Here is a 461,373-nt window from a genome sequence, read left to right on the forward strand (position 1 = left end):
GTCGGACACGTCGGCGGCGAAGCCTTCGATCATCCGTTCGGGAAACTGGTCGGTGAGTTCGTCGCGCGCCGCTTCCAGCGCGTCGGCATCGCGCGCCACCATCAGCACGTCGCAGCCCAGCGACAGCAGTTCGCCTGCAGTGGCCAGGCCGATGCCGGCACTCGCGCCGGTGATCAAGGCGAGCTGTCCATCCAGGCGCCAGCGGGGTGTGGTCATCGTCATTCTCCGGTTGCGTTAACGCACCAGCGCCATGCCGACCGACGCCGGTGCGGTCAGCGCGAAGCCGTATTGCGCATACAGGCGATGCGCCTGGCCATCGGCGATCAGGCTGACGTAGGCACTGGGCGGCACATGGTCGCGCAGGTAGTCGCTGATCGCCGCCATGATCCGTTTGCCGAGTCCCTGCCCCTGGTGCGCCGACAGCACCGCGATATCGACCACCTGATAGAAGCAGCCGCCATCGCCGATCACGCGTCCCATGCCGACCGGTTCGCCATCGCACAACACCTGCACGGCGAAACAGGAGTTGGGCAGGCCGGCGGATGCGGCCGCTTCGGTCTTGGGGCTCAGTCCAGACGCCGCACGCAGGTGGCGGTAGGTCTGGACCGAAGGAATGGCGTTGGAGAGTTGATAGGCAGGCATGACGTGGAAGCGTAATGGGTCAGCGCGGGATGTTGTAGCGCGCGACACACGCCCGTAGAGTGGAGCTTGTGGCAATCCCCTTTTTTTGGGACTCCGCTGCATTTCGTCCAGGTCAAGGGGGAGAGCCCCTGCAGAGTCCCCAAGATGGGATTGCCACAAGCTCCGCTCTACAAGGGGCGGCACCGGCGTAGCATGGCAACGACATTCCATCGAAGGATCCGCCATGCGTCCATCCACGCTCCGCTTGACCCTGGCGATGTGTCTTGCCGCATGCGTCGGCCGCCGCCTGCAACCCACCGTCTGCGCCGCAGCCGGAGAAGCCGCCGGCGCCGCAGGCCACCGCGATGTCGCAGGCCATCCACGCGCCGCTGGACAAGGCCAAGGCCGTCGAAGGCCAGGTACAGGCCGCCAAGGACGCACAGGACAAGCAGATCGAAGCCGACACGCAGTGATGTCGCCTCACACCTGATTCGCCGTACTACTGATGTTGGTTCCAGCAGGCGCTACAAAGAAAAAGGCGGGCCAATGGCCCGCCTTTTTCGTCCCGGCGATGTCCTGAAACTCAGAGCCCGCAGAAGCAATACGCCAGTTCGGTCACCGGCTTGACGCCCGGCTTGCGCTCCAGCGCGGCCTGCACGAACTTCAGCTGCTGCGCGGTCTGCGGCATGGCCTTGAGCATCGCTGCCTGGGCGAAGTCCGAGCGACCCAGCAGCGCCTGGCCCATCGGGCTGCCGGCGGCGTTGGCCAGGAACTGCTCGAACGGCGACAGCGTCTTCTCCACGTAACGCACGCGGTACTTGCCGGCTTCGCCCAGCTTGGCGCGGGCAGCGGCATCGGCGATGGCGTCCTTCAAGCCGCCCAACTGGTCGACCAGGCCACGGTCCATGGCCTGCTGGCCGGTCCACACGCGACCACGCGCAATCTCATCGACCTGCTCGACGGTCTTGTGGCGGGCCGCGGCGACCCGGCCGGTGAAGTCGGCATAACCCTTGTTGATCACCGACTGGATCACGTTGCCCAGTTCCGGGTCCAGCGGCTTGGTCGGATCGAACGCACCGGCGATCCGGGTAGTGCCCACGCCGTCGGTATGCACGCCGATCTTGTCCAGCGCGCGCGCGAAATTGGGGATCAGGCCGAAGATGCCGATCGAACCGCTGATGGTCGAGGCATCGGCATAGATGCGGTCGGCATTCATGCTGATCCAGTAACCGCCGGACGCGGCCAGGTCGCCCATCGACACCACCACCGGCTTGCCCGCGGCCTGCAGGGCGACGACTTCGCGCCGGATCTGTTCGGAAGCGAACACTTCGCCACCGGGCGAATTCACGCGCAGAACGACGGCCTTGACCTTCTTGTCGTCGCGCGCTTCGCGCAGCAGTTCGGAGGTGCTAACGCCGCCGATCTTGCCGGCCGGCTGGTCGCCACCGGCGATCTCGCCCGCAGCCACGACCACCGCGACCTGGTCGCGCTCATCCAGCGGCGAAGCGCGCGAGGCCAGCTGGGCCAGGTAGGCATCGAAGTTGATGTGGCGGAAGCCCAGGTTGTCGTCGTCATCCTCGTCGGCGACGCCGCGCTTGGCCAGTTCCTTGTTCACTTCCTCGGCGGTCTTCAGGCCATCGACCAGCTTCTGCTGCAACGCCAGCTTGGCCAGGTCGCCACCGGCGGCAACCACGTCGACCGGCAGGTTGTCGATGGACGCACCCAGCGCCGATGGGGCCAGCTTGCGGGCCTTGCCCACGTCGGCCAGGTAGCGGTTCCAGACGTCGTTCATCCAGTACAGGTCGGCTTCCTTGGATGCCGGCGAGGCCGCATCCAGGATGTAGGGCTCGGCGGCGGACTTGAACTCGCCCACGCGGAACAGGTGCACGTCCACGCCCAGCTTGTCCTGCAGGCCTTCGCGGTAGTACTGGCGGTAGCGGCCCAGGCCTTCGATCACCACGCTGCCCATCGGGTCCAGGTAGACCTCGTTGGCCTGCGCGGCCAGCAGGTACTGGCCCTGGCTCATGTTCTCGCTGAAGGCCACGATCTGCTTGCCGGAGGCGCGCAGGTCGGCCAGTGCGCCGGCCACTTCACGCAACGAGGCGTAGCCACTGGCCTGCAGCTTGTCGAAATCGACCAGCACGCGGTTGATCTTCTTGTCGTCCTTGGCCGCTTCGATCACACGCAGCAGGTCGCGCAACTGCACTTCGCCGCCATCCTGGCCGAACGCCTTGGACAGCGCGCGGCTGGCCGGATCGGAGCTGTACTGCTCCACCAGTGCCGCATCCGGCGCGATCACCAAGGTGGTGTTGTCCACCAGCGGCTTGGGACCGGCGCTGCCCTTGGCCAGGCCGATGATCACCAGCACTGCAATCAGGAACAGCAGGCCGAAAAAGGCCAGGTTGAAGATCAGGCGGCGGGTGAAATTCATCACGTCCCACAGGCCGATGAAGAATCGGCTGACAGGGTCGCGGCGGACGGGCTGGTTCATGGGCGGCGAGCGCTCGTTACGGGAACTGGCCGCCAGCTTATCCGCTGTCCATCGAAACCGGCATGCCCCACACGTCATGACCTGCGTTCCGCAGCTTCCTGTAGAGCCGAGCTTGCTCGGCTGCTTTTCGTCCAGGTCAAGACGAAAGCTCCAGCGGAGCAAGCTCCGCTCTACACGGCTGCCTTCCGGCCAGATCCCGGGAAAGCCCCAGCGGAGTCCCCAAGATGGGATTGCCACAAGCTCCGCGTTACAGGAGCGCCCCGGCCAGCTTGCGGCTGCTGCGGCGCAGGCGCAGCCCCATCAGGATGGAAGCGGTGGTCAGGCCCACGGTCAGGCCGATCCACATCCCGCGCGGGCCGTAGCCCAGGCCCAGTCCCAGCCCGGCGCCCAGCGGCATGCCGATGCCCCAGTAGGAAATCGCCGCCAGCACCATCGGCACGCGGGTGTCCTTCAAGCCGCGCAGCGCACCGGCCGACATCACCTGGATGCCGTCGGGGAACTGGAACACCGCCGCCAGCACCAGCAGGCTGCCGGCCAGCCCGGCCACGGCCAGGTCGTTGGTGTAGATGCCGACGATCTGGTTGTGGAACAGGCTCAGCACCAGCGCCGAGCACAGCTGCGTGCCCAGCACGATGGCGTAGCCGGCGCGTACCGCGCGCAGCACGCCTGGCCCGTCGCGGCGGCCCAGCGCATGGCCCACGCGCACGGTGGTGGCTTCAGCCAGGCCCATCGGCACCATGAAGCAGATCGCCGAGAGGTTGATCGCGATCTGGTGCGCGGCGGCCGGCACCGCGCCCAGGCGGGCGATCAGCAGCGCGGTGGTGATGAACAGGCCGCCCTCCATCAGCACCGTCACCCCGATCGGCAGGCCCGTGCGCAGCAGCGGCACGATCTGCGACCAGCGCGGCGGCTCCAGGTGCGAGAACAGCGCCAGCGGCGCGAAGCGCTTCGAGCGCGCCAGGTAGGTGCCGAACAGCAGTGCCTGCACCCACATCATCACCGCCGAGGCGATGCCCAGCCCGCCCGCACCCAGTTCCGGCAGCCCCCACGCGCCGAATGCCAACGCATAACCCAACGGCGCCAGCAGGAACAGCCCGCCAAAGCCCAGGACCATGGTCGGGATCGTCCAATGCATGCCCTCGCTCAGGTTGCGCATGCACAGGAACAGCGCCATCGCCGGCAGGCCCCAGCGGATGCCGTGCAGGAAATCGCGCGCCCCCGGCACGATCTCCGCTGCGATCCCCATCGGCGCCAACGCGTACGGCGCCAGGCTCAGGAAGGTGAACATCACCAGGCCCAGCCCCGCCGCCAGCCACAGCGCCTGCCGGAACAGCGGGCCGATGCGGTCGTGCTCGCCGGCGCCGTCGTGGTGCGACACCGCCGCCGCCAGCGCCACCAGCGTGCCGATCGGCACCATCAGCGGCAGCCACATCAAGGCCGTGCCGGTAGTGACCGCGGCCAGCGTGGCGGTGCCGTGGTGGCCGGCGATGATGTTGTCGACAAAGCCAACCAGGCCGGCCGAGACATGGCCGATGACCAGCGGCAGCGCCAGGCGCCCGGTGGTGCGCACTTCCTGCGCAAGGCCCGGCGCGGGCGAGAGAGAGGAGGACATGGAAAACCAGACACATCGGCTGCGACCGCGCGCGGGATGGGCGCTGGCATCGGGCCGGAAAGGACGGCTATCTTACCGGCTGCCTTGGGGAAGGACGCTTGACGCATGAACACACTGGATGGCGATCACATCGCGGCTTCCGCCTGCGAGAACTGCGCCACGCCGTTGCAGGGGCATTACTGCCACCAGTGCGGCCAGCACGCGCACAACCCGCTCAACAGCTTCGTCCATGCGATAGAGGAAGTGTTCGAGTCGTTCTGGCACCTGGACGGACGCATCGTGCGCACCCTGCGCGACCTGCTGGTCCCAGGCCGGCTGGCCGCACGCTTCCTGGGCGGACACCGCGCGCCGTACATCCCGCCGCTGCGACTGTTCGTGATCCTGAGCGTGCTGACCTTCTTCGTGGCCCAGTTCGCGATCCACTTCAGCAGCCCCGATGGCGGGTTCGACCTGTCCAGGCCGGTCGCCCGCGGCGAAGTCGGTGAATACGCCGGCGATGCCAGCGTGGCCGCGGTCGAGCAACACCGCGACCGGCAACTGGCCGAACTGCAGCGGGCACTGGACCAGCAACCAGCCGTGCCCGGGGTTGGCAAGGCATTGCAGATCGGCATGGCCCGTACGCGCGCCCTGGCCCAGGCCCGCATCGCCCAGCTCGATCCGGGCCACGCAGCGCCGGCATCGGAGCAGGCCCCAGCGCAGGACGCCGTCACCGAGGCCACACCGGTCGAACAGATGACCGGCAACCTGTTCGACCACAACGGCAAGGCCTGGGACGAGCACACCAATCCGGTGACCTTCGACGCGCTGCCCGGCTTTGCCAACCGCTGGCTCAACCACAAGATCGCCCGCGCGCAGGGCAATGTGCACCGCTACAGCCAGGACCTGGAGGCCTTCAAGGAGGCGCTGATCGGCGCAGTGCCGACCGCACTGTTCCTGCTGGTGCCGGTGTTCGCGCTGCTGCTCAAGCTGTTCTATCTGGGCAGCGGCCGCGGCTATCTGGAGCACCTGGTGGTAGGCCTGTACAGCCACGCCTTCATGGTGCTGACGCTGCTGGCCATTTTCCTGCTGCGCATCTGCGGCGCGGCACTGGCCATGCATGCACCCTGGACCGGCGTGGTGACGGGCCTGGCCGAGGGCCTGCTATGGCTGTGGCTGCCGGTCTACCTGTGGTGGATGCAGTGGCGCGTCTACGGCAAAGCGTGGTGGCTGACCTCGATCAAGTATCTGGTGATCGGCAACCTGTACCTGGTGCTGGTCGCTTTCGCCGCGCTGCTGCCAGTGATCAGCAGCTTCATCCACTGATGGCGCGCGGCTTGCGCCGCATATTCATTCCGTAGCCGGATGCTGCCTCGCCCGCGCCGCAGGCAAGACAGGCTCAGGCCGCGCCCGGCAGCGGCCGCAGGCACAGCCAGATGGCGGCCCAGTGCGCCACTGCGCCACCCAGCACGTGGGCGTGCCACAGCGCGCGGTTGTAGACCATCGATTTGCGCACATAGAAGCCCACGCCCACCGTATAGATCAGTCCACCCGCGGCGATCAGCCACAGCACGGCACTGTCCAGGCCCGCCATCAGCGGTTTGATCGCGACCACTCCGGCCCAGCCCAGCAACAGGTAGATCGCCACCCAGAAGCCCTTGCCCACGCCGGGCAGGAACAGCTTGCCGAACACGCCGAACAGCGCCACGGCCCACACGCCCAGCGTCATCACCCACACCCACGTTCCCGATAGCCCCAGCACCAGGAACGGCGTGTACGAACCGGCGATCATCACGAAGATGCCGGCGTGGTCCAGCTTGCGCAGCACCGGTTGGCGTGCGGGCGCGGCGAAGTTGTACGCCGCCGAACAGGCGAACATCACCAACAGGCCGAGCGCGTACACGCAGGTCGCGGCCAGCAGCGCCTCGTTGGCCAGCGCACGCCAGATCAGCAGGCCACCACCGAAGATCGACAGGCACAGCCCGGCCACATGCACGACCAGGTCGGCGCGGCGGGCAGCACGGGTCTGGTAATGCGGCGCGATGGCCACAGGGGAAACGGACAAGGCAATCCTTCAGCGGCGTGGGGGACAGCAGGATACCGGGCGAACGTGGCAGCACCATCGCCCGGCGCTTCAAGCAAGCCGGTCCTACGACCGGAAGATCAACGCGCCGTACCGACAGACGACCCGGGTGCGGCCTTTGGCCTTACCCGGGCTGCACGCCGTGCTGGCTCGCACGCGGGATCACAAAAAGCGTGGATCGCTACGCCGCCATGCCGTTGTGTCGCAGCAGCGCATCGATGTTGGGCGCACGACCGCGGAAAGCAGTGAAGTTCTCCAGCGCGCCGCGGCTACCACCACGCGACAGGACTTCGGCGCGGAAGCGTGCGCCGGTTTCGGCCAGCTGGCCGGGTGCTTCCTCGAACGCTGCATAGGCATCGGCGCTGAGCACTTCTGCCCACTTGTAGCTGTAGTAACCCGCGCCGTAGCCACCGGCGAAGATGTGGCTGAAGCTGTGCGGGAAACGAGCCCACGCTGGCGCGCGGTTGACCGCCACCTCGTCGCGGATGCGCTCCAGCAGCGCCATCACGCTGTCCTGGGCCGGATCGAAGCTGGTGTGGAGGGTCATGTCGAACAGCGCGAACTCAAGCTGGCGTACGGTCTGCATGCCGCTCAGGAAATTCTTCGCCGCGATCATCTTGTCGAACAGCGCGCGCGACAACGGCGCACCGCTGGTCTCGTGGCGCGTCAGGCGCTGCAGCCATTCCCACTCCCAGCAGAAGTTCTCCATGAACTGGCTGGGCAGCTCGACCGCATCCCATTCCACGCCGTTGATGCCCGACACGCTCAGTTCGCCGACCGCGGTCAGCAACGCGTGCAGGCCGTGCCCCATTTCGTGGAACAGGGTGATCACGTCGTTGTGGGTGAACGTGGCCTGCTGTCCCTCCACGCCCTTGCCGAAATTGCACACCAGGTAGACCAGCGGCGTCTGCACGCCTGCGGCGCGCTCGCGGCGGTTGACTGCATCCTGCATCCACGCGCCGCCGCGCTTGCCCTCGCGCGCATACAGGTCCAGGTAGAACTGCCCCACCAGCGTGCCGTCTGCATTCTGCAGGCGATAGAAGCGCACGTCCGGGTGCCAGGTCGGCGCGGTGTCAGCCACCACCTCGACCCCGTACAGCGACTGGATCACGCCGAACAGGCCAGCCAGCACGGTGTCCTCGGTGAAGTACTGCTTCACTTCCTGGGCCGAGAAGCTGTAGCGCGCCTGCTTCAGCTTCTCGCTGACGTAGGCGACATCCCAGGGTTCGAGCGTGTCCAGGCCTAGTTCGTCACGCGCGAAAGCCTCCAGCTCGGCGCGGTCCTGCCTGGCATACGGCAGCGCGCGCGCGCCCAGGTCGCGCAGGAAGGCGAGCACCTCGGCCGGACTCTGCGCCATCTTGGTGGCCAGCGAATATTCGGCGTAGGAGGCAAAGCCCAGCAGTTGGGCCAGCTCGGCACGCAGCGCCAGGATGCGGTCGATCAGCGGCGAGTTGTCCAGCTTCTCGTCGCCGGTTTCCGAGGCGCGCACCGCGTAGGCCTGGTACAGCGTCTCGCGCAGCGGGCGGTCGTCGGCGTAGGTCTGCACCGGCAGGAAACACGGCATCTGCAGGGTGAACTTCCAGCCCGGCTCGCCCTCGGCCTTGGCCGCGGCGCGGCTGGCGGCGATCACGTCGGCCGGCAAGCCGGACAGGTGCTGCTTGTCCTTGATCCAGAACTCGTATTCGTCGGTGGCATCGAGCACGTTCTCCGAAAACCTGGCCGACAGGCTGGCCAGTTCCTCGCGCACCGCGGCAAAGCGCGCCTTCTGTTCGTCGGGAAGTTCGGCGCCCCCCAGGCGGAAGTCGCGCAGCGCGTTGTCCAGGGTCTTGGCCCGAGCCGGGTCCAGCGCAGCCAAGTCGGCCGCTTCAGCCAGCGCGCGGTACTGCGAGAACAGCGCCAGGTTCTGCCCTAGCGCGCTGCCGAAGCGCGTCACCTTGGGCAGGTTGTCGTTGTAGGCCTTGCGCAGCTCCGGCGAATTCAGCACGCCCTGCAGGTGGTTGACCTGGCCCCAGGCGCGCCAGAGCTTCTCGGTCGCATCGTCCAGCGGCACCACGAAGCCATCCCAGGTCACCGGGCTGACGGTCTCGGCCAGCTTGACCGCCGCTTCGGCCTCGGCCAGCAGCGTGTCGATGGCCGGTCCGACATGCTCCGGGCGGATGGCGTCGAAACGGGGCAGGCCGGAAAAGTCGAGCAGCGGATTCATGTGGGCTCCGAGTGGGGTGCGGACAGGCAATCTGGGGACGCAGGCGCGGCCGGGCAAGCCGGGCACGGTGCGGAATGGCCCGATTATGCGACCAGGCGTGTTGGCGATCCGTTTCTCATGGCGGCGCTGCTGGCCGGCGCGCCGGGCTCCGGGTCAGCCGGCCGCCGTGTCCAGCAGCGGCAGCGCGCCACCCTGCGTGGCGGCGGTGATTGCCGCGTCGCTGGCCGAGGTTTCGATCCCGCAGCGCGCGTACCAGCCCGGGTCGTAGTAGCTGTGCGCGTAGCGATCGCCGGCATCGCACAGGATGGTCACGATTGAGCCGCTGACGCCCGCCGCCTGCATCTGCTGCGCGGCGTGCAGCACGCCGACCAGGTTGGTGCCGGTCGAACCACCGACGCGCCGGCCCAGCGCCGCACTGGTCCAGCGCATCGCGGCCAGGCTCAGCGCATCGGGCACCTTGACCATGGCATCGATGCAGGCCGGCACGAAGCTTGGCTCCACCCGCGGGCGGCCGATGCCCTCAATGCGCGAACCGCAGTGGTGCAGGCGCGCGGTGTCGGCCTCGCCCTTCAGCGCATCGCGGTAGTAATCGAAGAACACCGAATGCTCCGGGTCCGCGCACAGGATCCGGGTCGGATGCCGGCGATAGCGCACGTAACGCCCCAGCGTGGCGCCGGTGCCACCGGTGCCGGGGCTGCACACGATCCATTCCGGGATCGGATGCGGCTCCTCGGCCATCTGCTTGAAGATGGATTCGGCGATGTTGTTGTTCGCCCGCCAGTCGGTGGCCCGCTCGGCGTAGGTGAACTGGTCCATGAAATGCCCGCCATGCGCACGCGCCAGCTGCACCGACTCGGCGTTGATCGCGCCCGGGTCGTCCACCAAGTGGCACTGGCCACCGTAGAAGGTGATCGCGGCGATCTTTTCCGGCGACGTGCTGGCCGGCATCACCGCGATGAACGGCAGGCCCAGCAGGCGCGCGAAATACGCTTCGGACACGGCCGTGGAGCCGCTGGAGGCCTCGATCACCGGCGCCCCTTCGCGCAGCCAGCCATTGGCCAGCGCATACAGGAACAGCGAACGCGCCAGCCGGTGCTTGAGGCTGCCGGTAGGGTGGCTGGATTCGTCCTTCAGGTAGACGTCGATGTCGGGATAGCCCGGCAGCGCCAGCGGAATCAGGTGGGTGTCGGCCGAACGGTTGAAGTCGGCTTCGATCTTGTGGATGGCGGCAGCCACCCAGTCGCGCTGCGACATGGGCCTGGTTCGATGAAGGGAAGAACTGCGAATTCTAGCGGCGCAGCGCGTCCGGCGCCTGTCGCCACGCCCCCAGCTTCGCCATCGCCCAGATGCCAAGCAGCGGCCCCGGCGCCAGCACCAGCAACGTCCACCGCCAGCTGCCCAGCCCGCGCGCCAGCAGCGGCAGGCCCCACAGCGTGGCCGCGGTCAGCACGTAGCCCAGGCCGACCTGCAGGGTCAACGCGGTGCCGACGAAGCGCGGATCGGCGTGTTCGGACACCAGGGCGGAAAACTGCGCCGAATCGGCGATCACGCTGATCCCCCAGAGCACCCCGACCGCGACGAACAACCACACCGGCCCGTCGAACACCCACGGCATGACCACGCAGCACGCAGCCGACACCACCATCGCCAGCGCCGCCGTCCGCGCGCGCCCGAACCGGTCGGCCACGCGCCCGGCCACCACGCAGCCCAGTGCACCCGAAGCGATCACCACGAAGGTCAGCCCGGCCGCATTCAAGCCACTGCCCTGCCGGGCCAACGCCGCACGCGCATAGGTCGCGAACCACGCCCACATCGCGTACAGCTCCCACATGTGGCCGAAATAACCGCACATCGCCAGCAGCACGCCACGGTTGCGCAGGGTCGCGGTGGCATCGACGATCCGGAACGGCGCCTTCGGGAATGGATACGGCCCTTCATGCACGCCGAACGCGATCAGCAGGGCACCGGCCAGCGTCGCCACACTGGTCGCCACGATCACCGCCTGCCACTGCGCGCCGCCCAGCGCACCGAGCAGATGCGGCGCCGCCGACCCGATCGTGATCGCGCCGATCAGGACACCCAGGGCTAGTCCACGACCACGCACGAACCAGGTCGCGACCAGCTTCATCGACGGCGGATACACCCCGGCCAGAAACACCCCCGTGGCCACGCGCAACAGCAGCCATTGCGCCGGACTGTGCGCAACCAGCAGCAGCGCGTTGCATGCAGCCACCGCCAGCGCCGAACCGATCACCAGCCTACGCAGCGGCACGCGATCCGCCAGTCCACTGGCCGCCGAACCCACCGCGCCCAGCACGAAGCCCAGCTGTACCGCGATGGTCAGCCACGCGCCCACGCTGTCGCCGAAGCCATATAACGCCCGCAACTGCGGCAGCACCGCCGTGGCCGAAAACCACGGGCTCATGGTCAGCACCAGGGCCAGCGCCAGCACGCCCAACGCACGCCAGCGACCGGCGGCTTCCAGCTGCGCGCCGGCAGGCGCGTTGGCCACCACCGCCTGGCTCATCCGGCGCTCAACGATGCAGCCAGAGGCGTGGTGTCGATACTGGCCTTGCCCTGCGGGCTGGCGATGGTAGTGGCATGCCGGCGCGGGTGCCGGCCCAACCATTGGACTGCGTCATGGGAGTCTCCTGTGCGCGCCGTATTGTCCAATGCCCCACCGACCCGCCACTACTCAACGAAGGGCTAAGTCGCGGCGTCTATGCTGTGCGCCTGCTCAACTTCCAGGTCCATCCCATGTCCGCCCTGCCCCCTCTGCCTGACACACCCATCGGCCTCTATCGCCATTACAAGGGGGGCGAATACGACGTGATCGGCGCGGCGCGCCACAGCGAGACGCTGGAGCCGCTCGTGCTGTATCGCGCCCTGTATGGCGAAGGCGGGCTGTGGGTGCGCCCCCATGCGATGTTCTTCTCCCAGATTGAAGTGGATGGCCGGCACATGGCCCGCTTCCAGCGCATCGACGACGCGCCGGCCGCGTGATCTGCAAGACGACGCCGACAGCGCCGGTCGCCATCCCGGCTTCCGCCCTCGGCTCCCTGCGCCACACGAACGTTTCACCGTGACGCAGTAAGATCGCCGGCCCAGCTCCCCGATGGATCGACCATGCTGCGACCGATGTCCCTGCTGCTGCCCGCCGTTCTGGCCCTCGGCGCCTGCACCGCCCAATCCCCCGCACCCACCTCCGCCGCGCAGGCCACGCCTGCCGCTCCCACGACAACCCAGGACGTCGCAACCATGCCTGATGCCAGCACCCCCACCGCTTCCACGCCCACTACCGAGGTCAAGCCGCCGGCCGCCGACAGCGTCCTGTACTTCATCAGCACCGTCGATGGCGATGGCGCACTGAACTACGAAACCGTCAACGGCAGCTGGATCAACTACTGGCTGAGCTTCCCGTTCGAACTGGGCGGCACGCGTTATTTCACCGGCTTTGCCTGGCAGACGCCCGACAAATACACGCAGGAACAGAAGGACGCACCGGCTGCGCCGGAGACCAAGGTCACCCTGTCCGACGCCACCTTCGTGATGGGTGACGCCAACAGCAAGACACCATGGAAACTGCAGGGCTCGGAGCCTTTCATCGGTGAGTTCGGCGGTTTCGAAAAGGCCGATGAGGTCGACCCCAAGCGCAAGCTGCAGACGTGGGTGACACCATCTGGCGACATGCTGCTGGCGGTGCCGACCTGGTACCTGGTGTCAGGCACCACCATGCGCACGATCCAGATCCTGCTGTTCAATCCACATAGCCTGGAAGGCACCGATGACAAGCGCTGGCGCTACCTGGCCACGCTGGAAGCCGGTTCCAGCAACGATGGCAGCTGCGGCCCCGACGAGCCCGGCAACATCGCCTGCGTGGACACGACCGGAACCCTGACCTTCACCAATGCGCCGGGCAGCGACCTGCCTGTACTGACCGTCAGCCTGGCCGGGACCGGGGCAGGCGCGGGTGACAGCACCACGGAATATCGCTACGATCCCGCCCACACAACCTATCGGTCGACCTCCCGGTAGCGAGTCCACGGATGTGACTCGGGTCGACCCAACGCGATAGCCATTCCGGCTGTCGCCCCAATCGCATGGAGAACGCGATGGCACGTGACTACACCCGGGGACAGGTCCTCGACATCATCGAACGCGAAGCAGGCGAACGCGGGATTCCGCGCGACGATTTCATGCGTTTTGCGTACATCGAAACCGGCGGGAAATTCGACGAACAGGCCAGCCGTGGGCCGAACAGCGCAAAGGGACTCTTCCAGTTCGTGCCCGGCACCGCCGACGCCTACGGGATTCGAGGGCGCGAGTTGGACGCCGTGGCCAACACCGACGCGGCGGCCCGGCTCTATCTCGACAATCGGAACACCCTCGTCAATCGCCATGACAGCAACGGGATGCCTTACCTGTCCGGCAAGCAGCAGCCCGATGGGCTGGACATGTACATGGCGCACCAGCAGGGCGCCGGTGGCTATCGCTCAATCCAGACCGCCATCGCCACAGGACATTTCGACCGCACCGACACCCGCGCGAAGATCCTCAACAACGTTGACGGGGATGACCTGCGGGCGATCACCGGCGTCTCGAAGAACACGTTTCGCAACATGTCCGACAGGGACATGGCGCAGACCTTCCGCGATTACTGGGACACCAAGTTCGACCGTATCCGCATCCCTGAAAAGGGCATCGAACCGGTGACCGAAGGCCGTGACCATGCACGGACGCAGGCAACTGCTGGCCACACGCCCACGCAAGCCCCCGCGCAGACCCAGGCGCCCGCACAGGCCAAGCCACACGAAGCAGCTAGCGGCATCGCACTGGAGTCCGGTTACGCGCTGACGATGAAGTACGACCACGTCAAGTACGCCATGAACGGCAAGTACGCCGGCGTGGACGGCAAGCATGTCGAGCAGGGTTATATCGACTGCTCCGGCTGGGCGGTGACGTTGCAGAACGCGACCATGCAGGAGATCAACACCAAGGCCGGGAAGGAGATCTTCAATAAGGGCGAGCTGTTCTCGTCCGGCATGGACAGCGCCTCGGAAATCGTCCGCAAGAGCCAGCAGCGCTCCGGCGTGATGATCGAGGGCAAGGCAGTCACCGCCGGCGTGCTCAAGGAAGGCATGATCATCGGCGAGGACAACGGGCCGAAGAGTTTCGACAAGGGCCGGTTCAAGGGCATCGACCACATCACGATGGTGGTGCGCGACCCGAAGTCCGGTGCGCTGATGATCAGCCAGTCGCGCGGTGGCGAAGGTGTGGAATTGACCACCGTCGACAAGTACCTGGATTACAAGCAGTCGCACGGCGTGAAGCTCTTCGCGACCGACCCGCTGGCCAAGGCACGCGACCTGCTGCAGGACCGCGAACAGACCCAGGCGCAGGCACGCGGCGAAGCGACCACCAAACCCGTCCAGGCCGATCAGCACGCCGGTGGCCCGCACGCGCTCAAGGACGGCGCCAAGGGCGAAGACGTGAAGCAGACGCAGGCGCTGCTCAACCGCTTCGGCTATCGCGATGGCGAGGGCAAGCCACTGCGCGAGGATGGCGACTTCGGCGCGCGCAGCACGGCTGCGGTGAAGGCCTTCCAGCAGGCGCACGGCCTGGAGGCCGATGGCGTGATTGGCAGCAAGACCCGGGACGCGCTGCAGGCGGCAGCCAAGGAACCGTTGCTGTCCGATGCGCGCCATGCCGACAACCCCATGTACAAGCAGGCCGTGGCGGGCCTGGAGAAGCTCGGCCCCGATGCGTTCAAGGATCGCCATGCATTGGAGAATGCCGCGTCGAAGATCGTGTTCGAGGCACGCGTCAGCGGCCTTCAGCACATCGACCACGTCGTGCAGAGTCCGGATGGCAAGGGCTTGTTCGCGGTGCAGGGCGAACTGAATTCCGCCGCGCACCAGCGCATCTACCTGGACAAGGCACAGGCCGCACAGCAACCGGCCGAACAGAGCGCGTTGCAGCTGCGCCAGGATGTCCCGGCCGCACCCGTGCAGGATGCTTCGCAGCACACGCAGGATCGGGAAAGCACCCGCGCGATGGCGTGAGCCCGGCGACAGCGTAACGGCGCTGTCGGACCTTGCCTTACAAGACGCCCGCCAACCTGGCGGGCGTCTGCGTTTCGAAGAACGCCGATGCGTCGGGCGACTGCATCAGGTCGCCGCGCGCAGGGCCTCGACCAGGACGGCCGGCAACGTGATGCCATCGCGCCGGTGGTGCGCCCGGATCTCATGGCGTCGGCTGCCCGGCAGGCGCACGCCGTCCTGCGCCAGCATCGCCGCGCAGATCGTTTCGACGCGATCCGTGAAGCCTTCGGCGAAACGCGCCGGATCGATCAGCAGGATCAGATGGGCGATGTCCGGTGGCGCGCCTTCGGCATCGAACAGTGAAGTCGCCTGAAAGGCGAAACTGCTGCCGGTCAGGCCTGCGCACAGCAGCTCGACCATCAACGCCAGGGCCGCGCCCTTGGCCTCGCCGGCCGGCAACATGCTGCCGCGCATGGCTGCGGTCGGGTCGGTGGTGGGCTGGCCATCGATGTCCAGCGCCCAGTCGCCGGGAATCCGTTTTCCGGCCTGCTGCGCCAGCATCACCTTGCCGCGCGCGACCTTCGACAGCGACAGGTCGATCACCAGCGGATCGCCCTGCGTACGCGGCGCAGCGAAGGCAATCGGGTTGGTGCCGAACAGCGGCGTGCGCCCGCCCCATGGCGCCATCGCTGCCGGCGCATTGCTGAAGGCCAGCGCGATCAAGCCTGCGCGTGCGGCCTGTTCGACCGGATGCCCGGCCACGCCGAAGTGGTGCGAATGGGCCAGCGTCAGCGCGGCGATCCCCAGCTCGCGCGCCAGCACCATGGCCTGCGGCAAACCGGCCTGCACCGCGGGGAAGGCGAAGCCATGGGCGACATCCACCTGCACGCTCGCGCCGGACACGCGCACCTGCGGCACGGCATCGGCGCGGATCTTGCCGCTGCGCAATTGGGCCAGGTAGAACGGCATACGCGCCAGCCCGTGCGAAGGCAGGCCGTCGGCATCGGCGGCCACCAGCGCTTCGGCGACGATCCTGGCGGCCTCGGCCGGCAGGCCAGTCCCACGCAGCGCCTGGTCGGCCAGTGCACTGGCGGCATCCAGGCTCAGGGTGACGCTGCCCTGGGCGGCGCCGGAAGACGAGTGATTCAAGGGTGTCCTTCGCAATGGCGCGGTCGTGGGGCCGCGCCCGTATTCGATCATCCACCGTCCACGCATGCCAGCGGCGAGCGCCGCAGACGAATCGCCATCGCCTCACCTCGACCGTGCCTGGCCCGCGGACCGGTTTGACGGAACCGCACCAAAAGAGAACAATTCTCATCAGCTACGCCTCGCAGTGCATCGCACTGCTGCTTCATGGAGCGCCGCGGCCAGCCATTGCACACCGTTCCAACGCCCCGGGCGTGGGCGGCCCGCTGACGTTCGCGAACAGGAAACCCATGCTGTCCTCCCACACCCCTCTTCTCCCGCCGTGCATCCGCGTTGCCCTGATGCACACGGGCCTCGTTGCAAAGCAGGGCGCCACGGCATGAACACACGGGCTTCAACCCCGCCGGTCGTGCGCTTCTGGCAACAGCCCTGGCTGGGCGTCCTGTCGCGCAGCCTGGCCGCGATCTTCGGCGGCTACGGGCTGGCGGCCAGCACCAGCGCATTGATGGCCCTCGCCCTGCCGATGGCGCGCAGCCAGGCCGTACTGACCGGCATGCTGACCGCAATCGTGGTCTGCGCCTGCGCGGCGCTGTGGGCGTTCGCGGTGCGCAGCGCGTTGAAGGCATGGGTCGGCATCGCCGCACCGGCCATCGTGATGGCATTGGCGACCTGGCTGCTGCGGGGTGCGCCATGAAGCAGGGCTTCCGCCAGTCGATGGCCTGGCTGCACACCTGGACCGGGCTGCTGGTCAGCTGGCTGCTGCTGCTGATCTTCATGGCCGGTACGGCCAGCTATTACCGCGAGGAAATCAGTCGCTGGATGCGCCCGGAGCTGCCCCGCACCGTGGTCGCGCCCGATGTGGCGGCCAGCAATGCCCTGCATTTCCTGAAAACCGAAGCGTCCAACGCCGAGTCCTGGAACGTCACCCTGCCCGACGCACGCAATCCTGCGTTGAGCCTGTTCTGGATGAATCCGGCCAAGGAGGGCGCAGGCGACGACCGCGCCACGCGTCGCGCGCGCTTCGGCCAGGCCACCATCGATGCGGCCACCGGCGAGAAATCCGACGTGCGCGAAACCCGCGGCGGTGATTTCTTCTATCGCCTGCACTTCGACCTGTACTACATCCCGGTGTACTGGGCGCGCTACCTGGTCGGCTTCTGCGCGATGTTCATGCTGGTGGCGATCATCACCGGCGTGATCACCCACAAGAAGATCTTCAAGGACTTCTTCACCTTCCGCCCGCGCAAGGGCCAGCGCTCGTGGCTGGACTTCCACAACATCAGCGCGGTGATGGCCCTGCCCTACCACCTGATGATCACCTACACCGGCATCGTCACGCTGATGGTGATGTACCTGCCCTTGAGCATCAGCGTGGCCTACCCCGATGGGCAGGAGCAGTTCTTCAAGGAATCCTTCAGCGACCTGCCTGAAGCGGGCCCGGCTGCGGGCCGACCGGGAACGTCCTTGCCGATCAATGCGCTGCTGGCCAAGGCGCGCGCCGAATGGCATGGCAAGGATGTGGCGAGCTTCCGCGTGGAGCACCCCGGTGATGCAAACGCGACGGTGAGCATCTACCAGCGCGATGGCCAGCGCCTGTCGCGCGAGACCCCGGGCATCCGCCTGGATGCCGCCACCGGAGAGGTACTCGCCCGCAGGGACAGCGCCGGTGGCGCCTCGCAGACGCGTGACGTGATGTACGGCCTGCACATCGCGCGCTTTGCCGACGCCGGGCTGCGCCTGCTGTTTTTCGTCTCGGGCCTGCTGGGCTGCCTGATGGTCGCCAGCGGCTCGGTGTTGTGGGCCATCAAGGAACGCACCAAGCACGCCAAGTCCGGCAAGGTCGGCTTCGGCCTGCGCCTGGTAGACGCGCTGAACATCGGCGCGGTCGCCGGCCTGCCGGTCGCATTCGCCAGCTACTTCTGGGCCAACCGGCTGCTGCCGCTGGACCTGGCCGAACGCCCGGGTGCGGAAGCCAACGCCTTCTTCGTCATGTGGGGCCTGTGCATCGTGGCCGGCTTCGTCTGGCCGCGCCGGCAGATGTGGGCCTGGCTGCTGTACCTGGCCTCGGCGTTGTTCGTGTTGATTCCCGTGCTCAACGCCTTCACCACCCATGTGCACCTGGGCGTGACCCTGCGCGATGGCGACTGGGCGCTGGCCGGCGTCGACCTGGTGACGTGTGCGATTGGCGTGGTGCTGGGCTATTGCGGCCGGCGCATGCAGCGCTGGCAGCCGCCGGTGTCGGCCGCCGAAAAGCGCCGCCGCCAGTTGCAGGCCACCCAGACGCCCGCCACCGATGCAGGCGCAGCATGAGCGCGCTCGCCATCGCGCTGGCCTTCAGCAGCTTCGTCGCGCTGTGCCTGTCCATGGAAAAGCATCAGATGGATCTGCATGGCGCCGATCGCGCCGGCCCGGCCGTGATGCGGCGCTTGCGCTGGGCCGGCTGGGCGCTGACCCTCGCTGCTTTCGCGGTGGCGGTCGCCGCACGCGGCTGGACCATCGGGCCACTGTGGTGGCTGGGCGCGATGACCGCCTCGGGTGCGGTCATCACCTTCGGCCTGCTGCCGTATCGCCCGCGTTGGGTGAAGCCGGCAGCCTTGGCCCTGCCGGTGATCGCGCTGGTCTCGATGCTGCTCACCGGCCTGGGCTGAGCCCGGCGTCTTCAGCGCGCGCGACGCGCAGGCCGGAGGTGTTCGGCCAGCGCGCCGGCTTCAGCCGAAATCTGGCCCGCATCGCGCAGGCACAACATCAAGGTGCGTCGGGTCCAGGCATCGGTGAGCGGCACGGCACGCACGCCATGGCGGCGGCCCAGGCGGCTGACCACCATCGCCGGCAACACGCCCAGGCCGACGCCCTCGCCGACCATGCGGCAGACGTCTTCCAGGCTACGCACCCGCAGGCGCCAGGTCAGCGGCGTGCCACCGGCGGCGAGATTGCGTTCGATCAGCACCTGTTGGGCGGCCTCTTCCATCAAGCCGATGAAAGGCTGCCGGGCAGCGCTGGCGATGGGTAGCGGCGCATGGCCTTCCAGCACATGTCCGGCCGGCACGGCGAGCACCAGCGCATCGGCACGCAGCGGATGGCATTGCAGGCCGCGCAGGTCGGCGGCATCGGAGACGATGCCCAGGTCGCAGGCGCCGCGCCGCACGGCATCGGCGATGAACTCGCTGAGGTGTTCTTCGGTTTCCACCTGCACGCCGGGATGCGCGCGCAGGAACGCCGGCAGGCGGCGCGGCAGCAGGTCGCTCAGGCCGGAGGTGTTGGCGTAGACCCGCACGCGCGGGGCACGCTCGGTACCGAATGCGGACAAGGCCGTATGCAGCGACGCGACCTCGGCCAGCACCTGGCGCGCGTGCCGCAGCAGCACTTCGCCCGCGTCGGTCAGGGCGACGCCGCGCGCCTGCCGTTGCAGCAGCGGCGCGCCGAGCCGGGCTTCCATGCCGCGGATGCGCTCGCTGGCCGAGGCCAAGGTGATGCAGGCGCGCCGCGCGCCGGCGGTGATGGAGCCGGCTTCGCTCACATGCACGAACAGGCCCAGGTCGGTGAGGTCGAAACGCATGCGGCGAGGCTATCAGCCTTCGGCCCTGCCTGAGCCTGGCTGCGGAATATCCCGATGGTGCATGCCGCCGGCATCGGCAACAGTGGCGGCCCGTTTTCCCACCCCACAGGAATCCCCATGCAGGCTGCGCTGGCGCCATGGCAATGGCTGGCCGTGATCGCGATCTTCGTCGTGGCCGGCTGCGTCAAGGGCGTGATCGGGCTGGGACTACCGACCATCTCGATGGCCCTGCTGGCGGTGTTCATGCTGCCCAGCCATGCCGCCGCGCTGCTGGTGGTGCCTTCGCTGCTGAGCAACCTGTGGCAGATGCGGCCGCTGCGCACGCTGGGCCCGTTGCTGCGCCGGACCGGGCTGCTGCAGCTGGGCACGATCATCGGCACGCTGTTGGCCGGACTGGTGTGGGGCGCGCCCGCAGGCGCGTGGGCATCGGTGATCCTGGGCGTGGTGCTGTGCCTATACGCCGCCAGCGGCCTGGCAGGCTGGCAATTGCCTGCGGGCCGGCCGCGGCGCGGGCTGTTCATGGGCCTGGCCACCGGCGTGGTGACCGCGGTCAGCGGCGTGTTCGTGATCCCGGCCGTGCCCTACCTGCAGTCGCTGAAACTGGAGCGTGACGGGCTGGTCCAGGCGATGGGCCTGTCGTTCACCGTGTCCACGCTGGCGCTGTCGGTGAACCTGGCCGCGGCCGGGGCCTTCCAGTTGGCCGACGTGGCGACTTCATGCGCGCTGGTGGTGCCGACCCTGGTCGGCATGTCGCTGGGCGGCGCGTTGCGCCAGCGGCTCTCGCCGCAGGCCTTCCGGCGCTGCTTCCTGATCGCGCTGCTGGTGCTGGGCGTGTATCTGGCGGCCGGCGTGCTGCTGGCGGGCGCGTCCCGCCACGGCTGAGCGGCCCGCTTCGGATCGCGACGGGGATCGGCTGGTCGATCTGCCGAAACCCTTCGTTCTTCTGCCGAATGCACCCAGCGATCTGCCTAAATGCGCACTGGGTTTTGCGGGCGCCGGCCGGGATAATCGACCGATTCAATCCGCTTCGGTGGCAGCTTCCGGCAACCGCCTGGGCTGCTGACCACCCCGCAAGGAGTCACCATGTCTGCTGACCTGCTCAAGGCCCTGGGCCTTGGCCCGACCAATTCCGGCACTTACCTCGGCCATGGCGAGTGGTCCAAGACCACCGATGCCGGCGTACTGGAATCGGTCAATCCGACCACCAACACCGTCATCGCCACGGTCCACGCCAGCAGCCAAGCCGATTACGACACCGTGATCGCGCGCGCCCAGGCCGCCTTCAAGGTCTGGCGCACCACGCCGGCCCCGCGCCGCGGCGAAGCGGTGCGCCTGTGCGGCGAAGCGCTGCGCGCCAACAAGGACCTGCTCGGCTCGCTGGTCGCATTGGAGATGGGCAAGTCCAAGCCGGAGGGCGACGGTGAAGTGCAGGAGATGATCGACATCGCCGACTTCGCCGTGGGCCAGAGCCGGATGCTTTACGGCTACACCATGCATTCGGAGCGCCCGGGCCACCGCATGTACGAGCAGTACCACCCGATCGGCCTGGTCGGCATCATCAGCGCGTTCAATTTCCCGGTCGCGGTGTGGTCGTGGAATGCGTTCCTGGCCACCATCTGCGGCGACATCTGCATCTGGAAGCCGTCCAACAAGACCCCGCTGACTGCCATCGCCACGCAGAAGATCTGCAACGACGCGCTCAAGGACGCCGGCTTCCCGGACCTGTTCTTCCTGATCAACGATGCCGGCATCGAACTGGCCCAGCAGTTCGTCGACGACAAGCGCGTGCCGCTGATCAGCTTCACCGGCTCGACCGAAGTCGGCCGCACCGTCGGCGAGCGCGTCGCGCGCCGCATGGGCCGCAGCCTGCTGGAGCTGGGCGGCAACAACGCGATCATCCTGGACGAAACCGCGGACCTGAAGCTGGCCGTGCCAGGCATCGTGTTCGGCGCCGTCGGCACCGCCGGCCAGCGCTGCACCACCACCCGCCGCCTGATCGTGCACGCCTCGATCTACGACACCGTGCTGGCCACCCTGGTCAAGGCGTACAAGCAGGTCGAAGGCAAGATCGGCGATCCGCTGGACGCAGCCAACCTGATGGGCCCGCTCAACAGCAAGTCGGCGGTCGCAGCCTTCCTCAAATCCATCGCGCAGGCCAAGGCCGCCGGCGGCGTGGTCGAAACCGGTGGCAGCGCCATCGAACGCGACGGCAATTTCGTCCTGCCCACGATCATCTCCGGCCTGAAGAATTCCGATGCGGTGGTCCAGCACGAGACCTTCGCGCCGATCCTGTACGTGATGAAGTACGAGACGCTGGACGAGGCCATCGACATGCAGAACGGCGTGCCGCAGGGCCTGTCCTCGTCGATCTTCACCAACAACCTGAAAGCCGCCGAGAAGTTCCTCTCGGCCGCCGGCAGCGACTGCGGCATCGCCAACGTCAACATCGGCACCAGCGGTGCGGAGATCGGCGGCGCGTTCGGCGGCGAGAAGGACACCGGTGGCGGGCGCGAGTCCGGTTCGGATGCGTGGAAGGCCTACATGCGCCGCCAGACCAACACGATCAACTACTCCGATTCGCTGCCGCTGGCCCAGGGCATCAAGTTCGACCTGTAAGCCAGCGATCTGACTACAGGCGGGCCGCCAGGCCAGGCATCCGGACATCCGGGGGCCTGGCTTTTTTCTTGCCTTGCAGCCCATCCGCATCCAGCGCAGGCAGTACTTTCGCTGGCGATCTGCGGCGCCTGGCGGTCATCGGCAAAGCAGGAGAAACGCTGCATACCGGCTGCGCCGGTGCGGTCCTGCGTCGCGTTTTGTACCCTTGCCCGCCCCACGCGCCTCGTGACACCCCATGTCCCCAGCCGGCAAGCGCTTCACCTATCGCCTGGCCTTCCGGCCGGTCGACGACCAGATGTCTTCCGCGGAACTGGCCCGCACGGTCCAGCACGCGCTGCTTTCACTGGCCGGCGCGCCGCACCACATTTCGATCGTCAGCATCCAGCGCCCGCCGCTGCAGGACACCACCGGCCTGTACGTGGCCGCGGCCGCGTCGGGAGCCGAACACTGGTACCGGGAACTTGACGATGACCTGCTCAGCCACGGCCTGCGGGGCGAACTGCACTTCTAGGAGCGGCCGGCAGCAACCGTCGTAGGAGCGGCCCATGGCCGCGAAAGGCTTTCCCGGTGATGCCCCATCGCGGCCATGGGCCGCTCCTACGACAGCGGAAAGCCGGATGGCCTGTGCCGGCCATGCTCCCGGTCAGTTGCGCAATCAGCGGGCCAGCTGCTCGCGCAACCACTGCGCGCGCGATGCGCTGGTGGTGGCGATCAGGGCCTGGCGCAGGGTGTCGCGGTCCTGCGGCGGCGTGCGCTGGGCCAGCACGGCCAGGTCGGCACGCTGCGGGGCGCTCATCTGCTGCAGCACCGCGCGCATCGGCTGGCGTTCGGCCTCCGGCATGAAGGCCAGCAGCGGGAACAGCTTGTTGTAATCGGCACCGATCTCCGGCCCCATCCGCCAGCCGGCCTGTTCGGCCGAATCCAGCATCGCGAACCGCGCGGCCAACGCCTGTTGCTGTGCGGGCGGCAGCGTGGCCAGCGTCGCGGCCGCCTGCTGCAGGCGGGTACGCGTGGCGGGGTCCAGCGCGCGCCAGTCGGCGTACTCGCCGCGCTGCTGCAGGCGCTGCAAGGGCGGCAGCGCATCCCAGGCCGCCAGGCGCCGGGCAAAGGCGGCGCGGCCGTTTTCGTCCAGCGCCGCCAGGCGACTGGCGCGGCGCGCCTGCACCGCAGGGGTCACTGAATCTTCTTCGGAAGTCTGCGCCACCAGGGTGGCGCTCAGGACAAGCAGCAGCGCCGGCACGGCCAGCAGCCACCACCGCTTACTGGACGACATCCATCGCCTCCTGCGGCGGGGCGGCCAGCGCCTGCGCGGCGTCACGCTGGCGGTCCTGCGGGGCGGCGGCATACCAGGCAAGCAGGCCAGCACGCTGCGACAGTGCCTGGCCCTGTGGGTCCATCAGCAGGTCGAAATCCGGGTGGGTCAGCACGCCCTGGGCCGCGTCGAAACGCGCTGCGGCGTCATTGTCGCTGGACAACGCTTCGACCTTGACCTGGGCTTCGTCGGCCAGGCCCTGCGCACCGGGTGCGCCATCGGCCTGGACCGTCGCCGGTGCGGACAACCGCGATTGCTGCCCGTGCCACCACCAGGCGCCGACTGCCGCCAGCGCACACAGCACCACCAGCGCGACCACGGCCAGCGTCCACGGGAACGGCTTGGCAGGCTTGCGCGGCCCGACGGGCGCGCGGGTGTTGGCAGGTGCGTCCACCGCAGGTGCCGTGGACGGGGTGCTCGATGGGGCACGCACGGCATCGCCGGCTTCGGGTTCCGGCACCACCGCGCGCCGGTCGGTGCCGAGCACCAGCGTTTCGCGCAGCCGCGACAGGTGCGCCAGCCGCTCGGGCGACAACGCACGCAGATGCTGCTGCACGGCTTCGGCCAGATCGCGCCAACCCTGCGGATCCGGCTGGCCTGCGTCGTCGCGTGGGCAGGCACGGGTCAGGGCGGCGCGGTACGCGGCCTGGTCCACGTCCATGGCCGCGGCTGCGTCGTCTTCGTCCAGCCCGGCCGCCAGGCGCAGCAGCAGGGCCATGCGGTCGGCATCGGACAGGTCGGCCAGCCAGTCCAGGTCCTGGGGCCAGCGGGCTTCGGGATGGGCCTGGCGCAGCGGCGGGGCGGCGGCCAGCAGCGACCAGAAGCCGCGCGGCCACTGCGCCATGGGCTGATCGCTGGCGTACTGGCGGAAGGCGCGCAGCGAGGCGGCCAAGGCAATCTCGCCGGTCTCGCGGCGGCCGCACTGCAGCTCGGCCAGGACCACGCCGCGGCGTTCGACACCGCGCAGGAATGCGGAGAGCGCCACGGGGACGTCGGCAGGTGAGTTCAAGAGGGAGTCGGTCTGCTGGGTGGAAATGTGGCGGTCATGATAGGCGCCGATGCGCTTGTTGGGATCGCCTGTGCCAGCCTTGACATTGGCCGAACATTCAAATTTCCCGGGATATCCGCGCATTCCTCGCCACGACGGTTGTGCACAGCAATCACTTTTCGTTCATCGCGCCACGCCGGCCGCCAAGATGACAACCATGCGTCGGCCTGTTCCACGGGTAAGTTATTGAAATAGATATAAAATATCTTCATGGCGTTTTTTTCACCAATGTGACGCCGACCCACAGCACACCGGATTTTTCGCGTGGAGCAGGCGCGCCATGCACAGGCTTATCCACAGGCGGTGTGGATAAGGGAGTTTTCCCAATGGAGACCGGCAGTTGCGCGCCTTTCGTTAACCGGCGGACAGGTTCCTGACGCAAACGCACATACGCCTGTCCGCACTGACCGGTGTCCTACACTTGTCGCCGATGTCACCCACCCTGGTTCTCCGTGTCGCCCTGCCGGTCCCGCTGCGGCAGGCATTCGACTACCTGCCGCCCGCCGGACGCCCGGCCAGGTCCGATGACCTTGGCCGGCGGGTCCGGGTGCCGTTCGGCAGCCGCGAACTGGTCGGCGTGGTCATTGCGGTCGCCGCACCCGATCCGGCCGCCAGCGAACTGCGCGCCGCCCTGGACATCCTGGATGAGGCCCCGCTACTGGCCGGCGAACTGCGCCGCTCGCTGCAGTGGCTGGCCGGCTACACCCATGCGCCGCTGGGCGAAGTGCTGGCCACCGCCCTGCCCGGCCCGCTGCGCCACGGCGAGCCGCTGCCGGTGCGCGAAGCCTGGCGCTGGCGCCTGACCGAGGCCGGTATGACCGGCCTGGACCGCCTGCGCGTCGGCAGCAAACCGCGCCTGCTGGCCGAGGCCCTGCGGGGCGACGGCCTGCCGGAATGGCAGCTCGACGATACCCAGCCCGGCTGGCGCACGGCCGCACGCAGCCTGGCGCAACGTGCGCTGGTCGAACGCGTGGCCGAACAGGTCGCGCCCAAGCGCCTGCCGATGCAGTCCGGACCGACCCTCAACCCCGAGCAGGTCGCCGCAGTCGCCGCGATTCCCGACCAGGGTTTCGCCCCGATCCTGCTGGAAGGCGTCACCGGCAGCGGCAAGACCGAGGTCTACCTGCAAACCATCGCCGCCTGCCTGGCACGCGGCAAGCAGGCACTGGTGCTGGTGCCGGAAATCGGCCTGACCCCGCAAACGCTAGCGCGCTTCCGTGCGCGTCTGGGCGTGGAGGTGCATGCACTGCATTCCGGGCTGGCCGATGGCGAGCGTGCGCTGACCTGGGCCGCCTGCCTGCGCGGCGAGGCACGGGTGATCGTCGGCACGCGCTCGGCGGTGTTCGTGCCACTGCCCGAGGCCGGGCTGATCGTCATCGACGAAGAGCACGACGGCAGCTACAAGCAGTTGGACGGAATCCGTTACCACGCGCGTGACTTCGCCCTGGTGCGCGGCAAGGCGCTGGACGTGCCGGTGATCCTGGGCAGCGCCACGCCGTCGCTGGAGACGCTCTACAACGCCCAGGCCGGCCGCTACGCGCACCTGCGCCTGGTCAAGCGTGCGGGCGATGCCAAGGCGCCGACGGTGCGCGTGGTGGATATCCGCAAGCGCCCGCTCGCCGCGGGCTTGTCGCCGGAAATCCTGGCCGCCATCGCCGCCCAGCTACAGGCCGGCGGCCAGGTGCTGGTGTTCAAGAACCGCCGCGGCTACGCGCCGGTGCTGCTGTGCCACGACTGCGGCTGGAGCGCGCACTGCAACCGCTGCGACGCACCGATGACCGTGCACGCGGCCGGACGCCGGCTGCAGTGCCACCACTGCGGCCATCGCAAGCCGGCGCCGCCGGCCTGCCCCGACTGCGGCGGCCTGGCACTGCAACCGCAGGGCGTGGGCACCGAACGGCTGGAAGAGCTGCTGGCCGACACCTTCCCGCAGGTACCGGTGCTGCGCATCGACCGCAGCACCACCCAGCGCAAGGGCGCGCTGGAACAGCACTTCGCCACCCTCGGCGATGGCCCCGGCATCCTGGTCGGCACCCAGATCCTGGCCAAGGGCCACGACCTGCCGCTGCTCACGCTGGTCGTGGTGGTGGGCGTGGATGAAGGCCTGTTCTCGGCCGACTTCCGCGCCGGCGAAAAACTCTCGCAGCTGCTGATCCAGGTGGCCGGCCGCGCCGGTCGCGCCGCACGCCCGGGCCAGGTCTGGCTGCAGACCCACCACCCTGGGCACCCGCTGCTGGAAACATTGCTCTCCGGCGGCTACCGCGCCTTTGCCGATGCCGAACTGATCCAGCGCCAGGCGGCCGGTTTCCCGCCGTTCGCGCACCTGGCCATGATCCGCGCCGAAGCCAAGCAGATCGAGCACGTCCAGGCCTTCCTGCGTGCCGCCCGTGCCGCGCTGGCCCACGCCGATGCCAGCCTGGAACTGCACGGCCCGCTCCCCGCGCCGATGCCGCGCCGCGCCGGTTTCCAGCGCATGCAACTGCTGCTGTCCTCGGCTCAGCGGCCGCGCCTGCACGCCGCATTGCAGGCCGCCCTGCCAACCATCGACACCCTGCCCGAGGCCCGCCGCGTGCGCTGGTCGCTGGATGTGGACCCGGTCGACCTGTACTGAATTCAGGCCGGCTCCGGCTGCGCCACGCGCCTACGCTGCGTCAACGCCGCCAATGCGCCCTTCAACGCTTCCGCATCACCCGCCGGCACCTCGTGCCAACGACCATCGACCGGCAGTCCACAGGCCGCCGTGGCGATCACCGGCCTGTCATTGGCCATGGCCAGCAGCAGACCACGCGGCTGGTGTTCGACCCATGCCGGAAGCACCACCACGTCCGCCTGTGCGATGCCAGCCTCAAGGCTTTCCACGTGCCGCACCTGGCAACCTGTCCAGAATCCGGGCGACTCCTGCGCACCGGGCGGCAACAGCAGGAGGCTGTCGCTGCCCTGCAATGCAGTCCGCAAGGCATGGATGCCCTTGCGTGCCAGCGGCGAAGCCGGCAGCAGTACCCACAGCCCTGGACCCGTCGGCCGCCGGAGCCTGGCCGGTAACAGCGCCGGCGTCGGCACCCGCCATGGCAGCGCGACGCCAGCCTTGCCCGCCAGGTGCAGGATCCCGTGATGCGGCGTGATCCAGGCATCGGCCCTGGCCAACGCGGCCGCCTCGTCGGCCAGCCAGGTCGCATCGACGCGGAAATCGACCAGCGTCCGGCTGTCCCCATGCCTGTCCGCGGCCTGGTCCAGCCGGGCCTGCAGGGCGGCTGCAGGCAGTGCGGTCATCGCCACCTCGAAACGCCGGCCCGCCAGCATGCCCACCCTCCACCAGGGCACCAGCAGCGCCTGCGGGATGACCAGCCTGCAATCGGTGAAGTGCAGTTGCCCGGCCAGCAGGCGCGCCTGGCGTTCAGCGTCTGCCAGACGACGCTGCGGCAGCGGCAGGCCGCGCTGGCGCCAGCGGCGCCACAGCCGCAACGGCAGCAATGCATGGTCATTGCCCAACGTCAGCACGCGATCGGCCGGAACGCACCGCGCCGCGCGATCGGCCGCGAACTCCGGCCATTCGTCCGTCGTCCGGATCCAGGTACGGTGCGCGTGCAACGGCTCAGCACGAGCGTGGCGCCAGCAGCCCACGCCATCGCAGGTGTGGCAGGCATTGGCCTTGGCCAGCGCGATCGGCGCTTCCGGGACGACGGCGGCCGGCCGCACTGCAGCAGGCTCCAGGCCACGGATCACGACCCGCAAGGTCTGCGCATCCATGTCCACTTCGATCCGCCAGGCCTGTGCGCCGCGCAGGCGCAGGTCCACGTAGTTCCAGAACACCGTCGCATCGCGGCCTTGCACCGACTGCGAACCCGGCACGATCCGCGAATGCGCGTGTCGTTCGACGACCTCCAGGCCAGCCAGCAACGCTGCGTCGTACAGGGCATTGGACAGCTGGCACAGGCCGCCACCGACCGATGGCACCAGGCAACCTTCCCGCAGTTCGCGCCCGACCACGAAGCCCCGGTCGCGGGTCGCGCGCCCCACCTGCTTCCAGAACCCCAGCACCTGCCCGGCCGGCACGACCACGCCATGCAGGCCATGAGCGGCCGCGCGCAGGTTCTGCACCTTGCCCGCGGTCAGCAGCGCATCGTCATCGTCCACGGTCCACAGTGCGGCGGTCGAAGCAGCCAGGATCGGGGCATCGGCCAGCGCAGGCGTGCGCACATGGCGCCGCGGCCCGTTGCGCAGGTCCCGGAAGGCACGCTGCAGGCGCAGCAGGCAGGCCTTGGTAGCAAACCACCCCGCATCCCATCTGGTGGGCAGATGACGGGGCACCCGTACTGGCGTGGTGCCCCCAACGCGCTCCATCACTCCGATTCCTCATCCTGCGTGCCGATGCCCTGATGCATCCGGCAATGAGGGTAAAGCATGCGGGAAGGCCTGAACCTTCCGCCAACCCGCGCGACCGCGGGGGCCCCTTCGTTGCGCGCGACGCCGGCAGGTTGAGCAGAACGCATCAAAAAGTCGAATTGACTTGACGGCAGCATTTGGGTTTGCGTGACAAAATCAGGCCATCGCGCGCGACAGGCTGCCTTGCGCCCGGCGCCGCCACGACTTTCTCACTGCCGTTGTCCCTTCCCATGTCTCTTGCCAAACACCATCTGGTCATCGTCGGCGGCGGTTTCGCCGGCCTGTGGGCCGCGCGTGCGCTGGACGATGCGCCCGTGCGCATCACCCTGATCGACCGCCACAACCACCACCTGTTCCAGCCGCTGCTCTACCAGGTGGCCACCGCCGGCCTGTCAGCGCCGGACATCGCCGCGCCGCTGCGCCACATCCTGCGCGACCAGCGCAACGTCGAAGTGCAGCTGGGCGAGGTCACCCAGCTGTTGCCCGAGGAACGCCAGGTCGAACTGGCCGACGGCACCCGCATCGGCTACGACAGCCTGCTGTTGGCCACCGGTGCCGGCCATGCCTACTTCGGCAACGACCAGTGGGCCCAGCACGCGCCGGGCCTGAAGACCCTGGACGACGCCCTGCGCCTGCGCCGCGAGATGCTGGTGGCGTTCGAGCGTGCCGAAGCCGAAACCGACCCGGCCAAGCGTGCGGCATGGCTGCACTTCGCCATCGTCGGCGGCGGCCCGACCGGCGTCGAATTGGCCGGCACCCTGGCCGAGATCGCGCGCCACACGCTGAAGGACGAGTTCCGCCACATCGACCCGCGCCAGGCCCGCGTGCGCCTGATCGAAGCCGGCCCGCGCGTGCTGCCATCCTTCCCCGAGGACCTGACCGACAAGGCCCGCAAGCAGCTGGAGAAGCTGGGCGTGGAAGTCAGCACCGGCAAGCCGGTCACCCACATCGACGAGCATGGCTACCAGCTGGGCGATGAAGCCTTCGCCGCGCGCACCGTGGTGTGGGCCGCAGGCGTGGCCGCCTCACCGCTGGCCCGCCAGCTCGGCGTGCCGTTGGACCGCGCCGGCCGCGTGCTGGTCGAGCAGGACCTGAGCGTGCCCGGCTATCCGGACATCTTCGTCGGCGGTGACCTGGCCGCGATCCAGCAGGCCGACGGCAAGCCGGTGCCCGGCGTGGCGCCGGCTGCCAAGCAGATGGGCAAGCACATCGCCAAGGTGCTGCGCGCACGCCTGGCCGGCAAGCCGGCGACGCCGTTCAAGTACAGCGACTTCGGCAACCTGGCCACCATCGGCCGCATGGCCGCGATCGTGCACCTGGGCAAGTTCAAGCTCTCCGGTCCGCTGGCCTGGTGGTTCTGGCTGGCGGCCCACGTGTACTTCCTGATCGGCTTCCGCAACCGCTTCGTGGTGCTGGTCAACTGGGGCATGGCGTACATGAGCTACCAGCGTGCCGCACGCATCATCTTTGGCGAAGCCTCGCGTGAAGTGGTGCCCGATGATGGTCTGCCGCAGTCGCTGCCGGAAGCGGACAAGTAGCGCGCTGCCGGCTGAAGCTACAACGCGATACCGCATCACACGAACGGCGTGGATTTCCACGCCGTTCGTGTTTTCAGCGTTAGGAACCCGCGGGCTTCGCCGCAATCGGGATCACCATCGGTGTGGCGGTCACCGGGTCGGGCACGATCATCGCGCGCATGCCGAAGACCGTGTCGATCAGCGCCTCGGTGATGACCTCGCGCGGCGGGCCGCTGGCGACAATCTCGCCGTCCTTCATCGCGATGATGTGGTCGGCGTAGCGCGCAGCCTGGTTGAGGTCGTGCAGCACTATCACCAGGGTCCGTCCGCGCGTGCGGTTGAGCGTGCGGCACAGCTCCAGCAGCTCGTACTGGTGGGCGATGTCCAGGTAGGTGGTGGGCTCATCCAGCAGCAGCAGCGACGTGTCCTGGGCGATGGCCATCGCCAGCCAGACGCGCTGGCGCTGGCCGCCCGAGAGCGCATCGACCGGCTGCTGGGCCAACGCTTCGACGCCGGTCTGGCGCATCGCCTGGCGCACGGCGTGTTCGTCCTCGCCGGACCATTGCCGCAGCAGCGTCTGGTGCGGGAAACGGCCGCGCGCGACCAGGTCGGCCACGCAGATACCTGGCGGCGCGACCGGCGACTGCGGCAGCAGGCCAAGCCTGCGTGCGACCTGCCGCGTGGGCTGGTCGCGGATGTCGCGTCCATCCAGCAGCACCCGCCCGGACTGCGGCTTGAGCAGCCGCGCCAGCGCGCGCAGCAGCGTCGACTTGCCGCAGGCATTGGGGCCGATGATCACCGTCACCTGGCCGGCGGGTATGCGTACGTCCAGGCCGCGCGTGACCTGGCGCGCGTCGTAGGCCAGGGTCAGCTGTTCGCCGGCCAGCGGCGAGGAATCGGCATCGTGTGGAGGCATCTTGGGCTTCATCGTGACGGGCGCTGGCGGGTCAGCAGCCACAGCAGGTAGGCGCCGCCAACCATCCCGGTCATGCGCCCGATCGGCAGGGTGATGGACCAGGGCATCAATTGCGCGACCAGGTCAGCGACCAGCAACAGGCACGCGGCCATCGCCGCCGAGGCCAGCACCGGGCGACGACCGCCGCTGCACAGGCGCATGGCCAGCTGCGGCGCAGCCAGGGCGACGAAGGCGATCGGCCCGGCCGCGCCAGTGGCCAGCGCCGCCAGCACCACGCCACAGGCGATGGCCAGCAGCCGCGTGCGTTCGACACCGATGCCGAGCTGGCAGGCCAGGTCATCGCCCATTTCGATCAGTTCCAGCCTGCGCGCCATCGCCTGCACCAGCGGCAGCAGCACGACCACGCCCAGCAGCACCGGCACGGCGTGATCCCAGGTGCGCGCATCCAGCGACCCGGCGCGCCACAGGTTGGCCATCACCGCGGTATCCAAGTCGCCCTTGACCAGCATCAGCCCGTTGAGCGCGTCCAGGATCGCACCGATGCCCACGCCGACCAGCACCAGGCGATAACCGCCGCTGACACCGGCACGCAGGGACAGCAGGTACACCAGCACCGCGGTCGCGCAGCCGCCCAGCACCGCGGCCAGTGCGACCTGCAGAGCGCCACCGCCGAACAGCACGATCTGCGCGATCGCACCGGTCGCCGCGCCCACGGTGAAGCCGATCACGTCCGGCGAACCCAGCGCATTGCGCGAGACCGACTGGAAGATCGCACCGGAGATGCCCAGCGCCGCCCCCGCGAACAGCGCGGTCAGCGCGCGCGGCAGGCGGATGTCCAGTACGACGCGCGCGACGATCCCACCATCGCCATGGCCGAGCAGCACCTGGAACACCTCCGCCGGCGACAGCGCCATGCGCCCGACCAGCAACTCGCAGATCGCCAGCAGCACCGCCAGCCCGCACAGCGCCGCCGCTACGTACACGCCACGCAGATGGACGCGCATTGAGACACCGGCCAGGCGCCACACGCGCTGCGCAGCAGGTCCAGTGTTCACAGGTGCGCGCTCCGGCGCTGGCGCGCCAGCGCAACGAAGCACGGCCCGCCGATCAAGGCCGCCATGATCCCCACCCCGATCTCGCTGGGCCAGGCGATGACCCGGCCGAGGATGTCGGCCGCAAGCAGCAGCAGCGCAGCGACCAGCATCGAGGCCGGGATCAGCACCCGATGCGCCGGCCCGACGATCCTGCGTGCCACGTGCGGCGCGGTCAGCCCGACGAAGGCCAGCGGCCCCGCCGCGGCGGTGGCCGCGCCCGCCAGCACGACCACCGCCAGCATCGCCAGGCCCCACGTCCGCAGCGGATGGGCGCCCAGGGCGTGACCCAGGTCTTCGCCCAGGACTACCGCATCGAGCGAACGGGCCAGCGCCAGCGCCAGCGCGCTGCCGATCAGCGTCGCCACCGCGACCGGCCACAGCACGCCCACACCGCGGCCCTGCAGCGAGCCGACCGACCAGTGCCGGAACTGGTCGTACACCGCGTCGTCACTGTTGAGCAGGATCACCTGCGTCAGCGCCTGCAACACCACCGTCAATGCAACGCCTGCCAGCACCAGGCGTACCGGGTCGATTCCGCGCCGCGCACCGCCCAGCAGATACACGCCCGCACCGGCCAGCGCCGCGCCGCCCATGCCACACCACAGGTAGCCGGTGACATCGGTGATGCCAAACCCCGCCACCGCCACGGTGATCGCCGTGGCCGCGCCGGCATTGATGCCAAGCAGCCCGGGATCGGCCAGCGGATTGCGCGTCAGCGCCTGCATCACCGCACCGGCTGCGCCCAGCGCGCAACCGACCACCACCGCGATCAGCGTGCGTGGAATGCGCAGCAGCCTCACCAGCAGGTGGTCGCTGTTGTTCGGATCGAAGGCGTGCACCGCCTGCCAGGTCGTGGTCAGCGAGAGCGTGCGCGTGCCCACGCAGCCACTGACCACCATCAGCGCCAGCAGCACGCCAACACCGGCCCACAAACCGAGGCGACGCAGGCGTGCGGAGGACAGCCAACCTTTCAAGACAGGCAACGCGTGATCAGCCGTGCGTGCATCGCATGATCAAAGGCCTCACTGGCCGAACTTGTGCACCAGATCGTCCACGATCTCGCTGGCGCTGTAGTAGTCGATGCGGAAGGAATTCTTGCCCAGCCCGTGGACCTGGTGCGCGCGCACCGACGGCAGCGTGGCCAGCACCGGATCGCTGGAGAATTTCTGCGTGCCGCTGTCGTCCACGCTCAGCAGGAAAGTGGTCTGTGCGGTCAGCTTGGAGAGATTTTCGTACGGCGCCCAGATGAAATCCTTGCGCTGGCCGGCGTTGGTCTGCCATGACGGATCAGGTTCTTCGATGTCGAAGCCCAGCGCGCCCAGCAGGCGGCCGTGCGCGCTTTCGCGCGTGGCGATGGGATTGCCCATGCCCGCGCCGTTGAAACTGATCAGGTTGGTCTTGCCGGCCGGCGCACGAATCTTTGCCCTGGCCTGCGCCACGTCCGCCTCGAAGGCTGCGATACGCGCCTCGGCCTGTGCCTCGTGCCCGGTGGCGCGGCCCAGCTTCAGGGCCAGGTCCTGCCAGGTCTGGTCGCCGTAATCGAGCACGATGGTCGGCGCGACCTTGCGCAGCTCGGCCAGCTGCGGCATCGCCGAATCATTGCCGCTCACCGCCACCACGATCAGGTCCGGCTTGACCGCATAGGCGGCTTCCAGATTGACGCCGCCGGCAGGCCAGACGTCCTCGACCTTGCGCGCCTGCGCGACCTGGGCCCACTGGGCGAAGAACTGGTGCTTGGCACTGGACGCACTGGCCACCACGGGCGCGTCGATCGCCAGCAGCGTGCCGGTGATCGCCACCGAGGTCGACAGGATGCGCACGGGCTGCGCGGGGATGTCGGTGGTGGTGCCATCGGCGTTGTTGAACGTGCGCCACACCGTGGCGGCCGGCTCGGTGACCGCGCCCGCCGTCTTGCCGGAAGGGCTGCCCCCGCCACAGGCCGCCAGCGAGACCGCCAGCAGCGCAGTGAACAGGCCGCTCCAGCCGCGTTTGAAACCCGATGCGACACGCATACCCGCAATTCCTTGTTGTTCGTCAAAACAATGCGACGGCCTGGACATGCCAGGCCGTCGCAAAGAGGGAAACGCTACACGGATTCCGCATCGCGCAGCGTCGAACCGCTTACCTGCGAGTCACGATGCGCGTGACCTGGTCGCCCTTGGGATCATCCTCGCCGCGCGACTTGTTGATCGCATACACCACGCCCTTGCCGTCGGCATGGACATGGTTGGGCAGCGTGCCGCCATCGAGGTTGGCCACGACCTTGCCGTCGCGATCGACCACGGCCAGCGTGCCCGAGGCGCGATTGCTGACATAGGCCAGGCCCGAGACCGGATCGACCGCCACGTTCAGCGGGCCCGCGCCGACCGGCACGTCGTGTTCGACCTTGCCCGTCGCCGGATCGACGATCAGCAGGTTGTCGCTGCCCTGCGCGACCACCAGCAGGCGCTTGGCGCCGGCGTCCCAGCCGACCCCGATTGCACTCGTCGCGTTGCCCAGTGCGATCACCTTGTCGACGGTGTCGGTCGCGGTATCGATCACCACCGCCTCGGGCGTGCCGATGCTGGCGGTGAACAGCTTGCCGCCTGCCGCGTCCAGCGCCAGGCTGGTGGGCGTGAACTTCTCGCCGCGCCGGGCACTGGCGATCTCGATGTCCTTGAGCTGCTCAAGCGTGTTGGTGTCGAACACCGCCACGTGGGTTTCGCCCGTGGCCGAGACATAGGCCTTGTGGCGCTGCGCATCGACGATGACATCGCGCGAATGCGGCACCGCTTCGGCCGGGAACTGCTTGACTAGCGACAGGTCGGACTGGCGGTACACCGCCACCGTGCCCTGGCGCGTGTTGGTCACCCACACATTGCCGTTGGCATCGTCCACGCCCACGCCATAGACCGCGTACAGGCTGGCCTCGCGGGCCGGCTGCCCTTCCGCCGCAGGTGGCGTCGGCGCCGCCTGCGGGGTGACCCGGGCGACGATCTTGAGCGTCTTGGGATCGACCTTGACCAGCTCGGACTGCTTGACCGGCGGGCGACCCACCGCCGAGGTCACGAACAGCGCGTTGCTCTTGGCGCTGTAGGCGGACTGGTACAGGCCGCGAGCCAGTGGCGCGCGCTGGAGCGACTGCTTCGGGGCGCTGGACAGCGCCAGCTTCGGCGACACCTTCAGCGAGAACACCTCGGCCGCGTCCGGCCCGGCCACGCGCACCAGCAGCGGATGCTGGCCCGGCACCGCATCGGCCGGCACCGGCAGCTGCGCGGTGAACTTGCCCTGCGCATCGGCCACGTACGGCTGCGCGTTGAGCACGGTGTCGCCGCGCGACAAGGTCACCTGCTGGCCGGGCTTGAAGCCCTCGCCGGCCAGTTCGACCGTTTCGCCGGCATAGGCCACCGGGCTCTTCAGGCTGAGCTTGCCGGCAAAGCTGGTATCAGGTGCGGTGAAGGCGCCCTGCTGGGCCAACGCCCACGGCGCGGCACCCAGTGCCAGGGCCAACAGCGAGACGCGTAGGACGCGGGAGGAACGCAAAACAAGGGAATGCGGGTACATGGACAAGCCTCTTGGTGGATCGACGCGCACGCGTCGTCGGGGTCATGCCTGGGAATGACGCGCCTGGGCTTTGGAGGGAACTCGCGAGCGCCGACCAACGGCGTCGCGCGATGTGGGGACAACAGGGCTCATGGCGCGATGCGGCCGCTGTGGTCGGCGATCCCGGCCACCGCATGCAGCGCATAGAGCAGCGAGGCCGGCAACGTCGGGCCGTGGCTCAGGCCTTCGAATTCGCGGTATTCGACCTGCAGGCCGGACACCTGCCGGAGTCGCTCGGACAGGTCGAACGCCGCACCCGGCGGCGCATCGGCCACGCGCATGAGGTGCGATGCCACGCGGGGATTGGCCATGTTGCGATTGCTGTTGTCCGGATGGCGCTCGGCGCCGCCCAGCATCAGCAGCACGCGCGCCGCGCGGCCTGCATTGCCTGCCACGAACTGCTGCTCCGGTGCGCCCAGCATCATCCCGTGGTCCCACCACAGCGACGGACTGGCCGGCGCGTAGGTCTGGAAGTTCGCCTGGCCGCTGTACAAGGCCTGCAGCACGAACAGGCCACCGAACGAATGCCCCCACAATGCCTGCCGTTGTGGATCGATGGGCGCGCGCCGGGCGACTTCCGGGCGGATCTGGTGTTCGATTGCCTGCAGGAAAGCCGCGGCACCGCCACCGACGCGCTCAAGCGCGTCGCCTTCGCCACGCGTCGTCGCCGAGGGCGTGTAGTCGCGCGTACGCGCCTCCGTATCGACGCGCTGCTGGTTGTCGTAGCCGACGAACACCAGCACCTGTGGCGTGGCGCTGGCCAGTTCGTCCAGCAGCGCATCGTCGAACACCTGCAGCGCCGCGTTGCCGTCGAGCATCCAGAACGCCGGGAAGCCGCCGGCTGGCGCCGGCCCTTCGGGAACGCCCAGGTTGATCCGCCAGGTGCGCGTGCCGTCCGGGCTGGACACGACAAACCGCTGGAACCGGTAATGGGCCGAGGTCCGTTCGGCCACGGTCTGGCCGATGTCCTGCTGGGCCCGGCCACGCTGCTGCGCGCCTGCCACCGGGATGGCCGCCATTACGGCCACGGCGAGCAGCGCGGGCGCCAGGGACCGTGGCAGGCGGCGGGGAGACGATGCAACGCGGGACATCAAACGCATCATCGTGCTCAGAAGCCGAACGTCAGGCTGGCCCAGTAGGCACGACCCGGCTCGTTGTAGGTGGCCGCACCCGCGCTGCTGGCGCGGCTGCCTTCGCGGAAGATCCGCTTGTCGGCCAGGTTGTTGACGCCGAAGCCGAAGCCGACCTTCTTGGTGATGCGGTAGCGCGCGCTGGCGCTGAACAGGTGATAGGCACCCAGGGTGTCGCAGGCCACCAGGCCATCGGCACCGCACACCGCTTCGTTGTTGCGGTCCAGCGAGGCCTGTTCCTGCTTGCCGTAGAAGGTCGCCATCAACGACAGCGAAAGTTTCTCGGTCGCGCGCCAGTCCAGCGTCGAATTGAGCGTGTACTCCGGGATCACCGACAGTGGCTGGCCGGTCGCCTTGTTCTTGTTGTCGATCATCCAGGTCACGTTGGTGTTCCAGCTCAATGTTTCACCTCGATCCCCCATCAGCGGGATCTTGACGTTGCCCTCCACGCCCTGGACCAGCGCCTTGGATGCGTTGATCCACTGGTAGACGTAACCGGTAGCGGAGGTTTCGTAATAATCACTGTAGCCGGCGACGATCTTGTTGTCGTAGTCGTTGTGGAAGTAGGTCACCGATGCCTGATAGCCGTTCTCCGGCAGCCACTCGATGCCGATTTCCTTGTTGATGCTGGTTTCCGGATCCAGGTCCGCATTGCCCTGGATGTAGCAACCGCCGCTGCCGGTGTAGTAGGCCGGGCAACCGTTGCCGCGGGTGTAGTACAGGTAGTTCGGGTTGGCCTGGTACAGGTTGGGTGCCTTGAACGCGCGCGCGATGCCACCCTTGATCAGCCACTCCGGGCTCAGCTTGTACTGCACGTTGAGGCTGGGGCTGAAGTTGTTGCCGAAATTGCTGTGGTGGTCGAAGCGCAGGCCCGGGGTCAGGGTCAGGCGTTCGGTCGCGTAGATGTTGTCTTCGATGAACACCGCGGTCACCTGCTCGTCGCTCTTGCCATCGCGGCTGGTGAGGTCGATGCCGTCCACGCCGGTGGCGGTCTGGGTCATCGAGTACGGATCATCCAGCTTGCTCTGGCGGTATTCGAAGCCAACCGTCCAGATGTTGTCCATGCCGCCGATCACCGAAGGAATGTTCACCTCGCCGTCGGCGCTGTAGTCCTTCAGGTTGGAATGGGTCCAGACCGGCGTGGTCGACAGCGAGCCTTCCGGGCCGCCGGCCAGGCCTTCGCTGATGCGGTCGTTGTCGGTGTCGCTGTAGGACAGGGTCAGGCGCGAGGTGCCGAAGTCCCAGTTGCCGCGATGGGTCACCGCCGCGGTGCGACGGATCATCACGTTGGTTTCGTCGCCGATCTTGCTGGTCACCGTCGTATTGGACGTATTGAGGTAGTCGCCGGCGAAGATGTTGCCCTGGCGGCTGAAGCCCGATTCGAACTCCAGCACCTGGTCGTCGCTCAGGTCCCAGCGCAGCAGGCCGTTGATGTCCTTTTTGCGCACGCCCTCGCGGCCAGCCGCCGCCACGCCGCTTGTCGAGTTGGCGCTGTTGATGTCGGCGTCGTCGGCATCGGTCTTGTTGAGGTTGCCATACAGGCGGAACGACAGGTCACGCGACAGTGGGCCGCTCAGGGTGAAGCCGGCGCGCTGGCTGCCGCCTTCATCGCTGTTCTCCGGCACCAGGCCGTACAGCGTCACGCTGCCGGTCAGGTCACCGGTCGGCTTCTTGGTGATGATGTTGACCACGCCGCCGGCAGCGCCCGAACCGTAACGCGCCGCGGCCGGGCCGCGCAGCACTTCGATGCGCTCCACCGCTTCGGCGGGCACCCAGTTGGTGTCGCCGCGGCTGTTGCGCTCGCCGGCCACGCCCATGCGCACCGAATCACGTGCGCTGACGCGGCGGCCGTCGACCAGGATCAAGGTGTTTTCCGGGCCCATACCGCGCAGGTCGATCTGGCGGTTGTTGCCATAGGCACCGGAGGAGCTGTTGCCGGTCAGGTTGACGCCCGGCATGGTCCGCAGCAGGTCGGACAGATCGTTGGCCGGCGGCCGGCGCTCGATGTCCTCCTGGGTGATGATCGAAGTGCCCAGCGCCTGCTTGGCGATCTGCTCGGCGGTGACGTGCAGGGTTTCCAGCGTCGACGCGGCGGTTTTCTCCGCGCGCGTCTCCTCTTCATCGTCGAATTCCTGCGCCTGCAGCGGTGCGGCGAAGGCCAGTGAGGTGAGAACCGCCAGGCTCAGCGGCTGGGAGACAGGCGAACGGAAGGCACGGCGTGCAGCACGGATCATGGGAACAGCCTCGTCAAGGAGAATGCCCTGGCGTACGGCTTGGGCGAATCGAAGGCGAAGCGGGACGGACGTCCATCGGCGATGCACAACCCGTGGGTCCACTTCGCAGGCCGCGCGCCGCAGGCGCGTGACCGGATTCGCAGAAGATTACCAAATGAGAATAATTCGCGAAAGCGGAATTACAGAATTGTCAGCCCATGGCCGCATGCCGCTGTCGTGCCACCAGCGATCCAACCCCAAAAGAAAACCCCGCCATCGCGGGGTTTCTCGATGAACAGCCTGTCGGTGACGCTTACGCGGCGAACAGCGCCTTCATCTTCTTCAGCGCGTTCGCCTCGATCTGGCGGATGCGCTCGGCCGACACACCGTACTCGTCGGCCAGTTCCTGCAGGGTGACCTTGTTGTCGGCGTCCAGCCAGCGACGGGCGACGATGTCACGCGAACGCTGGTCCAGGTTGGCCATGCCTTCGCGCAGCAGTTCCAGCTGGTTGTCCTCGCTGTCGGCACGCTCGTAGGCCTGCGAGGGATCTTCCTCGTTGGCACGCAGGTAGTGGGCCGGCGACGGCGGCGCCGAACGCTCTTCGTCCTCGTCCGCCGGGGCGTCGAAGCCGACGTCACGACCGGACAGGCGCGATTCCATCTCGACCACTTCGCGCTCGGAGACGTTGAGGTCCTTGGCCACGGCGCGCACTTCGGCCGCGTTCATCCAGCCCAGGCGGGTCTTGGACTTGCGCAGGTTGAAGAACAGCTTGCGCTGGGCCTTGGTCGTGGCGACCTTCACGATGCGCCAGTTCTTCAGGATGAACTCGTGCATCTCGGCACGGATCCAATGCACCGCGAAGGACACCAGGCGCACGCCCATATCCGGGTCGAAGCGCTTGACCGCCTTCATCAGGCCAATGTTGCCTTCCTGGACCAGGTCACCCAGCTGCAGGCCGTAGCCGCTGTAGCCGCGGGCCACGTGGACGACGAAACGCAGGTGCGAGTGCACCAGTTCGCGCGCGGCATCGAGGTCGTCCTCGTCGCGGAAGCGGTGTGCCAGGTCCTGCTCTTCATCCACGGTGAGCACCGGGATCTGGTGCACGGCGCCAATGTAGGCGTCCAGCGAGCCAAGCGGGCTGGGAATCGGGAGATTGTTGGCCACCATGGCGGTGGCTGCGGAGGTCTGGTTCATGGCAGCGATATTAGCAATGTGGGGGTTCGACTGCTAAGGCCTGGGATGGTTCCCATCGTTCCATTGATCGGACAATATCCAGGTGTTTTGTTGTATTGCATTCATTTCTGGAAATGGGCGCGCTCCGCGAAGCACTTCCCTTCCGATCAGTCACTTACCACATCGTCGGCGCGATCCAGCACGGCCTGTAGACGACATAGGTCCGCCCGGCGGCGGGTTCAAGGGCAGCCTGCACATGACGCACCGTGATACGCGCGGCCCTTGCCGCCAATCGAAGCGAGCAACGACCCGCGCGCATAAAATGGCGCGCTGCGCGGGGCATCCCGCGACCATTTCCAGGAGCACATCGTGAGCAAACAACCCATTGGCGTCGTCGGCATGGCCGTCATGGGCCGCAATCTGGCACTCAACATCGCCAGTCGCGGCCACAAGGTGTCCATCTTCAATCGCAGCCGCGAGAAGACCGACGAGGTCATGGCCGACAGTCCGGACGCAGGGCTGGTGCCCAGCTACACGCTGCAGGACTTCGTCGATTCGCTGGAAGTCCCGCGCCGGATCCTGCTGATGGTCAAGGCCGGTGCGGGCACCGATGCGGTGATCGAAGAACTCAAGCCACTGCTGTCCAAGGGCGATGTACTGATCGACGGCGGCAACACCTTTTTCCAGGACACGCGTCGCCGCAACAAGGAACTGGCCGATGCGGGCTTCCACTTCATCGGCACCGGCGTGTCCGGTGGCGAAGAGGGCGCGCTGAAAGGCCCGTCGATCATGCCGGGCGGCCCGAAGGACGCCTACGACCTGGTCGCACCGATCCTGACCGAGATCGCCGCCAGGGCGCCGGACGGCACGCCCTGCGTGACCTACATCGGCCCCGACGGCGCCGGCCACTACGTCAAGATGGTCCACAACGGCATCGAATACGGCGACATGCAGTTGATCGCCGAAAGTTACGCGGTGCTGAAAGACGTACTGGGCGTGTCCAACGCTGAACTGGCCGACATCTATACCCAGTGGAACGACGGCGAACTGGACAGCTACCTGATCGAGATCACCTCGAAGATCTTCCGCAAGCGCGACGACCAGGGTGATGCCGATCTGGTCGACGTGGTCCTGGACCGCGCCGCGCAGAAGGGCACCGGCAAGTGGACCAGCCAGAGCGCGCTGGACCTGGGCATCCCGCTGCACGCTGATCACCGAATCGGTGTTCGCGCGCATCGTGTCTTCGCTGAAGGAAGAGCGCGTGGCCGCCTCCACGGTACTGGCCGGACCCGCCGCGCCAACGTTCGACGGTGACAAGGCCGCCTTCATCGAGGCGGTGCGCAAGGCGCTGTACCTGAGCAAGATCGTGTCCTACGCGCAGGGCTTCGCACAGATGCGTGCGGCCTCGGACGAGTACCAGTGGGACCTGCACTACGGCGAGATCGCCCGGATCTTCCGCGCCGGCTGCATCATCCGTGCGCGCTTCCTGGAGAAGATCACCAACGCGTATGCGCAGGACGCCAAGCTGGCCAACCTGCTGCTGGACCCGTACTTCCAGAAGGTCGCCGCCGACTATCAGGGTGCGCTGCGCGAGGTCGTGTCCACCGCAGTGAAGCTGGGCATCCCGGTGCCGTGCTTCGCCTCGGCCATCGCCTACTACGACAGCTACCGCAGCGCGCGCCTGCCGGCCAACCTGATCCAGGCCCAGCGCGATTTCTTCGGTGCACACACGTTCGAACGCACTGATCGCCAAGGCAGTTTCCACGCCGACTGGAACTGACGATGGACACCGCGCCGGAATGACCACCGGCGCGGCTGGGGAGGCATGGCGGACACGGCGGTGCCGTCTTCCCCGGCACACGTTGCGTGATGTAAGCCTCAAATAACGTCGCGCCATCACGGTTCATCTGCGACCATCGCCGGGTTTTCAGGGCCCAGGATCAAGCGGACCATGTGCGCGTCCGCCCGCCCCCAGAAACCGCCATGTTCTTGTTCCGTGCCCCGCACCGCCGCTTCCGCCTGCTGCTCATCCTGATGGTGCTGCCCGTCGCAGCCGCGCTAGCCGACACCCCGACCCTGAAGGTCATGAGCTTCAATGTGCGCACGCCGGCCGATACCAACGACAACCGTTGGGAAAACCGCCGCGACCTGATGGCCCAGACCATCCGCACCCAGGACCCGGATGTCATCGGCACCCAGGAGCTGGTCAAGCAGCAGGCCGACGACCTGGTCGCACGCCTGCCGCAGTACGCCTGGTTCGGCGAAGGCCGCCGCGGTGGCGATGGCGACGAACACATGGGCGTGTTCTATCGGACCGACCGACTCAAGGTGCTGGAATCGGGCAATTTCTGGCTGTCCGACACCCCGGACGTGCCCGGCAGCATCACCTGGGGGAACCTGTATCCGCGACTGGTGACCTGGGCACGCTTCAGGCGCACCGCCGATGGCGCCACGTTCGTGCTGTACGACACCCATTTCCCGTATCGCGACCAGGACGACGCGGCGCGCCTGAAAAGCGCCCAGCTGATCATCAAGCGCATCGCCGGGCTGCCGAAGGACGAGCCGTTCGTGCTGACCGGCGACTTCAATACCACCGACCGCGATCCGGCCCACGCCGCGCTGACCGCCGTGTTGAAGGACGCCTGGCTGGCCGGTGCGCCGCGCAGCGGGCCGGAAGCGACCTTCCACGATTTCACCGGCACGCCGGACCGCCGCCTGGACTGGATCCTGTTCCGCGGCCTGGCCCTGCGCCGCGTGGACACGCTGACTGTCCACAACGGGCCGCGCTATCCGTCCGACCATTTCCCGGTGGTGGCGGTGTTCGACCTGCCCGCGCCGAAGACCGCCCCACACTGACGCGTCATCCTGGCCGGGCCAGCGTGTCGGCCAGTGCATCGGTTGCCCGGACCAGCGCATCGGTGATCGCCGGATCGAACGCACTGTGGCCGGCCAGCACCATCTCCAGCCTCGCCTCGGGCCAGGCCTGGGCAAGCTCGTACGCGGCCTTGGCCGGGCACAGCATGTCGTAGCGGCCCTGCACGATGGTGCCGGGCAGGTGGCGGATGCGGTCGATGTCGCGCAGCAGCTGGTTGGGCTGCAGGAACACGTCATGGCGGAAGTAATGCGCTTCGATCCGGGCCACCGCCAGCGTGGCCTGCACATCGTCTTCCGAAGGCGGCGGATTGGCGTCATGGACCAGGGTCGATGAACCGTCCTCCCACGCGGCCCAGGCCTCGGCTGCAGCCTGGCGCACGCCGGCATCCTCGTCGTCCAGGCGACGCCAGTAGGCTTCCACCATCTGCGCGCGTTCGGCTTCGGGGATATGCGCGACATAACGCGCCCAGCCTTCCGGGAACACCATCTGCGCGCCGCCATCGCATTCGTTGCACCAATGCAGCTCTTCGCGCCGGCCCAGGAAGATGCCGCGCAGCACCAGCCCCAGCACGCGGTCCGGATGCGCTTGCGCATAGGCCAGCGACAGGGTCGAGCCCCACGAGCCACCAAACACCGCCCAGCGCGCGATGCCCAGATGCGCGCGGATCGCCTCGATATCAGCCACCAGGTGCGCGGTGGTGTTGTCGCGCACTTCCGATTGCGGCGTGGACAGCCCGCAACCACGCTGGTCGAACAACACCACGCGCCAGCGCTGCGGATCGAAGAAGCGCCGGTGCTCCGGCACCACGCCACCGCCTGGGCCGCCGTGCAGGAACACCACCGGGATGCCGTCGGGGTTTCCGCATTCGTAGATCTGCAAGGTGTGCAGGCCATCCACGGCTAGCCGCTGTTCGGCATAGGGCGTGATTGGCGGATAGAGCGTGCGCATGGAGAACGGGCTTCGCGATAGGGGAACGGCGCCCACGGTCGCCGATGCAACACCCCGGAGGCAAGCGTGGTTGGCGCGAACTGACAGGACCCCTCGCGCCGTGCGCTTCGACCCTTGCCTGGGAGCTCGCAGGCCGTCGTGGCATTCGCATACCGGTGGCGGCAGCAGGTGGCCGCGCCTGCCCGCTGTGAGCAGACGCCAGGCCGGCACACCTGCGTCGGCTACTTCGCCGCCTGCACGCGGAACGGGAAGTTGGCGTAGGCCGCATGGCCGCGCCCGTCGCGCACTTCCACGAACAGGCGATACGCGCCGGGATTCCCGGGCGCGACGAAGCGCATCGCGCCGTTGGCGGTCTTGCTGATTGGTACATCCACCAGCGCCGGCACGTCCTCCGGGTCGCCGCCGGTGGTCCTGGCGGCACTCTCGGCGCGCATGCTCCACCGGTACTGCAATGGATCGCCTTCGGGATCTTCGGCCATGGCCTGGGCCTGATGAGTACTGCCCGGCAGCAAGGTCACGCTGGCCTGGGCGAACTGCCCGTCGATGCTGGGCACGGCGATGGACGGCGCGCGGTTGTCGGCGGGCTTGCCGGTCCACAGCAGCTGCATGGCATCGACGCTGGGCGTGGATTCACCGGTGGGCAGGAACAGGCCATACCAGGTCGGCGTGCGTTCCTGCTTGTTGCCCCACAGGAACACGTACGAACCCAGCCCCTGGCGCGTATCGCTGGCGATGTAGCGCTGGTAGCGCTCGGTCAGCAGCTGCGCCTTGCGGGTGCTGGTGTCTTCGATCGGCGCGCCCCAGGCGGTCAGCGGACTTTCCCAGTGACCGGTCGGACCCCACTCGGTGACGATGTACGGGCCGGTCCAGCCGCTGGTCCTGAGTTTCTCCGGCAGCGCGGAAATATCGCCGTACAGTTGCACGCCGATCAGGTCCAGTGACGGCGCGCGGGCCTTGATCGCATCGATCAGCGGCTTGTCGAAACCAGCCAGCGTGGTCATCACCGGATGGTTCGGGTCGATGCGGTGGATCATGTCGGCCAGCTGCCCCACCGCCGTCCACACGGCCGGATTGGTGGCTTCCAGGTTCAGCTCGTTACCGACCACCCACATCAGCACGGCCGGATGGTCCTTGTAGTCCAGCACTTCGCGGCGGATGCGCTGCAGCTGCTCGGCCACGGCCTGCGCGTCGTTGTAGTCGAAGCCATGCCGCTCGCGTGCGACCTCGATGCCCATGGCGACCATCAGGCCGTTGCGCCGGGCCTGGTCGAGCATGGCGATCACATCCTTGTGGTTCTCACCGCTATGCCAGGTGCGGAAGGAATTGCCGCCGCGTGCGACCAGTGCCTGCTGGTCGTTGCCGGACATGCCACCGCCCTTGACATAGAACGGCTTGCCGTCGACCTGCAGCTGGTAACGGCCATCGGCATGGACCACCCGCACCACGGCTGGACCGTCCTCGCCTGCCGGCACGCCGGGCGCGGCCTGCGCCATCGCCAGCATCGGCATGCACAACAGCCATCCGGCCAGGACCCGCAACGGTTTGCACCACATCCTCCACCTCCCGTCGGCAACGACAGTGTGCCCCGGAAAATTCCGGGGCGGCAGGGCATGGGGGGAATGCGGATCATGCCACGCGATGGAAAGGCGCTGGCTTCAATCCACGGTCAGCATCACCTTGCCGACATGCTGGCCCGCTTCCAGATAGGCATGCGCGGCGGCCGCCTGTTCCAGCGGGAAGGTCCGGTCCACCTGTGCGGTGACCTGCCCGCTGGCGATCCAGGGCCACACCGTGCGTTCGATCCGCTCGGCCAGGCGGGCTTTTTCGTCAGCCGCGCGTGGGCGCAGGGTGGAACCGGTCAGCACCGCCTGCCGGCGCATCAGCTCGAAGACCGGGACTTCCAGCGTGCCGCCGCCCTGCGCGGCGATGTAGACGATGCGGCCGCGCGGATTCAACACCTGCAGCGTGTCGGCAAAGACGCTGGCACCGACCATATCCAGCGACACATCCACACCGCCGGCTGCGCGCGCGGCATCGACGAATGAACCGGCCGATGTATCGACCGCGACATCCGCCCCCAGCGCCCTGGCCCGCGCGGCCTTCTGCGCGCCGCGCGCGGTGGCGATGACCTGGGCCCCGGCGGCCTTGGCCATCTGGATCGCCATCACCCCGATGCCGGAGGTCGCACCATGCACCAGCAGGCGCTCGCCGGCCTTGAGCTGGCCGTGTTCGAACACGTTGGCGAACACGGTGAAGACCGTTTCCGGTAACGCGGCGGCCTGGATGAAGTCGGCGCCATCGGGCAGCGGCAGCGCATGGCGGGCATCGACCACCGCGTACTGCGCGTAGCCACCACCGCCCAGCAGGGCGCAGACCTTGTCACCCGCCTTCCAGCGGCCGCTGCCCTGCACGACTTCGCCGGCGATCTCCAGGCCCAGCGTGTCCGGTGCACCGGGCGGCGGCGGGTAATTTCCCTGGCGCTGCAGCAGGTCGGGCCGGTTGACGCCGGCGGCGCGCACGCGCACCAGCAGCTCGTGCGCCCTGGGCACCGGGCGCGGCACCTGCACCGGATGCAGCGCGGCGGCATCGCCCTTGCCACCGTGGATGGCGATGGCGGTCATCGTGGAATCGGACATGGCGAACCTGCGGGATGTGGGGCGGCCATGTTAGGTCGTGCGGCAGTGAACCGGATGCACCACAGCGCGACGCAGTTCACGCCCGGACACCGACGCTGCACCCGCTTGCCGCCACGCCCTTGTGACGCCGCTGGACGCACGCGTATCGTCAAGGCTCATGCGGCGGGGAGGCTGTACGTGTCGTTTGGGTTGCCATTGCTCTACCTGCTCTGCCACGCGCTGGCGCTGGCGTTGTTCCCAGACAGGGCCGAGCTGCTGTCGTTCGTGTTCCTGGTCGGTGCGCCGTTGCTGGCTGCAGGCGTCTGCCTGTGGCGCTGCCGGCACAGCGACATGGCCCTGGCATGGCTCGCGCTGGGGCTGGGCCTGTTGCTGTGGGCCGGCGGCATGACGGCCAACATGATCGATTCGGTCTTCCTGGACAATGCCGCGACGACCCCGGGCCTGAGCCTGCTGCTGTACGTGCTGTATGGCGTGCCGTTGATCTTCGCCCTGGCCAGCCCGGCGCGCGAAACCTGGCAGGTGCGCGCGCTCGATGGCCTGGTGGCGGCCGTGCTGGGCGGCCTGTTCTTCGTGCACACCTTCTCCTTTGCCGGCGCGGACGGCGCCGACGCCGGTGGGGAGGGCAACCTGGTGATGATGTTCGACGTGGAGAACGGCTTCATCGCGCTGTTCTCGCTGGCCCGCTTCCTGGCCAGCCGGACGCCGGCCAGTCGCGGCTTCTACCGCGCGCAGTCCGTTTACGCCTTCGTCTATCTTGGCGTGGCGGGCTACATCAACCATGTCGAGCCACAGGATGCCGGATTCGGCAGCTACGTCGACCTGGTCATCGACGTGCCGTTCCTGCTGCTGGCCAGCCTGGCGGTGTATTTCCCGAAAGGAACCACCCACGTCCCGGTGGCGCGTGGCGTGGTGACGATGGTGCGGGCCGCCAGCCCGCTGATGCTGCCGATGAGTCTGCTGGTGGTCTCGGCGTTGATCACCGGCAGGCATCCACGGCTGGCCATCGCCGGCTTCGTCATCGCCACGCTGGGCTACGGCATGCGCAGCGTGGTGATCCAGCTGCGCACGATGGCCGAACGTGACCAGCTGGATGCGCTGGCCCGCGTGGACAAGGTGACCGGGCTGGCCAACCGGCGTGCGTTCGACGATGCACTGCAACGCGAGTGGAACCGCGCGCGGCGCTCGGGCGAACCGCTGTCGCTGCTGATGATCGACATCGACCATTTCAAGCAGCTCAACGATGCCTTCGGCCACCAGGCCGGCGATACGCGCCTGCGCGAGGTCGCCCGCGCCCTGGCCGACGCCACGACCCGGGCGCTGGACGTGGTGGCCCGTTACGGCGGCGAGGAATTCGCGGTGATCCTGCCCGCCACCCATGCGCGGGATGCGCAGCACCTGGCGGAAGCCACGCGCCAGGCCATCCAGGCACTGCAGCTGGCCGCGGCCGAAGGCCACGTCACGGTCAGCATCGGCGCCAGTGCCGTGGAACACATCGCCAGCGATGATCCCAGTGCGCTGCTGGCGGCTGCCGATGCGGCGCTGTACGACGCCAAGCGCGCCGGCCGCAACCGCGTGGCCTGGCGTGCCCCGGGCGAACCCTGAGCGCGGGCTTCGGCTTTACCGCGCCCCCGGCCGATACCGCCTGCTGCTGGCGCATTTAGGGCTGCCGGCAGCGCGTCGGCGGGCAGACAGGCACGGGGGGCTAAACTATGCGATTCCGGTCAATCGACCGGGTAGTCCTGATGGAACCCCATGATCACCAACGATGTCCTGCGCAGCATCCGCTACATGCTGGATCTGAGCGAGCCCAAGATCATCGAGATCGCGCAGCTGGCCGATGCCGGCTTCGCCATCGACCGCGCCGAGGTCCAGGCCGCGCTGAAGAAGGAGGACGAGGACGGCTTCGCACCCTGCTCCGACGCGCTGCTGGCGCACTTCCTGGATGGCCTGATCGTGCAGTGCCGCGGTCGTGACGAATCGGCGCCACTGCGCCCGGTGGAAAAGCGCGTGACCAACAACGTGGTGCTGAAGAAGCTGCGCGTGGCCTTCGAACTGAAGGACGTGGACATGCACGCGATCTTCGACGCGGCCGGTTTCCCGGTGTCCAAGCCGGAGCTGTCGGCGCTGTTCCGCCAGCCCGACCACAAGAATTACCGCCCCTGCGGCGACCAGCTGCTGCGCAATTTCCTCAAGGGCCTGACCCTGCGGATGCGCCCGGCCGCCTGAGCCGTCGTTCCATCCCGCGCGACCGCATCGCGCGGGATAGTCTTGCAGGCCCGCACGTCGTGATGCCTGCCATGCCCCGCGCTGTTGTCCTGTTCCGCTGGTCCATCCTGTCGCTGCTTGCGGCCTGGATGGGCGTTGCCCCACCTGCCCGCGCCGACCAGCCGGGCGCACCCGTGCAGGTGAAGGTCTTCGTCGCGGCGATGTTCGAGATCGGCCAGAACACCGGCGACCGCGCCGGCGAGTTCCAGCATTGGTACGAACGCTACTGGAAAGACGCCAGGCCGATCTCCGTGCCCGGTGCGCTGCAACCGGTGTACTGCAACGCCGATGGTGTCTGCGGGGCGGTACTGGGCATGGGCAAGGTGAATTCCTCCGCGTCGATGCAGGCGATCCTGCTCAGCCCGCAGTTCGATTTCTCGCACGCCTATTACGTGCTGTCCGGCGTGGGCGGCACGCCGCCGTCGCGCGGCACCATCGGCGAGGTCAACTGGGCCAGCTGGCTGGTGGACTACGACCTGGGCCATCGCTGGGCAGCGGAAGAAAACACCCCCGGCGCGCCGACCTTCATGCCGCGCAAGGGCTATGAGGCCTATCGCGCATTCAAGCTCAATCCGGCGCTGGTCGGCTGGGCGATGCAGCTCAGCGCCGACACGCCGCTGCTGGATTCCGATGCGGCGCGTGCGTATCGCCTGCGCTATCCCGACGCCGCCGCACGCCGTGCGCCGTTCGTGGGCAGCGGCACGCACATGACCGGCGACACGTTCTTCCACGGGCCAGGCCTGTCGAAACAGGCGCAGTACATCGCCAGGCTCTATGGCGCCGACGACTACGTGATCACCGAGATGGAAGCCGCCGCGCTGACCCTGGTGATCCAGCGCACGCATGGCACCGAGCGCATCCTGAGCCTGCGCGGCGCGGTCAATTTCGACCAGGGCAACCCGCACGAAACCACGCTGCAACACCTGGACCCGGCACCGGGCGAAACCGCGGGCGGTTTCCCGGAAACGGTCGCCAACATCGAACGCGTCGGCGCGCGCGTGGTCGACCACATCGTCGCGCACTGGCCGCAGTGGCGCGATGGCGTGCCGCCGCGCTGAACGGCGCTACGCGCCTTCGGGCTTCAGCGATCCCACCACCGTCGGCCACAGTTCGGACACGGTGGGATGGATCGGCACCGCCCACTGCAAGGTGTCGAACGGCGCATCGGCATTGATCAGGTCCAGCACGCCGTGGATGGCCTCATCGCCATTGATACCAAGGATCGCTGCACCCAGGATGCGCCGGGTCCGTGCATCGGCGACCAGTTTCATGAAGCCCTGGGTCTCGTCGTTCTCGGTGGCGCGGCCCACCCGGGTCATCGGCCGCTTGGCGAACAGCAAGGGCCGCCCGGTCGCACGCGCCTGCGCATCGGTCATGCCCACCCGGCCGAGCGGCGGATCGGTGTAGAGCGCGTAGCCCGGCACGCGCTGCGACAGCCGGCGCTGTGCGCCGTCGAGCAGGTTCGCCGCCAGGATTTCGTAATCGTTGTACGACGTATGCGTGAACGCGCCGCGCCCGTTGCAGTCACCCATCGCCCACACGCCCGGCACGTTGGTCGCCAACTGGTCGTCGACGGTGATGTTGCCGTGCGCATCGGTGGCGATGCCGGCCGCATCCAGCCCAAGATCATCGGTATTGGGCCGGCGCCCCAGCGCCAACAGCACGTGGCTGGCGATCACGTCCGGGCCGTTGTGCTTGCAGTCCACGCGGACCTGCACGCCCTGCGCATGCGCGGCGAAGCCGATGCAGTCCGCATCGAGCCGCACGCCGATGCCCTCGCCTTCCAGGATCCCGCGCAGGCCGGCTGAAACATCCTCGTCCTCGCGCGGGACCAGTCGAGGCTGGCGCTCGACGATGGTCACCTGCGCGCCCAGGCGCCGGAAGATCTGCGCGAACTCCAGCGCGATGTAACTACCACCGATCACCGCCAGATGCTGCGGCACCTGCGCCAGCTGCAGGATCGAACTGTTGTCGAGGAAGGCGATGTCCTCCACCCCAGGCAATGCCGGAACCTGTGCCCGCCCGCCAACATTGATGAAGATGCGCGGCGCGCTGAGCCGGCGTTCGCCCACGCACACGACGTGGGCGCTTTCAAACCTTGCCTGGCCCTGCAGCAGGGTCAGCCCGTGCATCTCCTGCAGCCACGCCGTCAGCCCCTGGCGCGCGTTGCGCGTGACCGCATGTGCGCGTTCCATCACCCGGGCCATGTCGATGCCGACCCCGCCCTGCAGCTGCACGCCGTAATCGGCCGCGCGCCGCGCCAGATGCGCCACGCGTGCGCTGGCGACCAGGGTCTTGGTCGGCATGCAGCCGGTGTTGACGCAGGTGCCGCCGATCAGGTGACGCTCGATCAGCGCCACCCTCATCCCCGCTGCAGTCAGGCGCCCGGCCAGCGGCGGACCGGCCTGGCCAGCGCCGATGATGATGGCGTCGAAGACTTCCGTCATCGGATCAGCGCCATGGCCAGCACGCCCAGCACGATGGCGACCACGTCTTCCAGCAGCGCGGCCGGCAGATCCTTGCCGAAGGCCTTCGCCAACGCGCCACGCGCGGCCGCGCCGCCATAGGTGCCGAGCACCGCGCCGACCAGGCCCGCCACCAGCCCGGTCCAGAACACCCCGCCATGCAGGCCCACTGCGGCCCCGCAGAACGCACCCACCAAGATCCGCGTGCCGAATTGCAACGGCACCTTGCGACTGGGCGTATCGGGCAGCTGATCGGTGATGAGTTCGCCCACCGCCAGCAACGAAATGATCCAGGGCGTGAAGCGCCATCCCAGCCACGCCAGCGGCGTGCCCGACAGGTGCAGCACACCGAGCGATGCCGCCCAACTGAGGATGGCCGGCGCGGTCAGCGCGCGCAGGCCGGTGACGATGCCGATCAACAACGCGGACAACAGCAGGATGCTCATGGACGGCGACTCCGACAGGTGACAGGGGACAACCCGGGATGGCCTTGCGATCAGAGCGCCCAGGCAGGCGCCGCAAGCCAGCGTGCGCCGAGCCGGCCGCGCGTTCAACTCCCTTTCCGGGTGAGCCGGGCCGTTCCACACCGAAGCCCGCCAACGTGGCGGCGCACGGTGTATCGCAGGGCGTCACGCAGCAGCGAGGTCGTCATCGAAATCGCGCATCGGCGACTTGGGAAAAGCGCCAGGGCCGAGTCCGCCACCCGCACAGCCCGAAAGTCACGGTGTCCAATGCGTCATGCGCGCGGCCTGGGAAAAACGGATAACGTCGGCAACCGCCGGGCCTTGTGCCCGGCCCTGCCACCGCCGTTTCAAGGGACTCCCATGCGCCTTCATCGTCTTGCCCCGACCCTGGGCCTGGCCGTCAGCCTGCTCTGCGTTTCGTGCGTGCAGGCGGCCGAGCCGGCCGCTGCCCATCGCCTGCTGCGCGTCACCCTGGACGGCGCCACCGACCAACCGACCTCCGGCCGCCTACTGGTGTTCGCCACCCTGGCCGAAACCGCCAAGGCCGCGGCAAAGGACGGCAAGGTGGAAGAGGTCGACATGAATCCCTTCCAGCCCACCTCGGTGGCACTGGCCGCGCAGGAAGTGACCGCACTCAGGCCCGGCGCCAGTGTCGAGATCGACCTGGACAACATCGCCTTCCCCAGCGGCTTCTCGGCGCTGCCGGCCGGCGATTACCTGGTGCAGGCCGTGCTGGACCCGGACCACAGCTACAACTACATCGGCCGCGATGGCGGTGACCTGCTCAGCGAGGTCACTCCGGTGTCGCTGGCCAAGGGCAAGGCGCTGCCCACGCTGAAACTCAGCAGGCAGCTGCCGGTGACCGACGATCCCTGGCAGCTGTCACCGCGCATACCGCAGGCGGCCCGCGATGCCCTGCCCGAAGCCAAGGCCCATACCACCGATGCATCGATGGTCAGCCCGGCGCTGAGTGCGTTCTGGGGACGGCCGGTGTCGATCCGCGCGCGGGTGCTGACGCCGCCGGGCTACGACGCCAAGGCCGCGACGCGCTACCCGACCGTGTATTTCACCCACGGCTACACCGGCAACTACAACCGCCTGGCCGGCAGCATCGTCTCGGTGTGGAGCGCCATGGCCGCCAAGCAGATGCCGCCGATGATCTGGGTGTTCCTGGACCAGGCCACGCCGACCGGCACCCATGAGTTCGCCGACTCGGTCAACAACGGGCCATGGGGCACGGCACTGACCGAAGAGCTGATCCCGGCGCTGGAACGGCAGTACCGCATGGACGGCAAGGCATCGGGGCGCTTCCTCAACGGCCATTCGTCCGGTGGCTGGGCCACGCTGTGGCTGCAGACGCGCTATCCGAAACTGTTCGGCGGCACCTGGTCGACCTCGCCCGATCCCAGCGACTTCCACGACTTCACCGGCGCCAACCTGTATGCGCCCGACGCCAACATGTACCGCCGCGCCGACGGCAGCCAGATCCCGCTGATCCGCGACCAGGGCAAGGAGATCGCGGACGTGGAAACCTTCGCCAAGATCGAGCGCGTGCTGGGTCCGTACGGCGGCCAGATGGCTTCGTTCGAATGGGTGTTCTCGCCACGCGGCGCCGATGGCCGCCCGGTGCCGATGTTCGACCGCGATACCGGCAAGGTCGATCCGGCCGTGGTCGCCTACTGGCACGCGCACTACGACATCGCCGCGCGCGTGGCCGCGCAGTGGCCCACGCTCAAGCCCGACCTGGACGGCAAGATCCACCTGATCGTGGGCACCGCCGACACGTTCTACCTGGATGGCTCGGCGCACAAGTTCCAGGCGGTGCTCGATGGCCTGCACGCCAGGAGCGACTTCCGCTACCTCGACGGCCGCACCCACTTCGACCTGTACAAGGATGGCGATGACAACAGCGCCCTGCTCAAGAAGATCGCCTGGGAGATGTACGGCGTGGCGCGCCCGGGTGCGAAGCCGGCCAGGTGAGCGATGCAGGGCTGGCCCCTCACCCCAGGACGGGCCAGCCCTGCGATCAGGTCACCAGCCGGCCTTCGCGCTCGGCCAGGCCAATCGTGGCGGTCATGCCGGCATTGAATTCGAGGAAATCCGATTCGATGCCGTCACTGAAGATCACCCCGTAACCGGACATCTGCGACACCAGCTGCAGCGGCGCGGCGCGGGTGACCGGACCGAAGATCATCCCGGTCTGCGTGGTGCGACTGGGGAACGGTTCGCGCACGGTGTACTGCAGGTGGTCGGCATCCCAGTCGAAACCGCGACCGCGCATGGCTTCCACCTCTTCGGCCAGCGCCTGGTCGGCAATGCCCGCCGCACCGGCCAACAGGCTCTGGAACCAGCCCGTCGAGCCCAGCCCGGTCGACACGATCACGCCGCTGGAAGAATGCTGTTCGCCCCGCTCGCCCTGGTGGATCTGATAGCGCGCCGACACATGGCTGCGTGGGCCAATGAACAGATCGTTGACCGCATGCAGCACCTGGCCATCGCTCAGCTCGGCACGCGCCATGGTGATGCGCTTCTGCGTGCGCTTGCCCGCCAGCGCTTCGGGCGTGACGCGCGCCAGGTCCTTCACCGCAAACGGCAGCAGCACGCCATCCCAGCGCGCGGGGTCGGGATTCACCCCGATCACCGGCTGCGATGACTGCAGGTACTTGAGCGTGTTGGCGACCAGCCCGTCCTGCCCCAGCACCACCACCAGCGCGTCGGGCGCGAACAGGTAATTGGCCAGGAAGCCACGATCCAGCCGCTGCACGCGACCGAACCGCGCCAGCGTGGCCTCCGCCTGCTGCACGGCCTGCTGATAGACCTGCTGCTCGGCCTCGTAATCGGCGAAGTCCGCACCCAGGTGCTCCACGTAGAAGCGCGCCTGTTCGACCGTGTTGAATCGCACCACCAGCTCTTCCAGCCGGGTTCGGCGCGTGACCAGCACGATGCGCCGGTTGAGCGCATCCATGGGTCAGGCCTTCGCCGGCCGCGAACGGTCCTTGGTCAACTGCTGCAACAGCTCGGGCGAGATGTTGAGCTCGCCGATGCGCGAAGCGTTCTCGGCCAGTCCCTGGAACGCCTGCGCGATCAAGGCACTCGGATCGGCCTGGCCGACCATCAGCGCCTGCAGCACTTTGGCATCCACGCCTTGCACGGCCTTCATCGTCGCGGCCACGCCATAGGCCTTGGCATCGGCCTCGGTCTGGGCATTGGTGGCGCGCAGTGCGGTCAGGCGCTTGTTCTTTTCCTCCAGCGCGATGCGGCCGGCCATTTCCTCGTCCTGGATCGCCTGGCGCTTGGCCAGCACCGAACGCTCGGCTTCCAACTGCGCCTCGCGGATCTGGCGCTTCTTGGCTTCCACCGCGATTTCGGTGTTGAGCTCGTTCTCCTTGACCGAGCGCTCCTGCTCGATCGCGGCGTTGCGGCGCAGATAGGTCGCGTCGTCGGCCTGCTTGAGGATCTGTTCGCGGACCTGGGCTTCCAGTGCGCGCGCGGTTTCAGGATTCGGCTTGATCGCCAGGATCGACAGGTTCACCAGCTCCAGTCCCAGCACCGCCAATCCATCTTCCTGCTGCAGGCCGTTGCGCACCACCTGCACAAGATGATCGGAATTGCGCAGGAGCTCCTCCAGCGACTGGCCTTGCAGGACCGAGCGCAACTGGACCTGCACCGTGTTGACCACGCGCTGCGGCAACTTGCCCGGGTCCTCGGAGGCGTGACTGCCATCGGGCTTGAGGGTGAAGTTCATCAGTCCGGCCAGCGTCTTGGGCGCGGTCACGCGGTAGGCGACCTGACCCTGCACGGTGACTTCCTGGAAGTCGCTGCTGACCTCGCGGAACATGAAGGGCACGTCCACGCTTTCCAGCGGGATCGACACCAGCGTGGTGCTGGGCGCGAAATACCAGAAGGTCAGTCCGGTGCCTTCGCGCACGGGCTTGCCGTTCTTGTACTGCAGCACATAGGTGCTGGGGCTGGCCTTGACGTAGCGATAGCCAAACATGCGGATGTCTCCATGACCTGATCGAGCGGGTTGACTGCACGCCCGCGTCGCAGGGGAACCGCCGATGGCCGCCATTCCCACACCGATCCCTGGCGTGCTCCAGCGCGATAGGAGGCCCGAACCGCGGCCTCAAAGCAAGGCCGGGTTGTCAGCGCGCGTCGTTGCCGGCCTTGGTCCAGCGGCCATTCGGCTGCGCATCCACTTCAAAGCGTGCCCATTGCCGGAAGGCTTCGCGCGAACACACGCCCTGCTGGCCGACACCATCGCCGGCGACGACGCGATAGGCGATCACGTCGGTGCGCGGCGCGGCTTCCGTATCACCCAGGACCTCGCGCACGCCCCACAACCGGCCCAGCCGGCCGTTGCTGTAACAGTGGCCAGCCACGATGCCCCGCGGATGCACCACGTCCTGTTCGGCGTGCTGCTTGGCCAGCTCCAGCAGGTCGGTCAACTGCTCGGCGCTGATGTCCACATAGGCGTTGAGTTGTTCCATCGCCGCATGGAAATCTTCCTGGGTCAGGTCGAAGCGGCGCTGCGCCGGCGGCGTCACCGCGGCTGCACGGGCAAGATGGTTCAGGTGCGCCGGATAGCGGCGCCAGCGGAACAACCCGTTGAACAGCACCGCGATGACCAGGATCACGACCACGTTGACCAGCACCGGCACCAGCAGATAGTGATAGCCCAGCGCATGCACGGCATCGCCGCCGATCACGGCCGACAGCGCGGTGGCGCCACCCGGTGGATGGATGCAGCGCGCAAACGCCATCACGCACACCGCCAATCCCACCGCCAGCGCAGCGGTGAGGTCGTGGCCAGGCAGCAGCTTCTGGCAGCTCACCCCGACGAACGCCGACAGCAGATGCCCGCCGATCAGCGCCCACGGCTGCGACAGCGCACCCTGCGGCACGGCAAACAGCAGCACCGCCGAGGCTCCCATCGAGGCGACCACCAGCCCACCCATCGCACCGCCTGCCGCCTGCGGTACCAGCCAGCGTGCCAGCGCGTAGACCGCCACGGTGCCGAGCAGGCCGCCCAGGCCGGAGAGCCATTTCTCGCTCGCGCGGGTGGTGTTGCGCTCGACGCCCAGCAGCAGGCGCAGCTCGTTCAATGCAGACATGGGTGTCGGGACCTCGAACCACTGACGGAAGGCGCGCAGTCGGTACGCGCGACGCGGCGCATGCTAACAGCGGCACGCCGCGCCTCACACCGCCACGGCCAGTGGCCCATGCCTGCATCGGCCCACCCGCCCCTGTCGCCCCGCCATCGCGGCATGCGACACCCGGCCGACACACCGATTTCATCCGAAGCACGCCCAAGGGGCAGTACGCTCGCCGTTCCCATCCAACAAGGAAACGCGATGAGCATCTTCTCCAGTATCGTCAGCAAGATCTTCGGGGGCAGTGCCCCGGCCGCGGCAGCGCCCGCCACCCCCAAGCCGCAGGTGATCATCGTGGACGGCAGCGAAGCCACCGCCGATATCGCCCCGCCCGCGCGCGACGCGGCACCGCCGGCCGAACCGGTGGACGTGGCCGCGGTCCTGACCGCCATCGCCGCGCAGAAGGGCGGCCCGAGCGACTGGAAGCATTCCATCGTCGACCTGCTGAAACTGCTCGACCTGGACTCCAGCCTGGCCGCACGCAAGGAACTGGCTGAAGAACTCAACGTCCATGCAGGCGATCACGGCAGCGCCGAACAGAACCTGGCCCTGCACAAGGCCGTGATGCAGAAGCTGGCCGACAACGGCGGCAAGGTGCCGGACGACCTGAAGCACTGAAGCACCACGCCACGCGATGCCCGGACCATCGGGCATCGCGCTGACGCCACCGCGCCCTGCCCGGCGCGCGGCCATCGCGCCGCCTAGCCCGGATCGACCCTAGAACTCCTGCCAGTCGGCGCTTTCTGCCATCGCGGCAAGCTTGGGCTTGGCGGGCGTACGCACGACCGACGCCGGGGATTTCCTGGTGGGCACGCGTGCAGCCACCACCGCCTGCACCGGCGCGAATGCCGGCCTGGGCAGCGCCACGACCTCAGCCACCTGCGCAACGCCAGCCAACCGGAACACGGCCACCGCACGGCCCAGATCCGATGCCTGGTCTTCCAGGCTCTTGGCCGCCGCCGTGGCTTCTTCCACCAGCGCCGCATTCTGCTGGGTGGTTTCGTCCAGCTGCATCACCGTCCTGCTGACCTGCTCGATTCCCGAACTCTGCTCGGCGCTGGCCGCTGAGATCTCGGCCATGATGTCGGTGACGCGCTGCACCGAGGTCACCACTTCGGCCATGGTGCTGCCGGCGCGCGCGACCAGGGCCGCACCCTGCTCCACTTCCTGCGCCGAATCGGAGATCAGCGTCTTGATCTCCTTGGCCGCTTCGGCCGAACGCTGCGCCAGGGACCGCACTTCCGAGGCGACTACCGCGAATCCACGTCCCTGCTCGCCGGCACGCGCCGCCTCCACCGCGGCATTCAGCGCCAGGATGTTGGTCTGGAAGGCGATGCCGTCGATCACGCCGGTGATGTCGGCGATCCGCTTCGATGCGGCGCTGATCGAGGCCATCGTGGTGACCACATCCTCCACCACCCGGCCACCCTCCTGCGCGACCGTGCCGGCGCCCAGCGCCAGCTGGTTGGCCTGGCGGGCACTGTCGGCGTTCTGCTTCACGGTGGAAGTCAGCTCCTCCATCGAGGCAGCGGTCTCTTCCAGGTTCGCTGCCTGCTGCTCGGTCCGCACCGACAGGTCGCTGTTGCCGGTCGCGATCTCGACCGCCGCGGTGTTGATCGATTCGACCGAGCGCTGGATGCCCTGCACGATGCCGGTCAACTGCGCGGCAGTGCGATTGGTCGCATCGGCCAGCTGGCCGAAAGCCCCCTCGTAACCTGCGTCCACGCGCTGGGACAGGTCGCCGCCGGCAATCGCGCCCATGACCCGGCCGACGTCGGCCAGGCCATCTTCGGCCTGGCGCATCAGGCGGTTCAGCGACTCGACCATGTCCTTGAACGCGAACTGGTAGCGCGTTGCTTCGCCACGCGCCGAGAAATCGCCGCGCGCGGCCGCATCGGCCAGGCGCGCAATGTCGCCGTTGACGGCCGACAGATTGGCCTTCACCGCGTCCAGGGCTTCATGCAGCGCGGCACGCTGGCCAGGCAGGCGCCGCATGTCGCGGCGCAGGTCGCCACGGCCGTACTCGGCCATCACCGCCATCCCTTCGACGATCGCGTCCAGATGCTCGAACAGCGCCGTATTGACGCCCCGGGCGAGCGTGCCGTAATCGCCGGGGAAGTCTTCGGGCATGCGATGTCCGATGTCCTCGCCCTGCTGCAGCTGGACCAGGGACTGCATCTCGCTGTTGAACCGCTGCAGCTGCCCCTGCATCTGCTGCATGCTGGCCATCAGCTGACCGGTTTCATCGCGTGATTCCACCTGGATATCGTTGTCGAAACGCCCCGCGGCGATCGCACCGGCGACCCGGGTCGCCGCCCGCAGCGGCGTGCCGATGGCGCTTGCGATCAGCCAGCACAGGCCCACCACCAGCGCCACCAGGGCGGCGCCAATCAGGGTCAGGATCTTGGTGAAACCAAGCGCCTCGGCCTGGATGTCCTCGGCATAGACGCCCATGACCACGACCCACTGCCACTGCGGGAACGTTTCAGCGAAGCTGATCTTGGGCAGCTGCTCGTTCTTCCCGGGCTTGGGGCCGCTGTAGTAGCTGAAGCCATCACCCGCGGTCACCGCCTTGCGGATGTCGCGGTACACGTATTCGCCCTGCTCGCTCCGGTAGTCGCTCATGTCGGTCCCGACCTTGCGCGTGGGATGCATGACGATGCGCATCTGCGGATCGACGATGAAGAAATAGTCCACGCCGCCGTTGGTCTTCATGTCCGCCAGCGCGGCCAGCGCCGCGGCCCTGGCCTGCGCCTCGGTCACCTGGCCGCGCCTGGCCTGGTCGGCGAAGTGCTGCAGCACGCTGACACCCATGTCCACCTGGGTCTTGACGCTCTGCTTGCGGGCCTGGACCAGGTCCAGGTATTGCAGGCGCGCAGCGGACACGGCCAGCAGGATCACGCCGACGGCGAGGATCGAACACAGCACGATGAATTTGCGCGTCAACGGCAGGTCGGCCACGCGACGGCGCAGGAAGGTCACAGGGTTCATGGCAATTCAAGGATCAATACGACGATAGGTCGCTCCTGTATCGGCTGCCGCTCCATGGAACTTGACCCCGCCCCTGCCACCGCGCCGACGAACGGGCCTGGCGCGGGCGGGACTCAAGCTCGCCAGCCCCTGGCCGATACCGGTGGGGTACCGCACTGCCAGAAGCACTCCTTTCTCCGCCAGAGCGTCATGCCCAGGTTCCCCAATGTCGTATCCACCTGAATCGTCATCTTCCAAGAAGGGTGGACTGCGCCGGTTGTTCTCCAGGCAGGAGCAGGACGACGGCCCGGCGCCTCCGGCGACCGACACGCCCATCCCGACGCAGCACCACGCGCTCGCGGACGAACAGGCACCCGCACCGCCACCGGATGCCGCAGCGGCGACCGCCGCCCTGATGCAGCTGTTCTCCCACGGCCATCAGCCCGAAGCGCTGCTCGGCGCCTTCGCCGACGGCATCTGCACCCTGCACGGCGAACTGCGCGACATGGGCCTGCGACTGCGCGCGGCCTTCGACCTGCAGGACTGGCCGGCCTATGCGCGGGCGTTGCGCCAGCTGATCGACAAGTACATCCGCACCATCGACATCGCCGATCCCGGCATTGACGGCCGCACCGAAGCCCAACGCCTGCGCGAGCTGCTGCGACAAGCCGTCGGCAATGCCCTGGCAACGCTGTTGCAGCGCAGCCCGGCACTGGCCGACGAAGCCCAGACGCTGGGCAGCACGCTGCACCACTGGCATGCCGGGCGGGACCTGGCACCACTGGAGGGCCGCCTGCGCGAGCTGGTCCACCAGGCCAGCCTGCACGCCGAAGACACCAGCAAGCAGCAACACCTGCTGCTGGAGTTGTTCGACCTGCTGCTGGACAACATCGGCGAGCTGACCGACGACCACAGTTGGCTGCAGGAACAGGTCGGCATGGTCCGCCAGCTGATTGCAGGCCCGCTGGACAGCCTCAGCATCGGCCAGGCACGGGAAACCCTGCGCGAGGTGATCTACCGGCAGGGCCAGCTCAAGCAGGGCATCGCCGAATCCCGGCAGGCCATGCGCGGGATGATGCTGTCCTTCGTCGAACAGCTCGGCGGCATGGCCAGCAGCACCGGCCAATACCACAGCCGGATCGCCGGCTACGCACAGTCCATCGGCCAGACCCGCAGCATGGTCGACCTGAACCGGCTGCTGCAGGAGGTGCTGCAGGACACCGCCGGGGTGCAGGCTGAGGCCGCCGCGTCACATGAAGTGCTCATCGATGCCCAGCGCCAGGTGGAACACGCGGAGCAGCGCATCGTGGCCCTCGAGCAGGAACTCAGGGATCTGGCCGAACTGGCCCGCGAGGATCAGCTGACGGGTGCGCTGAATCGACGCGGATTCGACGAGCTGTTCAACCGCGAGCGCGCGCGCACCGTCCGCAGTGGCCAGCCGCTGTGCCTGGCGATGCTGGACCTGGACGACTTCCGCAGGATCAACGAGGTCCACGGCCATGCCGGCGGTGACGCCGCGCTGCGGCACGTCGTCGAAGTGGCGCGCATCACCCTGCGCGGAACCGACGCGATCGCCCGGTTCGGCGGCGAGGAATTCGTGCTGCTGCTGCCCGATGCCACGATCTTCGAGGCCAAGGCGACCGTCCTCCGCCTGCAGCGAGGACTGGCGCAGCATTCCTTCGTGCATGAGGACATGCGCATCTTCGTCACCTTCAGCGCCGGCGTGGCGATGCAGCAGGCCAACGAAACCCAGGACGCGCTGCTGCGGCGCGCCGACCGCGCCATGTACAGGGCCAAGAAGGCCGGCAAGAGTCGCGTGATCGCCAGCGAGTGAGGCGGCCGGCCGGAGAAGCTGTTCGCGATCTTCAGGCCAGCCCTTGTAGAGCCGAGCTCGCTCGGCTGGGGACTTTCTCTGTAACGCCCTTGCCGAGCAAGCTCGGCGCTACATGATCGCGCCCGGGCCGATTGCCGTGTGCACCGCCATTCCCCTTTTCGCAGCCCGCGCGCGCCTCAGCCTGCGGCTTGATCTGGCGCCGAATAGACCAGGCTGCGATGCAGGGCGCGGGCGATTTCCACATCGGCTTCGTCGTCGAAGTACACCGCCAGCTGCACATGGCTGGTGTCGGCGAAGGCGTAGCCGTAATAGCCGGGCATGCGCTGGTCGTCTTCGTCGGCGTCTTCGTCCGTCTCCTCGGCCAGCCGGTAGGCGTAGAACAGCGTGGACCCGGCCTGTTCCTGCTCGATGGCCTCGGCGTCGGGCGACATGTGCTGCTTCAAGTCGTCCAGGCGCTCGGCGATGCTGGCGTTCTCATCGTTGTGCCAGATGGTCATCCACACCGTGATGCGCGGATTCCACAGCACCAGGTCGCCATCCTCGATGCGGCGATTGACCGGCTCGGGCAGCGTGATCGCCCACTCCGGCGTGAGCTGGTGGTCGCCTTCGACCACGGGGAAATCGGGATGCAGTGACATGGCGGGATCTGTTCCAACAAGACGAGCGAGTGGCATAGCGTAACCGCCCGCCACGGCACGCGCCCGCAGACGCAGCCCGCACCATCCAGCTACACCGGATTCGCCCGCTGGGAGCGCGCAGGCCGCGCGCGTTGAAAGCGCCGGTGACTTAACCCTGCAGCTTCGCCTTCAATCCCGCGACCGTGGCCTTCCAGGCCTCGACTTCGTCCACCTCTTCCCAGAGCTCCCGAAGCTCGGACTGCTCGCCGACGATCCGGTCGAGCGCCTGGATGGCCTGCTTGATCAGGTCCGGGCTCACCACCGGCTCGATCCGGGCCAACCACTCGGAGAGTTCTTCGTCCTCCTGGGCGGCGGCCGTCGGCCGACCAGCGGCCGCAGCGACCACCTCCGCCGCCACCAGCGCCTGACAGGCGTCCGGCGCTTCCAGATAATCATCCGCCGCAAGCACCGCGGCCAGCGCATCACGGACCAACCCCAGGTCCGTCACGTCAATCAGATCACTGATGAAATCCGCCGCATCGTCGTTCTCGAACGAGCCGTTTCCCCAAGCACCCATGCTTCCACCCTGCGTTTGTTTCGTTGATTGAAGATCAGGCCCCCGCCGACCCCGCAGGAACAGGGCGCAGCATGCACTTCGAAGCGTTCGAGGCGCTACTAAAGCCACCACCAAAGCTACCAAGCCACTGGACCCGGACGCACATCCTACGCAGGAAAGTGCACGCTGACCTCTGCCCTGGCAATCTCGGAAACAGGGGCAGCAAACGCTGCCCCTGTTTCGCTAAGCGCACACCGTGCGTATCTCAGTGCAGATAGAGCCCGCCGGGACCTACCGGTTTCACGCGGTTACCGCAACCAGTCGTGCGTAGCGTCTAGACCATGTATGCAGGTCGCGCCTCTTCAACGGCCAATCGGTGCACTCCCTTCTTCAGCGACTGTGCGTCGATCTCTTTCACGATCTCATCCACCTCAACGGCCCGGTCGAAGATCGTGTAGCCCAGCATCGACAAGCTGCCTTCCGCAAAGTCGGCCATGCCATCGGCAAACACCGCATCGCTGTATGCCTTGATGCACGAGATCAAGAGGTTGAGCTTGTCGATCTGATCCAGCGTGACACCAGAGACAAAGCGCTGATCTTCGGCTTCTCCGGCGTAGGCATCCTCAACGACGCCCGCTCCTTGGTCTGCCTCCTCATCGGCCATCGCCTCTGCCGCTTTCGGGGTGTCATGCGACCGCTTTGCCGGCTGCGGTTGTTTCAGCAACGACACGTCCTTCAGCACCAGATCCAGTTGCTCGGCCAACTGGTCCAGGCAGAACATCAATTCCGCCATCCCCACGGCTGGCGCCCACTCCTTCGTTTCGTCCGCAATGCGCGGCTGCGCCAGCCTCGCAAGGAAGTGGATGTGGTTCTTGATTTGCGTCAGCAAGAGCTGACTGTCCTCGGGCAGGAAATACCCCATATCCTTATCGTCGAACGTGTGCTCAGACATCGTCGTCTCCTTCTCACCATGAAGTGCCCGCCCGCGCTGATGCGACGGACGGGAAGTCGGGAGGCTAGAAACCGCGTACAGACGGCGGGCGTATTCCCCTTGCGAGTGTTGTATTAGCCGCCCTCCCGACGCGGAGCATTGCGTCGGCTTGTCCCTGCGGAATGCAGGCACAAAAAACCCACCGGTTTGACGGAGGTGGGTACCGCTGTACGAGGAGTTTCTAGGCTCCTTGGGAAGGAGATTGCTAGTACCTAGTGGCGTTGTCAACCACTGAAAGAGCCTTTGCGTAACGCGACCGATCAACGGCAGAGTGCTGTGGAGAAAGTGCACTCTGACCCTTGTTTCCATAACGCAAGAATTAAGCAGCGCCGCAGAGCGGCGTCGGCTTGAATGAATTGTTAGCCGCCACCCGGCTCTGGCCCGTCGTTGTCTGCCCAAGCGATTTCCGAGCGTTGTTGGTCGGAGAGCGACAGCACAGCGCCCTGAGCCAGGGTGAGGACTGCTCCGGACATGCGAGCGTCAGAGAAATCGCAACCGTCAAAAGACGACTGACGGAGATCCGCTCCACTCAAATTGGCCGAGTTAAATGAGGTATTAGAGAAAAGAGATGAACGTAGGTCGCTACGCACAAGAAGGGCAGACGAGAAATTGGTTCCAATGAAGTCGTTCCAGCACAAGTTGGACTCCGATAGGTCGGAATTGTGGAATGAAACGCTCGTAAACTCTGATCGACCAAAGAACGTCCGAGGGAGGGACAAGCCACTTAGATCGTCTCCGTCAAGCATCACGCGAAAGAAATTGACGCCTAATGGCTCTTCGTCATCGTATTGGGGCACGTGGTCCGGAAGCGGCGGAATACTTCCTGGCTCTAAGTAGTCCGGTTGCAACTTAAAACACGACGCTTCATAGCTCTGTCGAGTTTCCATAAAACTCCCTGTGGCGGCTAACGCTGGAATTAAGCGGCGGCGAAGCCGTCCGCCTTGAATGAGATGTTAGGCCTAGACCTGAGGCAGCGCCTCGGAAGGCGTTAGGTCTTTGCCATGAGCGTCGGCCAAGTGGAAAACGTCTTTGCAGGTGTTGCAGTAGTATCCGCGCTCGCCCCAACTGTACTCACCATACCGCAAGCCACCTTTATTGCATGATGGGCAATGGGGATTCTTGTGACGATCCCACAGGATACCGAACTTGAGCTTTAGGTCACTGGGTCGTGACAGGCGCCAAATGACAGCTACCAAAACTATGTTGAGGAGAACAGATAACAAAAAAATGGCTAGAACAACACGAAGTGAAGTTGCTGCCTCAAGCGCTGGCAGAAGAGCCGGGGCCAGTTTGTAAAACAGCCAACCAAGAAGAACCATTAGCGCGGATGCACACGCCGATCCGATATGAGACCAGAAGCCATCTTTGAATTTATCGAGCAGCGACATAGCTATTTTCTAGGCCTAACTACTGAAATAAGCCGACCTGCGAAAACGGGGTCAGAGTACGGTTTCTTTGGTCGCTCATGAAAAGTGCACTCTGACCCCTGTTTCGGAAGGCACCAGGACTTATCAGCCTTCAGATCGCTCCAGTCGATCACGATCAAAGGACGTGGCCCGCGTAACAACCAGCGCGCCATCGACGCATGCAGTGACAAGCACTCGGCATGCAGACGACGGTTGCTCAGCAAGCGGTCCAGCGCCTTGAGCGGTGCGCGTACCCGCACCGCGCCAGGCCAGCGCCGGGCCAGATCAATCAAGGTCAATCGCCAGCCGGCTGCCAGCGCTTCCACAGCCTTCAGCAGCACCCGCTCACGCAAGGCATGCATGGGCTCCAATGCATCGGCAAGACACCTCTGCAATACTTCGGTGGCGCGCATGGCCGTAGTCCTTCTTTGGCTTAGACACCTCGAAGACTGCGCCATGCGCGTACTCGTTTCCACCCGAAAAGCCTAGCAACTTGCTGATTCGGATCGGAAAAACGTGGGGATACTTCAGACTCTGACCCCTGTTTCGCAGACCCCTGTTTCGCAAGAGCAGGGAAGTGCACTCCGCCCCCTGCTTTTAGACCCCTGCTTCTATTAAATCAACTAAAATTACCCTATTGCTTACTAAATCGCCTTAACAACTGAATCAAGTGCAATCCTACAGTCCACAACCCTATTATTGTCTATGTCGACCTTTCGCCCATGCACGAAATGCTTACCCCCCACTAATGACGATACAGGAACGCCCTCGTGTGCTGCGACCACCCCTGCGGTATTAAAATCTCTCAGCGAAACCGAATATTTTGCGACGAAATCGTTCTCGCTAATGGGAGCCTGTGCACGCGGAGTAAACCTAGCAGGATTTCCCAGATACAAGCCGTAAAGCGATCCAGCGCTCGCTCTTGAAAGTGCCGCAAATGCAGCCGCGGCGCCTAGGTTTTGCGTCAGCCTGTTACCAATTACCTGATGAATTTTCGGAACGGAAACGCCATATGCTTGCGCGTTATGTGCAAATGTCCAAGCGCCGTAAATTGGGTGAGGCGGATTTTGACCATATAGGAGCGAGTGCATTGCACCAATCGCGGTCCTTGATGAATCGTCCGCGTTAACCGGCAGGAGAAGTCGTTCAACGGCGCAGATTGCCAATTCCGTGTAGCTTGAGAAGCTGGGATTTGTATCAATAAAGACTATCCACTCTCCGCCCATTTCCTGATCAACGGAAGCAATTAACCGCTTCACCACCTCATGAACCCAGACCCAAGGCTTGATGACTGGAAGGACCTGTTGCGCAGACCCAAGGTTAGATATATATGCTGAGATCAACTCTAAATTTGGATCGCCACATATTAAATTCAAATTCTTAGGAAGACTCGCATTTATGTTCGAAACTTTCGTAACGTATGTTGAAGCGTTCGGCGAGGCGGCCATGGGACCGCCGCCCAAGGCCTGCGTCAAATATCCGACAATGGTCGGAGCAACCGCACTCGTGCAAAGCTTATGAACTTCAGTCTCACCCTTCACTCCCCCGCCAAGAAGCATCATGCTCACGTTTGCCTGTGGGCACATATCTATAACAAGAACATTCTTTTCGGGATTGAGCTCCGCATATCGCGACGCCACGTTGAAGGTAATCGTACTTTTTCCAACTCCACCCTTATTGTTCCAAACCGCGTATGAATTAGTAATCACACCCACCCCCCTGGAAAAAAAAGACCACTACGGCAATCTCTTCACCCGCACTTCGAATACCCACAGTTCAAGCACGTCGCGCACCCATCCATGATCACCAGCGCCTTGGTATTGCACTTGTGGCACATGGTGGCACTGGGCGGGAACGAGGCCCCGTCGCCGGTCACAGCGATGTCCTCCTCATGATCGGCCGTGCTGTTGGGAACGATAGCGGCCGGCTCAGGGCTCACTTCAGTGTTTTTTTTTGCACGATCTTCGTACTGCTTGCGTTTCTCGGCCAGGATTGCCTTCTGATGGTCGCTCATGTCCGGGTCGTGCAGCAGGCCGATGGACTTCATGTGTTCTTCGACGATGGCGCCGAGTTCGGCGACCAGCGAGGGCATGTACACGCCGCCGGGCTTGAAATAGCCACCGCGCGGGTCGAACACGGCCTTCATCTCATCCACCACGAAGGTCACGTCGCCGCCCTTGCGGAACACCGCGGACATGATGCGGGTCAGCGCCACGATCCACTGGAAGTGCTCCATGGACTTGGAGTTGATGAAGATCTCGAACGGGCGGCGGTGTTCGTGCTCGGTGCCGGCGTTGAGCACGATGTCGTTGATGGTCACGTAGAAGGCGTGTTCCACCATGGGCGACTTGATCTTGTAGGTGCTGCCGATCAGCACATCCGGGCGCTCGATGCGCTCGTGCATCTGGATGACTTCGGCCACGGGCAGTTCGGCCTCGGCGCTGGCCTGGCTGACCGACGCAGCGGGCACCGGCGGCGCGGCGGCACGCGCCTTGTCTTCCGGGGTGAGCACGCTGTAGCCCTTGATTTTCTTGTCGATCTTGACGGCCATGGCCTGGGTTCCTGGATGCGGATGCTGTGACGATGTGGCTACCCGCCGCACGCGGTGCGCGTGCCGGCGTTGCACCCTTCCCAGGGATGCGGGAAGGGCGGTACCGCGGAATTACTTCACGGCTTTCTTGACGGCCTTCTTGGCAGCCGTAGCTTTCTTCGCCACGGTCTTGGCGACCTTCTTCACGGCTTTCTTTTCGGCGGCGATCTTTTTGGTGGCGGCTTTCTTGACGGCGGCCACTTTCTTGACGACTTTCTGCGCGCCCTTCTTCACCGCTTTCTTGTCGGCGGCAAGCTGCTTGGTGGCCGTCTTCTTGGCGGCGGCCAGGTCCTTGGAAACGGTCTTGGCGACCTTCTTCACCGCCTTCTTGTCGGCGGCGAGTTTCTTGCCGGCCTTGGCTTCCAGCTGCTTGACGGCTTTCTTCAGGGCGGCCTTCTTGCCGGCGCCCTTGGCCTTCAACGCGGCGGCCTCGACCTTGCCGTTGGTGCTGGCGGTGTTGAGCTTCTTCTTGGTGGAGTCCACGGTTTTCTTGACGGCCTTGGTGACCTTGCTGGTGCGCTTGGTCAGGGCCTTCTTGGCATCGGCCAGCTTGGTGCCGAGGGTCTTCTTGGCCTTGGCCGCGCGCTTGGCGACCTTGCCTGCCGTGACGCTGGCGGCATCGGCCACGACCGTGGCCAGTTCGCTGGTTTTCTCTTTCACGCTGTCCGCAGCATCAGACAGCGCCGCCGTGATATCCGTTCCTGTGCTCATGTGCCCTCCGAAGGGCGTTGGGGGTTGATGACGACGATGATGCTAATGCAGCCAGGGGTGAAGCCTTGCGCGTGTTGCGTGGCGCGTTGATGCGGCGTTCGGATTTTCCCGTCCGGCGCTGACGCCGGGGGACGAACAGGCAACATCAGAACTTGCCGTGACCCTTCTCAAAACTTGCCGTAATAACCCTCTTTCAGCGCATCGAACAGGTTGGCAGCGGTGTGCAGCTCGCCGTCGTATTCGATCTGCTCGTTGCCCTTGGCCTCGACGAAGGTGCCGTCTTCCAGCTCGAAGCGGTAGGTGGTGTTCTCCAGGTCGGCTTCCTTCACCAGTACGCCCTGGAAGGCAGCCGGGTTGAAGCGGAAGGTGGTGCAGCCCTTCAGGCCCTGCTGGTGGGCGTAGCGGTAGATGTCCTTGAACTGCTCGTACGGGTAGTCCGTGGGTACGTTCGCGGTCTTGGAGATGGAACTGTCCACCCACTTCTGCGCGGCGGCCTGCACGTCGACATGCTCCTTCGGATTGATGTCGTCGGCGGCGATGAAGTAATCGGGCAGTCGGGCGTCAGCGTCTTCCGAGAACGGCATGGCGTTGGCGTTGACCAGCTCGCGGTAGGCCAGCAACTCGAAGGAGAACACATCCACCTTTTCCTTGGACTTCTTGCCTTCGCGGATCACGTTGCGGCTGTAGTGGTGGGCGAACGAGGGTTCGATGCCGTTGGAGGCGTTGTTGGCCAGGCTCAGCGAGATGGTGCCGGTGGGTGCGATGGAGCTGTGGTGGGTGAAGCGGGCGCCGACTTCGGCCAGTTCTTCGACCAGTTCCGGGGCGACGGTGGCGATGCGCTGCATGTAGCGGCTGTACCGGGCGTGCAGCACCTTGCCTTCGATCTGCTGGCCGATGCGCCAGCCGTCTTTTTCCATCTCCGGGCGCTGGCGCAGCATGGCGGCGGTGACTTCAAAGCGTTCTTCCATGATCGGCGCGGCGCCTTTCTCCCTGGCCAGGGCCAGGCCGGTTTCCCAGCCGGCCACGGCCATGTCGCGGGCGATGGCTTCGGTGAACTCGCACGACTCGGCGCTGCCGTACTTCATGCGCAACATGGTCAGGGTGCTGCCCAGGCCCAGGAATCCCATGCCGTGGCGGCGCTTGCGCAGGATCTCGTTGCGCTGCTGCTCCAGCGGCAGGCCGTTCACTTCGACCACGTTGTCGAGCATGCGGGTGAACACGCGCACGACTTCCTTGTATTCGGCCCAGTCGAAACGCGCCTGCTCGGTGAACGGATCGCGCACGAAGTTGGTCAGGTTGACCGAGCCCAGCAGGCAGGCACCGTAGGGCGGCAATGGCTGTTCGCCACAAGGATTGGTCGCGCGGATGTTCTCGCACCACCAGTTGTTGTTCATCTCGTTGACGCGGTCGATCAGGATGAAGCCCGGTTCTGCGTAGTCGTAGGTGGACACCATGATCATGTCCCACAGGTGGCGGGCGCGGATCTGCCCGTACACCTTGCAGGCCACCAGGCCGTCGTCGCGGCGGATGTAGGTGTCGGACGTCGGCCATTCGCGCCACAGGATCTTGCTGGTGTCGGCCAGGTCGAAATCGGCTTCTTCCTTCTTGCCCAGCGGGAACACCAGCGGCCAGTCGGCGTCGTTGTCCACCGCCTGCATGAAGCCATCGGTGATCAGCAGTGACAAGTTGAACTGGCGCAGGCGGCCGTCCTCGCGCTTGGCGCGGATGAAATCCTTTGCATCCGGGTGGGACACATCGAAGGTGCCCATCTGCGCGCCGCGGCGGCCGCCGGCGCTGGAGACGGTGAAACACATCTTGTCGAAGATATCCATGAAGGACATCGGGCCGGAGGTGTAGGCACCTGCGCCGGCGACGAACGCGCCCCTGGGCCGCAGGGTGCTGAACTCGTAGCCGATGCCGCAGCCGGCCTTGAGGGTCAGGCCGGCTTCGTGGACTTTCTCCAGGATGCCGTCCATCGAGTCGGTGATGGTGCCCGACACGGTGCAGTTGATCGTGCTGGTGGCCGGCTTGTGTTCCAGCGCGCCGGCATTGGAGGTGATGCGGCCGGCGGGAATCGCGCCACGGCGCAGCGCCCACAGGAAACGCTCATACCAGAGGGCACGCTTTTCGGCCGTGGGCTCGGCATCGGCCAGGGCGCGGGCCACGCGCTGGTAGGTGCCGTCGATGTCGGCATCGATGGCCTCGCCGGCCTTGCTCTTCAGGCGGTACTTCTTGTCCCAGATGTCCTGGGACGCCGGCTGCATCGGAATGACCCGTGCCGCTTCTTCTTTCTTGACTGCCTCAAGGCGCACCGTGCTCATGGGTTGGAACTCTCCCTGGTGGAAAAGGCGCCGCCGCGCGAAGCGCGCGGGAGCGTGGTGATGTGGGGAACGTGCTGCTGGGCGACGGCAGGAAAGCCGCGCGCCGGGCCGTCCGGAAAGGGCCTGCGAAGGTGTTGTCGACTGGGCTGGCAGGACATCCATCCCGCGGTCACGACCTGTTGCATGCGCCGGCTCCCTGATGGCGCTGATATTCCCAAGACAAACCCTACTGCTTGGGGCCGTCACTGCCCCCGTTCGCTATATCTTGGGGCCGTAAGCCTTCGACGTTAATCCTGCGTTTGGGCAGTGTCAATCGCTGAAAAGCAGTTCTGCGTGGAACCTTGCCTGATGGCCTGCCATGGAACCGCACGGGCTTTTCCGACATCGGTTTCATTGCGGGTTTAAGCGCTGGACAGCACACTCGTTCAGGTTTCTGGCCGGGATGCGCTACCGTCAGCCTGATGACGGCGCGGCCCACCTGGCGCCCCTTTCCCACGTAGATCCCGACGCCACCATGCGCCCACTGCCGACCCTGCTCGCCCTGACTGCTGCCGCCGCCTTCGGGGGCTTTGCCGCCCTTGGCCTGTACCAGATGCTGGACCGCCCGGCTGAGGCGCGCGAAGACACAGCCTCCACCGCGATCCTGCCAACCACCGCTGCGTCCCTGCCGGCCGCGGTCGAAGGCCAGCCGATTCCGTCGCTGGCTCCGATGCTCAAGCGGGTGACGCCGGCGGTGGTCAGCGTGTACAGCCGGCAGACGGTGCGCGTGGCCAGCCCGCTGGGACCGTTCGCCAACGATCCGATGTTCCGTCGCCTGTTCGGCATTCCCGACATGCCACGCGAGCGCGTGCAGCGCGCACTGGGATCGGGCGTGATCATCGATGCACAGCGCGGGTTGATCCTGGACCAACCACCACGTGGTGGAAAACGCCGATGGCGTGTCGGTGACCCTGGGCGATGGGCGTACGGTCGAAGCCGAATTCCTCGGTTCGGACCCGGACACCGACGTGGCCCTGATCCGCATCCCGGCCAAGGACCTGACCCAGATCCCGCTGGGCGACAGCGACCAGCTGCAGGTCGGCGATTTCGTGGTGGCGGTGGGCAATCCCTACGGGCTGGGCCAGACGGTGACCTCGGGCATCGTCTCGGCGGTGGGCCGCAGCGGGATCCCGGTGGCCGGCTACCAGAACTTCATCCAGACCGATGCCTCGATCAACCCCGGCAATTCCGGCGGCGCGCTGGTCAACCTGCAGGGCCAGCTGGTGGGCATCAACACCGCCAGCTTCAATCCGTCCGGCTCGATGGCCGGCAACATCGGACTGGGGTTCGCGATCCCGATCGACCTGGCCCGCAACATCGCCGAACAGCTGTACACGAACAAGGGCGTGGTCAGGCGCGGCACGCTGGGCGTGACCACCCAGGACGTGACCCAGCAGCTGGCCGATGGCCTGGGCCTGGAGGGCCCGGGCGGTGCGCTGATCACCGGTGTGTATCCCAATTCGGCCGGTGCCGCCGCTGGCCTGCAGACCGGCGACGTGGTGCTGCAGGCCAACGGCCAGCGCATCAGCGGCGGCGCGGCGCTGCACAACTTCGAAGGCCTGCAGGGCGTGGGCAGCAAGGTGACCCTGGACGTGCGCCGCGATGGCAAGCCGCTCAAGCTCAACGCCACGCTCAAGGAGCAGTTGCGCGAGGTCGACGGCGCCAGCCTGGATCCGCGCCTGACCGGGGCGACCTTCGATGAACTGGACGAAGCCACCCGCCAGACCCTGCGCGCCAATGGCGCCAATGGCGGCGTCCAGGTGGGCGATGTCAAACAGGCCAGCCGCGCCTGGAACAGCGGCCTGCGCAGCGGCGACATCGTGTTTGCCGGCAACAGCGGCAATTTTTCGGACCTGGCCAGTTTCCGCGCCAGCTTCAACAAGGCACCGGCACAGTTGGTGCTCAACGTGTGGCGCAACGGCCGCGGCGAAGGCCAGCTGTTGATGCGTTGAGGTGAAACCCGCGTGCGGGATCGCCTCGACGAACTAACAGGGTGTTCATGCCTGCCTGCGGTAGATTCACCCCCTCAATCGACCCCTTTCCCTGGAGACGCCCATGAGCATGCCCAACGCCACAGACAACCTGAAGAGCAACCTGGGCGAGGCTGGCGAACACCTGAAGTCCGCCGCCTCCGCCGCCAGCGATGCCCTGCGCGGCGCGGCCGGCGTTGCCACCGACGAACTGCGCCTGGGCAAGGCCCAGGTGAAGTCGGAATTGTCCGACAGCGCCCTGGCCGGCATCAGTGCCGCCGAGTTTGGTGGTGAAGCCGCACGCGAACAGATGGATGCGCTGGTGGACAAGGGCCGCGACCTGATCGACAGCGCTGCCGAACTGATCCGCGAGCGCCCGCTGGCCTCCTTCGGCGTGGCCCTGGCCGCTGGCTGGCTGATCGCCAAGCTGGGACGCAGCAGCGACTAAGCCGCTGACTGCGCCGGGGATCGCGTGAGCGAAGCAGACACCGACCGGGACACCAGGCCCGATCCACCGCCATCACTGGACCAGAGCCTGCGCGACGTGGGCAAGGCCGGCAAGGAAGGGCTGTCTTCCGCCGTTTCCACCGCCCGCGCCCTGCGCTCGCTGATGTTGGCCGACTTCGCCCTGGCCCGCGCTTCACTGGCGCGGGCGCTGGTGTGGATGGCGGTGGCCGGCGTGTTCGGCGTCTCCAGCTGGCTGCTGTTGATGGGCGCGTTGATCGCCCTGCTGCAGCGGCTGGGCCTGTCGTGGCTGGCGGCGCTGTCCGTTGCCGCAGCCATGAGCCTGGCGATCACGGTGCTGGGCGTGGTCCAGACACTGCGCTATTTCGAACACACCCGCATGGACGCCACCCGCCGCCAGCTCAAGCTGATGGGGATTGGCGACGACGAACCGGAAGTGCCTGGCGGCGGCGAAGCCACTGCCCCGCAGCCGGCACCGGAGGGCAGCCCGCCATGAAGTACGCCGTCCTCAGGCATCGCGTGGCCCGCGCCGAGGCGTTGGTGGAAGGTCGGCGCAAGCAGACGGTCGACCATGCCGACGCGCTGGTGAAACACTGGAACCGTGCCTGGACCCCGTGGCGGATCATCGCGGTCGGCCTGGGACTGGGTTTCCTGACTGGCCAGTCGCGTCCGACGCGGGCCATGGGCGCAGCCAGGTGGTTGAAGATGGCCGGGTCGCTGTCCGGCATGTTCACTTCACTGCAGACAGCCGTCGCCGCCTGGCAGGCCGAGCAGGCTGCGGGCGAGGCCGACGACGCAGCCGATAGCGCCCAGACTGCCTCCAGCACATCCCGGCCAGCGACCGCGCCAACGGAACAGGCGGCGCAGAAAGCCGACGATGCCGCACGGCATGCGGCCACCTTGCGCGCGGCTGGCATGGCCACCGCCGATGATGGCGGACATCACCCCGCACCACGCATGTCATCCTATGCACGCGCCTCGGAGGTGCGTGGCGAAACCGAACAATGGGCGGCGCATCCGCCACGCCCGGCTGAGGCAGCGACCGACGTCTCCGAACGCTGAGCCCGCCCATGGCCATTCCCGCTTCCGACCTGCCGCCTGACGAGGCGCTCGTCAGCCCCCTACCCACGCCTGTCGCACCACGCCCGCGCGGGCCGCTGTCACTGGTGATCCTGGCCCTGCTGGCCTGCGGCTATACGCTGTGGGCCGCGCAGGCGGTGGTGGTGCCGGTGCTGCTGTCGTGCTTCCTGGCGCTGATCGGCAATCCGATCATCCGTGGCCTGCAGAAGCTCTATGTCCCGCGCTTCCTGGGCGCGGTGTTCGTATTGGTGCTGGGCCTGGCCGGCACCGCCGCGCTGGCCTACCAGATGGTGCCGCCGGCGGCCGCCTGGGCCAAGGCCGCGCCGCGCGAACTGCGCCAGCTCGCGCCCAAGCTGCAGGCACTGGCCAAGCCGGTCTATGACGCCAACCAGGCAGCGGAAAGCTTCGCCCGGGCCGCGTCCGGCGATACCGGTCGCCGCCCGCAGGTGATGCGCACGGCCGACGATCCGTATCGCACCCTGACCACCACCCCGCGCATGGTCGCCTCGGTGCTGGCGGTGGTGCTGCTGACGTTCTTCTTCATGGTCTACGGCGCCACCCTGCAGCGGCACGCGATCGCGATGCTGCCGCGGCGACAGCAGCAGAAGCTCACGTTCGGCATCCTGCAGTCCATCGAGCGCTCGGTATCGCGCTACGTGCTGACCATCAGCATCATCAACCTGGTGGTCGGCCTGCTGTTCGCCGGTGCGCTGTATCTGATGGAACTGCCGGTGGCCGATGCCTTGCTGTGGGGCACGCTGGTGGCGGTGCTCAACTTCGCCCCGTACGTCGGCCCACTGATCGGCATGGTGATGATGCTGGTGGTCGGCCTGACCACCTTCGACGACGGCCTGCAATCGCTGCTGCCGGCGGCGATCTACCTGGGCCTGCACACACTGGAAGGCCAGCTGATCACCCCGATCGTGCTGGGCCGGCAGATGCGGCTCTCGCCGCTGATCCTGATCCTGGCGCTGATGGTGTTCGGCTCGCTGTGGGGGATCATCGGCCTGCTGCTGGCGGTGCCGATGCTGGTCTGCATCAAGCTGGTCCTGGCCCAGGTGCAGGGCATGGAGGGGTGGGCGCGGCTGATGGAGTGATCTGTCAGGCGTTCTGCCAATGCGGCCCATTGCTTGCTTTTGCTTTCGCCGTTGCTCGTGATCTTGATCCACCCAAGCCGTAGAGCGAGCCGAGCACCGCAGGAAGCCAGGGCCGCAGAGGCGCGGATGTTTGAGCGCAGCGAGTTCCGCGCCGTGCCCTGGCTTCCGAGAAGCGCAGGGGCCCGACGCGCAGCGTCGGATCGCGTCCGGCGAAGGCGGTTTTGCTTCCTTTTGCCGCGACAAAAGGAAGTCGCGCCTTCAGGCGCGAAAGCCCTTGATCCTGTTTGAATTTGTTGCTTTGCGCATCAGCTCAACCCTCAAGAGCCAAAGGCAGGGGCCAAACAAAGCTTTCACGCCCTCCGGGCGCGACTTCCTTTTGTCGCGGCAAAAGGAAGCAAAACCGCTTCTCGCCGGGACGCACGCCGATGCTCCGCATCGGTCCCCTGCGCTCCTCGCCTGATCGGGCACGGCGCCCAAACTCGCTACGCTCAGACAAGGGCGCCTCTTCGGCCCGACCAGGCTCCGGTGCTCGGCATGCTTTACGGCTCGGTCAGAGAAGCGAAAGCACAGGCAACGGCAAAACCCAGGCCAAAAGCCTGCCTGGCCTGGGCGCGCTAAAATACGCGGATGAATTTCGATATCCGCGCCGTCACCCTGGACCTGGACGACACCCTCTGGCCGTTCGCCCCGATCGGGGCCCGTATCGAGCAGGTGATGCACGCCTGGCTGGAGCAGCACAGCCCGGCCACCGCCGAGCAGTTCCCCATCACGGTGATGCGCACCCTGCGCGAACAGGTATTCGCCGACAACCCGCAGCTGATCCACGACCTGTCGGCGCTGCGCAAACTGACCCTGGAACACGCGCTGCGCCGCAGTGGCGCGGACATGGCGCTGCTGGACCCGGCCTTCGAGATCTTCTACGCCGAACGCAACAAGGTCGAATGCTATCCGGATGCGATCGACGCGCTGGCACGCATTGCCGCGCGCCTGCCGGTGGCGGCGCTGACCAACGGCAACGCCGACCTGGCGCGCTGCGGGCTGGACCAGCATTTCGTGTTCCAGCTGGGCTCGCGCGAACACGGCGCGGCCAAGCCCGAAGCCAGCATCTTCCACGCCGCCTGCGAGCAGCTCGGATTGCCACCGGCGCAGGTACTGCACGTCGGCGACCACGCGGTGATGGACGTGGCCGGTGCGGTCCGTGCGGGCCTGCGCGCCTGCTGGCTCAACCGTGAAGGCGCCACCTGGCCGCTGGACGAACTGCAGCCCGATCTTGAATTCACCACACTGACCGCACTGGCCGACTGGCTGGATACGCACCTGGACACCAAGGACATCGTCGCCGCATGAGCCTGCCTGCCTTCCTCGAAACCGCCGATGCGACCACGCTGCCGCTGCACGTGCTGCAGCGCGAGCAGTTCGCCGACTGGAGCGCACAACAGCCGGCCGCGCTGCGTGCCTGGCTGCAGGCGCAGGGCTTCAGCGCGGCGCCGGGTTCGCTGGCGCTGCTGCCGGGCGAAGACGGCATCGCCGGTGCGGTGATCGGCATCGGCGATGCCGTCGATCCACTGAGCTATGGCCACGCGCCGACCGGGTTGCCATCCGGCACCAGCTGGCGCGCCGAAGGCAGCCTCTCCGCAGAAGCACGCAGCGCGCTGCAGCTGGGCTGGGGCCTGGGTGCGTATCGCTTCGACCGCTATAAGACCCCGACGCGCGCGCCGGCCAGGCTGCTGCTGGAAGCGCCTGACCGGCAGGCCGCCGCGTTGCTGGCCGCATGCCTGCGCGTGCGCGACCTGGTCAACACGCCGACCGAACACATGGGCCCGGCCGAGCTGGAAGCCGTGGTGCGCCAGATCGGCCAGGCCCACGGCGCGCAGGTCGAGGTGTTCACCGGCGATGCGCTGCTTGAACACAACTTCCCCGCCATCCACGCGGTGGGCCGCGCCTCGCATCGCGCGCCGCGCCTGATCGCGCTGCGCTGGGGCGCAGACGATGCGCCCCGGGTGTCACTGGTCGGCAAGGGCGTGTGCTTCGACACCGGCGGCCTGGACATCAAGCCGGCCGACGGCATGCGCAACATGAAGAAGGACATGGGCGGCGCCGCGCATGCCATCGCGCTGGCCGAACTGATCATGCGCCAGCAGCTGCCGGTGCGCCTGACCCTGCTGGTGCCGGCGGTGGAAAACGCGATCGGCCCCGATGCGTTCCGACCGGGCGAAGTGATCGCCACCCGCACCGGCGTGAGCGTGGAGATCGACAACACCGATGCCGAGGGCCGGGTGATCCTGGGTGACGCGCTTGCCTACGCAGGCGAAGGCAAGCCGGAAGTGCTGCTGGACTTCGCCACCCTCACCGGCGCGGCACGGATCGCGCTGGGCCCGGAGCTGCCGGTGCTGTTCTCCAACGACGACACGCTGGCCAACGCCTGGCTGGAAGCGGGCGAACGCACCCGCGACCCGCTGTGGCGCCTGCCGCTGTGGCGTCCGTACCTGCGTTACCTGACCAGCACCGTGGCCGACCTGGCCAATGCCGGTTCGCGCATGGCCGGCGCGGTGACCGCGGCGCTGTACCTGGAGCGTTTCGTGCCCGCCGGTACGCCGTGGGCCCACCTGGACGTCTATGCCTGGAACGACAGCGACCGCCCGGGTCGTCCGGCCGGTGGCGAAGCGATGGCGCTGCGTGCGGCGTTCGCGATGCTCAAGGCGCGTTACGCGGCCTGAGCCGCGGACGCGCGCAGGCGGCCTGCACGCGTCCATCGCCCATCCGCCCGGGGATCAGTCCGGAACGCCGGCGCCCGCCAGCTGGGCCAGGTCACCGGCAACCACGCGGTTGCGGCCCTGCGCCTTGGCGCGGTAGAGCGCCTGGTCGGCCTTGCGGAGCAGTGCTTGCGGATCGGTACCGTCCTGCGGGAACAGCGCCAGGCCGATCGACACGGTCACGGCCGGCAGGTCCTGGCCCATGTGCTGGACGTGCATCGCTTCGACCGCCGCGCGGATCTTTTCGGCGCGCTCCAGCGCGGCCGGCAGGGCTACTTCCGGCAGGATCAGGGTGAACTCCTCGCCGCCGTAACGACAGGCGATGTCCTCTTCGCGCGCAAGGTCCAGCAGCAACTGGCCGAAGCCGGCCAGCAGCGCATCGCCACCCGGGTGGCCGTGGGTGTCGTTGAACCGCTTGAAGTGGTCCAGGTCCAGCATCATCAGCGCCAGCGGTAGCTGGCGACGTGCGCAACGCGACAGTTCGCGCGACAGGGATTCTTCCAGGTAACGGCGGTTGAACAGCCCGGTCAGCGGCTCGCGGATGGACTGGATACGCAGGCGCTCCTGCAGCTGCAGGTTGGACAAGGCCATGGCCAGCTGTTCGGCCGCGGTTTCGATCAGCTGCACGCGCGCCAGGAAGCCGTCATCGGCCGCCGACACATACAGGAAGCCCAGCTGGTTTCCCTGCGCATTCAACGGAATGCAGGAGGTGGCGCCGACTGTGGCGAGAATGTGGCTGCAGCGCACGGCATCGGAAGACCCATGCGCCAGCTGCGGCTGGCCACGGCGCAGCGCCCAGCACTGGTCTGGCGGCAGCATCTCGGCGCTGGGCGCCACCGGCACGCCCCAATGCGCCATTGCCTCGGCATAGTCGCGCGAGGCGCGGATGCCATAGATCGTGCCCCCGGTGCCCGGCAGCAAGCGCTCCATCAGCCGCACCGTCAGGTCCAGCGCCTCGTCGGTCTTCATGCAGCTCTGCAGCATGCTGGCGAAATGGCTGAGCTCACGCAGATCCACGCTGGTGAGTTCAAGCTCATCGACCGTGGCCATCAATCGCGCGTTGGCCGCGGCCGTGCCCGCCTCCGCCACGGCACGCGCGCGGATCTCGCGCAGCATCAACACGTAGACCATCGCGATCACGGCAATGCCGAAGGGAATACCCGCCACCGCCAGCCCTTTCACCAGCAGTGCGCTGCGGTCGCTGGAAGCCGCGCGCTGGACCAGCAGTGCGCGCTCGGATTCGATCATCAGGCGTGCCTGCCGGCGGATGGCATCGGAAGTGATCCGCACCTCCGTGCCCATGGCCTTCGGCACCGCGGCCAACCCTTGCTCCTGGTAGATGCGCACCGTTTCATCGGCCTGGCGCAGGCGGTGTTCGATCACGGTCCGCAGCTGCCGGGCGCCCTGCCGCTGCCCTTCGTTGTCGCGCACCAGCTGTTCCAGCGCGGCGAACAGTTCCGGCAACTGGTTCCGGCTGGCCTGATAGGACGCCAGGTAATCCACCTGGCCGGTGAGCAGGTAACCACGCTGCGCCGATTCGGCATCGCGCAGGCGCGCCTCGACTCCATCGATGCGTGCAATCACCTCATTGGTGTGGGACACCCAGCGCGCATCGGCGGCGAAGCGGTCGGTGCCCTGCAGGACACCGATACCGATGACCAGGAAGATCAAGGCGGCGAAGAGGGGGCCAAGCAGGTTGGCAATGCGGCGTGCGGAGAACATGCCCGTAATCAAGCAAGGGATATGCCAATGTTAGCGTCATCGGCGAAACTGACCGCGCGCCGGATTTGATCCTTGTCACTTTTCGCGACGCCGCTGCGAAATAAACAGGCGCAGTGCAGCCGGCATTCCGCAGCTACAGCCAGCCTTTCTGCCGCGCCAGGCGATGGGCCTCGATGCGGTTGCCAACCCCCAGTTTGCTGATCGCCTCGGACAGGTAGTTGCGCACCGTGCCGTGGGAAAGATGCAGCTGCCTGGCGATGTCGGCGGCCGTGGCGCCGTCGCCGGCCAGGCGCAGGACCTGGCGCTCGCGCTCGTTGAGCGGGTCCTGTTCGGACCAGGCTTCCAACGCCAACTCCGGGGCGATCGCGCGGCCGCCGCCGTGCACGGTGCGCAGCGCATCGGCCAGGTGCTCGGGCGGGGCGTCCTTGAGCAGGTAGCCGACCACGCCGGCATCCAGCGCCCGGCGCAGGAAGCCCGGCCGGGCGAAGGTGGTGACGATCACCACGCGCGTGGCCAGTTGGTGGCGCTGGACGCGCTGGGCCAGTTCCAGACCCGACAGGCCCGGCATTTCGATATCGGTGACCAGCACGTCCGGCAACAGCCGCTGCAGGTCACGCCAGGCCGATTCGCCATCGGCCGCAGCGCCCAGCACTTCGATATCCGATTCAAGGCCCAGCAGCGCAGCCAGCGCGCCGCGGACCATGGCCTGGTCCTCGGCCAGCAGCACGCGGATCACGGGGAAAAGGGAAAACAGGACATGGTGGGCATTCTAGTGGGATCGCCGGAGGGAACACCTGCAACCAGGCACAGGCACGGCCGTGGCGCCGCTGGACACACATCGAAGCCGGACGCGTGGCGCGCTTCGGCGGCGACGCGGCGCTAGCGGGAAAGCCCCGTCGCTACTGAAACAGCTTGCGCATCCGCCTGTACGTCCACCGGGACGGGCGCCGCGCGCGTCGGCGCCCGCGCCAGGACCGTGGTGCCACGGCCGCGCGCCGAATCCAGCTGCAAACTGCCGCCCACGCCCTGGACCCGCGCGCGCATGCCATCCAGGCCGTTGCCCGGGACCAGGTCGCCGCCGCGGCCGTTGTCGTGGATGGTCAACTGCAGGGTGTCGGCATTGGCAGTGACCTGGACCTGCACATGGCTGGCCCGCGCATGACGCTGGACGTTGGTGATGGCCTCGCGCAGGACCAGGGCGAAGGCGTTTTCCACGGCCGGTGGCAGCGGCACGTCATCGACGTGGTACTGCAGGCTGATGCTGCCCGACTCCAGCATCAGCTTGGCCGAAGCCAGCTCGACCGCCAGCCGGGCCGAACGGATGCCGCTGACCGCGCGCCGCACCTGCGCCAGGGCCTCGCGCGACACCGTACTGACGTCTTCCATCTCGCGCTTGGCCGTGGCCGGATCGCGTTCGACCAGACGCACCGCCAGGTCGGATTTCAGTGCTACCAGCGACAGCGTGTGGCCGAGCAGGTCGTGCAGGTCGCGGCCGATGCGTTCGCGTTCGGCCACCGCGGCCAGGCGACGCACTTCCTCGTGGCTCAGTCGCAACGCAGCATCTTTCTGCCGGTTGAGCTGCTGCACGCCGATCACGGTGCCACTGCCCAGCACCGTGACCGGCAGCCACACCATCATCTGCCACGGGTAGCCGATCACCCAGACCAGCGCGATGAACGCGACGTTGAGCAGCACCAGCCAGGTCAGATAGCGCCGCAACATGCCCGGCCCCTCGACGCACAGGGTCAGGCAACCGAACACGAAGTAGCTGATGCCCGCCGGATACACCTTCAGCAACAGCGCGCTCATCACCACCATCGCCAGCGCATAGCGATTGCTGTGCCGCCGCGGGCGCAGTTGGGTCAGCGCATAGAGCAGCAGGAAGGTGGGGTACGACAGCAGCGTCAGTACCGTCCAGCGGGTGTCGTAGCCATCGGAATCGAACAGCGGCACCACGAAGATCCACGCCGACCACAGCAGGTGCACCGCTTCGGTCCACGGCGACTTGCCCTGGTTCAGGCGTTCGGCGGCTTCGGAGTCTTCAGCCGGGGTGAACCAGGCACGCAGCAGGCGACGGATCATGGGGACAGGTTCGGACAGATGCGGCGATCTTGCCACCACCATGGCGATGACGTGCCGGCGCGATTCACGCGCGACGCAGCCGACGCTGGGCCAGGGCGAAGCACGCGGCCGTGATCGCAGCCAGGACCACGACATGCAGCCACACCGGATGCCCACCATCGTGACCCACCACCTTCAAGGCCAGCTGGCCCAGGTGCCAGGCCGGCCATAGCGGTGCGATCTGGCCGAAGAACGCCGGCAGCATCGACAGCGGCAGCCACAGGCCGGACAACAGGGAAAGCGGCAGGTAGACCATGTTGACCACCGCCGGTGCGCCACTGCCACCGACCAACGTGCCGATCAGCAGGCCCAGGGCGCAGAACGGCAGCACGCCCAGCACATCGACCAGCAGCAGCGTAGCCATCTGCGTCATCGACAGCTGCACGCCACCGAGCAGGCGGCCGGCCAGCATCAGCAACACGCCGATGCACACGGCGAACACCATCGCCATCAGCATCTTGGCCAGCAGTGGTGCGCCGGCCGGCACCGGCAGCGCGCGCTTGAGGGTCAGCAATCCGCGCTCGCGGTCCAGCGCCAGGCTCACGCCGAAGCCGAACAGCCCCGGCCCCATCACCCCGAACACGCTGTAGCTGGCCATCAGGTATTGGCTGGCACCGGGGTTGCCACGATTGAGCAGCACGCCGAACAGCAGGTAGAACATCAACGGGAAGATCAGCGTCGGCAGCGCGAACGACGGCGTCCGCAGCAGGCGGATGAACTCGTAGCGCGCCTCGCGCGCGTACACGCCGGGTATGGAAGGCGCGCGAGGCGCGGTGCCCGGGATCAAGCTGTTCATGCAGCCTCCTGCTGGTCGGTGATGGCGAGGAACGCATCGGCCAGGCCGGCGCGGCGGACCTCAAGGTCATGGAGGTGCGGATCGGCCTGCAACAGGCGCGCGACGATGGGTTCGGCCGGCTCGGCCTGGATCTCGATGGCCGCGCCATCGCGCCGTGCGCTGTGCACGCCCGGCCAGCACGCAATGGCATCGGCATCCAGATCAGTCTGCGCGCGGATGCAGCGCTGCAGCACGCTGGCGCGGATCTGGGAGACGCTGCCGCGGGCGACGATGCGCCCTGCCTGCAACACCGCGACGTCATCGGCCAGCGCTTCGGCTTCTTCCAGGTAGTGCGTGGTCAGCAGCACCGCGCAGCCGGCGGCGGCACGTTCGCCGATCGCCGCCCACAGCTGGCGACGCGCCTGGATATCCATGCCGGTGGTGGGTTCGTCCAGGAACAGCACCTGTGGCCGCCCGCAGATCGCCAGGGCGAACTGTACGCGGCGCTGCTGGCCACCGGACAGGGCTCCGTAGCGGCGGCGCAGCAGCCCATCCAGCCCGGCGATGGCCACGCAGTCGGCCACGCTCAAGGCCTCGGCGTAATAGCCGCGCGTCTGCGCCAGCAGTTCGCCAACGTGCAGGGTGTCCGGCAACGCCGCGCTCTGCAGCATCACGCCGACGCGGCGGCGCACGCCTATGTCCTGCGGCGACTGACCGAACAGCAAGGCCTGCCCGGCATCGGCACGCTGCAGGCCCAGCAGCAGCGACACCACGGTGCTCTTGCCGGCGCCGTTCGGCCCAAGCAGGGCCAGGACACGGCCGGGCTGCAGCGCCAGGTCCACGCCATCGAGCGCAGTCAACGCGCCATAACGCTTGTGGATGCCATGCAGGGAAGCGGGTGCGGCCGCGTGCTGCGGGTCCATACGTATCTGCCATTACCGGGGAGTGCAGTTAGCCTGCGCCTTGCGGGCGGGGCGCTGGCAGTGGCCGACATCAGGGATTGCAGGTGACACCTGTCACTGGCCTGGCGCCATGGGTGCCGCGCATGCTGCGCCCGGTGCCAGCCGTTCGACCGGAAGGTTGTGACTTCCGGCAGCTTGGTGCGAACCACCCGTCTGGTCACACTCGCGCTTCAACGACGTCATTGATGGATCCATGAACGCCTCTGCCGAACTCCTGAAGGAACTCCGCATCGACCGCAGCGCGCGCCCACCGCCGCCTTCGCGCCGTGGCCTCTGGATCGCGCTGGCCGTGGTCCTGGTGCTGTTGCTGCTGGCGGGCGGCGCCTGGTTCGCGCTGGGCCAGACCAAGCCGGTGGATGTGCGCACCGCGCCGGTGAAAGCGATGAGCAGCGATGGCGCCAGCGCCTCGGTACTCGATGCCACCGGCTACGTGGTCGCGCGCCGCATCGCCACCGTGTCGGCGCAGATCACCGGCCGCGTGGAAGAAGTGATGATCGAGGAAGGCCAGCGGGTCGAGGAAGGCCAGGTGCTGGCGCGCCTGGACCCGATCAACGCCGATGCCGAACGCAACCTGGCCCAGTCGCAACTGGCGTCTTCGCAGAGCCAGGTGGAGAACGTGCAAGCCCAGCTGACCCGCGCCGAGGCCGAAGCCAGGCGCCTGGATGCACTGGTCGCCGAACAGCTGGTGTCGCGTTCGCAGTACGACCAGCAGGTGGCCGACCGCGATGCCCTGCGCGCGCAACTGCAGACCGCGCGCCGCAACGTGCAGGTCGCACGCGACCAGCTGAAGATCTCCACCATCGGCAAGGACTACACGGTGGTGCGCGCGCCGTTCGCCGGCATCATCACCGCCAAGTCCGCGCAACCGGGCGAGATCGTGTCACCGCTGTCGGCCGGCGGTGGCTTCACCCGCACCGGCATCGGCACCATCGTCGACATGGACTCGCTGGAAGTGGAAGTGGACGTGGGCGAGGCCTACATCGGCCGCGTGCAACCCAAGATGCCGGTCGAAGCCACGCTCAATGCCTATCCGGACTGGAAGATCCCGGCCGACGTCATCGCCGTGATTCCCACCGCCGACCGCGGCAAGGCCACGGTCAAGGTGCGCATCGCGTTGAAGGTGAAAGACCCGCGCATCGTCCCTGAGATGGGCGTCAACGTCAGCTTCCTGGAAACCGAGTCGAAAGCGCAGGCCACGCAGCCGCAGGGCGTGCGTGTGCCGGTCGCCGCAATCACCGAACGCGACGGCGCGCAGGCGGCTTTCGTGGTCGTGGATGACAAGGTGCAGCAACGCACGCTCAAACCCGGCGCCACCCTGGCCAACGACCGCCAGATCCTGGGCGGCCTGCAGGCCGGCGAAACCGTGGTGCTGGACCCGCCGCCGACCCTGAAGGATGGCGATGCCGTCGCGCCTGCCGCGGGAACCTCGCCATAAGGAACCATGTGATGCAGGGCGAAGCCACCTATCTCGATATCACCCCGCAGGCCGGTCAGGCCTTCTTCTCCGCGCCACCGCCTGGCGAACTGGTGATGCTCAATCTGCTGCGCTTCCGGGCCGTGGCGGATTATTCGGCGACGCCCGCGCTCGCGCCGGCCACGCCGATCAGCGGCGAGGACGCGTATCGCCGCTACATCGCGCACACCGCGCCATTGCTGGAGCGCTCGGGCGGCCAGGTGATGTTCCTCGGGCGCGCCCATGTCCAGCTGATCGGTCCACCCGGTGAATATTGGGACGCGGCAATGTTGGTGCGTCAGCGCGATGCGCGGACCTTTCTTGCCTTCGCATCGGACCCGGAAAGCCAGGCCGGCATCGGCCACCGCACCGCAGCGCTGGCCGATTCACGCCTGTTGCCGTTGACCCAGGATTTCTGAAACCTGCGACGGGCACCTTCTCTGCCCGTCGTTCCATCGCTTCATCCATGAGGATCGCGCCATGACGTCCCTGGTTTCCATCCGCAACCTCACCAAAACCTACCAGCGTGGCCCGGAGCAGGTGCATGTGCTGCACGGGCTGGACCTGGACATCGCCGCTGGTGACTTCGTCGCCCTGATGGGGCCGTCCGGCTCGGGCAAGACCACCCTGCTCAACCTGATCGGCGGGCTGGACTCGGCCAGCGCCGGACAGATCGAGATCGCCGGCCAGCATCTTGAATCGATGTCGGCCGCGCAGCTGGCGCAGTGGCGCAGCGACCACGTCGGCTTCGTGTTCCAGTTCTACAACCTGATGCCGATGCTGACCGCGCAGAAGAACGTCGAACTGCCACTGCTGCTCACGCACCTGTCCGGCGCGCAGCGCAAGCGCAATGCCGAGATCGCGCTGACTCTGGTCGGCCTGGCCGACCGTCGTTCGCACAAGCCCAACGAACTGTCCGGCGGCCAGCAGCAGCGCGTGGCCATCGCCCGCGCCATCGTCTCCGACCCGACCTTGCTGATCTGCGACGAACCCACCGGCGACCTGGACCGCAACAGCGCCGAGGAAATCCTGGGCATGTTGCAGATGCTCAACCGCGAACACGGCAAGACCATCGTCATGGTCACCCATGACCCCAAGGCGGCCGAATACGCCAGCCACACCCTGCACCTGGACAAGGGCGTGCTGGTCGAACAGCCCGCGCACGCGTGAGGAGCCGGCCATGAAATACCTGCACCTGATCTGGGCGGCGCTGTTCCGGCGCAAGACCCGCACGTTCCTGACCCTGGTGTCGATCCTGGCGGCGTTCCTGCTGTTCGGCCTGCTCAACGGCGTGCGCGAAAGCTTCGCGCAGGCCGGCCAGAGCGCGCAGGGTGCCAAGCGCCTGCAGACCGGTTCGCGCCTGTCCTTCATCGACACCTTGCCACTGGCCCTCAACGACCGCATCACGCGCGTCGATGGCGTGACCAAGGTGACCTACGCCAACTGGTTCGGTGGCGCCTACCAGGAGCGCCGCGCAACCAGATCTTCAGCTTCGCCGTAGCCCCCAACTACCTGGACCTGTATCCGGAGATCGAGGTCGACCAGGCACAGCGCGAAGCCTTCGCCAACACACGCACCGGCATCCTGGTCGGCCAGGGGCTGATGAAGCGTTTCGGCTGGAAGGTCGGGCAGAAGATCCCGCTGCTGTCGACCATCTTCCCCAACAGCGATGGCAGCAAGAACTGGTCCTTCGACATCGTCGGCGTCCTGCGCAGCAACAACGAGGCCAGCGCCGGCTGGGACGACCAGATGATCCTGCTGCACTGGAAGTACTTCGACGAATCCTCGCCGTACAACCGCGGCTCGGTGGGCTGGTACGTGTCCGGCGTGGCCGATGCCAACCAGGCCGACCGCGTGGCCAAGGGCATCGATGCGCTGTCGGCCAACTCCGACCACGAGACGAAAACCCAGACCGAATCGGCGGCGATGGCCTCGTGGATGAAACAGACCGCCGACATCGGCCTGATCGTCGGCTCGATCATGGGCGCGGTGTTCTTCACCCTGCTGCTGCTCACCGGCAACACGATGGCGCTGGCCGTGCGCGAGCGCATCCCGGAACTGGCGGTGCTCAAGGTGATCGGCTTCCGCGATGGCGCAGTGCTGGGCCTGGTGCTGGCCGAATCGGTGCTGCAAGTGGTGCTGGGCGGCGTGCTGGGGTTGGGCATCGCTGCGCTGCTGGGACCGATCCTGACCACCGCCACCGGCGGGGCGATCACCATGCCGCCGGTGGGCCTGCGCAGCTGGTCGCTGGGCCTGGCGCTGATGGTGGGCATCGGCCTGCTGGTCGGCCTGCTGCCCGCGCTGCGCGCCGGGCGCCTGAACATCGTCGACGCCCTGGCCGGGCGCTAAGGAGACTTCCATGCGATTCCTGAAATCCTTCGGTCGCGGCCTGGGCCTGTTCGTGCTGGTGTTGCTGGGCGTGGCCGCCTGGCTGGTGCTGCCATGGTTCGTGTTGCTGGCCCTGGTGGTGGTGTTCGCGCTGTGGATGCTGCTGACCCGGCGCGGCCGCCAGGCCGGATCGGTGACCCAGGTCGGCCTGAGCACGCTGCGCCAGCGCATCGGTTCGTCGTCGGTGATCGTGATCGGCATCGCCGGCGTGGTCGCGGTGCTGGTGGCGCTGCTGGCGATGGCCGAGGGCTACCGCACCACGCTGCGCGCCAGCGGCAGCGAGGGCACCGCCATCGTGCTGCGCGGCGCGTCCTCGGCCGAGGTGATGTCGACCCTGTCGCACGACGCGGTCAACCAGATCGCACAGGCGCCGGGCGTGGCGCGTGACGCACAGAACCGCGCCCTGACCTCGCCCGAACTGGTGGTCGCCGCCAACCTGCCGGTGCGCAACGGTGGCCCGGACGAAGACGGCAGCGTACAGCTGCGCGGCGTGGGCGAAGCCGCCTGGGCCGTGCGCCCCAACGTCAAGGTCGTGCAGGGCGCCAAGTTCGCGCCCGGCAAGCGCGAGCTGATGGCCGGCGTCGGCGCGCAACGCCAGTTCAAGGGGCTGGAACCGGGCAAGCAGATCCGCCTGGGCAGCCAGCTGTGGACGGTCACCGGGATCTTCCAGGCCGGCGATGCGACCGATTCGGAGCTGTGGGCCGATGCCGAAGTGGTCGCCACCACCTACCGCCGCGGCAGCACCCGCACCTCGGTGACGGCCAAGCTGACCAGCCCGCAGGCCTTCGCCGGCTTCAAGGCCGCGCTGGCCACCAACCCGCAGCTGGACGTGGATGCCGACACCACGCTGTCCTACTTCAGCAAGCAGTCCGAAACGATGACCAAGATCATCCGCGCCATCGGCATGGTGGTCGGCGCGATCATGGGCATCGGCGCGGTGTTCGGCGCGCTCAACACCATGTTCGCCACGGTCGCCTCGCGTGCCCGCGAGATCGCCACGCTGCGCGCGATCGGTTTCCGCGGCCTGCCGGTGGTGGTGGCGGTGATGCTGGAAACCATGCTGCTGGCGCTACTGGGTGGCGTGCTGGGCGGCGTGATCGCCTGGGTGATCTTCAACGGCTTCACCGCCTCGACCCTGGCCGGCGGCATCGGCCAGATGACCTTTGCCTTTGACGTGTCCCCGGATGTGCTGTGGACCGGGATCAAGTGGGCGCTGGCGATTGGCTTCGTGGGCGGCCTGTTCCCCGCCCTGCGTGCCGCCCGCCTGCCGATCACCGTCGCCCTGCGCGAGGTGTAACCGGCTGCATCGAGGGGTGGATCGATGGGTGGCCTGGTCGGCCGCCCATCGGCGCAGATTGCAGATGTCACGACACTGTCATGCCGGTGCGATAGCGCCGTGGGAAACGGCCGCGCTACGCTGCGCGGCCGCCTGTTTTCGTCTCTTGCGCCGATGTCCCGCCTGCTCCTGCTGGTCTGCACGTGCTGCCTGTTGCTGGCCGCCTGCATTCCGCCCCACTCCACATCGCTGAGCAATCGCCTGGTCGCGCCCGGTGGCGTGTCGCCATTGCTGGACAGCGCGCATGTGGAATCGCTGATGGCACGCCTGCCCACGCGCAGCGGCCGGCTACCGGGCGAAGGCGGTGTGCCGATCTTCTGGCGTGCGCTGGACCCGGGCAATTACCAGCTGGATTACCGCTACACCGGCAATCCTGACGGCACGGCGATGCAGCAGGTGGCCTTCGACGTGGGCTTCGTGCGCCCGCAGGCGCAGCCGGCGCCACGCGGCACAGTGGTGCTGCTGCACGGCTGGATGATGGATGGTGATTCGCTGATGCCCTGGGCGCTGCAGCTTGCGCAGGCCGGCTATCGCACGATCAGCCTGGACCTGCGCAACCACGGGCGTTCGGGCAGCGGCCCATCCGGCTATGGCACGCGTGAAGGCGAAGACGTGGCCCAGGTCGTATCCGAACTGCGCGCGCGCGGCGAGATCGCCGGGCCGCTGTATCTGTTCGGCGTGTCCTATGGCGCGGCCACGGCAATCTTCGCCGCGCACGACCTGGGCGACCAGGTCGCCGGCGTGGTGGCGATGGAGTCGTTCGCCAACGCCGGGCGCGGCATCCGCGACATGGTCCCGCACATGCTCGACAGCCGGCCGGACACCTGGAAGAGCGCCGCGACCACGCTGATCGCGCAGGCCACTTATGGCCGCCAGAACCTGGATGCGGTGATTGCCGCGGCCGACGCGCAGCTCAAGCTCAACCTGGATGACGTGGACGTGGCCAGCGCGCTGCGTGACACCCCGGCCTGCGTGTTGATCATGCATGGCCGCAACGACCACCATATCCCGGTCGCGCATGGCCGCATGCTCGCCGCGGCCGCGCCGCGCGATGGCTATCTGGAAGTGCCCGGCGAAACCCACCTGAGCCTGCCGATGCGCCTGGACCGGCTGGCACCGACGGTGGACGACTGGTTCGCCGCCACCGCCTCGCGCCGCGCAAGCTGCCCGACGCCGCAGCCGCTGACCCCAGCCCACGACACAACGCTGGTCGCCAGCGCGCACTGAGGCATCGCTCAGCCCTGCTGTGAATCGATCCAGCCGCGACGCGCGGCTTCGGCAAGGTCTAGCGGCGTATCCAGATCGAACACCAGCTCCGGCGCACGCAGTTGCCCGATCTGGTCCGGCGGCAACGCATTGAGCACCTCGCGCAGGCCCGCATCACCCTGCGGCTGGGCCTGCAACAGACGCGCGACGGTGACCACGGCCGGAATGCCGATCCGCGCGCCATGCACGGTGCCGGCACATCCGGACGTCGCAGTGGCCGCGGCCTGCAGCAGCGCCTGCAGATGCCGCAGCTCCAGCGCCGGCTGATCACAGGCCAGCAGCAGACACTGCGTCGCGCCGGCTGCGTCATGTGCCAGCGCATCACGCGCCGCACGGACGCTGGAAGCAAGGCCTTCGCGCCAGTCAGCATTGCGCACCACTTGCACATCATCAGCGCGCGCAACAGCGGCGATCTGCATCGCACGCGCGCCCACCACCAGCAGAAGCCGGCGCGGCGCCGTAGCCCGGGCCAGGCGCAGGGCACGCTGCACCAGGGCCTCGCCATCGCGCTCGATCAGCTGCTTCGGGCGTCCGTCCAGACGACGACTGCCACCAGCTGCCAGCACGACCGCGACATGCCTGCTCACGCGGCGTGACCGTGATGCCTGGCCTGCAGCTGCGCGCCGGTGCGCGCACAGGCGAGTCCGGCAGCGCCGTGCAACTGCCCCGTCACCACGCGATGCGTCTCAGCCAGCTGCCGGTTGGAAGTGAGGTCGTCTTTCATGCGCGCCCCATCATGCCCGGCATCCCTTCAGCGGATCGTGATCCTGCGCTCAGCGGCGCAGCCGCGCGCGCAGCAACGTATCGCCGATGAACACCAGCAAGGCCACCCAGATCAGTGCGAAGCCGATCACGCGTTCCTGGCCGAAGGCTTCGTTGAACACCAGCACGCCCAGCAGCAGCTGCAGGGTCGGTGCGATGTACTGCAACAGGCCCACCAGCGACAGCGGCACGCGGCGCACGCCGTAGGCAAAGCCCACCAGCGGGATCGCGGTGACGGCGCCGGCCAGGATCAGCAGCAGGTCGGTGCCCAGGCCCCAGCCACCGGTGAACTGGCCACCGTGGCCGGCTTCGCCCCAGGCCACCAAGGCCAGCGCGGGCAGGAACAAGTACAGGCTTTCCAGCCCCAAGCCCGCAACCGCATCCACCTGCACCAGCTTGCGCAGCAGGCCGTAGGCACCGAAGGAGATGGCCAGCCCGATCGCGATCCATGGCGCCTGGCCGGCCTGCCAGGTCAGCCAGGCTACGCCGGCGGCAGCCATCGCCACGGCGATCCATTGCAGACGGGTCAGGCGTTCGCGCAGCACCAGCACGCCAAGCAACACATTGACCAGCGGGTTGATGAAGTAGCCCAGGCTGGCCTCGACGATATGACCGTTGTTGACCGCCCAGATGTACAGGCCCCAGTTGAGGCTGATCAGCACGCTGGTCAGCGCCAGGGTGGCCAGCGCGCGCGGCTGCGCGGCGATCGCACGCAGCCAGCCGAAACCGCTGCGCAGTAGCAGCCAGACGACCACCAGTACCGCGCTCCAGACCACGCGATGGGCGATGATCTGCAGCGCCGGCACGTGGTGCAGCATCCGCCAGTACAGCGGGAACAATCCCCAGATCACGAACGCGCCGACCGTGGCGGCAACGCCGCGGCGATCCAGCGCCGGTGCAGTAGCGCTCACTTGGCCCGGACCCGCGCCAGGTTGATCACCACCACGCCGGCCAGGATCACCGCCATCGCGCCCAGGTCATGCGCGGTGAAGTGTTCGTGCGCCAGCCATGCGCCCAGCGCGACCGCGATCACCGGGTTGATGTAGGCATAGCTGCCGGCCAGGGCCGGGCGCACGTTGTGCAGCAACCAGACGTAGGCGGTGAAGGCCACCACCGAGCCGAACAGCGCCAGGTAGCTCACCGCCAGCACGCCTTCCAGTGGCGGCCACGTCGTCATGCGCTCGCCGCGCAACGCGCCGGCCAGCATGATCATCACGCCGCCGCAGAGCATCTGCGCGGCAGCCGTCATGAAGGGCGATGGCAGGTCGCGTCCACGCGACCACACCGAGCCGAACGCCCAGGCCACCGGTGCGATCAACAGGCAGACCAACCCGGTCGGACTGGCCGTCAGCGTGCCGCCGGCGTTGAGCCAGATCACGCCGATGAAACCCAGCACGATGCCGATCCACTCGGCGCGCGTGGCGCGATGACCACGCAGCATGCCGAACAAACCCATCCACACCGGCATCGATGCGACCGCCACCGCGGCCAGACCCGACGACACCGTGGTTTCGGCCAGCACCACCAGGCCATTGCCCATGCCCAGCAACAGCGCAGCCATGACGAGCAGCGTCGGCCATTGCTTGCGGGTGGGGGCGGCCACGTCGCGCAGGCGCAGCACCGTGAACAGCAGCGAGCCGGCGACCACGAAACGCAGGCCCGAGGTGATCAGCAGCGGCGGCATGCCGTGATCCAGCGCGATGCGGATGCCCAGATAGGTCGATCCCCAGACCACGTACACCAGCAGCAACGCGGTCAGGACCGCCAGGCCGTGGGGCGGAGCGGCGGCCGGAGCGGGCGTGGGGGACGACATCGGCGGACAGGACCTGCGCAGGAGGCCGCACAGTCTAGGGGAGCGGCCTCCTGCGCAGGTGCACCCATGCCGTGCAATCGCACCGCTGCGGTGGAAACAGGTGTTGCAGCACCGGATCAACCCAACGATGCGGTGTGCTGAAGCGCTCAAGACAGAACGGGCGCCCTGGAGGCGCCCGTTCGTTCCAGCAGACCGCGCGTGAGCGGATCAGTCGGCCCAGCTGCTCGGCTTGGTCGACTCCGGCAGCACCTGCGCCGAGAGCTTCTTGTCCTGGCCCAGCACTTCGATCGCATCACCCAGGATCGCCGCCGACTCATGCAGCAGCGGGTCCGGGCGCTTGTCGGCCAGCTTGTCGCGCGCGGCATCCTTGACGATGTCGCGCTCGCTGGCACCCAGGCCGTCATCGGACAGATCGCCGGCCAGCGGGTCCAACGGCATGCCGAGCGCCTTGCGTTCCTCCTGGCGCGCCTTGCGCTGGGTTTCCTGCTTGTCACGCTCGCCGCGGCGCGTGGCCTCGTTGAGCGAGACATACTTCTTGGCAGCCTCGGCCCGGAACTGGGCCACGTCTTCGGACCACCACTGGTATTCCTTGTCCGACTTCACCCGCGCTTCGTGCATGGCTTCCAGCCTGGGCAGCAGTGGCGCGAAATTGCCGTACTGGGTGTGCTGGACCGCGGCGATCTTGGTCCACGGCAGGGCGTTGTCGTAGGTGTCCTCGCCGTATTCGGTGGCGTCCATGCTGGCCGGGAACGAGATGTCCGGCACCACGCCCTTGTGCTGGGTGCTGCCGCCGGCGACGCGGAAGAACTGGGCGATGGTCAGCTTGAGCTGGCCGAAACGCTGGCCGCCCTCATTGGCCGGCCAGCGGTCCAGGTCCACCAGGTTCTGCACGGTGCCCTTGCCGAAGCTGGTCTCGCCGATCACCAGGCCACGACCGTAGTCCTGGATGGCGCCGGCAAAGATCTCCGATGCCGAAGCCGAGCCGCGGTTGATCAGCACTGCCAGCGGCCCATCCCACGACACGCCGGGCATGGTGTCGCCACTGACCGACACGCGGCCACCGGATTCGCGCACCTGCACCACCGGCCCCTGGTCGATGAACAGGCCAGTCAGGTCGACCGCCTCGTCCAGCGAACCACCGCCGTTGAGGCGCAGGTCCATCACCACGCCGTCGATCTTCTGGGTCTTGAAGCCATCCAGCAGGCGGCGCACGTCGCGCGTGGCCGAGGTGTAGTCGTTCGGGTTGCGGCGACGGCCCTCGAAGTCCTGGTAGAACGCCGGCAGCTTGATCACGCCGATCCGGCGCTCCGGCTCGGTGCCGGTGGCCGGCAGGGTCATGATCTCGCTCTTGGCAGCCTGCTCGGCCAGCTTCACCTTGTCGCGGGTGATGGTGACCGTGGCATGGGTCCCGTCCGCGCCGGCTTCCGGCGGGATGAATTCCAGGCGCACCTGGGTGCCCTTCTTGCCGCGGATCAGATCGACCACGTCGTCGGTGCGCCAGCCGATCACGTCGGTGAAGGCACCATCGCTGCCCTGGGCCACGCCCACGATGCGCGAGCCCGGCTGCAGCTTCTTGGACAGATCGGCCGGGCCACCGGGCACGATCTCGCGGATCACCACCGTGTCGTCCTGGCGCTGCAGGACCGCGCCGATGCCTTCCAGCGACAGCGACATCTGCTGGTTGAAGGACTCGGCGGTCTTGGGGGTGAAGTAATCGGTGTGCGGATCAACCGCCGAGGTATAGGCGTTGAGGAAGGTCTGGAACACATCCTCGCTGTCCAGTTCATCCACGCTGCGCTGGATGTTGGCGTAACGCTTGTCCAGGGTCTGGGCGATGGCGTCGGGCTTCTTGCCGGCCAGCTTCAGGCGCAGCCAGTCGTTCATCACCGACTTGCGCCAGATCTCGTTGAGCTCGGCGGTGTCCTTGGCCCAGGGCGCATCCTTGCGGTTGTAATCCCAGCGCTGCTCGGAATCGAAGTCGAAGTCCGGCGTCTTCAGCAGGCTGCGGGCATAGGCCACCCGCTCGCCGACGCGCTTGCGATAGACCGAAAACATGTCGTACGCCGGGGTCAGCTGGCCGCTCTTGATCGCGTCATCCAGCTGCGTGGACAGCGGCATGAAGCCTTCGATGTCCTTGGCAGTGAAGAACTGCTTGCTGCCATCCAGCGAATCCAGGTAGTGCTTGTACACATCCTTGGACAGCGCATCGTCCAGCTGGCGTGGGCGGTAGGCATAACGGCTGTCGGACAGCAGCCCATAGACCAGTTTCGACGTGGTCGACTGGTCCGTCGTCGGCCCCATCGGCACCACGCTCGAGTCCTGACGCGCGGCGGGCCTGTCCCCATCAGGTCGCGCCAGCAGCGCGACGGGGGCCGTCAGGGCCAGGGCCAACAGGGAATAGGTGAGCTTGGCTTTCATTCGATGGACTCGCGGCCGACAGGCCGGTAGGGACGTGTGTGGGGAATAACTGGATGCATGGACAGCGTCACAGTGCCGAAAGTTGCGCGAGCTGTCACGTGCAATCCAGCCTAGTCGCGCACCAGTATCGAAATGTGAACGAAGCACCCGCCAACCGCCGCATACGAAGCCGCCGCCAGGCTTTCGCGAGGCGGCGGATGCGATCGGACCGGCAGCGGGAGCGTCGCTCAGCTGGCGACGCCGGCTTCCATCGCCTGGCGGTCGGCGTGGTACGAGGAACGCACCATCGGACCGGAAGCGACGTGACTGAACCCCAGCCCCAGGCCGTACTGCTCCAGTTCGGCGAACTCGTCCGGGGTCCAGTAGCGCAGCACCGGATGGTGGTGCGGCGTGGGCTGCAGGTACTGGCCGATGGTGACCATGTCGACGTCATGCGCCCGCAGGTCGCGCAGCGTGCCCTGCACCTGCTCCATCGTCTCGCCCAGGCCGAGCATGATCCCGGACTTGGTCGGCAGCGTCGGATGCTGGGCCTTGAATTTCTGCAGCAGGGTCAGCGACCACTGGTAGTCCGCACCTGGACGCACGTTGGTGTACAGGTCCGGCACGGTTTCGATGTTGTGGTTGAACACGTCCGGCGGACTGGTGGCCAGGATTTCCAGCGCACGGTCCATGCGGCCCTTGCCACGGAAGTCCGGGGTCAGGATTTCCACCCGCGTGTTCGGTGCGTGGCTGCGGATGGCGCTGATGCAGTCGGCGAAGTGCTGGGCACCGCCGTCGCGCAGGTCATCGCGGTCCACGCTGGTGACCACGACGTACTTCAGGCCCATGTCGGCCACGGTGGTGGCCAGGCTCAGCGGTTCGGAGGCATCGGGCGGCTTGGGCCGGCCGTGGGCCACGTCGCAGAATGAGCAGCGGCGGGTACAGACCTCGCCCAGGATCATGAAGGTCGCGGTGCCGTGGCCGAAGCATTCGTGGATGTTCGGGCAGCTGGCTTCTTCACAGACCGTGACCAGGCGGTTCTCGCGCAGCTTGGCCTTGAGGTTGGCCACCGCGTTGCCGGACGGAATCCGGACCCGGATCCAGGACGGCTTGCGCAGCACCGGCGCTTCGGCGAACTGGACCGGCGAGCGGCCGATCTTGTCGCCGCCCATCTGCTTGACCCCTGTTTCCAAGGGAGCGGCGGTGGGCGTCGCGGTTACGACCTGCAGCGGAATCTGGCGGGGGGCGGAGGTTTCCATGCCGTCATTCTATCGCCTGGGTTGCGATGGCGCCCTGGGCGATGTCCCGCCCCGCGGAACGCAGCAATGCAGGCGGGACAGGCTTGAAACGCCCGCAGCAGCGCGCCCTCCCGCCGAATCGCGGGCATTAAAAAGCCCGCAACAGCTTTCGCCAGTACGGGCCTGCTCCCTCCCCCACGTCGGGATGCGGGCCAATCCTGCGCGCCGTTCCGAAGCATTGCACGCTGCATTGCAAAAAATCGCCTGCCTGCAGCTGAACACGCTTACTTCAGGTAGGGCGATTGCCCGTCGTACCAGCGCCTGGCGCCGACGACATGAAACTGATGGTTTCCCCCGCGCAGTTCCACCGCGGTGCCCAGCACGCCCCAGCGCGCGTACAGATCGCCTTGCGGCTTGGCCCGATCCTTCAGCTGGAACCGGCCAAGCAGGTCGAAGCGGTCGTTGCTGGCATCGATCCCGTCCAGCACCAGGTCACGTTGCTGCCAGCGGACTTTCGCCCTGGCCTGCACATTGCCGGCGTCGACCAGCTTGACCATCCAGGCGGGGTAATCGCGGTCCTGCGAGAACAGGTCCAGCAGGAAGCCGACATCCTTCATCTTCGCCGTCACATCGCCCTGCACCGCCACGCGCTTGCCGGCGGCATCCAGCTGCGTACGCGGCAGCGCCACCTGCACCCACCAGCCGCTGCGGGCATTGCTTCCCCGCGTATAGCTCACGTTCCTCAATGCCACCGTGCTGCCATCGACGCGGAACTGCTGCCGGGCCAGGTCGGCGCGCTGAAGCTTCAGGTCCAGGTCCACATCGCTGCGCATGGCGATGCCGGCAGCCTGCACCGCGGCCCCGCGCCCGGCAATGCGCAGACGGCCATTGCCGGCGTTGCCCGCTGCATCCAGCGCAAGCGATCCGGACAAGGTGCCCGAGCCACCATCGAAACGCAGATGGTCATTGGGCAGGAAGCGGTTGTACGCACGCAGGTCAGGCACCCGCGCATTCTGGAAGCTCGCACTGCCCCGTAGCGATTCGCGGGCCTTGGCCAGATCCGGGTCGCTTTCGGTGTGCAGCTTCAAGTCGTTGCCGCGGATGTAGGGCCGCCCGAGGTCATCCAGCGCCGCGACACTGAACTCGGACATGGCCACGTCCACGATCGAACGAGCCTGACCACCCGTCGTCTTCTGCAACTGCGCATGCGCGCTGGCGGTGCCGGTCACGCGCTGGCCCAGCACATCGGCCCGGGCCTGCACGCGCGGGACATCGACGCGACTGCCCGGCGCCAGCACGCCATGATCCAGGGTGATATCGCCTTCCACCCGCCCCGCGCCTTCCAGCGACAGCCAGGGCGCGTTGACGAACAGGGCGGTGATCCACTTGAGCGAGGTGAACTGCCATTGCCCGGCCACGCGCCCGGAGGTACGCGGCAGTAGCGCGCGGAAATCGGTCAGCGGCACCTGCGTGCCATCGGCCTGCAGGTCGGCCTGCAGCGCCAGTACGCCATCAACCTGCGCCGGCATGTCCGCTTTCAGATGTAGGTCCTGGTCGGCCGACAACTGCGCGGCCAGGGTGCTGTCGTGCACCTGTCCACGCGTATCGGTGATGACCACCGGCATGCGCAGCGAAAGCACACCCCCGGGCTGCAGGGCAGCGCGCGCCAACGACAGCGAACCCTGTACATGGCCCTTGCCGGGCTGCAGGTGCAGCTCCAGCTTTCCGGCATCGTTCTGCCTGGCGGTCAGGCCCGGCGTATCCGCGTCGATCTTCAGGCCGATGTCGGCAAAGCGCAGCTTGTCGATGCCCACCGCCTGCGCCCGGGTGACCGGCGGCATGGCGAAGCGTGCGTCGAACAGCGCGTTCTCCAGCAACGCCACCTCGCCCTGATGCAGACGCGCGTGCTGGAAGCGCGCGGTCGAGGGCAGCAGTTCGGCCGGACCGCCACGCAGGCGCTTGGTGAAACCGATCCTGGCCTCGCCCTCGCCTTCCAGCGACAGCTTCCGGAAGCGACCGCCGTGGATGCTGTTACTGGTGATGGACGGGAAATTCAGCAGCCAACCGCCCGGTCGCGGCTCGGGCGCCGGCATGGCATCGCTGACTTGCTGCACATCGCCGGTGACATCGGTGACCTGCAGGTGCGGCACGTAGACCTGCTTGCCCAGCAGCGCAGTGATGGAAACATGGCCAGCGGCCTTGCCGGCCTGCAGCGTCCACACCGTGCGCCCGGTGTGGCCGCGCATCGAGACTTTCCACAACGCGACTTCACCCGGCCACCAGGTCAGCGCCCGGTCCCAGTGCATGGCGAACTTGTCGGGCTTGCGATTGATGCTCCACGGGCCCAGCGCGGTGTTGAGGTAGATATTCCCCAGCACCGCATACAGGCCGTAGCAGACCAGTAAGGTCCACAGCGTGCGGCGCAGCCAGCGATGGCGTGTGGGGCGATCCTTCGGGGTGGCGGGCTGCGAGGTGGCTCGCTGCGAATTGGCATGTTCCATCCGCGAAAGGATGCCCGAAATGTGGGACCGCAGCATGCGGCCGCATGGGGCCGCGGCAACGGCCCCGATGACACCCGACGCGGCTCAGGCCGCCTGCGACACCTTGCGTGCGCGACGCGCCTTCACTGCCGCTGCCAGGCGCTCAAGCACGGCGACCGAATCGTCCCAGCCAATGCAGCCATCGGTGATGCTCTGGCCATAGGTCAGCGACTGGCCTTCGACCAGGTCCTGACGGCCCGCGACCAGATGGCTTTCGACCATCACGCCGACGATGCGCGACTCGCCTGCTTCCAGCTGCGTGGCGATGTCCTCGATCACGGCCGGCTGGTTTTCCGGCTTCTTGCTGCTGTTGGCGTGGCTGGCATCGATCATCAGGCGTGCCTCCAGGCCGGACTTGCCCAGCACGTCGCTGGCGGCCTGCACGCTGGCGGCATCGAAGTTCGGTGTCTTGCCGCCGCGCAGGATCACGTGGCAATCCGGGTTGCCGGTGGTCGAGGCGATGGCCGACTGGCCATCCTTGGTGACGGCCAGGAAATGATGCGGATGCGAGGCCGCGCCAACCGCATCGACCGCGATCTTCACGTCACCGCTGGTGCCGTTCTTGAAGCCGACCGGGCACGACAGGCCGCTGGCCATTTCGCGATGGATCTGGCTTTCGGTGGTGCGCGCGCCGATCGCGCCCCAGGCGACCAGGTCGGAGATGTACTGCGGCGAGATCACATCCAGGTATTCGCAGCCGGCCGGCAGGCCCAGCGCATTGATGTCGCGCAACAGTGCCCGCGCCAGCGCCAGGCCCTCATTGATGCGGAAGCTGCCGTCCAGGTGCGGGTCGTTGATCAGGCCTTTCCAGCCGACCGTGGTACGCGGTTTTTCGAAGTACACGCGCATGATGATTTCTAGCTCGCCGCCCAGTGCATCACGCAGCGGGCGCAGGCGCTGGGCGTATTCCATCGCGGCCTTGGGGTCATGGATCGAGCAGGGACCGATCACCACCGCCAGGCGATCGTCACGGCCGTGCAGGATTTCATGTAGCGCCGCGCGCGTGGCGGAGACGGTGTCGGAAACCGCGTCATCGCAGGGGAATTCTTCGATCAGCTCGGCCGGCGTGGCGAGCGGTTCGATCTTGCGGATGCGCAGGTCTGAGGTCAGCGGGGCCATCTTGAGATTCTCTTTATCGTCGTGTCTTGAAGTGGGGGCCGAGCAGGCTGGCAATAAAAAAAGCCGCCAGTTTTGCTGGCGGCTTTCGGGATGCGTCTGAAGGGTTTCTTCAGGATGAACGCGCTCCTTCCTCCGCCGTGGGCTTCGGAAACCAAAAGTAATAGCTGGCGCGGTAGGCGTTCATTGGAAGGCATTGATAACACGACTTTTGCGGCCGCGCGAATGTTTCATATGCAACTCGCGACACGCGACGTCGGCACAAAAGAAAACCCCGCCTTGCGGCGGGGCTTTCGGTACAGCGTGCAGCGCAGGTCGCTGCGGATGGGATTAGAAACCCATGCCGCCCATGTCGCCCATGCCACCGCCGGTCGGCATCGCCGGCTCTTCCTTCTTCGGCGACTCTGCAACCATCGCTTCGGTGGTGATCATCAGGCCAGCAATCGACGCGGCGTTCTGCAGCGCGGTGCGGGTGACCTTGGTCGGATCCAGGATGCCGAACTCCACCATGTCGCCGAACTGGCCGTTGGCGGCGTTGTAGCCGAAGTTGCCCGAACCTTCCTTCACGGTGTTGACGATCACCGACGGCTCTTCGCCGGCGTTGGTGACGATCTCACGCAGCGGGGCTTCCATGGCGCGCAGGGCGATCTGGATGCCGTGGTTCTGGTCTTCGTTGATGCCGGTGATCTGGCCCAGGTTGGCCTTGGCGCGAATCAGCGCGACGCCGCCGCCCGGGACCACGCCTTCTTCCACTGCAGCGCGGGTGGCGTGCAGGGCGTCTTCGACGCGAGCCTTCTTTTCCTTCATCTCGATCTCGGTCGATGCACCGACCTTGATCACGGCCACGCCGCCGGCCAGCTTGGCCACGCGTTCCTGCAGCTTCTCGCGGTCGTAGTCCGAAGAGGTCTCTTCGATCTGCGCCTTGATCTGCTTGATGCGCGACTCGATGCCGCCGGTGTCGCCAGCGCCGTCGATGACGGTGGTGTTTTCCTTGGTGACCTGCACCTTCTTGGCGCGGCCCAGGTCCTTGATCGTGGCCTTCTCAAGCGACAGACCCACTTCTTCGGAGATCACGGTGCCGCCGGTCAGCACGGCCATGTCTTCCAGCATCGCCTTGCGACGGTCGCCGAAGCCCGGTGCCTTGACGGCCACGACCTTGACGATGCCACGGATGGTGTTGACCACCAGGGTTGCCAGCGCTTCGCCTTCGACTTCCTCGGCCACGATCAGCAGCGGCTTGCCAGCCTTGGCCACGCCTTCCAGCACGGGCAGCAGGTCACGGACGTTGGAGATCTTCTTGTCGTGCAGCAGGATGAACGGGTCATCCAGGTCGGCCGACTGGCTCTGCTGGTTGTTGATGAAGTACGGCGACAGGTAACCGCGGTCGAACTGCATGCCCTCGACGACGTCCAGCTCGTTTTCCAGACCCGAGCCTTCCTCGACAGTGATCACGCCTTCCTTGCCGACCTTCTTCATGGCTTCGGCAATGATGTTGCCGATCGACTCGTCCGAGTTGGCCGAGATCGTGCCGACCTGGGCGATGGCCTTGTCGTCAGCGGTGGGCTTGGAGATGTTCTTCAGCTCGGCGACGGCGGCGGTCACGGCCTTGTCGATGCCGCGCTTGAGGTCCATCGGGTTCATGCCGGCAGCGACGGCCTTCATGCCTTCGCGGATGAACGCCTGGGCCAGCACGGTGGCGGTGGTGGTGCCGTCACCGGCGTTGTCGGAGGTGCGCGAGGCAACTTCCTTCACCATCTGCGCACCCATGTTCTCGAACTTGTCAGCCAGTTCGATTTCCTTGGCGACGGAGACGCCGTCCTTGGTGATGGTCGGCGCGCCGTAGCTCTTTTCCAGCACGACGTTGCGGCCCTTCGGGCCCAGGGTGGCCTTGACGGCATTGGCGAGTACGTTGACGCCGCGCACCATGCGGGCGCGGGCGTCTTCACCGAAACGAATGTCCTTGGCAGCCATTGCGTATTACCTCAGTTGTTCTTGATATGTAGTAAGGAGGGAGTCAGACGAACCGCGCGCTCAGCCGAGCGTCGCGAAGATGTCGTCTTCCTTCACCACCAGGTAGTCGGTGCCGTCCAGCTTCACTTCCGTGCCGCTGTACTTGCCGAACAGGACCTTGTCGCCAACCTTGACCTGCGGCGCACGGACAGTGCCGTTGTCCAGGGTCTTGCCGGCGCCAACGGCGATGACTTCGCCCTTGATCGGCTTTTCGGTGGCCGAATCGGGGATCACGATGCCGCCAGCGGACAGCTTCTCTTCTTCCATACGCTTGATGACCACACGGTCGAACAGCGGCTTGATATTGCTCATGTCAATCCTCTTAAGTGATTGATTGGACTAGGAAAGGATCAGGAATGTTAGCACTCGCATATGACGAGTGCCAGCACCCTGGAAACGACAGACCCCGCCTCGCGGCGATGCATCGGGCTGACAGGGCAGATTGGGCGGCGCAGGTAGCCTTTCAAGGCCGGAACTGGAAATTCCCGCGAAGGGCCGCCGCATCACCTCGATCCACGGACCGGAAATGAAGAAGGGCACGCATGTGCGGCATGCGTGCCCTTCTAGGGAATGGTGGTGGAATCCGATTCCGTCAAGCCTTGACTTGCGCCAACTCCCCCCGCCGACGTCCTGTCCATGCCGACTTCCTTGCCGACGCCGCTAGAGATACCAACCAACAGCAAATGAAGCAAATCCTGAACGCTACCAAAACCCATGAAAGGTAGTGAACAGGCGGCGCTGAATTCACTGAAATCCGTTACTTGGAGGTCTCTTAATGCGCATCCAGTGACCATAAGCAGGCAACGTATGTCTATTTTTGGTCACTAGGTTAGTATCGCTGTCGTTTTCCATTCCGCTGCGTGGAACGTTTGGCTATGGTCAGGAAGGTTTCTGGATGGCGATCGCCACGGAGAGGTTTGATGGATGCACCCGAGCGAGTCCGCATGGCACGTCGCCTTGCGGGCCTTTCGCAAAGTCAGTTGGCAGAAGCGGTTGGAGTGCAGCGAAGCGCAGTCAGCCACTGGGAGTCGCCGAAGGGCAAGAGCCCGAGCGTGTCGCACCTGCGCGAGGTCGCCCTGGCAACCGGAACCCAGTTCGAATGGCTGGCCACCGGACGCGGCGCGATGACCCTGTCGCGCGACGTGGAACTGGATTCGATCGCCACCGCCGAGGCGATCCTGGTCGAGGATCCCCTGGAATTCCGCCTGGTGCGCGCATTCCGCGAAGCCCCGCTGAAGGCACGCCTGTCGCTGCTGGAAGTCATGGAGACGCTGGCATCGCAGCGCACCGGCCGCACGCGGCCGCGGGGCAACGGGCGGACTGCCGAATCGCGCAGCTGAGCCTTCCTGCCGCCCATTACGCAGCCATCGCAGGACGCGAACACGGCCGGCCAGGCACGATCAACGCCCCGCCGCTCCGCTAAGCTTCGCGACATGTCCCTGTTCCGTCGTCTGGCCACGCTGCTGGCCCTGTCCGCCCTCGCCCTGCCTGCCGCAGCGGTCGATGAATCCAGCCTGCTTCCCGTCGACCAGGCCTTCAGCCTGTCGGCGGAGGCCACCGACCAGGGCATCGCCCTGCACTGGAAAATCGCCGACGGCTACTACCTGTACCGGCACCGGACGGCAGTAACCGCCGAAGGCGCCGGCTTCCAGGCCGGCGCGCTGCAGATGCCCGATGGCAACAAGCACACCGACGAATACTTCGGCCCGGTGGAGACCTACCGCGGGCGCCTGGATGCACTGCTGCCTGGACAGAGTGCCAGCGCGGGCAACGTCACGCTGAAGGTGCGCTACCAGGGCTGCGCGGACGCCGGTGTCTGCTATCCGCCGCAAAGCCGGACCCTGCAGGTCGCGTTCAAGCCGGCCTCGACGAACACACCAGCTTCGGGTGCGGCCGCTGGCGGCCTTGGCCTTCCTGCCGCGACCGGCGGCCTGCCACTGTTCGGCAAGACGGCAGCCGGGGCGACCGACCAGGCGCCGCTGCCGCAGGAAGAAGCCTTCCGGTTCGAGGCGATCACCGACAATGGCAACCAGTTGCTGCTGCGCTTCACCCCGGCCAAGGGGTATTACCTGTATCGCGACCGGACCCATATGGCGCTGACCGGTGCAGATGGCCTATCGCTGGGTAATGCCAGGTGGCCGGACGGCAGCGCCCACCGCGACGAGCATTTCGGCGAGGTCACCGTGTATTTCGACCAGGTCGAGGTGCCGGTACCGGTCCTGCGCGATCGCGTCGATGCAGCCAAGGCCACGCTACAGGTGACCTTCCAGGGCTGCCAGACCGATGGCATCTGCTATCCGCCGATGACCCGCGAAGTCGCGCTGTCACTGCCAACCGGCACGGTCACGCCCGATGCCGAGCGCGCCACCGAAACAGCGCAGGCGGCCACGCCGGTCCCGCTCGAAGGCGATGCCGCCGCGCCAGCCACCGCACCAGCAGAGGTCCCGCGCTCGACGCCACCACCGGAGGTACTGGCACGCGTCCAGGGCAGCGGCGCTTCGACATGGCTGCTGGCCATGCTGGCGGCGTTGCTGGGCGGCCTGATCCTCAACGTGATGCCGTGCGTGCTGCCGGTGCTGTCGCTCAAAGCGCTGTCGCTGGCCGAAGGTGGCCGCGGCGCAGGACGCGCGCGCGCCAGTGCGTTGTCGTATGCAGCGGGCGTACTACTGAGTTTCCTGGTGATCGGCGGCATTGCACTGGGCCTGCGTGCGACCGGCCAGGCGCTGGGCTGGGGCTTCCAGTTGCAGCAGCCGCTGGTGATCGCCGTACTCGTGTACGTGATGTTCGCCGTGGGCCTGAGCCTGTCCGGCGTGTTCGCAGTTGGCTACGGCCTGGCCGGCGCCGGCCGTGGGCTGACCGAACGCAACGGACTGGGCGGCGACTTCTTCACCGGCGTGCTGGCGGTCGTGGTCGCCAGTCCGTGCACGGCGCCGTTCATGGGGACCGCACTGGCGTTCGCCTTCGCCGCGCCACTGCCGGTGGCGCTGGCGGTGTTCGCACTCCTGGGCATCGGCATGGCCCTGCCGTTCCTGCTGATCGGCTTCGTGCCGGCGCTGGCCTCGCGCCTGCCCCGCCCCGGCGCCTGGATGGAGACGCTGAAGCAGGGTCCTGGCCTTCCCGATGTACCTGACTGCGGTGTGGATGCTGTGGGTGCTGGGCAAGCAGCGCGGCATCGACGCGGTAGCGCTGGCCCTGGCCGGGCTGGTGGTCTTGGCGCTGGGACTGTGGGCCTTCCAGCGGGTGCGCTTCCAGACAGCACCGCTGCGCCGCACGCTTGCCGTGGCCGTGTTGCTGCTGTCGGTGTTGCCGCTGGTGCTGCTGCACCGCCTGCCGCCGCCAAGCGCGACCAGCAACACGGCATCCGCCGACGGCAGCGAACCCTATTCGCCACAACGCCTGGCGGAGCTCCGCAAACAGGGCCAGGTGGTGTTCGTGGACATGGGGGCCGACTGGTGCGTGTCGTGCAAGGCCAACGAACAGGCCGTGCTGGATCGCGACGAGTTCCGCACAGCCCTGCGCAACACCAACGCGATCCTGATGCGCGGCGACTGGACCAATGTCGATCCGACGATCACCGCCTTCCTGACCCAGTACAAGGCGGTCGGCGTGCCGTTGTATGTCGTGTTCCCCAGGAACGGCGGCGATGGCGAAGTGCTGCCAACGATCCTGACCCCACAGATCGTCAATGACGCCCTGCGGCGCGCCGCCGCCCAATGACATCCGGCGGCACCCGGCTGCTGTTGGTCGCCCTGGCGGCCGGCGTGCTGGGCGTCGGCGCCGGCCTCTGGTCGCAGGGCGGATGGCGCCGGACCAACACCGGCCAGCAGGCACTGCAGGCGGCCTTGAACGCCAGGGCGCCGAGTCCGCCGACCGGGGTGGCGCCCGCCAGGCCCGGCGACCCGATGCCGGTGATCCGGCTCCCCGATCTGGACGGCAACGTCGTCGATCTGGCAGCACTGGCCAAAGGCCGGCCGCTGCTGGTGAACATCTGGGCCAGCTGGTGCGGCCCCTGCATCCAGGAAATGCCGGAGCTGGATCGCTTCGCCGCCAACCAGGGCGACCATGGCGTACAGGTGGTCGGCTTGGCGCTGGATACGCGCGAAGGCGTACGCAGCTTCATCCAGCAGGTGCCGGTGCGTTATCCGCTGCTGCTGGAGACGCCCGGCCCGGCTGATGCCAGCGTCTGGCTGGGCAATCGCGCCGGCGTGCTGCCCTACAGCGTGCTGGTTGGCGCGGACGGCCGGGTGCTCAAGCAGCACGTTGGCCCGTTTGCACAAGGCGACATCGATCGCTGGGTCGCAACATCACCGACCGCACCCGGCAAAATTCAAACGAACGATTAAATCACGCTTAAGTTCGGCGAACTGGACAGCATTGCCTGCTTCCTCCAGACTGCCGCCTTCGTCGTGGAGCGCCCGATGGTCAACCTGCCGCACCGTTACCTCCACTTGATGCCCGTTCTGCCGCGCATGCGCCCCTTCGCAAGACCCATGCACCAAGGCTGACGTCGCACGACGCCGCTGTTCTGCGACATGGCCATTGCCGGGCCTGCCGCCACCTCCTCCTTCGTACCAACCGCATAACCACAGAGGCCTCCATGGACCTGCGCAAGATCAAGAAGCTCATCGACCTGCTGGAAGAATCCAATCTCGCCGAAATCGAGATCAAGGAAGGCGAGGAATCCGTCCGCCTGGCCCGCACGCCCAAGGGCAGCTACGCCCCGGCGCCGCTGGCCTATGCCCCGGCACCGGCCGCCGCACCGGCTGAAGCCCGCCCGATGCCGATGAGCTCGCCCACCGAAGCCTCCACTGGCGGCACCTCCAAGCCGGGCAACGCCCTGCCGGAAGGCCACGTGGTCCGCTCGCCAATGGTCGGCACGTTCTACGCCTCGCCCTCGCCGGACAAGCCGGTATTCGTCACCGTCGGCCAGCAGGTCAAGGCCGGCGAGACCCTGGCGATCATCGAAGCGATGAAGATGTTCAACCCGATCGAGGCCGATGCCTCCGGCACGGTGGTCGCGATCCTGGGCGAAACCGGCCAGCCGGTCGAATTCGACCAGCCGCTGTTCGTCATCGGCTAAGGCGCGCCCATGCTCGATAAAGTCGTCATCGCCAACCGGGGTGAAATCGCGCTGCGCATCCTGCGCGCGTGTCACACGCTCGGCATCCGCACGGTCGCGGTGCACTCCACCGTCGACCGCAACCTCAAGCACGTGGCCATGGCCGACGAGTCGGTTTGCATCGGCCCGGCGCCGTCCAGCGAGAGCTACCTCAACATCCCGGCGCTGATCGCCGCGGCCGAGGTCACCGACGCCCAGGCCATCCATCCCGGCTACGGCTTCCTGTCCGAGAACGCCGACTTCGCCGAGCGCGTGGAGGAGTCCGGCTTCATCTTCATCGGACCCAAGGCCGACACCATCCGCCTGATGGGCGACAAGGTCGAAGCCATCCGCGCGATGAAGTCCGCCGGCGTGCCGTGCGTGCCCGGCTCGGGCGGCCCGCTGGGCGATGACATCGTCGCCAACACCAAGATTGCCCGCGAAATCGGCTACCCCGTCATCATCAAGGCCTCCGGCGGCGGCGGCGGTCGTGGCATGCGCGTGGTGCACGCCGAAGGCGCGCTGAAGTCGTCCATCGAAACCACCAAGGCCGAGGCCAAAGCCGCCTTCGGCAATGGCGAGGTCTACATGGAGAAGTACCTGGAAAACCCACGCCACGTGGAAATCCAGGTGCTCGCCGACGGCCAGGGTGGCGCGATCCACCTGGGCGAACGCGATTGCTCCATGCAGCGCCGCCACCAGAAAGTGGTGGAAGAAGCGCCAGCACCGGGCATCACCGCCGAGCAGCGCAACGAGATCGGCAAGGTCTGCGTGGAAGCCTGCCTGCGCATCGGCTACCGCGGCGCGGGCACGTTCGAGTTCCTGTACGAGGACGGCCGCTTCTACTTCATCGAAATGAACACCCGCATCCAGGTGGAGCATCCGGTCACCGAGCTGGTGACCGGCATCGACCTGGTCTGCGAGCAGCTGAAGATCGCTGCTGGCCGGAAGCTGTCGATCAAGCAGAGCGACGTGGTGCTCAATGGCCACGCCATCGAATGCCGCATCAATGCCGAGGACCCAGAAACCTTCATGCCGCATCCGGGCCTGATCCAGCATTTCCATCCGCCGGGCGGCCCCGGCGTGCGCGTCGATACCCACATCTACGAGGGCTATCGCGTGCCGCCGAACTACGACTCGATGATCGGCAAGCTGATCGTGCACGGCCCGGACCGCGACACCGCGATCGCGCGCATGCAGGTGGCGTTGAACGAGACGGTGGTCGAAGGCATCAAGACCAACGTGCCGCTGCAGCAGCGGATCATGCGCGACAAGGGTTTCCAGGCCGGCGGCCAGAACATCCACTACCTGGAAAAGCGCCTGGCCGAACGCAAGACCAAGGCCATTTCGCTGACCTGACCAGCGGCAGGCGAAGGCGCAAAAAAAGGCGGGGGAGACCCCGCCTTTTTTATTGCCCGCGATTCGCGCTGGCGGACTACTTCGGAACGACCACCTGCGTGCCATGCACCGGCTGGATACCCACCGACGAGGTGGGGTCGACGATCTGCAGGGTTTCGGTCGAGCCATCGGGCCAGACGATCTGGAAGGTCGCACCGGCCGGCAGGGTCGAGAACGGCATGCCGCTGCGCGCGCGGTAGATCGCCGCCACTTCCGCGGCACCCGCCGTGCGCTTGCCTTCGCTGCTGGCGACCGTGGTCAGCTGGACCTTGGAGAGATTGCGCAGGTTGGCATCCCGCGCATCGACAATGACGATGCCCACGGCCAGGGCCGAATACGCGACAAACAGCAGCGCCCCAAGCCAGAACTTGGCACCCTGCATCCAGCGACGGTATTTCATGTACTTCCTCCCGAGCCGTTGACCAACGTGCTCACCATGTCATCGAGTGTTCCCGCACCCTGCCGCGGGACCGCGGCGTCGAGTACGAAGTTAGCGAAATCCTGCGAGCTGTCCTGAGAACAGATGCCCCCATTGGCGCAATAGCTCGTCATCAATGGGCTGCGTGCACCGCAGTCCAGGCCAAGCTTGCATGCGGCCAGCTGCCAGGCCAGCTGGCTGATCTGGGTACCCGCGACATAGCCGCGATATGCCTCGTCGCCACTGGCCACCGCCCCCATCGCCGCGGACAGCGCCAGATAGGCTTCCGGATCACGCGAGACCAGCACCCGCTGCACCAGCTCGCGGCGATAGTCCGGCGATTCGTCCAGCGGCTTGCCCTGTGCGAGCAACGCGGCCTCGGCTGCCAGGCTGCCCGCTTCAGCCGCACGCAGGCGCTGCAGCGTGACCGCCTGCGCGCCCAGTCCATCGGTGGAGGAAAACCCGGCACAGCGCTGGGCGACGCGGCCGCGCGCGGCAAGCATCGCCTGCACGCCGGCCGATGCACCCTGGGCGACCAGCCGGTCATCGGCCTGGTAACCGGCGGGGTCCACGGCATAGCCGGCGCAATAGTCATAGACACGGCTGAGTCGCCAGCTGGCCTGGGCGTCGCCGCCGTCAGCGGCCGATTTCAGCTGCAACGCGTAGCGGTAGAGATCCGGCTGCCCATCGAAGTCGTGATCCTGGCGCGAGGCCTGCAGCGGAACGATGGCCGCGGAACGCTCGCGTCTCTGTGCGACAACAGCCGCCGGCGCAGGAGCGCCCTGTCCGCCAAGCGCCCGTGGTTCGCCCGTCATGTGGACATCGCGCGCGGTCAGGCCAGCCCCATCGCGGACGCACCACGCCGCAGCCAACAGCAGGGCGGGCGCAAACAGCCAGAGATGTCGGGCGCGGAGCAGCGGCATGAAGACGTCGTCGGCAGAGGAGGTTCATGGCGGTCGATGACATCTGGCGCCACGCAACGACGCGAGTCTAATCCATCGCCACCGGGCCTGCTGCCAACGCCGGCCCAGGTTCGCCAACGGGAAGCGGGAGCCGGCCGGCGCGGACAGATACCGGCCCACATCCACCATGCGGGCCTCGGCCAATCAGGCACCGCGGTAGCGGCAGGGCAAGGCTTTGAGTAAGGTGGCGCGCCCCGATGCCCCGCGAATTTTCGCGGACTCCACCCCGAGCGCGCCATGCCTTTCCTTGAATTGTCCGTCCCCTGCAGTGAAGCCCAGCAGCCGCGTTACGAAAATGCGCTGGAAGACATCGGCGCGCTGGCGGTGACCCTGGTCGACGCCGATGCCGAAACCAGCAACGAGCGCGCCATCCTGGAACCGGGCGTCGGCGAAACGCCGCTCTGGCATGCGCTGGTGCTGACCGCGCTGTTTCCCGACGATGCCGACGCGCTGGTGCTGCTGGCCGCGCTGGAAGCGTTCGACGAAGGGCTGGACTGGACCCAGGCTTCGTTCCGCATGGTGGAAGACCAGGACTGGGAACGCGCCTGGATCGACCAGTTCACGCCGATGCAGTTCGGCGCCCGCACCTTCATCGTGCCCTGGAACCAAGAATTGCCAGCCGAGGCCCAATCCGCCGACGCGGCCGTGGTACGGCTGGACCCGGGCCTGGCGTTCGGTTCGGGTACCCATCCGACCACCGCACTGTGCCTAGCCTGGCTGGACACGCTGGCCAGCGATGGCCTGCTGGAAAGCCAGTCGGTGCTGGATTTCGGCTGCGGCTCCGGCATCCTGGCGCTGGCCGCGCTGAAGCTGGGCGCTGCCCAGGCGATCGGCGTGGACAACGATCCGCAGGCGCTCCTGGCCACCCACGACAACGCACAGCGCAATGGCGTGGAAGCGCGTCTGCAGGTGTTCCTGCCGGCCGACGAACCGGTGCAGACCTATCCGGTGGTCGTGGCCAACATCCTGGCTTCGGCCCTGGATGCGCTGGCCGATACCCTGGCCGCGCGCGTCGCGCCGGGTGGCCGGATTGCCCTGAGCGGCATCCTGCATGGCCAGGAAGGCGAACTGCTCGCGCGTTACGCCGCATGGTTCGACGACCTGGTAGCAACCCAGCAGGACGACTGGATGCGGATCGACGGCACCCGCCGCGCCTCCTGATCGATCCCCTGTTCCGGCATCGGGCGGCCATGCTTGAATAAGGCGATGCCCGATTGCCCGCGTTGCCTTCATCCGCTGTCGACCGACCCGGCCACCGGGTTACTGCCTGCGCGCTGCCCCCACTGCAGCGCACCGGTCAATGTCGAGACGTCGCGCGGCGCCAGCCTGGCCAGCTTCCTGCGTCCTGATCCGCCGACGCTGTCGCTCAACCCGGCGCCGGCATCCCGATCCCTCGACCTTCCTGCGGCTTCCCCCGGTCCGCTGGACACACCCACGACACCTGACGGGGCGCTTGTGCATCAACCTGCTTCCACACCCGATGTCCCCTCCGCCGAGCCAGAGCATCCGCTGCGGACATCGCAAGACATCACCGTGACCGATACGCCCGCCGTCCCGGTCGAAACAGGACATGACGCGCCGGACACGCCTACTTCTTCTGAGCCCGCGCCCGGTCAAGCGCATCCAGCAGACCTGGATGCTGATACTGATGCCAGCGAAGTCGTGTTCGCCGCGATCACGCCCGATGCCGGCCCCAGCTTCACCCGGACCAGACGTGCAACACGCATCGCATCGCGTGCCGGCATGGCAATGGGCGGCGCTGGCCGTCCTCACCGGAGCGCTGGGCATCCAGATGCTGATCGCCGACCGGGGACGGCTGGCGCAGGACGCATTGTGGCGCCCGGTGCTTGAACGCACCTGCGAGGTCCTGCGCTGCACCTTGCCAGCCTGGCACCAGCCGCAGGCTTATACGATGCTGGCCCGTGATGTGAAGCCGGTCCCAGGTGCGCCCGGCGTGCTGCAGGTCCGTGCCACCTTCCGCAACGATGCGCACTGGCCGCAGCGCTGGCCGGCCGTGGCGCTGTCGCTGTCCGATGCCGACGGACGCGTGGTCGGCGCGCGCGTGCTGCTGCCAGGCGACTACCTGGACCCGACACAGCTGCAGGCGACGCTGGCACCGGGACAGAGCGGACAGATGCGCGTGCAGGTCCGTGAACCCCAAGACGGCGTGGTGGCATTCGCTTTCGAGTTCCGCTGAACGCGACAGATCTGGATCTTGGAGGATGCGCGCGTGACGGTCACGCGCTAGACTCCCTCCCCCCGCCACGATCCGCCCCGCGCGTCGATCATCGGTCGGGCATTATTCGCCGCACCATTCCGGGGACGCCTTGAACGCAGCTTCGACCCGCCAGGACGCCAGTCGTGGCACACCCAAGTCGCCGCTGCGCGAACACGTCGCGCAGTCCGTGCGTCGTTATCTGCGCGACCTCAATGGCTGCGATGCCGATGACGTGTACGAGATCGTCCTGCGTGAAATGGAGATCCCGCTGTTCGTCGAGGTGTTGAACCACTGCGAAGGCAACCAGAGCCGCGCCGCGGCGCTGCTGGGCATCCATCGCGCCACCCTGCGCAAGAAGCTCAAGGACTACGGACTGGCCTGAGTCAGGCCTGTCGACGCCGCATCGCGCGGAATCCCGGCGGGTGGCGCCAGCGAACGCGCCGACGCGATACGTCATGCGTGCGTTGATGACTCCGCTTCGCGCAGGCCAAGGCGCACGCGATTAAACACGGTCAGCGCGCACAGCAACGCCATCAGCGCGACCACGCAATCGACCACGCCCGCACCAGCCCAGCCGCAGGCCAGCGCGATGCCGAGCACACCGACGACGAAGGCCCGGTCGCTCTTGCCCATCGGCCCGTCGTAGCGCCTGCTGGCGCCGACCATCAAGCCGAGCACGCCGGCGTATTCGGTCAGCGCCGCCAGCCAGGCCAGCGTCCACGGCAGCCACGCCTGCACGCCGGCCACCGACAGCAGGCTCAGGTACAGCGCCGCGTCGGCGATCACATCACTCAGTTCGTTGTAATACGCACCGGGCCTGGACTGCTGGCCAAACTCGCGCGCCAGCATCCCGTCGACCGCGTTCAGCGCCATCCGCAGCAGCATCCAGACCGGCAGCAGCACATACCAGCCAGGCGCCGCCGGCGCCTGCCAGAACACCCACCCCGCCACGACCAGCGACACCAGCGCCGCCGCCAACGTCACCATGTTGGCGGTCACCCCGATCCGGTACAGCCCTCGCACACCGGGCCGCAGCAAGTCCTGGAACCGGCCTTTCAGCGCGTAGATCGACATCCTTGTGCCCCCGTCAAGGCCCGTGTCCCGGGCGTGGGGCCCTACAATACCGCCCCGCGCCGCTTCCCAATCTGCCATCCCATGTCCTCCGATTTCCTGCCCGTCCGCCGGGCCTTGCTGTCCGTTTCCGACAAGACCGGTCTGATCGATCTGGCCCGTGCCCTGGACGCCCGCAACGTCGAACTGCTCTCCACCGGCGGCACCGCCAAGGCGATCCGCGACGCGGGCCTGCCGGTCAAGGACGTGTCCGAGCTCACCGGCTTTCCGGAAATGATGGATGGCCGGGTCAAGACCCTGCACCCGCTGGTGCACGGCGGCCTGCTCGGTCGCGCCGGCACCGACGATACGGTGATGGCCGAACACGGCATCGCCCCGATCGACCTGCTGGTGCTGAACCTGTATCCGTTCGAAGCGGTCACCGCCAAGGCCGATTGCACGCTGGAAGACGCGGTCGAGAACATCGACATCGGTGGCCCGGCGATGCTGCGCAGCGCGGCCAAGAACTTCGCCCGCGTCGCCGTCGCCACCTCGCCCGACCAGTACGCCGAGCTGCTGGCCGAACTCGACGCCCACGATGGCCAGCTCTCGGCTGCCAAGCGTTTCGCGCTGTCGGTGGCCGCGTTCAACCGCGTCGCCCAGTACGACGCAGCGATCAGCAATTACCTGTCGGCCGTGACCGACACCTCCAAGGCCGTGCCCGAGCGCAGTGCCTTCGCGGCGCAGGCCAACGGCAGCTTCGTCAAAGTGATGGACCTGCGCTACGGCGAGAACCCGCATCAGCAGGCCGCGTTCTATCGCGATCTGTATCCGGCGCCGGGCTCACTGGCGACCTTCGAGCAACTGCAAGGCAAGGAGCTGAGCTACAACAACATCGCCGATAGCGATGCGGCGTGGGAATGCGTGCGCCAGTTCGACGCGCCGGCCTGTGTCATCGTCAAACACGCCAATCCCTGCGGCGTGGCTGTCGGCGTGGCCTGCGGCGATGCGTATGAGCTGGCTTACGCGACCGACCCGACCAGCGCCTTTGGCGGCATCCTGGCGTTCAACCGCACGCTGGATGCGGCCACGGCCAAGGTCATCCTGGACCGCCAGTTCGTCGAAGTGCTGATCGCCCCGGACTACGAGCCGGGCGCGCTGGAATACGCGACCAAGAAGGCCAACGTGCGCGTGCTGCGCATTCCGCTGGCGCCGGTATCGAAGAACTTCATCGACACCAAGCGGATCGGATCGGGCCTGTTGATGCAGACCGCCGATGATCGCGTGGTCACCCGCGATGAACTGAAAGTCGTCACCAAGGTCGCGCCGACCGAGGCGCAGTTCGCCGACCTGCTGTTCGCCTGGAAGGTGGCCAAGTTCGTCAAGTCCAACGCGATCGTCTACGCCAAGGACAGCCGCACCATCGGTGTCGGCGCCGGCCAGATGAGCCGCGTGTATTCGGCGCGCATCGCCGGCATCAAGGCCACCGACGCTCACCTGCAGGTGCCGGGCTCGGTGATGGCCTCCGATGCGTTCTTCCCGTTCCGAGACGGCCTGGATGCCGCCGCCGAAGCCGGCATCACCGCGGTGATCCAGCCGGGTGGTTCGATGCGTGACAACGAGGTGATCGCCGCGGCCGATGAACATGGCATCGCGATGGTGTTCACCGGCGTGCGCCATTTCCGTCACTGAAGCTCGCTTCTTTCGCCGTCATTCCCGCGAACGCGGGAACCCAGCGACTTTGATCTTGTAGCAACTTCACCGCCGCGCTTCGTCCAACGACAGCAAAGGCACTGGATTCCCGCTTGCGCGGGAACGACGCATCTGGAGATGCCTTTCATGAAAATCCTCGTCATCGGTGCCGGCGGCCGCGAACACGCCCTGGCCTGGAAGCTCGCCCAGTCGCCTCGCGTGACCGAAGTGCTGGTTGCACCCGGCAACGCCGGCACCGCGACCGAGGCGAACTGCCGCAACGTGCCGGTCAAGGTCACCGACATCGCCGGGCTGCTGAAGCTGGCGCAGGACGAAGCCGTCGGCCTGACCGTGGTCGGGCCTGAAGTGCCGCTGGTGCTGGGCGTGGTCGATGCGTTCCGCGCCGCAGGCCTGCGCATCTTCGGGCCGACCGCCAAGGCCGCGCAGCTGGAAGGCAGCAAGGCTTTCGCCAAGGATTTCCTCGCGCGCCACGGCATCCCGACGGCTTTCTACGAAGTGCACACCGAGGTCGATGCCGCGCTGGCCTACATCCGCGACAAAGGCGCACCGATCGTGGTCAAGGCCGATGGCCTGGCCGCCGGCAAGGGCGTGATCGTGGCGATGACGCTGGACGAAGCCGAGGCCGCGGTGCGCGACATGCTTTCGGGTAATGCCTTCGGCGATGCCGGCGCGCGCGTGGTGATCGAGGAATTCCTCGATGGCGAGGAAGCCAGCTTCATCTCGATGGTCGACGGCGTGACCGCACTGCCGATGGCCACCAGCCAGGACCACAAGCGCGTGGGCGACGGCGACACCGGCCCCAACACTGGTGGCATGGGCGCGTATTCGCCCGCGCCGGTGGTCACGCCCGAGGTCCACGCCCGCGTGATGCGCGAAGTCGTCAACCCGACCGTGCAGGGCATGATCGCCGACGGCGTGCCGTTCACCGGCTTCCTTTATGCGGGCCTGATGATCGATGCCGACGGCGCGCCCAAGGTGATCGAATTCAACGTGCGCTTCGGCGATCCGGAAACCCAACCGGTGATGCTGCGCCTGCAGTCGGACCTGGTCGAGCTGGTCGAAGCGGCCATCGACGGCAAGCTCGATGTGACCGAGGCACAGTGGGACCCGCGTCCGTCGCTGGGCGTGGTGATCGCCGCGGCGCCGTATCCGGAAAACCCGATCACCGGCGAGGTGATCCGCGGCCTGGAGACGGTGCCCGACACGGCCAAGGTCTTCCACGCAGGCACCGCGCTGGACGAAGCCGGCCACGTGGTCAGTGCCGGCGGTCGCGTGCTGTGTGTGGCGGCGCTGGGCGACACCGTGTCCGCCGCGCAGCACGCAGCCTATGCCGGCGTCGATGCGATCAGCTGGGAGCACGCCTTCCATCGACGCGACATCGGCTGGCGTGCAATCGCGCGCGAACAAGGCCATTGAATCGCAACGACGCGCACGCGACCGCTGTGTAGAACAACGCGCCTTCGGGCGCGTTGTGTTTTTCGGCATGGAAAAACACGCCGGACGACACGCAGCCCCTCCCGCCCGTTGGCGCATCCACGCCGTCATTGCGTGCCCGGCGCACATGGAATTTGCGCGCTTCACGCTTTGCAGTGCAGCATTATCGCTACGCCGCGGCGCGTCAAAAATTTCAGGAAAACGCTGAAATAAAGGGTTTTCCCAATTACGGCCCAAGCCCGCCCCCATACTCCCCCCGACTATGTTGGCAACGCCGGTTTGATGGGTCTAGGCTCGCCCCCACGTCATCGCGACAATGCATGACGACAGCTGGTCCACATATCACCGGAGGGGTGTATGTCCACGCTTTCAAGCGCTTCCCGAATCGCCGCGCCGATCTTCCTCGCGGCACTCTCACTGACTCTTGGCGCCTGCAACAAGCAGGGTGCCGATTCCACTGCACAGGCACCTGCCGCCGCGCCCGCGGCCAGTCCGCCACCAGCGGCTGCGGTCGACACGGACGCAGAGTTCCTGGCCACCGCTGCCAAACCGGAAAACTGGGGCGGCATTGGCCGCGACTTCGCGCTGACCCGGCATAGTCCGTTGGCCGACATCAACAAGGACAACGTCAAGGGACTGAAGATGTCCTGGGAAATGAAGAGCGGCGCCACGCGCGGCCACGAAGGCCAGCCGCTGGTCGTGGATGGCGTGATGTACACCGTCAGCGCCTATCCCAACATCGTGCATGCGCTCGATGTCTCCCAGCCCGGCCAGCCCAAGGAACTGTGGACCTATACACCGCAGCAGGATGAGCGCTCGGTGGCCGTGGCCTGTTGCGACACAGTCAACCGCGGCGGCTCGTATGCCGACGGCAAGTTCGTGTTCAACAGCCTGTCCGGCGACGTGATCGCGCTGGATGCCAAGACCGGCAAGGAAGCGTGGAAATTCAAATCCGCCGATCCGGGCAAGGGCGAAACCATCACGATGGCGCCGATCATCGCCGACGGCAAAGTCATCTCCGGCATCTCGGGCAACGAGTTCGGCGTACGCGGCCGTGTCGAGGCGTTCAACCTGGCCGATGGCAAGCCGGTGTGGACCTGCCATGCGACCGGCTCGGACAAGGACATCTGCCTGGGCAAGGATTTCAACAAGGCGCATCCGGAATACGGCCAGCTCGGCGACCTGGGCATCAAGACCTTCCCGGACAACGAGTGGGAACGCGGTGGCGGCGCAGCCTGGGGCTGGTACAGCTATGACCCGAAGCTGCGACTGGTCTATATCGGCACCGGCAATCCGGGCCTGTGGAGCCCGAGCTATCGCTGCGGCGCCAAGCCGGTCACGCAGGAAGCGTGCAACAACGGCGACTGGGACAACAAATGGTCCATGACCATCTTCGCCCGCAACATCGATACCGGCGAAGCGGTGTGGGGCTACCAGATGACCCCGTTCGACCAGTGGGATTACGACGGCATCAACGAGCCGATCCTGGTGGACATGGATATCGACGGCAAGCAGGTCCCCTCACTGGTCACCTTCAACCGCAACGGCCATGCCTACGTATTGGACCGTCGCGATGGCACGCTGCTGCGCGCGCATACCTATGGTCCGGTGGACTGGGCCGAACGCATCGACATGAAGACCGGTCGCCCGGTCAAGGTCGCCGCGCACTCGCCGCTTGAAGTCGGCAAGATGGTCTCGGCGTCGCCCTCGGCGATGGGCACCAAGGACCAGCAGCCATGCTCGGTCGATCCCAAGCAGCCGAACATCTTCTTCTGCGGCACCAACAACTGGTACATGGAGCTGACCCCGCAGGAACGCGGCCGCACCATGCAGGGCATGCCGTACGTGTTCGCCAATGTAGCGATGAAGCCGCACAAGCCGGGCGCGCTGGGCATCATCAAGGCCTTCGATGTGCTGTCGGGCAAGGAGAAGTGGCGCATCGAGGAGAAGTTCCCGACCTGGAGCGGCACCCTGGTGACCGATGGCGGGCTGGTGTTCTACGGCACGCTCGATGGCTGGTTCCGCGCCGTTGACGAGGAAACCGGCAAGAAGCTGTGGGAGGTCAAGCTGCCGTCCGGCATCATCGGCAACCCGATCACCTACAAGATCGGCAGCGAACAGTACGTGGGCGTGTACTCGGGCATCGGCGGCTGGATCGGCCTGCCCATCGCAGGTGGCCTGGACCCCAGCGATCCGTTCGGCGCACTGGGCGCGGCGGGCCTGGCCTTCTCCAACGGCTTCGACAAGATCCCGCTCGGCGGCATGGTCCACGTGTTCCACCTGGGCGCGGACGGCGTGCCTGCGCAGGCACCGTCGAAGGCGACGGCCTCCGCGACACAGACCAGGCACGCCACCCCGGCGTCCTGACACGCACCGTGGCACCCCTGGAGCGGCGACCGGATGTCGCCGCTCCCTCCCACCGCTTCAGGCTTTGCATCACATGCGTACTTCCCTGTTGATTCTGGCTGCCGGCGCACTCGCACTGGGTGGCTGTTCGCAACAACCTTCATCTTCCGCCAGCGCTACCGCCGGACCCGCACCGGCCGCCCCGCCAGCGACACTCCCCGCAACCGTCGCGCCAGCCGATCCAGGCGCCCCGGCGCTTCGCATCTGCGCGGACCCGGGCAACATGCCGCTGTCCAACCAGGCCGGCGAGGGCTACCAGAACAAGATCGCCCAGCTCCTGGGCAAATCCATGGGCCTGCCGGTGCAGTACTACTGGCGCACCTACTACGAACGCGGCCTGGCGCGCGGCACCGTCAACAGCGGCAAATGCGACGTATTGATGGACATGCCATCCGATTACGAAATGGGGCTGACCACCAAACCCTATTTCCGTTCCACCTATGTCCTAGTCAGCAGTGGCGAGCATCCGCTCAAGCCAAGCTCGCTGGATGATCCGGCGTTGAAGCAGGCCAGGATTGGCGTGTTCCAGAGTTCACCCGCACGCGGCGCGCTGTACGACCACGGCGTCAAGGGCGAGGTGCAATACCTGTTCTACGATTCGGCGCGCAACCCGGAAGAACACCCCGCGCGCCTGGTCGAACAGGTCGCCAAGGGCGCGCTCGACGCGGTCGAATCCTGGGGCCCGGTGGCCGGCTATTACGTCAAGCGCAACAAGCTGACCATGGTGCCGATCAATCGCATGAGCGATGTGGTCCTGGAATATTCCATGTCGCTTGCAGTAAGCAAGGACAACACGGATCTGCGCGACCGCTTGGACACGGCCCTGGCCGACAACCGCGATGCCATCCGCGCGATCCTGCAGGACTACGACGTGCCCCTGGTGGCCTGCAGCGATTGCGTGGTGTCAGGCGATCTTCCCTCGCACGGCCCCTACCCCGCACCTCCGCCATATCGCGACGAGCCCGTGTCCGATCCGCAGGTGCTGGCGCAGATGCAGGCACGCGTGCAGGCCGGTGCCTCGCCCGATGCGGAACTCGGTTCCGCGGTCGCCGCCAACGATCCAGCACGCGTGAGCTGGTTGCTGGCCCATGGCGCCAACGGCGACGCACTGGACGACCAGGGACGGCTTCCGCTGCAGCACGCCATCCGCCTGCGCGAACTGGCCGTCGGTGACGCCCTGCTCAAGGGAGGCGCAGGCCTGGAAGCACGCGACGGCGATGGCTGGACGCCGCTGATGACCGCGCTGTGGACCGGCGATGCCGACACCATCGACTGGCTGCTGCGCAAGCAGCCCAGGCTCGACGTGGTGTCCACCGATGGCTGGACGCCGCTGTCGGTGGCCATCCACAACGGCGATGAAGCACTGGTGGCCAAGGTGCTCGACGCCGGCGCACCGCCGGCCCAGGTCAACCCGGCCGGCTTCACCCCGCTGATGTTCGCCGCGGTGGAGAACCAGACGGGCACCGTCCAGCGCCTGCTCAAGGCCAGGGTTCCAGTCGACCACGCCAACAAGGCCGGCATCACCGCGCTGATGCTGGCGGTGGCCGCGCATCGCCAGGAACTGGTGCGCGCGCTGATCGATGCCGGTGCCGATCCCAAGCACCGCGATGCGAAGGGCGAGAGCGCCATCAGCCTGGCCCAGCAGTCCGGCGACGCCGCCCTGCTGGCCCTGGTTTCGGGGCAGGCCGCCCACTGAGGCCCTGCCATTACCCAGATTCTGCGCACGCGACCAAGAAGGAGCGCTCATGCCCAATGCAACACGCATCCCGTTCAAGTCTTTGCTGATGGTGCCCCTGATGGCCCTGGCCCTGTCGGGCTGTGGCGAAAAAGCAGGCTCGGCCTCCGCGGCCTCCGCGGCCGCACCGGCTGCGGCCGCGCCTGCGGTGTCCGCTGCCACGCCGGCCACGGGATCAACCCCGCCTGACGCATCGGCGACCGCCGCCAACGGCACGCCGGTGGCAGCGACCGCGCCGCCAGCTGCCCCCATCCCGATCCCGCACATCGATCCGATCGAAGTCACGCCCGCGCTGGTGGCCGAAGGCAAGAAGCTGTTCTTCACTGCCGGCTGCAATGCCTGCCACGGCGGCACCGGCGGCGGCGGCATGTGCCCGCCGTTGACCAACAAGATCTGGGTCTATGGCAGCGACGACAGCACCCTGCATGCGCTGATCAAGGACGGCTCGCAGGCCATGCAGACCACCCATGGCCTCAAGCGCGTGGGTCACGAGAATGTGGTGGGCATCATGCCGGCCTTCTCGCCGATCCTGACCGATGAAGAGATCAACAAGATCATGGCCTTCATCCACTCGATCAATCCGGATGCAGGCAAGGGCGAAACCCCGACCGCCGCAAGCGAAGCTGCACCCACAACCGGCAGCGGCACATGAGCGCAGCCCTGCATCGGCCGGCCTGCCTGCTTGCCGTCGCGGCATCGCTTGCGCTGCTGGCTGGCTGCCAGCGGCAGGCGCCAGCGGTGGATGCATCTGTTGGCGCATCCACGCCATCGCCAGCCGGGCTGGCCACCCATGCTGCGTCGGCAGTACCCGCCTACGTTCCCAACCAGAAGAGCGGTTCGATCTCGGTCATCGATACCGGCACCGACCGGGTCGTGCGGACCTTGTCGGCAGGCGGCGAACTCGGCCAGCGCCTGCAGCAGATTGCGCTGGGTCCGGAGGGCAAGACGCTCTACGTCGTCGATGCCGAGCATCACCGCTTACTGCTGGTGGACATCGCCGCTGACAAGGTCACACGCGCGCTGGATATCGGCGAAGGCGCCGAAGGCGTCGGCCTGTCACCAGATGGGAGCCAGGTGGCGGTGTGTGTGGAACTGCAGAACCAGGTGATGTTCGTCGACACCGCCAGCTTCACCGTCACCGGTCGCGTGGATGTGCAGGGCAAGGCGCCCGAGCATTGCGCGTGGACGCTGGACGGCACCCAGGTCATCACCAGCAACGAGGCCTCCGACAGCCTGGACGTGATCGACGTGGCGGCCGGCAAGTCGGTCGCGAGCATCGCCACCAGCGGGCATCCGCGCGACATCGCCTTCGCGGCCGATGGCCGCAGTGCCTACGTGGCGCAGGAGTCGGCCAACGTCGTGGATGTGATCGACCTGGCGGCACGTCGCAAGACGCGCAGCGTGAGCGCGGGCCTGCGCACGGCCGGGGTCACGGTTTCGGCCGATGGTAGCCGGGTCTACGCATCCAATGGCGGCGGCGCCAGCGTCACCGTCAGCGACGGCGCTACCGGCAAGCTGCTGGCCGAAATCCCCGTGGGCCAGCGCCCGTGGAATCCATCGCTCACTCCGGATGGACGCAAGCTCTATGTCGCCAACGGCCGCTCCAACACCGTCAGCGTGATCGACACCGCCACGATGAAGGAAGTCGGGCAGATCGCAGTGGGTGAAATGCCCTGGGGCGTGGTGATGGGGCGGTGACCCGTTCGCCCGCGTGGAGGCATCCACCCGGGGACACGCCTTCCACCAGCGCCACACCGACCCGCTTCGCGAACCGCGCCGGTGAACCGCAACGGCAGCCGCTCCATCGCTGATTCACGCGTCGCGGCTTCGGGCGCGCTGTCGCCTACCGGCAGCAATGCGACGTCGCACGACACTGCGCATCGCAATCGTTGCAGATGAAATCCCGACACTTCATTGACGTGACAGTGGTGACAGGGAACAATTCTCCCTAGCCACGTTCGCACTGCGCGCTTCTCGCGCAACCGCCGCCCGGTCCCTGGGCAGCTGCAACCAGCAAACCACCCTTCCTTCCGCAAGCTTTCATCGCGGGTGGCTTTGCGCTATCCGCGAACAGGAACCCCATGTCCATTCATGCCACCTCCCCTGGTACGCGCGTTGCCGTGCGCACGCAGATGCTGCGCCGCTGCCTGCTGGCCGCCGCGATCCTCACCAGCTTCCATGCCTACGCCGCCGACGACGAGGCGGATGGCAAGAAGAAAGCCACCGAACTGGACGGCGTCACCGTCACCGGCGTGGCCATCGAGAACGGCACCGGTGCACTGGGCGACCGCAGCGTGCATGACACGCCCTACGCCATCAGCGTGGTCGGCAAGGAGGACATCGAGAAGCGCCAGGCGGTGTCGCTAGGCGACGTGTTCTTCAACGATCCTTCGGTGGTCACCCAGGTCAACAGCTACGCAAGTGGCTGGAGCTCGCCGATCATCAATCGCGGCCTGGGCCTGAGCTATGACAGCTATCGCGTCAACGGGCTGCAGGTGTCGTCATGGGGCGGCGAATGGCCACTGGAAGTGATGGAGGAAGTGCAACTGCTCAAGGGTCCAGGCGGCTTCCTATATGGCTTCGGCGCACCTGGCGGCATCGCCAACTACATCACCAAGAAGCCCACCGACGACACCACGCTGTCGGTCAGCGCCGGCTGGCGCACCAGCGGCATCGCCAGCGGCCAGATCGACGCCGGCGGCCGCTTCGGCAATGAGGACATGTTCGGCTACCGGCTCAATGCCTATCGCGAGAAGGGCGAGACCTACAACGGCGGCGAGGTGGATCGCCAAGCCGTGTCGCTATCGCTGGACGCACGCCTGAGCGATGCGCTGACCTGGACCGCGGACGTGATTCACCAATCGCGCGATCTCAGCGATGAAGCGCCAGCGTTCTATTTCAACGGCGCCACCAAGGTGCCGCGCGCGATCTCCGGCGATGCCAACCGCTCGGTGCCAGGCTCGTACTACAACGTCGACATGAACCTGCTGTCCACTGGCCTGGCCTGGCGGATCAACGACAACTGGACCGCCAACTTCAGCTACGGCGTCACCCGCCATGCCAACGACGTCAACAAGATCTTCGACTACATCACCGACAACGACGGCAACTACACGGTCAACGCCTACGAGCTAGGCGGCAAGAGCGAGTCGCGCCAGGGCCAGGCCTTGTTGCAGGGCAAGTTCGCCACCGGGCCGCTGCAGCACCAGTTGGTCATCGGCGCATCCTGGCAACGTGACCTGGGCTGGGACCGCTCTTACAACTGGAACACCATCGGCACAGGCAACCTGTATGACTGGCAGCCGATCAGCCACTACAGCACCGTCCCCAAGAACGTGACCCGCGGCAGCGCCACGTTCCAGAAGGCCGTCTTCCTCAGCGATACGGTGCAGTTCGCACCCGGCTGGTCGCTGCTGGCCGGCTGGCGCTACAACGACTACGAACAGGTGGGCAGCTATCACACCTACCCGGTCACGCCGACCTATGCACTGCTGTACAACCCGGTCGATCACGTCACGCTCTACGCCAGCTACATCGAATCGCTCGAAGCTGGCGGCCGGGTGAGTGAATCGGCGGGGTACGCCAATGCCGGGCAGGTGCTGGACCCAACCATCAGCAAGCAGTACGAAGTCGGCGCCAAGCTCGACTTCGCCGGGTGGAATCTCAACACCGCCGCTTTCCGCCTGGAACAGGGCGCCAAGATCGACCGCTACACCGATGCCGGCAAGTACCTGGTGCAGAACGGCATCACCCGCTATGACGGCGTGGAGCTGAGCACCAATGTGCAGCTGACCGCCGGCCTGCGCGTGGGCGGCGGCGTCACCTGGCTGGATACCGAATACGACAAGCTGGATCCAGCGAACGCGGCCAACAAGGGCAATCGTGTCGCGGGGGCATCCCGCTTTTCCAGTGTCATCCACGCCGACTACGACGTGGCCACGGTCGAAGGTTTGAGCTTCTACGCGGGCGCACGCTACTACGGCGACATCTGGTACGACGCGGCCAACACGCTGAAGATCCCGGGCTACACCCTGGTCAACGCCGGCGCGGGGTATCGCACCGCCTTCAATGGCCATGCGGTGACCTTCCGCCTGAGCATCGACAACCTGACCGACAAGGCCTACTGGTCCAACGCCGGCCTTGGGGTGCCACGCACCTACGCGGCCAGCGTCAAGTTCGACCTCTGACCCATCGCGCCGCATGACCTGGTGGCCGCCCCTCCCATGGCGGCCGTCAGGTCGTGCGCGTCGTCCTGCCCCCTCCCCTTAGTTCGAGCCGCCCCCATGCGCCTTCGCTTCGCTCCCCGCCCTTCCCGTTTCCACCCGCAGCATGCGCTCGTCCTGGCACTGGCCGCCTGTCTCTGCAGTCCATTGCTTCACGCAGCGGAAGCCGATGCCGCCCCCGACGGTGCCCAAGCCACGGACCTGGATGCCGTGAAAGTCCAAGGCGCGCGGCGTACCAAGGCCACGGCCGGTGCACTGGGCCAACGCGCCGAGCTGGACACGCCCTTCTCGATCACCTCGGTCAGCAGCGATGATCTGGAACGGCGCCAGGTCACCACTGTGGCCAGCGCGTTCTTTGGCGATGCCTCGGTCACCCCGCTGTCCAACGACGATGCGTCGGTCTGGTCGTCCAACGCCGTCAGCGTGCGAGGACTCTCGCTCAGCACCACCGACAGTTCCAAGCTCGATGGCCTGCCGCTGGTCAACAGTTTCGGCGAGTGGCCGGTGGAAACCGTCGAGCGGGTGGAACTGCTCAAGGGGCCTGCAGGCTTCATGTATGGCTTCGGCGCGCCGGCCGGCATCATCAACTACGTCAGCAAGCAGCCTACCGATGATCCACTGCTGCGGGCCACCGTGGGTTTCAGGTCTGGCAGCATCGGCACTGCACACGTGGATGCGGGCGGCCGCTTCGGCCAGGACGATCGCTTCGGCTACCGCTTCAACGTGGTCCGCGAAAAGGGCGAGACCTACAACGGCTCGGAGATGGATCGCAAAGTCGTTTCGCTGGCGCTGGACTGGCGCGTGAGCGACAGCGTGACGTGGGATGCCAGCTGGGTCTGGCAGGAACGCATGCTCGACAACGCCAATCCGTATTTTTATCTATCCGGCGTCACGCAGGCACCGGCCACGGTGGATGGCGGCAAGGACCTGTCGGTCGACGGCGCCTACATCGGGGTCAAGACCTGGGCCGCGCGTACCAGCGTGAACTGGCAGATCGCGCCGGACTGGAACGCCAGCGTCGTGTTGGGCCGCAGCCACTACATCCAGGACATTTCCTTCCCCTACGCCGTGGTCCAGAACAACGCCGGTGACTACAAGCTCACCGGCTACGAGATGCACAACCTGGTCAACACCAACTTCGCCCAGGCAATGATCGACGGCAAACTGCAGACCGGCGTATTGCAGCACCAGTTGGTCGCGGGGCTGTACTGGATGGACAGCAAGCAGGATGTCGGCCGCCTGAGCGGTACCAGCGGCTGCGCCGGCACCGTGGTCTGCACCGGCAACCTGTACAGCGGCGGCATCGATTTCGATTACGTCCGCCAAAGCGACCTGGATGGACACTACCGCAGCAGCGATACCGACCAGCGCGCGGTCTTCGCCAGTGACACCCTGAGCTGGAACAACTGGTCGCTGATCGCCGGCTGGCGCTACAACGACTACGACAAGCTGTCCTACAGCGCCGCCGGCGTGCAGACCTCGCACTACACCAAGAAGCCGGTCACCCCCAGCTACGCGCTGCTGTACAAGCCGCGCGCATGGATGACCGTCTACGGCAGCTACGTCGAGGCGCTGGAACAGGGCAGCACCGTGGGCACCGGCTACCTCAACCAAGGCGAGGTGCTCGAGGCCATGGTCAGCAAACAGTGGGAAGCCGGCTTCAAGCTGGAACATGCCCGCTGGGGGCTGGATGCGGCGGCCTTCCGCATCGACCGCGGCGCCAACATCGACAGGGTCACCGACCTTGGCAAGTACCTGGTCCAGGACGGCATCACCCGCTATGACGGGCTGGAGCTGTCGGCGGCCTATCAGGCCAACGCTGCGCTGCGCTTGAATGGCGGCGTGACCTGGCTGGATGCGACCTACGACAAGCTGTCCCCGTCCAATGCGGCCAACCTCGGCAACCAGGCTTCGGGCGTCTCGCGCCAGCAGGCCGTGCTGCAGGCCTCGTATACGCCAACCGCCTTGCCGGCCCTGGAACTGCATGCCGGCGTGCGCCGCTATGGCAGTTATTACAACGATGCGGCCAACACCTTGAAGTTGCCGGCCTACGTGCTGGCCAATGCCGGCGTGGGCTATCGCACCGCATGGGGCGTGCACGGGCTGACCCTGCGGGGCGAGGTCAACAACCTGACCGACAAGCGGTACTGGTCGGCGGTGGGCATCGGCGCGCCACGCACCTTCTCGGTCAACGCCACGTTCGACTTCTGAGCCATCCCTATGCGCGTGGCAGTACCGCGGCCTTTGTCGCCGATACCGCGCGCGTCCTTCCTCTCCCCCCGAGCCGAGCATGCGCCTCCACCATCCTCATTCCCTGCCCCGATTGAGCTTTCTGGCCGCCGCCCTGCTTGCCTGCCATGTGGCATGGGCCGACGAAGACCCCGTCCAGCCGCGCGCCAAGGAGCTGGACACCGTCCAGGTCAAGGCCCAGCAGGTCACGCAGTCCAGCAGCGCACTGGGCGACCGCGCCGTGATCGACACCCCGTTCGCCATCACCACCGTGGACAGCGAACAGTTGCAGACGCGGCAGGTCAACGCGCTGGGCAAGGTATTTGCCGCCGATGCCTCGGTCACCCCAGGCGGCAACACCTATGGCATGTGGTCCTCGCTGCTGTACGTGCGCGGGCTGGCACTGGACTACAGCAACAGCTACAAGATCAACGGCATGCCCTTCTATTCCTTCGGCGTGGAGCTGCCGACGGAGATGTTCGAGCAGGTACAACTACTGAAGGGCGCAACCGGCTTCATGTACGGCTTCGGTGCGCCGGGCGGCATCGTCAATTACGTCACCAAGAAACCCACCGACACGCCGCTGCTCAGCGTCGACGTGGGCTACCGCTCCGATGCGTTGTTCAGCGAGCACGTCGACGTTGGCGGCCGCGCTGGCAGCGAGGGGCGCTTCGGCTATCGGATCAATGTCAGCAACGAATACGGCAATACCTACAACGGCTCACGCCTGAGCCGACAGGCGCTGGGCGCGGCGTTCGAGCTGCGCCTCAGCGACACCCTCAGCTGGACCACCGACCTGCTGTACCAGCGCCGCAAGGTCGACAACCCGATGCCGTATGTGGCGATGAACAACTACACCAGCAGCCGCTTCCTTGGCAGCATCGATGGCAGCCGCAACCTGGCCAGCGATGCAGCCTTCGGTGACACCCGCTCCAGCTACGGCGCCACCACCTTGCACTGGCAATTCGCACCCGACTGGACGGCCGAGCTGAGCTACAGCGCGCTGCGCACCGACCAGCGTTTCGACCAGGAATACCTGTACCTCACCAACGCCGCCGGCGACTACGTCAACAACACCTTCGTCGGCCATAACACCCCGACCTTCTCGGTCGCGCAGGCTCAGGTCCAAGGCCGCTTCAATACCGGCCCGCTGGATCATCAGGTCGTGGCTGGCGCGACCGAACAGGTCCAGCAGATGTACGTCAGCCGCAATGGCCAGTATGGCCCGAGCGGCACCGGCAATCTGTACGATTTCGTCGCGCTGGACTGGCATCCCAACGAATCGGACACCACCTACCATTCGGCCAGCTATCGTCAGCACGCGCTGTTCGTCAGCGATACCGTCGCACTGGGCAAGCACTGGTCGCTCCTGGCAGGCATGCGCCACACCGACTACCGGCAACTGGGCTACACCACGACCGGCGCGCGCACCTCGGTGTATGAGAAGTCGCCCAATACCCCGACCGTGGCCCTGCTCTACCAACCCGATGCCCACACCACCTACTACGCCAGCTACGTCGAGTCGCTGGAGGCTGGCAGCACGGTTGGCTCCTCCTACGCCAATGCTGGCGAAATACTGCCGCCCATGGTCAGCAAGCAGACCGAGCTCGGCTTCAAGGCCGAACATGGCATCTGGTCGGCCAACGCGGCGCTGTTCCGGATCCTGCGCGGCGCCACCTATGTCAACGCGTCCAACTATTACGTGCAGGATGGGCAGATCCGCTACCAGGGCCTGGAACTGCAGGGGCGGGTGCGAACGGCGCAGGACTGGAGCCTGGGCGCCAGCCTGCTGTTGCTCGACGCCGATTACCAACGCAGCTCCACCGCGCTGACCGACAAACGTCCAGGCGGGGTGGCCCGCCGCATCGGCAGCGTGCAACTGGAGCACACCTTCAGTTCGCTGCCCGCGCTGAACATGCATCTGGATGCGCGTTACACCGGGCCGATGTATCTGGTGCCCGGCAAGCCGATCCGGACCCCAGGCTACACGCTGCTCAACCTCGGCGCCGGCTATCGCACGCAATGGCGCGAACATCCGCTGACCCTGCGTGCGGAGGTCCAGAACCTGCTGGACAAGGATTACTGGCAAGGCGGCAGCTACCTGATCCAGCCCGGTGCGCCGCGTACATTGGCATTGAACGCCAAACTGGATTTCTGATCGTCGCGGGCAAAGCACGCATGTTTCACCCCAGGCCAGAGGCAGGACGGCAATAATGACGCCGTCCCCTGCCCCGCACTTGCACATGCCCACGCTTGAAAGTCGCCTCAACCAGCTCTGGGCCCATGAAAAGGCCAGCTATGGCCTGCGCGTCCTCATCGCCCTGGCGACGGTCATGGGCCTGTGCTGGTACCACGATGCGCTGCATGCCATCCCGACGCTGTTCCTGGGGATCATCGCCAGCGCACTGGCCGAAACCGATGACAACTGGTGGGGCCGCAGCAAGTCGGTCCTGCTCTCGCTGCTGTGCTTCGGCCTCGGCGCTGGCGCAGTGGTGGTGCTGTTCTCCTATCCATGGCCGTTCGTCACCGCACTGGCGGTGGCCACCTTCGCGCTGACGCTGCTCGGCGCACTGGGCGAACGGTATGCCTCCATCACCCAGGCCACGGTCGCCATTTCCATCTATTGCATGATCGGGCTCGACGCCAGCGGCGGCCATGCCACCGGGCAGGGTGCATGGCGCGGCGTGGGCCTGTTGATGGCCGGCGCGACCTGGTATGGCGTGCTGTCGATCGCGTGGGCGGCCCTGTTTGCCAATCGGCCGGTGCGCGAGCGCCTGGCGCGGCTGTTGTTCGAAGTCGGCCAGTTCCTGCGCCTGAAGGCCAGCCTGTTCGAACCCGTGCGCGAGAACGACCGGCAGCGCCAGCGGCTGGCCCTGGCCGAACAGAACGCCAAGGTGGTGGCCGCGCTCAATGCGGCCAAGACCGCGATCCTGAGCCGCTTCGGCCGCTCCGGCCGGCCGGGGGTGCAATCGGGACTGTACTTCCGCCTGTACTACATGGCGCAGGATTTCCACGAGCGTGCCAGCTCGTCGCACTATCCCTACGACGCACTGACCAATGCGTTCTTCCACAGCGATGTGCTGTATCGCTGCCAGCGGCTGCTCGCGCTGCAGGGCGTGGCCTGCCGCCGGCTGGGCGAGGCCCTGCGCCTGCGCCAGCCGTTCGTCTATGGCGAAGCCACCCATCAGGCCATGACCGACCTGGACCAGTCGCTGGATTTCCTGCGCGGGCACAGCACGCCCGAGCAGCTACGCCTGCTGGGCTCGCTGGACCTGTTGGGCAACAACCTGCAGAACATCGAGCGCCAGCTCTCCGAAGCGGCACGCTCGGACAGCACCCTGGACGGGATCGACACCCGCCTACGCGATTCCAACCCGCATACGTTGAAGGAAATGGCCCAGCGCGTGCGCCAGCAGCTCACGCCCAAGTCGCTGCTGTTCCGGCACGGCTTGCGCATGGCCATCGCGCTGGCCGCCAGTTACGGCGTCATGAAGTTGCTGCACGCCCACAGCGGCTACTGGATCCTGCTGACCACCGCGTTCGTGTGTCGCCCCAACTACGGCGCCACGCGCCTGCGGCTGGTCCAGCGCATTGCCGGCACCCTGATCGGCCTGGGCTTCACCTGGGCCTTCATGCAGCTGTTCCCCGTGCGTGAACTGCAGCTGCTGCTGGCCCTGCTGGGGGCGCTGGTGTTCTTCATCACCCGCACCGATCGCTATGTCATGGCCACCGCGGCCATCACGGTGATGGCGCTGCTGTGCTTCAACCTGATCGGCGATGGCTTCCTGCTGCTGTGGCCGCGCCTGATCGACACGGTCGTCGGTTGCGTCATCGCCGCCGCGGCCGCATTCCTGATCCTGCCGGACTGGCAGACCAACCGCATCCACCTGATCATCGCCAGCATCGTCGATGCCTGCAGGCGCTATCTGGACGAGGTGATGAACCACTACCTCGGCAAGGGCGGCGACGACCTGAGTTACCGCATCGCACGCCGCGACATGCACAACGCCGATGCAGCGCTGTCGGCCTCGCTGTCGGGCATGCTGCGCGACCCGCGCTACATGCGCCGCAACCTGGATGCGGGGTTCCGCTTCCTGGCGCTCTCCAACACCTTGCTGAGCTATCTATCGGCACTGGGCGCGCACCGTGCCACCTTGCCGCAACACCAGGACGATGCCCTGCTGGAGCAGGCACGCGACCATCTGGACCAGGCGCTGACCGGCATCCACGCCGCCTTGCTGCAACGCGACCAGGTCAGCGAGGACGGCGCGGCCGATGACGAGGCCATGGGCAAGACCCTGGAGCAGATGCCCGAGGACATCAACGGCAAGCTGCGGCTGGTCCGCACCCAGCTAGCACTGGTGACCTACATGCTGCCGCAGCTGCGCGCAGCCACCAATGCCATCGCGCTGGCCGAACCCTCGACATCGCCCGGCGACGACGCGCCCCGGCACGCAGACGCCGCCACGGCGTAACGGTCTGTCTTGCCTGGCGTCCCTTTCCACCGCAACCACGCGCGTATGCTCGGGCGGGTCGCAACATCCCGATTGGGAAAACCTCCATGAAGCACTGCATTGGCAAAACCCTGGCGGTTGCCGCCCTGATCGTCGCCGGCAGCGGCGCCGCGCTGGCCGAGACGCCGCAGGAACAAGCCAACATCAAGACGGTGCTGGCGTTCTACCAGGCCGGCCTCAACGACAAGAACGCAGACGCGGCCATCAAGTTCCTGGGCAGCCATTACACCCAGCACAACCCCAACGCGGCCGATGGCCCGGAAGGCTTCCGCCAGTTCGTGGCCTACCTGCGCGACAAGCACCCGCAATCGAAGAGCACCATCGAGCGTTCGTTCGGTGATGGCGATTACGTGATCCTGCACGTGCACGCCGTGCGTGACCCGGGCGACCGCGGCGATGCCATCGTGGACATCTTCAAGCTGGACAAGGGCAAGATCGTGGAGCATTGGGACGTGACCCAGGCCATCCCGGAAAAGACCGCCAGCGGCAACCCGATGCTGTGACCCCGGCACGCCTGCCGCACATCGCAACAGGAGAGGCCGGGGCACGCCTGGCGCGTTTTGATGCCCGCCGCTCGCCTCCGTCACGGCATCCTGGCCAGCAACGCCGGCCAGGCTCCGAGCCGACGCCATGACCTTGCCTCGCTTGGACGCCAGGCTCGCGCTGACCTTGCTGGTGGCTGGCACGTTCTTCATGGAGAACCTGGACGCCACTGTCATCACCACCTCGCTGCCGGCGATGGCGCGCGATTTCGGCGTGGCTCCGGCACATCTGTCGATTGGTGTCTCGGCCTATCTGCTGGCGCTGACGGTCTTCATCCCGATCAGCGGCTGGGCCGCCGAGCGCTTCGGCGAACGGCGCATCTTCGCCAGCGCGATCGGGCTGTTCACCATCGCTTCGCTGCTGTGCGCGATGAGCGGCACGCTGTGGGGCTTCACCGCCGCGCGCGTGCTGCAGGGCATCGGCGGCGCGATGATGGTCCCGGTGGGCCGGCTCGTGGTGCTGCGTGACACGCCCAAGGACGGCATCGTCCGCGCCATCGCCATCCTCACCTGGCCGGCCCTGGTGGCGCCGGTCCTGGGGCCACCGCTGGGCGGCTGGATCAGCACCCACTGGAGCTGGCACTGGATCTTCCTGCTCAACCTGCCGCTTGGCCTGGTCGCACTGGTCGCGGCGCTGAAGCTGGTCCACGACAGCGATGCACCGCGGCGCCCGTTCGACACGCGGGGCTTCGTCTTGAGCGGGCTGGGCTTTGCACTGTTCATGGCCGGGATTGAGCTTGCCAGCCGCCCCGACCTGTCGGCGGCATGGTGGATTGGCGCGCTGTCCAGCGGCTTCGTGTTGCTGCTCCTGTGTGCAGCGCATCTGCGTCGCACGCCGCATCCGCTGTTCAACCTGGCGCCGCTGCGGATCGCGACATTCCGCGCGACCACGGTCGGCGGATCGCTGTTCCGCACCGCGATCTTCTCCGCACCGTTCCTGCTGCCGCTGATGTTCCAGGTGGGCTTTGGCTACAGCGCCGTCGAATCAGGCACGCTGCTGCTGTGGCTGTTCGCCGGCAACCTGGCGATGAAGCCGGGCACGACCTGGATCATGCAGCGCTTCGGCTTCCGCAGCGTGCTGACGGTCAACGGCCTGGTGGTCGCCGCCGGTTTTGCCGCCTGCGGCCTGCTGGGTGCGGACACGCCGCGCGCGGTGGTGATCGCGTTGCTGTTCGTCACCGGCATGAGCCGTTCGATGCAGTTCACCGCACTCAACACGATCGGCTTTTCCGACATGCCGCCCGCGCAGCTGCGCGATGCCAATACGCTGCTGTCGGTCGTGCAGCAGATGAATGCCGGCATGGGCATTGCCATGGGCGCGCTGGCCCTGGCCGTGGCCCAGCTGATCCGCGGGACGGGTGCAGCCACGGCGCAGGCCGACGACTTCCACCTCGCGTTCTGGATGATGGCCGGCCTGGCGCTGCTGGCCATCGTCGATGTCGTGCGGCTACCCGCCGATGCGGGCCAAAGCGTGCTGGCGCGACGCCCCAGTTAGTCGCCGCTTCCGCAACGGCGCGGTTTTGCTTAGGCTGCGCGCTGATTCGAAGGAACGCGCATGTCCAGCCATAGCCAGTTTTCGCTGCTGAAGCAGCGCCGCTTCCTGCCCTTCTTCGCCGTCCAGTGCTTCGGCGCCCTCAATGACAACGTCTACCGCCAGGCGATCATCGGCCTGCTGTTCTTCATGGGCATCACCCAGGCCGAGCGCACGCTCTACACCAACCTGGCACCGGCGCTGTTCATCCTGCCGTACTTCCTGTTTTCCTCCATCGCCGGCCAGATCGCCGAAAAGATGGAGAAGCAGCGCCTGATCGTGATCACCACGACCATGGAGATCGCGATCATGACCCTGGCCGCGGTTGGCTTCATGACCCAGAACATGACGATCCTGCTGATCGCGCTGTTCGGCACCGGTACGCAATCGACGCTGTTCGGCCCGGTCAAGTATTCGATCCTGCCCTCGGTGCTCAAGCCGGAGGAACTCACCGGCGGCAACGGCCTGGTGGAGATGGGTACGTCCATCTCGATCCTGGTCGGCATGATCTTTGGCGGACTGATCTTCCAGATCGCCGGCACGCACGGGCCGATCACGGCGGCTACCGCGGTGATCGCGCTGGCCGTGACCGGCAACACGATCGCGCGCCTGGTGCCCAAGGTTGATGCCGGTGCGCCGGAACTGAAGGTCAACTGGAATCCAGCCCCCGAAGCGGTGGCCATCATCCGCCTGTCGCGCAAGCAGCTGGCGGTGCGCAACGCGATCCTGGGCGTGTCCTGGTTCTGGTTCATCGGCACCGTGCTGACCGCGCAGCTGCCGACTTATGCCGAAGTGAACCTGGGCGGCCAGCCCTCGGTGTACATCTTCGCGCTGGCCTTGTTTTCCATCGGTACCGGTACCGGCTCGCTGCTGTGCGAAAAACTCTCCGGGCGCACGGTAGAAATCGGCCTGGTACCGCTGGGCGCGTTCGGCATCAGCGCGTTCCTGCTGGACCTGTACTTCGCCCGGCCCGGCGCTGCCGCGCAGACCGGGCTGACGGTGATGCAGTTCCTGCAGGCACACGGCAGCTGGCGGATCTGCATCGACCTGGTCGGCATCGGCCTGTTCACCGGGTTCTTCGTGGTGCCGTTGTTCGCGCTGATCCAGAGTCGCACGCCGCGCAGTGAACTCTCGCGCGTGATCGCCGCGGTCAACATCCAGAATTCCTTGTTCATCGTCGTCGCTGCGATGCTGGGCATCGCGGTGCAGCGTTTCCTGGGCTGGACGATCCCGCAGGTGTTCCTGGCGCTGACCATCGCCAATGCCATCGTGGCGATCTGGATCTTCAGCATCGTGCCCGAATTCCTGATGCGCTTCCTCAGCTGGGTGATGGTGCGCGGGCTCTACCGGCTGCGCCTGAAAGGCATCGAGGCCAACATCCCGGATGAAGGCCCGGCGCTGATCGTGTGCAACCACGTCAGCTACATGGACGCATTGATCCTGTCGGCGGCGATCCCGCGACCGGTGCGCTTCGTCATGTACTACAAGATCTTCAACATCCCGGTGATGCGCTGGATCTTCCGCAACGCCAAGGCGATCCCGATCGCCGGCGCACGCGAGAACCCACAGCTGATGCGCGAAGCCTTCGAAAAGATCGATGAGGCCCTGGCCGCCGGCGAGCTGGTCGGCATCTTCCCCGAAGGCGCATTGACCCGCGACGGCGAGATCAGCGCATTCAAGTCCGGCGTGGAGAAAATCCTGGAAACCCGCCCGGTGCCGGTGGTGCCGATGGCCCTGAAAGGCATGTGGACCAGCATGTGGTCCACGCGCGATTCGCGCCTGCGCCGCATGCGCGTGCCGCGCCGTTTCCGCGCGCAGGTCGAAGTCGTCGCAGATGCACCGATGCCGGCCGACAGCAGCGCCGAGGCGCTGGAAGCCAGGGTGCGTTCCCTGCGCGGCGACGACGCGTGAGCGTGGTTGCCAAGGTGTGCGTCGCGCCGGCACTGCACTAGACTCGTTCCACCAACCATGGGGAGACAGCAACAATGAGCAGCATTCCACCGCCACCCGGCCCGCCGATACCGCCGTCCGATCCACCTGCCTACACGCCACCTCCGCAGCAGCCACCGCCGTACACGCCGCCGCCAATGGCAGCCGCATCCGGCCCGGTTGCCAACCATCTGGTGTGGGCGATCATCGCCACGGTCTTCAGCCTGTGCCTGTGTTGCGGCATCCCGGGCCTGATCACCGGCATCGTGGCCATCGTGTTCGCCGCCAAGGTCAACGGCCTGCTGGCCGCCGGTGATTTCGCCGGTGCACAGCGCGCGTCCAACACCGCAAAGATCTGGTGCATCGTGACCACGGTACTGGCCGCGATCGGCGTACTGATGGTCATCTACAACCTCACCCTGGGCGGCGGCGTGGCCGAATACCAGTCGGTGATCGAACAGATCAAGGCGCAGTCCGGCCAGTGATCGCGTTGACGCGCCCGCGCGTCGCGTTGCTGGCGGCCACCATCCCGATGGTGGCCGCCGGTGCATGGGTCCTGCGACACGTCGACCCGAACCTGCCGAACAACCTGCTGCCCAAGTGCGTGTTCCATTCGGTCACCGGCTACTGGTGTCCGGGCTGCGGCATGACCCGCGCGTTGCATGCGCTGGTCCATGGGGATGTGCTGACCGCCCTGCACATGAATCCGCTGGGCATGTTGATGCTGCCCGCGCTGCCGGCGATGTTGTTCTGGTCGTGGGGATGGCAGCCGCGCGTGCTGCAGCCGGTGATGCGTTGGCTGATGGATCCGCGCGTGTGGCTGGCCGTGATCCCGGCCTACTGGTTGCTGCGCAACCTGCCGTGGTTTCCGTTCACCCTGCTCGCGCCGCCAGGCTCACCGTAGCCCGGGTAAGGCCGCAGGCCGTCCCGGGGGAGCATCCCATCGCCGCAATTGCAGAAAGGCTCCCGGGTGCGGCCTGCGGCCTTACCCGAGCTACGTTGCTGACTTCGATGCCCGATCAGCCGCCTTCCTGGCGCAACGACACTGACCTCGGATCGTCCGGCCGGGCCATCCATGGCCGGGCGTTCGCTAAGCGCGAGGCAATGCCTCGCGCTTAGCTCACCCACCCCGCGATGACGAACAGGGCCAGCAGCGCCATCCACAGCAGCAGGATGCGCCAGACCAGGCTCATCGCGTCGCGCAGTTCCGGCATGTCCAGCAGCTGCGGCGGCGGCACGCCATCGGCGATGTAGTCCTGCGCTTCTTCGGCCAGCTCGGCATTGACGCTGGCCCGTGCGGCCACGCCGAGGAAGCCCGTGTCCAGCTGCCAGCGATTGCCGCCACCAGCGCGCCAGGCGCTGAAGACGGCATCGAAATTGCTCATCAACGCCATCGACAGCGTCACCAGCTGCGCCACTGGCCAGTCCATCAATACCAGCAGACGCTGCGCTCCCTGGCGATGGCCCTGCGGCAGCTGCGCCGCGGTCACGCCACTGGCCGACAGCGCACACAGCCGGTACAGCACCGCGCCCACCGGGCCCAGCACCAGGAACCAGAACATCACCGAGAACCAGCGCGTCAGCGCGCTGCGGAACACCGCTTCGACCAGCATCGGGCCATCGCCGCGCGGCATCCCGGCATCGGGCCACAGCTGCGATATGGCCAAGCGCTGGCTGGCCGCATCTTCGGCGTCCAGCACCGCGCGCAACGTCGGCGTCCAGGTCACGCGGGCCCCAGGCCCAGACCAGCACGGCCGCGCCGAACAGCAGTCCCGGCAAGCCCAGCAACGGCGCGTGCAACCACCATTGCAGCAGGCCCACCACGATCAACCACGGCACGATCGTCATCGCTGCACCGGCCTCGCCAGTCCACAACGTGCTGTCGCGCAGCCGCTGGTGCAGCCACAGCTGCCAGCGCGCGATCAGGTCGTGCCGGCGCCACGCAACCACGGCCTGCGGTGCCAGCTGGCCCAGCACGATGGCGACAACGACCGCTACCAGGGTGATCGACATGTCCGCATCCTCTGCCGCGCCAGTCTCAGGACGGGTCCGGGATCGCGATGACGCAGGCGCGCGTCATGCGGTCATCTTCCGGTACCAGTGTTCGATGAGCGAACGTGAAATCGAAATCCTCGGCGACAGCAGCAGCTCCCCCTCGCCACGGATGGCCGCGCCGATCTGCTCGACGGTGAACCAGCGCGCGTCCTCCAGCTCGCCATTGACCGTGGGCGGATCAGGTTCGGCATCGGCCTCGAAACCCAGCATCAACGCACCGGGGAACGGCCATGGCTGCGACCCCAGGTAACGCGCCGCGCGCACGCGGATGCGGGTTTCCTCCATGACTTCGCGGGCCACGGTCTGCTCCAGGGATTCGCCCGGTTCGACGAACCCGGCCACCACCGAATAGCGATGCGCCGGCCACGAGGCCTGCCGCCCCAGCAACAGGCGCTGGCCGTCGCTGACCGCCATGATCACCGCCGGATCGACCCGCGGGTAATGCTCGGTGTGGCACTGGGTGCAGCGCGCGGTGTAACCGGCGCGGCGGTATTCGACCTTGCCACCGCAGACGCTGCAGTGGCGCGTCTTGCGCTGCCAGTGCAGCAGCGCGCGCGCCTGGGCGAAGGCTGTGGAATCGGCATGCGCCCATTCGCTGGCGGCCTGGCGCAGCTCCATCCGACCGGACACGTCCAGCGCGATCAGCTCGGACGCGATGGCAAACCACGCCACCTCGCCACGCATCCCCAGGAAGATGGCCCGCCCCGGGCCACCACCGATCTCCTCACCGGTGGGCGCCAGCAGTTCGCCATCCGCGTCGGCGAAGCACAGGCCTTCGGCATCGATCACCAGTACCCGCGCCTGCGGCCACAGCGCAGCCAGCGCCTTGGCGTCGTCGCGCAAGGCATCGGCGCGGTCCAGTGGCTGCGCCACGAACGAAAAACCGGACAGCGGTCCGGTTTCGGTTTGGTATGGCACTGGGGCTCCGGTCGCGACGGCTGGCATCACATGCTGAAACTGCTGCCGCAACCGCAGGTGGTCTTGGCATTGGGATTACGGATCACGAACTGCGCGCCGTGCAGGCTTTCGGTGTAGTCCACCTCAGCGCCCATCAGGTACTGCAGGCTCAAGGGATCCACCAGCAGGGTGACGTCGTCGGTGCGCACGGCCAGGTCGTCTTCGGCGCGGTTCTCGTCGAACTCGAAACCGTACTGGAAGCCCGAACAGCCGCCGCCCTCGATATACACCCGCAACGCCAGGTCGGCATTGCCTTCCTCGGCGATCAGTGCGCGCACCTTGGAAGCCGCGGCATGGGTGAAGTTGAGCGGCCGGTCCAGCGACTGGTAGTCCGGCGCCGGTGCGGCGGTAGGCAGGGAAACAAACGTGCTCATGCGTGCAGGATGGGGCCAGTGACCGGCCAGTTCAACCCGCGCCATCAGCATTGGGTGCCGCGTCGGGGGTTTGCGCGCGGGTGGCGTCGGCCCAGGTGAAGGATTGGTCGACGCGGCTGCCGTCATCAGGCTGCAACCGGACAGTCACGCGCAGCGGCTTGAACTGCGGCGGCAGCACGATCTCACCTTCCAGCTGCTGGAAATACTTGAACGAGAACGCCATGCCGTCGGCCGTGGGCTGTTGCCGCAGGTGCGGCCAGTCCAGCATTTCCAGCTTGCCGTCGCGGGTGCCCTCCACGCTCAGCTGCAGGCGGCCACGATTGACCGCGCCGCGGTTGAGGTTCTGGGTGAGGGTGGCGGTGAAATGCCAGGCCTGGTCGGTCTGCTGCTGCAGTTTCAGTTCGTGCATCGCCAAGCCACGGCGCTGGCCGGTGGCGCCGACGAAGCGCTCGTAGAACGCCACGTCCGCGCGCAGGCCGGCGATCTGTTCATCACGCTCGCCCAGCGTGTCCTGCAGGTCGCGGTTGGCACCGCGACTGATCTGGTCCGAACGCGACAACGTGGCCACGCGCTGTTCCAGCTGCTGGTTGCGCGCCTGCACCTGACGCCACTGGGCAGCCGTCGGCAAGGCACTGGCGGCGGGCGAAAACACTTTCCACGCACCCCACACGCCGAACCCCAGCGCCACCAGCAGCAGCGCGATCAGGCCATAGACCGCCAGGCGCGCACCTTTGCTGACCGGCAGCAGGTGCGGCGCGGCAGCGGGCGACGGCGCTTCGGGTTCAGACCGGGACATCGGCGCAGCATAGCCACCGGCGCTTGAGGCCGTTCTGAATGCCGCTGACCCGCTTCAGCCGCGGTTGTCGCCCGCTCAGCCGTTGGCGGCGAGCGGGAACACCTGCGCTTCGGCCACGCCACCGGCATCGGCCTCCGACTGCTCGGCGGACGACAGGTGCACCAGGTTGCCGATCAGCACCGCGCCGGCGCGCATTTCGACCACCTGGTAATGCACGTTGCCGCTGACCCTGGCCTTGGGCGCCAGCTCGACGCGCTCGGTCGCATGGACATCGCCGTCGACGCGGCCATTGATGGTGACCACCGGCACGTCCACCACGCCCTCGATGAAGCCGTTTTCGCACAGGGTCAGCATGGCCTGCTGGCCGGGTGCGGCGAACACGCGGCCATGGATGTGCCCTTCCACCACCAGGCCGCCGCTGAACTGCAGGTCGCCGCGCAGCACCACGTCGGCGCCGATCAGGGTGTCGACGGACTGGCCGTCATGAAAGCTGCTCTTCTTTTTCAACATGCTGACTCCGGGAGGTGAAGGGGGAGATGGGACGGTGTCAGCCGCTGGCCGTGGACCAGTCGAACTCGCGCTGCACCGGCGCGCGGTCAGGCGCCTGCAGTGACACACGCACCCGCTGCGGGGTGAAGCCCGACGGCAGCGACACGCGGCCATTGAGCTCCTGGAAATAGCGGAACGAAAACGCCTGTGGTGCGGCACCATGCCCCTCATGCAGCTGCGCCCAGTCGAGCACCTCGCGACGTCCGGCGCGCGTCCCTTCCAGCGAGAACTGCATCTGCCCACTGCTGATCGCGTCACGATCCAGGGTCTGGGTCAGCACGATGCGGTAATCGAAGGACGCCGGATCGCGCGCGGTGAACCTGGACGAGAACACGGCCAGGTCGGTGCGCTTGGCGGTCGGGCCGACCAGGCGCGCGTAGAACGCCGCGTCGCTGCGCAGGTCGGCGATCTGGATTTCGCGCTGGGCCAGGGTCTCCTGCAGGTCCAGGTTGGCCGCGCGGCTGATGCGGTCGGACTGCTCCAGCACTGCCAGCCGCCGCTGCAGTTGGTCCACTTGCGCCTGCAGCCTGGCGCGGGCTGCGTTGGCGGCCTGCACCTGCCGGTGCGCCGTCAGCGTGCCGCCGGTGCCGGCCAGCAGCCAGGCGCTGCTGACCGCCAACAGCACCACGCCGGCAACCCAGGCGATGCCTCGCCACGGACGACGCGCGGGGCGACCCCGGACAATGCGGTACTGCGAACTGGTGGAATTCATCGGATGGTGGCAACGTCGGGCGAAAATTGAAAAGGACGGCGCACAGCAAACCATTGCCGCGCGCGGCGGCACCTGCATGGTCGACGCCCGGACCGGGCCTATACTGGCGACTCGTTGACGGGGCCCCTGCTTCCCCTTCCCGTCGCTCCCAAGTCTAGGGGATCTGACACCGTGACCGAAGCACACCTGTTCGTGATTGGGATCCTGCTGGCCTGGATGGCCGGCATCCGTGTCTATCTGACCGTGTTCGGCATCGGCCTGGCCGGCCTGCTGGGCTGGGTGGACCTGCCGCCAGCGTTGCAGGCGACCGAATCGTGGTGGGTGCTGGGCACCTCCGGGGCGCTGGCGCTGACCGAGTTCTTCGCCGACAAGATCCCCGGCGTGGATTCGATCTGGGACCTGCTGCAGACCCTGGCGCGCGTTCCGGCCGGCGCCTTCCTGGCCGCCGCCACGCTCTCGCCCGACGGCCACCTGGGGACCGGCGCGCTCGCGGCGGGTGCCGGCGTGGCCCTGACCAGCCATGTCCTGAAGTCCGGCGCACGCGCGCTGCTCAATACATCGCCCGAACCGGTCAGCAACTGGACCGCCTCGCTGACCGAAGACGCATTGGTCACCGGTGGCCTGGCCCTGGCGCTGGTCCATCCGTGGCTGGCGCTGCTGGTGGTCGTCCTGCTGAGCCTGACCATGACGTTGGTCCTGGTGTGGATCGCACGTGCGGTCTGGCGGCGCCTGCGGCCCAATCCAGGCCGGACCGCGGTCCAGCGCTCCTGAAGATCGAATTACGAGCAGTCCGTCGCATAATGGAATCCAGCCAAGCCGGGAAGCCCGATGTCAGCACCGCCGTCGCCCCAACCGTCGTCCACCCCGCCCGCCCGCGCCGTGCTACGCGCGGAAACCCCGCCGCCGCATTACTGGCGGCGCTGGACCAACGACGCGCCAGCGCTACAGGCAGCCGACGGCGACGAGGACGAAGCAGCGGACGCCCTGGCTTCGCCCGGCAGCCAGGGAACGCCGGCAACCCAGGCAAGTGGCAACGACCAGAACCAGCTTGAATCGCCATATCGCGTGCTGATCGTCGAAGACGACCGCCCACAGGCCCTGTTCGCGCAGAGCGTGCTGCATGGCGCCGGCATGCTCGCCGAAGTGGAGATGGACGCGGAAAACGTCATCAACAGCATCCAGCGGTTCGTGCCCGACCTGCTGCTGATGGACCTGCACATGCCCGGCCGCGATGGCATCGCACTGACCGTGGCCATCCGCGATCGCCCCGAATACCTGGACCTGCCGATCGTGTTCCTGACCGGCGACCCGGACCCGGAGCGCCAGTACGAAGTGCTGGACAGCGGCGCCGATGATTTTCTGACCAAACCGATCCGACCACGTCACCTGATCGCCGCGGTAGCCAACCGCATCCGGCGCATGCGCCAGCGCAGCCCGGTACAGGTCATCGCCAGCGCCATGCCCGAAGCCACCCAGTCCAGCCAGGACCTCAACGGCGACACCGGCCTGCATACCCGCAGCTACGTGCTGCAGCAGCTGGGCTCGGCCCTGGAAGAACACGCCGATGGCGGCCTGTTCTTCATCGAGATCGCCGGCGCGCTAGGCCTGCGCGAGCGCTACGGCTACGCCAACTACGAACAGCTGATGGTCCAGGCTGCGCGCCAGCTGTCGGTTCTCGCCGCGCCGCAGCCGTTGGCCCGGTTGAACGACAACAGTTTCCTGGCCGTGGCCCGCGGCCTGACGCACGAGGCGCTGGAGGGCTTCGCCCGATCGCTGCACGACCAGCTGGCGAAAGTGTCGCTGCCGGTACGTGACACCGAAACCATCCAGTTGCGCGCGATCATCGGCTATACCGGGCTCAACCTTGGTTTCGCTGACCGCGCGGCCGCCATCGAAGCGGCCGAGCAGGCCACCATCATGGCCCGCAGCCTGCCCGGCCATGTGGCCGCGCACGTCCCGGCGCCGACCGCCAGCGAACAGGCCCGCACATCGCTGGCCGACACCACGCTGGAACTGCTGTTCCAGCCCATCGTCTCGGTGGCCGGTGGCGAACAGGCCCAGTTCCAGGTGCTGATGCGCCTGCGCCAGCCTGACGGCACCCTGCTGCAGGCAGCCCAGGTCGTGCCCGCCGCCGAACTCAGCGGCGACATCGTCGCCCTGGATCGCCAGGTCTTTGGCCGTGCGCTGGACCTGATCGCGCGCCGCCGGGTCGAAGGCAGCACGCTGAAGTTGTTCGTCTCGCAGTCGCTGCGGACCCTGACCCGCAGCGATGCAGCCGACTGGCTGCTGGCCGAGATCTCACGCCGTGGCATCGAGCCGTCCTCGGTGGTGGTCGATATCCGCCTGTCGGATGCGCTGATCCACACCATGGCGCTGCGCGATTTCACCCGCCCCCCGATGCAAGCCGGCGTGCAGTTCTGCGTGAGCCAGTTCGAACCGGGCGCCGAGGCCGAAGCCCTGCTGTCGCTGTTGCCGCTGAGCTATCTGCGCGTGTCCAGCCGATTCGCCGGTGCGCACAAGGACGCCGCGCTGCGCGGCCAACTGCGCACCACGATCGACCTGGCCCACCGCCAGAACCTGCTGGTGATCGGCCAGCAGATCGAAGATCCACAGGCCGCAGCCGCCATGTGGATGGGCGGCGTCGATTTCATCCAGGGCAACCTGGTGCAGGGCGTCGGCGAAGACCTCGGCTTCGATTTCCATAACGCGGTTCTCTAGGGTCGGCCGGCACAGGCCGCACCGCGTCCGGGCAAGGAAGAACGAGTAAACGCATGTCGACAACGGACCAAGTGATGACGCCGTACCACACGCGCCCTGGCGTGGCCCGCCCCCATCGCGCCGGCAGGTCCTAGCCGTGTCCGCACCGGGACGTGCGGCATTGATGTCATGGCTTGCAGCGGCGGCGGCCGCGGTCCTGCTCGTTGCACTGTGGCTGGACCTGTCGATGGTCCCCGGCCCGTGGCTGCTGGTGGCCTTCTCGTCGGGCGTGGCCGCATTGCTGGCCACCATGGTGACCCTGGTGATGCTGCACGGCGTGGCCCGCCATGCCGAAGCCGCCGACGCACGTGCCGCCATCGCCGAGTCCGAGCGACAGATGATCCAGCGCGAAGTCGAGCGCCTGGGGCGCATGGAAGGCGAACTGACCCAGGCCAAACAGGCCGCCGAATCAGCGGTGCTGGCCAAGGGCGAATTCCTGGCGACCATGAGCCACGAAATCCGTACGCCACTCAACGGCATCGTGCCGATGCTGGACCTGCTCTCGCGTTCGACGCTGGCGCCGGAACAACACCAGCTGCTGCTGACCGCCACCAGTTCCTCGCAAGCGCTGCTGCGCATCGTCGACGACATCCTGGACTACTCCAAGCTGGAGGCGAACAAGCTCGAACTGGAAAACACCGCCTTCAACCTGCGTGAGGTGCTGGAGCAGGTCATCCAGCTGATGCAGCGGCCGGCCGACACCCGCGGGCTGCACCTGAAGCTGCAGCTGGATCCCACGGTGCGCCTGTCGGTCCGTGGCGATCCGCTGCGCCTGCGCCAGGTGCTGACCAACCTGATCGGCAATGCGATCAAATTCACCGAGCGCGGCTCGGTCACCCTGGTGGCGCGCCGGCTGGGTGAAACCGGCGCCCAGCACCTGCTGCGCTTCGAAGTCCGCGACACCGGCATCGGTATCGACGCCGACACCCAGGCACGGCTGTTCCATTCCTTCAGCCAGGCCGATGCCTCCACCACGCGCCTGTTCGGCGGCACCGGCCTGGGCCTGGCCATCTGCAAACGCATCGTCGACCTGATGGGCGGCCGCATCGCGGTGGTGTCCGAAGCCGGACGCGGTTCCGCCTTCTGGTTCGAGATCCCGCTGTTCAAGGTACTGGGCGACCTGCCCGCCCCTGAGACCGCGCCAGGCCAGGCGCGCATCCTGCTGGTGACGGCCGACCCGCTGCTGCGCTCGCGCCTGTCCAGCCTGATGTCGCAATGGGGCATGTCCCTACAGTGCGTCGACAACACCCAGGAAGCGCTGGAGCGCCTGCGTACCTTCACCGCAGGCTTCACCTCCGTGGTCGCCGACCTGACGGGCGTGCGCAGCAGCGCGCGCGCCCTGCACCGGGCGGCCGGGCGCGCCTCGATCGAATTCGGCACCCAACTGGTCTGGCTTTATGGCGACGAACCGGTGCCCGAAGAACAGCGCGCCGGCGCCACCGTGCTGCCGCGGCTGGCACACGAATCGGACCTGCGCGCGCTGCTCGGCAGCGTCCGTGCTGCAGCGGGCACGCCATCGGTGCAGCCGCTGCCGCTGCCCGAACCCGAACAGCACTTCACCTCGACCCGGATCAGCACGGGTGATGTCATGGGCGTCCCACGGCCGACCACATCCGACGGACGCCGCCTGCTGCTGGTCGAGGACAACCCGGTCAACCTGGCCGTGGCCGAGAAGATCCTCGAATCCCTGGGCTTCACTGCCGATCACGCCGGCAACGGCGTCGTCGCACTGGAGAAGATGGGCCGCACCCGCTATCCACTGGTGCTGATGGACTGCCAGATGCCACTGCTGGATGGCTATACCGCCACCCGGCGCTGGCGCGATCAGGAGGCAGAGCGTGGTGACGCACGCATGCCGATCGTGGCCATGACCGCCAACGCGATGGCCGGCGACCGCCAACGCTGCCTGGATGCCGGCATGGACGACTATCTGTCCAAACCGGTCTCGCGCGGCCTGCTGGAACGATGCCTGCGCCAGTGGCTACCGGCCACGGATGCGGATCCGGCCGCCGCTGTCGCACTTGCGTCGACCCCCGGCTGGGCCACGGCTCCGGCCTTGCGGATGCCGGAACCGCTGGCCGCCGAACCGCACCCTTTCGTTGAGGAAACCATGCCGCCGCCGGCCGCTTCGGCCGCCGGTGGCGCGATCACCGCGTTGGACACCGGCGTCCTGGACGAACTGTTCGAGGTCACCGGCCCCGACCTGGCACGCATCATCCATGCCTTCCTGGAAGACGCGCCGCGCCTGATCAGCGAACTGGAAAGGGCCTCGAGCATCCCGGACCTGGATGCCATGCGCGCCGCCGCCCACTCCCTCAAATCCTCCAGCGCCAACATGGGCGCCATGGCGTTGTCAGCGGCGGCCAAACGCATCGAACTGGGCGCACGCGAACAGCGCCTGGACCGCCCTGCGGTGGCGGTGGCGCTGGTCATCGCGGAATCTGCCCGGGCCCGGGTCGCGCTACAGGGCTACCTGGCGCGCCTGCAGGCCACCGGCAGCTCGACTCAGTCGTCGAGCTTGGTCAACAGGTAGTTCGGTTCGCCGATCCGGCCAATCAGGTCCAGCTGGGTTTCCAGCCAGTCCACGTGCTCTTCCTCCGAATCGAGGATGTCCACCAGCAACTGGCGGCTGACGTAATCGCCGACCGTCTCGCAGTAAGCCACGCCCTCGCGCAGCACCGGCAGCGCGTCCATCTCCAGCGCCAGGTCGCACTCCAGCATCTCGCGCGGATTCTCACCGACCCGCAGCTTGCCCAGCGCCTGGAAATTCGGGAGCCCTTCGAGGAACAGGATGCGGTCGGCCAGCTTGTCCGCATGCTTCATCTCGTCGATGGATTCCTTGTACTCGTGTTCGGCGAGTTCCTTCAGACCCCAGTTCTTCAGCATCTTGGCGTGCAGGAAGTACTGGTTGATCGCGGTCAGCTCGTTGTAGAGGACCTTGTTGAGGAATTCGATGACCTTGGCGTCGCCTTTCATCGTCACGGCCTGTGCTTGGGGAATGCGCAGCAGGATAACGGCCGCGGGCGGGCCATGACGGAACGCGAATCGTGATCAGTTCGGCCTGCGCCTGGCAGGCACGCCGGGCCGCGAATCAGGCGGCGAGCGCATTACCCAGCATCGGCAGCGGGAAGCCCGCCACGGCATGATGCTCGGCCAGCATGTCGCCGGCCATGTCCAGGCAGCTGCCGCAGGTGCTGCCGCAACCGGTGCGCATGGTCAACTCGGACACCGTCCTGCAGCCGTTGGCGGCGGCTTCGCGGATCTGGTGGTCGGTCACTCCATTGCAGATGCAGACGTACACGGCGATGGGCTGATATGCGGCAGGCCGGAATGGCCTAGGCCGCATTCAAACGCGAATGCGAATGGTTGTCAATTTCCAGAAGGAACGAACCCTGAACCATCCCGCCGACGGCCGGCACGGTTACGCGGACGCTGGTGGTTGCGCGGCGCCGGATCGCCCGGCCGACGCTCCAGACGCGCCTGCGGAACGGCCTGCAACCCCGCCACCACGCGCGCCAACGGTGCCAGGTGGTCCAGTGCACGGGCATAGACGCCGCGCTTGAACATCACCACGTGCTCCATCGGGTACCAGAAATCCACCCACCGCCAATGGTCGAACTCGGGAGTCTCGGTCAGGTCCAGGCGGACGTGCTGTTCATCGCAGACCATGCGCAGCAGGAACCAGACCTGTTTTTGGCCGATGCAGACATGACGCTCGTTGCGACGCACGGCACGGTGCGGCAGGCGGTAACGCAGCCAGCCAGGGGTGGCGCCCAGGACCTCGACATGCTCGGGGAGCAGGCCGGTTTCCTCGCGCAGTTCGCGGTACATGGCCTCGACCGGTGTCTCGTCCGTATTCATGCCGCCCTGCGGGAATTGCCAGCCATCCCGGCGCACCCTGCGCGCCCAGAAGACCTTCCCTTGGGGATGCATCAACACGATGCCAACGTTGGGTCGATAACCGTCCGGATCGATCACGACGCGGACTCCTGAAAATCTACTGGGTCCGAATGTGCCACGCCCGGGCCTGCGCCTCAACCTGCAAGGGAGCGATTGACAGAAGTTCTTCCGATGCCCAGAATTGCCGGTTCTCGCGCGGCTATGTAGCTCAGCCGGTTAGAGCACAGCACTCATAATGCTGGGGTCGGTGGTTCGAGTCCACCCATAGCCACCACGTCGCGCGAAACCGCAGTACCGAAAAAAGCCCGCTGACAAGCGGGCTTTTTCGTATGCGGGATGCCGAATGCAAGGCGCTTCCGAATCCCATGGGCATCCAGCACGGCACCGGAGCGGAGCGAGGCCCCACCCCTGTCGCATGCATGGGTCCGACGTCATTGGACATCGGCCGAAGCCTCAAACATGCATTCATTTAACCGGCGGTCGTGCCTTGCGCAGGTCGTCGCGCATCTCGAACCACATGCCGTTGAGGATGGCGAAGAAGGCGGCCATGCTCACGCCGAGAATCCAGGCGAAATACCACATCGTCGTTTGCTCCTAGAGGTGGGGAAGATCAGTACGCGTTGGGATTGCTGGACAGGCTGTCGTCGGTGACCTTGCCGCGCAGCACGCGATACACCCAGGCGGTGTAGGCAATGATGATCGGCAGGAAGACCGCGGTGGCCACCAGCATGATGAACAGCGTCATGTGGCTGGACGAGGCGTCCCACACGGTCAAGCTGGACCTGGGGTCCAGCGAGGACGGCAACAGGAAAGGAAATACCGCTACGCCTTCGGTCAGGATGATCGCCGCAATGGCCATGCCCGAGGCCAGGAACGCCGGCAGTTCGCGCCCGGCCCGCAGCAGCACCGCAGCCAGCAATGCACCAGCCACGCCCAGCACCGGGAAGATCCAGGTCCACGGCATCGCGCTGTAGTTGGCCATCCAGGCGCCCGCCGACAGCGCCACCTGCTTGGCCAGCGGGTCGGATGGGCCAGCATGGTCCAGCGCACCGACCACCTGATAACCGGTCATGCCGAAGGCCAGCCAGACACCCGCGGCAGCGAACAGCAGCGCCGTGGCGACGCCGGCAATCGCGCCGAAGCGGCGTGCCCGCGCGGCGATCTCGCCGCTGGTCTTCATCACCAGCATGCCTGCGCCATGGGTGACCAGCATCGCCACGCTGACCAGCCCGCACAGCAGCGGGAACGGCATCAGCAGGCCGAGCAGATCGCCGTGATAGACGGGCCGCAGCGCATCGTCGAACTGGAACGGCGCACCGACCAGCACGTTGCCCATCGCCACGCCAAATACCAGCGCCGGAACCAGGCCGGCGCCGAACAGCACCCAGTCCCAGACCGCGCGCCAGGTGGCATGTTCGACCTTGCTGCGGAACTTGAAGCCGACCGGGCGCAGGATCAGCGCGAGCAGGATCAGGAACATCGCCAGGTAGAAGCCGGAGAAGCTGACCGCATACAGGGCCGGGAACGCGGCGAAGATCGCGCCGCCGCCCAGGATCAGCCAGACCTGGTTGCCTTCCCACACCGGGCCGACGACGTTGATCACCAGCCGGCGTTCGCGATCGGTGCGGGCCACGGCTGGCAGTAGCGTCGCCACGCCCAGGTCGAAGCCATCCATCACCGCAAAGCCGATCAGCAGGATGCCCAGCAGCAGCCACCAGATGAAGCGCAGGGTTTCGTAATCAAGGGGAATCGTGTCCATCGCAGATCCTTCAGGCGTTGGCGGCGGCAAGCGGCGCGCCGGTGGTATCGGGTTGGCGGCCACCGGCGACGTCGGTGGGACCTTTGAGGATGGTCTTGCGCAGCAGGTACACGTCGACCACGGCCAGCGTGGTGTAGAGCGACACGAACATCGCCAGGCTGATCAGGATCTGGTGCAGTTTCAGGCCCGACGCGGCGAAGAACGTAGGCAGCACGCCATCGATGATCCACGGCTGGCGGCCGTATTCGGCCACGATCCAACCCGCTTCGATCGCCACCCATGGCAGTGCCAGCGACCAGAATGCAAGCCGCAGGAACCAGCGCTTCTCATGCAACTGGTTGCGGCTGGAGAACCAGAACGCCAGTGCGAAGAAGGCGATGAAGTAGAAGCCCAGGCCGGCCATCGCGCGGAACAACCAGAACAGCGGCGCCACCCGTGGCACGGTATCGAACGCCGCCTGGTCGATCTGCGCATCGCTGGCATTGCCAATGTCGTCGCGATAGCGCTTGAGCAACAAGCCATAGCCCAGGTCGTTCCAGTGCGCGTCGAAGGTCTGGCGCGCGGCTTCATTGGTCCGGTCGGCGCGCAGTTCCTGCAAGGCGCCGAACGCGAGCTGGCCGCTGCGGATGCGCTCCTTGGCCCGGTCCACCAGCGGCAGGATGCCGGGCATCTGGGAGTTGAACGAGCGCGTGCCGATCAACCCCATCACCCAGGGGATATGCACCGCGTAGTGGTTGGTACGCGTGTCCTGGTCAGGGATGGCGAAGGCATTGAAGCCGGCCGGTGCGGGTTCGGTTTCCCACATGGCTTCGATCGCGGCCAGCTTCATCTTCTGGTTTTCACCGGCCACGATAACCGCTCTCGTCGCCCAGCACCACCACGCTCAGCGATGCGGCCAGGCCGAAGCTGGCGGCCACCGCCATCGAGCGCTTGGCAAATTCCAGGTGGCGTCCACGCAGCAGGTAGTACGCACTGATCGCCATCACGAACACCGCCCCGCACACGTAGCCAGCGCTGACCGTATGCACGAACTTGGCCTGCGCCACCGGGTTGAACAGCACCGCGGCGAAGTCAGTGACCTCCATGCGCATGGTGTCCGGATTGAATTTCGCACCGACCGGATACTGCATCCAGCCGTTGGCGATCAGGATCCACAGCGCGGAGAAGTTCGAGCCCAGCGCGACCAGCCAGGTCACCACCAGGTGCTGGACCTTGGACAGCTTGTTCCAGCCGAAGAAGAACAGGCCGATGAAGGTCGCCTCCAGGAAGAACGCCATCAACCCTTCGATCGCCAGCGGCGCGCCGAAGATGTCGCCGACGTACTGACTGTAGTAGGACCAGTTGGTGCCGAACTGGAACTCCATGACGATGCCGGTGGCCACGCCCATGGCGAAGTTGATGCCGAACAGCGAGCCCCAGAACAAGGTCATGCGCCGCCAGACGTCGCGGCCGGTCATCACGTAGACGCTTTCCATGATGGCGATGAGGAACGACAGTCCCAGCGTCAGCGGGACGAACAGGAAGTGATAGAGCGCGGTGAGTGCGAACTGCAGGCGACTGAGTTCGACGATGGTCATGTCCGGCATGGCGGCTGCGGCCCGGTGGGAGTTGGCCGAAGGATGCACTGCAAAACCGGAGTGGGCCTTGATCTGGATCAAGGTGCCGACAGGCGGCCAGGGCGCACAATCGGGACTCCATTGCCACCGCCCCGCTCCCGCCAAGCCAGCCATGCCCGCCGTCCCGCCGCTGCCCATCGCCCAGCAACTGCAGGCACTGACCGCTCCGGTCCGTGCCCGGCTGCGGCTGGCGGGCACCGCCATCGTGCTGGCCGGCTGCGGGCTGGCGGCGCAGGCCGGACTGATCGCACTGGCCGCACAACGGATTCTGGTGGACCACCAGCCCGTCGTCGCGGTGCTGCCACTGCTCATCGGCCTGTTGGCCGTGGGAGCGGCGCGGGCCCTGCTGAACTGGGCCGCGCGCCGGCTGGCCGATACCGCGGTGGAGTGCCTGCGCCACCAGTTGCGCCTGTCGGTGGTACGGCGCCTGCAGGCCCGCGGCCCGCTGTGGCTGCGCCGCCAGCGCGCGGGCGCATTGGCCGAACTACCCGGCACGCATGTCGATGCGCTGGATGGCTACGTCGGCGGCTTCCTGCTGGCACAGATGGAAATCACCTGGGTGCCGCTGGCCCTGCTGGTGGCGGTGTTCTGGATGGACCGCATCGTCGGGTCGATCCTGCTGCTGACGCTGCCCTTGATCCCGATCTTCATGGCGCTGGTCGGCTGGGGCGCGCAGGCCGCCAGCGACCGCCAGCTGGCAGCGCTGACCCGCATGGGCGCGCACTTCGCCGACCGCCTGCGCGGGTTAGGCCTGATCCGTCTGTACGGCCGCGCGGCGAGCGAGCTGGAAGGCATCCGCGTGGCCGCCGACGGCGTGCGCGAAGGCAGCCTGAAGGTGTTGCGCATCGCTTTCCTGTCATCGGCGGTGCTTGAGTTCTTCGCCTCGATGGGCGTGGCGATGGTGGCGCTGTATCTGGGCCTGAGCTACCTGGGCATGATCAGCCTGCGCGGCGCGCCGCTGGACCTGGCGACCGGCCTGTTCTGCCTGCTGCTGGCGCCGGAAGTCTACGCACCGCTGCGTCGGCTGGCCGCGCATTACCATGACCGCGCCAACGCACTGGCGGCAATCGCCCAGATCGATGCCACCCTGGGTGAAGCAGCTGCGGAGGATGCCATCGCTACAACCACTCCGGTGCAGGCAGCACTGCCCGAAGGCGTCTGTGTGCAGGCGCGCGCACTGCGCCTGCGTCACGCCAACGCCGTCACGCCGGTGCTGAAAGACCTGTCGTTCGACCTGCAGACGGGCCAGCAACTCGCGCTGGCCGGGCCCAGTGGCTGCGGCAAGAGCACCCTGCTGGAAGCCCTCGCCGGCTGGCTTGCACCCGATGACGGGCGACTGCTGCACAGTCATGGCCTGCGCATCGGTTACGCCTCGCAGCGGCCACATCTATTCTGCGGATCGATCGCCGACAATCTGCGCATCGCCGCGCCACAAGCCAGCGATGCGCAGCTGCAGGCCGCCGCCGAGGCTGCACAGGTCATGGCCTTTGCCCACGCCCTGCCGCAGGGACTGGACACGCGCATCGGCGAGGGTGGCTTCGGCCTGTCCGGCGGCCAGGCCCGGCGCGTCGCGTTGGCCCGCGTGCTGCTGCAGGACCCACAGCTGTTGCTGCTGGACGAACCGACCGCCTTCCTGGATGCCGACACCGAAGCACGCCTGCTCGACGCACTGCTGCACTTCGCACATGGCCGCACGCTGGTCATCGCTACCCACAGCGAAGCGGTGATGCAGCGCATTGGCCAGGTGCTGTGGCTACCCGATGGTCAGCAGCGACCGCTGCGGAGAGCGGCATGAACGCATTGCTGACCGTGCACCGCCGCGGCATCGCGCTGACGCTGCTGTTGCTCACCGTGACCCTGCTGGCCGGCACCGCGCTGCTGGGATTGGCCGGGCATTTCCTGACCGCGGCAGCGCTGGCCGGCGTGGGCGCGCTGGGCTTCAACCTGTTCGGCCCCTCGGCCGGCATCCGCGGGCTGACCTTCGTGCGCATCCTGTCGCGCTATGGCGAAAAACTGATCGGCCATGATGTGACCCTGCGCATCGGCCGCGACCTGCGCCTGGACTTCTTCCGTCGTGCGTTGCCCTTGGCGCCGCTGGGCCTGGGCAAGCTGCGCACGGGCGATCTGCTATCGCAGTTGGTGAGCGACATCGAACGGGTCGAAGGCGGCCTGGTGCGCGCGGTCGGCCCATTGTTCGCGCTGGCCCTGCTCAGCCTGATCGCCTGTGCCGTCGCCGCATTCGCGTTGCCATCGGTGGGATTGACGCTGCTGATGGCCTGCGTGCTGCTGGCCGGCCTGCTGCCGTGGCTGACCACGCGCGGTGCCCCTGCCCAGGAACAAGCGCGCGAACAAGCCCGCGCCACGCTCCGCGCCGATGTGCTGGACGCCGTGCAGGGCGCCACCGACCTGGCCGCGCTACACGCAGGCGACACCTGGTTCGCGCGCATCGAGACGGCCAGCCGACAGCTCGCCGACAGCGAACGTCAACGCAAGCGACGCCTGGCCATCGGCACGCTCGCCCACGGCGTCGTCACCGCCGCCACCCTGGCCAGCGTGCTTGGCCTGCTGCTGGAAGCTGCTGCCAGCAACACACTGACCACGCCTGCGGCCGCCGGCCTGTTCTTCATGACCGTGGCCACGCTGGAAGCGTGTGCGGGCGCTTCGCTGGCCTGGCGCGAGCTGCAGGCCGCGCGTGGCGCATCACGCCGACTGGACGCCACCGTGTCCGCACCGCCAGCCGTAGCCGATCCGGTCGCGCCCATCGATGTCCCGACACATGCGCTGCTGGAACTGCAGGACGTCGGCTTCCATTGGGATGGCACGCGCCAGCAGGTGCTCGATGGCGTCAACCTGCACATCGCGCCAGGCCAGCGCATTGCAATCAGCGGCGACAGCGGTGCGGGCAAGAGCTCACTGCTGGCGCTGCTGCTGCGCCTGTGCGACCCCGATGCCGGGCAACTGCGCTATGACGGCATCGACGTGCGTCGCTTCGCGCAGGCCGATTGGCACCGGCAGATCGCCTGGTTGCCGCAGGAGGCACCGGTGTTCGCCGGCAGCATCCGCGACAACCTGCTGCTGGGCGATGCCCATGCCGACGATGCAGCGCTGTGGCAGGTGCTGGCACAGGTGCGGCTGGACGATCTGGTGCGCGATCTTCCCGCGCAACTTGATGCATGGATCGGCGAACACGGACGCACGCTCTCCGCCGGCCAGGCCCGTCGCATCGCCCTGGCCCGCGCCTTGCTGCGCGATGTGCCAATCCTGATCCTGGACGAGCCAACCGAAGGCCTGGATGTCGACACCGCCCAGGCCTTGCTGACCGACCTGGCCCACGCCAGCGCCGGTCGCAGCGTGATCCTGATCAGCCATGACGTCCTGCCCCCCGGCATCGTCGACCAACACTACCTGCTGCTGGACGGCAGGCTACGACCGGCCAACTGACCGATTGGCAACACGCCGATCCGCACTGCCCTACATTCATCCAGCAGCAGGCACGCCGGCACCGGCTGCGCGCTACAGTCCGGCGGACTTTCCTTTGGCGCATCCGCCATGCAAGAACCCGCACGCGTCCGCCAGCTCGACGAGAAGATCTGCAGACTGATCTGTCCAATTTCAGCGGCAATGGTCGGCGTCTGCCTGACCGGCGTCGGCCTGCTGCGGGTTGCCGTGGCCGTCGAACACAAATCCACGCTGGCCGACGACCTGCTGTCGCTGGATGCGGTGATCTTCCTGGTCGCCACGCTGGTGTCCTATTTCGCCCTGCGCACCCAGGTACGCAACCACCGGCTCGAACAGGTCGCCGATGTCGCCTTCATCACCGCGATGGTGCTGCTGACCATCGCCTGCCCGCTGATCACCTACAGCTTTCCCCTGTAGGCGCATTGATCAGCGCGTTAGATGGCTGGCGGCGGAGCTAGCGCAGGGGTTTCCTGAATTTCGACCTTGGTCGTCACATCAGGCGCAGCCTGGGACAGCGTGATGATCTCGTCGGCCGAAAAACCAGCGATGCGATCCTTGATGCGCCCTGCAGACAAGGATTGCAGTGACGGGTTACCGACGACGTCGTATGCGCTGTTGACGCCAGCAAGATTGAGTTGAAGTATCGCGGCGGCGAGCGCGCTCTGCTTGTTCTGCGGAAGCGCCTTCATCATTTTTTTGAAACTGTTGTTTGCAGCCTGCTCGGAACTTGCATCAATGCGCACCGGCTCGCGCGCTTGCGCCACGCCCACGATCGCTGCCAGGCACAGCACCGCCCAGGTCCTTCTGATCTTCATGCGACGCTCTCCATATATTTGAGCGGAGCATGCCCCGGCAATGCGCCCTCCGCAAGCAAGCTGCGTGGATCACCCAGCTGCGGCCAGCGTCTCCAGTCGCGTCCGATCCAGCAGCTGCACGGTGTGCGGATCGGGCGTGGCGATCAGACCCTCGCCGCGCAGCTTGGTGAAGCAGCGGCTCACCGTTTCGATAGTCAGACCCAGGTAGTCGGCGATGTCGGTGCGGGTCATCGGCAGCTCGACCACGGCGTCGTCCTGGCCCTGGCGTTGGCGGCGCCGGGCCATGTCCTGCAGGAAGCCGGCCAGGCGCTCCGGTGGCGTCATCCGCGCCAGCGCCATCAGCTTGTCGCGGGTGGCATCCAGCTCGATGCAGGCGCGCTGCATCAGCTCATGTTCCAGCCCGTGATAGGTCGCGCACAGGGTGCGCATGCCGTCGTGGGACACCGCGCACAGGCGACTGTCGGTGATCGCCTCGAAGGTGTGGCGGTAATGGGTGGAGTTGCTGAAGCCGATGTAGTCGCCCGGCATCAGGAAGCCGGCCACCAGCCGACGGCCGTCGGCCAGGGTGCGGGTGCGGCGCAGGGCGCCGGTCTGCACGGTGAACACGTAGCGCCGCGGCTCGCCTTCGCGTGCCAGCAGCTCACCGGCACGCAGCTGCAGGTCGCCAGCAAGCTCTTCGAGGGCACCGGCCTGTTCGGCCGGCAGCGCGGTGCACACGGCCAGATGTCGAACCAGGCAGACGCGGCAGCCATGGCCGGCGGCCGATCGCGCCGACACGTCCGGTTCGGCCGTGTCCGGGCCGGAGATATTGCGATGGATACGCAGGCTGCTCATGGGTCTGCCGGCCTCCAGTCCGGTTCGGCGATGGCCATGATACGCCGCACCGTCAGGTGAACCGCCGGTCGCCAGGCGGGCACGCGCGGCCCGGATCGGTTACCATGCGCCCGCTTCGCACAGCGGCAGTCGTGTTTCCCCTGAAGGGATCTTCGGCGTTGAATGGGCCCATTGCCCGCCTCGCCAACCTTCCTCCGACGCCTTCTCGCTTCGCAAAGACGGACCTGCCACTGTCGGCCGTTCCGCCCAACAGGTTACTCGCAGCGCGGTTAGGGAACGCTTCGGGCAACACACGCTCTTCCAACGGCTTTCGTGGCACGTAGCGCTTTTCGCGCTGCGTTCGTGGCGTTTTTCGCGTTGGCTGGGCGTGCATCCGGAGCTTTCCAATGTCATTTGAAAACCTGGGGCTTGCCCCGTTCCTGCTGCGTGCACTGGCCGAGCAGGGTTATGAGAACCCCACCCCGATCCAGGAGCAGGCGATCCCGCTGGCCCTGGACGGCCGCGACCTGATGGCCGGCGCGCAGACCGGCACCGGCAAGACCGCAGCGTTCGGCCTGCCGCTGCTGCAGCACCTGGGCACCAACGCCCAGGAAGTCACCCGTGGCCCGCGTCGTCCGCGCGCCCTGGTCCTGACCCCCACCCGCGAACTGGCCACCCAGGTGCACGACAGCCTGCGTGACTACAGCAAGTACCTGCGCATCCCGTCGGCCACCATCTATGGCGGCGTGGGCATGGGCCCGCAGCTGGACACCCTGCGCCGTGGCGTGGATCTGGTGATCGCCTGCCCGGGCCGCCTGATCGACCACCTGGAGCGTCGCAGCGTCGACCTGTCGGGCATCGAGATCCTGGTCCTGGACGAAGCCGACCGCATGCTCGACATGGGCTTTTTGCCGTCGATCAAGCGCATCCTGGCCAAGCTGCCCAAGCAGAACCGCCAGACCCTGCTGTTCTCGGCCACCTTCGACGACAACATCAAGTCGCTGGCGCGCGAGTTCATGCACGACCCGCTGGAAATCCAGGTCACGCCGAAGAACACCGTGGCCGAGACCATCACCCACCGCGTGCACCCGGTCGACAACGCGCGCAAGCGCGAGCTGCTGCTGCACCTGCTGGCCGAGGATTCGCGCATCCAGACCCTGGTGTTCGCCAAGACCAAGCACGGCAGCGACAAGCTGGCGCTGTTCCTGGAGAAGGCCGGCATCCAGACCGCTGCGATCCACGGCAACAAGAGCCAGTCCCAGCGCCTGCGCGCGCTGCGCGACTTCAAGGCCGGCAAGATCAGCGTACTGGTCGCCACCGACATCGCCGCGCGCGGCATCGACATCGACCAGCTGCCGAAGGTGATCAACTTCGACCTGCCGATGGTGGCCGAAGACTACGTGCACCGGATCGGCCGCACCGGCCGCAACGGCTCCACCGGTGAAGCGGTGTCGCTGGTCTCGCAGGAAGACGCCAAGCTGCTGCGCGCCATCGTGCGCCTGCTCAACCGCGACCTGGAGATCAAGGACGTGCCGGGCTTCGTGCCGCAGACCCCGATCCGCTGGGGCAACAGCGCGCCGGGCCGGGCCGACCTGCCGGGCGGTGATCGCCCGCCGCGCCGCCACGACCGGCGCCCGCATGGCGAGGCCCCGCGTCGCGCCCATGCCGGCCCGAAGCAGCACGGCGCCCCGCGTCCGGGCGGCAACGGCAATGGCCGTCGCGCAGGTGGCGGCGGTGCCGGTGGCCAGCGTTCCAGCCAGCCGCGTCGCGCTGACTGAGCCTGAAATCGCCGGCGTGGTCCGTTTGCGCGGACCACGCCGGCATTCGAGAATTCATCCATGGATATCTTCAAGGTCTTCACCCTGGAAGCCGCGCACCGCCTGCCCAACGTGCCCGAGGGGCACAAGTGCGCGCGCCTGCACGGCCACTCGTTCCGCATCGAGATCCACCTCTCCGGCCCGCTGGACCCGCACACCGGGATGGTCATGGACTTCGCTGACGTCAAGGCGGCCTTCAAGCCGATGTACGACCGCCTGGACCATCACTACCTCAACGACATCGAGGGCCTGGACAATCCGACCAGCGAGCGCATCGCCGAGTGGATCTGGGACCACCTCAAGCCGGCATTGCCATTGCTGAGCCAGGTGGTGGTGCACGAGACCTGCACCGCCGGCAGCCGCTACCGCGGCCCGGCCGCAAACTGACGAAGCAACAGCAGAAGGGGCCGCCAGGCCCCTTTCTCGTTCAGGGCGACCGCCCCCCCTGCAACGACCGTTCGTCGGCCATCTTCGACCTACGTTGCATTGCAGCAAAACCACGGGTATGCTGCGTCGCAACATCACTCCCGCAAGAAAGCACGCGGCAGGGATGGCAGAGATCCCGCGTCGGCGCACCGCGCCACGCACCCCGAATTTGTGTGGGTCCCTCCCCCCGCACAAATCCAAGCCCGACAGGTCCCTCCCCCTGTCGGGCTTTTTTTTGGAAAAAATTCCAGCGCCACCTCATCGTCCGGGCAGCTTCAGTTCGAGTACTCAGGCCATCTTCCTCAGTCGGCACGCGGCCCCTGTTCGAACGCCTCCCCACCCGGACTGGGTGGACATCCCTTGATCGGCCAGCCCGGTTGTAACCGCGCGCAGCGTAGAATCGTGCACATGTCATTTGCCAGCCAGACCCTCTCAGGGACCAAGCCCGAGCAGTACGCGCAGCTGTTGGAGCAGGCGCGCGGCCTGATGTACGGCGAAGCCGACCGCATCGCCAACGCGGCCAACCTCTCGGCGCTGCTGTTCAACGCCCTACCCGATTTCAACTGGGCCGGCTTCTATTTCTACGACGGCACCGAACTGGTCGTCGGCCCGTTCCAGGGCCTGCCGGCCTGCGTACGGATCCGGCTCGACAAGGGCGTCTGCGGCGCCGCCGCCACGACCCGCCAGACCCAGCGCGTGCATGACGTGGAGGCCTTCCCCGGGCACATCGCCTGCGATGCAGCCTCACGCTCGGAACTGGTGGTGCCCCTGGTCAAGGACGGTGCCCTGATCGGCGTACTGGACATCGACAGCCCACTGGTCGGCCGTTTCGACGAAGACGACCAGCGCGGCCTGGAAGCCATCGCCGCGGCGTGGATCGAAGCACTGCGATGAGCACCACGCAGCTGCGCAATATCGGACCCAAGTCGGCCGCGTGGCTGCGGCAGGTCGGGCTGCGCACTGAAGAAGACCTCCGCGCCGTCGGTGCGGTCGATGCCTTCATGCGGGTCAAGCGCGCCGGCTTCCGGCCCAGCCTCAACCTGCTGTATGCGCTGGAAGGCGCGTTGCGCGGCTGCCACTGGCAGGAAGTGCCCGAATCACGTCGCCAGGAAATGGTGCAGGAAGCCGAAGCCGCCTCAGCCGCCCTACCGCCGCCGCGTGGCCGCCCGGCCGCCGCACCGGTGACCACCACCAACCACGGCAGCAGTGACGAGGGCGGCAGCGCGCCGTCGTTCGATTTCCTCGACAGCCCCGGCCGCGACGAAGACTGACCGCCTGATGCCGCGCTGCGGCAGGTGATCGCGTACACTCTGCGCCGCTTTCAGGTGACCCAATGCGCATGTCGTCGCGCCGCGGGTTGAAACGGGAAGCCGGTGAATCCCTCGCGGGGTGATTCCGGCGCTGCCCCCGCAACGGTAAGCGAGTCATGCCAACGCATCGGCCACTGTGCGCAACACGCACGGGAAGGCGCGACGGCGGAAGTATCCACTTCCAGCTCGCAAGCCCGGAGACCGGCCTTCAAGCACGGATCATTCCCGATCCATCACCGGTTGCGATGCGGAGGGCGTCGCGCGTGCCGCGCCGCCTGTCCGCGTGCGCAGTCCGCCTGCATCCTTCGTTCGCGATTTCTCCCGCCTTCCATGCGCGCGGGGCGCGCGACGGAGTCTTGAACACCATGAAGTACACCCTGCTTTCCCTGGCCATCGCGCTGGGCCTTCCCGCCATCGCCTCGGCGCAGACCGGCGACGATGCCGCCAACCTGGACCAGGTCTCGGTCACCGCCACGCGTACCGAAGTCGCCGTCCAGGACAGCCTGGTGCCCGTGCAGGTCATCTCCCGCGAGGAGATCGAACGCAGCCAGGCCACCTCGCTCCCCGACCTGCTGGCCGGCCGCGCCGGCATCAACATCGCCAACCAGGGCGGCCCGGGCAAGCTGACCAGCGTGTTCCTGCGCGGCACCGAATCGGACCAGGTGCTGGTGCTGGTCGACGGCGTGCGCCTGGGCTCGGTCACCTCCGGCCTGGCCGCATTCCAGGACCTGCCGGTCTCGCAGATCGACCATATCGAGATCGTGCGCGGCCCGCGTTCCAGCCTGTATGGCTCGGAAGCCATCGGCGGCGTGATCCAGATCTTCACCCGCACTGGCGGCAAAGGCCTGAACACCTACGCCCAGCTGGGCTTCGGCAGCAACAACCTGCGTAACCACAGCGCCGGCTTCAGCTACCGTGGCGACCGCGGCTGGCTGTCGGCCAACGCCGCCTACCAGGAAACCGACGGCATCAATGCCTGCAACGGGTCGGCCACGCTGTTCGCCGGTTGCTATGTCGACGAACCCGACCGCGATGGCTACCGCAACACGTCCATCGGCGTGCGCGGCGGCATCAACGTCACCGATACGCTGAGCCTGGAAGGCAACTTCCTCAACGCCGACAGCCTCAACGAATACGACGGCAGCAGCTACGTCGGCAACGAGGCAGAAAACCTGCAGCGCGTGGCCGGTGGCAAGCTGCTGTGGAGCCCGTCCGACGCCTTCCGCCTGACCGTGCAGGCCGGCCGTGCCGACGACCAGGCGGACAACTACTACGCCGATGCCAGCACCGGCACCCGCAGCTTCGTCAGCACCTTCGATACCCGTCGCGACACCGCCTCGGTGCAGGGCGACTACACCTTTGCCGAAGGCCAGGTCATCACGCTCGGCGGCGACTGGTTGAACGACCAGGTCGTCAGCACCACCGCCTACGATGTGGACAGCCGCGACAACACCGGCGTGTTTGCCGAGTACCAGGGCACGTTCGGCGCGCAGTCGGTGCAGGCCTCGGTGCGCAATGACGACAACGAGCAGTTCGGTTCGCACACCACCGGCAGCCTCGGCTACGGCTTCGGCTTCGGCAATGGCTTCAAGTTCACCGCCAGCGCCGGCACCGGCTTCAAGGCACCGACCTTCAACGACCTGTACTACCCGGGCTTCAGCAATCCGGACCTGAAGCCGGAGAAGAGCAAGTCGCTCAACCTGGGCCTGGCCCAGTACGGCCAGGGCTGGAACTGGACCTTCAACGCCTATGAAACCCGCATCGACGACCTGATCGGCTACGACACCGCCTACAACGTGGTCAACGTGGACAAGGCCAAGATCCGCGGTGCCGAGCTGACCGGTTTCGTTTCGCTGTACGGCGTGGACATCAACGCCCAGATCAGCCACACCGACCCGCGCAATGACGGCGACGACAGCATCAACAAGGACAACTGGCTGGCCCGCCGTGCGCGTGACACCGCGCGCCTGGACCTGGATTACGCCATCGGTGATTTCCGCATCGGCCTGACCGGCACCGGCACCGGCCATCGTTTCGACGATGCGGCCAACACCGTGCGCCTGGCCGGCTATGGCACCCTGGACGTGCGCCTGGAATATGCACTGAGCAGCGACTGGACCCTGCAGGCCAAGGCCGCCAACGTGTTCGACAAGCAGTACGAAACCGTGCAGTGGTTCAACCAGCCGGGCCGCGAGTACACCGTCAGCATCCGCTGGCAGGCCAAGCAGCAGTAAGTTTTCCGCTACATGAAAGAAGAAAAAGCCGGCAGCGATGCCGGCTTTTTCTTTGAGCGGAGAGACCTCGGGACGGCGCCTGTGCCGACATGACTGCAACGAAATGCATCCATGACCGTCGTCATCCCCGCGAACGCGGGGACCCAGCGACTTGATCTTCATACAAGCAACGTCACTGGCCCGCTTTCGCGGGACTTTCAACAGCCGAAGCGCCTTAAAACAGCCGAAGCGCTTTAAAACAGCCGAATGGCTGGTCATGGCTGGTCATGGCCAGTAACGACGGTCAGGAGAAATCGCGCGCAGGCCTGACTAATCGGCACCAAGCCGATTCAACGGAATCCGCAGGTACGACACACCATCGTCTTCCGCAGGCGGCAGCCGACCGCCGCGCAGGTTGACCTGCAGCGCAGGCAGGATCAGGCGTGGCACCGGCAGCACCGCATCGCGCGCCTGCCGGCGTGCGACGAAGTCGGCCTCAAGCGCATCGCCGCCAACATGCACGTTATGCGCACGCTGCTCGGCCACGGTGGTCTGCGTGGTCGCCGGCTTGGCCTCGCCCGGATAGTCGTGGCACAGGAACAGGCGCGTCTGCGGCGGTAGCGACAGCAGGCGACGAATCGAGGCATACAGGCGCGCGGCATCGCCGCCGGGGAAGTCCGTGCGCGCCGTGCCCGCGGCCGGCGCGAACAGCGTGTCGCCGATGAACACCGCATCGCCGATGCGATAACTCAGGCTGTCATCGGTGTGGCCCGGCGTGGCCAACACCTGCGCCTGCAGCGTGCCGATGGCGAATGCATCGCCATCGTCGAACAGCCGGTCGAACTGACGACCATCGGCCACGAATTCATCGCCCCAGCCGAACAGTGCCTTGAAACGCTGCTGCACCTGGACGATGCCGCAGCCGATCGCCACCGGCGCACCCAGCGCATCGCGCAGGTAACCGGCCGCGCTCAGGTGATCGGCATGCGCGTGGGTTTCCAGGATCCATTGCACGTCCAGGCCCTGCTCACGCACGGCCGCCAGCAATACATCGGCCGACGTCGTGGAGGTGTGCGCGGCAGCCGCGTCGTAATCCAGCACCGGATCGATGATGGCAGCCGCGTGGCTGGCCGGGTCACGGACCAGGTAGGTGATCGTGCCGGTGGGTGCATCGAAGAACGACTGTACCTGCGGCGTCGCGTCAATCTGTGTCATGCAATCTCCTTGCGCCGCGAACGAGGCTCAGGCCGCCTGCAGCAGGTCGGGGAACGCGTCGATCACCTGGCGCGCACCTGCGGCATCCAGATCGAGCGACTTGCGGTAGCCGTAGCGCACCAGCACCAGTGGCACGCCCGCATTGTGCGCGGCCAGTGCATCGCTTTCCGAATCACCGACCATCAGGCAATCCTTCGCATCCAGGCCGAACTGCCGGCACAGGTGCCACAGTGGCTCCGGCGCAGGCTTGCGCTGCGGCAGCGTATCGCCGCCGACGATGCCGTCGAAGTAATGCAGCAGGCCGCGCGCTTCCAGCAGCGGGCGCACGAACTGTTCGGGCTTGTTGGTACACACCGCCAGCTTGATGCCCTGCGCGTGCAGCGCAGCCAGCGTGCCTTCCACGCCCGGATAAGCCAGGCCATCCAGTGCGGTGTCGCCGTAATGCTTGAGGAAGCCGGGCATCACCGTGTCGATGTCCACCTCGCTGCCGGCCGCACGCATCGCATAGGTGATCAGTTGGCGCGAACCTTCGCCAATCCACTGGGTGATCTGCGCGAGGTCGTAGTTGGGCAGCTGCCAGTCGGTGAGCGTGCGATTGACCGCCTGCGCGATGTCCGGTGCGCTGTCGACCAGGGTTCCATCCAGATCGAAGATCACCAGCGGGTACGGGAAAGACAACGGCATGCTCCAGGCAACGTGGGAAGCGGCATTCTAGCTGCTGCCCGCAGGCGGCCTTCAGCCGGCGCGTGCGGCAGCGGTGTCCGGCGTCAGTGCCTCCAGCACGCGGCAATCGGCGATGCGGCCGCCCGGGCAGGCGCCGATCATGTGTTCCAGTTCGCCCTGCAACGCCTGCAGGTCACGCACCTTGCGGGCGATGTCGTCCAGGTGCACCTGCACGGCGGCATCCACCGAAGCGCAGGCGTCTTCGCGATGTGCGGCCAGCTCAAGCAGCGCGCGCACCTGTTCGATCGAGAAACCCAGTTCGCGCGCGCGCCGCACGAAGCCCAGGCGCTGCGCGTCGGTCCCGGCGTAGTGGCGGTAGTTGCCCTCCGAACGCAGCGGCGCGGCCAGCAGGCCGATCTTTTCGTAGTAGCGGATGGTCTCGGCCTTGGTCCCGGTGCGCTGGGCCAACTGGCCGATGGTGAAGGTGGCCGTCATCGCTTGACCCTCTAGTGGCTACAGGGTTGATAAAGGCTTCCGCCGCGACTTTCAAGCCCACCGCGCCGCCGGAGACCCCATGGACCATTGCTGCAGCCACAAACGCATCGAACTGGAAGCCCTGGCCCGCCAGGCGGCGCAGCGGCGCGTGCTGGTGGCGGTGATGGCGATCAACCTGGCGATGTTCGTGCTGGAGTTCGGCGCCGGCGTGGTGGCCCATTCCAGCGCGCTGCAGGCCGATGCGGTCGACATGCTGGGCGATGCGGTGGTCTATGCGCTAAGCCTGTACGCGGTGGACCGTGGTGCGCGCTGGGAAGCGGGCGCGGCGCTGGCCAAAGGCCTGCTGATCCTGGCGTTCTTCGTGTTCATCGTGTTGGAGATCGTCGTGAAAGTGCAGCAGGGCGTGCCGCCGTCCAGCGGCCTGATGCTGGCCTTCGGCATGCTGGCATTGGTCGCCAACGGCGCCTGCCTGGCGTTGCTGTGGCGTTTCCGCAGCCTCAACCTCAACATGAAAAGCACCTTCGAGTGCTCACGCAACGATGTGATCGCCAACGTTGGCGTCTTGATCGCTGCCGGCGCGGTGGCGCTGACCGGAACGGGCTGGCCGGACATCGTGGTGGGCGCGGTGATCGCGCTGCTGTTCCTGCGCTCGGCCCTGCGCGTGATCGGCGAAGCCTGGCCGGCCTGGCGGGCTTCGGCCGCTGCCCGCTGACCGGATCGACATTGTTCAAGCCCGTATCGGATGCCTAGACTCGCCCCGCCCATGATCCACCTCGCCCGCCGCCTCCGCCGTGTCCTGCGCCTGCCCGCGCTGGTGCTGCTGTTGCTGGCCACACTGGCCAATCCGGTGCTGGCGACCGTGGGCGACACGCATGAAGCCGCCCTGGGCCATGCCGCGCATCTCCATGACGTGGACATGCATGGCACGGACAACAATGCGGCCCTGGACGCCGATGAAGACAGCGGTGATCTGTTGCATGCCCTGATCCACGCAGCGCATTGCTGCGGCCACCTGAGCGCCCTGCCGGTCGCCCTGTTCTTCCCGCTGGCACGGCCATCGGCCAGCCTTGCGCCATGCACCGAGCCGGTGCTGCCGGTGGGCATGCACCCGGCATTCGCCATCCGTCCTCCGATCGCGAGCTGATGCGCAGGGCCGGCCTTCGCGCCGGCGCATCGGTTCCCGCTTTTCCCTTCGGAGACATCCCCATGTGGTTGCGCTTGACGGCCTTGGCCGTCTTCGCCGTCGTCCCTGCGCTGCGCGCGCAGGAACGCCCGCCGATTTCCCCTTTGACCCTAGACCAGGCCATCGCCCGCGTGGCCCAGGCCCATCCCGACCTGCGCCTGATCGACGGCCGCGCTGCGGTCCTGTCCGCCCAGCGCGAGGGCGCCAGCCTGCGTCCGCCGCTGACCCTGGGCGCGACCCTGGAAAACGCCGCCGGCAGCGGTGCGTATCGCGCCTTCGACCAGGCAGAACTCACCGTCACCCTGGCCGGCGTGCTGGAACGCAGCGGCAAGCTCGACGCACGCCGCACCCTGGCCCAGGCCAACATCGATGCGCTCGCCCCGCAGCGCGAGATCACCCGCCTGGACCTGCTGGCCGAGACTGCACGTCGCTACCTGGCCATCACCGCCGCGGTGCACGAACGCCAGATCGCGCTGCTGGACATCGAACAGCGCCAACGCACGGTGACCGCCGCGCAACGGCGCTTCACCGCGGGCGCTTCGCCCGAGTCGGTTGTGCTGACGGCGCAGGCCGCGCTGGCCGAGGCCGAACTGGATCGCGACCGTGCCACACAGGCCGAACAATCCGCGCGCCAGCAGCTGGCCGCCCTGTGGAACGGGCGCAGCCCGGCCGAAGGCGAGGTCAGTGGCGATCCGCTGGCACTGCCGGCGCTGGAGGACTTCGCCCAACTGGGCCAGCTGCTGGAACGCACCCCGGAAGTCGCCCAGCTGGCCGGTGAAGCCCGTATCCGCGAAGCCCAGCTGCGGATCGCGCAAAGCGAAACACGCGCGGACCTGGCCTGGCAGGTCGGTGCCCGCGCCCTGCGCGGCGAAGGCGGCAACGATGTCGCCCTGGTCGCTGGTGTCAGCCTGCCTCTCGGCGCCAGCCGACGCGCTCAGCCCGACATCCGCGCCGCCCAGGCCGAACTGGCCCTGAGCACGGTCGAGCAGGAGGCGCTCGCCGTTCGCCTGCACGCGACCCTGGCCGGCGCCTACGGCGACTACACCACCGCCCGCCTGGAAAGCACGCGCCTGGCACAGGACGTGCTGCCGCGCCTGGCCAAGGCCGAACAGGCCGCCGATCGCGCCTGGCGCGCCGGCGCGATCAGCTACATGGAATGGGCGATGTTGCAGGACCAGCGCGTGCAGATGCGCCGACGCCAGCTGCAGGCCGCCCTGGGCGCGCAGACCGCGCTGATCGAACTCCAACGCCTGGTCGGCCAGCCGCTTGTCGCGGCCACCGGCACCGCCCCGCTTTCGGATGCCACCCCATGAAGACCATTTCCTTAATCAGCGCAATGACGCTGGGCCTGCTGCTGGCCGCGTGCAGCAACCCGACGGCCAGTAGCTCCGACGAAACCGCCGCCGGCGAAGACGCCCACGGCCACGCCGAGACCGGAACCCAGGCCGACGAAGATGGCCATGACGCGAAAGCCGAATCGACCGTGATCGACGCCGAGCAGGCCAGGCTCAACGGGATCGAAGTCGCACCCACTGGCCCGGGCGACATCACCGCCGAGCTGCAGGTGCAGGGCGTGCTGACCGCCGTCGACGGCAGCGTCGCGCAAGTGACCGCACGCTACCCCGGCCGCATTCAGGCCCTGCGCGCAAGCGTGGGCGATCCCGTCCGCGCTGGGCAGACGCTGGCGTCGATCGAAAGCAACCTCAGCCTGAGCACCTATGCAGTCACCTCGCCGCTGTCCGGCGTGGTCCTGAGCCGGCAGGCGCAGGTCGGCGGTGGCGCGGCCGAAGGCCAGGCGCTGTTCGAGGTCGCCAACCTATCCAGGGTGTGGGGGGACCTGACCCTGTTCGGTGCCGATGTGCACCAGGTGCAGGCCGGCCAGCGCGTGACCGTCAGCCGCCTCTACGACGGCAGCCATGCCGGAACCGCGATCGAGCGCGTGCTGCCCGGCACCGTCGCCGCCAGCCAGAGCGCGGTCGCACGCGCCACGCTGGATAACGCCGATGGCCAATGGCGCCCGGGCATGGCGGTGACTGCGCGGATCGCCATCCGCACGCGCCAGGCCGCATTGGTGGTACCGCGCGCGGCGGTGCAGACCATGGATGGGGTCGACGCCGTCTTCGTCCGCAGCGGTGACACCTACACCGTGCACCCGGTGACGCTTGGCGAGCGCGATGCGCACCACGTCGAAGTGCTGTCCGGGCTGAAGGCCGGCGAGGCCGTGGTGGTCGCGCAGAGCTACCTGATCAAGGCGGACATCGAGAAATCCGCCGCCGAACACGACCATTGAGACCATGCCGATGCTCGAACGAATCATCCGCGCCGCCATCGGCCACCGCTGGCTGGTCATGGCCCTCACCCTGGCGCTGGTCGCCGTCGGCGTGTGGAGCTTCCGCCACCTGCCCATCGACGTCACCCCGGACATCACCAACCTGCAGGTGCAGATCAACACCAGTGCGCCGGGCTACTCACCGCTGGAAGCCGAACAACGCATCACCTATCCGGTGGAAACGGCGATGGCCGGCCTGCCGAAGATGGAGCACTTCCGCTCGATCTCGCGCTACGGCCTGTCGCAGGTCACGGTGGTGTTCAAGGATGGCACCGACATCTACTTCGCCCGCCAGCAGGTGTCCGAACGCCTGCAGCAGGTCAAGTCGCAGATGCCCGAAGGCTTCGAGCCGATGCTGGGGCCGCTGGCCACCGGCATGGGCGAAATTTTCTCGTACACCGTCGATGCCGATCCCGCCGCACGCAAGCCCGATGGCACGCCGTATACCGCCACCGACCTGCGCACGCTGCAGGACTGGGTGATCCGCCCGCAGCTGCGCAACGTGCCCGGCGTCACCGAGGTCAACACGCTGGGCGGTTTCCGCCGCGAGGTGCACATCACGCCCGATCCGGCGCGGCTGCTGTCGCTGGACCTGAGCCTGGAAGCGGTGGTCGAGGCCGTGCGTGCCAACAACCAGAACCTTGGCGCCGGCTACATCGAGCGCAACGGCCAGCAGTTCCTGGTGCGCGTGCCCGGCCAGGTCGCCGACCTGGCACAGATCCGCGGCATCGTGCTGGGCCTGCGCGGTGGCGTACCAATCCGCATCGGCGATGTCGCGCAGGTGGACGAAGGCGCGGAGCTGCGCAATGGCGCCGCCACCCAGAATGGCCATGAGGTCGTGCTGGGCACGGTGATGATGCTGATGGGCGCCAACAGCCGCGAGGTGTCGCAGGCGGCGGCCGCCAAGTTGCGGCAGGCGCAGCAGAGCCTGCCCAAGGGCGTCACCGCCACGCCGGTCTACGACCGCACCGTGCTGGTCGAACACACCATCGGCACCGTCGCCAAGAACCTGGCCGAAGGCGCGCTGCTGGTGATCGTCATCCTGTTCGTGCTGCTGGGTAACGTGCGCGCGGCGCTGATCACCGCGCTGGTGATCCCGCTGGCGATGCTGTTCACGCTGACCGGCATGGCGCGCACCGGCGTGTCGGCCAACCTGATGAGCCTGGGCGCCCTGGACTTCGGCCTGATCGTCGATGGCGCGGTGATCATCATCGAGCACTGCCTGCGCCGCTTCGGGCAGCGCCAGCACGCGCTGGGCCGGGTGATGACGCTGGCCGAGCGCTTCGAGGAAACCGCGCAGGCCACCGCCGAAGTGATCCGCCCCAGCCTGTTCGGCTTAGGGATCATCGCCGCGGTCTATCTGCCGATCTTCGCGCTTACCGGCGTGGAAGGAAAAATGTTCCATCCGATGGCGATCACCGTGGTGCTGGCGCTCACCGGCGCGATGGTGTTGGCCTTGAGCTTCGTGCCGGCCGCCATTGCCATGGCGCTGGGCGGCAAGGTCGAGGAGAAGGAAAACCGCCTGATGGCCTGGTTCCGCAAGCGCTACGCGCCTTTGCTGGCCTTCAGCCTGTCGCGCGGACGCTGGGTCGCCCTGGGCGCGGTCGCCCTGCTGGTCGGTTGCGGCCTGCTGGCCACGCGCCTGGGCAGCGAGTTCGTGCCCAGCCTGGACGAAGGCGACCTGAGCGTGCAGGCCATGCGCATCCCCGGCACCAGCCTGAGCCAGTCGGTGGGCATGCAGCGCGTGCTGGAGACGCGCCTGCTGGCCTTCCCCGAAGTGGATCGGGTGTGGTCACGCATCGGCACCGCCGAGGTCGCCTCCGACCCGATGCCGCCGTCGGTGGCCGACACCATGGTGATGATCAAGCCGCGCAAGGACTGGCCCGATCCACGCAAGACCAAGGCCGCGCTGGTGGCCGAGATCGAAGCCTCCATCGCCAGGGTGCCCGGCAACAACTACGAGTTCAGCCAGCCGATCCAAATGCGCATGAACGAGCTGATCTCCGGCGTACGTGCGGACGTAGCGATCAATCTGCATGGCGACGATCTTGAAACACTGGCGCAGGTCGGCCAGCGGATCGAAGCGGTGGCGCGCACGGTGCCCGGCGCGGCGGACGTACGCATGGAACAGACCAGCGGCCTGCCGCTGCTGTCGGTGCAGCCGGATCGGCAGGCGCTGGCGCGTTACGGGCTCAATACGCAGGACGTGCAGCGCACGGTCGGCGTGGCCGTCGGTGGCGGCGTGGCCGGGCAATTGTTCGAAGGCGACCGGCGGTTCGACATCGTCGTGCGCCTGCCCGAGGCGATGCGCCAGGACCCGGACGCGCTGGCCGCCCTGCCGATCGGCCTGCCCGATCCACCCGGCGTCGAGCAGGACGGCACCACACCGCATGCGGTGCCGCTGGGCGCGGTGGCCAGGGTGGAAGCCAGCGAAGGCGCCAACCAGATCAATCGCGACAACGGCAAGCGCCGCATCGCGATCACCGCCAACGTGCGCGATCGCGACCTGGGCGGCTTCGTGACCGAGCTGCAGCGCGCGGTGGCAGCCCAGGTGCAGGTGCCCAGCGGCTACTGGATCGACTACGGCGGCAGCTTCGAGCAGTTGATCTCGGCCAGCCAGCGCCTGGCGATCGTGGTGCCGGTGACGCTGCTGATCATCTTCGCGCTGCTGTTCTGGGCGTTCGGCTCGGTGCGCGATGCGTTGATCGTGTTCAGTGGCGTGCCGCTGGCGCTGACCGGCGGCGTGCTGGCGCTGACCGCACGCGGCATCCCATTGTCGATCTCCGCCGGCATCGGCTTCATCGCGCTGTCCGGCGTGGCGGTGCTCAACGGGCTGGTGCTGATCAGCTTCATCCGCGCCCTGCGCGCGCGCGGGGACACGCTGGACGAGGCCGTGCGCGAAGGCGCGCTGAGTCGCCTGCGGCCGGTGCTGATGACCGCACTGGTCGCATCGCTGGGCTTCGTGCCGATGGCGCTCAATGTCGGCGCGGGCTCGGAAGTGCAACGTCCGCTGGCCACGGTGGTGATTGGCGGCATCGTGTCTTCGACGCTGCTGACCCTGGTCGTGCTGCCGGCGCTGTATCGCTGGGTGCACCAGCGCTGGCCCGGCGCGGCCGCAACAGGCGCATGACCCAGGCCCGGCGTCGGCCGCGTCATGTGGCCGGCGCTGCACCGTCCTGGTCGAACAACGCACCCTGCACCGCGACGTCCTCACGCTCACGAAAGCCTGCAAGACCCACGCCGACCAGCCGATAGCGCGTGTCGGCCGGCAGATCCACGCGGTCGCGCAACGCCAGTGCGATGGCGACGAACTCGGCCAGCGATGATGGCGGCGCTTCGGGCGTGAAGCTGCGGGTGAGGATGCGGAACTGCGCGGTCTTGAGCTTCAGCACCACGGTGTGGCCGATGCGTTCGGTCTTGCGCGTGGCAGCCCATGCCTTCTCCGCCATGCGCAGGATGGCCTCGTCCAGCTCGGACAGCAGCACGTCGACGGCGAATGGTGTCTTCGGCCGAGATCGACTGCACCTGCTGGTCGGGCTCGACCGGGCGTTCGTCGATGCCACGCGCACGCCGATACAAGGCCGCACCGAAGCGGCCAAAGCGCAGCTGCAGCTCGTCCAGGGTGAACGCACGCAGGTCGCCGACGGTGGCGATGCCCAGCTCGGCCAGCTTCTTTTCCGCGACCTTGCCCACGCCGGGAATGCGGCCCACCGGCAGCGGCGTGAGGAAGGCCTCGACCTGCGCCGGCTTGATCACGAACTGGCCGTTGGGCTTGTTCCAGTCCGAGGCGATCTTGGCCAGGAACTTGTTGGGCGCGATCCCGGCCGAGGCGGTGAGCTGGGTGGTTTCGAAAATCTGCGCGCGGATCGCCTCCGCGGTGGCGGTGGCGCTGGGCGAGGCGATCTTCGGAGCAGTCACGTCCAGGTAGGCCTCGTCCAGCGACAGCGGCTCGACCAGGTCGGTGTGCTGCAGGAAGATCTCGCGCACCTGCCGCGAGGCGGCCTTGTAGCGGTTGAAGTCCGGCGGCACGAAGATCGCATCCGGGCACAGCCGCTCGGCACGCACCGCAGGCATCGCCGAGCGCACCCCGAACACCCGCGCCTCGTAACTGGCCGCGCACACCACCGAGCGCGCGCCGCGCCAGGCCACCACCACCGGCTTGCCACGCAGCGATGGATCGTCGCGTTGTTCGACCGACGCGTAGAAGGCGTCCATGTCGATGTGGAGGATCTTGCGCATGCGGTGTGCAGTATCGCGCGGAGGTGTCTCGGGGTGCGAGACGGACGTGATTCTCTTGATTTCTACCGAGAAAGCAAAGCTTTCACGCCCTACGGGCGCGAGCCACTTTTGTCTTGGCAAAAGTAGCCAAAACCGCCAGCGCCTGACACTCGCCGATGCTGCGCATCGGTCCCCTGTGCTCCTCGCTGGAACCGGCACGGCGCGGAACTCGCTGCGCTCAAACATCCGCGCCTCTTCGGCCGTTTCCAGCTGCGGTGCTCGGCTCGCTTTGAAGGCGCTGAAGGTCAAGAGCGGAGCAACAGCAACAGCAAGAGCAAGAGCAAAATCAATCGCACGCGCAATGTTGCTCTGGCTCGCGCTTTCAAATCCCCGTGCTATGGGGGGACTCAAAGCATCAGCCAAAGCAAAAGCAACGGCGCTGGATTCCCGCCTTCGCGGGAATGACGGTCGATGCCTTGCCGTTGCCGTTGCCGTTGCCGTTGCTTCCAGCTTCAACTGACTAGACCGTAAAGCGCGCCGAGCACCGGAGTCTGATCGGGCCGTAGAGGCGCCCTTGTCTGAGCGCAGCGAGTTTGGGCGCCGTGCCCGATCAGGCGAGGAGCGCAGGGGACCGATGCACAGCATCGGCGTGCGTCCCGGCGAGAAGCGGTTTTGCTTCCTTTTGTCGCGACAAAAGGAAGTCGCGCCCGGAGGGCGTGAAAGCCTTTGCTCCCAAGCAAACCGAAGAACACGCCAAAGGAAAAGGCCGAATCTGTCTCCAGATCCGGCCCCTTCCAAACCAACAAATCAATCGAAGATCAATCCGCCGGCATCTTCAGATCGTAATTCTTCGGCGGCACGCCATCGGCCAGGTTCTTCACGAAATAATCCCAGCGACGCCGTGCGATGTAGGCCGTCCGTGCGCCGTAACCGTGGTGCACGTCGGGGATCATCAGCATATCGAAGTCCTTGTTGGCCTTCATCAGTGCATCGGCCACCAGCAGGGTCAGGTACGGCGGCACGTTGTCGTCCATGGTGCCGTGGACCAGCATCAGGTGTCCTTTCAGGTTGGAGACCAGCGACTGGTTGGCCTGGCTGTCGTAACTGCCCTTGCCATCCTTGTCGACGACCAGCTCGCCCTGGTAACGCTCGGCCCAGTCGTCCTCATAGCCGCGGTTGTCGTGGTTACCGCTTTCCGACCAGGCCACCTTGAAGAAATCCGGGTAGCGCAGGATCGCCGCGGTGGAAGCATTGCCACCACCGGAATGGCCCCAGATGCCGGCGCGCGACAGGTCGATCCACGGATACTTCGCGCCCAGTTCCTTCATGCCGGCCACCTGGTCGGGCAGCGTGTTGTCGGCCATGTCGCCGTACCAGGTGTCGTGGAAGGACTTGGAGCGCCACGGCGTGCCCATGCCGTCGATAGCCACCACGATGAAGCCCAGTTCGGCCAGCGACTGGTTGTCGCCATGGGCGGCCAGGAAGCTGCGGCCGCGCACCGAGCCGGTCTGCGGACCCGGGTAGATGTAGTTGACGATCGGGTACTTCTTCGACGGATCGAAGTTGGATGGCTTGAACATGATCCCGTACAGATCGGTCTTGCCATCGCGTGCCTTGACCGTGAACGGCTCCGGCGCCACCCAGCCAGCGGCCTTCAAACGGCTGATGTCGGCGCTGGCGACCTTGGCCACGGTGCTGCCGTCGGCCGCGCTGCGCAGCACGGTGACCGGCGGCACGGTGGTGGTCGAATAGGCATCGACGAACAGCTTGCCGTCAGGCGACAGCGACACGGTGTGGTCGGCCGGCTCCGGCGCCAGCAGGATCGGCGCGCCGCCGTCCAGGCTGACCTTCCAGAACTGCTGGTAATACGGGTTGATGCCGGCGGTGCGGCCGACGCCACGGAACCAGGCGGTACGCGTGGCCGGGTCGACCTTGAGCAGCTCGGTGACGTTGCCTTCGCCGGTGGTGATGGCGTGCTTGAGCTTGCCGGTGGCCAGGTCGTACAGGTAGAGCTGGCCCCAGTTGGAACGCTCGGAAAACCACACCGCTTCGTTGGTCCCCGGCAGATAGGCCCAGCTGGCCGTGCCGTTGCCGCTTTCGTACTGGGTCTGGACGTGTTCGGAGAACACGGTACGCACGCTGCCGGTGGCCGCATCGGCAATCCGGAACCAGGCGTCCTTGTGGAAGCGCGAGGTCGAGACGAACGCGACGGTCTTGCTGTCCGGCGCCCACTTCACGTCATCCCAGCCGCCATCGGGGCCGCAGCTGATGTCGTCGCACAGGGTCGAACGGTGCTGGTCCGGTTCCATCTTCAGGCGGGTGACCTGCTTGCTCGGCACGTCGATGATGACGCGCTCGATCATGGTCACGTCCTTGTCGCCCGGCAGCGGGTACTTCCACGCCTCCAACTTGGGATGGCCGACATTGGTGGTGACCAGATACATGTCGCCGGTCTTGCGCTGGTCCTGCTGGAAGGTGGCGATCTTCTTCGAGTCCGGCGACCATTCGACGATGGCCTTGTCGGTGTGTTTCCAGCCGGCGTTGTCGGTGGCGTAGCCGTAGTCCTTGACGCCGTCGGTGGTCAGCTGGGTTTCGGCACCGGTGGACAGGTTGCGCACCCACAGGTTCCAGTCGCGGATGAAGGCTTCGGATCGCTTGTCGGGCGAGAGCGCGCCCGGCTCGGCGCCGGCCTTGGCGTAGACCTTGGTGCACGCGGCCTTGGCATCGCAGATGACCTCGGTGCCGCGCACGGCGAAGCGGTAGCGGCCATCGGCGGCCAGGGCGATGCCGCGCGGCGCGAGCTTGTCGGCCTTGAGCGGCTTGTCCTTGGTGTCCAGCAGGGTATCGAGCGACTTGGCCAGCGCCTTGGCGTTGAACAGCGGCGCGGTCCTGCCGGTGGCGGTATCGGTCTGCAGCAGGCGGTCGCCACTGGCGTCGTGGTCGGTGTAGACGTAATGGGTGTCGTCCAGCCAGGTGACCCGGGTCACTGCGTGGTCGACCAATGGCTGGGAAAACAGCAGGGTGCCGGCACGGGCGTAATCGGCCTCGGTCACCGTGGGCGTCTGCGCGGCAGCGCCGGCCGACAGGGCGGTCAGGAGGGCGCCAAGCAGGCGCGGGGTCGCGATGTTCAAGAGCATGGAAGTCCCCAAGCGAGGTAAAGCGTGGAACGGCCGTCCTGGCGCGTATGCGAACCGGTGATCGTACCCGCCCGGCCCCCGCCTTCCCCCTGCCGAAGGTCCTGCGCCGGCTGGCGCCCGTTCCCCATCGACCGTTTCAGATGCAGCATTCGACAGGCCTGTGGCCAGCCTGCAGCATGTCCGGCACGCGTTGCGCCACCCGCAGCGCGCCCTCCCCGCCACGCAAGTCGCCGTCGATGTCCCCGGTCCTTACCGCTGTCTTTCCCCTGTTCTCGCTGATCGCCATCGGCGCGGGCATCCGCCGCTTCGGCCTGCTCGGCGCGGCCGCGGTCACCGAACTCAACCGGTTCGTGGTCCTGCTGGCGCTGCCGGCGGTGCTGTTCTCGATCATGGCCAAGGCGCACTGGTCGACCCTGGCCCAGCCCGGGCTGGCGACCGTCTACGCGGTCAGCATGCTGGGCGTGCACCTGCCGGTGATGGGCTGGCTGCTCGGGCGCGGCGCCAGCCTGACCGATGCCAGCATCGACGCGCTCGGCGCCTCCTACGCCAACACCGGCTTCATGGGCATCCCGCTGGCGATGCTGACCCTGGGCGCAACCGCCCTGCCCGGCGTCGGCCTGTCGGTGGTGATGACCGCCTGCGTGCTGTTCGCGCTGGCCCTGACCACGATCGAGTTCGACCGCCACCGTGGCGCCGGCCTGCTGCCGACGTTGCGCAACACCGCCTGGGCGCTGCTGAAGAATCCGCTGATCTGGGCACCGCTGGCCGGTGCGCTGGTGTCGCTGGGCGGCGTGCCGGTGCCCGCGCCGGCGATGACCGCGATCGACCTGCTCGGCGCCGCCGCCAGTCCATGTGCGCTGGTGGTGCTGGGCCTGTTCCTGGCCGCGCCGGCACAGGCCGACGCCGCGCCTGCCGGCGGCTGGGTCACGCTGTCGGTGTTGAAGCTGTTCGTACAACCCGCGCTGGCCTGGCTGGTCGCGGTGCCGCTGCTGCACCTGCCATCGATGCAGGTGCACCTGGCGATGCTGATGGCACTGCTGCCCACCGGCACTGGCCCGTTCATGCTGGCCGAACGCTATGGCCGCCGCGCGGCGATGTCCTCCAAGGTGATCCTGGTCACCACCGTCGCCTCGATGGCCACACTGTCGGCCTACCTGGTGTGCTTCCTGGAATAGCGCATGCCCTCACGGCGCTACGTCAATCGCCGCTGCGCGACCGCAAGCGCTGGCACCCTCCGCCTTCCGTCCGGACAGATGCCGCCGGGCGGGCCAGCCGCCCGGCAGGCGCTGGACCCGCCTGCTACTGCCAGTTCGCGCTGAAGGACACACCGATGATGCGCGGCTCGTTGTAGACGGCCGCCATGTAGTTCTCGATGACGCCCTTGAGGTTCTTCTCGTTGGTGATGTTGCGCGCGAATGCGGCCACTTCCCAGGCGCCGTAACCGCCGCTGTAACCGAGCTTGAGACCGCCTTCGAAATTGCCCTTGGAATTGAACTCGTCGGTGTCGTAGAGCACGTACTGGGTTTCGCCCTGCTTGTTCCAGTCGGTGGCAACGAACACCGCACCGTCCTGCCCCACCGGCATGTCGTACCGCGCGCCGAAGCTGAGGTTGTAGGTCGGCGCATTCGGCAGCGGATTGCCATCGATCTGGGCGAAGGTGTTGCTGCCCACCTTGATGGTCGGGTCGTTGACCGTGCACACCACCACGCCATTGAGCGCGCAGACCTGTGCATAAACACGCTTGTCCTGGATCTCGCTGTGCAGCAGGCTCAGGCCAGCGGTCAACGACAGGTTCGGGATCGGGCGCCAATCCAGGTCGGCCTCAAGGCCATACGCACGCGCCTTGTCGGCGTTGAACAGCACGCCATTGCCATTGGCATCGTTGCCGTTGAGCTGGATGTCATCGACGGTATAGGTGAAGCCGGTGACGTTCAGGCGCAGGCGGTTGTTGAACAGGCTGCTCTTGATGCCAGCCTCGTAGGACAGGATGGTTTCCGAATCAGCCGTGGTGAAGTCCGCGTTGAACACGGCCGAACGCCCCTGGATGGTTGGTCCGCGGAAGCCACGGGCAATGCGCGCGTACACGCTCAGCTGCGGGTTGATCTCGTACATCGCGCTCAGGTCCCAGCTGGGCTGGGTGTCGGACATCTCCACATTCGTACGACCGGTATAGGTCACCGCGCCCGCCGCCGTGTCGGCGGTCTTCAGCAGGCGCGTTTTCTTGGTGTCCTCGGTCTGGCGGATGCCGGCCGTCAGGGTCAATGCGTCCGTGGCCTTCCAGCTCACCTGGCCGAAGCCGGCCCACGACGTATTGATGTTGCGCAGGCGCACCCAGTTGTTGGGATTACGGGCCGCGCCCTGCAGGAACCAGGCGCGCTGATAGAAGTCGGTGGTGTCGCGGCCGTCGAAGTAGAACGCACCCACCTGCCAGGACAGCGCCTGTTCGCCATTGCTGGCCAGGCGGAACTCCTGCGTGTACTGGTCCAGGTCGCGGATCTGGCCCATCGACTGGCCATAGCCGTTGGGCACGCCGTTGAACGGATGGTCCACTGCCGCGCCGCCGTCGGTGTCACCGCGGCTGTAGCCGGAGGTGGTTTCGTAGGCGCTGATCGAGGTCAGCGTGACCGGGCCGAAATCGTAGCTGGCGTTGATCGAGCCGCCGTGCGTCTTGTACGCCTGCGGATTGTCCATGGCCTCGTCGTAACGGACCTGGTCGCGCGGCACATCGACCGCGTTGGACCCCTTGGTGATGGCATTGCGCAGGAACAGGGTCGAGGTGCCGTCGTAGTCGCGGGTATGCGCCGAGGCCAGCAGTGAGAACTGGTCATTGGGCTTGAGCAGCAACTGCAGGCGCAGATTGCGGTCGTCGTAACCGCCCATGGCGTCCTTGCGCGGGGTGCGCGTGCCGTCGGCGCTGGGACCGTCATAGGTGTTGTCCACCCAGTCGTCGCGATGCTGGAACAGGGTGGAAACACGGAACGACAGGACATCGTTGATCGGCCCGCCGAAGCCGGCGTCCAGGCTGGCGGTGCCGTAGCTGCCATAGCTGGCCGACACGCGGCCGGCATAGGTGTCGCTGGGCTTGATGCTGTCGAACTTGACGATGCCCGCGGTGGTATTGCGGCCGAACAGCGTGCCCTGCGGCCCGCGCAGCACTTCGATCTGGTCCACGTCATAGACTGGATTGGACTTGAGCACCACGTGTTCAAGGACCACGTCGTCCTGGATGATCGACACCGGCTGGGACGCGCCCAGGTAGAAGTCGATGTTGCCCAGCCCGCGGATATAGAACCGCGGGAAGATGCGACCAGTCGTGGTTTCGGCATAGAAGCTTGGCACCTTGCCCGACAGCGCCAGCAAGGTGTCGTCGCCGCCAGCCGTGAAGTCGCGCATGGCCTCGCCCTGCACCACGCCGACCGAGACCGGCGTGTCCTGCAGGTTCTGCTCACGCCGCTCGGCCGTGACTGTCACCGTGTCCAGCGAGGTGGCGGTATCGCGCGCGGCTTGTTGTGCGCTGGCGCTGGCTGTGACCAACGAGGCCGCGCAGGCCAATGAAAGGACGCAGCGGCGGGGAATGCCGCGGCGACGGCAGGATTGCAGGCTTTGCATGAGGTCGGTTCCGGGTGCTGTGCGCTTCTGGTTGGAATGTGCGGCCTGCGCTGGCCGGCGCCGCGGACGGATGTCGCGGGCGGCGACACCTTATGTCACATGTATTGCGCATTGGTTTCATCAGAACCGATGGCGTCGGATCACGAACTTCAATCGCATGACATGCCAACGACGACCTGATCTGTCACAAGGCAGTCATGCGCCGATGAAAAAATTCTGACGCGCAGATGACGATCGCGACCGGAAACCAAGCACGTCGGTCGCGTCGTCCCTGACCCGCACCCACTTCTCCTCTCCCCTGCACGACGCGCCACTTCCCTGCGCACGCGTGCCAGCACGAGCGTGTCCAGACCATGAAGAAAACCTTGCTGGCGTCGGCGCTTGCCGTCGCTCTGATGCCGTCGGCCTGGGCGCAGGACGCGTCCACCGGAACCACGACGCAGCGCGAAGCCGCGCCGTCCGCCGCGATCGACCTGGACGCGGTGTCGGTGATCGGTCGTGGCGAAGCACGCCAGGTGCAGCGCATCAGCCAGAAGAATCTGGACATCCTGCCGCCTGGCACGAGCCTGCAGAAAGCGCTGAACGTGCTGCCGGGCGTCAACGCGCAGTCGGTCGATGCACTGGGCAGCAACGAGCAGTCCATGACCCTGAGCCTGCGCGGCTTCAACAGCACGCGCCTGGGTTACACGCTTGACGGTATCCCGATGGGCGACGGCGCGTACAACAACTACAACGGCCTGACCATCAACCGTGCGCTGATCTCCGAAAACATGGCCGGCGCCGAGCTGGCCGAAGGCATCGGCAACCTGGGCACGCCTTCGTCCAGCAACCTGGGCGGGACCATCAGCTACAGCTCCAGCAATCCGGACAAGGAGAGGGGCGCGCGCGTGACCCAGACCCTGGGCAGCGACCAGAACCGCCGCACCTTCGTGCGCGTGGATACCGGCGAGCACAACGGATTCTCTGCCTACCTGTCCGGCATGAATGCCAGCTCGGACCTATGGAACAACCAGAGCGCCTATAACGAATCAACCACCAAGCAGCTCAATGCCAAGGGCGTGTGGGCCTTCGAGCGCGGCCGCATCAGCGCCTTCGTCGATACCTCGCGCACCTCGCAGGCCGACTACTTCTACCTGTCCAAGAATGAGATGGGGCGCGGGCTGGGCTGGGATTGGGGCGGCTATGCGCCGGACTGGGACAAGGCCGTGGCCAAGGCCTATTGCAATGCCGCCAGCTACAACGCAGCCAGGTGCGATGCCAGCGGCCAGGACAAGGACGCCGATGGCGCCTTCACCGCCGGCCAGATCCTGCGCAACGACAACCTGTATTCGCTCTCGGGGGATTTCTTCCTGGGCGACACCTTCACCCTGCACGCGCTGGGCTACCACCACGACGACGATGGCGAGGGCCACAACTGGAACAGCGGCGCCTATTCCAACAAGGGCACCGCGCAGGAACTCCCCATCATCTTCCGCAACACGATTTATTCGATCGACCGCAATGGCGGCACGCTGGGCTTCGACTGGACCCTGGGCGACCACGTGCTGCAGGCAGGCGTGTGGTACGAGCGCAACACCAGCAGCGCCGAGCGTTACCAGACCACGGTCGATGGCCCGCGCGACATGAGCGGCATGAACAACAGCCAGGCCGACACCGGCGTGTTCGCCCAGCAGACCCGCTGGGAGACCAAGCAGGCCTTCGTCATGGACACCTGGCACCTGCTCGACGACCACCTCACCCTGGAAGGCGGCGCCAAGCTGCTGCATGCCACCGCCGATGCACGGGCCCTGCCCGGCACGGCCAGGACGCCGATTTCGCCGACCTCGAACAACCAGTTCTCGACCGGTTCGCTCAAGGCCAGCAAGTCGTTCCTGCCCAGCATCGGTGCGAACTACCGGCTGACCGATACCCAGGAAGTCTTCGCCAGCTTCGCCAAGAACATCGCCATGTTCCAGGGGGGCTTCAAGCTGGGTCCGCAGGCCGTCAGCCAGGCCACCTGGGACCAGCAGGCCACGCTGCAGCCCGAGGAATCGCGCACCCTGGAAGCCGGCTATCGCTTCAGCGGCGACACGCTGCAGGCCTCGCTGGCCGCCTACACGGTGCGCTTCGACAACCGCCTGCTGCAGTACAACCCCTGCGACTCGCGCCAGCCGGTCGGCCCGACCTGCGGCAACCGCTTCTACAACGTCGGCGGCGTCGACAGCCGTGGCGCGGAGCTGACCGTGATCTGGTCGCCCAGCGAGCACTTCAGCTGGTACAACTCGGCCTCGTTGAACCGCTCCACCTATGCGTCCAACTACACCCAGGCCGGCGTGGTCCAGCAGATCAAGGGCAAGATCCAGACCGACACGCCCAAGCAGATGTTCGCCAGCGAACTGACCTGGCGCGACGGTGGCTGGTACGCTTCGCTACGCGGCAAGTACACCGGCGAGCGCTTCTACACCTACACCAATGATCGCGGCTTCGGCGGCTTTACCGTGTTCGACGCGGCCGGCGGCTACGACTTCGGCCAGGTGGGTTTGGCCAGGAACGTACGCCTGTCGTTCAACCTCACCAACCTCACCGACAAGCGCTATGCCAGCAACCTGGATTCCAGTGTCTTCGCACCGACCGATGCCACCGGCTCGATCTATGTCTTCCATGCGTCCGCGCCACGCCAGGTGTTCGGCTCGATCGACGTGCGCTTCTGACCAGGCGCCGGGGCTGCACGCATGAGCGCGGCCCCATGGCTGCTGGCCGCCGCCGTTGCGGCCGGCGCGGTGTTCACCACGCCTCATGAAGTGACAACCCCGCCACCGCATGCGCTGAAGCTGGGTGGCAGGACCTACACCGACCAGGGCCTGGTGGCGGCCGGCGCGTTGCCGGCCGGCACGGTCGACTTCATGGGCGACACGCTGGGTTCGTTCTCGTCCATCGCGGTGCGCGCCGACCAGTGGCAGCGCACGGCTGACGGCTACGCGGGCACGTTGTGGACCCTGCCCGATCGCGGCCGCAATGATCCCGAAGCCGGCCTGTTCTACGACTACGCCGCACGCCTGGAGCGCCTGCGCCTTCAGCTGCGCCTGCCTGCTGCCGGCGCCAGGGCCGGCAACACCGTCACCCTGGTGCCCGACGGTGGATTGACCCTGCTTGATTTCGAAGGCCAGCCTTTCACCGGCGCCGATCCGGGCGAACACACCGTGGTCCAGCACGGCGTGACCCTGCCTTCGCCTGCGACCGGCGTGGGGGCAGGCAAGATTTCACTGGATGCCGAATCGCTTGAATTCACGGCCGACGGGCACTTCTACATCGGCGACGAATACAGCGCCAACGTCTATTACTTCGACCCAGGTGGCCAGCTGCGCGGGGTGATCGTGCCACCGGCGGCAATCGTGCCGCAGCGCGCGGGCAAGGTGACGTTCGATTCACTCAAGGCCCCGGATCGTGGCCGGCGCAACAACCAGGGCGTGGAAGGCCTGGGCCTGTCGCCGGACGGCACGCGCCTGTTCGTCGCGTTGCAGAGCGCGCTGGTGCAGGACTCCGCGCGTGGCGATGCCGCCGGCCGCATCAACACCCGCGTGCTGGTCTACGACGTCAGCAAGCAGGCCATTCCGGGCAGGCCCATCGGCCATTACGTGGTGCAGCTGCCGGCGTACGCGCACAAGGGCGATGGCGGCGCAGCCGACCGCACCGCGGCGCAGAGCGAGCTGCGGGCGTTGGACAACACGCGCTTCCTGCTGCTGGCCCGCGATGGCAATGGCCTGGGTACCGGCAAGCGCGATCCGCTGGTCTACAAGTCGGTCCTGCTGGTCGATACCACCGGCGCCAGTAACCTGGCCGGTTCGCGCTACGAAACCAGCGCGACCTCGCTGCTGGCTTCGCCTGGCGCGACCCGGCTCAAGCCCGGCATCACCCCGGCGCGCTGGAGCGAGTTCCTCAACCTGCTCGATCCGGCCCAGCTAGCCGACATCGGCATCGACCTGGACGCCGGCAAAGGCGGCCATCCCGGCCTGATGTCGGAAAAGTGGGAAGCCATGGCGCTGGTGCCGGCGCTTGACCCGGCCCATCCCGATGATCGGCTGCTGCTGGTCGGCAACGACAACGACTTCATCGCCCGCCAGTGCCGAATGCAGGGCCAGCGCTGCGATTCGGAATACGACAACGACAACCGGATCCTGGTTTACCGGATCACGCTGCCCGCCACGGGGAAGCCCACCAGGAAGCACTAGGGAAGGTCTGAACAACCCTGCTTTTGCTCGTCATTACCAGCCATTCGGCTGTTGAAAGCCCCGCAAAGGCGGGAACCTAGTGACTTTGCTTTCAATGACTTGAAGCCACTGGATCCCTGCCCCCGCCTTCGCGGGGATGACGGAAGTTGCTCAGGCCATCCTTGGAGCGAAGCAGCGCATTCAACGCGTTGCCGGATGCGGCGCCTTCGAATCCGGCAACGCTGCCTTCCGCCTCATGGCGGACCGTCATTCCCGGCCATCCGCATTCTGTCAGCGGCGCTCCCGGCTCATGACCCGGGACGTGGTTCCGCGTCAGGCGCCGGATGCGACGAATGTCCCTTGAAGCGTCGCGTCAGCCATTCGCCCAGGTCGTCGATCACGGTGAAGGCCGCCGGGATCACGATCAGGCTGAGCAGCGTGGAGGTCACCAGACCACCGATCACCGCGATCGCCATCGGCGCGCGGAAGCTCGAATCACCGGCGAATCCCAAGGCGATCGGCATCATGCCCGCGCCCATGGCCAGCGTGGTCATGATGATCGGCTGGGCACGCTTGCGACAGGCATCGATCAACGCCTCGTGCTGGGTCAGGCCATGCTCGTCTTCGGCGATCACCGCGTAGTCGACCAGCAGGATCGAGTTCTTGGTGGCGATGCCGATCAGCATCAGCAGGCCGATCAATGCAGGCAGCGACAGCATGTTCTGGGTCAGCAGCAACGCACCGAACGCGCCGCCAGCGCACAGCGGCACCGCGATCAGGATCGTGAGTGGCATCAGCGCGTGGTTGAACAACAGCAGCAGCACCATGTAGATGCAGATCACGCCTGCGGCCATCGCCAGCAGGAAGCCGACGAACAACTCGACGAAGACTTCCGCATCGCCGGTGTTGAGGAAGCTCACGCCCGGCGGCAGCTGCTTGACGCTGGGCAGCTGCTGCACGGTTTCCATGACATCGCCCAATGGCCGGCCATTGAGTTCGGCGGTCAAGGTCACATTGCGCTGGCGCTGGTAGCGCGAGATCTGCGACGGACCGCTGCCCATGCGGATCTCCGCTACCGCCGCCAACGGCACTGGGCCATAGCGGCCGGGCACGCGCAGCTGGCCGATCAGGGCGGCATTGGCCAGGGTCGATTCGGCGAACCCGACCCGGATCGGCACCTGCCGGTCAGGCAGGTTGAGTTTGGCCAGGCGCTGCTCGTAGTCGCCCGCGGTGGCGATACGCGCAGCCTCGGCGATATCGGCCGTGGACACGCCCATGTCGGCAGCGCGCGCCGAGTTCGGCACGATCTGGATTTCAGGGCGCAGCAGGGAGGCCGACGAGGTCACGCTGCCCAGGCCAGGAATGCCACGGACATCGCGCTCCAGCGCGGTGGCCGCTTCCTGCAGGCGCTGGGGGTCGTCGCCGGCCAGCACCAGCTGCAGTTGGTTGCCGGGTTCGGAGCTGACATAACTCACGCGCACGCCGGGAAGATCGGCCAGGCGCGCGCGCGCATCACGTTCCAGGGCACGCTGGTCGCGATCACGATGATCGGCCAGGCCCCAGTCCAGCACGAGCGTGGCCTTGCGCGGATCGGCCACGCCGGTCGTCGAAGGATCGCCCAGGTCCAGCACGCTGCCAACGGCGGTGTAGACCTGCTTGAGTTCGGGCATGTCCTTGAGCAGCGCGCGTGCGCGCTCGGCCACCGCCACGGTTTCCTGCAGCCGCGTGCCCGGTGGTAGTTCCAGGCTCAGGTTGCTGCGGCCCAGATCCGATTGCGGGATGAAAGTGGCCGGGATCAGCGGCACCAGCGCCAGCGAGGCGATGAACAGCGCCGTGGCGATCCACAGCGTGCGTCCGCGATGGCGCAACGCCGCGTCCACCCAGCCCAGGTACCACCGCATCAGGCGCGAATCGCTTTTCTCTTCGCCATGCGGCTTGAGCAGGTAGGCGGCCATCATCGGCGTCAGCAGGCGCGCCACCAGTAGCGAGAACAGCACCGCGGTCGCCGCGGTCCAGCCGAACTCGCGGAAGAACTTGCCCGCGATGCCCGGCATGAAGGCCACCGGCACGAACACCGCGGCCAGCGTCAGCGAGGTGGCGATCACCGCATTGCCGATCTCGCCGGCCGCCTCGGTCGCAGCCTCCAGCGGCGGCTTGCCCATGCGCAGGTGGCGGACGATGTTCTCGATCTCGACGATGGCGTCGTCGACCAGGATGCCGACCACCACCGACAGCGCCAGCAGCGTGATGATGTTCAGGGTGAAGCCAAACCAGTACATCACCGCGAAGGTCGGGATGATCGACAGCGGCAGCGCCAGCGCCGACACCCAGGTCGCGCGCCAGTCGCGCAGGAACAGCCACACCACCAACAGTGCCAGCAGCGCGCCTTCGTACAGCATGGTCATCGACGAATCGTAGGAGCGGTGCGTCTCGTCGATGGCGGTGGTGACCAGGCGGAAGTCGACACCGGGGTGCGCCTTCTTCAGCACATCCAGTGCTTCGTGGACACCCTGCTCCACTTTGACTTCGCTCGATCCCCGCGTGCGCGACATCGAGAACGCGACCACGTCCTTGCCGTCGAGCATCGCTGCTTCTGTTGGATCAGCCGCGGCATCGGTGACCCTGGCCAGTGCCGACAACCGCACCGCGCGGCCATCGGGCAGGCTGATGGAATAGTCGCGCAGCGCCTGCGCATCGCCAACGGTGCCGAGCGTGCGGATGGTCTGCTGCGCGCCGTCGAGTTCGGCCTTGCCACCGGCACGCTCGACCTGGATCTGCGCCAGCTGCTGCGAGACATCGCCGGCGGTCACGCCAAACGCCTGCAGCGCATTCGGATCCAGGTCCACCCGCACCTGGCGCTGCACGCCGCCCACGCGCGTGACCCGGGCCACGCCCGGCACGCCGTACATGGCACGCGAGATCTCGCGGTCCACCAGCCAGCTCGCCTCGTCCGGCGTCAGCTGCGGCGCGACCAGCGCGTAGGTCATCAGCGAGCCACCGATGTCGACCTTGGAGATCACCGGCTCCTGGATGTCCTGCGGCAGGTCGGTGCGGATGCGCGTCACCGCATCGCGCGTGTCGTCCAGCGCCGTGCCCAGGTCCGCTTCCAGCTGGAACTCGATGCTGGTCGTGCTGACGCCTTCGCTGACGGTGGACATCACCCGCTTGACGTTGGTGACCGTGGCCACCGAATCCTCCACCTTGCGGGTGACCTCGGCTTCGAGCTGGCTCGGCGAAGCGCCCGGCTGGGTCACCGTCACCACCGTCATCGGGAAGGCGATGTCTGGGAACTTCGCCACCGGCAGCTTGAAGAAGCCCCACAACCCCGCCACGCACAGGACGAAGAACACCATCAACGCAGGCAGCGGGCGACGGATCGCCCAGGCTGAGATATTCATCCGGCGATGCCCCCCTTCCCGGCCGGGACCACGCGCACGCGGTCGCCATCACCCAGGAAGCCAGCGCCGTCGCCGATCACCTGATCACCGGCCTTCAGGCCTTCGACGATCTCGACCTGGCCCTGCAGCGCCTGGCCGGTGCGCACGCGGCGGCGCTCCACCACGTCCTTGCCCTTCATGGTGAACACATAGCTATGTCCATCGCGCTGCACGACCGAGGTCGCCGGCACCATCAGGCCCTGGCCGTCACCCGTCACGACGCGGCCTTCGACATAGGTGCCGGGCTTGAGCGGGCCGGGCTCGGGCAGGTCCGCATAGACGGTGCCCGTGCGTGTCTGCGCATCGACGCCCGGAGTGATCGCGCGGACACGGCCTTCGATCTCGCGTCCGGCATAGGACAGCGCGACGGTGTTGCCGACGGCGATCTCGGACAGCTGTTCTTCGGGCAGCTCGGCGCGCCATTCCAGCCGGCCGTCGCGGATCAGGCGCAGCAGTTCGCTGCCCGCCGACACCACCTGCCCGGGCTGTACGAGCCGCTTGGAGATGATGCCGTCGGCAGGCGCGCGCAGCTCGGCGAAGTCACGCTGCAGCCTGGCGGCATCGCGTGCGGCGCGCGCGGTGGCACGCTGCGCTTCTGCCTGGGTGCGGGCCGCACGGAGTTCGTCCAGGTCGCTGACGCTGATCAGCTGACCGTCCGCCAGCTTCGCACCACGCTCCTGCTTGGCCTGCGCCAGGTCGAGCCCGGCCTGGGCCTGCAGCATCGAGGCTTCGGCCTGGGCCAGGTCACTGTCCAGGGTGCGGTGATCCAGTTGCAGCAGGATCTGACCCTTCCTCACCGACTGGCCCACATCCACATCAAGACTGGTGACGCGCTGGCCACTCAGTTCAACACCCAGCTGCATCTCTTCATAGGCGGACACCGGACCGGAAACGGTCACGCTGCGCGCCAGCGACTGCGGCTTGACCGGCACCAGGGTCACGGTCAATGCGGAGGAAGCCGCCGCCGGCTTGTCCTCCTCGGACGATCCGCACGCAGCGAGCAGCGGCAGGACGGCAAACAGCAGGGACCAACGCGAAAGATGTGCACGCATGAGGGGACCAGAATTCAGAAGGAGATGTCTGCTACCGCAGGGCGCTTGTCCGCGCACATGCCTGGCTGTCGCAACCAACGGGGTGGGGCGCAGGGCCCCTTGCACTACGGGGAAACCGGGGATGTCCTTGTCAGGCGTTGCGCGATGCCATCGAGCAGCAGATCGACGCCGTTCCTGAAGCGTATTTCGTACTCGGGCTCTGCCAGGAACTCCCGCGCACTCCAGCAATGCGGGAACCGCGCCTCCGCGAGCGCCAGGAATTCATGCTGCACGCTGTCCAGCGCATGCCAATCCTGCGGCAAGGCCTGTTCTTCGATCACGAAGCCCATCACGTAGTAGACCAGGTCCATCGCGGTCGCCGTGGCGAAGCCGACGTCGGCGCCTGCTTCAACCAGCGCGCCGATGCAGGTTTCGCCCACGCGCAGCACGTTCTCGGTCGCGATGAAGGTGCCTGCGTAGACCCGGGCGCCATCACGATGGGCCTTGAAGCCACTGCGGAATTCGTCCGCGACCTGGCGCAGCGTGGCGCGCCAGTGCTGCCCCTGCGGAACATCGCGGGCAACGTCGCGGATCAGCGCGTCGGCCAGCGCATCGATCAGCGCTTGCTTGCTCTTGAAATGCCAGTACAGCGACGGTGCGCGGATGCCCAGCCGGCACGCCAGCTTGCGCAGGCTGACGCCTTCGATCCCCGCCTCGTCCAGCAGGGTGAAAGCAGCCTCGATGATGTGTTCCTGCTTGATCGGACCGCGCACATCATTGACCTAACGCTGTTAGTGCGGCGCACTCTAACGGCGTTAGTTTCGGGGCGCAAGCCTTGCAGCGACAAGGAAACGCGCGTTACGTCGGGGGATCGCAACACCCGCAACCTTGCCCGGCCAATGGCGCGACGGCGGACGCCCAGGCCATGCCCGGGATGTCCGCCTGCCCTATTTCCGCAGGAACAGTCGGTACACCGGGTTGTCGGTTTCTTCCACGTAGGGATAGCCCAGCGCGTCCAGGAACTGGCGGAAGGCCTTGTCGTCGTGCTTCGGCACCTGCAGGCCAACCAGGGTGCGGCCGTAGTCGGCGCCCTGGTTGCGGTAGTGGAACAGGCTGATGTTCCAGTTGGGCCGCATCAGGTTGAGGAATTTCAGCAGGGCGCCGGGGCGTTCGGGAAAGACGAACCGCAGCAGGCGCTCGTCATGGGCCAGGGTGGAAAGACCGCCGACCATGTGGCGCACGTGCTCCTTGGCCAGCTCGTCGTGGGTCAGGTCCAGCGCGGCGAACCCGTGGCGCTTGAAATTGCCGGTGATCCTGGCCGACTCGCCCTTGCCGCGCGTGGTCAGGCCGACGAAGACATGCGCCTGCTGCGCGTCGCTGATGCGGTAATTGAACTCGGTGACGTTGCGCGGGCCACCAGGCAGGTCGCCGACCAGCTCGCAGAAGCGACGGAAACTGCCGCGCTCTTCCGGGATGGTGACGGCGAACAGCGCCTCGCGCTCCTCGCCAACCTCGGCCCGTTCGGCGACGAAGCGCAGCCGGTCGAAATTCATGTTGGCCCCGCACAGGATCGCCGCGTAGGTCGCGCCCTTGGTCTTGTGGGTGGCCGCGTACTGCTTGATCGCCGCCACGGCCATCGCACCGGAGGGCTCGACGATGCTGCGCGTATCAACGAAGACATCCTTGATCGCCGCGCACACCGCATCGGTATCGACGATCACGAAATCGTCCACCAGCCCGCGCGCGATGCGGAAAGTTTCTTCGCCAACCAGTTTCACCGCGGTGCCATCGGCAAACAGGCCGACATCACTCAGCGCCACGCGCTTGCGCGCGGCAATCGAGCGCACCATCGCATCGGAGTCGGCCATCTGCACGCCGATCACCTTGATCTCCGGGCGCACGGCCTTGATGTAGTTGGCCACGCCGGAAATCAGCCCGCCGCCGCCCACCGCGACGAAGATCGCATCCAGCGGCCCCTGGTGCTGGCGCAGGATTTCCATGGCGATGGTGCCCTGGCCGGCGATCACATAGGGATCGTCGAACGGATGGACGAAGGTCAGCCCGTGCTGCTGCTCCAGCGTCACCGCGTGTTCGTAGGCATCGGAATAGCTTTCGCCATGCAGCACCACCTCGCCACCGAGTGCCTTGACCGCGTCGATCTTCAGCTGCGGCGTGGTCACCGGCATCACGATGACCGCACGGGTGCCCAGCTTTTTCGCGCCCAGGGCGACGCCTTGGGCATGGTTGCCGGCCGACGCGCAGATCACCCCGCGCTTGAGCTGTTCGGGCGCCAGGTGCGCCATCTTGTTGTAGGCACCACGCAGCTTGAAGCTGAAAACCGGCTGCTGGTCCTCGCGCTTGAGCAGCACCTTGTTGCCCAGGCGCTGGCCCAGGTTGCGCGCCGGCTCCAGGGCTGATTCAACCGCGACGTCGTAGACGCGGGCGGTCAGGATCTTCTTGAGGTAATCGGCAGGCTTGAGGGTCTTGGTCATAGGCTGGCCATGCTACGGGACGCGACGCGGGACTGCGCGATTTTATGGGCAACGACGCACAGCCCAAGCCCCCCGTGCAGCAATGGCCAGACAGCTTGCGATGACGCGATGACATGCAGCGAGTGTCGCCCGATGGCATGCCATGCCCAGATGCGACGCATTGACGGGCGACTATCATGGGCCTGTCCCATGCGTACCGATGGCAATGCTGCTCGACTGGCTGAAAGATCTGATCGCAATCGTGGAGACCGGCACCTATGCAGCCGCGTCGCGCGTCCGCCACGTCACCCAGCCGGCGCTGAGCCGGCGGATCCAGGCACTGGAAGCCTGGATCGGCGCACCGTTGTTCGTCAGGACTTCCGCCGGAGTCAGGCTGTCGGACGCGGGAAACAGCTTCCTGCCCGCCGCACGCGACATCCTGCAGCGGCTGGAGAGCGCACGCGACGCGGCGCAGGCGGCGGCGTTCCAGCAACCGGGCGTGGTGCGTTTCTGCGCGACCAATGCACTCACCTTCAGCTTCTTCCCGGAGTGGATTTCCCGCCTGGAAGCGCTGCTGCCCGCACTGAAAGTACAGTTCACGACCCATCACCTGGAAGCGTGTGAGCACATGCTGATGAAGGGTGAGGCCGACTTCCTGCTCGCCCACCACCCTGCCGGTACGGCCGGTGCACTCGACCATCCCGACTACCTGCGCAAGGTGCTGGACGTGGACGTGCTGATCCCGGTCTCCGCGCCGGCAGGCACGCGGCCGCTGCATCGCCTCCCCGGTGCCCGGGATGCGCCCACGCCGTATCTGTCCTATCAGCCACAGGCCGGGCTGGGCAGGGTCGTGGACAGCATCGACGGGCTGATCCAGGCGAAGGCGCATCTGCAGCCGGTCTTCTCGACCCATGCCTCCAGCGTGGTCGCCGCCATGGCCATGCAGGGGCGCGGCCTGGGCTGGCTGCCGGAGAGCCTGGTCCGCGAGCAGCTGCAGCGGGGCGCACTGGTCCGCTCCGGCAGCCACGCCTGGGATGTGCCGATGGAAATCTGCCTGCACCGGAAAGCCGCGCCACTGGCACCGGCGGCCGAGCTGCTGTGGGCAGCGAGCGACCCGCAGAACGACTGAGCGGGCCGCCATCGACTGCCAGCGGCGTGCAGGCAGGGCAGTACGCCAACGGTCTTCGTTTCACGTCCTCCGGCGCTGCACGGAGGCAGCGCCGGGGGACGATTGCCGGTTATTCGACCGTCACGGCCTTGGCCAGGTTGCGTGGCTTGTCGACGTCGGTGCCGCGCGCCAGCGCGGTGTGGTACGCCAGCAGCTGCACGGGGATGGTGTGCACGACGGGCGAGAGCACGCCGGTGTGGCGCGGGGTGCGGATCACGTGCACGCCGGTGGATTCGCTGAAGTTGCTGTCCTGGTCGGCGAACACGAACAGCTCGCCGCCGCGCGCGCGCACTTCCTGCATGTTGGATTTGACCTTCTCCAGCAGACGGTCGTTGGGCGCGATGAAGACCACCGGAATGGTGTCGTCCACCAGCGCCAGCGGGCCGTGCTTCAACTCGCCGGCCGGATAGGCCTCGGCGTGGATGTAGGAGATTTCCTTGAGCTTGAGCGCGCCTTCCAGCGCGATCGGATAGCTCAGGCCGCGGCCCAGGAACAACGCGTTTTCCTTGCCGGCGAAACGCTCGGCCCAGGCCGCGATCTGCGGTTCCAGGTTGAGCGCGTGCTGCACGCTGCCGGGCAGGCGACGCAGCTCTTCCAGGTACTGAGTTTCGTCTTCATCGCTGACCTTGCCATGCAGCTTGCCCAGCACCACGGTCAGCTGGAACAGCGCCGCCAGCTGGGTGGTGAAAGCCTTGGTCGAAGCCACGCCGATCTCGGCGCCGGCACGGGTGTAGCAGACCAGTTCGCTGGCGCGCGGGATGGCGCTTTCGGGCACGTTGCAGATCGACAGCGTATGCAGGTGGCCGAGTGACTTGGCGTATTTGAGCGCCTCCATCGTGTCCAGGGTTTCGCCGGACTGGGAGATGGTGACGACCAGGTGTTTCGGATTTGCGTACGCGGCGCGATAGCGGTACTCGCTGGCGATCTCCACGCTGCACGGCAGGCCGGCGATGGCTTCGATCCAGTAACGCGCGGTCAGGCCGGCGTAGTAGCTGGTGCCGCAGGCCAGGATCTGCACGCCTTCGATGCCGCGCAGCACGCTTTCCGCGTTTTTCCCGAACAGGGTGGCCGGGAAGCCGTTGGCATCGACTGCCGCCTCGATGGTGTCGGCGATGGCGCGCGGCTGCTCGTGGATCTCCTTCTGCATGAAGTGCCGGTACGGGCCCAGCTCCAGCGAAGCCAGCGACACGTCCGAGACGTGTACCTCGCGTTCGACGCGCGTATCGGTGGCGTCGAAGATGGTGACGCCTTCGCGGGTCACATCGACCGTATCGCCCTCTTCCAGGAAGATCACCTGGCGGGTGGCCTGGATGATGGCCGACACGTCCGAGGCGACGAAGTTCTCGCCATCGCCCAGGCCGATCAGCAGCGGGCAGCCCATGCGCGCGCACACCAGGCGCTCCGGCTCGGCACGACTGACCACCGCCAGCGCATAGGCGCCGGTGAGTTCCTTGACCGTGTGCTGCAGCGCGACCAACAGGTCGTCGCCGGACTTGAGGTGGTGATGGATGAGGTGGGCGATGACTTCGGTATCGGTCTGCGACTCGAAGGTGTAGCCCAGCGCGGCGAGCTTCTCGCGCTGTTCCTCGTGGTTTTCGATGATGCCGTTGTGGACCAACGCAACACCATGGCTGATGTGCGGGTGCGCGTTGGCTTCGGTCACCCCGCCATGGGTGGCCCAACGGGTATGGCCGATACCCAGCGTGGCGGTGAAGCCTTCGGCCTGGGCCGCGCCCTCCATCTCCGACACGCGGCCGGTCCGGCGCACGCGGCGCACCTGACGCTCGCGGCCCTGCCCGTCATCGACCACGGCGATGCCGGCCGAATCGTAGCCGCGGTATTCCAGCCGCTTGAGGCCCTCGATCAGAACAGGGACCACATCGCGATCCGCGATCGCGCCAACGATACCGCACATGGATACATCCTTCGAGACAGTGAAAACGACCTGCGCAGTGTACCGGGCCGCAGCCATCGCCCCGCTGTCCGCGCGGACGGCGGGAGTGTCCGCGCGGACACTGTCCGCGGGCTACCACCTTTGCGATTCAATGACTTGCGATTGGCACGCGGTGTGCATTGTCTGCGGGGACGATTCAGCCGAAGACGCGCCCCGCCCATGCAGCAGACCGACAACCCCTTCCGCATCCGCGACACCGCCGCCCAGGACATCGTGGTCGAGACCGGCAAGGGCGCGCACTGGAAGCGCTGGGGGCTGATCGGCGGCGGCGTGCTGGTCCTGGCCGCCGCACTGGTGTGGGTGGTGATGGGCTGGGCCGCGGGCGGGCGCTCGTTCGACGCCAGCCGGGTGCGCATCGCCACGGTGACCCGCGGCGACCTGGTCCGCGACCTGGCCGCCGATGGTCGCGTGATCACCGCCAACAGCCCGACCCTGTACGCTATCGACGGCGGCACGGTCACGCTGAAGGTGGTCGCTGGCGACGTGGTCAAGAAGAACGACGCGCTGGCGGTGATCGACAGCCCGGCGCTGCGCAGCAAGCTGGTCCAGGAGGAATCCACCCTGGCCGGCCTGCAGGCCGAGGCCAGCCGCGCCGCGCTGGATGTCGCCCAGGCGCGCTCGGAGGCCAGCAAGGCCATCGACCAGGCCAAGATCGACCGCCAGGCCGCCGCACGCGATGTCGAGCGCTACCAGCGCGCCTACGATGCCGGCGCCATGGCCCAGGTCGACCTGGCGCAGATGCAGGACAAGCTGAAGAAATCCGAGATCGAACTGGGCCATGCCCAGCAGGACGCCGCGCTCTCGCAGCAGGGCGCGCAGCTGGATGCGAAGAACAAGCAGCTGCTGGCCCAGCGCCAGGATGCGGTGGTGGACGAGCTCCAGCGCCAGGTGGAAGCCCTGACCCTGCGCGCGCCGTTCGATGGCCAGGTCGGCCAGGTGCAGATTTCCCAGGGCACCAACGTGGCGATCAACGCGCCGATCCTGTCGGTGGTGGACCTGTCCAAGTTCGAGGTCGAGATCAAGGTGCCGGAGAGTTTCGCCCGCGACCTGGCCATCGGCGTGCCGGCACAGCTGACCTCCGGCAGTGGCGATCCCTACCCCGGCAAGATCTCCGCGGTGTCGCCGGAAGTGGTGGCCGGCGAAGTCACCGCGCGCGTGCGTTTCGACGGCCAGCAGCCGCCGGGCCTGCGCCAGAGCCAGCGCATGAGCGCGCGCATCCTGCTGGACACCCGCAAGCACGTGCTCAAGGTCGAGCGCGGCCCGTTCGTCGAACAATCCGGCGGCCGCTACGCCTACGTCATGGCCGGCTCCAGCGCCCAGCGCCAGCCGGTGCAGCTGGGCGTGTCGAGCCTGTCGGAAACCGAAGTGCTGTCCGGCCTGAAGGAAGGCGACCGGGTGGTCGTCTCCGGCGCCGACCAGTTCGGCGATGCGCCGCGGGTGACGGTGCATTGATTCAAGGCCATGACCGATACCGGTCAGTCCACGCATGACCTGTAGAGGCCCTCCCGGTAACGCCACAGCGGAGTCCCAAAAAGGGGATTGATACAAGCTCCGCTCTACAAAAAAAGCCGCTTTACCTAACGCCACGCCATTCAATTCCAACGAAGGAACCTCCCATGCTCGACATGCACGCCGTCTCCAAGGTCTTCCGCACCGAGCAGGTGCAGACCCACGCCCTGCGCACGCTGGACCTGCACGTGAAGGAAGGCGAATTCGTCGCCGTCACCGGTCCGTCGGGCTCGGGCAAGACCACCTTCCTCAACATCGCCGGGCTGCTGGAAACCTTCACTTCTGGCACCTACAAACTCGATGGCGAGGACGTGTCCAACCTGTCGGACAACGCGCGCAGCAAGCTGCGCAACCAGAAGATCGGCTTCATCTTCCAGAGCTTCAACCTGATCCCCGACCTCAACCTGTTCGACAACGTCGATGTGCCGCTGCGCTACCGCGGCATGGCTGCCGCCGAGCGCAAGCAGCGCATTACCGAATCGCTGGAACGCGTCGGCCTGGGCTCGCGCATGAAGCACTACCCGGCCGAACTCTCCGGCGGCCAGCAGCAGCGCGCCGCCATCGCCCGCGCACTCGCCGGCAGCCCCCGCCTGCTGCTGGCCGACGAACCGACCGGCAACCTGGACTCGCAGATGGCCCGCGGCGTGATGGAACTGCTGGAGGAGATCAACGCCCAGGGCAGCACCATCGTGATGGTCACCCACGACCCGGAACTGGCCGCACGCGCTCAGCGCAACGTGCACATCGTCGATGGCCAGGCCACCGACCTGGTGCGCGAAGCCGGGCTGATGGCCGCCGCCGCACCCGCCGTGTCCGCGCAGGCCTGACGGACCACGCACGGTGATCGGCTACTACCTGCAACTGGCCATTCATAGCCTGCGCGGCCGGCCGGTGCTCAGTGCCTTGATGGTGCTGGCCATCGCGCTGGGCATCGGCGTGTCGATGACCATGCTGACCGTGCTGCACAACCTGTCAGGCGATCCACTGCCCCAACGCAGCGCGGTGCTGTTCCACCCGCAGGTCGATCCGCGCCCCAGCGACCTGCCCGGCGCCGATCCGGAACCACCGGACAACCTGACCTGGCAGGACGGGGTCAACCTGTACCAGTTGCAGGCCGCCCCCAGGCAGACGCTGACCAGCGCCAACTGGCTGCCGACCCGGGTCGATGCCCCCAACAGCCCGCTGGCAATGGTGACCACGCGCGCGGCCACCGCCGACATCTTCCCGATGTTCGACATGCGTTTCCTCTACGGCGGCGCGTGGACCCGGCAGGACGACGACCGTCGTGCCCAGGTCGTGGTGCTGACCCGTGAACTCAACGACGCCCTGTTCGACGGCGCCGACAGCGTCGGCCGCTCGCTGGTCATCGCGACCCGGTCATTCCGCGTGATCGGCGTCATCGACGACTGGAATCCGCGACCGCACTTCTACGACCTGTCCAACCGCAAGTCCGGCGCCTACGGCGAGGCGCAGCAGATGTACCTGCCATTCTTCACCTGGCTCGACCTACCCCAGGACTACGGCTACGGGCCGATGGCGTGCTGGGGCACCGACAACCAGGGCGGTGACCACAACCCCAAATCCCAGCAATGCACCTGGGCACAGTTCTGGGTACAGCTGGACACGCCGGCGCAGCAGGCCGCCTACCGCAACGCATTGGACAACTACAGCGCCGAGCAGTTGCGGCTGGGCCGTTTCCAGCGCACGCCGAACGTGCGCCTGCGCGGGGTGATCGACTGGCTGGACTACAAGCGCGCGGTGCCGGCCACGGTGCGGATGCAGACCTGGATCGCATTCGGCGTACTGCTGGTCTGCCTGCTCAACGCAGTCGGCCTGCTGGTCGCCAAGTTCATGCGCAAGAGCGGCGAGATCGGCGTGCGCCGTGCACTCGGCGCCAGCCGCCGTTCGGTGTTCCTGCAATGCCTGGTCGAAGCGGGCCTGGTCGGCTTGCTTGGTGGAGCTTTTGGCTTGCCGCTGGCGTGGCTGGGCCTGTGGCTGGTGCGGCAGCAGCCGATGGCCTATGCCGCCCAGGTGCACCTGGACCCACGCATGCTCGGCACCACCCTGGTCATCGCAGTGCTGTCGGCGCTGGCTGCAGGGGTCTGGCCAGCCTGGCGTGCATCGCGCGTCGCCCCCGCCCTGCAGGTGAAATCGCTATGAGCCTGAACCCGCTGGCCGATGCCCGCCCCATCGTCTCCGCCCTGCGCGGGCATCGCTCCGCCGTGGTGCTGCTGGCGCTGGAAATCGCCCTGACCCTGGCGGTGCTGTGCAACCTGGTCTTCATCGTTTCGGGCACCTTGCAGCGTGCACGCATGCCCACCGGTGCCGATGAGGACAACATCGGCCTGATCCAGAGCATCGGCGTGATCGGCGAGGACAATCCCGGCAACGCCGGCAGCAACCTGGCCACCTTGCAGGCGGTCCCGGGCGTGCGATCTGCCGCCTTCGGGATGGCACCGTTGTTGGGTGTGTCGCGGGCCGGGCTGTTCCTGCAACCGGACACACAGCAGGCCAATGCGCAGGCCTATCTGTTCGCGGGAAGCCAGGGCATGAACCGGACCCTGGGCGTGCGCGTGATCGAGGGTCGCGACATCCGCGACGATGAGATTCCAGGGCTCAGAGAACTATTCGGCGACGACAGTGCGCCGGCCACGAAGGTCGCCTCACGGCAATTGCCAGCACTGTTGACCCGCTCGCTGGCCAGCCGGCTGTTCCCGGGCAAATCGGCACTGGGCGGCATCCTGTACACCAGCCTCTGGGGCTACCCGATCAGCCTGCGCGTGGTCGGCGTCATCGATCAGCTGCGCGGTGAAATCACCGGTCACCCCGACGATGAAGATGCCGTCCTGGCGGAGTTCGGGGTCGCCAGCGAAGGCCTCGGCGGCAGCTACATGATCCGTAGCCAGCCGGGTCAGCTGCAGCAGGTACTGCCGTTGGCGGCCAAGGCGATGCAGCAGGCCAATCCCGGGCACGTGCAGCAGCAGGTCAGGACCATGGCCGAGCTGCGTGCGGATACCTTCAAGAACGATCGCGCCATCGCCCGCATGCTGGTGGCCATCATGCTGGTCCTGCTGGTGGTCACCGCCTTGGGTGTCGGTGGCCTGGCCAGTTTCTGGGTGCAGCAACGCACCAAGCAGATCGGCATCCGCCGTGCCCTGGGCGCCACCCGCGCGGACATCCTGCGTTACTTCCAGCTGGAAAATTTCCTGATCGTCGGCGGCGGCGTTGTACTGGGCGCGCTGCTGGCCTTCGCCCTGAACCAGTGGCTGATGCACCGTTTCGAATTGGATCGCCTCACTTCACCGACCGTGCTCACCGGCATCGTCGCGGTGTGGCTGCTGGGCCAGCTGGCCGTGCTGGGTCCGGCGCTACGCGCGGCCTCGGTTCCACCCGTCGCCGCCACCCGCAGCGCCTGACGAACTTTTCCGGGACCGCTCATGTTCGGCTACTACCTGCAACTGGCCATTCACAGCCTGCGCCGCAACCCGGTGCTGACCGGGTTGATGGTGCTGTCCATCGCGGTCGGCATCGGTGCGTCGATGACCACGTTGACGGTGATGCACCTGTTGTCAGGCGATCCGTTGCCGGGGCGCAGCCAGCACATTTTCTATCCGCAGGTGGATGCGGTGCCAGACGGCAAGCCGCATTCGGATCCGCCGGACAAGCTCGACTACACCTCGGCGATGGACCTGTGGCGCGCCAAGCGTTCCGACCGGCAGACGCTGGTGGTCAGCAGCCCCGTCAAACTGTTCGCGCCCGGGGTCGCCAGCCCGGCGCTGATGACGTCGATGCTGTCGGTCCACGGCGATTTCTTCCCGATGTTCGAGGTGCCGTTCGCCTATGGCACCGGCTGGAGCGCGGAAGACGATGGCCGGCATGCGCGCGTGGCGGTGATTTCCTCGAACCTCAACGACAAGCTGTTCGGCGGCCATGACAGCGTCGGCAAGACCTTGCACCTGCGCGATGCCGACGTGCGCATCGTCGGCGTGCTCAAGCCGTGGCGGCCCTCGCCGCAGTACTACACGGTGGCCGGTGGCCGCTTCGCCCAGGGCGACACCGCCAGTTACTACGGCAAGCCGCAGGATGTGTTCGTGCCGTTCGCGACCGGCACGGAGATCAATGACGGGCACTTCAACTATTTCTTCTGCTGGGGAACGCCGCCGACGCCAGGACACCTGCAGAACGCGCCCTGCGTGGCGCTGCAGCTCTGGGTCCAGCTGGATACGCCGGCCAAGGTTGCCGACTACCGTCGCTTTCTCGCCGACTACGCCGCGCAGCAGCAGGCGCTGGGCCGCATCAGCCTGCCCGGAAACGCCCGCCTGTCGAGCCTGATGCAATGGCTGGATTTCAATCGTGCGGTGCCTGCCGACGTGCGCCTGCAGAGTTCGCTGGCGCTGGCCTTCCTGGTGGTTTGCCTGTTCAACACCATCGGCCTGCTGCTGGCCAAGTTCCTGCGCCACAGTGGCGAGATCGGCGTGCGCCGTGCGCTGGGTGCTTCGCGCCGTTCGATCTTTGCCCAGTGCCTGACCGAGGCCGGCCTGATCGGCCTGGTCGGCGGCCTGCTGGGCTGGGCCTTGACGCTGATCGGGTTGTGGGCGGTCCGCCAGCAGCCGGTCGAGTACGCCGACCTGGTGCATCTGGACCTGCAGATGTTCGCGCTGACCTTCGCACTGGCGCTGGCCGCCAGCCTGGTCGCCGGGTGGTTCCCTGCCTCGCGTGCCAGCCGCATCGCGCCTGCGATCCAGCTCAAGACACTCTAGGACGCCACCGATCATGGACATCAAGCCGATCCTTTCCGCGTTGAGCCGCCATCGCATCGCGGCCACGCTGATCACGCTTGAGATCGCGCTGGCCTGCGCGGTGCTCTGCAATGCGCTGTTCCTGGTCGCTGCGCGACTGGAGCTGATGCGCACCGGCAGCGGCGTGGACGAACGCGCACTGGCCGTGGTGGCGCTCAGCGGTTGCGATGACTGCAACCCCGCCGACGTCAACGCCCGCGTGCTGGGCGCGCTGCGTGCACTACCCGGCCTGCGCGCGGCGGGCCAGCTCAATGCGGTGCCGTTCGGCGAGCCCGCCGCGAACGGCGGCATCGTGCTGGATCGCGAAGGCAAGCATTTCGGCGGCGTGCCGCATTTCTACACTCTCGGCCCCGGCGCCAGCGAAGCGCTTGGGCTGCGGCCAGTCACCGGCCGCGATTTCATCGCCAGTGATTTCCAGCCCTACGATTTCTTCGTCCCGAAGAACGCCAACGTCTGGATCACCCAGGCGCTGGCCGAGCACCTGTGGCCCGGGCAGAACCCGCTGGGCAGGGATTTCTGGTCCGGCGACAACCACTTCAACGTGGCCGGGATCGTCGCGAAGTTCGCCCGCCCCGATCCGGGTCGCAGCGAGGACGGCATCGCCGGCGCGGAATGGTCGGTGATCGTGCCGGTCCGCGATGACGCGCAGTCAGGGCTCTACGTGCTGCGTGCAGACCCATTGGATCTTCCTGGCGTCATGCAGGCGGCACGCGCCGCCATCGTCCGCGCCGTGCCGGAAGCCATCCTCGACAACGACCGCAGCCGCACCCTGTCCGAGTTGCGCGAACGCTATTTCCGCCCCGACCACGCCATGACCGGGCTGCTGCTCGGGGTGATCGCCGCGATGCTGCTGGTGACCGCACTGGGCATCGTCGGCCTGGCCAGTTTCTGGGTGCAGCAACGCACCAAGCAGATCGGCATCCGCCGCGCGCTGGGGGCCACGCGCAAGGACATCCTGCGTTACTTCCAGATCGAGAACTTCCTGCTGGCCAGCGCCGGCATCGCGCTGGGCATGCTGCTGGCCTATGCCGGCAACCAGCTGCTGATGCAGTACTTCGAGCTGGCGCGGCTGCCCGCGGTCTACCTGCCGATCGGCGCGGTGCTGCTCTGGCTGATCGGACAGCTTGCCGTGCTGGGCCCCGCATCACGCGCGGCCGCCATCGCCCCCGTCGTCGCCACCCGCAGTACCTGAGCCCCGGAGCCAAGATGTTCACCTACTACTGCAACCTGGCCCTGCGCAGCTTCAGGCGCAACAAGGTCCTGACCGCGCTGATGGTGCTGGCCATCGCGCTGGGCATCGGCGCGTCGATGACCACGCTGACGGTGTTTCACGTGCTGTCGGGGGACCCGATCCCCGGCAAGAGTGAGCGCCTGTTCCATGTACAGCTGGACCCGGAATTGCTTGCCGGCTACACGCCTGGCGACGAGCCGCAGCAGGATCTAAACCGCTACGACGGCGAGACCCTGCTTCAGCAGAAACAGGGCAAGCGCCAGGCATTGATGACCGGCGGCAGCGTCACGGTAGAGCCGGCCGGCGGCGCGTTGAAGCCCTTCATGCTGGACGCGCGCTACACCACGCCGGACTTCTTCGCGATGTTCGAGGTGCCGTTCCTGTTCGGCCGTGCCTGGTCGGCAAATGACGACATCGCGCAGGCGCGCGTGGTGGTGATCGCCAAGACGCTCAACGACAAGCTGTTCAACGGCGTCGACAGCACCGGCAAGACCCTGCGCGTGGATGGCCATGACCTGCAGATCGTCGGCGTGATCGATGACTGGAATCCCAAGCCGTTGTTCTACGACTTGAACGTGGGCATCTACAACACCACCGAACAGGTATTCGAGCCGTTCCAGACCGCGATCGGCCTAAGTCAGGACCGCAGTGGCAGCATGAACTGCTACGGCCAGGTCGCCACTGTCGATGGCACGGCCCGCGATGCGCCCTGCGCCTGGACCCAGTACTGGGTGGAGCTGGACAGTGCATCCAAGGCATCGGACTACAAGGCCTACCTGGATCGCTATTCGCAGCAGCAGAAGGACGCCGGACGCTACCAGCGCCCGCCCAACACGCGCCTGCGCGATGTCATGGACTGGCTGGATTACCACGGCGCGGTGCCCGGCGATGTGCGCCTGCAGCTGTGGCTGGCGATGGGTTTCCTGCTGGTGTGCCTGGTCAACACGGTCGGCCTGCTGCTGGCCAAGTTCCTGCGCCGCAGTGGCGAGATTGGCGTGCGCCGCGCACTGGGCGCCAGCCGTACGGAAATCTTCAAACAGTGCCTTGTGGAGGCCGGCAGCATCGGCCTGGCAGGCGGCGTGCTGGGCCTGGGCCTGGCCCAGCTTGGCCTGTGGGCCGTGCGCCATCGCCCGACCGGCTATGCAGCGCTGGCGCATCTGGACCTATCCATGTTGATGGCGACCTTTGCGCTGGCCATTGTTGCCAGCCTGCTGGCCGGTTTGCTGCCGGCGTGGCGCGCGATGCAGATCACCCCCGCAGTGCAGCTCAAGACGCAGTAGTCGCCGTCACTCCGCACGCACAAGTTCCTGGATTCCCGCCTTCGCGGGGCTTTCAACCGACGTATGTCGGGTCATGACGAGAGAGAGACACCATGGAAATCCGCCCAATCCTGTCCACCCTTCGCCGCCACAAGACCGCTGCTGCGCTGATCGTGGTGGAGATCGCGCTGGCCTGCGCGATCATCTGCAACGCGCTGTTCATCGTGTCCCAGCGCTGGGAAAGCCTGCAGGCCACCAGCGGTATCGACGAACACGAGCTGGTCACCATCTCGCTCAGTGGCGTGGGCAAGCAGGCCAATCCCGATGCCCTCACCCAGGAAGACCTGGCCGCGCTGCGTGCTGTGCCGGGCGTGGACAGCGTCGCGGTGGTCAACCAGCTTCCATTCCGGCGCGGCTCCAACAACAGCTCGCTGGCGGTCAAGCCCGACCAGGAGATCCCGACCCTGAGTGCGGCCATGTACACCGGCGACGAAGGCACGGTGCGCACGCTGGGTCTCACCCTGGTGGCCGGCCGCGATTTTCAGGCAGACGAATATCTCAATTGGGGCGACCTGATGACCCAGCTGGGCAGCAGCAACGGCATCCCGTCGCGCACCCTGCCGCTGATCGTCAGCCGCGAGGCCGCGGAGAAGTTGTTCCCCGGGCAGCCTGCTGTGGGCAGGCAGGTGTACATGGCCAACATCCCGCTGATGATCGTCGGCGTGGCCGAACGGCTGCGCCGCCCCAACGCCAACGGCGGTGACGGCAACACCAGTTACTCGATGCTCATGCCGCTGCGCCAGGCCTACAACAGTGGCGGTATATATGTGTTGCGCGTGCAGGATCGTGCCCAGCGCGCGCGGGTCCTGCACGATGCGGTGGAGGCGTTGAACCGGGTCAACAACAGTCGGCTGGTCATGGACCAGAAGACCTTCGACGAACGCCGCGCCGATTACTTCAGCGACGACCGCGACATGATGGGCCTGCTCATCACCCTGTGCCTGGCGCTGCTGCTGGTGACCGCGCTGGGCATCATCGGCCTGGCCAGTTTCTGGGTGGCCCAGCGCACCCGCCAGATCGGCGTGCGACGAGCACTGGGCGCGACCAAGGGCCAGATCCTGCGCTATTTCCAGACCGAGAATTTCCTGCTGGTCACCCTGGGCATCGTGCTGGGCATGCTGCTGGCCTTCGGATTGAACCAGCTGCTGATGCAGCACTACCAGTTGCCACGCCTGCCGCTGGCCTACCTGCCCATCGGCGCGGCGGTGCTGTGGCTGCTGGGCCAGGCCTCGGTGCTGTGGCCGGCACGTCGCGCCGCGGCGGTGCCGCCGGCCATCGCCACGCGCAGCGCCTGACGCATTCGATCCCCCGGAGCCGACCATGCTTGCCTACTACTTCAACCTGGCCGTGCGCAGCTTCAAGCGCAACAAGGTGCTGACCGCGCTGATGGTGCTGGCCGTGGCGCTGGGCATCGGCGCCTCGATGACCACGCTGACGGTCTTCCATGTGCTGTCGGGCGACCCGATCCCGGCCAAGAGCGACAAGCTGTTCTACGTGCAGCTGGATCCGTTCCCGATGGCCGGCTACAAGCCAGGCAGCGATCCGGCCGACCAGATGACCCGCCGCGATGCGGAGAACCTGCTGCGCGATGCGCGCGGCGACCGCCAGGCGATGATGTCGGCCGGCAGCGTGGCGATCGAACCGGATACACGGGGACTGACGCCCTTCCTGTTGCAGGCGCGCTTTACCTCTTCGGATTTTTTCCCGATGTTCCAGGTGCCGTTCGTCCACGGGCAAGCCTGGAGCAAGGCCGAGGATGGAGAACGTGCGCGCGTGGCGGTGATCAGCACCGCGCTGAGCGAGAAGCTCTTTGGCAAGGCCGATCCGGTGGGTCGCACATTGCAGCTCAGCAAGACGGCCTTCCGCGTGGTGGGCGTGATGGGCGACTTCAATCCCAATCCGCGCTTCTATGACCTGACCAACGGGCGCTACAGCGGCGAGGAAGAGGACGTCTTCATTCCGTTTTCGACATCGCGCGAACTGCGTCTTGGGCAGAGCGGCAACATGAACTGCTGGGGAGGCGACGACAAGGATCCGGAAGGCAGCCTGTCGCTCAACGCCGGCTGCGCGTGGATCCAGTACTGGGTCGAGCTGGGCACGGCGTCCAAGGCCGACGATTACCGCCGCTACCTGATCAATTATTCGGATCAGCAGCGCGCGGCCGGCCGCTTCCAGCGCCCGACCAATGTGCGCCTGAGCAACGTGATGACCTGGCTGGACTTCAACCAGGTGGTTCCCAGTGACGTGCGCCTGCAGGCGTGGCTGGCGCTGGGCTTTTTAGGTGTGTGCCTGCTCAACACCGTGGGCCTGCTGCTGGCCAAGTTCCTGCGGCGCGGCGGCGAGATCGGCGTGCGTCGCGCGCTGGGCGCCTCGCGCGCGGACATCTTCACCCAGTGCCTGGTGGAAGCGGGCACCGTCGGTCTGGCCGGCGGGGTGCTCGGGCTCGGCCTGGCCCTGCTCGGCCTGTGGGCCGTGCGCCAACAGCCCACCGACTACGCCGCGCTGGCGCATCTGGATGCACCGATGCTGCTTGGCACCTTCGTGCTGGCCATCGTCAGCAGCCTGGTCGCTGGCCTGGTGCCGGCGTGGCGCGCCATGCAGGTCACGCCTGCGATCCAGCTCAAGTCGCAGTAAGGAGACGCCCATGGAACTTCGCCCCATCTTCTCCACGTTGCTGCGCCACAAGACCGCGGCATTGCTGATCGTGCTGGAAATCGCGCTCAGCTGCGCCATCGTCTGCAATGCGCTGTTCCTGATCGGCAATCGTCTCTCGCACATGCAGCGTCCCAGCGGCATGGACGAGGCGCACCTGATCGTGCTGCGCACCAATGGCATCACCCGGGACGCCGATGCGGCGGCCGTGACCCAGGCCGACCTGGGCGCGCTGCGCGCCATCCCAGGCGTACGCGCTGCCACGACCATCACCCAGGTGCCGTTCGGCAACTCGATGTGGATGAGCGGGATCAAGCTGCGCGCCAACCAGGAAGACAGCACCCTGGTCACCACCAACTACCTGGTGGGCGAAGACGGCCTCAAGACCCTCGGCCTGCGCCTGGTGGAAGGGCGCGACTTCGCCGCGTCCGAATACCAGCCCACCGATGCGGACAGTTTCCCCACGGTCATCCTCTCCCGCGCACTGGCGCAGCGCCTGTTTCCCGATGGCAGCGCGGTCGGCAAGGCGATCTACGTGTTCGGTGACCAGCCGCACCGGGTGATCGGCCTGGTCGAACACCTCGCCCGCCCGCGCGACACCGGTGGCCCGGCCGACTACGACCTGTCGATGGTGTTCCCGCAGCACACCAGCTACACGGATGGCGCGATGTATGCGGTCAATGTCGATGACCCCGCACGCCGCGAGGCAGTGCTTGAGCAGGCGAAGCAATCGCTGGCCGCGCACGGCCCCACCCGCATCATCAGCAAGGGCGGCACCGGCACGCTGGAGGATTTCCGCAGCAAGTACTACCGAAACGACCGCGCCATGGCCTGGATGCTGGTCTCGGTCAGCGTCGCGCTGCTGGTGGTGACCGCGCTGGGCATCATCGGCCTGGCCAGTTTCTGGGTGGCCCAGCGCACACGCCAGATCGGCGTACGTCGCGCACTCGGCGCCACGCGCGGGCAGATCCTGCGCTACTTCCAGACCGAGAACTTCCTGCTGGCCACGGTCGGCATCGTGCTGGGCATGGTCCTGGCCTATGCCATCAACCAGCTGCTGATGAGCAGGTACGAACTGCCGCGCCTGCCGCTGATGTACCTGCCCGTGGGCGCGGTGCTGCTGTGGGTACTCGGCCAGTTCGCGGTGTTCTGGCCTGCCCGTCGCGCCGCGGCGGTGCCTCCGGCCATCGCCACGCGCGCGGCATGACCTCCATGACGGTCCGCTTGCAAAGGAACGAACCTTGATCGGCTACTACTTCCGCCTGGCCCTGCGCAGCCTGCGCCGCACGCCAGTGATGACCGCGCTGATGATCACGGCCATCGGCCTGGGGATCGGCGCCAGCATGACCATGCTGACGGTGCTGCATGTCATGACCCAGGATCCGATCCCGGAGAAGAGCGGTGTGCTGTTCTATCCGCGCATCGATCCGTTGCCACTGAAGTATCCGGCTGATAACAGACACGGCGATCCGGCAGACAACCTGACCTGGCCCGATGCCATGGCACTCATGCAGCACGGCAAGGTGACGCAGCAGGCGGCTATGGCAAGCGGCGGACTGCTGGTATGGCCAGCGGACAAAGCCGGACGCCCCTCCCAGCATGGTGGGCACTACGCCACCACAGGGTTCTTCACCCTGTTCAAGGTTCCGCTCGAACACGGCCAAGGCTGGACGAAGCAGGACGACACTGACCACGCGCGCGTCGTGGTCCTAGGCCACGATCTGACGGTAAAGCTGTTTGGGAACACCGATGCCGTTGGCCGCAACGTACGCCTCAAGGACACCCTGTTCCGCATTGTCGGCGTCGCGGCGCCCTGGTCGCCACAGCCAGCGTTCTATAACGACCTTAGCGGTGGCGAGAGCTCATTCGGCGAAAGCGATGACTTCTTCATCCCACTGACAACGGCTCTGGAGCTGAAGTACGACATCTGGGGACATGTTTCGGGCTGGGGCAGGAACCAGGCCGAGGACATGTACCACGATCCGTCCACCAGCTGGCTCCAGCTATGGGTCCAATTGGACACCCCACAGCAGGTGGCCGACTACACGCGCTTTCTCAAGGATTACGCGGCAGAGCAGCACGCAAGCGGCCGTTTCGAGCGTGCCCCGGAGACTGCACGCCTGTATCCGCTGATGGATTGGCTGGCCTATAAGAAACTGGTGCCGTCGGAGGTCAAGCTGCAGCTGTGGCTGGCGCTGGGCTTCCTGCTGGTCTGCCTGGTCAACATCGTCGCGTTGTTGCTGGCCAAGTTCCTGCGTCGTGGCGGCGAGATCGGCGTGCGCCGCGCACTGGGCGCCCGCGCACGCGATGTGCTGCTGCAACTGGGCACCGAGGCGGCCCTGATCGGCATCACCGGGGGCCTGCTCGGCGTCGCGCTGGCGCAACTGGGCCTGTGGAGCGTGCGCCAGCGACCGGATGGCTATGCGCGCATCGCGCAAATGGATGCATCGATGCTGCTGTCCACCGTCGCGCTGGCGGTCCTGGCCACGCTGCTGGCAGGGCTGGTCCCGGCCTGGCGGGCAAGCCGGATCTCGCCGGCCCTGCAGATCAAGGGAGTCTGAGCATGACGCTGCCCTTCAAACCCATCCTGTCCGCGCTGCGCCATCACCGCCCGACCGCGCTCCTGCTAGTGCTACAGGTCGCCCTGACATGCGCGATTGTGATCAATTCCGGTTTCCTGCTGGTGGGCCGCATCGAGCGCATCACTGCACCCTCCGGACTGCCGGAGGATCGCCTTGCGCTGATCACAGTCCGCGGCCTTGACGAATCAGCCAATGCACTGGCTCAGCAACAGACCGACCTAGCCGCACTACGCGCCATCGATGGCATCCAAGCCGTCGCCGCAGTCAACGGCGGCAGTCTACCGTTCTCGCGCAGCAGCCACGGCACGGGCGCCTGCAGCTCCCAGGCAGACTTCGACCGCGCCGTGGCGGCACGCGGTACCGAAGGCATCAATGGCTGCATTTCCATGCCGACGTATGGCGGCTCGTCCGATCTGTTCGCCGCGCTCGGCCTGCATCTAGTGGCAGGACGCGACTTCACCGATGCCGAGCGGACAGCACAGAAAGCAGGCGCGCCGGTGATCGTCACCCGCACCATGGGGCAGCGGCTCTGGCCCGGAGAGAGTCCGGTCGGCAAGCTGCTGTACGGGTTCAGCGGCCCCATTCCAGTCGTCGGCATGACCGATGACGTGCTGGCCCCGGAGCCCGCTGGCGATGCCCAGGATCATGTCCTGATGTTCGTCTCCCAGAACAGCGCGAACATCTCTGCAACCTACGTATTGAACAGCGCACCCAGCGACCGCAAGCGGATACTGCATGCCGCCGCCGAGGCGCTGTCCAAGGCTGGTCCCGTGCGCCTGATCTCGGAAGCTGACCAACTTACGTTCGCAGAAATGCGTCACACCTACTTCAGGCGCGACACCACCATGCTCGGCCTGCTCATCGCTTCATCACTGGCGCTGCTGTTCGTCACTGCGCTCGGCATTGGCGGGCTGGCCAATTTTTGGGTCGGCCAGCGCACGCGGCAGATCGGGATCCGCCGTGCGGTGGGTGCCACGCGGCGCGACATCCTGCGGCATTTCCAGGCCGAGAATTTCATCATCGTCGGTGCCGGCGTGGTGCTGGGCATGATCCTGGCCTATGGCCTGAACCAGTTGCTGATGCGCCAGTACGAACTGGACCGCCTGCCGCTGGTCTACCTCCCGATCGGCGCACTGCTGCTGTGGGTGCTGGGCCAGGCTGCGGTGCTGGCGCCGGCACTGCGGGCCGCCCGCGTACCGCCGGCCATCGCCACGCGGGCCGGCTGACGTGGCTGCACTCGAGACGCTGCCGGCGCGTTGGCCTGGTTCCGACGCGACAGCGTCGCGAGGGCAATGGCGCCGGGCTGCGGCGTGGCCGCTATCCTGTGCGCGGTCTTCCGCTTTGCCCAGGTTCGCCGCCATGTCCTTCCGCCTGACACTTCGCCCCCTCACGCTGCTGCTTGCCCTTGCCTGCGCATTGCCGGTGCTGGCCCAGCAGGCCACGCCGGCGCCCGATGGTGTGCTGGTGTCCGAAGACACCCTGGATGGTTATGCCGGCCGCTATGCCACCGCCACCGGTATTGCGTTGAAGGTCTGGCGCGATGGCGCCGTGCTCAAGCTGCAGCCTGAAGGCGGCGCGCCCGTAACACTGGTGGCCGATTCGGAAACCACCTTCCACGCCAGCGGCATGGACGCGCACGTGGAATTCGTATTCGACGCATCGGACCGCATCAGCCACCTGTTCCTGACCCAGGGCGGGACCACGGTCAAGGCGATCCACCAGGCGAACCAGCCGTAACGCGCATCATCGAGTCCACATGCCTACCCTGCTGATCATCGACGACAACCCCGCGGTCGCCACGGCGCTGAACATCCTGTTCTCGCTGCACGACATCGACACCCTGCACGCCGCCGACCCCGCGACGGGACTGGCGATGCTGGACCGCGGCGGCATCGACCTGGTGATCCAGGACATGAACTTCTCCGCCGATACCACCAGCGGTGAGGAAGGCCAGGCGCTGTTCGCACAGATCCGCGCGCGCCACCCGGACCTGCCGGTGGTGCTGCTGACCGCCTGGACGCACCTGGAAGCGGCGGTGGAACTGGTCAAGGCCGGCGCCGCCGACTACCTGGGCAAGCCCTGGGACGACCGCCGCCTGCTGGCCACGGTCAACACGCTGCTGGAACTGTCCGAAGCACGTGCCGAGCTGGACCGCCGCCGCGCGCGTGACCGCCTGCAACGCACCCAGCTGGAAGCCAAGTACGACCTGCGCGGCGTGGTCTTCGCCGATGCCGCCAGCGAACGCGTGCTGGCATTGGCCTGCCAGGTCGCGCGTTCGGACCTGCCGGTGCTGATCACCGGCCCCAACGGCGCGGGCAAGGAAAAGATCGCCGAGATCGTGCAGGCCAATTCGTCGGTGCGGCATGGCGCCTTCGTCACGCTCAACTGCGGCGCACTGCCGAGCGAACTGATCGAGGCCGAGCTGTTCGGTGCCGATGCCGGCGCCTACACCGGTGCCAACAAGGCGCGCGAAGGCAAATTCGAAGCGGCCGATGGCGGCACATTGTTCCTGGACGAAGTCGGCAACCTGCCGCTGGCCGGGCAGATGAAGCTGTTGCGCGTGCTGGAAACCGGCAGGTTCGAGCGGCTCGGCTCCAACCGCGAGCGCAGCGTGCGCGTGCGCGTGATCAGCGCCACCAATGCCGACCTGCCGGCGATGATCCGCGACGGCAGCTTCCGCGAGGACCTGTACTACCGGCTCAACGCGATCGAGCTGGCACTGCCGCCACTGGCCGAACGGCCCGGCGACATCCTGCCGCTGGCCGCGCACTTCGCCGACAAGCCCATCACCGAAAGTGCACGCAGCGCGCTGCTGCGCCACGGCTGGCCCGGCAACGTGCGCGAACTGCGCAACGTGATCCAGCGCGCCAGCCTGCTCAGCAGCGGCGCGCACATCGAAGCGCCCGACCTGCAGCTGCCCGTCAATGCGACCTACCTGCGTGCGCAGGCACCGGTGCAGGAACCGGACAAGGCGCAGATCGAATCGGCCCTGTCGCGCGCCGGCGGCGTGATCGCCCAAGCCGCGGCCGAACTCGGCCTGAGTCGCCAGGCACTGTACCGGCGCATGGATCGCCACGGGATCAAGCCGCAATGAGCCTGTCGCGATGAAACGTTCGCTGGCTGGCCGCCTGCTGCTGTGGCTGGTGCCGCTCGGCATCGCCGCCATCGCGCTGCCACTGGCGCTGCATGCGTGGCTGGACGATGTCTGGCTGAGCGGCGTGATCGCCGCGGCGATCCTGCTGCCACTGGCCGTGTGGGTCCTGCGCCAGGCGCTGGCCCAGGTGAACTCGCTGTTCCGCGCCCTGTCCGGCGCGGTCAACAGCTACCGCGATGGCGAGTTCAATTTCGGCGTGCACTGGAATGGCAACGACGAGTTGAACGACCTGGTCAACTCGCATGAAGAACTCGGCCAGGTGCTGCGTGACCAGCGCCAGGGCCTGGCCCAGCGCGAACTGCTGCTGGACAGCATGGTCCAGCATTCGCCGGTGGCGATGCTGCTGCTGGCGCCGGGCGGCGACGGCGGCATGCGCGTGGTGTTCGCCAACCTGGCCGCGCGCACGCTGCTCTACGGCGGCAAGCGCATGGAAGGCCAGCCGTTCGATCCATTGCTGCAGCACGCGCAGCCGGAGCTGGCCGAAGCGCTGGAACGCGGCGGCGACAGCCTGTTCGCCGTGCCATCGACCGAAGAAGGCGGCGAAGAGCAGATCTACCACCTGGCGCGGCGGCGCTTCCAGCTCAACGGGCGCCAGCAGGAGCTGCTGCAGCTGTGGCGCCTGACCACCGAATTGCGTCGGCAGGAAGTGCAGACCTGGAAGAAGGTCATCCGCGTGATCAGCCACGAACTCAACAATTCGCTGGCCCCGGTCGCCTCGCTGGCGCATTCGGGCGGCGAACTGGTGCGGCGCGGGCGCCACGACCAGCTGGAACATGTGTTCGCCACCATCGAGGAACGCGCGCGCCACCTGGAAGAATTCATCCGCGGCTATGCGCGCTTTGCCAAGCTGCCGCAGCCGAACAAGCAGGCGATCGAATGGGCCGCGTTCCTGCGCGGGCTGCAGCAGCAGATCGGCTTCAGCATCGAAGGCCACGCCCAGGATACGCACAGCCGCATCGACCCGGCCCAGTTCGGCCAGGCCCTGCTGAACCTGGTCAAGAACGCACATGAATCCGGCGGCGATCCTGCGCAGGTCACGGTCAAAGTGCTGCCGCTGCACGGCCAGGTCCGCATCGAAGTGCTGGACCGCGGCGCAGGCATGAACGAGGCCGTGCTGCAGAACGCACTGGTGCCGTTCTATTCCACCAAACGCAACGGCACCGGCCTGGGGCTTGCCCTGACCCGCGAGATCATCGAAGCCCACGACGGCCGCATCGCCCTGCACAACCGCGAAGGCGGCGGGCTGTGCGTCACCCTGCACCTACCTTCGGGCTGAACGCCGTCAGCTACGACGACGCGATGGCCTAATGGCGCCAGCGGGCGTCCGCAGCGCCAGGTCACGCGCACGGTGCTCCAGTGCTTCAAGTTCGGCACGCAGGTCGGCATTGACGCGCATCAGCTGGTACAGCTCGCGCTCCAGCCGCTGGATGCGCGCGTCATGGCTGCCTGGATGCGCGCCACGTTGCCTGGCCGCATCGCGTCGCAACCAGGCATTGAGCGTTTCGGAACGGCAGCCCAGCTGCGCGGCCACCTGCCGCACGGCCGCGCGACGCGCGTAACCCTGGCCCTGCAGCGCGTGCACGCTGTGCAGCGCATCGGCCTTGGCGTCGGCCGAGTAACGGACGACGGACATCAGCCGCGCACCGCGTGCGGGTTGGGACAAGCCTTGGGGACAAGATCGGGCACTGCAGACTCACACTTCGGGGGAACGCGCATGCCAGGGAACCCAGCACATCGCGTGCCAGCGGTCTGACAGCCGTCTTGCCCGTAAGTTCAACGCCTTGCAGCCGCGGTGTGCCCGCGCGTGGTGTCCGCGGACATCCGCCGCCCGGACGCGGACAGCCCAGGCCCGTGTCGCGGGCGACGGATGCCTATTCCATCACCGTGCCGCTCTCGATGATGCGCAGGGCTTCGGTCCCGCCGCAACGATCGCCGGGACCGTAGGTATGGGTCACGTAGCCGGCCTTGAACGGCCCCAGATAGCCATCGCCGACCGTGTTGTCCTTGAACTGGTTGTTCATCGAAGGACATTCCTCGCCCGTGTCGGCAACCCAGTCCGAATACGCCGAGTACTTGCCCGCCGCCACGAACCGGTTGCCCTGGATCAGGTTGTTGTCCGATCCATTGCGCGTGCGCACCGCATCGCCACTGACCTGGTTGAAGTCGTTGTCGCTGATGATGTTGTCGTGCGCGTTGTGCGCGGCGTAGATGGCGTGGATGTAGCTGGTCAGGTCTTCGTTGACGCCATCCCCATCGCTGTCGGCACTGTCGGAATTCCTGACGTCCTGGAAGCTGTTGCCCGCAATCGTATTGAAACTGGAATTGCGCAGCCGCAGCGCGGCGTAGCCCATCGGCGGGCCGCTGCTGTAGGCACCGCCGATCCGCTCGAACAGCATCTCGCGCACTTCGTTGTGGCTGTTACCCGCGGCCTTGTTGCGCCCCAGGTCCAGGCCCAACCAGTAGTTGGTGACGGCCAGGCCGATGAAGTGCAGGTTGGTGGGGACGGCGGCGTCGGTGCTGTCATCCATCGTGAACCAGCTCAGGTCCGCGCCACCACCGTCGAACACCGGCTTGGTGGTGGCACCCGTCGGTGGCGCGAAGGTGATGGGCTGGCCGTTGAAATACGTCCAGATCACCGATTGCCCGACATAGGTGCCTTCGGCCACGACGATGTCGACCGCATCGGTTGGCGCCGCAGCCTTGACCCGTGTCAGCACGCCCTTGAGTGTCTTCAAAGCCGTCGCGGCCGTGGCGCCGGTATTGCTGTCGCTGCCGCTGGGCGACAGGTAGAGCGTGGTCGCCTGGGCCAGCGCCGGCACCAACGCCAACAACCCACACAGGCCCGCGGCCTTCCATCGTGATTGCATACCGTCCTCCTCGCGCAGGGAGACGTCCCTGCTTTCGACCAGGACGACGCTAGGCGTCGGCGGAGGCCCGTGCGATGCATGCCTGCCACCGGAACTTCATTGTGAAACCAGCCGCACTGGTCGACCAGCGCGCGGCATCACAGGCGTCGCGTCGGAACGCGCGCACGGCGATGGCGTGCATTGCGCTGCAGCAGCGCTCACGCGCACGGCGCAGGCACCTCGCGCATCCAGTGATGACCCGCATGGCCACGCAGGTCCGTCGCCCGGGCAAGGCTGTTGGCCGCACCCGGGGTTTCATCGACAGCCGCTGATCCGTGCCTGCCACCCAGGTGCGTTCCGCTTACCCGGGTTGCGGCGACCTGCGCTGCATCAGGGTTTGCCTGCGTACGCCTTGCAGTCCACTTCCAGCAAGGCGCCCATCGGCAACGCGGTGACCGCCATCGCGCTGCGCGCCGGCAGCTTGTCGGGCTTGAACGCAGCGCTGTAGATCTTGTTGAACGCGGCCCAGTGCGCCATGTCCACGATCATCACCGTGCACTGGCTGACATCGTCCAGCGACAAGCCCGCGCGACCCAACGCCGTGCCGACGTTGGCCATGGTGTTGCTGGCCTGGGCATCGAAATCATCCGGGAGCTTGCCATCGGCACCGACGCCGAGCTGGCCGGACACATACACCGTGTCACCGGCGCGCACCGCGGCCGAATACGGCGCCTTGCTGCCGGCCGGGCTGAAGTACTGCAGGTCGGCGGCCGAGGCCAGGGAGGCTGCGCCGGACAGGCTCAGCAGGGAAACAGCGTGCAGGATGGCGCGGGACAACGGCATGCATCGAACTCCTGTGGGGTGGGAACGCCACGATCCGCGCAGCCGCCGTCCAACGACGACGGTCCACGGACCGAAGAGCGCGCGCAACGCCTCCCACGCCGAACGCAGTCCTGAACTTACCTGCATCGGCCCCGGACGAACAGCGGCTTACTTCGCTTTTTTGACCGGGCGCTGCCAACCCTCCAGCGTGGTCTGGCGTGCACGCGCGAGGGTCAGCTCGCCGGCCGGTGCATCGCGGGTGATCACCGATCCCGCACCGAGCGTGGCGCCATCGCCGATGGTGATCGGCGCGACCAGCGATGAATTGCTGCCGACGAACACGTTGTCGCCAATGGTCGTGCTGAACTTGTTCACGCCGTCGTAGTTGCAGGTGATGGTGCCGGCACCGACATTGGTCTTGCTGCCGATCACCGTGTCGCCCAGGTAGGTGAGGTGATTGGCCTTGGTACCCACGCCCAGCACCGCGTTCTTGGTCTCGACGAAGTTGCCCACGTGCACGCCATCGGCCAGCACGGTGCCGGGGCGCAGGCGCGCGAACGGGCCAATCTGCACCGCGCCTTCGGTGACCACGCCCTCCAGGTCGCAGTGCGCGCGCACTTCGGTGCCTGGCCCGAGCTTGACGTTCTTGAGCTTCACGAACGGGCCGATCTGCACGCCATCGCCCAGTTCGACCTCGCCTTCCAACACGACGTTGACGTCGATCTGCACATCCATCCCGACGCGCACGGTGCCGCGCTGGTCCACGCGCGCCGGGTCGATCAGGCGCGCGCCGGCCATGCACAGCGCCTTGGCCTGTCGCAGCTGCCAGGTACGCTCCAGCTGGGCCAGCTGCCAGGGATCGTTGGCGCCTTCGGCTTCCAGCGGATCGGCCACCAGCACCATCTCGGCCGGGCTGAACTCGGTCGCGGCCATGCCGAAGATGTCGGTCAGGTAGTACTCGCCCTGCACGTTGTCGTTGGACAGCTGGGCCAGCCAGCGATGCAGCGCGGTCGATTCGGCGGTGACGATGCCGGTGTTGATGGTGTGCACGCGCCGCTGCTCGTCATCGGCATCCTTGTGCTCGACGATGGCGCCGACCTTGCCTGCCGCATCGCGCAGCACCCGGCCATAGCCTGTGGGGTCGTCGGGTTCGGCCACCAGCACCGCAAGCCGGCCCGGTGCCTGCAGCAGGCGCAGCAGGGTTTCGGAACGGATCAGCGGCACGTCGCCGTAGAGCACCAGCACCGTGGCCGCATCGGGCACCTGCTCCATCGCCTGCTGGACGGCATGCCCGGTGCCCAGGCGCTGGACCTGTTCGGCCCACAGCAGGTCGGGCTGGTCGGCGAAGGCATCGCGCACGTCCTGCCCGCCGTGGCCGTAGACCACGTGGATCGCGGCCGGGTGCAGCGCACGCGCGACCTGGATCACATGGGCCAGCATCGGCTGCCCGGCGATGGGCTGCAGCACCTTGGGCCGCGCGGACTTCATGCGCTTGCCTTCACCGGCGGCCAGGATGATCACGTGCAGGGGAAGGGTCATGGGCGGGCGTTTGAGTCTGGAACGGGCAGACGATTCTAATGCCCCACCCGGGCGGCACCGTCACGCGCGTTGCTGTCGATACGGGAGATTCAGGCCTGCGATAATCCCGCGCTTCGCACGACGCCGCACAAGGACGCATGGTCTTGCCAGATCCAACCCAGCCGGCCACGCCGACCACCTCATGGAAGTTCACCCTTGGCCTGGCGGCGCTGCTGACGCTGTTGACCGCTCTGGCCAACGGACAGGACCGCAATTGGGACCTGCGCAATTACCACCTGTACACGCCATCGGCCCTGCTGGACGGCCGGCTCCACCACGATATCGCCGCCGCGCAGCTGCAGACCTGGCATAACCCGACGGCCGACATCCCGTTCGCCTGGATGGTGCACGCGGGCTGGCCTGGCTGGCTGATCTCACTCTGGCTGAGCCTGCCCTCGTTGCTGGCGCTGTTCTTCGCGCTGCGCCTCCTGGACCGGTGCTGGCCCGCAGCCCGAAGCCGCTCGCGCATCGTATTGACCGGCGTGCTGGCACTGACTGGTGCCGCGGTGGGGCCGGGCGTGGGATCGACCTTCAACGACGCCATCGTGGCAGCAGGTGCGATGGCCGCATTGTGGTGGGTGCTGCGCTCGCGGGATCGCCTGGGTGCCTGGCAGACCTGGCTGCCCGCTGGCCTGATGCTCGGGCTGGCGACCGGCTTCAAGCTGACCGGCGTCATCTATTGTGTTTCGCTTGGCTGTGTCGCGGCCACGGCGGGCAACATGCGGCAAGCGCCCGTTCGCCTGCTCGCCACCGCCATGGGCGGGCTTATCGGCGGCGTCGTTGCCGCCGGCCCCTGGGCGTGGGTGCTCTGGCAGACGTTTGGCAACCCGCTGTTCCCTTACTTCAACCAGGTCTTCCAGTCGCCCGACGCATCGCCGGTACCGTACAACGACGTGCGTTTCATTCCCCATGGACTGGATGCGTGGCTGACGGTTTTCCACTTCACCAAACGCGGCTTCATGTTCTCGGAAGCCCGCCTGGCCGATCCGCGCATCCTGCTGGGACTCCTGGCCCTAGGCCTGACCCTCTTCCTGCAGAAACGGCGTCGCCAGCCATCCCGTGATGTCGCCGTGCTGGCGGTGTTCTGCATGGTGACGTTGATTGCATGGACCAATCTTTACGGCATCTACCGCTATCTGGTCGGTGTGGAGCTGCTCTGCGCCATCGCACTGGCAGGCACGGCAACGATGTTCCTGCCTGCACGCTGGCCGCGCTACGTGCTGGTCATCGCGTTGGTGGCCGTCATCGGCGTGACCAAGCGACCAAGCTGGGGACGCACGTATCCATTCACCACGCCGATGGTGCAGGTGCAGTTCCCGCCGCTGGCCAACGATGCCCTGGTGGTGATCTCCACCGCATCGCCCGTGGGCCACGCGGTTGCCTTCCTTCCGAAGGACGTTGCTGCAGTTTCGCTGGCCAACAATTTCATGCGGCCACAGCAGTGCACCCGCCTGCAGGCTGCTGCCGAGGCGCGCCTCCGCGACCACAAGGGCGCGCTTTACCTGCTGAAAGAAGCCAGGACCGACCTCTCCGACCCGGTCGCCAACGCGTACCAGGACTACGGACTTGAGAAGGAGGGCGCCTGCCAACCGATTGTCGACAACCTGCGTCCACTGGAGCTGTGCCCGTTGCGCTGGGTGCGCAGCCTTACGCCACTGTGTCCCTTGACCGCTCACGACCAACCAGCTGGTCAGTGATCAGCCGCTGGATTTCATTGGCGCGGCGATTGACCGTATCCAGGATGAGTCCCGTTGCCAGCGAAACGATGCCCATCAGGGTGAGCGCCACGGCGAGTACCGCGGTGGATGGATGCGTGACCAGGCCCGTCTCGGTGAACTCGGTGATGACCACGCTGCCAAAACCGAAGCCCGCCAGGATCACCGCCGCGGCGATGCCGCCAAAGAACAGCAACGGCCGCATGTCCTTGAACAGGAACAGCACCGTGCGCAGCACGCGGATGCCATCGCGGTAGGTATTGAGCTTGGACTGACTTCCGAGCGGCCGCGTGCCATACGCAATCGGCGTCTCCTTGAGGATGAAGCCATTCCCGAGCGCGAACACGGTCATCTCCGTTTCGATCTCGAAGCCTCGCGACAACACGGGCATTGATTTGACGAAACGCCTGGAGAAGGCCCGGTAGCCGGACAGTACATCCCGCACCGGATTGCCGAACAGCATTGCCACGCAACGCCGGACGAGCTGGTTGCCCAGACCGTGGAAGCGCCGGAACGAGGTGCGCTGGAAGTCTTCCAGGCGCGTCCCGACCACCATGTCCGCACGCCCTTCCAGCACCTCTTGCAGCAGCGGACCGGACGCCGACGCCGGATAGGTATCGTCACCATCGACCATGAGGTACGCGTCGGCCTCCACGTCACGGAACATCGCGCGGACGACATTGCCCTTGCCCTTGGCCGGCACCAGTCGTACCTGTGCACCTGCATCGCGCGCAATGGCAGCGGTGCCATCGGTGCTGGCGTTGTCGAACACCCACACGTCGGCATCAGGCAGCGCATCGCGAAAATCACGGACCACCTTGGCAATGGTGGCCGCTTCGTTGAAGCAGGGAACAAGGACAGCGACGCGCACCGGACATCCATGACGGGAGACAGCGCCCGATATTACAGGCCAACACGCATCTCCTCGCTAGAATGCGGCCCATGCGTCTTCCTCCCCCTCATCTGCTCAAGCAGGGCTCGAGTTTTCTCATCGTTGGCGGCGTGCAGCTGCTGGTGGACTGGAGCATCTTCGTCGCACTCAGCGCACTGGGCGTGGATGCGATACCCGCCAACCTGTGCGGGCGCGTGGCCGGGGCGATGCTGGGGTTCTGGCTCAACGGGCGCTACACCTTTGCCTCGCACGAGGACGACGTGCGTATCGGCTGGCCGCAGTTCTGGAAATTCCTGGCGGTGTGGATTCCCGCCACGCTGCTCAGCACCTGGCTGATCGTCCTGGTCGAACACCACCTGGGCCTGCAACTGGCCTGGCTGGCCAAACCGCTGGTCGAAGGCGCACTGGCGGTGCTGACCTTCCTGGCCGGGCGTTATCTGATCTATCGCTGAAGATCAGCGTGGGGCCTGGCGCTGTCCGTGCCAGGCCCGCGTAATCGGGAGGCATGCAAGCGCCGTGCGGACGATCACCGCCCGCCCTGCAACGGCAATGGCCCAAGCGGCTTGATCTCGCGCAGCACGAACGTTGTCTCCATTTCCTTGATCCCTGGCAGCCTGCGCAACCGCGACATCGCAAACTCGGAGTAGGACTCCAGGTCCCGGGCGACAACCTGCAGCAGGAAATCGGAATCCCCCGCCACCGCGTAGCAGGCCACCACTTCGTCGAGCTTGCCGACTTCCAGCTCGAACTGGCGGGCCTCCTTCTCGCTATGGCTATCAATCTTGACGCGTACGTACGCCAGTATCCCCAGGCCGAGCTGCTTGCGATCCAGCGTGACGCGATAGCCCGAGATCACTCCATCCGCCTCCAGTTGGCGGACGCGACGCCAACAGGGTGAGGTCGCCATGCCCACTCGCGTGGCCAGCTCCTGATTGGTCATGCGACCGGAGCCCTGCAACGCGGCCAGAATCTTCAGATCAAAGGCGTCGAGGGCCATCTGAAATTATCTCCCATTAAATTCTTCAATTTGAAATTACTACCCGAATCTGACGCGATAAATCGAAAGAAAGGTAACTTCTACCCGATCTACGGGTCTATTATTTTCTGAAGATTATGCCGCCTGAGACGCCCGATTCCCTATGCTTGAAGACATCCGCATTGCCATCATCGTCAACCCCGAGCTGCCCTTGGGACTGCTCGCCAACACCGTCGCCGCCATCGGCATAGGGATGGCCGCAAAGCTACCCGCGCTGGCCGGCCGGCCCCTGACCGACGCGGCGGGCCGGACCATCGATGCCAGCTCTTGCTTGCCTGTCCCGGTACTCCAGGGCGACGCCACGCTGATACGGGCCTTGTTGCTCAAGGCATTGGAGACACATCAAGCGCTTGCGCTGGTGCCCTTCCCGGCCTTCGCGCGCAGCCTGCACGACTTCCACGATTACCAGGTGCAGTTCCCCGGGCGCGATTTGCAGCAGGAGACCCTTGACGGTGTGGGACTGGCCGGCCCGGCCAAGTGGATCAAGTCCGTGACGGGCGCGTTGAAGCTGCTGCGCTGACACCGATGCATGGAGCGGATCCTGATCCGCCATCCCAATGCATCGCCACGACGGCCCGGAACGCGATCACCGAAGTGACAAACTCGCCAATGGCTGGCAACCGCCAGCAGCGGTGCGAAAACGAAAAACGCCGGCTTGCGCCGGCGTTTTCGTGTCCCCGCAGGCCGCGATGCGACCCGGCAGGTTCAGTGCTTGAGCGTCTTGCGCAGGCGTTCGAGGGCCTGCAGCTGGACCACGGCTTCCATCAGCTTGCGCTGGGCTTCGGCCAGGTCTTCGGTCTCGCCGCGGTTGGCCAGCACGCGCTCGGCTTCTTCCTTGGCAGCCTTGACGGCGGCCTCGTCGATGTCCTGCGCGCGGATAGCGGTATCGGCCAGCACGGTCACGACCTGCGGCTGGACTTCCAGGATGCCGCCGGAGATGGCGAAGTCCAGGTGCTCGCCCGACGGCAGGGTCACCACGACCTTGCCCGGCTTCAGGCGGGTGATCAGCGGGGCGTGCCGGGGGGTGATGCCCAGTTCGCCCAGCTCGCCGGTGGCGACCACCAGGGTGGCTTCACCGTGGTAGATCTCCTGCTCGGCGCTGACGATGTCGCAACGGATGGTGCTCATGGGATTCCCTTTGCCGCATCAGGACGTGCTAGGTGCACGTCCCGACGCTGTGCGGATCAGGCCTTGGCGGCCAGCTTCTTGCCCTTTTCCACGGCCTCGTCGATGCCACCGACCATGTAGAAGGCCTGCTCCGGCAGGTGATCGAACTCACCGTCCAGGATGCCCTTGAAGCCACGGATGGTGTCCTTCAGCGACACGTACTTGCCCGGTGCGCCAGTGAACACTTCGGCCACGTGGAAGGGCTGGCTGAAGAAGCGCTCGATCTTGCGCGCGCGCGACACGGCCTGCTTGTCTTCTTCCGACAGCTCGTCCATGCCCAGGATCGCGATGATGTCCTTCAGTTCCTTGTACTTCTGCAAGGTGGACTGCACGCGGCGGGCCACGTCGTAGTGCTCGTTGCCGATCACCAGCGGGTCCAGCTGACGGCTGGTGGAGTCCAGCGGATCGACTGCCGGGTAGATACCCAGCGAGGCGATGTTGCGGCTCAGCGTCACCGTGGAATCCAGGTGGGCGAAGGTGGTGGCCGGCGACGGGTCGGTCAGGTCGTCCGCGGGCACGTACACGGCCTGGATCGAGGTGATCGAGCCAGCCTTGGTCGAGGTGATGCGTTCCTGCAGGACGCCCATTTCCTCGGCCAGCGTCGGCTGATAGCCCACGGCCGACGGCATGCGGCCCAGCAGCGCCGACACTTCGGTACCGGCCAGGGTGTAGCGGTAGATGTTGTCGACGAAGAACAGCACGTCGCGGCCCTTGCCCGACTCGTCCTTCTCGTCGCGGAAGTACTCTGCCATGGTCAGGCCGGTCAGTGCGACGCGCAGGCGGTTGCCCGGCGGCTCGTTCATCTGGCCGTACACCATCGCGACCTTGTCCAGGACGTTGGAGTCCTTCATCTCGTGGTAGAAGTCGTTGCCCTCACGGGTACGCTCACCCACGCCAGCGAACACCGACAGGCCTTCGTGCGCCTTGGCGATGTTGTTGATCAGTTCCATCATGTTGACGGTCTTGCCGACGCCGGCGCCGCCGAATAGGCCGACCTTGCCGCCCTTGGCGAACGGGCACATCAGGTCGATGACCTTGATGCCGGTTTCCAGCAGTTCGGTCGAGGACGACTGGTCTTCGTACGACGGCGCGGCGCGGTGGATTTCCCAGTTGTCCGAGCCTTCGACCGGACCGGCTTCGTCGATCGGACGACCCAGCACGTCCATGATGCGACCCAGGGTGGCCTTGCCGACCGGCACGGAGATGCCCTTGCCGGTGTTGGTCGCCACCAGGTTGCGCTTCAGGCCATCGGTGGAGCCCAGCGCGATGCAACGGACGATGCCGTCGCCCAGCTGCTGCTGCACTTCCAGCGTGATCTCGGTGTTGTCGACCTTCAAGGCCTCGTACACCTTCGGCACGTCGCCGCGCGGGAATTCGACGTCGACGACGGCGCCGATGATCTGAACGATCTTGCCCTGACTCATGTTGATTTCCTCTGAACTCTCAATATCGCGTTGTAGGAGCGCCGCGTCGGCGCGATTGCAGGTCGCGGCCATCGGCCGCTCCTACGGATGCCTTAGACCGCCGCCGCGCCGCCGGCGATCTCGGTTGTTCCTAGTACAAAAACTAAACCGCCGCTGCGCCGCCCACGATTTCGGAAATTTCCTGGGTGATCGCCGCCTGGCGCGCCTTGTTGTACGACAGCTGCAACGTGCCGATCATCTTGCTGGCGTTGTCGCTGGCCGACTTCATGGCCACCATGCGCGCGGCGTGCTCGGAGGCCACGTTTTCCAGCACGGCCTGGTACACCAGCGACTCCACGTAGCGCACCAGCACGTGCTCCAGCACGGTCTTGGCATCGGGTTCGTAGATGTAGTCCCAGTCGTGCTTGGCGACGTTTTCTTCAGCCGGCGGCAACGGCAGCAGCTGGTCGAAGGCAGCCTTCTGCGACATCGTGTTGACGAAGTGGTTGTAGACCAGGACCACGCGATCGACCTTGCCGGACTCGTACGCCTCCAGCATGACCTTGACCACGCCGATCAGCTGTTCAACGTGCGGCGCATCGCCCAGGTGGCTGACGCTGCCGACCATGTCGACCTTGAGCCGGCGGAAGAACACCGAGGCCTTCTGGCCGATGGTGACCACGTCGACCTCGGCGCCCTGCTCCTGCCACTGGCGCATTTCGCCCAGCGTCTTGCGGAACAGGTTGTTGTTCAGGCCGCCGGCCAGGCCACGATCGGACGAGACGATGATGTAGCCGACCCGCTCGACCTTCTCGCGCGCCACCAGGTAGGGGTGCTGGAAGTCGGTGTTGGCCTGGGCCAGGTGGCCGATGACCTGGCGCATGGCACGGGCATAGGGACGCGAGACCTTCATGCGTTCCTGGGCGCGGCGGATCTTGGCAGCCGACACCATCTCCAGCGCGCGCGTCACCTTGCGGGTGTTCTGCACGCTCTTGATCTTGGTTTTGATTTCGCGACCGCCAGCCATCTCGTTTTCCCGTAGAGCGGAGCTTGCTCCGCTTTTTTTGTTTCAAGGCAGCGGAGCAAGCTCCGCTCTACAACAACCGACCGATTACCAGCTACCGGTCTGCTTGAACTCTTCGATGCCCTTCTTGAACGCCGCTTCGATGTCGCCGTTCCAGTCGCCGCTGGCATTGACCTTGGCCACCAGCTCGCCGGCGGTGTTCTCGAAGTGGGCGTGCAGGCCTTCTTCCAGGGCCAGCAGCTTGCCCACCGGCACGTCGTCCAGGTAACCCTCGTTGACGGCGTAGATGGTCAGCGCCTGCAGGCAGATGCCCATCGGGGCGTACTGCTTCTGCTTCATCAGCTCGGTGACGCGCTGGCCACGCTCCAGCTGCGAGCGGGTGGCTTCGTCCAGGTCCGAGGCGAACTGCGCGAACGCGGCCAGCTCACGGTACTGGGCCAGCGCGATACGGATGCCGCCGGACAGCTTCTTGATGATCTTGGTCTGGGCCGAACCACCGACGCGCGACACCGAGATACCGGCGTTCACGGCCGGGCGGATGCCGGCATTGAACAGGTCGGTTTCCAGGAAGATCTGGCCGTCGGTGATCGAGATCACGTTGGTCGGCACGAACGCGGAGACGTCGCCGCCCTGGGTTTCGATGATCGGCAGCGCGGTCAGCGAACCGGTCTTGCCGGTGACCTTGCCTTCGGTGAACTTCTCGACGTAATCCGACGACACGCGGCAGGCGCGCTCCAGCAGGCGGGAGTGCAGGTAGAACACGTCGCCCGGATAGGCTTCGCGGCCCGGCGGGCGCTTGAGCAGCAGCGAGATCTGGCGGTAGGCCACGGCCTGCTTGGACAGGTCGTCGTACACGATCAGCGCATCTTCGCCGCGATCCAGGAAGTACTCACCCATGGTGCAGCCCGAGTAGGCGCTGATGTACTGCATGGCGGCCGATTCGGAGGCGGTGGCGGCGACCACGATGGTGTGGGCCAGGGCTCCGTGCTCTTCCAGCTTGCGCACGATGTTGGCGACCGTCGAAGCCTTCTGGCCGATGGCGACATACACGCACTTGATACCGGAGGACTTCTGGTTGATCACCGCGTCGATGGCCATCGCGGTCTTGCCGGTCTGGCGGTCGCCAATGATCAGCTCGCGCTGGCCGCGACCGACCGGGATCATCGAGTCGACCGACTTGTAACCGGTCTGCACGGGCTCATCGACCGACTGGCGCCAGATCACGCCCGGGGCCACGCGCTCGACCGGTGCGGTCTGCGCGGTGTTGATCGGACCCTTGCCGTCGATCGGCTCGCCCAGCGCGTTGACCACGCGGCCCAGCAGTTCGGGACCGACCGGCACTTCCAGGATGCGGCCGGTGGTCTTGGCCACGTCGCCTTCGCGCAGGTCTTCGTAGTCACCCAGGACCACGGCGCCGACCGAGTCGCGCTCCAGGTTCAGGGCCAGGGCGAAGGTGTTGCCCGGCAGCTCGATCATTTCGCCCTGCATCACGTCGGCCAGGCCGAAGATGCGCACGATGCCGTCGGCGACGCTGGTGACGACGCCTTCGTTGCGCGATTCGGCGGCCAGCTTGACCTGCTCGATGCGGGTCTTGATGAGGTCGCTGATTTCAGAGGGGTTGAGCGTGGTGGCCATGATGGTTTCCCTTGTGCAGCCGGTGTGCGGCTACGGATAGATGAATACTTGCGTTGCCGGTCGCGCGCAGGCGCGGCGCATCGTGCGTGGCGTGGCCGGCTTCAGCCGGCCAGCGCCGTCTGCAGACGCGCCAGCTTGCCCTTGAGCGAACCGTCGATGACCACATCGCCCGCGTCGATGACAGCGCCACCGATCAGCGATGCATCCACCGCCGTGGTGACCTGCACTTCACGTCCGAACCGTTTGGCCAGCGCGGCCTTGATCACGTCCAGCTCGCCGTCCGGCAGTTCCGAGGCGGAGGTCACCGTGGCCAGCACGATGCGTTCGGCCTCGGCGCGCAGCTGTTCGAACAGCGCGGCGATTTCGGGCAGCAGGGTCAGGCGACGCGCATCGGCCAACACACCGAGGAAACGCGCGAACGTTTCACCGGCGCCGTCGGGCGACAGCAGCACCAGGGCCTGCTCGCGGCTCAGCTGCGGGTTGAGCAGCAGCGCGGAGACCTGCGGATCGCCGGCGACCTGGGCGGCAAAGCCCAGGGCCTGCGACCACGCCGGCAGCTGCTGCTCGTCCTGCGCCGCGCCGAAAGCGGCGCGGGCATAGGGGCGGGCAAGCGTGATGGACTGGCTCATGCGTGGATCATCCGGTTCAGATCTGCGCCGCCAGCTCGTCCAGCAGCGCCTTGTGGGCGGCCGGGTCGATCTCGCGGTGCAGCAGCTTCTCGGCACCACTCACGGCCAGCACGGACACCTGCTTGCGCAGGTCCTCGCGGGCACGGTTGGCGGCGGCGGCGATCTCTTCCTGGGCCAGGTCCTTCTGCCGGTTCGCTTCGGCGACCGCTTCGTTGCGGGCAGCCTCCACGATCTGGTTGGCGCGGGCGTGGGCCTGGTCGATGATCTCGTTGGCCTTGACGCGGGCATCCTTGAGGGCCTCGTTGGCCTTCTCCTGTGCCTGCGCAAGATCCTTCTGGCTGCGGTCGGCAGCAGCCAGGCCTTCGGCGATCTTCTTCTGCCGTTCTTCAAGCGCCGCGTTCAGCGGCGGCCAAATGAACTTCATCGTGAACACAATCAGGATCACGAAGGAGAGCATCTGGCCGAAGAAGGTCATGTTGACGTTCATGACGTGTCCTCAACGGGTTCGTTCATCCCGCCATGCGTGGATGCAGGGCGGGTCGTGCTGGAAGGGCCGCGAACGGCCCGAACCTGCGGGCTATCAGCCGCCCTGGACTGCGCTCAGCACCGGACCCAGCAGCGGGTTGGCGATACCGAAGTACAGCGCGATGGCCAGGCCGATGATGAACGCGGCGTCGATCAGGCCGGCCAGCAGGAACATGCGGCCCTGCAGCACCGGGATCAGCTCCGGCTGGCGCGCGGCCGATTCCAGGAACTTGGAACCCATGATGGCGATACCCAGGCAGGCGCCCAGCGCGCCCAGGCCGATGATGAGGCCGATGGCGATGGCGGTCAGGCCCTGCACGTGTGCGATGAATTCCATTGAAATCTCTCCAGCGATTGGTTGGTTAGAACGAAAGGATGAAACGAAAAGTGGGGCGATGCGACTCAGTGACTCTCACGTGCGCCGGCGATGTAGACGACGGTGAGGATCATGAAGATGAAGGCCTGCAGCAGGATGATCAGGATGTGGAAGATGCCCCAGGCCGCATTGGCGATCACGCCCGGCAGGAAGGTCACCCAGCCACTCATCAGGCCGGCGATCAGCATGAAGACCAGCTCGCCGCCGTACATGTTGCCGAACAGTCGCATGGCCAGCGAGATCGGCTTGACCAGCCACTCGATGATGTTCATGACCAGGTTGATCGGCGACAGGATGATGCGCGCCACCAGGCCGTGCGCATGGAACGGCGCGGTCAGCAGTTCCTTGCCCATGCCGAAGCCGCCCTTCGCAGCCAGCGCGTGGCCGATCAGGATGAAGAACACGGTCACCGACAGCGCGGCCGGGGTGTTCAGGTCGGCGGTCGGCACCAGGCGGAAGTAGGTGTGGTGCATGGCCTCTTCACCGGCGAACAGCTTGACCAGGATGGCCGGCAGGTCCAGCGGGATCAGGTCCATGGTGTTCATGAAGACCACCCACATGAAGATGGTCAGCGCCAGCGGGGTCACCGAACGGCGATCGCCGTGATAGGTGTCCTTGACCTGGCCATCGACGAATTCCATGACCAGCTCGACGAACGCCTGGCCCTTGCTCGGCACACCAGCGGTGGCACGGCGGGCGAAGAACGAGAACCAGGCCACGAAGGCCAGGCCCAGGCACAGCGCGACCAGCCAGCTGTCGAAATGGAACTTGCCACCGAGCAACGTGCCGGTGTTATGACCCAGGTGATGGGTGATGTATTCGGTCAGACCGCCCGAATTATTGGATTCACTCACGAAGCAACACCTTTCCGTCGAATCACATTGGCCAACACCATACCCAGCGTGGCTCCAAGAACCCCGGTGATCACCGCCAGACCCGGAAGCCCGAATCCTGCCAATGACGCCACCAGCACCAACAACACCACCACCCACTTGATCGCCACGCCCATCATCAACCGCGCGAACGCGGCACCGGCCGGGGCGACTCCGCCGCCCAGCGCCACTTTCGCGGCGGCCCAGGAGCCAGCGGTGATGCCCAGACCGCCGACGAGTGCTCCAAGAGCATGCATCGGCGATGCTGCAAGCCAAGCCAGCGCGACCAACACGGCGGCGGCAGCCTGCCAGGCTGTCGCCCGCTGCGCCAGTTGCCGACCCGTATGTACGGAATTCAGCACGTTGCGATTGGCCTTGCGGGGTTGCGGGGACGGGAGTGCGGGTGGCCCGTCAAGCCGGCGAAGTATAGCAGCGCCCCCGTTTTACCGACAACCTCCAAAAGTTTGATTTGCATGGAAAAAGCCGTGATCCACCTGCCATCAGGGCTTGGCGCGTGTGGAATCGATTCCGCGGACTGATTCTCGTACCGACGGGTACAGGAACTTTTGCGCGAGACCTGCGGTCATTGATCGCGAAGTCTGCGCACACGTCTTCGTCGATGCGTCGTCGCAGATCTTCCCAGCCCCGGCCCGCGCGCCGGGGCTTTTTTGATCGCCGCGGCGATCAACGGGAACGGCAACCGGCTCCGTCACGCTACAGCGCGTCCACCCAGAACACTGGAACAGCCTGCGTGTTTCGGCGCCGTGGCTGTATGGGAGCTCACATATGTGAATCTCCGAGTCCCATTTTTTCACTGGTCATGCACCTCAGCGCATGCAGGTTTGTCGCCCCAAGCCGGCGAACGCCCATCCAACGACTGCCTGGAGCAACCCTGATGAAAATCCCCCCTTTCCTGATCCTGAGTGGCCTGACCGCCGCCGCGCTGGTCACCCTGGCCGCGCCCGCCAACGCGCAGGAACATGACCCGAATGCATTCACCCTGCGCATTGGCGCCATGAACGCCGATGGCGACGCGACGCTGCGCGGCACGGCCAGTTCGGACATGCTCGGCCAGAGCGCCAGCGGCAGCCGGAACTTCGATTTCGGCAGCGCGGAAGTTTCACCGCGCATCGATGGCGTCTGGCGCATCAGCGATCGCAACCGTGTGATCTTCGATTACTTCCGCTATGAGAAGGACAACAAGCAGACCCTGGGCCAGGACTTCAGCTACGGCGGCGCGACCATTCCTGCCGACAGCTACGTCAAGCTTGACTCCCGCTTCCAGTTGGCCAGCCTGATCTACGACTTCGCCGTGGTCCAGACCGACAACGTCTCTCTTGGCCTTGAGCTGGGTGCCGAGTGGGCCAAGCTGGATGCCAAGCTCACTGCCGATGCCGGCGACGATTTCAACGGCTATCGTCGCACCGAGAAGGAAGATGGCGTGGCACCCGTGGTCGGCCTGCGCTTCACCGCCACGCCCAGCGAACACTGGCTGATCAATGTCCAGGGCCAGTACCTGGATGCGGGCTGGGGCAGTTTCGACTATGACGGCAAGATCAAGCGCGCCAATGCCACGGTCGAATACAAGTTCACCCCGAACTTCGGCCTGTTCGCCGGCTACGACTGGTTCAAGATCAACTACAGCGAGAACTACACGGCCGACCCGGGCATCCAGGGACGTGCCGGCCTGGACCTTGAGTTCAAGGGGCCAGTGGCCGGGCTGACATTCGCGTTCTAACGCGCGATGCGCGTTAGAACCCCGAAGTTTGCTTCGCAAACTTCGGGCCCCGGCTTATCAGTCTCCACATCCCCGCTCCTTCGGCGCGCCCCCTTGACTCAAGGGGGCTCTACTCTCGGTAGGTGAATTGAGAGTTTGTTGGAAGGCTTCGGCACGTGAAAGCAAAAAACCCCAGCATGCCGAGGCTTTTTGCTTTCGATCAACTTGCGCGTGGGACTTGGATCTGCCGATAAAGATCCTATCGTCATTCCCGCGAAGGCGGGAATCCATGGACTTTCGCGCGAAGAGCCGAAGACGCCGGGGTCGCGGGAGCCACGGATGTCCGCGCTTACTTCTTCTTCGGGATGTACAGGTCGGTGATGGTGCCGTCGTAGACCTCGGCCGCCATGCCGACCGACTCGCTCAGGGTCGGGTGCGCATGGATGGTGTGGCCGATGTCTTCGGCTTCGGCGCCCATCTCGATGGCTAGGCCGATCTCGGCCAGCAGGTCACCGGCATGCACGCCGACGATGCCGCCGCCGACGATGCGGTGGGTGGCTTCATCGAAGATCAGCTTGGTGAAGCCCTCGGTGCGGCCGATGCCGATGGCGCGACCACTGGCCGCCCATGGGAACTTGGCCACGCCAACCTTCAGGCCCTTGGCCTTGGCTTCGGTTTCGGTGACGCCGACCCAGGCGATTTCCGGATTGGTGTAGGCCACCGACGGCACCACGCGGGCGACCCATTCCTTCTTCTCGCCGGAGGCAACTTCGGCTGCGAGCTTGCCCTCGTGCGTGGCCTTGTGGGCCAGCATCGGGTTCCCGACGATGTCGCCGATGGCGAAGATGTGCGGAACGTTGGTACGCATCTGGTTGTCGGCCGGGATGAAGCCGCGGTCGGTCACCTGCACGCCGGCCTTGTCCGCGCCGATCTTCTTGCCGTTGGGCGCGCGGCCCACGGCGACAAGGACGCGATCCCAGGTACCGGATTCCAGCGCCGGCTTTTCGCCTTCGGTGGCCGATTCGAAGGTGACGGTGATGCCCTTCTTCTCGGCCTTGACGCCAGCGGCCTTGGTCTTGAGGTGGACGATGACGCCCTGTTTCTTCAGGCGGTCGGCCAGCGGCTTGACCAGGTCCTTGTCGGCACCCGGCATCAGCTGGTCGAGGAATTCGACCACGGTCACTTCACTGCCCAGCGCGCTGTACACGGTGGCCATTTCCAGGCCGATGATGCCGCCGCCGACGACCAGCAGCTTCTTTGGCACCTCGGCCAGTTCCAGCGCGTCGGTGGAATCCATCACGCGCTTGTCGTCCCACGGGAAGTTCGGCAGCTTCACCGCCTGCGAACCGGCGGCGATGATGCATTGCTCGAAGCGCAGCAGTTGCGTCTTGCCGTCGTCGCCGGTGATCTCGATTTCATTGGCTGACACGAACACACCAGTGCCTTGCACGGTACGGACCTTGCGCTGCTTGGCCATACCAGCCAGGCCGCCGGTGAGCTTGCCGACCACCTTCTCCTTGTACTCGCGCAGCTTGTCGAGGTTGATCTTCGGCTTGGCGAACTCGATGCCGCATTCTTCGGCGTGCGCGGCTTCGTCGATGACGTTGGCCGAATGCAGCAGCGCCTTGGACGGGATGCAGCCCACGTTGAGGCACACGCCGCCGAGCGACGCGTAACGCTCGATCAGCACCGTATCCAGGCCCAGGTCGGCAGCGCGGAACGCGGCGGTGTAGCCGCCGGGGCCGGAGCCCAGCACGACGATGCGGCATTCGATGTCGGCCTTCTTGCCCGTACCCGCAGCAGCCTTCGGTGCCGAAGTGGCATCGGGATGCGCGACCGACGGCGTCACTGGCGGTGCAGCGCGCGGGGCTTCGGCTGCGGCAACAACCTCATCGCCACCCTCGCCTTCCAGGATCACGACCACGTCGCCCTGGTTCAGCGCATCGCCGACCTTGACCTTGATCTCCTTGATCACGCCGGCGGCCGAGGACGGCACTTCCAGCGTGGCCTTGTCCGATTCCAGCGTGACCAGACCCTGTTCCTTGGCGACGGCATCGCCCACGGACACCAGGATCTCGATCACCGGCACGTCGGAGAAATCGCCGATGTCGGGCACCTTCACCTCGATCGGGCCGCTGGCGGCCGCCTTGGCCGGCACAGATGCGGCAGCGTCAGGCTTGGGCGCTTCGACCTTGGTCTCCGCCTTCGGAGCCTCGGCCTTGGCCGGTGCGGCAGCCTTCGGCGCTTCGGCCGTTGCCTCACCTTCGGCTTCCAGCACGATCACCAGGTCGCCCTGGCTCAGCGAATCGCCAATCTTGACCTTGATCTCCTTGACGACGCCGGCGGCCGAGGACGGCACTTCCAGCGTCGCCTTGTCCGATTCCAGCGTGACCAGGCCCTGTTCCTTGGCGACGGTATCGCCGACGGCGACCAGGATCTCGATCACCGGCACGTCGGAGAAATCACCGATGTCCGGGACCTTCACTTCAATGGTGTTTGCCATGCGCGCGACTCCTTACAGCAGGACCCGGCGCATGTCGCCGAGTACCTTGGCCAGATCGGCGGTGAAGCGCGCAGCCAGCGCGCCATCGATGACGCGGTGGTCGTAGCTCAGCGACAGCGGTAGCAGCAGGCGCGGCTGGAAGGCCTTGCCGTCCCACACCGGCTGGATCGACGACTTGGACACGCCCAGGATCGCCACTTCCGGCGCGTTGACGATCGGCGTGAACGCCGTGCCGCCGATGCCGCCCAGCGAGGAGATCGAGAAGCAGCCGCCGGTCATGTCGGCCGGGCCGAGCTTGCCGTCGCGGGCTTTCTTGGCCAGCTCGCCGGTTTCGGCGGCGATGTCGTTGACGCCCTTCTTGTCCACGTCGCGGATCACCGGCACGACCAGGCCGCTCGGCGTATCGGCAGCGAAGCCGATGTTGAAGTACTGCTTCAGGGTGAGGTTCTCACCGGCCGCGTCGAGCGAGGCGTTGAAGGTCGGGTACTTCTTCAGCAGCGCGGCGCTGGCCTTGATCAGGAACGCCAGCATGGTGAGCTTGACGCCGGACTTGGATTTCTCCGCCTCCTTGTTGAGCAGCACGCGCAGGTCTTCCAGGTCGGTGATGTCGGCCGAATCGAACTGGGTGACGTGCGGGATCATCGCCCAGTTGCGGGCCAGGTTGGCACCGGAGATCTTCTGGATGCGGCTGAGCGGCTTGACCTCGGTCGGGCCGAATTTACTGAAGTCCACCTTCGGCCAGGGCAGCAGGCTCAGGCCATTGCCGCCAGCCGCGGCGGCAGCCGGCGCAGCAGCGGTCGCGCCGCCGCCAGCCAGCGCCTTCTTGACGAACGCCTGCACGTCTTCCTTGGTGATGCGGCCCTTGCGGGCGCTGCCGGCGACCTGCAGCAGGTCCACGCCGAGTTCGCGGGCGAACAGGCGCACCACCGGGCTGGCGTGCGGCACCTTGTCGGGCATCACCCGCGAGGCATCAAAGGTCACCGGCGGGGTGCTGGTCGGCGGCGACGGTGGTTCGGCCTGGCCGGAAGTGGCGCCCGAGGCGGTACGCGACTGCGACAGGGCGATCTCGCGCTGGGTCAGCTTGTCGGGGGTCGGGGCGGGCTCGGCCGGCGCGGCGGCAGGCTTGGCCGGCTCCGGCGCCTTGGCGGCTTCTGCGGGCTTGGCCTCGGCAGGCGATGCGGCGACTTCGCCGGCCGGCTCGATCAGGGCAACCACGGCACCTTCGGACAGCGAATCGCCGACCTTGACCTTGATTTCCTTGACGACGCCGCCGAAGGCCGCCGGGACTTCCAGCGTGGCCTTGTCCGATTCCAGGGTAATCAGCCCCTGGTCCTTCACCACGGTGTCCCCAACGGAGACCAGCACCTCGATCACGGGCACGTCGCTGTAGTCACCGATGTCGGGGACGCGTGCTTCCTGGGCTTGAGCCATCTTGGGAACTCCGGTTGGATTCGTGTGGGACGGGCCGATCATTGTACGGCCGCAAGGCCTTTCGCCAACCTTGGCGGATGGTCGAAGGCGAAATTCCGTCAAATGAAGACGATATTTCGTCTTTACGCGCAAAACCCCCTTGCAGACGGGGCAAACACCAGGTGTTCACCGCCGCGTGGGAAGAATGCACCACATCTGTTTGCACGCCGAAGACGGCTTCCGACCGGCCCATGCCCGCAACTGCCCCCAACCGTTTCCCGCTGCCGCCAGCGCTGGCAGCCCAGTGCGCGCTGTTCCTGGACGTGGACGGCACGCTGCTGGAATTCCAGGACGACCCCGGGGCCGTAGCCCTGCCCGAGGGCGGGCTGGAGACCGTGACCCGGCTTTCCCACAAGCTGGGCGGCGCCCTGGCCCTGGTCAGTGGCCGGCCACTGGCGGAACTGGACCGGGTGTTCGCTCCGCATGCCCTGCCCGCGGCGGGCATGCACGGCCAGCAATTGCGCGGCGCGCCCGAGACCACGCGGGTCGTGCCCGCTGCGCTGGCCGAGCTGCGGCGCGAAGCCACGGTGCTGGCCCACCGTTATCCGGGCGTGCGCGTGGAAGACAAGGGCGGCGCGCTGGCCCTGCACTGGCGGGCCGCACCGCAGGCCGCCGCCGCTTTGCAGGCGCTGGCCTCCCATTTCCTGCCAGCGCTGGAGGGCTACCGGATGCAGGCCGGCGACCAGGTGCTGGAGCTGGTGCCGGCCGACGTGGACAAGGGCCGCGCCGTGCGCAGGCTGCTGGAACAAGCGCCGTTCACCGGCCGCACGCCGGTGTTCGTCGGCGACGACCTGACCGACGAATACGGATTCGAAACCGCCAACACCCTGGGCGGCTGGAGCGTGCTGGTCGGGCGGCGCCCCAACAGCCACGCGATGTACGCCCTTCCCGACGTGACCGCCGTGCATACCTGGCTGAGGTCCAACCTGTAGTCCCCACCGCGACAACGCAACGGAGCACGCATGAGCCACCCGACCCTGGACATGGGCGTCATCGGCAACGGCAGTTTTGGTGCCCTCATCGACAAGCAGGCACGCGTGGTCTGGAGTTGCATGCCGGCCTTCGACGGCGACCCCGCCTTCTGCAGCCTGCTCTCGCCGAAGGACCAGCCAGGTGGCGACTTCGCGGTGGAGCTGGAGGATTTCGCATCCAGCGAACAACACTACCTGACCAACACCGCGATCCTGCGCACGGTGCTGCGCGACAGCCACGGCAACGCACTGGAAATCATCGACTTCGCCCCGCGCTGGCGCGAGAACCAGCGTTTCTACCGGCCGGTCAGCATCATCCGCCAGGTCCGCCCGCTCACCGGCAATCCGCGCATCCGCATCCGCGCCCGGCCGCTGGCCGACTGGGGCGCGCACAAGCCCGACACCACCTGGGGCAGCAACCACGTGCGCTGGCTGCTGCCCGAGTTCACCCTGCGCCTGACCACCGACGTACCGGTGCGCTTCATCCGCGAGGAAACCGCCTTCGTCCTCAACCATCCGCTGCACCTGGTGCTGGGCGTGGACGAATCGCTGCGCCGCTCGCTGGCCGGCTACGTGCGCGAGGCGGAAGAAAACACCCGCCACTACTGGACCGAATGGGTGCGCTACCTGTCCATCCCGCTGGACTGGCAGGACGCGGTGATCCGCAGCGCCATCACCCTGAAGCTGTGCCAGTACGAAGACTCCGGCGGGATCATCGCTGCGATGACCACATCCATCCCGGAAGCGCCGGACACCCCGCGCAACTGGGACTACCGCTATTGCTGGCTGCGCGACGCCGCATTCGTGGTGCGCGCGCTCAACCGGCTGGGCGCCACTCGCACGATGGAGCAGTTCCTGGGCTACATCTTCAACATCGCCACCCACGACGGCACGCTGCAGCCGATGTACGGCATCAACTTCGAAGTGGAGCTGCACGAGCACGAGGTCACCAGCCTGGCCGGCTACCGCGGCATGGGCCCGGTGCGGCGCGGCAACCTGGCCTGGATCCAGAAACAGCACGACGTGTACGGCTCGGTGGTGCTGGCCTCGACCCAGCTGTTCTTCGACCAGCGCCTGGTCGATCCGGGCGATGTGCACACCTTCGAGCGCCTGGAACTGCTGGGTGAGCGTTCGTTCGCACTGTACGACGTGCCCGATGCAGGCCTGTGGGAATTCCGTGGCCGCGCCGAGGTGCACACCTACACCAGCGTGATGTGCTGGGCCGCCTGCGACCGCCTTTCCAAGATCGCCACGCGGCTGGGCCTGGAAGATCGCAGCACGCTGTGGCGCGGCCGCGCCGACACCATCCACGCACGCATCCTCAGCGAAGCCTGGAACGAGGAACTCGGCCACATCACCGACACCTTCGGCGGCCATCGCCTGGACGCCTCGCTGCTGTTGCTGGCCGACCTGGGCTTCCTCGCTCCGGAGGACCCGCGTTTCATCGCCACGGTCGAAGCCATCGGCCGCGACCTGAAGCACGACGACGCACTGTTCCGTTACGTGGCACCAGACGATTTCGGCACGCCGGAAACCAGCTTCACCATCTGCACGTTCTGGTACATCGACGCGCTGGCGGCAATCGGCCGCAAGGACGAGGCGCGCGGCATGTTCGAACGCATCCTGGCACGCCGCAACCACTTGGGCCTGCTCAGCGAAGACCTGTCGTTCGAAGGCGAGGCCTGGGGCAATTTCCCGCAAACCTATTCGCATGTCGGCCTGATCATCGCCGCCATGCGCCTGTCGCGCCCCTGGCAGGACGCCTCATGAGCCGCCTGGTCGTGGTCTCCAACCGCGTGGCGCTGCCGGGCCAGTCGCAGACCGGCGGACTGGCCACCGGCCTGGGCGCGGCGCTGGGCGAGCGCGGCGGGCTGTGGTTCGGCTGGAGCGGCAAGACCACGCGCGACAACAGCGGCACCCTGCACGAGGTCAGCGAAGGCAACACGCGCTACGTCACCATGGACCTGTCCAGGGCCGACCACGACGCTTACTACCTGGGGTTTTCCAACGGCGCGCTTTGGCCGCTGCTGCACTTCCGCCTGGACCTGGTGGACTACGACCGCAGCAAGCGCGAAGGCTACCGGCGGGTCAACGCCCTGTTCGCCGACCAGCTGGCGCCGCTGTTGCGGGAAGACGACATCGTCTGGATCCACGACTACCACCTGATTCCGCTGGGCGCACTGCTGCGCGAACGCGGCATCGGCTGCAGGATCGGATTCTTCCTGCATACGCCGATGCCATCGGCCGACCTGGTCGCCGCCCTGCCCGACCACCAGCGTTTCTTCAGCACGCTGTATGCGTATGACCTGATCGGCTTCCATACCCGTCGCGACGTGGAACGATTCCAGTCGTACGTGCGCTTGTTCGGCGGCGGCAAGCTGCTGGACGACGATGTATTGGAAGCACCCGGTGGGCGTCGGTTCCAGGTCGGCGCCTTCCCGATCAGCATCGACACCGGCCTGATCGCCCAGCAGGCCAGGACTGCGGTCAACAAGCCGGCCGTTCGCGACCTGCGCCACAGCCTGCGCGGGCGGCAGCTGGCCATCGGCGTGGATCGGCTGGATTACTCCAAGGGCCTGCCGGAACGCTTCAGCGGTTTCGAGCGCTACCTCAAGCGCCACAAGGAACAGCGCGGCAGCCTGACCTATCTTCAGATCGCCCCGGTCTCGCGTGGCGAAGTCGTCGAATACCAGGTCCTGCGCAGCCAGCTGGAACAGATCGCCGGACACGTCAACGGCACTTATGCCGAAGCCGACTGGACGCCGATCCGCTACGTCAACCAGAACTACACCCACGCCACCCTGACCGGCTTCTACCGCGCCGCAAGCATCGGCCTGGTCACGCCCCTGCGCGACGGCATGAACCTGGTCGCCAAGGAGTACATCGCCGCGCAGGACCCGGAAGACCCCGGCGTGCTGGTGCTATCGATCCTGGCCGGCGCCGCCGACGAGATGACCGAGGCCCTCATCGTCAATCCGCATGACCTGGACGGCGTGGCCGATGCCATCGCCACGGCTGCGACCATGCCCAGGGCCAAGCGCATCGAACGCTGGCGGGCGATGATGGACAAGCTGCAGCGCAACGATATCAATGCCTGGCGCAGGGCCTATCTACAGGCACTGGAAGCGGCTTGAGTTAGCCCTTCCGGGCATCCGCACTGCCGTTGCCGTTGCCGTTGCCGTTGCCGTTGCCGTTGCCGGAGATTGTGATCTGGCTTTGGTGCTTGATCTTCAGCGCCTTCAAAGCGAGCCGAGCACCGCAGCCGGAAGCGGCCGCAGAGGCGCGGATGTCTGAGCGCAGCGAGTTCCGCGCCGTGCCGCTTCCGGCGAGGAGCACAGGGGACCGCCGCGTCGCGGCGGCGAGTGTTTTCAATCCCCTCTTTGGGACGGCGCCCACGGTTTTGGCTACTTTTGCCACGACAAAAGTGGCTCGCGTCGCGCAGTGACGTGAAAGCTTTGCTTTCGCTCCTGCTGCTGCACTTGCTTCGCGTTGTTGTTAGAAGTTCCCAAAGCAGGGCGAAAGCAAGATCACTACAGAGCTTTCGCGCCGCTCTGCGGCACGACTCCCTTTTGTCTTGGCAAAAGGAAGCAAAACCGCCTTCGCCGGACACTCGCCGCCGCGACGCGGCGGTGCCCTGCGCTCCTCGAAGAAAACGGCACGGCGCCCAAACTCGCTACGCTCAGACAAGGGCGCCTCTTCGGCCGTTTCCTCCTGCGGTGCTCGGCTCGCTTTACGGCTCGATCAGATCAACAGCGGAGCACAGCCACAACCACAGCGAAATGCAAAAGCAAGCGCAGAAGCAAAGGCCAATCTCGCATCGCGCCTGCGCAAACTGACCCACATGACAGCCTACAGGCTGAATCAGCGCGCGACCTGGCCAACCACGCAACCGTGAAGAAAACAGCCGGAATTTAACGCTTTTCTACGCCACGTCTGGCGCTGCGCGTGCAGCCGTCTCCAACAATATGAAGCGTTGCTGTGCACCAGCCTGAATTGCGTGCGGTACGCCGGGAATCGTTCATCTGGAAATTTCTACGGTGTGCGCCGTCCCGCCACGTTGCGGGCCACATCACAAGAACGAAGAACGAGGTAGACCCCATGAAGATTCGCCTGCTTGGTTTGGCCCTGGTGCCGCTGCTTGCCGCCCCGCCCGTATTCGCCCAGGAAGCCGTGAGCGCGGCGACCGACACCGATGGCACGCCGCATGGCGTGGCCACCAACAGCACCACCGGCGGCGACGCCGATGCCGCGTTCAAGCGCTGGGCCGTGGTTGGCAGCGCCACTTTGATGCAGCCGTCCTCGCGCCCGCTGCGCGGCACCAGCGTCGATGTTGATGGCGACACCGCGCCGACCATCAGCGCCAGCTACTACGCCACGCCGAACATCGCGGTGGAACTGTGGGGCGCGGCCGACAAGTTCAAGCACGACGTGAGCGACAGCGCCGGCAGGATCGGCAGCGTCGACCAGCTGCCGCTGGCGATCAGCGGCCAGTACCACTTCGGCACGCCGGACAAGGTGTTCCGTCCGTTCGTGGGCGTGGGCTACTACCAGTCCAATTTCAGCAACGAGAACCTCGGCAGCGTGTCGGGCGAACACGTCGGCGTGAAGGATGCCAAGGGCGCCATCGGCACCGTCGGCCTGGACATGAACATCAATCCGAACTGGTTCGCCCGCGTCGATGCGCGCTACATGGATGGTTCGCCGGACCTGACCGTCAACGGCAGCCGCACGGGCGAGGATCTTGACCTGAATCCCTGGACCGTCGGCGTTGGCATCGGCGCGCGATTCTAAGCAGCGCACGCCGGCCGCGCGCCCTTGAGGGACGCGCGACAGCGTCATCCAGGCGGCGGACCCGATGGTCCGCCGCCTTTTTCATGGCGCACATCCCTGCGCGCCACCCTTCAGGCGGCTTCGCCGTGAAAAACGGCTGTCCTGCCGTTTTTCCGTGGATGGTGCAATGCCGGCCAGGCGATCTGCTCACTACGCCTTCGCGACGGTGTGGTCAGCATGGCGGCCGACCTCTTCCGGGAATCCCCCATGCCCATCATCCGCATGCGCGTCACCGCTGACGACGACGCCACCCTGATCCTGACCCATTCGCTGGAATCCATCGAAGGCATCGAGCGGGTGGAGGAGATCGAAGACCTGATGCCACATATGGACGATGACGATTCCAGTTCCGCGGGCCTGGACGAAGATGCCCCACCGGGCTTTTCGGTGATCGAGGTCGAGGCCCCCAACGACGAAGGCGTGCGCCGCGTCCATGACGTCGTCGAGCGGGTCTCGCGTGCCACCAGCAGCGTCATCGAGATCCTCACCGACGAAGACGACGAGATGTGACGGCAACGCACCTTCGCAGGCAGCGGGCCGGCGCGGCGTGGATGCGCCACGCGAGCCATGACACGGCGACACCGTGTCTTCGGCCCTCGACGCTGGGGTAGCATTGGCCGGAAAGCGCAACAGGAAGTCCTGGACGGGACGGCCGCCCTTGCCCAGGCTGCAGGAGAACCCCGCTTGAAAGTGGATACCACGACGGTCCGATTGATCATGGCCACGGTCGAGGAAGGAAGCATCTCGCGCGCGGCCAATCGCCTGGATCTTGCGATCGCCGCAGCGTCCCGGCGCATTTCAGACCTTGAGGACCAGCTTGGGATCAAGCTCTTCCGGCGCCTGCCGCATGGTGTCGAGGTCACCGAGTCAGGTGGAAAGCTCATTGACCACATCCAACAGATCGACAATCTGGTGGACCGGCTGACAGGCGACGCGCAGGTGCTGGTTGGCGGGCTGGATGGGCGGATCATCATCGGCGCGCCCAAGGCCGTCATCATCGAGTTCTTATGTGCCGACATCGCGCGGATTCAGCAGTTGTATCCGCGCATCACCCTGAAGATCGTCGAGGAGAACAGCAGGAACATCCAGCAGTCACTGCGTGACCGTCTCATCGATATCGGCATCTATGAATCCAGAAGCGGATTTCTGGACATGACGCCATATCCTTACCGCAGCGACCGGCTGGTCCTGGTCTACAACGCCGCCCATTTCAGCTTCGACACGATGCCGGTTCCATTGGATGCGTTGTTCGACAAGCCACTGATCTCGCTGGGCAAGGGCTCGGCCACGCTCGCGGCGGTGGAACGTGCATTCCGCAACCAGGGGCGTGCTTTCACCAACAACTTCCTGGTCTCAGGGTTCGACACCATGCTGACCATGGTGCGCAACGGCCTGGGCGTTGGCTTGATGCCGCCTGCGGTACTGCGCCTGCTGGGCGGCGAAACGTCCGTGAGCGCGGCCGAGCTGGAAGGAAGCTGGCAACAACGCAACTACGTGCTCTCCTTCGTCGAAGGACACGTACAGGCCCAGACGCTGGCCAACATCGTCGCCGAGCTGAAGCAGAACGCCAACGCACGGTCTTGATTCCCGCCGCTGCGGTCGTTGTCCAAGCGGAAACATGCCGCATGCAGCATTCCGCCCCGGCCTGCGGCAAGGTGCTGCAGAAGGTACTTCGACAATGGTCTAAGGCGTTTCATATCGAACCTTCAGCGCATGGAGCGTGCGGGTTTCCATATCCGATATGGCAAGCAGCAGCGACCTTCATCGCGTGCCCATGTGTCCGCATCGACGCTGCCTTTTCCTTCTGGCATGGGCCTTTGACGCCCTGCGCCTGCGAAGACGGCCTTCGGTTGGCCACAGCTGACGGCGCCACCTCCAGCGACCGTCGCGACCAGCACGCCAGGCCGCCTTCGAATTCCGCGAACTCAGCCATGTCCAGCAGGTGCTTGCCGGTGCTTCGTCGGTCGATGAGAGTGCAACGCCACATCGCCACGACCAGAGAACGGGAGACGCACATGGCGCACTCGAACGACACATCACCCCGGGAAGCAGCCCGACCATTACCCCTGGCCGGAATCCGCGTGCTGGATGTCAGCCAGGTCATGGCCGGGCCCTTCGCCTGCATGATGCTGGCGGACATGGGGGCCGACGTCATCAAGGTCGAGCCCCTGGAAGGTGACCAGACGCGCGGCGCCATGGGATTCAAGATGAAGGGGCCTGACAGCATGGGCTTCCTCAACATGAACCGGAACAAGCGTTCGGTCGCGCTGGACCTCAAGACCGAGGAAGGCAGGGAGTTTTTCTACGAGTTGGCCAGGTCCGCCGACATGATGGTGGAGAACTACCGCCCCGGCGTGGTCAAGCGGCTTGGCATCGACTACGAGACCATCCGCAAGATCAATCCCAGGATGGTCTATGCGAGCATTTCCGGCTTCGGCCAGAGCGGCCCATGGTCCTCGCGACCAGGCTTTGATCTCATGGCCCAGGCCATGTCGGGCGTGATGAGCGTGACCGGCTACAAGGATGGACCGCCAGTGAAGGCCGGCGTGCCCGTGGCTGACATCGGCTGCGCGCTCTTCGCGGTGTATGGCTTGCTGTCGGCCTATATCGGTGCGCAGAAATCGGGCCTGGGCCAACACATCGATGCATCGCTGTTCGATTCGGCCATGGCCTTCTCCATCTGGGACATGTCCGACTACTGGGGGACCGGTACGCCACCGACCCCGCTTGGGACCAGCAACAAGATGAGTGCGCCATATCAGGCGGTGAAAGCGCGCGATGGATATTTCGTCATGGGCGCGACCAACCAGAAGCTGTGGAAGAAGCTGTGCGAGCTACTGCAGCGGCCCGACCTGGAGACGCACCCCGACTTTGCCACCGTCGCACTTCGCCTGAAGCACCGGGAGGCGCTGATTTCCGCGCTGGAAGCCTCGTTCGGCCAACGCGATGCCGAGGACTGGATCACCACCTTGCTCGAAGCTGGCATCCCGGCCGGGCCCATCCTGACCTATCCGGAGGCCTTTGGAAGCGAGCACGCAAGGCACCGCGGGATGTGCATGGAAATCAAGCACCCCAACGAGGGAACCGTGAAGAACATCGGCTTCCCGGTGAAGATGGGAGGCACGCCCCAGCACGTCTACCGTCACCCGCCACTGCTGGGCGAGCACAACCAGGAACTGCGCGACGAGCTTGCCGCGGTGCCCGCATGAACGCGGCATCCACGCGCGCCTGCGTGATGCACCGCCTGGTCGGTGCGGGGATGGCCGAGATCGTGATCGACCGCCCTGAGCGGCACAACGCCATGACCCTACCGATGTACGAGGAATTTCTCCGGATCGCCGGCATCCTGCAGGCCGACGCCAGCGTCCGATGCATCCTGGTCCGCGGCGCCGGAGGGAAATCCTTTGTCGCCGGCACCGATATCGACCACTTCCGCGATTTCACTTCCGGCACGCAAGGGATTGCCTACGAAGCGATGATCGAACAGGTTATCGATGCGGTGGAACGCATCCCGGTGCCCACGGTCGCCGTCATCGACGGATGGGCCGCGGGCGGTGGCCTGGCGCTGGCTACGGCCTGCGACTTCAGGGTCTGCAGTGACACCTCACGCTTCGGTGCGCCCATCGCCAGGACATTGTCCAACACACTCTCGGCCAGGAACCTGGCTCGGCTGATTGCGGCATTCGGCGTTCCAAGGGTCAAGAAGATGCTGCTGCTGGCCGACCATCTCGACGCGCCGGAAGCGCTGTCGTGTGGCTACATCTACGCGGTATCCACCAAAGATGAACTTGAAGCGGCGACCATCGCATTGGCCAGGCGTCTGGCATCGCTATCGCCTGTCACCCAGCACGCCATCAAGGAGAGCATGCGCCGGGTGGTGATGGAGCACCAACTGGTTGACGATGACCTGGTCGAGCAGGTCTATGGCAGCCAGTCCTTCCGGGACGCCGTTGCGGCGTTCGGGTCGAAGTCGAACACGGCCAGGCGTTAGCCTGCTGGCCGACGGATTGGTCCTCATGGCCCCGGCTTGCCGGGCGCTGGAGTCAATGACCTGGGAGGGTTCATGAAACGCTTGTCCATGAAGGCGAGTACGACCGTGCTCGTGATGCTTTGCCTGATGTACTTCATCACCTACGTCGACCGCGTCAATGTCAGTACTGCGGCTGGGCAGTTCAAGAGCGAACTTGGGCTGTCCAACACCGAGCTGGGGTTCGTGTTCTCGGCATTCGGGTATCCCTACGTGATCTTCCAGTTCATCGGCGGCTGGATCGCGGACCGGTTTGGTGCCCGCAGGACGCTCCTGGTGTGCGCGGCGATCTGGGCCGTGGCAACGGTCCTGACCGGACTTGCTGGTGGCCTGGTATCGCTGATCGCCGCCCGGCTGTTGCTGGGGCTGGGCGAAGGCGCGACCTTCCCCGCCGCCACCAGTGCCATGGGAGCCTGGATTCCGAGGGCCAAGCGCGGGATGGCGCAAGGCATCACCCATTCCGCTGCCCGATTCGGCAACGCGGTGGCACCAATGATCGTGCTGGCCATCATGACGGCATTTGACTGGCGCACGTCGTTCTATGTGCTGGGCGTGGTCAGCGCAGCGTGGTTGGCCGCGTGGTACTTCTGCTACACCGAACTGCCTGCCGACCATCCTCGGATCACTGCCGAGGAGCTCAAGATTCTTCCTGCACCCAAGACCCGGCGCGAACATCCGCCTGGTCAATGGGGGCGCCTGTATCGCCGCATGCTGCCCGTCTCGGCAGTTTACTTCTGCTACAACTGGACGCTCTGGTTAATGCTCAGCTGGATGCCGCTGTACTTCATGCACAGCTTCAATCTGAACATCAAGAATGCGGTGATCTTCACCTCCGGTGTCTTCGTGGCCGGCGTGGTGGGTGACCTGGCCGGCGGCATGGTGAGCGACCGGCTGCTGACCAGGACAGGGAATCTACGCATTGCACGCAGCTACCTGGTGGCCGGCTGCATGGCCTTGACCGCCATTTCACTGATTCCGGTCCTGCTGGTCAGCGACCCGGTCCACGCCCTCGTGTTCCTGGCCGCGGCGATGTTCTTCAATGAAATGGCCGTTGGCCCCATGTGGGCGATTCCCATGGACATCGCCAACGAACGCGCAGGAACCGCATCGGGCATCATGAGTGGCACCGGCGTCACCGCTGCACTGATCAGCCCGGTCGTGGCAGGCCTCATCGCTGACCGCCTGGGCAATTGGAACATCACCTTCCTGGTGTCCATTGGGATCATGATCGTCGGCACCGTGCTGTGTTTCGTCATGAAGCCAGATGCGCCGTTCCGGGATAACCACGACGCGACGCGTGCCGGAGACACTCCGCCACTGCCCCCGGTCGTCGATTACTTCGGCAAGGATCGACAACCTGGCCAAGCCCGCTGAGATCGTTGAAAAGCGCGGCTCCAATGTCCCATTGGCCTGGTCGCACGGCATCGTCTCCGCCCATCGCGCGTCGCGAAGCGATGGCGCACCCCATCAATGAGGAGCCCCCGTGCCCAGTTATGAGATTGAAGGCAAGCGTCCGACCCTGAAACCCGGGAGCTGGATCGCACCCGGCGCGCATGTAATTGGAGAAGTGACACTGGAGGATGGCGCAAGCATCTGGTTCGGGGCAGTGGTCCGCGGGGACAATGCCCCGATCAGTATCGGGGCCGGCACTAACGTGCAGGACGGAGCCGTGCTGCATGCGGACCCCGGCTTTCCACTGATCATTGGCGATGGAGTGACGGTGGGACATGCCGTCGTCCTGCACGGATGCACGATCGGCGCGGGCAGCCTGATCGGCATGGGCGCGGTGGTCATGAATGGCGCCACCCTCGGACCGCATTCACTGGTCGCCGCCAACGCGCTGGTGACCGAGGGCAAGACCTTTCCGCCAGGTAGCCTGATCATGGGAAGCCCCGCGCGTGCGGTCCGCGCACTGGATGCACCGGCCATTGCGGCGCTCGAGACCTCGTGGAAACAGTATCGCGACAAGGCGGCTGCGTTTTCCGGCCGGATCATCGTGCATCACGACGGTGGCTGAGTCGCCATCCAGCCAGACGAGTGCCGGATGGACCAACGTGGCCGAAGGAACCATCGAATGCAGACTTCATTGAACAGGCCCGCGCAAGCCGACAGCCCGTGCCGTAGCGACCACGACGCAATTCGCGACATGCTGGTGGGCATGTTCGATGCGGCGGTCGCCGCGGCGCAACCCGCGCTCGTGCTTCCGCTATCCCTGCCACAGCCCCCAAAAGGCCGGACGGTGGTCATCGGTGCCGGCAAGGCCTCGGCAGCCATGGCGCAGGTCCTGGAGGCACACTGGCCTGGCCCGCTGGAAGGCGTGGTGGTCACGCGCTACGGCCATGGCGCGCCGTGTTCACGGATCGACATCCTCGAAGCTGCCCACCCTGTGCCGGACGACCAGGGATTACGGGCTGCCCAGCGCATCCTGGCCTGCGTGCAGGGGCTGACTGCCGATGACCTGGTGATCTGCTTGATCTCCGGTGGCGGTTCGGCGCTGCTTCCGCTCCCGGCCGAAGGCATGCGTCTTGAGGACAAGCAGGTGATCGGCGAGCAGTTGCTGCTCGCCGGGGCCACGATCAGCGAGTTCAACTGTGTCCGCCGGCACCTGTCGGCGATCAAGGGCGGCCACCTGGCCGCGGCCTGCGCACCTGCACGGGTCTGCAACCTGTTGATCTCCGATGTTCCGGCCGATCAGCTCAATGACATCGCTTCGGGTCCGACCGTCGCCGACCCCAGCACCAGTGCGCAAGCGCTGGAGGTGTTGCGCCGCCATCGGATCGACGTCCCGGCACATGTGCAGCGCCTGCTCGAAGCCGGCGTGACCGAGACCATCAAGCCTGGGGCCGCGGCCCTGCCCCCCATCCAGACCCATCTGATCGCCACGCCGCAGCAATCACTGGAAGCGGCCGCCACTTATGCCCGGAGCATGGGCGTCGCGGCTTACATTCTTGGGGATTCCGTCGAAGGCGAATCCCGCGAGGTCGGCAGGGTCATGGCCGGGATCGCGCGCCAGGTACGCTTGCACGGCCAGCCGTTCAGCACTCCTTGCGTGCTGCTCTCGGGCGGCGAGACCACCGTGACCGTCCATGGACAGGGGCGCGGTGGAAGGAATGTCGAGTTCCTGCTTTCACTGGGCATCGCGCTGGGCGGAATGGCCGATGTCTACGCCATCGCCTGCGACACCGATGGTATTGATGGCCGCGAAGAGATCGCCGGCGCCGTGCTGTTTCCGGACAGCCTGTCGCGCGCGCAGCGTGTGGGCATTCAGCCCCAGGTGGCCCTGGACGATAACGATGGCCACGGTTTCTTCGGCAGCCTCGGTGATGCCGTGATCACCGGGCCCACGCACACCAACGTGAATGATTTCCGGGCGATCTACATCGCATCGGCATAGCGCCTGCGGTACGCCGCAGGCGCCACCGTGCGGCGGGACCGGGTTTCGACATGGGGGCACGCGCGCTAACATGCGTGCGCCCTGTCTTCCGGTTTTTCCCCATGCCCTCCTTCGACGTCGTTTCCGAGGTCAACAGCCACGAGCTCACCAATGCCGTGGACCAGGCCAACCGCGAGCTGTCCACGCGCTTCGACTTCAAGGGCGTGGATGCCAGGTTCGTGCTGGAAGACAACACCATCAGCCAGTCGGCGCCCAGCGATTTCCAGCTCAAGCAGATGGAAGACATCCTGCGCGCGCGCCTGATCGCCCGCGGCATCGATGCGCGCTGCCTGGAATTCGGCGAGGTGGAAACGAACCTTGCTGGCGCGCGCCAGAAGATCACCGTCAAGCAGGGCATCGAGCAGAAACTGGCCAAGCAGATCGCGGCCAAGATCAAGGAAGCCAAGCTGAAGGTCGACACCCAGATCAACGGCGACAAGCTGCGCGTCAACGGCAAGAAGCGCGACGACCTGCAGGACGCCATCGCGCTGCTGAAAAAGCAGGAATTCGAACAGCCGCTGCAGTACGACAACTTCCGCGACTGATCACGGATTCGCGCGCGTCAGCCAGGCAGCAGTCCGGCCGCGCGCGCCTGGCGCAGCTTGGCGTACAGCGTGGTGCGCGAGACGTCCAGCTGGCGCGCAGTGGCGGCGATGTTGCCGTCGTGCTCGGCCAGCGCCTGGACAATCGCGCGCAGGGTGTGTTCCTGCAGGTCGCTGTCCTGGATCGCCGATTCGATCGCCGGCACCGATGGCGCTACGCCCGGGGACTGCTGCAGCCGCGCGCCGACTGCCACGCCACGCAACGGCCCACGCAGGTGCTGCACCCACAGATGACTGCCATCGACACAGGCCAGGCGCTGCGCGTGATGGCCGGGCTGCAGCAGGCGACGCTGCTGCGCGGGTAAGGCGCTATCGAACACACGGGCCAGCGTCCATGCCGACACCGCCCCCTGCGCCGGCAACCCCAGCATCCGCCGTGCGAGGCGACTGGCCGCGCGTAGACCGCCATCCTCATCGAAGGCCAGCAGGCCCGCCAGCGGCGTGCCCAACCAGCGTGGATCATGCTGGATCGCCAGCAGGTGGCAATGGCGCAAGGTGGCGAACAGGCGATGCTCGGCCGACAGCGCGGCCTGGCGGAAATGCTCCTGCAACAGACCGGCATCGCGCTGTCCGCGCCCGGTGATGTCCAGCGCGCCGATCACCTGGCCTTCGATGCCCCACAGCGGCACCGACAGGCAGAAGATCTCCTCGAACGCGCGCAGGTAGTGCTGGTTGCCCTGCACGATGGTCTCGCAGCCATCGCTGAGCACGCAGCTCGGCGCGGTGGTGCCGATGTCGCATTCGGCCATGCGCCGTCCGGCGGCGATGGGCAGCAGCACCGCGTCGTCGCAGGACGGGCTGTGCCGCGCGTGCACGATCACGCCCTGCGGATTGGCGCAGAAGATGGTCCAGTCCGGCCCGCCGAATGCGCTCCAGAGCTGTTCGATCTCTTCATGCACGCACTGGTACAGGCGCCGGTCGTCGGGCTGTTCGCGCACGTTGTGCAGCCGCTGGGCCGCGTCGTACTGCGGCGCCTGCCATGGCTGCAGGCCTGCATTGCGCGAGCGCTCCCATGAGCGCGCCAGGCCATCGGGCAGCAGCGTGTCGGGCAACGGTTCGCCTTGTGCGAACCGGCTGCGTGCCACATCCAGCTGCTGTTGTTGCAAGACGGGAAACGCGGACATCGGCACCGGCCACTCGTACGACTTCACCGAGGCGAAGGGTACGCCGCAATGCCTTAAGGAAGCGATGACGGACCGCCACGCAGCGCGCGACGGTCCGTTGCAGTCGAGGCCTTGGCCGCGTTACTGCGGCATGCGCAGGACCGGCTTGAGGGTGATGCCCTTGGTGCTGTCCTCGGCCGCCTGGTTGATCTGGTCCAGCGGATAGAACTTCACCAGTTTGTCGAACGGAAAACGCCCCTGCTGGAACAGCTGCACCAGCTGCGGGATGAACACCTGCGGCACGCTGTCGCCTTCGACGATGCCGCGGATGCTGCGTCCGCCCAGCAGCAGGTTGTTGACGTCGAACTCGGCCTTGGTGCCCAGCTTGGGCGCACCGACCACACCGATGCTGCCGAGCGAACCCAGGGCCTCGATGCCCTGCCCCAGCACCTCCGGGCGGCCGGTGGATTCCAGGGCAAAGTCGGCGCCGCCGCAGATCGCGCGCACGGTCTCCACGATGTCCTGCTCGCGACTGTTGATGACATGGGTCGCGCCCAGTTCCAGCGCCAGCTCCAGGCGCGAAGGCACCACGTCCACGGCGATGATCGTGGTCGCCCCGGCCACGCGCGCGGCCATCACCGCGCTCAGGCCGACCGCGCCGGCACCGAAGCTGACGAAGCTGCTGCCGGGCCGCACCTTGAGTGAATTGATCACCGCACCGGCACCGGTCTGGATGCCGCAGCCCAGCGGGCCGAGCAGCTCCAACGGCGCGTCTTGCGGCACCTTGATCGCATTGTTCTCGCGGCTCAGCGCATAGCTGGCGAACGAGGACTGGGCGAAGAAGTGATCGTGCAGCGGTGCACCGGCCGGATCGGTGATCGCGGTGTTGCCCTGCAGGTCGCTGCCACCGAAGTTGAGGCCGAAGAAGTCCTTGCAATACGCACCATGGCCGCTGTCGCAGGCATGGCAATGACCGCAGGCGCCGTAGGTCAGTACAACGTGGTCGCCGACCTTCAGGTCCTTGACGTTTGGGCCGAGCGCTTCGACCACACCGGCGCCTTCATGGCCGAGCACCGCCGGCAGCGGTACCGGGTAGTACTGGTCGCGCACGATCAGGTCGGTGTGACACAGGCCGGTGGCGACCACGCGCACCAGCACTTCATCGTCCTGCGGCGCGCGGATGCGGGCCTGCTCGATGGTGAACGGCGCGCCCTGCGAACGGGTGACCGCGGCGGTAATCGGCTGGAGCTTCACTTCTGCATTCATGATGTGGATTCCTCGGGAATCAGAGCGGATAGGCGGGCGCGTCGCCCTTGACGGTCAGCCACTGCCACTGGGTGAACTCCTCCCAGTTGGCCGGCCCGCCGATGCTGGTGCCGTTGCCGGAGGCGCCGACGCCGCCGAACGGATTGATGACCTCGTCATTGACGGTCTGGTCGTTGATGTGGAGCAGGCCGGTGCGCAACTGTTCGCCGAGCTTGAGCGCGCGGCCGACGTTGCTTGAGAGCACCGCCATCGACAGGCCGTACTCGGTGTCGTTGGCCAGGGCGATGGCGTCTTCATCGGTGTCGAACGGCACCACCACCGCGACTGGCCCGAAGATCTCTTCGTTGAAGGCTGGGTTGTCGCGGGTCACGCCGCTGAGCACGGTCGGCTGGAAGAACAGGCCTTTATACGTACCACCGGCTTCAACCTTGGCACCGGCGGCGCTGGCATCGGCCACGACCTTGGCCGCGTGATCGCGCTGGGCGGCATTGATCAGCGGGCCCAGGTGCACCTGGCCCTTGGATGGATCGCCGACCACCATGGATTTGGCCTTGGCGGTGAGTTTGGCCAGGAACGCATCGTGGATGCCACGCTGGACCAGCACGCGCCCGGACGACATGCAGATCTGGCCCTGGTGCAGGTAGACGCCCCAGGTGGTGTTGGCGATGGCCAGGTCCAGGTCGGCATCGTCCAGGATGATCAACGAGTTCTTGCCACCCAGCTCCAGCGAGACCTTCTTCAGGTGCTTGCCAGCCGCTTCGCCGACCTTGCGGCCGGCACCGGTGGACCCGGTGAACTGGATCATCGCGATGTTCGGGTCGGCGGTCAGCGCCGCACCGGCCGCGCCATCGCCCGGCAGCACATGCAGCAGGCCCGCGGGCAGGCCGGCGAGTTCGAACAAGCGCGCAATGACGAAGCCACCGCACACCGCAGTGCGCGGATCGGGCTTGAGCACCACCGCATTGCCCAGCGCCAGCGCCGGCGCGACCGCGCGCATGGCCAGGTACAGCGGGAAGTTGAACGGCGAGATCACGCCGACCACGCCCAGCGGGCGCCGCCGGGCCAGGCTCAGCCGGCCCGGCACCGAGGGCAGCACTTCACCCACCGCGCGCGACGGCAGCGCGGCGGCCTCGTGCAGCGCCTTGGCGTTGATCGAGGCCTCGAAGCCGGCCTTGGGCTGGGTGGAGCCGCTTTCGCGCACGATCCATTCGATGATCTGCGGGGTGTACTGCTCCGCCAGCTGCGCGGCCTTGCGCAGGACCTGTGCGCGTTCTTCGTACGGCGCTGCGGCCCAGGCCTGCTGCGCGGCACGTGCCGCAGCGGCGCTGGTGGCGACCTGTGCGGCGTCGGCCATGCCGATGCTTCCCAGGGTGTTGCCGGTGGCCGGTTCGGTCACGGCTTGCGTAACGCCGGTGGCGCGCCACTGCCCGGTGAAGACCTTGTCGCGCCACAGCGCGGCGGGGAGGAAATCGTCTTGTGTCATGGGAGGGACCTCGAAGAAAAACCGTGGCCGCAGCCTGCGCGCGCACCCGCACGGTCACCATCCCCCTTTGGCGTTAGGCCGCCAACCCGCGCCATTGCTGGACGCGGGTGCGGCGGGTGTCCAGAAACTGGACACCCATCGGCCCGACGGTCAGAAGGTGTACTTGACCGTGGTCTGCAGGCGGTTCAATTCGCCTTCGGCATCGTTGGCCAGCTGGCGCTTGGCCCAGCTCAGTTCGGCACCCACGTCCAGGCGCGGGAACGGCGAGTAGATCAGGTTCACGCGCCAGGACTGGGTGCGTTCGGTGGCCAGCTGGCCCACCGCCGATTCATCGGTGGAGATATAGGCCGCCGAATACGCCAGCGTGCTGCGCAGGTTGCCGGTCCAGTTATGGCGCCAGGCCGCAAAGCCCGCGTAGCCGTCCTGCGCCTTCAACCGGCCGTCCTGTTCGATGTACGCATCGGGGATCAGGCCGAAGCCGATGTAGCGGCCCAGGCCAGGACCACCACTGACCGTGTACTGCAGCAGGTCGGTGTCGCTGAGCTTGAACGAGCCAGCCACGCTGAGCGCATAGCCGGCGGTGCTGTCATCGGCGGTGCGCAGCTGGCGGGCCAGGCCGGCGACGCTGAAATGGCCCCAGTTGCCCTTGGTGGTCCAGCGCGCAGTGACGTCCGGCACGTTGTTCTCGCCGGAGCTGACCTGCGTGGGTGAGCCATCCTGGTACCAGGTCTGCGGGTTCTCCAGCGAGAACGACCAGTTGCCGGTGCTGTAGCGGATCTGCGCCTGGCGCGCGAACAGGGTGCCATCGACGATGCCGACGAAGTCCACCGTTTCCGGCAGTGAGCCCAGGTCCATCGCATTGGTCCAGGTCTGGCCAGCCAGCCAGTGGTTCCACTGCACGTAGGCATGGCGCAGGGTCGGCGGATAGCCGTTGGAGAACTTCTCGTTGCCGACGTTGCTGTTGCCGCCACCGAAGAAGTCGAACTCCACGTAGCCCTTCAGCTTGTCGCCGGCATCGGTGACGCGGTCCACGCCAAACCAGATCCGCGAGAACTGCGCGTGGAAATCGGTGTAGCTCTTGCCCGGACCGGCATCGACCGGGGTGGCCGCGGGGAAGTAGAACAACCGGCCCGGCGTGCTGTCGGCGATGGCGCCATCGCTGGTGTAGGTGGACATCATGTCCAGCTTGATGAAGCCGCCGTAGCTGAAGTGGCTGTCACCACCGGCGACGATGGCGGTGTTCTGGATCGGCGCACGCGGCGGCGCGCCTGCACCCAACGCCGGTGATGCCTGCGCCGGTGGCGCCGTCACGATCGCGCCACTGCCCTGCACGCCCGGCCCCTTGAGCGGGGTGTTGCCGGGCACGGTGGCCGCTTCCAGGCGCGAGCGCGCGTCGGCCAGCTGGCTCTGCTGGTTCAGGACCATGTCCTTCAGCGCGGAGACCTCGCTTTCCAGCTGCTGGATGCGCTGGTCCTGCGCGGCATCGCTGGCGGTCTGCGCCGCGGCCAGGCCGGGGGCGAACAGCGCGACGGAAATCGCGCACGCCAACGACGCGCGACGGGTGGCGGTGATCAATGACTGCATGCTTCCCTCCCAGGAAAAACCCGTGGTGATGTGATGCGCCACCCGATGGCGGCGCAGTGACAGGTGATGGCGTTGACCTACGACGTGCGCGTGGCGCACGCCCTCCCCTTGCAACAACGACTAGCGCGACGCCTGCCCCACCGGCACCGCCGCGCGCCCCCAACGCCACTGCAGCAGCAGGTGCGTGGCCACGCCGAACAACAGACTCCAGAACGCCGCGCCCAATCCGAACAGCGACATCCCCGATGCGCAGACGATGAAGGTCACCAGCGCCGCATCACGGTCGCGCGCATCGGCCACCGCCGTGGTCAATGCGCCGGCAATGCTGGGGAACAGCGCCAGCCCCGCCAGCGTGGCGATCAGCTCTTTGGGCAGTGTCGAGAACAGCGCCAGCACCGTGCCGGCGAAACAACCCAGCACCAGGTAGGCCACGCCGCCGGCAACCCCGGCCACGTAGCGCCGACCTGCATCCGGATGCGCTTCGGGACCGGTGCAGATCGCGGCGGTGACCGCGCCTGGATTCAAGCCATGGCAGCCGAACGGCGCCAGCAGCGCCGAACCCGCCGCCGACCACACCAGCAGCGGACCGGCCGCCGGACGCGCATAGCCGCAGGTGCGCAACACCGCCATGCCCGGCACGAACTGCCCGGTCAATGCGACCACCACCAGCGGGATGCTGATGCTGACGATGGCCTGCCAGTCGAACTGCGGCGTCACCCACACCGGCACCGTGACCGACAGCGCCGGCAACGGGCCATGCACCTGCCCGGTCAGCAGCGCCACGCTGACGCCGGTCAGCAGCACCGCCACCACCGCATAGCGCGGAAACCAGCGTCGCCCGGTGAAGAACGCCACGAACATCGCCAGCACCAGCACCAGCTGCGAGGCCATGCCCACGAACAACCGGGTGGCGAACCCGAACAGGATGCCAGCCAGCATCGCCGCGGTGATCGCCGGCGGCAGGCGCGCCACGATGCGGTCGAACGCACCGGACAATCCCACCGCCAGCATCACCGCGCTGGCCACCACGTACGCACCGACCGCAACCGGAAACGCCACGGTCGGCAGCAGCGTCACCAGCAATACCGAACCGGGAATCGACCAGGCGATCACCGTCGGCGCACGGTAGTACAGGCTCAAGCCCACGCCCAGCACCCCGCTGCCGATCGAGATCGCCCACACCCATGAGGCCAGCAGCGGTGCGGGCAGCCCGGACGCAGCCTGGAACACGATCACCAGCGGCCCGGCGAACGAGATCAGCGTGGCGATCACGCCGGCCAGGACGGCCGGCAGCGATGCATCCCTGATCAACTGGCGGATGAAGGCCGGCACGTCAGGGCGCGTTGGCCGCCACGGCCGCCTGCACCGGCCTGGCTGCGCGCTGGTTGCACACCGCAAACACCAGCATCGACACCGTCGCCACTGCCGCGGGCACGGCGAAGATCAGGAAGCTCTGCTGCAATGGCAGCTCACGCGCCAGCAGCACGCCGCCCAGGGTCGGCCCGACAATGGCGCCGACACGACCCACGCCAGACGCCCAACCCAGCCCGGTCGAGCGCACCGACAGGTTGTACAGCTGGGCCACGCTGGCGTAGAGCAGGATCTGCGTGCCGATGGTGGTAGCGCCGGCAATGAACACCAGCGTGAACAGCACCGGCACCGACGGGATGTAGCCGATTGCGGCAATCGACAGCGCCGCGGCGGCGAAGAAGCCCACCACCACTTTCGGCAATCCGAAACGGTCGCCCAGCCAGCCACCAGCAATCGCCCCGGCCATGCCACCGAAGTTCAGCGAGAACAGCGTCAGCAGGCTGGCCTTCTGCGCGTAGCCGGCTTCCTGCATGACCTTGGGCAGCCACGAACTGAGCAGGTACACCAGCAGCAGGCAGCAGAAGAACGACAGCCACAGCATCAGCGTGCGCAGCGTGCGCTGGTGGCGGAACAACTCGATCACCGAAGCCGCCGCGCCCTTGGTTTCACTGAAGACCAGCGTGTCCTGCGCCTGGATCGCGGCTCCGGTCTGCAGCCTGGCGAAGATCGCGCGGGCTTCTTCCTGGCGCCCCTGGCGGATCAGGAACCCCAGCGATTCGGGCAGGCGCCACAGGATCAGCGGCAGCACCAGCAGCGGCACCGCGGCGGCCCAGAACATCGGCTTCCAGCCCAGCGCCGGGATCATCCAGATGCCCAGCGCCGCGGCGACCATGCCACCGACCGAGTAACCGCTGAACATCAGCGCCACCATCGTGCCGCGCATGCGCTTGGGCGCGTACTCGTTCATCAGCGCCACCGCGTTGGGCATCAGCCCGCCGCAACCCAGCCCGGCAACGAAGCGCAGCGCCTTGAAGTGCTCCGGCGTGTTGGCAAAGCCGGTGCACAGCGTGGCCACGGTGAACAACACGAAGCTGATCGCGATGCCTTTCTTGCGGCCAATCCTGTCGGCCAGCGGCCCCAACACCAGCGCGCCGAACATCATCCCGAACAGCGCCCAGGCCTGCAGCATGCCGGCCTCCGGCTTGCTCAGGCCCCACTCCTTGATCAGCGTCGGCAGCACCGTGCCGGCGACGAACACGTCGTAGCCATCCACGACCAGCAACACCGCACACAACACCACCACCGACCACTGGAACCGGCTGAATCGACCACTGTCGATGGCCTCACTGACATCGATGCTGCGCATGACCTCTCCCTCCCAGGATGTGCACTGCGTTGGATGAAGCAGCCATCGGCGACGGCTGCCTTTGTCGATTTCAGCCGGTGTCACCCCCGGCCACGGGCAGGATCGAACCGGTGATGTAGCCCGCCTCGTCGGAGGCCAGGAACAGGATCGGAGCGACCTGTTCGTCGATGGTTCCGTAGCGATTGAGGAAGCTGGACGTGGTGACCTGTTCGACCACCTCACCCATCCACGCCTGCTCCTGCGCGGTGTCGCCACTGGCGTTGCGCGGCACGCGACGCGGCGGCGCGGACGTGCCGCCCGGCGCGGTGGCGACCACGCGGATGTTGCGGTCGGCGTATTCCATCGCCAGGCACTGGGTAATCGCGTTGACGCCGCCCTTGGCGGCCGAGTACGGCACCCGGTAGATGCCTCGGGTGGCGTTGGATGAGACGTTGACGATGGTGCCGGCGCCGCGCGTCAGCAGGTGCGGCAGCACCGCGTGGCAGCTGTACAGCGTGGGCATCAGCGAGCGGCGGATCTCGGCATCGATCTGTTCGGGTTCGAACTCGGCGAACGGGCGCATGCGGATCGCACCGCCGACGTTGTTGATCAGGATGTCGATGCCGCCGAAGGCCTGCGCGGCGAAGTCCATCGCGGCCACCGCGCCGGCATGGGTTTCCAGATCGGCGACGAACGCGGCGGTGTTGCCACCGGCTTCGGCCGCGACCTCGCCGACGAAGTCCGCGCGATCCACCAGCACGACCTGCGCGCCTTCGGCCGCGGCCCGCAGCGCAACGCTGCGACCAATGCCCTGCGCCGCACCGGTCACCACCATGACCTTGCCGGCGAAGCGACGGCTCACGCGGCCAGATCCTGTGGCGCGCTGGCCGGCGCATTCGGCGTGAACTTCTCGTAGTAGAAGCTGGCCGGACTGACCTTGATGTCGGTGAAGTGGTTGCGCACCGCGTCGACCATCGGCGGCGGGCCGCACAGGTACACATCCACCGCGCCGTCATGCAGCGCTTCGGGCATCAGGTGCTGGGTGACGTAACCGATCTTCGGATGGCGCGATTCGGGATCGACCACGCAGGTGTCGAAGCTGAAGAAGTCCAGGCGCTCGGCGAACTTCCGCAGTACATCCACCAGCACCAGGTCCGCGCCGCGGGTGACGCCGTACATCAGGTACACGGGATGGTCGCTGCCCGTGCTTTCCAGGTGCGCCAGCATCGACAGGAACGGCGCCAGCCCGGTGCCACCGGCCAGCATCAGTACCGGTCGCTTCACTTCGCGCAGGTAGAAGCTGCCCAGCGGGCCGGTCATGTCCAGCACCTGGCCGGGACTGGCGCTGTCCAGGTAGCCGCTCATCAGGCCACCGGGCACGCGCTTGATCAGGAACGTCGGCTCGTGCGAACCGGGCTTTGAGCTGAAGGAATACGACCGCGTCTGGCCACTGCCCGGCACGGCAATGTTGACGTACTGGCCGGGCAGGAAGCCCGGCGCATCGCCGGTGACTTCCAGCTTCAGTTCCAGCGCCGCGTCTTCGTGCGGCACCACGTCCACCACCGCGGCCTTGAACGTGGTGCTGCCGGTCTTGCATGCGGTGGAAGTCACCGGCACGGCCAGCGTGCAGTCCGAGGACGGCACCATCTGGCAGGTCAGCACCAGGCCTGCGCCGGCTTCGTCTTCGGTCAGCGCGTCGTCGATGTAGTCGTCGCCGAGATCGTATTGCCCGGCCTCGGCGCGGCACTTGCAGGTTCCGCAGACGCCATCGGAACAATCCATCGGCAGGTTGATCTTGTTCCGATAGGCCGCGTCCAGCACTTTCTCGCCTGCATTGCAGTCGATGAAGCGGGTGATGCCGTCTTCGAAATTCAGGGCGATGCGATAGCTCATGGAAACCTCCTTCAGCCGGGCCGGTCAGATGTGGTAGATGTCGATGACCTGGCGGATGTAGTCGTTCTTCAACACGATCTTCTTGTTGGCGATCAGGAAGCCCTCGCCGTCGCGGCGCAGGGTCACGAAACAGGTGCCGAAGAAGTGATCGGTGGACTTGTAGCGATGGTTGAGCGTGTGGAAGTTGTAGCGGACGTCGATGGCGTCGTCGCGCGTGTCCAGCACCTCGATGTTGTTGATGTTGTGCCCGGTGCGCGGCTCCGGCGTGGAGGCGCTGGAGCGTTCGGTCTTGATCCGGAACACCCGGTCTTCCAGCCCGTCGCGATTGGGGTAATAGATCAGCGAGATCTGCGACTGCGGGTCTTCGGTGAGCTGGTCATCGTCATCCCAGGCGGGCATCCAATAGACGACATCGCTGGCGTACAGCGCCAGCCATTCGTCCCACTGCCGGTCATCCAGCAGGCGCGCCTCGCGATACAGGAACGCGGCGATGGCGGCGGCATCATGGCTCACGGCGCATCTCCGCAACCTGCATCGGCCACGGCCTTGCGCAGGGTCCTGGCCCAGTATTCGTGCTGGCGCACGAACAGGCCTTCGTCCTCGCTGCGGCCGCCACTGAGCAGCGGCTTGATGCCCATCTTCTGTGCGTTTTCATCCGGCCCTTCGACCCACAGCGGCGCACCGCGGCTCAGGTCGTTCCAGGCAGCGGACGTGCCGGCGTAGCCCTGCTGGCAGGCGCGGAATTCCTCCAGGTCATCGGCCGTGCCCATGCCCGAGACGTTGAAGAAATCCTCGTACTGGCGGATGCGGGTGGCGCGGTCCTCCGCGCTCTCGCCCTTGATGCCGAAGCAATAGATGGTGACTTCGGTCTTGTCCACGTCGATCGGGCGGGTCACGCGGATCTGGGTGGAAAACTGGTCCATCAGGTACACGTTCGGGTACAGGCACAGGTTGCGGGTCTGGCGGGTGATGAAGTCCGCCTTGTCTTCGCCCACGCGCGCGGCGATTTCGGCGCGACGCTTCCAGACCGGGCGCACTTCCGGGTTGAGCGACTGGGTCCACAGCAGGATGTGGCCGTTGTCGAAGCCGTATACCCCGCCGATGCTCTTGCTCCAGCCGTTGGCGTCCACGGCCTTGGTGCCGGTTTCCTTGCGCCGGCCCATGGTGGCTGAGTAATTCCAGTGCACGGAGCTGACGTGGTAGCCGTCGCAGCCGTTCTCCATCTGCAGCTTCCAGTTTCCGTCGTAGATGTAGGACGAACTGCCGCGCAGCACTTCCAGGCCATCGGGCGCCTGGTCGACGATCTGGTCGATGATGGTTTTCGTCTCGCCCAGGTAATCCTCCAGCGAGGCGACCTCGTCACTCAGGCTGCCGAACAGGAAGCCGCGATAGCTCTGGAAGCGGGCCACGCGCTTGAGATCGTGCGAACCGTGTTCGCCAAACTGCGGCGGATACTGGGTGGTCTTTTCATCCTTGACCTTGAGCAGCTTGCCGGTATTGCTGAAGGTCCAGCCGTGGAAGGGGCAGGTGAAGCTGCCCTTGTTGCCGTGCTTGCGCCGGCACAGCATCGCGCCACGGTGCGCGCAGGCATTGATCACCGCATGCAGCTCGCCGGTCTTGTCGCGGGTGATCACCACCGGCTGGCGGCCGATATGGGTGGTGAAGTAATCGTTGTTGTTGGGGATCTGGCTTTCATGCGCCAGGTAGACCCAGTTGGATTCGAAGATGTGCTTCATCTCCAGCTCGAACAGGTCGGCGTCGGTGAAGATGTCGCGACGGCAGCGGAACACGCCCGCTTCGGGATCGTCCTGCAGCGCGGTGGCCAGCAGCTGTTCGATGTCGGTCTTGTTTTCGATGATCGCGGACACGGAAACCTCTCCCGGTGGGGATGGTGGGCACGCGCGCATGGCGCGGTGAAGCCAGGACGATGTGGAGCGGACGGCGCACGTGGCGCCGTCCGGTAGCGCGGATCAGGCTGCGGCGCGCAGGCGGTAGACCAACTGGTCGTCTTTGCCAGCCGACAGCGGGATCAGCCCGAAGTTGAATTCGATGGCCTTGTAGGCATCGCGCTCGAAGCCGAAGGCCTTGCCGCCACCGCTGACGTCCTGGACCGGCGGCACCAGGCCGTCGCGGGTCGCGTAGGCGAAGTCGTCCCACAGCAGCGGATCGCCATCGATGTTGAACTGCGTGGTCAGCTTGCGATAGCTGTCGGTGGTCACGAAGAAATGCACGTGGGCCGGACGGTTGCCATGGCGGGCCATGCGGTTGAGCAGCTGCTGGGTCGCGCCCTGCGGCGGGCAGCCGTAGCCGACCGGCATCCGGGTCAGGAACTCATACGTGCCATCGGCACCGGTGGTCACCGCGCCACGCAGGTTGAACTCGGTCTGCGCACCGGTGGGGTCGAAGTGCGAGTAAAAGCCCTTCGAGTTGGCGTGCCAGGCTTCGACCAGCGCACCAGCGACCGGCTGGCCCTCTTCATCGACCACCGTGCCGTGGATGCGCAGCGGGCCAGCATCGGGATCGGCGTCATGGTCGATCTTGGCGCTGCCCTGGCTGACCGGCGCGCCGGCCACGTAGAGCGGGCCTTCGATGGTGCGCGGGGTGCCGCCGGTGATGCCGGCGATGCGGTCTTCCTCGTCCAGGCGCAGGTCGATGTAATGCTCCAGGCCGATCCCGGCGGCCAGCAGCGCGGCCTCGCCATCCTGGCCGAGCTTGTTGAGGTAGTTGATGCCGGCCCAGATCTCGTCCGGGCTCAGGTCCAGGTCCTCGATCGTCTTGAACAGGTCCGACAGGATCCGGTGCACGACCTGCTTGGTCCGGGCATCGCCGTCGGCGCCGTCCAGGTTGCTCACGGTACGCAGGAAATCCTGCACTTCGGGCTGGTTGAAGATTTTCACGCTCATCGTCTTGCTCCTCGTGGTGGCGAATGCTGCCGGGACGCGTTCCCTCCCCAGGAGCGCATCGGATGAAAGGGGGGTGCGGTCTAGCGGTCATCCTCGTGCAGCGAGGACGGGTGCCGGCATAGCGGCGTGACGTCGATGACCATGTACGGGAACAGTGGCAACGACAGCAGCAGGTCATGCAGTTCGGTCGGGCTGTCCACATCGAACACAGACACGTTGGAATACTGGCCGACGATGCGCCAGATATGGCGCCACTTACCCGATTGCTGCAACTCCTGGAAGCGCGCCTTTTCAGTGGCTTTCAGTGACGTGGCCTTGGCCGGATCCATGTCCAGCGGCAGCTTCACGTCCATGCGTACATGGAACAACATGGCTCAGCCCTCCGTGCCGGTGGTGATCACCGGGGTGCGCGTGCGGTCGCGGCGGAACGCGTTGACGCGGTCCTCGTCCAGGGCGATGCCCAGGCCCGGCGCATTCGGCACTTCCAGGTGGAAATCGCGATAGACCAGCGGCTGCGCCAGGATTTCCTCGGTCAGCAGCAGCGGCCCGAACAGCTCGGTGCCCCACTGCAGGTGCGGGAAGGTGGCGAACACATGCGCCGCGGCGATCGTGCCCACGGCACCTTCGAGCATGGTCCCGCCATACAGCTCGATCCCGGCTGCGTCGGCAATCGCACCAACCTTGAGTGCGGCGAACAGCCCGCCGGATTGTTCCGTCTTGACCGCGAACACATCGGCGCCGGACACCTTGGCCAGCGCATAGGCGCTGTCCGGGCCGGTCAGCACTTCGTCGGCCATCAGCGCGATCGGGAAGCGGCGCATCAGCCGGGTCAATGCCGCGGCCGAGGCGACCGGCTGTTCCGCCAGCTCGCACCCGGCATCGGCCAGTGCGGGCAGGCCGCGCAGGGCGTCGGTCTCGCTCCAGGCCATGTTGATGTCCACGCGCACCGCGGCACGGTCGCCGACGGCGCGCTTGATCGCGGCCACATGGGCCACGTCCTCGGCCACCGACTTGCGCCCGATCTTGAGCTTGAACACGTTGTGCCGGCGCGCGGCCAGCATCGCCTCGGCTTCGGCGATGTCCTTGGCCGTATCGCCCGAGGCCAGGGTCCAGGCCACGCCCAGGCGATCGCGCACGCGCCCGCCCAGCAGCTCGGACAGCGGCAGTCCACAGCGCTTGCCCTGCGCGTCCAGCAGCGCGGTTTCCACCGCGCACTTGGCGAAATGGTTGCCCTTGACCAGCTTGCCCACGCGCGCCATCAGCGCCTGCACGCGGGTTGCATCGCTGCCGACCAGCACCGGGGCGAAGTAGGTGTCGATGGCCAGCTTCATGCCTTCCGGGCTTTCGGCGCCGTAGGCCAGCCCGGCGATGGTGGTGCCCTCGCCGAGGCCGACCGTGCCGTCGCTGCAGTGCAGGCGCACGATCATCAGGGTCTGGCCGCTCATCGTGGCCACCGACAGGCGGTGCGGGCGGATGGTGGGCAGGTCCAGCAGGAAGGTCTCGACGCGTTCGATCGTCGGGGCTGCGTTGGGGACTGGGGAAAGGGTGCGTTCCATGGATCCGATTCTTGGGACACAGGACCACCCGCGTCCAAGACGATCTTGGTCTTGGAAAATACCTTCAGGGTATTCTTCAAGCCTCAAGCCCTTGTGCGACTGGATTTAATGCGCCGCAACACGGGTCAATTACATAGTTAAGACTTTGGTCTAATCTCATGGATCTGCGCCAGCTCAAGTACTTCGTCACCGTCGCCCGCGAGCGCAATTTCACCCGCGCCGCCGAACTGCTGCACATCGCCCAGCCGCCACTGAGCCGGCAGATCCAGCAGATGGAAGAGGAACTCGGGGTGCAGCTGCTGGTGCGCAGCAGCCGACCGATCCGGCTGACCGACGCCGGCCGCCTGTTCTACGAGGAAGCGCAGCAGGTGCTGGGCCGCGTGGAGCAGATGAAGGACGCCGCGCGCCGCGTGGGCCATGGCGAACGCCGGGTGATCAGCATCGGCTTCGTCGCCTCCACGCTGTACGGCGGCCTGCCCACGGTGGTGCGGCGGTTGCGCCAGGCGCGGCCCGAGGCCGACGTGCGCCTGGTCGAGATGATGTCCGGCCAGCAGGTCGAAGGCCTGAAGAACGGCCGGATCGACATCGGCTTCGGCCGCATCCGCACCAGCGACCTCAGCGTGGAACGGCTGATCCTGCGCGAGGAGCGCCTGGTAGTGGCCATTCCACCGGCGTTCGCACTGGCGGCCGAGGACACGCCGCTGACCCCGGCCGAACTGAAAGGCCAGAAGCTGGTGGTCTACCCCAGCGATCCGCGTCCGAGCTTCGCCGACCAGGTATTGTCGCTGCTGCGCGACCACGGCGTGCGCCCGCCCGAAGTGCAGGAGGTGCGCGAGCTGCAGACCGCGCTGGGCCTGGTCGCGGCCGAAACCGGCGTGTGCCTGATCCCGGCATCCGCGCGCTTGCAGCGTTCGGACCTGAAGTACCGGCTGATCGACGACGAGCACGCGACCTCGCCGATCATCATGAGCTACCGCCGCAACGAGGACGAAGCGCTGATCGCGTTGCTCAAGCAGTTGATCCGGCGAGATGTACGCGGAAAACCCGCCGTGGCTGGACACCTCCTACAATCGCCTGCATACGCCGTAGGAAGCCGCTCCCATGCACGCCACCGACCACGACAGCGCCACCGATGCGCTGCATGACCCCATCGCCGACACCCGCCGCTGGCTGGAGAAGGCCGTGATCGGCCTGAACCTGTGCCCGTTCGCCAAGGCGGTGTACGTCAAGGAGCAGGTGCGTTTCGTGCTGAGCGATGCGACCACGCCCGAGGCGCTGCTGGAGCAGCTGGCCGAGGAACTGCTGGTGCTTCGCGACACCCCGGCCGAGGTGGTCGATACCACCCTGATCGTGCACCCGGACGTGCTGGGCGATTTCATCGACTACAACGACTTCCTGGACAACGCCGACGCCGCGGTGGAAACCCTGGACCTGCAGGGCATCCTGCAGGTGGCCAGCTTCCATCCGGATTACCAGTTCGCCGGGACCGCGCCGGACGATGTGTCCAACTACACCAACCGCTCGCCCTGGCCCACGCTGCACCTGCTGCGCGAAGACAGCGTGGAGCGCGCCGTGGCCGCCTTCCCGGACCCGGATGTGATCGTCGACCGCAACATCGCCACGCTGGACAAGCTGGGCGTGGACGGCTGGCGCCGGCTGATGGCCGATTGACCGACCCGCAGCGGCGTTCGCACCAGGCGGCGGCCAGCGGGCTGGAACAAGCCCGTCCGACGCGGCATGCGTGCAGCGCCAGACGGCCGATACGCGTACCGCGCGGTGTTACCAGGCCGGTTTCTCGGCTTCTTCCATCTCGGCGATGCGGATCTTCAGGCGCGCGACTTCCTGCTGCAGCGTGTCCAGGCGCATGCGCAGCTGCGGCAGCGTTTCCTCGACCGGTTCGGCGGCCGCTCCCGCAGCAGGCTCCACCGGGCGCTCGGGCTTGGCCCGCTTCTTGGAATCGCGCACCCGCTTGACCGCTTCCTTCAGCTCGGCCGCGCCACCCTGCGCCGCCGCCTGCTGTTCTTCCGGGGTCAGCGTGGCCACCACCGCCGCGGCGTTGATCGACAGCTCGCCCGAGCGCACCGCCGCGATCACCTCCGGCGTGGCCTGCTTCTGGATCTTTTCGATCGCCGCGACCTGGCTGTTGCTGAGCTTGGCGGCGCGGGCCAGTTCCTCGCGCGTGGGTGGCATCGTCCGGACCGAGGCGCTGGTGTCCCACGGCGGCGCGCCATCGTCGGCCTGTTCGGTCGCGGGCGCCTCGCTGGGCAGGGGCGTGCTGCGGGTGCGCTCCAGCAGGATGTCGCGCCGGCGCAACGCCAGCACCCCGCGCTGGAAGTCAGATACGCTGCGCCGGCCCAGGTGCTGGTCGATCATCCACAGGTGCACGTCGTCCATCGACTTGAAGCGCGTGTTCTGCACGGTGTTGAACGGCAGGTCGTGCTTCCGGCAGATGCCGTACCGGTTGTGGCCGTCGATCAGCACTTCGCCCCACAGCACCAGCGCGTCACGGCAGCCTTCGGCCAGGATGCTCTGCTCCAGCGACGCGTATTCGTCAGCGGTGAGCGGATCGATGTAAGCCTTGAGGTCTTCGTTGACGACGATGTTCATGCTGCCTGCCGGTGCGTGGGGGGCGGCATTGTAGGCGCGCTGGGCACCCACGTCGCCGTTGCATCTGGCGCGTTTTTCAGGACCGCATCACGCGCGCCGATGCGCGCGCGTTCAGGCAGCAAGCAGGCATGCTTCCAGCAGTTCGCGCGCATGGTGCAGCGAGGCCACGATGCGGTGCCCACGCGCGCGCAGCGCTTCATCCGGCACCACCAGATCGGGCACCTGGATCACGGTCAACCCCGCGGCCAGTGCCGCAGTCACGCCGGCCGGCGAATCCTCCAGCGCCAGGCAGCGCTCCGGCGCGGCGCCCATGCGCTGGGCAGCGAGCAGGTAAATGTCCGGCGCAGGCTTGGGGTGTTCCACATCATCGCCAGCGGTGACCGCCTTGAAATACGGCAGCAAGCCGGCAGTCTCCAGCTTGTGCGGGGCCAGTGGCCGACGCGTGGAGGTCGCCACGCCGCAGGGAATCCCGTGCTGCGCCAGCAGTTGCAGGATCTCGTGGATGCCCGGGCGCAGCGGCACGCCGGCATCGACTTCTTCGCGGTACAGCACCATGCAGCGCGCGAGCAGGGCTTCAATCTGCGCCGGTTCCATGCGCTCGCGCAGGATCAGCTGGCAGGCCGCCATGCTGTGGCCGACCAGCCGCAGCCAGAACGCGTCTTCGATCTGCAGGCCGATCTCGCGCGCACCGCGGCTCCAGCTGCGCAGCGAGGCGCGCTCGCTGTCCAGCATCAGCCCGTCCATGTCGAAGATCACCGCCTCGGGGACGAACGGCAGCGCGGCAATCACATCGCTCATGCCGCGTCCGCCGCGAACAACCGCGCCAGGTCGGCCGCGTCCAGCGTGCGCCACTGCCCTTCGGCCAGATCGTCCAGCGCCAGTCCGCCGATGCGGCTGCGATGCAGCGCACTGACATGGTTGCCGACCGCGGCGAACATCCGCCGCACCTGGTGGTAGCGGCCTTCGTGCAGGGTCAGGCGTACGCGCAATGGTGCGATCACTTCCAGTTCTGCGGGAAGGAGCGGCTTAGTTTCGGTGTCCAGCAGCAACGCGCCGCTGGCGAAGGTCGCCGCTTCATCGCCCCGCAGTTCCTGCGCCAGCGTCGCCTCGTAGACCTTGGGCAGCTGCGACTTGGGCGAGATGATCCGGTGCAGCAGCCCGCCATCGTCGGTGAACAGCAGCAGGCCGCTGGTGTCGCGATCCAGCCGGCCGACCGTGGACAGCACCGGATCACGCAGGCGCCAGCGAGCGGGCAGCAGGTCGTAGACCAGCCGGCCGGTGTCCTTGGTCGAACAGGTGTAGCCAACCGGCTTGTGCAGCACCAGGCACAGACCCTGCGCCGGATCGAGCACCTCGCCGTCGATGCGGATGGCGTCGTGGTCGACCGGATCGTCGGTGTAGAGCACCTCACCGGCCGCATCGGTGACCCGGCCTTCGCGGAACAGCGCCTGCACCTGCTTGCGGCTGCCGTACCCCAGGTTGGCGATGTGGCGCACGATCTTCATGCGCGCGCACCGGTGGCCGCGATCACCTTGAAGCCGCCACCCTCGGCCACCGCACGCACGTCGGCGAAGCGCGAGGTCAATGCGGCTTCGTACGGCAGGTGCTTGTTGGCCACCAGCCACAGCTGGCCATTGCGGTTGAGCGCACTGGCGGCGGTTTCGATGAAGCGCCGGCCGATATCCGGCCGGTCGCCACGACCCAGCGCATGGAACGGCGGATTGCTGACGATCACATCGAACTTCTTCGGCAGGCCGCCGACCACGTCATGCCAATGGAAATCCAGCGCCACGCGCGCGGCATGCGGGGCCATGTTCTCGCGAGCCAGTTCAAGCGCGCGCGATTCGGCTTCGAACAGGTCCAGCGCGGTAATGCCGGCGCAGCGCTGGAGCAGCGCATCGGACAGGAACCCCCAGCCCGCACCCAGATCCGCAGCGCTGCCGCGCAGCGTGGTGGGCAGCGCTTCGACCAGCAGCTGCGAGGCGGCATCCACGCGATCCCAGGCGAATACCCCCGGACGGCTCTTGAACTTGCCGCCCAGGATCGGCCGCGCGCGATCCAGCTGCGTCCACTGCGTGGCCAGTTCGACGTTGTGCTGCCCGGTCAGGGCCGGGCTCCAGAACACGCGGCAGTGATGCTTGGTGATCGAGCCACCCAGGCCCGTCAGCTGGGCCAGGTCCTTTTCGACCGAACGCGCGCCTTCGTCGTTGGCGACGCTGGCGACGATCCGCCCGCCCGGCGCGCACGAGGCGACCATGCGCGCCAGCAATGCACGGGTTTCTTCCTTCTGCCGCGGCGGCAGGCCCAGCACCAGCGGCGACTGCGCGCCGGCATCGCGCTGCAGCTCCACGTCATAGCCCTCGCGATGCAGCGCATCGAAGGCCGGGCGGAAGCTCTGCTCGCAGCGCAGCTTCAACCCCTGCACCGTGCGCAGCGCCACACCGGGCCGGGCGCGCAGGAACAGCGCATCGCCAGCCACGCCAGGAATCGCACCGGAATGCAGCGCATGCACCAGCGCCTCAAGGGGAAGGTCGGAAATCGCCACGGAGGCCGCACCACACAACAAAGGGGGCGGCAATTCTACTGCGTGCATCGTGATGCAACCCTGGAGTGCATCGATCGCACCAACTCCGGGACAGCCCACGGACAGGCCCAGGCCCCTCCCGCCAGCGCCACATCCAAGCCAGTTGAAGATGGAACCGCATTAAGTACAGAAACATCGCGAGAAAATATTTTCGATAAACTCTTGCAATCGTTATTTATGCAGTTTATCGTGCGCCCCACTTCGCCGACGTGGCGAAGCCCATTCCTTCTGGTTCGATTGCCTGACATGAAGCCCTCCTTCATCAACGCCAAACTCGCTGCGCTGTGGTCCTTCCACGGCATGGATGCGTATGGCCTGCGCGGCAACCGCGAACCACGGTCCGCACACCACTGACCTGACTGACTTCTCTTTGGAAGATCGGTCACCCCGATCTTCCGAGGCAACGCGAACGCCCTCGGACTTAACACCCGGGGGCTTTGTTTTTCCGGCGTTCGCAAAGGTGCAGGTCATCCTCCACACCACATTTTCCAGGAAGTTCTCCACTCTGGAACGTTTCCGTTCCGCCCCGGGGAATCCGGGCGTGTTCTCGCACGCCTGAAGCAGGGGTGCGGCTGCAACCGGCGCATGTGCGCCGCGTCCCGATGCCCCAGCACGGGCGGCGATGAGCGGACAACTTCATCATTAACTCCGTGGATTATCCACGGGGACCATATTACCCATGCGCAAGCGCGGGTAATCGGGAATGTCTTGCCTGCAGTTTCCTGCGGTACGGATTATGTATTCCGTCCGGTGCGCGCGGCCTTGCCGTGGCGTATGCCAGAAACTGCAGAGGGCATTCCACAACGCGGACGTGCGCCCACTGGAGAGGGCAGCGGCGAAAGCCGGATAAGGCCGGTTCGATTCCGGCACGTCCACCACTGGATAGCTCAGTTGGATAGAGCAACAGACTGTAAATCTGTGAGTCGCGGGTTCGAATCCCGCTCCAAACCATGGCCTTTCACGTCATGACACCCGGGGTGCAAGCCCCATCAGGAAACACCCCGTGCGACGGCGGGTGCGCCAGGCAATGGAGCGCCGACGCGCTGCGCATCGCAGCGACAGCAGGACCGGACCGGCGCCTTCGTGGCGCGCTGCACCGGTGCATACGTACTGACGACAGCCCATCGCCGCCATTGCGAACGCGCCGGTGCTCCGCACAGCGCACGCGCCGTGCCCCGCCCTGCCGGCGTCCACGGGTGTTTCCACCTTTTCAGTCGTCGCGCAACAGCGCCGCGGCACGACCGATGCGCGCATTCCGATCCGGCGCGCATCGCATTCACTGGATCGGCCAACCCAGGACCACAAGGAGAATGTGCCATGTTCTGGACCAAGCGGGTCGTGATCGGCGATGCCGAGCGCGGCCTGATGTACCGAAACCGTCAGTTCGAGCGCGTGCTCGCACCCGGCGTCTACCGCCTGTTCGACCCGTTCAATCAGGCCGCCGTCACGGTGCACCCGACGCTGCCGGCCGAATACGCTGGTCGCGATGCCGAGACCCTCATCGACGCACTGGGCGCGCGCCTGGGCGAGACCTTCGTGCTGGCCGAGATCGGCAGCGAGCAGGTCGGCCTAGTGTGCAGGCACGGCAAGCTGGAAGACGTCCTGGTACCAGGCACCCGCAAGCTGTACTGGCGCGGCCCAGCCCAGGTCACCGTGCAGACGCTGCCGCTGGGTGGCGACTTGCGCGTGCCAGCCGACGTGGTGCGGCGCCTGCGCCAGCTGGGCGTGCTGGCGCGCGTGGCGGTGTTCGTCGAGGTGCCAACGGAAAGCGCGGGCCTGGTATTCATCGATGGCTCGCTCACACAGATGCTGGCACCGGGCGCGTACGCCTTCTGGAACTTCCAGAAGAACGTCGCGGCCGAAGTCATCGACCTGCGCGTGCAGTCGATCGAAGTACAGGGCCAGGAGCTACTGACGCGCGACAAGGTGTCATTGCGCGTCAATCTGGCGGCGACCGTGCGCGTGATCGATCCGGTCGCCGCACGGACCAAGGTCGCCAAGTACCTGGACCAGCTGTATCGCGAGCTGCAGTACGGCCTACGCAAGGTGGTTTCGTCCAGGACCCTGGACGAGCTGCTGGGCGACAAGGCCACGCTGGATGCGGACATCTTCGCCAGCGTGCGCGGCCAGCTGGGTGCGTTCGGTGTCGAGGCGTTGGGCGTGGGCGTCAAGGACGTGATCCTGCCAGGCGAGATGCGGCAGATCCTCAATGGCGTCGTGCAGGCCGAGAAGACCGCGCAGGCCAACGTCATCCGGCGTCGCGAGGAAGCCAACGCCACCCGTTCGCTGCTCAACACGGCCCGGTTGATTGAGGACAGCCCGGTGCTGATGCGGCTGAAGGAGCTGGAGGCGCTGGAGAAGGTGACCGAAAAGATCGATCGGCTCACCGTGTTTGGCGGCCTGGATGGCGTGCTAAAGCAGCTGGTCACCCTGAAGTAACAACTCCGGCGTCATCGCAGGGATGCGGTGGCGTCGGCTTTCCCAAGGACAAGGTGAAGACATGAGTACCTATGAATTGCTGCATGCCGAAGGCAGCCCGACCCCGATCAAGGGCTGGGTGCGCGGCGTGCAACTGGAAGAACAAGCCCACGCGCAACTTCGCAACATCGCCGCCATGCCCTTCGTCGGGCCGTGGGTGGCCGTGATGCCCGACGTACACCTGGGCAAGGGAGCAACGGTGGGATCGGTGATCCCGACCCGTGGCGCCATCATCCCGGCCGCGGTCGGCGTGGACATCGGCTGCGGCATGGCCGCGGTGCGGACCACGCTGCGCGCCGCCGATCTGCCCGATAGCCTGGCGCCGCTGCGTGCCGGTATCGAACGCAGCGTACCGGCCGGCAATGGCCGTGGCGGCGAGCACTGGAAGCTGCCCGACAGCATCGCGTCCCGTGTGGCGAACTCGGGACTGGTCGCACGACTGGACGCAATCAAGGCCAGGCACCGCAAGATCCGCACCGACAAGCTGGATCGCCAGATCGGCACGCTGGGAGGCGGCAACCACTTCATCGAGCTGTGCCTGGATGAAACCGATGCGGTCTGGGTGATGCTGCACAGTGGCTCGCGTGGCACCGGCAACCTGATCGGCACCTACTTCATCGAGCTGGCGCGTGAACAGCTGGCCAAGCGTGTACTGGGTTTCCATGTCCCGGACAAGGACCTGGCGTTCTTCATGGAAGGCGAGCCGCTGTTCGACGACTACGTGGAGGCGGTCTCATGGGCACAGGATTACGCCCGTGAGAACCGCGAAGCGATGATGGCGCGGGTGCTGGCCGAGCTGCGCCACCGCCTGCCGAGTTTCCAGTTGGAAAAGCTGGCCGTGAACTGCCACCACAACTACGTGCAAAAGGAGACGCACGGTGGACAGGAACTGCTGGTGACCCGCAAGGGCGCGGTTAGTGCGAAGACCGGTGAATTGGGGATCATCCCCGGCAGCATGGGCACGCGCAGCTACATCGTGCGTGGGCTGGGCAACGGCGAAAGCTTCCACAGCTGCAGCCATGGCGCCGGCCGCGTGATGAGCCGTACTGCGGCACGCGCCAGCATCACCCTGGCCCAGCATCGCGAAGCCACCGCCCACGTCGAATGCCGCAAGGACGCGTCCGTCATCGACGAATCCCCGGCTGCCTACAAGGACATCGACGCAGTCATGGCTGCGCAGACCGACCTGGTGGAAATCGTGCACACCCTGCGTCAGGTGCTGTGTGTGAAGGGCTGAAGGACCAGCCTTTCAGGAAGCGCCGCTCCTCACCGAGCGGCGCTTTCCTTCATGGTTCCTGGAACTTTCCGTCGCGTGCGCATGCGCCCCGATGTCGGCTGACGGACATCACATCAGCGAAAAGGCCTACGACACCGAGCCAGGTCAATGATCGTAGGGCGTTTCCTCAGGCTTGCCCTCACCCACCCACTTACCCTCTTTGTGTGCCTTACGACAGATCCTGGCGTACTGGAAATACGCAGTAAAAGCCGTTTGGGTCCATGGTTCAAAACATACGTATCCAATGCAACATTCACCTGTCGATGGCCAAGGGCAATAAGGCATCACGGGCGTATAAGTCCCCTGCATCGAATTCTTTGGCTTCCAGTTGTAATCATCGTCCTTGCACCCCTGCGTACACAGGACGAAAGGATCGTTATCGCGACACACCAATGTTTCAGAGATCGCCGTATCCGCATAAGCGGTCTGGGCACCGAGTAGCAACAGGATTGTCCAAATCCAAGGTTTCATCGTCTCATTCCTTTGTCAGCACGATTTCTTGTCGTCCGGCGAGCCGCTTGCTCTTCTCATCAAACTGCTGCCGGGAATTCCAGGCCCCCGTCTGCTTAAGCTACCTCCCCGCCATGGTCCCATTCAACCTTTCCCTTGTCCGCGTGCAGCGAATGAAGGTAGGTCCCGTGCCTGCCCTACCTGGATTTGACCTTCCGATCCCCCAGCAGCGCGCTGATCACGATGCTGGCGCCCAGCGCGGCGCCGATGAAGAACAGGATCAGGGCGACGGTGGGATAGCCGAACAGGGTGCTGGCGGTGGGGATGCGCATCATAAGGGCCGAGGCCAGGATCAAGGCGGCGGTGACCACGCCGGCGGCGACGCGGTTGGCGATCTTCTGCAGGCTCTCCATCAGGTGGGATTCCTCCAGCCCGGAGATGCGCACCTGCAACTTGTTTTCCGACAGCAGGCCGAGGATGTCCGAGACCTTGCGTGGACCTTCGCGGGCCAGTGACTGCAGGTCCATCAACTCGCTGGCCATGCTGGGCGAGGAAAACGACTGGCGCAGGCGAGCGCGCATCACGTGTTGCAGGTGGCCTTCGACCACGGCCTTGGCATCCAGCTCCGGCGACAGCGCACGGCAGACCGTATCCAGGTTCAACAGCGCCTTGCCGAGTAATGAGAGCTCCGGCGGCGTGCGCAGGCCGCTGGCCATCGCGGTCCGGACCAGGTCCAGGACCACGCGCCCTTCGGAGGTGGTGCCGCTGTGCGCGGAGTAGTGGCTGATCAGCTGGCCGATCTCGCGACTGAAACGCTCGCCGTCGAAATCCTCCAGCTGCGTGCCCAGGGCGAGCATCTCGCGGGCCACCGATTCACCGCGGCCATCCACGGCGGCGAACAGCAACTTGAGCAGGCATTCGCGCTGGCCCGGCGGGACGTTGGCGACCATGCCCAGGTCGAAGATCGCCAGCCGGTTGTCCGGCGTGACCCGCAGATTGCCTGGATGCGGATCGGCATGGATCTCGCCGTAAACGAAGATCTGGTCCAGGTAGCCGCGCAGCAACGCCGAGGACAGCGGCAGCATCGGCTGTTCGATCCGTCGCACGGCCGGCACGTGGTCCACGCGCACGCCTTCGACCAATTCCATGGTCAGCACGCGGCGCCGGGTCAGGTCCCACACCGGACGCGGCACCAGCAGCTCCGGGTAAGCCTTCAGATGCGAGGCAAAACGTTCCAGGTTCTCCGCTTCGGCCACGTAATCCAGTTCGGCGACCAGGGTGCGCGCGAACTCCTCCAGCCAGTCGGTGAAGCGCAGGTTGCGGCCGACCTTGGTCAGCTTGTCGGCCGCGCCTGCGATCGAACGCAGCATCGACAGATCCGACAGCAGGCGCTGGGCCACGCCCGGCTTCTGCACCTTGACCGCCACCGCGGTGCCATCGCGCAACACCGCGCGATGGACCTGGGCCAGCGATGCGGTGCCCAGCGGCACTTCATCGAACGCAAGAAAGATCTTGCTCAGACGCACACCAAGATCGGCTTCCAGCGCGGCGCGGATCTGCTCGACCGGCACCGGCGACACGTCTTCCTGCATGCGCTCCAGCGCGGTGGCGTAGCTGGGCGGGACGATGTCCGGGCGCGTAGACAGCATCTGGCCGAGCTTGATGAAGGTCGGCCCCAGCGCTTCCAGATCGCGGCTGAATTCGGCCGGCGTGCCGTCGTCGACGATCACATCGTCCAACAGCGAATCCTGCGCCAGCCCGGAAAACACGCCCGAATGCCGGTAACGGAACAGGAACTTCATGATCTGCCTGCGACGCTCCATCGCCCCTTCGCCGTGAACAGGCACGGCGCTGCCGGGCGTGGCCGTGATGCCGTCATGGGTCATGCGCATGGGTCCCGGTCGAATCTGGCCCCCGATTGTGTAAACGCAATGGTCACAGGGCGGTGAAGCCCCCAGTCGCTCGCCCATGGCAGCACGCCACGATCACGCGCAAGCACTTCGCAGAAGCCGCGCTACAAGTCCTGCAGCGCGGCGAACGATCCGGTCAGCTCTGCAACTCTCGCAACGTCACCGACGGCGGCGCGTCCAGCACCTTGCGGGTGGCAAACAGGCCGGCGACCAGGGCAGCCACCACGCCGGCGATGCCGCCGATCGCCGCCAGGGTCCAGCTGGGCGCCCACGGCAGGTTGAAGACCTTCACCGCGACCACGCCGGACAGGATCGACGCGGCCACCGCGGCCACCAGTCCCGACAGCAGGCCAATCGCGGCGAACTCCGAGGCCTGCGCCGCGCGCAGCTGGCGACGGCTGCCGCCGAGCACGCGCATGACGCCACCTTCCAGCAGGCGTTCGTCCTGGCTGGCACTCACCGCCGCCATCAATACCAGCAGGCCGGCGGCCAGCGAGAACCAGAACACCACCTGCACCACCGTGCTGACCTGGTCGGCGGTGCTGCGCACCTGCTTGAGCACCTGGTCGATATCGATCACCGACAGGTTGGGGAACGCCTGCACCAGCTGCGCGGTGAAGCGCGGGTGGTCCGGCGGCACGTTGATCGCGGTGATGTGGCTGGCCGGGTAGTCCTGCAGCACGCCGGGCGAAACCATCACGAAGAAATTGGGCTTGAAGCTCTCCCAGTCGACCTTGCGCAGGCTGGTGATCCTGCCTTCCAGCGTCTGCCCGGCGATGTCGAAGGCGACGGTATCGCCGAGCTTCCAGCGCAGCTGCTTGGCGAAGCCTTCTTCCACCGACAGTTCCGTGGTCGGCGTGGGCTGCGCGCCCCAGAACTTGCCGGCGGTGACCTTGTTGTCCTCGCGCAGGCTGGTGGCCGTGGACAGGTTGAACTCGCGCTCGGCGCGACGGCGCGCTTCGTCATCGGTGTAATCGGCGCCGCTGGCGGCCTTGCCGTTGAGGCTCTGCAGGCGGCCACGCACCATCGGGAAGAGCGTCGGCTGGCCCAGGCCCTGTTTGGCCATGAAGTCGGCCACCGGCTGCACCTGGTCGTCCTGCACGTTGATGATGAAGCGGTTCGGCGCATCGGCCTGTAGCGCCAGCTGCCAGCGGTCCAGTAGATCGGTGCGCACGAAGGTCAGCAGCAGCAACGCCATCAACCCCAGGCCCAGTGCGGAAATCTGCGCAATGCTGGTCCCGGCGCGACGGCTGACGTTGGCCAGCCCGTAGCGCAGCGATCCGCGCAAGCGCGAGCGCAACTTGCGCACCACCAGGATCAGCAGCATGGCCATGCCGGCCAGCACCGCCAGGGTGACTGCGATGCCGCCGAGCATGGCAAAACCCAGTACGGGCGAACCGGCCTTCCACCACAGCAGCGCGGCCAGGCCAGCGAAGCCCGCCAGCGCGACCAGCACTGCGCTGGGCTCGGTCGGATCCAGGTCACGCCGCAGTACGCGCAGCGCCGGCACCCGGCGCAGGGCCAGCACCGGTGGTGCGCCGAACGCCAGCAGTACGATCAGGCCGACGCCGAAGCCCTGCGCGACCGGACCCCAGCCCGCCGGTGGGATGGCGACCTTCAAGGCGCTTTCCAGCCAGCCGGCAATCGCCCACTGCAGGCCGAAGGCAACGACAACGCCCACGCTGCAGGCGATCAGACCCAGCAGCACCAGTTCGCCCACGTGGATGCCGACCAGCCGCGACTGTTGCGCGCCCAGGCAGCGCATCACCGCCACGCCGGACAGATGTCGTTCGCTATGCCGACGCGCCGCCATCGCCACGGCCACCGCCGCCAGGATCACCGACACCAGCGCGGCCAGACCGAGGAAACGCCCGGCACGATCCAGTGCGGAACGCACTTCCGGACGCGCATCCTGGATGGTTTCCAGACGCTGGCCGCGGCCCAGCGCCCCGCGTGCCGTCGCGGTGAAACGCTCCACTGCACCCGCCTCGCCCGCCACCACCAGCCGATAGCCGATCCGGCTGCCCAGCTGTACCAGTCCCGTCGATGGCAGGTCGGACGCGTTGAGGAACACCTTCGGCGCGACGTTGAAGTAATCCAGTGCAGCGTCCGGTTCCTGCGTGACCAGCGCGACCAAGGTCAGCGTGGCATCGCCCAGGCTCACGGTGTCGCCAAGTTTCGCGCCGAGCGTATCGGCACCGGCACGCGTCATCCACAGCGTGCCCGGCGCGGGAATGCCGTTGGCCGCGTGTTCGGCCGGCGTCTTCGCGTCGGTGAGGGTGAAGCTGCCACGCAGCGGGAAGCCCTCGCCCAGCGCACGCAGGTCGCCCAGCCGCAGCTGCGCGTCGTCGCCATCGCCGACGCGGATCATGGTGTTGAGTTCAGTGGTCTGCGTGCTGCGCAGGCCGCTGGCCCTGGACGCATCGAGGATCGCACCGGTGATCGGCGCATCGCCGCGTACCACCACGTCGCCACCGAGCAGGCGGTTGGCTTCGATCGCCAGCGCGCGTTCGGCACGATCGGTGACAAAGCCCACCGACGTCACCGCCACCACCGCCAGCACCAGCGCGGCCAGCAGGATGCGGACTTCACCGGCGACCAGGTCGCGGCACAGCTGGCGCCAGGCCAGGCGCAGGGTGTTCATGCGCCGGCCACCAGCTTGCCGCTGTCCAGGCGCAGCACGCGGGTGCAGCGCGCGGCCAGGGCTTCGTCATGGGTGACTAGCACCAGCGTGGTGCCGGCCTGGGCGTTCAGCGCGAACAGCAATTCCTCGATGGCATGGCCGGTGCGCTGGTCCAGGTTGCCGGTGGGTTCGTCGGCGAACAGCAGCGCCGGCCGGGTCACGAACGCACGCGCCAGCGCCACGCGCTGCTGTTCGCCACCGGACAACTGACGCGGGTAATGGGACAGCCGGCCGGACAGGCCAACGTCTTCCAGGATCTTTTCAGCCGGCGCCTGCGGATCGGCATCGCCGCGCAGCTCCAGCGGCAGCATCACGTTTTCCAGCGCGGTCAGCGAGGGCAGCAACTGGAAATTCTGGAACACGAAGCCAACCTTCTCGCCCCGCACGCGGGCGCGACCGTCTTCATCCAGCGTGGAAAGCACCGCGCCATCCAGCGTGACTGTCCCGCTGGTGGGTGTATCCAGCCCTGCCAGCAGCGACAACAGCGTGCTCTTGCCCGAGCCCGATGCACCGACGATCGCCACCGTATCGCCATGGCCGATGGTGAAGGACACGTCATCGAGGATGGTCAGCGTGCTGCCGGGCAGCGTGACCTGCTTGCCGAGCAAGGCGACCTGCAGCACAGGCGCTGCCTGGGCAGGGGTGACGGGCTTGTCAGCGTGCAGCAGGGGGGAGTCAGCCATGATGGGGGAGTCTTGGGAATCGGAAAGAAGATGAAGCAGTCAGGTTATGCGGTCGTTCGCCGCCCCGTGCAATGGGGGCTTGCGCTGGTGCTGATGACATTCATGCAATCGCTGCTGGCCCAGCCCGCTGTCGCGGCGACAGCGACGACCAAGACCGTGCTGGTGATGGGCGATTCGCTCTCGGCCGGTTATGGATTGGGCCCCACTGAAGGCTGGGTCCCGTTGACCACGGCCAAGGTCACCCAGGAGAAGCCGGGCTGGAACGTGGTGAACGCCAGCATCAGCGGCGAAACCAGCGCCGGCGGCGCCGCGCGGATCGGCGCGCAACTGCAGCGACTCAAGCCCGCGGTGGTGGTGATCGAACTGGGCGCCAACGACGGCCTGCGCGGCTTGCCGCTGGCGCAGACAAAGACCAACCTGGAAAAGATGATCACCGCCGCGCAACAATCGGGCGCCCGGGTGCTGCTGCTCGGGATGCAGATGCCACCGAACCTGGGCCGCGCCTATACCGAGGGCTTCGCCGGCAACTTCAGCGCGCTGGCCAAGCAGTACGACACCGCGTTCATCCCGTTCTTCCTGCAACCCATTGCCAGCGACCGCGCCAACTTCCAGGCCGACAACCTGCACCCGACCGCCGCGGTGCAGCCGCAGATCCGGGACTTCGTGTGGCCCAAGCTGGGACCACTGCTGAAATAGCAGACCGCCTGCTGCAAAGTGCGTCAATGCAAAGGCCACGCGTATCCAGCGTGGCCTTTGCGTTTCTTCCGCGCGCGCTGCGCATTCTTGGAATCGATGGGCCGATGCTCGCCCTCGCCCCGCAACATCGAAGAGGCCTCCTACGCGAGGATCAGACTTTTCCTACCCGCAGGCGTGGTGTTGCCCGAGCGCGCTGCCGCCCTGTTTCGTTGCACGCTGGGATCCTGGCGGAGACAGATGTCTCCCGAAGGAGGCGACCATGCAACGCGTACTGTTCACCGTCACCGCGCAGGACCAGGGATGGCAGCTTTACGAAGGCGAACACGGCCGTTTCTGGTTCAACGACCGGGCCGAGGCGCTGCATACCGCCCGCGTGATCGCATCCAACCTGCACGTCCAGCACGGCATCCGCAGCGCCGTGGTCATGGACATGGCCGGTCGCGAAGCCGTGCTGGTCTCCCGCCACGGCTGAACACGCCGGCCTCAGGCTGCTGAAATCCCCGAGAGCTGGCGCAAGGCCTGCTCGAACGTCTCCACCGGCTGGCCACCCTGCAACAGGTGCGTGTTGTCGAAGACCACCGACGGCACCGCCGTGATGCCGGCCTGGCGCCAGCGCGCCTCGTCCTGGCGCACGACATCCACGAACTGATCGCTGGCCAGCACCGCCTGCGCCTGCGCGCCGTCCAGACCTGCCTGTTGCGCGATGCGCACCAGCTCGGCATGGTCGGATACGTTCAGGCCTTCAGTGAAATACGCTTCCAGCAGGGCCAGCTTCAACCGTAGCTGGCTTGGTGCGTCGATCTCACCTGCCCAATGCAACAAGCGGTGTGCATCGAAGGTGTTGAAGCTGCGCGTACGCTTGTCCAGGTCGAAGGTGAAGCCCAACTCGGCACCGCGCGCGCGGATGGTTTCCCCGCTGGCCTTGTACTGCTCGGCGCTCATGCCGTACTTGCGCATCAGGCGCTGCTGCAGGTCTTCGCCGCCGGGAACCATCTCCGGGTCCAGTTCGAACGGCTGGAAATGCAGGTCCAGCTGCAGGCCCTCGATGCGCTTGGCCGCGGCCAGCAACGACTGCAGCCCGATCGCGCACCACGGACAGACCACGTCGGAGACGAAATCCACGCGCACCGGGCGACCCTCGGTGTTTGGCTGGGTCATGGCAGTGTCCTTTCAACAGTGAATCGGGCAGCCATTGCAGCGCGCCCTGGCCGCCCGCTCAAGCATCCCGATGGGACGCTCCGTGCCGATGTCCCGGCAAGCCCATTGCCGTCCAGTTCCGACTACCGCCGCCCGCCTGGCGCACCATCGCTGCGCGAGATCGGATGAAAACCAGCGATGCGGGCAGGCGCGCGTGCCATGCCGCCTGGATCACGGCAACGTGTAGGCCAGATCGTAGAAATGCTGGCCACCTTCGATCCTGATGACCAGCGTGCCGGCGATGCCCTTGAGCGCGCCGGTGCCCGAATCGGGCGAGATCTGCACCTCCAGCGCCTGGGTGTCGCCGGACATCACGCCACGATGGACCAGCACAAAAGTGCCTGCCTTGCCATCCAGCGTGCCGGCGACCCGCTCGATCGCCACGTAGGAGGCCGAGGTCGCCACCGATGAACGCGCCGCCAGCATTTCGCCCGTGCCCGTGCCAACAAGGGCACCGCTGAAGGTCTTGTCCAGCGACATGCGCGCCAGCGCATTGCCATCGCTGCCGGTTGGGCCAATCTCTCCCTGCGGCTGCATCTTCACTTCGAACGTGCCTGTGGCGTGGTGCATGACGGACTCCCTGGAGGTAGCGTGGGCCTGGAGGACCAGGCCGGCCGCCACCACCAGCAACATGGTCATGGCGGCAAGACGGAAGACAGGGCGCATGGGCGTTCTCTGGCGGCTGCAGGCCAGCCGCATGCTAACGCAGGGAACCCGCGGCCAATGCAGGCCCAACGGCGCCGAAACACCGCCAACACGGGCAGTGCGTATTCACCGGGCCGGGCGTAGCATCCAGGCATCACTCCTCAAAACGAGGGAAACGCCATGAAACCTACGCATCTCATCCTCGCTGTGCTGCTGACCGCAGCCAGCCTGCCTGCGCTGGCCGCTTCGACCCGGGTGACCGATCCCAACCTGCCGCGCGAACTGCCCGCGCAGGGACCGGTGTCCGTCTCCTGGACCGACCCGGCCCAGTTCACCGACATCCGCAACAGCACCAACCGCTGGGAAGCCGAGCGCGGCACCTGGGTTCACGACCTGGCCGCGTACATGCGCAAGGAGGCCGCCAAGGACCTCAAACCCGGCCAGACCCTGGACGTGCGCTTCACCGACATGGACCGTGCCGGCGAATACGAGCCGTGGCATGGCCCGTCGACCGACCACATCCGGATCATGAAAGACATCTATCCGCCGCGGCTCACCTTCGATTTCACCCTGCGTGACGCCGACGGCCGCGTGGTCGACCAGGGCCAGCGCAAGCTCAGCGACATGGCCTACCTGATGGGCGCCCGCCCGATGGACAGTGACCCGCTGCGTTTCGAGAAGCGGATGATCGACCAGTGGGCCAGTCGTGAGCTCAACCGCAAGACCGCGCTCAGCAGCAATCCATAAGCGGCTTTGACGGGGCGCGCCCGGGTCGTTGAAGTCGACCGGGCGCGCCCCGATCTTTTCCGCAGCCCCTCACCGCCCAGGACGACACCATGAGTCAGTTCGACCTCACCCCGCCCGACGCCGCCCAGCGCGCCGAGCTCATCGCAGGCCTGAGCGATGAAGAACGTCACGTGCTGCTGCAACACGGCACCGAGGCTCCGTTCTGCGGCGCGTTCCTGGACAACAAGCTGGAGGGCGTCTACACCTGCCGCCTGTGCGGGCTGCCGTTGTTCGCCTCCAGCGCCAAGTTCGAATCGGGCACCGGCTGGCCGAGCTTCTTCAAACCGGTCGATCCGGCCCACGTGCACACCATCCGCGACACCAGCTACGGCATGGTCAGGACCGAGATCACCTGCGCCCGCTGCGACAGCCATCTGGGCCATGTATTCCCCGACGGCCCGCCACCCACCTACGAGCGTCATTGCCTGAATTCGGTCTCGCTGTCCTTCACCGAAGCTGGCGAGGCCCTGCCCGACCCACTGCATCGCGGCGGCGCCGAAGCCCAGGTCGCCCAGGCCGCGTAACCGATCAGCGACGGAGTCAGCCGGGCCCGAAATCCCGGCTGGTCAGGACGCCGTCGCCGTCCTTGTCGAACGTGGCGATGGACTGATCAGCGAAGGCGACGAATTCGTCTTCGCTGATCAGGTTGTCGCCGTCCAGGTCCATCGCCTCCAGCTGCTGGCGCGCCATGCCATCGGCGCCGATGCCGCCTGCATTCGGATCCTGGGACGCACGCAGCTCATCCAGCGTGACCCAGCCATCGTGGTTGGCATCCAGCTGGGCGAACTGCGCACGTGCACCGGCGTCGTACTCGTCCTTGTCGACGACCCCATCGTTGTTCTTGTCCAGCAGCCGGAACTTGTCCATCGCACTCTGCGCCCACGTGGCACCGATGCATGCCATCGAAAGAGAAAAGAAGATGGCGATGCATGCCACCTTGAAGGTGTCATGGGGCCTTTTCGCTACAAGTCGAAAACGGACCTGCCCGCCAGGCGATACCGCACCGATGCGAAGGAAGGCGCCGCAGATTGATCGGCCCATCAGTGCACGGAGCCGTCCAGTGTTGTCAGCTTCCCATCGTGGTCCTTGTCGAACGAGGCAAAGGTCTTTTCCCCGACTTCGTCGAATTCATCACTCGTGATCTGGCCGTCACGATTGGCGTCCATCGCGGACATCTGGGCCTCGGCAACGACCTGAGGCTCCACGCGGTCCGACGCCTGGTTGGATGCGTTGTAATTGATGAGTTCCTGGAGTGTCACGACCCCATTGCGGTCCTGGTCCATCGCTGCAAACGACGCACGCAGGCCAGCGGCATATTCATCCCGATCGACGACACCATCGCCGTTTGTGTCAAGTTGCTTGAACTTGCCCTGTGGATACTGCGCCAAGGCCGCGGAAACGCCGCCCATCAGCAATAGTGCAATGGATGCATATCGGATTCCCTTCATCACCAGATCCTTTTTCTTGTTGAGAGCTCGTCAGGCCAACTATCGTGCTGCAGGTCGATCAAAGTGAGTGCGATGCCGCATGGCCGGCAGGTGGCTAGAGCTTTGTAGCGGAAGCAGCCACGGATGTCATCAGTTCACCGCCGGCCCGGCCGCCCGCTCCATCTCTTCCTGGGTCACGAAACCGTCGCCGTTGGTGTCGGTCCGCTTGAACTGCGCGGCGGCCATGGCCGTGTGCTCGTCGGCGTCGACCTTGCCGTCGCCATTGTTGTCCATCGCGGTGATCGCCTGGCGCACGGCTTCATCGCTGGCGGGTTCGTCCATCGCCTTGCGGGTCAGGCGCATCTCCTCGGCACTGATGCTGCCATCCAGGTCCACATCCAGCTGCTTGAACATGGCCTGCGCCGCGGCGGCGTGTTCTTCCGCGCTCACCCGCCCGTCGTGGTTGGTGTCCATGCTCTGGAAGCGGTCCTGGATGCTTTCCGCGCCAAAGGCTGCGACCGGGCAGATCAGGGCGATGGTCGCGGCCAGCAGGCGGGTGCGTTGCATGATGTTCCTCCCGCGGCAGGATGCCGCTGCAATCCAATACCGTGACCGCAGGCCGGTTAGACGTCCGTCAAGACTTCGCAGTCAAGCCGTAAAGGCGCCGCACCTGTCACGACGCGGCGCGCACGGGAACAGGCGCCACGCGGCGAGCTGCGCGATACTCGTCGCAGGTTCGACAGGCGGTGGGCGATGGCGGTCTATGTGGACGATGCGGTGATTGCCTGGCGCGACCAGCGCTGGGCGCACCTGATGGCCGACACGCTGGAGGAACTGCATGCGTTCGCCACCCGCCTTGGGCTGCCGCGCCGCGCCTTCCAGGACAAGACCAGCGGCGCGCATTACGACGTCACCACCGACATGCGCCTGCAGGCCATCGCCCTGGGCGCGGTGGCCATCTCGCGCCATCGCGACCGCGCCCAGGTGCGGGCGGTGATCGCGGTGGCCAAGGCGCAGGGCCGCGGCCTGGCGCCGTAAGCGGGCAGCGTCAGCCGGCTTCGTTGGCCGGGCGCAATTCGAATTCCAGCACCCGGGCCAGCGCGCGCATGCCGTCGTCGTCGCGACGCAGCGCCATCCAGCCGCCATAGCCTTCCGAATCGGCGTTCCAGCACCACAGCGTGTAGCCATGTTCGCGCAACCGGTCGTAGGCGACCGACAGCAGGCTGGGCACGTCGTGGCCCTCCATGAACTCGTCATCGTCGCGGTCGCCACCCCAGTCGATGGTCAGCCCGAAGCGCGTGGACAGTTCATCGATGGCTTCGATCAGCGCATGGGTCTCGTCCGGCGCGACGAAGAACCCCGCGGTCCAGTCGACGATGTCGCGCAGCAACCACGGCAACGGCTCGTCGTCACCGGCGGCCAGGCGCTCGCGCAGCAGGTCGAACTGGCGCAGCGCGGTGTCCTCGTCACCGGGATTGATCAGCAGCAGCAGGTTCCAGGCAAGTGCCTCGGGGGCGTCGTCCTCATCCGGATCGAACGGATCGAAGTCGTCTTCGTAATCGGCGGTGTTGTCGGGTAGGGACATGGGCGTGCAACGGGGAAAACCGGGCCGACAGGATGGCGCCTGCGGGCACGCTTGCAAAGCGCCCCGGCGCCACCGGTTCATCCCGTCAACGGCCAGGACATCGACCGGCCGGATGCATCGGGGCGATGCGCCCCGTATCCTGTGCGCCCTCGTTTCCCGCGCAGATGCCTCACGATGAGCGATACCCCTCCCGACCGCCTGTCCGTCGATCCCGGCAACCGCTTCCACGATGAAGCCGCCCTGGCCCGCGGCGTCGGCGTGCGCTTCAACGGCACCGAGCGTGACAACGTCGAGGAATACAACGTTTCCGAAGGCTGGATCCGGGTGCAGGTCGGCAAGTCGCTGGACCGTCGCGGCCAGCCGATGACGATGAAGATCAAGGGCCGGGTCGAGCCTTACTTCAAGACCACGCCGGACGCGTGAAGCAGACAGGTGGGCGCCGCTTCAGCGGCGCCCACCACCCGGCGGAACACCGCTCAGCGCTGGCGGGTTTCCAGCAGGTCCAGGTTGCGCACCAGCTTGCGCGAGACCTCGTCGGAGATCTTGCGTTCGCGGGCCAGGCGGAACAGTTCGGCGCGCTCGGCGCGCAGGCCGGCCAGGCGCATCTGGCGCTCGACCTGTTCGATCCGGCGCGCCTGTTCCGGAGCGATGTCGGCCTCGCCACCCAGGCGATCCACATGCCGCTGGTAGAGCTGGCTGACGCGCTCGGCACAGGCGGTGAACAGTTCGCCGTCCTCGACCAGGTGCGAGGTGGCGGCCAGCTTCTGCCGTTCACCTTCCACCGCCACCAGCGCGGCGCGCGCGGCGGATTTGCGCGCCAAGTCTTCCTCATGCTGCTCGTCCGATTCCTCCGGCACGTGCAGGTTCTTCAACAGCCGGGGCAGCGCGATGGCCGCCACCAGCAGCGAAACCATGATCACCGCCGCGGCCAGGAAGATCGCCAGGTCGCGTGCCGGGAACGGACTGCCGTCGGTCAGCGCCAGCGGCAGGGTCAGCACGCCGGCCAGGGTGATCGCCCCGCGCACGCCGGCCAGCGAGGTGGCCACGATGATCCGCCAGTTGGGGCTGGCCCGGGTTTCGCCACGGGCGCGCGCCTTGAGGATGCTCCAGCGCAGCGACAGCCACACCCACAGGAACCGCAGCAGCATCAGGCCCAGGCTGATCGCACCCACGTACACCGCCAGCCACCAGGGCTGCAGGTGGCCGGATTCGTCCACGCTGCGCATCGCGTTGCGCAGGATCCCCGGCAATTGCTCGCCCAGCAGGGTGAAGACGATGCCATTGAGGGTGAACTGGACCATGTCCCACACCGCCGTGCGCTGGATGCGCACGCTGGCGCCGGCACGGCCGGACAGCTCGACGTAACTCATGGTGATGCCGGCGGCGACCGCGGCCAGGATGCCCGAGGCGTGTACCACTTCGGCCAGCACGTAGGCGGCGAAGGGGATCAGCAGGCTGACCAGGATCGACGAACCACCCTCCTCACCGAAATGCCGCGCAATCCAGCGCTGCAGGATGTTGACCGCGTAGGTCACGCCGATGCCGCAGGCGAAGCCGGCCAGCGCCACCCACAGGAAGGTCACCGAAGCGGTGGCCAGCGAGAAGGTGCCGGTCAGCATCGCCGCCACGGCGAACTGGAAGCAGACCAGGCCCGAGGCGTCATTGAGCAGCGACTCGCCTTCCAGGATGTGCAACAGGCGCTTGGGGATGGGCGCGCGCGAAGCAATCGAGGACACGGCTACCGGATCGGTCGGCGAGATGATCGCCGCCAGCGCGAAGGCCACCGGCAGCGGCATGGCCGGAATCATCCAGTGGATCAGGAAGCCCGCGCCAAGCACCGTGAACACCACCAGGCCCAGCGCCAGCTCCAGGATCACGCCCTTGTCGCGGAACAGGCCCTGCTTGGGGATGCGCCAACCGTCCAGGAACAGCAGCGGTGGCAGGAACAGCAGGAAGAACAGTTCCGGGTCCAGGTCCACGCCGCGGTTGGAAAAGGAGATCACCGCGCCCAGCCCGATCTGTACCAGCGGCAATGGCAATGAGAACGGGAGGACGCGGACCAGGAAGCCGCTGGCGGCCACGGCCAGCAGCATCGCCAGGACGATTTCAATCGAGTGCATGGGGAGTCGAGCGGCGACCTTTCGGCCGGTGAGGTAAGACAGCAGACGCGATGGGCGCCGTCATGTCCAGTGCTGGACCGGCCATCGTTCTGCCAGGTGCCTGCTACGCTTCATTTTTCCACGCGAATGCATCGGCCCATGGGCAGCAACAGCATCACATTTCGACATCCGGCCGCGTTCTGGCTGGGCTGCCTGCTGGTGATGGCCGGCGTCGCGGCACACCTGCCGATGCTGTGGATGTCCCGCTACATGCATTGGCAGATGGCAGGCATGGGGATGAGCCCGGGGATGTGGTTCGGCATGGCCATGATCCCGCTGGGCCTTGGGTTTTCGGCCTTCGGGCTGATGCCGCGGCGGGAACGGCGGGCCGCCGCGCAGGCGCCAGCGATCCCCGGCTTCCACGTGACCGACGACGTGCCGCTCAACCGCGCGCACTGGGCCCTGGTCGCGGCGCTGGTGGTGGCCCTGGCGGTGGACGTGATGAAACCGGCCACCCTGGGCTTCGTGATGCCCGGCCTGAGCGCCGAATATGCGATCAGCCACGCCAGCGCCAGCCTGCTGGCCCTGGTGGCGTTGACCGGCACCACCGTCGGGTCCGTGGTCTGGGGGCGGATGGGCGATGTGCTTGGACGCCGCGCCGCCATCCTGCTGTCGGCGCTGATGTTCATCGGCACCGCCATTTGCGGCGCCATGCCCAGCTTTGGCTGGAACCTGGTGATGTGCTTCCTCATGGGCGCCTCGGCCGGCGGACTGCTGCCGATCGCCTTCACGCTGATGGCCGAAACCGTGCCGGCCGCGCACCGGGGCTGGCTGCTGGTGGCACTGGGCGGGGTCGGGACATCGGCCGGCTACCTGCTGGCCTCCGGCGCTGCGGCCGTGCTGGAACCGATGTTCAGCTGGCGCATCCTGTGGCTGCTGGGCTTGCCGACCGGCGCGGCCATCATCTTGCTCAACCACTGGATTCCCGAATCGCCGCGGTTCCTTTCCGGCGCAGGCCTGCACGAACAGGCGCGCGCGGTCCTGCAGCGGTTTTCCGGCCCTCGCGCCAATGCCATCGCCGTCGACCCGCCCGCCGCGGGGGCGGGCGATGCGCTGGACCAGCGCCACCCGGTCACCGGCCTGCGCCAGCTGCTGCAGGGCCGCCAGGCGCGCATCAGCTGGGGGCTGCTGCTGTGCGGGACCGGCTGGGGCGTGGCCAATTTCGGGTTCGTCCTGTGGCTGCCCACCAACCTGGTCGAACTGGGCGTCGATCCGCATGCGGCCAGCGCACTGCTGGCGCGCTCGGCGCTGTGGGCCCTGCCGGGCATCGCTGTGGTCGTATGGCTTTACCACCGCTGGAGCAGCGTGCGCGCGCTGGTGCTGTTCATCGCGCTGACCTGCGTGGCCCTGCTGGCCTTCGCCGCGATGTCCTGGTTGCAGGTGCGCTCGGCGGCCTGGACGATGGCCTGCACCGCCGCGCTGCTGGTGGCCATCAGCGGGGTCATCGCCATGCTGATTCCCTACGCCGCCGAAATCTATCCGCTGCATCTGCGCGCCACCGGTGCAGGGGTGATCGCGGCCAGTTCCAAATTTGGCGGCATCCTCGGCGCGGGACTTGGCGTGCTGGGCCTGATGGGGCACCTGGCCTGGTCGGCGGTGCTGATCGCCGTGCCGTTGGCGATGTCGGCGGTCATGCTCCTGCGCGCGGGCGTCGAAACGCGTGGCCAGCGGCTCGAACAGATCCAGCAGGCCCTGCGCCTGGAGGACTGAGCGCCCCGCGGCGCCGATGGATCAGCCGCGGATCCGCCAGCCGGTGCGGAAGATCGTCCACACCACCACCAGGCACAGCACCAGGAAGCCCAGGATCGCCGCCAGGCTCACGCCCACGTCCACATCGGCCAGCCCGAAGAAACTCCAGCGGAAGCCGCTGATCAGGTACACGACCGGGTTGAACAGGGTGATCTTCTGCCACACCGGCGGCAGCATCGACACCGAGTAGAACGCGCCGCCGAGGAAGGTCAGCGGCGTGACCACCATCAGCGGGATCACCTGCAGTTTCTGGAAGTCATCTGCCCACAGCCCGATGATGAAACCGAACAGCGAGAACGTCAGCGCGGTCAGCAGCAGGAACGCCACCATCCACACCGGATGCTGGATTTCGTAGGGCACGAACAGCCGCGCGGTCACCAGGATCAGCAAGCCCAGCATCAGCGACTTGCTCGCCGCCGCGCCCACGTAGCCCAGCACCACCTCCACGAACGACACCGGCGCCGACAGCAGTTCGTAGATGGTGCCCGACCACTTCGGCATGTAGATGCCGAACGAGGCGTTGGAAATGCTCTCGTTGAGCAGCGACAGCATGATCAGGCCCGGGATGATGAAGGCGCCGTACGAAACGCCTTCCACGTTGCCCATGCGCGAGCCGATGGCCGCGCCGAACACCACGAAATACAGCGAGGTCGACAACACCGGCGAGGCGATCGACTGGGTGATGGTGCGGAAGGTGCGCGCCATTTCGAAACGGTAGATCGCCGCGACCGCGTGCCAGTTCAGGCCGATGTTCATGCGCGCGCCTCCCGCACCAGGTTGACGAAGATCTCTTCCAGCGAGGACTGCGAGGAATGCAGGTCCTTGAAGTCGATGCCCAGCTCGCCCAGCCGCTTGAGCAGCGCGGCGATGCCGGTTTCCTCGGCCTGCACGTCGAAGGTGTAGACCAGCTGGCTGCCTTCGGCCTGCAGTTCCAGGCTCAGGTCGGACAGCTCGGCCGGCACCGCCTGCAACGGCTGCTGCAGGGTCAGCGCCAGCTGCTTCTTGCCCAGCTTGGCCATCAGCGTGGTCTTGTCTTCCACCAGTACCAGCCTGCCGCCGGTGATCACGCCGATGCGGTCGGCCATTTCCTCGGCCTCTTCGATGTAGTGGGTGGTCAGCACGACCGTGGTGCCGCGCTCGCGCAGGCCGCGCACCAGGTTCCACATGTCGTGGCGCAGCTCCACGTCCACCCCGGCGGTGGGCTCGTCCAGGAACAGCACCTTGGGTTCGTGCGCCAGCGCCTTGGCGATCAGCACGCGTCGCTTCATGCCGCCGGACAGCGTCATGATCTTGGCGTCGCGCTTGTCCCACAGCGACAGGTCGCGCAGCACGCGTTCTAGCAGCGCTGGATCGGCCGGCTTGCCGAACAATCCGCGCGAGAATCGCACCGCTGCCCACACGGTTTCGAAAGCTTCGGTCGACAGTTCCTGCGGCACCAGTCCAACCTGGCTGCGCGCGGCACGGTACTCGCGCACCACGTCATGACCTTCGATGTGCACGCTGCCTTCGCCCGGGCGAACGATCCCGCACAGGATGCTGATCAGCGTGGTCTTGCCCGCGCCGTTGGGGCCGAGCAGAGCGAAGATCTCGCCGCGCTGGATCTCCAGGTCCACGCCCTTGAGCGCCTGGAAACCCGAGGCGTAGGTCTTGGTCAGGCCTTTGACGGAAATGGCCGGGGTCATGCGGATTCCTTTGGACAGCAGAAGGTCGGGCGCTGCGCGGGCAGCGCGCACAGGATGCAGCAGGCACAGGACGGGCGCGTCACGGTGCCGGCGCCACGTGGCGGGCAAGCACGTCCAGGACCCGCGCGCGGTCCACGTCCAGGCACACACCGGCATTGGGCGTCCCTGCGACCGGCCGGGTCATGCCGTCGTCGTCCACCGCGATGCGCAGCGGCTTCGGCGTGCACACCGCCGCGTCCAGCAGGCGCGCCACCGGCACCACATCGAACAGCGTCGGCACCGTGCCCCATGGGCTGCGCGGCGCCCACAGGCCGTACAGCTCACGCAGCGGTGTGGCGTAGACCGTATCGGCCGCGAACAGGCGCGCCTGCAGCTCGGCCGGCAGGGCGACTTCGGTCGCGTCCAGCGGCAGCAGTTCCACCCGCACGCCCGAGGCCAGCAGCGCGCGCAACGCGGCCGGATCGCCGGCGGCGTTGGTTTCCTTACTGGGTGTGTCCTTGGTGGTGCCGGCGGTCGGGCCATAGCCCTTGTAGATCGAACCCGACATCAGCACCACGCGCTTGAGCCGCTTGAAGGCCGCCGGATCGTACTGGATGGCTGCGCCAATCGTGGTCAGCGGCCCGAGCGCAATCAGGGTGACGCTGCCCGCGGGCGCGGCCTTGAGCGTGGCGATGATCGCCGGGGCCGCCTCTGGCAGCGGCGCCTGCGCCGTGGTGGATGCGGCCAGCCAGTCGGCCTGCGACATGCCGCTCCTGTCAGGCGTGGACGGACCGACCACCAACGGAATGCCGGCATGGCCGGTGCGCACCAGGAACTGCTTCAACAGCTTGCCGCGCAGCACCGCATCGCCGGAGCTGGCGCTGATCAGCACCGGCTTGAACTGCGGTGAGGACAGCAGCAGCGCCATCGCAAACGCATCATCGATATCGCCGCCGAAATCGCTGTCCACGATCACCGGCATCGGTGCTGGTGCCGGCAACGCTGGCGTTGCGGCCGGAGCACGCGCCACCACGGCGAGCGCAAGTGCCAGCAATACGGACAAAGTAGGAACAGAGAAAACGCGCACGGACACTCCTCGATGGAAACCGGGCCACCAGCCGCCCGGCAGGCCAAGGCGCGTAGCCTGAGGGAGACGGCGCCCAGCGGCAACGTCCCAGATGCGACGCAGCGTCCGCTTCTATTCCGGCCAAGCGATGCACGTGAGATAGATGGCCATGCGGGCGCAAGGCCACCCTTGGTGGCGGCTTACCGATGCTGGCGACGGCGTCTTCGGAATCGACAGCTATCGGCCAAGAAGCAGACCTCAGCTCAGGCATACACCGGTGTCGATCTCAATCGACTAATTCGCTTTCCGCATGCGTGGCTAGACTGGCTCCTTCTGCCTGTCGTAACGCGCGACAGCGGTATCAATTTCGTTCCCATGTTCGAACGCCCATTTGCACAAGGCTTCGAACGGCTCCCTCAAGGCATGTCCAAGAGGCGTGATCGCGTACTCAACGCCAATGGGCGCGGTAGGCAGCACCGTTCTTGTCACCAGACCGTTGCGTTCTAGCCGCTTCAACGCATCGGCAAGCGCTTTGTGGGTAATCCCATCCAGTCGACGCTTGATCTCATTAAAGCGAGAAGGCTTTGGGCAGATCACGCACAAGATCAAGATCGTCCACTTATCCGCGATCTTGTCGAGGACGGGTCGAATCTGAGCCATCTGGGACAGCACCCTGACCGACTGCGCCGCCAGCTCGATATCCCCGTGTACATCTAGGCTAGCCATAGTGCGTTCTTGATATCAAATTTACTGCGTATATCTTATCGCCCTTCTCTTCCTGGGCACACTTCTACAATGAATCAGATGGCAGATAAGGTCGCGCTGGTAGTTGGCGGCGCAAAGGGCATTGGCTTGGCTGTTGCAACGCGCCTAGCCACAGAAGGGGCGGCCGTGTTCATCACAGGTCGTGCTCACGACCAGGTGGAGGCTGCAGTTTCGGCGATTGGCCATGGCGTTTATGGCTTGGCGGCAGACGCAAGTGCACCCGAAGACCTCCGTCGCGTGATGACCGACGTCCGAGAGCGCTGCGGGCATATCGACGCCTTAGTCTTGAACGCCGGCATCAGCGAGCCCGCATCGCTGGGCGATGTGAGCCAGGATCACTTCGACCGGCATTTTTCGGTCAATGTTCGAGGCACGCTGTTCGGCCTGCAGGCAGCCCTCGGCACCTTGAGAGATGGCGCGTCAGTTGTACTGATGGGCTCAGTCGCCAGTTCCATCGGTATTGCCAACTATGGAACCTACGCTGCGACCAAGGCAGCCCTGCGCTCTTATGCACGCACTTGGGCGGCGGAACTTGCTCCGCGTCGCATTCGAATCAATGTCGTTGCCCCAGGCCCGACGGATACCGAGATGATGGCGCGCGTGCCGGATGAAGTTCGCGCATCGATCGTCGCACCGATTCTCCTGGGTCGCATGGCAAAGCCAGAAGAAGTTGCGTCGGCAGCGCTGTTCCTGCTCAGTGACGAAGCAAGCTTCATCACAGGGACGGAGCTATTCGTCGACGGCGGCATGGGGCAGATTTAGTTCGACCGTGAGGCTGGCACCCGTAACGACTACCGCCGGCCTCAGATCGGATGCGACATACCCACCCGCGGCCGCTCCCGGCCAACAGCAGCCATCGCTTCTATAGGCAACTGCAGAGCCTACTTTTTCATCCACTCAGCAAAGCGTGACTTCCAGTTCGGATGCCATCGCGACAATGCTGGTCGATTCTGGATCATGTCATCCATCGCCCACCTGATCCGCTTGGCATCCATCTCCGAGGTGACCTCGTTATCCGGACAGAGGATGTAGAAGTCTTCGTTCATCAGGCGCGCCATGAAGTAGTCAACCAATTGCTCGACGCTCCAAGGCGCTTCGGGCTTGATGTCCCTGGAAAAGTCGGTGTCGGGAAAGTTCATCGGGGTCCAGGTGTAGCCCGGGACGAACAGGTGGGCCGACAAGCGCCCTTGGGTGACGGTCAGAAGATCGTGGGCCAGCTGCTCGGTGAGCACTTTGACGCCTGCCTTGGCCACCGAATAGGCCGCATTGCCTGGCGGCGTGGTGATGCCTTCCTTGGACCCCAGATTCACGATCGCGCCAGGCTGACCGCTGGCGATCATGTCGGGGACGAACACATGCTGCCCGGCCAGCACTGCAGTGAAGTTCGTAGTCATCGTGTCCTGCCACCCCTCGGGCGCATCCCACGGACCGCCGTGCTTCGTCATCCCGACGTTGTTCACCAGCAGATGCACGTTGCCGAGGCGTGCCTGGATCTGATTTTTGAACCGGAAGAGCGCATCAAGGTTGGCCGCATCCGCCGGGAAGACCAGCACGTCCTTGCCAAGTTCGCCGGCGACTCCTTCCAGCGCGTCGCCATCGATATCCAGCAACGCCAGTCGCATCCCCCGAGCCCCGAGCTCGCGCGCAACGCCCGTGCCGATACCCTTGGCAGCCCCTGTGATCACGGCGACCTTGCCCGGCGCGATGATCTGGTTCATTCGTGTGGTCATGTCGTTCTCTGCTTCCTTCACGATCAAAGTTTTGTCTCGGCTGCAAAACGCGCCGCTTGGCCCGGATGCCAGCGGGACCGGTTTCCCAGTTGCTCACCAGAACTGCGCAAACCCCACATCCATGGATTGGGCTTTGTGTCGGTTGGACCGATACACATGCGCGCCGCTTACTCGGCGCAGGTGGCGACTGCGGCTCTGCCAGCGCCAAGCACTTTCTTCATGCGATTCGACATCGGGCGCTCAGCGCTGCTCTCGTTTAGCGATGGAAAGCGCCACCACGAAGATCGCGAGGCCGCCCACAGCCAGGATTCCGCCAATCACGCCGGTTGACGCCCAGCCAAAGCCCCACGAGATCGACAGGCCACCGGTCCACGCGCCGATTGCGTTGGACGTGTTGAAGGCCGAGTGGTTCATCGCCGAGGCCAGCGACTGCGCCTTGGGCGCGCTGTCCATCAGCTTGGCCTGCAGCGCCGGGACCAGGGCGAATCCAACTCCGATCAGGAACAACACCACCGCAGCTATCGCTGCGGAGTGTGCTGCCACCGAAAAGAGCGTTAGGAAGACCACGTTCCAGATCATGAAGACCACGATGGCGCCGTTGAGCGACCTGTCCGCCAGCCAGCCGCCGGCCGTATTGCCGACCACCATGCCCAGGCCCCACAGCGCGAGGAACCAGGGAACTTCGGCGGGGTTGACGCCCGTCACCTCGGTCAGCGTCGGCGTGATGTAGCTGTAGACCGCGAACATGCCGCCAAAGCCAATCGCCGCGGTCGCCAGGGTCAGCCAGACCTGCAGTGAACCGAACGCGGAGAACTCATTGCGTGGCGAGGCATCCCGCTGGGCTTCGAGTTGGGGCACCGTCAAGGGAAGCAGGATGAGCAACAGCAGCCCGCCGGCAGCCACCAGCCCGAAGGCCGACTGCCAGCCAAAGGCCTGGCCCATCCACGTCACTAGCGGCACCCCAACCAGGTTGGCCGCGGCCAGGCCGAGCATCACCCGGCCGATCGCCTGGGTCCGTTTGTCCTTGGGCACCATCGACGCCGCAACCAGACCCGCCGTGCCGTAGTAAGCGCCATGCGGCAGGCCGGAGATGAAGCGCGCGAGGGCCGCGATCGCGAAGTTGTCGGCGCACGCAGAAAGCGCGTTGCCCGCGAGGATCAAGACCGCCAGCCCCATCAGGAGTTTGCGACGCTCCATGCGGGCGGTCAGGATCGCCAGCAGCGGCGCACCCAAGACCACGCCGATCGCATAAGCACTGATCAAGTGCCCTGCTGTCGGCACGTCGACCTTGTAGCTTGCTGCCATCTCCGGCAGCAGCCCCATCGCGGCGAACTCGGCAGTCCCCAGGAAAAGTCCCCCAAGACCGAGCACCACCTGGGCGACGAGCACATGGCCGCTGCGATCGGCGGCAGATGAATGTTGCATGGGGATGTCCTCGCTTTCTAAGCCATCAGCGGCGATCTCTCGATCCCGCGGTGCCGCCATGATGGGAAGCTTGGCTCCCGAATAGGGTTAGCCAGAACGAACGCCGCGTTCGATAGAATTCACCACGAAGAACCCGCCGCCTTGCCGATCAAGGCATTACCTTGGGTTGAGGAGCTTTCACCACACAGGTGAGGGCCAGACAGCATCGCGAGCTGTGCCACCACGAGGACATCAAGATGGGAAGGCTCACCCGGGGTGATCTGGGCGATCTCAACATGTTCCGGCAGATCGCCGAGTCAGGCGGGTTCCGAAAGGCCGCGGCCCTACTGGACGTGTCGCCTTCGGCACTCAGTCACGCCATGCGAGGCCTGGAAGCACGCCAGGGTGTTCGTCTCTTTAATCGGACCAACCGTGCTGTCACCTTGACCCCGGCGGGCGTCGAATTGCTCGCGCGCCTGGACACCGGATTCAACGAGATCGAGCTCGGACTGGAGCAACTCAATCGCTATCGCGACAGGCCGGCGGGCCAGCTGCGCCTCAACGTGTTCAGCGATGCCGCGCGTCTTGTGCTGGCGCCCATCCTGGCCGAGTACTCCAACACCTATCCAGACGTCAGGACGGAGGTGATGGTCCAGGATAGGGTGGTCGATATCGTCAACGAAGGCTTCGATGCGGGAATCAGGTATGGCGGCCTGGTGCCTGAGGACATGATCGCCATTCCGCTCGGCCCTGAGCTGCGCTGGATCGCAGTGGCCTCGCCGGCCTACCTGCAAAGCGCGCCACGGCTTGAGACACCGAGTGATCTTGCCGAACACAAGTGCATCGGCATCCGCATGGGCAACGGGCAGATCTATCGCTGGGAACTCGAAAGGGGTGACGAAGCAGACGTGGTCGCGGTGGACTGGGTGATGGTGGTCAACGAGACCGTCATGACCATCGAGCTGGCCGAAACCGGTGGTGGCGTCGCCTACTGTCTTGAACAGCGCGTCACCAGGCAACTCGCTGACGGGAGTCTGGTGCGCGTGCTGCCCGCGTGGTCGTCCATGGGACCCGCCTTCCACCTCTACTATCCAAGCCGTCGGCAGCTACCGGAAGCGCTACGTGCGTTGCTCAGACTCATACAGGCTCGAAGCGAATAGCTGATTTCTGCTACCGGCCAGTAGAGGACATTCAGTGAAACTCTGACCGATGCCTTTGGATCTCACCAGACCACTCGACTTTGGCGACTCCGTTGAGCAAAAGGCCGAGGAGTTCACCAGCGGCTTTCATTGACACCTTCAATTGGCACTCTGAGAAGAGCGCTCTTGTGCAATCAGGTGGTCTGCAATTCGGAGCGAGTCCTCCCAGCTCTTTCCTTTGACCAGATACTTTCCATCAACCACGATTGACGGCGTCTGATTGATCGAGCCGTGCATGGCGAATTGCCGTCCCTTCTGCATGCGCGCACTCACCCCGAAGCTTTTCATGGTCGAGCTGAATTGCTCAGCGGTGACGCCATACTGGCTATAAAACTGCGAAATCTTGTTCTCATCAATCGGCTGACCCTCACCTGGCAACGTGCCATCGGTGTGCACAGCCTTGTAGACGGCATCGTGGCTCTTTTGAGCAATACCTAGCACGTCAGCAGCGTAATAAGCGCGGGCGTAGACCGCGAAGTCGGGCCTGAAATCCGCAGGCACATAAGTGATTCGGACGTCAGCAGGCAGCCTAGTCTTCCAGTCGTGGAACATCGGACTGTAGGTGGCGCAGAACGGGCAGATGTAGTTGAAGAACTCAACGACTTCGATCTTCCCATCAGCCGGCTCGAATGGCTGACCATCCGGGATGCTCACATAGTCGTTGCCAGCCACTGGCGCAGGACCACGAAGGGGGATGATCTTGTTGGTGTTGGGAATCTCCGCCTCTGCCACCGCCGCATCCTTGGTCGCTGGCGCCAGCACGCTCGTCTTCACCGGCTCGTCAGACACAGGTTGTGCGGCGACCTTGGCGGGGACACTTTGCGGCCGTGGCGCATCAGACTGCGAGCAGGCAGCAAAGATTGGCAACATCAGGCACACACACAAAACACGCAATGCTCTCACCATTCGCTCCTTGAAATGTCCTTCTTTATTATTTACACGAAGCGGTTAACCATTCCACTGCTTCGGCCGAGACATCGCTAGGGAAGTCCTTGCCACGCTGCCTGTAAGACCGCTATGGGTCGATAGCTGCCACTTCCATCTTGACCGAGGTGTTCACCGTTGGTCAGAAGGGCATTTGAATTGAGCCTGCTCATGCAAGCCCGGCGCTTGCGCAGGCTTTGGCGCGCGCCTGCATCTGCGCGGCTTCGCGCGCGTTGCGGGTCAGGGCGGCGGCGTGTTCGAAACAGACGCGGGCTTCATCCAGGCGGCCCAGTCGCTGCAGCAGGTCGCCGCGCACCGCCGGCAGCGCGGGGTAATCACGCAACGCGGGTTCGGTCAGCAGCGTATCGGCCAGCGCCAGTCCGGCTTGCGCGCCTTCGGCGCGGCCCAGTGCGACCGCGCGATTGAGCTGGACCACCGGCGAGGGCATGGCCTGCGCCAGTACACCGTACAGCGCGGTGATGCGCGACCAGTCGGTGTCTTCGCTGCGCACGGCGCGCGCGTGGCAGGCGGCAATGGCGGCCTGCAGTGCGTACGGTGCGTTGGCTCCGCCGAGTCGCACGGCACGCTCCAGCGCTGCCAGCCCGCGCGCGATCTGCAGCCGGTCCCAGCGTGCGCGCTGCTGGGCTTCGAGCAGGATCGGACTGCCATCGGGCGCTGTCCGTGCAGCGGTGCGCGAGGCCTGTAGTTCCATCAGCGCGAGCAGGCCAAACACTTCCGGCTCCAGCGGCATCAGCCCGGCCAGCACGCGCCCCAGGCGCAGGGCTTCGGTGCACAGGGCCGGACGCATCCAATCTTCGCCGGCGGTGGCCGAATAGCCTTCGTTGAAGATCAGGTAGATCACTTCCAGCACGGCATCCAGGCGCTCGGGCAGTGCTTCGCGGCGCGGCGACTCGTAGGCCACCTGCTGCTTGGCCAACGTGCGCTTGGCGCGGACGATGCGCTGGGCCACGGTGGCTTCGGGCTGCAGGAAGGCACGCGCGATCTCGTCGGTGGACAACCCACCCAACAGGCGCAGGGTCAGGGCCACGCGCGATTCGGCCGGCAGTACCAGATGGCAGGCGATGAACACCAGCCGCAGCAGGTCGTCGCCGATGGCATCGTCCAGCTGCGCATCGCTGTCAGGGCCAGGCACGGTCTGTCCCTCCAGTTCGTAGGCGATCTCGACGTGCTTGCGCTGGTGCAGCTGCTGCTGGCGCAGGCGGTCGATGGCGCGACGCTTGGCGGTGGCGGTCAGCCAGGCAGCCGGATTGTCGGGCAGGCCGTCGCGCGGCCAGTGCTCCAGTGCCGAGACCAGCGCGTCCTGGGCCAGTTCTTCGGCCAGGTCCACGTCGCGCAGCATGCGGGTGAGCACGGCGATCACCTTGGGCGATTCCATGCGCCAGAGCGTATCGATGGTGCGGCGGACGTCTGCGGCCATGGGGCGCGATCAGACCACCAGCACATGGCAAAGACAACTGCGCTGCAACATGGCTAGCGCGGGCCGCCACGGTCGGCGTGCGGTGCAGGTGGCGCATCGATCCCCAATCGACGCTGCAGTTCCTCCGGCGGCGGGTTGTCCCGCATGAAGGAACCGTAGCTCACCGGCGCCCCCATGGCGTAATGCTGGAAGACCACGCCAGTGTCGAAGGCCAGCGTGTCCAGCAGCTTCAACCCGGCCGGCACGGTCCCGCGTTCGAACAGGCGCTTGCCCTGCCCCAGTACGACGGGAAAGGTCCATAGCCGCAGCTCATCCACCAATCCATGCCGGAGCAGCGTCTGCACCAGGCCTGGACTGCCATGCACCTGTAACTGGTTGCCCGGCCGATGCTTCAGGGCAGCCACCGCTGCAGGAACGTCGTCGCCGAGCCGCGTGCTGCCCTCCCAGGTCATGCCCAGCGGCGCATGCGAGGCCACGTGCTTGGGCACCTCGTTGAAACGCACTGCGATCGGATCGTCATCGCCGGCCTGCGGCCAGTGCGCGGCGAAGATCTCCCAGGTGCCGCGCCCCAGCAGCAGCGCATCCAGCGTATCGACCCATGCGATCTGCACATCGACCATGGCCTGATCCCAGTGCGGCACCGACCAGCCACCGTGTTCGAAGCCGCCGCTGCGGTCTTCGTCCGGGCCACCCGGCGCCTGGGCCACGCCATCGAGCGTGACGAACATGCTCACCACCAGTTTCATGTCGAAGCTCCCTTGGTTACAGGCTGACGATGGACTTGAAGCCGCCCCAGAACATGCGCTTTCCATCGAAGGGCATGTTGTCCGGCGTGCAGGCCAGGCGCGGGTCGTTCATCGCCAGCCTGTTGACCTTGTCGCGGTGCGCGCGCGACTTGTACTTGATGAAGGCGAAGACCACCACTTCATCAGCTTTCAGTTTCACCGCTTGCGGGAACGAGGTGGTCTTGCCGGGTTTGACGTCATCGGAGACGGCCTCGAGATATTCCAGCGCGCCATGCTCCATCCAGATCTTGCCGGCCTTGCGCGACAGCGCACGGTAGGCCGCCAGCTTGTCCTGCGGAACGGGAAGAACGTAGCCATCGACGTAGGCCATGGGAATGCTCCTGTGCTGTGGGATTGGTTCGGGAGTGCCGGCTCCAAATCACCGGAAATCGAGCGGGTGCCTGTAAGTGGAAGGCCTCGTCGTCAGGCCGGATCGGCTTCGACATTGATCATCCACGGCGTGCCGTAGCGGTCGGTCAGCATGGCGAAGCCCTTGGCCCAGAAGGTCGGGCCCAGCGGCATCTGCACCTGCGCGCCTTCGGCCAGCGCGGCATAGATCCTTTCAGCTTCCGCCAGGCTGTCCGGGTGCAGGCTGACCGTCATGCCGTGTGGCGGCGTGTAGTCCTGCGGCGGACAGGCATCGGACGCCATCAGGGTGACCCCGCCGGCCACGACCATCGCATGCATCACGCTATCGTCGGGCATGCCCGGCATCTTCGCGTCGGGTGGCGCTTCGCCGGCAGTGAACAGCGCAACCACCTCGCCGCCCAGCGTGCTGGCGTAGAAGGCCATCGCCTCGCGGCAGTTGCCGTTGAAGAACAGGTACGGTGAGACGTGCATGTGCGTGCTCCTGTGGGTGGATCAGGGGTGGTGACGGGTGCGTTCGCGCAGGCGCGTTTCCTGTTCGCGCAGCGCTGGCGTCATGGCCTGGCCGAAGTCTTCCATCTCGAAGATCGGACGCAGTTCGATTTCGGTACCGCCGTCGAAGGGCGCGCGCTTGAGCCATTCGATGGCTTCGTCCAGCGAACGCACCTGCCATAGCCAGAAGCCGGCGATCAGCTCGCTGGTTTCGGCGAATGGTCCGTCGATCACGCTGCGCGCCTGGCCTTCAAAGCGCACGCGCGCGCCGCGGCTGGACGGATGCAGGCCTTCGCCGGCCAGCATCACCCCGGCATTGACCAGGTCTTCGTTGTAACGGCCCATGGCGGCCAGCAGCTCGGTCGACGGCATGACGCCGGCTTCGGACTCGGCACTGGCCTTGACGATCACCATCACTTTCATCGTAGGACTCCCGGTTGGCACGCGGCCGCAGAAGCGGATCTTCAGCGGCTTGTGTGACCACGACGAACCGGTGGGGCGCGGATCGACACGGCCGCCAAGGAAATTTTCGGCGTTGCCCTGGCCCGGCCCGGGGCTGGCGTCGTTCCGCACCGTGTCAAGGCATCGGACCAGCACTGGGGCATCATGCGGCCCAGACCGACGCCGCCTTGCTGGAGCCACCATGCAGTTCCTGATGCTGATCCACACCGATCCAGCGTTGCTCGACGCCCTGCCGCCGGGTGAATACGACCACCTGATGCGCGGCTGTTTCGAGCATGCCGATCAGCTCAAGCGCGACGGCGTGCTGCTGGGTTCGCAACAGCTGGAAGCGGCAGCGAGCGCGCGTTCGATCCGCGTGCGTGCCGGCAGGACCAGCGTGGTCGATGGCCCGTTCGCCGAAACCAAGGAGCTGCTGGCCGGCTTCAACCTGATCGAAGCGGCCAGCCTGGATGAAGCCGAGGCGATCGCCCGCACCTTCCCGTGGGCCGCGGTGGGCTGCATCGAAGTGCGCCCGGTGCGCGACATGGGCCTGGTACGCGAGCGCGTGGGCGCACACCCCGGGTCGCTGGAACTGGTGCGCCGGCCCGGCTGATCCGCCCGGCATGAAGCGCTTGATCCCGCACGGCTGAGCCTGCCGACGCCGCGCCAACATCGCATCGTGCAGGCTGGCGCGCATTGCCAGCTGCTACTGGCGCACGATGACCTGCACGGATGCACGATCAGGGTGGAAGGAACCTCCCGCACGACTGGAGACCTTTCGCATGACGCCCGACACCCCGGCCGCATCCCCGTCCGGAAGCACGCCCCCCGACGATCCGCTGTACCGCCAGTGCGAGGCCGGCGTCCGCCAGCTGGAAGCCCAGCTTGGCCGGCCATTCGACGCCAGCAGCGAACGACTGAGTGCAGGCCTGGCGGTGCTGGCGCATGAGCACGGATTGTCGCGCGTGGACCACGTGCTGCTGTCGGAAGACGGCCCGCACGTGGGCCGTGGCGAACATGTCTTCGTCGTGCAGGGCGCGCTGGGCGATCCTGCGCAGCTACGCGCCCACATGCGCACCGAGGAGGCCGTCGCGCTGACCGTGCAGCAGTCCTTTGCACGCCTGCAGCAGCTGCAGGAGGCACATCGGCTGGCCGTCAGCCCGGCGCAGGACCAGCCACCGCTGCAACGCGACCCCACCCAGCAACGCTGACGCAGGATCAAGCCCAGCGTCACTTCAAAGCAGTGCCACGCCCTGGACGCGCTGCAGGGCCAGTTCCAGCGGCTGTGGACGCCCCAGCAGGAAGCCCTGCACCTGGTCGCAACCGTAGCGGCGCAGCCACTCCAGTTCTTCCGGGCGTTCGACGCCTTCGGCAATCATCACCAGGCCCAGGCTGTGGCCCAGCTGCAGCAGCGCGCGACAGATGCTGGCGTTGCGTTCATCACGGTCCACGTCGCAGACGAAGGTGCGGTCCAGCTTGATCGAGCTCAGCGGCAGGTGGCGCAGGTAGGACATCGACGAGAAACCAGTGCCGAAATCGTCCAGCGAAATGCTCACCCCGGCATCGCGCAGGCGCTGCATGGTGGCCTTGCCCTGCTCTGGCCGGTTCATCACCACCGTCTCGGTCAGCTCCATGTGCAGCGCACCCGGCGAGATGCCGGCCTGGGTGCAGGCCGCTTCCAGTTCGCGGGGGAGATCAACCTGCAGCATCTGCACCGCGGAGACGTTGACCGCCACTGGCAGGTCGCCACAGCCCTGGCGCTGCAGCCAGGCCTGCGCCTGCGCGGCGCGGCGCAGGACCCAGTTGCCCAATGGCACGATCAGGCCGGTGTCCTCGCACAGCGGGATGAAATCACTGGGCGGGATGTTGCTGCCATCGGCCTGCGGCCAGCGCACCAGGGCTTCCAGCGCGGCCACGCCGCCATCGGCCACCCGCACGATGGGCTGGAAGTGCAGCTCGAATTCGTTCTGCTCGATCGCCGTGCGCAGGCGCGCGGCCAGGCGCAGGCGGTCGCTATAGCGGCGGGCCAGGGCGCCGTCGTAGCGCGAGATCTCGAACGCAGCCGATTCCAGGGCATGCGCGGCCAGTGCGGCATTGCCGATGATGCGCTCGGCGCGATGGCCGCTACCGTCGTCCTCGGCCAGGCCGAAGCGCGCGTCCAGACGCTGCATGGACCCATCGCTGTCGCCAATGGGCTCGCGCACCGCTTCGATCGCCGCTTCAATCGCGGCCGCCGACCGCTGCGGGTGCAGGATCGCCAGCACGAAATCCTCATCCGGCTGGTGCGCAGCCAGGCCGAAGTCGTCCGCCCATTGCTGCAGGCGCCCGGCCAGGGTCCGCAACACGTTGTCGGCGGCCTCCCGGCCCAGCGAATCCCGGATCGGCTGCAATCCGCGCAGCTGCAGGTAAACCACCTGGTAGCCGGGCGCCTGGCCCTGGTCCAGGCGATCTCCCAGCGTCTGCACGTTGATCAGGCCGGTGGTCTGGTCGTGGCGGGCACGGTAGGCCAACTCCTTTTCGTACTCGATCCGTTCCGAGACATCCTCGGCCAGCACCAGCCACGCATCCTGCCCACCGAAACGGATCTCGCTGCCATGGATGCGCGCCTGCAGGGTCGAACCATCCTTGCGCCGGTGCTGCGACACGTGCGCGCTTTCGAAGCCGGTCACCGTGCCCTGCATCGACCCTCCGGTATCGGGCAGGCCGCCCGGACAGATGTCGCGCAGCTGCATGGTCAGGAATTGTTCGCGGCTGAAGCCGTACTGCAGCGACGCGGCGCGATTGACTTCCAGGAACCGTTGCGTGCGCGCGTCATGCACCCAGAACGGCAGCGGATTGCGGTCGAAGATCAGCCGGAACTGACGCTCGGCATCGGTGACGCGCGACATCGCCTCCATGCGCTCGCTGATGTCCACCAACGTGCCGGTCATGCGCGGGATGCCCGACTCGTCCTGGACCACGCCACCACGGGCCACCACCCAACGCTCGGTGCCATCGTCGGCCACCAGCCGGAACTCGCTGGAGAACGCGCTGTGGCTGCGCCAGGCGCTGACAAAGCGGCGACGCAGCATGCCGCGGTCCTGGGCGTGCACATGGCGGCCAAGGGTCCGCAATGAAGCGGTCTCCTCGCCGCCCAGGCCGAACATGCGGCTGATGTCGCCGCCCCAGGCCAGCTCACCGCTTCCATGCTCCAGCGCCCAGGCGCCCACCTTGCCGGTGTGCTGGGCCAACCGCAGGTGTTCGCTGTTGCGCTGGAGCTGATGCAGCATCTCGCGCTGGTCGCTGTCGACGCGGCGGACCGCACGCAGCATCAGCAACAACCCTCCCCAGTACAGCAGGTACAACAGCACCGCCACGACCAGGATCGCGACCCACGGCGCCAGCACCTCGCGCTTGGAGAGGCCTGCCCAAACCTGGAGCGGATAGGGCTTCAGCCCGCGCACCGCCACGATCCGGCGCAGGCCGTCGATTTGGCTGGTGTGTTCGGTGATCCGCGAGGTGTCACCGCTCAGCGCCATCGGCGACGGGCCTGCCACATGGCGACCGATGATGCCGGGCTGGCGCAGCAGGCTGCGGGCCAGGACCACGTCCCCTGGACCGACGATGCTGGCCACGCCGTCGCGACCGGCATCCAGGCCATCGACCATGGTCTGCAGCTCATCGGTGTACAGGCGAGTCAGCAGCCAGCGCGGGGGAACGTTGCCGCCATCGGGCATCGGCAAGGCGATCGGCAGCACCCAGCGCCCACCTTCCACTTCAACCGGCGGGCCGAAGCGCAGCGCGCTGCCCTGGCCATGGGCCGCGCTGTCGATCCATCGGGAAAAACCCGCATCGCCCTGGCCGCGGGTCAGGGCCGCGCCCTTCCCGTCGACCAGCACGATGCTGTGGATCTCGTGATGGCGTTCCACCACGCCGGCGATGGACTCACTGATCAGTGCCGGTGCCTGGCCAGGCACGGCGTTCATGAGCTGGGCCGCGTCGCTGGCGATGCCGCGCATGGCCCGTTCGATGTTACGCAGCTCCAGGATGAGCACGCGCTCCATGCCTGCCACCAAGGCCTGGCTCTGGCGCTCGGCGCCCTCCAGCCGGTTGCGCCGGTCGCTGATCACCCAGTAGCCCATTCCCACGGCAAGCGCCACAGCCAGCAGCAGGCCGAAGCGCAGCACTGTCCGGGCCTGCACGACCGAACGGAATGGACGATGGCGTGAATCGAGACGATCCATGTTGGTGCGCACTTGGATGGATTCCCCCCGCTTCCCGATCAACAGGAAGCCCGGCCGCCGCCATGTTCCGCTCCCCGGAGCAAGGCAACCTGCCGGAGCATACGCCGTTGATGATGGGAGCGGCAGACAGTCGGGGCCCGCAGCGCTCGGCGGACGCGCGCCGCCACAGATGCTGGGCTCACGGCCAGTGGTGCAGCGTGGTCGTGGACACGTCCATGCGCGCGCAGGCCCGTGCGGATACACCGTCGGTGAGCGCGGCACGGAACAGCGGCGCCATCCCGCGCAAGGTGGTCGACGCCAGCGCGGCCCGTGCCCGTTGTCCCCTGCCGATGGCGAGCAGCGGCAAGGCCCAGTCCGGCAGCAGCGCCACCGCGGCCCCCAGGAACAGGTCGCGCGAGATCCCCGCGACCGGCACCGGCAGCGCGATCCGGGCCAGGACTTCCATCACTTCGCGCGAGCGCTCATCGAATCGCAGCTGCGGCTGCATGGTGGCGAAGTAGTCGCGGACCTGCGCCTGCGAGGCCGGCACATCCTTGGCACCGAGGGCTTCGGCCACCCGGCGCACCTCGTCGTAATAGCAGTCGGCCATCGCATCGGGCACAGACCGGCAGTACATGCGGTAGCCCTGCAGGAAACCATGGGCCTCGGTCACGTGCACCCAGGTCAGCAGGTCTGGATCATCGGCGGCATAGGGCTGGCCGTCGGCGGTGCTGCCACGGACGTGGTGATGGATACCACGCACCCGCTCGATCAGTTGCCGTGCCTGCCCGGTCGAAGCGTAGGTGGTGCCGGCGACGAAGGCCGTCGTCCTACGCAGCCTTCCGACCAGGTCGCCACGGAAATTGGAGTGGTCATGGACCCCGGCCAGCGCGCGCGGATGCAGGGCCTGCAGCATCAACGACGACAGTCCGCCGGACAGCATGCCCGGGAAGTCAGCATGGATGCGCCAGGTCACGCTATCGGGGCCGAACAGCCCCGCATCGCCGGCCGGATGGTCGTAATCCAGGCCGGATTGCCCACACGGGAAGGCGCCCAGCACCCAGCGACGGATGGGCTGCGTGGCGGGCCGGACCAGGGTACGCAGCATCGACATGCCGCCATCGTACCGGCAGGTTGGCGATCCCCGAAGGCAGCGGCAGACACCGCTTCGCAACAGGGCGGGTTCGGCCGGGAACCGGCCCGGAAACAGGAAAGCGCCCGATGGGCGCCTTCTCCAGGACCGAAGAACGCCTGGCTCCGCAGGCATCAACCCTTGATGCGCTGCCAGACCTCGGCATAGACCGCGCGGGCCTCCTCCAGGGTCAGCCCGCGCGAACGCACCGCCTGCAAATTGGCATACAACGCCGAGCCGGTGTCCTCGTCGGTATGCGGATGGTTGAGGTACACGTCGTAGGCACTGGACAGTGCCGGCCAGTAGAGCTCGAACGAGCGATGCTGCGAGGCGCGCGGCATGTGTTCGTAGCGTTGTCGCCAGTATTCACGCTCACGATCGATATCGATGAGGATTGCGCGGTCGTTGTCGTCAGGCTGATAGCTCATGCGTTTCCAGAGTTGAACCCGGTGAGCCGGGATGTTCCCCGGCACTCAAGGCTTGCAGCGCAGTTGTAGCGCCCCCGTCGAGAATTACGTGAATTTGAAGTTAAGGGCAAGGAAAGACGCGTTGAGCGTCACACCTTGCAGCGCCCCAGCGCCCGCATCCGGAATGGGTGCCGATCCACGTCCCGCGCCGCACGGTGACACACCGTCCGGCCGCAAGGCCTCAGGCCTGCACGGCGTGCGGATATTCCAGCCGGGTCGTGGCTTGGTGAATCCGGTCCATCACCCTGCCGAAGATCCGGCCGGCGATGGTCGATTCCAGCGACTGGGCGACGATCTCGGGTGAATTGGCGTACATCACCGCGCCAACATCCCGGCCGGCATGCGGATGGTGCAGATAGATGTGATAGGCGCGCACCAGCAGCGGCCAGCAGGCGTCGAACCCGTCCGCGGCCTGGTGGCAAGGCAACTCGCGGTAATGGCTCTTCCAGAAAGCGCGTTCGCGATCGATGCTGACGATGATGCACGCGGCGTCTTCACGCCGTTCGGTCTGGATCTTCATGGGGGAGCTTCCGTGGGGGATGGAGGCACCTTCGACTTTCGTCTCGGCTGACTTACCGTGATGTGAAGAACGCTGCAACGCAGCATTCACGGCCATCTGCGCGTGATTCCTCTTCGACCTATGTCTCACGGAATATTGCCGATCCGTAGGCTTATGCTGCCGGCAAGCGGAGACCCCACGCGGCCACCGCCCTCCCAGCCACTGCGAGGATCCGGACATGAGTGACCTGTTCAAGGGCTTGAACCTGCTGATCGCCGACAACGAGCTTCACCGCAAGCCGTTGGACCAGCAGGCGGCGTACTGGCTGAGCAAGACCGACCGCGGCATCGAACACGAGATCCATCTGCTGGACGTGGCCAAGGGCCAGTGGCTGGCTGGTTCGGTGATGGTGTGGCTGGGCGCCTCGCTGACGGCGCTGGCGATCATTGCCGACAACCTGTGGGAACACAGCTACAACCCCAGCTTTCCCAAGATCGTCCTGGTGCTGCTGATCTGGGTGGCCATGCTGTTCGTGCTGTGGCTGATCGCCCAGGTCTTCGACCAGAAGGCCGGCTTCTCGCGCTGGGTGACCGCGTTCTCCAGTCGCGAACCGGTGACCTCGGAAAGCGATTCGGTCGAACAGGTCCAGGAAGCGCTGGAGTTCGCGCGCATTTACCCGGACATCCTCGACTACAAGCGGCGCGTGGTCGCACGCCGTCCGCTGCGCCATGAGGACATCCGCATCATGCGCGAGATGGGCCGCCAGCGACGCCATGCCGAACTGGCCCGCGAACTGACCCAGCTGGGAAGCGACAGCTGAAGCCAGGTTGCCAGCACGAATGACATACGCGAACGCCGGGCCTGTCCCGGCGTTCTGCTGTGCGCAGCAGGTCCAGCACGGCAGAATCGGATGATTCCACTTGCCCGCAAGGACACCCGATGCATCGCCGTCACTTCCTGCGCCAGGCTGGCGCGCTGGCTGCCGTTGCAGGCACCGGCTCGCTGCTCGCGCAGACACCAGCGTCTTCTCCCACTGCAGCGCTGTTGGGCCAACTGCCATTTTCCGCGCCCAAGCCGCTGGCACCGATCCACGCGCGCGCGGATCGCGTGGTCGCGGTCACCGTCTGCACCCGACCGTTCCGCGCGCAGGGGCCACGCATCGAAGCCGAACGCATGGGCCGGCGCACGGTGGTGCACCAGTACGGGCATGGTGGCAGCGGCTGGTCGCTGTCGTGGGGTTCGGCGCAACAGGCGGTACGCCTGGCGATGGCGACCGGCGAGACCGAGATCGCGGTGATCGGCTGCGGCGCGATCGGCATCACCACCGCGCGCGTGGCGCAGAACGCCGGCCTGAAGGTCCGCATCTACGCCAAGGAGACCCTGCCGATGTCGCGTTCGTTCATGGCCACGGGGCAGTGGACGCCGGACTCGCGCATCTGCAGCACCGAGCACGCCACGCCGGAGTTCAAGGCGCTGTGGACGCAGATGGCGACAGCTTCCTTCCAGCAGTACCAGCGCATGCTCGGCTTTCCCGGTGCAACCGGTCGAATGGCGCGACAGCTACGTGCTGTCGGAGGTGCCGTTCGACCAACCCGCCGGCGGCAGTGCCGAGGACGACGAGCCGGACTACCCGTCGCTGGAATCGGAGCTGCTCTACGGCATCCGCCCGCATGGCGTGAAACTGCAGGCCAGCGAGCATCCGTTCCCGGTGGCGTACGCGGCCCGCTATCCCGGCATGATCTTCAACATCAGCGCCTACGCGCAGATGCTGCTGGACGACTTCCTGCAGGCAGGCGGCAGCTTCCAGGCACGCGAATTCGAAAGCCCGCGCCAGTTCGCCGACCTGCGCGAGAAGACCCTGATCAACTGCACCGGTTACGGCGCACGCGCCTTGCTGGGCGATGAAAGCGTGATCCCGGTGCGCGGCCAGACCGCGCGCCTGGTGCCACAGCCGGAAGTCGACTACGGCCTGTACTGGCGCGGCCACAACCTCAACGTGGTGCCGCGCCGCGACGGCATCCTGGTGCAGGCCCAGCAACCGGGCGACTTCAACAACGCCGACACCACCGTCAACCGCGCCGTCACCGATGCGGCGGTGGCGCAGCTGGCCAAGCTGTTTCCCGGCGCATGAGTTGACTGCCGCAGGCGTGGAAACGCCTGTGTCAGGCGCGCGTCACCTGCCGCAGGACGACAGGCGCTTGTCGGCGTACCACAGCGCGCGGCGCGACAGGTCGTAGGCCGCGTCGATGGCCTGCGGCAAGTAGTACTGGGCGCGCTGCACATCGGCACCGTGGGTCAACGCGGTTTCGTTGCGCTCCAGGTCGGTCAGGTTCTTGCGCACGTCGGCCAGCCACTTGTCCTTCTGCGGGTCCTTGCACATCAGTGCGCGGCCCTGCAGGGCGTCAAGCTGGGCGTGGATGGCCTTGCTGGCTTCGCCGGTCGGCTGCGGGGCTTTCTCGAACCCGATCGGCGCGGCCTTGTAGGCGTCGCCGGTGGCTTCGCTGCCCATGTCGGCCTGGTTCTGGGCCAGCGCGGGATTGAAGCGCGTCTCCGGCGGCGGACGGGCGATGGCGCTGTTGCGATCGCTCTTGAACAGGTCCTTCATCGCCCGGCCGATCTTCTGCCCCGCCAGGTCGCCCAGGGTGCCACTGGAGGCCCAGTCCTTCTCGAAGCGGGTCTTCTCGTAATGGATCGGGTTCGGCTTTTCCAGCACGTTCCTGGCCTGGGCCTCGTCGCGCGCGCTGGGCATGCCCGGCGGCGTCCCCGGTGGCGTCGATGGCGGGGCAGCGGCCACGCCGGGGGGAAGGCGGACCTGGCCCTGCTTGGTGTAGATGGCGTTGGCGATGGATTCCCCGGTGGCCGGGGCCTGGGTCGGCGTGGTCACGACCAGGGCCTTGGGCGGCGCGGGCTGGGCGGCCTGCGGCGTGGCCTTCGCGGGCGCGGCCTGCGGTGTGGCCGGGGCCTGCGAATGGGCCGGCGTCGCGTTGCGCGGCGTGTTCGGCTGGACCTGCGGCTGGGCGATCCGCGCTGGCGGCGGCACCTGTCGCTGGATGAACTCCAGGCGCATCGCCGTGGGATCGGAAGCGCGCAGCGGTCCCAGGCGCGCGAGCGGCGTCTCCAGCAGGACCATGGTGATCAACGCCATGATCAATACCGTCAACAGCGCCGCAGGAATCTGCAGCCCAAGCTCGTCCCGCCAGCCTTCTTTCACCACTGCAGCCAAGTGTCGCAACCATTACGCCGATAGCCGGCAAGTGTGCGGGAGCAGCGGCGGCGAGTTGATGCGGTTGTGTTACGCGGCATGACCGCATGCGCGAATTGTTCAGGAAAGCCTGGTGCGGGGGCAGGCCGCCGATGCTGCGCTGCGGCTCGCCGCCGCCCGCGACGCTGCCTACCATCGCCCCGCCGATAACGGTTACAGCCAGGTGGCGCCATGCCTTTCAGACCGCGGCCTCGGGCCATGCATCGCCCCCTCCCGGTCCTGGCCGTCCTGCTCCTGCTGGCCTGCTGCAGCCCCGCCCTGGCCGCGCAGAACGACAATGGCCTGCCGCCGCGCAGCCAGTGGAAAGCCAGCAGCTCATCCACCGAAACGCCCGCAATGGCCTCATCGCTGGCATTCGACGGCGACCCGAAGACCCGGTGGGGCGGCGCGTTCTCGGCCGGCCACTGGCTGCAGGTGGACCTTGGCGCGCAGGCCGGGATCGGCGGGGTGCGGATCGACTGGGATACCAGCCACGCCAACGCCTATTCGATCCAGGCCTCGGACGATGGCCAGGCCTGGCACACCATCTACCAGACCACCGACAGCCCGGGCCGCACCGAGTACGTGCTGTTCCCCACGGTGAAAGCGCGCTACCTGCGCATGGCCGCGGCCGAGCGCACCGCCGACTGGGGCGTGGGCGTGATCGAATTCCAGCCCCTGGCAGCGCGCGACGCGCCCAGGATCAGCGGCGTCAGCGGCCAGGACCCGGCCACGCTGTGGAGCGCCGGCCCAGCGCAGACGCTGCACAAGCAGGGTCGCGATGGCTATCAGCTGGACATCGCCCTGCCCCGGCCGCAGGACGTCGCCGGCCTGGAAATCGCCTGGGGCGACACCCCGGCCAGCGCCACCCTGGAAGCGCGCGATGCCGATGGCCACTGGACGTTGCTGGCCGAAGCGCCGCACGCGTTCGGCGCTTCGACCTATCTGGCTGGCGATGCGGCGCGCACCGTCACCGCGCTGCGCCTGCGCACCACGGCTTCGGCCAGCGGCACGCCCAGCGCGACCCGCCTGCGCCTGCTCGGGCCGAAAGCAGTAATGACACCGATGAAGCGCTACCAGCTGGCTGCGACCGGGCCAGACGCGGCACTGTTCCCGTCATCGCTGCACATGCAGCAGGTGTACTGGACGGTGGTCGGCATTCCGGCCGGACGACAGAAGGCGGTGTTCGACGAATACGGCAACCTGGAGGCCTTCAAGGGCGCGCCGTTGGTGCAGCCGGTGTGGCGCGATGCCGGTGGCCACACCGCAGCCGCCACGGTGGACACGAAAATCGAACACCGCCTGCGCGAAGGCTGGATGCCGATGCCGCAGGCGCAGTGGTCGCCGCGGCCTGGGCTGGAACTGACCAGCAGCGCGATCGCGATTGAACACAACGGCGCACCGGTGGTCCTGGTCCGCCATCGGCTACGCAACACCGGCACCACGCCGGTCGACGGCACCCTGTCGCTGCTGACCCGGCCGATGCAGGTCAGCCCGCCCTGGCAGAACGGCGGCCTGTCGCCGATCCGCGAGATCGCCGTGGAAGCGGCCGGCAATGCTGGCGCTGTCAGGGTCAATGGGCGCCAGCTGTTCCAGAGTGCCGGCACGCCCGATCTGTATGGTGCTTCGGCATTCGGCGCGCATGGCGAAGGCGAGATCACCCGTTCCTCCGCGGCCGGCACTGCGCCTCAGGCGCAACAGGCCAGCGATCCACAAGGACTGGCCGCAGGCCTGCTCGGCTATCGCGTGCAACTGGCACCGGGCGCGCAGCGCGATATCGTGCTGGCCTTCGCGCTGGGCAATGAAGTGATCGACGGCAAGACCGTGGACGAGGCGCGCTGGCCTGCTGCGCCTGCACTGGACCTGCACGCATTGCTGGGCGATGCCGACCAGGCCGGGGCGACGTTCGATGCGCTGGCCGACGCGCTGGCCAATCAGTGGGACGCGCGCCTGGGCAGGATCGGCCTGTCGCTGCCCGATGCCTCGCTGGTGGACATGCTGCGTGCGCAGGCCGCTTACATGCTGCTCAACCAGAGTGGCCCGGCGATGCAGCCCGGTCCGCGCAACTACAACCGTTCCTTCATTCGCGATGGCTCGGCGACCGCGGCGGTGCTGCTGCGCATGGGCATGGCGAAAACGGCACGCGATTACCTGCACTGGTACAGCAGCCATGCCGTGCACGAAAACGGCCTGGTCTCGCCGATCCTCAACGACGATGGTTCGGTGAATACCGGCTTCGGATCGGACCTGGAATACGACGCCCAAGGCGAATATCTGTGGCTGGTTGCGGAGATCGCACGCCTGGACGGTGGTGCACAGACCGTGCGCGAATACCAGCCGCAAGTGACCCGCGCACTGAAGTTCCTGCAGGAGCTGCGCGAACGCACCTTGGTGCCTGGCTATCAGGCAGACCGGCCGATGCCCGAGCGCTTCGCCGGCATCCTGGCACCCTCGATCAGCCACGAAGGCTATTCGGTCCCCACCCACAGTTACTGGGACAACTACTGGGCACTGCGCGGCTGGCATGACGGCGCCTGGCTGGCCGAACAATGGGGCGATCACGCAACCGCGCAGTGGGCGCGCGCGCAGTACCAGCTGCTGCACGACTCACTGGCCGCTTCCATCCGCACAACCATGCGCTGGAAAGGCATCGACACCCTTCCGGCGGATGCCGACCAGGGCGGCAGCGATCCGACCAGCGTGTCGATCGCACTCGACCCCACCGGCGCGCAGGACGTGTTGCCGGCCGACGCGCTGGCCAACACCTTCGACCGTTACCTGAGCGAGGTGCGCAAGCGCGACGCGCCCGATGCGCTCTATGCGTACACGCCGTACGAAATGCGCAACGTGCTGACCTACGTGCACCTGGACCGGCCGGCCGATGCCGAATTCATGCTCAGGCACGTGGTCGGTGATCGGCGGCCGGCCGACTGGCAGGAACTGGCCGAGGTCATCTACTCGGACAAGCGCCACGCAATCTATCTCGGCGACATGCCGCACACCTGGATCGGCGCCGAATACGCGCGCAGCCTGTTCGGCATGCTGATGTTCGAAGGCGACGATGCGCTGTCGCTGTTGCCAGGCGCGCCGCCGTCGTGGGTCGCCGGCCCCGGCCTGAAGATCGACGGCCTGCCCACTGCCTACGGCACGCTGGCGATGCAGGCCCGGCAGCAAGGCCAGCGCCTGACCATCACCCTGGGCAAGGGCCTGAAAGCCAACAGCGCCCTGAAGGTCTACTGGCCCAACCGCCAGGCGCCGACATCCGTCACCGTCGATGGCGCGCCGGTGCGCGACTTCGATGCGAAAGGCCTGCGCCTGAAGAAGCCTTTCAGGACGCTGGTGGCACAGTGGTGACGCACCCGGCGGGGTGATCCCCGGACACTGGCTTCCGCCTCAGCCGACGCGGAAGCCCATCGTCGCCTTCACGGCCTGCTGCCATCCCGCGTAGAGCGAGGTGCGACGGTCTTCGGGCATGCCAGGTTCGAAGCGGCGGTCCATCGCCCATTGCTTGGCGATTTCCTCGCGGCTTTCCCAGAAGCCCGTGGCCAGGCCCGCCAGGTAGGCAGCACCCAGCGCGGTGGTTTCGGCCACCTTGGGGCGCAGCAGCGGCACATCGAGGATGTCGGCTTGGAACTGCGCGAGGAAGTCGTTGTTGATCGCGCCACCGTCGGCACGCAGCTCCTTGAGCTTGAGCCCGGCATCGGCCTCCATCGCCGCCAGCACGTCGCGGGTCTGGTAGGCCATCGATTCCAGCGTGGCGCGAATGAAGTGCTCCTTGGTGGTGCCGCGGCTCAAGCCGAAGATCGCGCCGCGCACGTCGCTTTCCCAATACGGCGCACCCAGGCCGACGAAGGCCGGCACCATGTATACGCCATCGGTGGACTCCACGCGCTCGGCATAGGCCTGGGTGTCGCGCGCCTTGCCGAACATGCGCAGGCCGTCGCGCAGCCACTGCACCGCCGAGCCGGCGACGAAGATGCTGCCTTCCAGCGCGTACTCGACCTTGCCGTCGATGCCCCAGGCGATCGTGGTCAGCAGGCCATTCTTGGATTTGACCGCCTTCTCGCCAGTGTTCATCAGCACGAAGCAGCCGGTGCCATAAGTGTTTTTCGCCATGCCCGGGGTGTAGCAGGCCTGGCCGAACAGCGCCGCCTGCTGGTCGCCGGCGATGCCGGCGATCGGCACTTTCTGGCCGAAGAAATGGCGCCCGGCCGTGTGCGTATAGACCTCGCTGGACGAACACACCTTGGGCAGCATCGACTTCGGCACGCCGAGGATGTCGAGCAGCTGGTCGTCCCACTGCAGTGCGTGGATGTCGTACATCAACGTGCGGCCGGCGTTGGTCTGGTCGGTGACGTGGGCCTTGTCCTCGGACAGGTTCCAGATCAGCCAGCTGTCGATGGTGCCAAACAGCAGGTCGCCGTTCTCGGCCTTCTCGCGTGCGCCTTCGACATTGTCCAGGATCCACTTGACCTTGGTGCCGGCGAAGTACGGATCGATCAGCAGCCCGGATTTTTCGCGGAACAGTTCGTCATGGCCGGCCTCGCGCAGCTCCTTGCACACGCCCTGCGACTGGCGCGACTGCCAGACGATGGCGTTGTACACGGCCTGCCCGGTGTGCCTGTCCCACACCACCGTGGTTTCACGCTGGTTGGTGATGCCGATCGCGGCGATGTCCGAGGCTTCCACGCCGGCCCGGGTCAGCACGTCGGTCATGGTGGTCAGTACGCTGGACAGGATCTCGCGCGGGTTGTGTTCCACCCAGCCCGGCTGCGGGAAGATCTGGGTGAACTCGCGCTGGGCGATGCCTTTGATTGCGCCGGCGCGGTCGAACAGGATGGCGCGCGAGCTGGTGGTGCCCTGGTCGATCGCCAACACGTATTTCTTGTCCATCGAAAACTCCTGCATGTCATGGTCGGCAGCGCTGTCAGCGCCAGCCGGGGTCAAGGATGAAAGAACCGAACTGAAGCCAGCGTCAGGATTGCGCTTTCTGCGCGGCTTCCTGCAGCGCGCGCTGGCGTGCGGGCAGGAAGGGATAGATCAGCCACTGGTAAGCCACGCCACCGACCACGCCACCAATGAGCGGACCGACGATGGGAATCCACCAGTAGTTGCCGGGCGACGGGAACGCCGCCTGGTTCCAGCCAGCGAAGTAGGCGAATACGCGCGGCCCGAAATCACGGGCCGGATTGATCGCCCAGGCTTCCAGGTAACCCATCGATGCGCCGATGGTGGCCACCAGCAGGCCGATGATCAGCGCACCGGAATTGGCACCGGGCGCGGACTCGTTGTACTGCTCGGTGATGGCGAAGATGCCGAACACCAGGAACGCGGTCAGGATCACCTGGTTCTTCAGCGCATCCATCAGCGTGATGGCCAGGCCCGGATGGGTGAAGAACACGCCGGCCGCGCCGCCGGCTTCGCGCGTGAGCTGGTGGGCCTGGTTGTAGTGGTCGATCACCGGTGCGTACAAGGTGTAGACGATCGCCGCACCGACGATGGCACCGACCACCTGCGCGACCCAGTACGGCACGACCTTCTTCCACGAGAAGCCGCGATACAGCGCCAGTGCCAGGGTCACCGCCGGGTTGGCATGCGTGCCGGAGACCGAGCCGGTGACATAGATCGCGATGGTCACCGCCAGGCCCCAGGCAATGCACACGCCCCAGTAGGCGTTCTGGTACGGGCTTGGGTCGTACAAGGTGTACATGGCCGCCACCGAATCACCGAAGGCGATGATGATCATCACCGCGACCGCTTCGGAGATCAGCTCACCGATGTATTGCCGGTTCATTGCACGCACCCGACGCATGCCGCGCCCGCTTCCACTCCGATGCCGTGCGTGCGGCACATGCCGTCCCTTGAAACCTTGACCATGTCAGCGACCTCCCAGTGATGACGTTGCCGTGCCATCCGCGGTGGGCCGGCACGTTGAAGAATGTGCGTGGTGCGTTCAGTCGACGACGCGGGCCACGGACGGTTCGACCTGGCGGCGCAGGACCTCGGCCAGGCGCTGCTGCTGGGCCGGCGTCAGGCGCAGTCCCAGCTTGCTGCGTCGCCAGAGCAGGTCGTGCGCGTCGATGACCCACTCGTTGGCGCGCAGATAATCGACCTCGGCCTGGTACAGGTCCGCGCCGAAGTGTTCGCCCAGGTCGTGCAGCGATGTCGCAGCGCCGAGGATCTGCTCCACGCGCGTGCCGTAGTTGCGGACCAGGCGCCAGGCCATGTCGGTCGGCAGCCAGGGTTTCGCACCGTGGACTTCCGCCAGCAGCGCGTCGAAGTCGCGCCGTTCGCCGCCGGGCAACGGCGCGCCATCGGCGGTCCAGGCCGGTGCCCGGCGGCCGAGTTGGGCAACCACCTTGTCCACGGCCTGTTCGGCCAACTTGCGATAAGTGGTGAGCTTGCCGCCGAACACGCTCAGCAGCGGCGCGCCCTTGGTGTCCACCTCCAACTGGTAGTCACGCGAGACTTCCGAAGCGTTGTCCTCTTCGTCCTCCAGCAGCGGGCGCACGCCGCTGTAGGTCCACACCACGTCGGCCGGCGTGATGGCCTGCTTGAAGTAGCGATTGGCCGCCTCGCACAGATAGGCCACTTCATCGTCGTTGATGCGCGGACTGGCCGGATCGGCGTGGTACTCCATGTCGGTGGTGCCGATCAGGGTGAACTCGCGCTCATAGGGAATGGCGAACACGATGCGCCGGTCCGGCTGCTGGAAAATATAGGCATGGTCGTGGTCGAACAGTTTCGGCACCACGATATGGCTGCCCTTGACCAGGCGCAGCGCGTAGTCGTGCTTCACGCCGCTGGCCACTTCGTCCAGGAAATTCACCGTCCACGGGCCAGCGGCGTTGACCAGCATCCTGGTCTCGACCGTGAAGCGTTCGCCCTGTGCGTTTTCCAGTTCGGCGACCCAGTGATCGGCCTCGCGCCGCGCACGCACGCAACGCTTGCGGGTATGAATCGTGGCGCCGCGCTGGGCCGCGTCCATCGCGTTGAGGACGACCAGGCGCGCGTCCTGCACCCAGGCATCGGAGTACGCAAAGCCAGTGGTCAGCTCCTCGCGCAGCGGCTTGCCGACGGCATGGGTGCGCAGCGACAGCTTGCGCGAGCCTTCCAGCGTGCGCTTGCCACCACCCAGGTGGTCGTAGAGGAACATGCCGATCCGGATCAACCACGCCGGGCGCAGGTGCGGCTGGTGCGGCAGCACGAACCGCAGCGGCCAGATGATGTGCGGTGCCAGGCGCAGCAGCACTTCGCGCTCGGCCAGCGCCTTGCCGACCAGGCGGAATTCGTACTGCTCCAGGTAACGCAGGCCGCCGTGGATCAGCTTGGTGCTGGCGCTGGAGGTGTGGGCGGCCAGATCGTCGCGTTCGCACAGGCAGACCGACAGGCCGCGACCCACCGCGTCGCGGGCGATGCCCACGCCATTGATCCCGCCGCCGACCACCAGTACATCGAACCGCTCTGCCATGTCCTCGACTCCTCAGCCAGGGCAGCCACGACGCCGGCGCCCGGATCCACCCAGATCCGACTGGAAATGAGCGATCAGAATCTTAAACGAACATTTACGAACATTTCGTGATGACGGCCTGAAACGACCAAACGGCGGGCATAGTCACTTGGTCTAATGGCCATTATCGGATGCAATCGGCAGGTCCGCCGTGGCGAATGAGGCCACAAACACACATAAACGAACTTTTCGAACCATCGCGCCGTCACGCGCCAGGCAGCCACTACCGGGACGGCCGCCTGATTCAGGCCGCCACGTGGACCCGGGTGCCCGCGCTGGTCAACACCTCGGCGAGCGCCTTGGGCGGGGCACGGTCGGTGAACCAGTCATCCACCAGCGAGACCGGCCCCAGCCGACACAGGGCATTGCGCCCCAGCTTGCTGGCGTCGGCGGCCAGGAACACCTGGCGCGAGTGTTCGACGATGGCCTGGGCCACGCGCACTTCCTGGAAATCGAAATCCAGCAGCGTGCCGTCCGGCTCGATCCCGGAGATACCGATGATCCCGAAGTCCACGGTGAACTGGCGCACCAGGTCGATGGTCGGCTGCCCGGTCACGCCCTGGTCGCGCGCGCGCACCATGCCTCCAGCGACGATCACCTCGAAGCTCGGGTTGGCGCTCATCATCACCGCCACGTTGAGGTTGTTGGTAATCACGCGCAGGCCCTGGTGCTGCATCAGCGCGGCGGCCACGTCCTCGTTGGTCGTGCCCAGGTTGATGAACAACGACGCCTGATCGGGGATGTGCCTAGCCAGCTCGATGGCGATGCGGCGCTTCTGTTCGGCCAGCAGCGACTTGCGCGTGGTGTAGGCCACGTTCTCCACGCTGGACGGCAGGCTGACGCCGCCGTGATAACGCCGCAGCAGGCCGGCCTCGCACAGCAGCGCCAGGTCGCGGCGGATGGTCTGCTGGGTCACTTCGAATTGCGTGGCCAGGCCATCGACTTCCGCATAGCCCTGCTGGCGCACCAGCGCCACCAGCTGCTCCTGCCGGCGGTTGAGCACCGGGCCTTCCACTCGCGCTGACGGTTCTTGCGACATCCCTGCATGATCGCTGATGCGCCGTGCAATGCAAAACCACGGCGCTGGATCAGGCGGTCTGCCGCCACCACGCCTGGCCCGCCTGCGGTTGCTGCAGATCGAGCCGCTCACCGATCAGCGGCGTGACCAGCGGCACGCCGCGACTGGATGCCAGGGCACTGATGCGTTCGAACGGCTCGAACCACGGATGCATTGCCAGGTCGAAGGTGCCGTTGTGAATCGGCATCATCACCTTGCCGCGCACGTCCAGGTGCGCTTGCAGCGACTGCTCCGGCTGCATGTGCACGTGCGGCCATTGCGGATCGTAGGCACCGGTTTCCATGAAGGTCACATCGAACGGACCCAGCCGCTCGCCGATGGCCTTGAAGCCATCGAAGTAGCCGGTGTCGCCGCTGAAGAACACGCGCAGGTCGTCATCGATCACCGCCCATGAACACCACAGCGTGGCATTGGCGTCATGCAGGCCGCGACCGGAAAAATGCTGGGCCGGCGTGGCCACGAACCGCAGGCCATCGACCTGGGTGGACTGCCACCAGTCCAGCTGCTGCACCTTGTGCGCCGGCACGCCCCAGGCAATCAACGTATCGCCCACGCCCAGCGGGGTGAGGAAATGTTCGGTGGTCGCCGCCAGTGCCAGCACGGTGGCGCGGTCCAGATGGTCGTAGTGGTTGTGCGAGAGGATCACGCCCTTCAGCGGCGGCAGTTCCTCCAACGCGATCGGCGGCGCGTGGAAGCGCTTGGGCCCCATCCACTGGAACGGCGAGGCGCGCTCGGCAAACACCGGATCGGTGATCCAGAACGCCCCGCGCAGCTTCAGCAACACCGTCGAATGCCCCAACCGGAACAGGCTGCGGTCCGGCGCGGCCAGCAGCTGGGCGCGGGTCAGTGGAGCGACCTCGATGGGCGCAGCCGGCACCGTGGTACGTGGCCTGTGCAGCAGCATGTTCCAGATCAGCTTGAGCGACTTGGCCAGGCCGGTCGGCGGCGTCGGCACCTTGTTGCGGAAGCGGCCCGCGCGATGCTGGGGCGAGGCCGAGTAGTCGGTTTTGGCAGGGCTGCCGCGGAAGGCGCAGGTGGTCATCGGAAGGCATCCAGGCGGAAGAAGGATCGAACGGATTAATTACACTACACAGTGTAGTTCCTTATTTCAGAAAGTAAACCCGCCGGTGTAAAATCGATGCATGCCGACCGACTCCACCCCCAAGCTGCCGCCCCAGCGCCTGACCGACCGCAAGCGCCAGGCCATCGTGCAGGCCGCCATCGCGGCCTTCCGCAGCCAGGGCTTCGACGCGACCAGCATGGATCGCATCGCCGCCGATGCCGGGGTGTCCAAGCGCACGGTCTACAACCACTTCCCGGGCAAGGACGCACTGTTCGCTGAAATCCTGGTCCAGCTCTGGGGCAAGGCCGCGGGCCTGGCCGAGCAGGCCTACGCGCCGGGCCAGCCGCTACGCCCGCAGTTGCTGGCGTTGGCGCAGCAGAAGCTGCGGATGCTGGAGGACGAGCACTTCTTCGGCTTGGCACGCGTAGCCATCGCCGAAGCCATCCACGCACCGGAGCGGGCCCGCGAGATGGTCGCGCGCATAGGCGACAAGGACGAAGGCATCACCGTCTGGATCGCTGCTGCGATGGCCGACGGTGCGTTGAGGAAGGGCGATGCGCAGTTCGCCTCGCACCAGCTGCAGGGCCTGATCAAGGGCTTCGCCTTCTGGCCGCAACTGACGATGGGCCAGCCGGCCCTGACCCGTACCCGAGCAGGCGCAGGTGGCCGACTCGGCGGTGGACATGTTCCTGGCGTATTACGCCAGGGAGTGAGTGCGCTGCCGGCGCTCTGCACGCCGGCAGCAGCAACGCCTACTTGGCAACGCTGAAGCGGTAGGCCGTGGTCTGGGTATAGGTCTGGCCTGGGTCCAGGCGCGTGCTGGGGAAGCCGGACTGGTTGGGGCTGTCGGGGAAATGCTGGGCTTCCAGTGCCAGCGCGCTCCAGTGCAGATAGGTCTTGCCGCCCTTGCCCCCGTCGATGCGGTCGATGAAGTTGGACGTGTACAGCTGCATGCCCGGCTCGGTGGTGCTGACGGTCATGACCCGGCCCGATGTCGGCTCGCTCACCACCACGGCCGGCGTGTCCGCGCCTGGCGCGTCCAGCACCCAGTTGAAGTCGTAGCCGCCCTGCTTGGGCTCGGCGTGCTTGAGGTCGATGCTGTCGTCGTGGATACGCACACCGATCGCGGTCGGCGTGCGGAAATCCAGTGGCGTGCCTTCGACCGGCGCCAGCTTGCCGGTCGGGATCAACTCGGCATCAGTTGCCGTGTAGTTGGCCGCGTTGATCTGCACGGTGTGGTCGAGCACCGATGCGGCCCCCGCGCCGGCCAGGTTGAAGTAGGCGTGGCTGGTCAGGTTGAGCACGGTCGGCTTGTCGGTCGTGGCCTTGTAGTCGAGCTTCAGGCCGTCGGCTTCCAGCGTGTAGACCACGGTGACATCGAGGTTGCCAGGGAAGCCCATCTCGCCATCGGTCGAACGGTAATGCAGCGCGACCGAAGCCGTGCCGTCGGTGCCCGGGGTGGCCTCCCACAATTTGGTGGCGAAGCCTTCCGGCCCACCATGCAGCGCGTTGCCATTGTTGTTGGGCGGGATCTGGTACGCCTTGCCATCCAGACTGAACCTGCCCCTGGCGATGCGGTTGCCATAGCGACCGATCAGCGCGCCGAAGTTGGTGTTCGCCGTGGCCTGGTCGTGCAGGTAGCCCTCCAGCGTGTCGTAACCCAGCACCACGTCATCGACCTTGCCGTTGCGGTCGGGCACGTCCAGCGACTGGATGATGCCGCCGTAGCTCAGGATCGACGCCGTCATGCCCTTGCCGTTGTCCAGCGTGTATTTCTTGACCGCGCGCCCGTCGGGCAGCTGGCCGAAGGCGCTTTCGGTGACCTGTGGCCCGGCGGCCGGCGTCGCACTGGTCTCCGGCCCGGCTTCCGATTTCCCGGCATCAGGCGCGGACGCTTGCGAACATCCCCCCACACCCACCGCCACCACGGCGGCCATCACGACTGAACGCATCGTCCTCTCCCCTCTCCAGTGAAGCGCGGAGTCTGCGCGAGGCGATGCAAAGTGTTGGTTAAACGGCGCGCGCTCAGCGCAGCGGATCGGGCGGCGGCAGTTCATCGCGCACGTGCAGGAACCGGGCAAAGCGCGGCAACCCTTTGGAGGTCAACCCGTTGTAGCGATACGTCACCCACGCGCCCACCGGTGGCGGCGCGGCGCGCTGTGCATCGGTGAAGCCGCCGCCGATGCGAAAGTTTCGCCCATCGGCCGACCGCACCAGCAGCGCACCCAGCTTGCCCGCGTACTTGCCCTTGCCACCCGCATGGGCGACCACGCGCGCCTCGGCATCGTCGTAGGGCTTGTACTTGAGCAAGGCGTCGCTACGCCCGACCAGGTAATGCGCGTCGCGCCGATGCAGCATCAAGCCTTCGCCACCGGCGGCCACGACGCGGGCGAATTCGGCATCCAGCGCCGTGACGCTGGCGAAGCGCTGCTGGGCCACCATCCGCAGCTGCGGACTGGCGCTGGTGGCGACCAGCGAACGCATCCTGGCCACGCGCGCGTCGAATGGACCTGGATCGGTGGGCAGGTCGAACAGCATGAAATGCAGGTCATGCCATGCCGGGTCCGCCGGATCACCGGTGCGGATCAGCGCACTGGCGGCATCGAACTGGCCGCGGCCGATCCACAGCTCGCCATCCAGTGGCACCCTCGGCCAGCCGCGCGTGAACCATGCCGGCGCGTTGATCCTGGCCCCGCCCCGCGTCCACAACGCCTGCCCGTCCCAGCGGCCACGCACGCCATCGAGTTTCTCGCTGACCAGGTAGTCGGCCACCGCGACATGGCCGTGATAGCCGCTCGCCAGCATCAGCCGCGGCGGCTCGGCGGCAGCGACAGGACCCAAGTGCAGCAGCCCCATGCACAAGCACAGCAACACCAGTACACGCATGATCGGCGCCCTCCTTGGCTCGCCACCAGCATGCGATATCGCGCGCATGCGGCCCATCGGCCAGGTGCCCGACCGCGGGTAGGACAATGCCGCGCCCATCGAGGCGGGCGGTCACGGGCGTCCCGCCGGTGGAAATCCGCGTTCGCGAAGACTGACCCCGCCTTCAGACGATCCGGGTCTTGCGCCGCCAGCTGGTGACCTGGCTCCAGCGGATGAAGGTCACCATGCCCGACCCCAGGATCAGGGCAATGCCCACGCCGGTGATCCAGTCCAGCTTGCTGTGGAACAGCCAGTAGCCGAAGCCGATGGCCCACAGCATCTGGCTGTACTGGGTGGGCGCCACCGCGCTCACCGGCGCCAGCCGGGTGGAATACATCATCAGGATTGCGGCCAGCCCCGCCAGCAGGCCGTAGCCGGCGATCATCAGCCACTGCCATGCGGTGGGCCAGACGAAGTACGGCAGCATCAGGATGCCGCCCATCACCAGCGGGCCGATCACCCCGGCACCGTACAGGGTGATGCGCTTTTCATCCGGCCCGGCCATGCGCAGACTGATCACAGACACCGCGCCGGTCAGGCCGCAGATGATCGCGGCTACGTGGCCCTCGCTGAGCGTGCGGAAGCCCGGCCGCAGCACCACCAGCACACCGATGAAGCCCACCACCACCGCGGTCCAGCGGCGCCAGTGCACCTCTTCGCGCAGCAGCAGCACCGACAGGATGGTCACGAAGATCGGCATCAGGAAGATCAGCGCGAACGCTTCGGCCATCGACAGATGGGTGAAGGCGATCACCGAGGTCAGGTTGCCGGTGGCGCCGCAGAACGCCCGCAGCAGCCAGACCGTGGGCTTCCTGGCGATGACCACGTCGCGCCAGCGGTCATCGGGCTTCTTCAGGAACGGGACCGCGGTCAGCATCAGCAGCGCGCCGAAGAACACCAGTTCGTAGGACGGCAGCGTGCCTTCCAGCAGCTTCACGAACGCATCGCTGATGGAATAGGCCGCGTAGCACGCGAAGCCGAGCAGCACACCCTTGAACATCGAGATTCCCGCGCCTTGGAGACCGGCCCGCGCAGGCGTGCGCGGGCGACGGGGCACAGTATGCAGCGTGGCTGTGCCGGCCCGGGAACGACGCTGGCTGTTTTACGCCAGCATCGGCGCGCTCAGCGCTTGCTGCCGGGCGCTGGCGAACCGTAGAGATCCAGCAGCCGCAGGGTGACCCCGTTGGTCCAGCCGAAACCGTCCTGGTTGAGATATTCGCCTCCGCCACCGCTGGCCTTGCCGGTGGCGTCCACGTCGTACTTCTCGGTCAGCTTGTGCTCGCGTTCGAACACGGCCTGCACGCGCCCCAGGAAACCACGGCCGATCCTTTCTGCCAGCGCGTCCTGCCGGTAACGGCGCAGGCCATCGACCGCAACCCACTGCAGTGGCGCCCAGCCATTGGGCGCGTCCCACTGCTGGCCGCTGCGCACGACCGTGGTGGCGATACCGCCGGGGCGCAGCAGCTGCGCCTCGATGGTCTTGGCGGTCTGCGCGGCGCGCGTCGGCGAAGCGATGCCGGCAAACAACGGGAACGCCGTGGCCGCCGTCACCTCTGCGCGCGGCGCCCGGGTGCGCAGGTCGTAATCGGCGTAGTAGCCCTTTGGGTTCCACAGGAACTGCTCGACGGCGCGCTTGCGTGCATCGGCGCGGGCCGCGTAGTCGATCGTGCAGGCAGTCGGCTGGACCTTGCAGGCCGCGGCCAACGTGGTTTCCAGGTGATACATCAGGCTGTTGAGGTCCACCGGCACGATCTGCGTGGTGTGGATGCTGGACAGCTGCTGCGGATCGTCGAACCAGCGGCTGGAGAAATCCCAGCCAGACTCGGCAGCCGCGCGCAGATCGCGATAGACCTCGCCTGCCGGGCGGCTGTCACGTACTTCGGCCGCGGTCTTGATGTCGTGCGCCCAGGCTTCCTGGCGTGGCGTGTCGCGATCATCCCAATAGCGGTTGAGCACGCTGCCATCGGCCAGCTTCACCACGCGCGCCGAGGCATCGCCCGGCTTGAGCGCATCACTGCCACGCATCCAGTAGGCGTATTCGGCCTGCAGCTGCGGCAAGTAGCGGCGATAGACCGCTCCACCACTGCGCGCAGCCTCGTCGCTGACCATCCAGGCGAAGAACGGCGGCTGCGAGCGGCTCAGGTAATAGCTGCGCGTGCCGTTGGGGATATGGCCGTAGGTGTCGATCTGGTAGGCGAAGTTATCCAGCATCTGCCGCGCCAGATCGGCATGCCCGCTTTCGGCCAGGCCGAGCATGGTGAAGTACGAGTCCCAGTAATAGACCTCGCGGAAACGCCCGCCCGGCACCACCGTCTGCTCGGGCAGGGCCAGCGCGCTGCTGTGTGGCGGCACGTCCTTGAAGCTGCGGGTCAGCACCGGCCACAGGCCATCGATATGTGCGCGCAGCGAGGTGTCCTGGCGGATCGCCGGGACCTGGATCGGCGGATCCTCGGCGAAGTTCTCGGCCACGAAGGTCTTCAGCGCGAAGCCTGGCGTGCCACGCACGGCCAGGTAGTCGGCCTCGATCCGCGCCGGATCGCGCCGGGCGGTCATGTCGACGAAATGCTTCTGGTCTTCGAACAGTTGCCCGGTCTGCACCGCATCAAACAGCTGCGGGTACAGCTGATCGGGCGTGGCCGGCGCGGACGATGCCGCCACGGCCTGCGGAGCCGGCACCACAGAGGGTGGCGTGACCGCACAGGCGGCCAACATCCCCGAGAGGGCCAGTATCACGTTGCAGTAGAGCGAACGGCGCGTCGATGTCATGGGATTCGCAGAAGTGGCCAGAAAGAAAGCCTGACGAGTCGTGAGGAATGGAAGTGACGAGAAAATGCAATCCATGCGGGAGCCGCTTCGGCGGCGATGGGCTTTACCGGTGGCGCCTCATCGCCGCTGAAGCAGCTCCCACCTTAGAGCGGAGCTTGTGGCAATCCCATCTTGGGGACTCCGCTGGAGCTTTTTCCGATGACCCGACCGAACGGCAGCCGAGCAAGCTCAGCTCTACAGAAGATGAGCTGCTTCCGCACCGCCCGTGCCAGCGCCAGCCTCACCAGCGATACGCCAGCGACATCTGGTACTGGTGGCCAGCAATCGGCCGGCCCATGAACACGCCGCCGGTGGCCGCACCCATGACCTGGGTGTTGCCTTCGGTGAGGCCGAGCTCGTCGGTGACGTTGCTGCCGCTGGCCGTGACCTCCCAGTGGTCGCCCACGTGCAGGCTGGCACCCACATCGACGGTGTAATACGACGGCAGGATCTGCGCATTGGCCAGGTCGGCAAAGCGCTGGCCGACGTGCGAGTAGGTGGCGAAGATCTTGAGGTCGCCCATCGGCAGGGCCCAGTAGTAGCTGGGCGTCAACCGGTACTGCAGTTTCGGCTGGCGCATCACCTGGTTGCCGGTGAACTCCTCGTAGTTGCGGTAGTTGGCCTTGAGCCACACGCCGGTGCCAGCCAGTTCGAACCCGCCAAAGGGCCGGATCGCGCCTTCCAATTCCAGGCCGTAGGCACGCGAGTCGCCGTTGGTGGCGTAGCTCGTACCGTCGGCCAGGAAGGCCTGATACGGCGAGTGCTTGAACGTGTTGTAGAAGCCGGTCAGATACAGGTCGTACATCCGGCTGCCGGACTTCAGGCCAAGCTCGTACTGGTCCACCTCCTGCACCTTGTTGTTGCCGTCGCGCAGGTTGTCGAACCCCGGGAACTTCAGTCCAGAGTTGGCGCGCGCGAACAGGCTGACCTGCTCGTTGAGTTTCAGGTTCAGGCCCGCGGTCCAGGAGAACTTCTTGTCGGTCTGGTCGTAATGGGTGATGCCAGGCAGCGAGATCGAGGTGTTGTTGTCGTACAGCGTGTTCGGGTCTCCGTCCAGATCGATCGTGGCGGTGTCATGCACGTCGCCGGTGACCTTCTGCTGTTCGTAGCGCGCCCCCAGGTCCAGGCGTAGGCGGTCGTTGATTTCCCATTCGTCGGCCACGAATGCGGCCGTGTTGCGGCCTTCGAAATCCTCGCGCAGGGCGAAGGTCGAGGTGCCGGTGAAGCCGTCACGGGTGACCTGGCGGCCATCGTCCAGGGTCACATCGACCCGGCGCGCATTGTTCTCCGCAGTCAACAGCATGTTGTTGCCCAGGTACCAGGTGTCGCGCGATGAATATTTTGCGTAGTACACGCCGAAGGTGAGCGTATTGCCTTCAAACAGCTGGCGACTCAATCGCAGGTCGTTGGTGAACGAGGACAGGTGCTTGTCCACCACCCACCAGCCCGCCTGCAACACCTGTTGATTGGGGTCCACCACACCACCGCCATTGGTGTAGGTCCCGGTGCCGGTGCTGCCGAAGCTGGCGATGTAATCCCCCAGCGTGATGGGCGCGGCACCCGTGAACAGCGCATTGGTCGGTGCGTCACCGCCCATCACGTTGAAGCGGTCAGCGATGGTCCAGTCGCCCGCCTGCCAGTTCAACGAACCACCGAACAGGTCGATGTTGACGCCGCGGCCATCGGCCAGGTCGCGGGTGATGGTTTCACCGTTGGGGCCGACCGGCAGGGTCACGTGCCGGAAGTCGTTGCTCAGCAACGTGCCGGTTTTTGCATCGAGCCCGGGAAAGCTGGAGAGGTCGCTGCCGTTGTTACGCGAAATCAGCGGGATCGGCGTGTAGAACGCGTTGTTGTCGTCCAGGTGGCGTGCGTAGAACGTCACATCGCCGCTGTCCCAGCGCTTGCTCAGCGTGGCGCTGAACTGCCCGCCCTTGTCGGCATCGAACTGTGGGTCGCGCACGCCATCGGTCTTGCGGAAGAAGCCACCGGCGCTGGCATACCAGCCATTGCCCAGCGCACCGCCGGCATAGACGTCGATGCGCTGCAGGCTATCACTGCCGGTAGTGAGGCGCACGCTGCCTTCGGGCGTGTCCTGGCCGGTCTTCTGGATGAAGTTGACCGTGATCCCGGCCTGGCCGTTGGAGAAGATCGGGCTGGAGCCGCCGCGCAGAACTTCCATGCGCTCCACCGTGTCATCCAGACGGAACAGCGTGGAGTTCTCCAGGAACGACAGCGTCGGCGGCGGATACAGCGGCGCGCCGTCCAGCTGCATGGTCACGAACGGCGCATCGCCTTCGGAGGGCATGCCGCGCACGAAGATGTTGGCGCCGGTGCCACCGCCACTGGGTTCGGCCCACACCCCGGGGGTGATCTTCAGCAGGTCCGCAGTGCTCTGCGGCACCGCTTCACGCATCTGCTCCGCGGTGGCAGTGGTGATCGAGAAACTGGTGTCGCGCTTGCGCAGCCCCTTGAACTGCGCGGTGCCACTGACCACCACCGTATCCAGCGTGGTGGCGCTCTGCTCCCGCGCCGGAACCTGCCCGGCCGTGGTGTCCTGGGCGTGGACCAGCGCCGGTGCCAAGGCGGCGGCGATGGCCAGGGTCAGGCGAAGTCGGCAAACGTGCGATGTCATGAAGCGCTCCTTGTTCTTCATTGATCCGGGGTCGCACCCACGGCCATGGAGCGCCCTGATGCGGCGTGCGTGGCGATGCCCCCTGTGGCTTTCCAAGGCCAGCCCTGCGTGATGGACGCGTCCGGTCGCGTGCCTGAAAGGCAGTCGATGCGATCCGATGGGCGCCCCGATCATTGACCAGATCGCCCGCGCGGTCATTGTGCGGCGCGTCAGTCTGCATACAGACGGCGCACGATCCGCGCGGTGGATCGCATGGCATGGGGGAATGTACGCGGCGGCGCACCGTCGCATGAAAGTGAAGCGCGCAATCTGGCACGCTGACCCGATACAGGATTCGCCACGAGACAAGTGATTTTTCCCACGCGGACAGGGTTCGAGACAACGCATGGCATCTTTCAGCGAGCAAGAAGCCGATCCACCTGCCATCTCTTCATAGAGCGCCATTCAATTAAATGCCGGAGATCACAGATTGCGACGTAAATTTGAATGAACCTTCCAAGTGCTCCAATGACGGAGCAACTAAGGAGATATCAGGATGAAGTTTCGTCTTAGTTTCTTGAGCTTGACGCTCACGTCTGTTTCGCTGGCAGGCTTCGCAGGACAAGCATCGGCGCTACCCAATTGCAACGCATGTGTCCCGGCATACCACGCATGCGTGGCTTCCGGGGCATCCAACTGCGAGACGCGTTACGCCACTTGCATTGCATGGTGTCCTGAAGCCGTTGCGGTCACGCAGGCCAGAAGCCTGGTTCCCAGCACGAGCGCAACACCCACTTCCCCAGCGGTTCTCCAACCTGAAAAGAGGCTTCTTGCGGACATATCGCATTGATCATTGCGATATAAGCGGAAAACAGAAGAGGCCTCAGGATCTCCTGGGCCTCTTTCATACCCCACCGCCGCATCCTTGATCTCCAAAAGGTCATCGCTGGCGACATTCGTCCGCATCAAGGTGGCGTCAGCACCGAATCCATTCAGCCAGCGAGATCTTCCGCGCCATCGGCCAGCAGTGCGCGGGGTTGCAGGCCGATCACCTCCACCGTGCAGCCATGGTGGTCGAAGCGCGCGCGCACCTTGTCCAGCGCGGCCAGCGCAGTGACATCCCAGAAGCGCGCGGCCGACACATCCAGCTGCACGCGCGCGCCTTCGGCCTGGCGTGGATCGAAGGCATCGACGAAGGCATCGGCCGAGGCGAAGAACACCTGGCCGCGCACGCGGTAATGGTGTTCGACCGCGCCCTTCGCAGCCGCCATCTCGACATGCGCCACCTGCAGCGCACCCGCCGCCCTCCAGGCGAAGAACAGCGCGCTCAGCAGCACGCCCAGGCCCACGCCGATGGACAGGTCGTGCGAGAACAGCGTGGCGGCCACGGTCGAGAGCATCACCACGCTGGACAGGCGCGGGTGGTTGACCAACCTGCGAAGCGAACCCCAGTCGAACGTGGACGCCGAGACCATCACCATGATCGCCACCAGTGCCACCACCGGAACCTGCGAGACCCACGGCTTCAGCAACACCATCAGCACCAGCAGGAACACGCCGGCGAACAGCGTCGACAGCCGGCCGCGGCCGCCATAGCGCACGTTGCCCACGGTCTGGCCGATCATGCCGCAGCCGGCGATGCCGCCGAACAGGCTGGCGCCGATATTGGCCAGGCCCAGGCCGGCGCATTCGCGGCCTTTGCTGCTGGGGCTATCGGTGAGTTCATCGACCACGCGCGCGGTCATCATCGATTCCAGCAGGCCGACCATGGCGATGGCGATCGCCGGCCCGGCGATGATCCGCAGCGTGTCCATGTCCAGCGGCACCACGATCCCGTGCCAGCCCGGCAGGCTGGACGGCAGCTGGCCCAGGTCGGCCACGGTCTTCAGCGGCAGGCCCAGCCAGGTGGTCACCAGCGTCAGCACCACGATGCAGATCAGCGGCGAGGGAATCGCCTGCAGCCCAGGCAGCGGCACGCGCGGCAGGCCGTAGATGATCACCAGGCCCAGCGCCAGCATGGCCCAGGTCGCGATGGTCGCGCCGGCCAGCTGTGGCAGCTGCGCGCTGAAGATCAGGATCGCCAGCGCGTTGACGAAACCGGTCCGCACCGAGCTGCTGACAAAGCGCATCAGCACGCCCAGCCGCAGCAGCCCGAACACGATCTGGATCACCCCGGCCAGCACGCCGGCCGCGAGCAGGTAATGCAGCCCGTGCGTGGCTACCAGCGGCGCGGCCACCAGTGCGACCGACCCCGCCGCGGCCGAGATCATCGCCGGGCGGCCACCGGCGAAGGCGATCACCACCGAAATCACGAACGAGGCATACAGCCCTACCTGCGGATCCACCCCGGCCACGAACGAGAACGCGATGACTTCGGGAATCAGCGCGAAGGTCGCCACGGCACCGGCGAGCAGTTCGCGCACGGGTCTGCGGCGCCACTGCGCCAGTTCGGATCGGACAAGGGACATGGGATTTCCTGCGACGGCCTGGACCCGCGCGCGGACCCAGCGCGGGCAAACGGGGTGCGCATTGTGCCAAGCCGGCGCGGCGCGTGCACCGGAACATGGCCTGCAGCCTTACCCGCGCTGGTGTTTTTCAGCCATGCAGGCGTGGGGGATAATGGCCGCATGCACGCCGCCGACGATGATCCCCGCCCCGTCGCCCCCGAGCCACCGCTCCCCAGCGATTGCTGCGACAGCGGCTGCGACCCGTGCGTCTACGACCTCTATACCGAAGAATGCACCCAGTACCGGCACAGGCTGGCCCAGTGGCGCGAGCGGCATCCGGACGCCGAAGGCTAGGCGCTGGCCACAAGGGAAGGCCCGAACGATGACCGTCATGACCCGCCATGCGGTTGTTGAAAGCCCCGCGAGGGCGGGGACCCGGTGACTTCGGGTCAACCTCACTGGCGTTGACCCGGCATGCAGCGGCTGGGAAGCGCGTCGCGCCTGCGCAGTGCTTTCAACAACCGAATGACGGGTAGCGACGCGCGGAAGCGGCGTTGCTCAGCGCTGCCCGGCCACTGACTCCAGCGCGCACTGTCCGGAGCAGCAGCCGGCTTCGTCCTCATCCACGACACACAGGAACCTTGTCGTCTGTCACGGCTGCCACGCCACGCGCACGCCTACCCTGCCCACGCCCCCGAACGCTGCCCTGGAGAACGACATGCGCGTGTTTTCCCATCCTCGCTTCCTGCAGGTGTATTCGGCCGTGCTGACGGCGGTCCTGGTGGTCGGTGTCACCACCGGTGCCACGCGCGGGCCGGTCAAGGCCAGTTTCGACGAGATCACCGTGCAGAAGCTCACCCTGGTCGAACCCGACGGCACCACCCGGCTGGTGATGGCCAACAATGCCAACCTTCCCGGCGCGGTGTTCCATGGGCACCAGTACGCACATGACACGCGCAGGCAGGACGGCACCGCCGGCCTGATCTTCTACGACGCCGAAGGCAGCGAAAGTGGCGGCCTGACCTTCGGCGGACTCAAACGCCAGGACGGCAAGGTGGTCCGCGACGGACACCTGTCCTTCGACGCCTACGACCAGGACGAGCTGTCCAGCTGGAACTCGGCACAGACAGAGACGGGCACACGGACCGGCATCATGTTCAAGGACGAACCGGACTGGCCGCTGGAAGACGCATTCAAGGTGATGCAGGCCAATGCCGGTGCCAGCGAAGCCGAAAAACAGGCCGCGTTGAATACCTTCCTGGCCAGCCGTGCCCCGATGCACGTCCAGCGTGCCTGGCTGGGCCGCAACCCGGATGCCTCTTCGTCGCTGGAATTGCGCGACCGCGACGGCAAGGTGCGCATCACCGCGCGGGTGGATGCCGACGGCACGCCAAGGCTGTTGTTCCTGGATGCAAGCGGCCAGGTCACCGAGGCCTGGCCGCAGGCCACGCGCAAATAGCCCGCACGACGAAGGAACGACGCGTCACTACACCGATACGGCGATGTGCTCGCGCAGCCAGATGTGGGCCGGATCGCGATGCATGCGTTCGTGCCACAGCATCGCCATGTCGTAGCCGGCCACCTCCAGCGGCGCGTCCACGACCCTGAGCGCGGCATTGCCGCGGACCAGGCGCTCGGGCAGCAACGCAACCAGGTCGGTGCTGGCCAGCACCGACATCACGAACAGGAAATGCGGCACCGACAGCACCACGTTGCGGGCCATGCCGACCGCGGCCAGCGCATCGTCGGTCGGCCCGTTGAAGCCGCCGCCATCGGGCGACACGATCACGTGTTCCAACCGGCAGAACTGGGCCAGGGTCGGCTTGCGCTTCAGCTTTGGATGATCGCGACGCCCGGCCAGCACGTAGCGTTCGGAGAACAGCACGCGCCGGCGCAGCCCCGGCGGCGAACCGTGCACAGTGTGGAAGGCCAGGTCGATCTGGCCCTGTTCGGCCTGGTGAGCAATACGTGTCGGGGCCATGTCCAGCACGGCCAGACGAGTGCCGGGCGCAGCGGTGCGCAGGCCCGCCATGGCCGGCAGCACGATCGTCGATTCACCATAGTCGGAGGCCGCCACGCGCCATGTTCTGTCTGCCTGGGCTGGATCGAACGGCCTGGACGAGGACACGGCCTGGGCCAGCGCGGCCAGGGCTTCGCGCAGTGGCCCGCGCAGGCTTTCCGCGCGTGCGGTCGGGCGCATGCCGCGTGGTCCCGGCAGCAGCAGCGGATCGCCCAGCGTCTCGCGCAGCTTGGCCAGCTGCACGCTCACCGAAGGTTGGGACAGATGCAGCCGCTGCGCGGCGCGGGTCACGTTGTGCTCGGACAGCAGCGCATCCAGCGTGACCAGCAGGTTCAGATCCATCCGCCGCAGATCGTTCATGGCTATACCAGGAATATCAGGAATTCATTTCCACTATAGCGAGACGGTGCCTAGGGTAGACGCCTCTCCCAACGATCCCCCCGCCATGAATGTTCTGATCGTCCATGCCCATCCCGAACGCACGTCGCTGACGCACCGGCTCGCCGAGATCTCCGCCGAGGTGCTGAAAGCGCAGGGCCACCAGGTGACCGAATCCGACCTCTACGCCATGGGCTGGAAGGCGGTGTTCGACGCCCAGGATTTTCCCGAACGCGCCAACCACCAGCGCCTGTCCTTCATCGAGGAATCGGGCCACGCCTTCTCCAACGGCTGCCAGACTGCCGATGTCGAAGCAGAGCAACGCAAGGTCCTGGACGCCGATGCGCTGATCCTGGTATTCCCGCTGTGGTGGTTCGGCATGCCGGCCATCATGAAGGGCTGGATCGACCGGGTCTGGGCATTCGGCCTGGCCTATGGATACAAGGGTGCCGGCAACGCCTACCGCTACGGCGAAGGCGGCCTGGCTGGCAAGCGTGCCCTGCTGGCCGTCTCGGCCGGCGGTCCTGCCGAGGACTACGCCCCGCGGGGCATCAATGGCCCGCTGGAACAGCTGCTGTTCCCCATCACGCACGGCACGCTGTTCTTTCCCGGCATGCAGGTCCTGCCCACCTTTGCCGTCTACGGCAGTGGCCACCTCGACGCAGGCCGCATGGCCGAAACGGCCGACGCATGGCGCAGTCGCGTCGAGCGGCTGTTCGAGGACGCGCCCATCGCCTTTCGCCCCCAGAATGGCGGTGACTATCCGGACCGCCATGTGCTGGCCGACCACATCCAGCCGACCCAATCGGGGCTGACAGTCCATATCGCAAATGGCGACCCGCCCTGCGAAGCGCAGGTGGCCAACTTCGCACCCGCCCGCTGCGGCCGTTCCGAAGGACCGGAGCGAAGGCATTCGTGATTCCCGGCAACGCGAGCGGGCGTCCCCACACGACCCGCGATACGAGAGCCTGGATTTGCTTGGGATGCAGGGCGTGCCCAGCACCTGACCCGCAGCGATGCGCCGGCGCCTCAGGTAGGATGCGGGCCCCTCTTCGATCCGCGCCGCGCCTGCCGGCCGCGCGCCTGTTCCCGTGCCCCATTCGACCGCGCCCCTGCTGATCCGCTCCACTGCCCAGGCGCTGGCAGCCGCGCGCGATGCCGGCCTGCCCACGTGGAGCGGCTCGCTCGACCTGGGCCGCTCGACCGGCACGGCGCTGCTGCACGCCGACATGTGGGAATGGCGCGGTGTGCACTACCCGTATCCGGGCAAGCTCAAGGACCGCACGATTTATGCCTGGGACGGCGAGGACTTCGCCCCGGTGTCGCGCTTCGACGGCGGGCTGATCAAGCTGGTGCCCACCGACTGGGGCGTGCCCACGTTTGAAATCGACGGCATCAAGATGCTGCCTTCGGCCAAGGAGTCGCCACTGGACGATGCGCGCCGCAAGGTCGCGCTGGTCGAACCGCGCGGCAAGGTGGTGCTGGATACCTGCGGCGGACTGGGCTACTTCGCCGCCTGCTGCCTGGATGCGGGCGTGGCGCGCATCGTCTCGTTCGAGAAGAACGCCGACGTGCTGTGGCTGCGCACGCTCAATCCCTGGTCACCGGATCCGGAAACCAGCGAAGGCCGCCTGCAGTTGAGCCATGGCGATGTATCGCAGGCCATCAACAACATTGGCGACGCCTCGGTCGATGCGCTCCTGCACGATCCGCCGCGTTTCGGCATTGCCGGCGAGCTGTATTCGCAGGTGTTCTACGACCAGCTGGCGCGCGTGCTCAAACGCGGCGGCCGGCTGTTCCATTACACCGGCAGCCCCAACAAGCTCACCAGCGGCCGCGATGTCCCGCGCGAAGTCGCCAGGCGCCTGGAAAAAGCCGGCTTCACCGCGCAGCTCGCGCTGGACGGCGTGCTGGCGGTCAGGCGTTAGGGAAACCCGAAATCAAGCCCTGGCCGGGCGTGACGGGCGCACGCTCAACAGGCCCAGGTGGCGGAACCATAGTTCCAGCGGCACGGTGACCAGCGGCGGCATTGCGGCCAGCAGGCTCACGATCCAGGCCCACCACGGCCAGCGCTGACGCACGGCGGTGACCAGACAGGCCGCGACGTACAGCAGGAAGGCCGCACCGTGCAGGCGGCCGAACAGCCAGACGACCAGTTCGGTGGTGCCGGTGCCGTACTTCAGGACCATGCCGATCAGCAGGCCGGCCCAGGTCAGGCCTTCGAACAACGCGGCGGCGGCAAACAGCCGGCCCGTGGGTGACAGCGGCGGTGAACGCATGTGGAGATTCCAGTCGAGCGAAGGGAGTGCCGCGACGCGATGGCGGCGGCGACGCACGCTGGCCGGTGCAGTTTAAGCGATGGCCGCGCCAGCCCCTTGGCAGGAAGGGGAAATCCGCGCCCGGATGACCCGGATGTCATTCCCGCGAACGGCACCGCTCAATCAGCGGGACTGCCCGGTCGCCGCGTCGTTCGACAGGCCCGAAGCCACGATGTCGTGCAGCTGCAGGGCCAGGGTCTTGCGATCGGTATCGGCGCTGATCGTCACCGGCGGATGGAACGTCACGCGCACCCGCGCGCCGGACAGCGCCATGAAGTGCTTCACGTGCGCGCCGGCCTGCATCCGGCCATGGAAGGCATAGGCATCGCGGTCACCACCGGCCGCCAGCGCGCGGCCATCCACCGAGAGGATCTCCTGGGTGAAGGGCTGCAGCGTCCAGGCCCGGGCATCTGCAGGCTGGCCGAGGAACAGCGCGAACAGGCTCGACTTGAACGGCGCGACCTGTTCACCCGATGACGTCGTGCCTTCGGGAAACAGCACCAGGTCGTGATCCGGCCGCAGCTGCGCGGCCAGTGCGGCTGCCACTGCCGCCGCATCGCGCTGGCGCCGGCTGATGTAGACGGTCTGCGCCAGCGCGCCGACAAAGCGCATGCCCGGCCAGCGCTCCATGTCGTCCTTGGCGATGAAGCGCGCGGGCAGCAGGCTGCCCAACAGCACGATGTCGTAGTGCGAGACATGGTTGCCGACGAACAGCGTGCCACCTCCGGCCCGCGGCGTTCCCACCACCTCCACCTCGATCCGCAGCGCCCGGCGCAGGCAGGCGAACCACCAGCGCGGCACCACGAAGGCCGCACGTCCGCGGGTGAAGCGCATTACCAGCCACTGCACCGGCATCAGCACCAGGCTGGCCAGCAGCATCGATGCGCCCTTGCGTGCGAGCGTCAACGGACGTGGCGTGGGCCCGACCGCGGGCCGGGTGGTGGTGTTCTGCATGCGGAAGAAGTTGGCGGGCGATGCGGGCCAGGACATGGTATCGAAGATGACCGCACGCCCTGCCCCGCGACCGGAGCGGGATTCACCCGCGATGCCGCGACCTCAACGGGGAACGCGTCCGACCCATCGCGTCAACACGCCGCTGCCTTTCATTTCGCCGCATCGGCCTGCGCCGGCGCTGCAGGAGACCTGGCCACAGGTGCATCGTGGGAAATGGCCGCCTCGGCTGCGCGGGCCAGCTTCACCGCGGTGACAACCTGCGCACCGGTCGACGTCTGCAGCGGCGTCCTGGCACCGGCAGGCACGGACGGCGGCGTCGATCCAGCAGCGTGTGCCGGGGCCGCGGAAGCGTGCCCGGTATCAGCCGCGGCGGGTGTCGTACCCAGATCCGGCACGTGGGTATCGGCGTCGGGCAACGGCTTGCTCAACGCCACGGCCTGGCCGCTGCCGGCCAGTGCAGCCGCTTCGGCATCGTGGGTCATCACCACGATGCTGATCCGGCGGTTGATCGGATTCTGCGGATTGGTCTTGTCGAACAGGACCGATGACGACAGCCCCACCACCCGGGTCACCCGGGTGCCTTCCATGCCGCCGCCGATCAGCGCGCGCCGCGCGGCGTTGGCCCGGTCCGCGCTCAATTCCCAGTTGGTGTAGCCCGCGTCGTTGCTGTAGGCCGTGGTGTCGGTATGGCCGGTGATGCTGATGTGGTTGGGCACCTGGTTGATGAAGGACGCCAGCTCGTGAAGGATCGCGATGGTGTAGTCCTTCAGGTGCGCGCTGCCCTGGTCGAACATCGGCCGGTTCTGCTTGTCGACGATCTGGATGCGCAGGCCCTCCGGGGTCAGGTCCAGCAACAACTGGTCCTTGAACGGTTCCAGCGCCTGGCTCTTGCTGATGGCTTCCTGCAGCTCCTTCATCAGCGATTCCAGCCGCCGTTTCTCCTGGGCCCGCTGGTCCTGTTCGGCCGCAGTCGCCGCCTGGCCCTTGCTGTGCCCGAATGGCACGTCCCTGCTGCCCTTGGTCAGGTCCATGCTGCCGCCCAGCTTGATCATGGAACTGCTGGCGCCACCGGGCCCATTGAGGCCCGGCGCTGGCGCCGGTGACTTGCCCGCCAGCGGACTGGGATTGCGGAAATATTCGGAGATGGCCATGCGCTCCTGCTTGGTGGTGGCCGCCATCAGCCACATCACCAGGAAGAAGGCCATCATGGCGGTCACGAAGTCGGCAAAGGCCACCTTCCACGCGCCACCGTGGTGGCCGCGGCCCTGGACCTTCCTGACCCGCCGGATGATGACGGTGGATTTTCCATCGGCCATGGCCCCGCGCCTACTTGATGCTCTTCAGGTGGCTTTCGAACGCGGAGAAACCCGGGCGCACGTCGGAAGGCAGGGTCTTGCGCGCGAACTCAAGCGCGATCTTCGGGTTGTAACCACGCAGGCAGGCCAGCAGCGCGGTCTTGACCGACTCGTAGATGCGGCCGTCCTGCTCGGCGCGCGCTTCCATGGCCGCCGACATCGGCGCCACGAACCCATAGGCCAGCAGGATGCCCAGGAAGGTGCCCACCAGCGCGGCGGCGACATGGTGGCCGATTTCGTCGATCGGGCCGTCGATGGCGCCCATGGTGATCACGATGCCCAGCACCGCGGCCACGATGCCGAAGCCCGGCAGGCCATCGGCCACCTTGGCCAGCGCATGCGAAGGCGCCAGTGCCTCGTGGTGGTGCTTTTCCAGTTCGAGTTCCAGCAGCGGTTCCAGCTCGTGCGGCTCGATGTTGCTGCCGATCATCAGGCGCAGGCAGTCGGTCATGAAGTCCAGCAGGTGGTGGTCTGCCAGCACCTTGGGATAGCTGGCGAAGATGGCGCTGTCGGCGGGCTTCTCGACATGGTCTTCCAGCGCCATGAAGCCGTCGCGGCGGGCCTTGTTCAACAGTTCGTACACCAGCGACAGGATGTCCCGGTAATCGTCGGCCTTGTACCTGGGGCCCTTGAACACGCCGACGACCCCGGACAGCGTTTCCTTGACGATCCTGCCCGGCGTACTGACCAGGAAGGCACCCAGCGCCGCACCGCCGATGATCACCAATTCATAGGGCTGCCACAGCGCGCCGAGCTGGCCGTGCAACAGCACATAGCCTCCGACGACGCTGAGGACAACAACAATGAAGCCAACGATGATGAGCATGGCAAAGTTCGAAGACAAATCGGGGATATCCTGGTTTTCGGCTGCGCCTGCCTTTTCTGAAGGCCGCACGGCCAGCCACCACGGGCGCGGGAAGACCGGAACCACTGCACGCGGTGTCCCGCGCAGTGCAATGCCAGGACGCGCTGGACCCGTCCCGGCCACGACCAGAACGGATCGCTTGCCGCGATCACGTCATCCAGCCCTCCAAAGCGCCAACAGGCGGGGGCATGGAAGCAGGCTTGCTGCTACGGTTGAATGCCCTTCGTCATTCGCCACACCAACCTCATGCGCTTCATCTTCCCCACGCTACTTGCCGTGTCCCTGGCCGCTGCCGCGCCCTGCGCGCTGGCCAAGGACAACCCGCCACCCGCGCCGCAGATTTCCTCGCGCGCCCTGGATGCCAGCGCTCCGCCGACCACCCTGGCCGAACTGTCCAGGGCCGTGCCGGTCACTGCCGAACACGCGATGGTGGTTTCGGCCCAGCACCTGGCCACCCAGGTCGGCCTGCAGGTGCTCAAGGATGGCGGCAACGCGGTCGATGCGGCGGTCGCGGTCGGCTACGCGCTGGCCGTGGTCCACCCGTGCTGCGGCAACATCGGCGGCGGCGGCTTCATGGTGGTGCACCTGGCCGCCAGCAAGGGCAAGCCGGCGCGCGAGCTGTTCCTGGATTTCCGCGAAAAAGCCCCGCTGGCCGCCACGCCGACCATGTTCCAGGACGCCGACGGCAACGTGGTCAAGGGCCTTAGCACCGACACCTACCTGGGCGTCGGCGTGCCCGGCACCGTGATGGGCCTGGAAACCGCACGCAAGACCTACGGCACCCTGTCGCGCAAGCGGCTGATGCAACCGGCGATCGAACTGGCGCGCAACGGCTACGTGCTGCAGCAGGGCGACGTGAACATCATGAAGTCGCGCCTGGAAGACTTCGCCAAGTCGCCCAACGTGGCGAGCATATTCCTCAAGGCCGATGGCCAGCCTTACGCGGTCGGCGACACGCTGGTGCAGGCACAGCTGGCCAGGACCCTGGCCAGCATCGAAAAGCGCGGCATCAAGGCCTTCTACAAGGGCGACACCGCCAAGGCCGTGGTCGCGGCGAGCAAGGCCAACGGCGGCCTCCTGACGCTGCAGGACTTCGCCGCCTACACCACGCCCTGGAGCACGCCGATCCACTGCGGCTATCGCGGTTACACCGTGGTGTCCGCGCCACCGCCCAGCTCCGGCGGCGTCACCGTCTGCCAGATCCTGGGGCTGGTCCAGCCGTATCCGCTGTCCAGCTGGGGCTACGGCTCGGCCCCGGCGATGCACCACATGGTGGAAGCCGAGCGCCGCGCCTTTGCCGACCGCAACACCTACCTGGGCGACCCGGCCTTCGTCAGCAACCCGATCGACCAGATGCTGGCACCGGCGCACCTGGCACAGCTGGGCAGCAGCATCCGGCCCGACAAGGCCACGCCGTCCAGTGAGATCCATGGCAGCCTGGGCCCGGATGAAGGCACCAACACCACCCATTACTCGGTGCTGGACGCGCGCGGCAACGCCGTCAGCGTGACCTACACCATCAACTACCTGTTCGGTAACGGCCAGATGGCGGGCGACACCGGCTTCTTCCTCAACAACGAGATGGATGACTTCACCTCCAAGCCGGGCGTGCCCAACAGCTTCGGCCTGGTGCAGGGCAAGACCAACCAGATCGAACCAGGCAAGCGCCCGCTGAGTTCGATGTCGCCGACGATCCTGCTCAAGGACGGCCAGGTGTTCATGGTGACCGGCAGCCCGGGCGGTTCGACCATCATCTCCACCACCATGGAGAGCATCGTCAACGTGGTCGATTTCGGCATGAACATGCAGCAGGCGGTCAATGCACCGCGCTTCCACCACCAGTGGCTGCCCGATGTCACCAGCCTGGAGCCGGGCATGCTGGCGCCGCAGGTGCAGCAGCAGCTGGAGGCGATGGGCCACAGCTTCCGTGACGTGCAATCGTGGGGTGCGGACGAGGCGATTCTGCGCAACGCGAAGACCGGCCTGCTGGAAGGCGCCAATGATCGCCGCCGGCCTGCGGGCCTGGCCGCCGGCTACTGAGAACAACCCACGCCGACCACGCGCCGGCGCCGTGCCCTTCAAGGCCGGCGTCGGCGTTCTTGTTGGCCAGCCACCGCCACAGGTCGCCATGACTTGTGCCCCATGTCGCCCTTCGTCGGCTGGACGATGCTGCAGGCCCACGCGAAGGAACCGCCATGCGTCTTGCCTGCCTGCCCCTGCTGTTGTCGATGCTGTGCGCCACGGCCGCGGCGCACGCCGCTGATCCGTCGCCGCAGCCGCAGGATGGCCGGCACGATGGGGTGAAGCTATCCTCCGACCAGTGCGGCCTGTCCACACCCTTCAACGTGCTGGTTGATTCGGGCGGCGTATGGCTGTACCGCGAGCAGGGCGTGCCGAAGGAGATCTTCTTCCACGGCGGCGAACTCAGCGTGGACCGCAAGGTCCGCCAGGTCACTGCCGCCGACGCGCAGCGCCTGTGGCAGATGGAAGACCAGGCGCGGGCCTTGATGCCGCAGGTGGCCGGGATCGCACGCGACGCCATCGGCATCACCTTCGATGCGCTGTCCAGCGTGGTCGAGGCGCTCACCGGCAGCGCGCGCAAGGCACGCAAGGTCGACAAGCAGCGCGACGATGCGCTGGATTACATCAATGGCACGTTGGGCACCGGCCGCTGGGACCAGGAGGTCTTCGACGATGGCTTTGAAAAGCGCATCGAGGACGCCGCCGAAGAGATGGCCGGCATGCTGGCACGCAGCGTGCTGTGGCAGACCTTCACCGGCCGCGCCGAGGCGATGGAAGCCCGCGCCGACCGCATGGACGCAGAGATGGATGCCCGCATGGAGGCCAAGAGCAACGCACTGGAAGCCAAGGCCGCAGCACTCTGCCCCACGGTGCGCAGCCTGTATGCCCTGCAGGATGCGCTCGAATACCGCTACGACGGCCAGCCGCTGCGCATGATCGAGATGGATGACGACGCCTCCAACAACCAGAAGATCGCGGCGCCGGAAGCACATGCGCAGGAAGACAACGGCGACCATCCGCATACCGCCATCGATGTAAGCAGATAACCCGAAGCGGCAGTGTCGGCAGCTGCCGGTTGCTGGATACAAACCCCTCACCAGGGCCACATCCAGATTGGCGGTGGAGGTCGCATCCACACCATCCCAGACGCAGGATTGGCCGCGCTTGAACTCAGGCCTGCCCCGCCAGGATGTTCACCGTGACGGCGATGATGAACATGTTGAAGAAGAATGCGATCACGCTATGCATCAGCGCGATGCGGCGCAGGTAGCGACTGGTGATCTGCACATCGGAGACCTGGAAGGTCATGCCGATCACGATGGAGAAATAGGCAAAATCCCAGTAATCCGGCTCTTCCTTACCGGGGAATTCCAATCCACGGTGCTCCTGCCCGTAGTCACCGTAAAAGCCATGGGCGTAGTGCAGCGCGAACATGACATTCATGAAAAGCCAGGACAGCACGATGCTGCTCCCGGCGATGACAATGGATGCCACGCCGCCGGACTTGCCCGCGACCAGCTCGGTGCCCAATGCCAGCATGATGATCGCCGTCAGCCCGATCGCGCTCCACAGGATGCCCCACCGTCCAGCGTCCTGGCGCTCGGCCACCTCGCGCATCTGGTCGGGGCCAGCCGCGTTGAACAGGGTGCAGATGCCGGCCAGGAACACGAACGCCCCCGAGTCGAATCCAAGCAACAGTGCCGTGGGCAGCGAGACACCCGCCGCCAACAGCCCTGCCCCGACCGCCATGAACACCAACGCCGCAATGCTCAACCGCGGCCGCGCCGCAAAGGTCTGGACCGGCCGCCAGCGGCTACCACCGCTGCGCGCCACCGAAGAACCTGCCCGCTTCTTGTTGTGCATCGCAGCCCCGCCGCTACCCGGGCCGACGCCCGCACCCGATGATGCACGAAGCGTGGCGAATGCTGATCAACGTGGCAGGTCCCGAGGAAAGTCGATGGCCCCCCCCTTGCCGCGACCGTCGCAGGCCATCAGCGCCCGGAAGCCTCCACGGGAACGCGCCCTACCCCGGCTGACCCAGGGACTGGGACGCGCAACCGCCTGCCACGTCGGGCCTGACGCAGCGCGGAGGCCAGGGGAAAACCACGCTCGGCTACAATTCCGCACTTGTTTCGAAGGCCATCTCCACGATGCCACCGCCCGCGTCCCGTGAGCGCTTCATCCACAGCGCAAGCCTGATCGCATTGTCGCTGACGGTCCTGGCCTCTGGCATCGCGACCTTGATCCCATGGCTCAGCCCAGTTCGCCAGCCGATGGACCTGGTGATCCCACCGGTGGCGTGCAGCATCTTCCTGGGCCTGCTGGCCACGCTGATCCGGCGCCCGCCCTGGGTGGCCGGCATCATGCGTACCGCGTTGCTGACCGCGCTGGTGGCACTGGCCGCGCCTGCGTGGTTCTTCACCTGGCAGGCAGCAGTGACACCCAACCTGCTGCTGATCGACATCTATCCACCGGTGACCGCGCTGTTCCTGGCACTGATGGTGATGGTGATGATCTACCTGCCGCCCCGGCCAGCCTTCATCGCGGTCCTGCTGTGCTGGTTGCTGGTCGCATTGCCGGTATTGCTCTATCTGCTCAGCCACCCGCAAGAGATGCATACCCCGCGTGGTGCCGACCTGCTGATGGCCTATGGCCCGGTGTTCATCCTGATCGCGGTGCTGCTGCCAGTGCAGCGCGGGCTGACCGGCAGGATCCAGCACCTGGTGTCGGAACAGGCACGCATGGAAATCATGGTCAACCATGACCCGCTGACCCGCCTGTACAACCGGCGCTTCGGTGAGCAGGTGTTGCAGGACATGCTGGCCGGCAACAGGCCCGGTGGCGTGATCATGTTCGACATGGACCGCTTCAAGGCCATCAACGACACCCATGGCCATCCGGTCGGGGATGCGGTGCTGCAGCGCGTGGCCCAGCGCTGCCAGGAGCTGGTGCGCAAGGACGAATGCCTGGCCCGCTGGGGCGGCGAGGAATTCCTGATCGCCCTGCCCGGCATCGATCACGCCGGCCTGAAGCTCCTCGCCGAGCGCCTGCGCGGCGCGATCACCGAACTGACCGTCGCGCCCGTGCAGCAGATCAGCGCGTCGATCGGCGCCACCCTGATCCAGCACGATGACACCTACACCAGCCTGCTGCAGCGCGTGGACCAGGCGCTGTATCGCGCCAAGCAGCAGGGTGGCAACGTGGTGATGTGGTAGCACGCGTGCCATACCGGCCGGGCCCGCGCCGCGGATCATGGTGATAATGGCAATCCCCACACCTCGCCATCGACGCCGCATGCGAATCCTGCTGCTGTTGCTCTCCCTGCTGATCGCCCCGACCCTGCCCGCCGCGGCCAGGACCCCGCACGTACAGGACGGCGACCTGCTGTTCGTCACTGCCGCCAGCACCGGCCTGAGCGGTGCGATCAACGACGCCACGGGCAAGCGAGGCAAGATCAGTTACGACCACGTCGCGCTGGTGGCCCACGACGCGCACGGGCAGATCGTGCTGCATGCCGATGAAAAGGGCTCGCGCCAGCAGACGCTGGCCGCGTTCCTGGGCGATGCAGGCGCCAAACAGCGCCAGGTGTTCGTGTATCGCCTCAAGCGCGGCCAACGCAGCGCCATCCCCGAGGCCATCACCCGGGCGCGCGGCATGCTGGGCAAGCCGTACAACTTCACCTACGTGCAGGCCGAGGACAGCTATTACTGCTCGGACTTCATCGAACGCGCCTTCCGCGCGCATCACGTCTTCGCGTTGCAACCGATGAACTTCAAGAACACGCAGACCGGCGAGATGCCCAGGTACTGGATCGATTTCTACCGCAGCAAGGGCATGGACGTGCCGCAGGACAAACCCGGCACCAATCCCAACGACATGTCGGCCTCGCCTGTGCTGGAGCGCGTCGGCCAGCTGAAGTAACCGCACGGCAGGCACTGACGTCCTGGTCACGCCTGCATAACCGCGGAAACGTCATTCTGGGGGCCGATCCAGCGTCAGGAGCGCGCGATGAGATTTTTGCGAATGGTGGCCCTGGGCGCGGCCGCCGTCGTGGCCTACAAGCTCTGGAGGCAGCGTCAGCCCACGCCCGAACCGGTGACGACCTACGAAGTCGACTACGGCGACATCGCACCGCCGCACGGCGACCTGCTGCTGGGGACGCGGCACACGCACTTCGGCACCGAAGCGGTGATCAGCGCGGCACAGTCGAGCCGAGGCTTCGGCGGCACGTAAGCGGCCCACCCTGCGCGCCCGGCAACAGGCGGCCGCCCGGGCCGCCTTTTTTGGCACACATCCCTGTGCGCCCCCCTTCGAGCGGCTGCGCCGTGAAAAGCTGCTGTCCTGCCGTTTTTTCAGGCGCGTGGGTGATGCTCCAGGACCGCAACCCTGACATCGGTGCGCCAGGCGAAGCCCAACGCTTCGTACAGGGCAATGGCACCGGTGTTGTGTTTCCAGGCATGCAGGAAGGCGGTTTCGCCGCGCGCGGCGATCCCGGCGGCAACGTGGCGGGACAGCTGCTTTGCGAAACCATGTCCGCGGAAATCGGGATGCGTGCAGACCCCACTGACTTCGGTATGGCCAGGGAAGCGGAAGCGCTCACCCGCCATTGCCGCCAGCCGGCCATCGACGCGGATGCCGACGAAGCTGCCCATGCGATGGGTGCGCGACAGGAACGGCCCAGGTTCGGTCAACGTGGCCAATGCCAGCATCTCGGCCGCATCGGCATCGCCCAGTGGAACGACGACGTACCCGCCTGCAGCGGGCGGCGCCACGGGCGCGCGTGCGACCAGCTGCACGCCTTCGGCCAGCTTGACCGCCGTCAGACCGGAAGGCACCACGATGTCGGCCACCTGCAACAGGTAGACCTGTTCCGACGGCTGCACCAGCGCAGCCAATGCCGCCTGTGCGGCGGCGCCGTCGTCGCATGCGGCAGCGAAGCGGTTGATGTCGGGCGCGTAGCGTCGCGCCAGGGCATCGCCTTCGGAGAGCGGCGCGTGCGCCGTGCTGAGGCTGGCCCACACAGGGCGGTCGAGTGGATTCATCGCCGCAATGCTAACGCCCAATGCCACGACGGCGCATGCCCGGGCGCCCCCGTTACCATGACCAATTGCACTGCATCGCGGTGCACTGAAGCGCGACGCTGCTTCAAACCCAACCTTTCCCGGGAAGCAGAACTATGGTCAGCCGACGCCGCTTCATGCAGCTTGCTTCAGTGGGTGCATCCCTGGTCGCGGGCGGCGCCTCCCCTCTTTCGGCGGGCGCCGCCACGGGTGATGAATCCGGCAACCCACCCGTGGACCAGCTGGTGGCCCTCACCGGCGACAACGTGCCGAGAAAGATGACCGACGCTCCGGCGCAGTTGTTGCGCATGCTGGAAACCAGGTCAGGGATGAACGATTTCTACCTGGCCGAAGGCGCCGTTGCGGCGCTGGAACTCGAATTCTCCAGATTGCTGGGCAAGGAAAGCGCGGTCTTCATGCCGACCGGCACCATGGCCAACCAGATCGCCATCCGCCTGCTGTGCGGCGACCGGAGGCGATTGCTGGTACAGCGCGAGAGCCACGTCTACCAGGACGAAGGCGACGCGGCATCCACCCTGAGCGGGATCAACCCGGTGCCACTGGAGACTGCTGGCCCGGACCTGGAGCAGCAGCTCCAGGCCGCGTTCTCCATGGCGTCCGAATCCCCCTATCCGACCACCGTGGGCGCGGTGTCGCTGGAAAGCCCGATCCGGCGGCTGGATGGACGGACGCTTCCGCTTGAACAGGTCGAAAGGATCTCCGCACTGGTAAAACGTCAAGGCGCGGGCCTGCACCTGGATGGCGCGCGCCTGCTGCTCATGCATGGCAGCGCGGGCTTCGAGGCCGCCCGCTACTGCAAGCCCTTCGATACCGTCTATGTCTCCCTGTACAAGTACCTTGGCGCACCGTTCGGCGCAGTGCTGGCCGGCGGCAAGGACATGATGGAGAAGGCGCGCGAGATGCGGCATGTCCTGGGCGGCACGCTGTTCCATGGATGGGTGGCCGCACTGCCGGCCCTGGAGCAGCTGGACGGATTCGGCGAACGCTTCGCACGCGCGCGCGAAGCCGGCGAGCAATTGCTGGCGGCGCTGTCCAAGATCGACGGCATCACGGTGGAGCGCGTGCCCGATGGCAGCAACATCGCGTTTCTGCAGCTCGGCCCACGGCTCGCCGACGGACTCGCCGAGCGGCTGCGGGCACACGACATCGTGATTGCGAACGTCAGGTCGGGCCGCCTCCCCCTGACGATCAACGAAACCATCCTGCGGCGCCCCGTCGCGGAGATTGCTGCCGCTTTCCCACCGCGCTCAGGCACCTGACCGCAGGCCGGGACAGCGCAACCTGGGCGGCCCGCCCCAGGCGCGTTCAGGTTTCCCTCCACCAGCTCCAGTTGGCGCCAGCACCCCGGAATCGGTGAAAATGGCCGCCGGCCGGTAGACCTCGGCCACCCATGCATGATCCTGCGCCGCCGCGGTCATCGCCCCTCCTTCCACCGCCTTCTTTCCCTTGCCTGCCCGCCTCGGCGGTTAGCGCTTCTCCCGGATCTGTCTTGAACACCACTGCCCCGCCCCTCGCCGCCGACGACAACCAGCCCCTGACCGAGCGCCTGCGCGTAGCGCTGGACCTGCTGGAGGCGATCGAAGCCGACCGCAGCGTGCTCGACGCGCTGCCCGAGGAAGACCGCGTGCGCCTGCACCAGGTGGTGGCCAAGGTCTATCACCCCGAACCCAAGGCGCGGCGGGTGATGCTCAAGCAGCAGGCCAAGCAGCGCCACCAGGAAAAGGTCCGCAAGGCCGAGGCGCTGCTGGAACAGACCGGCATCCGCACCCTGCGCCGCAAGCCGGTGTTCAGCACGCCGAATTATTTCCCGCCGCACGCCGCTGGCCTGCACGACGCCAGCAATGGCGAAGGCGCTGCCGTGGTGGAAGCACCCACGCATTCACCCGAACTGCGCCACTGCTATGTGTGCAAGCAGAAGTTCACCCAGCTGCATCATTTCTACGACCAGATGTGCCCGGCCTGCGCCGAGTTGAACTTCATCAAGCGCACCGAGACCGCCGACCTGCGCGGCCGCGTGGCACTGCTGACCGGCGGCCGGGTCAAGATCGGCTACCAGGCTGGCCTGAAGCTGCTGCGTGCCGGCGCCGAACTGATCGTCACCACGCGCTTCCCGCGTGATTCGGCCGCACGTTATGCGGAAGAACCCGACTTCGGCGAATGGGGCCACCGCCTGCAGGTCTACGGCCTGGACCTGCGCCATACACCCAGCGTTGAAGCCTTCTGCAGCGAGCTTCTGGCCACGCGCACGCGCCTGGACTTCATCATCAACAACGCCTGCCAGACCGTGCGCCGCCCGCCGCAGTTCTACGCGCACATGATGGCCGGCGAGACCGCCGCGCTGCATGAGCTGCCCGACACCATCCGCAAGCTGATCGGCGATTACGAAGGCCTGCGCAGCCCCGAACTACTGACCGCCACCGCGCAAGGCACGTTGCCGGCCGCGCAGGGCAACAGCTTCAGCAGCGCAGACGGCCTGCACCGCGCCGCCGAGCTGTCGCAGGTGCCGCTGCTGGCCGATGAACTGCTCGGCCAGCAACACCTGTTCCCCGAAGGCCGGCTGGACCAGGACCTGCAGCAGGTCGATCTGCGCGGGCGCAATTCCTGGCGCCTGCTGATGGCCGAAGTGCCGTCGGTGGAGCTGCTGGAGACCCAGCTGGTCAACGCCATCGCGCCCTTCATCATCAACGCGCGGTTGAAGCCACTGATGCTGGCCACGCCCGAGCGCGATAAGCACATCGTCAACGTGTCGGCGATGGAAGGGCAGTTCTACCGCAACTTCAAGACCACCCGACACCCGCACACCAACATGGCCAAGGCCGCGCTGAACATGATGACGCGCACCTCGGCGGCCGATTACCAGAACGACGGCATCCACATGAACAGTGTCGACACCGGCTGGGTGACCGACGAGGATCCGGCAGAGATCGCTGCCAAGAAAGTGCTGGAAGAGCGCTTCCACCCACCGCTGGACATCGTCGACGGTGCCGCCCGCATCGTCGACCCGATCATCCACGGCTTCAACACCGGCGAACACGTCTGGGGACAGTTCCTGAAGGACTACGCGCCCACCGATTGGTGAGCAAACCAAAAAACCGGGGTCAGAGTGCAGTTTCTAAAAAACTGCACTCTGACCCCGGTTTTGACCTCGGTTTTATCCTCGTTCTTTGTTCAATTCCATTCCGATTCCGAGTGTTCCGATGCCCGACCCCATCCGCCTGGACAAATGCGTCGCCGCGCTGGCCAGTTGCTCGCGCAACGAGGCCCAGCAATACATCGAAGGTGGCTGGGTCAGCGTGGACGGCACGGTCACCGAGGAGCCACAGGCGCTGGTGACGCCCGAACAGGTGGCGCTGGCTTCCGATGCACAGCTGGGCGAGATCGAGCCAGCCACGCTGCTGCTGCACAAGCCAGCGGGCCTGAGCGTAGAAGCAGCCATCGCGCTGGTGACACCGGACACGCGCAGCGCGACCGACATGACCGGCATCCGCCTGTTGAAGCGTCACCTGCGCCGCCTGAATCCGCTGATGCCGCTGGAAGATGCGGCCAGCGGCCTGCTGGTGCTGAGCCAGGACGGCCGCGTGATCCGCCGGCTCACCGACGATGCCAATTCGATCGAACAGGAATTCGTGGTCGAAGTCAGCGGCGAACTGGTGCCTTATGGCATGGCCCGGCTTGCGAACGGCTTGATCTACCAGCAGCGCATGTTGCCGCCGTGCAAGGTCAGCTGGCAGAACGAAGAGCGCCTGCGCTTTGCGATCAAGCACGTGCAGCCAGGTCAGCTGCAGTCCATGTGTCGCGAGGTTGGACTGGAAGTTGTCAGCCTGCGACGCCTGCGGATCGGCAGCATTCCGATGGGGAAGATCGACGCCGGCCAATGGCGTTACCTGCCGGCAGGCACGCGTTTCTAGTGCGCCGAACGATGGCGATGCCGTCGTGCTGCCTCGGCAACGCGGATCCCGATCTCCGCCACGCTGGCTTTATTGGAAGGCCAGCGTGAGGACACGCAGCGCCTCGCGCGTGCGCCGATCGCGCAGGTTGCTGTAGAGCATCACCTCCTGCGAACGGATCGACGGCAGCGACAGGCGCGTGCCGACATCGACCGCCGCCAGCGGCGCCGCACGCCGCGCCATCACTGCGACCGCAAGCCCGGCGACAGCAGCGGCGCCCAGGATCGCGGCGCCCTTGCCGACAAAAACCTCGTGCCATGCGATGCCAGCCCGATCCAGCGCGCGGACCGCCTCGGCACGGATGCTGCACGACTCGCCCTGCGTGGCCAACGGCAGTGGCTGCCCGGCACGCCACTCCCAGCCTGCCGCGGCGAACCACGCAAAGGGCTCGGCGAATACCACCCTGCCACGCTTGCCGCGCTCGTCCGAACGCAACACCAGCGCGGCATCGAGTTCGCCTTGTTCCTGGCTTTGCAGGAGCTCCCTGGTGCCGGCGATGCGCACCTCGACCCGCAAGCCCGGGTCGTGATCGCGCAGCCGTCGCAGCAGGAACGGGAGTTCGCTGCCGACCAGCTGCTGGTTGATGCCGATCGCCAGCCGGCGCTGTTCAACCTCGAAGGCCGCCACGGCGCGGTCATGGGACAAGACCAGATCGCGCGCAACCTCCTGGAAGGCCTGTCCCTCGGCAGACAAACGCACGTGGCGCGGCGTGCGTTCCAGCAGGCGACGGCCAAGCTGGTCCTCCAGGCGCCGCAGCTTGAGGCTGATCGCCGACTGGGTGGTACCCAGCACGTCGGCGGCGCGGGTGAAGCTCTTCAGGTCTGCGGCCAGCAGGAACGCCCTGACCGCGTCCACGTCCATCGCTTTCATCTGCATGGATTCGATTCTGAAATGACAGATAGCGTTGTAGACACGTTTTTCTAATCGTTCAAGCGGCATAGGATCGCGCCATCCCCCAAGCCACGAGGAGTTCCACAATGCATCCAATCACTGGCGCGCTCGTCGCGATGCTAGCCGGGCTCGCGGCACGTGATGCGCAGGTGCCCACGCCCGTGTTCCCGCTACAGGGCACCTGGACCCTGGTCGCCGCCGACAAACGCCTGGCCGATGGCGCGACGGTGCGCGATTACGGGGAACACCCCAAAGGCAGGCTCATGGTTGACGCGCAGGGTCGCTATTCGTTGCAGATCTTCAAGTCCGAACGCCTGCGCTTTGCCAGTGACAGCAAGGTCGATGGCAGCCCCGACGCCTTCAGTTCCGCGGTGATGGGCAGCAGCACCCATTACGGCACGCTGACGCTCGACGAGCATGCCGGCCTGCTGGTTTTCTCGATCGAAGGCGCGTCGTTCCCCAACTGGGAAAGCACGGTCCAGCGGCGTCAATACACGCTCGACGGCGCGGAGCTGCGTTACCAGGTACCGCCCAGGGCGGATGGGAGCATCCCCATTTCAGTGTGGCGCCGACTCGAGTGAAGTCCACGTTTGAAACAAACAAAACCGGGGTCAAACAAAACCGGGGTCAGAGTGCCCTTTCCACTTTCCAAAGAAAGGGAAAGGGCACTCTGACCCCGGTTTTCTGACCCCGGTTTTCTACTCCACGCGCTGTACCCGCTTGCGATACGCAGCGACGTTGTCGCCATCGATGCGTGTCTGCCGGGTGCCGGTGATCTTGTCGACCTTGTCGTTCGAGCCAGTCACCGGCTTGGCGTCCACCGCTGTTTCGCGCTCGAACGCATGCGACTTGTCGGTGTTGCGGTAGAAGCGGTACAGCGCCCAGTACAGCGCCGCGGCGCCGGTAGGGCCGATTGCGAGCAGCCAGAGTCCACCGTCGTCGCTCATGATGCGTGCGCCAGGAACCAGAGGGCAGCGCCTTCCAGGAACGTGCCCACGGTCAACGCCACGCTGAGCAGCTTCCACTGCTGGATCGGCACGCTGCCCATCGTCTCTCCGGTGCGGCCATTGACCGCGATGTAGTGCAGCATGCCGCCGTTGCGGCCGGGCTGGTGGTAGGAATACAGCCACACCGGCAGGTACATCGCCACCCAGCGCGTGCCGTGCACGGCCAGGCGCTCCTGCTCCCAGCGCACGCCGCGATCGAAGCGGGCCACCGACGCATGCACCTGCGCGCGTGCGATCGACAGCAGCTGGTCTTCCAGGCGCGGGCGCAGTTGCTCCACGTCACGGTCACGCTTCTCCGAGGTGAAGCCGGACAGGTAGGACGCGTTCCACTTCACCGCGTTCTTGGTGTCGAACGGCAGGATGGCGTTGATGATGTTGTTGGTGTTGGTGCCTGTATCCAGGTTGCCACGCGTGGCGGACGACTCAATCGGCAGGTCGTCGACGGTAAAGTCCACGTGCCGGTCGATGCGGTACACGTCGGCGTCGTAGTAGGTCTGCTTGTTCTTGTCATTGCCGCGGGTATACCGACGCGTCTCGACCTCGCCGTGGCCAGCAACGTCCGCGCTCACGTTGCCGTCGACGATCATGTAGGGCAGGTAGACGCCGACCACGTTCTCCGGCGTGAACTGTTCCTTGAAGGCCTTCAATGCGAACAGCCGTCGCTTGTCGACGAACTGGCGAATGCGCGCCACCGCATCGTCCTGCTTGATGTGGAACGGCAGCACCGCATCTGGCACCGCGCCGTTGGGAATCTGCTCGTTGACGCCGAACACATGCCGGCACCAGTGGCAGCGTGCCGTCATCGCGTGGTCGGTGTTGACCGTCACTTCGGCACCGCAGCCAGTGCACTTGAACGTCATCAGGCTGGCAGCATCGGCCGCGATATCGCGCGCACCAGAAGCGATGACCGTGCCGCTGAGCTGGTCGATGCCCTCGCCGAAGCCGAACGCCTCCTCCACACGTTCGCCACGCCATTCGTGGCGGCAATACAGGCAGATCAGCAGGTCGGTACCGGCACGCTGGCGGATGTCGGTTGAACCGCACTTCGGACAACGGTTGAGGCCGTCCTTGAGTTCGTCGCTGGCGGTGTCGATGGCCTGTGGATCGGGCGCCAGCAGTTCGTCGCGGATCGGCCCGGGCAGCGTGGTGGGATCGACGCCCAGCTCGCCCGGCAACGGCGGAACGTCCTGCGGCGAGCCGGGGCCGGGGCTGGCCGGAACCGGCGGTGGTGGCAGCGGGGGTGGACCCTGCGTATTCGACATGGTGCGCAGTCCGCCCTTTACAGGCCCAGCGCCTTGGCCTTGAGCGCGTCGTAGTCGCCCTGCGTGATCAGGCCCAGGTCCAGCATCTCCTTGGCCTTCTTCAGCTTGGCCACCGGATCGTCAGCCGCGGGCGCGGCCGGGGTGGCCGGCTGCTGCAGGCTGCCGATGCCGCCGGCCATGCCCGATGCCATCCCCAAGCCGACCAGCCCCGCCGCGCCACCGTGTTCGCCGGCCGATTGCATGCCCTGGGCCACGCTGGCCTGCAGGTTGGAGTTGCCGCGCGAACCGGACAGCGCATCGGCGCGCTGCACGGTCTTGAGCAGCTCGCGGGTGTTGGCGTCGTATTCGATCGACACGATGGCCGTCTTGACGATGGCCAGGCCGCGGTCGGACTTCCACTGGTAACCGGCTTCCACCGCATCGGACAGGCTCTTGGCAAAGCCGAGCGAATCCTGCTGCAGCTTGGTGATTCGGTTGCCCTTGCCGGGATCGTTGCTGTACAGGCTGAAGGCCGGCGCGAGCGAACCCACCACTTCGTTGAACAGCTGGCTGGCCGCGGCGTTGTCCAGGTCGGTGAAGTCGAATACCTGGCCCGGCTGCAGGTAAGCGGCCGGCACGAAGTTCTTCACGAACAGGATCGGGTCGAGGATCTTCAGCGTGTACGAGCCGCGCGTGACCGCGCCAACCTGGGTATTGAGGAAACCGTCGTCCCAGTAGATTTCCGACTGGGTGCCGAAACGGTTGTCCGGCAACTCCTTCAGCGAGACGAAATATGCCGCCTGCTGCGCGCCCGGCTGGCCACCGAACTTGAAGCGCTCCCAGCTCGCCTTGACCAGCGAGGCAAGCAGCCCATCGCCAGCATAGATCGAGGTGGAATTGAGGTCGTCCGAGCGCCATTCATAGCCACCGGCCTCGGCCGCGAAGCCGGTGATCTTGCCGTCCTGGAACAACAGCAGGCCGTAGCCTTCGGGCACGACGATCTTGGAGCCGTTGGTGATGATGTTCGACGAACCCTTGGTGTTCGAACCGCGCCCGGCGTTGGTGCCCTGCGGCACCGCCGCGAACAGCGCCGCCGTCGACGGCAGGCCCTCGGGGATAGTGTAGAAATCCTTCCACTGGTCGGCCAGCACGCCACCCACCGATCCCACCACTGCCTGTACAAGACCCATGTCCGCTCTCCGCGATTCGTGGCCGGCCCGTGTGCCCGCCATGCGCGGTGGACTATACCTGCCCTGATGGCAAGTTCATGACCTGCCGGACGGGGGATGTCGAACGCCTGGCGGGTTTCCGCCGCTTGCGAATGCACCGTGCGCCACCTCGGGAAACCCCTCCACTGGCACTCCGCACGCAGCAGATACAACGCCGCGCATCACGCCTCATACAGATCCACGCTGCGTGGCCTGATGCGCTTGCACGGGCGCCCCAGAATCGGCCGGTTCTGCGCGAGTCGCTCACGACGCATGTCGCCCGGATAGGTCTTCCCGCGCACCCACATGACCTGCACGGACCAGCGAGGATCGTGAACGGGCCCCAGGATCTTTCCCGGCTCCGCGACCTTCTAGACTGGCGCCGATTCCACCACGCGTCCCTTGCCACGACGCTTGGCCGCGTAGAGCGCCGCGTCCGCGCGACGCATCACGTCAACGGCCCGGTCGCCGGGCTGGATCCGGGCGAATCCAGCGCTGAAGCCAAAGCGCGCCCCATGCACATCCAATGCACGCACCTCCGCAAGCAGGCCCTCCAGGATCAACCGCATCGCCGCACTATCCTGGCCGAGCGCGATCATCCCGAATTCCTCCCCACCCAACCGCCCCTTGGCAACAAGATCCGGAAGCTTGCGCAATTCCTGCGCCAATGCCTTCAGCACCTCGTCTCCGCCTTCGTGGCCATGCCGCTCATTGATCGCTTTGAAGTCATCCAGGTCCAGCATGGCGAAATAGGAGGCACTGCGCGTGGACTGTACGCAGGCGAACTCCAACTGGGCGAGCAGCGCACGCCGGTTAGGCAATCCGGTCAGCGCATCGGTTTCGGATAAAAGCCTGAACTCCTCCTTGAGCCGGAATGTCGTGCGCAGGCTGAGGACAACCGCATGATTGAGACCCAGGCTGACCAGGCATGACGTCACCACCATGATGGCCGCCAGCTTTACATTCAGGCTGGGTGGAATGGCATGCGGCTGTCCGAGCAGGAAGATCGCCCAGATCAAGACCACGAGCAGCAGGTAGTCGCGGCGCAGCGCAACCACGCCGGCGAAGCCCACCGACATCAGGATTGCCGTGGGCAGCGTCAACAGATCGCCCTGGCTGCGCATCATGGACAATTCCATCCGGAATGCCACGGCTAGCAGAATCCCATAGATGATCGTCCCCACGCGCCATCTGTGGACGCTGGCGGTAACGCCTTTCCAGACGCAGATGCCAACCAGCATCAGCAACATCACCCAGGTCATCGGGACCGACGCAACGTCCACTTCCGGGTTCACCACGAGGCTTGTGACCCAGGCGATGATCGCCACGACCTGCAGGCTCGTCGTCGAGCGCCTGAGCATCGCCCTGACGTGCTCAAGATACAAAGTCGAATCCATGCTCCCCCTTCTGCACGCCTCGCGCCAAACAGACGTTATCTTCTACGCGTCCGGCCGTGATGCCACGGTTGACGCAGGTCAACGTCTGCTGCGACCCACTGACAGGGACATTCCCCGCCATGGGAAGGCGCTGGCTGGGGGCCATTGCGGTATCGCAATCTTGTCGAAACAGCCCGTAAGGGCACGGCACGCGGCCCCGCCTGACGGGCGTCCACGCTGCGCCGGGTAGCACATCTGCGACACCGGGGAGAGGTCAGGGGCTGGATCGGCGAGAGGGTGTACGTCCACCACCGATCCCAGCCTTGCGCCAACTTATCTGTAGCCGCCGCCAGCCTTGACCAGCTCGCCAGTGAGCCAAGCGGCATCGTCGGAGGCCAGGAACACCGCCACCGAAGCGATGTCGTCCGGGCTACCGATGCGGCCCAGCGGTGTCTGCGCGACGATCTGCGACTGGAACTCCGAGCCGATGAATCCGGCCGCCTGCGCGCCTTCGGTATCCACCATGCCTGGGTTGACGCTGTTGACGCGGATGCCGCGCGGGCCCAACTCACGCGCCAGCACGCCGGTGATGGCATCCACAGCACCCTTGGTGGCCGAGTAGACGGCCATGCCCGGCGGGGTGATGGTGCTGACGATCGAGCCGATGTTGATGATGCTCCCGCCCTGGCCCAGGTGCCCGGACGCGGCCTGCGTGACCTGCAGCAGACCCAGCACATTCACGTCGAACTGTCGTCGGAAGTGCGCTGCGCTGATGTCCTCAAGCGGCGCCACTTCGTAAACCCCGGAGTTGTTGACCAGGATGTCGAGCTGGCCGAAGTGTTCCACCGCCGCCGCCACCAGCGACTGGGCCTGATCGAGCTGTGACACATCGGCCTGGACGGCCACCGCCTGACCACCGGCCTGGATGATGCGCGCGACCACCGCGTCGGCGCCGCTGCGACTGGACGCGTAGTTGACGACGACCGATGCGCCTTCCGCCGCCAGGGCCAGCGCGATCCCGGCACCAATGCCCTTGGACGCACCCGTGACCACGGCCACCTTACCTGCGAGCTTGCTCATGTCGAGTTTCCTGATGAAGAAGAGGGAACACACGCATGCGGCCAGTGCCGATGGCGCGTGCACATCAGGAATGGGGCGCCGGCGCAGCCAGGATAAGTAGGGAAATCGGGGAGAGTGAATCCCAAAAATCCGAAGCGGCGCACCTGCGCTGGCTGCTGATCTCCCGCATCCGCATTCAGCTTCTGGCGGACGCCTACCCGAAGCTGATGACAAACCTCGCGCCACCACTGGAGGACGCTTCGACCTTCATCCCTGCGCGATGGAGGGCCGCGATTTCGGCCACGATCGCCAGCCCCAGCCCGCTCCCATCGCCTTCATGATTCGCGCGGTAGAAACGCTCCACCACGCGTGCCCGGTCAGCTTCCGCAATTCCCGCCCCGTCATCCTCAACGAACAGCTGCGGTGGAGACTCCGTGACGCCAACCGTCACCAGGCCCCCTGCCCGACCGTAGCGCAGGGCATTGTCGATCAGGTTGGCAAGCACCTCGCGAAGCAGTTGCGGCTCGCCAAGGGCCTCAACCGGGGCTTCCGGCCCGTCGTATCCAAGGTCCACCCCGAGCTGGATGGCGCGGTCGGCGTGGTACTCGACTTCCTCGCGGGCCAGAAGCGCCAGATCAAGATGCACGAAGCTGAGCTGGCTCTCGGCGGCGTTGGCGGACCGGTTCAGGGTCAGCAGTTGCTCGACCAGGCGGCGCAGGCGCGTCAGTCCATTGAGCGCGTGCGTCACCGCTTCACGTTGACCGGTGGGGTCCCGTTCCCGAAGCGCGCTTTCGATCTGGACCTGGAGCACCGCCAGAGGCGTTCGAAGCTGGTGAGCCGCATTACTGATGAAGCGCTGCTGTGCCTGCTGGGCGTTCGTCAGGCGTCCAATCAGGGCGTTCATGGCATCAAAGGCGGGCTGAAGCTCGGCCGGGCCATGGAGTCGCTCGGGCGATTGCCGTAGCTGGGTCTCGTTGTAGCCGGCCAGACGCCGGGCCGCTTGCCGGGCAGCGGAGGCAACCGCTGAGGTGGCTGATGCCAGCAGCAGCGCGGCAAGGCCAATGACACCAAGTTGGAGCGGGATGCTGGCAAGCAGCAAGTGGTAGCGGAGCAACCTGCGCTTCCGCAACGTCTCTCCTACCCGGATCTCCGTGAAGGTCGTCCCGTCCAGGCCATACAACCTGACCTGGGCGACCCGGATACGGCGACCGTCGTAACGAGTGTCGTAAACGCTTTGACCACTGTCCGACAGGTCGTCAGCGGCAGGGATGGGATCGCCCAGCGCCCGCGCCGCAGGTGATGGTCGAAGCTGGACGTAGAGCTGGTCGACGCTATCCCACTTGACCATCTCCACGGCCTTGGGAGGTAGCCAGGGCCCGCCACTCCGTTGCGATTCGACCGCTTCATGACCAAGAGCGGTAGCCGAATCGACAAGCCAGCCGTCGAACACCTTGTCGGCGAAATAAGAGGCCAGCAGGAACGAAGCAACTGCGCCCGCCAGGAGCAGCGGCAGCAGCATCCACAGCCGGCGACTGAGTAATCCACGCAGGCTGCCCATGGCCTTATTCACGGTCGACGAGCTCCAGGCGATATCCCAGGCCGCGGAGCATGCGAATGCCGACGCCGGCATCGGCGTGTTCAAGCTTGCGGCGCAACCGACTGACATGGACCTCGATCGCTGACGGATTGGCCTTGGCATGCCAGTCGTAAAGCGCCTCGAAGAAGCGCTGCTTCGAGACGACCTTCCCCGCGTGCCGGATGAGCAACTCGAGCACCGCCAGCTCGCGTGCGGTGAGATCGAGCTCTTCTCCATTGCAGGACACGCTGCGCGCGCCGGGATCGAGTTCCAGCGAACCAAACGTATAGAGGCCGGGCGACGCTGGCTTGCGCCTTGCCAGCGCCCTGATGCGCGCTTCCAGTTCGCCCAGTGCGAATGGCTTTGCAAGGTAATCGTCGCCACCGACATCCAGGCCACGGATACGGTCCTGCAAGCCATCGCGGGCACTGAGGATGATCACCGGCAGCGTCACCGACTGCCGTCGCATCTGGGCAAGCAGATCGATGCCATCACCGTCCGGCAGGCCCAGGTCGAGGATGACCAGGTCATACGGCGTCGCGGCCAATGCAGCCATCGCCCCGCGGCCATGCGTCAGATGATCACAGGCATGGCCTGATTGGCCGAGTGCCCGGGCCAGACCTTCACCCAACAAATGATCGTCCTCGATCAACAAAATCCGCATAGCAAGCTTCGCGCAAGGTTCAAGAAAGGGCAGTGCAAGCCACTGGACCTACCGTCATGAGTCAAGAACGTTTTGAACAACTTGCGTCATCCCGCGCAGGCGGGAATGACGAAGAAAAGAATTGTTCAGACCTTCCCTGCAAGTAGATCCGGAGCGACGCCATTCTAGGCGCGCAGGCCACAGCACGGGCTGACCGCGCGTACCGCTCCGACCCAGACGGAGCCAAGCATGAGCGCAGTAGCAGATAAAGCCCTTGTCACCCGGAAAGATGGCGCACAGGAAGTCACCAGCGTAAAGAATCACGTCTTGCTGCTTGACGGACGCGTTATGAAATCATTCGTCGCCGGGCGACGCAGCAAGAACAGGTTCCGGCGAGAGCTTGAAGCGCTGCGCCGGCTACAAGGCCTTGAAGGTGTTCCCGAATTGCTGCGCGCCTCGCATTCGCCGATGTGCGTGCACATGTCCCGCATCGAAGGCATCACGCTGGATCGCGCCGGCAGCGTGCCTGGTGCCGTCTTCCACAGCTTGCGGGAACTGGTCGAACGTATGCTCGATCATCGCGTCGCGCGCCACTCACTTCCCGCCCGGGATGTCCTGGTACGGCCGGATGGCTCCGCCGGCCTGGTCGACTTCGAGCGGAGCCGCAGCTGCCATTTTTCATGGTCACCCATCTGGCTGGCCTCGCGTGCGGTGACGCGCTTCCAGCTGCTGCGCCTGATCGAGGCACACGCGCCCCATCTTCTGAGCCAGCGCGAGTCGGCGACCCTTGGTATGCAGCACTGGTTACGTGCGGTCTACCGACTCCATCTGAACCTGCGCAAGCGCTACAAGCGCCGCCTGAAGAGCATTAACTGATGGAACCATGGCAGGCGCAGGCGCGGCGCCGATGCAACGAACAAGACAAGAAGGTGAGGTGCTCCAGCTGGCCACCTGATGCCCCACTTGCCCCCATCCGGCCAGATTCAAGCGCCATCCCCGGATGGGTTCTACCCCATCACCACGGACTGTTGGGTTAAGAGTCTGAAGACCTGATCCTTGGCGTCCAGCCTGCGCTGCATGCGCGGGTTGTGGAAGCGCTCAATGTGGTCGAACACATCGACCCTGGCATCGGCCAGTGCCATGTAGCGCCGACGATGGACGTGCTCGCGCTTGAGCAGGCCGAAGAAGCCCTCCATCGCCGCATTGTCCCACCGCACTCATGCTGCTGGTGATGCGCTGGCCCTGAAGGAACTGCTGGTAGTCCGCCCTGCGTGCCACGAACCGAGTACAGGATCACGGCACCGGGAGCCGGGCGCTGCCAGCAGGCCATCAGTACCGCCTTGAGCACCATGTGCCGATCCTGCACTGCCGACATCGACCAGCCCACGATCTTGTGTAAGAACAGGTCCAGCACCGCGCACAGATAGAGCCAACCTCCGCCGGTCCTGATGAAGGTGATATCCACCACCCATTTGGTATTAGGCTCCAGCGCAACGAAGTCTCGTTCCAGGTGATTGCGTACGTAGGCGGGCCGCACGCCGCTGGGCTTGTTGCGCCAACGCCGCCGCTGCGGCACACCGAACAGCGCAGCACCGGATATCAGCCTGGCGACGCGGTTCAAGCTGGCTGTCTCACCTTCGTAGGCCAATGCCTCGTGCATGCGCGGCACGCCCATGACGCGATCATTGTCCTGATGTTGCTGATGGATCTTGACGAGCAGGCGTTCGTTGTCCCGTGCACGCTTGCTGGGCAAGCGCCGGGCCTAGCCATGGAAGCCGCTGGCCGAGACCTTCAAGCGCCGGCACATCAGTCGGATCGGGTGCTGGCAGCGATGACGTTGGATCGCCTCGTGCCTCAAGACGATTCCTTGGCGAAGAACGCCGCCACATCGCGTAAAAATCCCGTTCCTTCTCAACCTTGGCCAGTTCACGCTTAAGCGTCAGAAGCTCCTGGTCGCGCGATACGCCCGCATCTTGAAAGGGCGTGTTGCGAGTGGACTCCAATTCCCGGCGCCATCGCCAGAGCAGGTTGGAGCCGATACCCGGGTCTTGGGCGATCTGACTGACGTTGGCACCCGGAAATCGGGTCAGCCCGATGGCTTCGCGTTAGAACTCTTCGCTGAACTAGCGTCGCTACTGCATGGCACTCCTCCTAGCCCATCATGGGGCTTAGCTGAAGTGTCCGTGGTGATAGGGTAGAACCCCTTTCAGCAGCGGGGCCTGAAGATCGACACGGGAACGATCATCGATGCCACGCGCATCGGCCCGTCAGGCTCGACGATCGATGCCCACAGAGAGCGCTGACCCTGAAGCTGGCATCGCTGACGGAAGGCTCCAAGCATCAACGAGCCTGGCGGGTTCGAGGCATGGTTGAACCCACACAACCAGTTGAGTGCCCTGGCACTACGGAAGTGTCGTGCCTCGAAGAATGAGCTGCGAGGGGATGGTCAGCGTTTGCGCAGGGGGCTCATCCTGCAGGAGATCTGCACAGGCAACACCCAAGGCTTCCATATCCTGCGCGAAGGTCGTCAGGTCGTGCCTTCGCCATCCCGCCATGGGAATGTCATCGCAACCGATCACCTGCACGTCTTCCGGCACCCGAAGTCCGAACTGAAGCTTGATGGCATCCATGGCGCCAATGGCGACCAGGTCGTTGACGCAGAAAATTCCATCGGGCCGGGCACCTGATGCGAACAGCCTGCTCGCGGCGAGATAGCCCTCTTCGTAGGTGAATCCGGCCACGACGATTTCAGGTGGCGCCAGTCCGCGGGTCGTGACTGCCTTGCAGAAGCTGCGCTGCCGATCATGCTGCGAAGGGTTGTCACGACCGGCGAGGTAGGCCAGCTTCCTGCAGCCACGCTCGATGAGCGCGTTGCCGGCGGTCGATCCCGTCGTGCGGTTTGACGTCGATACAACACGCATCTTGCCGTGCCGTCTGGAGTTGATCGCCACGATCGGGATACCCAGCCGCTCCAGGTTGCTGGCCACTTTCGGCGAGCGGATCGCCAGCGTGCTGATGGCGCCGTCGATGCGGTAGCGGGACAACTCCCCCACCAGGTGGTCGAGGTTCTCGTCGCTCTCCGCGTCAACCAGCAGGGATTCCAGGTTGCGGGCTTTGAGCGCGGCGGTGATGCAGCGCAGGATCTCGGCATAGACCGGATTGTAGAAACCGCCCATCACCACGGCGATCAACCCGGAACGCCCGGTCTGCAGCATTGCCGGAAGGGCATTGGGTCGATAATGAATCTCACCGGCCGCTTTGAGCACGCGCTCGCGGACTGCGTCCGATACGGCCGCACCGGCGCTAAAGACCCTTGAAACTGTGGACTGGGAAACACCGGCGAGTCGCGCAACCTCACTGGATGAGGGTGACGCGCGGCGAGGCTGGGAGTGTCTCTTCTGCATCGCGTGAAGAGTAACAGCTGTTGCGCGGCGGCATCCTGGAGGCGTAGTCTTGCATAGCTATGCAGGGCGGACGTTCCGGCTCTGGTATGAATCGTCGCGAGCCCATGGATGGGCTCTTTTTGGCATCCCCGGGATCGTTGGGGACCGTGTTTGCTCCGGACTGTCTAGCAGGTCTCCACTCGTGCCGGGAAAGGCGCCGTGGGGCGGACTTTCCAATTCGGAATACTTATGAACATATCTGAGAACGCCCCCCTTCGCGTGGGCAGGTGGCTGCTAGCGTTCGTGTTGTGCGCGTTTGGCCTCTTCATGGTTGCCGGAGGTGGATGGCTTATCAGCCTGGGCGGCAACTGGTACTACGCCATCGCAGGCGTATTGAGTCTGGGCAGCGCCATTGCGCTGTGGCGACGCCGCCCGACGGCCACGCTGTGGTTTGGCGCGCTGTTCGTGCTGACGCTGGCCTGGACGATTCTGGAATCAGGCTCTGATTACTGGGGCTGGGTCCCGCGTTTCGCGCTGGTACTCGTCTTTGCGATCGGCTTCTCGTTGCTGCTTCCGGGCTTGCATGCCGGATTCTCTCGTACCAAGGCAAACGGCGTGACGGCCTTGCTGGTCGTCGCGTTCCTTATCGCGGGCGGCCTTGCCTTCGTTCCGCACAACGTGACCGAAGCATCGAACGTGCCCGCAATGGCCGACAACCCGTTCGAGGCGGACACCGGCACAGGCGTGGGCCATGACATCCCGTCCACGGATTGGCCCGCTTATGGCGGCAACCAGGCCGCGGCGCGCTATTCAGCGACCTCCCAGATCACTGCGGCGAACGTCAAGGATCTCAAGATCGCCTGGCAGGCCGAAGCGGGCGATGTCCCCAAGGACAGCCGTTGGGGTGTGCAGAACACACCGCTGAAGATCGGCAACATGTTGTATGTGTGCGGCTACCTCAACAAGGTCGTTGCCCTGGACGCCGCCACCGGCGAGCAGAAATGGGCCTTCGATCCGGGCATCACGCCCAAGTCGGTTCCGTACACGCCTTCGTGCCGCTCAATGGCCTATTACGAAGACCCGGCCAGCGCCGCAACGGCCAGCACGCCGAACGCACCGGCACCTGTCGCCAACACCAGTGCCCAGTGCGACCGTCGCGTGATCGTCGGTACGCTGGACGCACGCGTCATCGAACTCGATGCGCAGACCGGGCAGCGTTGCCAGGGCTTTGGCAAGAATGGCGAGGTCAGCATCACCGAGGACATGGGCGAGGTCTACCACGGCTACGTGGCCATCACCTCCCCGCCGGTGGTGATCCGCGACACGCTGGTGGTGGGTCACACCACGGTCGACGGCATGCGCGCCTTTGGCCCGTCCGGGGTCACCAAGGCCTTCAACGTCAAGACGGGCGAATTGAAGTGGGCCTGGGATGCGGCTGATCCGGAAAACCCGGCACCGCGCCAGGGCAAGGATCTGTACAAGCGCGGCTCGCCTGACGTGTGGACCTCGTTTACCGGCGACGACAAGCTGGGCCTGGTGTTCCTGCCCGTGGCCAATGCTTCGGGCGATTACTACTCGAGCAGCCGCACCGAGAACGAGAACAAGTATTCGCCATCACTGACGGCGCTGGATGTCGAAACAGGCATGCCACGCTGGTCGTTCCGCAATACCTACCACGACGTGTGGGATTACGACCCGGGTTCGCCGCCGACGCTGGTGGACTATCCGCAGGCCGATGGCAGCAAGGTGCCTGCCATCATCTTCCCCACGAAGAATGGCGAGACCTACGTCCTGAACCGCGCCACGGGCAAGCCGCTGTTCGGCGTGGAAGAGCGTCCGGTGCCGCAGGGTGGATTCGAGCCGCAGGCGCGCAGCAAGGTCCAGCCGTTCTCGCTGTTCAATTCCCTGGCCAAGCCGGACCTCAAACCCGAGAACATGTGGGGACTGACGCCGCTGGACCAGCTGGTGTGCCGTATCCAGTTCGCCCAGGCCGACTACCGCGGCAAGTTCACTCCACCGGACGTGGACAAGCCGATCATCGATTACCCCGGCTACAACGGCGGTTCCGACTGGGGTGGCGTGGCCTTCGACCCGTCGCGCGGCTTGATCATCGCCAACTACAACGACATGCCGAACTATGTGCGCCTGGTGCTGCGCAAGGACGCCGACCGCATGGGCTGGAAGGCGCGTGATGTCCTCAACGATCCGGCTACCGAAGCGCACGCTGAAGGCGCTGGCGATCCGCAGGAAGGCGTCCCGGTGGCGGTCAACGTCAATGCCGGCTGGCAGCTGCCCTTCACCGGCATGCTGTGCAAGGAACCCCCGTACGGCGGCATCCGCGCCATCGACATCCGCGACGGCCGCACCGTGTGGGATCGCCCCTTCGGCACCGCGCGCGAGAACGGTCCGTTCGGCCTGCCGACCGGCCTGCCGATCAGCATCGGTACGCCCAACAACGGCGGCTCGGTGGTGACCAAGGGCGGCCTGGTGTTCATCGCCGCGGCCACGGACAACCTGATCCGCGCCATCGATATCACCACTGGCAAGACGGTCTGGTCGGCACCCCTGCCCGCCGGTGGCCAGGCCATGCCGATGGTCTACGAACAGGATGGTCGCGAGTTCGTGGTGATCACGGCCACGGGCCATCACTTCATGCACACCCCACGCGGCAACTACGTGGTGGCTTACGCGCTCCCCAAGTAAGGTCGATGCTTCAAGGATGAAGGTCCAGCCCGGCTCCCGCCGGGCTGGGCTGGACCAACTGGAGACAGTGAGCCCTTGTTGCAGATCCCCGGCCGACACCAGGCCATGTCCCAGGAAGCTGGCAACGCCAGTTCCAGCAGCGCGGGCCAGGACTTGCAGTGGCCGGTGTTTGTGGCTGCCCAGGTGCTCTCCCACGGCACTGCGATGTCCACATCCGATCACCACCGGCGCAACGATGGCGCCAGTCCGCCCGATGTCCGATGTCCGATGTCCGATGTCCGATGTCCGATGTCCGATGTCCGATGCGGCAATCTCCCCAGAGATTAGCTGACGTCAGAAGTGGAATTTTCTCGTCCGCTTTCCCGACGTGGTTCCAGGAAGAAGTCCCGCTTTACCGACAGTCAGATCGTGGCCGTGCTCAAGCAAGCCGAGACTGGCACCGCGGTGCCGGAGCTTTGCCGCGAAACTGTGCGACACCATCGAGCAGGTGCAAGACCAAGGCCACGCGTTGGCTATGAACCCATAACCATGAGCGCCCGGACATGGCGCTCGGTGCGATCACACCGGCACAAGAGTTGGCAGCGGCCGCATAGCTCCTCTTCTGGCGCCTGCTAGAAATGGCGGGATTACCGAACCAGCAGCAGCCAAGACTGGAATCTTCACAAGGGAAAAGAGGATCAAGAATTCGCAGAGGGGACTATGGAGTCAGTGAGCACTCTTCCTGACGGAGCGCCGGGGTGGCTTCCACCAGTGCATTGCGCAGGCGATTGCTGCCTCCAGCTGCGCGAAGGCGACCCCGTCACGCACCTGCGTGGTCAGGCCGCGCATGAACGTATCGAGCATGAGCGCGCCGGCCTCCACATCGAACGTACCAGGCAGCTCCCTGGCTTCAACGGCACGCTGGATACAGGCTGCGAAACCCTGCCGGGTGGAGGCGCGATCCATGGCCAGAATTGACTGGGATCCGACAGCGTCTCCAGGTGTCGTCGTCGCGGAAATCACGAGCAGGCAACCTGGTGGATGCAACGGATCCGTCTGCATGCGCGCCGATCCCCTCAAAGCAGCTTCGACGGCATCGCGCGGGGCCACGGAGGGGTCATGCAACACCGCGGTCACCGTTCCGTGCGTTTCCAAGTACTGCTTCAACACTTCTTCAAAGAGCATTTCCTTGGAGCCAAAGGCCGCATAAAAACTGGGCGATGAGATGCCACCCATTGCATCCTTCAACAAAGCCAACGAGGTGGATTCATAGCCATGCGCCCAGAACAGGTGCATGGCCTGTTCGATCGCTTCGGCGCGATCAAAGCTGCGTGGTCGTCCGGTCCTGGCCACTGCCGTATCCCAACATGGAAAGAACACACTTTACTACCGATCGATACATAAATCGTTGACGGCAGCCTGTGGCCCGCTTAACTTATGTATCACTCAGTACATATGTAGATTTCCATGAAGACTGTTACGACCACTCCTTCGGCGACGCCGAAGGAGGCCGGCGAGGCCTTGCCTGTGTTTGGCTTGCTGGCCCTTGCCATGACCGGCTTCATCGCCATCCTCACCGAGACGCTGCCGGCCGGGCTTCTTCCGCAGATCAGCGGCGGACTGGGCGTCTCCGATGCGCTGGCAGGGCAGTTCATTTCCGCTTACGCGCTGGGGTCACTCCTTGCAGCCATTCCACTGGCCATTGCGACCCAGGGGTGGCGCCGACGCCCCACGCTACTCACTGCCGTCATCGGATTCCTTGTCTTCAACTCCCTGACCACTTTCGCGTGGAGCTATCCCGTCGCGTTGTTTTCACGTTTGATGGCAGGCGTTGCCGCGGGACTGGCGTGGGGAATCCTGGCGGGTTATTCACGCCGGCTTGCGCCGACCCATCTGCAGGGCAAGGCACTGGCGATCGCGATGGTCGGAACCCCGATCGCATTGTCACTGGGGACACCGGCTGGCACCTGGCTTGGCGCATGGGTCGGCTGGCGCTTTTCCTTTGGCGTGATGTCCGCGCTGGCATTGGTGCTGGTTGCCTGGATTCTGATCGCTGTTCCGGATCTTCCGGGTCAACCTGCCGGCAAGCGCCTGCCGCTGCTGAAAGTCCTCAGGCTTCGCGGGGTCGCGCCGGTCCTTCTGGTCATCATGATCTGGATGCTCGGACACAACGTGCTTTACACCTATATCGCGCCGTATCTGGCTGCACACGGACTACATGAGAATGTCGATCGCGTCCTGCTCACTTTCGGCCTGACCGCACTGCTCGGCATCTGGATCATCGGCGTGACGGTGGATCGCTGGCTGCGTAGCCTGGTCCTGCTCTGCCTTGCCGGCTTTATGGCGGCGGCGCTGGTGATGGCCAACGCAGGAGATCAGCCCGTTGCCATATACCTGGGCGTCGCCCTGTGGGGGCTCAGCTTCGGCGGCGCGGCAACGCTGCTGCAGACTGCCGCTGCAGACAATGCTGGCCCCCATGTCGATGTGGTCCAGGCCATGGTGACGACTTCCTGGAACATCGCGATCGCCTTGGGTGGCCTCTCCGGCGGGATCCTGCTGCAGTCATATGGCGCCAACGCATCGACCTGGGCGATGGCGCTGCTTTCCCTTGTTGGCCTGCTGCTCGCGCTATGGGCCAGCCACGGCTTCCGGCCAGGCGCTCGAACGGGCCCCCACAGCGTCGGTCATTGAACCCGTCCCATCCCAACCATGGCCGGCTCACGAGGTCATGCAAGGTGCGCTGGCGCATGGATTCGCCCAACACCAGGTCGCCTGGCGCCTCCCACCTCAGCGCGCCGGGCCAAAAAACTGAAGCGCCTTGTCCTCGCTCATCCGATAGCGCGGCGACACGTGCGGCAACAGCAGGCGCAACCATGCCTGGCCGACCGCGCGCGCCTCGCGCGGGCAGCCCCTGGCACGGGCAGCCGGCAGATCGCCCTGGTCAACGATTCCCGCATAGTCGGCCGGATCGGTGCCGTAGATCAGGCATTGCAGATTGAAGTAGCGCTGCTCGCCCAATGCGTGTTCGTCCGCATAGGCATCCAGGTCGTAGGCACCGGCTGCGCGCGAAAGCAACCAGTCGGCGGCCATGCGCAGGTTTTCCATGACCTGCGCTGGCGTTTCTTCCGAAGACGAAAAATGCAGCATCAGCATGGCCGCCAGCTGGTCGACCGCGTCTTCCTGCCTGCCCGTCACCGGCAGGTCGAGCAGGTCGACCAGCGCATGCCCGGTTTCATGCAGCACCACGAATCGCACATTGGCGCGCGTGTAACGCACGGCGTAGTCCGCCTCCAGGTGCTGCTCGAGCTGCTGCTTGAGCCCGCGCTGGTAGAGCGTCTCCAGCAGTTCGTAGCACACCTCGATTTCGCCACGTCCCGGCCGGTAGAACGCACCCAGTTCGCCGCACTCGGCGGTGACGTAACGCAGCGGCCTGGGCAAGGCGAACACGCCATCGAGCGCCTGGATTTCCGGCAGGCGTCGGATCAGGTCCAGTTCGCGAACACGCGCCTGGATCTTCGTCAGTCCGGGTGAAATGGCGGGCAGATAGGAAAATTCGAACGCCGGGCCGGCAGGCCGATGGGCATGGGTCGGCAGGACCATGCCGGTGCGCCCGGCATCGTGGATCAACGCGTCCGAAGGCACGGTCGCCGTGTGCCCCGGCGACAACGCATGTGGGCCGCCCGTCCCCGCACACCCTCCGACCTGCAGGCCCACCGCCCAGCACAGCATCCACGCCCCAACGCTCCGCAACTGCATCGATCACCGTCCGCGCACGTGCCATTGTCCGGGCGCATCGTGCATCAGTCCGCCCATCAACGCATCCCGGGTCGGCGGCTGGCCCCATTGCCCAAGCGACGATCCATGCCCGGCGAAACAGGATCAAAGGCCGCGCATCCCTCCAGCGGTGGTCAGGCCCGTTGGGATGTGCATTCGAGACCTCGCCGGCATTCATCCGTCGAACTTGACCAGGTCCTTGAAGATCAATTGGCCCCAGCTGTTTCCGCGCGCCTGCACAAGCAGTCCGCCTTCCGACAGCCCGCCAAGTTTGATCGGTGCGAACCCGAGGTTTTCTGCCAGCACGCTGATCTCCACCGCGGCGGCACCGTCGTCGCTCGCCAGGAACACGACTCTCCTGCCGCCCTGTACGGCGGGGTCCTGGGCAAGGGTGGCAGCAATCAAATGATTGAAGCCCTTGACCAGTCTGCTGCCAGCGAAAGCCTGCGCGACGACCCTGGAAGAAGGTTGCCCACCCAGTGCTTCAGGCGGTACGCCGTAAGCATTGGTCACATCGATGATGGTCTTGCCCTTCCAGGTCGACAGCGCCTGCGCGACATCCGGGTGTGATTCAAAACGGACGGCCAGGAAGATGATGTCCGCCTTGACCGCTTCGGCCAGTGTCTTGGGAATGATCGTGGGCCCGATCGCGGTCGCGTCGGCTGCAAAGCTTTCCGGATGGCGCGTGGTCGCAACGGAGACTTCGATGCCATTGCGGGCAAACGCCCTGGCCAGGGCCTGGCCGATATTGCCGAAACCGATGATTGCGTAGCGCATGGTTTTTCCCTGCGTTTGGCACATCCCGCGGCGCTTCGAACAACCGAATAAAGCGCCGCGAGGACATCGTGCGTCAGAGTTGCGCCAGGCCGCCGTCGACGGCGACTTCGCTGGCGGTCATGAAGCTGCTGTCCGACGAGGCGAGAAAAGCCGCCACCGCGCCGATCTCCGCAGGGTCGGCCATGCGCTGGAGCGGCGTGAGCGAGGCGAAGACTTTCTGGCCCTCCTCGCCCAGTGCTTCCTTTGCCAGTTCGGTCGCCGTCGCCCCGGGCGACAACACGTTGACCCGGATGCCGGTGCCCTTCAGGTCCTCCGCCCAGGTCCGTGCGAGGTTGCGTACCGCCGCCTTGCTCGCGCTGTAGGCACTGAATGCAGGAGCGCCGGTGGTGCCGGCGCTCGATCCGGTCAGGATGATCGAACCACCCGGGCCCAACAGCGGCAGTGCCTTCTGGACCGTAAAAATCGTGCCCTTCACGTTGGTGTCGAAGGTTTCGTCGATGTGCTCGGCGGTGATCTGGCCGAGCGGAAGCGGGCTTCCCGCACCGGCATTGGCGAAGACGATGTCGAGGGTTCCGCGCTCGGCCTTCACCGCCGCGTAGAGGCGGTCTAGATCGGCAGGATTGGACACCGAGCCCTTCACCGCGCGGGCACTGGGCCCGAGGTCTGCCACCGCGGCATCGAGCGCTTCCTGCCGGCGGCCGAAGAGGAACACGACGGCACCCTCCTCGATGAAACGTTTCGCCGCGGCACGTCCGATGCCAGTCGCGCCGCCAGTAATCACAGCGGTTTTCCCACTCAGTCTGGCTCATGTCATGGATCCTTGGTTGGCGTTGCGCAAGGATGTGGCGATGATTACCTTTCGACAAGAATGCACTTTTTGGTAAGTACCCAAAGATGAAGACGCCTCCTGACATCTGCGATACCGGCTGCGGGCTCAACGCGACGCTCCGCATCATCTCGGGCAAGTGGAAGCCACTGATCCTGTTTTTCCTGCGCGACGGCCCAAAGCGCTACGGCGAGCTCAAGCGCCTGATCCCGGGCGTCAGCGACAAGGTGCTGATCCAGCAATTGAAGGATCTGGAAGCCGATCGCGTGCTGGCACGAACCGACTACCAGGAAGTGCCGCCGCGCGTGGACTACGCACTGACTCCGCTCGGCCGCAGCCTGGCCGAGGCGATCGTTCCGCTGTGCACCTGGGGAACAGAAAACGCGGCGGAAATGGCGGGCATCTTCGCCAAGCGCGATGCGTTGCTCTAGCGGGCTGCTGAAGCGTCGCCGCTGAGTCGGCCATCCACGCAACCCTGCGATAACAAGAGGCCTGGGCATCAGCGCCCTCCAGGCCATGGTCGAAGCCAGGACCCAACACTTCGCCGGCATCAGGCTGGCACATCGACCGCGCAAGCTGACCATGCCCAGCGAGCAGTGAACCTCACCTCGTGCGTTCCAATGCAGGCGCGCACCTGGAGCCAGGGCTGCGAGCGCACTGGCATCATGCCCCCATCCCCTTCGCACGCCCGGCCATGTCGCCATGCCCACGCAGCCCGCCATCGCAGCCACCGCCCAGGGTCTTCCGGATACCCGCAAGACCGCCCTGGTAAACCTGCGCTGTTGCGAAGGGCTGCACCTTCAATGGCATGAGGAACCCAACCTCGATCTGGGCGCTTTGCTGAGCGGCAAAACCGGTGTGGGCGTCCTGCGTTACTGGCGCGCATTGGCGCCGCATCTCGACGCGCCCGTGGCGCTCTCACCGGACCAGTGGCGCCTGCTGTCGGCACTGACCGTCGAGGGCATGGCCCTGGAAATCCAGGAAGACACCTTGGAACAGGCGCTGCAGGGACTGCTGGCCCATTCCCTGGTCAGGTATGCCGAACCGGACGCCCAGGACCATGGCGATACGCTGGCCGAGCACTGGTGGTGGCCGCTCGCGGCCGTGATGCACCGCATGGGCCGCTGGCAAGGCGTGGACAGCACCCACGCTGCGGTGCAGGCAGAGGTGCTGGACATGACGGCCATGGTGGCGCGCCACGGGCCGGCCCCTCAGCCGGCGCCGTTCGACAGCACAACCCTGCAGCCGATGCCGGACGTCCCGCCCGACCGCTTCGACCAGCTGCTCGCACAGCGCACGACGTGCCGTAATTTCGACACATCCAGGGCGCTTCCCGCGCTGCTGCTCGGGCAGATGCTGCAACGGACCTTCGCGGCGCATGGCCATGTCCAGGTCGCCAACGGACCGATGCTGCTCAAGCGCAACGTACCCTCCGGCGGCGGGCTGCATCCGATCGACGCGTATCTACTGGTGCGCCACGTGGACGGCGTCGCACCTGGGCTGTATCGCTACGCGCCGCTGGAACACGCACTCCAGCCACTGCCCGAGCCACCGGCAGGGCTGCAAGCGTTCGCCTTGCAGGCGCTATCGCAACAGCATTGGTTTGCCGATGCGCATGTGTTGGTCATGCTGGTGGCGAATTTCCCCAGGAGCTTCTGGAAGTACCGCCGTCATGCCAAGGCGTATCGCGTCGCGATCCTGGACGCAGGGCATCTTTCGCAGCTGCTGTACCTGGCGGCCACCCAGGCAGGCCTGGGCGCGTTCGTGACCGCCGCGATCAATGAAATCGACATCGAGCAGGCCCTGGATCTGCATCCGCTTGCGGACAGCCCGCTCGCCGTCTGTGGCTTTGGCTGGCGGTCCGGCCTGATGACCACGACCGAGTTCGATCCGGCTGCCGTGCTGTGGCAGGCTTTGTCACCCGGCGAGCAGGGTCAGGATCGAACCGACTGAGACACGCTCCCCGCCTGCATTGACCCGAGCCATTCCCACCTCCCATCGAGAAGCACCACCATGAATGCCGATGCACCCAAACTGACACGCGACCAGGCGATCCAACTGCTCGACCTGCTGTGTGGCGATGACGCTTTCCGCGCGCAGTTCGCCACCGATCCGGCCGCCGCGCTGCATGGCATCGGCATCGACTACGGCCTGGAACCGCCGCCATGCAGCTGCGTTGACGTGCTTGCATCCAAGGCGGAACTGGCCGAAGCGCGCGAGCAGTTCCTGCGCTATTTTTCCGGGCCGGTCCATATGCAGGGAACGCCGGTCTTCGAATCCGGCAAGGTGCAGGCGGCGCTGGCCGCGCACTGATCCCGACTCAGCGCGGGACAGCTTCCCCGCGCATGGCCATGACATCGGCCACGTTGAGGGGCTGTAGCGCAAAGGACCCGGCAACCTCGCCATAGGCCAATGGCAAGGCCGCGGCAAGCTTGCGTTCCGTCGCCAGGGCATCCTGGGAACGTCCTGTCGCCAGATAGGCCGCGTGGCGAACCACGTCGGCCTGCAACAGGTTGGGCTGATCGCCCCAGTGATCCAACAACGCCAGCGCCTGGTCGGGCCGCTGCTCGATCAGCATCTGCTGGGCCCTGACCACGTTGACCAGGGCCGCCACCGTCGCGTTTTTCGAGCGCGTGCCCAACGCGACGACCTGGTCCATCAATACCTGGCTGGCCTGCTGTGGATGCGAGCGCTGCAACAGGTAATAGGCCGCCAGGAGCAGGTACACGTTGTCTTCGCGGTCGCCCGGCAGCCCGTCGGTCACGTCCCGCCGGGCCTGGGCGATGTAGTGCTGCAGCGCAGCCGCGTCGGACTGATTTCCGACCGACCCACGCACCGAAAGCCGCATGAAGCGGTACAACCGCGGTATGAAGCTGTCCGGGTCCTGTGCGTAGTCGGCCAGTCGATCCTCGATGATCTTTTCCGCGCACTGCGCGCACTGCCGCTGTACCGCCAGGTTGATCATGGCCACCGCCTGCGAGCTGGTCACCACCCGCCCGGACGTGGCCTCGCTCAGTTCCCTGAGCGCGCGCTGGTCGTCGCCACTGGCGGCAGCGACCAGGGCGCTCTGACTTCCCGCGCCACTGCCCCGGATCTGCTCGGACTCCTGGAAGGATTTGAGCGCGGCATCTAGCCTGCCCAGCGCAAGCTGCGCACGACCGAGGTAGGACAGGATGTCGCCACGCTCGGGGTTGTGCTCATTCAGCGATTGCCGGGCGGACTTCTCCGCTTCCACGTAGTCCGCCTGGGACAGGGTCAGCCAGACGTACTGGCTGAGCGCTTCGTAATCATCCGGAAAGAGGTGGATCAGCACGCGCAGGCGTTCGGTGGCCGTCTGCGAATCGCCATCGAAGCGGCTCTTCCAGGACTGCACATACAGCTGCTCGCGTTTGGGCAGATGCGTCTGCAACCCCATGGCGGCGTCCAGCTCGGACTGGGCATGGGCGGTTTCGACGAAGATCTCGTAGCAGAAGGCCATGCCCACATGAGCCAGGGCAAACTTGGGATCAAGTTCGACGGCTTGTTTGTAGTAGGCCAGGGCGGGGCGGCACTGGCGCGTGGCCCGCGCCTTCTGCCCCAGCGCATACGCTTTGAGCGCCTCCAGGCTGGACGTCGTCACCTGGGGAAGCGGCGTGGAGTCGCGGCGGATCGACTCCAGTGTCTCGCCCAGGCCGTCACGCAGGCTGGCGATCGCTGCATCAACCGAGGGCAGCACCGAACCAATACCGACGCCTTCCTTGGAGACCGTCAGCAAGGTCGCGCCGCTGGCCGGATCGACAACCTCCACCGCAACCTGCACCCGGTCGCCGATCTCGGACACGACGGGCACCAGGACCACCTGCGCGCCCTGGCGCACTGCGATTTCACCGGCGAGTTTGCGGTCGACCTGGCGAGCGGGGTCCAGCCGCATCCGCTGAACGATCTCATGGACTTTGAGCGGTGAGACCACGTTGACGTAGCGGGACTGCTGAAGCGCAACCAGGAACGCCTGCATCAACGAATCATCCAGCAATCCATCGCCGGTCCGGTTCTGCAGGTCCGCCACCACCACCCAGTCACGCTCGGCGAAGGCAAGCGTCGGCCGCGTCATCAGCCACCCGGTCATGGCGATCAACAGGACCAACGCCCCTTCTGCAACCAGCCAGCCGGACCGGCGCCAGAATGGCAGGACGCGCCTGGCCTTGGCCGACCCTGGCGGCCTGCGCGACGGCATCAGGCCTGGCTCGCCGACCTCGAACACCTCCTGCGCCTTGGCCACGCCCTTGAAATGCCAGAAGCCATGGGACTTCCACTGCAACTCCTTGCCATGCGCGCCGGCGCCGCGCCGGGTCAGCGACTCGGCCACCGCCGACAGCAGGATCTGACCAGGGCGCGCCAACGCCATCAGCCGCGCCGCGATGGGCTTGGCCAAGCCTTCGACCTCCAGTGGCTTGGCACCGACACTGATCGCGTCCTGTTCATTGCGCCAGGTCAGCACCTCTCCCACGTGCAGGCCAACGCGAGCCTTCAAATCCAGCTTGAGCGCCGGTGCCAGCTCCTGGAGGCCGCGCGTGAAGTCCAGCGCGAAGCCCAGTCCATCGACAGGGCGCTCGAACAGCAGCAGCAAACCATCCGAGCGATCGATCAGCTGCCCGTGCCAGCGCCGCTGCAGGCCAAGCACCAGACGATCGTGCTCACGGAGCACGTCTGCAGCGGCCGCGTCACCGAGCTTCTCGACCAGCGCGGTGTAACCGCACAGGTCGGTCATCACCAAGGCCCGCAGTTGCGGAGCATCCAGTTGCCGCGGGTCTGTGCCACTCATCGCTGAATCCACCCGCCAGGCATTCAGGCCGAAGCGGACGGGGAAGGATCTCCGCCATGCAGGCGATTGCCTCCCTGACGCTTGGCTTCGTAGAGCGCATGGTCGGCGCGCGCGTACCAGTCGCTCCAGCTACCGTCGGCATCGAGCAGGCTCATGCCGATGCTGACCGGGCAGATGTGCGGAATGTCGCCGGTCCGGGCCAGCTCGATCCGCACCCGCCCGAGAAGATCCTCGGCGAACCGCCCCAGTTCGGCGGGACCGTCCGCATGGACCAGCACACAGAACTCGTCGCCGCCCAGCCTGCAGGCGAAGTCCGCCGCACCCATCTGCGCGCGCACGGCCGCGGCGACGTTCTGCAGCACATGATCGCCGGCGACATGGCCGTAGCGGTCATTGACCCGCTTGAACTGGTCGCAGTCGATCAACAACAGTCCCAGCCCGGGGCGATCGCCGCTGTGGCGGCACGCCTGCAGGTACGAGGCCAGGCCGCGGCGATTGTGGAGCCCGGTCAGTTCGTCGGTCCCTGCCAATACCTCGGACTGGTCAAGCAGGCGCGAGGTCGTGTCCAGGTTCTCCAGCGCCAGTTCCAGCTCATGGTTGCGACGGCGCAGCTGGTGGATCAGCGATTGCTCGCTGTGGACCACTCGGACGATGGCGCCGCGCAGGAAGTGCGCGACCAGCACGGGGTCCTGTTTGACCAGACGCTCGAAATCGTCATGGTCCAGCTCGATCAGGCGGCAGGCATCCACGGCCCGCGCATCGGCACTGCGCGCGTGGTCGCCGATCAGCAGCCCAAGCTCGCCGAAGAACTCCCCCGGCCCGATCCGCTTGACGATCAGGTCGCGACCGAAATCCAGGTCGACCTCGCCTTCCAGGCACACGTACATCTGGGTCATGATCTGGCCGCGCCCGAACACCAGCTCGCCTGGCCCGAACACGCGCTCGCGGCCGAAGCTTGAGAACAACGCCAATTCATCGGCCGACAGCACCGCATGTTCCAACCTGCGGGCACCAGTGACGGCGACGCCGGCCATTTCCGGCATTGTTAGATCGCAGGCCATACCCCATACCCCACGGCTGGCGGACGCCAGTCAGCCTCAAAGCATAGCAACATCCGGGCCAGACCCAAGCAAAACCGGGGTCAGAGTGCACTTTCCCTACCCTGGCCCGGGCAGTCGCCCGATCGTGGAAGCGCCCGCGACACGTCACGCTGATGGCACCGCAGAGCGAAGGACCACGCATGCCACGCCAGTCCCGATTGGATCTTCCCGGTATCGCCCAGCACATCGTGCAGCGGGGCAATGACCGGCAACCGTGCTTCTTCGCCGACGCTGACCGGATGCGCTACCTGCAGGACCTGCGCGAGCTATCGCTGAAGCTCGACATTGCCGTGCATGCCTATGTCCTGATGACCAACCACGTACACCTGCTGTTGACCTGCCGGGTCGCCGGCACGGCATCGACACTGATGCAGTCGCTCGGCCGTCGCTACGTGCGCTACATCAACGACCACTACCGGCGGACCGGCACCCTGTGGGAAGGCCGCTACAAGTCGTGCCTGGTGCAGGATGAAACCTACCTGCTGCGCTGCTACCGCTACATCGAACTGAACCCGGTACGCGCCGGCATGGTTGCCGATCCCGCGGACTACCCGTGGTCCAGCCATCCCTGCAATGGACTCGGTCGGGCCGATGCGTTGGTCCATCCGCACGCGTGTTACTCGACCATTGCGGTTGCAGACCTCCGCCCGGCGCTGTATCGGCGCTTCGTCCTGGGCGCCATCGACCCGCAGGAAACCGCCACCATCCGTCTCAACTTGCAGCGCCAACACGCACTGGGCAATGACCGCTTCCGTGCGGCGATCGAACGTCAGCTAGGCCGTCGCGCCGGGCCCGCCCCCAGGCCCGGCAGGCCGCCGAAGAACAGCCCGCCTCAAGAAGAAAGTGCACTCTGACCCCGGTTCTGCTTAGAACTCCCCATACTCCGCGCGCATGCGGCCGTGGCGCTTGGCCCGGTACAACAGCGCATCGACGTCTTCGATCAGGGATAACGCCACCGCGTCTGCGCCGGGCGTGGCGGTGCCGACGCCCAGGCTCAAGGTCAGCAGCGGTGCAACCTCGGAACGCTCATGAGCAATCTGCAGCTGGCGCACCAGCTGCATGCATTTTTCCGCAACCTGACGGGCCTTGTCGGCGGGCGTGTCCGGCAGCAGCCAGATGAACTCTTCGCCGCCAATGCGGGCCACGAAATCCCGCGGGTTGTTGGTCGCCTGCGCCAAGGCCTTGGCGACGATGCGCAGTGCCTCGTCGCCCTTGATGTGGCCGTAGTGATCGTTGTACTGCTTGAAGTAATCGATATCTAGAATAATCAATGACAGCGGCGTGCCGCCCTGCTGGGCAGCGGCCCACTCATGCGCCAGCACCGTATCGAACATGCGTCGGTTGGCAATGCCGGTCAGGCCATCCTGGTAGGACAGCTCTTCCAGCTGCTTTTGCAGGCGGATCAGGTGGTCCTCGGTCTTCTTGCGCTCGCTGATGTCGAACATGAAACCGACCAGCGCCTCGACCTCGCCATCCTTGCGCACCACATGCACCACGTCGCGGATCCAGACGTACTCGCCATCCTTGGTCAGCGCCCGATAGTCGGCCTCGTGATCGACACCCGCCTTGGACTGCGACACGCAGAAGTTGACCACGTAGTCGCGGTCATCCGGGTGCATGCGCTCGACCCAGTCATTGATGCCCACCCAACTGTCCTGCGACCAGCCCAGCAGCTTCTCGATCTGCGGGCCGATGTAGCTGAAGGTCATGCTCTGCCAGTCGATCCGCCACGGGATCGCCTTGGTCGATTCGAGCAGGGTTTTGTACACGTCACTGTCGCTGCCCGCACCCAGGAGTTCTTCGCTCATCTCGACCGCATCAGGAAGGAAAAAGGTGGCGATAGCATGTCGCCATCGGCATATTCCCTGCAAGAAAGAACCCCGCGCGAACGGGGGCAGGCCAGCACATCGGCCCCGAGAACCGACTGCACGCCATGAAACCGGCGTCACTGAGCGGGACTGTACTGCCTGCAGCATCAGCGGATACCTCGAGCAGAAAGGATCTGCTTCCGAACAGGGGACTGGTCGAACTGTCTTCAATTTGTAATATTCAATTCAGGGCAGATCGCAACAGGCAGACATGGAGTCCCGCAATGGGTGCGATTCACTCCAAGAGCACGTTCTTGCACGGACAGGTCAGGCGAGGCCTGCAGTCCGGTCGTTATGCGCCCGGGCAACGGATCGACCCAGCCACGCTCGCGGCGGAATTCAACACCAGTCTTACACCTGTGCGGTTCGCGCTGTATCGCCTGGTGGGCGAAGGCATGATCCACGACCACGCCCGGCACGGCTTCCAGGTCCCCCTTCCTACCGAAATGGGCATGCGTGACCTGTACGACTGGATGGAGCGGCTGCTGGTGATGGCCAGCGAACTGGGCAACCCGAGGTCCCCGGCCCGGCAGTCACCCCCGCCATCAACCGAGGACGACCTGCCCAAGCAGACCTGGAAGCTGTTCAACGCCATCGCACGCGATACCGGCCGCTGGTCATTGCATCGTGCCGTCAAGCGGGCCAACGACCGCCTGGCACCGATCCGCCGCGCCAAGCAGGACCTGATCGATCACGCAGCCGAAGAACTGGCCGAGCTGACACGGCTCTGGCAGGCGCACGACACCACCCGCCTCAACGCCGCACTGCACGCTTATCACGAACGCCGGAAACAGCTGGTGCCCTGCATCGTGGCGCTGCTGACCGAGCGCAGCAAACAGCTGCCCTAACGAGGGTCTCAACAACCCTGCTTTTGCTCGTCATTACCAGCCATTCGGCTGTTGAAAGCCTCGCGAAGGCGGGAACCTAGTGACGTTGCTTTCCATGACTCGAAGCCACTGGACCCCGATTTCGCGGAGATGACGGCAATTGTTGAGACCTCCCCCAAGCACGCAGGGGCCAGCTCCCAACGCGCGCGAAGACGACGCACGTCACGCCCCCAGATAATTCTTCAAGTACACAACAAAAATCCTTTGAAAACACAAAATCTCCGTCCCTAGGCTGCCGTTGTCATGGAATCGCCATGACATCACCGAAGGAGACTGAGATGGACAAGCACAACGAAAGCGCAAAGGCCAACACGCCGCAGCAGGGCGTCATCGTGCTCGGTGTGGCCAGTGTCGAAACGCAGGGCGCCGTGGGCTCAAGTGAAGGTATCAGCCCCGGCAGCCCGATGATCTCGGGAATTTCCGAAGAGTGAAACACAGGGCGCGCACCTTGGTGCGCGCCCTGCACCGGAGATAACGATGAGGTACATCCTCAGTCAGGACATCACATTCGGCGAGATCGGCGGACACATGGTCTTCCTGGACCTCGCGAAAGATCGCTACTTCCGTCTTGAGAGCTCAATCGAGAATTCTCTACGCCCTTATTTGAAAAACGGCGGACCACTTCCCTTCGACCTCTCTGATCTGATCGCCTCTGGAATCCTCATTGAGGATCACGACACCGCGCCAGCCTCTCTACCTTCCATCAGTAAACCGTGTCGGAGCGCATTCGAGAATCATCCATCCACAGATGACGGACTTGCACCCTCACATATCATCGAAACAATGCTGGTCGTCCTGAGGATGCATTGGAAATTGAGGCATCAGAAAATCAGGCCAATCATCGAAAACGAGGTGGCTTATCGCCGTAAGAACTCGAAGCCACGGCGCCTACAGCCGCCGTTGGACGCGTCGACAGTGCAAGCATCTAGGCAATTCTTGAAGGCCAGACGCTATGTTCCTATCGAGCCACGCTGCCTGCTTGATTCGTTATCTCTCCTGCACTTTCTGTCACGGCGCGGGCTTCCAGCCAGCATCATTTTCGGCGTCACCCTTGAGCCTTTCTCGGCCCATTGCTGGGTTCAGTCCGGGGATGCTCTATTGAACGAGACGCTCGGCACGGCCAACGCACATACCCCTATCAGGGTCGTCTGATGGAATATCCATATCTGTTCGTCATCGGCGCTCCCTCGGGCGGCACTGGTGACCACTCCCTCGATTTGAAGCTCAAAGCAAAGGGAATGTCGTGCCGTTTCAAGTGCGAGCTAGGCCGCCTGTTCACGCATCCGCTTGCACCAGTTGTGGAAATTCCCGGACAAGGGTTGCTGCTCGGCGCGGTCTTTGACCGCGATGGAACGCGAATACCCCATCGGATCGATCTGGACGCCTCACCAGAGTCGACTGTTACAGAGATTCTCCGTCGCGTTTGGGGCAATTACCTGGCGTTACTTTTCGACCGTCACTCGCTGCGTGTCATGCGAGACCCCTCAGGCTCCGTGGACTGCGTCTATGCCTTCGAGTCTGGCAGGGGCTTCATCACCTCGCATATCAGCCTGGCGGTTGGACTTGGGATCTATCGCAGGGATGTTGATTGGGAAGCCGTTGCGCACAGTTTGCAGTTCCCCTTCATGAAAACAGCTCGCACCGCGCTGAAGCGGATCAATGAGCTGCCTCCAGGCTGCGAGCTTCACATTGCAGACGAGGTTTGCTCGATCCGCACTGCGTGGTCGCCTTGGCAATTCGTCGTGCCAGAAATCCGGCATAGGGACGCCGAAGTGGCTTCCCAACAGCTCCGCAAAACCGTAAGCCGAGTGGTGAATTCGTTCTCCTCTTTGGGGCGCCGTCATATGGTCGAACTCTCTGGCGGCCTGGACTCGTCCATCGTCTCGATGTCCCTACGCGATCTGGCAAGCGAAGTCGTTTTCTGCACGATCACGATGCCCGCGAGTGGCACGGATGAAAGTGCTTATGCAAGAGCCGTGACAGATGCTCTGGGACAGCCACTCCTTCCTGTTGAGATTGGAGCAGAGCGCGCGCGTTTCCGATTTCCGGTGCACGCCGCGTCCGTCAGGCCCAGCACGGGCATTCTTCAGGACGCCTCCAATCAACTGTGGGATCCGCTGGCTCATCAGCACGGCATCGACAGCTTCTTCTCTGGCGGTGGTGGCGATAGCATCTTCTGCTACCTCAAGACGGCGGCGCCGGCAGCAGATGCATTCCTCGAGCGGGGCATCAAAGCTGGATTTCTCGCGATACGCGACCTTTCTTCGCTTCACAAATGCACACTCTGGAAAGCCGGACGACTAACGCTGAAAAAGCTTAGGCGAGGTGCGAGGCGAGGATGGAAGCAGGACCGCATGCTGCTCGCTCGCGACTGTTTGGTGGAGCAACCAGACCTACATCCATGGCTGCAAGCACCGGAGAACGCGCTGCCAGGCGATCACGAAAAAATCCAAGACCTTGTCGGCACGCAGCTGTTTCGAGAGGCCACACCGCGCAACAATGGAAAGCCCCTCTACTTTCCGCTCCTGTCGCAGCCGGTGATGGAGGCTTGCTTGCCCGTTCCATCCTGGATGTGGATCTCCGGCGGCCGCGATCGCGCCATCGCACGCAATGCATTCGCTGATGTCCTGCCTGCAGCGATCGCGAACCGCCGCAGCAAGGGTTCCTATACTGGCTATCTCGCCGCCGTTTACTCACGCAACAAGCAAGCCATGCGAGCATTCCTGATGGACGGCGAGCTACGTGCCCAGGGGCTACTCGACCCCGATGCCTTGGAGCGGTATTTCGACAGGGACCTATCGCCGCGAGACATCACGTTTACACGGATCTTTGAGTTGTGCGCTGCCGAAAACTGGGTCCAAGGCCAGATGATCTAGACGCTGGGGTGTACCGGCAGCGTCCCCAGATCTGATCGACGGGTGTCCTCCCCTCTCTTCCACGATAGGCGGCCGCCCCTGATCGGCTTATGTGCCGACGCCATGGAAAATTCATGAGGACTCGGACTTCGGGCCGGCCCCGGCACGCCTGTCCTGCTCAGTCCTCATCTCCTTCCATACGTGGTATTGGCTTGCCTTTTCCGGATCGGGATCCACGTATCCCTGCAGCCAGAACCTGAACCAGTCCACGTTGCGCTCGTAAACCGCCAGCTTGTGCCGAGGCTGATACTTGATGTGCAACTCATCCGGGAACACATACATGTCCGCCTGCTTCCTGCGCACCAGCGGCAGCACATAGTCCAGTGCTAGGCGGTATTCCTGCTCGGGTTGTTGAAACAGGATCGGGGCGCGGATCCGGTCCAGATGATGCACCGGTGAAATCAGCGCCCATTGCTCGGGCGTTTCTTCCGGCGCGCCAAGTTGCCAGAGTTCCTTCACCCTCGCACGGGTCTCGTCACTCAGGCTGTTGTACAGGTAATAGCTTGGCGTCAACGAAATGCTGCTGACCGAAGCCGCCCGTACCACGTCAGAGTTGGCCAACGTCCACAGCGTAACTTCACTGCCGTAGCTGAGCCCCCCCATTCCGACGCGCTTTGGATCGATCCGCCCCTCACCCGCAAGAAGTTCGATAACCGCCTCGATCCCGGTCCGGGCTGGATCGTGGCGCTCAACAAAGTTGTTTGGGAACTCTGGCATTCCGTTGATGCACAGGGATGAGATGCCCTGCTCGGCCAGCGATACCAGGGGCCATTCCTCCCCCAGGCCACCGCGAAGGAAGCCATAGCAACTGTAGAAAGTGACAAACAGGGGCGGCGCTCGACCCATCGGCGCGCCGCGCGCAGGGAAGAAATACCCGGTGAATTCCCTGCCCTGCACATCGCGCCAACGCATGAACTCAGCAGGCGCGACTGCCGCGATGTCCGACTCCAGCGCCGTGTTGGGCGCGTAGAGCACCCGGCGCCGCCCACTGTCCAAATCAATGGCTTCCAACCGCGGCGGCCGATCTGCCTCGGCCGCCACACAGACCAGCGCATGGGCCGAGATCGCACAAGGAATGTCCCAGTATCGCTGGCTGCCACTGACCAGCCCTTCTGAAAGCACCACAGGCCTGACCGCTCCTGTTGCAACGTTCCATGCATGGATCTCCTGTGCGCGTCCGTTCTCGAAGTTGGTCGAGGTAAACACCACCTCATCACTTCCTGGTCGCCAGAGAAGATCGGTGATGTAACGACCGGAACAGAGCAGATGCGCGCATCGAAGCGGACGTCTGGCATGCCGGTCGGGCAGCATGCTCAACTCCCGGTAGCGGCTCACCTGCTGTCCCGTCTGCCGCTCCCCGGTGTTCAAAAATGCAATCCGGCCATCCGGATTCACGGCCAGCTTCGTTGGCTCAGGCATGCTCTTGTGCAAATCGCCCGTACCGAGCGGCCGGCGTGGAACCTGGTCTGCTGGAAGCTCACGCGTACCCATCCCGTCCAGATCCACTACCTTCCAATGGTCCGGCTCCCCGGCAAGCAACGGGCCGGCGGCAAACCAGCCACCAGTGAAGCGCTGCGTCGCTGGGCGGCCATTGGCATTGCCGGAGCGAAACACTCCGGCTGCCATGTTGACCGTCTTGTCGATGTGCACGCCGCGGTCATACTCAGTCATCTCGGCCGCCACGACCTGTTCCCGCGTCGCACCGGTGCTGTACCTGAGCATGCGGCCATCATCGGCAAGCTCGAAAGTCCGTACATCCGCTGGATCAGTCGTAACCTCCTGGGCCGCCGAACCATCTGCGGCGGCCCGCCATACCGACACGCGCCCATCGACCAAAGCCCGGTAGTAGATCCAACCTCCATCCGGCGACCACACCGCGGGCGAAGGCAACACCACACCATTGACCAACTCGCGCAACGGCAACCCACCGTCACCCACGCGCAGCGGCTGAGCGCGTCCATCAAGCTGCTGCACGTACCAGGCGGTGTCCACCGTATTGCGCTCGATCGATGGCACCTCGGTCCGGAAGGCAACCAACCGGCCATCCGGCGAAATCACGGGATTACCCAGGTCCGTCACCTCCAACAGTCGCCGCGGAGACACGGTTGAGGCCGAGGCATCCGCCACCATCAGCGGGCTCACCGAGGCAAGCCCCATCAGCAAAGGCACGAGGCGCGGCGCACTGGATTGCACAGGAGCCCAAAATGCAGGCGATATCCAGGAAGGAAGCTTCATGCGCCCTCACCACTGCCCGGAGAGCGTGACGCTGGCAAAGCGTCCGACCGCCGAGTAGTTCGTTGCGTCATACGGCACATAAGTCGCCACCGGCGGCGTGTACAGCGGCGGCGCCCGGTTGAACAAGTTCTGCACCGACAGCCCCAGCGACAGACGTGACAGACCGCCGAACGCCGCACCAAAGTCGTAGCCCAACGTGCCATCGACCGTGGTGAACGAAGCCATTTCCTGCGTGGACGCCGCAGCACGATAAGTCACCCCGCTGGTGTAATTGGCAAAGCCCGATGCACTGAACCCGCCGGCGGTCCACACCGCCCCCATACGACCGTTGAATCGCGCCGGGTTGGAAAGGGTGCCGGCCAGATCGAACTCCGGCTGCCCCGCACTGTTCTGCTGCACGCTGTCCAGCCAGCTGGCGGCACCACGCAGCGTCAGCCGGCCATTGCCCAGGTCGAACCGATAGGCGCCTGACAGATCCGCGCCGTGGATCCGCTGCCGCGCTGCGTTGACATACTGGTCGCGGATGATCGCGACCACATTGGCGGGGTCATAGGCGGCATTGGCATAGTTGTAGAAGGCACTGTTGTAGTTACCCAGCAAAGCACCGATCTGCCCGGCCGTTGGCTGCAGGTCCACAAATTCCGCATAGATCGGGTTGCTCAACGCCTGCATGTAGTTGACCGGCTCCACCACCCGACCGGTGTAATCCACATCAAACCAGGTCAGCTCCGCCTCCAGCCCCGGCAGGACCTCTGGATGGAAGGCCACCGATGCTGTCCACGTCCGCGCACGCTCGGCCCGCAAGTCCGCATTGCCGCCATAAGACATCAGCACCGTCGCATCAGCCGGCCCCCCTGCCCCGCCCACAGCAGGCGCACTCCACAGATAGACGATCTTGTTGGAATAGCGCTGCAGCAGCGTGGGCGCCTTGAACGACCTGCCCCACGAGGCCTTGAGCGTGACATCGGCGGTGGGGTCATATAGCAAGCCCAGCTTGGGCGTGGTGACCTGACCAAAGCTGTCGTAGTCCTCGGTCCGCACTGCCGCACTGAACTCCAGCCTGCGTATACCGGTCACGCCCATCGAAGGCGACACCACCGGCAGCCCCAACTCGGCATAGGCAAACCGGGCCCGCTCATCACCGCCATAGCGCAATCCGGTGACCTGCGAAGCCACCTGCAGTTCATCCCGGCGGGCACCTGCCCCTACCGCCAACCGCGCGTCGCCTGCCGGTAGCGTGAACAATGGCCCCTCCGCGCCAAGCTCATAGGATCGGCTCTCATTGCAGTAGCAGGTGCGCGTGACAAGTGGGCTGCCTGCGGCCGACAGCAGGTAGCGACGGTCCATGTGCTCGTTCCTGCCCCACGCCCCCCCAAACGTTAGCGACCAGTCGGCGGGCAGAAAGACCTGAAGACTGGGCGAAGCTACTGTGATTTCCGTGCGCGGCGCATACCAGTACGAAGCACCCGGCACCGTGGCATAGCGGTCCATGTCACGCACCGTCCGGAACGCATCGATCCGCAGTTCGGCGACCTCCCCCAGCGATTGGTGCGCAGTCAGCAGGCCGCTGCGCGTGTCGCTAGCCCCATAGATGCTGTAGGGCGTCATCAGGTGCCGTGTGTAGTGGCGCTGCTGCGTGTCGATGGCATCGACATCGGCCCAGCGGAGACTTGCCATCAATCCACCACTGGCCCAAGTGGTGCCCGCGGTGGCCGTGTAGTCGCGCGTGGCCAACCCGCCACCGGATGAATCCCCATAACGTGCCGAGAACGCCACACCATCGAAATCACGCTTGAGGATGACATTGGCTACGCCACCCACCGCATCGGAGCCATACAACGCAGATGCACCATCTGGAATGATCTCCAGGCGTTCCACCGCCTCCACCGGGATAGCACTGATGTCCACCGCCTGTGAGAAGCCGTCATAGGCCATGCGCCGGCCGTTGAGCAGGGTGAGCGAGGCATCGGCACCTAGCCCGCGCAGGTTCAACGCAGAGCCCCCGGTCATGTCTTGATTGCCCACCCCGGACACCGCCCCGATGACGCCCGGGTTCTGCCCGCCGGAGAAGTTCTGCGGGACGCTGCGGATCACCTCACCCAGATCGGTAAAGCCTTCTTTCTTGATCCGCTCGCTACCGATGGTGATCACCGGCGAAGGCACGCTGCCGCCCTTGATGCGGGTACCGGTGACCTGGACTGTGTCGAGCTGGGTGGGATCTCCGTCTGCCCTGCCCTCCTCCGCCGGCGGATCAGCAACCCTCGCGTCTTGCACCTGCGTTTCCTGCGCAGTGGCGCTGTAGAGCGGCAGCAGCGAAGCCAACGCGGCTGCAAGGGTGCTGCGCGCCAATGCACGCCTGAAACAGTGCCGCGGGATCTGCCATGTCCCGAACGCATCTTCCCTGCCTGCTTTCGGCCGAACTTCGCTTCTGCCACCGCCTCGCGGCATGAATGCCCCGCCGCGCACAGCAGATTCCAACGCGTAGGCGTGGTCCATCCCCCGGGCCGGATTGGCCACTACAACCCCCTTGTCTTTCCACATGCAATGTCTCCGGTTGGTGGTCGGCACCCTTGAAGCAGCCTGTAAAAGCTCGCGCCGCCAGCTTTGGGTGCAGCGATTTGCCTCCTACCCAACGTCGCTTCCGGCTCACTTTCTCCTGCTCGGAATCGGCGAAAAAAGGCATATAGCTACGTTAAACGTAACTATATGGACACTACGTTAAACGTAGTATTCGAGTCAAGGGCCTGCCCGGATGCTTCCGCATAGTCGGATTTCTGGGTATGCGAACATGACTGATAAGCAGCAGGCTGCTATTTACGGACGTCGCCTACGCGAGGCGCGAGAGAGTAGAGGCGTCTCATTGGAAGGCTTGGGAGTCGCGGTCGGCCTCGAGGTGTCTGGCGCCAGCGGCCGTCTCAGCCGTTACGAAAACGGCATCCACCAACCCAAGTTGGGTCTGCAAAGATTGCTGGCACGCGCCCTGGAGCAGCCGCTGGCCTACTTCTATGCTGAAGATGATGAACTCGCTCAGCTGATCTCGGACTTCGGGCGCAGAGACGAGCCCGGCCTAAGGCCGATCGAGATCAAGAAAAAGAAGAAGAAAACGAAGCGAAGCTCGTAGACGTCGCCGCGAGCGAACTTCGCTGCCATAGCCCCATACGTCGCGCGACGCCAATTGGACCAACCCGATACTACGTTTATCGTAGTATCGCTAGCGCAGTTGCATCCGGAAGCTTCCTAGGCATGGAAGTCCGAAATACATGCAACCGTGGTCGATAAAAGGTCGCTTCCCGCCTACAGCCGCCGGCTCCGTGAGGCGCGGGAAGCTCGTGGAATCTCTCAAAAGACATTGGGAATCCAAGCTGGGATAGACGAGTTTGTTGCGAGTACGCGCGTCAATCGTTACGAAGCAGGCGTACACCAACCCGACCTGCAGACGCTGCAACGGATCGCCGAGGTTCTCGAACTGCCGGTAGCCTATTTCTATGCCGAGGATGACGAGCTGGCGCAGCTGATCAAAGACTTCAAGCGTCCGGGTAAACACAAACGCTGACACCCCTCGCGCGCGCTCAGTTCCGGGGACCAATAGCTAGGAAGCTCCATTCGCCACCTGTGCAAAGCCCAAGGACCGAGTCAGAAGCAACTAGCCGATGTCGCGGAGCTCCATCGGATGTGCGTCTCGCAACTCGAGCGCTGCACCACCAACATCTCCATCGATGATCCTAAGCGGCTAGCTGCGGTCTTGGGCGTGGGTGTCATGGATCTGTTGGAACCCTGACCAAAAAAGCCCTCCTTTTTTACGGGAGGGCTGTCGCTCCGGCGCTTGATAGCGGGGTTTCCCTTCCGCCGCCCCCCTTCAGAGTTCCACCTGACCTGCTAGCAGGCCGATTGGAATTGATCTCGTCTGATTACGCTTCCTGCGGGTGTGATGGCTTGGGCGACGGATCCATCTTGCCGCCCCCCCCCGGTCACTCATAGTCCGACCGTCACCATCGACCCGTTAGACAGCGCCGATAACTAAAGTGGACTTCGCTCCCATCCAACCTAACAATCCAGAAGCAACGCCAACCGTAACCATCACGGTCCACCTTGAAGTAGTCAATGCCGCAGCCGATCTTCTCTTCGTAGCCCACGTGACGCGTTAAGAGATCTCTTAGATAAGGCTCATCGCTTGCATTGACAACTTCTCCGATTCCGTATCTCCCCAACATCACCTTGAAGAAATCTATTGCGTCCAATTGACGTCGAAACTCCACTCCGTTTATTAACGTCGTCTTCGCTGGCATGTTCGCACTTCCCTGAAGTTATCTGTACCACTCCACCATCTCTCTGATGTCGGCATCAGCGCGGTCAACCGTCGGTTTGAACTCGATTTCTGTCTCAGAAATCCTAAGGATATAAGGTCGAAGGCGCTCAAGATGCTCTGGCAGAAATCCGTAGCGCATTAGAAGCACATGCATCACATCATTCGTTCCAAATCTCATCAACTCGACAAAACTGATCGCACGTTCGTCTCCCGTCGCTCGGTGATAGATTCGCGCCGCGGCGGCGAAAGTATCGGAGAGACAGAACGCAATGACTTGATCTAGGTAGTCATAGGTGTCGAACACCACCACGTCATAGCTGACCGACTGCCTCTTTGTTAGTAGAGGGAAAAGTGAAAATCTGGACGTTAGGTTTGAATCAGGAAGTGCGGACGCCCTTTGAGAGAATCCGGCAAAAATCTCGCTCCGATTGTCTCGTTGGGAAATTTTGCTAAATCGCATTCCGACTATCTCGCGAAATGTCCGCCCAGCAAATGTTTGGACCATCACAAACATTGCCTCCTCGAATATTGATACCTCACCTTCGTTCAGCTTCCGCCCCAGATAGGCTTCATATATGAGTTCGAATGCGGCTTTCAACCTATACCTATCCTGAGCCGCCTCCCTTCCCCGGATATTACCAATTTCACCCGAGCCATTCGCGTAAAGCAGGTCAAGGACCACGACCATCGCGGCCTGTACCTCCGAGCTCTCCAGTCGCTGCAACCTAATTTTTGGCATGTGCAGTTCGTCGTCGAACTGCTCGTTCCGTATAGCTTCGATTAGCTCGAAATCGTCTTCGTTAACTTCATCTTCCCCAGCATCCAGGACCGATGTTTCACTGAGCGAAAATTCTTCAGAAATTTTCTGACTTACCACCCGCGCATCTTTCGTAAAGACATAGCCATAATCAAAGACATTCGCTCCAGATAAACGGCCGGCCCTTCCGATGAGATTTTTGAAAGCGAGGGAGCGATTAGAAGAGTCTCCGGAGTTCAATCGCAGGCTATTGAGCCACACAACATCAAACGGCATATTGATGCCCTGTGCCAGGGTACTGGTAGCAAAACAGACACGCGCGAAGTGGCCGCGAATAAAGTCTTCAATGAGAAACCTGACCTCTAGGGGCACTGATCCGTGGTGGATCACGACCCCTTTCTTTAGGAGCCGGACCATCTCCGACTTGTGTGTCGCTTGGTTAGTCCCCAGAAGCGTCTCGATCTTCTCGATTATTCGTACAGCCGTCGGATCCCTCACCTCCGGCAGACTTTTGATGTACTCGCTAAAGTCTTGCGAAAATTTACCACTGTATAAAGAGCCTTTCGTCACGTAAACAAGGACCGACTTCCCGCGCTGTAATGCGAAATTGGCAAACCCCCCCGGGAATTCCACGCAATTCGTTAACAAATGGCCACCCGCCTCAAACGGGGAGAAGTAGTAATCCTTCAAATTGTCGTGACGAAATACGAAGACTTTGCCTACGGCGCCTTGTGTGTAGCTCCGCGCATAGGCAGATTCATCTGGAATCCTATGCTTCTTAAATTGGGCCTCGGGGTTCTCGACGAATGGGTGAGCGAAGATCAGCTTGGCGCGTGGAAATCTAGTCCTCACACGGCGTACAAGGACGTCAAAGACGATTCCACGTCCATCCTCATCAGATACTTGAGCTTCATCGAAAAAGAAAACTCGAACATCAAGGTCTTCCGCCCTGTCAAATATCTCTCGCGCGCGCTCAGGCGTAAGCACAAATATTCGCCTTAGCTTCCTGGCAGTAAACACCTTATCCACGAAGGGCATTATCATAACGCCCTTTTCTGCACGGAAGTGTCGCCGTAGTTCCCCAACGTATTCAGCAATGAGCGCTCGCGAAGGAACCACTATGACGGCGTCACCTTCGGATGAAGAGATGAAATCTCTGATAGAGTACGACTTACCAGCACTAGTCGGTGCAGAGATCGAAACGTATCTATTTTCCTCGATGGCGTTCCGGACGCTGGCTTGGACAGGGGTTAGAACAACGCCTTCTTTCGTTCTATTGGCCTCACTCATCTTACGCATAAGGAATGAATACAAATTCGACTCTTCGCTGAGCTTATAGAACAAGCCCATTGAAGCGACGATGTGCTCCTCTATTTGAGCAAAGTCGCTCGCGTGCATTTCTTTATAAAGACTGATTCTTTCCAATATCTCCTGCGAACTGGGGCCGCCTTTGTGGATCTCCCGTAACAAGTTGTGAAGCGTCTCCGAAACACGGGAATCCGCAGCGACCTCACTAGGCTTCATGGGACACCCCCACTAAGTAGATATGGGAAATTTTGTGTTCACCCAATAGCTCGGTCGCCGAATCCACAGCGTTTCCAAGAATAGCCAAAGGGTTCACGCCATTCAAAGAGAAGGCAGCGATTACTCCAAAATCGTCTAGGTCGAGGTTATCTGTCGATTTTTTCGAGCAGACGTTAATCAAGTGAACCCTGTCCCTAAGATGCTTTTCTTCACTAATGAAATATTTAATCTGCCTGAGAGCTAGTCCATGAGGGCTCGATTTTGCAGAGAACTTTGCTTCGCCGAAGTTGATGAGATCCTTCTTGCAAACGGTATGAAAGTCGAAGCCCTCGTTCTGCTTAACCTGGGGCTTCCACAGCTCGGCTAGTGGGACTTGGTAATGACCCATGACCTGCTTTAGCGCACGGCCCGCGCCCAAGGAAACCATCACCTCGCCAAAATCTGCTGCGATCGTGTGACCCGGTCCGCCAATCCCATTGAAAATCTTGACCAATTCCTGAGCAGTTTTGGAAACGGTAGCTTGGTAGGATCTCTGAGTTCCGCCATCCAAATGGGCCATCCATGAGGTATCCATTACGGTCCGCGCCAGTTCAACTGCTACTTTTTCTACGTCCCGGATAGTGACCCTGTAGGCTGTGATTCGCTCTTCCGCCAATTCCGACACAAGGCCGTGGGTACAGCCCCACTCATCGTCATCGAAGGCGCCATCCTTGGATTCGATCATTTTCGCCTCCTAAGCACGAACACTCCAGATTAGCGGCCGGCTCGAAGCTTGGGATCAGAGCAAGTTGTTAGGCCCTTACCCATAATCGCTTCCCTCATCACAACCTAACCCCCAAAAAATTCAAACTCTGCGTCGTCATCGTCCCCGTTATCGGCAGTCCGTGGTCCTTCTGAAATTGCCTTAGCGCCGCCTGGGTCTCCGCACTCATCACCCCGTCGATCGCGCCAGGGTCGTAACCCCTGGAGAACAGCGCGGCCTGCACCCGCATGATCAGCATCTTCAGGTCCACGGGGTCTTTCTTCGGGCCCTGTACCGGTGCCGGGGTCGACCTGGGCAATGGGATGGCCGATGGGGATGACTCCTGCCCAGCACCGCGCGTTGTGCCGGTGGAACTGGGTGAGGTCAGCCTTGTTGGCTGCAGGGATTGCGTGCTGGGCGTGGCCGACGTTGTTGAGGGTACGTATGTGCTCGGCGGTGTGTAGCTGGGCGCAGGGGTGTACGTTGGTGCCGGCGTATAGGAACGGTAGGAACTGCCCGACCCGGAAGAATGGGAGCTGTGCGAGCTATGGGAACGGTGCGAGCTATGCGAGCGGTGGCTGGCATAGAGGTTCAACCGCCCATCGTTGAGGGCCGAGCTAAGCACGGTGGAATATTTTCCATCGGCCTGGACCAGGTCATGCAAGCCGGTGGCAGGCTTGGGCGGCTCAGCGCCAAGCGCGCCAAGTGCTGCGCCTGCGGCGATCAATAGGCTGGACATGCAAGATCCTCCTTGATGGGGTGCACGGCGCGGCTGGTCCACTTGGGGCTGACCCAACTGAAGAAGCCGCCGCATTGCGACTTGGCCGTGCACCCTGCGCAATCGTCCAGGTAGTCGTTCTTCCAGCCGGAGATGCTTTGCCTCGCAAAAGGCCACAGCGCCCTGGGCAAGGTGCACAAGGGAAGGTTGTAGAGCGAAACGGCCAGGCCTGCGCGTGCAAGCAGCTGCGTAGCCTCGCTGAGCTGGTCGGCGTAGTCCGCGGGGTCTGCCCACAGCGCCTGGTGGTGCGCCTTGGCAAAACCGATCGGCTCGATGCCCATCAGGGCCACGTGCTCCACGAAGGGCAGGTTGCGGGTGATGTAGCGGGCGATCTGTTCAAGCCGCTCAAGGGAAGGCTTGACCAGCACGACGCGGATCTCGATGCGTTGTTGTGCTGCGTCCAGCGCATACAGGCCGCGGAGGGTTTGGGCGAATGCCCCTTCGCTTTGCACCACGTAGTCATGCAGGGCGAAGTGATCGCCGTAGAGCGGCACGCCCCAGCTGAGGTTGGGGTGCACGCCGCGGAACAGGTCCGCCAGGCGGGTATCGCTGAGCAGGCGGCCATTGGACAGCACATGCAGGTGTGTCGCAGGCAGCGCCTGGGCGCACTTGGCGATGACCTTGTGTAGGCCTGCCCCCAGCAAGGTCGGCTCGCCGCCACTGATGGCCAGGGAGGGCTCTGCTTCATCGATCAGCTCGACCAGGCTGCAAAGTTGCTCCACGCGCCAGTCGTCCTGGATGTCCCTGGGCGGCTGGGAGCACATCAGGCAGAAGCTGTTGCAGCGCTCGGTGGCAAACAGCACGTTGCCCTTGTCGCCACGCCGGTAACGCACGGCTGCGCGTTGGCGCACGGTGTCCAGCTCGAGCACGTCGCCCGGACGGGCGATGTTTGGGTCGCCCTCAAGGCTGATGGTCGGGCGGGCGAAGTCCTGCGTTGATCCGCTGTCGGTCAGCAACGCGCCCCAGGGCAGCGCCAGCAGTGCGGGCGAGCGCACGCTGCCAGGCAGGCCGCGCAGGTCCAGCGCCATGCGTTCGTACGGGTGCCGGCCCGCCGCCATCTCTGCCAGGCTGGCGACCTTGAGTAGGCGGTGGCTGGGGGTGCCGGTGATGGTGGCCTTGGTCTCAAGCGGCAGCATCGAGCGCGTCCTCCTGATTTACGCCAGTGCGGAATGCCCAGTCGTGCAGGGTCTTGCGATCCTGCCGGTCAGCGTTTTCGTAGCGCTCCAGCAGCAGGTCGAACAGGCCCATCTGGCGGCGGCAGAAGTCGCTGGTGGGGCGATGGCCCAGGGTGTCGCCCTGCCGCGCGAAGTGATCGATCGGGTCGGCACCGCACAGCGGCACATAGGCGCAGTCGCTACACGTCGGCAACGCCTCGGCTACGCCTGCATCCATCAGCTGGTACATGGCAGGCGCTTTGAGCCATTGGCTGACCGGCTGGTCTACCCGGCCCAGGCTGAAGCGACTTTCGCCCATGGCGGCCAGCATGCGGGCCTCGTCGGAGGGGTACACCTGCCCGTCGTAGTCGTAGATCACCGCGCCAAACCCCGCACCGGTGGGCGAGCGCAGGTCCACGTAGCCGTGTGCAAAGGGCCCCAGCAGCTGGGACAGCAGCAGGCTGGCGTAGGTCTCTTCCAACCGGTAACCGTTGCGGTTGACGGCCAGCAGGTGCTCCAGCGCGGTGGCGTAGAAGCGCAGGAATGCCGCCATGTCATAGCCATTGCGGTCACGGGTTTTCCGCGCGAATCCGTACGGGCTCAGCGGCCGCAGCGAAATGGAGTGGAAGCCCAGCCTGCGATATTCATCGATGATCGCTTCCGGGGCTTCCAGGCTGCGGCGGGTCAAGGTGGTCAGGGCCGAGACGGCATCCTCGCCCAGCGCTGCGCGCCCGCGTTCGATGCCTTCCAGCGTGCGCCGGTAGCTGTCGCGCTCCGGGCGTGGGCGGTTGGCGTTGTGCAGCCACTCGGGGCCATCCAGCGAGGTGGACAGCTTGAAGCGGTGTTCCTTGAAGAACGCCAGTTGGTCCGCGGTGAGGTCGTGCAGGGTCGAGGCCAGCACGAAACGCAGGGTGCGTCGCTCAGTGGCGTTGCGCGCGACGATCTGCTCGGTGATCGAGCGGACCGCGTTGAAGTTCAGCAGCGGTTCGCCGCCCTGGAATTCGATGGTCAGGTCTTGGCCCGGCCATTCGAACAGACGGTCCACGGCGTGCCGCGCTGCATTGCCCGCCATGTCGAAGGCGGTGTGCCCGGTGGGCTGGCGGGATACCTGGCAGTAGTTACAGGTGTGGTGGCAGCGCAGCGACACGACAAAGATGTGCAGCGCCGGTCCTTGCAGCAGGTAGGACTTGCGCGTGCGGTATTGGCTGAGCAGCGGCGCCAGGGTGCTCCTGCCTGGGTCGGTGATGGCCAGGTGCCGGGCCTCAAGGTCCGCCAGCACAGGATCACCATCCGGCAGTTCGTGCCGGACGAAGCGCTCGAAGGTCTGGCGCTCCATCATCAACCAATCGCCGGCCAGGGAGGACACGAATACACGGCGCGCATCCCATGGCAGGCGCCGGAAGCGCAGGGGGAGCAATTGGTAGTTTGGCTGGGGGCTGGCAAACGACGCTGGCGGGCGGAACTTCAAGGCACTCCGCCTGGCTGCCTGGGCGCGGCTTCGCGCAGGGCGGCGGTGATCAGTTGTTGGTGGATTTCGCGGGTTTCAACGCGGACCAAGGCGCGAAGGTTCTCGTCCAGGGCGTCGTTCTGGAAACGCCCCGCCACGTCGGCTGGAAGCTCACTCCCGTCCAAAGGCGTGAGCACGACCAAGACGTCCGCGCCATCAACACGCAGTGCAACTTGGAACTGTCCGGTGTAGCGGTGCGCTGTCCTTGCGATGACCTCATCGCTGAACAGGCTGCGATCCAGCCTGAGCGTAGAGCTTTGCATTGCCCAAATCCCCATGCCGCCCCCTGCGGCATGACTACTGTGCCTCCGTGCAAGGCGGGATGTCCAGCGGCGCAGATCTCCGGAGATAGGGACGGACGGAACGTCCGCTCAGCGAGGATCACGTAGATGCCGCCGGGTCGTCCAGCGCTCATGGCCTCACCGCGAACTGTTAGCCTTGCGCCGTCTTGGAGGAGGTGGCGTAAACAGATGACAACAGGCTCGGACTGGTCGCTTATCGAGGTCGAAGCCTGCGTGGCAGATTACCTACGAATGCTCACTCTCGAACTCAACGGCCAGCGCTACAGCAAGGCCGAACACGCCCGGGCACTCGGGCAGATGCTCGAAGGCCGCAGCCGCGCCTCGATCGAGTTCAAGCACTGCAACATCAGCGCCGTGATGCAGGAGCTTGGCTACCCTCCGATCAATGGCTACAAGGCACGCGGCAACTATCAGGCGCTGTTGTTCGATGTCGTGGAAGCGCAGCTCTCAACGGATAACGAAGTGCAGGCGGCCGCCCATGCCGCGGCCGTACGACCTGCCGTCGCCACAACGGTCGAGGACCATCCTGACCCATGGGTACCAGTACCCGCGCCGGCCCAGCATCTCCGCGAGACGCCGCCAGAGTATCTGCCCCGCTTCTCAGCCGCCCGGCGCGACTACCTTGCACAGGAAGCTCAGAACCGTTCGCTCGGCCGCGCCGGGGAGCTCTTCGTCCTGGATCACGAAGCCCGGCGCCTGCACGCCGCCGGCAAAAAGACGCTGGGGGACCGTGTAGAGCACGTCGCCGCTACGCAAGGCGATGGTCTTGGCTACGATGTACTTTCGTTCGATGAAGACGGTCGCGAGCGTCTGATCGAGGTCAAGACCACCGCGTTCGGCCAATTGACGCCATTCTTCGTCAGCCGCAACGAACTTGCCCGCTCTCAGGCCGACGCGCCTAATTATCGCGTCTACAGGCTATTCGACTTCCGGCAGAAGCCACGGATGTTCGCCTTGCCCGGGGCAATTGCTGACCATTGCCTACTCGATGCGGTGAACTATCGAGCAACACTGCTAGCACGCTGAATTAGAATTTCGGAAAGCCGCTTAGGGGGAAAGCAATATGTTCAAGGATGTTATTGATGCGGGTGGCCCTGGCCTGCTGATACCGACGGTCCTGTTCGCGCTGGCGTTCTACGTGATACGCGGAGTATTCGGAGTACATGGCCGCAAGAGCCAACATCGCAGTGAGTTCCTCGAACGTTGGGACCCCAAGCGCATAGACGACGACCTCTGGCTTGAAGTCACGATCCGGCAGCTCTTCGGAATGCATCTTCCGGCCCATGCGATCCGTGTCGCGCTCCTGCAGCCACACAGTAGCCAAGCGTTGATCGATCTATCCGAACTATGGAATTTCCTTCACTACGACAGCGAGCACAAAGTAGTCAGATGGCTACATAAGCGGCACAAAAACCCACGCACACGCCGCTTCGCCAGATACTTGGGTATCGCGCGTTATGTAATGCTCGCTATGGCAACGACGACCTCAACAATCATCGCGTATAACGCCACCGGCCTGAGCCAGTGGGTATACGCCTCCCTCGCGATAATCCTGACCGCAGGCGCTTTTATCAGCGTCACGTATGACGAGGCAGAGAAGATTGCAAATACTCAGGGGGAGGCTTGGATCAATAAAATCAAAAACTCGATTGCACCATTGACTAACTAACCTCGGCTCAATAGCCGAAAAGGCCACCTCATTTTCCGGAACTAATTCCTCATTAATTTCACACATCCCAACGCACGATCGTTCAAGGAGTCGTACTGCCATGCAGGCATTAATCACACAAGCACTAAGTAGAAGCGCGCGAGATTTTCAGGAAATCGTCTGGCCGCAGATCTCGACCACCCCTATAGTTAATGGCGGTGTAATCCGCCCAGTCGAGACCATTGCCAACACCGATTTCAAAGATGAGCTTGACCTACTCGCAGGAATTGATGCCTGGCAGATTCAGTATGCCCCGACGGCGCTACGCGGCATCGCTAGTCGCGTCCAATGGGGACCATGCCATGAGTCATTCACAATTCGTACGCGCCTACCATCGGGTAATGAAACCGAATTCCATAAGCGACTGCGAGCCATCGAAAGCATTGAAATAGGTCATCTATATCCACACCTGACGATCCAGGCATACCTAGATCAGCACCAAGGACAATTGATCGCAGCCGCAGCAGTCCGCACGAAAGACCTGATCGAAGCTGCAGCGATACTTGTCGAAAACAGAGAAAAGCTAAGGCGCCGGCCAGATCTCTATGGATTTATCAGCAATGCGGACGGCACTGAGTTCCTATATATGCGATGGGCCTACCTGCAATACAAACAAGTTCTCGCGGAGAATGATGTGTTGTTCTCGGCCGCCTGATCCAGGCTCGCCACTCAGAGCCATACGCTGGGAGTCCCCCCCCAAAGAAGCCATACCCAGTCCAGGAATATCCGTCAAACTCGGGCCAGTTCGGATTGAGTTATCGCCGGACCCAGGAGCGGCTTATCGGGTGGGTTATGCGCCTAGGCTATCCGGTGCTGCTGGGCGATGACTTGCTCCGACTGCCCCATCTGCGGCGCCTGTTGCTCACGCTGCATATCGTTCAAGGCCTGCAATTGCGCCAGGGACTGTTCCACTGGTCTTGCCAACGCATCGTCGGTACGCATGTGCGCGCGAAGCTGCGCGGGGTCGTTCAATGCGCCCTGCACGACGAACAGGTTCTCGCCCTGGCGGACAGTCCCAGTGTCGCGGCTGAGCGCGACGTGATCGATCCGGGATAGGCCGTTCTCCTTCGCAAGGCAGGCCGCGCTGGCGGCCAGGCAGGCGCTGTTGCCGTCGTAGTCACGGCCCAGGCCTTTCTCCAGTCGCCGGACTGCATCTTCGGCCTGCGCATGCAGCGGATCGCGGTGTCCTGCTTGCTGGTCCTCCTTGCCTGCGCGTGCCGCCAGATCGCCGTTCGGGCCATGAAGACCATTGCCTTGCTCCTGTTCTGTCAGCAACCACTGCCGGAGCGTCCGATCAGGCATCTTGTTCTGATGCTCCGAGTTGAGCGGGCTATCGGGAAACGGCGCCTTGATGGTTTTGATGTCATAGCTGTTCGGAAGCACCTTGAGTTCGCCCTCGAACCCCTTGTCGCCGATTCCCAGGAACGTCTTGCGCTGCAGCCCTGCGTGGTTCAGTGCGCCCCAGGTGAAGTCGATGCAGCTGTTGGTCGCGCCGCCGTACTCCTTGTCGAACTTGTATTTGGCAGGATCATTGCCGAACTCCCGCAGCTTGTCGTACTGCGCCTTTGTGATCTCCATGGTGCGGGAATAGTAGGGGTCTTTATAGTCATCGACATCTCCATGTTTGACCTCGCCTGGTCCGCTCTTCGCCCCATGCTTGATGGGCGCGAATCCGTAACTTTGGCGCTCGTTTCCATCAAAGGTCGAGTAATACATGTGACCTGCGGCAGAGGTTCCTTTTGACACTTCCAACGGCGTTCCGGGTGCGGCCGTATAGATCGTCACCGTGTAATGCGGGTCTTGCTTGTCCATGGCGTGTTGCTCCTATTTTCCTTTTGCGGTGTAAGCCACCACGAGTTCTGCCTTGGCTTCCACCAGGGCCTCCCGGTGCCGGACGAAATCCAGGACAAGCCGGTAACGGCCTGCCTGAAGCTCCGGCGTATAAGCGAACCCAAGATTGCGATAGCTGCTCCCTTCCGAAATCAGCCCAGCTTCCTGCATGGTGGTGAAGTCGGCATCGAAATCACGAAGCGCCGGGGCCAGGCCATCTGGTGAAAGCGCGACCGATTCCGACGCGATTGGGGACACCATCTGGCTACGCATCAACGTCACCGGTGTCGCTCCAGATGCGTCGAGCCGGAAGATATGCACCCTGGCCGAGACGCCAGCCGCCCTCAACCGATCGGCACCGTCGCCGGCTGCCGTAGGATCAGAGCCTGAAACCCGTACGCCAACGAACACAGGCGGCGCATCGTCTTCGGGCAGCGCCGGCACATCGAACTCCAGTTCGATCGGGCCTGTGTTGGTCAGCTCAAGCCGACGCACCAAAGGGATGACGGTCCGCATGTCGCTGGGCTCCTTGGTGGTGGATTGACCTGCCGGCTGCGGGGTCTGCGGCGGCCCGTGGCAGCCTGCCAGCAAGGCCATGGCGATTGCCATGAGGGCCATCCGGATTGTTCCCTTCCCTGTCGGCATACATCCTCCTTGAGCATTGAAGGCCGCGGCGCGCTGGTGCAGCTCTGATGGTTGAGGGTCTCATGGTTGTGCCGCGATGCAAAAGTGCGCCGCCCGGGACAGCGGGACGCAGATGTCACCCCAGCCGCTGCACCGCGCGCGACAGTCGTTCGCGTGCGCTTTCGGCAATCTGCCGGAAGCTGGTGGAGATAGCTTCGGCCTGCGCGACCCGTTGCCAGAAGTCCAGGGCCATGTCGGCGGCCTGGCGCCAGACATCCCGGAATTCAGGCGTTGGCAGCTGCACCGCATAGGCACGCTCGACCACTTCGCCGTTTCCGGCAGGGCGAAAGGCCATGGGCAGCATGTCGTAGGCCGGTGCCAGCCTCAGGGGGCGCGCGTCATCCAAGACCAGCCCGGCATTCCCCAGGTGCATGTCGGTATTGGCGATCAGGGCGCCAAACCAGCCGTAGAGACTGAGTCCGTGCGCACCGTCGCGGTCGAGCCATTGGTCGCGGCGCAGCTGTTGGGCCAGTTGCCACCAGTCGATCCGGCCATGGCCGTAGTAAGCGCCATCGAGCGCGGCCAGCGAGACGTAGCCGCCGCGCCCGCCCTGTGGCGTTCGATCAAACCGGGTGGACTGCAGGAAGGTGCGTCCGCCGGACTGGACAATTTCGCTCTGGGCGGCGGCCACGCCGTGCGCGGCCAATACCTGGCCAGCCAGGTGCTCGCAGTGCAGCAGATCGGCCCAGCGCTGTGCTGCAGGCGTGCCGGCACGCTCACTGAACTTGACGATGACGGCCTGGGTCTGTTCGCCCTGCTTCAGGGTCGCAGTGAATTTTGGCTGCTCGCCGCCGGCTGAGGAACCAATGTCCTCCCCCTGCAAGGCCGCGTCGGCGAGCCGAGGATAGACCTGCACGCGTGCGGCAGGCGCGACGGTGTTGGCCGGCTGCACGATGTCGTGCAAAGCACGCTGCAGCATGGCCTCGCCCAACACCAAGTCACCTGGCGCATTGTCCCCGTGGCGCAACAGCGCCAGCACGATGTCGTCAGGCTGCCAGCGCGTCAGGTCGGGCGAGGCCCCAATTTCCGGCGCCACACGCTTGGCGAAGGCGCGGCCAAGGAATCCCTGGGGCCGCTGGTCATCGAGAAACCAGGGCAGGCCCGGGAACAGTCCCGCCGCGAATTCACCGTGCAGCAATGCCGGGCACGGTCGCTCGGGAACGAACAGATAGCCATCCCCGTGCAAGGCTTGCAGCTGCCCCAATGTTTCAGGCGCACCCTCGGCAGTGATCCGGAACAGCGGCCAACCACTGCCCGCACGCGCAACCTGCCGGCGCAAGACATAACGCGACGCGCGCGCCTTGCCGATCCGCACCACGTCATCGCCGGCGGCGGTCAGCAGCCGCGACACCGTGGGCTGGCTGACGCCAAGTGCCGCCGCAATCTGCTGCGCCGACACCGCACCCTGCCGGCGCAGCAGCGTGAAAAGATCGGAAAAGCGGCGATCGTCCATGTGGAGGATTGAATAGATAATTGAATAGATAGTCAAACATTAAATTCAATTAGGCACCGCGATATTCGCTTTTCCTCCAAGGCCTCGGTTCCGAACGGTCTTCGAAGTGAATAGATACAAGACCCATTCGGACAGCCCTCCCGTCAAAACCAAAACCGGGGTCAGAGTGCACTTTTCCTATCCTTGCCCAGGTCGTCAGCCGATGATGCCGGCGCGAGAGGTGCGTCATGCTGGTGGCACCGCAGCGCGAAGGATCGCCCATGCCACGCCAGCCTCGACTGGATCTTCCCGGTATCGCCCAGCACATCGTGCAGCGGGGCAATGACCGGCAACCCTGCTTCTTCGCCGACATTGACCGGATGCGCTATCTGCAAGAGCTACGGGAACTGTCGCTCAAGCTCAGCGTTGCCATACACGCCTATGTGCTGATGACCAACCACGTGCATCTGCTGCTGACAAGCCAAGCCACTGGCGCGACCTCGGCCCTGATGCAGTCGCTCGGCCGCCGCTATGTGCGCTACATCAATGACCATTACCGACGTACCGGCACATTGTGGGAAGGCCGCTACAAGTCATGCCCGATGCAGGATGAGACCTACCTGCTGCGCTGCTATCGCTACATCGAACTCAATCCGGTGCGCGCAGGCATGGCCGCCGATCCGGCGGACTATCGGTGGTCCAGCCATCGCTGCAACGGCCTGGGCCAGGCCGACGCGCTGGTGCAGCCGCATCCACGCTATAGGGCCATAGCAGCGGACGAACTGCGCCCTGCGATCTACCGGCGCTTTGTCCTAGACGCCATCGACCCAGGCGAAACCGCGGCGATCCACCTCAACCTGCAGCAACACATGCGTTGGGCAATGACCGCTTCCGCGCGGCTATCGAAGCGCAGCTAGGCAGGCGTGCCGGGCCGTCTGCACGGATCGGTAGGCCGCCAAAGGCCAGAGCAACTCGGGAAAGTGCACTCTGACCCCTGTTTCGGAAGTCAGCACGCCACTGCTTGTGGACCTGAGCTTTCCCTCACTCGCGGCAGCGATAGCGCGGTACCTGCAGGTCACCGAGCAGAATCCCGCAGGCCGCGTTGAGCGCTGGCTGTTCGCGATTGGGTTGATGGGCGCGGGCATCGGGATGCTGCTAGGTTCGTTGCTGGACGGCAAGGCCGGGCTGGTCTTTGCCGTCGGGGGCCTTGCGGTCGAGCTCATCGGGCTGTTGAGCGCCGTGGCGCTACAGATCAAACGCGAATGGAATAGCTTCCGGCATGCCTATACACATCATGCGGCGCAGATGGAGCAGGAGTTCCATCAATATCATGAGATCGTCGCGGCTCTTCGCACCTTTCCCTTGGAACAACGCCTCCAGCGGGAGGCCTTTGCGCGTGATCGCCGGACCTACATGCACGAGCGCCTGGGGCTATTCACCGGGGGCATGGAACGGCTGGGCGTGATGCCAGTATTGCTTGCATTGTACCTGCAGCTAAAGGACTGGCACGTGGACGACTGGAGCGTGCTGGGCGATATCACCTTGGTCCAGGGAGTACTAGCCTTCTTCCTGCTCTTTGCCTACGCGCTGTCCTGGCACCTCATCAGCTTGCGGACCCGTGTGCAGCGCTACGAGCAACTGCTTGTGGAGGCAAACCGGCAGGATGCCGTGGCAGCACGCGCGCTCTAATAGGCGCTGTCCGGCGGTCCGTCACCTGCAACAAAGACAACAAAGCATTTGAACACCCGCGCTATACGGCGATCGCTACCAACGATGGGCGCGCCGCGCTGTATCTCAGCTCTGTGTTGAAAGCCATCGACCCGAACGAGACTGCTGCCATTCGCCGCAACCTGCAGCGCCAGCATGCGCTGGGCAATGATCGCTTTCGTGCAGCTACGAAGCGCAGCTAAGCAGGCGCGCCGGGCCAGCTGCATAGATTGGAAGACCGCCAAAAGCCTGGGAGACTCGTGAAATCGCACTCCGCCCCCTGTTTCGCCGCGGAAAATCAAAGCGTATTAAGGAGAAAGTACACTCTGACCCTACTCCCGTCAGCCACCCATGCGCGGCGGAACCGGTAATCCCCCACTTTTAGCGGACTCCAAAAGTAGGGGGATTACCACGGACAGGAAGGCACCCGAAGGCCAAGGCGTCAGGGGGCGAAACTGCACTCTGCCCCCTGTTTTCAGCACTCTGACCCCTGTTTTCCCACCGCAGCAGCCGGAAGAAAGTGCACTCTGACCCCTGTTTTGCTCTGTTTTGACTGCCGGAAGAAAGTGCGCTCTGACCCCTGTTTTGCACTCTTCCCCCTGTTTTCCTACTTCGGGTTTTCTTTTTATATCGCCGCCAACATATCAGTCAGAATCGCCTGCCTCTTAAGCCGATCAGGGGTCACCTCACCTAATCCCTGGCAAATTTCAACAATCTGATTGAAAACGTCTGTCGCAGGCGCCCCGTGCTGGCCCATCACTGCGATTATTTTCTGAGCACTTTGCTCAGCACTCTTTGAGTTGAGATGAACAGTACCCCTTCCCACCACAATAGCTCGAACCAGCGCCAACATATGCCACTTAAACCGCTTCATGTTCTGTGGGATAACACTATTTGAAACCAGCAGATTAAATCGATACATGGTAACGCAAGCTGCATAGAATACAGCCTCTTTAGTAGCGTCATCAAATATTATATCTGTTAGCTCCTCATACAACTGCTTGGGATATCTAGCTGCCAATTCAGGTTTATTGCACCACATAGCAGCCACGCATTTTGCAGCGCTATTGAGAGAGAAAATTCGTACCGCCGGTATATCTAGACCAACGTACTGCCTATCTCGCCGCTCAAGGTATAAACGACTTTCTGAACCCTCATAAGTATTGAAGTAATACTCTACGCGCTTGATTATTGGCCTCAGAGACAAAAACTGAGTCCCCTCAACTTTCGTCTGGCTATTTGTCGCTCGAACGAGGTCGGCAAAGACGTCCTCCAGCTGAGTCTTAACAACCTTAATGTTCACCATGACGTCACCAAGTTCATTCTTGTGATGAAAGAGAACGTTGGAGGTCTGGCAGCCATTGACAATCTGATAGTTACTTAAATGAAGCGTTGCGCCCTGCAACTTAACTTCTGGACAGACGAGCGTAATGCCGTTATTAAGGACAGGAAACCTGCTAGCCGCCTCGGACGCGAGAGTCGAAGCTATCGATGCGTTAACTTGATTTTCCTCACCAAGGAAGGATCGAACGTTTTCTTCAAAGACCTGAGCGCGAAGATTACCCTCCTGGGTTACCAGAAGATTATTAACAAAATCGCTGGCTCGCACCACAGCAAGATAGGCCTCATCAATTCCAGCAATGTCTGGCAACGCTGCGATACTAAAGACTGGAAGGCTGGCCTCGATCCCAGAATAAGTACTCACCCAAAGGCGGGTCAGTTCATCGCGACCTACGAAACTGATATCTACATCATGGAAAAGTCCGAATGCCTCCACTTGAAGCTTGAAGTCTCTCAGCGCGGCTTCCAAAGCATCAGGCTGCTGATACGTTCCAGTCGTAACGTATCGCGCAACGAGTGAAGGACGCCCATTCCTAAGCTTCGGAACCTCATTAACTACAAGATCAAATATGGTCCGCGCCTCCACCAGAACATCGTTACGCGCTTGATATGGGGTTTGATTTATAAACCGCAGAACCCCTTCCTTGAATTTCAGAAAATCGCCGAGGTCAAAGCCCTCCGAGCGCTTCGCTTGAACAAACACCAGCTCGACATCGTGATTTCGCCGCGGAGTAGCGAAATTGGCCTGAGCCTCTTCTCTCGACGCGGTCACTACCTCGTCGATCATGATCGAAACCGCATCTATACCGTCGTCATCGGAATCGGTCACGATGTCGTCAAGGTCAAACGCACCTGTATATCGATTAGAGACCACGCAGTGCGCCGCGAATTTCTCGAACTGCTTTGCCTCGTCATCTGCTTCCAACCCAAAGCTTTGAACAAAGCTTTCGAGATGCGCCTTAACTATCCTATGTAACGCCATAGCTCCCCCTGTTGGCCTTTCCGTAGCTGGACAAGGCCCGTCCTCGATGTACCCACGAGTTTAGACAATTAATAAGGAAAAGGCGGCCATTAGCCGCCTTTCCCCGCCCAGTTTCCGGCAGCATCAAGCCCCGTCAGGATTCACCTTCTCCACGTCGATCTTGTACTGCTTGATCGCGCGGGAGACGTCCTTGCCGGTCATCTTGCCTTCCTTCGCCAGGGCCGCGATCGCCGCGTGGGCGATGTAGTAGCGGTCCACCTCGAAGAAGCGACGCAGGTTGGCGCGCGTGTCCGAGCGGCCGAAGCCGTCGGTGCCCAGCACGGTGTAGTGGCCGGGCACGAACGCGCGGATCTGGTCGCTGTAGGCACGCACGTAGTCGGTGGCGGCAATCGCCGGGCCCTGGCGGCCTTCCAGCAATTCGGTCACGTAGGCCTTGCGCGGGGTCTTGGCTTCCGGGTTCATGCGGTTCCAGCGCTCTGCATCAAAACCGTCGCGACGCAGTTCGTTGAAGCTGGGGCAGGACCAGATGTCGGCGGTGACGCCGAAATCCTTGTCCAGCAGCTCGGCTGCGGCAATGGCTTCGCGCAGGATGGTGCCGCTGCCCAGCAGCTGCACGCGCAGCTCGCCCTTCTTGGGCTTGCCGGCGTCGGTCAGCAGGTACATGCCCTTGAGGATGCCTTCCTCCGCACCGGCCGGCATTTCCGGGTGTGCGTAGTTTTCATTCATCAGGGTCAGGTAGTAGTACTCGTCCACCTGCTCTTCCATCATCCGCTTCATGCCGTGCTGCAGGATGACGGTGACTTCGTAACCGAAGGTGGCGTCGTAGCTGCGCACGTTGGGGATGGAACCGGCGATGACCTGGCTGAAGCCGTCTTCGTGCTGCAGGCCTTCACCGTTGAGCGTGGTGCGGCCGGCGGTGCCACCCAGCAGGAAGCCACGGGTGCGCATGTCGGCGGCCTGCCAGGCGATGTCGCCCACGCGCTGGAAGCCGAACATCGAGTAGTAGATGTAGAACGGCAGCATCGGCACGTTGCTGACCGAGTAGCTGGTGCCGGCGGCCAGCCAGGACGAGATGGCGCCCGGCTCGCTGATGCCCTGCTGCAGCACCTGGCCGGACTGGTCCTCGCGGTAGTACATCAACTGGTCGGCATCGACCGGCTTGTACTTCTGGCCGAACGGCGCGTAGATGCCGATCTGGCGGAACAGGCCTTCCATGCCGAAGGTGCGGGCTTCGTCGGCCACGATCGGCACGATGCGCGGGCCCAGCTCCTTGTCACGCAGCGCGATGTTGAGCGTCTGCACGAAGGCCATGGTGGTGGAATAGGTGCGCTCGCCGCTGGACTTGAGCAGGCGCTCGTACTTGTCCAGGGTGGGCACGTTGAAGGACTTGTCGGCCTTCTGCCGGCGCTGCGGCAGGTAACCGCCCAGCGCGGCACGGCGCGACTGCAGGTACTTCACTTCCGGCGAATCCGGGCCGGGGTGGTAGAACGGCACCTGCTCGGCTTCGGCCAGCTGCTGGTCGCTGAGCGGGATGTTGAAGCGGTCACGGAAATGGCGCACCGAATCGTCATCCAGCTTCTTGGTCTGGTGGGTCGGGTTGAGCGATTCACCAGCCGAACCCATGCCGTAGCCCTTGACCGTCTTGGCCAGGATCACGGTGGGCATGCCCTTGGTCTTCACGGCCGCGTCGTAGGCCGCGTAGACCTTGTGCGGGTCGTGGCCGCCGCGGTTGAGGCGCCAGATGTCGTCGTCGGACAGGTTGGCGACCATGGCGGCGGTCTCCGGGTACTTGCCGAAGAAATTCGCACGCGTGTAGGCGCCGCCGAAGGCCTTGCAGTTCTGGTACTCGCCGTCGACGGTTTCCATCATCAGCTTGCGCAGCACGCCGTCGGTGTCGCGGGCCAGGAGCGGATCCCAGTACGAGCCCCACAGCAGCTTGATCACGTTCCAGCCGCCGCCACGGAACACGCCTTCCAGTTCCTGGATGATCTTGCCGTTGCCGCGCACCGGGCCATCCAGGCGCTGCAGGTTGCAGTTGACCACGAAGATCAGGTTGTCCAGGCCTTCGCGACCGGCCAGGGCAATGGCGCCCAGGGTTTCCGGTTCGTCCGATTCACCGTCGCCGATGAAGCACCACACCTTGCGGTCGGACTTCTCGATCAGGCCGCGGTGCTCCAGGTACTTCATGAACTGCGCCTGGTAGATCGCGCTGAGCGGGCCCAGGCCCATCGACACTGTCGGGGTCTGCCAGAAGTCCGGCATCAGCCACGGGTGCGGATAGGACGACAGGCCCTTGCCGTCGACTTCCATGCGGAAGGCGTCGAGCTGCTGCTCGTTGATGCGGCCTTCCAGGAAGGCGCGGGCGTAGATGCCCGGCGAGCTGTGGCCCTGGATGTAGAGCAGGTCGCCGGGGTGGTTCTTCGCTGGGCGCACGCCAGAAGTGGTTGAAGCCCACGTCATACAAGGTGGCGCTGGATGCGAACGAGGCGATGTGGCCGCCCAGGTCGCCCGGCTTGCGGTTGGCGCGCACCACGGTGGCCATGGCGTTCCAGCGGATGATCGAGCGGATCTTCCACTCCATCGCCGCGTCGCCTTCGGACTTGGCTTCCAGCGCCGGGGCGATGGTGTTGACGTACTCGGTGGTGGGCGAGAACGGCAGGTAGGCGCCGGAGCGACGGGTCAGTTCGACCAGGTCTTCCAGCAGCTGATGCGCACGCAGCGGCCCTTCGGCATCGATGACCGCCTTGAGCGATTCAATCCACTCCTGGGTCTCTGCCGGGTCTGGATCGCTCTGCAGCATCTCGTTCAACCAATTCATCGCCATCTCCTCGCCTGATGCCCCGCGACGTGATCGCGGCAGCTGATGTGTGTCTTGAGCCGGCGATTGTAAGCCAGCCACCGGGCGCGCGTCGGTAAGACCATCGGTGCAGACGAGAATTTTCCGAAATTCTGACGAAAAAACGTCTTGAGCTGTGCCAGGGCCGCGCGGTTGTTAGGAATCCGTATGACGAAGAAGTGTCAGCGATTGGGCTGGCGTTACGTTTCGATATATCTTTTTTGAAAATTTAGATATATCGTTTGTCGCCAGGTGAGGAGCCGCGAGCGGGTCGTCCGCAACGCGCCCCACCTGCCGGCACCCGGCGACGCGCCCTTTGGCAGCGCGCCCTTCGACGCCAGGCAGGCCATCCCGGCCCGCCGCGTCCATGCCCCGACTTGAGGAAACCTCCATGCATCCACGTACACGACATCACGGCCCCGGTGGCCGACTGGGCGAACTGTTCGGCCACGCCCACGGCCGCATCCATCGCGGCGAAGGCCACGGGCGCCCGGCCCAGGCCGAGGGCCGCGGCCGTGCGGAGGGCGATGACGCACCGCGCGCTCCCGACGACCTGGTCCGCGCTTCGCGCCACGGCGGCCACGAACGCGGCGAGCGCGGCGGACGCCATGCCCACCCGGACCACGGGCGCGGCGAACACTCCGCGCATGAGGCGCGCGGCGGCGAACGCGGCCACGGCCGGCGCGGTGGCCGCCGCGGCGACGGTGCCGAGCGCCAGCGCACCCCGCGCGTGCTGGCCCACGGCGATCTGCGCCTGCTGCTGCTGGCCCTGCTGGAAGCGCAACCGCGCCACGGCTACGAGCTGATCCAGCTGATCGGCGAAATGTTCCATGGCCAATACGCGCCGTCGGCCGGTGCGGTCTATCCGGCGCTGGCGCAGCTGCAGGAACTGGGCCTGGTCGAAGCCAGCGAGGACGGCGCCCGCCGCCTGCACGCGCTGACCGACGCCGGCCGCGCCTTCGCCCATGAGAACGCCGACGCCCTGGTCCAGGCCCGGCTGCGCACCGAGCACAGCGCCCGGGTGCTGGTGAAGGCCGGCATGCCTGCGCCGGTGCGCGCTGGCCTGGGTGCCCTCAAGCGATCGCTGGCCAGCCACCACGAACAGTGGAAGGGCGACATCGGCGAACAGGTCGCCGAGATCCTGCTGCGCGCCGCCGCCGACATCGCGCGGGTGGGCCGTGGTTGAGGCCGTCCTGGCCCACCGCGTGCAGGCCGCCGGCCTGCGCATGACCGCACCCCGCCGTGCGCTGCTGGCCCTGTTGTCCGAACAGCCGGCCGCGTGCGACGCCATCGCTCTCCATCGCCAGCTGCAGGCCAGTTGCCCGCACGCCAGCCTGGGCACCGTCTACCGCCTGCTGCGCGAGCTGGAACGCCGGCAGTTGGCGGTGTCCATCGCCAGCTCGCACGGCCGCACCTTGTGGCGGCTGTGTTCGCCAGCCCCGCCTTCGCCCACGGACGACGTTGCCACCAGCGCCTGGTTGCGCTCGCTGGCCGCCGAGCTGGGCTATCGACTGGTGCGCGTGTCTTGAACGCCGCCTTTCCCCATCGTTTTCCTGGAATCCATGCCATGACCCAACATGAAAGCCGCAGGCTTCAACACCCCGTCGTCTTCCGCCAGCTGCAGGTGCTGGACGTGCTTGACCTCACTCCGCACATGCGCCGCATCGTCGTCGGCGGGCCGGAGTTGGAGGGTTTCCACAGCGGCGCGCCGGACGACCACGTCAAGGTGTTCTTCCCCAACCCGCAAGGCGAGTACGTGACCATGAAGCTGGGCGCCAACGGGCCGGAATATCCGCCGGGCAAGGTGCCTTCGCCGATGCGCGACTACACCCCGCGCCTGCATGACGCCGCCGCCGGCACGCTGGCGATCGACTTCGTCCTGCATGGCGATGGCCCTGCCAGCACCTGGGCCGCGCAGGCCAAGGCCGGCGATGCGTTCGCGCTGGGCGGGCCACGCGGCTCGTTCGTGCCGGCCGACGACTTCGACCATTACGTGCTGGTCGGTGACGAAACCGCGCTGCCGGCCATCGCCCGCTGGCTGGGCGAGATGCCGGCCGGCCGCAAGGCCACGGTGTTGATCGAAGTGGCCGACGCGTCAGAGCAGCAACCGCTGCCGACCCAGGCCGATGCACGCGTGACCTGGTTGTTCCGCGATGGCGTGGCGCCGGAAAAGAGCGAACTGCTGGAGAACGCACTGGACGATCTGGAGATCGCCGGCGATGCGTTCTGGTGGATCGCCTGCGAATCGCGCCGCTCGCGGATGATGCGCAAGTTCCTGGAAGGCCATCGCAGCGTGCCCAAGCAGTGGATCCGTTCGACCGGCTACTGGAAGCACGCCGATAGCGGCGACGACGAGGAATAAGCGCCCGCTGGCGGATGGCTTCGTCACTCCCGCGCAGGCGCGAGGGCCCAATGCCGTTCGCGATCTGCACGGAAGGCGCTGGGTCCCCGCCTACGCGGGGATGACGAACTGGAAGGGTGACGATCTGGAAAGAGAGCGATCTGGAAGGATCGTCGTCTGACCGGCACGTGCGCGACATGGCGCCCCATTCCGCGTGCGAGGAATCAAAAAGGCCCGGTGCGAACCGGGCCTTTTTCTTGCGCATCGAAGCGGTGCGTTAGCCGGCGCCGTTCTCTGCCGCCAGCTGCTGGCGGATCTGTGCATCGACCGCGGCGATGGCGGTCATGTTGAGCACGCGGCGCGGGGTGGCGCTGCTGGTGAGGATGTGGACCGGCTTGGACACGCCCATCAGGATCGGGCCGATCGCCACGCCTTCGGTGAACACGCGCACCAGGTTGTAGGCGATGTTGGCCGCTTCCAGGTTGGGCAGCACGAACAGGTTGGCGCGGCCCTTCAGGGTGCTGTTGGGCATGATCTGCTTGCGCAGCGCCTCGTCCCAGGCGGTGTCGCCCTGCATCTCGCCGTCGACGTTGAGCTCGGGCCTGCGCTGCAGCAGCAGTTCGCGCACGCGGCGCATCTTCAACGCGTCCTTGGAATCATGGCTGCCGAAATTGGAGTGCGACAGCAGCGCGATCTTCGGCTCGATGCCGAACAGCTTCAGGCGGAACGCCGCCTGCAGCGTCGCCTCGGCGATCTGCTCCGCGCTGGGGTCTTCATGCACGTGGGTGTCGACGAAGAAGAACGCGCCCTGCTGGTTGATCACGCCGGTCATGGCCGAGGTCGAGCTGACCTTGGGCTCCAGCGGGATCACGCTGCGCGCATAGCCCAGCTTCTTGTGGAAGCGGCCGACGATGCCGGTCAGCATCGCATCGGCTTCGCCACGGGCCACCATCACCGCGGCGATCAGGGTCGGACGCGAGCGCATCAGCTCCTTGGCCGCGGCCACCGTGACGCCCTTGCGCTCGGTCAGCGCGTGGTAGGTCTGCCAATACTCATTGAAGCGCGGGTCGTCATGGATGTTGGTGACCTCGAAATCCTGGCCGGCGACCAGGCGCAGGCCCATCCGCGCGATGCGCTGGTCGATCACCTCCGGGCGGCCGATCAGGATCGGGAAGGCCACGCCTTCGTCGACCACGGTCTGCACCGCGCGCAGCACCACTTCCTCCTCGCCTTCGGCATAGACCACGCGCTTGAGGTCCTTGCGCGCCTGGTCGTACACCGGCTTCATCATCAGGCTGGTGCGATAGACGAACTGGCTCAGCGTGTCGCGGTAGGCGTCCATGTCTTCGATCGGACGCTCGGCGATGCCCGAGTCCATTGCGGCCTGGGCCACGGCCGAGGACAGCTCCACCAGCAGGCGCGGGTCGAGCGGACGCGGGATCAGGTATTCAGGGCCGAAGCTCGGGGTTTCGCCGCCGTAGGCCGCGCCCAGGTCCGAAGCTTCACGACGTGCCAGCGCGGCGATTGCCTTGACGCAGGCCACCTTCATCGCCTCGTTGATGCCGGTCGCACCGCAGTCCAGCGCGCCGCGGAACAGGTAGGGGAAGCACAGGACGTTGTTGATCTGGTTCGGGTAGTCCGAACGGCCGGTGCCGATGATCGCGTCCGGGCGCACGGCCTTGGCCGCTTCCGGCATGATTTCCGGGGTGGGGTTGGCCAGCGCGAAGATGATTGGCTGCGGCGCCATGGTCTTGAGCAGCTCGGGCGTCAGGATCCCGGGCGCCGACAGGCCCAGGAAGATGTCTGCGCCATCGACGATCTCGGCGAGCGTGCGCTTGTCGGTATCGCGTGCGTAACGCTGCTTGTCCGGGTCCAGGTCGGTGCGGCCGGTGTGGATCACGCCGTCGCGGTCCAGGGCCAGGATGTTCTCCGGCTTCAGGCCCAGCGAGACCAGCATGTTGACGCAGGAGATGCCAGCCGCGCCCATGCCGGTGGTGGCCAGCTTGACGTCCTCGATCTTCTTGCCGGTGACGATCATCGCGTTGATGACCGCCGCGCCGACGATGATCGCGGTGCCGTGCTGGTCGTCATGGAACACCGGGATGTTCATCTTCTCGCGCAGCGCGCGTTCGACGATGAAGCACTCCGGTGCCTTGATGTCTTCCAGGTTGATGCCGCCGAAGGACGGCTCCAGCGAGGCGATGATCTCGACCAGCTTGTGCGGGTCTTTCTCGTTGATCTCGATGTCGAACACATCGATGCCGGCGAACTTCTGGAACAACACGCCCTTGCCTTCCATCACCGGCTTGGCCGCCAGCGGGCCGATGTCGCCCAGGCCCAGCACCGCCGTGCCGTTGGTGATCACCGCCACCAGGTTGCCGCGCGCGGTGTACTTGCTGGCGGTCTTGGGGTCGGCGGCGATTTCCTCGCAGGCATAGGCCACGCCCGGCGAATACGCCAGGGCCAGGTCGCGCTGGGTGATCATCGGCTTGGTCGCGGTGACCTTGATCTTCCCCGGCGGATGCTGGCTGTGGTAGTCCAGGGCGGCTTGCTTGAATTCTTCTTTGGACATCGGCGTAGGAAGGTCTGTGGAGAAAGCGGGCGAGGGATCGATTCTAACGCTGCGTCCCTGACCGGACCGGCAGCAGGCCGGCATTGGTCCCATCTGGCGGGAGCGCGCCGGCCGCGGCATCAGACCATGCCGGGCGCGCATGGCCGGTTGTGAAAGAGGCCGGGCCGTGCGGCCCGGCCTCCTGTTGTGCCGTGGTGAACCGCGGATTAGGCCGGGGTCGGCAGGCGGTCGGGCTCGCTTTCCAGCTTGCCGTCCAGCGCGGCATTGAGCTTGTCGCGGTCCAGCGCGTTCTCCCAACGAGACACCACGATGGTGGCCACCGCGTTGCCGGTGAAGTTGGTCAGCGAGCGGCACTCGGACATGAAGCGGTCCACGCCCAGGATCAGGGCCATGCCCGCCACCGGCACTTCCGGCACCACCGACAGCGTGGCCGCCAGGGTGATGAAGCCGGCACCGGTCACGCCCGCAGCGCCCTTGGAGCTGAGCATCGCCACCAGCAGCAGGGTGATCTGGTGGCCCAGGGTCAGTTCGGTGTTGGTGGCCTGGGCGATGAACAGCGCCGCCAGGGTCATGTAGATGTTGGTGCCGTCCAGGTTGAACGAATAACCGGTCGGCACGACCAGGCCCACCACCGACTTCTTGCAGCCGGCCTGTTCCATCTTCTCCATCAGCGAGGGCAGTGCCGACTCCGACGAGGAAGTGCCCAGCACCAGCAGCAATTCGGCCTTGAGGTAGCGGATCAGCTTGAGGATGGAGAAGCCGCACAGGCGCGCGACGATGCCCAGGATCACCAGCACGAACAGCAGCGAGGTGATGTAAAAGCTGCCCACCAGCCAGGCCAGGTTGGTCAGCACGTCCAGGCCGTACTTGCCGATGGTGAAGGCGATGGCGCCAAACGCACCGATCGGGGCGGCCTTCATCAGGATGTGGACCAGGCGGAACACCGGGGTGGTCAGCGCATTGAGGAAGTCCAGGACCGGGCGGCCGCGTTCGCCCACCAGCGCCAGCGCGATGCCGAACAGCACCGCCACGAACAGCACCTGCAGGATGTTGTCACCCACGAACGGGCTGATCAGCGTCTTGGGGATGATGTCCATCAGGAAGCCGGTGACGGTCATGTCGTGCGTGGCCGACACGTACTGGTCGATCTTGCTGTGGTCCAGGTCGGCCACGTTGACGTTCATGCCGGCGCCGGGCTGGATCACGTGCGCCACCACCATGCCCACGACCAGCGCCAGGGTGGAGAAGAACAGGAAGTAGATCATCGCCTTGCCGAACACCCGGCCGACGCTCTTGAGCTGGGTCATGCCGGCGATGCCGGTGACGATGGTCAGGAAGATCACCGGGCCGATGATCATCTTCACCAGCTTGACGAAGGCATCGCCCAGCGGCTTGAGTGCTTCACCCAGCTTGGGGTCGAAATAGCCGACCAGCACGCCGATGACGATGGCCACCACCACCTGGAAATACAGGTGCCGGTAGAACGGAAGCGGTTTGGCGGGCGACAGACCCGAGCTCGGAACGTGCATCTTCGGTGGACTCCCTGTTGATCTGGACGCGGGCGCGGGCCAGGCAGCCTTCCCCACGGAACGTGGCGCAACGTAGCCGCTGGACCGGCCAACGCCGATAGCACATTGGTACTAATCACCCACCAGCGCGCGCGGCCAGGTGAAGCCGGCCAGGCCGGCAGCCTTGCCAGGGCTGGGTTTGGGGGATCTCCCGCAGCATCAGGCGGCGCGTCCGGCACGGGCGCGGCCCCCGATCAACGGTATGCGACCATGCCGCGCTCCGCCATCGCCTGAGACCCGGTTTCGCGCATGTCCCCACGCCTGATCCGCATCGCCGGCTGGTCGCTGCTGGCGGCCCTGATTGCCGTCACCGCGGTCACCGGCGCCGTGCTGGCGCGCAATGCGACCCTGGCCAACGAGCAACGGGCGCTGGAAGACCAGCTACACCTGCGCGCCCAGTCGCTGCAGCGGCTGGTGGAGCGCTACCGCGTGCTGCCCACCGTGCTGGCGCTGGACCCGGAACTGCGCGCGGCGCTGCAGCCCGATGCCGGCCCGATCGACGTGGACGCGCTCAACCACAAGCTGGTGGTGGCCAATGGCGCCACCCATGTGTCCACCCTGACCCTGATCGACCACAACGGCAGGGCGATCGCCGCCAGCAACTGGAACGAGCCGACCAGCAACGTCGGCCAGGACTACGCGTTCCGGCCGTACTTCCGCAACGCCATGCGCAACGGCACAGCCACCTTCTACGCCATCGGCGTGACGACCAACGTGGCCGGTTACTTCATTTCCGAAGCGATCCGCGACGCGCACGGCCACAGGCTGGGCGTGGTGGTGGTCAAGATCACCCTGGACGCGCTGCAGGCCGAATGGCGCGACAGCCGCGACCTGCTGCTGCTCAGCGACGCGCACGACATCGTGTTCCTGGCCAGCGCGCCGCACTGGCGCTACAGCGAACTGCGGCCGCTCAATGCCCGCGACGAGGAAGACCTGCGCGCCACCCGCCAGTACGCCGGCCAGGCGCTGCATCTGGCCCGGCTGCAGACCGTGGACACCACCGCCAACGGCGACCGTCGCGTGCGCCTGCACGAGCCGCAGGCACAGGGCCTGTGGCTGTGGAAATCCCTGCCGCTGACCGAGCCGCACTGGACCCTGCACGCGCTGCGCCGGGACCGCAGCGGCGCGGTCGGCTGGAGCGCCGCCGCGGTGGTGGTGGCGTGCTGGCTGCCGGTGATCCTGCTGGGCCTGTTCGTGCGCCAGCGGCTGCGCCTGGCCGAACACCGCCGCCGCAGCCGCGAGGAACTCGAACGCATGGTCGCCCACCATGCCGAGGCGCTGCGTTCGGCCCAGGACGGCCTGGTCGATGCGGCCCGCGCCGCGGCATCGGGCCAGGGCTCCAGCCTGGAGCACCTGCCGCAGGGCGTGAGCGTGGTCGATGCGCAGCTGCGGCTGGTGGCGTGGAATACGCGCTACCAGGAGATGTTCCAGTTCCCCAACGAACTGATGCAGGTCGGCCGGCCGATCGAGGATTTCTTCCGCCACAACGCGCGCAAGGGCTGGCTGGGCCCGGGCCAGGTGGAGGAAGCCATCCAGCGTCGCCTGGACCACCTGCGCAGTGGCGGCGCGCACATGCACGAGCGCGAACTGCCCAACGGCAAGCTGTGCTGGAGATCCGCGGCAACCCGATGCCCGATGGCGGCTTCGTCACCAGCTTCGCCGACATCACCACCTACGTGGCCGCCGCGCGCGACCTGCGCACCCTGGCCAGCACCCTGGAACGACGCGTGGAGGACAGTACCGCCGACCTGCGCGCGGCCACCGCGCGCGCGGAGAACGCCAACCGCTACAAGGCCCGCTTCGTCGCCTCGGCCGTGCACGACCTGCTGCAGCCGCTCAATGCCGCGCGCATGTTCCTGGGCGTGCTGCGCGGGCGGCTGGACGACGGCGAGACACGCGACCTGATGCAGCGCGCCGAAACCGCGCTGTCGGCACAGGACGACCTGCTGGCCAGCATGCTGGAGGTCTCGCGACTGGAAGCCGGCGTGCTGCAAGCCAAATTCGAAGACATCGCCCTGGGCCCGCTGCTGGCCGAACTGGCCGCGCAGTTCGGGATCCTGGCCCAGGCGCAGGGCCTGACCCTGCGTGCGGTGCCGACCCGCGCAAGGGTCCGCACCGACGCCGGCCTGCTGCGCCGGGTGCTGCAGAACCTGCTGTCCAATGCACTGCACAACACCCCGCGCGGTCGCGTGCTGCTGGGCTGCCGGCGTGTGGCCGGTGGCATCCGCGTGGAGATCTGGGACACCGGCGTGGGCATTCCCGAAAACAAGCGCAACGCGATCTTCGAGGAGTTCGCACGCCTGGACAACGGCATCCGCCACGACCGCCGCAGCGCCGGGCTGGGCCTGTCCATCGTCGAACGCACCGCGCGCCTGCTGGAACATCCGCTGGGCCTGCGCTCGTGGCCGGGCCACGGCAGCGTGTTCTCGATCACCGTGCCGCTGGCCACCCAGGCCGCGACGCCGGTGGCCGCGCCGGTCGCGCCCATCCCGGCCGCGCCGCTGCCACTGCAGGGCACGCAGGTCTGGTGCGTGGACGACGATGCCGATACCCGTCAGGCCATGACCCTGCTGCTGGGCAGCTGGGGCTGCGGCGTGCAGGTGGCCCACGATGCCGACAGCCTGGCCACGCTGGCCCGGCAACCGGCACCGGACCTGGTGCTGCTGGACCTGCAACTGGGCCAGGACGACGGCCCTTCGCTGCTGGAACACCTGACCGCGCACTGGCCCGCACGGCCGCCGGTGGTGGTGATCTCGGGCCAGTCAGACCGCGCCACGCGCGACCAGGCGGCCGAGGCCGGTTACGGCTTCCTGGCCAAGCCCATTGCGCCCGCATCGCTGCGCGCGGTGGTCACCCAGCGGCTGATGGCGGCCGGCAGATTGAACTAGCGCGTCGGCCGCATGCAGTCGCCCTTGTAGAGCCGAGCTTGCTCGGCTGCGCTTCGGCCGGATCATCGGCAAGGCCCCAGCGGAGTCCCCAAGATGGGATTGCCACAAGCTCCGCTCTACATGTGGGAGATCGCTTCAGCGGTGATGGGCTGCCCTGTAGAGCCGAGCTTGCTCGGCTGCGTTTCAGCCAGATCATCGGCAAGGCCCCAGCGGAGCAAGCTCCGCTCTACACGTACGAACCGCTTCAGGACAGCGCGTCGTCCGCGGCCGGCACGTCGTCCAGTTCCAGCGAACGCACCATCACCGCCGCCTGCGTGCGCGAACGGCAGTTGAGCTTGGACAGCACCGCGCCGACGTGGATCTTCACCGTGTTCTCGGCCAGGCCCAGCGCCGCGGCGATCTGCTTGTTGAGCAGGCCTTCGGCCAGCAGCATCAGCACCCGGAACTGCTGCGGCGTGAGCTGGGCGAAACGCGCGGCCAGCTGCGCATCCTCTTCCGAACGCGCCGCGGTCAACGGCGGAAACCAGGTGCCGCCGGCCAGCACGGTCTCCACCGCCTCGCCGATGGTCTCGACCTGCGAGGATTTGGGAATGAACCCGGCTGCGCCGAACTGCTGCGCACGCCGGATCACGCGCGGATCGTCATTGGACGAAATCACCACCACCGGCAGGTCGGCGCGTTCGCCGCGCAACAGCGCCAGCGCCGACAGGCCGCGCGCACCAGGCATGGCCAGGTCCAGCAATACCAGCGAGACATCCGGATGGGCTTCCAACGCGGCGCCCAGCGTGGAGACGCTGGAGGCCTCGGCCGTCACCACGCCCGGGAAGCGCGTGGTCAGGGCGTGCAGCACCGCGGCGCGGAACAGTGGATGGTCGTCGGCGACAAGCAGGGTGGGCGGTGTCATCGGCACAGTCTAGGTCAGCCAGGCCGGATGGCGCCGAAGGGCGGGCATGCGCGAGCCGGCGGCCGGCCCGGTTTCGCGCAAATGTGGCGTCAGGTCACACCCTGGCATTTCGTCAAGACCGCGTTAACGCAGCGGCCGTCGGGGAATCGACGATCGGTGATTTTTTCACCACTCTCATCGCATGCCAGGCGCGTCGCATCGACCGATGCGCTGGAAAACGTTTTGTAAAGAACGCATGAAGCCAGCTCGTCAGAAACAACCCGCAAGCCACGCTCGCGTCATGCAGTGTTCACGGAAAAGTTGTAGGCCAAAAAGATGTGAGGCTAATCTCGGCCCCTCCCCCAACCATGGAAGTCGGGCTGCATGCACCAGTTCATGCTGACGGCCGCGTTGTTGGGGATGGTGGGCTTGCTGTTGGCATCGGGCCGTTGGGCCGGGTTGAAGGCGGGTGTGCTGTCCTTGATTGCAGTGGCGTTGAGTAGCTGGTGGTTCATCAACCAGCTCAGTGGCGATGGCTTGAATGCAGCCACGCTCTATCACCTGAAAGCCGGCATGGAAGGTGCCGGGGTTTCCGACTTTTCCGGTGACATCGCGATCTATGTCGCCTTGTTGCTGGTGTCGCTGACGCCGCTGCTGCTGGGCCGCATCCAGCGTTTCCGCAAGGCAGCGCACGGCCGCGCGGTCTTCGCCGGATTCATGGCCGCGGCCGTGGTGGCGGTGATGGTCAGTCCGCTGTACCACGATGGCCTGCGCCTGTATCGACAGACCCGCCCCGCCGACGGCAACGCGGTGGCGTCCGAGTACCGGGTGCCGCGCGATGAACTGCCGCGCCGCAAGAACATCGTGTGGATCTACGGCGAAAGCCTGGAGCGCACCTACTTCGACCAGAAGACCTTCCCCGGCCTGATGCCGCACCTGACCAAGCTGGCTTCGCAGGCGCTGGATTTCCGTGGCATCACCTCTGCCGATGGCGGTGGCTGGACCATCGCCGGCATGGTGTCCTCGCAGTGCGGCGTGCCGCTGACCGCATCGCCGAGCGACGAGAACAGCTTCGGCCGCATGGCCAGCTTCCTGCCCGAAGCGCAGTGCCTGGGCGATTACCTGCGTTCGCAGGGCTATCGCAACGATTTCATCGGCGGTGCCGATGGCGCCTTCGCCGGCAAGGCCAGTTTCCTGGCCAGCCATGGCTACGATGACATCCGCGACCTGGCCTGGTTCAAGGGCCAGAAGATCACGCCGGAGCACTTCTCCGCCTGGGGCGTGCACGACGATGTGATGCTCGATGAGGTGTGGGACCAGTTCCAGGCGCTGGCGCGCGATGGCCAGCCCTTCATGCTCACTGCACTGACCATGGATACGCATCATCCGGCCGGTCATCTGCCGGTGTCGTGCAAGGGCACGCGCTACCGCGGCGGCGACTTCAAGGAAGATGTCGGGCTGCTCGATGCACTGCAGTGTTCGGACCGGTTGATCTCCGAGCTGGTCGAAAAGATCCGCAGCAGCCGGTGGGGCGACGACACCTTGATCGTGGTGTCTTCCGACCACCTGGCCATGCCCAACGACCTGACCGACACACTCAAGCAGATGCCGCGCGAGAACCTGCTGCTGATGCTGGGCAAGGACATCGCGCCGCGACAGGTGCAGGCCAAGGCAGGCAGCACGCTGGATTCCGGCGCCACGCTGCTGTCGCTGTTGAACCCCAACCTGCAGGCGATCGGCTTCGGTCGATCACTGCTCGACTCCCAGCACGCACACAGCGCCAGCGCGGCCTATGCACGCAAGGACGGCACCGATTACCCGCGTTACCTGGCCTACGCGCGCGGCCTGTGGACCGGCCACGAAACGCGCACGCTGAAAGTGCATGACGACCGCATCGTGGTCGGCGTGCAGGAAGTGCGCCCGCCGGTGCTGCTGGACTACGACGCGCAGTGGAACCTGAAGAACATCACCCTGGAAGACACCCCGCGCCAGTTCCGCAAGGCCAGCCCGGAGAACACGCTGGCCTACGTGGACCGCTGCACCGCCTTCGACAACGACTCGCCCGATAGCGGTTGGTGCGTGCTGTTGCTCAACAACGCACGCGACGCGCGCCTGTATCGCAGCAGCGAGTTGGCCCACGGCGTACGCGTGGATGCGCCATTGCAGCGCATGGCCGGCGTACGCCTGGAACCCCGCCAGCCGGTGACGGTGGGATCGGCCCTGCGCCAGACCTCGCCCGGCCACTACCAGGTCACGCTCAACACCAGCCACCGCCCCAACCACGCGTTCTGGATCGAAGCGATGGATGGCGAGGGCAAGGTGCTGGCCCAGCACTGGGCCCTGCCCGACCCGTCCGGCCACATCGAGATGCAGCTGGATCTGGACAAGGAAGTGGACGACATGCAGATCCGCGCCTGGCTGGGTTCGCCGGACGACATCTCGGTGGATAACGACGTGGCGCTGGTCAAGGCGCGACGTCCAACCGGGCGGTCGTAGCCAGGCCATCAGCGCGATGGTTGGCGACACCATCGCTGCGGTTTGTAGAGCGCAGCTTGTGGCAATCCCCTCTTGGGGACTCCGCTGGGATGCTCGCAGGACAGACGAAACGCGTGCTGATTTTGCTTTGCATGACCGGCAATTTCTTCTACGGCGTCGACAAGCAGCGGAGCAAGCTCCGCTCTACAGAAAGCCGCGTTTCACCGCTCGCCGCCTAGGGTGCATTGGGCTGCACGGTCGCACGCCAGGTTTCCAGGAACTGGCGGCGCTTGAGCGTATCCAGGTAGACCAGCAGGCCCGGCCCCAGCGTGATCGGCCGCACCGTGCGCTGCGGCGCGTCGGTCTGGGCCTGCTGCAGCACCGGGCTCAGGCGTGCCTCGGTCGCCAGCACGCGCTGGCCGCGTGGCGACAACAGGTAGTCCAGGAAGTTGCCCGCTTCCACCGGATGGACCGCGGCGCGCGGGATCACAGCCGTGCGCAGCAGCACCAGCGTGTAGTCCTCTGGCTGGACGATGGCCAGCGGCGCCCCGGCGTCGATGCGCGCCTGCGCGTACGAACCCAGTACGTTGTAGGCCAGCAACAGGTTGCCGCTGGCGACGCGGTCCAGCAGCACGCCGGTGCGCTCTTCGAGCTGCACGTTGCTGCTGCCCAGCGCGGCCAGCAACGCGGTGGACACGCTGCCCAGCTCGCTGTCCTGGGTGGCCATCAGGTAGCCCACGCCACTGCGGGCGACATCGTAGGTGCCGACCTTGCCGCGCAGCGGTGCGCCGGGTGCACGCAGCAGTTCCAGCAACTGGCGGCGGGTGTGCGGCACGCGCCCGGCCGGCAGCAGCCTGGTGTTGTAGACGATGGCAGCCGGCTCGTAGCTGATCGCGAAGGCTTCATGCCGCCACTGCGCCCAGGACGGCAACGCTTCGGTCTGCGGCGAACGATGCGCCAGCGCGTTGCCGTCGTTCACCAGCTTGACCTGCAGGTCCATGCTGGCGCTGATCAGCAGGTCGGCGCGCTCGGTGTGGGCGGGCGGATGCAAATAGCGCTCGTACATGTCCCAGGCGATCACGTCTTCGTAGATCACCTCGGTCCCGGGATGCAGGCGCTGGTAATCGCCGATCACCGCGGCGAATACCTCGCTGTCGGTCGAACCCTGGATGCGCAGGTGCGCGGTGGCCTTGCCCGACGGCGCGGGGAAGCGTTGCACGTCACCGGGATTGGCGGAGGCCGCCACGCACAGTGACAGCAGTAGGCCGGCGATCAGGCAGGGCGATAGCCGCATCTCACACACTCCGGGGAAAGCGCAGGGTGACGATCAGGCCACCACCGGGACGATTGGACAGGTCGATCACCGCGCCGTGGCTGTCGGCCACGCGCTTGACGATGGCCAGGCCCAGCCCCGCCCCACCCTGCGGCGCGGACCGGCCGCGGGCGAAGCGCTCGAACACGGTGTTGGCCTCGGCCGCGGCGATGCCCGGGCCGTGATCGGCGATCGTCAGCACACACTGCGCGTCGTCGACGGTCAGCGCGATCTGCAGCGGGCCTTCGGCGCCGCCGTGCTTGAGCGCGTTGTCGATCAGGTTCTTGATCGCCTCGCGCAGCAGCAGGCCATCGCCATGCACGTTGGCCGGCTCGGCGCACACCGCCAGGTGCACCCGCGGCTTGGGCTCGATGGCGGGCAATGCGTCGTGCAGGGCGTGATGCAGCACTTCGGCCAGGTCCACCCGCTCGAAGCGCTGCAGGTTGGCTCGATGCAGCACGCTGGCATCGCTGAGCAGCTGGTTGAGCAGCCGGCTCATGTGGCTGGCATTGCGTTCGACCGCAACCAGGCTGCGGCGCATGTCGGCCGGATCTTCCTCATCCAGGCCCAGCTGCGCCTGCGCGCGCAGCGCGGCCAGCGGCGTGCGCATCTGGTGCGCGGCTTCGGCCATGAACGCGCGCAGGCTTTCGTTGCTGCTCTGCAGGCGTTCCATGAAGCGGTTGAGCGCGGCCACCATCTGCGCCATTTCCTGCGGCGTGCCATCGGACAGCGGGCGCAGGTCGGCCGGTTCGCGCCGCGACAGATCGCGTTCGACCCGCGCCAGGGGACGCAATGCGCGCTGCACGCCCAGCCACACCAGCAAGGCGCTCATCACCGACAGCAGGGCCAGGCCGGTGAGCGCGCGCAGCACCAGGTCGCTGGCCAGCGCCTGGCGTGCACGCCGGGTCTGGCCGACTTCGACCAGCACCTGAGCCTGGCCCGAAGGCGTGGAGATGCGCCGGGTCACCACCACGAAGCGCACGGTCTCGTCGCTGTAGGCCGCATCGAACAACATCGGCTTGCCTTCCTGCGGCGCGCGCCTGGGCACCGGGCAGGTCGCCGTAGCCGGTGATGGTGCGGCCATCGCCATCGGAGACGCGATAGAACACGCGGTCCTCCGGCGCCATCGACAACAGGTCCAGCGCCGCATACGGCAGGTCCACCTGCCACTCCCCATCGGCCCGCGCCACGCTGCCCAGGATCGACAGCGCCGAGGACACCAGCAGGTGGTCGTAGGAGCGGTTCGCGGCGCGGTCGCCATAGGCGCGCGCGGTGAAGAACAGCACGCCGATCGCCAGCACCGACAGCCCGCCCAGGTACAGCAGCAGGGTGCGGCGCAGCGATGGCGCACGGGTCGGCGAGGGCGCGCTGACGGTGCTCATCCGTCCACGCTTTCGGCCTTGTAGCCCACGCCACGCACAGTGACGATGCGCAGCGAGGATTCGCCCAGCTTCTTGCGCAGGCGGCCGATGTACAGCTCGATGGCATTGGGGCCGGCTTCGTCGTCGAAGCCGAACAAGCCCTTGGCGATCTCATCCTTGCTGACCACCTGCTCCAGCTTGCCCAGCAGGATCTCCAGCAGGCGGAACTCGCGATTGGGCAGTTCCAGCGGCTGCCCGTCGACCTGCACCGTATGCGCGGCGCTGTCGAACACCAGCGTTCCCACCTGCACGACCGCGCTGGCCTGGCCTCGGCTACGACGCAGCAGCACCCGGCAGCGCGCCTCGAATTCGCGGAAGTCGAACGGCTTGGCCAGGTAGTCATCGGCGCCGACATCGAGCGCATGCACGCGGTCCTCGATGCCATCGCGCGCGGTCAGCATCAGCACCGGCGTGGCATCGCCGCGTTCGCGCAGGTCGCCCAGCAGGGACAGGCCATCCAGGCGCGGCAAGCCGATATCCAGCACCACCAGGTCGAAGCTCTGGTAACGCAGCACGCTGGCCGCGCCCAAGCCATCGTGCTGCCAGTCCACGGCGTGGCCGCTGCGACGCATGCGCCGCACGATGGCATCGGCCAGGTCCACGTTGTCTTCCACCAGCAGGATGCGCATTGGGAAACAGCCGCCGTCGCGTGCGAAGGGTGCAGGGCGGCGCAGCATTCCACCTGCACGCCGCCACGTCCATCCCACCAATGCCGTGCCGCAGCGACAGGTCGATGACAGCTTCGGCCGCCTAGGCTCGCTGCCACTGACGGCCCGCCCAGCACGCGACGGCCGATGCCACACATGCACCTGGGAGGGTCTGTGCCGAACCATTCGTTGAAATCCCGTGGCCTGGCCGCGGCCTGCCTGTCGCTGAGCCTGTCCGCGCCGGCCTTCGCCGCCGATGATGACGATGCCGATCCGGTCACCATCGCACTGGGCGGCCGCGTGCACTGGGATGTCGCCGCGTTCGACAACGACCACCGTGGCACCGACAACGCCAACGACACCCAGTTCCGCCGCATCTGGCTGGACGTGTCGGGCAGGTTCTACGGCTTCACCTACAAGGCCGAGGTCGACCTGGCCGGACTGCAGGACGAACCGGGCAGCGCCGGCATCGTGGCCCGTGATGTGTTCATCGCCAGGAAGTTCTCCGCCGGCACGCTGACCCTGGGCCAGTTCAAGCAGTACTTCAGCCTGGACGACCGCACCGGCTCCAACTATGGCGCCTTCCTGGAACGCGGCATGGGGCCGAGCGCGCTGGCGCCGACCTATCGCAAGGGCGTGTCCTGGCAGGCGACGCTGCCGCACGGCACCTGGGCGGCCAGCGCCTACAGCCTGGAAAGCATCGACAACAGCGCCACCAAGGGCAAGGCGCTGGGCGGCCGCGCGACCTGGCTGCCGCTGGACCAGGGTGATGCGCTGCGCCACCTGGGCCTGTCGCTGGCGCACGAGGACTACGACCATCCGGGCGTCGACGGCGCCGCGGTGCTGTCGATCCGTCCGCGCCCGGCCAACGACCTGGCCGAGAACAGCCGCCTGACCCTGGCCCGCTTCGACACCGGCCGCGATACCGACGTGGACAAGTGGTCGCTGGAATACGCCGAAGTGCGCGGCCCATGGTCATGGCAGGGCGAATACACCGGCGGCGTGTTCTCCGACGGCGCGCAGCGCGCCACGGTGCAGTCCGCCTATGGTTTCGTCAGCTGGTTTGTCACCGGCGAGTCGCGCGGCTACGACCGCAAGACCGGTCGCTTCAGCCGCATCAAGGGCGTCAACCACACCGCCGGCGCGCTCGAACTGGCCCTGCGCTTTGATCGCATGCAGGGCAACCAGCATCCGGACGGCAGCGCCGACACCATCGATGCGTCGATGCAGGCCTGGACCCTGGGCGCCAACTGGTATCTCAAGCCCAACCTGCGGCTGATGTTCGACCTGATCGACAGCCGCAACCGCAACCACCTGACCGCGACCACGCTGGACCAAACCCGCGCGGTCACCGGCCGCTTCCAGTACGACTTCTGACCCCACCGGCCCGACGCGGGCACGGCGTCGTCCACCTACGAGGAACCCACGATGCTGACCGCGCTCGGCTTTGGAATGGTCATCACCTTCATGTACCTGATCATGTCCAAGCGGCTCTCGCCGCTGGTGGCGCTGATCACGGTACCGATCATCTTCGCGCTGCTCGGCGGCTTCGGCACCGGCATCAACGAGATGATGCTCGATGGCATCAAGAAGATCGCGCCGACCGGCGTGATGCTGATGTTCGCGATCCTGTACTTCGGGGTGATGATCGACGCGGGCATGTTCGACCCGCTGGTGCGGCACATCCTGCGGCTGGTGAAGGGCGATCCGCTGAAGATCGTGATGGGCACCGCCGTGCTGGCGATGCTGATCTCGCTCGATGGCGATGGCTCGACCACCTACATGATCACTGCCTCGGCGATGCTGCCGCTGTACCGGCGGCTGGGCATGAACGCACTCAACATGACCTGCGTGACCATCCTGTCCGGCGGCGTGATGAACCTGACACCGTGGGGTGGCCCGACCGCACGCGCCGCCACCGCCCTGCACGTGGACCCGGCCGATGTATTCGTGCCGCTGGTCCCGGCGATGATCATGGCGCTGCTCACCATCCTGGCGCTGGCCTGGTGGCTGGGCCTGGCCGAGCGCAAGCGGCTGGGCACGATCACCCTGCCCGGCGGCAGCGACTGGATGGATGCGTCGGTCGCCGATGACGGCAGCGATGCGCTGCCCACCGTCGAGGACGTGGAAGACATCAAGCGGCCCAGACTGCTGTGGGTGAATTTCGCCCTGACCACGGCGCTGATGGCCGCGCTGGTGATCGGCGTGCTGCCGATGCCGGTGTTGTTCATGATCGGCTTCGCCGTCGCGCTGATGATCAACTACCCCAACCTGGCCGAGCAGCGCCGCCGCCTGGTCAACCATGCCGGCAACGTCCTGTCGGTGGTGTCGCTGATCTTCGCCGCCGGCATCTTCACCGGCATCCTGGCCAATACCGGCATGGTCGAGGCGATGTCGCGCAGCTTCCTGGCCGTGATCCCCGATGCCTGGGGCCCGTACCTGGCGGGGATCACCGCACTGGCCAGCATGCCCTTCACCTTCTTCATGTCCAACGACGCCTTCTACTTCGGCGTGCTGCCGATCCTGTCGCAGGCCGCGGCCGAATACGGCATCACCCCGGTGGAAATGGCGCGTGCCTCGCTGGCCGGGCAGCCGGTCCACCTGCTCAGCCCGCTGGTGCCTTCGACCTACCTGCTGGTGGGCCTGGCCAAGGTGGATTTCGCCGACCACCAGAAGTTCACCCTGAAGTGGGCGGTGCTGGTGTCGCTGGTGCTGCTGGCCGGCGGCCTGTTGTTCTCGCTGTTCCCGCTTGTCGCGGGCTGATGCCTCCCTTCACAGGACTCACGCCATGACCTTACGCATCGCATACGTCACCAGCGGCATGGGCAGCATCGGCACGGCGATCTGCCAGAAGCTCGCGCGCAGCGGCCACACCGTGGTCGTCGGCTGCGGCCCGGAGTCGCCACGCAAGGCCGGCTGGCTGCGCGAGCAGCGCGCGCTGGGCTTCGACTTCATCGTCTCCGAAGGCAACGCCGCCGACTGGGAGTCCACCGTGGCCGCGTTCCGCACGGTCAGGGCCGAGGTCGGCGAGATCGACGTGCTGGTCAACAACGCCGGCGGCAACCGCGACATGCTGTTCCGGCAGATGGAGCACAGTGACTGGCAGGCGGTGATCAACGCCAACCTGCATTCGCTGTTCAACATCACCAAGCAGGTGGTCGATGGGATGAGCACGCGTGGCTGGGGCCGGATCGTCAACATCGGCTCGGTCAGCGCGCACAAGGGCCAGATCGGCCAGGTCAACTACGCCACCGCCAAGGCGGCGATGACCGGCTTCACCCGTGCGTTGGCGCAGGAAGTGGCCGCGCGCGGGGTCACCGTCAACACGATTTCGCCCGGCTACATCGCCAGTGCGGCGATCAGCAGCTTCCCGCCGGACGTGCTGGAGCGACTGGCCAGTTCGGTGCCGGTGCGCCGCCTGGGCACCGGCGAAGAAGTCGCCGGCCTGTGCGCCTGGCTGGTGTCGGACGAAGCGGCCTACGTCACCGGCGCCGACTATGCGGTCAACGGCGGGTTGCATATGGGCTGAGCGCGCGAACCGCACGCTTGAGACACAAAAAAAGGACGGCTTGCGCCGTCCTTTTTTTCCGGTTGCTGCCGCGCCGCTTACTTCAGCCCGCGGTTCTCCAGCAGCGCATCCACGCTCGGGTCCTTGCCGCGGAAGTCGCGGTACAGCTGCGAAAGCTCGACGGTGTTGCCGCGCGACAGGATCTTGTCGCGGAAGGTATCGCCATTCTTGCGGGTCAGGCCACCGTGTTCCTTGAACCATTCGAACGCGTCGTCGTCCAGCACTTCCGACCAGAAGTAGGCGTAGTAGCCGGCCGCGTAGCCGCCGCCCCAGATGTGGTCGAAATACGTGGTGCGGTAACGCGGCGGCACTTCGGCCAGGTCCACGCCGAACTTCTTCAGCGACTCGGCCTCGAAGCCATCCACGTCTTTCAGCTGCGCATCGGCCGGCACGGTGTGCCAGGCCATGTCCAGCAGCGCGGCCGACAGGTATTCGGTGGTGGCGTAGCCGCTGTTGAAGGTCTTGGATTTCTGGATCTTCTCGACCAGTTCCTTGGGCATCGGCTTGCCGGTCTGGTAGTGCTTGGCGTAGTGGGCGAACACCTTCGGATCGGTCGCCCAGTGCTCGTTGAACTGCGAGGGGAACTCGACGAAATCGCGCGAGGTGCTGGTGCCGGCGATCGACGGGTACTTCACCTTGGAGAACATGCCGTGCAGCGCATGGCCGAACTCATGGAACATGGTGGTCACGTCATCGAAGCTCAGCAGCGCGGGCTGGCCGTCGGCGGGCTTGGTGAAGTTGCACACGTTGTAGACCACCGGCTTGGCACCGGTCAGGCCGTCCTGCTCGACGAACACATCCATCCACGCGCCACCGGACTTGCTGTCGCGCTTGTAGTAGTCGGTATAGAACAGGGCCAGCGAGCTGCCGTCCTTGTCGAACACCTCGTACACCTTCATGTCCGGGTTGTAGGTCGGGATGTCCTTGCGCTCCTTGAACGTGATCCCGTACAGCTGGGTGGCGGCGTAGAACACGCCGTTGTGCAGCACGTTGTCCAGTTCGAAGTACGGCTTGATCTGCGATTCGTCCAGGTCGTACTTGGCCTTGCGCACCTGTTCGGCGTAGAAGTCCCAATCGGACGCAGCCAGCTTGAAGCCGCCGTTCTGGGCGTCGATGACCTTCTGCATCTCGGCCACTTCACCCTTGGCCTTGGCGGTGGCCGCCGGCACGGTGTCGGTCAGCAGCTTGAGCGCGGCGTCCGGCGTCTTGGCCATCTGGTCGGACAGGCTGTAGGCGGCGTAGCTGTCGTAGCCAAGCAGCTTGGCCTTCTGCGCGCGCAGCTGGGCCAGGCGCTGGACGATCTGGCGGGTGTCGTTGGCGTCGCCCTGTTCGGTGCGCGTCTCCGAGGCCTGCAGCACCTTGGCGCGCAGGTCGCGGTCCTGCAACGAAGCCAGCACCGGCTGCTGGGTGGTGTTCTGCAGCGCCAGCAGGTACTTGCCGTCCAGCTTGCGGGCCTTGGCGTCCTCGGCGGCCGAGGCGATGTCGCCATCGCTCAGGCCGGCCAGCTTGGCCTTGTCGTCCACCACCACCGCACCAGCCGCCGCGGCGGCGACCAGGCGCTGGTGGAACTGGGTGGACAGCGTGGTTTCTTCCACGTTGAGCTTGCGCAGGGTGGCTTTGTCGGCGTCGGACAGCTGCGCGCCGGCGCGGATGAACTCCTGGTAGTCACGTTCCACCAGGCGCGTGGCTTCCGGGTCCAGCTTCAGCGTGTCGCGCTGGTCGTAGACGGCCTTGATGCGGGCGAACAGCTTCGGGTTGAGGCTGATCTCGTCCTGGTGCGCGGCCAGCTTGGGCGCGATGTCTTCCTGGATCTTCTGGCGCGCGTCGTTGGTGTCGGCCTGGACGATGCCGAAGAAGATCCGCGAGACGCGGTTGAGGGTTTCACCGGTCTTCTCCATCGCCTCGATGGTGTTTTCGAAGGTCGGCGCCTCGCTGCTGTCGGCGATCTTGTTGATCTCTTCCAGGTGCTGGGCCATGCCCTGCTCGAACGCCGGCAGGTAGTCGGCGTCCTGGATCTTGTCGAACGGCGGGGCCTGGAACGGCAACGTGCTGGCAGTCAGCAGCGGGTTGTCGCGCTGCGGCGCGGCGGCGGCGGCCGGGGCGGCGGCGGGGGTCTTCACGGAATCGGCCTCCTGTTTTCCGTTGCAGGCGGCCAGCGCCAGGCTGATGGCGGCGGCAAGAACGAGGGTGCGGGTCATGCGCAATGTCCAGCGGGGTCGGGAAAGTCCGGCACGCTAGCGCATCTGGCCGTGCATGGCACGTGCTGGAAGGGGTGGCGCGGCCACTGGACCCGATCGCGCGGCGCCGCGCCGCGCGATCGGCCGCTTCGGCTACTGGCCGGCGGGTAGCGGCAGCGGATCGTCCTTGTAGATGGCCACATGGGCCACGCCGTCCGGACCGATCCAGCCGCGGTACATGCCTTCGGTATTGAACGGGAAGGCCACCGCGCCGTCGGCGCCCAGGCCGATCGCACCACCGTCGCCGCCGGCCTTGGGGATCTGCTTGTCGATCACCGTTTCCGAGGCGCGCTTGAGCGATTGCCCGGCGTACTTCATGCGCGCGCAGATGTCGTAGGCGGCCACGGCGCGGATGTAGAACTCACCCCAGCCGGTGCCCGACACCGCGCACTGGGCGTCTGCATAGGTGCCGGCGCCGATGATCGGCGAATCGCCCACGCGCCCATAGCGCTTGTCGGTCATGCCGCCGGTGGAGGTGCCGGCCGCCAGACGGCCCTGGGTATCCAGCGCCAGCGCGCCGACGGTGCCAAAGTGCTTGGCGGTGGTCAGGTCGGCGTGGGCCTGGCCCAGCCTGTCCTCCTTCAGCGCCTGCTGCAGCTGCTGCCAACGCTTCTCGATGCGGAAGTAGGACGGATCGACCAGGGTGATGCCCTGTTCGCGGGCGAAGATCTCCGCGCCATCGCCGACCATCATCACGTGCTGTGAGTGGTCCATCACCGCGCGCGCCAGCTGGATCGGATTGCGCACCCGGTGCACGCCCGCGACCGCGCCAGCCATGCCAGTGGCGCCATCCATGATCGAGGCATCCAGCTCGTTCTTGCCTTCATGGTTGAACACCGCGCCCTTGCCGGCGTTGAACTGCGGCGAGTCCTCCAGCACCGAGATCGCCGCGGCCACCGCATCGACCGCCGGCTTGCCCTGCACCAGCAGCGCATGGCCGGCCTGCAGCGCGGCGGCCATGGCCGCGCGCGCCTCGGCTTCGTCGGCCGCGGTCATGCCCTTGCGCTCGACGCCGGCACCGCCGTGGATGACCAGCGTCGGCTGGTCCTGGGCCAGCAGCAGGCCGTCACGCACCGCATAGCGATGCTGGAACACGGGAGAATCGACCGTACCGGCCGGCAGGTGCAGCACCGAGCCGGCACCGACGCCGACAGTGTTGACCTGCTTGAGCTGCATCGGCTCGTCTTCGACCTGCCTGTCGGCGAAGCCGCCCTGGACCACCGTCGCACCGCCACCGGATTCAGTCGCGTAGACGCGCGCGGTGCCATCGCCCTCCACCGCGACCGCTGCGCTTTCATCCACGCCCAGCCCGATCAGTGGATGGCCTGCGATGGTCTCGGCCTTGGCGACGAAGGTAATCAACCGGCCGAGCCGATTACGCTCGCTGAAGTGGGTATCGGTGACCACGCCCTTGAGCGCGGCCAGGTGCAGGAAGCCGGTCTCGATGGTGTTGGCTGCGCCCAGCGGATCGGCCAGCGCGCTGGGACTGGTCTGGCTGCCACCGTCCATCGCGCCGTACAGGTACTCCCCCTGCATCGCCAGGCCGGCGCTGGTGCCGCCCAGCGGCTTGCCCGCCTTGACGTGCGCGTCCAGCGCAGCGGCCACCGGCGTGCCCTTCCAGTAGCGCACGTAGCGCGACTGGTCGCCGCCGGCGATGAAGATGCCATCGGCATGCTTCAGCGCCTTGAGCAACGCGGCGTCGTAGGACGCCTCGCGATTGCTGAAGACGAAGGTCTGCACCGAGGCGATGCCGCCGACCTCGTTGTAGAACTCCTCGCCGACCTCCCCGGCCTGCGACGCGCGCAGCACCACCAGGTGGCCGTTGCCGGCCTTCTTCAGGAACCAGCGCAACGCGTCGTGGTTGCGGTCGCCACCGCCCATCAGCAGCAGGCCGGGCTCGACCTTGCCCGGCGTCGGTGCCTTCGGGTCGCCCAGCAGGTATTGCGCATAGCCACGCGGCGTGGCGGCGTCCGCCAGTCCGGACCAGAGCAGCACGGCCAGCAGGGGCCAGGCCTTGAGGGAAGCACACTTCATCGCAGGACATCTCCGGAACGGAACAGATCAGGCAGCGGGACGAGCGAGCAGGACAAATCCCTCCCACATCTTCGCCGGTGGTGACGGCGTGCCGGCTCGGCTATGGTGCCGATGATGCACGCGCCCCTGGATGACTGGTTTGTCCGCGAGATCCTCGTTCACGAGGGTGCGTTGACGGCGTATCTGCGCCGCTGCTGGTCCCAGCCCAACGAACTGCATGACCTGCGCCAGGAAATCTACGTGCGCGTGTACGAGGCCGCGGGCAAGGCCTTCCCGACCGCGCCCAAGTCGTTCCTGTTCGCCACCGCGCGCCACCTGATGACCGACCGCCTGCGCCGTGCGCGGGTGGTGTCGATCGAGGCAGTGGGTGATTTGGAGGCCTTGCACGTCTTGGTGGATGAGGTTTCTCCCGAACGCGTGTGTGGCGGGCGGCAGGTCCTCAAGCGGCTGGCCGAATCCTTCGACCAGCTGCCGGACCGTTGTCGCGAGGTGGTATGGCTGCGACGGGTGGAGGAGTTGTCGCAGAAGGAGGCCGCCGCACGCATGGGCATCAGCGAGAAAACCGTCGAGAAACACCTGGCCAAGGGCATGCGCCTGCTGGCCGGGAGTTTCCATGGCGCAGCGCCGCCGCGCGCCGCGCGTCCCGTGGCAGCGCCACCCGTCGAACAGCATGTCGATGGACAGCATCCGGATTGAGCGACGCGCCGCCGCGTGGCTGGCCCGTCGTGACGGTGAGGCGTGGGACGCCACCGCGCAGACGGCGCTGGAGCAGTGGCTGGCGCAGGACATCGCCCATCGGGTTGCATTCCTGCGGCTGGAATCGGCCTGGGAGCAAAGCGCCCGGCTGAAGGCCCTCGGTGCCGGCATCGCCCACGCTGGCGTGCCACCGCGCGGCGCCTGGAACCAGCTCGCCAGTGGCATTACACCCGCCGTTGAACCGGTTGCGGCCAGGCCGGTTGCAGCGGCACTGGGCGAACTGGTCTTCAGCCCGCGCACGCCACCACGGCGTGCGCGCTGGCCGCTGCTGGCCGTCGCCGCGATGCTGGTCGTGGCAGTGGCTGGATCTGCGCTGTTCGGCTGGAGCCGCTACGCCGTGCAGGAGCGCGCGAGTTACGCCAGCCAGCTCGGCGCCCTGCGTGCGGTGGCGCTGTCCGACGGATCGCAGGCCACGCTCAGCAGCGACAGCCGGATCGACATCGCCTTGTCGCGCGCGCAGCGCCGGATCGACCTCAAGCAGGGCGAGGCGTACTTCGAAGTGGCCAAGGATGCCGGCCGGCCATTCGTGGTCGGGGCAGGCACGCGCCGCGCGGTGGCGGTGGGCACGCGCTTCTCGGTGCGCCGCGACGGCAGCAGCCTGCGCGTGGTGGTAACCGAGGGCACCGTGCGCCTGGAATCGGATGCCGCCGATGGCCGCGCCCAGCCAACCACCCTGCTGCCGGCCGGCAGCATCGCCATTGCCGGGCCGGACGGCGTACTGGTCCGCAGCGTGTCGGTGGCCGATGCCCAACGCACGCTGGACTGGCGCAGCGGCCTGCTGACGTTCGAGCATGCATCACTGCGCGACGCGGTGGCCGAGTTCAACCGCTACAACACCCGCAAGCTGGTGATCGGCGATGCCGGCGCTGCGGCGCTGCAGATCGCCGGGACGTTCCAGTGGTCCAATACCGATGGCTTCGTGCGCCTGCTGGAACGGGGGTTCCCGGTCCGCGCTGAACACCGCGCCGACCAGGTGGTGCTGCACAGCCGATAGATTTCCGAACGGCCTGCGGGGGATTTCGCAGACTCGTTCGTCCTGTGGGAATGAATGGCATGCTGCCGCGCGTCGACTGGGGAAAATTGATATGCGCGCCGTGCTGCGAACGCTGTTGCTGACTGCTGCCTGTTCGGCGGCGCTGTCCATTGACGCCCAGGCCGCCACGCGCCTGGACATTCCCGCCGGCAGCCTGGATTCGGCATTGCAGGCGCTGGCCAAACAATCCGGCGCGCAGCTGATCTATCGCCCTGAGCAGCTCAACGGCGTGCAGACCCGCGGCGTCAGCGGCGAACTCAGCCCCGCGCAGGCGGCCGACCAGCTGTTGCGCGGCAGCGGGCTGGTGGTCCGCCACGATCCCTCCGGCGCATTGCTGATCGCGCGCCAGGATGCGACGCCACCAGCCAGCCCGGTCGTGCAGAAGGCGACGGCCACCGTCGCGCCCGAGCCAGTCACCGACCTGGAGCGCATGCAAGTCACCGGCTCGCGCATTCCCCGCGCGCAGATCGAAGGCCCGGCGCCGATCACGGTGATGACCTCGGCGCAGATCCAGGCAAACGGCTTCACCAGCGTGCCGCAGGTCCTGCGCGCGCTCACCCAGAACGGCGGTGAAACCCAGAGCCAGCAGTCGGCCAGTGGCGCGGATTTCTCGCCCGGCGCCGAACAGGTGGACCTGCGCGGCCTGGGGCCCAACCACACCCTGGTGCTGGTCAACGGCCGGCGCATCGCCGACTTCCCGATGCCGTTCAAGGGCCGCAGCAATTTCTCCGACGTGTCCAACATCCCGCTGGGCATGATCGACCGGATCGAAGTGCTGACCGGCAGCGCGTCTGCGATCTACGGTTCGGATGCGATCTCCGGCGTGGTCAACTTCATCCTGAAGAAACACGCCGATGGCACCACGGTCGACGTACGCGTGGGCGATACCACCCGTGGTGGCGGCGAGTCGCTGGACATCAGCCTGTCCAGCGGATTTTCGCGCGGCGATTTCAATGCGATCTTCGGTGCCGAACTCAGCAACCAGCGTCCGCTGTGGGCCTATGACCGAAGCCTCCAGGATTCGACCGCCGATGGTCCGTCGGCGACCTCGCGCCTGGCGCGCCGCACCTTCCTGCGCACCGACTACTACGACAGCTACCTGGATCCCGGCCAGGCCGCGTGCGATGGCGTGGCCTCGCTCAATCGCGGCAGCACCGCCTACACCTCGCGTCCGGGTTATGGCCCTGACTTCGACGATGCACTGGACGACTACGGCCCCGGCTATTACTGCGGCAGCCAGGCATCGGTGGGTTACGGCACCATCCTGAGCGAGAAGAAAGGCGTCAACGCCTATGCCTCGCTCAGCTACAACTTCGGCGACAACAGCGAGTGGTTCGCCGATGTGCAGCTGGGCCATCACACCGTGGCGCTGTACCGCGACGTCACCCAGTGGAGCTACCAGGCGCCGGACGGCAACGAGGAAGGCTATTTCTACAACCAGGCCACCGACCAGGTGGAGTACTGGCAGCGGCAGTTCTCGCCGGAGGAAATGGGCGGCTTCGGCAACGGCATGATCCGCACCACCCAGGACACCTTCAGCCTGACCACCGGCATCCGCGGGCAGTGGGGCCAGGCCTGGGATTACGAAGCCAGCCTGAGCCATTCGCAGTACCGGGCGCGGATCAGCTGGCCGCAGATCGTGGCCTCGCTGGCCAATGACCTGTTCCTGGGGCCGCAGCTGGGCGTGGACGAGGATTCGGGCTATCCGATCTTCAACGCCGACCCGGAGCGCCTGTACACGCCACTGACCCGCGCCGAGTACGACAGCATCGCGCGCAATACCACTTACCACCCGAAGTCGCGCACCGACACGGCCGCCTTCACCGTCACCAACGGCATGCTGTTCGCGCTGCCCGGTGGCGATGCCGGCTTCTCGGCCACGGCCGAGTTCGGCAACCAGAGCTACGACCTCAATCCCGATCCACTGGCCACCGAGTACTACTACTACAGCTGGAAGGATTCGGACGGCCACGGCAGCCGCAACCGCTGGGCTCTGGCCGGCGAGCTGCGCCTGCCGGTGGTCGACAGCCTCAACCTGAGCGTGGCCGGTCGTTACGACCAGTACCGCTTCGCCGGGCGCTCGGTCGGCAAGTTCACCTACAGCGGCGGCATCGAGTGGCGCCCGATCGACACGCTGCTGGTGCGCGGCTCCTACGGCACCGCGTTCCGCGCGCCGGACCTGCATTACGTGTTCGCCGGACCGGGCAACGATGAAACCTCGGCCAGCGACTACTACCGCTGCGCGACCGAACAGCCCGACGAGGCGCTGGAAGACTGCGACTACGGCGATGAAGGCATCATCCGCGGCCGCAGCGGCAACCGCGACCTGGACCCGGAGACCAGCACCTCGTGGACCGGCGGCCTGGTCTGGTCGCCGACGTCGTCGCTGGACGTCTCGGCCGACTACTTCAACATCGACATGCGCGACCAGGTGCAGGACCTGCGCGTGGACGCGGTGCTGCGCGACGAGGCCGACTGCCGCCTGGGCACGCTGGACATCACCTCGACCACCTGCGTGCAGGCACTGTCGCGTGTCACGCGCCTGGCCAACGGCGACCTGTACTCGGTCTACGTCAATCCGATCAACATCGCCCGCGAGCGCACCAGCGGCGTGGACCTGAGCGCGCACTACAAGCTGGACACGGCGATCGGCCGCTTCACCCTGGGCGTGGACTACACCTGGGTGCGCCAGCACGAGATCCAGGTCTATGCGGGCGAAGCGATGGTGGACGAGTTCGCGGTCAACAGCGGTTACGACATCCCGCGCACCAAGGCCAGTGCCAACCTGGGCTGGGAAAACGACCGCTGGTCAGCCACGTTGCATGGCGAGCGGCTGGGCCACCTGCCAACGTCCGATTCCTACGATGAGGTCTACGATCCGGAAGACGGCACCAGCCCGTGGATCGGCGCGACCTACCGCTACAACGCATCGGTGCAGTTCCGCTTCACCGACCACGCCCGCCTGTCGCTGTCGGTCACCAACCTGTTCGACAAGATGCCGCCGTACGATGCGACCTATACGTCGTATCCGTACTACGACAGTTCGTGGTTCGATTCGGTGGGCCGCACGGTGTACCTGCAGTACACCCAGAAATTTGGCGGTGCCGCGCTGTAAGCGCCAATGACACGCCTGGGCCCGACGTCAGTGAGGCGACGGGCTCAGGTGGTGCCGCGGTTCTTGCCCATCCACGGGGCATACCAGGCGCGGATGGCGGCCATGTCGGCCTCGGCATCGCCGGTGGGATGGAACAACGGCCCGATCCCGACGGTCTTTTCCGGATAGTGGAAATACGCCAGCAGGACCGGCACGTTGGCGGTCAGGGCGATCTTGTAGAAGCCGCTCTTCCACTTGTCCACGCGCTTGCGGGTGCCTTCGGGCGTGACCACGAACCAGATGCGCTCGTGGCTGCGGATGGTGTCCACCGCCTGGCGCACGACGCCGCCGGCGTTGGCGCGATCGACCGGGATCGCGCCCAGCATGCGCAGCACCGGCCCCAGCGGCCACCAGAACAGCTGCGCCTTGCCCAGCACCTTCACCTCGAACCCGCAGGCGACCTTGACCGCCATGCCCCACAAGCCGTCCCAGTTGGACGAATGCGGGGCCACGATCATCACCAGCTTGGGCACGTCGGGCAGCTGGCCGGCGATGCGCCAGCCGCACAGCCGCAGCAGCGTGCGGCCGCACCAGCGGGTGAAGCGGTTGGGCTTCACGCGTGGCATGTTGGGGGGGGCGACCGGAGTCTGGCCCAGCGGCAGCGGTGTCAGGTCAGTCCCAGTCACGTGTGTTCCGGTTGCGTTTGACTTGGCTGCGGGTCTTCTTGGCGTCCAAGCGCCGCAGCTTGGAGGCACGCGTGGGCCGGGTGGCCACGCGCGGCTTGGGCACCGACAACCCTTCGGCAATGATGTCGGCCAGGCGCTCGCGCGCATCCTGGCGGTTGCGGTCCTGGGTGCGGAAGCGCTGGGCGTCGATCACCAGCACGCCTTCATCGGTCAGGCGACGGTCGCGCCGCGCCAGCAGGCGGCTGCGCAGCAGGTCCGGCAGCGACGGCGAACCCGCCACGTCGAAGCGCAGCTCCACCGCGGTGGCGACCTTGTTGACGTTCTGCCCGCCCGCACCGCTGGCACGCACGAAGCGTTCGACCAGTTCGTCGTCGGGGATCGCCAAGGTAGGCGTGATATGGAGGGAGCCGGCGGCCATGGCCGGCATTGTAGGGGAGCTGGCGCACCCCCTGTGCATGACGCCGGCGTCCATTTAGTGAAATTTTTACACGGCGCGCGCGCCACCTCGGCACCATCCCCTGCCTCGCTTCACGCTTGAGTCCCGCATGTCACGTTGTCGATTCGCACCCGTCCTGCTGCTGTTGTCCGCGATGGCTGCAATTGCGCCCGCCCTGGCCCGCGAACCCACCGACCAGGAAATCGAGCGACTGCTCACCGCCTCGCGCGCACAGAGCATGCTGGCGGCGATCCAGCCGCAGGTCGAAGCGATGCAGCGCGAGCAGTTCGCCCAGCTGACCCAGGGCAAGACCCTGACCGCCGAGCAGCAGGCCGAGATCCAGCAGATCCAGGCGCGCACCTCGCAGATCGTCCGCCAGTCGCTGGCGTGGGACTCGATGCGCCCGGTGTACCTGGACGTGTACCGCAAGACCTTCGACGACGATGACGTCAAGTCGATGACCAAGTTCTACGAGAGCAAGGCCGGCCAGCACCTGCTCGACCGCACGCCGGTGATGATGCAGACGCTGATGGTGGGCATCCAGCAGAAGATGATCCCGCAGCTGGAAGCCCTGCAGGCCGAGGTCAAGACCGTCTCGGCCGAACCGATCCCGGCCCCGCCGGTGTCGCCGCCGGAAGCACGCAGGAAGGCTGCCGCGCCCACTTCGACCAAGAAGAAGGCCACCGCCAAGAAGGCGACCACGACCAAGAAGGCCAGCACCACCAAGAAGGCGCCGGCCAAGAAGTCGACCACCACGACCAAGAAAAAGACCTAGGCGTCAGTCCGGCAGCGACGCGCGCGGCGGCAGGCTCCAGTCCACCGCGCCCAGGCCATGCCGGGCCAGGTAATCGTTGGCCTGGGAGAAATGCCCGCAACCCAGGAACCCGCGATACGCCGACAACGGCGACGGGTGCGGCGCCTTCAGCACGCGATGGCGCCGGGGATCGATGACCTTGCCCTTGGCCTGCGCATAGCTGCCCCACAGCAGGAACACCAGATGCTCGCGCTCGGCCGCCAGGGTCTGGATGACGTGGTCGGTGAAGCCTTCCCAGCCCTTGCCCTGGTGGGCACCGGCGCGGCCTTCCTCCACCGTCAGCACCGAATTCAGCAACAGCACGCCGTGCTGCGCCCACGCGGTCAGGCAGCCATGGTCCGGGCGGACGAAGCCCACGTCCTGGGCCAGTTCCTTGTAGATGTTCTGCAGCGACGGCGGCACCGGCACGCCCGGCTGCACCGAGAAGCACAGGCCATGTGCCTGCCCTGCGCCGTGGTACGGGTCCTGGCCCAGGATCACCACCTTCACCTTGTCGAACGGCGTGGCATCGAACGCAGCGAAGATCTGCGGCCCTGCCGGGAACACCTGCGCCCCAGCCGCCTTGCGCTGGCGCAGGAAGGCCGACAGTTCCTGCATCTCCGGCCGCAGCAGCCAGTCGCCGACGCGCGCCTTCCACGAGGGCTCGAGCTGGATGCGGGAAGTGGACACGTCGTGGTCCTTGGTCATGAGCGGAGCGGGTCCTGAAAAGCGAAAGTCGCGGGAGGTCAATCCATGGACTGGGTGAGCAACGCCACCAGCGAGGGACCTTCGGGATACACGATATCGGCCACGCGCCAGCCGGCAGGCGTCCGGGCGAGCCTGAATTGCAGGACCATGTGCTCGTGCGTGGAAGGGATCTCGTACTGCACCTTCACCTCGTCGGCGCCCGCCTCCGTGATGGTCAGGTCCTGCGCGGCAGGATCCTGCGATGCCCACAGCGGGGTGAAGTCCAGCCGGCAGACTTCATGCGTGCGCGTGACGCAGGCTGCGTCGCTGACCAGCAGGGAGGCCAGCTTCGGCGCAAAGTACTTCAACAGGACCGCTTCAGGCTGCTGGGCCAGGCCATCATCTGGCACGTGCAGCACCGCTTCCCACGCAAAGTCACGGTAGAGCTGCTTCACCACACCAGTCGGCGCAGGCACGGTCGCCTGGGCGTGGGCGGAAAGCAGCAACGAAGACAACAACACCGCAGCAACGCGCATGACAGAGTCCATGCCTGAAAAAGGGCGCCATTGTACGGCCAGCCTTTTCAGCGACTGGCCGTGTTCACAGTGCCTGCAGCGTCGCCATATCCCAGCGCGGGGTGACTTTCACCTGCGCATCAGTGTGCTGGCCGGCTTCCAGCCGCAGCGCGCCGGCAAAGGCGATCATCGCGCCGTTGTCGGTGCACAACGCCGGGCGCGGGAAACACACCCGGCCGCCGTTGCGCGCAGCCGCGTCCTGCAGCTTGGCGCGCAGGCGCTTGTTGGCGCCCACGCCGCCGGCCACGACCAGCACATTGCTGCCGGCCGCATCCAGCGCGCGCTGGCACTTGATCGCCAGGGTGTCGACCACCGCGTCCTCGAAACCGCGCGCGATGTCGCGCCGGGTCTGATCGCTCTGATCGCTGTCGCGCCAGGCAAGCAATACCTGGGTCTTCAGGCCGGAAAAGCTGAAATCCAGGCCCGGCCGATCAGTCATCGGCCGCGAGAATTTGTATCTACCCGGGGTGCCCTGCTCAGCCAGCGCCGCCAGCTGCGGGCCGCCCGGATACGGCAGGCCCATCATCTTGGCGGTCTTGTCGAAGGCCTCGCCGGCCGCGTCGTCCAGGGTTTCGCCCAGCAGCCGGTAGCTGCCGATCTGGTCGACCGCCACTAGCTGGGTGTGGCCGCCTGAGACCAGCAGCGCGACGAACGGGGCTTCCGGCGGGTCGTCTTCCATCAGCGGGGCCAGCAGGTGGCCTTCCATGTGGTGCACGCCGACGGCCGGCAGATCCAGCGCCCAGGCCAGTGAACGGGCCACGCCCGCGCCGACCAGCAGCGCGCCGACCAGGCCCGGGCCGGCGGTATAGGCCACGCCGTCCAGGTCGGTGGTGGACATGCCCGCTTCGTCCAGGGTCTGGCGGATCAGCGGCAGCAGCTTGCGCACGTGGTCGCGGCTGGCCAGTTCCGGCACCACGCCGCCGTACTGGGCGTGCAGCGCGATCTGGCTGTACACCGCATGGGCGCGCAGGCCGTCCGCGCCGGCCACGGACGTGTCGTACACGGCCACGCCGGTTTCGTCGCAGGAGGTTTCGATGCCAAGGACTTTCATGTGCACAGGATGCGCCCGGCCCCACGTCAATGCCAGTCCTTGCGCTTGCATGGCCCGGGGCAAGTCGCTATAGTGCGCGGCTCACCGGGTTGGAGCCCGGTACTTTTGTGTCCCGGAGATTCCATGCCAAGCGTCAAAGTCCGCGAAAACGAGCCTTTTGAATTTGCGCTCCGTCGCTTCAAGCGCACCTGCGAGAAGGCCGGTGTTCTGGCCGAAACCCGCAAGCGCGAGTTTTACGAAAAGCCGACCCAGGAACGCAAGCGCAAGGCCGCTGCCGCGGTGAAGCGCCAGCTGCGTCGCTCTTCGCGCGACGTCACCAAGCGCCAGCGCCTGTACTGAGCGAAGGCAGGTCGTTCCATCGGCACCGTTTCGGCGGCTGACCGATGGGAAGTCCGACCAGGAGCCGGCACGCGTGAGCGTCGCCGGCTTTTTGTCGTTCCCCGTTTTCCTGCGATCCCACGCCCGGGGCCGAGTGCCGCGCGCGACCCGTTCGGAGCCATGCCATGAGCCTCAAAGCACAACTCACCGATGACATGAAGACGGCCATGAAGGCCGGCGAGAAGGACCGTCTGGGCGTGATCCGCCTGATCAACGCGGCCATCAAGCAGCGCGAAGTCGATGAGCGCATCGAGCTGGACGACGCCGCGGTGCTGGCCGTACTGGAAAAGATGGTCAAGCAGCGCAAGGACTCGGTCAGCCAGTTCGAAGCAGCCAACCGTGAGGACCTGGCCGCGATCGAACGCGCCGAGATCGTCTTCATCGATGCCTACCTGCCGGCCAAGCTGGATGAGGCGGCGATCAACGTCGCGATCGATGCGGCCATCGCCCAGACCGGCGCGAGCAGCCCGGCCGACATGGGCAAGCTGATGGGCGTGCTGAAGCCGCAGCTGGCGGGTCAGGCCGACATGGGCCTGGTCTCCAAGCTGATCAAGCAGAAGCTGGCCGGCTGACCGCAACGCGATTCTTGGTCGCGCCGGGCTTGCCCGGCTGCGCCTCGGGCAGGTCGCGGGGAACGCTTCAGCCGAGTCCCCAAGAGGGGATTGCCACAAGTGCGGCGCCACAGGGCAAGCCGCACGCTGCAAATGCCAGCTGTTCTCATCTAAGATGCCGCCGCTGGGTGCACGCCTTACGCCGTACCCATGTTCGACCTGCCCATCGGCGGCCATCAGGACATCGCTTGCCCATCCGCGCCCTTCCCGTCCCCTGCTGCAGCACGGCCGCGCGGCCATGACCCTGCTCTATCTGCTGTGCGGCCTGCTGGCCGCGCTGGCGTTCTACCTGGCCACCGCGCACCAGCACCTGCTGCCGTCGCTGCGCCCGCGTGCGCGCCTCCTGCGCGTGGCCGCCTGGCTGCTGTCGCTGGGATCGCTGCTGGCCGCCATGCAGGCGCTCGGACTCTGGGCCGGGGTGTTTGCCAGCCTGAGCATGGCAATGCTGGGCATGGCGCTGCTGCCTTACCTGGATGCGTGGCTGCAGGCACGGGGCACGCGCCATGTGGGGTAAATCGTTGGCCGCCCTGCTGCTGGGCCTGCCACTGTCCACCGGACTGGTGGGCCTGGTCGCCCTGCTGTGGCCCGGCCCGCTGGAAGTGCACACGCTGGCACTGCTGCTGTGGTCCTTCCCGGTCTGGATCGGAGTGATGGCCGCAGCCTTTGCCTGCCGCAGCGGCGCACGCGCATGGCTATGGCTGGGTGGCGCGACGCTGCTGTGCTTCGGCGTACTGCAGGCCTGCAAGCTGCTGGGCTGGACGGGCGTGCCGGCATGAAGGCCGCGACGCTGCGCAGCTTCCTCGCCCTGCATACCTGGGTCGGGCTGACCGCGGGCATGGCGCTGTTCATCGCGTTCTATGCCGGCGCGTTCACCATCTTCACCCACCAGCTGACCGACTGGTCGCCCCGGCCCGCGGCGGCGTCGCGGGTGAACGCCGAAACGCCCGCCGCGCAGATCGCGCACGCGCAGCGGCTGGTCGACACGATGCTCGCGCGCATGCCCGCGGCGAAGGAGTCGATGTTCCTGGTGATGGCCGGCGACCACGGCCCGGTGCCGCGCATCTTCCACCAGCCGCCGGACCAGGCCGATACCTTCCAGTACCAGCTGGACGAACACGGCGCTCTGGTGACGCTGCCGCAGCGCACCGGCTTCGTCGATTTCCTCTACGACCTGCACTTCACCGGCGGCCTGCCCAACACCTTCGGCACCTACCTGTTCGGCGTAGTCAGCATCCTGTACGGACTGGCGCTGGTCTCGGGCGTGGTGATCTACGCGCCGGTGCTGCTCAAGGATCTGTTTGCATTGCGCATCGGCCGCAACGTCAAGCGCCTGTGGCAGGACGCGCACAACGTGATCGGCATGCTGTCGCTGCCCTTCCACGTGATCTTCGCCTGGTCCGGCGCGGTGTTGACGCTGGGCGTGATCCTGCTGGCGCCGTTCCAGTACCTGGTGTTCGACGGCAAGCTGATGCAGGTGCTGGCAAACGACTTCGAAGTGGTGCCGCACGTCGAACCCGCCAAGGTCGCCAGGCCGACGCTGCCAGTGGCCGACCTGATCGCGCGTGCGCGCATCGCCGTGCCGGGCATGCAGGTCGACTCGATCAATTACCACGACATCGGCGATGCCAACGCGCAGATCGAGGTGTATGGCGAAGTCGACCAGCGCCACCTCAATACCATGGCGGTGGTGGCCATGAACGGCGCCAGCGGCAAGCTGCTGCGCACGGTCGACCCGCGCACGATGTCGCCCGGCACCGCGTCCCTGCGCGGCCTGCAGGGACTGCACTTCGGCAACTACGGGCACGGCGCGGTGCAGTGGCTGTATTTCCTGCTGGGGCTGGCCGGCGCGTTCCTGTTCTACAGCGGAAACCTGCTGTGGATCGAAGCACGCCGCAAGCGCCGCCAGCACGCGCAGCCGCTGCGCACCCAGGTGATGGCACGGCTGACGCTGGGCGTGTGCCTGGGCTGCGTCGGCGGGGTGTCGGCGCTGTTCATTGCCGGCGCGCTGCTGCCCGAATCGCAGGCCGCGATGACGTATTACGCGACGTTCTTCGTGCTGCTGGCGTGGGCGCTGATCCGCAAACCGGCCAAGGCCGGTGCCGAACTGCTGTTCGCCTGCGCACTGCTGACCCTGCTGGTGCCGGTCGCAGGCTGGATCGGCACTGGCGAACACTTCTTCGCCGCGCTCTGGAACGGCCACTGGACCCGCTTTGCCATCGGCGTGATCGCCCTGCTGCTGGCGGCAGCGTACTGGCGCATGGGCCTGGCCGCGCGGCGACGCGCACGCAGCGGTGATGGCAATAGCCTGTGGGCACGCACGCCGCACGAAACCTGAACCCGGCGCTCACCACACGGTGACACCGGGCTGGGGCATGCTCGCCCGCGGCACGTCCCCGAGGCCACCGGTCGCCACGCCCACTGTGCAACTACCTTCCTCAGACAAACTCAACAAGCGCCTGCAGCAGCTGCAGGACAGCGTCCCGGTGGCGCTGGCCAAGCGCTTCGCCGACAGCGACCTGATGACCCAGGCCGCTGCATTGACCTTCTACGCGCTGCTCTCGCTGGCGCCGTTGCTGGTGCTGCTGCTGTGGCTGGTCGCCTCGCTGTATCCACCGGCGCAGGAGGAACTGCTGCGCCAGTTGGTCGGCCTGGCCGGCCCACAGGCCGGCGATGTCGCCCAGACCGTGCTGGCCAATGCCAAGAACCAGCCCAGCGTCGGCTCGCTGGCCGGGCTGTGGAGCACGCTGCTGCTGGCCATCGGCGCCACGGCGGTGTTCGCGCGGCTGCAGGCGGCACTGAACCTGATCTTCTACACCGACCGCAAGGAACTGGGCGGCGGCATCAAGGATTTCCTGAAGAAGCGCGTGTTCTCCTTCGGCGTGGTCCTGGGCCTGGGCTTCCTGCTGATCGTGTCGATGATGGCCGCCACCGGCCTGCAGGTGGTGCTCAACAACGTGCCCTCGCTGCTGCCGGTGCTGGGCAACGTGCTGACCTTCGTGCTGTATGCGGGGGCGTTCGGCTTCCTCTACCACTATCTGCCCGACCGACCGGTCGAATGGCGCCAGGCGTTGCTGGGCGGAGTCATCACCGCCGGGCTGTTCATCGCCGGTCGCTACGCCATCGGCGTGTACCTGTCGCGGACCAATCCAGGCAGCGCCTACGGCGCCATGGGCGCGATGGTGATCATGCTGGTGTGGCTGTACTACGCCACGGTGGTGTTCTTCGTCGGCGCCTTGCTCACCGCCGTCATCGACGAGCGCATGGATGCGCACGCCGCGCATCGTGCCGCCGAACGCGAGGCACTCCTGCGGGAAAGCTCGCTGGCGCAGCCGGAAGCCGTCGATCCCGATACCAACGCCCTGCCCGCGCAGGACCTGCCGTCGCATCAGGACAGCACACCCAGGATCTGAGTAAGGGCCTTCCTTGCCTCACTCCGCAACCAAGCAGAGCTGCTTGCTGTGCCCTTGCTTTGCTGTGCCGTGGCTCTTGCCCCCAGACCTCCGTCGGGCACGGCGAACGGACGAGGCCAAGACCCGCAGGGCGCCACGCATGGATGCGTGGCGTTTTTCGAAGGGACTGGGATGTTCCTTCGAAAAATCCCTCGACCCGTAGCGGACCCGCGTAGCGGGCGTGCCGCCCGGAGCGTGTTTCTTTGCCCAGCTTTCTTTGCACGAGCAAAGAAAGTGGGTCGGGCCGCGAAGCGGCACGAAAGCTGTTGCCGTGGAATCATCAAGCACGGAAGCGCAAGGCAGCCCGGACTTGACGCCCATGGCATCCTAGTCGCCTGCCATGGCCCGTATCCCCGACGCTTTCATCGACGATCTTCTCGCCCGCACCGACATCGTCGAGGTGGTCGGTTCGCGCGTGCCACTGAAGAAGCAGGGCAAGGAATATTCGGCACGCTGCCCGTTCCACGACGAGCGCTCGGCCTCGTTCACCGTCTCGCCCACCAAGCAGTTCTATCACTGCTTCGGCTGTGGCGCGCACGGCACCGCGATCAGCTTCCTGATGAATTACGACCGCCTCGAATTCCTCGACGCGGTCGACGAGCTGGCCAAGCGCAACGGCATGGAAGTGCCGCGCGACACCGCCCAACGCAACCAGAACGACGACAGCCGTGACCTGTATGCGGCGATGGAAGCCAGCGCCAGGTTCTTCCAGCGCCAGCTCGCCGGCAGCGACAAGGCCAAGACGTATCTGGACGGACGCGGCGTGGACGAGGCCACGCGCACGCTGTTCGGCATCGGCTATGCGCCCGATGGTTTCTCGGCGTTGAAGGACGCGCTGGGCACTGATGCGCGCCGCAGCCAGCTGCTGGAACGCGGCGGCATGTACTCCAAGAACGACCGCGGCCACGTCTACGACAAGTTCCGCGACCGGGTGATGTTCCCGATCGCCGATCGCCGTGGCCGCACGATCGCCTTCGGCGGCCGCGTGCTGGACAAGGATGACGGCCCCAAATACCTCAACAGTCCCGAGACCACGCTGTTCCACAAAGGCCGCGAACTCTATGGCCTGTGGCAGGTGCGCCAGTCCAACCAGAAGATCGAGAAGCTGGTGGTGGTCGAGGGCTACATGGACGTGGTCAGCCTGTTCCAGTTCGGTGTCACCTACGCGGTGGCCACGCTGGGCACGGCGACCACGCCGGACCACGCCGAACTGCTGTTCCGCAACGCGGCTGATGTGTACTTCTGCTTCGACGGCGACGCCGCTGGCCAGCGCGCGGGCTGGCGTGCACTGGAATCGGTATTGCCACGCATGAAGGACGGGCGCCAGGCGTTCTTCCTGTTCCTGCCGCAGGGCGAGGACCCGGACACCATCGTGCGCAAGGAAGGCGCCGAAGGTTTCGCCGCGCGCCTGGGCCAGGGCACGCCGCTGTCGCAGTTCTTCTTCGACGAGCTGTCGCGCGACGTCAACATGGCCACGCTGGATGGCAAGGCGCGCCTGGCCGAAAAGGCCAAGCCGCTGCTGGCGCAGATTCCCGATGGCGCGTTCGGCGACCTGATGCGCGCGCAGCTGACCCAGGTCACCGGGGTCGGCGCCAATCCGCCGCCTGCACCGCCGCCGACGCGCGCGCCATCGCGTACCGCCTCCGCGCGCGGACCGCAGCAGCGGCCCAGCCTGGTGCGCAGCGCCATCGTGCTGTTGCTGCACGTACCGTCGCTGGCGCTGGAAGTGCCGGCGCCCTACAGCTTCGCCGGCCTGCGCCTGGCGGGCATCGAGCTGCTGACCGAACTGCTGGACATCATCCAGGCGCGTCCGGACATCACCCCCGGCGCACTGCTGGAACATTTCGCCGACCGCGAGGAACTGCCCGCGCTGCAGAAGCTGATGCTGCAGGACCTGCCTGGCGAAGAACCCGCCTGGCGCCAGGAACTGCACGACGCGATAGTCCAGCTGGAGAGGCAGACCCTGCAGCAACGCCTGGACGAACTGCTGGCCAAGCAGCGCGCGCAGGGCCTGGACGACACCGACAAGTACGAGCTGCGCGAGCTGCTGAAGATCCGCGCCCAGGCGCAATGACCCGGGTCGGCGAACCGGGCGCGACATGCGCGCCCTGACGGTGCGTCCGCCGCTGCATCCACGCACCGTTGCTCCGCCCACGGCGCACCGCGCACCCTGGGGCTGGAATCAGACCTGCCGCATCACGGCGAGGCGCTGGCGTTCAGCGCATGCTGCCGCCCGGCTTCGGCCAGGCCGGCCATCGCAAACGCATGCAGGTGCCCAACCAGCACCGCGCGTGGCATCTGGAACACCTGCTGGATGGGTCCCGGCAGATGCCCGCCGATCATCAGCATCAGGCAGGGCGCCGCCACACTGAGCAGGCAGCGCATCAAGGCGGGATCTCCGGCGGGGATGCCGGTGATCTGACTGATGACCTGCACCAGGCGGGCCATCTTGGGCATCACCTCCTGCGCGAAGAGCATGTCCAGATGCGGGGAAGGCGAGGCGATCTCGCGCGCGATGACGCGGACATGCCAGCCATCGGCCTCCACGATGCCTCCGACGATGCGATCGAGCACCTCGCGGAGCTGCTCGCTGGCGGAAAGCCCGCTGTCGGCCAGCCTGGACAGCTCGGACAAGCTGACCAATCCACGATGCCCCTCGGCCAGCACGGCCTGGTACAGGCCGCTGCGGTTGCCGAAGTGATAGTTGATCGAAGCCAGGTCGACCCCCGCATCGGCGGCAACCGCCTTGCTGGTCGTCTCGGCATACCCGGATGCGGCGATCAACCGCCCCGCCGATTCCAGGATCCTGCTGCGGGTTGCATCCCCATCGGATCGCAACGGGCGAGCGCCCTTCGTCATTTGCACACCTGCTGAATTTCGCGCAGCCATTATGCACCCGCTTGCACCATAGATTAAATTAGTTTTAATCTATTCGCGGCGATTCGCCATTCGAGACCCGTCCATGAAGAAGTCGCGCCTGGTGGTATCCGCTGCCGTCGTCCTGGTTGTCATCGCGCTGGTGGCGTGGTGGTTCGTCCGTCGTGATGCCGCAGATGCCGGCCAGCTCACGCTCCACGGCAATGTCGATATCCGCCAGGTTTCGCTGGCATTCGACGGTTCGGGCAGAGTCGCCAGCCTGGCCGTCGAGGAAGGCGACCAGGTCAAGGCCGGGCAGCGCCTGGCAACCCTGGACACCCGATCGCTGGCCTTGCAGGCCGAGCAGGCCTTGGCCCAGATCGAGGTACAGCAACAGACGCTGGCGAAACTGCGCAATGGCTCCCGCCCGCAGGAAGTGTCCCAGGCACAGAGCCGCGCGACCGCCGCGCAGGCACAGGCACAACGGGCCGAACAGGACCTGGCGCGCCTGCAGGACATCAGCGCCAATACCCAGGGCCGGGGCGTCAGCTCACAGGAGCTGGCCCATGCCAGGAGCCAGGTGCAGGTCGCCCGGGCCCAGGCCGCCGAGCAGCAGGATGCGCTGCGCCTTGCCCAGCTTGGCCCACGGGCCGAGGAAATCGATGTGGCGCAGGCGCAACTGAAATCGGCGCAGGCGCAGCTGGCGCTGCTGCAGCTGGAACGCTCCCATGGCGAGCTGATCGCGCCCTCCGATGCGGTGGTGCGCTCGCGGCTGGTCGAACCCGGCGACATGGCCACCCCGCAACGCGCCATCTACACCCTGGCCCTGACGCATCCGAAGTGGGTCCGCGTGTATGTCGAGGAGGCCGACCTTGGCAGGATCAAGCCCGGCATGCCGGCGCGCATTTCCACCGATAGCCAGCCAGGCCAATCCATCCAGGGCAAGGTCGGCTACATCGCCTCGGTCGCCGAATTCACGCCCAAATCGGTCGAGACCGAAGCGCTGCGCACCAGCCTGGTCTACGAAGTCCGCGTGATCACCCAGGACAAGGACGACCAACTCCGCCTGGGACAGCCCGCCACCGTCCGCCTGTCGACCACCGCGGCCCCATGAGCGAAGCCCCGACCACCGTGGCGGCACGGGGCCTGCGCAAGACGTTTCCGGTGGCCGGTGGCCGCTCGTGCGTGGCCCTGGACGAGCTCAGCCTGTCGATGCGGGCCGGCGAACTGACCGCCCTGGTCGGCCCGGATGGCGCCGGCAAGACCACCTTCATGCGCCTGGTCTGCGGACTGCTGAAACCCGATGCCGGTGCGCTGACCGTGCTGGGTCACGATGTCATCGCCCAGCCGCAGGCGGTGCAGGACCGGATCAGCTACATGCCGCAGCGATTCGGCCTGTATGACGACCTGAGCGTGCAGGAAAACCTGGACCTGTATGCCGACCTGCATGCCGTGCCGCAGCAGCAGCGGCACGAACGCTATGCCCGGCTGCTGGACATGACCGACCTGGCCCGGTTCACCGCACGACCGGCCGGCAAGCTGTCCGGCGGCATGAAGCAGAAACTCGGACTGGCCTGCACGCTGGTGCGCTCGCCCGACCTGCTGCTGCTGGACGAACCCAGCGTCGGCGTGGACCCGCTTTCCCGGCGCGACCTGTGGGAAATCATCGAACAGCTGATCCAGCAGGAACAGCTGAGCGTCCTGGTCAGCACCGCCTACATGGACGAAGCCGAACGCTGCGCGCAGGTCTTCGTCCTGCATGAAGGCCACTTGCTGGCCGATGGACCGCCTTCGACGCTGCGCACCCGCGCGCGCGGCCTGACTTACGCCGTGACGCCGCCGCGCGGGATGCCCGCCCGCGCGCTCCAGGCGCGGCTGCTGGACGCCGATGCCCTGGTCATCGACGCGGTGCCCAAAGGCGGTGCCGTGCAGTTCATTCGCCGGCCCGAGGCATCGGTGGCGAACGTGGAAGCGCTGCTGGACGGGATCGCCGCCGAACCCCGCGCGGAAATGCTGGAAGACGCTTTCATGCTGCTGCTCAAGCAACATGAAGGCAGCGCTGAAGCGAAGGCCGCACCGATACCCGAGGTCGCCGCGTCGCTCACCGAAGCCTCACCCGGTGCAGCCAAAGAACCCGTGATCGTCGTCCACGACCTGGTCCGCAAGTTCGGTGATTTCACCGCCGTGGCCAGTACCTCCTTCGATGTGCAACGCGGCGAGATCTTTGGTCTGCTCGGCCCCAACGGCGCTGGCAAGACCACGACCTTCCGCATGCTCTGTGGCTTGTTGCCACCCAGCAGCGGGCAGTTGCAGGTGGCCGGGATGGATCTGCGCACCGCCCGCGCCAAGGCGCGCGGCCGGATCGGCTATGTCTCGCAGAAATTCGCGCTGTACGGCAACCTGAGCATCCGCGAGAACCTCAGCTTTTTTGGTGGCGCCTATGGCCTGCGTGGCCGCGTGTTGCAGGAACGGGTGCAGGCCTCGCTGGATCAGTTCAACCTGGACCCCAACGCCATCAGCGGCGAGCTGCCGGGTGGCTTCAAGCAGCGCCTGGCGATGGCCACCGGCCTGATCCACCAACCCGAGATCCTGTTCCTGGACGAGCCCACCAGCGGCATCGACCCGCTGACCCGGCGCATGTTCTGGCGCACGATCACCGGCCTGGCCCAGGCCGGGGTCACCATCATCGTCACCACCCATTTCATGGAAGAGGCCGAGTACTGCGACCGCATCGCGATCCAGGACGCAGGAAAACTGCTCGCATTGGGAACGCCGCAGCAGGTGCGTGAACAGGCCGGCGCCGATCACGCCACTGACATGAGCAGCGCGTTCATCGGCATCGTCGAGCAGGCCCGGCGACAGGGCATGGAGAAGGCCGCATGAGCGCGTCTGGGTTCTTCAACCGACTGTTCGCACTGACCCGCAAGGAAACGCGCCAGATGCTGCGCGACCGCAGCAACCTGGCGGTTGGCCTGGCGCTTCCGGTCGCGCTGATCCTGCTGTTCGGCTATGGCATGTCGTTCGATGTCACCCACGCGCCGCTCGCAGTGGTCCTGGAAGACGCCTCGCCCGCTGCACGCCAGGCCGTCAGCGGCCTGGAGGGTTCCCGATATCTGTCTCCGATCCAGACCCGCGACACGCAGGAAGCCGAACGCCTGCTGCGTGCCGGCGAAGTCGATGGCATCGTGCGCGTCCCCGTCGATTTCTCGCAACGCCAGGCTGATGGCCAGGCGCGCGTACAACTGCTGCTCAACGGCGTGGACCAGAGCACCGCGTCGACGATCGAAGGCTATGTCAGCGGTGCACTGGGCAGCGTGGCCCAGCAACAGCTGGATCGCGCCGGCAAGCCTGCCACCAGCGCGGGCGGCATCACCATCGTGCAGCGGATGTGGTTCAACGAGGCCGGCAACAGCACCTGGTTCCTGGTGCCCGGGCTGATCGCCCTGGTCATGACGCTGATCGGCGCATTCCTCACCTCGCTGCTGATCGCGCGCGAATGGGAACGCGGCACGCTGGAATCACTGTTCGTCACACCGGTGCGCCCGTTCGAGCTGGTGCTGGCCAAGTTGGCACCCTACGTGGTCATCGGCGCGATCGATCTGGTGATGTGCCTGCTGGCCTCGGCATTCCTGTTCCAGGTGCCCATGCGCGGCTCCCTGCTGCTTGTCGCGCTGGCGTCGCTGCTTTACCTGGTCTTGTCGCTGCTGCTTGGTCTTTTCATTTCCGGCAAAACGCGGAGCCAGTTCGTCGCCAGCCAGGTGTCGCTGCTGTTGAGCTTCATGCCCGCCATGATGCTTTCCGGATTCGTCTTCGACCTGCGCAACACGCCGATGGTCGTCCGCGTCATCAGCCAGGCACTCCCGGCAACGCACTTCATGGGGTTGATCAAGACCTTGTTCCTGGCCGGCAACGACTGGCCGATGGTGTTCGAGAAGTGCGGGATCCTGCTGCTTTACGTGATCGTGCTGGCCTTCGCCACCGCATCCACCCTGCGCAAGCGCCTGGACTGATCCATGAAAGACCTCATCGCCTACCTGGCCCGCATCGGCGCGCTGTGCCGCAAGGAAATCCTCACCCTGGTCAAGGAGCCGCGGACCCGGGCGATCCTGTTCGTCCCGGCGTTGATGCAGGCCTTGCTGTTCGGTTACGGCGCCACCTACGACCTCAAACATGCACCTTACGCGGCGCTGGACCTGAGCCATGGCAGCGCCGCCTCGGAGATCCTGGCCCGGCTCGACGGCACCGGCGTGTTCGAGCGCAAGGCCAACCTGACCTCCTCTTCCCAGATCGCCGAAGCCATCGATTCGGGCCAGGCGCTGATGGTGCTGACGTTTCCCTCCGATTTCGAACAACGCCTGGCGGCCGGCCAGCAGGCACCCATCCAGCTGATCCTGGACGGGCGGAACTCATCCACCGCCGGCTCGGCATCGGGCTATGTCGGGTCCATCGTCAACAGCTACAGCCAGTCCTTGCCGGGCGGTGGCAGCGGCATCACGGTCGTGCGCCGTGCCTGGTACAACCCGAACCTCGAGTCGCGCTGGCAGCTCATGCCCGCCCTGATCGCCGCGTTGAGCATGCTCCAGACCTTGCTGATTGCCGCGCTTTCGGTGGCGCGCGAACGCGAGCAGGGAACCTTCGACCAACTGCTGGTCACGCCGCTGACGCCCATGCAGATCCTGATCGGCAAGGCCGTGCCGTCGATTACGGTCGGACTGATCCAGTCGACGATCATCCTGCTGATCATCCGCTTCTGGTTCCAGATCCCCATGAATGGCAGCTATGGCCTGCTGTACCTGGGCCTGGTGACCTTCACCATTGCGGCGGTTGGACTGGGGCTGTCGATCTCGGCCCTGGCCGTGAACATGCAGCAGGCCATGCTGTACACGTTCCTGCTGATCATGCCGCTGATGCTGCTGTCCGGATTGCTCACCCCGGTCCGCAACATGCCGGCCTTCCTCCAGACCGCCACCTACATCAATCCGCTGCGGTTCGGCATCGACCTGGTCAGGCGCGTCTACCTGGAAGGCGCCGGGCTGCACGAAATCGGCTTCGACTTCCTCCCCATGCTGGCCATGGCCGCGGTGACCCTGCCGCTGGCTGCCTGGCTGTTCCGCAATCGCCTGTCCTGAGAAGGCCGCCATGTCCCGTTCGCTGTTGTTTTCCCGACCCGGCCGCCTGTTGCAGGTTGCCCCCTCGCTGCTCGCCCTGGCGCTGGCAGGCTGCGCCGTTGGCCCGGACTTCGTCCGGCCCACGCCCGATGCCCCCGGAGACTGGACCCAATGGCACGGCGGCGACGACAGCCTGCGTCCAACCGTCGAGGGCATCGTCACCAACGGCCCGTGGTGGAAGGCCTATGGCGACCCGGTGCTGGAGGTCCTGCAGCGCCGGGCACAGGCGAACAGCCCTGACCTGAAGACCGCTGCCCTGCACCTGGCCCAGGCGCGCGTACAGCGGCTCAGCACCAAAGCGCAGACGCTGCCCGAGGTCGATCTCAGCGCCGGTGTCACGCGCCAGCGCCAGAGCGAGAACGGTGCATCGACACGGCTGGTCCGAGCCATCGGCGGCGACCAGACCGATAGCCTGACCCAGGTGCTCAGTGAACCCTTCACGCTGTACCAGGCCGGCGTCGACGTGTCATGGGAGCCGGACCTGTGGGGCCGCATCCGCCGCTCGATCGAGGCCTCCGATGCCGATGTCCAGCAACAGGCCGCGCTGCTCGACCTGACCCGGCTGTCCATCTCTGACACCTTGGCCAGCGCCTACTTCGACCTGCGAACGACGCAACAGCGGATCGCCATCGCACGTGACGACATCAAGGCCCTGCAAGCACGCATGTCGCTGCTGGAAGCCCGCCTGCACGGCGGGGTGATCGACCATCTGGACACGTCGCGGCAACACACCGAGCTTGCCGCGCTGGAGGCAACCCTGCCCGCACTGCTGGCGCAGGAGAACAGCGATGCCAACCAGTTGGCGCTGCTCGTTGGCGAGCGGCCGGGCGCGCTGGCCGATGTCCTGCAGCCTGTCCAGGCGGATGCCGCACCGGCGTTGCCGGACCTCGCACTGGGCCTGCCTTCGGAACTCGCACGCCGGCGGCCGGATATCCGTGCAGCGGAAGCGGCCCTTCATTCGGCCACCGCCAACATCGGTATCGCCCGGGCCGATCTTTACCCCAGCGTCCGCCTTGGCGCCAAGTTCGGCTACGAGTCCTATCAATCCGGCGTGCTGACGGATTGGGGCAGCCGCACCTGGTCGGTGGGGCCGTCACTGGACCTGCCGATCTTCGACCACGGGCGGCGCGTGCGCGTGGTCCAGCTGCGCCAGCTGCAGCAGCAGGAAGCGGCCGTGGAGTACCAGAAGACCGTGTTGCAGGCGTGGAAAGAGATCGACGACGCATTGGCCAGCTACGCCTCCCTGCGCCAACGCGATGCCTTGTTGCGCGAGCGCGAAGCCAGCGCCAAGGACGCCTGGACACTGGTCAATGCCAAGTACGACGCCGGCGTGGTGGATTTCCTGTCGGTGATCGACAGCCAGCGCAGCTATCTGCAGGCGCGCAACGACCTTGCGCAGAATCGCGGACAGCTGCAGGCTGCCTTTGCCCACGTCAATCTGGCTGCTGGCAATCTGGGCGGCGAGGACGACGATCCGCACTGACGGCGGGGATGGCATCGGCGCCGGCCATGCACGGTGGCGGCGCGGACCACACCGACAAGCACGGGCTGCGCGCTGCTGGCGATCCGCGCCGCCGGGCCATGAAGCGGTTGCGGACGCAACCAGACAAGACCGGCGCACGCACGACCTTTAAACTACCGGTCCTGCAACTGCTGTGCGAACCGCCGTGAACCTGCTCAAGCGCCTGCGCATCGACAACTTCACCCTGATGCTGCTGGGCACCGTGCTGCTGGCCTCGCTGCTACCTGTGCGCGGCACCGCGGCGGTCTGGATGGACCACATCACCGACCTGGCCATTGCCGCGCTGTTCTTCCTGCACGGCGCACGCCTGTCGCGTGAAGCGGTGATGGCCGGCCTGCTGCACTGGCGCCTGCACCTGACCATCCTGGCCTGCACGTTCGTGCTGTTCCCCCTCGTGGGCCTGGTGCTGCATCCGCTCGCGAATCATGTGGTCACGCCGGGCCTGGCGCTGGGCCTGCTGTTCCTGTGTGCGCTGCCGTCCACGGTGCAGTCCTCGATCGCGTTCACCTCGATGGCCGGTGGCAACGTGCCGGCGGCCGTGGTGTCGGCATCGGCATCCAGCCTGCTGGGCGTGTTCCTGACCCCGGCGATCCTGGCGCTGATCGTCGGCAGCCAGGGCGCGATGGCCAACCCGGTCGACGCGATGGTCAAGATCCTGCTGCAGCTGCTGCTGCCGTTCGTGGCCGGCCATCTGCTGCGGCCGCTGATCGGCGGCTGGGTGGCGCGCCGTCGCGCGGTGCTGCGTTATACCGACCAGGGCACCATCCTGCTGGTGGTCTACACCGCGTTCAGTGCAGCGGTGGTCGAAGGACTGTGGCACGACACGCCGCTGCTGGCGCTGGCCGGTCTGCTGGTGCTGTGCCTGGTGCTGCTGGGCGTGGCGATGGTACTGATCACGTTCATCGCGCGGCGCCTGGGTTTCAAGCGCGCCGACGAGATCGCCATCGTGTTCTGCGGCTCCAAGAAGAGCCTGGCCACCGGCGTGCCGATGGCCAAGGTGATGTTCGCCAGCGGCTCACTGGGCGCGATCGTGCTGCCGCTGATGCTCTACCACCAGATCCAGCTGATCGTGTGTGCGGTGGTCGCCCAGCGTTACGCGCGCCAGCAGGGACTGTCGGTCGAGCAGCCGGCGGATTGAACCTTGGTCGGCCATGCGGCAGCCGGGCTCGCCTGTAGAGCCAAGCTTGCTCGGCTGAAGCCTTCCCGGTGAAGCCACAGCCGAGCAAGCTCGGCTCTACAGGATGGGGCGAACTTCGGCCTTGGCCGGGGTCCCGGCCGCTACGCGAACAGTTCGTACTGCCCCAGGTTTTCCGGCGTGATCAAGCGGAACCGGGTCAGCCCTTCCGGCGCCTGGTCCAGTTCGTCGTTGGCGTGCAGCAGATGCTGCAGGCCAGACAGCACCTGGCTTTCCGGGTCCTGGTCCAGGGTGGCGGCCATGTCGCCCGAACGCAGCAACTCGGCGCTCTCACGCGTGGCTTCGTGGCCAACCCACACTGGCGCCACCGCCAGCGGATGGCGGCGCAGCGCGCGCCGGATGCCCGCCAAGCCTGCGCCGGTGTTGTAGATCGCGACGATGTCGTGGTGCTGGCGCAGTGCGTCGTGCAGCTGCGCGTAGGCGCGCTCTGCATCATCGAACAGCTGCACGGGCGGGAGCGGATCCAGGTGCGGGAACTGCTCGGCCACGATCTGGGCGAAGCCATCCGCACGCTCGACGTGCGAACGGAAATCCAGCGAGTTCACCGCGACCCAGACCTTGCCCGCGCTGCGGGTGAAGCGCCCGGCCAGATAGCCGGCCGTGCGTCCGGCCAGGGTGTTGTCGATGCCGGCGTAGGCCAGCCGCTGGATGCCGGTGATGTCGCTGGACAGGGTCACCACCGGCGTGCCGGCCGCGTTGACCACCTGCAGCGCCTGGCGGATGCGGTCGCTGTCGCGGGCCACGATCAGCAGGCCGTGGCGCGGATACGGCGGATGCTCCAGGAACTCGGCCAGGCGCTCGTCGTCGCGTTCGCCCCAGGCGCTGCGGTGCACGGTCACGCGCGGGCCGATCAGGCCGGCGTAGCGCTCCAGCGCGTTGTTGATGCGCTGGAAATGCGGGACCTCGCTGTGCACTAGGACCACGTCGAAATGGAGCACGCCGTGGCGCACTTCCGGCAGCAGCCGGTTGGTGCCCAGGCGCTTGGCCGCCTCGACCACCTTGCGGCGCAGCGCATCGGACACACTCCCACGCTCGTTGAGCACGCGGTCCACGGTGCTGGGACTGACCCCGGCCTCGAGTGCGATCTCGGTGAAACGGGGACTGCGTTTGGTACGACGGCGCTCTGCGCTCATGGGAACTGGATCTGGGTCAAAAGGAACCTGGCGCAACCTGCGCCTCCGCGGGACTGCGCCTGCATCGTCCTGTGCTGCGGGCCGGAGTGCAACGTCTCGGTCATCAACCCAGGCTGCGTCCGGCGATGCCCGGCAGCAGCGGCGACAGCCAGTGGTCCACCAGCAGGAACGCGAACAGCGCCATCAGGTACACGATGGAATAGCGGAACGTGCGCATGGCGAAGAACTCGTCCGGCGGGTCCAGCATCTTCCACGCGTACCACAGGAAACCGATCCCCAGGACCAGCGCGCCGCCCAGGTAGAACAGCCCGCTCAGGCCGAACAACACCGGCAGCAGCGTCGCTTCGACCAGCAGCACCGTGTAGAACAGGATCTGCCAGCGCGTATAGACCACGCCATGGGTGACCGGCAGCATCGGGATCAAGGCCTTGGCGTAGTCCTCGCGGCGGAAGATCGCCAGCGCCCAGAAATGCGGCGGCGTCCACACGAAGATGATCAGCACCAGCAACAGCGCATGGCCCCAGTCCCACGGCCCGGTCATGCCAGTCACCGCGGCCCAGCCCAGCAGCGGCGGGGTCGCGCCGGCCACGCCACCAATCACGATGTTCTGCGGCGTGGCGCGCTTGAGGTACACGGTGTAGATCACCGCGTAGCCGATCAGCGAGAAGAACGTCAGCACCGCGGTGACCACGTTGACGAACGCCACCAGGATCAGCATCGACAGCGCGGTCAAGGCGAGCGCGAAGGTCAGCACCTGCCACGGCTTGACCTTGCCCACCACCAGCGGCCGCCACGAAGTGCGCGCCATCTGCGCATCGATGCGCGCATCGAGCAACTGGTTGATCGCCGCCGCGGCCGAAGCCGCCAGCCAGATGCCGAGGAACCCGAGCAACCCATGGCGCACCTGGGTGCCGGTCGGCAGGCCGGGAATGGCCAGGATCATGCCCACGAACGCGGTGAACACGATCAGCGCCACCACCCGCGGCTTGGTCAGGTCCCAGTAGTCGCGGAACGTACTGCGCGAAGTGTTCATGCCGGCACCTTCAGGCGCGCCAGCAGCGACACCAGCAGGAAGGTCAGCAGCACCGCGCCGGCGTTGTGCAGCACGGCCACTTCCAGCGGCAGCGCCAGCTTGACGTTGAGGATGCCCAGCGCCACCTGCGCCAGCAGTGCCAGCAGCAGGCCCACGGCCCAACCGCGCATGCCCGGCACGCGCCACAAGCGCAGGCTGCACGCCACCAGCCAGCAGAACACCACGATGGCCATCAGCCGGTGCGCCATCTGGATGGCGATGCGCGAGGCACCGTCCAGCACGCCGCCTTCGTAGTCCACGCCGATGCCGCGCCACAGGGTGAAGCCTTCGCGGAAATCATGTGGTGGCCACCACTGGCCCACGCACTGCGGGAAATTCGCTGCGCGCCAGCTGCCACCACCGCAGGCCAGCGCCGCGTAGTTGGAACTGACCCAGCCACCCAGCGCGATCTGCAGCACCAGCAGGCTTAAAGCCACCCACAGCCAGCGCTTGAGCGTGGCCGCTTCGCCCAGCTGGATCGGCAGCTGGGTCGCGCGCCATCCCATCCAGACCAGCAGCGCGAAGGTCGCCAGCCCGCCCAGCAGGTGGCCCATGACCACGATCGGCTTGAGCAGCCAGGTCACCGTCCACATGCCCAACAACGCCTGGAAGATGATCATCGCCAGGGTCAGCATCGCCACGCGCGCCAGGTCGCCGCCACCGCCCGGTGCGGACGCCGACGACCAGCGCCATGCCGCGAACAGCAGGATGCCTTCGCCCAGCAGCGCGACCACGCTGGCCGCGACATGCATCCCCTTCATGTAGAGCGGGATCGCCGCGGCCACCAGCACCGCCGACACGATCACCTGGCTCACGCCCAGCCGACGACGACGCACCGCCATCAACGCTAGGCTGAAGATCTCGATGCTCAGCATGCCGGCCAGGAAGCGGTGCACCTGCTCGCGCCAGGCCTTGTGGGTTTCCAGCGGGCGGATCTTCAGCGGCGCATGGTCGATGATGTCCGACGGCGCCTGCGGCCATGCCGCGCGGCCATAGCAGGTCGGCCAGTCCGGGCAACTCAGCCCGGCATCGGACAGGCGCACGAAGCCGCCAAAAACAATCGTGCTGGCGGTCATCAGCGCGGCCAGCCAGGCGATGCGGTGGAAGTGCCGGAACGGCAGGCGTAGGGAAGCAGGCATTACGTTGGGGTTCGCAAAGTCAAATAAGTTTCAGCAGCTTGGCCACGTCGGTGCGCAGGTCGGACGGGTCGAAGCCCGGCGCGAAACGCATCATCACGAAGCCATTGGGATCGATCACATACACCGGCACGCCGGCCGGGTCGTCCAGCCGCGGCAATGCGGCCAGCAGCGCCGGATCGCGCACCAGCACGCGCAGCGAGGCCGGGTGCGCGGCGCCGGGCGGCGGCGTGCCGATCCAGAGGATATGGACCTGGTCGGCATTGTGGCCGAACAGCTGCCACACCGTGTCCAGCTGCCGGGACAACGCGATACAGGCTTCGACACAGTCGGCCGGCGGCGCCAGCACGATGCGCCAGGTGCGCTGCGGCTGGGCCCAGTCGTAGGTGCCGCCCGCCGCCAGCGCCGGTTTCAGCGCGCGCAGGTCGCCCGGTGGATGCAGCAGCTCGCCGTGGTTCTTCATGCCGTCCGGCTGCCAGCCGGAAAAGCGCAGCACGCCCGCGCCCAGCACGCTGCCGAAAAACAGCACGAACAGGCCAAGCAGGATCAGCCGGCCGCGGCGGCGGCCAGGAGGAACGTCGGGAAGCGTCATGCCCCCATTTTCTCACGCGCAGCGCCCCGGCGCCGCCACGTCAGCACGCCCGCGGTGGCCAACACGGCCAAGGCCAGCCCGAACCACTGCACCGCATAGCCCAGGTGCCGCTCCGGCGGCAGCGTATTGGGCAGCACGTCCAGGTCGCGCGGATAGCCGATCGGCAGGGCCGGATCGAGCTTCAACACCCGTGGCGCAAGGGTTTCCAGCTTCAACGGGACTGCCAACGCCGCCGGTTGCAGCGCCACCGCAAGCAGGTCGCCATCGGCCTGCGGTGCCGCCGGCCCGCGGATCAGACCCGGCGACGGCGGCGGCGCCAGCAAGCCTGAAATCTGACGCGATCCAGTCAACGGCGCCACCGCCGGCAGCGCGCGATCGCCCTGCAGCGGCTGCCAGCCCAGCTCCACCAGCAGCGCAGGGCCGCCGTTGGCGGGCAGGAACGGGCGATAAACCCGCACGCCGGGCTGGCCATCGCGCACCTGGTTGTCCAGCAACACGGCCGGCCCGGCAACAAAATGACCTGCACCCGCGGCCCAGTCGAAATCCAGTCCGCGCGACGCCTGCGCGGCCACCGACAGCGGCACCGGCTGCCGGGCCTGCAACGTGTGCTGCACCTGGGCCAGCATCGCCCGCTTCTGCTCGGCACGCCCAAGCTGCCAGACACCCAAGGCGGTGAAGCCGCCCGCCAACAGCACGGCCAGCAACCAACCCACCGCCATCGGCATGCGCCGCCGGCCCACACGCATGGCCGGTACGGCTGCGATAATCGGCTCAGTCGGCATCACGCCGCACCGAGGTTCGCATGAACGATTCGCTCAAGACCCTGTTGATCGTCGCCTTCCTGATCATGATCGTATGGAACCTCGGCGCCGGCCTGTATTACCTGCTGGTCGACCGCGGCCAGACCAAGCGGACCGTGCGTGCATTGAGCTGGCGCATCGGCCTGTCGGTGGCCCTGTTCCTGCTGGTCGTGCTGGGTATCTGGAGCGGCATGATCAAGCCGCATGACGTCGGCCAGTAACGCGGCCGGCACAACCGGTCGCCTGCTGATGCTGTGCGCTTACAGCACGTAGACGAACAGGAACAGCGCCAGCCACACCACGTCCACGAAGTGCCAGTACCACGCAGCCGCTTCGAACGCGAAATGGTTGTCCTTGGTGAAATGCCCCTTGAGCACGCGCAGCCACATGATGGCCAGCATCAACGTGCCCAGGAACACATGCGCACCGTGGAAGCCGGTCAGCATGAAGAACGTCGAACCGTAGATGCCCGAGCCCAGGGTCAGGTTGAGCGTGTGGTAGGCGTGGATGTACTCATCGGCCTGGAAGTACAGGAAGCTCGCACCCAGCAGCACGGTGATCCCCAGCCAGACCAGGACCAGGCCGCGGCGCGCCGCCTTGAGCCCGTGATGGGCGATGGTCAGGGTGACGCCGGAGCTGAGCAGGATCAGCGTGTTGATCAGCGGCAGGCCCCAGGCCGGGATGGTCTGGAACGGGCCACCGATCGCCGCCGGCCCGTTGGTCGGCCAGCCGGCCGAATAACCTTCCCAGAGCAGCGCGTTGGTCATGACGCCATCGCCGACGCCGCTGAGCCACGGCAGCGACAGCGTCCGGGTATAGAACAGCGCACCGAAGAACGCACCGAAGAACATCACTTCGGAGAAGATGAACCACACCATCCCCATGCGGAAGGACACATCGACCTGCTTGTTATAGCTGCCGGCGACCGATTCGCGGATCACATCGCCGAACCACATGAACAAGGTCGCCGCCAGCATCGCAATGCCGATGAAGAACATCCATTTGCCCCAGGCCGCGTCGTTGAGCCAACTGGCCACGCCGATCATCAGCACGAACATCGCAATCGACCCGACGAAGGGCCACTTGCTGTGGTGCGGGACGAAATAGACGTCGGCATCGTGGGTGTGGGTCTGCGCCATCACGCGTTCCTTGGGTCAGCTTAAGGCGCCAGGCGCGCCGTGGGAGTTGCCGCTGCACCGTTGAGGCGCGCGGTCAGGACATCGTTCTTGAAGAAGGTGTAGGACAGGGTGATCGTGGACACGTCCGACGGCAGGTCGGGATCGATCATGAAACGCACCGGCATGTCGCGACTTTCACCGGCATCCAGCGTCTGCGCCGTGAAGCAGAAGCATTCGGTCTTGACGAAGTACTGCGACGCGCGCGCCGGCGCCACCGACGGCACCGCACTGCCGACGATCGCCCGCTTGCCATCGTTGCGGGCGAAGAACTGCGCGTCGTAGAGCTGGCCCGGCACGACCTGCATGCGCGGCTGTTCCGGGTGGAAGGCCCAGGGCAGCTTCGAGTTGACCCCGCCATCGAACTCCACCGTGACCATGCGCGGCTTGGCCAGTGTGCCAGCCACCAGCGCCTGTGCCGGCCCCCGCTCCAGGCGCACGCCGAACACTTTCTCGCAGGCCAGCCGATACAGCGGCACCAGCGAGAACGTCAGGACAAACACGACCACGGCCACGCCGATCATCCGCGACAGGCCCGCCGTGTGGCTGTCCCGTGCAGGCGATTGCGTCGCGCCGGTGTCGTTCACGTGCGCAGCACCCCGGACAGGATGAAGGCGATGTAGATCGCAATGGCGATGCCACCGACCACCAGCGCGGTATTACGCGTCGCACGGCGGCGGCGCTGCAACTCATCCATCGGCGTGCGCTGCGTGGCCATCAGTGACCGATGTCCTCATGCGCCAGGTCACCGGGCTTGAGCACCGGCGGCGTGGTGAACGTATGCGCCGGCGCCGGCGAGGGCACCGTCCATTCCAGGCCCTTGGCGCCTTCCCACGAACGGGCCTCGGCACGTTCGCCCTTGCGCAGCGACCAGCCCAGGATCGCCGCCATCATGAAGGGCGTGACGAACATGCCGAACGCACCGATGGAACTGACGAAGTTCCAGTCGGCGAACACCACGTTGTAGTCCGGGATGCGGCGCGGCATGCCGGCCAGGCCAAGGAAGTGCTGTGGGAAGAACAGCACGTTGACGAACACCACCGACCACCAGAAATGGAACTTGCTCCAGAACTGGCTGTACATGCGCCCGGTCCACTTCGGCCACCAGTAATAGGTGGCCGCGATGATCGAGAACACCGCGCCGGTGACCAGCACGTAGTGGAAGTGCGCGACCACGAAATAGGTGTCGTGGTACTGGAAGTCGGCCGGCACGATCGCCAGCATCAGGCCGGAGAATCCACCGATGGTGAACAGGATGACGAAGGCCACCGCCCACAGCATCGGCGTTTCGAAGCTCAACGAACCCTTCCACATCGTGGAAACCCAGTTGAACACCTTCACGCCGGTGGGGATGGCGATCAGCATCGTGGCGAACATGAAGTACAGCTCGCCGCCCAACGGCATGCCCACCGCGAACATGTGGTGGGCCCACACGATGAAGGACAGGAACGCGATCGATGCGGTCGCATAGACCATCGCCTGGTAACCGAACAGCGGCTTGCGGCTGAAGGTCGGGATGATCTCGCTGGCCACGCCGAAGGCCGGCAGGATCATGATGTAGACCTCGGGATGGCCGAAGAACCAGAAGATGTGCTGGTACATCACCGGGTCGCCGCCACCGGCCGCATTGAAGAAGCTGGTGCCGAAGAAACGATCGGTCAGCAGCATCGTCACCGCGCCGGCGAGCACCGGCATCACCGCGATCAGCAGGAACGCGGTGATCAGCCAGGTCCAGGTGAAGATCGGCATCTTCAGCAGGTCCAGGCCCGGCGCACGCATGTTGAGGATGGTGGCGATGATGTTGATCGCGCCCATGATCGAACTGATGCCGGCCACGTGGATGGCGAACACGCTGAAGGCCACGTTGGCGCCGCCCT

General features: G+C 66.1%; 389 protein-coding genes, 3 tRNA genes, 17 pseudogenes and 1 riboswitch (2 of these 410 cut by a window edge). Of the genes and pseudogenes, 192 read left to right on the plus strand and 217 right to left on the minus strand.

The window, feature by feature from the left end; translation table 11 throughout:
* Both O8I58_RS08425 and O8I58_RS08430 read right to left on the minus strand, forming a co-directional pair.
* Positions 1 to 216, minus strand: partial view of an SDR family oxidoreductase gene (locus tag O8I58_RS08425; RefSeq protein ID WP_298322265.1) — the 5' portion only. 561 nt of this gene lie to the left of the window's left edge; the window shows 216 of its 777 coding nt (coding positions 1-216); the start codon lies at positions 214 to 216; its stop codon lies beyond the left edge, outside the window.
* Between the two features lie 18 nt (positions 217 to 234).
* The gene (locus O8I58_RS08430) at positions 235 to 642 is read right to left on the minus strand and encodes a GNAT family N-acetyltransferase (RefSeq protein WP_298322267.1); all 408 of its coding nucleotides are present in this window, start codon (positions 640 to 642) and stop codon (positions 235 to 237) included.
* A 263-nt stretch (positions 643 to 905) separates the two neighbouring features.
* Between O8I58_RS08430 and O8I58_RS08435 the strand changes: the two genes are divergently transcribed.
* On the plus strand, positions 906 to 1,094 hold the full coding sequence (locus O8I58_RS08435) for a hypothetical protein (protein ID WP_298322269.1): 189 nt from the start codon (positions 906 to 908) through the stop codon (positions 1,092 to 1,094).
* Positions 1,095 to 1,204: 110 nt separating this feature from the next.
* Here O8I58_RS08435 and sppA read toward each other — a convergent pair whose 3' ends face one another.
* Positions 1,205 to 3,112: a signal peptide peptidase SppA gene (gene sppA / locus O8I58_RS08440; RefSeq protein WP_298322271.1), complete on the minus strand. Its 1,908-nt coding sequence runs from the start codon at positions 3,110 to 3,112 to the stop codon at positions 1,205 to 1,207.
* A 247-nt stretch (positions 3,113 to 3,359) separates the two neighbouring features.
* On the minus strand, positions 3,360 to 4,724 hold the full coding sequence (locus tag O8I58_RS08445; RefSeq protein WP_298322272.1) for an MATE family efflux transporter: 1,365 nt from the start codon (positions 4,722 to 4,724) through the stop codon (positions 3,360 to 3,362).
* A 105-nt stretch (positions 4,725 to 4,829) separates the two neighbouring features.
* On the opposite strand from O8I58_RS08445, the gene O8I58_RS08450 reads away from it, so the two are divergent.
* On the plus strand, positions 4,830 to 6,026 hold the full coding sequence (locus O8I58_RS08450; protein ID WP_298322273.1) for a DUF3667 domain-containing protein: 1,197 nt from the start codon (positions 4,830 to 4,832) through the stop codon (positions 6,024 to 6,026).
* A gap of 73 nt (positions 6,027 to 6,099) precedes the next feature.
* Here the strand turns inward: O8I58_RS08450 and O8I58_RS08455 are convergent, their stop codons facing one another.
* The 4 genes from O8I58_RS08455 to O8I58_RS08470 form a co-directional block, all read right to left on the minus strand.
* A complete protein-coding gene (locus O8I58_RS08455; RefSeq protein ID WP_298322275.1) occupies positions 6,100 to 6,765 on the minus strand; it encodes a PAQR family membrane homeostasis protein TrhA in 666 nt (221 codons plus the stop codon).
* Between the two features lie 199 nt (positions 6,766 to 6,964).
* Entirely contained in the window at positions 6,965 to 8,986 is a 2,022-nt protein-coding gene (locus O8I58_RS08460) for a M3 family metallopeptidase (RefSeq protein WP_298322276.1), read from the minus strand.
* 153 nt (positions 8,987 to 9,139) lie between these two features.
* Positions 9,140 to 10,240: a PLP-dependent cysteine synthase family protein gene (locus O8I58_RS08465; RefSeq protein WP_298322277.1), complete on the minus strand. Its 1,101-nt coding sequence runs from the start codon at positions 10,238 to 10,240 to the stop codon at positions 9,140 to 9,142.
* A 34-nt stretch (positions 10,241 to 10,274) separates the two neighbouring features.
* Positions 10,275 to 11,513, minus strand: a complete 1,239-nt coding sequence (locus tag O8I58_RS08470; protein WP_298322278.1) for an MFS transporter — start codon at positions 11,511 to 11,513, stop codon at positions 10,275 to 10,277.
* Positions 11,514 to 11,743: 230 nt separating this feature from the next.
* On the opposite strand from O8I58_RS08470, the gene O8I58_RS08475 reads away from it, so the two are divergent.
* The 3 genes from O8I58_RS08475 (at position 11,744) to O8I58_RS08485 (ending at position 15,048) form a co-directional block, all read left to right on the plus strand.
* Complete coding sequence (locus O8I58_RS08475; protein WP_298322279.1) at positions 11,744 to 11,989, plus strand: DUF1653 domain-containing protein; 246 nt, start codon at positions 11,744 to 11,746, stop codon at positions 11,987 to 11,989.
* Positions 11,990 to 12,244: 255 nt separating this feature from the next.
* Positions 12,245 to 13,021, plus strand: a complete 777-nt coding sequence (locus O8I58_RS08480) for a hypothetical protein (RefSeq protein ID WP_298322860.1) — start codon at positions 12,245 to 12,247, stop codon at positions 13,019 to 13,021.
* Between the two features lie 77 nt (positions 13,022 to 13,098).
* The gene (locus O8I58_RS08485; RefSeq protein WP_298322280.1) at positions 13,099 to 15,048 is read left to right on the plus strand and encodes an XVIPCD domain-containing protein; all 1,950 of its coding nucleotides are present in this window, start codon (positions 13,099 to 13,101) and stop codon (positions 15,046 to 15,048) included.
* 105 nt (positions 15,049 to 15,153) lie between these two features.
* Here O8I58_RS08485 and O8I58_RS08490 read toward each other — a convergent pair whose 3' ends face one another.
* Positions 15,154 to 16,176 (minus strand): Ldh family oxidoreductase, encoded by a 1,023-nt coding sequence (locus tag O8I58_RS08490; RefSeq protein ID WP_298322281.1) that lies wholly within the window; start codon positions 16,174 to 16,176, stop codon positions 15,154 to 15,156.
* A 376-nt stretch (positions 16,177 to 16,552) separates the two neighbouring features.
* Here O8I58_RS08490 and O8I58_RS08495 point away from each other — a divergent pair, with 376 nt between their 5' ends.
* Genes O8I58_RS08495 through O8I58_RS08505 form a run of 3 tightly spaced genes read left to right on the plus strand, consistent with a single transcriptional unit; the run spans position 16,553 to position 18,821 of the window.
* Positions 16,553 to 16,867, plus strand: a complete 315-nt coding sequence (locus tag O8I58_RS08495) for a DUF3649 domain-containing protein (protein WP_298322282.1) — start codon at positions 16,553 to 16,555, stop codon at positions 16,865 to 16,867.
* Positions 16,864 to 18,483: a PepSY-associated TM helix domain-containing protein gene (locus O8I58_RS08500; RefSeq protein WP_298322283.1), complete on the plus strand. Its 1,620-nt coding sequence runs from the start codon at positions 16,864 to 16,866 to the stop codon at positions 18,481 to 18,483. The genes O8I58_RS08495 and O8I58_RS08500 overlap by 4 nt, the downstream gene beginning before the upstream one ends.
* A complete protein-coding gene (locus O8I58_RS08505) occupies positions 18,480 to 18,821 on the plus strand; it encodes a DUF3325 domain-containing protein (RefSeq protein ID WP_298322284.1) in 342 nt (113 codons plus the stop codon). Before O8I58_RS08500 ends, O8I58_RS08505 begins: the two co-directional genes overlap by 4 nt.
* Positions 18,822 to 18,832: 11 nt before the next feature.
* On the opposite strand, the gene O8I58_RS08510 is transcribed toward O8I58_RS08505, so the two are convergent.
* Positions 18,833 to 19,729 carry a LysR family transcriptional regulator gene (locus tag O8I58_RS08510; RefSeq protein WP_298322285.1) on the minus strand — a complete coding sequence of 299 codons (897 nt, stop codon included), beginning with the start codon at positions 19,727 to 19,729 and terminating at the stop codon, positions 18,833 to 18,835.
* Positions 19,730 to 19,846: 117 nt separating this feature from the next.
* Between O8I58_RS08510 and O8I58_RS08515 the strand changes: the two genes are divergently transcribed.
* The 3 genes from O8I58_RS08515 (at position 19,847) to O8I58_RS08525 (ending at position 22,856) form a co-directional block, all read left to right on the plus strand.
* Positions 19,847 to 20,611: a sulfite exporter TauE/SafE family protein gene (locus O8I58_RS08515; protein WP_298322286.1), complete on the plus strand. Its 765-nt coding sequence runs from the start codon at positions 19,847 to 19,849 to the stop codon at positions 20,609 to 20,611.
* Between the two features lie 201 nt (positions 20,612 to 20,812).
* Positions 20,813 to 22,345, plus strand: coding sequence for an L-piperidine-6-carboxylate dehydrogenase (locus O8I58_RS08520; RefSeq protein WP_298322287.1), 1,533 nt, complete (start codon positions 20,813 to 20,815; stop codon positions 22,343 to 22,345).
* A gap of 235 nt (positions 22,346 to 22,580) precedes the next feature.
* On the plus strand, positions 22,581 to 22,856 hold the full coding sequence (locus O8I58_RS08525; RefSeq protein WP_298322288.1) for a hypothetical protein: 276 nt from the start codon (positions 22,581 to 22,583) through the stop codon (positions 22,854 to 22,856).
* Positions 22,857 to 23,000: 144 nt separating this feature from the next.
* Here the strand turns inward: O8I58_RS08525 and O8I58_RS08530 are convergent, their stop codons facing one another.
* The gene (locus O8I58_RS08530) at positions 23,001 to 23,618 is read right to left on the minus strand and encodes a DUF3106 domain-containing protein (protein WP_298322289.1); all 618 of its coding nucleotides are present in this window, start codon (positions 23,616 to 23,618) and stop codon (positions 23,001 to 23,003) included.
* A complete protein-coding gene (locus O8I58_RS08535; protein WP_298322290.1) occupies positions 23,605 to 24,666 on the minus strand; it encodes a hypothetical protein in 1,062 nt (353 codons plus the stop codon). Before O8I58_RS08535 ends, O8I58_RS08530 begins: the two co-directional genes overlap by 14 nt.
* A 469-nt stretch (positions 24,667 to 25,135) precedes the next feature.
* On the opposite strand from O8I58_RS08535, the gene O8I58_RS08540 reads away from it, so the two are divergent.
* Positions 25,136 to 27,316: a primosomal protein N' gene (locus O8I58_RS08540; protein WP_298322291.1), complete on the plus strand. Its 2,181-nt coding sequence runs from the start codon at positions 25,136 to 25,138 to the stop codon at positions 27,314 to 27,316.
* A 2-nt stretch (positions 27,317 to 27,318) separates the two neighbouring features.
* Here O8I58_RS08540 and O8I58_RS08545 read toward each other — a convergent pair whose 3' ends face one another.
* Entirely contained in the window at positions 27,319 to 29,046 is a 1,728-nt protein-coding gene (locus O8I58_RS08545) for a VanW family protein (protein ID WP_298322292.1), read from the minus strand.
* Positions 29,047 to 29,306: 260 nt separating this feature from the next.
* Between O8I58_RS08545 and O8I58_RS08550 the strand changes: the two genes are divergently transcribed.
* Positions 29,307 to 30,626, plus strand: a complete 1,320-nt coding sequence (locus O8I58_RS08550; RefSeq protein ID WP_298322293.1) for an NAD(P)/FAD-dependent oxidoreductase — start codon at positions 29,307 to 29,309, stop codon at positions 30,624 to 30,626.
* A gap of 79 nt (positions 30,627 to 30,705) precedes the next feature.
* On the opposite strand, the gene O8I58_RS08555 is transcribed toward O8I58_RS08550, so the two are convergent.
* From O8I58_RS08555 to rpoH, 8 genes are all read right to left on the minus strand, one after another.
* Positions 30,706 to 31,521: an ABC transporter ATP-binding protein gene (locus O8I58_RS08555; RefSeq protein ID WP_298322294.1), complete on the minus strand. Its 816-nt coding sequence runs from the start codon at positions 31,519 to 31,521 to the stop codon at positions 30,706 to 30,708.
* 8 nt (positions 31,522 to 31,529) lie between these two features.
* Entirely contained in the window at positions 31,530 to 32,525 is a 996-nt protein-coding gene (locus tag O8I58_RS08560) for a FecCD family ABC transporter permease (protein WP_298322295.1), read from the minus strand.
* 47 nt (positions 32,526 to 32,572) lie between these two features.
* Entirely contained in the window at positions 32,573 to 33,589 is a 1,017-nt protein-coding gene (locus O8I58_RS08565) for a FecCD family ABC transporter permease (RefSeq protein WP_298322296.1), read from the minus strand.
* 48 nt (positions 33,590 to 33,637) lie between these two features.
* Entirely contained in the window at positions 33,638 to 34,627 is a 990-nt protein-coding gene (fepB, locus tag O8I58_RS08570) for a Fe2+-enterobactin ABC transporter substrate-binding protein (protein ID WP_298322297.1), read from the minus strand.
* A 109-nt stretch (positions 34,628 to 34,736) separates the two neighbouring features.
* Positions 34,737 to 36,137: a YncE family protein gene (locus tag O8I58_RS08575; protein WP_298322298.1), complete on the minus strand. Its 1,401-nt coding sequence runs from the start codon at positions 36,135 to 36,137 to the stop codon at positions 34,737 to 34,739.
* A 149-nt stretch (positions 36,138 to 36,286) separates the two neighbouring features.
* Positions 36,287 to 37,288, minus strand: coding sequence for an alpha/beta hydrolase (locus O8I58_RS08580; RefSeq protein WP_298322299.1), 1,002 nt, complete (start codon positions 37,286 to 37,288; stop codon positions 36,287 to 36,289).
* A 17-nt stretch (positions 37,289 to 37,305) separates the two neighbouring features.
* Positions 37,306 to 39,561, minus strand: coding sequence for a TonB-dependent siderophore receptor (locus tag O8I58_RS08585; RefSeq protein WP_298322300.1), 2,256 nt, complete (start codon positions 39,559 to 39,561; stop codon positions 37,306 to 37,308).
* Between the two features lie 292 nt (positions 39,562 to 39,853).
* Positions 39,854 to 40,735, minus strand: a complete 882-nt coding sequence (rpoH, locus tag O8I58_RS08590) for an RNA polymerase sigma factor RpoH (protein WP_298322301.1) — start codon at positions 40,733 to 40,735, stop codon at positions 39,854 to 39,856.
* Positions 40,736 to 41,083: 348 nt separating this feature from the next.
* Between rpoH and gndA the strand changes: the two are divergent.
* Together gndA and O8I58_RS08605 are read left to right on the plus strand one after the other, a co-directional pair.
* A pseudogene (gndA, locus tag O8I58_RS08595) lies at positions 41,084 to 42,494 on the plus strand (NADP-dependent phosphogluconate dehydrogenase).
* A gap of 203 nt (positions 42,495 to 42,697) precedes the next feature.
* Entirely contained in the window at positions 42,698 to 43,570 is an 873-nt protein-coding gene (locus tag O8I58_RS08605; RefSeq protein ID WP_298322304.1) for an endonuclease/exonuclease/phosphatase family protein, read from the plus strand.
* A gap of 4 nt (positions 43,571 to 43,574) precedes the next feature.
* Here O8I58_RS08605 and pip read toward each other — a convergent pair whose 3' ends face one another.
* The 3 genes from pip to O8I58_RS08620 form a co-directional block, all read right to left on the minus strand.
* On the minus strand, positions 43,575 to 44,537 hold the full coding sequence (gene pip, locus O8I58_RS08610; RefSeq protein WP_298322305.1) for a prolyl aminopeptidase: 963 nt from the start codon (positions 44,535 to 44,537) through the stop codon (positions 43,575 to 43,577).
* A 221-nt stretch (positions 44,538 to 44,758) separates the two neighbouring features.
* On the minus strand, positions 44,759 to 46,090 hold the full coding sequence (locus O8I58_RS08615) for a glycoside hydrolase family 2 TIM barrel-domain containing protein (protein WP_298322307.1): 1,332 nt from the start codon (positions 46,088 to 46,090) through the stop codon (positions 44,759 to 44,761).
* A 102-nt stretch (positions 46,091 to 46,192) separates the two neighbouring features.
* Complete coding sequence (locus tag O8I58_RS08620; RefSeq protein ID WP_298322308.1) at positions 46,193 to 47,173, minus strand: NAD(P)H-quinone oxidoreductase; 981 nt, start codon at positions 47,171 to 47,173, stop codon at positions 46,193 to 46,195.
* Between the two features lie 177 nt (positions 47,174 to 47,350).
* On the opposite strand from O8I58_RS08620, the gene O8I58_RS08625 reads away from it, so the two are divergent.
* The 3 genes from O8I58_RS08625 (at position 47,351) to O8I58_RS08635 (ending at position 50,496) form a co-directional block, all read left to right on the plus strand.
* Positions 47,351 to 48,775, plus strand: coding sequence for a GGDEF domain-containing protein (locus tag O8I58_RS08625; protein ID WP_298322310.1), 1,425 nt, complete (start codon positions 47,351 to 47,353; stop codon positions 48,773 to 48,775).
* A gap of 150 nt (positions 48,776 to 48,925) precedes the next feature.
* Positions 48,926 to 49,399, plus strand: a complete 474-nt coding sequence (locus O8I58_RS08630; protein ID WP_298322312.1) for a YehS family protein — start codon at positions 48,926 to 48,928, stop codon at positions 49,397 to 49,399.
* A gap of 71 nt (positions 49,400 to 49,470) precedes the next feature.
* Entirely contained in the window at positions 49,471 to 50,496 is a 1,026-nt protein-coding gene (locus O8I58_RS08635; RefSeq protein ID WP_298322314.1) for a purine-nucleoside phosphorylase, read from the plus strand.
* A 6-nt stretch (positions 50,497 to 50,502) separates the two neighbouring features.
* Here the strand turns inward: O8I58_RS08635 and O8I58_RS08640 are convergent, their stop codons facing one another.
* A complete protein-coding gene (locus O8I58_RS08640) occupies positions 50,503 to 51,885 on the minus strand; it encodes an FAD-containing oxidoreductase (RefSeq protein WP_298322317.1) in 1,383 nt (460 codons plus the stop codon).
* Positions 51,882 to 52,349 (minus strand): DUF4126 domain-containing protein, encoded by a 468-nt coding sequence (locus O8I58_RS08645; protein WP_298322319.1) that lies wholly within the window; start codon positions 52,347 to 52,349, stop codon positions 51,882 to 51,884. Before O8I58_RS08645 ends, O8I58_RS08640 begins: the two co-directional genes overlap by 4 nt.
* Positions 52,350 to 52,727: 378 nt before the next feature.
* On the opposite strand from O8I58_RS08645, the gene O8I58_RS08650 reads away from it, so the two are divergent.
* Positions 52,728 to 54,347 (plus strand): alpha/beta hydrolase, encoded by a 1,620-nt coding sequence (locus O8I58_RS08650; RefSeq protein WP_298322321.1) that lies wholly within the window; start codon positions 52,728 to 52,730, stop codon positions 54,345 to 54,347.
* Positions 54,348 to 54,393: 46 nt separating this feature from the next.
* On the opposite strand, the gene O8I58_RS08655 is transcribed toward O8I58_RS08650, so the two are convergent.
* The 3 genes from O8I58_RS08655 to O8I58_RS08665 all read right to left on the minus strand — a co-directional run bounded on the left by O8I58_RS08655 (position 54,394) and on the right by O8I58_RS08665 (position 57,481).
* Entirely contained in the window at positions 54,394 to 55,332 is a 939-nt protein-coding gene (locus O8I58_RS08655) for a diacylglycerol kinase catalytic domain-containing protein (RefSeq protein WP_298322323.1), read from the minus strand.
* A 3-nt stretch (positions 55,333 to 55,335) separates the two neighbouring features.
* Entirely contained in the window at positions 55,336 to 56,364 is a 1,029-nt protein-coding gene (locus O8I58_RS08660; RefSeq protein WP_298322325.1) for an SPFH domain-containing protein, read from the minus strand.
* A gap of 148 nt (positions 56,365 to 56,512) precedes the next feature.
* Positions 56,513 to 57,481, minus strand: coding sequence for an HPP family protein (locus O8I58_RS08665; RefSeq protein WP_298322327.1), 969 nt, complete (start codon positions 57,479 to 57,481; stop codon positions 56,513 to 56,515).
* 240 nt (positions 57,482 to 57,721) lie between these two features.
* Here O8I58_RS08665 and O8I58_RS08670 point away from each other — a divergent pair, with 240 nt between their 5' ends.
* Complete coding sequence (locus O8I58_RS08670) at positions 57,722 to 58,138, plus strand: DUF3597 domain-containing protein (protein ID WP_298322328.1); 417 nt, start codon at positions 57,722 to 57,724, stop codon at positions 58,136 to 58,138.
* A gap of 99 nt (positions 58,139 to 58,237) precedes the next feature.
* On the opposite strand, the gene O8I58_RS08675 is transcribed toward O8I58_RS08670, so the two are convergent.
* Positions 58,238 to 60,493 carry a methyl-accepting chemotaxis protein gene (locus O8I58_RS08675; RefSeq protein WP_298322863.1) on the minus strand — a complete coding sequence of 752 codons (2,256 nt, stop codon included), beginning with the start codon at positions 60,491 to 60,493 and terminating at the stop codon, positions 58,238 to 58,240.
* Between the two features lie 223 nt (positions 60,494 to 60,716).
* Here O8I58_RS08675 and O8I58_RS08680 point away from each other — a divergent pair, with 223 nt between their 5' ends.
* Positions 60,717 to 62,324 carry a GGDEF domain-containing protein gene (locus O8I58_RS08680; RefSeq protein ID WP_298322330.1) on the plus strand — a complete coding sequence of 536 codons (1,608 nt, stop codon included), beginning with the start codon at positions 60,717 to 60,719 and terminating at the stop codon, positions 62,322 to 62,324.
* A gap of 176 nt (positions 62,325 to 62,500) precedes the next feature.
* Here O8I58_RS08680 and O8I58_RS08685 read toward each other — a convergent pair whose 3' ends face one another.
* The 9 genes and pseudogenes from O8I58_RS08685 to O8I58_RS08725 all read right to left on the minus strand — a co-directional run bounded on the left by O8I58_RS08685 (position 62,501) and on the right by O8I58_RS08725 (position 71,516).
* Entirely contained in the window at positions 62,501 to 62,962 is a 462-nt protein-coding gene (locus tag O8I58_RS08685; RefSeq protein ID WP_298322333.1) for a hypothetical protein, read from the minus strand.
* Positions 62,963 to 63,110: 148 nt separating this feature from the next.
* Positions 63,111 to 63,518 carry a DUF4259 domain-containing protein gene (locus O8I58_RS08690; RefSeq protein WP_298322335.1) on the minus strand — a complete coding sequence of 136 codons (408 nt, stop codon included), beginning with the start codon at positions 63,516 to 63,518 and terminating at the stop codon, positions 63,111 to 63,113.
* 313 nt (positions 63,519 to 63,831) lie between these two features.
* Positions 63,832 to 64,449, minus strand: a complete 618-nt coding sequence (locus O8I58_RS08695) for an XAC0095 family protein (protein ID WP_298322337.1) — start codon at positions 64,447 to 64,449, stop codon at positions 63,832 to 63,834.
* A 998-nt stretch (positions 64,450 to 65,447) separates the two neighbouring features.
* Entirely contained in the window at positions 65,448 to 65,876 is a 429-nt protein-coding gene (locus tag O8I58_RS08700) for a hypothetical protein (protein ID WP_298322339.1), read from the minus strand.
* Between the two features lie 107 nt (positions 65,877 to 65,983).
* Positions 65,984 to 66,307: pseudogene (locus O8I58_RS08705) on the minus strand (IS4 family transposase); the annotation flags it as partial.
* Between the two features lie 231 nt (positions 66,308 to 66,538).
* Positions 66,539 to 67,609, minus strand: a complete 1,071-nt coding sequence (locus O8I58_RS08710; RefSeq protein ID WP_298322341.1) for a ParA family protein — start codon at positions 67,607 to 67,609, stop codon at positions 66,539 to 66,541.
* 35 nt (positions 67,610 to 67,644) lie between these two features.
* Complete coding sequence (locus O8I58_RS08715) at positions 67,645 to 68,445, minus strand: TSCPD domain-containing protein (protein WP_298322342.1); 801 nt, start codon at positions 68,443 to 68,445, stop codon at positions 67,645 to 67,647.
* A gap of 111 nt (positions 68,446 to 68,556) precedes the next feature.
* Positions 68,557 to 69,195 (minus strand): hypothetical protein, encoded by a 639-nt coding sequence (locus O8I58_RS08720; protein ID WP_298322344.1) that lies wholly within the window; start codon positions 69,193 to 69,195, stop codon positions 68,557 to 68,559.
* Positions 69,196 to 69,362: 167 nt separating this feature from the next.
* Entirely contained in the window at positions 69,363 to 71,516 is a 2,154-nt protein-coding gene (locus tag O8I58_RS08725) for an adenosylcobalamin-dependent ribonucleoside-diphosphate reductase (RefSeq protein ID WP_298322346.1), read from the minus strand.
* A 514-nt stretch (positions 71,517 to 72,030) separates the two neighbouring features.
* Here O8I58_RS08725 and O8I58_RS08730 point away from each other — a divergent pair.
* The 7 genes and pseudogenes from O8I58_RS08730 (at position 72,031) to O8I58_RS08760 (ending at position 78,884) form a co-directional block, all read left to right on the plus strand.
* Positions 72,031 to 73,507, plus strand: a pseudogene (locus O8I58_RS08730) (Do family serine endopeptidase).
* 109 nt (positions 73,508 to 73,616) lie between these two features.
* Positions 73,617 to 73,973, plus strand: a complete 357-nt coding sequence (locus O8I58_RS08735; protein ID WP_298322865.1) for a hypothetical protein — start codon at positions 73,617 to 73,619, stop codon at positions 73,971 to 73,973.
* A gap of 24 nt (positions 73,974 to 73,997) precedes the next feature.
* Positions 73,998 to 74,486: a phage holin family protein gene (locus O8I58_RS08740; RefSeq protein WP_298322348.1), complete on the plus strand. Its 489-nt coding sequence runs from the start codon at positions 73,998 to 74,000 to the stop codon at positions 74,484 to 74,486.
* The gene (locus O8I58_RS08745) at positions 74,483 to 75,052 is read left to right on the plus strand and encodes a hypothetical protein (RefSeq protein ID WP_298322350.1); all 570 of its coding nucleotides are present in this window, start codon (positions 74,483 to 74,485) and stop codon (positions 75,050 to 75,052) included. The genes O8I58_RS08740 and O8I58_RS08745 overlap by 4 nt, the downstream gene beginning before the upstream one ends.
* 8 nt (positions 75,053 to 75,060) lie before the next feature.
* Positions 75,061 to 76,167 carry an AI-2E family transporter gene (locus O8I58_RS08750; RefSeq protein WP_298322352.1) on the plus strand — a complete coding sequence of 369 codons (1,107 nt, stop codon included), beginning with the start codon at positions 75,061 to 75,063 and terminating at the stop codon, positions 76,165 to 76,167.
* A 627-nt stretch (positions 76,168 to 76,794) separates the two neighbouring features.
* Positions 76,795 to 77,514: an HAD family hydrolase gene (locus O8I58_RS08755; protein WP_298322354.1), complete on the plus strand. Its 720-nt coding sequence runs from the start codon at positions 76,795 to 76,797 to the stop codon at positions 77,512 to 77,514.
* Positions 77,511 to 78,884, plus strand: coding sequence for a leucyl aminopeptidase family protein (locus O8I58_RS08760; protein WP_298322356.1), 1,374 nt, complete (start codon positions 77,511 to 77,513; stop codon positions 78,882 to 78,884). The genes O8I58_RS08755 and O8I58_RS08760 overlap by 4 nt, the downstream gene beginning before the upstream one ends.
* A 54-nt stretch (positions 78,885 to 78,938) precedes the next feature.
* Here O8I58_RS08760 and O8I58_RS08765 read toward each other — a convergent pair whose 3' ends face one another.
* The 5 genes from O8I58_RS08765 to O8I58_RS08785 all read right to left on the minus strand — a co-directional run bounded on the left by O8I58_RS08765 (position 78,939) and on the right by O8I58_RS08785 (position 84,461).
* Complete coding sequence (locus O8I58_RS08765) at positions 78,939 to 80,651, minus strand: sensor domain-containing diguanylate cyclase (RefSeq protein ID WP_298322867.1); 1,713 nt, start codon at positions 80,649 to 80,651, stop codon at positions 78,939 to 78,941.
* A gap of 124 nt (positions 80,652 to 80,775) precedes the next feature.
* Entirely contained in the window at positions 80,776 to 81,378 is a 603-nt protein-coding gene (locus tag O8I58_RS08770) for a response regulator transcription factor (RefSeq protein WP_298322358.1), read from the minus strand.
* A gap of 143 nt (positions 81,379 to 81,521) precedes the next feature.
* Positions 81,522 to 82,724: a sensor histidine kinase gene (locus O8I58_RS08775; RefSeq protein WP_298322360.1), complete on the minus strand. Its 1,203-nt coding sequence runs from the start codon at positions 82,722 to 82,724 to the stop codon at positions 81,522 to 81,524.
* A gap of 64 nt (positions 82,725 to 82,788) precedes the next feature.
* Positions 82,789 to 83,559, minus strand: a complete 771-nt coding sequence (locus tag O8I58_RS08780) for an ABC transporter permease (RefSeq protein WP_298322362.1) — start codon at positions 83,557 to 83,559, stop codon at positions 82,789 to 82,791.
* Positions 83,556 to 84,461, minus strand: coding sequence for an ABC transporter ATP-binding protein (locus tag O8I58_RS08785; protein WP_298322364.1), 906 nt, complete (start codon positions 84,459 to 84,461; stop codon positions 83,556 to 83,558). The genes O8I58_RS08780 and O8I58_RS08785 overlap by 4 nt, the downstream gene beginning before the upstream one ends.
* Positions 84,462 to 84,693: 232 nt before the next feature.
* On the opposite strand from O8I58_RS08785, the gene O8I58_RS08790 reads away from it, so the two are divergent.
* The 6 genes and pseudogenes from O8I58_RS08790 (at position 84,694) to O8I58_RS08815 (ending at position 90,904) form a co-directional block, all read left to right on the plus strand.
* A complete protein-coding gene (locus tag O8I58_RS08790) occupies positions 84,694 to 85,935 on the plus strand; it encodes an efflux RND transporter periplasmic adaptor subunit (RefSeq protein WP_298322366.1) in 1,242 nt (413 codons plus the stop codon).
* 11 nt (positions 85,936 to 85,946) lie between these two features.
* On the plus strand, positions 85,947 to 86,372 hold the full coding sequence (locus tag O8I58_RS08795; protein ID WP_298322368.1) for a DUF1330 domain-containing protein: 426 nt from the start codon (positions 85,947 to 85,949) through the stop codon (positions 86,370 to 86,372).
* A gap of 61 nt (positions 86,373 to 86,433) precedes the next feature.
* Complete coding sequence (locus O8I58_RS08800) at positions 86,434 to 87,123, plus strand: ABC transporter ATP-binding protein (protein WP_298322371.1); 690 nt, start codon at positions 86,434 to 86,436, stop codon at positions 87,121 to 87,123.
* A 10-nt stretch (positions 87,124 to 87,133) separates the two neighbouring features.
* A pseudogene (locus O8I58_RS08805) lies at positions 87,134 to 88,302 on the plus strand (ABC transporter permease).
* A 10-nt stretch (positions 88,303 to 88,312) separates the two neighbouring features.
* A complete protein-coding gene (locus O8I58_RS08810; protein ID WP_298322373.1) occupies positions 88,313 to 89,638 on the plus strand; it encodes an ABC transporter permease in 1,326 nt (441 codons plus the stop codon).
* Positions 89,639 to 89,791: 153 nt separating this feature from the next.
* Positions 89,792 to 90,904, plus strand: a complete 1,113-nt coding sequence (locus O8I58_RS08815) for an alpha/beta hydrolase (protein ID WP_298322375.1) — start codon at positions 89,792 to 89,794, stop codon at positions 90,902 to 90,904.
* Between the two features lie 8 nt (positions 90,905 to 90,912).
* Here O8I58_RS08815 and O8I58_RS08820 read toward each other — a convergent pair whose 3' ends face one another.
* From O8I58_RS08820 to groES, 10 genes are all read right to left on the minus strand, one after another.
* On the minus strand, positions 90,913 to 91,530 hold the full coding sequence (locus tag O8I58_RS08820; protein ID WP_298322377.1) for a nucleotidyltransferase family protein: 618 nt from the start codon (positions 91,528 to 91,530) through the stop codon (positions 90,913 to 90,915).
* A complete protein-coding gene (locus tag O8I58_RS08825; RefSeq protein WP_298322379.1) occupies positions 91,527 to 91,667 on the minus strand; it encodes a hypothetical protein in 141 nt (46 codons plus the stop codon). The genes O8I58_RS08820 and O8I58_RS08825 overlap by 4 nt, the downstream gene beginning before the upstream one ends.
* A gap of 49 nt (positions 91,668 to 91,716) precedes the next feature.
* Entirely contained in the window at positions 91,717 to 92,616 is a 900-nt protein-coding gene (gene rarD, locus O8I58_RS08830; protein WP_298322381.1) for an EamA family transporter RarD, read from the minus strand.
* Positions 92,613 to 93,518, minus strand: coding sequence for a drug/metabolite exporter YedA (yedA, locus tag O8I58_RS08835; RefSeq protein ID WP_298322383.1), 906 nt, complete (start codon positions 93,516 to 93,518; stop codon positions 92,613 to 92,615). Before yedA ends, rarD begins: the two co-directional genes overlap by 4 nt.
* 207 nt (positions 93,519 to 93,725) lie before the next feature.
* Entirely contained in the window at positions 93,726 to 95,936 is a 2,211-nt protein-coding gene (locus tag O8I58_RS08840) for a carboxy terminal-processing peptidase (protein ID WP_298322385.1), read from the minus strand.
* Positions 95,937 to 96,163: 227 nt separating this feature from the next.
* A complete protein-coding gene (gene lipA / locus O8I58_RS08845) occupies positions 96,164 to 97,174 on the minus strand; it encodes a lipoyl synthase (protein WP_298322387.1) in 1,011 nt (336 codons plus the stop codon).
* 263 nt (positions 97,175 to 97,437) lie between these two features.
* The gene (locus tag O8I58_RS08850) at positions 97,438 to 99,654 is read right to left on the minus strand and encodes a translocation/assembly module TamB domain-containing protein (protein WP_298322389.1); all 2,217 of its coding nucleotides are present in this window, start codon (positions 99,652 to 99,654) and stop codon (positions 97,438 to 97,440) included.
* 84 nt (positions 99,655 to 99,738) lie between these two features.
* Positions 99,739 to 100,812 carry a 3-deoxy-7-phosphoheptulonate synthase gene (locus O8I58_RS08855; protein ID WP_298322390.1) on the minus strand — a complete coding sequence of 358 codons (1,074 nt, stop codon included), beginning with the start codon at positions 100,810 to 100,812 and terminating at the stop codon, positions 99,739 to 99,741.
* Positions 100,813 to 101,139: 327 nt separating this feature from the next.
* Positions 101,140 to 102,780: a chaperonin GroEL gene (gene groL, locus O8I58_RS08860; protein ID WP_298322392.1), complete on the minus strand. Its 1,641-nt coding sequence runs from the start codon at positions 102,778 to 102,780 to the stop codon at positions 101,140 to 101,142.
* Between the two features lie 60 nt (positions 102,781 to 102,840).
* Positions 102,841 to 103,131: a co-chaperone GroES gene (gene groES, locus O8I58_RS08865; protein ID WP_298322394.1), complete on the minus strand. Its 291-nt coding sequence runs from the start codon at positions 103,129 to 103,131 to the stop codon at positions 102,841 to 102,843.
* Between the two features lie 632 nt (positions 103,132 to 103,763).
* On the opposite strand from groES, the gene O8I58_RS08870 reads away from it, so the two are divergent.
* The 5 genes and pseudogenes from O8I58_RS08870 (at position 103,764) to accC (ending at position 109,276) form a co-directional block, all read left to right on the plus strand.
* A complete protein-coding gene (locus tag O8I58_RS08870) occupies positions 103,764 to 104,159 on the plus strand; it encodes a type II toxin-antitoxin system RelB family anti-toxin (protein ID WP_298322869.1) in 396 nt (131 codons plus the stop codon).
* Between the two features lie 93 nt (positions 104,160 to 104,252).
* Positions 104,253 to 106,536: pseudogene (locus O8I58_RS08875) on the plus strand (protein-disulfide reductase DsbD).
* On the plus strand, positions 106,533 to 107,162 hold the full coding sequence (locus O8I58_RS08880; RefSeq protein WP_298322396.1) for a TlpA disulfide reductase family protein: 630 nt from the start codon (positions 106,533 to 106,535) through the stop codon (positions 107,160 to 107,162). Before O8I58_RS08875 ends, O8I58_RS08880 begins: the two are co-directional and overlap by 4 nt.
* Positions 107,163 to 107,416: 254 nt before the next feature.
* Entirely contained in the window at positions 107,417 to 107,899 is a 483-nt protein-coding gene (accB, locus tag O8I58_RS08885) for an acetyl-CoA carboxylase biotin carboxyl carrier protein (RefSeq protein WP_298322398.1), read from the plus strand.
* Positions 107,900 to 107,908: 9 nt separating this feature from the next.
* Positions 107,909 to 109,276 carry an acetyl-CoA carboxylase biotin carboxylase subunit gene (gene accC, locus O8I58_RS08890; protein WP_298322400.1) on the plus strand — a complete coding sequence of 456 codons (1,368 nt, stop codon included), beginning with the start codon at positions 107,909 to 107,911 and terminating at the stop codon, positions 109,274 to 109,276.
* A 76-nt stretch (positions 109,277 to 109,352) separates the two neighbouring features.
* On the opposite strand, the gene O8I58_RS08895 is transcribed toward accC, so the two are convergent.
* Positions 109,353 to 109,715, minus strand: coding sequence for a hypothetical protein (locus O8I58_RS08895; RefSeq protein ID WP_298322403.1), 363 nt, complete (start codon positions 109,713 to 109,715; stop codon positions 109,353 to 109,355).
* On the minus strand, positions 109,712 to 110,656 hold the full coding sequence (locus O8I58_RS08900; protein ID WP_298322405.1) for a hypothetical protein: 945 nt from the start codon (positions 110,654 to 110,656) through the stop codon (positions 109,712 to 109,714). The genes O8I58_RS08895 and O8I58_RS08900 overlap by 4 nt, the downstream gene beginning before the upstream one ends.
* A 276-nt stretch (positions 110,657 to 110,932) precedes the next feature.
* Between O8I58_RS08900 and prmA the strand changes: the two genes are divergently transcribed.
* From prmA to fis, 3 genes are all read left to right on the plus strand, one after another.
* A complete protein-coding gene (gene prmA, locus O8I58_RS08905; RefSeq protein ID WP_298322407.1) occupies positions 110,933 to 111,856 on the plus strand; it encodes a 50S ribosomal protein L11 methyltransferase in 924 nt (307 codons plus the stop codon).
* A 553-nt stretch (positions 111,857 to 112,409) separates the two neighbouring features.
* Entirely contained in the window at positions 112,410 to 112,892 is a 483-nt protein-coding gene (locus O8I58_RS08910) for a DUF3426 domain-containing protein (protein WP_298322410.1), read from the plus strand.
* 130 nt (positions 112,893 to 113,022) lie between these two features.
* Positions 113,023 to 113,295 (plus strand): DNA-binding transcriptional regulator Fis, encoded by a 273-nt coding sequence (gene fis / locus O8I58_RS08915; protein WP_093138245.1) that lies wholly within the window; start codon positions 113,023 to 113,025, stop codon positions 113,293 to 113,295.
* A 71-nt stretch (positions 113,296 to 113,366) separates the two neighbouring features.
* Here the strand turns inward: fis and O8I58_RS08920 are convergent, their stop codons facing one another.
* Positions 113,367 to 113,987 carry a CDP-alcohol phosphatidyltransferase family protein gene (locus O8I58_RS08920; RefSeq protein ID WP_298322421.1) on the minus strand — a complete coding sequence of 207 codons (621 nt, stop codon included), beginning with the start codon at positions 113,985 to 113,987 and terminating at the stop codon, positions 113,367 to 113,369.
* Positions 113,988 to 114,068: 81 nt separating this feature from the next.
* Between O8I58_RS08920 and purH the strand changes: the two genes are divergently transcribed.
* The 15 genes from purH to O8I58_RS08995 all read left to right on the plus strand — a co-directional run bounded on the left by purH (position 114,069) and on the right by O8I58_RS08995 (position 137,123).
* On the plus strand, positions 114,069 to 115,655 hold the full coding sequence (purH, locus tag O8I58_RS08925) for a bifunctional phosphoribosylaminoimidazolecarboxamide formyltransferase/IMP cyclohydrolase (RefSeq protein ID WP_298322423.1): 1,587 nt from the start codon (positions 114,069 to 114,071) through the stop codon (positions 115,653 to 115,655).
* A 147-nt stretch (positions 115,656 to 115,802) separates the two neighbouring features.
* On the plus strand, positions 115,803 to 117,092 hold the full coding sequence (gene purD / locus O8I58_RS08930; RefSeq protein ID WP_298322425.1) for a phosphoribosylamine--glycine ligase: 1,290 nt from the start codon (positions 115,803 to 115,805) through the stop codon (positions 117,090 to 117,092).
* Positions 117,093 to 117,467: 375 nt separating this feature from the next.
* Entirely contained in the window at positions 117,468 to 119,477 is a 2,010-nt protein-coding gene (locus tag O8I58_RS08935) for a PQQ-dependent dehydrogenase, methanol/ethanol family (protein ID WP_298322427.1), read from the plus strand.
* 262 nt (positions 119,478 to 119,739) lie between these two features.
* Positions 119,740 to 121,212: a quinoprotein dehydrogenase-associated putative ABC transporter substrate-binding protein gene (locus tag O8I58_RS08940; RefSeq protein WP_298322429.1), complete on the plus strand. Its 1,473-nt coding sequence runs from the start codon at positions 119,740 to 119,742 to the stop codon at positions 121,210 to 121,212.
* A 49-nt stretch (positions 121,213 to 121,261) separates the two neighbouring features.
* Entirely contained in the window at positions 121,262 to 121,903 is a 642-nt protein-coding gene (locus tag O8I58_RS08945; protein ID WP_298322431.1) for a c-type cytochrome, read from the plus strand.
* Positions 121,900 to 122,949: a YVTN family beta-propeller repeat protein gene (locus O8I58_RS08950; RefSeq protein WP_298322433.1), complete on the plus strand. Its 1,050-nt coding sequence runs from the start codon at positions 121,900 to 121,902 to the stop codon at positions 122,947 to 122,949. The genes O8I58_RS08945 and O8I58_RS08950 overlap by 4 nt, the downstream gene beginning before the upstream one ends.
* A gap of 383 nt (positions 122,950 to 123,332) precedes the next feature.
* On the plus strand, positions 123,333 to 125,438 hold the full coding sequence (locus O8I58_RS08955) for a TonB-dependent siderophore receptor (RefSeq protein WP_298322435.1): 2,106 nt from the start codon (positions 123,333 to 123,335) through the stop codon (positions 125,436 to 125,438).
* A 246-nt stretch (positions 125,439 to 125,684) separates the two neighbouring features.
* Complete coding sequence (locus tag O8I58_RS08960) at positions 125,685 to 127,685, plus strand: TonB-dependent receptor (protein WP_298322438.1); 2,001 nt, start codon at positions 125,685 to 125,687, stop codon at positions 127,683 to 127,685.
* A 79-nt stretch (positions 127,686 to 127,764) separates the two neighbouring features.
* On the plus strand, positions 127,765 to 129,861 hold the full coding sequence (locus O8I58_RS08965; protein ID WP_298322441.1) for a TonB-dependent siderophore receptor: 2,097 nt from the start codon (positions 127,765 to 127,767) through the stop codon (positions 129,859 to 129,861).
* 79 nt (positions 129,862 to 129,940) lie between these two features.
* Positions 129,941 to 132,178 (plus strand): YccS family putative transporter, encoded by a 2,238-nt coding sequence (yccS, locus tag O8I58_RS08970; RefSeq protein ID WP_298322870.1) that lies wholly within the window; start codon positions 129,941 to 129,943, stop codon positions 132,176 to 132,178.
* 86 nt (positions 132,179 to 132,264) lie between these two features.
* Positions 132,265 to 132,720, plus strand: coding sequence for a nuclear transport factor 2 family protein (locus O8I58_RS08975; RefSeq protein ID WP_298322444.1), 456 nt, complete (start codon positions 132,265 to 132,267; stop codon positions 132,718 to 132,720).
* Positions 132,721 to 132,847: 127 nt separating this feature from the next.
* A complete protein-coding gene (locus O8I58_RS08980; protein ID WP_298322447.1) occupies positions 132,848 to 134,254 on the plus strand; it encodes an MFS transporter in 1,407 nt (468 codons plus the stop codon).
* A 60-nt stretch (positions 134,255 to 134,314) separates the two neighbouring features.
* A complete protein-coding gene (locus O8I58_RS08985) occupies positions 134,315 to 136,201 on the plus strand; it encodes an MFS transporter (protein WP_298322449.1) in 1,887 nt (628 codons plus the stop codon).
* Between the two features lie 176 nt (positions 136,202 to 136,377).
* Positions 136,378 to 136,704, plus strand: a complete 327-nt coding sequence (locus O8I58_RS08990; RefSeq protein ID WP_298322873.1) for a CD225/dispanin family protein — start codon at positions 136,378 to 136,380, stop codon at positions 136,702 to 136,704.
* On the plus strand, positions 136,701 to 137,123 hold the full coding sequence (locus tag O8I58_RS08995; protein WP_345781332.1) for a DUF2752 domain-containing protein: 423 nt from the start codon (positions 136,701 to 136,703) through the stop codon (positions 137,121 to 137,123). Before O8I58_RS08990 ends, O8I58_RS08995 begins: the two co-directional genes overlap by 4 nt.
* Before the next feature lie 211 nt (positions 137,124 to 137,334).
* On the opposite strand, the pseudogene O8I58_RS09000 reads toward O8I58_RS08995, so the two are convergent.
* The 6 genes and pseudogenes from O8I58_RS09000 to O8I58_RS09025 form a co-directional block, all read right to left on the minus strand.
* Positions 137,335 to 138,232, minus strand: a pseudogene (locus O8I58_RS09000) (hypothetical protein).
* 63 nt (positions 138,233 to 138,295) lie between these two features.
* Positions 138,296 to 139,192, minus strand: coding sequence for an NAD(+) diphosphatase (gene nudC, locus O8I58_RS09005; RefSeq protein WP_298322452.1), 897 nt, complete (start codon positions 139,190 to 139,192; stop codon positions 138,296 to 138,298).
* 26 nt (positions 139,193 to 139,218) lie between these two features.
* The gene (gene erpA, locus O8I58_RS09010; RefSeq protein ID WP_298322455.1) at positions 139,219 to 139,605 is read right to left on the minus strand and encodes an iron-sulfur cluster insertion protein ErpA; all 387 of its coding nucleotides are present in this window, start codon (positions 139,603 to 139,605) and stop codon (positions 139,219 to 139,221) included.
* Between the two features lie 31 nt (positions 139,606 to 139,636).
* On the minus strand, positions 139,637 to 140,401 hold the full coding sequence (locus O8I58_RS09015) for a DUF6776 family protein (protein WP_298322458.1): 765 nt from the start codon (positions 140,399 to 140,401) through the stop codon (positions 139,637 to 139,639).
* Between the two features lie 75 nt (positions 140,402 to 140,476).
* Entirely contained in the window at positions 140,477 to 140,911 is a 435-nt protein-coding gene (locus O8I58_RS09020; RefSeq protein WP_345781333.1) for a bactofilin family protein, read from the minus strand.
* A 37-nt stretch (positions 140,912 to 140,948) separates the two neighbouring features.
* Positions 140,949 to 141,662: a DUF6776 family protein gene (locus O8I58_RS09025; RefSeq protein WP_298322460.1), complete on the minus strand. Its 714-nt coding sequence runs from the start codon at positions 141,660 to 141,662 to the stop codon at positions 140,949 to 140,951.
* Between the two features lie 171 nt (positions 141,663 to 141,833).
* Between O8I58_RS09025 and O8I58_RS09030 the strand changes: the two genes are divergently transcribed.
* The 3 genes from O8I58_RS09030 (at position 141,834) to O8I58_RS09040 (ending at position 146,952) form a co-directional block, all read left to right on the plus strand.
* A complete protein-coding gene (locus O8I58_RS09030) occupies positions 141,834 to 142,433 on the plus strand; it encodes a DUF4126 domain-containing protein (protein WP_298322464.1) in 600 nt (199 codons plus the stop codon).
* A 57-nt stretch (positions 142,434 to 142,490) separates the two neighbouring features.
* Positions 142,491 to 144,380 carry an EAL domain-containing protein gene (locus O8I58_RS09035; RefSeq protein ID WP_298322466.1) on the plus strand — a complete coding sequence of 630 codons (1,890 nt, stop codon included), beginning with the start codon at positions 142,491 to 142,493 and terminating at the stop codon, positions 144,378 to 144,380.
* A gap of 163 nt (positions 144,381 to 144,543) precedes the next feature.
* Entirely contained in the window at positions 144,544 to 146,952 is a 2,409-nt protein-coding gene (locus tag O8I58_RS09040) for a hybrid sensor histidine kinase/response regulator (RefSeq protein ID WP_298322469.1), read from the plus strand.
* On the opposite strand, the gene bfr is transcribed toward O8I58_RS09040, so the two are convergent.
* From bfr to O8I58_RS09055, 3 genes are all read right to left on the minus strand, one after another.
* Positions 146,925 to 147,395, minus strand: coding sequence for a bacterioferritin (gene bfr / locus O8I58_RS09045; RefSeq protein WP_298322471.1), 471 nt, complete (start codon positions 147,393 to 147,395; stop codon positions 146,925 to 146,927). The two genes, O8I58_RS09040 and bfr, sit on opposite strands and share 28 nt — an antisense overlap.
* Positions 147,396 to 147,510: 115 nt before the next feature.
* A complete protein-coding gene (locus O8I58_RS09050) occupies positions 147,511 to 147,720 on the minus strand; it encodes a (2Fe-2S)-binding protein (protein WP_298322474.1) in 210 nt (69 codons plus the stop codon).
* Positions 147,721 to 147,788: 68 nt separating this feature from the next.
* Positions 147,789 to 148,397, minus strand: a complete 609-nt coding sequence (locus tag O8I58_RS09055; protein WP_298322476.1) for an RNA pyrophosphohydrolase — start codon at positions 148,395 to 148,397, stop codon at positions 147,789 to 147,791.
* Positions 148,398 to 148,516: 119 nt separating this feature from the next.
* Here O8I58_RS09055 and O8I58_RS09060 point away from each other — a divergent pair.
* Positions 148,517 to 148,593 (plus strand) — tRNA-Met (locus tag O8I58_RS09060).
* A 191-nt stretch (positions 148,594 to 148,784) separates the two neighbouring features.
* On the opposite strand, the gene cydX is transcribed toward O8I58_RS09060, so the two are convergent.
* From cydX to O8I58_RS09075, 3 genes and pseudogenes are all read right to left on the minus strand, one after another.
* Positions 148,785 to 148,901, minus strand: coding sequence for a cytochrome bd-I oxidase subunit CydX (gene cydX, locus O8I58_RS09065; protein WP_298322478.1), 117 nt, complete (start codon positions 148,899 to 148,901; stop codon positions 148,785 to 148,787).
* A 28-nt stretch (positions 148,902 to 148,929) separates the two neighbouring features.
* Positions 148,930 to 150,078 carry a cytochrome d ubiquinol oxidase subunit II gene (cydB, locus tag O8I58_RS09070; protein WP_298322480.1) on the minus strand — a complete coding sequence of 383 codons (1,149 nt, stop codon included), beginning with the start codon at positions 150,076 to 150,078 and terminating at the stop codon, positions 148,930 to 148,932.
* Positions 150,079 to 150,088: 10 nt separating this feature from the next.
* Positions 150,089 to 151,664: pseudogene (locus O8I58_RS09075) on the minus strand (cytochrome ubiquinol oxidase subunit I).
* A gap of 142 nt (positions 151,665 to 151,806) precedes the next feature.
* On the opposite strand from O8I58_RS09075, the gene cydD reads away from it, so the two are divergent.
* The 3 genes from cydD (at position 151,807) to O8I58_RS09090 (ending at position 155,570) form a co-directional block, all read left to right on the plus strand.
* On the plus strand, positions 151,807 to 153,489 hold the full coding sequence (gene cydD, locus O8I58_RS09080; RefSeq protein ID WP_298322482.1) for a thiol reductant ABC exporter subunit CydD: 1,683 nt from the start codon (positions 151,807 to 151,809) through the stop codon (positions 153,487 to 153,489).
* Entirely contained in the window at positions 153,486 to 155,135 is a 1,650-nt protein-coding gene (gene cydC, locus O8I58_RS09085; RefSeq protein ID WP_298322485.1) for a thiol reductant ABC exporter subunit CydC, read from the plus strand. The genes cydD and cydC overlap by 4 nt, the downstream gene beginning before the upstream one ends.
* Positions 155,136 to 155,243: 108 nt before the next feature.
* Entirely contained in the window at positions 155,244 to 155,570 is a 327-nt protein-coding gene (locus O8I58_RS09090) for a hypothetical protein (RefSeq protein ID WP_298322487.1), read from the plus strand.
* A gap of 17 nt (positions 155,571 to 155,587) precedes the next feature.
* Here O8I58_RS09090 and O8I58_RS09095 read toward each other — a convergent pair whose 3' ends face one another.
* Both O8I58_RS09095 and O8I58_RS09100 read right to left on the minus strand, forming a co-directional pair.
* Positions 155,588 to 155,968 (minus strand): DUF6694 family lipoprotein, encoded by a 381-nt coding sequence (locus tag O8I58_RS09095; protein ID WP_298322490.1) that lies wholly within the window; start codon positions 155,966 to 155,968, stop codon positions 155,588 to 155,590.
* A 69-nt stretch (positions 155,969 to 156,037) separates the two neighbouring features.
* Positions 156,038 to 156,802 carry a Crp/Fnr family transcriptional regulator gene (locus O8I58_RS09100; RefSeq protein WP_298322493.1) on the minus strand — a complete coding sequence of 255 codons (765 nt, stop codon included), beginning with the start codon at positions 156,800 to 156,802 and terminating at the stop codon, positions 156,038 to 156,040.
* A 386-nt stretch (positions 156,803 to 157,188) separates the two neighbouring features.
* Between O8I58_RS09100 and O8I58_RS09105 the strand changes: the two genes are divergently transcribed.
* From O8I58_RS09105 to btuB, 5 genes are all read left to right on the plus strand, one after another.
* Complete coding sequence (locus O8I58_RS09105; protein ID WP_298322496.1) at positions 157,189 to 158,559, plus strand: DEAD/DEAH box helicase; 1,371 nt, start codon at positions 157,189 to 157,191, stop codon at positions 158,557 to 158,559.
* 60 nt (positions 158,560 to 158,619) lie between these two features.
* Positions 158,620 to 158,985 (plus strand): 6-carboxytetrahydropterin synthase QueD, encoded by a 366-nt coding sequence (queD, locus tag O8I58_RS09110; RefSeq protein ID WP_298322499.1) that lies wholly within the window; start codon positions 158,620 to 158,622, stop codon positions 158,983 to 158,985.
* A gap of 447 nt (positions 158,986 to 159,432) precedes the next feature.
* Positions 159,433 to 159,918: a free L-methionine (R)-S-oxide reductase MsrC gene (locus O8I58_RS09115; RefSeq protein ID WP_298322501.1), complete on the plus strand. Its 486-nt coding sequence runs from the start codon at positions 159,433 to 159,435 to the stop codon at positions 159,916 to 159,918.
* Positions 159,915 to 160,295 carry a TfoX/Sxy family protein gene (locus O8I58_RS09120; protein ID WP_298322503.1) on the plus strand — a complete coding sequence of 127 codons (381 nt, stop codon included), beginning with the start codon at positions 159,915 to 159,917 and terminating at the stop codon, positions 160,293 to 160,295. Before O8I58_RS09115 ends, O8I58_RS09120 begins: the two co-directional genes overlap by 4 nt.
* Positions 160,296 to 160,330: 35 nt before the next feature.
* Positions 160,331 to 160,559: riboswitch (cobalamin riboswitch) on the plus strand.
* Positions 160,560 to 160,699: 140 nt separating this feature from the next.
* On the plus strand, positions 160,700 to 162,568 hold the full coding sequence (gene btuB, locus O8I58_RS09125; protein ID WP_298322505.1) for a TonB-dependent vitamin B12 receptor: 1,869 nt from the start codon (positions 160,700 to 160,702) through the stop codon (positions 162,566 to 162,568).
* Between the two features lie 309 nt (positions 162,569 to 162,877).
* Here the strand turns inward: btuB and O8I58_RS09130 are convergent, their stop codons facing one another.
* From O8I58_RS09130 to O8I58_RS09140, 3 genes are read right to left on the minus strand one after another with little or no spacing between them, the layout of a single operon-like run.
* Positions 162,878 to 163,762 carry an MBL fold metallo-hydrolase gene (locus O8I58_RS09130; RefSeq protein ID WP_298322508.1) on the minus strand — a complete coding sequence of 295 codons (885 nt, stop codon included), beginning with the start codon at positions 163,760 to 163,762 and terminating at the stop codon, positions 162,878 to 162,880.
* A 27-nt stretch (positions 163,763 to 163,789) separates the two neighbouring features.
* Entirely contained in the window at positions 163,790 to 164,446 is a 657-nt protein-coding gene (locus O8I58_RS09135; RefSeq protein ID WP_298322511.1) for a phosphoglycolate phosphatase, read from the minus strand.
* Between the two features lie 51 nt (positions 164,447 to 164,497).
* A complete protein-coding gene (locus tag O8I58_RS09140) occupies positions 164,498 to 164,920 on the minus strand; it encodes a MerR family transcriptional regulator (RefSeq protein WP_298322514.1) in 423 nt (140 codons plus the stop codon).
* 79 nt (positions 164,921 to 164,999) lie between these two features.
* Here O8I58_RS09140 and O8I58_RS09145 point away from each other — a divergent pair, with 79 nt between their 5' ends.
* The 5 genes from O8I58_RS09145 to O8I58_RS09165 all read left to right on the plus strand — a co-directional run bounded on the left by O8I58_RS09145 (position 165,000) and on the right by O8I58_RS09165 (position 171,562).
* Positions 165,000 to 165,632, plus strand: coding sequence for a cation efflux transmembrane domain-containing protein (locus O8I58_RS09145; RefSeq protein WP_298322517.1), 633 nt, complete (start codon positions 165,000 to 165,002; stop codon positions 165,630 to 165,632).
* Between the two features lie 51 nt (positions 165,633 to 165,683).
* The gene (locus O8I58_RS09150; protein ID WP_298322520.1) at positions 165,684 to 166,064 is read left to right on the plus strand and encodes a hypothetical protein; all 381 of its coding nucleotides are present in this window, start codon (positions 165,684 to 165,686) and stop codon (positions 166,062 to 166,064) included.
* 62 nt (positions 166,065 to 166,126) lie between these two features.
* On the plus strand, positions 166,127 to 167,416 hold the full coding sequence (locus O8I58_RS09155) for a TolC family protein (RefSeq protein WP_298322523.1): 1,290 nt from the start codon (positions 166,127 to 166,129) through the stop codon (positions 167,414 to 167,416).
* Positions 167,413 to 168,393 (plus strand): efflux RND transporter periplasmic adaptor subunit, encoded by a 981-nt coding sequence (locus tag O8I58_RS09160; RefSeq protein ID WP_298322526.1) that lies wholly within the window; start codon positions 167,413 to 167,415, stop codon positions 168,391 to 168,393. Before O8I58_RS09155 ends, O8I58_RS09160 begins: the two co-directional genes overlap by 4 nt.
* Positions 168,394 to 168,403: 10 nt before the next feature.
* Entirely contained in the window at positions 168,404 to 171,562 is a 3,159-nt protein-coding gene (locus O8I58_RS09165; RefSeq protein ID WP_298322529.1) for an efflux RND transporter permease subunit, read from the plus strand.
* A gap of 22 nt (positions 171,563 to 171,584) precedes the next feature.
* On the opposite strand, the pseudogene dinB reads toward O8I58_RS09165, so the two are convergent.
* Positions 171,585 to 172,671: pseudogene (gene dinB / locus O8I58_RS09170) on the minus strand (DNA polymerase IV).
* 46 nt (positions 172,672 to 172,717) lie between these two features.
* Between dinB and O8I58_RS09175 the strand changes: the two are divergent.
* Positions 172,718 to 173,170, plus strand: coding sequence for a hypothetical protein (locus tag O8I58_RS09175; protein WP_298322532.1), 453 nt, complete (start codon positions 172,718 to 172,720; stop codon positions 173,168 to 173,170).
* Between the two features lie 298 nt (positions 173,171 to 173,468).
* Here O8I58_RS09175 and O8I58_RS09180 read toward each other — a convergent pair whose 3' ends face one another.
* Complete coding sequence (locus tag O8I58_RS09180) at positions 173,469 to 175,787, minus strand: S9 family peptidase (protein ID WP_298322535.1); 2,319 nt, start codon at positions 175,785 to 175,787, stop codon at positions 173,469 to 173,471.
* Positions 175,788 to 176,023: 236 nt separating this feature from the next.
* Here O8I58_RS09180 and O8I58_RS09185 point away from each other — a divergent pair, with 236 nt between their 5' ends.
* A complete protein-coding gene (locus O8I58_RS09185) occupies positions 176,024 to 176,962 on the plus strand; it encodes an AEC family transporter (RefSeq protein ID WP_298322539.1) in 939 nt (312 codons plus the stop codon).
* A gap of 124 nt (positions 176,963 to 177,086) precedes the next feature.
* Here O8I58_RS09185 and O8I58_RS09190 read toward each other — a convergent pair whose 3' ends face one another.
* Positions 177,087 to 179,396 (minus strand): TonB-dependent receptor, encoded by a 2,310-nt coding sequence (locus tag O8I58_RS09190; protein ID WP_298322542.1) that lies wholly within the window; start codon positions 179,394 to 179,396, stop codon positions 177,087 to 177,089.
* A gap of 353 nt (positions 179,397 to 179,749) precedes the next feature.
* Between O8I58_RS09190 and O8I58_RS09195 the strand changes: the two genes are divergently transcribed.
* Together O8I58_RS09195 and O8I58_RS09200 are read left to right on the plus strand one after the other, a co-directional pair.
* Positions 179,750 to 182,086, plus strand: a complete 2,337-nt coding sequence (locus tag O8I58_RS09195; RefSeq protein WP_298322545.1) for a TonB-dependent receptor — start codon at positions 179,750 to 179,752, stop codon at positions 182,084 to 182,086.
* A 21-nt stretch (positions 182,087 to 182,107) separates the two neighbouring features.
* Positions 182,108 to 183,604: an esterase-like activity of phytase family protein gene (locus O8I58_RS09200; RefSeq protein WP_298322548.1), complete on the plus strand. Its 1,497-nt coding sequence runs from the start codon at positions 182,108 to 182,110 to the stop codon at positions 183,602 to 183,604.
* Between the two features lie 287 nt (positions 183,605 to 183,891).
* Here the strand turns inward: O8I58_RS09200 and O8I58_RS09205 are convergent, their stop codons facing one another.
* The 4 genes from O8I58_RS09205 to ilvA all read right to left on the minus strand — a co-directional run bounded on the left by O8I58_RS09205 (position 183,892) and on the right by ilvA (position 190,543).
* Positions 183,892 to 186,981 carry an efflux RND transporter permease subunit gene (locus O8I58_RS09205; RefSeq protein WP_298322550.1) on the minus strand — a complete coding sequence of 1,030 codons (3,090 nt, stop codon included), beginning with the start codon at positions 186,979 to 186,981 and terminating at the stop codon, positions 183,892 to 183,894.
* Positions 186,978 to 188,072 (minus strand): efflux RND transporter periplasmic adaptor subunit, encoded by a 1,095-nt coding sequence (locus O8I58_RS09210; RefSeq protein WP_298322553.1) that lies wholly within the window; start codon positions 188,070 to 188,072, stop codon positions 186,978 to 186,980. Before O8I58_RS09210 ends, O8I58_RS09205 begins: the two co-directional genes overlap by 4 nt.
* 104 nt (positions 188,073 to 188,176) lie before the next feature.
* The gene (locus O8I58_RS09215) at positions 188,177 to 188,824 is read right to left on the minus strand and encodes a TetR/AcrR family transcriptional regulator C-terminal domain-containing protein (protein WP_298322556.1); all 648 of its coding nucleotides are present in this window, start codon (positions 188,822 to 188,824) and stop codon (positions 188,177 to 188,179) included.
* Positions 188,825 to 188,998: 174 nt separating this feature from the next.
* Positions 188,999 to 190,543 carry a threonine ammonia-lyase, biosynthetic gene (gene ilvA, locus O8I58_RS09220; protein ID WP_298322559.1) on the minus strand — a complete coding sequence of 515 codons (1,545 nt, stop codon included), beginning with the start codon at positions 190,541 to 190,543 and terminating at the stop codon, positions 188,999 to 189,001.
* Between the two features lie 199 nt (positions 190,544 to 190,742).
* Between ilvA and O8I58_RS09225 the strand changes: the two genes are divergently transcribed.
* Positions 190,743 to 191,651: a LysR family transcriptional regulator gene (locus tag O8I58_RS09225; RefSeq protein ID WP_298322562.1), complete on the plus strand. Its 909-nt coding sequence runs from the start codon at positions 190,743 to 190,745 to the stop codon at positions 191,649 to 191,651.
* Between the two features lie 109 nt (positions 191,652 to 191,760).
* Here O8I58_RS09225 and glmS read toward each other — a convergent pair whose 3' ends face one another.
* Positions 191,761 to 193,605 (minus strand): glutamine--fructose-6-phosphate transaminase (isomerizing), encoded by a 1,845-nt coding sequence (gene glmS / locus O8I58_RS09230; protein ID WP_298322565.1) that lies wholly within the window; start codon positions 193,603 to 193,605, stop codon positions 191,761 to 191,763.
* Between the two features lie 198 nt (positions 193,606 to 193,803).
* Here glmS and O8I58_RS09235 point away from each other — a divergent pair, with 198 nt between their 5' ends.
* The 15 genes from O8I58_RS09235 (at position 193,804) to O8I58_RS09305 (ending at position 212,166) form a co-directional block, all read left to right on the plus strand.
* The gene (locus O8I58_RS09235; RefSeq protein ID WP_298322569.1) at positions 193,804 to 195,096 is read left to right on the plus strand and encodes an efflux RND transporter periplasmic adaptor subunit; all 1,293 of its coding nucleotides are present in this window, start codon (positions 193,804 to 193,806) and stop codon (positions 195,094 to 195,096) included.
* Positions 195,097 to 195,260: 164 nt separating this feature from the next.
* On the plus strand, positions 195,261 to 195,980 hold the full coding sequence (locus tag O8I58_RS09240) for an ABC transporter ATP-binding protein (RefSeq protein WP_298322572.1): 720 nt from the start codon (positions 195,261 to 195,263) through the stop codon (positions 195,978 to 195,980).
* Positions 195,981 to 195,993: 13 nt separating this feature from the next.
* Positions 195,994 to 197,313 carry an ABC transporter permease gene (locus O8I58_RS09245; RefSeq protein ID WP_298322575.1) on the plus strand — a complete coding sequence of 440 codons (1,320 nt, stop codon included), beginning with the start codon at positions 195,994 to 195,996 and terminating at the stop codon, positions 197,311 to 197,313.
* Entirely contained in the window at positions 197,310 to 198,569 is a 1,260-nt protein-coding gene (locus O8I58_RS09250; protein ID WP_298322578.1) for an ABC transporter permease, read from the plus strand. The genes O8I58_RS09245 and O8I58_RS09250 overlap by 4 nt, the downstream gene beginning before the upstream one ends.
* A gap of 21 nt (positions 198,570 to 198,590) precedes the next feature.
* Positions 198,591 to 199,913, plus strand: coding sequence for an ABC transporter permease (locus tag O8I58_RS09255; protein ID WP_298322581.1), 1,323 nt, complete (start codon positions 198,591 to 198,593; stop codon positions 199,911 to 199,913).
* A gap of 13 nt (positions 199,914 to 199,926) precedes the next feature.
* Positions 199,927 to 201,144, plus strand: coding sequence for an ABC transporter permease (locus O8I58_RS09260; RefSeq protein ID WP_298322585.1), 1,218 nt, complete (start codon positions 199,927 to 199,929; stop codon positions 201,142 to 201,144).
* Positions 201,145 to 201,158: 14 nt separating this feature from the next.
* Positions 201,159 to 202,463, plus strand: coding sequence for an ABC transporter permease (locus O8I58_RS09265; RefSeq protein ID WP_298322588.1), 1,305 nt, complete (start codon positions 201,159 to 201,161; stop codon positions 202,461 to 202,463).
* A gap of 92 nt (positions 202,464 to 202,555) precedes the next feature.
* The gene (locus O8I58_RS09270; RefSeq protein WP_298322591.1) at positions 202,556 to 203,797 is read left to right on the plus strand and encodes an ABC transporter permease; all 1,242 of its coding nucleotides are present in this window, start codon (positions 202,556 to 202,558) and stop codon (positions 203,795 to 203,797) included.
* Between the two features lie 25 nt (positions 203,798 to 203,822).
* Positions 203,823 to 205,136, plus strand: a complete 1,314-nt coding sequence (locus tag O8I58_RS09275; RefSeq protein WP_298314800.1) for an ABC transporter permease — start codon at positions 203,823 to 203,825, stop codon at positions 205,134 to 205,136.
* 10 nt (positions 205,137 to 205,146) lie between these two features.
* Positions 205,147 to 206,361 (plus strand): ABC transporter permease, encoded by a 1,215-nt coding sequence (locus O8I58_RS09280; RefSeq protein WP_298314802.1) that lies wholly within the window; start codon positions 205,147 to 205,149, stop codon positions 206,359 to 206,361.
* 34 nt (positions 206,362 to 206,395) lie between these two features.
* Positions 206,396 to 207,715: an ABC transporter permease gene (locus O8I58_RS09285; protein ID WP_298314804.1), complete on the plus strand. Its 1,320-nt coding sequence runs from the start codon at positions 206,396 to 206,398 to the stop codon at positions 207,713 to 207,715.
* A 2-nt stretch (positions 207,716 to 207,717) separates the two neighbouring features.
* Positions 207,718 to 208,962: an ABC transporter permease gene (locus O8I58_RS09290; protein ID WP_298314808.1), complete on the plus strand. Its 1,245-nt coding sequence runs from the start codon at positions 207,718 to 207,720 to the stop codon at positions 208,960 to 208,962.
* A 133-nt stretch (positions 208,963 to 209,095) separates the two neighbouring features.
* Positions 209,096 to 209,473, plus strand: coding sequence for a hypothetical protein (locus tag O8I58_RS09295; protein ID WP_298314811.1), 378 nt, complete (start codon positions 209,096 to 209,098; stop codon positions 209,471 to 209,473).
* 19 nt (positions 209,474 to 209,492) lie between these two features.
* Positions 209,493 to 210,830 (plus strand): sigma-54-dependent transcriptional regulator, encoded by a 1,338-nt coding sequence (locus O8I58_RS09300; RefSeq protein WP_298314814.1) that lies wholly within the window; start codon positions 209,493 to 209,495, stop codon positions 210,828 to 210,830.
* Between the two features lie 10 nt (positions 210,831 to 210,840).
* Positions 210,841 to 212,166 carry a sensor histidine kinase gene (locus tag O8I58_RS09305; RefSeq protein ID WP_298314816.1) on the plus strand — a complete coding sequence of 442 codons (1,326 nt, stop codon included), beginning with the start codon at positions 210,841 to 210,843 and terminating at the stop codon, positions 212,164 to 212,166.
* A 6-nt stretch (positions 212,167 to 212,172) separates the two neighbouring features.
* On the opposite strand, the gene O8I58_RS09310 is transcribed toward O8I58_RS09305, so the two are convergent.
* From O8I58_RS09310 to glmU, 4 genes are all read right to left on the minus strand, one after another.
* Positions 212,173 to 212,523, minus strand: a complete 351-nt coding sequence (locus O8I58_RS09310; RefSeq protein ID WP_298314818.1) for a hypothetical protein — start codon at positions 212,521 to 212,523, stop codon at positions 212,173 to 212,175.
* Between the two features lie 238 nt (positions 212,524 to 212,761).
* The gene (locus tag O8I58_RS09315) at positions 212,762 to 213,757 is read right to left on the minus strand and encodes a right-handed parallel beta-helix repeat-containing protein (protein ID WP_298314821.1); all 996 of its coding nucleotides are present in this window, start codon (positions 213,755 to 213,757) and stop codon (positions 212,762 to 212,764) included.
* Positions 213,758 to 214,126: 369 nt separating this feature from the next.
* Positions 214,127 to 214,579, minus strand: coding sequence for a RidA family protein (locus tag O8I58_RS09320; RefSeq protein WP_298314824.1), 453 nt, complete (start codon positions 214,577 to 214,579; stop codon positions 214,127 to 214,129).
* 147 nt (positions 214,580 to 214,726) lie between these two features.
* A complete protein-coding gene (gene glmU / locus O8I58_RS09325; protein WP_298314826.1) occupies positions 214,727 to 216,097 on the minus strand; it encodes a bifunctional UDP-N-acetylglucosamine diphosphorylase/glucosamine-1-phosphate N-acetyltransferase GlmU in 1,371 nt (456 codons plus the stop codon).
* 143 nt (positions 216,098 to 216,240) lie between these two features.
* On the opposite strand from glmU, the gene O8I58_RS09330 reads away from it, so the two are divergent.
* Entirely contained in the window at positions 216,241 to 217,833 is a 1,593-nt protein-coding gene (locus tag O8I58_RS09330) for a glycosyltransferase 87 family protein (protein WP_298314829.1), read from the plus strand.
* Here the strand turns inward: O8I58_RS09330 and O8I58_RS09335 are convergent.
* Positions 217,784 to 218,722, minus strand: coding sequence for a glycosyltransferase (locus O8I58_RS09335; RefSeq protein ID WP_298314832.1), 939 nt, complete (start codon positions 218,720 to 218,722; stop codon positions 217,784 to 217,786). The genes O8I58_RS09330 and O8I58_RS09335 overlap by 50 nt on opposite strands.
* Positions 218,723 to 218,793: 71 nt before the next feature.
* Here O8I58_RS09335 and O8I58_RS09340 point away from each other — a divergent pair, with 71 nt between their 5' ends.
* Complete coding sequence (locus O8I58_RS09340; RefSeq protein WP_298314835.1) at positions 218,794 to 219,195, plus strand: GtrA family protein; 402 nt, start codon at positions 218,794 to 218,796, stop codon at positions 219,193 to 219,195.
* Positions 219,196 to 219,269: 74 nt separating this feature from the next.
* Here the strand turns inward: O8I58_RS09340 and O8I58_RS09345 are convergent, their stop codons facing one another.
* Positions 219,270 to 219,740 carry an Lrp/AsnC family transcriptional regulator gene (locus O8I58_RS09345; protein WP_298314838.1) on the minus strand — a complete coding sequence of 157 codons (471 nt, stop codon included), beginning with the start codon at positions 219,738 to 219,740 and terminating at the stop codon, positions 219,270 to 219,272.
* A 142-nt stretch (positions 219,741 to 219,882) separates the two neighbouring features.
* Here O8I58_RS09345 and O8I58_RS09350 point away from each other — a divergent pair, with 142 nt between their 5' ends.
* On the plus strand, positions 219,883 to 220,299 hold the full coding sequence (locus O8I58_RS09350; protein ID WP_298314841.1) for a PTH2-like family protein: 417 nt from the start codon (positions 219,883 to 219,885) through the stop codon (positions 220,297 to 220,299).
* Positions 220,300 to 220,484: 185 nt separating this feature from the next.
* Here the strand turns inward: O8I58_RS09350 and O8I58_RS09355 are convergent, their stop codons facing one another.
* From O8I58_RS09355 to O8I58_RS09395, 9 genes are all read right to left on the minus strand, one after another.
* Complete coding sequence (locus O8I58_RS09355) at positions 220,485 to 220,907, minus strand: F0F1 ATP synthase subunit epsilon (protein WP_298314844.1); 423 nt, start codon at positions 220,905 to 220,907, stop codon at positions 220,485 to 220,487.
* Positions 220,908 to 220,963: 56 nt separating this feature from the next.
* The gene (gene atpD, locus O8I58_RS09360) at positions 220,964 to 222,370 is read right to left on the minus strand and encodes a F0F1 ATP synthase subunit beta (RefSeq protein ID WP_298314847.1); all 1,407 of its coding nucleotides are present in this window, start codon (positions 222,368 to 222,370) and stop codon (positions 220,964 to 220,966) included.
* 142 nt (positions 222,371 to 222,512) lie between these two features.
* The gene (gene atpG, locus O8I58_RS09365) at positions 222,513 to 223,376 is read right to left on the minus strand and encodes a F0F1 ATP synthase subunit gamma (RefSeq protein WP_298314850.1); all 864 of its coding nucleotides are present in this window, start codon (positions 223,374 to 223,376) and stop codon (positions 222,513 to 222,515) included.
* An 84-nt stretch (positions 223,377 to 223,460) separates the two neighbouring features.
* Entirely contained in the window at positions 223,461 to 225,008 is a 1,548-nt protein-coding gene (gene atpA / locus O8I58_RS09370) for a F0F1 ATP synthase subunit alpha (protein ID WP_298314853.1), read from the minus strand.
* 101 nt (positions 225,009 to 225,109) lie between these two features.
* Positions 225,110 to 225,637 carry a F0F1 ATP synthase subunit delta gene (locus O8I58_RS09375; protein ID WP_298314856.1) on the minus strand — a complete coding sequence of 176 codons (528 nt, stop codon included), beginning with the start codon at positions 225,635 to 225,637 and terminating at the stop codon, positions 225,110 to 225,112.
* Between the two features lie 16 nt (positions 225,638 to 225,653).
* Positions 225,654 to 226,124, minus strand: a complete 471-nt coding sequence (locus tag O8I58_RS09380) for a F0F1 ATP synthase subunit B (RefSeq protein WP_298314859.1) — start codon at positions 226,122 to 226,124, stop codon at positions 225,654 to 225,656.
* 93 nt (positions 226,125 to 226,217) lie between these two features.
* Positions 226,218 to 226,499, minus strand: a complete 282-nt coding sequence (gene atpE / locus O8I58_RS09385; protein ID WP_298314862.1) for a F0F1 ATP synthase subunit C — start codon at positions 226,497 to 226,499, stop codon at positions 226,218 to 226,220.
* 65 nt (positions 226,500 to 226,564) lie between these two features.
* Positions 226,565 to 227,392, minus strand: a complete 828-nt coding sequence (gene atpB, locus O8I58_RS09390; RefSeq protein WP_298314865.1) for a F0F1 ATP synthase subunit A — start codon at positions 227,390 to 227,392, stop codon at positions 226,565 to 226,567.
* Positions 227,389 to 227,772 carry a hypothetical protein gene (locus O8I58_RS09395; protein WP_298314868.1) on the minus strand — a complete coding sequence of 128 codons (384 nt, stop codon included), beginning with the start codon at positions 227,770 to 227,772 and terminating at the stop codon, positions 227,389 to 227,391. Before O8I58_RS09395 ends, atpB begins: the two co-directional genes overlap by 4 nt.
* 533 nt (positions 227,773 to 228,305) lie before the next feature.
* Here O8I58_RS09395 and O8I58_RS09400 point away from each other — a divergent pair.
* Positions 228,306 to 229,148, plus strand: coding sequence for a hypothetical protein (locus O8I58_RS09400; RefSeq protein WP_298314871.1), 843 nt, complete (start codon positions 228,306 to 228,308; stop codon positions 229,146 to 229,148).
* Between the two features lie 328 nt (positions 229,149 to 229,476).
* On the opposite strand, the gene lpdA is transcribed toward O8I58_RS09400, so the two are convergent.
* Together lpdA and O8I58_RS09410 are read right to left on the minus strand one after the other, a co-directional pair.
* Positions 229,477 to 231,630 carry a dihydrolipoyl dehydrogenase gene (gene lpdA, locus O8I58_RS09405; RefSeq protein ID WP_298314877.1) on the minus strand — a complete coding sequence of 718 codons (2,154 nt, stop codon included), beginning with the start codon at positions 231,628 to 231,630 and terminating at the stop codon, positions 229,477 to 229,479.
* Between the two features lie 12 nt (positions 231,631 to 231,642).
* Positions 231,643 to 233,061, minus strand: coding sequence for a dihydrolipoyllysine-residue acetyltransferase (locus O8I58_RS09410; protein ID WP_298314880.1), 1,419 nt, complete (start codon positions 233,059 to 233,061; stop codon positions 231,643 to 231,645).
* Between the two features lie 230 nt (positions 233,062 to 233,291).
* Here O8I58_RS09410 and otsB point away from each other — a divergent pair, with 230 nt between their 5' ends.
* Genes otsB through otsA form a run of 3 tightly spaced genes read left to right on the plus strand, consistent with a single transcriptional unit; the run spans position 233,292 to position 237,205 of the window.
* On the plus strand, positions 233,292 to 234,032 hold the full coding sequence (otsB, locus tag O8I58_RS09415; RefSeq protein WP_298314882.1) for a trehalose-phosphatase: 741 nt from the start codon (positions 233,292 to 233,294) through the stop codon (positions 234,030 to 234,032).
* A gap of 30 nt (positions 234,033 to 234,062) precedes the next feature.
* Positions 234,063 to 235,841 (plus strand): glycoside hydrolase family 15 protein, encoded by a 1,779-nt coding sequence (locus O8I58_RS09420; RefSeq protein ID WP_298314884.1) that lies wholly within the window; start codon positions 234,063 to 234,065, stop codon positions 235,839 to 235,841.
* Positions 235,838 to 237,205: an alpha,alpha-trehalose-phosphate synthase (UDP-forming) gene (gene otsA, locus O8I58_RS09425; RefSeq protein ID WP_298314886.1), complete on the plus strand. Its 1,368-nt coding sequence runs from the start codon at positions 235,838 to 235,840 to the stop codon at positions 237,203 to 237,205. Before O8I58_RS09420 ends, otsA begins: the two co-directional genes overlap by 4 nt.
* 1 nt (position 237,206) lies before the next feature.
* Here the strand turns inward: otsA and O8I58_RS09430 are convergent, their stop codons facing one another.
* Positions 237,207 to 237,443 carry a hypothetical protein gene (locus O8I58_RS09430; RefSeq protein ID WP_298314888.1) on the minus strand — a complete coding sequence of 79 codons (237 nt, stop codon included), beginning with the start codon at positions 237,441 to 237,443 and terminating at the stop codon, positions 237,207 to 237,209.
* A gap of 726 nt (positions 237,444 to 238,169) precedes the next feature.
* Between O8I58_RS09430 and O8I58_RS09435 the strand changes: the two genes are divergently transcribed.
* The 9 genes from O8I58_RS09435 to O8I58_RS09475 all read left to right on the plus strand — a co-directional run bounded on the left by O8I58_RS09435 (position 238,170) and on the right by O8I58_RS09475 (position 246,906).
* Complete coding sequence (locus O8I58_RS09435; protein ID WP_298314890.1) at positions 238,170 to 238,862, plus strand: OmpW/AlkL family protein; 693 nt, start codon at positions 238,170 to 238,172, stop codon at positions 238,860 to 238,862.
* A gap of 246 nt (positions 238,863 to 239,108) precedes the next feature.
* The gene (locus O8I58_RS09440; protein WP_298314893.1) at positions 239,109 to 239,411 is read left to right on the plus strand and encodes a hypothetical protein; all 303 of its coding nucleotides are present in this window, start codon (positions 239,109 to 239,111) and stop codon (positions 239,409 to 239,411) included.
* Between the two features lie 180 nt (positions 239,412 to 239,591).
* On the plus strand, positions 239,592 to 240,485 hold the full coding sequence (locus tag O8I58_RS09445) for a LysR family transcriptional regulator (protein ID WP_298322879.1): 894 nt from the start codon (positions 239,592 to 239,594) through the stop codon (positions 240,483 to 240,485).
* Between the two features lie 41 nt (positions 240,486 to 240,526).
* Positions 240,527 to 242,110, plus strand: a complete 1,584-nt coding sequence (locus O8I58_RS09450; protein WP_298314896.1) for a CaiB/BaiF CoA transferase family protein — start codon at positions 240,527 to 240,529, stop codon at positions 242,108 to 242,110.
* The gene (locus tag O8I58_RS09455) at positions 242,107 to 242,892 is read left to right on the plus strand and encodes an enoyl-CoA hydratase (protein WP_298314898.1); all 786 of its coding nucleotides are present in this window, start codon (positions 242,107 to 242,109) and stop codon (positions 242,890 to 242,892) included. The genes O8I58_RS09450 and O8I58_RS09455 overlap by 4 nt, the downstream gene beginning before the upstream one ends.
* Positions 242,893 to 242,964: 72 nt before the next feature.
* Positions 242,965 to 244,302 carry an MFS transporter gene (locus tag O8I58_RS09460; protein ID WP_298314900.1) on the plus strand — a complete coding sequence of 446 codons (1,338 nt, stop codon included), beginning with the start codon at positions 242,965 to 242,967 and terminating at the stop codon, positions 244,300 to 244,302.
* A gap of 109 nt (positions 244,303 to 244,411) precedes the next feature.
* Positions 244,412 to 244,945: a gamma carbonic anhydrase family protein gene (locus O8I58_RS09465; protein WP_298314902.1), complete on the plus strand. Its 534-nt coding sequence runs from the start codon at positions 244,412 to 244,414 to the stop codon at positions 244,943 to 244,945.
* A 57-nt stretch (positions 244,946 to 245,002) separates the two neighbouring features.
* On the plus strand, positions 245,003 to 246,322 hold the full coding sequence (locus O8I58_RS09470) for a glycerate kinase type-2 family protein (RefSeq protein WP_298314905.1): 1,320 nt from the start codon (positions 245,003 to 245,005) through the stop codon (positions 246,320 to 246,322).
* Positions 246,323 to 246,423: 101 nt separating this feature from the next.
* The gene (locus O8I58_RS09475) at positions 246,424 to 246,906 is read left to right on the plus strand and encodes a YajQ family cyclic di-GMP-binding protein (RefSeq protein WP_298314907.1); all 483 of its coding nucleotides are present in this window, start codon (positions 246,424 to 246,426) and stop codon (positions 246,904 to 246,906) included.
* A 17-nt stretch (positions 246,907 to 246,923) separates the two neighbouring features.
* Here O8I58_RS09475 and O8I58_RS09480 read toward each other — a convergent pair whose 3' ends face one another.
* The 13 genes from O8I58_RS09480 to O8I58_RS09540 all read right to left on the minus strand — a co-directional run bounded on the left by O8I58_RS09480 (position 246,924) and on the right by O8I58_RS09540 (position 261,407).
* The gene (locus O8I58_RS09480; RefSeq protein ID WP_298314909.1) at positions 246,924 to 248,087 is read right to left on the minus strand and encodes a helix-turn-helix domain-containing protein; all 1,164 of its coding nucleotides are present in this window, start codon (positions 248,085 to 248,087) and stop codon (positions 246,924 to 246,926) included.
* 120 nt (positions 248,088 to 248,207) lie between these two features.
* Positions 248,208 to 249,332: an NAD(P)-dependent alcohol dehydrogenase gene (locus tag O8I58_RS09485; protein ID WP_298314912.1), complete on the minus strand. Its 1,125-nt coding sequence runs from the start codon at positions 249,330 to 249,332 to the stop codon at positions 248,208 to 248,210.
* Positions 249,333 to 249,351: 19 nt separating this feature from the next.
* Positions 249,352 to 250,815 carry a benzaldehyde dehydrogenase gene (locus tag O8I58_RS09490; RefSeq protein WP_298314915.1) on the minus strand — a complete coding sequence of 488 codons (1,464 nt, stop codon included), beginning with the start codon at positions 250,813 to 250,815 and terminating at the stop codon, positions 249,352 to 249,354.
* Positions 250,816 to 250,965: 150 nt separating this feature from the next.
* Positions 250,966 to 252,399, minus strand: a complete 1,434-nt coding sequence (locus O8I58_RS09495) for a DcaP family trimeric outer membrane transporter (protein ID WP_298314918.1) — start codon at positions 252,397 to 252,399, stop codon at positions 250,966 to 250,968.
* 120 nt (positions 252,400 to 252,519) lie between these two features.
* Positions 252,520 to 253,731, minus strand: a complete 1,212-nt coding sequence (locus tag O8I58_RS09500) for a benzoate/H(+) symporter BenE family transporter (RefSeq protein ID WP_298314921.1) — start codon at positions 253,729 to 253,731, stop codon at positions 252,520 to 252,522.
* 1 nt (position 253,732) lies between these two features.
* The gene (locus tag O8I58_RS09505) at positions 253,733 to 255,076 is read right to left on the minus strand and encodes an MFS transporter (protein WP_298314923.1); all 1,344 of its coding nucleotides are present in this window, start codon (positions 255,074 to 255,076) and stop codon (positions 253,733 to 253,735) included.
* Between the two features lie 70 nt (positions 255,077 to 255,146).
* The gene (gene benD / locus O8I58_RS09510; protein ID WP_298314926.1) at positions 255,147 to 255,917 is read right to left on the minus strand and encodes a benzoate diol dehydrogenase BenD; all 771 of its coding nucleotides are present in this window, start codon (positions 255,915 to 255,917) and stop codon (positions 255,147 to 255,149) included.
* On the minus strand, positions 255,914 to 256,948 hold the full coding sequence (gene benC / locus O8I58_RS09515; RefSeq protein ID WP_298314929.1) for a benzoate 1,2-dioxygenase electron transfer component BenC: 1,035 nt from the start codon (positions 256,946 to 256,948) through the stop codon (positions 255,914 to 255,916). The genes benD and benC overlap by 4 nt, the downstream gene beginning before the upstream one ends.
* A 24-nt stretch (positions 256,949 to 256,972) precedes the next feature.
* Positions 256,973 to 257,461, minus strand: coding sequence for a benzoate 1,2-dioxygenase small subunit (gene benB / locus O8I58_RS09520; RefSeq protein WP_298314931.1), 489 nt, complete (start codon positions 257,459 to 257,461; stop codon positions 256,973 to 256,975).
* Positions 257,458 to 258,816: a Rieske 2Fe-2S domain-containing protein gene (locus O8I58_RS09525; RefSeq protein ID WP_298314934.1), complete on the minus strand. Its 1,359-nt coding sequence runs from the start codon at positions 258,814 to 258,816 to the stop codon at positions 257,458 to 257,460. The genes benB and O8I58_RS09525 overlap by 4 nt, the downstream gene beginning before the upstream one ends.
* A gap of 102 nt (positions 258,817 to 258,918) precedes the next feature.
* A complete protein-coding gene (catA, locus tag O8I58_RS09530; protein ID WP_298314937.1) occupies positions 258,919 to 259,851 on the minus strand; it encodes a catechol 1,2-dioxygenase in 933 nt (310 codons plus the stop codon).
* Between the two features lie 80 nt (positions 259,852 to 259,931).
* Positions 259,932 to 260,222 carry a muconolactone Delta-isomerase gene (gene catC, locus O8I58_RS09535; protein ID WP_298314939.1) on the minus strand — a complete coding sequence of 97 codons (291 nt, stop codon included), beginning with the start codon at positions 260,220 to 260,222 and terminating at the stop codon, positions 259,932 to 259,934.
* 3 nt (positions 260,223 to 260,225) lie between these two features.
* Positions 260,226 to 261,407, minus strand: a complete 1,182-nt coding sequence (locus O8I58_RS09540; protein ID WP_298314942.1) for a muconate/chloromuconate family cycloisomerase — start codon at positions 261,405 to 261,407, stop codon at positions 260,226 to 260,228.
* A 158-nt stretch (positions 261,408 to 261,565) separates the two neighbouring features.
* Between O8I58_RS09540 and O8I58_RS09545 the strand changes: the two genes are divergently transcribed.
* A complete protein-coding gene (locus O8I58_RS09545) occupies positions 261,566 to 262,552 on the plus strand; it encodes a LysR family transcriptional regulator (RefSeq protein WP_298314944.1) in 987 nt (328 codons plus the stop codon).
* Complete coding sequence (locus O8I58_RS09550) at positions 262,509 to 263,078, plus strand: DUF1415 domain-containing protein (RefSeq protein WP_298314947.1); 570 nt, start codon at positions 262,509 to 262,511, stop codon at positions 263,076 to 263,078. The genes O8I58_RS09545 and O8I58_RS09550 overlap by 44 nt, the downstream gene beginning before the upstream one ends.
* 108 nt (positions 263,079 to 263,186) lie before the next feature.
* On the opposite strand, the gene O8I58_RS09555 is transcribed toward O8I58_RS09550, so the two are convergent.
* The 4 genes from O8I58_RS09555 to O8I58_RS09570 form a co-directional block, all read right to left on the minus strand.
* Positions 263,187 to 264,014: a ParB N-terminal domain-containing protein gene (locus tag O8I58_RS09555; protein ID WP_345781304.1), complete on the minus strand. Its 828-nt coding sequence runs from the start codon at positions 264,012 to 264,014 to the stop codon at positions 263,187 to 263,189.
* A 111-nt stretch (positions 264,015 to 264,125) separates the two neighbouring features.
* Positions 264,126 to 264,812, minus strand: a complete 687-nt coding sequence (locus O8I58_RS09560; RefSeq protein ID WP_298314950.1) for an HAD family hydrolase — start codon at positions 264,810 to 264,812, stop codon at positions 264,126 to 264,128.
* A complete protein-coding gene (locus O8I58_RS09565) occupies positions 264,809 to 265,519 on the minus strand; it encodes a pseudouridine synthase (protein WP_298314953.1) in 711 nt (236 codons plus the stop codon). Before O8I58_RS09565 ends, O8I58_RS09560 begins: the two co-directional genes overlap by 4 nt.
* Positions 265,516 to 266,559: a class I SAM-dependent methyltransferase gene (locus tag O8I58_RS09570; protein ID WP_298314955.1), complete on the minus strand. Its 1,044-nt coding sequence runs from the start codon at positions 266,557 to 266,559 to the stop codon at positions 265,516 to 265,518. Before O8I58_RS09570 ends, O8I58_RS09565 begins: the two co-directional genes overlap by 4 nt.
* 846 nt (positions 266,560 to 267,405) lie before the next feature.
* On the opposite strand from O8I58_RS09570, the gene O8I58_RS09575 reads away from it, so the two are divergent.
* From O8I58_RS09575 to O8I58_RS09590, 4 genes are all read left to right on the plus strand, one after another.
* Positions 267,406 to 267,476: transfer RNA gene (locus O8I58_RS09575), tRNA-OTHER, on the plus strand.
* Positions 267,477 to 267,549 (plus strand) — tRNA-Tyr (locus O8I58_RS09580).
* Positions 267,550 to 267,915: 366 nt separating this feature from the next.
* Positions 267,916 to 269,037: a slipin family protein gene (locus O8I58_RS09585; protein WP_298314958.1), complete on the plus strand. Its 1,122-nt coding sequence runs from the start codon at positions 267,916 to 267,918 to the stop codon at positions 269,035 to 269,037.
* Positions 269,038 to 269,098: 61 nt separating this feature from the next.
* Positions 269,099 to 270,313, plus strand: a complete 1,215-nt coding sequence (locus O8I58_RS09590; RefSeq protein WP_298314960.1) for an RtcB family protein — start codon at positions 269,099 to 269,101, stop codon at positions 270,311 to 270,313.
* A 144-nt stretch (positions 270,314 to 270,457) separates the two neighbouring features.
* On the opposite strand, the gene O8I58_RS09595 is transcribed toward O8I58_RS09590, so the two are convergent.
* The 4 genes from O8I58_RS09595 to O8I58_RS09610 form a co-directional block, all read right to left on the minus strand.
* Positions 270,458 to 270,823 carry a hypothetical protein gene (locus tag O8I58_RS09595; protein ID WP_298314962.1) on the minus strand — a complete coding sequence of 122 codons (366 nt, stop codon included), beginning with the start codon at positions 270,821 to 270,823 and terminating at the stop codon, positions 270,458 to 270,460.
* A gap of 176 nt (positions 270,824 to 270,999) precedes the next feature.
* The gene (locus O8I58_RS09600) at positions 271,000 to 272,688 is read right to left on the minus strand and encodes an ABC1 kinase family protein (RefSeq protein WP_298314964.1); all 1,689 of its coding nucleotides are present in this window, start codon (positions 272,686 to 272,688) and stop codon (positions 271,000 to 271,002) included.
* A gap of 160 nt (positions 272,689 to 272,848) precedes the next feature.
* Positions 272,849 to 275,356, minus strand: a complete 2,508-nt coding sequence (locus tag O8I58_RS09605; protein ID WP_298314966.1) for an ABC transporter permease — start codon at positions 275,354 to 275,356, stop codon at positions 272,849 to 272,851.
* Complete coding sequence (locus O8I58_RS09610; RefSeq protein ID WP_298314968.1) at positions 275,353 to 276,078, minus strand: ABC transporter ATP-binding protein; 726 nt, start codon at positions 276,076 to 276,078, stop codon at positions 275,353 to 275,355. Before O8I58_RS09610 ends, O8I58_RS09605 begins: the two co-directional genes overlap by 4 nt.
* Positions 276,079 to 276,108: 30 nt before the next feature.
* Here O8I58_RS09610 and O8I58_RS09615 point away from each other — a divergent pair, with 30 nt between their 5' ends.
* Together O8I58_RS09615 and O8I58_RS09620 are read left to right on the plus strand one after the other, a co-directional pair.
* Positions 276,109 to 276,774 (plus strand): arylesterase, encoded by a 666-nt coding sequence (locus O8I58_RS09615; protein ID WP_298314971.1) that lies wholly within the window; start codon positions 276,109 to 276,111, stop codon positions 276,772 to 276,774.
* Between the two features lie 259 nt (positions 276,775 to 277,033).
* Positions 277,034 to 277,246, plus strand: coding sequence for a hypothetical protein (locus O8I58_RS09620; RefSeq protein ID WP_298314974.1), 213 nt, complete (start codon positions 277,034 to 277,036; stop codon positions 277,244 to 277,246).
* An 11-nt stretch (positions 277,247 to 277,257) separates the two neighbouring features.
* On the opposite strand, the gene O8I58_RS09625 is transcribed toward O8I58_RS09620, so the two are convergent.
* Positions 277,258 to 277,932, minus strand: coding sequence for a DsbA family oxidoreductase (locus tag O8I58_RS09625; RefSeq protein ID WP_298314977.1), 675 nt, complete (start codon positions 277,930 to 277,932; stop codon positions 277,258 to 277,260).
* A gap of 210 nt (positions 277,933 to 278,142) precedes the next feature.
* The gene (locus O8I58_RS09630; protein ID WP_298314980.1) at positions 278,143 to 278,637 is read right to left on the minus strand and encodes a DUF3224 domain-containing protein; all 495 of its coding nucleotides are present in this window, start codon (positions 278,635 to 278,637) and stop codon (positions 278,143 to 278,145) included.
* A 159-nt stretch (positions 278,638 to 278,796) separates the two neighbouring features.
* On the opposite strand from O8I58_RS09630, the gene O8I58_RS09635 reads away from it, so the two are divergent.
* Both O8I58_RS09635 and msrB read left to right on the plus strand, forming a co-directional pair.
* Entirely contained in the window at positions 278,797 to 279,363 is a 567-nt protein-coding gene (locus O8I58_RS09635) for a DUF3016 domain-containing protein (protein WP_298314982.1), read from the plus strand.
* A gap of 89 nt (positions 279,364 to 279,452) precedes the next feature.
* The gene (gene msrB, locus O8I58_RS09640) at positions 279,453 to 279,926 is read left to right on the plus strand and encodes a peptide-methionine (R)-S-oxide reductase MsrB (protein ID WP_298314984.1); all 474 of its coding nucleotides are present in this window, start codon (positions 279,453 to 279,455) and stop codon (positions 279,924 to 279,926) included.
* Positions 279,927 to 279,942: 16 nt separating this feature from the next.
* Here msrB and O8I58_RS09645 read toward each other — a convergent pair whose 3' ends face one another.
* The 3 genes from O8I58_RS09645 to O8I58_RS09655 form a co-directional block, all read right to left on the minus strand.
* Positions 279,943 to 280,269 (minus strand): EF-hand domain-containing protein, encoded by a 327-nt coding sequence (locus O8I58_RS09645; RefSeq protein ID WP_298314986.1) that lies wholly within the window; start codon positions 280,267 to 280,269, stop codon positions 279,943 to 279,945.
* Between the two features lie 173 nt (positions 280,270 to 280,442).
* Positions 280,443 to 280,850, minus strand: coding sequence for an EF-hand domain-containing protein (locus O8I58_RS09650; protein WP_298314989.1), 408 nt, complete (start codon positions 280,848 to 280,850; stop codon positions 280,443 to 280,445).
* A gap of 129 nt (positions 280,851 to 280,979) precedes the next feature.
* Complete coding sequence (locus O8I58_RS09655) at positions 280,980 to 281,396, minus strand: EF-hand domain-containing protein (protein WP_298314992.1); 417 nt, start codon at positions 281,394 to 281,396, stop codon at positions 280,980 to 280,982.
* 186 nt (positions 281,397 to 281,582) lie between these two features.
* On the opposite strand from O8I58_RS09655, the gene O8I58_RS09660 reads away from it, so the two are divergent.
* A complete protein-coding gene (locus tag O8I58_RS09660) occupies positions 281,583 to 281,867 on the plus strand; it encodes a DUF4031 domain-containing protein (protein WP_298314995.1) in 285 nt (94 codons plus the stop codon).
* A 10-nt stretch (positions 281,868 to 281,877) separates the two neighbouring features.
* Here O8I58_RS09660 and O8I58_RS09665 read toward each other — a convergent pair whose 3' ends face one another.
* Positions 281,878 to 282,414, minus strand: a complete 537-nt coding sequence (locus tag O8I58_RS09665) for a DUF6630 family protein (protein WP_298314999.1) — start codon at positions 282,412 to 282,414, stop codon at positions 281,878 to 281,880.
* A gap of 174 nt (positions 282,415 to 282,588) precedes the next feature.
* Between O8I58_RS09665 and O8I58_RS09670 the strand changes: the two genes are divergently transcribed.
* Entirely contained in the window at positions 282,589 to 282,837 is a 249-nt protein-coding gene (locus O8I58_RS09670) for a DUF3297 family protein (protein WP_298315002.1), read from the plus strand.
* Between the two features lie 53 nt (positions 282,838 to 282,890).
* Here O8I58_RS09670 and O8I58_RS09675 read toward each other — a convergent pair whose 3' ends face one another.
* The gene (locus tag O8I58_RS09675; RefSeq protein ID WP_298315005.1) at positions 282,891 to 284,534 is read right to left on the minus strand and encodes a Na+/H+ antiporter; all 1,644 of its coding nucleotides are present in this window, start codon (positions 284,532 to 284,534) and stop codon (positions 282,891 to 282,893) included.
* Between O8I58_RS09675 and O8I58_RS09680 the strand changes: the two genes are divergently transcribed.
* Entirely contained in the window at positions 284,529 to 286,283 is a 1,755-nt protein-coding gene (locus tag O8I58_RS09680; protein ID WP_298315008.1) for an MFS transporter, read from the plus strand. The two genes, O8I58_RS09675 and O8I58_RS09680, sit on opposite strands and share 6 nt — an antisense overlap.
* A 21-nt stretch (positions 286,284 to 286,304) precedes the next feature.
* On the opposite strand, the gene O8I58_RS09685 is transcribed toward O8I58_RS09680, so the two are convergent.
* From O8I58_RS09685 to O8I58_RS09700, 4 genes are all read right to left on the minus strand, one after another.
* Positions 286,305 to 287,066, minus strand: coding sequence for an ABC transporter permease (locus O8I58_RS09685; RefSeq protein WP_298322881.1), 762 nt, complete (start codon positions 287,064 to 287,066; stop codon positions 286,305 to 286,307).
* Between the two features lie 8 nt (positions 287,067 to 287,074).
* The gene (locus O8I58_RS09690; RefSeq protein ID WP_298315011.1) at positions 287,075 to 288,004 is read right to left on the minus strand and encodes an ABC transporter ATP-binding protein; all 930 of its coding nucleotides are present in this window, start codon (positions 288,002 to 288,004) and stop codon (positions 287,075 to 287,077) included.
* Between the two features lie 79 nt (positions 288,005 to 288,083).
* A complete protein-coding gene (locus O8I58_RS09695) occupies positions 288,084 to 288,965 on the minus strand; it encodes a nucleoside hydrolase (protein WP_298315016.1) in 882 nt (293 codons plus the stop codon).
* A gap of 402 nt (positions 288,966 to 289,367) precedes the next feature.
* Positions 289,368 to 289,775, minus strand: a complete 408-nt coding sequence (locus O8I58_RS09700; protein WP_298315019.1) for a winged helix-turn-helix transcriptional regulator — start codon at positions 289,773 to 289,775, stop codon at positions 289,368 to 289,370.
* A 78-nt stretch (positions 289,776 to 289,853) separates the two neighbouring features.
* Between O8I58_RS09700 and O8I58_RS09705 the strand changes: the two genes are divergently transcribed.
* Positions 289,854 to 290,576 (plus strand): SDR family NAD(P)-dependent oxidoreductase, encoded by a 723-nt coding sequence (locus O8I58_RS09705; protein WP_298315022.1) that lies wholly within the window; start codon positions 289,854 to 289,856, stop codon positions 290,574 to 290,576.
* 119 nt (positions 290,577 to 290,695) lie between these two features.
* Here O8I58_RS09705 and O8I58_RS09710 read toward each other — a convergent pair whose 3' ends face one another.
* Both O8I58_RS09710 and O8I58_RS09715 read right to left on the minus strand, forming a co-directional pair.
* Positions 290,696 to 291,532, minus strand: coding sequence for an SDR family NAD(P)-dependent oxidoreductase (locus tag O8I58_RS09710; protein ID WP_298315025.1), 837 nt, complete (start codon positions 291,530 to 291,532; stop codon positions 290,696 to 290,698).
* A gap of 252 nt (positions 291,533 to 291,784) precedes the next feature.
* On the minus strand, positions 291,785 to 292,969 hold the full coding sequence (locus O8I58_RS09715; protein WP_298315028.1) for an MFS transporter: 1,185 nt from the start codon (positions 292,967 to 292,969) through the stop codon (positions 291,785 to 291,787).
* A 236-nt stretch (positions 292,970 to 293,205) separates the two neighbouring features.
* Between O8I58_RS09715 and O8I58_RS09720 the strand changes: the two genes are divergently transcribed.
* Positions 293,206 to 294,108, plus strand: coding sequence for a LysR substrate-binding domain-containing protein (locus tag O8I58_RS09720; protein WP_298315031.1), 903 nt, complete (start codon positions 293,206 to 293,208; stop codon positions 294,106 to 294,108).
* Between the two features lie 138 nt (positions 294,109 to 294,246).
* On the opposite strand, the gene O8I58_RS09725 is transcribed toward O8I58_RS09720, so the two are convergent.
* The 6 genes from O8I58_RS09725 to O8I58_RS09750 form a co-directional block, all read right to left on the minus strand.
* Positions 294,247 to 295,050, minus strand: a complete 804-nt coding sequence (locus O8I58_RS09725; protein WP_298315033.1) for a thiol:disulfide interchange protein DsbA/DsbL — start codon at positions 295,048 to 295,050, stop codon at positions 294,247 to 294,249.
* A gap of 190 nt (positions 295,051 to 295,240) precedes the next feature.
* Complete coding sequence (locus O8I58_RS09730; protein WP_298315036.1) at positions 295,241 to 296,509, minus strand: RNA polymerase sigma factor; 1,269 nt, start codon at positions 296,507 to 296,509, stop codon at positions 295,241 to 295,243.
* Between the two features lie 53 nt (positions 296,510 to 296,562).
* A complete protein-coding gene (locus tag O8I58_RS09735) occupies positions 296,563 to 297,255 on the minus strand; it encodes a dihydrofolate reductase family protein (protein ID WP_298315039.1) in 693 nt (230 codons plus the stop codon).
* Positions 297,256 to 297,271: 16 nt separating this feature from the next.
* Entirely contained in the window at positions 297,272 to 297,625 is a 354-nt protein-coding gene (locus O8I58_RS09740; RefSeq protein WP_298315042.1) for a DUF1428 domain-containing protein, read from the minus strand.
* A 92-nt stretch (positions 297,626 to 297,717) separates the two neighbouring features.
* Positions 297,718 to 298,134, minus strand: a complete 417-nt coding sequence (locus O8I58_RS09745) for a VOC family protein (RefSeq protein WP_298315045.1) — start codon at positions 298,132 to 298,134, stop codon at positions 297,718 to 297,720.
* Between the two features lie 21 nt (positions 298,135 to 298,155).
* The gene (locus tag O8I58_RS09750) at positions 298,156 to 298,575 is read right to left on the minus strand and encodes a YciI family protein (RefSeq protein WP_298315047.1); all 420 of its coding nucleotides are present in this window, start codon (positions 298,573 to 298,575) and stop codon (positions 298,156 to 298,158) included.
* Between the two features lie 220 nt (positions 298,576 to 298,795).
* Here O8I58_RS09750 and O8I58_RS09755 point away from each other — a divergent pair, with 220 nt between their 5' ends.
* The gene (locus O8I58_RS09755) at positions 298,796 to 299,206 is read left to right on the plus strand and encodes a YciI family protein (RefSeq protein WP_298315050.1); all 411 of its coding nucleotides are present in this window, start codon (positions 298,796 to 298,798) and stop codon (positions 299,204 to 299,206) included.
* Positions 299,207 to 299,375: 169 nt separating this feature from the next.
* Positions 299,376 to 299,804: an XVIPCD domain-containing protein gene (locus O8I58_RS09760; protein ID WP_298315052.1), complete on the plus strand. Its 429-nt coding sequence runs from the start codon at positions 299,376 to 299,378 to the stop codon at positions 299,802 to 299,804.
* Positions 299,805 to 299,828: 24 nt separating this feature from the next.
* Here O8I58_RS09760 and O8I58_RS09765 read toward each other — a convergent pair whose 3' ends face one another.
* The 4 genes from O8I58_RS09765 to O8I58_RS09780 all read right to left on the minus strand — a co-directional run bounded on the left by O8I58_RS09765 (position 299,829) and on the right by O8I58_RS09780 (position 305,010).
* Entirely contained in the window at positions 299,829 to 302,816 is a 2,988-nt protein-coding gene (locus O8I58_RS09765; RefSeq protein WP_298315054.1) for a bifunctional diguanylate cyclase/phosphodiesterase, read from the minus strand.
* Between the two features lie 178 nt (positions 302,817 to 302,994).
* Positions 302,995 to 303,909 (minus strand): oxygenase MpaB family protein, encoded by a 915-nt coding sequence (locus O8I58_RS09770; RefSeq protein WP_298315056.1) that lies wholly within the window; start codon positions 303,907 to 303,909, stop codon positions 302,995 to 302,997.
* 152 nt (positions 303,910 to 304,061) lie between these two features.
* Positions 304,062 to 304,355: a hypothetical protein gene (locus O8I58_RS09775; RefSeq protein WP_298315059.1), complete on the minus strand. Its 294-nt coding sequence runs from the start codon at positions 304,353 to 304,355 to the stop codon at positions 304,062 to 304,064.
* Positions 304,356 to 304,575: 220 nt separating this feature from the next.
* Positions 304,576 to 305,010 (minus strand): hypothetical protein, encoded by a 435-nt coding sequence (locus O8I58_RS09780; protein ID WP_298315061.1) that lies wholly within the window; start codon positions 305,008 to 305,010, stop codon positions 304,576 to 304,578.
* 121 nt (positions 305,011 to 305,131) lie between these two features.
* On the opposite strand from O8I58_RS09780, the gene O8I58_RS09785 reads away from it, so the two are divergent.
* Entirely contained in the window at positions 305,132 to 305,713 is a 582-nt protein-coding gene (locus tag O8I58_RS09785) for a hypothetical protein (RefSeq protein ID WP_298315063.1), read from the plus strand.
* Between the two features lie 119 nt (positions 305,714 to 305,832).
* Positions 305,833 to 307,024: pseudogene (locus tag O8I58_RS09790) on the plus strand (FAD-dependent oxidoreductase).
* Positions 307,025 to 307,066: 42 nt separating this feature from the next.
* Here the strand turns inward: O8I58_RS09790 and O8I58_RS09795 are convergent.
* Entirely contained in the window at positions 307,067 to 308,038 is a 972-nt protein-coding gene (locus O8I58_RS09795; RefSeq protein ID WP_298315065.1) for a hypothetical protein, read from the minus strand.
* 315 nt (positions 308,039 to 308,353) lie between these two features.
* Here O8I58_RS09795 and O8I58_RS09800 point away from each other — a divergent pair, with 315 nt between their 5' ends.
* A complete protein-coding gene (locus tag O8I58_RS09800) occupies positions 308,354 to 311,488 on the plus strand; it encodes a discoidin domain-containing protein (RefSeq protein WP_298315067.1) in 3,135 nt (1,044 codons plus the stop codon).
* A 39-nt stretch (positions 311,489 to 311,527) separates the two neighbouring features.
* Here the strand turns inward: O8I58_RS09800 and glpK are convergent, their stop codons facing one another.
* The 5 genes from glpK to O8I58_RS09825 all read right to left on the minus strand — a co-directional run bounded on the left by glpK (position 311,528) and on the right by O8I58_RS09825 (position 317,764).
* The gene (glpK, locus tag O8I58_RS09805; RefSeq protein ID WP_298315069.1) at positions 311,528 to 313,027 is read right to left on the minus strand and encodes a glycerol kinase GlpK; all 1,500 of its coding nucleotides are present in this window, start codon (positions 313,025 to 313,027) and stop codon (positions 311,528 to 311,530) included.
* Between the two features lie 82 nt (positions 313,028 to 313,109).
* Positions 313,110 to 313,928 (minus strand): MIP/aquaporin family protein, encoded by an 819-nt coding sequence (locus O8I58_RS09810; RefSeq protein ID WP_298315071.1) that lies wholly within the window; start codon positions 313,926 to 313,928, stop codon positions 313,110 to 313,112.
* Between the two features lie 159 nt (positions 313,929 to 314,087).
* A complete protein-coding gene (gene glpD, locus O8I58_RS09815) occupies positions 314,088 to 315,605 on the minus strand; it encodes a glycerol-3-phosphate dehydrogenase (protein WP_298315073.1) in 1,518 nt (505 codons plus the stop codon).
* A 283-nt stretch (positions 315,606 to 315,888) separates the two neighbouring features.
* Positions 315,889 to 316,683, minus strand: coding sequence for a DeoR/GlpR family DNA-binding transcription regulator (locus O8I58_RS09820; RefSeq protein ID WP_298315075.1), 795 nt, complete (start codon positions 316,681 to 316,683; stop codon positions 315,889 to 315,891).
* Positions 316,684 to 316,732: 49 nt separating this feature from the next.
* A complete protein-coding gene (locus O8I58_RS09825) occupies positions 316,733 to 317,764 on the minus strand; it encodes an MBL fold metallo-hydrolase (RefSeq protein WP_298315077.1) in 1,032 nt (343 codons plus the stop codon).
* Between the two features lie 100 nt (positions 317,765 to 317,864).
* Here O8I58_RS09825 and O8I58_RS09830 point away from each other — a divergent pair.
* Positions 317,865 to 318,498: pseudogene (locus O8I58_RS09830) on the plus strand (TetR/AcrR family transcriptional regulator).
* A 39-nt stretch (positions 318,499 to 318,537) separates the two neighbouring features.
* On the opposite strand, the gene O8I58_RS09835 reads toward O8I58_RS09830, so the two are convergent.
* The 6 genes from O8I58_RS09835 to O8I58_RS09860 form a co-directional block, all read right to left on the minus strand.
* The gene (locus O8I58_RS09835) at positions 318,538 to 319,737 is read right to left on the minus strand and encodes an aldose epimerase family protein (RefSeq protein WP_298315080.1); all 1,200 of its coding nucleotides are present in this window, start codon (positions 319,735 to 319,737) and stop codon (positions 318,538 to 318,540) included.
* Between the two features lie 73 nt (positions 319,738 to 319,810).
* Positions 319,811 to 320,671, minus strand: a complete 861-nt coding sequence (locus O8I58_RS09840) for a DNA ligase (RefSeq protein ID WP_298315083.1) — start codon at positions 320,669 to 320,671, stop codon at positions 319,811 to 319,813.
* A gap of 163 nt (positions 320,672 to 320,834) precedes the next feature.
* Positions 320,835 to 321,710 (minus strand): DMT family transporter, encoded by an 876-nt coding sequence (locus tag O8I58_RS09845; RefSeq protein WP_298315086.1) that lies wholly within the window; start codon positions 321,708 to 321,710, stop codon positions 320,835 to 320,837.
* 122 nt (positions 321,711 to 321,832) lie between these two features.
* Positions 321,833 to 323,476, minus strand: coding sequence for an alpha,alpha-trehalase TreA (treA, locus tag O8I58_RS09850; protein WP_298315089.1), 1,644 nt, complete (start codon positions 323,474 to 323,476; stop codon positions 321,833 to 321,835).
* A gap of 280 nt (positions 323,477 to 323,756) precedes the next feature.
* Positions 323,757 to 326,147 carry a TonB-dependent receptor gene (locus tag O8I58_RS09855; RefSeq protein WP_298315092.1) on the minus strand — a complete coding sequence of 797 codons (2,391 nt, stop codon included), beginning with the start codon at positions 326,145 to 326,147 and terminating at the stop codon, positions 323,757 to 323,759.
* 971 nt (positions 326,148 to 327,118) lie between these two features.
* Complete coding sequence (locus O8I58_RS09860; protein ID WP_345781305.1) at positions 327,119 to 328,594, minus strand: SulP family inorganic anion transporter; 1,476 nt, start codon at positions 328,592 to 328,594, stop codon at positions 327,119 to 327,121.
* A 159-nt stretch (positions 328,595 to 328,753) separates the two neighbouring features.
* Here O8I58_RS09860 and O8I58_RS09865 point away from each other — a divergent pair, with 159 nt between their 5' ends.
* The gene (locus tag O8I58_RS09865; RefSeq protein WP_298315095.1) at positions 328,754 to 328,927 is read left to right on the plus strand and encodes an oxidoreductase-like domain-containing protein; all 174 of its coding nucleotides are present in this window, start codon (positions 328,754 to 328,756) and stop codon (positions 328,925 to 328,927) included.
* A 364-nt stretch (positions 328,928 to 329,291) separates the two neighbouring features.
* Positions 329,292 to 330,032 carry a hypothetical protein gene (locus O8I58_RS09870; protein ID WP_298315098.1) on the plus strand — a complete coding sequence of 247 codons (741 nt, stop codon included), beginning with the start codon at positions 329,292 to 329,294 and terminating at the stop codon, positions 330,030 to 330,032.
* 27 nt (positions 330,033 to 330,059) lie between these two features.
* Here O8I58_RS09870 and O8I58_RS09875 read toward each other — a convergent pair whose 3' ends face one another.
* Positions 330,060 to 330,953: a LysR family transcriptional regulator gene (locus O8I58_RS09875; RefSeq protein ID WP_298315101.1), complete on the minus strand. Its 894-nt coding sequence runs from the start codon at positions 330,951 to 330,953 to the stop codon at positions 330,060 to 330,062.
* 85 nt (positions 330,954 to 331,038) lie between these two features.
* Here O8I58_RS09875 and O8I58_RS09880 point away from each other — a divergent pair, with 85 nt between their 5' ends.
* Both O8I58_RS09880 and O8I58_RS09885 read left to right on the plus strand, forming a co-directional pair.
* On the plus strand, positions 331,039 to 331,890 hold the full coding sequence (locus tag O8I58_RS09880) for an NAD(P)H-dependent oxidoreductase (protein WP_298315104.1): 852 nt from the start codon (positions 331,039 to 331,041) through the stop codon (positions 331,888 to 331,890).
* 172 nt (positions 331,891 to 332,062) lie between these two features.
* Positions 332,063 to 332,899 (plus strand): class I SAM-dependent methyltransferase, encoded by an 837-nt coding sequence (locus O8I58_RS09885; RefSeq protein WP_298315106.1) that lies wholly within the window; start codon positions 332,063 to 332,065, stop codon positions 332,897 to 332,899.
* A gap of 12 nt (positions 332,900 to 332,911) precedes the next feature.
* Here O8I58_RS09885 and O8I58_RS09890 read toward each other — a convergent pair whose 3' ends face one another.
* From O8I58_RS09890 to motA, 4 genes are all read right to left on the minus strand, one after another.
* Positions 332,912 to 333,250, minus strand: coding sequence for a DUF3817 domain-containing protein (locus tag O8I58_RS09890; RefSeq protein ID WP_298315109.1), 339 nt, complete (start codon positions 333,248 to 333,250; stop codon positions 332,912 to 332,914).
* A gap of 162 nt (positions 333,251 to 333,412) precedes the next feature.
* Positions 333,413 to 334,279: a lysophospholipid acyltransferase family protein gene (locus O8I58_RS09895; RefSeq protein WP_298315112.1), complete on the minus strand. Its 867-nt coding sequence runs from the start codon at positions 334,277 to 334,279 to the stop codon at positions 333,413 to 333,415.
* A 113-nt stretch (positions 334,280 to 334,392) separates the two neighbouring features.
* The gene (motB, locus tag O8I58_RS09900) at positions 334,393 to 335,559 is read right to left on the minus strand and encodes a flagellar motor protein MotB (RefSeq protein WP_298315115.1); all 1,167 of its coding nucleotides are present in this window, start codon (positions 335,557 to 335,559) and stop codon (positions 334,393 to 334,395) included.
* A 10-nt stretch (positions 335,560 to 335,569) separates the two neighbouring features.
* Entirely contained in the window at positions 335,570 to 336,424 is an 855-nt protein-coding gene (motA, locus tag O8I58_RS09905) for a flagellar motor stator protein MotA (RefSeq protein ID WP_298315117.1), read from the minus strand.
* 255 nt (positions 336,425 to 336,679) lie between these two features.
* Between motA and ggt the strand changes: the two genes are divergently transcribed.
* Together ggt and O8I58_RS09915 are read left to right on the plus strand one after the other, a co-directional pair.
* Positions 336,680 to 338,503: a gamma-glutamyltransferase gene (gene ggt, locus O8I58_RS09910; protein ID WP_298315120.1), complete on the plus strand. Its 1,824-nt coding sequence runs from the start codon at positions 336,680 to 336,682 to the stop codon at positions 338,501 to 338,503.
* A 155-nt stretch (positions 338,504 to 338,658) separates the two neighbouring features.
* Positions 338,659 to 339,531: a DUF2884 family protein gene (locus tag O8I58_RS09915; protein WP_298315123.1), complete on the plus strand. Its 873-nt coding sequence runs from the start codon at positions 338,659 to 338,661 to the stop codon at positions 339,529 to 339,531.
* Between the two features lie 124 nt (positions 339,532 to 339,655).
* Here O8I58_RS09915 and O8I58_RS09920 read toward each other — a convergent pair whose 3' ends face one another.
* Positions 339,656 to 340,348, minus strand: a complete 693-nt coding sequence (locus tag O8I58_RS09920; RefSeq protein WP_298315126.1) for a DUF1345 domain-containing protein — start codon at positions 340,346 to 340,348, stop codon at positions 339,656 to 339,658.
* Positions 340,349 to 340,635: 287 nt separating this feature from the next.
* Here O8I58_RS09920 and O8I58_RS09925 point away from each other — a divergent pair, with 287 nt between their 5' ends.
* From O8I58_RS09925 to O8I58_RS09935, 3 genes are all read left to right on the plus strand, one after another.
* Complete coding sequence (locus O8I58_RS09925) at positions 340,636 to 341,700, plus strand: GGDEF domain-containing protein (protein WP_298315129.1); 1,065 nt, start codon at positions 340,636 to 340,638, stop codon at positions 341,698 to 341,700.
* 79 nt (positions 341,701 to 341,779) lie between these two features.
* Positions 341,780 to 342,406, plus strand: coding sequence for a YiiX/YebB-like N1pC/P60 family cysteine hydrolase (locus O8I58_RS09930; protein WP_298315131.1), 627 nt, complete (start codon positions 341,780 to 341,782; stop codon positions 342,404 to 342,406).
* A gap of 87 nt (positions 342,407 to 342,493) precedes the next feature.
* On the plus strand, positions 342,494 to 342,718 hold the full coding sequence (locus O8I58_RS09935; RefSeq protein ID WP_298315135.1) for a hypothetical protein: 225 nt from the start codon (positions 342,494 to 342,496) through the stop codon (positions 342,716 to 342,718).
* Between the two features lie 119 nt (positions 342,719 to 342,837).
* Here O8I58_RS09935 and O8I58_RS09940 read toward each other — a convergent pair whose 3' ends face one another.
* Positions 342,838 to 343,527 carry a GNAT family N-acetyltransferase gene (locus tag O8I58_RS09940; RefSeq protein ID WP_298315138.1) on the minus strand — a complete coding sequence of 230 codons (690 nt, stop codon included), beginning with the start codon at positions 343,525 to 343,527 and terminating at the stop codon, positions 342,838 to 342,840.
* A gap of 134 nt (positions 343,528 to 343,661) precedes the next feature.
* Here O8I58_RS09940 and O8I58_RS09945 point away from each other — a divergent pair, with 134 nt between their 5' ends.
* The 3 genes from O8I58_RS09945 to O8I58_RS09955 all read left to right on the plus strand — a co-directional run bounded on the left by O8I58_RS09945 (position 343,662) and on the right by O8I58_RS09955 (position 347,474).
* Positions 343,662 to 344,825, plus strand: coding sequence for a threonine aldolase family protein (locus tag O8I58_RS09945; RefSeq protein ID WP_298315141.1), 1,164 nt, complete (start codon positions 343,662 to 343,664; stop codon positions 344,823 to 344,825).
* A gap of 230 nt (positions 344,826 to 345,055) precedes the next feature.
* Positions 345,056 to 346,645: an SDR family NAD(P)-dependent oxidoreductase gene (locus tag O8I58_RS09950; RefSeq protein WP_298315144.1), complete on the plus strand. Its 1,590-nt coding sequence runs from the start codon at positions 345,056 to 345,058 to the stop codon at positions 346,643 to 346,645.
* A gap of 118 nt (positions 346,646 to 346,763) precedes the next feature.
* A complete protein-coding gene (locus O8I58_RS09955) occupies positions 346,764 to 347,474 on the plus strand; it encodes an rRNA pseudouridine synthase (protein ID WP_298315147.1) in 711 nt (236 codons plus the stop codon).
* A 69-nt stretch (positions 347,475 to 347,543) separates the two neighbouring features.
* On the opposite strand, the gene O8I58_RS09960 is transcribed toward O8I58_RS09955, so the two are convergent.
* The gene (locus O8I58_RS09960) at positions 347,544 to 348,452 is read right to left on the minus strand and encodes a LysR family transcriptional regulator (RefSeq protein ID WP_298315150.1); all 909 of its coding nucleotides are present in this window, start codon (positions 348,450 to 348,452) and stop codon (positions 347,544 to 347,546) included.
* 38 nt (positions 348,453 to 348,490) lie between these two features.
* Between O8I58_RS09960 and O8I58_RS09965 the strand changes: the two genes are divergently transcribed.
* Complete coding sequence (locus tag O8I58_RS09965) at positions 348,491 to 348,985, plus strand: lipocalin-like domain-containing protein (protein ID WP_298315153.1); 495 nt, start codon at positions 348,491 to 348,493, stop codon at positions 348,983 to 348,985.
* A gap of 117 nt (positions 348,986 to 349,102) precedes the next feature.
* On the opposite strand, the gene O8I58_RS09970 is transcribed toward O8I58_RS09965, so the two are convergent.
* From O8I58_RS09970 to O8I58_RS10000, 7 genes are all read right to left on the minus strand, one after another.
* Positions 349,103 to 349,351 carry a hypothetical protein gene (locus O8I58_RS09970; RefSeq protein WP_298315155.1) on the minus strand — a complete coding sequence of 83 codons (249 nt, stop codon included), beginning with the start codon at positions 349,349 to 349,351 and terminating at the stop codon, positions 349,103 to 349,105.
* Positions 349,348 to 350,673, minus strand: coding sequence for a TFIIB-type zinc ribbon-containing protein (locus O8I58_RS09975; RefSeq protein WP_298315159.1), 1,326 nt, complete (start codon positions 350,671 to 350,673; stop codon positions 349,348 to 349,350). The genes O8I58_RS09970 and O8I58_RS09975 overlap by 4 nt, the downstream gene beginning before the upstream one ends.
* 17 nt (positions 350,674 to 350,690) lie before the next feature.
* Positions 350,691 to 351,842 (minus strand): SPFH domain-containing protein, encoded by a 1,152-nt coding sequence (locus tag O8I58_RS09980; RefSeq protein WP_298315162.1) that lies wholly within the window; start codon positions 351,840 to 351,842, stop codon positions 350,691 to 350,693.
* 389 nt (positions 351,843 to 352,231) lie between these two features.
* The gene (locus tag O8I58_RS09985) at positions 352,232 to 353,257 is read right to left on the minus strand and encodes a GGDEF domain-containing protein (RefSeq protein ID WP_298315166.1); all 1,026 of its coding nucleotides are present in this window, start codon (positions 353,255 to 353,257) and stop codon (positions 352,232 to 352,234) included.
* A 312-nt stretch (positions 353,258 to 353,569) separates the two neighbouring features.
* The gene (locus tag O8I58_RS09990; RefSeq protein ID WP_298315169.1) at positions 353,570 to 354,316 is read right to left on the minus strand and encodes an SDR family NAD(P)-dependent oxidoreductase; all 747 of its coding nucleotides are present in this window, start codon (positions 354,314 to 354,316) and stop codon (positions 353,570 to 353,572) included.
* 193 nt (positions 354,317 to 354,509) lie between these two features.
* Complete coding sequence (locus O8I58_RS09995; protein WP_298315172.1) at positions 354,510 to 355,865, minus strand: sensor histidine kinase; 1,356 nt, start codon at positions 355,863 to 355,865, stop codon at positions 354,510 to 354,512.
* Positions 355,858 to 356,535: a response regulator gene (locus tag O8I58_RS10000; protein ID WP_298315174.1), complete on the minus strand. Its 678-nt coding sequence runs from the start codon at positions 356,533 to 356,535 to the stop codon at positions 355,858 to 355,860. Before O8I58_RS10000 ends, O8I58_RS09995 begins: the two co-directional genes overlap by 8 nt.
* Before the next feature lie 228 nt (positions 356,536 to 356,763).
* Here O8I58_RS10000 and O8I58_RS10005 point away from each other — a divergent pair, with 228 nt between their 5' ends.
* Positions 356,764 to 357,390 (plus strand): RIO2 family protein, encoded by a 627-nt coding sequence (locus tag O8I58_RS10005; RefSeq protein WP_298315177.1) that lies wholly within the window; start codon positions 356,764 to 356,766, stop codon positions 357,388 to 357,390.
* A gap of 131 nt (positions 357,391 to 357,521) precedes the next feature.
* Here the strand turns inward: O8I58_RS10005 and O8I58_RS10010 are convergent.
* Positions 357,522 to 358,610: pseudogene (locus O8I58_RS10010) on the minus strand (IS3 family transposase).
* A 306-nt stretch (positions 358,611 to 358,916) separates the two neighbouring features.
* Complete coding sequence (locus O8I58_RS10015; RefSeq protein ID WP_298315180.1) at positions 358,917 to 359,780, minus strand: LacI family DNA-binding transcriptional regulator; 864 nt, start codon at positions 359,778 to 359,780, stop codon at positions 358,917 to 358,919.
* 444 nt (positions 359,781 to 360,224) lie between these two features.
* Between O8I58_RS10015 and O8I58_RS10020 the strand changes: the two genes are divergently transcribed.
* The 3 genes and pseudogenes from O8I58_RS10020 to O8I58_RS10025 all read left to right on the plus strand — a co-directional run.
* Positions 360,225 to 362,600, plus strand: a complete 2,376-nt coding sequence (locus tag O8I58_RS10020; protein ID WP_298315182.1) for a membrane-bound PQQ-dependent dehydrogenase, glucose/quinate/shikimate family — start codon at positions 360,225 to 360,227, stop codon at positions 362,598 to 362,600.
* A gap of 339 nt (positions 362,601 to 362,939) precedes the next feature.
* Positions 362,940 to 363,065, plus strand: a pseudogene (locus O8I58_RS19275) (transposase); the annotation flags it as partial.
* A gap of 1 nt (position 363,066) precedes the next feature.
* Positions 363,067 to 363,193, plus strand: a pseudogene (locus O8I58_RS10025) (IS3 family transposase); the annotation flags it as partial.
* Positions 363,194 to 363,305: 112 nt separating this feature from the next.
* On the opposite strand, the gene O8I58_RS10030 reads toward O8I58_RS10025, so the two are convergent.
* A complete protein-coding gene (locus tag O8I58_RS10030) occupies positions 363,306 to 363,932 on the minus strand; it encodes a TetR/AcrR family transcriptional regulator (RefSeq protein ID WP_298315185.1) in 627 nt (208 codons plus the stop codon).
* Positions 363,933 to 364,046: 114 nt separating this feature from the next.
* On the opposite strand from O8I58_RS10030, the gene O8I58_RS10035 reads away from it, so the two are divergent.
* Complete coding sequence (locus tag O8I58_RS10035) at positions 364,047 to 365,270, plus strand: MFS transporter (RefSeq protein ID WP_298315188.1); 1,224 nt, start codon at positions 364,047 to 364,049, stop codon at positions 365,268 to 365,270.
* A 96-nt stretch (positions 365,271 to 365,366) separates the two neighbouring features.
* On the opposite strand, the gene O8I58_RS10040 is transcribed toward O8I58_RS10035, so the two are convergent.
* The 3 genes from O8I58_RS10040 to O8I58_RS10050 form a co-directional block, all read right to left on the minus strand.
* Positions 365,367 to 366,335, minus strand: coding sequence for a DUF4344 domain-containing metallopeptidase (locus tag O8I58_RS10040; RefSeq protein WP_298315192.1), 969 nt, complete (start codon positions 366,333 to 366,335; stop codon positions 365,367 to 365,369).
* Between the two features lie 192 nt (positions 366,336 to 366,527).
* Positions 366,528 to 367,130 carry an NADPH-dependent F420 reductase gene (locus tag O8I58_RS10045; RefSeq protein ID WP_298315195.1) on the minus strand — a complete coding sequence of 201 codons (603 nt, stop codon included), beginning with the start codon at positions 367,128 to 367,130 and terminating at the stop codon, positions 366,528 to 366,530.
* A 73-nt stretch (positions 367,131 to 367,203) separates the two neighbouring features.
* Entirely contained in the window at positions 367,204 to 367,929 is a 726-nt protein-coding gene (locus O8I58_RS10050; protein WP_298322884.1) for an SDR family NAD(P)-dependent oxidoreductase, read from the minus strand.
* A gap of 95 nt (positions 367,930 to 368,024) precedes the next feature.
* Here O8I58_RS10050 and O8I58_RS10055 point away from each other — a divergent pair, with 95 nt between their 5' ends.
* The 3 genes from O8I58_RS10055 (at position 368,025) to O8I58_RS10065 (ending at position 370,269) form a co-directional block, all read left to right on the plus strand.
* Complete coding sequence (locus O8I58_RS10055) at positions 368,025 to 368,387, plus strand: winged helix-turn-helix transcriptional regulator (RefSeq protein ID WP_298315198.1); 363 nt, start codon at positions 368,025 to 368,027, stop codon at positions 368,385 to 368,387.
* 271 nt (positions 368,388 to 368,658) lie between these two features.
* A complete protein-coding gene (locus tag O8I58_RS10060; RefSeq protein WP_298315200.1) occupies positions 368,659 to 369,909 on the plus strand; it encodes a putative peptide maturation dehydrogenase in 1,251 nt (416 codons plus the stop codon).
* Positions 369,910 to 369,969: 60 nt separating this feature from the next.
* Positions 369,970 to 370,269, plus strand: a complete 300-nt coding sequence (locus O8I58_RS10065; RefSeq protein ID WP_298315203.1) for an NHLP-related RiPP peptide — start codon at positions 369,970 to 369,972, stop codon at positions 370,267 to 370,269.
* Positions 370,270 to 370,276: 7 nt separating this feature from the next.
* Here the strand turns inward: O8I58_RS10065 and O8I58_RS10070 are convergent, their stop codons facing one another.
* On the minus strand, positions 370,277 to 372,757 hold the full coding sequence (locus tag O8I58_RS10070) for a putative peptide modification system cyclase (RefSeq protein ID WP_298315205.1): 2,481 nt from the start codon (positions 372,755 to 372,757) through the stop codon (positions 370,277 to 370,279).
* A gap of 23 nt (positions 372,758 to 372,780) precedes the next feature.
* On the minus strand, positions 372,781 to 373,791 hold the full coding sequence (locus tag O8I58_RS10075) for a GGDEF domain-containing protein (protein ID WP_298315207.1): 1,011 nt from the start codon (positions 373,789 to 373,791) through the stop codon (positions 372,781 to 372,783).
* A gap of 206 nt (positions 373,792 to 373,997) precedes the next feature.
* Here O8I58_RS10075 and O8I58_RS10080 point away from each other — a divergent pair, with 206 nt between their 5' ends.
* Positions 373,998 to 374,711: a transposase gene (locus O8I58_RS10080; protein WP_298315209.1), complete on the plus strand. Its 714-nt coding sequence runs from the start codon at positions 373,998 to 374,000 to the stop codon at positions 374,709 to 374,711.
* Positions 374,712 to 374,723: 12 nt separating this feature from the next.
* On the opposite strand, the gene O8I58_RS10085 is transcribed toward O8I58_RS10080, so the two are convergent.
* Positions 374,724 to 375,665, minus strand: coding sequence for a diguanylate cyclase (locus O8I58_RS10085; protein ID WP_298315211.1), 942 nt, complete (start codon positions 375,663 to 375,665; stop codon positions 374,724 to 374,726).
* A 284-nt stretch (positions 375,666 to 375,949) separates the two neighbouring features.
* Between O8I58_RS10085 and O8I58_RS10090 the strand changes: the two genes are divergently transcribed.
* From O8I58_RS10090 to O8I58_RS10105, 4 genes are all read left to right on the plus strand, one after another.
* Entirely contained in the window at positions 375,950 to 376,573 is a 624-nt protein-coding gene (locus O8I58_RS10090; protein WP_298315214.1) for a GntR family transcriptional regulator, read from the plus strand.
* Between the two features lie 317 nt (positions 376,574 to 376,890).
* Positions 376,891 to 377,043 carry a benenodin family lasso peptide gene (locus O8I58_RS10095; protein ID WP_298315216.1) on the plus strand — a complete coding sequence of 51 codons (153 nt, stop codon included), beginning with the start codon at positions 376,891 to 376,893 and terminating at the stop codon, positions 377,041 to 377,043.
* A gap of 46 nt (positions 377,044 to 377,089) precedes the next feature.
* Positions 377,090 to 377,764, plus strand: coding sequence for a lasso peptide biosynthesis B2 protein (locus O8I58_RS10100; protein WP_298315217.1), 675 nt, complete (start codon positions 377,090 to 377,092; stop codon positions 377,762 to 377,764).
* Positions 377,764 to 379,488, plus strand: a complete 1,725-nt coding sequence (locus O8I58_RS10105; RefSeq protein WP_298315219.1) for an asparagine synthase-related protein — start codon at positions 377,764 to 377,766, stop codon at positions 379,486 to 379,488. The genes O8I58_RS10100 and O8I58_RS10105 overlap by 1 nt, the downstream gene beginning before the upstream one ends.
* A 111-nt stretch (positions 379,489 to 379,599) precedes the next feature.
* On the opposite strand, the gene O8I58_RS10110 is transcribed toward O8I58_RS10105, so the two are convergent.
* Both O8I58_RS10110 and O8I58_RS10115 read right to left on the minus strand, forming a co-directional pair.
* Positions 379,600 to 381,762 (minus strand): Atxe2 family lasso peptide isopeptidase, encoded by a 2,163-nt coding sequence (locus O8I58_RS10110; RefSeq protein ID WP_298315221.1) that lies wholly within the window; start codon positions 381,760 to 381,762, stop codon positions 379,600 to 379,602.
* Between the two features lie 6 nt (positions 381,763 to 381,768).
* On the minus strand, positions 381,769 to 384,303 hold the full coding sequence (locus O8I58_RS10115) for a TonB-dependent receptor plug domain-containing protein (RefSeq protein ID WP_298315223.1): 2,535 nt from the start codon (positions 384,301 to 384,303) through the stop codon (positions 381,769 to 381,771).
* Positions 384,304 to 384,550: 247 nt separating this feature from the next.
* On the opposite strand from O8I58_RS10115, the gene O8I58_RS10120 reads away from it, so the two are divergent.
* From O8I58_RS10120 to O8I58_RS10130, 3 genes are all read left to right on the plus strand, one after another.
* Positions 384,551 to 384,883, plus strand: a complete 333-nt coding sequence (locus O8I58_RS10120; RefSeq protein WP_298315225.1) for a helix-turn-helix domain-containing protein — start codon at positions 384,551 to 384,553, stop codon at positions 384,881 to 384,883.
* Between the two features lie 147 nt (positions 384,884 to 385,030).
* Complete coding sequence (locus O8I58_RS10125) at positions 385,031 to 385,315, plus strand: helix-turn-helix domain-containing protein (protein WP_298315227.1); 285 nt, start codon at positions 385,031 to 385,033, stop codon at positions 385,313 to 385,315.
* 57 nt (positions 385,316 to 385,372) lie between these two features.
* Positions 385,373 to 385,540 (plus strand): helix-turn-helix domain-containing protein, encoded by a 168-nt coding sequence (locus tag O8I58_RS10130; protein ID WP_298322886.1) that lies wholly within the window; start codon positions 385,373 to 385,375, stop codon positions 385,538 to 385,540.
* A gap of 526 nt (positions 385,541 to 386,066) precedes the next feature.
* Here O8I58_RS10130 and O8I58_RS10135 read toward each other — a convergent pair.
* From O8I58_RS10135 to O8I58_RS10160, 6 genes are all read right to left on the minus strand, one after another.
* On the minus strand, positions 386,067 to 388,349 hold the full coding sequence (locus tag O8I58_RS10135; protein WP_298315229.1) for a DEAD/DEAH box helicase: 2,283 nt from the start codon (positions 388,347 to 388,349) through the stop codon (positions 386,067 to 386,069).
* Entirely contained in the window at positions 388,339 to 389,073 is a 735-nt protein-coding gene (locus tag O8I58_RS10140; RefSeq protein WP_298315232.1) for a hypothetical protein, read from the minus strand. The genes O8I58_RS10135 and O8I58_RS10140 overlap by 11 nt, the downstream gene beginning before the upstream one ends.
* A 97-nt stretch (positions 389,074 to 389,170) precedes the next feature.
* Positions 389,171 to 389,905, minus strand: coding sequence for a His-Xaa-Ser repeat protein HxsA (hxsA, locus tag O8I58_RS10145; RefSeq protein ID WP_345781306.1), 735 nt, complete (start codon positions 389,903 to 389,905; stop codon positions 389,171 to 389,173).
* Positions 389,815 to 391,005 carry a His-Xaa-Ser system radical SAM maturase HxsC gene (hxsC, locus tag O8I58_RS10150; protein ID WP_298315237.1) on the minus strand — a complete coding sequence of 397 codons (1,191 nt, stop codon included), beginning with the start codon at positions 391,003 to 391,005 and terminating at the stop codon, positions 389,815 to 389,817. The genes hxsA and hxsC overlap by 91 nt, the downstream gene beginning before the upstream one ends.
* Positions 390,992 to 392,389 carry a His-Xaa-Ser system radical SAM maturase HxsB gene (hxsB, locus tag O8I58_RS10155; RefSeq protein ID WP_298315238.1) on the minus strand — a complete coding sequence of 466 codons (1,398 nt, stop codon included), beginning with the start codon at positions 392,387 to 392,389 and terminating at the stop codon, positions 390,992 to 390,994. The genes hxsC and hxsB overlap by 14 nt, the downstream gene beginning before the upstream one ends.
* A gap of 98 nt (positions 392,390 to 392,487) precedes the next feature.
* Complete coding sequence (locus O8I58_RS10160; protein WP_298315240.1) at positions 392,488 to 392,793, minus strand: HxsD-related protein; 306 nt, start codon at positions 392,791 to 392,793, stop codon at positions 392,488 to 392,490.
* Positions 392,794 to 393,000: 207 nt separating this feature from the next.
* Here O8I58_RS10160 and O8I58_RS10165 point away from each other — a divergent pair, with 207 nt between their 5' ends.
* From O8I58_RS10165 to O8I58_RS10175, 3 genes are all read left to right on the plus strand, one after another.
* On the plus strand, positions 393,001 to 393,858 hold the full coding sequence (locus tag O8I58_RS10165) for a protein NO VEIN domain-containing protein (RefSeq protein ID WP_298315242.1): 858 nt from the start codon (positions 393,001 to 393,003) through the stop codon (positions 393,856 to 393,858).
* Positions 393,859 to 393,895: 37 nt separating this feature from the next.
* The gene (locus O8I58_RS10170) at positions 393,896 to 394,501 is read left to right on the plus strand and encodes a hypothetical protein (protein WP_298315244.1); all 606 of its coding nucleotides are present in this window, start codon (positions 393,896 to 393,898) and stop codon (positions 394,499 to 394,501) included.
* A gap of 100 nt (positions 394,502 to 394,601) precedes the next feature.
* Entirely contained in the window at positions 394,602 to 395,195 is a 594-nt protein-coding gene (locus tag O8I58_RS10175) for a hypothetical protein (RefSeq protein WP_298315246.1), read from the plus strand.
* Between the two features lie 143 nt (positions 395,196 to 395,338).
* On the opposite strand, the gene O8I58_RS10180 is transcribed toward O8I58_RS10175, so the two are convergent.
* The 3 genes from O8I58_RS10180 to yjjJ all read right to left on the minus strand — a co-directional run bounded on the left by O8I58_RS10180 (position 395,339) and on the right by yjjJ (position 398,507).
* The gene (locus O8I58_RS10180; RefSeq protein WP_298315249.1) at positions 395,339 to 396,352 is read right to left on the minus strand and encodes an XVIPCD domain-containing protein; all 1,014 of its coding nucleotides are present in this window, start codon (positions 396,350 to 396,352) and stop codon (positions 395,339 to 395,341) included.
* Between the two features lie 12 nt (positions 396,353 to 396,364).
* Positions 396,365 to 396,979, minus strand: coding sequence for a hypothetical protein (locus O8I58_RS10185; protein WP_298315250.1), 615 nt, complete (start codon positions 396,977 to 396,979; stop codon positions 396,365 to 396,367).
* A 151-nt stretch (positions 396,980 to 397,130) separates the two neighbouring features.
* Positions 397,131 to 398,507, minus strand: a complete 1,377-nt coding sequence (yjjJ, locus tag O8I58_RS10190) for a type II toxin-antitoxin system HipA family toxin YjjJ (RefSeq protein WP_298315253.1) — start codon at positions 398,505 to 398,507, stop codon at positions 397,131 to 397,133.
* A 260-nt stretch (positions 398,508 to 398,767) separates the two neighbouring features.
* Between yjjJ and O8I58_RS10195 the strand changes: the two genes are divergently transcribed.
* Together O8I58_RS10195 and O8I58_RS10200 are read left to right on the plus strand one after the other, a co-directional pair.
* Complete coding sequence (locus O8I58_RS10195) at positions 398,768 to 399,403, plus strand: transposase (protein ID WP_298315256.1); 636 nt, start codon at positions 398,768 to 398,770, stop codon at positions 399,401 to 399,403.
* 106 nt (positions 399,404 to 399,509) lie between these two features.
* Positions 399,510 to 400,175: a hypothetical protein gene (locus O8I58_RS10200; RefSeq protein WP_298315258.1), complete on the plus strand. Its 666-nt coding sequence runs from the start codon at positions 399,510 to 399,512 to the stop codon at positions 400,173 to 400,175.
* A gap of 643 nt (positions 400,176 to 400,818) precedes the next feature.
* On the opposite strand, the gene O8I58_RS10205 is transcribed toward O8I58_RS10200, so the two are convergent.
* Both O8I58_RS10205 and aceE read right to left on the minus strand, forming a co-directional pair.
* A complete protein-coding gene (locus O8I58_RS10205; RefSeq protein ID WP_298315260.1) occupies positions 400,819 to 402,516 on the minus strand; it encodes an AIPR family protein in 1,698 nt (565 codons plus the stop codon).
* Positions 402,517 to 402,639: 123 nt separating this feature from the next.
* Positions 402,640 to 405,334, minus strand: a pseudogene (aceE, locus tag O8I58_RS10210) (pyruvate dehydrogenase (acetyl-transferring), homodimeric type).
* A 409-nt stretch (positions 405,335 to 405,743) separates the two neighbouring features.
* Between aceE and O8I58_RS10215 the strand changes: the two are divergent.
* From O8I58_RS10215 to O8I58_RS10225, 3 genes are read left to right on the plus strand one after another with little or no spacing between them, the layout of a single operon-like run.
* Positions 405,744 to 406,538: a PadR family transcriptional regulator gene (locus O8I58_RS10215; RefSeq protein ID WP_298315263.1), complete on the plus strand. Its 795-nt coding sequence runs from the start codon at positions 405,744 to 405,746 to the stop codon at positions 406,536 to 406,538.
* On the plus strand, positions 406,531 to 406,881 hold the full coding sequence (locus O8I58_RS10220) for a Fur family transcriptional regulator (protein ID WP_298315265.1): 351 nt from the start codon (positions 406,531 to 406,533) through the stop codon (positions 406,879 to 406,881). The genes O8I58_RS10215 and O8I58_RS10220 overlap by 8 nt, the downstream gene beginning before the upstream one ends.
* A gap of 38 nt (positions 406,882 to 406,919) precedes the next feature.
* Entirely contained in the window at positions 406,920 to 407,714 is a 795-nt protein-coding gene (locus O8I58_RS10225) for a siderophore-interacting protein (RefSeq protein ID WP_298315267.1), read from the plus strand.
* Between the two features lie 256 nt (positions 407,715 to 407,970).
* On the opposite strand, the gene O8I58_RS10230 is transcribed toward O8I58_RS10225, so the two are convergent.
* Together O8I58_RS10230 and O8I58_RS10235 are read right to left on the minus strand one after the other, a co-directional pair.
* The gene (locus O8I58_RS10230; RefSeq protein WP_298315270.1) at positions 407,971 to 410,265 is read right to left on the minus strand and encodes an NADP-dependent malic enzyme; all 2,295 of its coding nucleotides are present in this window, start codon (positions 410,263 to 410,265) and stop codon (positions 407,971 to 407,973) included.
* Positions 410,266 to 410,471: 206 nt separating this feature from the next.
* Positions 410,472 to 411,794, minus strand: a complete 1,323-nt coding sequence (locus O8I58_RS10235; protein WP_298315273.1) for a dicarboxylate/amino acid:cation symporter — start codon at positions 411,792 to 411,794, stop codon at positions 410,472 to 410,474.
* Positions 411,795 to 412,082: 288 nt separating this feature from the next.
* Here O8I58_RS10235 and O8I58_RS10240 point away from each other — a divergent pair.
* Positions 412,083 to 413,372, plus strand: a pseudogene (locus O8I58_RS10240) (PAS-domain containing protein); the annotation flags it as partial.
* Positions 413,373 to 413,560: 188 nt separating this feature from the next.
* A complete protein-coding gene (locus tag O8I58_RS10245) occupies positions 413,561 to 414,721 on the plus strand; it encodes a hybrid sensor histidine kinase/response regulator (RefSeq protein WP_298322888.1) in 1,161 nt (386 codons plus the stop codon).
* Positions 414,722 to 414,965: 244 nt separating this feature from the next.
* Here O8I58_RS10245 and O8I58_RS10250 read toward each other — a convergent pair whose 3' ends face one another.
* Positions 414,966 to 415,625, minus strand: a complete 660-nt coding sequence (locus tag O8I58_RS10250) for a LuxR C-terminal-related transcriptional regulator (protein WP_298315276.1) — start codon at positions 415,623 to 415,625, stop codon at positions 414,966 to 414,968.
* Positions 415,626 to 415,988: 363 nt separating this feature from the next.
* On the opposite strand from O8I58_RS10250, the gene O8I58_RS10255 reads away from it, so the two are divergent.
* The gene (locus O8I58_RS10255) at positions 415,989 to 418,100 is read left to right on the plus strand and encodes a phosphoglycerol transferase I (protein ID WP_298315279.1); all 2,112 of its coding nucleotides are present in this window, start codon (positions 415,989 to 415,991) and stop codon (positions 418,098 to 418,100) included.
* A 214-nt stretch (positions 418,101 to 418,314) separates the two neighbouring features.
* On the opposite strand, the gene O8I58_RS10260 is transcribed toward O8I58_RS10255, so the two are convergent.
* The 3 genes and pseudogenes from O8I58_RS10260 to O8I58_RS10270 all read right to left on the minus strand — a co-directional run bounded on the left by O8I58_RS10260 (position 418,315) and on the right by O8I58_RS10270 (position 421,441).
* On the minus strand, positions 418,315 to 419,373 hold the full coding sequence (locus O8I58_RS10260; RefSeq protein WP_298315282.1) for an ABC transporter substrate-binding protein: 1,059 nt from the start codon (positions 419,371 to 419,373) through the stop codon (positions 418,315 to 418,317).
* A 1-nt stretch (position 419,374) separates the two neighbouring features.
* Positions 419,375 to 420,773, minus strand: a pseudogene (locus tag O8I58_RS10265) (sensor histidine kinase N-terminal domain-containing protein).
* A complete protein-coding gene (locus O8I58_RS10270) occupies positions 420,770 to 421,441 on the minus strand; it encodes a response regulator transcription factor (RefSeq protein ID WP_298315285.1) in 672 nt (223 codons plus the stop codon). The pseudogene O8I58_RS10265 and the gene O8I58_RS10270 overlap by 4 nt, the downstream one beginning before the upstream one ends.
* A gap of 174 nt (positions 421,442 to 421,615) precedes the next feature.
* On the opposite strand from O8I58_RS10270, the gene O8I58_RS10275 reads away from it, so the two are divergent.
* From O8I58_RS10275 to phbB, 3 genes are read left to right on the plus strand one after another with little or no spacing between them, the layout of a single operon-like run.
* Positions 421,616 to 422,836, plus strand: a complete 1,221-nt coding sequence (locus O8I58_RS10275; RefSeq protein WP_298322890.1) for an OprO/OprP family phosphate-selective porin — start codon at positions 421,616 to 421,618, stop codon at positions 422,834 to 422,836.
* A 51-nt stretch (positions 422,837 to 422,887) separates the two neighbouring features.
* Positions 422,888 to 424,222 (plus strand): CitMHS family transporter, encoded by a 1,335-nt coding sequence (locus O8I58_RS10280; RefSeq protein ID WP_298315288.1) that lies wholly within the window; start codon positions 422,888 to 422,890, stop codon positions 424,220 to 424,222.
* 25 nt (positions 424,223 to 424,247) lie between these two features.
* The gene (gene phbB / locus O8I58_RS10285; protein ID WP_298315291.1) at positions 424,248 to 424,988 is read left to right on the plus strand and encodes an acetoacetyl-CoA reductase; all 741 of its coding nucleotides are present in this window, start codon (positions 424,248 to 424,250) and stop codon (positions 424,986 to 424,988) included.
* Positions 424,989 to 425,065: 77 nt separating this feature from the next.
* Here phbB and dcp read toward each other — a convergent pair whose 3' ends face one another.
* The 3 genes and pseudogenes from dcp to O8I58_RS10300 form a co-directional block, all read right to left on the minus strand.
* Positions 425,066 to 427,225, minus strand: a complete 2,160-nt coding sequence (gene dcp, locus O8I58_RS10290) for a peptidyl-dipeptidase Dcp (protein WP_298315294.1) — start codon at positions 427,223 to 427,225, stop codon at positions 425,066 to 425,068.
* 132 nt (positions 427,226 to 427,357) lie between these two features.
* Positions 427,358 to 428,260 carry an isoaspartyl peptidase/L-asparaginase family protein gene (locus tag O8I58_RS10295; protein WP_298322893.1) on the minus strand — a complete coding sequence of 301 codons (903 nt, stop codon included), beginning with the start codon at positions 428,258 to 428,260 and terminating at the stop codon, positions 427,358 to 427,360.
* Positions 428,261 to 428,584: 324 nt separating this feature from the next.
* Positions 428,585 to 429,298: pseudogene (locus O8I58_RS10300) on the minus strand (cyanophycinase); the annotation flags it as partial.
* Between the two features lie 114 nt (positions 429,299 to 429,412).
* Here O8I58_RS10300 and O8I58_RS10305 point away from each other — a divergent pair.
* The 3 genes from O8I58_RS10305 (at position 429,413) to O8I58_RS10315 (ending at position 434,202) form a co-directional block, all read left to right on the plus strand.
* Positions 429,413 to 429,994 carry an RNA polymerase sigma factor gene (locus O8I58_RS10305; RefSeq protein ID WP_298315298.1) on the plus strand — a complete coding sequence of 194 codons (582 nt, stop codon included), beginning with the start codon at positions 429,413 to 429,415 and terminating at the stop codon, positions 429,992 to 429,994.
* Positions 429,975 to 431,048 carry a FecR family protein gene (locus O8I58_RS10310; protein WP_298315300.1) on the plus strand — a complete coding sequence of 358 codons (1,074 nt, stop codon included), beginning with the start codon at positions 429,975 to 429,977 and terminating at the stop codon, positions 431,046 to 431,048. Before O8I58_RS10305 ends, O8I58_RS10310 begins: the two co-directional genes overlap by 20 nt.
* A 91-nt stretch (positions 431,049 to 431,139) precedes the next feature.
* Complete coding sequence (locus tag O8I58_RS10315) at positions 431,140 to 434,202, plus strand: TonB-dependent receptor (RefSeq protein ID WP_298315303.1); 3,063 nt, start codon at positions 431,140 to 431,142, stop codon at positions 434,200 to 434,202.
* Between the two features lie 44 nt (positions 434,203 to 434,246).
* On the opposite strand, the gene O8I58_RS10320 is transcribed toward O8I58_RS10315, so the two are convergent.
* The gene (locus O8I58_RS10320; protein ID WP_298322896.1) at positions 434,247 to 434,807 is read right to left on the minus strand and encodes a lysophospholipid acyltransferase family protein; all 561 of its coding nucleotides are present in this window, start codon (positions 434,805 to 434,807) and stop codon (positions 434,247 to 434,249) included.
* A gap of 46 nt (positions 434,808 to 434,853) precedes the next feature.
* Positions 434,854 to 435,285, minus strand: coding sequence for an alternative ribosome rescue aminoacyl-tRNA hydrolase ArfB (gene arfB, locus O8I58_RS10325; protein ID WP_298315306.1), 432 nt, complete (start codon positions 435,283 to 435,285; stop codon positions 434,854 to 434,856).
* Positions 435,286 to 435,412: 127 nt separating this feature from the next.
* Between arfB and O8I58_RS10330 the strand changes: the two genes are divergently transcribed.
* The gene (locus O8I58_RS10330) at positions 435,413 to 436,078 is read left to right on the plus strand and encodes a DUF2059 domain-containing protein (protein WP_298315309.1); all 666 of its coding nucleotides are present in this window, start codon (positions 435,413 to 435,415) and stop codon (positions 436,076 to 436,078) included.
* Positions 436,079 to 436,081: 3 nt separating this feature from the next.
* Here O8I58_RS10330 and ung read toward each other — a convergent pair whose 3' ends face one another.
* From ung to tsaD, 3 genes are all read right to left on the minus strand, one after another.
* The gene (gene ung / locus O8I58_RS10335) at positions 436,082 to 436,804 is read right to left on the minus strand and encodes a uracil-DNA glycosylase (protein WP_298315311.1); all 723 of its coding nucleotides are present in this window, start codon (positions 436,802 to 436,804) and stop codon (positions 436,082 to 436,084) included.
* Between the two features lie 38 nt (positions 436,805 to 436,842).
* Positions 436,843 to 437,319, minus strand: coding sequence for a hypothetical protein (locus tag O8I58_RS10340; protein WP_298315314.1), 477 nt, complete (start codon positions 437,317 to 437,319; stop codon positions 436,843 to 436,845).
* Positions 437,320 to 437,383: 64 nt separating this feature from the next.
* A complete protein-coding gene (gene tsaD, locus O8I58_RS10345) occupies positions 437,384 to 438,409 on the minus strand; it encodes a tRNA (adenosine(37)-N6)-threonylcarbamoyltransferase complex transferase subunit TsaD (protein WP_298315316.1) in 1,026 nt (341 codons plus the stop codon).
* Positions 438,410 to 438,532: 123 nt separating this feature from the next.
* Here tsaD and rpsU point away from each other — a divergent pair, with 123 nt between their 5' ends.
* The 7 genes from rpsU (at position 438,533) to dnaG (ending at position 444,921) form a co-directional block, all read left to right on the plus strand.
* Positions 438,533 to 438,748 carry a 30S ribosomal protein S21 gene (gene rpsU, locus O8I58_RS10350; RefSeq protein WP_002808376.1) on the plus strand — a complete coding sequence of 72 codons (216 nt, stop codon included), beginning with the start codon at positions 438,533 to 438,535 and terminating at the stop codon, positions 438,746 to 438,748.
* Between the two features lie 164 nt (positions 438,749 to 438,912).
* The gene (locus tag O8I58_RS10355; protein ID WP_298315321.1) at positions 438,913 to 439,359 is read left to right on the plus strand and encodes a GatB/YqeY domain-containing protein; all 447 of its coding nucleotides are present in this window, start codon (positions 438,913 to 438,915) and stop codon (positions 439,357 to 439,359) included.
* Positions 439,360 to 439,636: 277 nt separating this feature from the next.
* Positions 439,637 to 439,912 (plus strand): hypothetical protein, encoded by a 276-nt coding sequence (locus tag O8I58_RS10360; protein ID WP_298315324.1) that lies wholly within the window; start codon positions 439,637 to 439,639, stop codon positions 439,910 to 439,912.
* The gene (locus O8I58_RS10365; RefSeq protein WP_298315327.1) at positions 439,902 to 440,174 is read left to right on the plus strand and encodes a hypothetical protein; all 273 of its coding nucleotides are present in this window, start codon (positions 439,902 to 439,904) and stop codon (positions 440,172 to 440,174) included. Before O8I58_RS10360 ends, O8I58_RS10365 begins: the two co-directional genes overlap by 11 nt.
* Complete coding sequence (locus tag O8I58_RS10370; RefSeq protein WP_298315329.1) at positions 440,171 to 441,733, plus strand: PepSY-associated TM helix domain-containing protein; 1,563 nt, start codon at positions 440,171 to 440,173, stop codon at positions 441,731 to 441,733. The genes O8I58_RS10365 and O8I58_RS10370 overlap by 4 nt, the downstream gene beginning before the upstream one ends.
* Positions 441,734 to 441,818: 85 nt before the next feature.
* Positions 441,819 to 442,808, plus strand: a complete 990-nt coding sequence (locus O8I58_RS10375) for a YihY/virulence factor BrkB family protein (protein ID WP_298315332.1) — start codon at positions 441,819 to 441,821, stop codon at positions 442,806 to 442,808.
* A 379-nt stretch (positions 442,809 to 443,187) separates the two neighbouring features.
* Positions 443,188 to 444,921: a DNA primase gene (dnaG, locus tag O8I58_RS10380; protein WP_298315335.1), complete on the plus strand. Its 1,734-nt coding sequence runs from the start codon at positions 443,188 to 443,190 to the stop codon at positions 444,919 to 444,921.
* A 122-nt stretch (positions 444,922 to 445,043) separates the two neighbouring features.
* Here dnaG and O8I58_RS10385 read toward each other — a convergent pair whose 3' ends face one another.
* The gene (locus O8I58_RS10385; protein WP_298315337.1) at positions 445,044 to 445,706 is read right to left on the minus strand and encodes a TetR/AcrR family transcriptional regulator; all 663 of its coding nucleotides are present in this window, start codon (positions 445,704 to 445,706) and stop codon (positions 445,044 to 445,046) included.
* Positions 445,707 to 445,809: 103 nt separating this feature from the next.
* Between O8I58_RS10385 and O8I58_RS10390 the strand changes: the two genes are divergently transcribed.
* From O8I58_RS10390 to O8I58_RS10415, 6 genes are all read left to right on the plus strand, one after another.
* Positions 445,810 to 446,817, plus strand: a complete 1,008-nt coding sequence (locus O8I58_RS10390; protein ID WP_298315340.1) for an HlyD family secretion protein — start codon at positions 445,810 to 445,812, stop codon at positions 446,815 to 446,817.
* Positions 446,814 to 448,586, plus strand: a complete 1,773-nt coding sequence (locus O8I58_RS10395; protein WP_298315343.1) for an ATP-binding cassette domain-containing protein — start codon at positions 446,814 to 446,816, stop codon at positions 448,584 to 448,586. Before O8I58_RS10390 ends, O8I58_RS10395 begins: the two co-directional genes overlap by 4 nt.
* Positions 448,583 to 449,713: an ABC transporter permease gene (locus tag O8I58_RS10400; protein WP_298315346.1), complete on the plus strand. Its 1,131-nt coding sequence runs from the start codon at positions 448,583 to 448,585 to the stop codon at positions 449,711 to 449,713. Before O8I58_RS10395 ends, O8I58_RS10400 begins: the two co-directional genes overlap by 4 nt.
* A gap of 3 nt (positions 449,714 to 449,716) precedes the next feature.
* Positions 449,717 to 450,832 (plus strand): ABC transporter permease, encoded by a 1,116-nt coding sequence (locus tag O8I58_RS10405; RefSeq protein ID WP_298315349.1) that lies wholly within the window; start codon positions 449,717 to 449,719, stop codon positions 450,830 to 450,832.
* A gap of 10 nt (positions 450,833 to 450,842) precedes the next feature.
* A complete protein-coding gene (locus O8I58_RS10410; RefSeq protein WP_298315352.1) occupies positions 450,843 to 452,354 on the plus strand; it encodes an efflux transporter outer membrane subunit in 1,512 nt (503 codons plus the stop codon).
* A gap of 226 nt (positions 452,355 to 452,580) precedes the next feature.
* Entirely contained in the window at positions 452,581 to 453,531 is a 951-nt protein-coding gene (locus O8I58_RS10415) for a bile acid:sodium symporter family protein (RefSeq protein WP_298322899.1), read from the plus strand.
* A gap of 140 nt (positions 453,532 to 453,671) precedes the next feature.
* Here O8I58_RS10415 and O8I58_RS10420 read toward each other — a convergent pair whose 3' ends face one another.
* The 5 genes from O8I58_RS10420 to O8I58_RS10440 form a co-directional block, all read right to left on the minus strand.
* A complete protein-coding gene (locus O8I58_RS10420) occupies positions 453,672 to 454,721 on the minus strand; it encodes a LacI family DNA-binding transcriptional regulator (protein ID WP_298315355.1) in 1,050 nt (349 codons plus the stop codon).
* A gap of 103 nt (positions 454,722 to 454,824) precedes the next feature.
* Positions 454,825 to 455,754: a heme o synthase gene (gene cyoE / locus O8I58_RS10425; RefSeq protein ID WP_298315359.1), complete on the minus strand. Its 930-nt coding sequence runs from the start codon at positions 455,752 to 455,754 to the stop codon at positions 454,825 to 454,827.
* Entirely contained in the window at positions 455,751 to 456,932 is a 1,182-nt protein-coding gene (locus O8I58_RS10430; protein ID WP_298315362.1) for a COX15/CtaA family protein, read from the minus strand. Before O8I58_RS10430 ends, cyoE begins: the two co-directional genes overlap by 4 nt.
* 19 nt (positions 456,933 to 456,951) lie before the next feature.
* Positions 456,952 to 457,521 carry a redox-active disulfide-containing membrane protein gene (locus O8I58_RS10435; RefSeq protein ID WP_298315365.1) on the minus strand — a complete coding sequence of 190 codons (570 nt, stop codon included), beginning with the start codon at positions 457,519 to 457,521 and terminating at the stop codon, positions 456,952 to 456,954.
* On the minus strand, positions 457,518 to 458,246 hold the full coding sequence (locus tag O8I58_RS10440; RefSeq protein ID WP_298322901.1) for an SURF1 family protein: 729 nt from the start codon (positions 458,244 to 458,246) through the stop codon (positions 457,518 to 457,520). The genes O8I58_RS10435 and O8I58_RS10440 overlap by 4 nt, the downstream gene beginning before the upstream one ends.
* Positions 458,247 to 458,323: 77 nt before the next feature.
* On the opposite strand from O8I58_RS10440, the gene O8I58_RS10445 reads away from it, so the two are divergent.
* Positions 458,324 to 458,542 carry a twin transmembrane helix small protein gene (locus tag O8I58_RS10445; RefSeq protein WP_298315367.1) on the plus strand — a complete coding sequence of 73 codons (219 nt, stop codon included), beginning with the start codon at positions 458,324 to 458,326 and terminating at the stop codon, positions 458,540 to 458,542.
* Positions 458,543 to 458,581: 39 nt separating this feature from the next.
* Here O8I58_RS10445 and O8I58_RS10450 read toward each other — a convergent pair whose 3' ends face one another.
* The 4 genes in view from O8I58_RS10450 to ctaD are tightly spaced (at most 20 nt apart) and all read right to left on the minus strand, a layout consistent with a single transcriptional unit that may run on beyond the window.
* A complete protein-coding gene (locus O8I58_RS10450) occupies positions 458,582 to 459,460 on the minus strand; it encodes a cytochrome c oxidase subunit 3 (protein ID WP_298315370.1) in 879 nt (292 codons plus the stop codon).
* Positions 459,461 to 459,480: 20 nt separating this feature from the next.
* Positions 459,481 to 460,083, minus strand: coding sequence for a cytochrome c oxidase assembly protein (locus tag O8I58_RS10455; protein WP_298315373.1), 603 nt, complete (start codon positions 460,081 to 460,083; stop codon positions 459,481 to 459,483).
* Positions 460,080 to 460,214, minus strand: coding sequence for a hypothetical protein (locus O8I58_RS10460; protein ID WP_298315376.1), 135 nt, complete (start codon positions 460,212 to 460,214; stop codon positions 460,080 to 460,082). Before O8I58_RS10460 ends, O8I58_RS10455 begins: the two co-directional genes overlap by 4 nt.
* On the minus strand, positions 460,214 to 461,373 hold the 3' portion of the coding sequence (gene ctaD / locus O8I58_RS10465; RefSeq protein ID WP_298315379.1) for a cytochrome c oxidase subunit I. It continues 454 nt past the right edge of the window; 1,160 of the gene's 1,614 nt are visible here — the last part of the coding sequence; the start codon falls outside the window, past its right edge — the gene reads right to left on this strand; it ends in the stop codon at positions 460,214 to 460,216. Before ctaD ends, O8I58_RS10460 begins: the two co-directional genes overlap by 1 nt.

This window comes from Pseudoxanthomonas sp., from assembly GCF_027498035.1.
Taxonomy (GTDB): domain Bacteria; phylum Pseudomonadota; class Gammaproteobacteria; order Xanthomonadales; family Xanthomonadaceae; genus Pseudoxanthomonas_A.

Coding starts and splice junctions, on each gene's coding strand:
- O8I58_RS08920 (WP_298322421.1), bottom strand. CDS start 113,987: ATGTCGATCTACGCGCTGAAAGGCCGGTTCCAGGACTTGCTGCGGCCC.
- O8I58_RS09955 (WP_298315147.1), top strand. CDS start 346,764: ATGCCCGACCCCATCCGCCTGGACAAATGCGTCGCCGCGCTGGCCAGT.
- O8I58_RS09665 (WP_298314999.1), bottom strand. CDS start 282,414: ATGTCCCTACCCGACAACACCGCCGATTACGAAGACGACTTCGATCCG.
- lpdA (WP_298314877.1), bottom strand. CDS start 231,630: ATGGCAAACACCATTGAAGTGAAGGTCCCGGACATCGGTGATTTCTCC.
- O8I58_RS08615 (WP_298322307.1), bottom strand. CDS start 46,090: ATGTGGTGCAAACCGTTGCGGGTCCTGGCCGGATGGCTGTTGTGCATG.
- O8I58_RS09150 (WP_298322520.1), top strand. CDS start 165,684: ATGATCCACCTCGCCCGCCGCCTCCGCCGTGTCCTGCGCCTGCCCGCG.
- treA (WP_298315089.1), bottom strand. CDS start 323,476: ATGACATCGACGCGCCGTTCGCTCTACTGCAACGTGATACTGGCCCTC.
- motA (WP_298315117.1), bottom strand. CDS start 336,424: ATGCTCATCATCGTTGGCTTCATTGTTGTTGTCCTCAGCGTCGTCGGA.
- O8I58_RS10370 (WP_298315329.1), top strand. CDS start 440,171: ATGAAGGCCGCGACGCTGCGCAGCTTCCTCGCCCTGCATACCTGGGTC.
- O8I58_RS09590 (WP_298314960.1), top strand. CDS start 269,099: ATGAGTACCTATGAATTGCTGCATGCCGAAGGCAGCCCGACCCCGATC.
- O8I58_RS09990 (WP_298315169.1), bottom strand. CDS start 354,316: ATGAGCAAGCTCGCAGGTAAGGTGGCCGTGGTCACGGGTGCGTCCAAG.
- O8I58_RS10085 (WP_298315211.1), bottom strand. CDS start 375,665: ATGAGCGAAGAACTCCTGGGTGCGGGCAGCGACAGTGACGTGTACAAA.
- O8I58_RS08880 (WP_298322396.1), top strand. CDS start 106,533: ATGACATCCGGCGGCACCCGGCTGCTGTTGGTCGCCCTGGCGGCCGGC.
- O8I58_RS10055 (WP_298315198.1), top strand. CDS start 368,025: ATGAAGACGCCTCCTGACATCTGCGATACCGGCTGCGGGCTCAACGCG.
- O8I58_RS08980 (WP_298322447.1), top strand. CDS start 132,848: ATGACCTTGCCTCGCTTGGACGCCAGGCTCGCGCTGACCTTGCTGGTG.
- O8I58_RS09865 (WP_298315095.1), top strand. CDS start 328,754: ATGCACGCCGCCGACGATGATCCCCGCCCCGTCGCCCCCGAGCCACCG.
- O8I58_RS09825 (WP_298315077.1), bottom strand. CDS start 317,764: ATGACCACCTGCGCCTTCCGCGGCAGCCCTGCCAAAACCGACTACTCG.
- ilvA (WP_298322559.1), bottom strand. CDS start 190,543: ATGACCAAGACCCTCAAGCCTGCCGATTACCTCAAGAAGATCCTGACC.
- O8I58_RS08810 (WP_298322373.1), top strand. CDS start 88,313: ATGCGATTCCTGAAATCCTTCGGTCGCGGCCTGGGCCTGTTCGTGCTG.
- O8I58_RS08935 (WP_298322427.1), top strand. CDS start 117,468: ATGTCCACGCTTTCAAGCGCTTCCCGAATCGCCGCGCCGATCTTCCTC.
- O8I58_RS10095 (WP_298315216.1), top strand. CDS start 376,891: ATGGACAAGCACAACGAAAGCGCAAAGGCCAACACGCCGCAGCAGGGC.
- O8I58_RS09200 (WP_298322548.1), top strand. CDS start 182,108: ATGAGCGCGGCCCCATGGCTGCTGGCCGCCGCCGTTGCGGCCGGCGCG.
- O8I58_RS09480 (WP_298314909.1), bottom strand. CDS start 248,087: ATGTCCGCGTTTCCCGTCTTGCAACAACAGCAGCTGGATGTGGCACGC.
- O8I58_RS10435 (WP_298315365.1), bottom strand. CDS start 457,521: ATGACGCTTCCCGACGTTCCTCCTGGCCGCCGCCGCGGCCGGCTGATC.
- O8I58_RS10440 (WP_298322901.1), bottom strand. CDS start 458,246: ATGCCGATGGCGGTGGGTTGGTTGCTGGCCGTGCTGTTGGCGGGCGGC.
- O8I58_RS09400 (WP_298314871.1), top strand. CDS start 228,306: ATGAAAATCCCCCCTTTCCTGATCCTGAGTGGCCTGACCGCCGCCGCG.
- O8I58_RS09180 (WP_298322535.1), bottom strand. CDS start 175,787: ATGCTCTTGAACATCGCGACCCCGCGCCTGCTTGGCGCCCTCCTGACC.
- O8I58_RS09555 (WP_345781304.1), bottom strand. CDS start 264,014: ATGAACATCGTCGTCAACGAAGACCTCAAGGCTTACATCGATCCGCTC.
- O8I58_RS08815 (WP_298322375.1), top strand. CDS start 89,792: ATGTCCCGCCTGCTCCTGCTGGTCTGCACGTGCTGCCTGTTGCTGGCC.
- O8I58_RS10270 (WP_298315285.1), bottom strand. CDS start 421,441: ATGCGCATCCTGCTGGTGGAAGACAACGTGGACCTGGCCGATGCCATC.
- bfr (WP_298322471.1), bottom strand. CDS start 147,395: ATGAAAGGCGACGCCAAGGTCATCGAATTCCTCAACAAGGTCCTCTAC.
- O8I58_RS09040 (WP_298322469.1), top strand. CDS start 144,544: ATGTCATGGCTTGCAGCGGCGGCGGCCGCGGTCCTGCTCGTTGCACTG.
- O8I58_RS09025 (WP_298322460.1), bottom strand. CDS start 141,662: ATGAATTCCACCAGTTCGCAGTACCGCATTGTCCGGGGTCGCCCCGCG.
- O8I58_RS09475 (WP_298314907.1), top strand. CDS start 246,424: ATGCCCTCCTTCGACGTCGTTTCCGAGGTCAACAGCCACGAGCTCACC.
- O8I58_RS08580 (WP_298322299.1), bottom strand. CDS start 37,288: ATGTCCCGCGTTGCATCGTCTCCCCGCCGCCTGCCACGGTCCCTGGCG.
- O8I58_RS08555 (WP_298322294.1), bottom strand. CDS start 31,521: ATGCCTCCACACGATGCCGATTCCTCGCCGCTGGCCGGCGAACAGCTG.
- O8I58_RS10170 (WP_298315244.1), top strand. CDS start 393,896: ATGTTCAAGGATGTTATTGATGCGGGTGGCCCTGGCCTGCTGATACCG.
- O8I58_RS10160 (WP_298315240.1), bottom strand. CDS start 392,793: ATGCAAAGCTCTACGCTCAGGCTGGATCGCAGCCTGTTCAGCGATGAG.
- O8I58_RS09250 (WP_298322578.1), top strand. CDS start 197,310: ATGAGCCTGAACCCGCTGGCCGATGCCCGCCCCATCGTCTCCGCCCTG.
- O8I58_RS10225 (WP_298315267.1), top strand. CDS start 406,920: ATGACCCAACATGAAAGCCGCAGGCTTCAACACCCCGTCGTCTTCCGC.
- O8I58_RS10090 (WP_298315214.1), top strand. CDS start 375,950: ATGGGTGCGATTCACTCCAAGAGCACGTTCTTGCACGGACAGGTCAGG.
- O8I58_RS09315 (WP_298314821.1), bottom strand. CDS start 213,757: ATGCAATCACGATGGAAGGCCGCGGGCCTGTGTGGGTTGTTGGCGTTG.
- O8I58_RS09810 (WP_298315071.1), bottom strand. CDS start 313,928: ATGAACCGGCAATACATCGGTGAGCTGATCTCCGAAGCGGTCGCGGTG.
- O8I58_RS09690 (WP_298315011.1), bottom strand. CDS start 288,004: ATGACCCCGGCCATTTCCGTCAAAGGCCTGACCAAGACCTACGCCTCG.
- O8I58_RS09715 (WP_298315028.1), bottom strand. CDS start 292,969: ATGCAACATTCATCTGCCGCCGATCGCAGCGGCCATGTGCTCGTCGCC.
- O8I58_RS08800 (WP_298322371.1), top strand. CDS start 86,434: ATGACGTCCCTGGTTTCCATCCGCAACCTCACCAAAACCTACCAGCGT.
- O8I58_RS09020 (WP_345781333.1), bottom strand. CDS start 140,911: ATGTTGAAAAAGAAGAGCAGCTTTCATGACGGCCAGTCCGTCGACACC.
- O8I58_RS09845 (WP_298315086.1), bottom strand. CDS start 321,710: ATGTTCAAGGGTGTGCTGCTCGGCTTCGCGTGCTACGCGGCCTATTCC.
- cydD (WP_298322482.1), top strand. CDS start 151,807: ATGCCCGCCGTCCCGCCGCTGCCCATCGCCCAGCAACTGCAGGCACTG.
- O8I58_RS09135 (WP_298322511.1), bottom strand. CDS start 164,446: ATGCCGTTGTCTTTCCCGTACCCGCTGGTGATCTTCGATCTGGATGGA.
- O8I58_RS09410 (WP_298314880.1), bottom strand. CDS start 233,061: ATGGCTCAAGCCCAGGAAGCACGCGTCCCCGACATCGGTGACTACAGC.
- O8I58_RS09880 (WP_298315104.1), top strand. CDS start 331,039: ATGAATGTTCTGATCGTCCATGCCCATCCCGAACGCACGTCGCTGACG.
- O8I58_RS08790 (WP_298322366.1), top strand. CDS start 84,694: ATGAACGCCTCTGCCGAACTCCTGAAGGAACTCCGCATCGACCGCAGC.
- O8I58_RS09225 (WP_298322562.1), top strand. CDS start 190,743: ATGGCAATGCTGCTCGACTGGCTGAAAGATCTGATCGCAATCGTGGAG.
- O8I58_RS09435 (WP_298314890.1), top strand. CDS start 238,170: ATGAAGATTCGCCTGCTTGGTTTGGCCCTGGTGCCGCTGCTTGCCGCC.
- O8I58_RS09620 (WP_298314974.1), top strand. CDS start 277,034: ATGCAACGCGTACTGTTCACCGTCACCGCGCAGGACCAGGGATGGCAG.
- O8I58_RS09630 (WP_298314980.1), bottom strand. CDS start 278,637: ATGCGCCCTGTCTTCCGTCTTGCCGCCATGACCATGTTGCTGGTGGTG.
- O8I58_RS09280 (WP_298314802.1), top strand. CDS start 205,147: ATGGAACTTCGCCCCATCTTCTCCACGTTGCTGCGCCACAAGACCGCG.
- O8I58_RS10115 (WP_298315223.1), bottom strand. CDS start 384,303: ATGTGGAAAGACAAGGGGGTTGTAGTGGCCAATCCGGCCCGGGGGATG.
- O8I58_RS09290 (WP_298314808.1), top strand. CDS start 207,718: ATGACGCTGCCCTTCAAACCCATCCTGTCCGCGCTGCGCCATCACCGC.
- purD (WP_298322425.1), top strand. CDS start 115,803: ATGAAAATCCTCGTCATCGGTGCCGGCGGCCGCGAACACGCCCTGGCC.
- O8I58_RS09695 (WP_298315016.1), bottom strand. CDS start 288,965: ATGCCGGTGATCGTGGACAGCGATTTCGGCGGCGATATCGATGATGCG.
- pip (WP_298322305.1), bottom strand. CDS start 44,537: ATGCGCACGCTCTATCCGCCAATCACGCCCTATGCCGAACAGCGGCTA.
- glmS (WP_298322565.1), bottom strand. CDS start 193,605: ATGTGCGGTATCGTTGGCGCGATCGCGGATCGCGATGTGGTCCCTGTT.
- O8I58_RS08645 (WP_298322319.1), bottom strand. CDS start 52,349: ATGAGCATCCTGCTGTTGTCCGCGTTGTTGATCGGCATCGTCACCGGC.
- O8I58_RS10420 (WP_298315355.1), bottom strand. CDS start 454,721: ATGAGCGCAGAGCGCCGTCGTACCAAACGCAGTCCCCGTTTCACCGAG.
- O8I58_RS09730 (WP_298315036.1), bottom strand. CDS start 296,509: ATGGCCGCAGACGTCCGCCGCACCATCGATACGCTCTGGCGCATGGAA.
- motB (WP_298315115.1), bottom strand. CDS start 335,559: ATGGCCGATGGAAAATCCACCGTCATCATCCGGCGGGTCAGGAAGGTC.
- O8I58_RS09195 (WP_298322545.1), top strand. CDS start 179,750: ATGAAGAAAACCTTGCTGGCGTCGGCGCTTGCCGTCGCTCTGATGCCG.
- O8I58_RS09155 (WP_298322523.1), top strand. CDS start 166,127: ATGTGGTTGCGCTTGACGGCCTTGGCCGTCTTCGCCGTCGTCCCTGCG.
- O8I58_RS09595 (WP_298314962.1), bottom strand. CDS start 270,823: ATGAAACCTTGGATTTGGACAATCCTGTTGCTACTCGGTGCCCAGACC.
- O8I58_RS10275 (WP_298322890.1), top strand. CDS start 421,616: ATGCACCTGGGAGGGTCTGTGCCGAACCATTCGTTGAAATCCCGTGGC.
- O8I58_RS08480 (WP_298322860.1), top strand. CDS start 12,245: ATGCCTGATGCCAGCACCCCCACCGCTTCCACGCCCACTACCGAGGTC.
- O8I58_RS09095 (WP_298322490.1), bottom strand. CDS start 155,968: ATGAAGATCAGAAGGACCTGGGCGGTGCTGTGCCTGGCAGCGATCGTG.
- O8I58_RS08950 (WP_298322433.1), top strand. CDS start 121,900: ATGAGCGCAGCCCTGCATCGGCCGGCCTGCCTGCTTGCCGTCGCGGCA.
- O8I58_RS09120 (WP_298322503.1), top strand. CDS start 159,915: ATGAGCACCACGCAGCTGCGCAATATCGGACCCAAGTCGGCCGCGTGG.
- O8I58_RS09545 (WP_298314944.1), top strand. CDS start 261,566: ATGGATCTGCGCCAGCTCAAGTACTTCGTCACCGTCGCCCGCGAGCGC.
- O8I58_RS08530 (WP_298322289.1), bottom strand. CDS start 23,618: ATGTCGTCCAGTAAGCGGTGGTGGCTGCTGGCCGTGCCGGCGCTGCTG.
- O8I58_RS09605 (WP_298314966.1), bottom strand. CDS start 275,356: ATGAACACCCTGCGCCTGGCCTGGCGCCAGCTGTGCCGCGACCTGGTC.
- O8I58_RS09755 (WP_298315050.1), top strand. CDS start 298,796: ATGCAGTTCCTGATGCTGATCCACACCGATCCAGCGTTGCTCGACGCC.
- tsaD (WP_298315316.1), bottom strand. CDS start 438,409: ATGAAAGTCCTTGGCATCGAAACCTCCTGCGACGAAACCGGCGTGGCC.
- O8I58_RS08660 (WP_298322325.1), bottom strand. CDS start 56,364: ATGTTTGGCTATCGCTACGTCAAGGCCAGCCCCAGCACCTATGTGCTG.
- O8I58_RS09160 (WP_298322526.1), top strand. CDS start 167,413: ATGAAGACCATTTCCTTAATCAGCGCAATGACGCTGGGCCTGCTGCTG.
- O8I58_RS09775 (WP_298315059.1), bottom strand. CDS start 304,355: ATGAGCTATCAGCCTGACGACAACGACCGCGCAATCCTCATCGATATC.
- groES (WP_298322394.1), bottom strand. CDS start 103,131: ATGAGCAATATCAAGCCGCTGTTCGACCGTGTGGTCATCAAGCGTATG.
- O8I58_RS08725 (WP_298322346.1), bottom strand. CDS start 71,516: ATGAGCACGGTGCGCCTTGAGGCAGTCAAGAAAGAAGAAGCGGCACGG.
- O8I58_RS09300 (WP_298314814.1), top strand. CDS start 209,493: ATGCCTACCCTGCTGATCATCGACGACAACCCCGCGGTCGCCACGGCG.
- O8I58_RS10230 (WP_298315270.1), bottom strand. CDS start 410,265: ATGTCCAAAGAAGAATTCAAGCAAGCCGCCCTGGACTACCACAGCCAG.
- O8I58_RS09305 (WP_298314816.1), top strand. CDS start 210,841: ATGAAACGTTCGCTGGCTGGCCGCCTGCTGCTGTGGCTGGTGCCGCTC.
- O8I58_RS09090 (WP_298322487.1), top strand. CDS start 155,244: ATGCAAGAACCCGCACGCGTCCGCCAGCTCGACGAGAAGATCTGCAGA.
- O8I58_RS10400 (WP_298315346.1), top strand. CDS start 448,583: ATGAGCGCGTCTGGGTTCTTCAACCGACTGTTCGCACTGACCCGCAAG.
- O8I58_RS09420 (WP_298314884.1), top strand. CDS start 234,063: ATGAGCCACCCGACCCTGGACATGGGCGTCATCGGCAACGGCAGTTTT.
- O8I58_RS10410 (WP_298315352.1), top strand. CDS start 450,843: ATGTCCCGTTCGCTGTTGTTTTCCCGACCCGGCCGCCTGTTGCAGGTT.
- O8I58_RS10195 (WP_298315256.1), top strand. CDS start 398,768: ATGCCACGCCAGCCTCGACTGGATCTTCCCGGTATCGCCCAGCACATC.
- O8I58_RS10000 (WP_298315174.1), bottom strand. CDS start 356,535: ATGCGGATTTTGTTGATCGAGGACGATCATTTGTTGGGTGAAGGTCTG.
- O8I58_RS08505 (WP_298322284.1), top strand. CDS start 18,480: ATGAGCGCGCTCGCCATCGCGCTGGCCTTCAGCAGCTTCGTCGCGCTG.
- O8I58_RS10415 (WP_298322899.1), top strand. CDS start 452,581: ATGCTGCTGGGCACCGTGCTGCTGGCCTCGCTGCTACCTGTGCGCGGC.
- O8I58_RS10390 (WP_298315340.1), top strand. CDS start 445,810: ATGAAGAAGTCGCGCCTGGTGGTATCCGCTGCCGTCGTCCTGGTTGTC.
- atpE (WP_298314862.1), bottom strand. CDS start 226,499: ATGGAATTCATCGCACACGTGCAGGGCCTGACCGCCATCGCCATCGGC.
- otsB (WP_298314882.1), top strand. CDS start 233,292: ATGCCCGCAACTGCCCCCAACCGTTTCCCGCTGCCGCCAGCGCTGGCA.
- O8I58_RS08680 (WP_298322330.1), top strand. CDS start 60,717: ATGTCGTATCCACCTGAATCGTCATCTTCCAAGAAGGGTGGACTGCGC.
- O8I58_RS08475 (WP_298322279.1), top strand. CDS start 11,744: ATGTCCGCCCTGCCCCCTCTGCCTGACACACCCATCGGCCTCTATCGC.
- O8I58_RS10070 (WP_298315205.1), bottom strand. CDS start 372,757: ATGAGTGGCACAGACCCGCGGCAACTGGATGCTCCGCAACTGCGGGCC.
- O8I58_RS08825 (WP_298322379.1), bottom strand. CDS start 91,667: ATGAAAGACGACCTCACTTCCAACCGGCAGCTGGCTGAGACGCATCGC.
- O8I58_RS09560 (WP_298314950.1), bottom strand. CDS start 264,812: ATGAGCGATGTGATTGCCGCGCTGCCGTTCGTCCCCGAGGCGGTGATC.
- O8I58_RS09240 (WP_298322572.1), top strand. CDS start 195,261: ATGCTCGACATGCACGCCGTCTCCAAGGTCTTCCGCACCGAGCAGGTG.
- O8I58_RS09970 (WP_298315155.1), bottom strand. CDS start 349,351: ATGAGCGACGACGGTGGACTCTGGCTGCTCGCAATCGGCCCTACCGGC.
- O8I58_RS09265 (WP_298322588.1), top strand. CDS start 201,159: ATGTTCACCTACTACTGCAACCTGGCCCTGCGCAGCTTCAGGCGCAAC.
- O8I58_RS10185 (WP_298315250.1), bottom strand. CDS start 396,979: ATGGCAATCGCCATGGCCTTGCTGGCAGGCTGCCACGGGCCGCCGCAG.
- O8I58_RS09890 (WP_298315109.1), bottom strand. CDS start 333,250: ATGCGTTCACCGCCGCTGTCACCCACGGGCCGGCTGTTTGCCGCCGCC.
- hxsC (WP_298315237.1), bottom strand. CDS start 391,005: ATGCTGCCGCTTGAGACCAAGGCCACCATCACCGGCACCCCCAGCCAC.
- O8I58_RS10330 (WP_298315309.1), top strand. CDS start 435,413: ATGTCACGTTGTCGATTCGCACCCGTCCTGCTGCTGTTGTCCGCGATG.
- O8I58_RS09785 (WP_298315063.1), top strand. CDS start 305,132: ATGAGTGACCTGTTCAAGGGCTTGAACCTGCTGATCGCCGACAACGAG.
- O8I58_RS09340 (WP_298314835.1), top strand. CDS start 218,794: ATGCGTCTTCCTCCCCCTCATCTGCTCAAGCAGGGCTCGAGTTTTCTC.
- O8I58_RS09975 (WP_298315159.1), bottom strand. CDS start 350,673: ATGTCGAATACGCAGGGTCCACCCCCGCTGCCACCACCGCCGGTTCCG.
- O8I58_RS09255 (WP_298322581.1), top strand. CDS start 198,591: ATGTTCGGCTACTACCTGCAACTGGCCATTCACAGCCTGCGCCGCAAC.
- O8I58_RS08715 (WP_298322342.1), bottom strand. CDS start 68,445: ATGGCCGTCAAGATCGACAAGAAAATCAAGGGCTACAGCGTGCTCACC.
- O8I58_RS09485 (WP_298314912.1), bottom strand. CDS start 249,332: ATGAATGCAGAAGTGAAGCTCCAGCCGATTACCGCCGCGGTCACCCGT.
- O8I58_RS09670 (WP_298315002.1), top strand. CDS start 282,589: ATGAGCGATACCCCTCCCGACCGCCTGTCCGTCGATCCCGGCAACCGC.
- glmU (WP_298314826.1), bottom strand. CDS start 216,097: ATGACCCTTCCCCTGCACGTGATCATCCTGGCCGCCGGTGAAGGCAAG.
- O8I58_RS09145 (WP_298322517.1), top strand. CDS start 165,000: ATGGACCATTGCTGCAGCCACAAACGCATCGAACTGGAAGCCCTGGCC.
- O8I58_RS08895 (WP_298322403.1), bottom strand. CDS start 109,715: ATGAAATACCGTCGCTGGATGCAGGGTGCCAAGTTCTGGCTTGGGGCG.
- atpD (WP_298314847.1), bottom strand. CDS start 222,370: ATGAGTCAGGGCAAGATCGTTCAGATCATCGGCGCCGTCGTCGACGTC.
- O8I58_RS10075 (WP_298315207.1), bottom strand. CDS start 373,791: ATGGCCGGCGTCGCCGTCACTGGTGCCCGCAGGTTGGAACATGCGGTG.
- O8I58_RS09350 (WP_298314841.1), top strand. CDS start 219,883: ATGCTTGAAGACATCCGCATTGCCATCATCGTCAACCCCGAGCTGCCC.
- O8I58_RS09930 (WP_298315131.1), top strand. CDS start 341,780: ATGCGAATCCTGCTGCTGTTGCTCTCCCTGCTGATCGCCCCGACCCTG.
- O8I58_RS09675 (WP_298315005.1), bottom strand. CDS start 284,534: ATGCACTCGATTGAAATCGTCCTGGCGATGCTGCTGGCCGTGGCCGCC.
- O8I58_RS09210 (WP_298322553.1), bottom strand. CDS start 188,072: ATGCGTGCACATCTTTCGCGTTGGTCCCTGCTGTTTGCCGTCCTGCCG.
- O8I58_RS09460 (WP_298314900.1), top strand. CDS start 242,965: ATGAAACGCTTGTCCATGAAGGCGAGTACGACCGTGCTCGTGATGCTT.
- O8I58_RS08755 (WP_298322354.1), top strand. CDS start 76,795: ATGAATTTCGATATCCGCGCCGTCACCCTGGACCTGGACGACACCCTC.
- O8I58_RS08775 (WP_298322360.1), bottom strand. CDS start 82,724: ATGATCCGTCGCCTGCTGCGTGCCTGGTTCACCCCGGCTGAAGACTCC.
- O8I58_RS10260 (WP_298315282.1), bottom strand. CDS start 419,373: ATGCGGCTATCGCCCTGCCTGATCGCCGGCCTACTGCTGTCACTGTGC.
- O8I58_RS08430 (WP_298322267.1), bottom strand. CDS start 642: ATGCCTGCCTATCAACTCTCCAACGCCATTCCTTCGGTCCAGACCTAC.
- benC (WP_298314929.1), bottom strand. CDS start 256,948: ATGAGCTATCGCATCGCCCTGAATTTCGAAGACGGCATCACCCGCTTC.
- O8I58_RS08560 (WP_298322295.1), bottom strand. CDS start 32,525: ATGCGCGTCCATCTGCGTGGCGTGTACGTAGCGGCGGCGCTGTGCGGG.
- msrB (WP_298314984.1), top strand. CDS start 279,453: ATGAGTCAGTTCGACCTCACCCCGCCCGACGCCGCCCAGCGCGCCGAG.
- O8I58_RS09820 (WP_298315075.1), bottom strand. CDS start 316,683: ATGTCGCAAGAACCGTCAGCGCGAGTGGAAGGCCCGGTGCTCAACCGC.
- O8I58_RS10460 (WP_298315376.1), bottom strand. CDS start 460,214: ATGGCCACGCAGCGCACGCCGATGGATGAGTTGCAGCGCCGCCGCCGT.
- O8I58_RS09015 (WP_298322458.1), bottom strand. CDS start 140,401: ATGTCCCGGTCTGAACCCGAAGCGCCGTCGCCCGCTGCCGCGCCGCAC.
- O8I58_RS10060 (WP_298315200.1), top strand. CDS start 368,659: ATGCCCACGCAGCCCGCCATCGCAGCCACCGCCCAGGGTCTTCCGGAT.
- O8I58_RS09600 (WP_298314964.1), bottom strand. CDS start 272,688: ATGACCCATGACGGCATCACGGCCACGCCCGGCAGCGCCGTGCCTGTT.
- catC (WP_298314939.1), bottom strand. CDS start 260,222: ATGTTGTTCCATGTACGCATGGACGTGAAGCTGCCGCTGGACATGGAT.
- ung (WP_298315311.1), bottom strand. CDS start 436,804: ATGACCAAGGACCACGACGTGTCCACTTCCCGCATCCAGCTCGAGCCC.
- cydB (WP_298322480.1), bottom strand. CDS start 150,078: ATGGACACGATTCCCCTTGATTACGAAACCCTGCGCTTCATCTGGTGG.
- O8I58_RS08585 (WP_298322300.1), bottom strand. CDS start 39,561: ATGATCCGTGCTGCACGCCGTGCCTTCCGTTCGCCTGTCTCCCAGCCG.
- O8I58_RS09795 (WP_298315065.1), bottom strand. CDS start 308,038: ATGGCGTTGATCACCATGGTCCTGCTGGAGACGCCGCTCGCGCGCCTG.
- atpG (WP_298314850.1), bottom strand. CDS start 223,376: ATGGCTGGCGGTCGCGAAATCAAAACCAAGATCAAGAGCGTGCAGAAC.
- O8I58_RS09655 (WP_298314992.1), bottom strand. CDS start 281,396: ATGCAACGCACCCGCCTGCTGGCCGCGACCATCGCCCTGATCTGCCCG.
- O8I58_RS09960 (WP_298315150.1), bottom strand. CDS start 348,452: ATGCCGCTTGAACGATTAGAAAAACGTGTCTACAACGCTATCTGTCAT.
- O8I58_RS08700 (WP_298322339.1), bottom strand. CDS start 65,876: ATGTCGCTGCTCGATAAATTCAAAGATGGCTTCTGGTCTCATATCGGA.
- O8I58_RS10315 (WP_298315303.1), top strand. CDS start 431,140: ATGCGCGCCGTGCTGCGAACGCTGTTGCTGACTGCTGCCTGTTCGGCG.
- O8I58_RS09270 (WP_298322591.1), top strand. CDS start 202,556: ATGGAAATCCGCCCAATCCTGTCCACCCTTCGCCGCCACAAGACCGCT.
- O8I58_RS08795 (WP_298322368.1), top strand. CDS start 85,947: ATGCAGGGCGAAGCCACCTATCTCGATATCACCCCGCAGGCCGGTCAG.
- dcp (WP_298315294.1), bottom strand. CDS start 427,225: ATGACCCGCACCCTCGTTCTTGCCGCCGCCATCAGCCTGGCGCTGGCC.
- O8I58_RS09870 (WP_298315098.1), top strand. CDS start 329,292: ATGCGCGTGTTTTCCCATCCTCGCTTCCTGCAGGTGTATTCGGCCGTG.
- otsA (WP_298314886.1), top strand. CDS start 235,838: ATGAGCCGCCTGGTCGTGGTCTCCAACCGCGTGGCGCTGCCGGGCCAG.
- O8I58_RS10385 (WP_298315337.1), bottom strand. CDS start 445,706: ATGACGAAGGGCGCTCGCCCGTTGCGATCCGATGGGGATGCAACCCGC.
- O8I58_RS09505 (WP_298314923.1), bottom strand. CDS start 255,076: ATGCGCAGCATCGATGTCAGTGAGGCCATCGACAGTGGTCGATTCAGC.
- O8I58_RS09745 (WP_298315045.1), bottom strand. CDS start 298,134: ATGCACGTCTCACCGTACCTGTTCTTCAACGGCAACTGCCGCGAGGCG.
- O8I58_RS10430 (WP_298315362.1), bottom strand. CDS start 456,932: ATGCCTGCTTCCCTACGCCTGCCGTTCCGGCACTTCCACCGCATCGCC.
- O8I58_RS08515 (WP_298322286.1), top strand. CDS start 19,847: ATGCAGGCTGCGCTGGCGCCATGGCAATGGCTGGCCGTGATCGCGATC.
- O8I58_RS09105 (WP_298322496.1), top strand. CDS start 157,189: ATGTCATTTGAAAACCTGGGGCTTGCCCCGTTCCTGCTGCGTGCACTG.
- O8I58_RS08750 (WP_298322352.1), top strand. CDS start 75,061: ATGGCCATTCCCGCTTCCGACCTGCCGCCTGACGAGGCGCTCGTCAGC.
- O8I58_RS08840 (WP_298322385.1), bottom strand. CDS start 95,936: ATGAAAGCCAAGCTCACCTATTCCCTGTTGGCCCTGGCCCTGACGGCC.
- erpA (WP_298322455.1), bottom strand. CDS start 139,605: ATGAGCACGTTTGTTTCCCTGCCTACCGCCGCACCGGCGCCGGACTAC.
- O8I58_RS09130 (WP_298322508.1), bottom strand. CDS start 163,762: ATGACACAGATTGACGCGACGCCGCAGGTACAGTCGTTCTTCGATGCA.
- O8I58_RS08720 (WP_298322344.1), bottom strand. CDS start 69,195: ATGAGCACAGGAACGGATATCACGGCGGCGCTGTCTGATGCTGCGGAC.
- O8I58_RS10305 (WP_298315298.1), top strand. CDS start 429,413: ATGCACGCGCCCCTGGATGACTGGTTTGTCCGCGAGATCCTCGTTCAC.
- O8I58_RS09920 (WP_298315126.1), bottom strand. CDS start 340,348: ATGCACAACAAGAAGCGGGCAGGTTCTTCGGTGGCGCGCAGCGGTGGT.
- phbB (WP_298315291.1), top strand. CDS start 424,248: ATGACCTTACGCATCGCATACGTCACCAGCGGCATGGGCAGCATCGGC.
- O8I58_RS10280 (WP_298315288.1), top strand. CDS start 422,888: ATGCTGACCGCGCTCGGCTTTGGAATGGTCATCACCTTCATGTACCTG.
- O8I58_RS09940 (WP_298315138.1), bottom strand. CDS start 343,527: ATGAATCCACTCGACCGCCCTGTGTGGGCCAGCCTCAGCACGGCGCAC.
- O8I58_RS08855 (WP_298322390.1), bottom strand. CDS start 100,812: ATGGCCCCGCTGACCTCAGACCTGCGCATCCGCAAGATCGAACCGCTC.
- O8I58_RS08690 (WP_298322335.1), bottom strand. CDS start 63,518: ATGGGTGCTTGGGGAAACGGCTCGTTCGAGAACGACGATGCGGCGGAT.
- O8I58_RS10140 (WP_298315232.1), bottom strand. CDS start 389,073: ATGATCGAATCCAAGGATGGCGCCTTCGATGACGATGAGTGGGGCTGT.
- yedA (WP_298322383.1), bottom strand. CDS start 93,518: ATGTCGTCCCCCACGCCCGCTCCGGCCGCCGCTCCGCCCCACGGCCTG.
- O8I58_RS08780 (WP_298322362.1), bottom strand. CDS start 83,559: ATGAACAGCTTGATCCCGGGCACCGCGCCTCGCGCGCCTTCCATACCC.
- O8I58_RS08735 (WP_298322865.1), top strand. CDS start 73,617: ATGCCCAACGCCACAGACAACCTGAAGAGCAACCTGGGCGAGGCTGGC.
- rpsU (WP_002808376.1), top strand. CDS start 438,533: ATGCCAAGCGTCAAAGTCCGCGAAAACGAGCCTTTTGAATTTGCGCTC.
- O8I58_RS08990 (WP_298322873.1), top strand. CDS start 136,378: ATGGCAGCCGCATCCGGCCCGGTTGCCAACCATCTGGTGTGGGCGATC.
- O8I58_RS08685 (WP_298322333.1), bottom strand. CDS start 62,962: ATGTCACTGCATCCCGATTTCCCCGTGGTCGAAGGCGACCACCAGCTC.
- O8I58_RS10445 (WP_298315367.1), top strand. CDS start 458,324: ATGAACGATTCGCTCAAGACCCTGTTGATCGTCGCCTTCCTGATCATG.
- O8I58_RS08760 (WP_298322356.1), top strand. CDS start 77,511: ATGAGCCTGCCTGCCTTCCTCGAAACCGCCGATGCGACCACGCTGCCG.
- O8I58_RS08650 (WP_298322321.1), top strand. CDS start 52,728: ATGCGCCTTCATCGTCTTGCCCCGACCCTGGGCCTGGCCGTCAGCCTG.
- O8I58_RS09625 (WP_298314977.1), bottom strand. CDS start 277,932: ATGACCCAGCCAAACACCGAGGGTCGCCCGGTGCGCGTGGATTTCGTC.
- O8I58_RS10235 (WP_298315273.1), bottom strand. CDS start 411,794: ATGCACGTTCCGAGCTCGGGTCTGTCGCCCGCCAAACCGCTTCCGTTC.
- O8I58_RS09915 (WP_298315123.1), top strand. CDS start 338,659: ATGCGTCTTGCCTGCCTGCCCCTGCTGTTGTCGATGCTGTGCGCCACG.
- O8I58_RS09470 (WP_298314905.1), top strand. CDS start 245,003: ATGCAGACTTCATTGAACAGGCCCGCGCAAGCCGACAGCCCGTGCCGT.
- O8I58_RS09585 (WP_298314958.1), top strand. CDS start 267,916: ATGTTCTGGACCAAGCGGGTCGTGATCGGCGATGCCGAGCGCGGCCTG.
- O8I58_RS09100 (WP_298322493.1), bottom strand. CDS start 156,802: ATGAGCAGCCTGCGTATCCATCGCAATATCTCCGGCCCGGACACGGCC.
- accC (WP_298322400.1), top strand. CDS start 107,909: ATGCTCGATAAAGTCGTCATCGCCAACCGGGGTGAAATCGCGCTGCGC.
- O8I58_RS08945 (WP_298322431.1), top strand. CDS start 121,262: ATGCCCAATGCAACACGCATCCCGTTCAAGTCTTTGCTGATGGTGCCC.
- O8I58_RS10110 (WP_298315221.1), bottom strand. CDS start 381,762: ATGAAGCTTCCTTCCTGGATATCGCCTGCATTTTGGGCTCCTGTGCAA.
- O8I58_RS08605 (WP_298322304.1), top strand. CDS start 42,698: ATGTTCTTGTTCCGTGCCCCGCACCGCCGCTTCCGCCTGCTGCTCATC.
- accB (WP_298322398.1), top strand. CDS start 107,417: ATGGACCTGCGCAAGATCAAGAAGCTCATCGACCTGCTGGAAGAATCC.
- O8I58_RS09835 (WP_298315080.1), bottom strand. CDS start 319,737: ATGCGTTCAGTCGTGATGGCCGCCGTGGTGGCGGTGGGTGTGGGGGGA.
- O8I58_RS09860 (WP_345781305.1), bottom strand. CDS start 328,594: ATGTCCCTTGTCCGATCCGAACTGGCGCAGTGGCGCCGCAGACCCGTG.
- catA (WP_298314937.1), bottom strand. CDS start 259,851: ATGAGCGTGAAAATCTTCAACCAGCCCGAAGTGCAGGATTTCCTGCGT.
- O8I58_RS08450 (WP_298322273.1), top strand. CDS start 4,830: ATGAACACACTGGATGGCGATCACATCGCGGCTTCCGCCTGCGAGAAC.
- arfB (WP_298315306.1), bottom strand. CDS start 435,285: ATGGCCGCCGGCTCCCTCCATATCACGCCTACCTTGGCGATCCCCGAC.
- cyoE (WP_298315359.1), bottom strand. CDS start 455,754: ATGAACACTTCGCGCAGTACGTTCCGCGACTACTGGGACCTGACCAAG.
- ggt (WP_298315120.1), top strand. CDS start 336,680: ATGCCCTTCGTCATTCGCCACACCAACCTCATGCGCTTCATCTTCCCC.
- O8I58_RS10205 (WP_298315260.1), bottom strand. CDS start 402,516: ATGGCGTTACATAGGATAGTTAAGGCGCATCTCGAAAGCTTTGTTCAA.
- O8I58_RS09610 (WP_298314968.1), bottom strand. CDS start 276,078: ATGGCTGACTCCCCCCTGCTGCACGCTGACAAGCCCGTCACCCCTGCC.
- O8I58_RS08975 (WP_298322444.1), top strand. CDS start 132,265: ATGAAGCACTGCATTGGCAAAACCCTGGCGGTTGCCGCCCTGATCGTC.
- O8I58_RS10105 (WP_298315219.1), top strand. CDS start 377,764: ATGGAATATCCATATCTGTTCGTCATCGGCGCTCCCTCGGGCGGCACT.
- O8I58_RS10320 (WP_298322896.1), bottom strand. CDS start 434,807: ATGCCACGCGTGAAGCCCAACCGCTTCACCCGCTGGTGCGGCCGCACG.
- O8I58_RS09925 (WP_298315129.1), top strand. CDS start 340,636: ATGCCACCGCCCGCGTCCCGTGAGCGCTTCATCCACAGCGCAAGCCTG.
- O8I58_RS10100 (WP_298315217.1), top strand. CDS start 377,090: ATGAGGTACATCCTCAGTCAGGACATCACATTCGGCGAGATCGGCGGA.
- O8I58_RS09190 (WP_298322542.1), bottom strand. CDS start 179,396: ATGCAAAGCCTGCAATCCTGCCGTCGCCGCGGCATTCCCCGCCGCTGC.
- O8I58_RS09165 (WP_298322529.1), top strand. CDS start 168,404: ATGCTCGAACGAATCATCCGCGCCGCCATCGGCCACCGCTGGCTGGTC.
- O8I58_RS09345 (WP_298314838.1), bottom strand. CDS start 219,740: ATGGCCCTCGACGCCTTTGATCTGAAGATTCTGGCCGCGTTGCAGGGC.
- O8I58_RS10250 (WP_298315276.1), bottom strand. CDS start 415,625: ATGACACCGCCCACCCTGCTTGTCGCCGACGACCATCCACTGTTCCGC.
- O8I58_RS09735 (WP_298315039.1), bottom strand. CDS start 297,255: ATGAAACTGGTGGTGAGCATGTTCGTCACGCTCGATGGCGTGGCCCAG.
- O8I58_RS10295 (WP_298322893.1), bottom strand. CDS start 428,260: ATGACCGCGGCCGACGAAGCCGAGGCGCGCGCGGCCATGGCCGCCGCG.
- O8I58_RS09310 (WP_298314818.1), bottom strand. CDS start 212,523: ATGTCCGTCGTCCGTTACTCGGCCGACGCCAAGGCCGATGCGCTGCAC.
- O8I58_RS09140 (WP_298322514.1), bottom strand. CDS start 164,920: ATGACGGCCACCTTCACCATCGGCCAGTTGGCCCAGCGCACCGGGACC.
- O8I58_RS10175 (WP_298315246.1), top strand. CDS start 394,602: ATGCAGGCATTAATCACACAAGCACTAAGTAGAAGCGCGCGAGATTTT.
- O8I58_RS08900 (WP_298322405.1), bottom strand. CDS start 110,656: ATGCCGCTGCTCCGCGCCCGACATCTCTGGCTGTTTGCGCCCGCCCTG.
- O8I58_RS10360 (WP_298315324.1), top strand. CDS start 439,637: ATGACCCTGCTCTATCTGCTGTGCGGCCTGCTGGCCGCGCTGGCGTTC.
- O8I58_RS09720 (WP_298315031.1), top strand. CDS start 293,206: ATGGGAAGGCTCACCCGGGGTGATCTGGGCGATCTCAACATGTTCCGG.
- O8I58_RS09450 (WP_298314896.1), top strand. CDS start 240,527: ATGCAGCATTCCGCCCCGGCCTGCGGCAAGGTGCTGCAGAAGGTACTT.
- O8I58_RS09540 (WP_298314942.1), bottom strand. CDS start 261,407: ATGGAACGCACCCTTTCCCCAGTCCCCAACGCAGCCCCGACGATCGAA.
- cydC (WP_298322485.1), top strand. CDS start 153,486: ATGAACGCATTGCTGACCGTGCACCGCCGCGGCATCGCGCTGACGCTG.
- sppA (WP_298322271.1), bottom strand. CDS start 3,112: ATGAACCAGCCCGTCCGCCGCGACCCTGTCAGCCGATTCTTCATCGGC.
- O8I58_RS10340 (WP_298315314.1), bottom strand. CDS start 437,319: ATGCGCGTTGCTGCGGTGTTGTTGTCTTCGTTGCTGCTTTCCGCCCAC.
- O8I58_RS08665 (WP_298322327.1), bottom strand. CDS start 57,481: ATGTCTGCATTGAACGAGCTGCGCCTGCTGCTGGGCGTCGAGCGCAAC.
- O8I58_RS09635 (WP_298314982.1), top strand. CDS start 278,797: ATGAAACCTACGCATCTCATCCTCGCTGTGCTGCTGACCGCAGCCAGC.
- O8I58_RS08485 (WP_298322280.1), top strand. CDS start 13,099: ATGGCACGTGACTACACCCGGGGACAGGTCCTCGACATCATCGAACGC.
- O8I58_RS09710 (WP_298315025.1), bottom strand. CDS start 291,532: ATGAACCAGATCATCGCGCCGGGCAAGGTCGCCGTGATCACAGGGGCT.
- O8I58_RS09275 (WP_298314800.1), top strand. CDS start 203,823: ATGCTTGCCTACTACTTCAACCTGGCCGTGCGCAGCTTCAAGCGCAAC.
- O8I58_RS09455 (WP_298314898.1), top strand. CDS start 242,107: ATGAACGCGGCATCCACGCGCGCCTGCGTGATGCACCGCCTGGTCGGT.
- O8I58_RS08670 (WP_298322328.1), top strand. CDS start 57,722: ATGAGCATCTTCTCCAGTATCGTCAGCAAGATCTTCGGGGGCAGTGCC.
- O8I58_RS10450 (WP_298315370.1), bottom strand. CDS start 459,460: ATGGCGCAGACCCACACCCACGATGCCGACGTCTATTTCGTCCCGCAC.
- O8I58_RS09375 (WP_298314856.1), bottom strand. CDS start 225,637: ATGAGCCAGTCCATCACGCTTGCCCGCCCCTATGCCCGCGCCGCTTTC.
- O8I58_RS09770 (WP_298315056.1), bottom strand. CDS start 303,909: ATGTCGATGCTGCGTACCCTGGTCCGGCCCGCCACGCAGCCCATCCGT.
- O8I58_RS08460 (WP_298322276.1), bottom strand. CDS start 8,986: ATGAATCCGCTGCTCGACTTTTCCGGCCTGCCCCGTTTCGACGCCATC.
- O8I58_RS10005 (WP_298315177.1), top strand. CDS start 356,764: ATGAGCGCAGTAGCAGATAAAGCCCTTGTCACCCGGAAAGATGGCGCA.
- O8I58_RS09980 (WP_298315162.1), bottom strand. CDS start 351,842: ATGGGTCTTGTACAGGCAGTGGTGGGATCGGTGGGTGGCGTGCTGGCC.
- O8I58_RS09705 (WP_298315022.1), top strand. CDS start 289,854: ATGGCAGATAAGGTCGCGCTGGTAGTTGGCGGCGCAAAGGGCATTGGC.
- O8I58_RS09765 (WP_298315054.1), bottom strand. CDS start 302,816: ATGGATCGTCTCGATTCACGCCATCGTCCATTCCGTTCGGTCGTGCAG.
- O8I58_RS09800 (WP_298315067.1), top strand. CDS start 308,354: ATGCATCGCCCCCTCCCGGTCCTGGCCGTCCTGCTCCTGCTGGCCTGC.
- O8I58_RS10135 (WP_298315229.1), bottom strand. CDS start 388,349: ATGAAGCCTAGTGAGGTCGCTGCGGATTCCCGTGTTTCGGAGACGCTT.
- O8I58_RS10080 (WP_298315209.1), top strand. CDS start 373,998: ATGCCACGCCAGTCCCGATTGGATCTTCCCGGTATCGCCCAGCACATC.
- O8I58_RS10020 (WP_298315182.1), top strand. CDS start 360,225: ATGGTTGCCGGAGGTGGATGGCTTATCAGCCTGGGCGGCAACTGGTAC.
- atpA (WP_298314853.1), bottom strand. CDS start 225,008: ATGGCCACCACGCTCAACCCCTCTGAAATCAGCGACCTCATCAAGACC.
- O8I58_RS09645 (WP_298314986.1), bottom strand. CDS start 280,269: ATGGACAAGTTCCGGCTGCTGGACAAGAACAACGATGGGGTCGTCGAC.
- O8I58_RS09495 (WP_298314918.1), bottom strand. CDS start 252,399: ATGCAGTCATTGATCACCGCCACCCGTCGCGCGTCGTTGGCGTGCGCG.
- O8I58_RS10120 (WP_298315225.1), top strand. CDS start 384,551: ATGACTGATAAGCAGCAGGCTGCTATTTACGGACGTCGCCTACGCGAG.
- O8I58_RS08520 (WP_298322287.1), top strand. CDS start 20,813: ATGTCTGCTGACCTGCTCAAGGCCCTGGGCCTTGGCCCGACCAATTCC.
- O8I58_RS08630 (WP_298322312.1), top strand. CDS start 48,926: ATGATCACCAACGATGTCCTGCGCAGCATCCGCTACATGCTGGATCTG.
- O8I58_RS10045 (WP_298315195.1), bottom strand. CDS start 367,130: ATGCGCTACGCAATCATCGGTTTCGGCAATATCGGCCAGGCCCTGGCC.
- O8I58_RS08620 (WP_298322308.1), bottom strand. CDS start 47,173: ATGTCCGATTCCACGATGACCGCCATCGCCATCCACGGTGGCAAGGGC.
- O8I58_RS08525 (WP_298322288.1), top strand. CDS start 22,581: ATGTCCCCAGCCGGCAAGCGCTTCACCTATCGCCTGGCCTTCCGGCCG.
- O8I58_RS09035 (WP_298322466.1), top strand. CDS start 142,491: ATGTCAGCACCGCCGTCGCCCCAACCGTCGTCCACCCCGCCCGCCCGC.
- O8I58_RS09205 (WP_298322550.1), bottom strand. CDS start 186,981: ATGAATATCTCAGCCTGGGCGATCCGTCGCCCGCTGCCTGCGTTGATG.
- O8I58_RS10035 (WP_298315188.1), top strand. CDS start 364,047: ATGAAGACTGTTACGACCACTCCTTCGGCGACGCCGAAGGAGGCCGGC.
- glpD (WP_298315073.1), bottom strand. CDS start 315,605: ATGGCAGAGCGGTTCGATGTACTGGTGGTCGGCGGCGGGATCAATGGC.
- O8I58_RS09875 (WP_298315101.1), bottom strand. CDS start 330,953: ATGAACGATCTGCGGCGGATGGATCTGAACCTGCTGGTCACGCTGGAT.
- O8I58_RS10180 (WP_298315249.1), bottom strand. CDS start 396,352: ATGGACAAGCAAGACCCGCATTACACGGTGACGATCTATACGGCCGCA.
- O8I58_RS08695 (WP_298322337.1), bottom strand. CDS start 64,449: ATGTCTGAGCACACGTTCGACGATAAGGATATGGGGTATTTCCTGCCC.
- O8I58_RS09760 (WP_298315052.1), top strand. CDS start 299,376: ATGACGCCCGACACCCCGGCCGCATCCCCGTCCGGAAGCACGCCCCCC.
- O8I58_RS09260 (WP_298322585.1), top strand. CDS start 199,927: ATGGACATCAAGCCGATCCTTTCCGCGTTGAGCCGCCATCGCATCGCG.
- glpK (WP_298315069.1), bottom strand. CDS start 313,027: ATGGACAAGAAATACGTGTTGGCGATCGACCAGGGCACCACCAGCTCG.
- O8I58_RS09895 (WP_298315112.1), bottom strand. CDS start 334,279: ATGTCCTGGCCCGCATCGCCCGCCAACTTCTTCCGCATGCAGAACACC.
- O8I58_RS08500 (WP_298322283.1), top strand. CDS start 16,864: ATGAAGCAGGGCTTCCGCCAGTCGATGGCCTGGCTGCACACCTGGACC.
- O8I58_RS09355 (WP_298314844.1), bottom strand. CDS start 220,907: ATGAGCACCATCCGTTGCGACATCGTCAGCGCCGAGCAGGAGATCTAC.
- O8I58_RS10395 (WP_298315343.1), top strand. CDS start 446,814: ATGAGCGAAGCCCCGACCACCGTGGCGGCACGGGGCCTGCGCAAGACG.
- O8I58_RS09780 (WP_298315061.1), bottom strand. CDS start 305,010: ATGGCCGTGAATGCTGCGTTGCAGCGTTCTTCACATCACGGTAAGTCA.
- O8I58_RS09945 (WP_298315141.1), top strand. CDS start 343,662: ATGGTCAGCCGACGCCGCTTCATGCAGCTTGCTTCAGTGGGTGCATCC.
- rpoH (WP_298322301.1), bottom strand. CDS start 40,735: ATGAACCAGACCTCCGCAGCCACCGCCATGGTGGCCAACAATCTCCCG.
- O8I58_RS10365 (WP_298315327.1), top strand. CDS start 439,902: ATGTGGGGTAAATCGTTGGCCGCCCTGCTGCTGGGCCTGCCACTGTCC.
- O8I58_RS09650 (WP_298314989.1), bottom strand. CDS start 280,850: ATGAAGGGAATCCGATATGCATCCATTGCACTATTGCTGATGGGCGGC.
- O8I58_RS09440 (WP_298314893.1), top strand. CDS start 239,109: ATGCCCATCATCCGCATGCGCGTCACCGCTGACGACGACGCCACCCTG.
- O8I58_RS08745 (WP_298322350.1), top strand. CDS start 74,483: ATGAAGTACGCCGTCCTCAGGCATCGCGTGGCCCGCGCCGAGGCGTTG.
- O8I58_RS09840 (WP_298315083.1), bottom strand. CDS start 320,671: ATGCGTGTACTGGTGTTGCTGTGCTTGTGCATGGGGCTGCTGCACTTG.
- O8I58_RS09115 (WP_298322501.1), top strand. CDS start 159,433: ATGTCATTTGCCAGCCAGACCCTCTCAGGGACCAAGCCCGAGCAGTAC.
- O8I58_RS08870 (WP_298322869.1), top strand. CDS start 103,764: ATGGCACGTCGCCTTGCGGGCCTTTCGCAAAGTCAGTTGGCAGAAGCG.
- O8I58_RS09855 (WP_298315092.1), bottom strand. CDS start 326,147: ATGACATCGCACGTTTGCCGACTTCGCCTGACCCTGGCCATCGCCGCC.
- O8I58_RS08495 (WP_298322282.1), top strand. CDS start 16,553: ATGAACACACGGGCTTCAACCCCGCCGGTCGTGCGCTTCTGGCAACAG.
- O8I58_RS09750 (WP_298315047.1), bottom strand. CDS start 298,575: ATGAAAGTGATGGTGATCGTCAAGGCCAGTGCCGAGTCCGAAGCCGGC.
- O8I58_RS09550 (WP_298314947.1), top strand. CDS start 262,509: ATGCACGCCACCGACCACGACAGCGCCACCGATGCGCTGCATGACCCC.
- O8I58_RS09615 (WP_298314971.1), top strand. CDS start 276,109: ATGAAGCAGTCAGGTTATGCGGTCGTTCGCCGCCCCGTGCAATGGGGG.
- O8I58_RS09985 (WP_298315166.1), bottom strand. CDS start 353,257: ATGGATTCGACTTTGTATCTTGAGCACGTCAGGGCGATGCTCAGGCGC.
- O8I58_RS09380 (WP_298314859.1), bottom strand. CDS start 226,124: ATGAACGTCAACATGACCTTCTTCGGCCAGATGCTCTCCTTCGTGATC.
- O8I58_RS10255 (WP_298315279.1), top strand. CDS start 415,989: ATGCACCAGTTCATGCTGACGGCCGCGTTGTTGGGGATGGTGGGCTTG.
- O8I58_RS08510 (WP_298322285.1), bottom strand. CDS start 19,729: ATGCGTTTCGACCTCACCGACCTGGGCCTGTTCGTGCATGTGAGCGAA.
- O8I58_RS08785 (WP_298322364.1), bottom strand. CDS start 84,461: ATGGACCCGCAGCACGCGGCCGCACCCGCTTCCCTGCATGGCATCCAC.
- O8I58_RS08470 (WP_298322278.1), bottom strand. CDS start 11,513: ATGAGCCAGGCGGTGGTGGCCAACGCGCCTGCCGGCGCGCAGCTGGAA.
- groL (WP_298322392.1), bottom strand. CDS start 102,780: ATGGCTGCCAAGGACATTCGTTTCGGTGAAGACGCCCGCGCCCGCATG.
- O8I58_RS09490 (WP_298314915.1), bottom strand. CDS start 250,815: ATGACACAAGACGATTTCCTCCCCGCCGCGCTGTGGCGCGACAAGGTC.
- O8I58_RS08985 (WP_298322449.1), top strand. CDS start 134,315: ATGTCCAGCCATAGCCAGTTTTCGCTGCTGAAGCAGCGCCGCTTCCTG.
- O8I58_RS08655 (WP_298322323.1), bottom strand. CDS start 55,332: ATGGATGCGCTCAACCGGCGCATCGTGCTGGTCACGCGCCGAACCCGG.
- O8I58_RS10165 (WP_298315242.1), top strand. CDS start 393,001: ATGACAACAGGCTCGGACTGGTCGCTTATCGAGGTCGAAGCCTGCGTG.
- O8I58_RS09660 (WP_298314995.1), top strand. CDS start 281,583: ATGGCGGTCTATGTGGACGATGCGGTGATTGCCTGGCGCGACCAGCGC.
- O8I58_RS08640 (WP_298322317.1), bottom strand. CDS start 51,885: ATGACGGAAGTCTTCGACGCCATCATCATCGGCGCTGGCCAGGCCGGT.
- prmA (WP_298322407.1), top strand. CDS start 110,933: ATGCCTTTCCTTGAATTGTCCGTCCCCTGCAGTGAAGCCCAGCAGCCG.
- queD (WP_298322499.1), top strand. CDS start 158,620: ATGGATATCTTCAAGGTCTTCACCCTGGAAGCCGCGCACCGCCTGCCC.
- O8I58_RS09235 (WP_298322569.1), top strand. CDS start 193,804: ATGCAGCAGACCGACAACCCCTTCCGCATCCGCGACACCGCCGCCCAG.
- O8I58_RS08965 (WP_298322441.1), top strand. CDS start 127,765: ATGCGCCTCCACCATCCTCATTCCCTGCCCCGATTGAGCTTTCTGGCC.
- O8I58_RS08635 (WP_298322314.1), top strand. CDS start 49,471: ATGCCCCGCGCTGTTGTCCTGTTCCGCTGGTCCATCCTGTCGCTGCTT.
- O8I58_RS09565 (WP_298314953.1), bottom strand. CDS start 265,519: ATGAAGATCGTGCGCCACATCGCCAACCTGGGGTACGGCAGCCGCAAG.
- O8I58_RS10405 (WP_298315349.1), top strand. CDS start 449,717: ATGAAAGACCTCATCGCCTACCTGGCCCGCATCGGCGCGCTGTGCCGC.
- hxsA (WP_345781306.1), bottom strand. CDS start 389,905: ATGCGGCGGCTTCTTCAGTTGGGTCAGCCCCAAGTGGACCAGCCGCGC.
- O8I58_RS09295 (WP_298314811.1), top strand. CDS start 209,096: ATGTCCTTCCGCCTGACACTTCGCCCCCTCACGCTGCTGCTTGCCCTT.
- fepB (WP_298322297.1), bottom strand. CDS start 34,627: ATGCGTGTCGCATCGGGTTTCAAACGCGGCTGGAGCGGCCTGTTCACT.
- lipA (WP_298322387.1), bottom strand. CDS start 97,174: ATGGAAACCTCCGCCCCCCGCCAGATTCCGCTGCAGGTCGTAACCGCG.
- O8I58_RS10065 (WP_298315203.1), top strand. CDS start 369,970: ATGAATGCCGATGCACCCAAACTGACACGCGACCAGGCGATCCAACTG.
- O8I58_RS08540 (WP_298322291.1), top strand. CDS start 25,136: ATGTCACCCACCCTGGTTCTCCGTGTCGCCCTGCCGGTCCCGCTGCGG.
- O8I58_RS09935 (WP_298315135.1), top strand. CDS start 342,494: ATGAGATTTTTGCGAATGGTGGCCCTGGGCGCGGCCGCCGTCGTGGCC.
- O8I58_RS08940 (WP_298322429.1), top strand. CDS start 119,740: ATGCCGCTGTCCAACCAGGCCGGCGAGGGCTACCAGAACAAGATCGCC.
- O8I58_RS08955 (WP_298322435.1), top strand. CDS start 123,333: ATGTCCATTCATGCCACCTCCCCTGGTACGCGCGTTGCCGTGCGCACG.
- purH (WP_298322423.1), top strand. CDS start 114,069: ATGTCCTCCGATTTCCTGCCCGTCCGCCGGGCCTTGCTGTCCGTTTCC.
- btuB (WP_298322505.1), top strand. CDS start 160,700: ATGAAGTACACCCTGCTTTCCCTGGCCATCGCGCTGGGCCTTCCCGCC.
- O8I58_RS08850 (WP_298322389.1), bottom strand. CDS start 99,654: ATGGAACATGCCAATTCGCAGCGAGCCACCTCGCAGCCCGCCACCCCG.
- yjjJ (WP_298315253.1), bottom strand. CDS start 398,507: ATGGACGATCGCCGCTTTTCCGATCTTTTCACGCTGCTGCGCCGGCAG.
- O8I58_RS10215 (WP_298315263.1), top strand. CDS start 405,744: ATGCATCCACGTACACGACATCACGGCCCCGGTGGCCGACTGGGCGAA.
- O8I58_RS09320 (WP_298314824.1), bottom strand. CDS start 214,579: ATGCCGTTGTCCCGCGCCATCCTGCACGCTGTTTCCCTGCTGAGCCTG.
- O8I58_RS08445 (WP_298322272.1), bottom strand. CDS start 4,724: ATGTCCTCCTCTCTCTCGCCCGCGCCGGGCCTTGCGCAGGAAGTGCGC.
- O8I58_RS09185 (WP_298322539.1), top strand. CDS start 176,024: ATGTCCCCGGTCCTTACCGCTGTCTTTCCCCTGTTCTCGCTGATCGCC.
- O8I58_RS10310 (WP_298315300.1), top strand. CDS start 429,975: ATGGACAGCATCCGGATTGAGCGACGCGCCGCCGCGTGGCTGGCCCGT.
- O8I58_RS10355 (WP_298315321.1), top strand. CDS start 438,913: ATGAGCCTCAAAGCACAACTCACCGATGACATGAAGACGGCCATGAAG.
- O8I58_RS08465 (WP_298322277.1), bottom strand. CDS start 10,240: ATGTCGCAGCGCGACTGGGTGGCTGCCGCCATCCACAAGATCGAAGCC.
- O8I58_RS10040 (WP_298315192.1), bottom strand. CDS start 366,335: ATGCAGTTGCGGAGCGTTGGGGCGTGGATGCTGTGCTGGGCGGTGGGC.
- dnaG (WP_298315335.1), top strand. CDS start 443,188: ATGGCCCGTATCCCCGACGCTTTCATCGACGATCTTCTCGCCCGCACC.
- O8I58_RS08545 (WP_298322292.1), bottom strand. CDS start 29,046: ATGGAGCGCGTTGGGGGCACCACGCCAGTACGGGTGCCCCGTCATCTG.
- O8I58_RS09740 (WP_298315042.1), bottom strand. CDS start 297,625: ATGGCCTACGTCGATGGCTACGTTCTTCCCGTTCCGCAGGACAAGCTG.
- O8I58_RS09700 (WP_298315019.1), bottom strand. CDS start 289,775: ATGGCTAGCCTAGATGTACACGGGGATATCGAGCTGGCGGCGCAGTCG.
- O8I58_RS09965 (WP_298315153.1), top strand. CDS start 348,491: ATGCATCCAATCACTGGCGCGCTCGTCGCGATGCTAGCCGGGCTCGCG.
- cydX (WP_298322478.1), bottom strand. CDS start 148,901: ATGTGGTATTTCGCCTGGATTCTCGGCGTGAGCATGGCCGCCTTCTTC.